Here is a 442,384-nt window from a genome sequence, read left to right as displayed (position 1 = left end):
GCGCTGACCATCACCGACGGGGACGTCACGCTCGGCGCCGACGGCAACAATTACATCAACGCGGCGCATTTCCATGGTGGGGCGACGATGTTGGCCGGCACCGGCAATGCCGGCGACACCATCTCGGTCACCGACGCCATGACTCACGCAGTCGTCGGCACGGCCACGGTCGGCCAGAACGGCACGTGGAGCCTCGGCGTGTCCGGCCTGCAGGACGGCACCACTTACAGCTATGTCGCGGCTGCGACCGACTCCCACGGCAACAGCAGCGTCGGCCCGGCGTTCACCTTCACGGTCGATGCGACCGCATCGCTCGGGATCACGGGCATCAATTTGTCGGCCGACTCGTCGGTGTCAAACCCGAAGGTCACCCTGCAGGGGACGACCGACGTGCCGGCGCAGGTGACCGTCTCGATTGGAGGGACCGACGTGATCGTCTCCAGCGCGACCGGATCGTGGCAGTTCAATAGCCAGGTCGTGCCATACGGATTGACGACGATCGTGGCTAGATTCTCGGATGCCGCAGGCAATGTCGGCGCCTCGCCGACCTATACGCTCATCAGGGGCAACTATACGCTTGTCTCCAGCACGCAGCTCGCCAACGCGGTGGTTGTCGACAGTTTCTTCACCGTGGATTCCAACGCCGCGGAGACCGGCGCGATCGTTCTCTCTGGCGCGGGCGAAATCGTCCGCGGGACCTCGACCGGGGCAACGATATACAATGGTGGGAGCCAAGGGCTCGAATACGGCACGGCGACCGGGACCCTGGTGCAGGCTGGCGCCACTCAGCTCGTGAGCTTCCAGGGGACCGCCAAGGACACGGTGCTTTATGGCACGCAAACGGTCGGCAACACGGCGATCCACACCACGATCAAGTCGGGCGGACTCCAGAACATCTACGTCAACGGCAGCACCTACGGCACCGTCATCGAGGCTCTTGGCACCCAAAGCACGGCCGGCGCCGACCACGATGCGACTGTCTTCGGTACGCAATATGTGACGGGCAGCAGCGCGAATGCCACGATCGGCTCGGGTGGCAATCAATACGATTACGGCACAGCGACCGGCGCAATGGTCCAGAGCGGCGGCTCCCAACACGTCTATCAGGGCGGCAGTGCCAGCGGCACCACCGTTGCTGCGGGCGGCTATCAGGACGTCTACCAGGGGACGGCCACCAACACCGTGCTCGCCGGCAATCAGCAGGTGCTTGCCGGTGGCCAGGCTGCCGGCACCGTCATCAATGCCGGTGGCCGGCAATATGTCGGCTCCGGTGGCGCGACCACCAATACGACCATCGCGATCGGCGGCTTCCAGTATGTCGACGCCGGCGCCACCGACAGCGGTGCGACCATCGCTGGTGGCCGGCAGTACATCGTCGGGTCAACGACGAGCGCGACCGTTGGCGCAGGCGGCGTTCAGTACGACTACGGGACGTCTATCGCGGTTCTTGTCGAGAGCGGCGGCATCCAGCATGTCTATCAGGGCGGCAGTGCGGATGGCACGACCGTTGCGGCGGGCGGCTATCAGGACGTTTCCCAGGGGACAGTCACCAACACCGTGCTCGACGGTGAGCAGCAGGTGCTCACGGACGGCCATGCCACCGGCACCACCATCAATGCCGGCGGGCGGCAATATGTCGGTTCGGGCGGCGCAACCACCGCCACGACCATCGAGACCGACGGCTTCCAGTATGTGGACTCCGGCGCCACCGACGGCAGTGCGACGATCAATGGCGGCTATCAGTTCGTCGCAGGTGCTGCGACCGCCGCAGCCGTCAGCGGTGGTGGCGAGCAGGAAGTGGGGGCGGGCGGCATCGCCTCGAACTCGCATCTCGACGGCGGCAGCGAGCATGTCTACGCCGGCGGCCTGCTCCAGAACGTCGATTTCGGCGGCTCGAACGGCGCAACGCTGGTGCTCGACGCGCCGACGGGCCTGTCTGGCGCGATCGCCAATTTCGGCGCTGACGACACCATCGACTTCCGCAACACGGTGGTCAGTAGTGTCGATGTCGACAGCGCGAACAATCTGACGGTCACGACCGACGGCGGCCAGAGCTACTCCTGGGCGCTGCTGGCGCAGTACGCAGCTTCGTCCTTCGTGCTCGCGGCCGACGGCAACGGCGGAACGATGCTGAGCTATGTGCCGCCACAGCAGACCTTGCTCGCGGCCGCTCACTAAGGCAGGCAAAACCAAGACGGACGGGCATTGGCTTCCATAGCGCCGATGCCCGTTCAAATTGACCGCGGCGCAACTCTCGCATGGATCGTCTGTCGATCTTGCGAGGGACCGGTTTCTGCGAGGCACAGGCTCCCTGCGTTATGTTGTTTATCGTTAATGTGTAACATAACCGACAAGCAGTCCCTGTAGGGTCGCAGATGTAGAGAGCACGGCGTGCAATTTCGAATTGCTGCCGCGCGATCAGTTGCGCTTGGCGTCGGCCTGTCCGGAGCCGGCGTGCAATTCGAATCCTCGCATCAAGCGCCACGCCAGGGAATCCCCATGCCACTCATCCCCGATCTTCCGACGCTCGTCAGCATCACAGGCACCGATCCGTCGTCGACCGACGCGTCCGTCGTGCACTACACCGTCACCTTTTCGAAGCCGGTGTCCGGCGTCACGGTCGATCAGTTCACCCTCGCCACGACGGGGAGCATCAATGGTGCCGGCATCACGGACATCACGCCGGTGGCTGGCAGCAACGGCGCGAGCTACACGGTCACGGTCAACACCGGCTCGGGCAGCGGTTCGCTGGGGCTGCAACTGACCGGCACCAATGTGCACGATTCCAGCGGCTATTATATCGGGCCATTCCAGTCCGAGTCGCAGATGGCCGGCCCGCGCTTCAGCATCATCAACACGGCGGCGGTCGGCGACGTCAACGGCGATGGCAAGCAGGATATGGTGTACATCCGAACCGTCAGCGCTTCCGCATATTTTCTCGATGTGTCAGGACCAATGACGGCACGGGCCAGTTCAAGCAAACCTCGCTGACCGGCGCCTCGGAGCTGGAATCGTCGATTCGACTCGGCGACGTCAACGGCGACGGCAAGCTGGACGTCCTGATGGGCAACATCTTCACCGGGACCCTGGACGTCAGGCTGGGCAATGGCGACGGCACGTTCGCGGCGGCGACGAAGTATGCGACGGGTGGCAGCACTGGCGGCAATATCAGGGCGTTTGCCGACTTCAACGGCGACGGCAGGGCCGACGTGATCATGTCGAACAACATCGGCACGTCGCTGCTGCTCGGTAACGGCGATGGTTCTTTCGGATCGCCCATTGCCACGAATGCCTCCAACGCCTTCGCAAGCGGAGATTTCAACGGCGATGGAAAGATCGATCTGCTTGTGCAGGACTCGTCAAGTTCGCCGGTTGCCGTGCGGCTTGGCAACGGGGATGGCACGTTCCAATCCCCGATCACGGCCGGCACCTCATCCAGAACGATCAGCGGCGACTTCAACGGCGACGGCAAGCTTGATCTTGCACTCGGAACCAACAACTCGATTGCGATCCTGCTCGGCAACGGCGACGGCACCTTCGCGTCGCCACAGACCTTCCTGACACCGGCGCCCATCTGGAACTTGGCGGCCGCGGACTTCAATGGCGACGGTAAAACGGACCTCGCCGTGGTCGCTAGCAGCAACAATACGCTTTCGACCTTCTACAGTCGCGGTGACGGCACGTTCGGCCCGGCGGTGACGTTGCCGCTCGCTTCGGGCGCCAACGGAATCACCGTCGGTGACCTCAATGGAGACGGAAAAGCCGACGTGGTGGTGGAGTGGACAACGAGCAACTCCTCGACCGGCGAGGATGTTTTCCTCACCGCGCCGAATTCGACCACCACGCAATATACGATCAGCCGCACGCCTCCGGCCCTGACGATCGTCGATGCGGACGTGACGCCGGGTGCGGACGGCAACAATTACATCAACGCGGCGCACTTCCATGGCGGGATGACGACCCTGTCCGGCTCCGGCAATGCCGGAGACACCGTCACGGTCACGAATGCCGGCGACAATTCCGTCGTTGGCGTCACCACGGTTGGCAGCGACGGCAGCTGGAGCCTCGGCGTGTCCGGCCTCCAGGACGGCTCGACCTACAGCTACGCCGCGACCGCCACGGATAGCCTGGGCAACCATAGCAACCCCGGGCCCGCATTCACCTTTACGGTCGATGCGACCGCCCCCGTCCTCGCGATCACGAGCATCGAAAATTCCGATGCAACGCCCTTTTCGATCACCGTCCGGGGCACGCTCGACCTGGCTGACGCGACCTCCGCGCTCACCTTGTCGTTTGGTCCAACGGATCACGCAGTCACCAGCGCCGCCGACGGCACCTGGCGGCTGGACAATCTGTCTCCGGCAACCGGACTTTCCTATGTGACGGCCCGTCTGCGCGACGCCGCCGGCAATACCGGCGTGTCGCAATCGATCCCTCTCGCCTTTGGCTACACGCTAGCGAGCGGCGCCTCACTTGAGAACGCGATCGTCGCGGCGGCCTCCTCGTCCTTCAACCCGAGCCTTGTTGTCCGCGGCACCTCGGTCGGGGCGACCGTCTTGCGCAACGGAATCGAAGAAGACTACGGCATCTCGACCGGATCGGTGGTCAAGAACGGCGGCCAGCAGCATGTTTTTGGCACCGGCACGACCGGCGCGATGATCGAAGCCGGCGGCTATCAGGACATCCGCGCCGGTGGGCGTGCGACAGATACCCTGTTGTACGGTTTCGGGCAGGTCTACGCTAACGGCACCTCGGCCCACACCACGATCAAGGCTGGCGGACAGCAGTCCGTTGCCGCCGGCGGCCGCGACGTCAACTCGACGATCGACGGCGGAACGCAATATCTGAGCGGAACGGCGACGGGCACGACGGTGGGCGCCGGCGGCAATCAATACGATTACGGCACGGCGAATGGCGTCCTCGTCGCGAGTGGCGGCTCCCAACACGTCTATCAGGGCGGTAGGGCCGCCGGAACGACGGTCGCGGCGGGTGGCTACCAGGATGTTTACCAAGGTACCGTCACCGACACCGTGCTCGACGGCGATCAGCAGGTGCTCGGCAATGGCCACGCTGCCGGCACCGTCATCAATGCCGGTGGGCGGCAATATGTCGGCTCCGGTGGCGCGACAACGGGCACGACGATCGCAGCCGGCGGCTTCCAGTACGTGGACGCCGGCGCTACCGACGGCAGCGCGACGATCAATGGCGGCTATCAGTTCGTCGCAGGCGCTGCGACCGCAACGACGGTCAGCGGCGGTGGCGAGCAGGATGTCGGGGCGGGCGGCAACGTCTCGAACGCGCATCTGGATGGCGGCAGCGAGCATGTCTACGCCGGCGGCCTGCTCCAGAACGTCGATTTCGGCGGCTCCGACGGCGCAGCGCTGGTGCTGGACACGCCGGCGGGTCTGACCGGCTCGATCGCCAATTTCGGCGCCGATGACACCATCGACTTCCGCAACACGGTGGTCAGCAGTGTCGATGTCGACGGCGCGAACAATTTGACGGTCACGACCGACGGCGGCCAGAGCTACTCCTGGGCCCTGCTGGCGCAATACTCGGCCTCGTCCTTCGTGCTCGCCTCCGACGGCAACGGCGGCACCGTGCTGAACTACACGCCGCCCCAGCAGATGTTGCTCGCGGCCGCTCATTAAGGCGGAGAAAGCAAGACGACCGGGCATCGGCTTCCACAGCCGGTGCCCGTTCAAATTGACCTCGTCGGCACTCTCGCATAGATCGTGTGCCAACCCGTGCGAGGGACCATGCGGTTTTTGACGACCTTCCAGATTGCTGACTTCGCCGACACGCTGGTCAGCCTGTTCACAGCCTTCGTGCTGGGCACGCTGATCGGCGCCGAGCGGCAGTACCGCCAGCGCACCGCGGGTCTGCGCACCAACGTGCTGGTCGCGGTCGGTGCTGCCGCCTTCGTCGATCTCGCCATGCACCTGACCGGCGCCGACGGTGCGGTCCGCGTGATCTCCTATGTTGTCTCGGGCATCGGCTTCCTCGGCGCCGGCGTCATCATGAAGCAGGGCATGGACGTGCGCGGGCTCAACACCGCGGCGACGCTGTGGGCCTCGGCCGCCGTCGGCTCCTGTGCCGGCGCGGACATGGTCGCGCAGGCGGCCGCGCTGACCGTGTTCGTCATCGCCGGCAACACCATGCTGCGCCCGCTGGTCAACGCCATCAACCGCATTCCGCTGAACGAGAAGACCTCGGAGGCGACCTACTATTTCAAGCTCGCCGTCGCGGCCGACGCCCTGCCCGACATGCGCGACCGTCTCGTCGACAAGTTGGAGGCCGCGAAATATCCGGTGGCCGATATCGACGTGGTTGAGACTGGGGATGACCTGATCGAGATTGTCGCAAAGCTGGTTGCGACCGCAGTCGATCCGAACGAGCTGAACGCGGTGGCGACCGATCTCCAGCACCTGCCGGGCGTCCGCCACGCGGAAGTCAACACCTCCGACTGAGCGTGGCGTTTTGGCGCGCGAAGGCACGGTTCCCGCCTCGTCCGCCATGGAACCGCAGTCGGGCAAGTTCGTTGGTCCCGCGGACAAAGGCGGTGATCGACATGCCCGGCCCAAATGACAAGCGCAGACTGAAACGCGACCTGATGATCGCCTGCTCGCTGTTCGCAGCAGGCGTCGTGGTGTCAGGTCTATCGCTGGCGCAGATCCGGGCCGAAAGCCGGACGCAGACGGCGCAGGCGACGCAACCGCTCCAGGGCACGCCGTCCAGCGATCAGGACAAGACGCCCGCGCAGGCCAAGCCCGGTGGCGACCGGCCGACCACGCCGGCCCCCGAGCCCGCGCGCCCCGATCCGCAGACGCAGGGTGCGGCGACCAAGCCGGCACTGCCGGCGGCGCCCGCGGAGAAGATCGCGCCGCCGATCAAGGAGAAGTAGCCCGGCGGCCGGCGTATTGTGACGCGCATTTGATCTCGCCTCGGCAGACGGCCCGTTCCATAATCTGTCGCGCCAACGACAGATGGGGCCTCCCATGAAGATCGAAGACGTCCGCCGCACCGCTTATTCGATGCCGCTCACCAACCCGGCATTCCCGCCGGGGCCATATCGCTTCTTCGACCGCGAATATTTCATCATCACCTACAGGACCGATCCCGAAGCCCTCGCCGCCATCGTGCCCGAGCCGCTCGAGGTGGCGGAGCCGGTGGTGAAATACGAATTCATCCGCATGCCCGACTCGACCGGATTCGGCGACTACACCGAAACCGGGCAGGTGATTCCGGTCCGCTTCAAGGGCGAGGAGGGCGGCTACACCCACGCGATGTATCTGGACGACGAGGCCCCGATCGCCGGCGGCCGCGAGCTGTGGGGCTTTCCGAAAAAGCTCGCAAGGCCCAAGATCGAGATCGAGAGCGACGTCCTGGTCGGCTCGCTGCATTACGGCTCGGTCCTCTGCGCTTCGGCCACGATGGGCTACAAGCACCGCAAGGTCGACCACGACATGGTGCTGAAATCGATGGCGGCGCCGAACTTCATCCTGAAGATCATCCCGCATGTCGACGGCAGCCCGCGGATCTGCGAGCTGGTGCGGTTTCATCTCGATGACGTCGTGCTGAAGGAAGCATGGACCGGCCCTGCCGCGCTCGGCCTGTTTCCTCACGCACTCTGCGACGTCGCCCGCCTGCCGGTGCGCGAGGTGGTCTCGGCGCTGCATTTCAAAGCGGACCTGACGCTCGGGCTCGGCAGCGTGGCGTTCGATTACTTGGCGAAATAGGTCGGCAAAAAGAAATGCCCGGCACAAGGCCGGGCATCGCTATCAACCGGAAGCGCTGAGAGGTCAGCGCACCAGGACATTCCGGAACTGCCAGGGATCGCTCGTGTCGATGTCTTCCGGGAACAGTCCCGGACGATCCGTCAGCGGCGTCCAGTCGGTGTAGTAACCCTTCACCGGGCCGAGATACGGCAGCTGGATCTCCAGCAGACGATCGAAATCCATCTCGTCGGCTTCGACGATGCCTTCGTTCGGGTTTTCCAGCGCCCACACCATGCCGCCGAGCACGGCGGAGGTCACCTGCAGGCCGGTGGCGTTCTGATAGGGCGCGAGTTGGCGGGTCTCTTCGATGGAGAGCTGCGAGCCGTACCAATAGGCATTGTTGTCGTGGCCGAACAGCAGCACGCCCAGTTCGTCGATGCCGTCGACGATTTCGTTCTCATCGAGGATGTGGTGCTTTTCCTGCATCTTCGCGGCACGGCCGAACATTTCGTGCAGCGACAGCACGGCATCGTCGGCCGGATGGTAGGCGTAGTGGCAGGTCGGCCGGTAGACCGCTGTGCCCGATGCGTCGCGCACCGTGAAGTAATCGGAGATCGAGATCGACTCGTTGTGGGTGACGAGAAAGCCATACTGCGCGCCGCGGGTCGGGCACCAGGTGCGCACGCGCGTGTTGGCGCCGGGCTGCATCAGATAGATGGCGGCGCCGCAGCCGGCTTCGTGGGTCCGCGCATTCTCGGGCATCCATTTTTCATGGGTGCCCCAGCCGAGTTCGGACGGCTGCACGCCTTCCGACAGGAAGCCTTCGACCGACCAGGTGTTGACGAAGACATCAGGCTCTTTCGGCGACTTGGAGCGCTGGGTGTCACGCTCGGCGATGTGGATGCCCTTGATGCCGGCCTGCCGCATCAAATCGGCCCACTCGGCCTTGGTCTTCGGCTTGGGGGCATTGAGCTTCAGGTCGGCGGCGACGTTGAGCAGCGCCTGCTTGACGAAAAAGGAGACCATGCCGGGATTGGCGCCACAGCAGGAGACGGCCGTCGTCGAGCCCGCCGGGCGCGCCTTCTTGGCGGCCAGCGTCACTTCGCGAAGCGCGTAGTTGGAACGCGCTTCCGGGCCCTTCGAGGAATCGAAATAGAAACCGAGCCAGGGCTCGTTGACGGTATCGATGTAGAGCGCGCCGAGCTCATTGCAGAGCTCCATGATGTCGGTGGAGCCGGTATCGACCGAGAGATTGACGCAAAAACCCTGGCCGCCGCCTTCGGTGAGCAGCGGGGTCAGCAACTCCCGGTAATTGTCCCGGGTCACGGCCTTCTGGATGAAGCGGACGTTCTGCTTCTCGCAATGCGCCTTGCGGCCCTCGTCCTTGGGATCGATCACGGTGACGCGCGACTTGTCGTAGTCGAGATGCCGCTCGATCATCGGCAGCGTTCCTTTGCCGATGGAGCCGAAGCCGACCATGACGATGGGACCAGTGATCTTCGCGTAGATCTGCGAGGGGTGGCTCATGGGATGGTTTCTCCGGAACGTGCTGGCAGACAAAGGGTGGGGGGGTGGATCAGGCGCTGCGGCGCTTGTCAGACGCTGCGGCGCTTGGCGGTGACTTCGATCTCGACCTTCATCTCGGGCTTGGCGAGGGCGCTGACGACCAGCAATGTCGCAGCCGGCCTGATATCGCCGAGAACCTCGCCGCAGACGGCGAAGTGGGCATCGATGTAGCTGGCGTCGGTGACGTAGTAGGTCGCACGGACGATATCGGCCATCTCGAATCCGCCCTCCTTCAGGGCGGCTTCGATGGTCTTGAAGCAGTTGCGTGACTGGCTCGTGACATCTGATGGCATCGTCATCGTCGTGTAGTCATAGCCGGTGGTTCCGGCGACGAAGGCGAACTCGCCGTCGATCACGGCGCGGCTGTAGCCGACAGTCTTCTCGAGGGGAGAGCCGGTGGAGATCAGGCGACGGGACATGGTCGTGGGCCTCGACTGAACGGGGTGTTGGCGGGTTAAAGGGCGTTTCTCAGGCCCGCGCAACCCCAAAGGAACGGGCACGCGCGAGCATCGCCGCGGAACGCGGCTTAAGTCGTCGCCATCATGGCAATCCCTTAGGCCGCGTGCGCCTGGAGGGCGCGAACTACCCTCCGTTTGGGCAGGGCCGTGCCGGTCGGCACGATCATCCCCTCAACGCCATCCAGCGCACCGGCCTGGAATTCGATCGCCAGCAGGCGATCGCGCTCGAACGGGCCGGGCAGCATCAATGCGCCGGTCTTCTCGGGCGAGAAGCCGAAGCGGGCGTAATAGGGGGCATCGCCGAGAAGGATCACGGCGGCATGCCCGCGCGCCCGGGCGGCGGCCAGCGCTTGATGCATCAGCGCGGCGCCGATCCCGAGCTCGCGGAAGGCAGGGTCCACCGCCAGCGGTCCGAGGACCAAAGCGGGCCTGCCTCCGGCGCTGACGTGCCACAGCCGCACGGTTCCCACGAGTGTCCCCTCGCGCACAGCCGACAGGGCAAGGCCTGCGGCAGGTGCACGTCCGTCGCGCAGGCGCTGGCAGGTGCGGCCGTGGCGGTTCTCGCCAAAGCTTGCATCCAGCAGCGCTTCACGGGCGGCGACGTCGGCAGCACGTTCCGCACGGATCGCGAACGGAGCGGCTTTCGAAGTGAGGGCGACTTGTGGCTTCCGAAAAGCAGTCATGGCGCGTCAGTCCCCGCTTGAACCCGCGTGCGAGAAGCACGCCGGCTCAAGACGTCGTCAGAATGGCAATGTCAGGAAGGGAGCCGGCGGACCGGCTCCCGGGTTCGTCAGGCCTCAAAACGAGAGGCGGATCAGATGTGGCAAATCAGATGTGGTACGTCTTCAGCGGCGGGATGCCGTTGAACGCCACCGCCGAGTAGGTCGACGTATAGGCCCCGGTGCCTTCGATCAGCAGCTTGTCGCCGATCTCGAGCGTGACGGGGAGCGGATACGGGCTCTTCTCGTACAGCACGTCGGCGCTGTCGCAGGTCGGGCCTGCGAGCACGCACGGCGTCATGTCCGCACCGTCATGCGGGGTGCGGATGGCGTAACGGATCGACTCGTCCATGGTCTCGGCGAGACCGCCGAACTTGCCGATGTCCAAATACACCCAGCGCACCTCGTCCTCGTCGCTCTTCTTCGAGATGAGCACGACTTCGGATTCGATGATGCCGGCATTGCCCACCATGCCGCGACCCGGCTCGATGATGGTCTCCGGAATCTGGTTGCCGAAGTGCTTGCGCAGCGCGCGGAAGATCGAGCGGCCGTAGGTGACCACCGGCGGCACGTCCTTCAGGTACTTGGTCGGGAAGCCGCCGCCCATGTTGACCATAGAGAGGTTGATGCCGCGCTCGGCGCAGTCGCGGAACACCTGCGAGGCCATCGCCAGCGCACGGTCCCACGCCTTCACCTTGCGCTGCTGCGAGCCGACATGGAAGGAGATGCCGCACGGCTCCAGGCCCAGGCGCTTGGCAACGTCGAGCACGTCGACAGCCATTTCCGGGTCGCAGCCGAACTTGCGCGACAGCGGCCATTCGGCGCCGGCGCAGTCATAGAGGATGCGGCAGAACACCTTCGCGCCGGGAGCGGCACGGGCGACCTTCTCGACCTCAGGAACGCAGTCGACCGCGAACAGCCGGATGCCGAGCGCGAAGGCGCGCGCGATGTCGCGCTCCTTCTTGATCGTGTTGCCGAAGGAGATGCGGTCGGGCGTAGCTCCTGCGGCCAGCGCCATTTCGATCTCGGCGACTGTCGCGGTGTCGAAGCAGGAGCCCATGGATGCTAGCAGGGACAACACTTCCGGCGCCGGGTTCGCCTTGACGGCATAGAACACGCGGCTGTCGGGCAGCGCCTTGGCAAAGGTCTGGTAATTGTCGCGCACGACCTCGAGGTCGACGACGAGGCAAGGCTCGGTGTCCCGGCCCTCGCTGCGGCGGTTGCGCAGGAATTCCTGAATACGTTCGGTCATAGCACTCTCCCAAACGGCCCAGCGACGGGGATCCGTTCAAAAAATGTCGTCGGATAAGAGCGCTCCGGCCAGATCGCGCGATGGAGGCGCGACGAGCCAAAGACTCAAACCAGACTGTGCTGCCGTGGATTGGTTGGGATTGTTCCCGCCCGCACACCTGGCAATGAAGGACAAGCCTTTTCAGTAGCCCGCGCCGGCGTTGGACTGCCGGTAGAGACCAAAAAAGCCCGATCCGTCGTTGCTTTAAGTCGCGTCCCCCGTTGAGAGCGGGGTGCGCCGGTTCGCCTCCGGCTGCCAGTCACGGTTGCAAAAAGTGAAGTCACCTTCGACTAGGCATCTCTTTGAGAGAGATGCTGGACGCTCCGGGTTTGCTTCCTCGTCCGACCTTTCGGTCTCGCGACTTCCGCACTTCCGAAGAGCCCCTCGGCTTCTTCACCCCTTGGCGGCTGTCCGGCCTCTTGTCCGGATACCTACCGACTGACACACGACCACAGGCACGTGCGAAATTGGGCAAGAGCGCACATAAGCGTTTTGACTCAGCTTCGCAAGAATTTTTTTAGGCTGAGGACAGAATTGCCTAACATCTGCTTGCGCAGTGTTGCACGAGCGGCGCGGAAGATGAACGCGCGTTAAGTTTTCTCAGCCGTGCGCGCGTCTTGCGCGCGCGAGGAAGCGTCAGCGGCGCTTCGTGAACGGCTCGACGCGCTGAGCCGCGCGGATGAACGCGGTCATCACGAGCACGCCGAGCGCGAACAGCACAGCCTGCAGGATGTGCGTGCCCTGCTCGCCGAGCCCGAACAGGATCGCGAGCGCCCAGCCGCCGGCGAACGCGGCGCCGAACACCTCGGCGCCGATCAGGATGGCGGCGCTGACGACAGTGATGACGCTCGGCCAGACGATCTGACGGGAAGAGGAGACAGGCGCGTTCATGAGCTCTGGGGTCCGTGGCTTCGAGGGCCGCAATCTCCCCGAAAAGGCGGCCGGGAGCAAGGGCAAGTGGCCCAAAAAAGCCCCATCGCGTGCTATAGCTGACCCCAACAATCGAACCACAAAAACCGGGACTAGCGATGTCAGACCCCCGCCAAACCACGGACCCCGAGACCAACCCGCTGCTGAAGGCCTGGGTGACGCCGTTTGCGACCCCGCCCTTCGACGAGGTCAAGCCCGAGCACTTTCTGCCCGCCTTCGAGCAGGCCTTCGCCGATCACTCCGCGGAGATCGCGGCGATCACCAACGATCCGGCGGCCGCCGACTTCGCCAACACCATCACGGCGCTGGAGCGCTCCGGCAAGCTCCTCACCAAGGTCGCGGCGGTCTTCTACGACCTCGTCTCGGCGCATTCCAACCCGGCCATCCTGGAGATCGACAAGGAGGTCTCCTTGCGGATGGCGCGGCACTGGAATCCGATCATGATGAACGCCGTGCTGTTTGGTCGCATCGCCCATCTGCACGAGAACCGCGCCGGTCTTGGTCTTTCGCCGGAGCAGCTCCGCCTGCTGGAGCGCACCTACACCCGTTTCCACCGTTCCGGCGCCGGCCTCTCCGAAGAGGCGAAGGCGCGGATGGCGGAGATCAACGAGAAGCTCGCCCAACTCGGCACCGGCTTCAGCCACCACCTGCTTGGCGACGAGCAGGAGTGGTTCATGGAGTTGGGGGAGGCCGACCGCGAGGGCCTGCCGGAGAGCTTTGTCGCCGCCGCCAAGGCTGCGGCGGAAGAGCGCGGCATGCACGGCAAGGCCATCGTCACGCTGTCGCGCTCCTCGACCGAGCCGTTCCTGAAGAGCTCGGCCCGCCGCGACCTGCGCGAGAAGGTCTACAAGGCCTTCACGGCGCGCGGCGACAACGGCAATGCCAACGACAACAACGGCACCATCGTCGAGATCCTGCAACTGCGCGAGGAGAGCGCCAAGCTTCTGGGCTATCCGACCTTCGCCGCCTACCGGCTCGAGGATTCCATGGCCAAGACGCCGGATGCGGTGCGCGGCCTGCTGGAGCGGGTCTGGAAGCCGGCGCGTGCGCGTGCGCTCTCCGACCGCGACGAGATGCAGGCGCTGATCACGGAAGAGGGCGGCAATTTCAAGCTCGCGCCCTGGGACTGGCGCTTCTATGCCGAAAAACTCCGCCTCCAGCGCGCCAATTTCGACGACGCCGCGATCAAGCCGTATCTTACGCTCGATCACATGATCGCCGCCGCCTTCGACTGCGCCACCCGCCTGTTCGGCATCACCTTCGAGGAGCGCAAGGACGTGCCGGCCTGGCACCCGGATGTAAGGGTCTGGGAGGTAAAGGGGCCGGACGGCAAGCACAAGGCGCTGTTCTACGGCGACTACTATGCCCGGCCGTCGAAGCGCTCCGGCGCCTGGATGACCTCGCTGCGCGACCAGCAGAAGCTCGACGGCGAGATCGCGCCGCTCGTCATCAATGTCTGCAACTTCGCCAAGGGCGCGAACGGCGAGCCCTCGCTGCTGTCGCCCGACGATGCCCGGACCCTGTTCCATGAGTTCGGCCACGGCCTGCACGGCATGCTCTCCAATGTGACCTATCCGTCACTCTCGGGCACCGCGGTGTTCACCGACTTCGTCGAGCTGCCGTCCCAGCTCTACGAGCACTGGCAGGAGCGGCCCGAGGTGCTGCAGCAGTTCGCCCGCCACTACCAGACCGGCGAGCCGCTGCCGGACGATCTGCTCCAGCGCTTCCTCGCCGCACGAAAGTTCAACCAGGGCTTTGCCACGGTCGAGTTCGTCTCCTCGGCGCTGGTCGATCTCGAATTCCACACCCAGCCGGCTTCCGCCGCGCAGGATGTCCGCGCCTTCGAGAAGAAGGAGCTGGAGAAGATCGGCATGCCCGAGGAGATCTCGCTGCGCCACCGCCCCACCCAGTTCGGCCACATCTTCTCCGGCGACCATTATGCCTCCGGTTACTACAGCTACATGTGGTCGGAGGTGATGGACGCCGACGCCTTCGGCGCCTTCGAGGAGGCCGGCGACATCTTCGATCCTGCAGTGGCAAAGCGCCTGCACGACGACATCTACTCCTCGGGTGGATCGGTCGATCCCGAGGCCGCCTATGAAGCCTTCCGCGGCCGCCCGCCGGAGCCCGACGCGCTGCTCCGCCGGCGCGGCCTGCTCGATGGCGCAAGGGCAGCCTGATGGGCATGCGTGCCCTGTTCGGCCTGTTGCTCGCCGCTGCGATGACGTTCGCAGCCGGCGCGGCGCGGGCGCATCCGCATGTCTGGATCACCGCGACCAGCGAGCTGCTCTACGCCGCCGACGGCTCGATCACCGGCGTCCGCCACGCCTGGACCTTTGATGACATGTTCTCGGCCTATGCCCTGCAGGGGCTCGAGAGCAAGACCAAGGGCGCCTATACGCGCGAGGAGCTGGGGCCGCTGGCGCAGACCAATGTCGAGTCGCTGAAGGAATACGCCTACTTCACCTTCGCGCGAGGCGACGGCAAGAAGGAGCGTTTTAACGAGCCGGTCGACTACTTCCTCGACTACAAGGATACCGTGCTGACCCTGCACTTCACGCTGCCGCTGAAGAACCCGGTCAAGCCCAAGCAGCTGGTGCTCGAAGTGTTCGACCGCTCCTACTTCATCGACTTCCAGATGGCCAAGGACAATCCGGTCAAGCTGGTCGGCGCGCCCGCCGGCTGCCAGATGAAGCTCGATCGTCCCAACGACGGCTCCGCCGCCGCGCAGAAGCTCAACGAGCAGACCTTCCTGAACGGTGAGAACTCGAATTTCGGCATGATGTTCGCCAACAAGATCACGGTGGATTGCCCTTGAAGCCGCAACTCTCCCCGTTCGCACGCGGGCTGCTTGCCTGCGCTGCGGCTGTCGTCGTGCTCGGTGTGGCGGACGCCGCGCTTCACGATCTCCTCGCGCAAAATCCGTTCGGTGCACCACGCCCGGCGCAGGCCGCGGAGCCCGAGGCCAGCGGCGTCATTGGCTGGCTGTTGGCAAAGCAGTCGGAATTCTATCGCCAGATGTCGGCGACCATTCGCGCCGCGAAGTCCGACGGCTCGGCGGTGTGGACGCTGCTCTTCATCTCCTTTGCCTATGGCATCTTCCACGCCGCCGGCCCCGGCCACGGCAAGGCGGTGATCGCCTCCTATCTCGTCGCCAACCGCGAGACCGCGCGGCGCGGCATCGCGCTGTCGTTTGCCTCGGCGCTGATGCAGTCGCTGGTGGCGATCCTGATCGTCGGCATCTCGGCCTGGGTGCTGAACGCCACCGCCAAGACCATGTGCAAGGCGGAAGGCGCGATCGAGATCGCGAGCTACGGCCTGATCGCGCTGTTCGGCCTGCGGCTGGTCTGGGTCAAGGGCCGCACCTTCATCCGCGCGCTGCAGGCGGTCCAGCCGGTGCCGGCGATCGCCGGCGTGCCGCATGACCATCACGATCACGGCCATCACCATGATGTCCATGATCATCACGACCACGATCACGGTCATGATCACCATCATCACGACCAAGGTCACGCCAACGCCCATCACCACCACGGGCACGACCACGTCCATGACGAGCATTGCGGCCATTCCCACGGCCCCACGCCGAGCGAGCTCGCCGGTCCCGGCGGCTGGCGGCGCGGGTTCGCTGCGATCCTGACCGTCGGCATCCGGCCCTGCTCGGGCGCGATCCTGGTGCTGGTGTTCGCGCTCGCGCAGGGCCTGTTCTGGGCCGGCATCGCCGCGACCTTGCTGATGGGACTCGGTACCGCAATTACGGTCGCGGCTATCGCCGTCGTCGCCGTCTCCGCCAAGGACATCGCCGCCCGCCTCAGCGCCGGGCGCGACGGCGGCGGTGCGCTGTTCATGCGCGGCATCGAATTCGGCGCCGCCGCTCTCGTGCTGCTGTTCGGCGCGGGCCTGCTGTTCGGCTACATCGCCGCCGAACGGACGACGTGTTTTTAAGGTTGCTCTTTCCCTCCCCCCTTGTGGGTGAGGGTGGCTCGCCGCGTAGCGGCGAGACGGGTGAGGGGTATCTCTCCGCGAGCAAACCTCTCACGATTGAATCGTGCGGAGAGATACCCCTCATCCGTCGCGCTACGCGCGCCACCTTCTCCCACAAGGGGAGAAGGAAGAAAGATCACACCGGCAAAAACCGCTTCAACGCCGGCATGAAGAAGATCCCGAGATTGATCGCAAAACCGATGCTCCAGAGGATCGAGCGCAGTGTCGGGCGGTTGCCGAGATAGGTCAGCACGTAGGCGATCCGCACGATCAGGAACAGCACGGCGAGCTCGTCAATCAGCCGCTGCGGCGAATCCCGGAATTCGGCAAGCAGCACCGCGAAGGCGAAGAACGGAAAGGTCTCGATGCCGTTCTGGTGGGCACCAAGCGCGCGCTGCGCCAGCGCATCCTCGAAGAAGGCGGGGTCGCGCGGCCGGGAATTGTCGAAGATGCGAAACCGCGTCCATTTGATCGAGACGATCGTCGCCAGATAAAGCAGCAGCGCTCCCAATACGCAGAATTCCGCGAGTGTCATCAGCCCCTCCCCGCTTGGGCGCGACCCTAGCGAAATCGACCTCATCTTGACAAGTTCGGAGCAACGCGCGACGCAACTGATCATGACGACAATTGCCCCCATCGCAGCGCAAAAGCCCGCCGTCCGGTCCAGCCTGCGGCGCGTCGGCGTGCTCCTGGTCAATCTCGGCACGCCCGATACGGCCGATGCGCCCGGCGTGCGGGTCTATCTCAAGGAGTTCCTCTCGGACGCCCGCGTCATCGAGGACCAGGGGCTGGTCTGGCAGTTCGTGCTCAACGGCATCATCCTGCGCAGCCGTCCCCGCACCAAGGCGCTGGACTATCAGAAGATCTGGAACAATGAGCGGAACGAGTCGCCGCTGAAGACCATCACGCGCTCGCAGAGCGACAAGCTTGCGGCCGCACTGTCTGACAGCGACCACGTCGTCGTGGACTGGGCGATGCGCTACGGCAATCCCTCGATCAAGTCGGGCATCGATGCGCTGATCGCGAAGGGGTGCGACCGCATCCTCGCCGTGCCGCTCTATCCGCAATATTCCGCCTCGACCTCGGCGACGGTCTGCGACGAAGTGTTTCGCGTGCTCGCCCGCTTGCGGAATCAGCCGACGCTGCGGGTGACGCCGCCTTATTACGAGGACGAGGCCTATATCGAGGCGCTCGCGATCTCGATCGAGACGCATCTAGCGACGCTGCCGTTCGCGCCGGAGCTGATCGTGGCATCCTTCCACGGCATGCCGAAATCCTATGTCGACAAGGGCGATCCCTATCAGTCCCACTGCGTCGCCACGACCGATGCGCTGCGCCGCCGACTCGGCATGGACGAGACGAAACTGCTGCTGACCTTCCAGTCCCGCTTCGGCAATGACGAGTGGCTCCAGCCCTACACCGACAAGACCATGGAGCGGCTGGCCAAGGAAGGCGTGCGCCGCATCGCGGTGGTGACGCCGGGCTTTTCCGCCGACTGCCTGGAGACGCTGGAGGAGATCGCGCAGGAGAATGCCGAGATCTTCAAGCATAATGGCGGCGAGCAGTTTTCCGCGATCCCCTGTCTCAACGACAGCGATCCCGGTATGGACGTGATCCGCACCCTGGTGCTGCGCGAGCTTCAGGGCTGGATCTGATGGCGTGTCCCATGAACCGCCCGCGAGACTTTGGCGCTTCTTGGGACGATCGCCGCGCTGCCGGCCTCGGTGCTGGCGCAGCAGCCGAACGCGACGCGGCGGCTCGGCGTGCTCTCGGTCACGGCCGCGGATGACGCGATCGGGCAGGCCCGCAGCACGATCCTGGTCGAGACGCTCGCCGCCCATGGCTGGAAGGAGCACGACAACCTCAGGATCGATTGGCGCAGCGGCGCCGGCGACCGGGCACGCATCGCGCGCCTCGCCGACGAACTCGTGGCGCTCAAGCCGGACATCCTGCTCGCGGTCGGCACGCCGTCGGTCGAGGAGCTGCGCCAGCGCACCACGACGATTCCGATCGTCTTCGCCGTCGTCACCGATCCCGTCAGCCAGGGCTTTGTCAAAAACCTCGCTCATCCCGGCGGCAACATCACCGGCTTCACCGATTACGACGGCCCGCTCGCCGGCAAATGGCTGGAGATGCTGACGCAGGTCACGCCAAAAGTGTCCCGCGTCTTCGTCGTCTACAATCCTGCCACCGCGCCGTTCGCGCCCCTGATGCTGCGCACGATCGAGGACGCCGCACGGACGCTTCACGTGTCGGTCGAGGCAGCGCCGGTTCACGACGCTGGCTCGATCGCCGCGCTGGCTTCGCGGAAGGACGGCGGCCTGCTGGTGCTGCCTGACTTCTTCACCATGGCCAATCGTGCCCAGCTCCTGGCTGCAATCGGTGAAGCCCGCGTGCCGGCGGTGTTCTGGAGCCGCACCTTCGTCGACGAGGGCGGGCTGATGTCCTACAGCACCGACAGCGCCGAGCAGCTCCGCCGCGCCGCCAACTACATCGATCGCATCCTGAAAGGCGCGCAGGCAGCCGACCTGCCGGTCCAGAACCCCACCAAGTTCGAGCTGGCGATCAACCTGAAGACGGCGAGGGCGCTGGGGCTGACCATGTCGCCCTCGCTGCTTGCGCTCGCCAACACCGTGGTTGAATAGGGGCGCCGAAGCTACCTTCGACTGGTGATTCCGGAATTCCTGGGGCAAAATGACGGTGGGGATGTTGCCGCGAGCGATGCGGCTCGAACGGGGCGGGCGCGATTACATGCGGGGATTGTTGCTTGTAGCTGTCGTGGCCTGCGGACTCGCTGGCTGCAACACGACCGGGGACGTAGCGTCGACCATGTATCCGGAAGCGGTGCGGGCCGGCGGTGCCGTCAAGAGCGATACGGCCATTGTCCTGGTCGCGAACGGCGGCAGCGAGACGATCAACTATCTTCAGTTCGTTCACAACGGTTTTCCCGCGATCAATGCGCGAGGGATCAGCGTTGCTCCGGACGGCTTTGTTGCGATTCCAGTCGCGGTCGGAACGACGGGGCTTGAGCTGCAAAACTATACGACGACGGGGCGCCCGGGCACCTATCTCCCGAATGGCGCGTCGATGGGATTCGTGCCGGTGCATACGCCCAAGATCGATCTTCCCGCCCCCGGACTGTATTACGTTGCGACCGTCTTTCCGGGGCAGCAACGCAGTTTCGAGACAAGGCCGACGGCCGTCCAACTGGCGAAGCTGCGAAAGGAGCGGCCCGAGCTCGCCGCGCTGAAGCCGGTGAATTTTACATGGTCCAACTAGGACACCGGCCGTTGCTAGGTTGCCTCCGTGCCCTTTCAAGGGCTTTCTCACAATACTTATCGGCGATCGTTCCGCCTCCGTACTTCTTGTGGAAATGTCGCTCCGCGCCGACGTGAATGGTGACCGCTGAACCGGTAAGGTCGCGTTCCCGACCAATGACAGCGCGGGAAAGGGCTTTCCCGCCTTGGAGGAAATATGAGCGGTTTCGATGTTTTCGCGATTGTTCTGGTGTTGCTCGTCATCGTCACGCTGGTCGCCGGCGTGAAGACGGTGCCGCAGGGCTATGACTGGACCATCGAGCGGTTCGGCAAATACACCCAGACGCTGAGCCCCGGGCTCAACCTGATCGTGCCCTATTTCGATCGCGTCGGACGCAAGATCAACATGATGGAGCAGGTGATCGACATTCCCGAGCAGGAGGTCATCACCAAGGACAACGCCACCGTGACGGTGGACGGCGTCGCCTTCTACCAGGTGTTCGATGCCGCCAAGGCGAGCTACGAGGTCTCCAACCTGACCCAGGCCATCACCGTCCTGACCATGACCAACATCCGCTCGGTGATGGGCGCGATGGATCTCGACCAGGTGCTGTCGCATCGCGACGAGATCAACGAGCGCCTGCTTCGCGTCGTCGACGCCGCGGTCTCGCCCTGGGGCCTCAAGGTCAACCGCATCGAGATCAAGGACATCGTGCCGCCCGCCGACCTCGTCGAAGCCATGGGCCGGCAGATGAAGGCCGAGCGCGTCAAGCGCGCCGACATTCTGGCCGCCGAAGGCCAGCGCCAGTCCGAGATCCTGCGCGCCGAGGGCGCCAAGCAGGGCCAGATCCTCCAGGCCGAGGGCCGCAAGGAAGCTGCGTTCCGCGACGCCGAGGCTCGCGAACGTTCCGCGGAGGCCGAGGCCAAGGCGACGCAGATGGTCAGCGAAGCGATTTCCAAGGGTGATGTCGCCGCGCTGAACTATTTCATCGCCGACAAGTATATCAAAGCGTTCGGGCAACTGGCCGACTCGCCGAACCAGAAGGTCATCATGCTTCCGGTCGAAGCGATGAGTATGCTGGGCTCGCTCGCCGGCATCGGCGAGATCGCCAAGGCAACGTTCGGCGAAAGCGCGGCGTCCGCGGCCGCTGCCGCCCGCCGCGGCGGCTCGGTGCCGACGACCGGCCCCACGCCGCCGGCGGTGCCGCCGCGACAGGGGTAATCAAAGCGCATGCATTTTCGAAAAGTGCATGCGGCAATTTAAAGCGCATGCCCCGGAAAAGTGGGGACCGGTTTTCCGATCAGGGCATACGCCAGCATAAAGAGGTCGTGTCATGACCGACATGTTCGTATCGCTCGGCACCTGGAATTGGCTGATCTTCGGTTTCATCGTGATGGCGCTGGAGGTGCTGGCGCCGGGCGTATTCCTGTTCTGGCTCGGGCTCGCCGCGCTGCTGGTCGGCCTGATCTCCTTTGCTGTCGCCGTGTCGTGGCAGATCCAGCTGGTGATGTTCGCAATCTTCGCAGCCGCCGCCGTGCCGGTGTGGCGCCGGCTCGCGCGGCCGAAGCTGGACGCAAGCACGAGCCCCTTCCTGAACAAGCGAAGCGAGGCATTGCTCGGCCGCGAGTTCACGCTGGAGAAGCCGATCATCGACGGCAACGGCACCGTGCGCCTCGGCGACACGGTGTGGCGCGTGGCCGGCCCCGATACGCCGGCCGGGACGCGGGTGAAGGTGGTGCAGGTTGACGGTGCAAATTTGACGGTGGCCGCGGCGTAGTTCTCTCTTCCCCTCTCCCCTTGTGGGAGAGGGTGGCTCGCCGCGTAGCGGCGAGACGGGTGAGGGGTCTCTTTCCTCCAACGCTGCGCTATGTTTGCGGAGGCAACCCCTCATCCGGCGCTTCGCGCCACCTTCTCCCACAAGGGGAGAAGGAAGATCGGAGCGTGTGGCTGCGTCCAGATTTTACCTCTTCCACCTCTCCGCAAACCGGTGCAGCGGCATGAACGTCTCGCACAGCTCGCGCCCAAGCGCTGTCAGCCCGTAACCTCCACCGTCGCCCAGCTCCACGAATCCCGCATCGCGCAGCTCCGTCAGCCGCGCTTGCAGCACCGTCGGCGAGGCCTCGTCGCAGGCGGTGCGCAACGCGCGGGAGGTGAGGGCTTGGTCGCGCAATTCCCACAGGATCCGCAGGCTCCAGCGTCGGCCGAGCAGGTCGAGCAGCGCCATGATCGGCCGGCCGGTGCGTGAGCCGCGCACGGTCCGGCTCCCTGATGCTGCCTGTTTCGCCATCCCGGCCCTCTTGCGCGGTGCTACAAATAATGTAGCGTGTTGCTACGATAATTGTAGCAACGGAGACAGCTGATGTCCCAGGCCGCGCCGCGTATCGCCCCGCTCGTCCCGCCTTATCCCCCGGAGATCCAGGCGCAGTTCGACCGCATCATGCGCGGCGCCCCGCCGCTGGCGCTGTTCCGGGTGATGGCGGGCCATACGCGCGCCTGGGACAAGTTCCGCGCCGGCGGCCTGCTCGATCCCGGTCCGCTGTCATTGCGCCAGCGCGAGATCGTGATCGACCGCACCTGCGCGCTGACCGGATGCGAGTATGAATGGGGCGTGCATGTCGCGATCTTCGCCGGGCCGGCGAAGCTCACCGAAGATGAGGTGCATGCGACCGCGCGGGGCGATGCGACGTCACCGTGCTGGTCGCCGGCGGAGCAGGCGCTGATCGCGGCGGTCGATGCGCTGCATCACCGCGCGACGTTGGATGACGCCAAATTCGCCGCGCTGTCGGCGCATTACGACGAGGCCCAGATCCTGGAGATCATGCTGCTGTGCGGCTTCTACCGCACAGTGTCGTACCTGGCGAACGGGCTGAAGCTGCCGCTGGAGGAGAAGGCTGCGCGGTTTCCGGTGTAGCCCCAACCGCCGTCATTGCGAGGAGCGTCTCACCCCCGCCGTCATTCCGGGGCGCGACGAAGTCGCGAGCCCGGAATCCATCGGGCCGCAACCTCGGAGATGAATGGATTCCGGGCTCGCGCCAAGTGGCGCGCCCCGGAATGACGGGTGGAAAGAGCGCGCCCTAAGCCACGCCCGCCCGCAGCAGATCGTGCAGGTGCACGATGCCCACCACCTTGTCCGCTTCGGTCACCACCAGCGTCGTGATCTTGCTTGTGTTCAGCACCTCGATCATCTCGGTGGCGAGCATCGAGGGCGGCACGGTCTTCGGCTGCCTGGTCATGATGTCGTCGACGGATGCCGTCAGGAGATCCGGCCGCATGTGGCGGCGCAGATCGCCGTCGGTGATGATGCCCGCGATCCCGCCGGCATCGTCGACGATGCAGACGCACCCCAGGCCCTTGGCGGACATCTCCATCACCGCGTCCGACATCTTGGTGCCGAGCGGCTTGAGCGGGATCTCCGCGCCCGTGCGCATGTAGTCGCGGACGAATTTCAGCATCGCGCCGAGCTTGCCGCCGGGGTGGAAATGCGCGAACTCCAGCGCGGTGAAGCCGCGGCCTTCGAGCAGCGCGATCGCGATCGCATCGCCGATCGCGACCTGCATCATCGTCGAGGTGGTCGGCGCCAGATTGTGCGGGCAGGCCTCGCGCGCCTTCGGCAGCTCGATCACGATGTCGGCGGCCTGACCCAGCGAGGACGCCGCGTTCGACGTCACCGCGATCATCGGGATCGCGAAGCGCGCCGAATAGTTCACCAGCGTCTTCATCTCCGGCTGCTCGCCGGACCAGGACAGCGCCATGATGACGTCGTCGGCGGTGATCATGCCGAGGTCGCCATGGGCGGCTTCGGCGGTGTGGACGAAGAAGGCCGGCGTGCCGGTCGAGGCCAGCGTCGCCGCGATCTTGCGCGCCATGTGGCCGGACTTGCCGAGGCCGGTGACGATGACGCGGCCCTTGGCGTTGCGGATCAGGTCGACCGCCTTGGCGAAGGTCGCGCCCAGCGGACCGCGCAGGGCGGCGGCGAGCGCGTTGATGCCGCCGCTCTCCGTCTCTAGCGTGCGGAGCGCGGATTCGACGCTGTCGGGAGTAGGGCCGGATGATGGGGTCATCAGCGGTTTCGAGCTCGACATGTTCAGGTCCAGGGAGGAGGGGCGCGCGCCCGTTGGCCCTGCTTAGCATGCCGAGACCGGCGAGGCGACGAGAGCGCCAGGGCCCGAAACGGGTCATTAACCATAATTGTTTTAACTCCATTAACGATGGTTCCCGCTCGCTGGCGGAGGTCGTCGTGAAAGTCTTTGATTTCGTTGGAGTTCTTACATCGTGGGGGCGCCTCCAGGCACGAGCCGGAGCAAACGCGGGCATTTCCTGCGCGCGGCTTTGCCGTGCCTTGCGCTGACCGCCCTCGGAAGCGCGCCGGCGGCCGCCCAGAGCCTCACGCCCGACCTGTTCAATCCCAACCGCGGCGGCTTTGCCGCGCCCGACACGCTGCCGACGCGCCGCACGGCGGGCGTGCCGCAGGCGCCGTTGGATGCGCTCCCGGCGCTGCCCGATCCCAATGCCGATCCGCGCAAGCGCCAGCAGGCGCCGGCGACCTCGCGCGTCGGCCAGGTGCCGACGTACGGCCTGCCGGCCGCCAACGGCGCCAGCGGCTCCGGCTACGACTCGCTCAACCGCAAGCGGCAGCAGCCAAAGCTCTATCCCGGGCAGCCGAGGCCGAAGCGCCCGGTCGGACCCGGCTCGCCGGTGCCGCCGGCAACGCCGGACCGGACGCTAGGGCCGCCGCGCATCGCGCCGCCGCCGTCGGAAACCGCAAACAAGGCGCCGGTGCCGCGGGCGATGGCGGGCACCGTGCCCGGCCAGCCGCTGCGCCGCCGCCTCAAGGCCGACGACGATGCGTTCGGAGCGGTCGGCGACTATGCCGGCAGCTTCCTGATCAAGGGGGGGCTCGAGCTCTCGGCCGGCTACGACACCAATCCGGCGCGCCTGAACAAGCCGGTCGGCTCGCCGGCCTATGTCGTCGCGCCCGATCTTCTCGTGATGTCCGACTGGGAGCGCCACGCGCTGGTCGCCGATCTGCGCGGCTCGTTCTCCGGCTACACCAACAACATGCCGGCGACGATCGACGGCTTCGCCTCGCCGTCGCCGGTCGAGATCGACCGCCCCGACTTCACCGGTCATGTCGACGGTCGTTTTGACGTCAGTCGCGACCTCAAGCTCACCTCGCAGTTCCGGCTGCGGGTCGCGACCGACAATCCCGGCAGCCCGAACGTGCAGGCGGGCCTGCAGAAATATCCGATCTACGCCGCTTACGGCACCACGCTCGGCTTCGACCAGACTTTCAATCGCTTCCAGGTGGCTGCCGGCGCCACCGTCGATCGCACCGCCTACACCGATTCCAAGCTGACCGACGGCTCGACCTTCAGCAACGACGACCGCGACTTCAACCAGTATGGCGGCATCGGTCGTTTCTCCTACGACCTCAAGCCGGGGCTGAAGCCGTTCGTCGAGATCGAAGGCGACAGTCGCGTGCACGACCAGCCCGCCGACCGCAACGGCTATTTCCGCGATTCATCGGGTGGCTACGCCAAGGTCGGCTCGAGCTTCGAGTTCTCGCGCATCCTGATCGGTGAGATCTCGGTCGGCTATACCGCGCGTAACTATGTCGACCCGCGCCTCAGCCAGCTCGCGGGCTTCCTCACCGCGGGCTCGCTGATCTGGAACGCGAGCGGCCTGACCACGGTGAAATTCGCCACCGACACGCAGATCGCGGAGTCCACGGTCCCCGGCTCCTCCGGCGTGCTGGTGCGCACCTACGGGATCGAGGTCGATCACGACTTCCGCCGCTGGCTCACCGCGGTCGGCAAGTTCACCTACGGCACCTACGACTACCAAAACCAGAATCGCAACGACAAAACCTACTCACTCGAAGGCAATCTGATCTACAAGCTCAACCGCAACATCTGGATCAAGGGCACGCTGCGCCACGACATCCTGAACTCGAACCAGCCGGGGTCGAGCTCGCAGGGGACGGTGATGTTGGTGGGGGTGAGGTTGCAGAATTGAGGGCGGCGGTGCGTCGCGTTTGAGCGTATGCGGCCTAGTTCGGCTCCGCTCTCGCCACCTACTCCGCTGTCATGCCCCGGCTTGACCGGGGCATCCAGTACGCCGCGGCCTATCGTTTCGATTACAACTGTCTTTGGAATGCTGGATCGCCCGGTCAAGCCGGGCGATGACACCGTTTGCTAATCTGGCAGCAGAACCAGCCGCGGTTACCGCGGCAGATCTGTCTTCCCCATCAGGAACGTGTCGATCGACCGCGCACACAGCCGGCCCTCGCGGATCGCCCACACCACCAGCGACTGGCCGCGGCGCATGTCGCCGGCGGTGAACACGTTCGGGCGCGAGGTCTGGTAGTCGAGCGTGTTGGCCTTGACGTTGCCGCGCGGGTCGAGATCGACCGAGAGCAGCTTGAGCAGGCCCTCGTGCACGGGATGCACGAAACCCATCGCGAGCAGGATGAGCTCGGCATCGAGCTCGAACTCGGTGCCGGCAATCGGCTTGAACTTGTCGTCGACGCGCACGCAGTGCAGCTTCTTGACTTGGCCGTTCTCGCCGGAAAACTTCTGCGTCAGCACGGCGTATTCGCGGACCGCGCCTTCGGCCTGGCTGGAGGAGGTGCGCATCTTGAGCGGCCAGTTCGGCCAGGTCAGGCCCTTGTTCTCGCGCTCGGGCGGGGCGGGCATGATCTCGAGCTGGGTGACCGAGAGCGCACCCTGGCGCAGCGAGGTGCCGATGCAGTCCGAGCCGGTGTCGCCGCCGCCGATGACGACGACATGCTTGCCGCCGGCCAGGATCTCCTGGACGCCGCCGAGCGGCTCCTCGGAGACGCGGCGGTTCTGCTGCGGCAGGAAGTCCATGGCGTAGTGGATGCCTTGGAGGTCGCGGCCGGGGATCGGCAGGTCGCGCGGGGCTTCTGCGCCGCCGGTCAGCGCGACGGCATCGTAATCGTTGAGCATCTCGCGCGGGTCGACATTGCCGTCAGCGCCGACATGGCTGTTGTAGTGGAAGGTGACGCCTTCGCCTTCCATCTGCTTGACGCGGCGGTCGATGACGCCCTTCTCCATCTTGAAGTCGGGGATGCCGTAGCGCAGCAGGCCGCCGGCCTTGGCGAACTTCTCGAACAGATGCACGTCGTGGCCGGCGCGCGCGAGCTGCTGCGCGCAGGCCATCCCGGCCGGACCCGAGCCGATCACCGCGACCTTCTTGCCGGTCTTGACGGTCGCCACTTCCGGCTTCAGCCAGCCATTGTCCCAGGCGCGGTCGACGATCGCGCATTCGATGGTCTTGATGGTGACGGGGTTGTCGTCGATGTTGAGCGTGCAGGACGCTTCGCACGGCGCCGGGCAGATGCGCCCCGTGAACTCCGGGAAATTGTTGGTCGAGTGCAGGTTGCGCGAGGCCTCTTCCCAATTGCCCTGATAGACGAGGTCGTTGAAGTCGGGGATCTGGTTGTTGACCGGGCAGCCGGGCGTGCCGGGCGCCACCGAGCCCGTGCCGTGGCAATAGGGGATGCCGCAATTCATGCAGCGCGCGGCCTGATCGCGCGTTTCCTTCTCGGTCAAGGGAACGACGAACTCGTTGAAATGCTTCACGCGCTCGGCGACCGGGGTGTACTTGCGGTCATGCCGTTCGATTTCGAGAAAACCCGTGATCTTGCCCATTAAACCCGAAGTCCCTGCCGCTTAAATTCGTCTTCTCTCTAGCCAGACCCTCATCCTGAGGAGCGGCGCACTGGCGCCGCGTCGCGAAGGATGAAAGGCCCCGCTGGTGACCTCATGGTTCGAGACGCAGCTATCGCGCTCCTCACCATGAGGGCTTATCGCTCTACGCGCCGATCGCGATTTTCGGCTCGGCGTCCGCGTTGGCGGCCATTTCGCGCAGCGCGCGCCGGTATTCGACCGGCATCACCTTGCGGAATTTGGGCAGCCAGTCCTTCCAGTTGGCAAGGATGTCGGCGGCGCGCTTGGAGCCGGTCGCTTTGGCATGGCGCGAGATCAGGACGTGCAGGCGCTCGACGTCGGAGTCGAGCAGGTTCTTGAACACGTCGACCCGGCCGTGCGCCTCGAGGTCACCCGAGTGGTTATAGGTGCCGGCGTTGATCAGCTCTTCCGACAGCACCGGCTCGAGCTCGACCATCGACATGTTGCAAAGCTTGTCGAAGTCGCCGGTCTCGTCGAGCACATAGGCGATGCCGCCGGACATGCCGGCCGCGAAGTTGCGCCCGGTCTTGCCGAGCACGACCACGATGCCGCCGGTCATGTATTCACAGCAATGATCGCCGGCGCCTTCGACGACCGCCACCGCACCCGAGTTGCGCACGGCGAAACGCTCGCCGGCGACGCCGCGGAAGTAGCACTCGCCCTGGATGGCGCCATACATCACCGTGTTGCCGACGATGATGCTCTCTTCCGGCACGATGCCGCTGTTGGCGGGGGGCTTGACGATGATCTTGCCACCCGAGAGGCCCTTGCCGACATAGTCGTTGGCTTCGCCTTCGAGCTCGAAGGTGACGCCTTGCGCCAGCCACGCGCCGAATGCCTGGCCGGCGGTGCCCTTGAGCCCGACATGGATCGTGTCGTGCGGCAGGCCGGCATGACCGTAGATCTTGGCGACCGCGCCCGACAGCATCGCACCCGCCGAGCGGTTGGTGCTGTTGATCCTGGCCTCGATCTTCACCGGCGCGCCGCGGTCGAGCGCAGGCGTCGCCTTCTCGATCAGCGTGCGGTCGAGCACCGCCTCCAGATGATGGTTCTGGCGCTCGGAATGATAGATCTTCTGGCCCTTCTCTTCCTTCTGCTTGACGAAGAGCTTCGAGAAATCGAGGCCCTTGGCCTTCCAGTGCGCGACCAGCCTGGTCTGGTCGAGCAGCTGAACCTGGCCGATCATCTCGTTGAAGGTGCGGAAGCCGAGCGATGCCATGATCTCGCGGACTTCCTCGGCGACGAAGAAGAAGTAGTTGATCACGTGCTCGGGCTGGCCGGTGAAGCGCTTGCGCAGGACGGGGTCCTGGGTCGCGACGCCGACCGGGCAGGTGTTGAGGTGGCACTTGCGCATCATGATGCAGCCGGCCGCGATCAGCGGCGCGGTGGCGAAGCCGAACTCGTCGGCGCCGAGGAGCGCGCCGATCACGACGTCACGGCCGGTGCGGAACCCGCCGTCGACCTGGACCACGATGCGGCTGCGCAGCCGCTCGCGCACCAAGGTCTGGTGGGTCTCGGCAAGGCCGATCTCCCAGGGCGAGCCGGCATGCTTGATCGAGGTCAGCGGCGAAGCGCCGGTGCCGCCCTCGAAGCCCGCGATGGTGACATGGTCGGCGCGCGCCTTGGCAACGCCGGCGGCGACCGTGCCGACGCCGATCTCGGAGACCAGTTTGACCGAGACGTCGCCCGTCGGGTTGACGTTCTTGAGGTCGTAGATGAGCTGCGCCAGATCCTCGATCGAGTAGATGTCGTGATGCGGCGGCGGCGAGATCAGGCCGACGCCCGGCGTCGAGTGACGGACCTTGGCGATGGTCGCGTCGACCTTGTGGCCGGGCAGCTGGCCGCCTTCGCCGGGCTTGGCACCCTGCGCCATCTTGATCTGCATCATGTCGGAGTTGACGAGATACTCCGTGGTGACGCCGAAGCGGCCCGAGGCGACCTGCTTGATCGCCGAACGCATGGAATCGCCGTTCGGCATCGGCTTGAAGCGGTCGGCTTCCTCGCCGCCTTCGCCGGTGTTCGACTTGCCGCCGATCCGGTTCATGGCGATCGCGAGCGTGGTGTGCGCCTCGCGCGAGATCGAGCCGAAGCTCATCGCACCGGTGGCGAAGCGCTTGACGATGTCCTTGGCCGGCTCGACCTGGTCGATCGGGATCGGCTTGCGCTTCTCCTCGTCCGCGTTCTTGATCCGGAACAGGCCGCGCAGCGTCAACAGCCGCTCCGACTGCTCGTTCAGGATCCTGGCGAAGGCGCGGTAGCGTTCCAGCGAATTGCCGCGGGCGGCGTGCTGGAGCAGCCCGACCGACTCCGCGGTCCAGGCATGGTCCTCGCCGCGGCTGCGATAGGCATATTCGCCGCCGACGTCGAGCGCGGTCTTGTAGACCTGCGCCTCGCCGAACGCGTCGGCATGACGGCGCACCGCTTCTTCCGCGATCTCGGCAAGGCCGACGCCCTCGACACGGGTGTGGGTGCCGGCGAAGAACTTGCCGACGAAGTCCGCCTTGAGGCCGACGGCGTCGAAGATCTGCGCGCCGCAATAGGATTGGTAGGTCGAGATGCCCATCTTGGACATCACCTTGAGCAGGCCCTTGCCGATCGACTTGATGTAGCGCTTGACGATCTCGTAGTCGTCGAGCGAGCCGGGCAGGCGGTCCTTCATCGCGATGATGGTTTCGAACGCCAGATAGGGATTGATCGCTTCGGCGCCGTAGCCGGCCAGGCAGGCGAAGTGATGCACTTCGCGCGGCTCGCCGGATTCGACGACGAGGCCGACCGAGGTGCGCAGTCCGACGCGGATCAGATGATGATGCACGGCGGCGCAGGCCAGCAGTGCCGGGATCGGCACCCGGTCGCTGCCGACCATGCGGTCGGACAGGATGATGATGTTGACGCCCTCGCGGACGGCGGCTTCCGCACGCGCGCAAAGCTCGTCGAGCACCTGGTCCATGCCGGCAGCACCGAGACCGGCGTGGAAGGTGGTGTCGAGCGTGCGCGACTTGAAGTGCGACTCGGCGACGTCGGAGATCGAGCGGATCTTCTCGAGATCCGCATCGGTCAGGATCGGCTGGCGCGCTTCGAGGCGCTTGGTGGTGGCGAGGCCTTGCAGGTCGAACAGGTTGGGCCGCGGTCCGATGATGGAGACGAGGCTCATCACCAGCTCCTCGCGGATCGGGTCGATCGGCGGGTTGGTGACCTGCGCGAAGTTCTGCTTGAAGTAGGTGAACAGCGGCTTGGCCTTGTCCGACAGCGCCGAGATCGGCGTGTCGTTGCCCATCGAGCCCGCGGCTTCCTCGCCGGTGGAGGCCATCGGCGTCATCAGGATGGAGATGTCTTCCTGGCTGTAGCCGAACGCCTGCTGGCGATCGAGCAGCGACAGGTTGGAGCGCACGCCGGTGGTCGGCACCTTCGGCAGCTCTTCCAGCACGATCTGGGTCCGCTCCAGCCACTCCTTGTAGGGATGGCTCCGGGCGAGCTCGGCCTTGATCTCGTCGTCCGGGATCAGGCGGCCCTGCTCGAGGTCGACCAGCAGCATCTTGCCGGGCTGCAGCCGCCACTTGGTGATGATCTGGTCCTCGGGGATCGTCAGCACGCCCATCTCGGACGCCATCACGATGCGGTCGTCTTTGGTCACGAGATAGCGCGCCGGCCGCAATCCGTTGCGGTCGAGCGTCGCGCCGATCTGGCGGCCGTCGGTGAAGGCGATTGCGGCGGGGCCGTCCCACGGCTCCATCAGCGCAGCATGATATTCGTAGAAGGCGCGGCGCTTCTCATCCATCAGGGGATTGCCCGCCCACGCCTCCGGAATCATCATCATGACGGCGTGCGGCAGCGAGTAGCCGCCCTGCACCAGGAATTCGAGCGCGTTGTCGAAGCAGGCGGTGTCCGACTGGCCTTCATAGGAGATCGGCCAGAGCCGGTTGATGTCCTTGCCGTAGAGCTCGGAGCTCACGGAAGCCTGGCGCGCCGCCATCCAGTTGGTGTTGCCGCGCAGCGTGTTGATCTCGCCGTTATGCGCGATCATGCGATAGGGATGCGCCAGCGACCACGCCGGGAAGGTGTTGGTCGAGAAGCGCTGATGCACCAGCGCCAGCGCGCTCTCGAAGTCCGCCTCGTGCAGATCGGGATAGTACTTGCCGAGCTGGTCGGCGAGGAACATGCCCTTGTAGATCACGGTGCGGCACGACATCGAGCAGGGGTAATAGCCCGCGAGGCCGCGGTCGCGGCGCTGGTAGATCGCCTGCGAGATCGACTTGCGCAGGATGTACAGCCGGCGCTCGAAATCGTCCTCGGTCTTGGCGGTGCCGTTGCGGCCGATGAACACCTGCATGCAGGCGGGCTCGGTCGGCTTCACGGTGACGCCGAGCGAGGAATTGTCGGTCGGCACGTCGCGCCAGCCGAGCAGGGTCAGGCCCTCTTCCTTGATCTGGTCGGCGATGATGCTCTTGATGACGTTGCGCCAAGCGGTGTCGCGCGGCATGAACAGCGCGCCGATGGCGTATTCGCCCGGAGCCGGCAACGTGAAGCCGAGCTCCCCGGCCTTGCGGCTGAAGAAGGCGTGCGGGATCTGCACCAGGATGCCGGCGCCGTCACCGGCGCGCGGGTCGGCGCCGACGGCGCCGCGATGCTCGAGGTTGCAGAGGATGCTGAGCGCGTCCGCGACGATCTCGTGGGACTTCTTGCCCTTGATGTTGGCGATGAAGCCGACGCCGCAGGAATCCTTCTCCAGGCTCGGATCGTACAGACCTACAGCCGGCGGGCGCGAATTGTGTTCCTGAATCGGATCAGTCGTTTTCGAGGCGACCGTCGCCGACAGTTCTTCTGCCACGATGTTTGCGCGCTCGAATTGCGACCCGGTCATTGTTCCAATCCTCTCCATGCGGCAAGCTGCCTCACCGCTATCTTCGGCGCACCTTGGGCGTTCCGCGGCACCCGCCTCTGGGTCACCGCTCGTCCGCTGCGAGCCGCATTTTCTTAAATTCAGGCCAAGGCGTTCTTCGTCCCCGAGAACGGCTTTGCCTGTTGCCTTCCTGGCGCTCGAAAGCACCGACTTTCGTTGCAATCCGTATGCCGGAACTGCAAGCAAAATTGAGACAGTCTTCCTGTCCTAACCATCACCTTGCCAAATTTTTGTCTATCACACAAGCGCGCGGAAGTCCCGATTCCCAGAGTGTCAATCAGCGCTTTCCGCATGGCACGCGGCCCCGGTTTTGAAGCAAACGCGCCCTGATCCGGCCCTGTAGACGCCGAAATCCCGAATGAAGCTTCGGATCAGCCCTTCGAAAGGCGCGCCACGCCGCAAGAAGCGAAAGAGCGCGAGGTATTCGGGGGCCTGACAGGAGCGTGTCGACCATGAAGTTTTTCACAGGATGTGTGGCCGCTGCCACGCTGGCGCTGGTGGCGACGGCCGCCGAGGCACAAGTTCCGGCCAACGGCGCTGCGCGGGCCGCCTATATCGCGGTCTCGGATTTCGACGGACCCTATGGGCCGCCGGAAGCCGCGCCGCCGCCGCCCCGTTACGGTTACGGCTATGGCTACGAGGAGCGCGGTCCGGCGCCGGCGCTGCTGCCGTCGACCGAGGTCTACGCTGTGCTGCGCGACAACGGCTTCTCGCCGCTCGGCATCCCGCGCCTGCGCGGCGGCGTCTACACCATCGCGGTGATCGACCGCCGCGGCGACGACGGCCGGCTGGCGATCGATGCCCGCGACGGGCGAATTCTGCGCTTCATGCCGGCCGCCGACGCCTTCGGCATGGCGCCCAGCGATGAGGTGCCGACGGTTGCACCTTACCGTCCACGAAGCGCGCTGCCGCCGCCGACCATGGTCCGCAGCGGCCCGCCGCGTCCGCCGGCCTCCATCCCGCATGTCGCCAGCCGCACCGTGCCGCTGCCGAAGGCCGCACCGCGCCGCGGCGAGGCGCCTGTCGCCGCCGCCAAGCCGGCCGCGGCAGCTCCGCAGCAGGCACAAGCGCCGCAGGCACAGCTCACCCAGCAGACCGCCGCCGTGCAAGCAAAGCCCGCCGAAGCCGCACCGCAAACCGCCGCGCCAACCGTCGGTCAGGCCAAGCCGGCTCCGACGATCATGCCGACGCAGGAGATGCCGGCGGCGCAGGGGCTGGACTAGCGCGCTCGCTTGACGCGACTGCGCGCCACGCGCTGGACGGAGACCTGAGCAAAACAAAAGCGCCCGAAGAGCTCGGGCGCTTTTTCATTGCGGCGATCGCGCGCTCAGCTGCGCGGATACCCCGCCGCTTCCAGGATCAGATTCGCCACGTCCTTCGGATGCGACACCAGCGAGAGGTGGCCGGCATCGAGCTCGATCGTGGTTGCGTTCATGCGCTTGGCGAGGAAGCGTTCGAAATCGGGATTGATGGTGCCGTCGTTCTTCGACACCGCGTACCAGCTTGGCTTCGTGTGCCATGCAGCTTCCGTGGTGCGGCCGGCGAAGATCGAGGCGGCCGTCGGCCATTGCACGGCGTAGAGCTCCCTGGCCTGCTCCGGCTTCACGCCATTGGCAAAATACTTCAGGAAGGCGTCTTCCGAGAGCTTTGTGTAGCCGTCGCGTTCGACGATGCCGGCGCGGGCCGGGCCTGCCGGAAACTGCTTCGACAGCGCGACGAAGTCTTCGTTCGCATCGGGCGCGCGTGCGGCGACGTAGACGAGGCCGGTGACCTTCGGGTCGTTGCCGACCTGGCTGATCACGGTGCCGCCCCAGGAATGCGCGACCAGCACGGTCGGGCCATCCTGTTCGGCCAGCGCGCGCTTGGTCGCCTCGACGGAGTCCGCAAGCGACGACAGCGGATTTTGCACGGCGGTGACGTGCAGGCCCGCGGCCTGGAGGATCGGGATCACCTCCGACCAGCTCGATCCGTCGGCCCAGGCGCCGTGCACCAGAACGACGTTCTTGGCTTTCACCGTCTGCGGCGTCTGCGCGTGAGCCAGGCTGATGGGGGCCGCCAGCAAGCTCGCGGCGACGAAAAGGCTGCGCCAAAGTGACATGATCGTGCTCCGTATTGTTTTTGCTGCGATGCCCAAAGGACGGAGCGTGTGGTCGCGGCGTTACATGTCCTCACCGTTCTGTGATGCAATGCAAAACAAAAAAACGCCCCGGGGCACCGGGGCGTTTTCGCAACTTGGCGGCTGTCGGCGTGCTTAGGCGGCGACCGAGCTCTCGATCACCTGCGCCTTCGGCGCGCCCGCGTTGATGGCGATCTGGCGCGGCTTCTTGGCTTCGGGAATCTCGCGCACGAGGTCGACGTGAAGCAGCCCGTTCTCGAGCGAGGCGTCCTTCACCTGCACGAAGTCGGCAAGCTGGAAGGCGCGCTCGAAGGCACGCGCGGCGATGCCGCGGTAGAGCACTTCGGACTTCGAGTTCTCGTTGGCGACTTTCTCGCCCTTGATCGTCAGCGTGTTTTCCTTCGCGACGAGGGAGAGCTCGTCCTTGGCGAAGCCGGACACCGCAACCGTGATGCGGTAGGTGTTCTCGCCGGTACGCTCGATGTTGTAGGGGGGATAACCGGGGCTGCCGTCCGAACCGGCCTGGTCGAGCAGGCTGAAGAGGCGGTCGAAGCCGACGGTGGAACGGTAAAACGGAGTCAGGTCGTAGGTACGCATGGTCTAGTCCTCCATTGAGCGACTGTTGGTAACCCGCCCGCCAATCGGGCCGGGCTTTAGTCTGTGTGCAGCCTAATGTTCCGGTTCCGAAACACTGGTAGCGGCCTGCACCATGGTGATATGGGTTCAGGGGAACGGCGTTCAAGAGGGCGGCAAGTTGCGCCTTTTCGGCGCTCCAGCCCCTTGATTTGCAGCATTTCTCGCCCAATGACGCTGATCTCGATTCCGTCCAATCCCGTTCCCGAAGACGTCGTCAGCGGCACCATCAAGACACCCGATGGCGCCGAGCTGCGCTTTGCGCGCTGGGCGCCGCCGGCGAACCGCAAGGGCACGGTCTGCGTCTTCACCGGACGCAGCGAGCAGATCGAGAAATATTTCGAGACCGTGCGCGACCTGCGCGACCGCGGTTTCGCGGTGGCGATGATCGACTGGCGCGGGCAGGGCCACTCCTCGCGCCGCCTGCGCGATCCGCGCAAGGGCTATGTGCGCGACTTCTCCGATTTCGAGATCGACGTCGAGACCTTCGTGCAGCAGGTGGTGCTGCCGGATTGCCCGCCGCCCTTCTTCGCGCTCGCCCATTCCATGGGCGGCACGGTGATGCTGCGGGTGGCGCACGCGGGCAAGCGCTGGTTCGACCGCATGGTGCTGTCGGCGCCGATGATCGACCTGCCCGGCCGCGCCACCTCGTTTCCAGCGCGGGCGCTGCTGAAGACGATGCGCCTGATGGGGATGGGCGGTCGCTATGTCCCGGGCGGCAGCGACCACATCACCGGGCTCAATCCCTTCATCAACAATCCGCTGACCAGCGATCCCGTGCGCTATGCGCGCAATGCCGCGATCCTGGAGGAGGATCCGACGCTCGGGCTCGCGTCACCGACGGTCGCCTGGGCCGATACCGCCTTCCACGCCATGAACACCTTCAAGGGCAAGAACTACCCTTCCCAGATCCGCCAGCCGATCCTGATGCTGGCGGCCTCCAGCGACACCGTGGTCTCGACCGCGGCGATCGAGGAGTTCGCCTACCACCTGCGCGCCGGCTCCCATCTCGTGATCGCCGGCGCCAAGCACGAGATCCTCCAGGAGCAGGACCGCTACCGCTCCCAGTTCTGGGCCGCCTTCGACGCCTTCGTGCCGGGCACGCCGCTGTTCAAGTGAGGAAGCAGCGGCGGGGCGAGGTAAGAAGACCAGCTCACAGCGTCTTCAGGTACTCGATCAGGTCGTAGCGCTCTTGCTCCTTGAGCACGCGGCCGATGGTGCCGTCCTTGCCGGGGCCCGGCGTGCCATCGAACGAATGGCCGGCATTGCTGTTGCCGAAGGTCTCGGTGCCATCAGACGCTCGCGTCGAGAAGTGCGACTGGCCGGTCTTGCAGCTCTCGCCGTCGACGACCGCGAAGCCGACCTGCTTCGGATCGTAGTCGCGACCACCACCCATGCAGAACGATTTGGGGCGCTCGGCCGCGGGGCTCAGCATCCAGTAGAGCGAGGGCACCGATCCGTTGTGCAGGTAAGGCGCGGTGGCCCAGACGCCGTTGAGCGGGCGCGCGCGATACCAGGGCGGCGGCTCCTTCGCCTCGGCCGGCTGCGGACCGGGATTCGGGCAGTTCTTGCGCTCACCCCACCAGGCCTGCTGAACCTTCGGGTCGATCTTCGCATCGTCCATCGCTTTGCGGCTGACGATGTCGACGAGCACCATCAGCCCGACCGAGTACGGCATGTCGGTCGAGGAAATAGCCGGCAGATTGCAGCTCCACCAGGCATTGAGCTTCTGCGTGGGATCGAGCTCGAGAAAGCCCGGGACCTGAACCGTCCGCGTCTGCAGCACGCTCGCCTGAGCGGGATCGGTCCCCATGCCTTTGACGCTCTTCTGGACCTCGTTCAGGAATTTGTCTTTGCCGATGGTCTCCCAGCGCGACGAGGACCAGATGCTCTGGTCCGGAAACTCGGTGTCGAACACGGGATCGTTGACCGGCCCGAGATGGCATTCGACGCAGATCTGCGCGTAGAGCTTGCGGCCGTTCTTGACGCGCTCACCATCGATCTTCCAGGCATTGTCGCCGAAGATGTCCGACGGCCATTTCGGCGATGTCAGTCCGGAGAGCTGCTTTTTCGGATAGGGCGCCGACCCCTTCAGCAGATCCTCGATCCAGTTCAGATTCTTGATATCCATCGACGAGCGGAACAGCGTGTCCTTGGGGGTATTGTCGGACAGATTGAGCAGCGCCGTCACGCCCAGCGCTTCGCCGGCGTTGCGGATCAGCGGTTGTTCGATGGACGCGTCATATTGCGCGAATTTGAGCCAGGGCACGGTCCAGATCGGCGGGAAGCTGACCGGCGCGTCCTTGGCATGCAGATTCTTTTCGAAGCCGCTGAGGCCGCTGAGCGTCATGTCCTGGGCGAAGACCTGATTGCCGATGCGGTTGAGCGCGTCGAGACGGCCGTATCCTTCCTCGGTGTCCTGCTGCTTCTCTTCCCGCTTCGTCTTCTCGTTGAATCTCGTCTTGCCGTCGATGGTTTTCGCGTAGGTCTTCTCCCAGTCGATCAGGAACGTGCTGATCGTGCGCAGCTTCTGCTTCAGCGCATCGCGATCCGCACCGCTGGCGGAGGGGCCGAGCACACGGTCGGCGAAGCGGGTAAAGCGACCCGGCACGAGGAGCGTGTAGGCGATCGACAGACCCGTCGTGACCTCGAGCTTCCTCAGGTCGGTCATCGCCGGGCCGCCGTCGAAACGGATGTCGATGCCTTTGTAGTGAATCTGGCCGGTGTGGCAGGCGGCGCAGGTCAGGCCGATCCGGTCGTCGCCGACCTGGCCGGTCGCAGGATCGGGTACGCCGGTCATGCGCGCAAAGCCGACGGGCAGGCCGTCGACGTTTTCGGCCTGGGTGCCCCAGTTAACCGGCGGATCCCAAAGTCGCGCCGGCACCGGCTTGGTCTTGTCGTAGACATTGGCGTAGCCGAACCGGCGCAGCGTGGCGTCGTCGGTGTTGATCGTCTGCGGGCTCGGGATGAAGCCGAAGCGCTGGAGATGGTCGCTGTCATGCAGCATCCCGGGCTTTGCGAAGAAATGAAGCCGCGGCTGCTCGAGCGCCATGAACCAGCTGTAGGGCACCGGGAAGGTCGCGGTGCCCTGGCTGGCGTGATGAAACCAGTGCCGGTCCTCCAGCGCCCAGTTTTGCTCGAGCCAGTACGCGGCCTGGGGTTCGACAAGCTTCGGCAATGGCGGCGCCACGAGGTCACCGAGGATGCCGGGCAGCATTGGCTGGAATTGATCCGGAAAGCGCAGCGCCACGACGCCAAAGACGAGCAGCGCGGCGACTAACCCGCCGGCAACGCGCAATATGAGCGAGGGCGGTTTGACCGGCTGGCTGACGACCCGCTGCGTGATCCTCTCAGGGAATTTGCGCTCGTTGAACAGCGTACGCACGTCGGCGATGGCGAGATAGCGGTTCTCGCCTTCACCCTTGCCCATGATCTTCAGCAGGATGGGCCATTCGAACTGCATCAAGATCCGGTAATACCAGCGCGCAGCGCTCCCGGCGCGCTTGAAGTTGTCGCGCATGTAGGTCTGTATTTCCGACGCGTTGATGCCGGGCTCGGTGCCGCCGCCGTTCGGATCGGTATAGTCCCTGCCGAAGCTGGCCAGGCGGGCGATCTGATCCTCGTTGACCTTGCCGTCGACGCCGAGGATGCGCGAACCGGCGCCGCGCTTGTCCAGGGGGCCGCCGCGCAGCGCATCGAGCTGTGCGCCCGAAAAGATGCTCTTCAGGATGTGACCGAAGCCGTTGGCGATCAGTGCGATGCCGCGGGTCTCGACACGGGCCACCGTCTTCATCAGCCCCTTGTCGCCGCTCGCATTCGCGATCGTCTGCGATAGCTTGCCGATCGGGACGGTCCCGCCGTCGACGAAACCTTCGCCAACGAGGCCGCGCAGGAAAGGGCAGGGATTGTCTGGCGAGACCTGGATCGAGGGATCGAAGGGAGGCTTCGAGGCGGGGTCGTTCATGGCCCAAAATCCTGAAAACAGCGAATCGTGAAATGAAGACGCGCCGATAGAGCGCGGAAAGTCCTAACAAACCGACAGCAACTTATACTACTTCAGCGTGTAAAGAAGTGTGGCTGAATTCACGGTCCTGTCAATAAAAGCCGGCCCGAGGTTGCGAGGGGACGGGGGCGGGACCGAGAAGGCCTGCCTGTCAGGACTCGGCCGCGCGTTTGACGTCGCTTTGCACCAGGGTCAGCTTGCTGAGCGGCACGCCCGCGTTCAGAAGCCCCTCACGGTAATGGGCGAGGTCCTCGGGCCGCTTCCAGTGGAAATTGCGCAAGTGACGATCGACATTCAGCGTCGGGTAGTTGCGCATCAGCACGCCGACGGCCTCGCCCGCCTCATCGTCCCGACCCAACTGTGCCAGCGCCGCGGCACGGATCGCCAGCGCCTGCATGTGGTTCGGGTTGATGTAGAGCTGCTCGCGGGCCCAGGACAGGGTCGCGTCGTATTGCCCCAGCAGATAATGGCTGAAGGCGTTCAGCGCGGCCCATTGGTAGCGCGGGTCGCTGTTGTCGCGCTGCGCGGCCATCGAGAACAGCTCGATCGCCTCGCGGTGCTCGCCGATGACGAAATGGCAGATGCCGAGCACGCCGCGTGCGCCGTTGTCGTAGGGGTTGAGCGCGACCGCGCGCTTGGCGGCGTCCATCGCGGCCTCGTAATGCGCCTCCATGGCATGCGCCCAGGACAAGATCGAGAAGGCGAAGGAGGAGCGCGGGTCGAGCCGGACGCTGGTCTCGGCGAGGGCCATCGCCTCGGCCCACATCTCGCGTGTGCCCTTGACCCACCCGAACTGGATGCTCTGGATCTGGATCGTGGCGAGATAGGCGTGCGCGATCGACAGTTTGGGGTCGAGGCTGATGGCTTCGCGGAACAGGTCGACGGCGGTGGCCAGGTCCTCCTTGGTCTGCCGGTAGTAGTGCGACAGCCCCTTGAGGAAGCGGTCCCAGGCGGTCACGTCGGTGGAGAGCCGCGCCGGCGCCGAGGCCTCCGCCCGGACGATCTCGGTGGCGATGGCGGCGGACAGATTGGTGGTGATCTCGTCCTGCATCGCGAACAGTTCGCCGATGTCGCGGTCGTAGCGGCCGGTCCAGAGCTGCTCGCCGGTCTCCGGCGCGACCAGCTCGGCGGTGACGCGGATCTTGGCTCCGGCGCGCCGCACCGAGCCCTGGATCAGATAGGTGGCATCGATCTCGCGCGCGATCAGGCGGGTGCTGGTGTTCTTGCCCTTGAACGCGAAGGTCGAGTTGCGGCTCAGCACGCGATAGAAGGATTGCAGCGACAGCGCGTGGATCAGATCCTCGGTGAGGCCGTCGGAGAAATATTCGTCCTGGGCGTCGCTGAGATTGGCGAAGGGCAGCACACCGACGATCGCTGTGCGGTACTGCTGCGACAGCACCGACGCCTCCCGGAGCTCGGGCGCGAGCGCTGGCGCACCCTCGGGCATCCAGGTCCAGACCCCGATCGGGTCCTTGATGTTCTTGAAGCGATGGTTGCCGGCATCGACCAGCAGCGCGGTCAGGTGCTTGCTCGCCTCCCGGTAGGCCTTGGCCGAGATGGCGAAGCCGCCGGGGCTCGCCACCGCTTCGAGGCGGACGGCAATGTTGACGTCGTCACCGAATACCTCGTCCTCGTCGGCGATGACGTCGCCCATGTGGATGCCGAGGCGAAACTGCATGGCGCGCTCGGCAGGCAGGTGATGGTTGCGCTCCGCCATCAGCGTCTGCATCGCGATCGCGGCCTCGACGGCGCCGACGATGCTCGGGAACTCCAGCAGGAAGCCGTCGCCGGTGTTTTTGACGACGCGGCCGCCATGGTTGAGGATGATGGGATGGATCGCGCTGCGATGGGCCTTAAAGGCGGCATGGGTGCCGGCCTCGTCGCTGCCCATCATGCGCGAATAGCCGGCGACATCGGCGCAGACGATGGCGGCCAGACGTCTTTCCATAGCCCGGAGCTCCAAGGGATCGATGACCGGCCCCCGCGTGGCAGTCGCCTCGAATCCCGCATTTCCAAGAACACTGCCTTTATAGAGCAGATAAGGCCGAGCGAAAGCATGATCCGCATTGCAAATTTGAGGTAAATTCTCCGCAATCCTGGCGGTGGACGGCGGCGGCCGAACCGAATAAGCCCGCCTTTCAAGGCTGACGGGGGCACCTCACATGCTGGGCATTCACGAGATCTGGCTCTTCATCCTGTCGGGCATATTGCTCAACATCACGCCTGGCCCGGACTCGGTCTACGTGATCGGCCGCAGCATGCAGATGGGCTGGCGGGGCGGCGCCGCGGCCGCGCTCGGCATCAGTTTCGGCTGCTTTTTCCACGTTGCGGGCGCGGCAATCGGCCTTTCGGCCCTGCTGATGGCCTCATCGACCGCCTTCTCGATCCTGAAGCTGGTCGGCGCGGCCTATCTCGTCGTGACGGGACTTCAGATGCTGTGGTCGCGCCCGGCGCTGGCCGCAGCCATCGACGAGCCGGAGCGGAGCCCGCTGCGGCGGGTCTTCCTCCAGGGCGTCTTCACCAACGCGCTCAATCCCAAGGTCGCGCTGTTCTTCCTGGCCTTCCTGCCGCAATTCGTCGCAGCCGATTCTCCGCACAAGCCGCTCGCCTTCCTGACGCTCGGCCTGATCCGCCTCCACGTCTTCACCTCGTCGCGCGCACCATGGTGGACGATCCAGGACGATCTGCCCCAGCACGAAAAATGGGTGCCTGGCTACGAACCCAAATCGTAGGCCTCAGGCGAACTCCTTCAGCAGCGCGCTGCCCGCGAGATAAACGCCGAGCAGGATCATCGCGATCAGGAACCAGCGGCGAAACGCTTCCGCCGGCATCCGCGCCCGCACCGACTGGCCGACGAACATGCCGGCGAAGGCCATGGCCATGCCCACGGCGCCCGGCACTGCGTTCGCCGGCGTCAGCAATCCGCCGGCGGTGAGATTGAAGGCGAGCGCCAGCGTCGCCGTTGTGAAGAACACGCCGAGCGCCTGCACCAGTTCGTCCTTCTCCATGCCGATCGCCTGCATGAACGGCATCGAGGGGATCACCTGCACGCCTGTCGAGGCCGAGATCACGCCGGTGATCACGCCGACCACGCCGCCGACCCATTTCTCGTTCTGCGGCGCGACGTGGAACTTGAATTTGCTGAGCCCGATGATCGCGTAGATCACGAGCAGGATTCCGAGCACGATCGTGCCGTAACGGGCATGCGGGCCGGTCAGCGCGCCGGCATTGAGCCAGCATCCGATCACGGTGCCGATCATCAGCGGCCAGAGCCGCCTCAGGATGTCGCGCAGATAGGGGCCGGCGAAGGTCTGCCAGATATTGGTGACGATGGCGGGCACGATCACGATGGCGATCGCGCGGCTCGGCGCCATGTTCACCGCGAGCAGGCCCATGGACACGGTCGGCAGGCCGAGCCCGACCACGCCCTTGACGAATCCGGCGATCAGGAAGACGGCGGCGATGAGGATGAGGAGCGGGTCAATCATATCTTGCACATTGACCGAAGCCGCGCGCCGGCACAATCTGGAGGTTACGGAGACAGCCTTCGTTCTTGGCGGAGGCTGAGGAGAATCCGGCCATGCGCTTCGACCTCGTTGACCTCCAGCTCTTCATCGCGGTTGCCGACCAGCGCAGCATCACCCGCGGCGCCGAGCGATCAAATCTCGCCTTGGCCTCTGCCAGCGCGCGCATAAAGGGGCTCGAGGACGCGCTCGGCGTCGCGCTGCTCAAGCGCGGGCGGCGCGGTGTCGAGCTGACTGCGGCGGGCGAGAGCCTGCTCGATCATGCACGGGTCGTGATGCACCAGGTCGACGCCATGCGCGGCGATCTCGCCGGCTTTGCCAGCGGCGTGCGCGCGAGCGTGCATTTTCTCGTCAACACCTCGGGGCTGTCGGAGCATCTGCCGAAGGCGCTGGCGGGCTTCCTGCGCGAGCATCGCGACGTCGCCATCGACATCGAGGAGCGCGAGAGCACCGATATCGCGGCAGCAATCACCGCCGGTGCCGCCGATCTCGGCTTTGCCGCCGAGCACGCGCTGCCCGACCATATCGAGCGTTTCGTCTTCAGCGAGGACCACCTGACATTGGTGACGTCCAGGCGCGGTCCGTTCGCCGGCCGCCGCCAGATCGATTTCCAGGAGGCGCGGGATTGTGATTTCGTCGGGCTGACCAGCGCCACTGCGCTCCAGATGCACATTTCGAAGCACGCCGCCCGGCTCGGCATGCGTCCGCATTACCGTGCGCGTCTGCGCGATTTCGATGCGATCTGCCAGATGGTCGCCGCTGACGTCGGCATCGCCCTGGTGCCGATATCCGCCGCCCGCCGCTGCGCCAAGCTGATGCCGCTGGCCATGGTCCGCCTGCGCGATGCTTTCGCCAACCGCAAGCTCGTGATCTGCGCCCGCAGCTTCAAGGCGCTGCCAAGGCCGGCCAAGATGCTGGTGGAGCATTTGCGGGCGGCGGCGGTGTAAGAGGCCTGTTGATGTGAGCCTGCGCTGCGGCTGTGCGCACAACTGCGCTCCCTCCCCCCTTGCGGGGGAGGGCGGGGGAGAGGGGTGGCCCAGGAAAAGGTATCGCTGTCGCGAAGAAGAGAGATCGATGGAGTCCCCGTGTGGACCCCTCTCCCTAACCCTCCCCCGCAAGGGGGGGGAACGCACCTACCTCGTGGCGGCGTCACGACTCAAGCCGTTGATCACTTCGCCGTCTCGACGCCGGCGTCCTTGATCACCTTCGCCCACTTCGCGGTCTCGTCCGCGATGAAGCTGCGAAAATGCTCCGGCTCGTCGCCGATCAGCGTCGCGCCTTGGGCGGCGAGCTTTTCCTTGACGGCCGGATCCGCCATGGCCTTCGTCGCCAGGCCATGCAGCGCGGTGACGATCTCCTTCGGCGTGCCCTTCGGCGCCACCATGCCGTACCAGTTCTCGATGCGAAGATCAGCAAAGCCCGCTTCCGCGGTGGTCGGCACGTCGGGCGCGGTCGCGGAGCGCTCGGCCGAGCCGACCGCGATCGGCTTCAACGCGCCCGCCTTGACCTGCGGCAGCAGCACCGGAAGATCCAGGAAGGTCATCTGCACCTGCTGGCCCAGGAGATCGTTCACCGCGGGAGCAGCGCCACGATAGGGCACGTGTACGATGTCGATCTTGGCCGTCAGCTTGAACAGCTCACCGGCGAGGTGCGGCAGGCTGCCGGGGCCGGAGGAGGCGAAGTTGAGCTTTCCGGGCTGCGCCTTGGCGAGCGCGATCAGCTCGCCGATGTCCTTTGCGGGCACGTTGGTGGCAACGACAAGCATTTCCGGCACGGTCGCAACCAGCGTCACCGGCGTGAGGTCGCTCGAGGTGTCGTAGGCGACCCGCTCCATGCTCGGGCTGATCGCGAGCGCGCCGGCCGAGGAGATGGCGATGGTGTAGCCGTCAGGCGCGGCCTTCGAGACCGCGTCGGTGCCGAGCACGCCGCCCTGGCCGCCGCGATTGTCGATCAGCACCGGCTGCCCTGACAGCTCCGACATGCGCTGGCCGATCACGCGGGCAATGATGTCGTTGGGCCCGCCGGCCGGGAACGGCACGATCAGCTTGATCGGTTTTGCGGGGAAATTCTGCGCGGAGGCGAGGGCGGGAAACAGGAGCAGGAATGCGAGGAGGAGCTTAGGCCAGTTGTTCATGCAGGCTCTTTTCATGCACGCTCCTTGGGGCGCTTATCCGTTGAGCAGTTTCAGTGCTTCTTCGTGAACTCTAGCGTCGCCGGCCGCGATGATGCGGCCGCCGCCCTGGGCCGGCTTGCCTTCCCAGGTGGTGACGACGCCGCCGGCGCCGGTCACGATCGGGATCAGGGCTGCGATGTCGTAAGGCTTCAGCTCGGTCTCGACCACGAGATCGACGTGACCGGCCGCCAGCATGCAATAGGAGTAGCAGTCGCCGCCATAGCGCGACAGCCGCGCGCCCTGTTCGATGCGGCTGAAAATGGCGCGGTCGCGTTCGTTCATCAGCAGCGGGCTGGTGGTATAGCTCGTTGCTTCCGACAGCGAGGCGCAGCGGCGGACCTGAAGCCGGCGCTCGCCGGACGGGCCCTTATAGGTGGCCGAGCCGTTGTCGCCGGAGAAGCGCTCGCCGATGAAGGGCTGGTGCATCATGCCGTACACCGGCGCGCCCTTGTGCAGCAGCGCGATCAGCGTGCCCCAGATCGGAAAGCCGCCGATGAAGGATTTCGTGCCGTCGATGGGGTCGAGCACCCAGACATAATCGGCGTCCTCGCGCTCATTGCCGAATTCTTCGCCGACGATGCCGTGCTGGGGGAAGCTCGCCTTGATCAGCCGGCGCATCACCGCCTCCGCGGCGCGGTCGGCCTCCGTCACGGGGTCGAAATCCTTGGTCTTGCTCTTGTCGTCGATTGACAGCGAGGTGCGGAAGAACGGCAGGATGGTTTCGCCGGAGGCGGTGGCGAGCCGTCCGATGAAGGCTGAGAAGTCGATCACCGTCACGGCGCATCCTCAAAACGAAAGTCGGGTGAAGCTCGCTCCTGCCTAGCTCAATTCGCTTCTCGCGTGCAGCGCTGAGTTGGTTTGCTCCCTGGTATTTTGGATGCCGCAACCGGCTGCCCCGTCCCAGTCATATGCTGGCCAAATATCGATCATAGAGTTGAAAACTTAGTTCCGAGTATGCCTCGTTCGTATGCAAACGGTTATCAACCCATTGAATTTCCTTATCAAAGAAACTGAATCTGGGTTTCGCTATAAGCAATTGAGCCATGTGCATATTGCATGGGAAACGGCTCAAAAGCCCTTGCACTTTGTGCGTCGCGGCCGCATATTGTTGCGGTGCGGTAGCGCTCTGCGTTACCGCTGCCCTCCTTGGGCGTTTCCTCCCTAGACTTGGGCCGCTTCTTCATCAGAAGCGGCCCTTTTTTCTTTGAGCCTCGATCTTCACTTCGAGCGCGCGAAAACGCGAAGCGAAGATTCGGCGCACGATACGCTGGCAGCTTGATCTGATGTTTGATCGGCGACGCGATCGCGCGGCGACGGCTCGCGTCTATTCAGCCGCGGCCTGGAACGGGCCGAGATCGCCGAACGGGATCGTCGTCGCCAGCACGTCGGCGAGCACGCCGAAGTCGCTTGCCACTTGCGCAAAGCGCGGACTGCGCTCGCGCCGCCGCTCGTCCATGTAGATCGCGCGGTTGAGCTCGAGCTGCACCGCGTGCAGGCCGCTTGCGGGGTTGCCGTAATGCTCGGTGATGAAGCCGCCGGCATAGGGCTTGTTGCGGCCGATCGAATAGCCGAGCCCGCCCATGGTCTCCTCGACCCTGTCCGGAAGCAGCGGTGTGCAGCTCGTGCCGTAGCGGTCGCCGATCACGATGTCGGGCCGCCGCGGCTCGTCCCTGCTGACGCCGACCGAGGGCATCGAGTGGCAATCGACCAGCACCACGGTGCCGAACATCTGGTGCACCTTGTTGATCAGCCGGCGCAGCGCGCGATGATAGGGCTTGTAGAGCGTCTCGATCCGCGCCAGCGCATCGTCGACCAGGATGCGTTCGCGATAGATCTCCTGGCCGTCGCCGACCACGCGCGGGATGGTGCCTAACCCGCCGGCGACCCGCATCGAGCGGGTATTGGCAAAGCTCGGCAGCCGTCCGGTGAACATGCGGGGATCGAGCTCATAGGGCTCGCGATTGACGTCAACATAGGAGCGGGGAAAGTTGACCCGCACGGTCGGAAAGCCGCGCTCGCTCAAATGGCCGATCAGCTCGTCCATGAAGGAATCTTCGGACCGCCGCAGCGTCGTCAGGTCGATCCTGGAGGCGCTGAGGAATTCGTCCGGATAGGTCGAGCCGGAATGGGGCGAGTTGAAGATGACAGGCGCGCGCCATTGCGCGGGCTCCACGATCTCGAAGGCGGGCGACACGTCGCCGTCAAACCGGGTCATCTTCTCAGGCTTCGTCCCTTCGCGCCGCGGGATCCGGGTCTCGGATCGAATTGATTCGGCCGGTGGAGCGGCTCTTATGTGTCGTCATTGTCTGGAATCGCAACCATTCTGCCAAGCGAAAAGATGTGATCTGCGCTGGAACATGTCTTAACCGTGTGGGCAGGGAAGCGGGGATGCGCCGGCGCGGCTCGATTGATTCGTGCCGCATTCGGGTTCACAAGGGACCGGCAGCGCAGCCAGCCCAGGGTAAAGATTTTCACCCCAAATTTACCCTCTGTCGGGCTTAGTAACCTCTGCTGATATCCTCTGGGGATTTGACGTTTCCTGCCATGCCCAAAATCCTGCTCGCCGAAGACGACAACGACATGCGCCGTTTCCTGGTCAAGGCGCTGGAAAACGCTGGTTTTCAGGTCTCGTCCCATGACAACGGCATGGCCGCCTATCAGCGGCTCCGGGAAGAGCCGTTCGAGATGCTGCTGACCGACATCGTGATGCCGGAGATGGACGGTATCGAGCTCGCCCGCCGGGCCTCGGAACTCGACCCCGACATCAAGATCATGTTCATCACCGGCTTCGCCGCGGTCGCCCTGAACTCGGATTCGGACGCCCCCAAGAACGCCAAGGTGCTGTCCAAGCCCGTGCATCTGCGCGAATTGGTCAGCGAAGTGAACAAGATGCTGGCGGCCTAAATCGGCCCCCTTCGGTCCTTGCACCGGCTCCCCTGAGCCGTTATAGGGACCCGACCCGATCTAGAGACATCTAGGGCGCGTAGCTCAGCGGGAGAGCACTACCTTGACATGGTAGGGGTCACAGGTTCGATCCCTGTCGCGCCCACCATCCTTCGCTCGCGATAGCGAGAGAAGGATGCCACGCCGAAGCCCAAAGGGCACAGGCGGGCTGCCCGCCGCGAGCTTCGGCCAGGCAAGCCCAAACAATCCGCGATTGCGAAGCGTGCGTGTAGCCCGGATGGAGCGAAGCGCAATCCGGGATTTGCCCCGGTTCTGCAGCGAGCCACGCCCCGACAATACTCGATCGCAGCTATTTCAGTTCCGTGTTCGCGACCGGCAGGACGGAGGCGACGGACCAGCCGTTCGCATCCCGCACGTAGGTCTGGCTGATCAGAAACGTATTCTGTTGGGCTGGCTTGCCGGGAAGGCCGCGCGTGAAGACGATGGGAACGAGGACCTGCATGACCTCGTTCGAGATCACGGCGACGTGGAATTTCGACATGTCGGGTTCGAGGTGCCAGGTGCCCTCGTAGTAGCCCTTGAAGCGGTCCGCGACCGCATCACGGCCTCTCGTTTCGATGCCTCTCGCAAACAACAGCACGCCGGGCGAATTCCACAGCATGGCCTTCACATCGTCCGCGTTGTGCGCATTCTGCGCGGCAATGAATTTTTCGAAGATGGTTCGCGCCTGCGCATCATCTGCCGCGGCCAGCGCCGGCCCGGCCGACCAGGCTGTCGCGGCGAGAAACAGCGTTGCGGCAATTGCCGCAAGATGACCGCGCCGTACAAACGGTCGTAGCCTGATGGAGCCGCGAGACATCTTGGAAGGGGGCATGATCATCTCTCTTTTGGATGACAATGATCATACCATTGATCGCCGCGCCGGCCTTTCAGGATCGCGCGAGCGGCGGTCACCGTTGCATCACGGATGCGTTGGTTCACGCCACGTCCGATACCGCGGACGTGGCGCATCGTCGTCACACCGCCATCCGCCTTACGTCAGCGGCAACAGATGATCCGGGATCGGCACGGGTGCGGCCGGCACCAGCGATGCGACCGAGACGTGCGGCCAGGTCAGCCCGGCGAAATCCAGCATGACCTTCTGTGAATACTGGATCTGCGTCGTCGCCACCCTGACGTGGCCGCCCTTGAATCCCTTGTTGGGCACGAACGGGATCGCGGCGACGAAGCTCGGAACCAGCGGCACGTTGCTCCTCTGGCGCGGTTGCAGGATCACCGGCGGCGTTCCGGGCGGCAGGGCCGGCACGTCGATGTCGTAAACCACCGTCTCGATCCAGAACACCGCGTCCATCTGGAAGGCGTTGGCGTTCGAGCCATTGCCGCCCGGCGTCGGAACGGGCAAGCCCTGAAGGAACGCGATGTTCGCGGCGCCGCCGGCAAAGCTCGGCGCCTGCGGATGCGGGCCGGGCGAGGGGATGGCCGGCAACGGGCCGCCGGTCAGCGGCGTGCCAGGCTTCGTCGATGTCTCGATGACGATGGTCTGGGTGATGGTCTGATGCGCGATCTGATCGCGCAGCACCGTGTTTGGGTCGGTGATCATCGCCTGGGTGAGCTTGCCGGAAGCCATCAGTGCGGTCAGATCCTGAGGTAGCCTGCGAGTCGTCTTGTTGGTCGCGGTCTGGTTCTGGAATGTGATCTTGTTGCCCGGATTGCCGCCGATGAACGGTGTGATGTCGATGGCCGCGATGGTTGGCTTACCGGCGACCGGAGGCAGCGCGGTGCCTTGCGCAGTGATCGTCGTGCCGTGCGGGATCGACGCCATGCGCGCGACGGTGAACGGCTCGTGCGGATTGGTGGTGGCGGGCACCGCCAGCCAGATGCCGGGTTCGAAGTGAATGCCCACGGGCGTTCCCGTGGTGATGTCGTTGATGGTCTGGAGATACGGCACGCCGTTGAGGAATGCATCTGCCTGCTGCAGCGAGCCGCGATTGGGGATCGAGCCAAGATTGTTCGAGAACGACATCGTCTCGTCGGTGAGATTCAGCTCCAGCACGTTGTCGTCGGGGTCGGTGGTGCTGATCGGCCCCGGCATCGGCGTCGGCGTGATCTTGCTGTCGGGCCGGAAGATCGTATTGAATCCCTGTCCTGTGAAGGTGCCCGTGAAGGCCGACAGCGGACCGAGGATGGGCGGCAAGGTGACCGGCGGACGCGCAGCTCGCGCGGCGGCCCCCGCGGCGGGCTGCGCGGCGTCCCTGAACACCTCGTCGACCTCGTGGATGGAGAAATTCGCGGTCTTGGTGAATGCACTGGTGAGTGGTTTGGGCTCGTCCATGGTGATCCCTCGCGGTGCTGCAACTGTCGATGCCGGCATTTCCCCGGGCCGGTTGTCCGGGCAGGTGAGTCCTGCGCTATTGCGCCTCGTGATCCCGATCGCGTCTCGTGATCCGCCCGATGCCGGGCATGACAACATCGTTCACGCGCGCTCATGCGCGCGTGCCGACTACGAACATTGATCGGCCCTACGTTGTTGGCCGGGCCGGATACTGAACGGATCTGCGTGAATCGATCGTGATTTTCAACTTGCGGTTCGGGCAAATATGCGGTCGGGAAATCGGCGAGCCCTGCGAACTGAGCGAAGCATTGCTTCCTTCTTCGTGCTCGAAAATGAGATCATCAAAATGGATGTCGGGCGCCTGGCCGGCTTCGGTTATGCTGGGCTATCATACAACCTTAAGATGGTCGCAAATGTGTGCCAGGTCACAGGGCCAAAGAGTCGCAGCAACGAGAGACGAGCGAGGCTGCCCATGAGCGTTTCCGTCATCGAGCAAGCAAAGATCCAGGCGCAGGTGCTGGTGCCGCTGGTCAAGGCATTGCAGGCCGAGCTCGGCGAGGCGCGCGCCAACGCGCTGGTGCGCAAGGCGCTCGGCGATCTCTATCGCGGCTTCGGCGAGGAGTTCTGGAAAACGAAGAACGAGACCGAGAACAAGACCGATCTCGGCAAGGCCGTCTCGTCGGCGTTCAAGACCTATGCCCGCGACGACGCGCTCGCCTATGACATCGTCGAGCAGACGGCTGACACCTTCGCGTTCGACGTGACGCGATGCGCCTATGCCGAGTTCTACAAGGCACTGGGCGAACCGGAGCTCGGCTTCCTCCTGGTCTGCACTGCCGATTTCGCGACCGCGGAAGGGTTTGGTCCCGACGTCAGGCTCACGCGCACGCAGACGATCATGCAGGGCGCCAGCCATTGCGATTTTCGCTACCGGCGCGACGCCGGGGGATCACAGTGAAGGGAATGCAAATGATGCGGGCAAGCTGCCTTGCCATGGCAATGCTGGCGCTGATGGCGTCATGCGCCGACGCGGCGATCATCGACTGGCAGGCCGAGCTCCAGCGCTGCCGCGTGCTGCGGCAGAACGTGGCGCCGCTGCTTCAGGCCGGCGAGGGAATATCCGCCGTCGGCCGCTCCAACAGATCCGTCCGTCGCTGCGTCTGGATCCAGCGCATCGCGGTGCGAAAGAAAATCCCCGGCGCGGAGGCGTGGTAGCAGGCGCCCGTCAGGTGGACTGGCTCTTCTGCCGGAGCAGCAGGTCCTTCAGTCCTGTCGGATAGAGGCTCGGTCCGCCCTGCGGAGCGGCGTCTTGCGTCGATCGACAGTCTTGCGGGCGTCGCCTCAGCCGGCGGACACGCCCGGCTTGAACAGGGCTCCGACCGGCAGCTTTTCCTGGAGGTCATACGAACTCGGGCGGTTCTCCTTGACCCATCTTTTTTCGGCGTGGGATTCGAATGGCGGCGGAATTTGCCCCTGAATCGACCAAAGGTCGGCCGGTAGCTCGTCGATGGTGACCTCCCAGTCGTATCCCCGGTCCTTGACGTAGGGCGCGATCAACTTGTCGACTGCTTTCACCCACCATTCCCTGATGACGGGGCCGGGCATCGTCCTCGCCATGTGGTCGATCTTGAAGCGGACGAATTTCTCGTGCGAAGCTCCGCCGACATAGACCGAACCTGCGGCGACTTCCTCGAAGATCATCACGGCGTAGAATTTCGGGATGGGAATCCTCGCATACATTGCGGTGACCTTCTCTGCGAATTCCTTCTTGTCATGAGCCGAGTAGGCCCCGACGGGGTGATAGACTTTCCACAACGGCACTCGAGTTCTCCTTGACGTTGGCTGGTCCTTAGGGAAGCCCGCGCAGCATTTGGTATGATGGGGATAATATCACTGACTGCGCCGTCGACTCTTCAGGATCTGGCGATCCGCGGTAACCGCTGAATCACGTCTGCGTTGGCTCAGCCTTGTTGGGCCGCCACAGCTGGGCGAGCCGGAGCTCGGCTTTTCTCCTTTGTCTGCACTTCCGACTTTGCGACTGCGGAAGGGGCCGGCCCCGACGTCAAGCTGACGCGGGCGCAGACCATCATGCAAGGCGCGCGAGCCATTGCGACTTCCGCTACCGGCGCGACGCGGGGGGATCACAGTGAAAGGAATGCGAACGATGCGGGCGACCTGTCTTGCAATGGCTGTGCTGGCGCTGATGGCGTCATGCGCGGATGCAGCGGTGATCGACTGGCAGGCCGAGCTCCAGCGCTGCCGGGCGCTGCGCGCGAACATCGCGCCGCTGCTTCAGGCCGGCGAGGGGATATCCGCCGTCGGCCGCTCCAACAGATCCGTCCGTCGCTGCATCTGGATCCAGCGCATGGCGGTGCGCAAGAAAATCCCCGGCGCGGAGGTTTGGTAGCACGATGTGGAGACAGCGACGTCCTCAGGGTGACGGAGTAGAAACCTTCCGCCGGAGCAGCACATCCTTCAACCCGTTCGGATAGAGGTTCGGTCCGCCCTGCACGTCGAGATCGGCAAGGTCGAACCATCGCGCGACGATCTGCTCCCCGTTATCCTCGCGGAAATCGATGCGGTCCTGGCCGCTGAACGCGCCGTCTGGAAGCGCGACCTCCGCGATGAACATCACCTCATGCCCGGTCGATCCCTCGTGCATAAAAATGTTCTCCATCACCAGCGGCTCGCCCGTGATGGTGATGTCCACGCCGAGCTCTTCGCAAAATTCCCGCACGAGCGCCGCTCGCCAGCTCTCGCCGAACTCGATCTCGCCGCCGAGCGGGCGCACGCCCTTGATCCGCCCCGCATCGTCACGCACCTCGGCCGCCAGCAGCCGCCCGTCCCGCCAGTGCAGGCCGAGCGCGACGACGCGGATGTGAGGGTGGGGCCGCCATGTGGACATGGGGGCATCGTTATCGTGCCCGCCGCCGCTACGCAATGCGCGGTGGCGAGACCTTGTCGGGCCGGATGCGCACTGCCTTCGGCATGCAAATGCTTCGCAGCCTTGATCCGTGACTCGCCGCCTGCCATTGTCCGGTCCTCCATTAGGGCGACGAGCCTGGTGAGATACAATTTGCGGCGTTCGGCAAAACGTGTCGCTTCGCCGGACGTGACGAGAAGGCAGGTTTTCGAGATGAACAGCGTGAACAAGCCCGGCGGCAACTATTTGCCGGTGATCATCCATGGTGGAATTGCGTATGTCAGTGGTCAGCTGCCGCGTCGCGGTGAGGACCTGCTGTATGCGGGCAAGGTCGGCGCAAATGTCGATATCGCGGCCGCGCAGGAGGCCGCTGCTCTCTGCGCCGATCTCTGCATTTCGGCCATCAACCACGCAACAGGCGGAGAGGACAGGATCGTCCAGGTCCTGCAGCTCGTTGGATACATTGCTTCAGCGCCTGGATTTACCCAGCAGTCGCAAGTCATGAATGGGGCCTCCGACCGGCTGATCGAGCGCTTGGGCGATCGCGGTCGTCACACGCGCACGTCTGTCGGCGTCGCCGAGTTGCCGCGGGGCGCTCCCGTCGAGCTGAGTATGATTGCCGCTGTTCGGTCGTAAGAGGCGGTCTTATCAGACGAGATACTTCTTCACCGCCGCCTCGTCCCACGCGATCCCGTTGCCGGGCTCCTCGCCCGGCAGGGCAAAGCCGTCCTTGATTTGCAATCGTGTCGCCAGCACCGCGTCGGCCCAGTCGACATATTCCAGCCAGTGCGCGGTCGGTGTCACGCAGAGCAGGTGCGCGCTGACCTCCGAGAACAGGTGCGTCGACATCTCGATGCCGGCGGCCTGCGCGAGCGCGGCGGCGCGGAGCCAGCCGGTGACGCCGCCGATGCGCTGGACATCCGGCATCACGTAGTCGCAGGCTTCCGCGGACAGCGCTGATTGCATCGAGAAGGCACTGTCAAAATTCTCTCCGATCTGGACCGGCGTGCGCAGCGCATCCGCGATGCGGGCGTTGCCCTCGTAATCGTCGTGGCGGATCGGCTCCTCGATCCAGGTCAGCCCCTCGTCGTCGAGCATCTCGCCGCGGCGGATGGCTTCGGTGACCGTCAGGGCCTGGTTGTAGTCGCACATCAGCGTGACCTGATCGCCGACGGCCTTGCGCACCGCGCGTACCACGGCGAGATCCTCCCGCGCATCGGGCCGGCCGACGCGGATCTTTGCGGCGTGAAAACCTTCGGCCAGCAGCTTGTGGGCCTCGTCCACCGCGGCGCCCGCCGGCATGATGCCGAGCCCCTTCGAATTGTAGGCCCTGACCGGCTTCGGCGCACCGCCGAGCAGGCGCGCCAGCGGCAAGCCCTTGCTACGCGCCAGCGCGTCCCATGCCGCCATGTCGATGCCGGATTGCGCCAGCCGCTGCAGGCCGGCGAGGCCGAGCAGGGTGAAGCGCTGGGTCAGCTTGCGCTCGATCTCGAACGGCAGCAGCTCGTCGCCGGCGACGAGCTCAGACATTTCCGCGACCATCGTCGTCAGCGGCTTCAAGGCCGAAGGCGTGATCGAGAACAGATAGGCATGCCCCACCGCGCCCTGGTCGGTCTCGCAGTCGATCAGCACCAGCGGCGCCTTTGCGACCGTGCCGGTCGAGGTCTTGAGCGGCAAATTCATCGGCACGATCACGGGGCGCGCATTGAAGCGCGTGATGCGGATGGTCTCGGTCATATGGAGGATCTCCGGGCGGAGTGAATGCAGGTTAATGCCGATCTTAAACATTCGCCATGAAACGAAAAGCCATTTGCTGCGACCCACCATGAAATGGGGTTGCGCGGTCTCGCATTTGCGGGCTCTGTGCCGCCGCAAGCTCTTGCCGCGAATTCCCGGGGTTTGCGACAAGATCGCACACGACGGAGCCACAGGGTGAAACAAGAGATCTCCGAAGAACAGCGCAAGAGCGGCATCCTCACGGGGGCCGTGATCGCCTTGCTCCTGCTCGCTTTGCCGGTCGCGGTGTGGCTGGACCTGACCGACCTCAGCAAGACCGCGCTGCGCCGGCAGGCCGCCGACCTCAACTCGGTGATCACGAGCGTGCGCAGCTACTATGCGTCCAACGTCGTCGGCCGCATCCTGGCTAACCCAAACGGCACCACCAGGGTCGTGCACAATTACGAATCCGTCCCCGGTGCGATCCCGATCCCGGCGACGCTGTCGCTGGAGCTCGGACGGGTGATCGGCGCGCAGCAGGAGAACATCACCTACCGCTTCGTCTCGGACTTCCCGTTCCAGAACCGCGCCGCGCACCAGCTCGACAAGTTCGAGAAGGACGCGCTCGACGCGCTTCGGAAGGACCCCGAGCAGAAGATCGTCGAGACCGAGACCTCGCTGTTCTCCGACAAGGTCCGGCTGGTCGCGCCCGTCACGATGGGCCCGGCCTGCGTCAGCTGCCACAACAGCCACCCCGAGAGCCCGAAGAAGGACTGGAAGGTCGGCGACATCAGAGGCATCCAGGAGGTGATCATCGCGCAGCCGATCGCCGCCAACATCTTCTCGTTCAAGTTCCTGCTGGCCTATTTCCTCATCGCCGCGGGCTGCGGCCTGTCGTTCCTCTCGCTCCAGCGCCGCCAGGCCGGCCGCATCAAGGGCATGAACAAGGAGCTCGAATCCGCCAACGACTTCCTGGCTTCGCTGTCGATGAAGATCTCGCGCTACATCCCGCCGCAGGTCTACAAGAGCATCTTCAGCGGCCAGAAGGACGTCACCATCCACACCGAGCGCAAGAAGCTGACGATCTTCTTCTCCGACATCCAGAATTTTACGGCGACCGCCGAGCGGCTGCAGCCGGAGCTGCTGACCCAGCTCCTCAACGAATACTTCACCGAGATGTCGGCGATCGCCCATGAATATGGCGGCACCATCGACAAATTCATCGGCGATGCCATGCTGATCTTCTTCGGCGACCCCGAGACCAGGGGCGACCGTGCGGACGCTGAGGCCTGCCTCCAGATGGCCTGGCGGATGCAGCAGCGTCTTGCCGAGCTCAATGCGAAGTGGCGCGCCTCCGGCATCGAGCAGCCGTTCCGCTCGCGGATGGGCATCAATTCCGGCTATTGCAATGTCGGCAATTTCGGCAGCAGCGACCGCATGGATTATACGATCATCGGCGCCGAAGCGAACCTCGCCGCGCGCCTGCAATCGATCGCCGAGCCCGGCGGCATCGTGCTGAGCTACGAGACCTTTGCGTTGGTCAGCGACATCGTCCGCGCGCACGCGCTGCCCGCGATCACGATGAAGGGCATCAGCCGCGAAATCATTCCCTATTCGGTCGACGCGCTCAACGACGCGGCGGCGGAGAAGAGCGGTGTCATCACCGAGCGCGCGCCCGGCCTCGAGCTGTATCTCGACCCTGCCGTGGTGAAGTCAGGCGATGCCGCGCGCGTCCGCTCGCTGCTGGAAAACGCGCTGGCCGCGCTCAAGCCGGCGTGAGGGTGCTCTTACCCTCCCCTGGAGGGGGAGGGTCGATCGCGCGCAGCGCGAGCGGGGTGGGGTGATCTCTCCACGCGGGCAGTGTTCAATGAGGATAGACCGTCACCCCACCCCGTCTCATGTCTCGCTTCGCTCAACATGAGCCGACCCACGGGCGAGCTACGCTCGTCCCGGACCCCTCCAGGGGAGGGTAAGCGCCGACCTCTTACAACGCGAAAGGTGAAGTCCCGCGTCAGCGGGTAGGTGGGCCAGCAAAAGGTCCACGTGAAGCCTACCGCGCCGCCCCTTCCGTGAACGCGGTCTCGATCACATCGCCAAAAGGCTGCCAGGAACGGCCGTCGAACTGGACAAGCCGCATCTGCTTGATCGGCAGGTAGCTGTTGGGCGAGGTGCTCATCCTGATGTTGGGCAAGGCAACGGAGGGCTGCTGATCCCTCAGCGAAGCCGCCTGACGCATGATGTTCTCGCGCGACAGGTCGTCGCCGCATTGCTTCAGCACCTGTGTCAGCGCCTCGGCTGCGCCGTAGCCGTAGACCGCGGCGCTGTTGTTGGTGCTTTCGACGTGATGGTACTTGTCCATGAAGGCGAACCAGTCCTTCATGGCGGGGTCGTTCTTCCATGCGGGGTCGCTCGGATCCTTCAGGAAGGCCGCCGAGATCACGCCGGACGAATTCTCCAGGCCCGCGGGCGCCATCGCGTTGGCGATCGAGGCGGAGGCGTCGTTGACGATGATGACCGGGCGCCATTTGAGTGACGCCGCCAGCTTGATCACCTTGGACGCCGTCGACGGCACGCCGAGGAAGACGAAAATATCCGCGCCCGCGCGCTTGAGGATCGAGACATGCCCTTCGAGATGCTCATCGGCAATGTCGAAGGCGATGTCGACGAGCACGAGGCGGTTCAGGTCGCCAAGACCTTCCTGGATGCCCCTGTAGAGCATGCGTCCGAACTGGTCGTTCTGCCAGAGCACCACGATCTTCTTCTTGGGGTAATAGGCCTGGATATAGTTGGCATAGATGCGCCCCTCCGACCGGAATGAGGGCTGCCAACCCATGGTCCAGGGAAACGCCTTGGCCTGGCTCAGCTCCTCGTCGCCGGAGGCGACGAACAGCTGCGGGATTCTCTTCTCGTTCAGGTACCAGCGCGTGGCGATATTGCCGGGCGTGCCGAACGAGCCGAACATCAGGTGCACGTCGTCCTTCTCGACCAGGTTGCGCGTCAGCTCCAGCGCGGTGGCCGGATCGGAATTGTCGTCGCGCGTGATGAAGCGGATCTTGCGGCCGTTGATGCCGCCGCGCGCGTTGATCATGTCGAAATAGGCGGCCTCCGCCTGGCCGATGGCGCCGAACTCCGAGAGCGGTCCCGAATACGGCATGACATTGCCGATGCGGATTTCATCGCCGCTCGCGGGTTGTTCTGCGTGTTGCTGGGACATCGCGCCAAGCGACGCGATAGCGATCATCGAAACGAACAGCATCCTGCCGATGACGCGCATGCTCGATACCTTGATATTGGCCCCTCCAAGAGGTCGGCTCAATCCGCACCAAGTCCGCTTGATCTACGTCAAGCGTTTGTCAAAGCTGTGGCTTGATCGCCCGCTTCAAGGCGACGCATCGCGAACGAAACGACAGCCGTGTTGACGGGCCATCAATCGACAGAGCTTGCCATGTGGCACCCCTCTCCCTAACCCTCCCCCGCAAGGGGGGAGGGAACGCACCTTTCGTTTGGCGAGTGACTCCATTCATTAGCGCGTCGGCGATGAGGGCACAGCGTGGCCACGTGCTCCGCTGCGCTCCCTCCCCCCTTGCGGGGGAGGGCGGGGGAGAGGGGTAGCTCAGCAAAAGGTGCGAGTGGATCGGCACGCCGCCCGTAACGCACTGCTACGGCAGCTCCCGCGCCTCGAGCTGATGCACCAGCAGCAGGGTCGGTTCGGCGAGGCTGTCGCCGGAGCCGTCGAGGCCGAAGGCGGCGGCGATGCCGTCGCGGCTGCGCAGCAGCGTGCTGCGCGGGCAGTGGCCGGCGCCGCAGAGGGTCTTCTTCAAGGTCTCGCCCTGCGCCACGAGGTTCGCGGGATCGTTCGCGGCCCAGGCCAGCACGATCGGCGCGTCGACGTTGAGGATGCCGGGGAAGACCGACCGCTTGTCGTATTGGGTGGGGTCAGTGCCAAGATAGGCCTTCTCGCTGTCGCTCGCGTCCTTGCCCGCGCGGTAGATCCCGGACACCAGCACGACGGCGGCGACATCGGCGCGGTCGGTCTGGAATTCGGGATGCGCCAGCAAGGTGGCGACATGGAAGGCGCCGGCGCCGTAGCCGACCGCGACGATCTCGCGGGCATCGCCATTGAACAGGTCGATATTGCCGTGGACCCAGGATAGCGCCGCCGCGACGTCGGTTGCACCCATCGGCCAGGTCGCCGCAGGCGCAAAGCGATAGTTGACGCGCACGCCGATCATGCCGTTGCGCGCGGCAAAGCACATCGCCTGGTCCTGGATCTCGCGGGACAGGTCCGGCGCGCCGCGATCGCCGGTAAAGGTGTCGCCCCCCACGAACAGCAGCACGGGCCGGGGCGTATCCGCCTTGGTCTCGCTGCTGGTGGCGACGTCGAGCACATTGGCCTCGCTGTCGCCGTAGCGCAGCCCGCGCGAGAAGGAGATCTGCTCGCACAGGCGCGCGGTGCCGCCGGCGGTCGTGTCGTTGTCGGTGAGGCCCACCCGGACGAGATTGGACGGCCCCGTGAGCCGCGCGGGCGACGGACCGTGTGCGGAGGCTGCCGTCATGCCCAGGATGAGGAAGAAAGCGAGATAATTCTTCATGTTGGTATGTTGGTGCCGGCCCTGCGTGCCCGATATGGGTTCGCGCGTTTGACCTGTCTTTTCAATTCGCCTTATTAGTTAGTTCGTCTTGAGGCGATTTCACGGCACCCGGTTTCTTGCCCATGTTCTTGCCCATGCGCGGTTCAATTCCCCGGCTGGAACGTGCAGTCGGCTCCGCTGCCATCCTTGCGACGGATGGCATTGGGGTCGATCGTGCAGCTCAGCTTGCTCAGGCTCTCGAAGCTCGATCCCGCCGCACCATCGGGCGGAATGCCAGCGAGCGCTTCTGTCGCGAAAATTTCATTGGCCGTCGAGCCGTTCACGGTCCTGCTCTTCTTGCCGAAGGTCAGCTCGCAATTGCGTAGCGTGATGTCGACATTGCCGGTGCGGCAGACGATTCTGTCCACGGTCACCACGATCGGCTTCTTGTAGGGAATCTCGGCATTGGCGGCGAACAGCATCGCCACCGCCTTCCTCTCGGCGCCGGTCAGGTCCGGCGACAGCGGCGCGATCACGCCCGCGAGCGCCAGCGCCGTCGAGCCCGAGACTTTTGCAGGCGTTGCCCCCGAGGCTCCGGCGACGTTGAAGGCGCCGGCAAAAGCGAGCGCGGAGATGATGCGGGCCCAAATCCTGGATCGGGCCCTTCTCGTGAATGTCATTCGCGTCGCTTCCTCTCCGGTCACGGCTTCGCCGCCGCAAGGCGTCCCGAACCTATGACAGAATTGCTAGTCCGGGCAGAGCCATTCGCTTCAGGCTGCTTGTCGATGGCCTTGATGATCACCGCCGCTGCCGTCTGGCCGGACTGGAGAGCGCCTTCCATGTAACCGAAATACGCAAAGCAGGTGTGCTCGCCGGCAAAGAACAGGCGGTCCTCGAAGCCCTTGGCCAGCAGCGGCCCGGCGAGGCACACCTCGCCGGGGGCGGGACAGGAGTAGCCGGCGGCGGTCCATTCGTCGCGCGGCCAGGCCATGAACTCCGGCTGATCGGCCAGATGGGCGACATAGCCCTTGTAGACGCTGCCGATCTGCTGCGCGTAGAACGCGTCGACCTGCGTCTGGTCACCGGGCTGGTAATGCTTGAGAGCTTCCGCAGCGACGTCGGCGCCGGCGAACAGGCTGAGCTCGACCGGATGATCCGGCGGGGCGATCTGGTTGTCCGTCCCTTCCCAGGTGACACCGAACTGGTTCGAGATGGCCGTCGGGGCGAGGCCCTCGCCGATCCAGAAGCGCTTCTTGAGCGGGCTGAGATATTTCACCGCCGTCCCCATCGTGACGTAGTAGTCGTGCGGCAGGTGGGGCGTGATCGTGATCTTGGCGTTGGGCGAGTCCGGCCACAGGCTCGGGGGTATCGCGAGCACGGCATAATCGGCGGCGAAGGACGCGCGTGCCGTCCCGTTGCCGCAGGGGCTGAACTCCAGGGTCACGCCTTCGCTGTCGATGCGGATGGCGCGCACCGGCGTCGACAGGTGGGTGCTGGCGCCCTTGTCCTCGATGTCCTGCGCGAGACGAATGGCGAGCTCCTGATTGCCTTCCGAGCAGCGCAAAGTCTCGGTCTGGGTGAAGAAGGCGTCGATCTGGTCCTTCATCCGTCCGCCCGCGACGACGGCCAGATTAGCAAGAAGGCTCTGCTTGGTGGTCGGCTGGCCGGCGTCGTTGGAGAACTGCTCCTCCATGGCGTGCTTGGTGAGCTTCGAGCAGTCGAGGCTGGCGATCCACTCCGCAATCGTCCTGGCGTCGAGCTTCCTTGCGCCCTTGGCGCGCCAGGGCTTGTCAGGCTTGACCCTGCCGGCCCACCGACTGAGCTTGCCGAAAGCATCGTCCATCTCGTGATAGACCCGCTTCATCTGGCCGTCGGAGAGCTTGTGGCCGTCGAGAAACACCGGCATGTCGAGCTCGAGCGCGTCGAAATTGGTGTCCGAGGTGATGACGGAGAGGCCGAGCTCGAACCGCTTGGCATATTTCAGCCAGAGCGGATGATTGTAGCCGATCAGCTCGCCGCCGGCCTCGACGATCCCGCTCGGCTTCTTCTTGCTGAGAACCCGGCCGCCGAAGCGGTCGCGGGCCTCGAACAGCGTCACCTCGCAATGGGCGACGAGCTCGGAGGCCGCCATCAGGCCGGCGAAGCCGCCGCCGATGATCGCGACTTTCGGGCGTCGCACCGCCAGCGCGCGGAGCGCGGTGGGTGAGCGGATTGTGGGCGGGGTGGGCTGAAGGGCGAGCTTGTCCTTGACCCGCCGCTGGCGCTCCGCCCCCGAAATCCTGGGCCCGTAACGCCGGTGCAGCCGCGCAAACAGCGAACGCATCGCGAGCTTCCCTTGAAAATGTCTTCTGCCGGGAGGCGCCGTGCGGCGCCCTGAAATGCTGCAACATCGGCTAAAAATGGACCGGCCGATAGAAGCGAGATTAACTTACAATCTTGCGGAGAGTCGAGTGGCGGCTTCTCTTCCGCCCGACATCTTGCCCTTGGCCCGCAACTGAGGGGAAAATCCGCGAACCGCGCGGCGATTGCGCGGTGCGGCTGTTTTGGTCCGACGTGTCAAACGGTTGCGGCGCGCGACCGCGGCCGCATGCCGGCCGCGCGTTCTACTGTGCATGGGGTTGTTTTCGCAGTTTTAGTTTTGGACCGGCCGTTACACCCGCTTCATGGTCCGGAAGGTGATCGAATAGCGGCGTGCCTCGACCGGTGGGATGCTGTGCTCCCATCGCGACCGCGCCTCGCCGTCCATCAGGTAGAGCGAGCGCGGCAGGGCTTCGAGCGCGTGGCGCTCCCATTTGTCGCCGCTGCGGCGGCGGAAGCGGAATTTGCACGGCGAGCCCAGCGACAGGCCGAGGATCTCCTTGAAATGCGGCTTGTCGCGGTGCCAGCCGATGCCGACGCCGGTGTCATATTCGGTGCAGAGCACCTGCCGGACGCTGCCGGCGGCGAGGCCCGCCCAGGCCTCGACCTGCCGCGCGACGGGCAGGACCCAGTCCGGGATCGGCTCCGCCTCGGCCAGCCGTTGCAGCGAATAGTCATAGCGATAGCCGAACGACGCCACCCGGCGGTTGCCCTCGAAGGCACCAAACTGGAAGCGCTGCAGCGGCAATGCTGCGATGCGGCCGATCAAGTCCTGCTCGACGGCGGCCTCGACGAAGTCATCGGTATAGCGAAGCCCCGCAGGGCCGGCTTGCGGGTCGGCGAATAGACCTAGCTGCGTCATTGCTCGCATTTCCGTGATGGAACCTATTGGCGGCTGAAGCGACTTACATAGGACACGGAAAAAAACGTGCGAGGCTGTCATGGCAGAGAAGCATACCGCCGATCCGGCAGAGATCATGCGGGCGACTGGTCATCCTGAGCTGGAATATGCCGCCGGCTGGACCATCGCCGGTCTGGTCACCATCGGCACCATCGTCGCCGCCTGGGTGTTCGCGATCTAGGCGATCGGAAACTGGAGCTCGAAGGCCGCGCCCTCGTCGGTCGGCTTGAGCCTGATCGAGCCGCCATGGCTCGCCATCACCGCGCGCGCGATCGCCAGCCCCATCCCGGTGCCGCCCTGGTCGCGGCGGGTGGTGAAGAACGCATCAAATATCCTGTCGCGGTTCGGCGCCGAAATCGGCTCGCCGTCATTGCTGACCGTCACAAGCAGGGTCGTCCGCTCGTCCTCCGCCTCCAGCCTGATGGTCCTCGCTCTGTGCCGCATCGCGTTGTCGGCGAGATGCGACAGCACGATCAATGCCTTCTCGCCGGACATGCCGATCGCCCGGTCGAGGCGGCCGCTGGCCTCGATTGAGCTGGCCGGAAACCGGCTCCGGAGGTCGGCGATCACGGGCGCAAGCTCGGTGCGCTCGTTCTGCGGCAGGCTCTCGGCGCGGGCGAGTTCGCGCAGCCGCTGCGCCATCGCCTCCAGCCGCTGCGTGTCCGACAGGATGTTGGCGATGAACGTCTTCTGCTCGGCAGGGGTCAGGCCTTCCGGCTTTCCTTGAAACGAATCCTGCAACAGCTCGGCCGCGCCCTTGATCGAGGTCAGCGGCGATTTCAGCTCGTGGGTGAGGTGGGCCGAGAACGTCGCGATATAGTCGGAGCGCCGCGCCAACTGTTCCGCCATGCCGAGAAAGCTGTGCGAGAGCTGGGCGAACTCGCGGGTGCCGTAGTGCCGGAGCGGCCGAAACGCCTCGCGGTCGCCGCGGCCGATCCGCGCGGCGCGGTCGATCAGCTCGCGCATCGGCAGCGTGATGGTGCGCGAGAATACGAGGCCGATCGCGATGGTGCCCAGGATCACGGCGAGCCCCGCCAGCACGAACTTGGCCCGCTCCTGGTAGAGATGGTCAAAGATGTTGCTTGGCGTCCGCGTGGTGTAGATCACCCCGGCAACGCGGTTGTTGACGATGACGGGCATCGCCGAGAACACGTGCACGCCGAGGCCGCGACTGAAGGAATAGATTGGCGGCGGCGGCTTGTCCGGCACGCGGTTGCGCAAGGTGGCGCGGTATTGCCCGTGCAGCGCGTCCGCGACCTCCTCGATATGGGCGAGCGGCTGCCCGACCTCCTGCCGCCCGGCGATCACCACGCCCTGCGGATCGAGGATGCGAAAGCCCGCCAGCGTCACCTTCTGGGTCTCGCGGATGATCGGCGTCAGTCTTGCGCCGATCTCGACATAGGCTGGCTGCGCTGCTTGCGGCGCGGCTTGCGCATCGGGTCGCCGCCGCAAGAGATCGTTGGCGGTGAGGTCGAGCGCGGGACGGATCGGGGTGACCTGGTCGCCGGGGTCGGGCAGCACGTTGGGCGGCACCTCGGCGCCGAGCGTCAGGCCGCTGTCGAGCCGCGCCGTGACCTCCTGCGCATAGATCGTCGCAAGCACGCGGCTCTGCGCGATCAGCTCGGCCTGGGTCTGGCGGATCAGCTGGTTGTCGTAGAGGCGGAAGAAGAACAGGCCGACCAGCGGCAGCACGCCGACGGTCGCCAGCACCGTGAAAATCACGAGGGTGAGCGACGGCCGCCATTTGTCGGGCGCTGCGCTCATGCCTCTTTCTCGCAGCGGCCGAGCTTGAAGCCGACGCCGTGGATGGTCTCGATCACGTTCTCGCAATTCAACGCCGCGAGCTTGGCGCGGATGTTGCGGATGTGGCTGTCGATGGTGCGGTCGGAGACCTGGATGTTGAGCTGATAGGCCGCCCGCATCAGCTGCTCGCGGTTGAACACCGAGGTCGGCCGGGTCAGGAACGCGCGCAAAATGCCGAACTCGATCGCGGTCAGCTTCAGCGGCGTGCCGGCGAAGGTCGCGACATGCTGCTCGGGATCGATCAGCAGGCCGCCTTGCGACAGCGCGGCCGGACTTGCTTTGGCCTCGCCACTGCGCGGGCTGAGGCGGCGCAGGATGACGTTGACCCGCGCCACCAATTCGCGCGGGCTGAACGGCTTCGTCACGTAATCGTCGCCGCCGATCTCGAGGCCGAGGATGCGGTCGATCTCCTCGTCGCGCGCCGACAGGAACAGGATCGGCGCGTCGGACGTCTTGCGCACCTCGCGGCAGACGTCGAGCCCGTCGAACTCGGGCATGCCGATGTCGAGCACGATCAGGTCGGGCCTGTCGGCGGCAAAGCGGGCGAGCGCCTCCTTGCCGTCGCGCGCCTCGATCACGTCCATGCCGGCCTTCTTCAGGGCGACGCGGATGACCTCGCGGATGTGGCCCTCGTCGTCGACGATGAGAATGCGATGCGCCAAGAACCTCTCCGCTTCCTCAGCCTGCCTGCTGAACCTTCGCCTGCGCGTCCAGCCTGCGCTGGAGCCGCCAGCTCCGAAAGCCCCAGCTCCGCCAGGCCAGATCCTGGCGCTGCTGTTCTACAAGGCGGTCGCGGCGCGACACAAGGCAGCTCTCGGGGGCGCCGGGCCGGAGCAAGATGGCCTTGTCGATGGCAGGCAGCGCCTGCGGCCCGAGCGTCAGGAGATAGTTGATGTCGATCTGCACGCCCTTGCCCGATGCTTCCCGGCTGTGGGCGACATTGTAGTCGGCAATGAACGCATCGAAGTTCACGAGCGAGCAGCCATAGAGCACGATCGCCAGCGCGATCAGATTGGCACCGACGAGCCACTGGTTGGACCGGTTGAGCGCGATGCGCGCCACGATCAGGACCAGCCCGAGCGCCACCAGACCCATCCAGATGAAGGCCGCGATCCGCCAATAGGTCAGCATGTAGATGTCGACATAGAGATCGAGGCGGAGGATGGAGGAGGCGACGAGCAGCACGTTCTGCCCGACCCAGAGATAGACCAGCGGCCGGATCACCTTCGATTTCTCGGCCGCCCCGCCCGGGCGCATCGCGACCAGCACGAAGGCAGCGGCGAGCAGCGCGGTCGCTATCAGCGGATAGGCGCCGCGATGGGCGTAGGCCGCATAGGTCAAATTGTCGGGCAGCGCCACATGGCCCCAGAGATAGATGCCGTCGAGGATGGACTGCGCGGCGAACAGCAGGTTGAACAGGATCAGCGAGCGCAGAATGGTGGAGGGGTTCAGAAATTCGGCCGAGACCAAGGGCGGGAGCGGGGGCGGCACGGGGCCGTCGGCAACGGCGGTGGTGACAATCGTCCTGCGCCGCCAGCGCACATGGATGAACGGCCAAACCAGCGCCAGCATCATGGCCCAGAACAGCAGGCGCGGGATGCTGATATATTCGAGGATGAGCTTCGGATTGAGCAGGGACACCCACTGCTCGATCACCGGATTGGCCGCAGCGAACAGCGCGATGAAGACGGTGCTCAGCACGGCAGGCATCAGCCAGAGCGTGAGGCCGCGGGTGAACGCCGACATGTTGAAGATCTGGAGCGCCTCAAGGAAAAACCTGAAGGGCCCGAACAGGACAAAGTTGCGCAGCGCGCGGGCTCGCTCAGCGAACCCGGTCGTTTCCGGATTGGTCGCGAGCAGCAGCGCGATCGTCAGCGATGCGACGAGGATCAGGAAGGACAGCATGTTGAGCTCCTCGACGGCCGGGACGAGGCCGGCGACAAGAATGGCCGTGCCGATCATGGTGCGCCGCAGATCCAGGGCCGCATGATTGAAGAGCACCGACACGCAGGCCATCGCGATCGCAAAGAGCGTCAGCGACAGCCCGATCCGCTGGCCGTAGAACAGCCAGTCGGCGAGCGCGGCCAGCACCAGCGCGAGGCCGACCTTGGCCGGGATCGAGGAATGTCTGATCGGCTGGATTTCCGCTGCTATCGTCGAAGCCAGGCTCGTCATGTCCAAATGACCTTTCGTGATGGGTGGCATCACGAAGTCTGAACGGCGCTTGTGCAGAAGGCGGGACCATCGTCTGCACGGTTTCAGGAGTCTTTTGCAGTTTTCGTGCAGGCGCGCGTTTGCCTCTCGCACAGCGTGATTCGCTTTGATAGGTGCGAAGCATTCGCCACTCATAGCGTGTGACGCATCATGCAATTCCTCGGTCGTATTGGTCTCATCCTGCTCTGGCTGGCCGCGCCGCTCGTCGCATTCGCGGCCGCCAACAAGAACGATCCCTATCTGGTCCCGCTGCGTGGCGCGGGAAACCTCGCGCTTGTCGTCGCAAGCCTCGCGATCGTCATCCTCCTGCTCCGCAGAGGGCGTTGGCGTACCGTCGCGGGCAAGCTGCTCGTCGTGCTCTGGTGCCTGCCGCCGGTGCTGATGTCGGCGGCGCATCTGAAGTTCGAGCTGCGCAAGCACGAGGTGCTTGCCGCGAGCGCCACCGAGACGCGTCAGCTCGGACCTCACTTCATGGTGGGCTATTCCTCCTTTCCCGAGGTTGCGCGCCTTGCCGAGCAGGGCTTGATCGGCGGCGTCTACGTGACCCGGCGCAACATCCGCGGCCGGACCGTCGAGACGTTGCGCACCGAGATTGCGGCGCTTCAGGACAAGCGGCGCGCCGCCGGCCTGCCGCCGCTGGTCGTTGCGGCAGACCAGGAGGGCGGCATCGTCGGACATCTCGCGCCGCCGCTGACGAAGCTGCCGGCGCTGGCGACGCTCAGCGGGCTCGCTCCCGACGAACAGCAGGCCAAGGCCGAAGAGTTCGGCCGCATCCACGGCCGCGAGCTCGCCGGGCTCGGCGTCAACCTCAACCTCGCGCCGGTGCTCGACCTCAAGCCGCCGGTCCGGCGCAATCGCCTTGATTTTCATACGCTGATCGGTCAGCGCGCGATTGCGACCGACCCTGCCGTCGTCAGCACGATCGCGAGCGCCTATGTGCGCGGGCTGGAAGAGTCAGGCGTCGGCGCTACGCTGAAGCATTTTCCCGGCATCGGCCGCGTCCGCACCGACACGCATCATTTCAGCGCCAAGCTCGATACGCCGGTTAGGGAATTGGAGGCAACCGACTGGCTGCCGTTCCGCGAGGTGCTGTCGCATTCGCGCAGCGCGCTCATGGTTGGGCATGTGACGCTCACGACCGTCGATCCCGATCGCGCGGCCTCGCATTCGAAACGCGTCGTCGAGGGGATCATCCGCGACAAGTGGGGTTACCAGGGCACGGTGATGACCGACGACCTCGTGATGGGTGCGATCTACCAGCACGACGTCTGCAAAGCCGTGGTTGAGGCGATTAACGCCGGCGTCGATGTGCTGCTGGTTGCCTATGACGGCGCGCAATTCTACCGGGTCTTCGCCTGCGCGCTGGATGGGGCGCGGCAGGGCAAGCTCGACGCCGCGATGCTGCGCACGAGCGCGGTACGGTTGGCGCGGGGCTTCCCGACCGAGCAGGCGCGAGCCGCCTCGGACGTCGTCCGCGTTGTCGAGCGGCATTAGCCCTTCGCGAACTGGCGGTAGTCGGGTTCGCGATGAAACCAGAACTCGTAGCCGGTGATGGCCTTCTGCATGGCGACGTCGTGGATCGGCTGGTTGAGCGGAACGACGGGGACGTCGCGCATGCAGAGCGTGATGAAATCCTTCACCGCTTTTTCGTATTCCGCCGCATTCGCCGTAAAGCGCGCCCTGTCGATCAGCGCGTCCATCGCCTTGTTCTGGTATGAGGAGATGTTGAAGATCGAATTGTTGCCGTGGAAATTCCAATAGAAATAGTACTCGGGATAATCGAGCCATCCGCTGAAGCGGTTGAGCGCGAGCGGCAGCTCCTTCTTGTTCAGTGTCGTGCGCCAGTTCGCGCCTGGGATTTTTTCAATCGACGCCTTGATACCGATCTTGGCCAGACTTTCCTGGATCAGGATGGCGGTCGGCTCGCCGACGGTCGCAGTGCCTGTGTCGAGCGACAAGGTCGTCTCCAGGCCGGACTCAAAGCCCGCTTCCTTCATCAGCGCCTTGGCCTTGTCGAGATCGGTGACATAGGGAGAGGGCTGTGGCCACACCGGTTTTGAGACATCGGCGGCGCCGCCGTACATGGGAACGGCGCGGCCGAAGAACGCGCTGCTCTGGATCTGCTCATAAGGCATCGCCCAGGCGATGGCCTGCCGCAGCTTCACATTGTCGAACGGCGGCTTCGCCGTGTTCAGCGCGACGTACCAGAGCGCATTCGGGATCGGCACGCCTGATACCTTGACCTTGCCCTCCTTGATAATCTGCTCGAAATCGCGCGGGGCAAAGCCGCTGGAAATATCCGCATCGCCCCGCTCCAGCATCGCGCGGCGCGTGCCGGCCGAGGGGACGTCGCGCGCGATCACGCGCCTGATCTTCGGCAGCGGTCCGCTCTTCCAGTCGTCGAAACGGGCCAGCACGGTCTCGCTGCCTGGCTTCCAGCTTTCGATCCTGTAGGCGCCGCCACCGGCCTCGTTGGTCCTGAGCCAGGCGAGCGCCCATGGGTCTTCCGCCGTCGCGTTCTTCTTGGCGAGTTCGGAATTGATGATGAAGGGCACGACGACGGCCACGTTGAACAGCAGCATCTTGTCCTTGCGGACATAGTCGATGCGGAAGGTGTGGTCGTCGACCACCACGAACTGCTCGGGCTTCTCCAGCGAACCCGCCGACATCTGGAAGGTCGGAAAGCCGCCGACCTTCACGGCGCGGTCGAACGACCATTTGACGTCCTTGGCGGTAACAGGCGTGCCGTCGTGGAATTTCGCGTCCTTGCGAAGCTTGAAGGTGCAGGACATGCCGTCGGCGGCGACCTCCCAGCTCTCGGCGAGTTCGGGCTCGAGCTTCTCGCGATCATAGGACACGGTCCCGTCGGGCAGCGTCCTGGAGGCGTAGGTCAGCAGGCGGTCGTAACAGTTCCAGGACAGGCCGTTCACGGTCTGGTTGGAGCCGACGCCCTGCATGTCGAGCGAGTTCGGCCCGAGCTCCTGCACCACCAGCAACGTCTCGCTACGCCCCTGCGCCCTGGCGAAGGAGGGTGTGATCGCCGTCAGTCCGGCCGCGCCAAGGCCACCGAGCACCAAATCGCGGCGGTTGATGTCGAAAGGTGATGCGCTCATCGGTGCCTCTTTTGCCGGAGATCTGCAAAGAAGCAAGGCGCATGCCATCAGCGGCGCTTCATGACGTCGCATCCGCGCTGGCCTATCTCAATTCCTCCGCCAGGAAGTCGACCAGTGTGCGCACCTTGGTCGAGGGGCGCGGACCCGCCGGGAACACGGCGTACACCTCGACCGGCGCGAGCTTGTAGCTCTTCAACACCGGCACCAATGCGCCCGCCTCGATCTCGGGGCCGGCCATCACCGGCGACGTCATCGCGATGCCGAGCCCCGCCAGCACGCTCGCGAACACGCCGGGACCGGAATCGGTGGTGATGCGGCCGCGGACATCGACGGAGGTCTCCGCGCCGTTGCGGGTGAACGACCAGGTGGTACGGCCGAACAGGCCGGGGCCGAAGATGCAGTCGTGCGAGGCGAGGTCGGCCGGCGTCTTCGGTGTGCCGCGCTCGGCAAGATAGGATGGCGCTGCGACGAGAAAGCGCGACACGGTCGCAAGCTTGCGTGCGCCGAAGCCGGAATCGTCGAGGGGGCCGAGGCGAATGGCGACGTCGGTGCCTTCCACAACGAGGTTCTGCCGTTCGTCGGCGACGGACAGCTCGACGCGCAAGAGGGGATGGGCCTTAAGGAATTTCGGCAGGCGCGGAATGATGTTTCGCGTGCCGTAGACGATCGGCATCGTGATGCGCAGCGTTCCACGCAAGGAATCGACGCCGCGCGCGGCGTCCTCGGCATCCTCGATATCAGCCAGCACTTCGCGCGCACGCGTCAGGAACAGCGCACCGGCGTCCGTGACCGTGATGCTGCGCGTGGTCCGCAGCAACAGCTTGACGCCGAGCCGCGTCTCCAAGTCGCCGATGATGCGCGACACCGAGGGCTGCGACAGGCCGAGCTCGCGCGCGGCCTTCGAAAAGCTGCCGCTCTCTGCTGCGCGGACGAACACAGTCAATTCCTGCAATCGGTCACTCATTCAAAATCCGGATAAATGTTGTCCTAATTGACCATATACCCCTTCATTTTCGAATGATCCAGATAGGACGGGCCAACAGCAAAAGATGGAGCTACCCATGGCCCTTCAAGACAAACTCGATGCCTTCAAAGCCGACTTCGAAGCCGGCCGCTTCCCGCTCAAGCCCAACCAGGAGGCGCTCGACACCATGCAACGCGCCACCGCCGAACTGATCGCGAGCGGCCAGGCGCAGCGCGCCAAGAAGGCCGGCGACGCCGCGCCGGAATTCGTCCTCAGGGATCCCGACGGCAAGCAGGTCGCCTCGCGCGACCTGCTCGCGAAGGGTCCGCTGGTCGTGTCGTTCTATCGCGGCGTCTGGTGCCCGTATTGTAACCTCGAGCTCCAGGCGCTCCAGGAAGCGCTGCCGGAGATCGCCGCGCGTGGTGCGAGCCTCGTTGCGATCTCGCCGCAGACCGCGCCGAACAGCCGCAAGTCGGAGCGCGAGAACAAGCTGTCGTTCCCGATCCTGAGCGACGTCGCGAGCGGCCTCGCCGATGCCTTCGGCATCCGCTTTGCGCTGCCAGCCGACCTGGTCTCGCTCTACCAGTCCTTCAAGAACGACCTGCCGACGTTCAACGACAATCCGGCCTGGGTGCTACCGATGCCCGCGCGCTACGTCATCGGCCGCGACGGCATCATCGCCTATGCGGAGGTGAACCCGGATTACACGCATCGCCCCGATCCATCCGAGCTGTTGCCGGTGCTCGACCGGTTGCGGGCCGGCAAGGCGGCCTGATCAAGAACCGGCCGGCTCACGGGCCGGTCACTCTCTCTTCCTCAAAAGGTCAACGGCGTGCGCGTGCCGAACGCCCGCGCGCGCCCAAACCAAAGGACTGTGTCATGTCAAAGCTCGAAGGAAAGATTGGCGTCATCACCGGCGGCTCCAGTGGTATCGGTCTTGCTGCGGCGAAGACCTTTGTGGCCGAAGGCGCTTATGTTTTCATCGTTGGACGGCGTCAGGGCGAGCTCGACAAGGCCAAGGCCGAGATCGGGCGCAATGTCTCCGCGATCCAGGCCGACGTCGCCAATCTCGACGATCTCGACCGGCTCTACGCCCGGGTGAAGGATGAAAAGGGTGCGCTCGATATCATCGTCGCCAGTGCCGCGTTCGTCGAGCGTAAGCTCACGGTGGACGTCACTCCGGCGCATTTCGACACGACATTCGGTATCAATGCGCGTGGTGCCTATTTCACGGTACAGAAGGCGCTGCCGCTGATGCGCAAGGGTGGCTCGATCGTGCTGGTGTCGTCCGGTCTGCACCTGAAAGGCCTTCCCGAGCACGGCACCTACGCCGCCACCAAGGCCGCGCTGCGCTCGTTCTCGCGGACCTGGGCGATGGAGCTGAAGGATCGCGGCATCCGCGTGAACACGTTATCACCGGGCGCCATCGATACGCCGATCATCGACGGCCAGTTCAAGACCCCAAGGGAGGCCGAAGGTGCCCGCGCGTTCTTCGCCTCGATCACGCCGCTCGGCCGGATTGGTCGCCCGGAGGAAATGGCCTCCGCCATTTTATTTCTGGCCTCGGACGACAGCAGTTACAGCACGGGCATCGATCTCGCGGCCGATGGCGGTATTACGCAGGTTTGAGGTAACCCTACGGCGTGACTGCGCCGCGTGCGACCGCGCGCGGGGCGGTCAGTTGTTTCCATGTCGAGTTGGCGACGTGTACCGGCGAGAACGCCGGCCGCTCGATGTAGTGACCGTCGCCGGCCTCGGCGCGGAGATCGCCAGCCTTCCAGACGACGCGGCCACGCGACAGCGTCGCGGCCGGTCCGCCGGTGCAGGCAAAGCCTTCGAACACGTTGTAATCGATCCGGCTCATCTGCCGCTTCGCGCTGATGGTCTTGCTCGCCTTGGGGTCCCACACCAGGACATCGGCATCCGAACCGACGGCGACGGCGCCCTTGCGCGGGTAGATGTTGAGGATGCGCGCGATGTTCGCCGAGGTCACGGCGACGAATTCTTCCTTAGTGAGCCGTCCCGTGGCGACGCCCGCGGTCCACAACAGTGCGAGCCGATCTTCGAGGCCGCCGGTGCCGTTCGGGATCTTCCTGAAATCGCCGAGCCCGAACCGCTTCTGCTCGGTGGTGAAGGCGCAATGGTCGGTTGCGACCACCTGGAGCGAGCCTGATTGCAGGCCGGCCCAAAGACTGTCCTGATGCGATCTGTCGCGGAAGGGCGGCGACATCACGCGCTGCGCGGAATGGTCCCAGTCCCTGTTCTGGTACTCGCCGGCATCCAGCAGCAGATGCTGGATCAGCGGCTCGCCATAGACGCGTTTCCCAGCAGCCCGTGCGCGGGCAATCGCCTCATGCGCTTCGCGGCAGCTCGTGTGCACGATGTAGACCGGCGTGCCCGTCATGTCGGCGATCATGATGGCGCGGTTGGTGGCTTCGCCCTCGACCTCCGGCGGCCGTGAGTAGGCGTGGCCCTCGGGGCCGGTGACGCCGCGCGCGATCAGCGCTTCCTGCATCAAGGCGACGACGTCGCCGTTTTCCGCATGCACCACCGGCATGGCGCCGAGATGGGCGCAGCGCGCGAACGAGTTGTAGAGCTCATCATCGTTCACCATCAGCGCGCCCTTGTAGGCCATGAAATGCTTGAAGGTGTTGATGCCGTAGGTTTTGACCACAATCTCCATCTCGTCATAGATCTGCTTCGACCACGACGTCACCGCCATGTGGAAGCCGTAGTCGGTCGCCGCCTTCTCGGATTTGTGCCGCCACTCCTGATAGGCCGCGAGCATCGACTGGCCGGGATCGGGCAAGCAGAAATCCACCACCATGGTGGTGCCGCCGGTCAACGCCGCCTTCGTTCCGGATTCGAAATCGTCGGCGGTCACCGTGCCCATGAACGGCATTTCGAGATGGGTGTGCGGATCGATCCCGCCCGGGATGATGTAGGCGCCGCCGGCATCGACGATCTCCGCGCCCGTCGGTGCATCGAGCGATGTTCCGATCGCGACGATGGTCTCGCCGTCGATCAGCACGTCCGCACGGCGCGAATGATCATGATTGACGACGGTGCCGCCGCGGATGAGGAGGGGCATGGGAGACTCCGGAGAGAGGACGAGACGCGGCGAAAGCTAAGCGTGCTGCCAGCGATGCGACAGGCGAAATTTTAGTCAGGCATCGCTGCGCTCTCTCGGCTTCTACGCCGCCCGCGCGATCAAGCCGTCGATCATCGCCCGCACCAGGCCCGCGATTTCCTTCCGCAGCGCCGGCAGCGGCACGGCGACCAGCCTCTGCTCGAGCCCCAGCGCCACCATGCCATGCACGGCCGAGAACAGGCTGCGTGCGGTGATGCCGAGCCCCTCTGTCCCTCTGTCTGGAAATAACGATGCCAGTGGCGCGTAGATGTGGCGGAACAGCTGCAACTGGTCGTCGACGGACCAGTCGGGGACTTCCTTGCCGGGCTCCATGCGATGCTCGAACATTGCGCGCCAGAGCTCGAGATTTTCTGCGGCGAAATCGCAATAGGCGATCGCGATGCGGACCAGCGTCTCCTGCGGCGATGGATTGCCCGCGCTCACCGCCGCGCTGAGCACCTTGTCGAGCCGGAGCAGCGTGCGCGAGCCGACGCGCAGGACCAACTCGTCCACGTCGGCGACGAGATTGTAGACCGCGCCGTTGGCGCAGCCGATCTCGCGGGCGAGATCGCGGGTTTTGAGACCCGCCAACCCTCGCTCAGCGATCATCCGCTCGGCCGCCTGAATCAGGTCGACCCGCAGTTTCTCTCGACGTTCCAAGGCTTTAGTCATCTATTAATCAAATTCTTGAGCGACGCTCAAATATTTATTGAACGATGTTCAAGGTCTCTGCTACAAACCATCTGTGAGCAACGCTCATAACAGGGAGCAGCAAATGTTCAAGACCGTATTGACACTTTTCCGCGGCAGCGTGGCGGCCGCGGGCGAGGAACTGGAAGACCGTACGGCCCTTCTGATCCTCGACCAGCAGATGCGCGATGCAGCCGCTGCCGTCGAGCGCAGCAAGCGGACGCTGGCGCTGGCGATCGCCCAGGACCAGCAGGAAGGCCGCAAGCTCGAGGCGACCGTCGCCCGCATCGCCGATCTCGAGACCCGCGCGGTTGCGGCGCTCGACGGTGGCCGCGAGGACCTCGCCAAGGATGCCGCCGGGGCCATCGCGGGCCTGGAGGCCGATCGCGATGCGGCGATGACCGCACGCGCATTGTTCGCGACCGAGATCATCCGGCTGAAGCGCCATGTCGCAAGCGCGCAGGCCCGCATCACCGAGCTCGATCGCGGCCGTCGTGTCGCCCGTGCCTCGGAAGCGGTGCGCTCGCTTCGCCGCAGCGGCATCGAGGCGGCACGCCCTTACGAATCCACGCTGCCGGAAGCGGAGAGCACCTTGAGGCGCCTGCGCGACCGGCAAATGGAAGCCCAGGCCGCTGACGACGCGCTGGTCGAGCTCGATGCGGCCAGCGGTCCGCTCGCCACCGCCGAACGGCTCGCCGAGCAGGGCTTTGGCCCCCGGCTCAAGACGACCACGGACGACGTGCTGGCGCGGTTGAAGTCCAAGCGCATGCCGACTGCCTGACCCCAAACCCATCATCATTCGAACCGACAGGAGACCATCATGAACCAGAACGGCCAGCCCCACAGCAGCGCCTGGGTGACCTTCACTTACGCGTCCTTCGCAGCCTCCGCGTTCCTCGTCGCCATCGGCATCTTCTTCCTGCCGATCGATCTCTGGATGAAGGGCTATCTCACCATGGGCATCGTGATGCTGATCCAGACCTGCATCACCCTGACCAAGACGGTGCGCGACAATCACGAGAGCAGCCGGCTGGTGAACCGCATCGAGGATGCCAAGGCCGAGCGCCTGCTGATGGAAGTGTCCAAGGCGGCCTGAGGCGAGAGCGCATATAAGCGCAAAGCTACCTGCAATATGGAGCGGAGGATGCCCCGGCATCCACCGCTCGCGCCGTGAGACCATCCACCCTCGAGCGGTCGCCCCGTTCGGCGATCGCGGATCTTCGTATCGCGCCTGCGAAATGCAACCGAGCCATGACGGATCGCGCGGGCGGGCGACCTTGCGCGCCAGCGCGGGCAGGGGCACTCTGCGCAAGCGGCGCACAAGAACACCGCCAATAAGATTGCGCGAGGAAGCTCCATGGCGGTGACGCGGATCGATTGCGACATCCACCCGGCGGTTGGTGGTACGCGCACGACGCTGCTTCCCTATCTCAGCGATCACTGGAAAGAGCAGGTCGTGAGCCGCGCCATCGACGGGCTCGATCTCACGTCCTATCCACCAAGCATGCCGCTCACCGGCCGCGCCGACTGGCGGCCGGCCAATGGCGCCAAGCCCGGCTCCGACCTCGCCATGGTGCAGAAGGGCGCGTTCGAGCAGTTGGGTGCGAGCCACGCGATCCTCAACGTGCTCTACGGCGCGCAGGCCGTGTTCGATGCCTACATGGCGGCCGACTTCTGCAAGGCGATCAATGACTGGATCGCCGCCGAATGGCTGTCGCGCGATCCCCGCCTGCGTGCCTCCATCGTGGTGCCGATGCAGGACCCGGATCTGGCGATCGAGGAGATCGAGCGCCGCGCCGGCGACAATCGTTTCGTCTCCATCCTGGTGTTGGCGCAGGGCGAGACGCTGCTGGGACGGCGGCATTACTGGCCGGTGTACCGCCTCGCCGAGAAATACAAGCTGCCGCTCGCGATCCATGCCGGCACGCAATATCGCCAGGCGCCGAGCTCGGCCGGCTGGCCGTCGCACCGCTACGAATATTACTTCGTCGAGGCGCAGGCGTTTCAGGCGCAGATCCTGAGCCTCATTTATGAAGGCGTTTTCGGCAAGTTTCCCAACCTGAAGGTCGTGCTGATGGAATCCGGCGTGAGCTGGCTGCCGGCCTTCATGTGGCGCGCCAACAAGACCTGGCGCGGCGTGCGCGTCGAAGTTCCCTGGGTCGAGCGCGAGCCGGCAGCGATCATCCGCGACAATTTCCGCGTTACCATGCAGCCGTTCGATGCGCCGACTGATGCAAGAAGCGTCGAGGAGATCATCGACCAGATCGGCTCGGAAAAGATGTTTCTGTTCGCGTCCGACTATCCGCACTGGCAGTTCGACGGCAACGATCCGATCCCGCCGAACCTGCCGAAGAGCATCATCGCGAAGATGTGCGTCGACAATCCGCTGGAAACGTTTCCGCGGTTGTCGATCAACTGACGCATGATCCGGAAAAGTGGGTACCGGTTTTCCGATAAGATCATGCGCAAACAAAAAGTTTGGAGGATCGCATGAGTGACGTCATCGACCGCCCGCTGCTCGACGACGAGAAGCCTGCCGCCTCACGGCTGCGTATCGTCGATTGCGACGTGCATCCGAGCCTGCACTCGTTCGACGACCTCAACGAATTCCTGCCAAGACGCTGGCAGCAGCATCTGAAGGAGTATGGCAGCCATCTGCGCACGCCCTATCTCTTCACCACGCCCTATCCGCGCTCGTCCCCCCTGATCGCACGGCGCGATGCCTGGCCGCCGACCGGCGGGCCGCCGGGCTCCGATCTCGCTTTCATGCAGAAGCAGCATCTCGATCCGCTCGACGTCGAGTTCGGGATTTTGCAGGTGCTCGACCTCTTCATCTTCTCGCAGCAGAACCTGGAATTCGGCGCCGCGATCCAGCGCGCCATCAATGATTGGCAACTGGCGTTCTGGTCGCATCGTGATCCGCGCCTGAAGGCGTCGATCCTGGTCGGGCAGGACGGCACGGACCTGGCGATCGCCGAGATCGAGCGCTGCGCGAAGGTCGGTGAGTATATCCAGATCAACGTCTCGCCGCGCGCCAACGAGCCGCTCGGCCGCCGCCGCTACTGGCCGATCTACGAGCGTGCCGAGGCGCTGGACCTGCCGCTCGGCATCCATGTTGGCGGCTATGGCGGCCATGCGCCGACCGGTGGTGGCTGGCCGTCCTATTATGTCGAGGAGCACCAGTCCAACGCGCACACCATCGCGGCGCAGCTCGCGAGCCTCGTCATCGAAGGCGTGCCGGAGCGGTTTCCAAAGCTGAAGATCGTCTTCATCGAGGGCGGCTTCGGCTGGATCCCGTCGGCGGTGTGGCGAATGGACCAGCATTTCGAGCGGTTCCGCAGCGAGGTGCCTCATCTCAGGCGCAAGCCGTCGGAATATGTGCGCGAAAACTTCTGGTTCACGACGCAGCCGATCGACGAGCCCGACGAGGCGCGGCATCTGCGTTCGCTGATCGAATGGGTCGGCATCGACCGTCTTCTGTTTTCGTCGGACTATCCGCACTGGGATTTCGACGATCCGCGCTTCGCCTTCAAGACGCCGCTCTCTGAAGCCGAGCGGAAGAAGATCTTCAGCACCAATGCCCGCGCGGTCTACAAGTTCTGAGCAAAGAGGTTCTGAACGGATATGGCCCGTCACATCGTCGCGCGCACCTCGGAGATCCCGCCCGGCGGCAACAAGGTCGTCGATATCGCGGGCCGCGACATCGTCGTGTTCCACGTCAACGGCGAGTTCTTCGCGCTGTTGAACCGCTGCCCGCACGAGGGCGCGCCGCTGGAGAAGGCGGCCTGCGTAGCGCGGCTGACCTCGCCCGAGCCCGGAATCTATGAGCGCTCGCGCGTCGGCGAGATGCTGCGCTGTCCCTGGCACGGCTGGGAATTCGACATGCGCAACGGCCAGTCCTGGTTCGATCCGAAACGGGTCAAGATCCGGTCCTATCCGGTCGCGGTGGAACGTGGCGAAGAGTTGCAGAAGGGCCCGTATGTCGCCGAGACGTTTCCAGTGCATGTCGAAGACAGCTATGTGATTGTCGAGGTCTGAGCCGGCATTGCCGATTGAGATTCCAACGCAGGTGCGTTATGGCTCTCGCGCTTTCCAGAGGCGGAGATGAGCTTTGTCGAAACAATCCCTGCGTGAGGAGGCCGAGCGCCTGATCCGCGAATCGATGGAAAAGAAGACCATCGTCGTCAAGCAGGGCTCGACCCGCATCGAGGCCGTCTGCGGCAAGTGCGGTGCGCCGAACCGGGTGCAGGCGGAAAAGGGCCAGAGCCGGGTCAAGTTCGCCTGCAAGAATTGCGGGCATCAGCAGGAGACGCTGTAGGGCGCTTGCGCGGTATTGCCGCGCCGCGAGGCTCTAGCTCCTCCTCATCCTGAGGAGCCCGCTGAAAGCGGGCGTCTCGAAGGATCGAGGCCGAGCTGTCGCAGCGGGGCCTTCATGGTTCGAGACGCGCGTTCCGCGCTCCTTACCATGAGGGTCTGATAGTCACTCCCCCTTCACGAACTTCGCGAACGCGTCGGCATAGTCCGGGTGCCAGCGCGACAGCGGCGGGCGGTTCTCGACGATGTCTCCCGCCGCCCACAGCATCCGCTTCTCGTCGAGCGCGCGCGGCACGTCGTTGTCCGGGCACAGGATGTAGAAGTCGCCGGCTTCCAGCCGCGCCAGCATGAAATCCACGGTCTGCTCAGCCGTCCAGGCCCCGGCCGGCTTCTCGGTGCGGCCCTTCGCGGTCAGGCCGGTGAAGACGAAGCCGGGGATCAGCAGATGCGTGGTGATGCGGCAGTCCTTCGTGTTGCGCAACTCGTGCTGGAGCGCTTCCGTAAAGGCCTTCACGCCGGCCTTGGAGACGTTGTAGGCGGGATCGCCGGGCGGCGTGGTGATGCCCTGCTTCGAGCCGGTGTTGATGATGAGGCCGCGCCTGCCGCGCGCGATCATGCCGGGCGCGAAGATGCGCGAGCCGTTGATGATGCCCCACATGTTGACGCCGATGATCCGCTGCCAGTTGTCGGGCTCGCCGAACAGCGTGCTGCCGGGCTGGATGCCGGCATTGTTCATGAGGATGTCGGTGCCGCCGAAGCGCTCGCGCACGGCGCGTTCCAGTTCCGTCACGCTCTCGGCCTTGCTGACATCGACCGCGAACGTCATCACATGTGTGGCAGGCGTGACGGATGACAGTTTTGTTGCAGCTTCCGCCAGCCGCGCCTGATCCACATCTGCGATGCAGACCTTCAAGCCGGCGCGCGCGAAGGCCAGCGCGGCAGCCAATCCGATACCGGATGCGCCGCCCGTGATCACGGCGACATTGTCTTTGACGATGGCGGAATGTGGCATGTTTGGGTCTCCGGGGAAGGGCTCGGTCGAGCTATAACATGGCACTCGCGCGACCCTGCACAAGTCGGCATGGGAGGTCTTCGTTCCACGCCGCCTTTACGCCTTTCCGGCGGCGCTGTATTCTATTCGACCTAACGATCCCGCCCAGATCGAACCAATCAATCATTTGACAGGGAGTGCAGCCATGGCTGTGTCGCAGGCTATTCCGATCACGCGCCATCCGTTCGCCAACGGGTCCTACAAGCAGATGCTGATCGACGGGAAGTGGGTTGATGCTGCCTCAGGCAAGCGCTTCGAGACCCATAACCCCGCCACCGGCGAATTGCTGGCGACGGTCGCCGAGGGCGACAAGGAGGACATCGACCGTGCGGTCGCCGCCGCTCGCCGTGCCTTCGAAGGCCCCTGGAGCAAAGTCAAACCATTCGAGCGGCAGAACCTGCTGCTCAAGCTCGCCGACCTTGTCGAGAAGAATTTCGACGAATTGTCGCAGCTCGACACGCTCGACATGGGCGCGCCTCTCAGCCGCACCCGCGCCTATCGCCTGCGCGCCGTCGGCATGCTGCGCTATTACGCTGGCCAGACCACGGCGATCCATGGCGAGACCATCGAGAACTCGCTGCCCGGCGAAATCTTCTCCTACACGCTGAAGGAGCCGATCGGCGTCGTCGGCGCCATCATTCCCTGGAACGGCCCGCTGACCGCGACCATCTGGAAGATCGGCCCGGCGATCGCGACCGGCTGCACCGTGGTGCTGAAGCCCGCCGAAGAGGCGCCGCTCACCTCGCTGCGCATCGCCGAGCTCGCGATGGAGGCCGGCGTGCCGTCGGGCGTCATCAACGTCGTGCCCGGCTATGGCGAGACCGCGGGCGCTGCGCTTGCCTCGCATCATGATGTCGACAAGGTCGCCTTCACCGGCTCGCATGTCACGGGACAATCGATCATCCGCGCCTCGGCCGGCAACCTCAAGCGTGTCTCGCTCGAGCTCGGCGGCAAGTCGCCGGACATCGTGTTCGCCGATGCCGATCTCGATGCCGCCGTCCCCGGCGCCGCGATGGCGGTGTTCGCCAATTCCGGCCAGATCTGCAGCGCCGGCACGCGCCTGTTCGTCGAGCAGTCGATCTACGAGGAATTCGTCGGCCGCGTCGCCGAGTTCGGCAAGAAGCTGCAGGTCGGCAACGGCCTCGATCCCAATGTGCAGATCGGCCCGCTCGTGTCCGAGGAGCAACTCAAGCGCGTCACCGGCTATCTCGATATCGGCCAGAAGGAAGGCGCGCGCGCTCTCGCCGGCGGCGGCCGCGTCACCGAAGGCGCGCTGTCGAAGGGCTTCTTCGTCTCGCCGACGGTGTTCGCAGGCGTCCAGGACAACATGCGCATCGCGCAGGAGGAGATTTTTGGTCCCGTCATCTCCGCGATCGCGTTCAAGGACATGGACGAGCTGGTCAAGCGCGCCAACAACACCACCTTCGGCCTCGGCTCGGGCCTCTGGACGCGCGACGTCACCAAGGCGCATGCGGTCGCGAAGAGCCTGCGCGCCGGCTCGGTGTGGGTGAATTGCTACCAGGCGATGGACCCGGCCGTACCCTTCGGCGGCTACAAGATGAGCGGCTATGGCCGCGAGTCCGGCAAGCAGCACGTCGAGGAATATCTCAACGTGAAGGCCGTCTGGATCAAGACAGCGTAGGGCCTGCTCTCTCCGGCGTTCCGCGAGAGGGAATATCTGCTTTTAATGGGGCGGCGCCTTTTCCAGGGGCCGCCCCTCGCTATATGATCCGCATCCTTCCATAGCCGTCTGAGGCCCACATGAAATTCGAGGCGTTGTTCAAACCGTTGCAGGTCGGTCCGTACAAGCTGGCGCATCGCGTCGCGTTGGCGCCGCTGACGCGCATGCGCGCCGAGCGCGAGAGTTTTTCGCCGCGGCCGCTCAACGCCGAATATTACGGTCAGCGCGCCACGCAAGGCGGCTTGATTATCGCTGAAGCGTCCCCCGTGCTCTCGCACGGCCGCGGCAACCCCGCGACGCCCGGCATCTATTCGGAGGCGCAGATCGCCGGCTGGCGCAAGGTGACGGATGCCGTGCACGCCAAGGGCGGCATCATCTTCCTCCAGCTCTGGCATGTCGGCCGCGTCTCGCATTCGTCCTTCCACGGCGGTGAGCCGCCGGTCTCGGCTTCGGCGATTGCGATCAAGGCCGAAGGCATGAAGGCGATGACCGCAGACGGCAAGATCGCCGACTACGAATCGCCGCGCGCGCTGGAGACTGATGAAGTCAAGGGCATCGTCGAGGCCTTCCGGCAGGGCGCCAAGAACGCGCTCGCCGCCGGCTTCGACGGTGTCGAGATCCACGGCGCCAACGGCTATCTGCTCGAGCAGTTCCTGCAGTCGCGCAGCAACCAGCGCACCGATCAATATGGTGGCGGAATCGAGAACCGCGCGCGGCTTCTGCTCGAAGTCACGCAAGCGGCCATCGACGTCTGGGGCGCGAACCGCGTCGGCGTGCGGCTGTCGCCCCACGGCATCGCCAATGATTCCGGTGAGCCCGATCCGATGCCGCTTTACACGCACGTCGTGAAGGCGATCGACAAGCTCGGCCTTGCCTATCTTCACTTCATCGAGCCGCGCTCCAGCGGCGCCGGCCGTGCCGACGTCCACTGGGAGAACGTGCCCTCCGCAATGGTGCTGTTCCGCCCGCTCTACAGCGGCGTGCTGATGACCGCCGGCGGCTTCACCGGCGAGACCGCGAATGCGGCGATCGCCGACGGCCACGCCGACATCATCGCCTTCGGCCGCATCTTCATCTCCAACCCCGATCTGCCGCGCCGCCTTCGGCACGACTATCCGATCACGCCGTATAACCGCGCGACGTTCTACGGCGGCGAGGAGAAGGGGTATACGGATTACCCGGTGTATGACGAGCTCGCGACGGCGTAGAGACCTTCGTAGCCCGGATGGAGCGCAGCGAAATCCGGGTTTCTCACCTCGCCGATAGACTTACCCGGATTGCGCTTCGCTCCATCCGGGCTACAGGTCTATATTCGTAGCTCCGACGAGCCCACAAACTCCGTCATTGCGAGCGTAGCGAAGCAATCCAGAGTCTTTCCGCAGAGGCAGTCTGGATTGCTTCGCTGCGCTCGCAATGACGACGGAAGGACCTACCATGGCCAAAGCCGCAGTCGCCGCAGGAACCGCCACCGGCCAATGCCTCTGCGGCAAGGTCACCTTCGAGATCGACGTCCCCGCGCGTTGGGCCTGGCATGATCATTCGGCCGCTAGCCGCCGCGCGCACGGCGCGGCCTATGCGACCTATGTCGGAAGCTGGAAGAAGCGCTTTCGCATCACCTCGGGGAAAACCGCGCTCGCCCGCTACGAGGACAAGGCGACCAGGACCGCGCGCAGCTTCTGCGCCCATTGTGGCACGCCGATCGCGTACGAGCGGCCGCGCGGACCGCACATGGTCAACATCCCCCGGGCGCTGTTCAACGAGCGCACCGGCCGCCAGCCGCTCTATCACATCGCGATCGAAGAGCTCCAGGAATGGGCCTATACCGGCGAGCCGCTGGTGCCGCTGAAGGGCTTTCCCGGTGTGGTCTGGCAGCGCTCGAAAAAGAAGAAGCGCGCTAGCGGCGAAGACCCTTTCGAGCTCGGCCGCGAGGAGGTGCTTTAGCCTTGGCGGCGACCTTGGTCTTCGCCGCAACAGCCTTCCGCGGCGCCGCTTTGCGTCCCGTGGCATTCGCCGCCACGAAGTCGAGCCCGCGCTTGACCCATTTTTTCAGATCGGCATCGCTCTGATAGCCGTCCGGCGCGACGCGTACAAAGCCGGTCATGATGCGCCCGCGCATTTCCATCGGGCTTGTGTGCGGCTCCTGCAGCATGCGTGCATGCGCTTCCGGGCCGACACGGATCAGCATGCCGCCGCGCCCGCTTACGGTGCAGCACATGGTGTTGTTCACCATGAAGCAGAGGCCGCCCATCATCTTCTTTTCCGCGACGTCTCGCTGACCCGCCAGCAATTTGCGCACCCGCGCCGCGGTGTTCTCGTCATAGGCCATCGCGTCTCCCCGTGCAGGTTTACGCCCGAGCATGTTCCCAGCTTGCCCGCGCCGACGCAAGTCTGCCATGACGGCGCTTCCTTGCGTGCCTCGGCCAAGTTCGGCCATCATGCCTCACCTTGCGGCAGCGCCCGCGGGGCCTGGAGGAAACATGAAGAACAAGATTACCGGCCGCTCCGCTTTTCTCGCGCTGCTCAAGGACGAGGGCATCACCCATCTGTTCGGCAATCCCGGCACCACCGAGCTGCCGATCATGCATGCGCTGAAGGACCATCCTGATCTCACCTATGTGATGGCAATGCAGGAGAGCCTGGTGGTGGCGATCGCGGATGGCTACAGCCGCGCCTCCGGCAAGCTCGTCGCCTGCAACGTCCATGTCGCGCCGGGGCTCGGCAACGCGATGGGCTCGCTCTACAACGCCCAGTTCACGGGCACGCCGATGATCCTGACCGCCGGCCAGCAGGAGCAGGGCCACGGCCTGATGGAGCCGGTGCTTTATGGCCCGCTGGTGCGGATGGCCGAGCCGCTGGTGAAATGGGCGGTCGAGGTGACGCGGCTGGAAGATCTGCCGCGCATCGTGCGCCGCGCCGCGAAGGTCGCGATGACGCCACCGACCGGGCCGGTGTTCATCTCGCTGCCGGGCGACATCCTCAACAGCGAGGCCGGCATCGATCTCGGCCGCTCCACCCGGATCGACGCCCGCGTAAAGCCGTCGGACGAGGCGCTGAAGGCGTTTGCCGCGCGGCTGCTCAAGGCCGAACGTCCCGTCATCGTCACCATGGACGAGGTGGTCAAGAGCGATGCGCTGAAGGAGGCCGCCGAACTCGCCGAGCTGCTTGGTGCGGCCGCCTATCAGTCCTCGACGCCCTACGGCTCGCATTTCCTCTCGGAAAGCCCGAGCTTCCTCGGCACGCTGGCCCGCGTGCAGAAGGTCGCGCGCGACATGCTTGCGCCGTATGACCTCCTGGTCGCACTCGGTGGCGATCCCTTGCGGATGTCGGTCTATAGCGAGGTCGATGCGCTGCCTGACGGACTCGGCATCGTGCAGATCGGCCTGGTCGATTGGGAGATCGCCAAGAACTACGGGGCTGAAATCGCGCTGAAGGCGGATCTGAAGGAAACGCTGCGGGCGCTGATCCCGGTGCTGAAGGAGATGGGCGGCGCTGCGCTGGCAAGCCGTGCAAAGCAGCGCCTCGCCGAACTCGCGCCCAAGAACTGGACCGCGCGGCGTGCCGCGCTGGTCGAGCAGATCGGCAAGAGCGCCGGCCGCAGCCCGATCGATCCGGATTTCCTGGTGCTGCAAATGATCGAGGCCATGCCCGATCATGCGATCCTCGTCGACGAAGGGCTCACCTCGAGCCGCCAGATCACGGCGCTGCGTCCGCATCGCGACCGCTTCGGCTATCATGGGCTTGCCTCCGGCGGCATCGGCTGGGGCCTGCCGGCCTCCGTCGGCGCCAGCATCGCCAATCCGGATCGCCCGGTGGTGTGCTTCTCCGGCGACGGCAGCGCGATGTATTCGATCCAGTCGCTGTGGACGGCGGCGCATCACAAGCTGCCGCTCAACGTCGTCATCGCCAACAATGGCGGCTACCGCATCATCAAGCAGCGCCTGCTCGCCTTCCATGGTGACGACAATTACGTCGGCATGGATTTCGTCGATCCGCCGGTGGATTTCGCAGGGATCGCGAAGGCGCTCGGCTGCGAGGCGATCAAGGTGAGTGATCCCAGTGAGCTGAAGGCGACGCTGTCGTCGGCGTTCAACCGCCCCGGAACGAAGCTGATCGAGGTAATAGTGGACGGGAAGCTGTAGCGCAGCGCGCCATCGCGTCGGTGCTCGCCACGTTCTCAGCTGTCATCGCCCGACTTGATCGGGCGATCCAGTATTCCAGAGACGGCTGTGATTCCTCGATAGGCCGCGGCGTACTGGATGCCCCGGTCCCGGCTCCGCCAAGGCTACGCCGGGGCCACAAGGGTGCTCGGCCGCCGAAGCCTTTTGGCGAAGGCGGCAAGCCGGGGCATGACAGCGTACCTCGCGGCTAACCCTTCTTCCCCACCCGATACCCCGCAGCCGGATGCGGCGCACCGAGCCTTGCGCGGCCGTCGCCGAACAGCTTCTCCCGCAATGTGCCCTTTGCGTATTCCGGCTTGTAGCGGCCGCGCTTGGTCAGCTCCGGCACCAGCATGTCGGCGATGTCCTCGAAATCGCCGGGCGAGATCGCGAACGCGACATTCAGCCCGTCGACGTCGGTCTTCTCGAACCAATCCTCGATCTTGTCGGCGACGCTCTCGGGCGTGCCGACCACGACCGGGCCGGCGCCACCGATGCCGACATGCTCGATGACGTCGCGGACGGTCCAGACGCGGTCGGGGTCGCCGCGCGTGACGTTGTCGAGTGCGCTGCGGCCGGCATCGTTCTGGACGTGACGCACCTGCTGGTCGAGCTCGTAGCCGGAGAAGTCGATGCCGGTCCATCCCGACATCAGGGCCAGCGCGCCTTCCGGACTGATATGCGACCGGTAGTCGGCATACTTGGCCGCCGCTTCGGCTTCCGTGTTGCCGAGGATGATCGTCATCATGTTGAACATCAGGATCTCCGCCGGGTTTCGGCCGAGCGCGGCGGCTTCCTGGCGGATCGCGGAGACGCGCGGCGCAATGATCTTGGCCGACGGTCCCGACATGAACACGCATTCGGCATGCTTCGCCGCGAACTGCCGCCCGCGCGGCGAGGTGCCGGCCTGGTACAGCACCGGCGTCCGCTGCGGCGACGGCTCGCTGAGGTGGATGGTGTTGTTGATGCGGTAATTCGCGCTCTCATGATTGATGCGATGAACCTTGCTCGGATCGGTGAAGATGCCGCGCGCCCGGTCGCGCAGCACGGCGTCGTCCTCCCAGCTGCCTTCCCATAGCTTGTAGACCACCTCCATATATTCGTCGGCGATGTCGTAGCGGTCGTCGTGTCCGGTCTGCTTGTCCTTGCCGGCGCCGCGCGCGGCGCTGTCGAGATAGCCGGTGACGACGTTCCAGCCGATCCGTCCCTCGGTGAGATGGTCGAGTGTCGACATCCGCCGCGCGAACGGGTAGGGCGGCTCGAAGGACAGGTTGCTGGTAACGCCGAAGCCGAGATTTTTCGTCACCGCCGCCATCGCCGAGAGCAGCAGCAGCGGCTCGTTCGACGGCGTCTGCGCTGCATTGCGCAAGGCCGCGTCAGGGCTGCTGCCATAGACGTCGTAGACGCCGAGCACGTCGGCCAGGAACAACCCGTCGAAACGGCCGCGTTCCAGCGTCCTGGCGAGATCGATCCAGTAGGGCAGGCGGTTATATTCGGCGGTGCGATCGCGCGGGTGGGTCCACAGCCCGGGTGATTGATGCGCGACGCAATTCATCGCAAAGGCGTTGAGCCTGATCTGCTTGGCCATGATGATCCCCCGGCGCCCTGTACCGAGCGCTCTTCGAATGATAAACGTGCGCCTCAACTTGGCGAAGTTCTTGCATATTCTTGGCCCTTGGCAAGGGCCAAGAATAGAAAGGCTTGCGCTTGGCAAGGCCAAAATCAGCGGCGCTCCCGCTCTTGGCAAGCCAATCTCAAGAGAGCAAGAACGAAATCGCAAGAGAACTACAAGAGAACTCCAAGAACTGTCCAAGTCCCCGCCACTTTCGAAGGGCTACCTGTCTCAGGTAAGGTCCTTCGTCCCAACGCCTCGAAAAACCAGCCATGACCAGAGCCGACGCCATCTCCCGCGCCCGTGAGGATTTCAAATCCGGCGCGTTCCTCGCTGAACTCGACCGCCGCGTCGCCTTCAAGACCGAAAGCCAGAATCCGTCGCGCGGCGCCGAACTGCGTTCCTATCTGGAACAGGAGATGATCCCCTCCTTTGCTGCGCTCGACTTTACCAGCCGCATCGTCGAATCCCCGAGCGGCAAGGCGCCGTTCCTGTTCGCCGAGCATCATGAGAGCGCGTCAGCGCCAACCGTGCTGATCTACGGCCATGGTGACGTCGTCGACGGCATGGAGGGGGAGTGGCGCGACGGCCGCGATCCCTGGCGCACGACGGTTGCGGGCACGCGGCTCTATGGCCGTGGCACCGCCGACAACAAGGGCCAGCACAGCATCAACATGGCGGCACTCCGCGCGGTGCGCGAGGCCCGCGGCGGCAAGCTCGGCTTCAACGCAAAATTCATCGTCGAAATGGGCGAGGAGATCGGCTCGCCCGATCTCGGCAAGGTCTGCGACCTCAATCGCGATGCGCTCAAGGCCGATCTGTTCATGGCGTCCGACGGACCGCGCCTGTCGGCCGACCGGCCGACCTTGTTCCTGGGCTGCCGTGGCGGCATCCGCATTCATCTCGACGTCAATCTGCGCGACGGCGGCCATCATTCCGGCAATTGGGGCGGCGTGCTCGCCAACCCCGCGACCATTCTCGTCAACGCGATCTCGACGCTGGTCGACGGCCATGGCCGGCTTCAGCTCGACGCGCTGAAGCCGCCGCGGCTCACCAACCAGATCCGCAGCTATCTCGCCGACGTGCAGGTGGTGCCGACCGAGGACGAGCCGGCGCTCGCGGAGAACTGGGGCGAGGAAGGGCTGTCGGCCGCCGAGCGGCTCTATGCCTGGAACACGCTCGAAGTGCTGGCGATGTCGTCCGGTAATATCGAGAAGCCCGCGAATGCCATCCCCGGCCACGCCAATGCCGTGCTGCAACTGCGTTTCGTGGTCGGCACCAAGGTCGACGGCCTGATCGATGCCGTCCGCGCGCATCTGGTGCAAAAGGGTTTTCCGATGGTCGAGGTACGGGCCGCCCAGAGCTTTGCGGCGTCGCGCACCGATTTCGACAGCCCCTGGATCACATGGGCGGCGGATTCGGTGAAAGAGACCACCGGCAAGGCGCCGGCCGTTTTGCCGAATTTCGGCGGCTCGCTGCCCAACGACGTGTTTTCCGAGATCCTGGGCCTGCCGACGATCTGGGTCCCGCACTCCTATCCCGGCTGCTCCCAGCATGCGCCCAATGAGCACATCCTGCTGCCATTGACCGAAGAGGCCTTGACGGTGATGGCCGGGCTGTTCTGGGATCTCGGGGAATTGCCCAAGCCACTCGGCTGAGCCATTAACCTGAGCCGCAATCCAGCCGAAAGTCACATTCTAATCCGGCCCAATCTGTGCTTGCATCCGGGCCGCATCATCCTGAAAGGGGAATAAAAAAGTGAGACATTTCCGTAGCATCGGCCTCGCGCTCGCCGCGACCTTCGCCGTCAGCCAGGCCGGGGCCCAGGAGCTGACCGGCACGCTGAAGAACATCAAGGACACCGGCGCCATCACGCTCGGCTTCCGCGATTCCTCGATCCCGTTCTCCTATCTCGACGACAACCAGAAGCCCGTCGGGTTCGCGATGGACATCTGCTACAAGATCGTCGACGCCGTGAAGAAGGAGCTCAAGCTCGACAAGCTCGAGGTCAAGCTCAATCCGGTGACTTCGGCGACCCGTATTCCGCTGATGGCCAACGGCACGATCGACCTCGAATGCGGCTCGACCACCAACAATGCCGACCGCCAAAAGCAGGTGGCCTTCACCAACACGCACTATCTGACTGCCAGCCGCTACGTCTTCAAGAAGTCGAGCGGCCTGAAGTCGATCGACGATCTCAAGGGCAAGACGGTGGTCTCCACCGCCGGCACCACCAACATCAAGCAGCTCACCGAGGCCAATGTCGCGAAGAGCCTGGGTGCCAATATCATCCCGGCCAAAGACCATGCCGAGGCCTTCCTGATGGTCGAGACCGACCGCGCGGTCGCCTTCGTGATGGACGACGTTCTGCTCGCGAGCCTCGTTGCCGGCTCGAAGACGCCGGACGACTATGTCATCTCCAAGGACGCGTTCTCCAAGCCTGAGCCCTACGGCATCATGCTGCGCAAGGACGACGCGCCGTTCAAGAAGGTGGTCGATGCAGCAACCGCTGCGCTCTACACCTCCGGCGAGGGCCTGAAAATCTACGATAAGTGGTTCACGGCCAAGATCCCGCCGAAGGGCCTCAACCTCAACACCCCGATCTCGGCCGAGCTGAAGAACGAGTTCGCGAAACCTTCGGACTCGCCGAACCCGGACGACTATAAGTAAGATGCTGTTTGCCTCTCCCCGCGTGCGGGGAGAGGCCGGAATTCGCGCGGGACGCGCGGATTCCGGGTGAGGGGGACTCTCCACGAGTCCAACTATCACCTCCCTGGTGGAGAGCCCCCCTCACCCGAACCCTCTCCCCGCAAGCGGGGAGAGGGAAGATACTCCGGCCATTCTGGAGGGAGAGTGGCCGGACATTTGCATAGGCGCCGGGACATCCATAGCTGGCGCGTTCGCGCGGGGGACACGTGAACTACCACTGGAACTGGGGAATCTTCTTCGAGCCGAACCCGATGGGGACCGGCACCTATCTCGATATGCTGCTGTCGGGACTGGTGTTGACCCTCAAGACGGCGGCGCTCGCCTGGATCATCGCGCTGATCTTCGGCTCGCTCGTCGGCGTCATGCGCACGCTGCCGTCCAAGGGCGCCTACTGGTTCGGCTTCTGCTGGGTCGAGTTCTTCCGCAACATGCCGCTGCTGGTGCAGCTGTTCCTGTGGTTCTTCGTGCTGCCGGAATTGCTGCCGAAGGCCGCCGGCCTCTGGCTGAAGCAGCTGCCGAACGCGCCGTTCTGGACGGCCGCGATCGGCATCGGCTTCTTCATGTCGGCCCGCGTCGCGATACAATTGCAGGCCGGTATCGGCTCGCTGCCGCGCGGCCAAAAAATGGCGGCGACCGCGCTCGGGCTGACCACCGTGCAAGGCTATCGCTACGTGCTGCTGCCGATGGCGTTCCGCATCATCCTGCCGCCGCTGACCTCCGAGTTCCTCAACACCATCAAGAACACCGCTGTCGCCATCACGATCGGCCTGATCGAGTTGACTGGTCAGGCGCGCTCGATGCAGGAATTCTCGTTCCAGGTGTTCGAGGCTTTCACGGCCGCGACCTTGCTCTATCTCCTTGTCAACGCCATTGTCGTGACGGCGATGCGCTTCCTCGAGCGCTGGGTCGCGATCCCCGGCTACATTACGGGGAAATAGCACCATGTTCAGCAATCTCGATTTCGAGGTCATCCGCCGCTCGCTGCCCTATCTGTTCTACGAGGGCATGACCTTCACGGTGACGCTGACGGCGCTCGCCGCCTTCGGCGGCCTGATCTTCGGCACGGCGATCGCCCTGATGCGGCTGTCCGGCTACAAGACACTCGGGCGCATCGCGGGTGTCTATGTCGACTTCATGCGCTCGCTGCCGCTGGTGCTGGTGATCTTCTGGTTCTATTTCCTGGTGCCCTATATCGGGCAGTGGGTGACCGGCGCCTCGCGTCCGATCAGCGTCGGCGCGTTCGCATCCTCGCTCATCACCTTCATCATGTTCGAGGCGGCGTACTTCTCCGAGATCATGCGCGCCGGGATCCAGTCGATCTCGCGCGGCCAGCCGGCCGCCGCCAACGCGCTCGGCCTGACTTACGCGCAGACCATGCGCTACGTCGTGCTGCCGCAGGCGTTCCGCAACATGCTGCCGGTGCTGCTGACGCAGACCATCGTGCTGTTCCAGGACACCTCGCTGGTCTATGTGCTGTCGATCCCGGACTTCCTCGGCGCGGCCAGCAAGGTCGCGCAGCGCGATGGCCGTCTGGTCGAGATGTATCTGTTTGCCGCCGTCGTCTACTTCACCATTTCCTGCATCGCGTCTTTCGGCGTTCGCCGCCTCCAGTCGCGCATCGCCATCATTCGATAGAGCGCATCGGTCATGATCGAAATCAGCCACGTCAACAAATGGTACACCCCGACCTTCCAGGTGCTGACCGACTGCACCACCAGCGTGACCAAGGGCGAGGTCGTCGTGGTCTGCGGCCCCTCGGGCTCGGGCAAGTCGACGCTGATCAAATGCGTCAATGCGCTGGAGCCGTTCCAGGAGGGCGACATCAGCGTCGACGGCACCAAGGTCAATGACCCCAAGACCAATTTGCCGAAACTGCGTTCGCGCGTCGGCATGGTGTTCCAGCACTTCGAGCTGTTCCCGCACCTGAAGATCATCGACAACCTCTGCCTCGCGCAGCAGAAGGTGCTGGGACGGTCGTCCGACACGGCTGTGGCAAAGGGTATGCAGCTCCTGGACCGCGTCGGCTTGAAGGAGCAGGCGCAGAAATTTCCGGCGCAGCTCTCCGGCGGCCAGCAGCAGCGCGTCGCGATCGCCCGCGCGCTTGCCATGGACCCGATCGTCATGCTGTTCGATGAGCCGACCTCGGCGCTCGACCCCGAGATGGTGAGCGAGGTGCTCGACGTCATGGTCGATCTCGCCCGCGAAGGCATGACCATGATGGTCGTCACCCACGAGATGGGCTTTGCCCGCAAGGTCGCCAACCGCGTCATCTTCATGGACCGCGGCGAGATCGTCGAGGACGCGGCGAAGGAGGACTTCTTCGGCAAGCCGCGCAGCGACCGCGCGCAGAAGTTCCTGTCGAAGATTTTGTCGCATTAACCTCTGCTGTCGTTCCGGGACGCGCCTCGTGGCGCGGGTCCGGAATCCATAACCACCGGCCGGGGTTATGGATTCTCTGATGCGCAATTGCGCATCAAAGCTCGTCGCTTCGCGCCGCCCCGGAATGACGGGTTGAGGGTTTCGTGGCCCCAACAAATCCCGTATACGAACTGGCAAATTCCCCACTCCCGCCAGGAGACCTGCCTTGGACTCGATCGCCTACGTCAACGGCTCATTCGTCCCGCTCTCGGACGCCAAGATCTCGGTGCTTGATCGCGGCTTCCTGTTCGCCGACGGCATCTACGAGGTCTCGGCCGTGCTCGACGGCAAGCTGGTCGACAATGCTTCGCACCTGACGCGCCTGGAGCGCTCGGTCGGCGAGATCAAGCTGAAGTTGCCGGAGACGGTCGAGCGCATCACCGAGCTCCAGAAGGAGCTGATCGCGCGCAACAAGGTCGAGAACGGCCTCGTCTATCTGCAGGTCACGCGCGGCGCCGACAAGGGCCGCGACTTCGCCTTTCCCAAGGGCGACGTCAAGTCGAGCCTGGTGATGTTCACCTCCGAGAAGGACATCATCAACGCCGCCTCGGCCAAGACCGGCATCAACGTGATCACCGTGCCTGACATCCGCTGGGAGCGGCGCGACATCAAGAGCGTGGCACTGCTCGCGCAGGTTCTGGCGAAGCAGGCCGCGGCCGAAGCCGGCGCCGGCGAGGCCTGGATGCTGGAAGACGGCTACGTCACCGAGGGCGGCTCGTCCTCGGCGTTCATCCTGACCAAGGACGACGTCATCGTGACCCGCAAGAACTCCAACGCGATCCTGCCGGGCTGCACCCGCAAGGCCGTGGTGGCGCTCGCCGAAGAGCGGCAGCTCCGCGTCGAGGAACGTTCCTTCACGGTCGCCGAGGCGCTCGCCGCCAAGGAAGCCTTCGCCACCTCGGCGTCGCTGTTCGTCCAGCCGGTGGTTGCGATCGACGGCAAGAAGGTCGCCGACGGCAAGCCCGGCCCGATGGCCACGCGTCTGCGGGAGATCTATATCGAGTTCGCCAAGGCGACGGCGGTTTAGGCCGCAAACTCCGCTATCGTAGGGTGGGCAAAGCGAAGCGTGCCCACCACTCCTTCAGCGAAGGCGTCAGAAGACGTGGGCACGGCGCAAGTGCGCCTTTGCCCACCCTACGAGATTTGCGCGCAAGGCGGCGTTGCGGCCTACGCCACCGACGCCTTCACCTTCACCGGATGGACCGCGCGGAACGCGATCGCGATTCGGTTCCAGGCATTGATGGCCCCGATCAGCATCGTCAGGTTCACCGTCTCCGCATCGGAGAATTGCGCGCGGACCTGCTCGTAGACGTCGTCCGGCGCGTGGGTCTCGGAGATCAGCGTCACTGATTCCGTCCAGGCCAGCGCGGCACGCTCGCGATCGGTATAGAGCGGGGATTCCCGCCAGGCGTTGAGCAGATAGATGCGCTGTTCGGTCTCGCCGCGCTTGCGGGCGTCCTCGGTGTGCATGTTGATGCAGAAGGCGCAGCCGTTGATCTGCGACGCCCGGATCTTGACGAGCTCGATCAGCGATTTCTCGAGTCCCGTGGACTGGATCTGCTCCTCCAGCGCCATCAGCGCCTTCATCGTGTCGGGGGCGGCCTGGTAGAAGTTCATGCGGGGTTTCATGGTCGTTCTCCTTTGCTTGAGTTAGTCTCTTGGGTTGATCTCAGTGAGCTCCGCCAGCCGAGGTCTGGCCGGGTTTCTTCAGGAAGAATACGGCGATCAGGGCCACGATCAGCGCCATGCCGAGCAGATAGAAGGTGTCGCTGAAGGCGAAGATGTAAGCCTGCTTCTGCACGGTGTGGCCGATCGCGACATAGGCGCGATGCGCGGCGTCGGCGCGGCCGAGCACGCCGTGATTGATGAAGTACTGCGTGAGCTGCTCCAGCCGCGTCCGCGTCGCCTGCTCGAACACCGAGACCGACTGCATCAGCACGTTGGAGTGATATTGCTCGCGCTTGGTCAGCAAGGTCTGAAGCAGCGCGATGCCGACGGCGCCGCCGAGATTGCGCATCATGTTGAACAGGCCCGAGGCCGAGCCAGCATTCTCCGCTTCGATGCCGGCGGTCGCCACAGCCGACAACGGCGCCATCACGAGCGCTTGGCCGATCGCACGGACGACATTGGGCCACAACAGCTGGTCGGCAGCGTAATCGTTGGTCATATAAATGTTCAGGAAGTTCGAGGCCGCGAACAGGACGAAGCCGACGCCGATGATGATCCGCGCGTCGAACTTCTGCATCAGGCGCGGCACCAGCGGGATCAGCACGAGTTGCGGCAGTCCGGTCCAGGCCAGCACCATGCCGATCTGCTCGGCATTGTAGCCCTGGATGCGCGCCAGATATTGCGGGAGGATGAACACCGAACCGTAGAGCGCGACACCGAGCAGGAAGTTCGCGAGCATGCCGAAGCCGAAATTGCGGCGCACCAGCAGGCGCAAATTGAGCAGCGGCTTCTTCGCCGTGAGCTCGATGATCAGGAAGGCGGTCAGCGCAGCGGCCGCGATGACCGACAGCTTGACGATGAAAGGCGAGCCGAACCAGTCGTCCTTGTTGCCCTCTTCCAGCACGGTCTGAAGCGCCGACAGGCCGATCGCCATGGTGATGATGCCGGCCCAGTCGCCCTCGCGGAGCAGCGCAAGCTTCATGGGCTTGGCGTCGAGTGCGTACCAGAGCATGCCGACCATGATCGCGCCGGGCACGAGGTTGACGTAGAAGATGTACTGCCAGCCGAAATTCTCGGTGAGATAGCCGCCGATGGTCGGGCCGATCGCCGGTGCGAACGTCGCCGACAGCGCGAACAGCGCGAGGCCGACGGGCTGCTTCGCCCGAGGCAACAGCGTGATGATGAGCGTGAAGGCCATCGGGATCAGCACGCCGCCGGTGAAACCCTGCACCGCGCGCAGCACGATCATTTGCGGCAGGTCCTGCGCTAGCGCGCAGGCCGCGGACAGAACCAGGAACAGGACCGCATTGGTGAGCAGATAGATGCGGATCGAGAATACCTGCGCGAGCCAGCCGGAGAGCGGGATCACCACGATCTCGGCGATCAGATAAGAGGTCGAGATCCAGCCGCCATCGTCGATACCGGCGCCGATCGCGCCCTGAATGTCGGCGAGCGAAGCGTTGACGATCTGGATGTTCAGCACCGCCATGAAGGCGCCGAGAGTCGCGCCGATCACCGCGATCCAGGTCTTTGCGGAAACGGCCGGCGTCGCGGGCGCAGCAGGGGCGGGAATGCTGGCAGCGGAGGCGGCGTCGGCGGTCGGTTGGAGCGTGCTCATGGAAGCCTCGTCTCGGTCATGGAGACAGGATGCATTAGGCGGTTGGTTTCGATAATCGAGGAAGCGTGGGAAGGATCGTCCGGCAGGACTTGATAATCCTGCCGGTCTTCCTCGCCTCAGCCGCCGTTCGGGCGGGGTGTGTTGTCGGCGAGGCGCTTGGCCGTCTCGCGCTCGGCCAGCACAGTCGCCTTGGTGTCGATGGTCGGCACCGCCGACATGCCGGGCCTGAGCAGGCCGGTCAGGCTGTGGTCGTCGAGCACGATCTTCACCGGCACGCGTTGCACGATCTTGGTGAAATTTCCGGTGGCGTTATCGGGCGGCAGCAGCGCGAATTCAAGTCCGCTGGCCGGCGAAAGGCTGTCGACGTGACCGCGCAGCGTGCGGTTGCGAAAACTGTCGACCTGCAGCTCGACCGGCTGGCCCGCACGCACATGCGTGAGCTGCGTCTCCTTGAAGTTCGCGACGACATAGACCGCATCGAGCGGCACCACCGCCATCAATTGCGTGCCGGCCTGCACATACTGGCCGACGCGTAATGAGCGTGCACCGACCGTGCCGTCCACCGGTGCGGTGATCTCGGTGTAGGACAGGTTCAGCTCTGCCTGCTGTGCGACCGCGCGCGCCCGTTCGAGCTGCGCCGTGGCCTGGGCGCGCTGGGTGGTGAGCACATCGACCTTGCGCTGTGCGGCCACCAGGCCCGACTTGGCGTGCTGCAATTGGGCGTTGCTGGCGCGCAGCGCCGCATCGGTCTGTTGCGCACGCTGGATCGTGCCGGAGCCCGACTTCATCAGGTCGTCGTATCGGGCGCGTTCCTCCTGGGCGAATTTCAGATTGGCGTCGGCCGCGGCCACGTCGGCCGTGCTCTGCTCGATGATCGGCTGCTGCAGCTCGAGCTGGGCGTCGATGTTGCGCACCGAGGCTTCGCCGGCGGCGACGTCGGCGCGGGCCTGGTCGAGCGCGGCTTTGAAGTCGCGGTCGTCGATCTTGGCGAGGAGCTGGCCGGCCCGGACCTTCTCGTTGTCGCCAACCAGCACCTTCGCGATGTAGCCGGAAACCTTGGGGGCGACGATGGTGGAATCCGCCTTCACATAGGCGTCGTCGGTGGATTCGAGATAGCGGCCGGTGCTCAGGTAGTTATAGCCGAAGTCGCCGGCCGCGGCGATTCCGAGGGCCAGTGCCAAGCCGATGGCCGCCCGCTTGATCGCCTGCCGGGACGGGCGAAAGCTGATTTTCTGATTGGTTTCAGTGACATAAGAAGCGTTCGACATGGCATCCTCGGAATTCCAAACCGCCCCGGTCCGAACGGTGCGCCGTTGATGCCGGCAAGATGCGCTGTCTTCCCGCTTGTGATAATCCCGGAAGAAATGGAAGCATTATCCACCCATAGCGGATAATCCGGAGCCAGACCGATGGACCGCTTCACCAGTCTCACCGCCTTCGTCCGGGTGGTCGAAAATGGCGGATTTTCCGCCGCCGCCCGCCGGCTCAACATGTCCACGACCATGGTGAGCAACCACGTCCAGGCGCTGGAGGACCGGCTCGGGGTTCGGCTGCTGAACCGCACCACGCGAAAAGTCAGCCTCACCGAAATCGGCAAGGCCTATTACGACCGCTCGACGCAGATCCTCGCCGATCTCGAACAAGCCGATGACATCGCCGGCGCGCTGCAATTGACGCCGCGCGGCACGCTGCGCATTCACACCGCAACCCACATGGTGCCGTTCGTCGCGCCCGTGATGGCCGAATTCCTCGCGACCTATCCGGAGGTGAAGGTCGATCTGCGCATGGGCGAGACCAATGTCGACCTGATCGAGGAGGGCTTTGATCTCGCGCTGCGCATGGTCGCGCCGCCGGACTCCAGCCTGATCGTGCGGAGCCTGGCGACCTGGCGGCACGTGCTGTGCTGCTCGCACGGCTATATCGAGGCGCATGGGCGCGTGCAGACGCTCGAAGAGCTTGCCGGGCACAATTGCGTGCGCCACATCAACTATCCCTTCGACGAGTGGCGCTTCTTCGATCGTAAGGGCACGCCGGCGTCGGTGCGCGTCTCCGGCAACCTGATCACCAACAGCGGCGAAGCGCTCCGTGAGGCGGCGCTACAGGGCGCCGGCATCAGTCTTGCGGCCGGCTTTCTGGTGGGGGATGACCTTGATGCGGGCCGGCTGGTGCGCCTCCTGCCGGAGTACCGGCCGGTCGAGATGTCGATGAACGCGGTCTATCCGCATCGGCATCATCTGTCGGCGAAGGTCAGGACCTTCATCGACATGCTCGTCCAGCACAGCGCCGAGCAGCAGAAGCTGATCAATCCGTATGCGTGAGACGTCGTCGTTCCTCATCCTGAGGAGCGCGGAGCGCGCGTCTCGAAGGATGAAGGCCCTGCTGGTGGCCTCGCCCTTCGAGACGCTTGCTTCGCAAGCTCCTCAGGGTGAGGAGATAGATATATGTTCGCCTCAAGCGGCAGAGCCGTAGGGTGGGCAAAGGCGCGAAGCGCCGTGCCCACCACCCATCAATGATAGGTGGTGGGCACGCTTCGCTTTGCCCACCCTACGAGAGCGTCAACGCGGTGCGGGCAGTCGTCCGAACACGCTGTCGAGCGCCACGCCGATCGCGAGCAAGCGGCGATCGCTTCCCGCAGGACCATCCAACTCAAGTCCGATCGGCAATTTGCTTGTCGCGCCAAGCGCGATCGGGATCTGGACACCGGGAATGCCGGCATTGCTGCCGGGATCGGTGTTCTGGATGCTCAGGCCGAAATTCTCGAGACTGCTGGCGTCCGGATTGGAGGCAATTGCAACGCGCGGCGTGGTCGGGAAGGCGACGGCGTCGAGCTTGTTGCTGGCAAACGTATTGCCGTAGAGCGCCTGAAGCGCGGGGCGGGCGGTCTTGATTGCGGCGTCATAGATCGGCCTCGCGTCGAACAGCGCGTTGTCGGGGCCGGGCAGTTTTCGCGGGATCACCATGCCATCATAGATGCTTTTCACGTCGGCGCTGGAGATCTTCTCTGCCAGCGCCTCGATGCTGAGGCCGGTCCCGGTGTGCTTGAGATAGGCGACCATGTCGTCATAGGCCTCATACAGCGCGACGGGAAAGCTGACCTGGCCGTTGAGTTCGGCGAGCTCAGGCATCTCGATCTCGACGACCGTGACGCCCTTCGCCTTCGCTTTTGCGATCGCCGTGTGGAACGCGGCTTCCGTATCGGCGTCGAGATTGGTCAGCATCGCGTTCGCGATGCCGATCCGCACCTGCTTCAGATCAGCCGGCGCAACCTCGTCGCCGCCGGCGATCACGCGATCGAGCAGCGCGACATCCGCCATCGTCGCGGCCATGGGCCCCGCGGTGTCGCGGGTGTGCGAGATCGGCGCAATACCCTCTTGCGGATAGCGCCCGACCGTCGGGCGCAACGCGGCGCATCCGTTCAGCGCGGCGGGGACACGGACCGATCCGCCGGTGTCGGTTCCGAGCCCGCCCGTGACGATTCGCGCGCCGAGCGCGGCGCCCGTGCCGGACGAGGAGCCGCCGGCGATCAGCGTGCGGTCATAAGCGTTGCGCACGCCGAACTCCGCGCCGGTCTTGAACGCGGTGTTGTAGCCGGAGATGCCGAAGGCGAGCTCATGCATGCTGGTCTTGCCGATGATGACGGCGCCTGCAGCCCGCAGCTTCGCAACCACCGGTGCGTCAGCATTCGGAATGTAGTCCTTCAGTGCCGGTGTGCCGGCGCTGCAGGGCAGTCCCGCGACCTCGATATTGTCCTTGATCACGATGGGCACGCCGCCGAGCGGCTTTGTCCTGTCGCCCGTCGCGTCGAATGCGGCGGCGGCTTTCAGGGCGCCCGCTTCGTCCAGGGTGACGAAGGCATTGAGCTCGGCATGGGCTTTGGCGCGGCTCAGTGCTTCCGTCGTGAGTGCGGTACTCGTGACTTTCCCGGCGCGCAGGTCGGCGACGGCCTGACTCAGGGTCAACTGGTCCAAATCCATGATGCGTCATCCGATTGCAGGGGCGCCAACAGGGTGCCGCCTAAAGTCCGGAGGCTGAGGCCTCACTGGTGCCGCGTCAACCGTGGGCGTGCATCTTTTGCGTTACCGACGTCGTCAAATTCGTGAGCAGCCGCTCGACCTCGGGCTTCACCTTGGCGATCGCGGTGTCCTTCACTGGTCCGTAGCCGCGGATCTCCATCGGCGCTTTTGCGACGGCAACGAGGTCGGGAAGATGTGCTGCCTCGAGCTGGCCGAGCATGCGTTCGATCAGGCCTTCATACCAGGCGATCAATTCCCGTTCAGTGCGCCGCTCATTCGTGTAGCCGAATGGATCGAACGGCGTTCCGCGTAATCCCTTCAACCGCGCCAGCATGGCGAGCGGCATCTGGATCCACTGGCCGAAAGCGCGCTTGCGCGGACGGCCGCGTGCGTCAGGTTTTGACGGCAGGAACGGCGGCGCGAGATGATATTGGATGCGAAAACCGTCCTCGAACTCGCGCTTCAGCTCGCCGAGGAAGCCGCTCTGCATGTGCAGACGCGCCACCTCGTATTCGTCCTTGTAGGCCATCAGCTTGAACAGGGCGCGCGCGACCGCCTCGGTCAGCACCTCACTGCTCAGAGCGGCTTCGGCCCGGCGGACCCTCGCGACGGTCGCCCGAAAGCGCATCGCATAGGCGGCGTCTTGATAGGCGGCGAGGAAATCGGCGCGGCGATCGATGATCTGATCGAGCGTCTCGGCTTCGAGCGCTTCGTCACTCCCCGGCAAAAACTCCGGATCGGCCGCGGCGATCCGGCCCCAGGCAAAGGCCTGCTTGTTGCGTTCGACCGCGACGCCGTTGAGCTCGATCGCGCGCAGCAGCGCTTGCAGCGCGACCGGCACAAGCCCGTGCTGCCAGGCAAAGCCGAGCATGATGATGTTGGCATAGACGGCATCGCCGAGCAGCCGCTCGGCGAGCGCGTTGACGTTGATGGTGTCGAGATTGTCGTTGCCAATGACTTGTCGGATCGCGCGCAGGCGGGCGGGCGAGGCAAGGTCGGCGTCGCGGAAGCGGACGACGTCGCCGGTCGGCATCTCCGCGGTGTTGATGGCGGCGCGTGTGCCGCGGTGATAGGTGCCGGACGCCTTAGGTGAGGAACTGACGACGAGGTCGCAGCCGATCAGCGCGTCGGCCGCGCCCTGGTCGATGCGGACCTGGTGCAACGCGTCCGGACTTGACGCAAGGCGGATGAAGCTCAGCACGGGACCAAATTTCTGTGCAAAGCCGGTGAAATCCAGCACGGAGACGCCACGCCGCTCCAGATGCGCGGCCATGCCGATCAGCGCGCCGACCGTGATCACGCCGGTGCCGCCGACGCCGGTCACGAGCAAATCGTAAGGACGATCGAGCGTGGCGGGAGCGGGCAGGGGAAGCGTAGCCGCGCGACCGACGGCGTCGGTCTCGCTCGCGGTCTTTTTCCGGCGCGTCGCGCCTTCGACGGTGACGAAGCTTGGGCAAAAGCCGTTGAGGCAGGAAAAATCCTTGTTGCAGGACGAGAGGTTGATCTGGCGCTTGCGACCGAACGGCGTCTCCTTTGGCTCGACACTGAGGCAGTTGGATTCGACCGAGCAGTCGCCGCAGCCTTCGCAGACGAGATCGTTGATATAGGCAAAGCGCCTTGGGTCGGCCATCTGTCCGCGTTTGCGCCGGCGACGCTTCTCGGTGGCGCAGGTCTGCTGATAGATCAGGACGGAGACGCCGGAAATGTCTCGCAGCTCGCGCTGCACGGCGTCCATCTCCTCGCGCGGATGGATGGTCACGCCGATCGGCAGGTCTGCCGGCAAGAACTGCGCGGGATCGTCCGACACCAGCGCGATGCGTCCCACGCCTTCGGCGCGAACGCTGTGGGCGATGGCATGCACGCTGATGGGACCGTCGACCGGCTGGCCGCCGGTCATCGCCACGGCATCGTTGAACAGGATCTTGTAGGTGATGTTGGCCCTGGCGGCGATCGCCTGCCGGATCGCCATCGAGCCGGAGTGGTAGTAGGTGCCTTCGCCGAGATTCTGGAACACGTGCTTGTGGCCGGTGAAGCGTGACGACGCCGCCCAGTTGACGCCTTCGCCGCCCATCTGGATCAGCGAGGAGGTCTCGCGGTCCATCCAGCTCGCCATGAAATGGCAGCCGATGCCGGCTAACGCCTTGGAGCCTTCCGGCACCTTCGTCGACGTGTTGTGCGGACATCCGGAGCAGAAATACGGCGTGCGCGTCGCACCGCTGACGTTGATCGTGCGCGCGGCCTCGGGCATCAAGGCGGCCGCGCGCGCGGCGAGATTGAGGCCTGGGAACATCGGGTCGAGCCGGCGTGCGAGCACGCCAGCAAGCGCACGCGGCGACAATTCGCCGATCCAGGAGATCAGCCGCGCCCCTCGCTCGTCGTGCTTGCCGACCATGCGCTCGGGCTTTGAGCCTGGATAGTCGTAAAAATATTCCTTGAACTGGCTCTCGATGATGCCGCGCTTTTCCTCGACGACGAGGATCTCGCGCTTGCCCTTCACGAAGTCCATCGCGTCATGCAGCGCCAGCGGCCAGACCATGCCGACCTTGTAGACGTCGATCCCGATGTTGCGGCAGGCCGCTTCATCCAGGCCCATCAGCCGCAGGGCCTCCATCAGGTCGAGATGCGCCTTGCCCGTCGTGACGATGCCGTAAGTGGCGTTGGGAATATCGTAGATGTGGCGATCGATCGGATTGGCTTTTGCAAAGGCGTAAACCGCGTGCTTCTTCGCCTCCAGCCGCTCCTCGATCTGGGGGCCCGGCAGGTCGGGCCAGCGATAGTGCAGTCCGCCCGGTGGCGGCGTGAAATCGGGCGTGTTGAAGACGCGTGGCGGGCGCAGCGCGACGGATGCACCTGACTCCACGATTTCCGAAATCGCCTTGAAGCCGACCCACATGCCGGAGAAGCGGCTCAGCGCGTAGCCGTATTCGCCGAACTCCAGATATTCGCTGACGCTTGCGGGGTGCAGCGTCGGCATGAACCAGCTCATGAAGGCGACATCGGACTGGTGCGGCATCGAGGAGGAGACGCAGCCATGGTCGTCGCCGGCGACAACCAGCACGCCGCCACGCGGCGAGGAGCCATAGGCGTTGCCGTGCTTGAGGGCGTCGCCGGAGCGATCGACGCCGGGGCCCTTGCCGTACCAAAGTCCGAACACGCCATCGACTTCGCGATCTGCCTGCGTCTCTACCTGCTGCGAGCCGAGCACTGCTGTTGCCGCGAGGTCCTCGTTCACCGCGGGGAGAAATTCGATGCGATCCCGCTTCAGCCGCTCCTGGATGCGCCAGAGCTCGAGATCGACGCCGCCGAGCGGCGAGCCGCGATAGCCGGAGATGAAGCCGGCGGTGTTCAGCCCGGCGGCGCGGTCGCGCCGCGCCTGGTCGAGCGCGATGCGGACGATCGCCTGCGTGCCCGTGAGGAAGACGCGCCCCTCTTCGCGGTCGTAGCGGTCTGAGAGCTCGTAGCTGTCGAGTGATGGAACGGCGTCCATGGCGGACCTCGTGCGGCATCCTGCCTGATGACGGAAGGGTATGCCGGGGAGGCTGGTAGGTCTTGCCTATTCACCCTGTCTTGATCGATAATTCGGTAAAATTTTGCGGAGGATGGCATAATTCGGTAGAAGTTACCGAATCGGGGGCTTCCATGATTGAAGAGCAGGACGCGCGGATTCTCGCCCATCTCCAGACGGACGGCCGCGCCACCAACCAGCAGCTCGCCGACGAGGTCGGCATGTCCACCTCGGCCTGCTGGCGCCGGGTGCGTGCGCTGGAGGAGGCCGGCGTCATCCAGGGCTATGCCGCGCTGATCGCGCGCGAGCAGGCGGGCTTTGCGATGTCGGCCATCCTGCATGTCTCGCTGGAGCGGCACGATGCCAAATTCGTCGACGAGTTCGTCGCGCGGGTGACCACGCGGCGCGAAGTGCTGGAGTGTTTCGCGACCACGGGCGACGCCGACTATCATTTGCGCGTCGTCGTGCAGGACATGGCGGCCTACAACAGATTCCTCGACGAGTTCATGTTCCGCATTCCCGGCATCCGCTACGTCCGCAGCAACGTGGTGCTGAAGGAGATCAAGACGAGTGTGGCGCTGCCGTTTTGATTGCGCGGGAAGTGCCGTGGTGCCGTAGGGTGGGCAAAGGCGCGCTTGCGCCGTGCCCACCATCTCGCCTCCATTACGAATGCGGTGGGCACGCTTCGCTTTGCCCACCCTACGGCACTGTTGATTTCGCGGCGTATACAACTCTATCTCCTCACCCTGAGGAGGCCGCGCAGCGGCCGTCTCGAAGGGCGAGGCCACAGTCGGGCCTTCATCCTTCGAGACGCTTGCTTCGCAAGCTCCTCAGGATGAGGACTACCGCTGCTCCCGCACAAACCTGTTCCGCAACGTCCCTACGCCCGTGATGTCGATCTCCACCACGTCGCCGTGCCCGATGTCAGGCGAGGCGCCGTCCGTGCCCATCCAGATCACGTCGCCGGGCCACAGCGTGAAGTACTTGGTCAGCTCGACCAGGAACGGCACCACGCCGAAGATCATGTCGTTGGTGTAGAAGCGGTTGGTCTCCTTGCCGTTGACCCGGACGACGGTTTCCATTTTCGCCAGATTGGCCTCGGTTTCGATCCAAGGGCCCATCGGCTTGAACGTGTCGGCGTTCTTCGAGCGCCACAGGCTGCGGTCGGCCTTCTGCCAGCTGCGTTCGCTGACGTCGTTGCCGATGGTGTAGCCGAACACGCAATCCATCGCATTCTGCTTGGTGAGATGCTTCACCTTCTTGCCGATCACGACGACGAGCTCGCCTTCATAGTGGATCTTGTCCGTCGCAAAGGACGGGATCACGACGTCCTCGTCATGCGCGATCAGCGCGTTCTGGGCGCGGTAGCCGATCTCGGGTCTATCAGGGACGGCCGGCACCTCGCCGCGCTTGTCGGCGGCTTCCTTCAGGTGCTTCAGATAGTTCAAGCCGACGCAATAGAAGGTGCGCGGGATTAGCGGCAGCTCGATCCGAACTTGTGCCAGCGGATGCGTGCGCGAGGTGCGCTGCCATTCGCCAAAGGGATCGCCGTCGACCGCGATCACCTGGTCGCCCTCGACAATTCCCCAGGAGGTCTTGTCCGAGACAGTGAATCTCAGCCAGCGCATGCTCTGTCCTCGTTGTTATTCCGCGGCATCGCGCGGCTGCACCTTCCAGGCGCCGGCCGCGGGCCGCTTCAGCCCGAGATTTTCGCGGAGTGTCTTGCCCCGATACTCCTTCTGGAACAAGCCGCGCCGTTGCAGCTCCGGCACGACGTGTTGCACGAAGTCCGCATAGGAGCCGGGCACATAGGTCGCGGCGATGACAAAGCCGTCGCAGCCACGCTCGACGAACATCTCTTCCAGTCTGTCCGCAATCTCCTTGGGACCGCCGACCATGGCGTCGTGGACCTGGCCGCGGCCGGAAAAGGTGACGAAGTCGCGCGCGCTCGGATTGCTCTTGCCGGAATTCTTCAGCACGCCGTCGCGGAGGCCCAGAATGCCCTGCATGCTCTTCAGATCGTCCGTCGTCAACGGCTCGTCGAGGTCCTTGGAGGCGAAGTCGTAATTGAGCGCTTCGGCAAGTAGCGACAGCGCGTCGATCTCGAGCGGCAGTTTGTTGATCAGCGCCATCTTGTCCTCAGCCTCGGCCCTGGTCGCGGCGCAGACCGGCGTCGTCAAATTGCAAAGGCGCATCTGATCGGGATCGCGGCCAGCCTTGGCTGCCTCGTTTCGAACGGCGGCATAACCTTCCTTGGCACCAGCGAGATTGCGCGCGGCCGTGAAGATCACCTCGCCCCAATGGCCGGCAAAGCGTTGGCCGCGGCCGGATGCGCCGGCCTGGATGATGACGGGATGGCCCTGGTCCGAGCGCGGGACCGTGAAGGGACCACGGGACTTGAAGGCCGCCCCCTTGTGATCGAGCCGCTTCACCTTGGCCGGATCGGCAAAACGGCCGCTCTTCTTGTCCATGATGAGCGCGCCGTCTTCCCAGGTGTCCCAATGCCCGAGCACGACCTCCATGAATTCGTCGGCGCGGTCGTAGCGCGAATCATGTTCGGGATGGGAATCGCGACCCATGTTGAGCGCCTCGCCGTCATTGAGCGAGGTGACGACGTTCCAGCCCGCGCGCCCGCCGGACATCAAATCGAGGGTCGCGAAGCGGCGGGCGACGTCGAACGGCTCGTAATAGGTGGTCGAGCAAGTGGCGCCGAGGCCGAGCTTGTCGGTGACCATGCCCATCGTGGTCAGCACGATCAGCGGATCCATCTTCACGCAGCGGATGCCGTATTCGACGGTGTGGGCATGATCGTTGCCGTAGCGGTCCGGCATCGCCAGCCGATCGTCGAAGAACGCCATGTGGAACTTGCCGGCTTCGAGGATCTTGGCGATCTCCTGATAATAGTCCGCCGACATCGAATCGTCGCGCGAGTCCGGATGCCGCCACGAGCTCGGCAAATTCGTGCAGTTCTGCGCCTGGAGGAAGCCGACCAGTACCATCTGCCGCGTCATGCTGTTCTCCCAAATTCCGTCAGGCCAGATCAAGGACGGTGTCGAGCCGGTACTCGCGCGCCAGCGCGCGCAGCTTTTCCCAGGTCGCATCCTCGATCTCGATGCCGTCGCGCAGGCGTTGCTGCTCGCGCAACCCCTCGATCTCGCCGGGATAGTACACGCCCTTGCTGCCTTCGGAGGGCGGCGTCGATTTCAGATAGTGCGCGAATTCGGCGACCTCGCGCTTGAATTCCTTCAGCGGACGGAACGCGGCGACGTTGAACACCGCCATGAAGCATCCGTCATTGTGACGTCCGGTCGGTTCGACGCCGAAGCCGAGACCGGTCAGCAGGCCGCACAGCACCTCGACCATGGCGGCGAGGCCGCTGCCCTTGTAGCCCTCGGTGCCGCCGAGCGGCAGCAGCGCGCCGCCCTTGCGATATTGCGTGGGGTCGGTGGTGTGCCGTCCCTCGGCATCGATGATCCACCCCGTCGGAATCTCCTCGCCGCGGGCGACCGCGAGCTGGATCTTGCCGGCCGCAACCGCCGAGGTTGCCATGTCGAGATAGAACGGCGCATCCAGATCGGACGGCACCGCGATCGAGATCGGGTTGGTGCCGAGCCTAGCCTCCTTGCCCCCGAACGGCGCCACGTGCTTTGGCGAGCGGCCGGAATCCGCCGTCGCAATCCCGATCATGCCTTCGCGCATCGCCATCAACGGATAGGCGGCGAGGCGACCGACATGGCTTTGCCGGAATACGGTGCAGGCGGCAACGTTCGCCGTCTTCGCCTTCTCGATCGTCAGCGCCATCGCCTTGGCGTTGACGTGGAAGCCGAACCCCCACTGGCCGTCGATCACCGTCGTGGTCGGCGATTCCTGGACGATGGTCCATTTGGCGCCGGGCACGATGTGGCCGGCCTTGATGCGGTCGATGTAGGTCGGAACCGCGATCACACCGTGGGAGTCGTGACCGGCGAGGTTGGCGTTGACGCAGCCTGTGGCCACCGCATCGGCCTCTTCGTCGGAAGCTCCGGCGGCACGGAGCAGCGCGGCGCTGATGAGCGTGAGGCGGTCGGTCTTGACGACGGGCATGGCGTTCCCTCGGCATTCTGCCCTTAACGGGCTGCTTGTTGGGAGCCATCGTCTCAAAGCGTGGGAGCGATATCAATCTCCCGTAAACCAATACAGGGCTGCAAAATCGTAAAGAGAGCGCGCCTTCGTCGAAGAATCCTCCCGTGCGGCGGCATTCCCGACAGTTTGGCGCCGGCCGTTCGCAGCTCATTCACTTTGATCGCGGGTTTGCAGCGCGCAATAACGACCACTTAGGCCGTCGCCGTTCATAAAGCACCCGGGAGAATTAGGCAGAAATGCCCGGGAGCTGAGACCGTGCAGACGACCCTCGCGCGCACCTTTGCAGCGTTGAGCGCCATCAACGAAGCGATCCTTTACGCGAAATCGCCGGACGAGCTGTACCAGAAGGTCTGCGACGCCGGGTTTTCGAGCGGAGACTTTTTGGCCGTTGCGGTTTTCCTGGTGGGGCCGGATGGCCGGCGGCTGTGCTTTGCGGCCGGTTGCGGCGATGACATTGCGCGGCTGCGTTCGCTCGAGATCACGACCGACTCCGGCACGCCCGAGGGAGCGGGTGTCGGCGGCGAAGCCTTTCGCAATCAGAAGCTGAGCATCAGCAACGACTACCTGAATGATCCTCGCTCGCTGGCGTGGCGCGAGGGCGCAGCCAAGGCCCACATCGGCGCGGCGGCTGCGCTGCCGCTGCTCTGCAACGGCAAGAGCGTCGGCGTGCTGTATGTGACCCGCAGGGAAGCCGGCTCACTGAACGAGCAGATGGTGTCGCTGTTCGAGCGCATGTCGGCCAACATCTCCTATGCGCTGGACAATTTCGCGCGCGAGACCGCGCGGCAGACCAGCGAGCTCGCGACGCGGCGGCTCAACCGCATGTTCGGCGCGCTCAGCGCGACCAACGAAGCCATCCTGCGTGCGAAGACCGAGCGGGAATTGTATCAGCTCGTGTGCGACGCCTCGGTGCACGGCGGCAAGTCGCTGGCGACCTTCGTTCTGCTGAAAGAGCAGGACTCGCATTGGCTGAAGCCTGTCGCCGGCACCGGCGAGAATCTGGAGATCGTGGCCCGGACCCACTACTCCGTCGACCCCGAGAATCCCTATGGTCGCGGCATTTCCGGCGAGGTGTTTCGAACCCAGAAGCCCCATGTCGAACGTGATCTCGCGCGTCGCACCAGGGGAACGCCGTGGGAGCAGGCCAATCTCAACACGGGTGTTGCCGCCTGCATCGCGGCCCCCCTGATCCGGAACGGCGAGAGCATCGGCGTCATCCTGTCCTTCCTCAGCAAGTCCTGGGCGAAGGATGAGGGGGTCGTCGCGCTCATGCTGCGCATCGCCGAGAACGTCTGCTTCGCGATCGACAATTTCGACCGTGAGGCCGAGAAGGCGCGGATCGCCGAGGAGGAAGACCGCCTGGCGCGCATGTACGCGGCACTGAGCGCGACCAATGAGGCGATCCTGCGCGCACGCTCGCGGGCCGAGCTCTTCGACCTCGTTTGCGAAGCGACGGCGAAAGGCGCCAAGTTCACCTCGGCCAACATCGCGCTCGTCGATCACGATGCCGAGCTGCTTCGCGTCGTTGCTTGCTACGGGCCGAACGCGGATATGGTCCGAAATTTCAAATTCTCCACGTCCGACCAGGTGCCTGAAGGCCGAGGGCTGACGGGAACCGCTTTCCGCACGCGCCAGCCCTGCCTCAGCAACGACGTGCTGTCCGACGACAGGATCAAGCCCTGGCAGGCCAATGCCCGCCGCAACGGCATCGGCTCCTCCGCGGCGCTGCCGCTGTACAATGGCGACAGGGTCGAAGGCGTCTTCCTCTTCAACTCGCCGGAACGCGGCACGTTCACGCCAGAATTCGTCGAGCTGCTGCAACGGCTCCAGGCCAATGTCGCCTTCGCGCTCGAGAACTTCGATCGCGCCGACGAGAAGGCGAAGGCCGAGATGCAGCGCAACCGTCTTCGGGGCATGTTGGAGGCGCTGAGCGCGACCAACGAAGCGATCATGCGCGTGAAATCCCGCGCCGAGTTGTTCGAAGCCGTGTGCGAGGCCGCCGTGCTCGGCGGAACGTTCTCATCTGCCACCATCGCCTTGGTCGATCCGACGGCGCGCTTTCTCGACATCGTCGTCACCAAGGGCGAGTGTCGCAGTCACGTCGAGAACTGGCGTTTCGCGACGTCCGCCGATGAGCCCGAAGGACGGGGGCTCGCCGGCACCGCATTTCGCACCAAGGCACCCTGCGTCGCGAACGAGCTCCTCACGGACGTTCGTGCGACGCACTGGCGTCGAATCGCGCGGGATCAAGGGACGAAATCCGGCGGCTGCTTCCCGCTGCTGAAGAACGGCACCGATGCCGTCGGCGTCCTTCTGTTCCTTTCGCCGGACGAAGGCACCTTCACGCCTGACCTCATCCAGTTGCTGGGGCGCCTCGCGGAGAACGTCTCCTTTGCGCTCGACAATTTCGCCCGGGCCGAGGAGCGGTCACGGGCCGAGGCGCAGAAGGAGCGCCTGACGCGCATGTTCGCCGCGCTGAGCGCCACCAATGAGGCGATCGTGCGGGCCAAGTCGCGCACCGAGCTGTTCGAGCTGGTGTGTCAGGCCGCGTCCACCGGCGGCAAGTTCACATCGACGACCATTGCGCTGGCCAAAGCCGACAGCGACCAGCTCGCGATCGTCGCGGCCGCAGGGCCGTCTGCCGAAACCACGAGGAACGTTCGCCTCTCCATCGACGCCGACCGGCCCGAGGGGCGCGGCATGAGCGGCACCGCGTTCCGCACCCGGCAGCCCTGTGTCAGCAACGACTATGTCAACGACAGCCGTGTGAGCGCCTTCCACGCCGTCCTGCAAGGCGACGGCGCGCGCTCCGGCGCGGCGTTCCCGCTGATCACGCACGGCCAGCCCGTCGGCGTCATGATCTACATGTCGACCGAGCAGGAGACCTTCACGGCCGAGTTCGTCGAGCTGTTGCAGCGCCTCGCCGACAACGTCTCCTTCGCGATGGAGAATTTCGATCGCGCCGACGAGAAGAACGAGGCCGACGAGCGGATCGAATACCTCGCCTCGCATGACAGCCTGACCGACCTGCCGAACCGCGAGACCTTCAACGGGCTGTTGCGGGAGGCGATCGACGAAGCTCAGCGCCACGATCATCGTTTCGCGGTGTTGTTCATCGATCTCGACCGCTTCAAGGTCATCAACGATTCGCTCGGCCATGAGGCCGGCGATCTGCTCCTGCTCGAAGTGGGGAGCCGACTGCGCGGCGCGCTGCGGGAAACCGACGTTGTCGCACGCCTTGGCGGCGACGAGTTCGTGGTGATCCTCGACCAGTGCGGTGAGATCGACGATGTCCAGCGCATCGCGACCGGGCTTCTCGTGGCGCTCGCCGAGCCCATGGAGCTGGCCGGCCACGAATGCCACACCACGGCCTCGATCGGCATCGCGATGTATCCGGCCAACGGCTCCGACGTTCAGACGCTGACCAAGAACGCCGACATGGCGATGTATCTCGCCAAGGAGGACGGCAAGAACGGCTATCGCTTCTTCTCCAAGGAGGTGAAGACGCAGTCGATCGAGCGGCTGTCGCTCGAGAGCGCGTTGCGCCGGGCGTTGGAGCGCGAGCAGTTCTCGCTGAACTACCAGCCCAAGGTGGACATGGAGACCGGCCAGATCACCGGCGTGGAAGCGCTGCTGCGCTGGACGCACCCGGATCTCGGCAGCATCTCGCCGGCCCAATTCATTCCGCTTGCGGAAGAGACCGGGCTGATCGTGCCGATCGGCCGCTGGGTGGTGAAAGAGGCCTGCGCGCAGGCCATGGCCTGGCAGCGTCGTGGCCTGTTGCCGGTGTCGATGGCGGTCAACCTGTCGCCGCGGCAGTTTGTCGACGAACATCTGTTGCAGGACGTCGACGAGGCGCTGGCGGCGTCCGGCATGTCGCCGGTACTGCTCCAGCTCGAGGTCACCGAGAGCATGATGATGCGCAATGTCGGTCGTGCGCTGAAGGTGCTCGACGCCATCCAGAGCCGCGGCATCCGCCTCGCCATCGACGATTTCGGCACCGGCTATTCGTCGATGTCGCTGATGAAGCATTTTCCGATCGACACCATCAAGATCGACCGCTCCTTCGTGCGCGACCTGCCGCAGGATTCGGAGGACCAGGCGATCGCGCAGGCGATCATCAGCATGGGCAAGGCGCTCGGCATGACCGTGGTCGCCGAAGGCGTCGAGAACGCCGAGCAGGAAGCGTTCCTGCGCGCCCATGGCTGCGACGAGATGCAGGGCTTCCTCATCTCCAAGCCGGTGCCGGCGCGGCAGATGGCCGAGCTGCTGCGGCCGATGGAGCTGCCTGTCGCGCCGCCGCTCCAGCCGGAGCCTGACCTCGCTGCGACCGAAGCCGCGGCGTTACGGCTGAAACGCGCTGTCATCTGACGGCTGCGGGTGCAGTTCGCGGACGTTGTCTTGCTTGATGTCCGCTTTGCGCGGAAAATCATCCGGCCAGGGCTGCGAGGTTTGCTCGGCGAACAGCTCAAGGAGGGCATGCGCACCTTCGGCAAAGCTTGAGCCGTCGCCGAGGCCCAGCTCACAACACCAAACCTGTCGCATCGGCTCGTGCGCGTCGACCACCGCCATCGCCGGTCCCCACCACCAGGCCGGTGCGGGCGAGCGTTCGTCCTCCGGCACGGCGTGCCATAGGACGAGCTCGTCCATCACGCGCTCGAATTGCAGGCTTGCGGCCTGATGCATTCGCTCCGTGCTCCCTGGGCCGCGCCTGAAAGCAGGCCGATGCCCGGACTCGATCGTGGCCTTCGCTGTGAAGAACAGGCTCGCGCTATTGGCGGAGCCTCACATGCCGCTTCCATTGGCGGCCATAAGAGCAACATGCGGCGGTCGGGACATGCGCCGCCGCCGGCTGTGATCATCTCTTTAGCCGCTCGGGGGCCCGACCGGCAAGCCGTAATACGGGTGTCTAGCGCGTCCTGAGCGGATGCGCTGTCTGGTGCCAGGCCCAGGCAGTCCGGATCACCGTCGGCAGGTCGGAATGGCGCGGCACGAAGTTCAGCACTTTTCGCGCGGCAGAGGCATCGGCGACCAGATAAGTGGGATCGCCGGCGCGACGCGGCTTCATGGTGTGCGGCACCTCGCGCCCGGTCTCCTGCCTGATGGCGTTCAGGATCTCGCGGACCGAAAAGCCGGAGCCGGTGCCCAGATTGAAGCTGCCGCCGGCATGTCCCGTTTCCAGGAGCTTCAGTGCTGCGACATGCGCCGCAGCGAGGTCGGTGACGTGGATGTAGTCGCGGATCGCGGTGCCGTCCGGCGTGTCGTAGTCGTCGCCGAACACGGCGAAGTCGACATGGCCCTGGAGCGCCATCATGGCGCGCGGAATGAGATGCGTTTCGTTGTCACGCAATTCGCCGATGCCGCCGGCCGGGTCGGCGCCGCTGGCGTTGAAATAGCGCAGGCAGAATGCGCCGAAGCCATAGGCTGCGCGATAATCGGCGAGCATGCGCTCGATCATCCATTTCGACGCGCCGTAGGGATTGATCGGCGCGCAGGGGAAGTCCTCCGGCAGCTCCTTGGAATCGGCGTTGCCGTAGACGGCGCCGGTCGAGGAGAACACGATGCGCTGGCAGCCTGCGTTGCGCATCGCCTGCAGCAGCGACAGCGTGCCCTGGACGTTGTTGATGTAGTATTTCTGCGGGTCGGTCATGGACTCGCCGACGAGGCTTGCCGCCGCGAAATGCATCACCGCCGTGACCTTGTGGTCGGCGAAGGCGCGCGCCAGCGCGGCGCCGTCGAGCAGGTCGCCCGTCACCAGCGGACCGGCGACGAAGCTGCGATGACCTGTCGAGAGATTGTCATAAACGACGGGCTGATAGCCGGCGGCAGACAGTGCGCGGCAGGCATGCGAGCCAATATAGCCCGCGCCCCCTGTGACGAGGACGGTCGGTCGGTCGGTCATGTCGTCTTCTACTCTTCTCTCAGCGATTGGAAGGCCGTTTGCGGCTGAAGAGAAGATAGAGCGCACGAGGGTTGGTGGTCAAATAGCGCCAGAGCAGGCGGCGCGGCTCGAGCCATGTGCGCCAGGCCCATTCGAGTCCGATCTTCTGCATCCACTGCGGCGCGCGGGACCGGCTGCCCGATAAAAAGTTGAACAAGCCGCCGGATGTCTTGATAACGCCAACATTGGTCAGCAGCGGCGTGTATTGCTCGACGAATGCCTGCTCGTTGGGCACGCCGAGCGCGACCCAGAGGTAATCCGGCGCGAGCGCGTTGATCTCCTCGACTTTCGCGCGCAGGGCGTCGCCGCGCAGATAGCCGTGGCTGTACCCGACGATCTTGAGGTTCGGATACAGCCGCTGGACATTCGCGACCGCCGCGGCGTTCTCTTCCTCGCTGGCACCGAACATGTAGAAAGTGCGGCCGACGGCTTCGGCCTTGCGCGCGACCACGTGGAACAAATCGGTGGTGGCGACGCGCTCCGGCAGCGGAAACCAGGATTGCAGCTTTGACGCCGCGACCAGCGGCTGGCCATCGGCGTTGATGAGGTCGGCGCCGCGGAACAGGCGTTCGGTCTCCGGTTCGGTCGAGCAGCGCGCCAACACCTCGCCATTGGCCGAGGTCAGGTGCAGCGGACGGCCGATGCGATGTCTGGGATCGGTGGCCTCGATCATGAAATCGGCAGTTGCTTCCAGGTCGAGCGCGGCCATGCGAAGGCCGCCGATAGTGATCCGCGGCACGTCGGCGGTTGCGGCCCGGCCGTCCAGATTGACGCGGCGCTCAAGCATATTGTCTGCCTCGCTGGCGCGCTTGAGTTGCGGGGGTGAGCTCGTCGAGCACGACGCCGACGAGCTTGCGCTCGGCGCGGCCGAGCGTGTTCAGGATTTCTTCCAGGCCGTCGTTGATGTCGAGGCTGGTCGGCAGCACTGCCACCAGCGCGTCGGCGTCGTCGAGCAGCTTGCGGCTGGCTGCACCAAGCGGCGTCACGGGGCCGTCGAGGATCACGAGATCGTAGCCGCCGGCGGCGCGCGCCTGCTCGATGGCCTTGCGCATGGCCTCAGTCGCCTTGCCGGCATCGCCGTCGGCGGCCGGCAGCACCGAGATGCCGTTGACCGTCTTGATCTCGCGCGAGGCCTTGCTGCCGATCGAGAGCCAGCCGAGCCGGCTTGGCTCGCTCTTGCCGGGGCGGCTCACCTTGTTCGAGAGCGAGTGTGCCTGATGGTCGGCATCGATCATCAGCACGCGGGCGCCGTCGCGCGCGGCCGCGAGTGCGAAATTCAGCGCGGTCACGCTGCGCCCGGTGGTCTCGCCCGCGCCGACCAGCGCGATGACCGGCATGGCCTTGCCGCCGGCACGCCCGGCCACGGCAGTGCGCATGTCGCGCCAGGCGTTGAGCAGCGTCGTCAGCGGAAAGCCGGGGCGGAGCGTCGGCCAGCCCAGCCGGGTCAGATCGACGCCGCCACCGGTGGCGAGGATGGCGCCGAGCGTGTGAATGACGTCGGCCTCCTGGAGGCGCGCGATCAGCGGCTTTCCGATCAGCGTGTTTTCGTCCATCTCAGGCTGCAGCGATGGCGCGGCTAGCTCCGGTAGAGATTGCGCAATTTCCGGAGCTCGCGGAGCCGGCTGCGGCTGGGCTGCTTCCGGTGTCCGCGAAATCTCCGGCGCTCGCGGAGCCCGCGGTGCCGGCGTGCGCTCACGACGGGCCGGTGTGGGCGCTGCCGGCGCGGTCGCACCGGCGGACAGCAGCTCGGCCGCGACGAACCAGCTTGCAGCAGCGAGCGCACCGAAGATGAAGCCGATCATGGCAAACATGCTCATCGCCGGCGGGAACGAGCGCCGCTGCGGCACGGTGGCTTCGCCGATGACGCGGGCCGCCGAGGTGTTCAGGGTCTCCTGCTCCTCGGTCTCGCGCGAGCGCTTGAGGAAGGACTGATAGACGTCGCGGCTTGCATCGGCCTCGCGTTCGAGCTCGCGCAGGCGCACGGCGGCCTGGCTGAGCTGAACGCTCTGCCGCTTCTGCGCTTCCAGGGCCCGGTTGAGCGAGGCTTCAAAGTCGCGGGCGCGTGTCAGATCGTTCTTGGCGGACTGCGCGAAGCGATCGATCTCTTCGTTGATGGTGCGCTTGAGATCCTCGACCTGCTTCTCGGTCTGGCGCAGCGCCGGATGCCGCGGGCCGAGCTCGCCGGCCTGCTCCGCATATTTCTTGCGGGCGTCGGCATATTGCGCGCGCAGGTTTGCGATGGTAGGCGATTGCAGCGCTTCCGAATTCGCGCCGGCATCGGCAGCGGTGCGCCGGCTCGCTTCGATCTGGTCGAGCCGCGCCTGTGCGTCCATCGTCGCCGCGCGGGCCGCGGAAAGCCGCTGGTTGCTGGCGGAGAGCTGCTGGTCGCTGATCAGCGCGTCCTGGGTGCCGACGAAATTGTTCTGGGCCTTGTAGGTGGCGAGCGCGGTCTCGGCACTGCGCAGCCGCTCGCGCAACTCCTTGAGGCGGCCGGAGAGATCGTTGGTGGCGCGTCGCGCGGCCGAAGCCTGCGAGTTGCGGGATTCGGCGAGGTAGGCATTTGTCAGCGTGTTGGCGAGCATCGCCGCTTTCGCCGGATCGGTCGACCAGACCTCGATGTCGACGATGAAGCTCTTCTCGGTCTTGCGGACCGTGATGTGCCTGTTCAGCGCGTCGAGCGCCGCGAGCTGCACTTCCTTCGTCTCCGCGGCGGAGGGCGCGCGGGGCTGAAGGCCGATCAGGCCGAGCAGCGACGACATCAGGCTCCTGGCGTCACCGCCGCCGCCGAATTCGGGATCCTTGTCCAGATTGGCCTGCTGGATCACCTGGAGCAGCACGCTGTTCGAGGTAATCAGGCGCGCCTGGCTCTCCACCACCATGGCCATGCCGGAGACGTCCTGCGCGCGCGGCGTGAGCTCGCGATCGACGAGCTGAAGCTCGCGCGGGTCGACATAGAGCTGGGCGGTGGCGGTGTAGCGGGGCGTCACGCTCTTGCCCGCGGTGACGGCAAGCGTCGCGCCGAGGAGCGCGGCAGCGGCAATCGCGATCTTTCGCCGCCAGAGCAGATTGACGAGCTCCAGCACGTTGAAGCCGGCTTGAGGCCTCTGCTGCGGGGCCTCCGGTCCGGCCCGATCTATCGGCTGGTTGTAGTCAAGCATAGTCCCCAGCTTTCATTCCAACGACCGCGGGCTGAGGGGTTACTCTTCGCTTTACGCCACGCACCCGGGATATAGATGCCCAATCAACGCAACAGGGAAAATTAACCATACTCATTGAGGGACTATTCACCGAAATGGCAAACAAAGCGTTTAAGCGCATGCCACTCTTCGACGCGTCGCGATGACGCTGAGGTCCCCAAGGAATTAACGGTTCGTTACCGCGCGCAGCGATGCCGCAAGGCTTCGCTCGTCCCGCGATGGACCGCGCGCGTGCCATGATCGTCAGCGCTTCCTCAGAATGACGTGGTAATCACCGCGGCGAACGTCGATCCTGCCCGGCAGCACGGCGTTCATCACGGCGGCGCCGGCATCGACCAGAGCGGCGAACAGCGGCTTGCGCCGGCGCATCTCGGGATAGCGCGGACTCTCGACCTCGCGGCGGTAGATCATCTCGAGGCCGTTGGCCGCGGCGAATGTTTCGAGCCGCGGCAGCGTCACCAGCGGATGGAAGAAGGTCGGGAACGGCGGCTCGCCGGGCAGGCCGGCATCCTTGATGCCTCGGATATTCCGGTAGAACCAGACATGAAACCAGTGCGGCGAGTATTTGGTGACGACGCCCGACAGCGAGCGCGGATTGGGTGCGCCGATCAGGATCATTCCACCGGGCTTGAGTGCGTCGCGGAAATTCAGGAGCGCGGCATCGACATGGGGCAGATGCTCGATCACGTTGTAGCAGATCACCAGATCGAAGGTTTCGCGTCCAAAGCTGTAAGTCTGCACGTCGCCTAGGATCGCCTCGTCGGCGTAAGTGTTGTTGCGGACCTGATCCTCGTCGATGTCGACGACGGTGACCTTGCTGCGGTTGAGCAGCTCCGGTGGCAGAACACTGCACGAGCCGCCGCCGGCCTCATAGGTGGCGAGCTGGCCCTGCGGCAGCTCGCGGCGGAGCACGTCGTGGACGGCGAGCAGGCTGTCGCGGGCTTCGCCGGGGACCAGATCGTGCAGCGCCTGGGTGCGTGCCGTGGCCGTTGGGATTTGGATCGCCGTGGCTGTCGCGAAATCGATCGAGGCTGGCTTGTTCATTTTTTCTGACCGCGCTTGTTCGACTCAAATTTACAGGAAAAATCTCGCATGCCCGAAGAGCAAATCCGGTGCCGGGCCGCTTCACCGGTCGCGGTGCTTACGGTCGGGTTAATGCGGGCAGGCGTTAACTACGGCATTGTCCATGTTGCGCTGTTGTGCGCGTGATGGACTGCGAATTGCACTATCACGTATGCAGGGACTTGCAGGAGAAACGCGCAAAAGCGGTTAAGTGTATGGAGGGCGGGAGATCGGCGGCGTTGCGCCGTCGCGAGCCTCGGGCCCGCCGTTCATTTTGGGGCTGATATGTCCCGCGGCGATGTGCCGTCGCAGGACAGCGCCGATTGCTGCGCGATTGACGCAGGGCTTTTTCAATACATATCGGACATCTAGGATGCCATGACGCTGATCCCGACAGACCTTTCCGCCAGCCGGATCTCGGATGCCGTGCGCGATCCCAACCGGGAGATCGCGGCGAGCTCCCGCGTCATCGACCTGTCGGTCGGCATCGTCGTCTGCATTCCATGCTTCCGCCGCCCGCACCATCTGCGGCTGACGCTGGACTCGCTCGCGAGCCAGCGCACGCCGCGCTCCTTCGCGGTGGTCATGGTCGAGAACGACGCGGTGGGGCGCGAAAGCACGCCGGTTGCCGCGGAGTATCTGGCCGACGACCGGCTCCAGGGCGTTTGCCTGGTCGAGAAACGGCAGGGCAATTGCCAGGCGATCAACGCCGCCTTCGAGACGGCCCAGGCGCTGTTTCCGGCCGCGACCCGCTTCCTGATGATCGACGACGACGAGATCGCCTCGCCCGACTGGCTCGAGCTGATGGTTCGCACCGCGGAGGCGACCGGCGCCGACGTGGTCGGCGGGCCGGTGCTGCCGGTCTTCGACGACGACAGCAAGCCCTGGCTGGCACGTCATCCCGCCTTCTGCCCCGCATATGATTACAGCGGCGCGGTGCCGCTGATCTATGGCTGTGGCAACTGCCTGATCACGCGCGCGGCGTTCGAGCGGTTCGATCGTCCCGCCTTCGACCTGCGCTTCAATTTCCTCGGCGGCGGCGATTGCGATTTCTTCGTGCGGTGCCGCGATGCCGGCATGATCTTCCACTGGACGGCAGAGGCGGTCATCACCGAGACCGTGCCGCAAAGCCGCACCAGCCTCGGCTGGATCGCCAAGCGCAGCCTGCGTATTGGCGCTATCAATTATCGCGTGCAGTACAAGGCCGCACAGAGCGCAGGCGCGCGGGCGCGGGTGTTCGCGCAGATGCTAGGACGGCTGCCGCTGTCGCTGGTGCGCTCGGCCCGTCTGCTCGCGACATCGAAGGCCGTCGTCGCCATGCATCCCGCGCTGGTCGCGCTTGGCTCAATGCTCGCGGCGCTCGGCTTCGCTCCGAAGCCCTATGAGGCCTCGAAAATCGTGTCGTGACGCGGGTTAGATGCCCAAACGGGCGAGGGCGACCCTGACCGCGGCGCGGGGCAGCGATTTGAGCGAGCGCCGGCCGACCATCCCGAGATAAGCCAAGGCGTCGCGATATCTGCCGAAGCGGACCGCCTGCATCGCCGAATAGGTGACGAGATGGACCTCGGCGGCCTGGCGCAGCCCGGCCGCCGTACCCTCGGGCAGTCTCGCCAGGATCAGCCCATCGTCGAACACCCGCGCGATCGCAGGGAAGAAGTCCTTCGGCGTCCGCACCGCCGCATTCATGGTGTTGGCGGTGTGCAGGCGATAGTCGAGCAGGAGCTTTGGTGCGAACTCGAACTCGCCGATAGCGGCGAGGCGGCACCAGCAATGCCAGTCCTCGCAATATCTGAGGGACGTGTCGAAGCCGCCGATGGCGCGGAACGCCTCCGCACGTGCGAGCGCGATGCCGCCATTGACGATGAAATTGCCGGCCGCGAGCCGCGCCAGCACGTCGCCTGACGGCTTGCGGCGTCCCTTCAGCAGGCCCCGCCGGCCAATCTGCCGTCCTTCGCTGTCGATCGTGTTGTAGTCGCCGTAGACGAGAACCGCGCGCGGAGCACCGCGGGCCGCCGCCAGCAGCGCCGCCACCGCGCCGGGGCGCAGGCGGTCGTCGGCATCGAGGAAGAGCAGCCATTCGCCGCTCGCATATCGTGCGCCGAGATTGCGCGCGGCGGATACGCCGGCGGAGTCGTTGGTCATCAGGCGCAGCCGCGGGTCACGAATGGCGCGGACAATGGCCGTGGTGGTGTCGCTCGAGCCGTCGTCGACGACGATCACTTCGGTGATCTCGCCTTGCGCCAGTGCGCTGGCGAGGGTTTCGCCGATATAGGCCGCAACGTTCTTGGCGGGAATGACGACGGACACCGATGTGGTTGAGCCGGCCGGCAGCGGGAGACGCGGCGCCGGAACGACGCGCGAGGTAGCCGGCAAATCGAGAACATCTTCGGCAGTGATCAGGGCCACGGCTCGCCTTTAAGGGTCTGTTAACCAGGGCGCATCTGCCGACTGGCATTGCGATCAATCGCGACATTGGCCCGCCGCGAATGATACTCGCATTACGGCCAAATCGTTGTCGCGAAGGCCTGCGTGTTTCTGGTTTCGTAGATTAGCGTTAAGCCGCGGGCATTAAGCCTGTCGCAAATTTGGAAGAGTGCGACAGCGGGTCCCATGCGAGAATGCGGACCTGTTTGCCGCGGATGGATCTAGTGCCCGCAAAGACGTTCGAACACGACCCCGATGCCATGGTCCTCAACCTCTTCTACGAGGACAAGGACGATCGCTGGTTTCCCGGCGACCGGCATCTGCGGCGCATGGCGCGCCGGATGCTGCTCGGTGAGCCGCGCATGAGCGGGCAGCTTCGCGTGTTCCTCAATCTCTGCGCAGGGCTCGACCGGCTCGGCATCCGCTACCGCGTCAACGATTACGGCTACATCGCGCAGCATCCCGACGAACTCGCCTGCATCATCGGTCGCACCTTCCTGCTCGACAAGTTCGCGTGGAAGAATCCGATCCTGCTCGGCGTCGCCGCCCACAATCATCCGCTGGACGATCCTGATCTGTTCAAGCGGCTGCCGGTGAAGAAGGTCGTGGTGCCCGGCCCTTGGTACGTCGACATGTACCGGCCGTACTGGCCCGACACGGAGGCCTGGCCGATCGGCATCGACACGGATCTCTGGGCGCCGTCGGCGCCGTCGCAAAAGACCGTCGACGTCCTGATCTACGACAAGGTCCATTGGGACCGCGAGCGCTATGCGCCGGAGCTGATCGAGCCCGTCCGCGCCCGGCTCCTCAAGGAGGGCCGCTCGTTCACGGAATTGCGCTACGGCAGCTACAAGGAAGAAGACTATCAGGCCGCGCTGGCGTGCTCGCGCGCGATGATCTTCCTGTGCCAGAACGAGAGTCAGGGCATCGCCTATCAGCAGGCTCTGTCCTGCGGCGTGCCGGTATTCGCCTGGGATCCCGGCGGCCCGTGGCGTGACCCGGATTATTATCCGCACCGCGTCCGGTTCGCACCGGTGTCGTCGGTGCCGTATTGGGACAACCGCTGCGGCGCCAAGTTCATCGACATCGCGGGGTTCGAGGCTGGCTGGGACCGTTTCTGGGCCGGCTGCACCGCTGATGCGTTCGATCCGCGCGGCTTCGTGCTCGACAATCTCACGCTGGAGCAGCGGGCGCTGCAATATTACGAGATCGCGCGCAGCATCGTGCGGCCGCAGGCGGCAACGCAGGCCTCGGCCCTATTGGTTGACGGATGCTTAACAAGGATGGGCTAGACTCAAAGCGTCCCCGGCTTCACCACCTGCCTTGAGCCATGGATCGAAGCATGGATCGCAGCGCCGCTGACATGACCGACGTGGAGACCCGAACGCTGGGCCGCGTCCTGCACGATGGGCTCGCGGGGCTGAATGCCGCGCGGGCGGCGCGCTGCCTCGTCGCGGTTGCGGCGCTGCTGCTGGTGCTGATCACGCTCGATCCGTTTCCTGACCTTCGCAACGAGGATGTGACCACGGTCGTCGGCGGGCGCATGGCGCTCACCTATATCTCCTGGGGTCTGCTGGCTGCGGTCGCGATGTTGTTCGTCGCCGCCACCGATGCGCCTGCGCTGAAGAGCCTGGTGACGCCGCTGCATCTTTGCCTCGTCGGCTGGCTGTTGATCAACATCGTCTTCTCCGAGAGCCGCGGCGTTTCGATCCAGCGCTTCGTGCTGGCGGTCAGCGTGACGTCGCTCGCCATGCTGTTGCCATTGCTGCCGCCGACACAGCGGGCTTTCAACCTGTGTCTAGGCGGCGCCGCGCTCGTGCTGCTGGTGCTGTGCTATCTCGGCGTCTTCCTCGCGCCGCAATATTCGATGCACACCGCGCTCGATCTCACCGAGCCGCAGCTTGCCGGCGACTGGCGCGGCAGCTTCGGCCACAAGAACATCGCTTCGCCGGTGATGACCATCCTGGTCTATGTCGGTATTTATCTCTGCGGCGTCGGCTCGTTCGTGATGGGGCCCGCGATCGCCGCGCTTGCCGGCATCTTCCTGATCTACACCGGCGGCAAGACGTCGACGGTGCTGTGCCTTGCGATCTACGCGCTCGCCTCGCTGGTCTATGCCACGCCAGGCCTGTGGCTGAAGCGGCTCATCTGCTTCGTGCCGCTGATCGTGATGAACCTGCTGACGGTCGGCAGCGTCTTGAGCCCGGCGCTCGGGGCGCTGACGCGGCTGCTTCCCCTCGATCCCACCTTCACCGGCCGGTCCGCCATCTGGGAATTCGCGCTCGCGGCCGTCGCCGAGAAGCCGATCATCGGTCACGGCTATGCGGCGTTCTGGGACGACGTGACCGCGCGGCAGACCGCCCAGGGGGCCGAATGGGCGACGTCCGCGGCGCACAGCCACAACAGCTATCTCGACCTCGCGGTCACCATCGGCCTGCCGGGGCTGATGCTCGTGATCCTCGTCTTCGTGCTCGCACCGCTCGGCAATTTCCAGTCGGCCCAGGCTCACAACCGTAGTCGCGCGCTGGCAAAACTGTTCCTCACCGTATGGCTGTTCGGCCTGTATTACGGGGCCACCGAGACGTTCCTGCTCGAACGGCAGAATCCGATCTGGTTCATGTTCGCGCTTGCAGTGGCTGGCCTGCATTTCCTCGCCAGGTTCCAGTGCGTCGAACAGACGGAACCGGAGCGCTGACAGCTTGTCGCAGCCGGAGCGATAGTGATGTTGGCTTAACGATAAGCCGTTACGTCACTTGTGGTCTGCGACAAACATAATCTATCTGGAAACATTCAGTAATCGCATGTCCCGCGGATGACGTTTCTCAGCGTCGAGCAATCAGATGGTCTTGTGTCCAGCACGTCGGGAATCGCTGTCGATTTCGTGCGTGACTGGCGGCAGGCCGCATCGCGCCTGAGCGTGGGGCATCGCACCGCATTCCAGCACGGTTACTGGCTCGGCGCATGGTACGAGGCGTTTCACGGCTTTGCACCGCTGATCGCATTGATCTCCGATGCCGCGACCGGCAAGGACATCGCGGTGGTGCCGATGATCAGCCACATCAGGCGCGGCATCCGCATCGTCGAATTCGCCGACCTCGGCGTCTCCGACAACAACGCGCCGATCCTGGCGCTCGATGCCGCGTTGGACGCTGCGGCGACGGATGCGATCGGCAGGGCGCTGGTCGACGCGGTGCGCGCCTTGCCCGACTGCTTCGATCTGCTGCGGCTGAAGAAGATGCCGGCCCATGTTGGCGACAAGCCGAACCCGCTGGTGTCGCTCGGACGGATCGGATCCTGCTCGCTCAACGGCAACCTCGTGCTGACGGGCGACGACTATGAAGCCTATCGGGCCTCGATCAAGCGCATGCAGATGCCGCGCTGCTGGCGGGTCTTCAGCCGTCATGCCGGCGCGCGGTTCGAGATCGCCACGGATGTCGCGCGTGCGCGCGAGATGCTGGACGTGATGGATGTCCAGCAGCAGGCCCGCATGCGAAAGCTCGGCTCGCGCTTCGTCCTCAACGACGACGCTCATGCCCGGTTCTATCGCGAGGTCACCCGCCAGGGTATCGCGGAGGGCTATGCCGTCATCTCGGCGCTGGTCTGCGACGAGGCCGTCGTCGCCACCACGTTCGGTGTCAGGTTTGGTGCGAGCTATTTCCTTCTGCGTATCAGCCACGCCGCCGATTCATGGCCGAACTGCTCGCCGGGGCTGCTCGTCACCGAACGGACCATGGCGGCGCTGCATGCAGAGGGCGTGCGCCGTTTCGATCTGAGCATCGGCAACCAGGACTACAAGCGCCGCTTCGGCGCCGAGAAGGTCGCGTTGACCGATGTCAGCATCGCGCTGTCCTGGCGCGGCGCTCCCTATGCATGGCGCGACCATACCGCGCAGAACCTGCGTCGCTATCCCAGGCTCGCCGCCTTCGCCAGCAGGGCGATACGCAAGATGCGGTGACGGAGGCCGTCAGTACGCGCGTCATCTCGAAAGGCCGGCACTGAAGGCGTCCAGCAGCGCGCGACCCTGCGGCCAGTCGCCGAGCCCGCTCGACGCATTGATGTGGCCAAGGGCGCCCAGCACGATCAGACCGGACTTCCAGGCACGCGCCCGCTGCTGCGTCTTATCGAGCCTGCCAAAGGGATCGTCGGTGCTGGCGATGATGAGCGAGGGGAAGCGCAGCGTGCGGTCCGGCACCGGCTTGAACGCAGCCGCCTCCGCGGGAAAATTGGCGCCATCGGGATCGGGCACCGCGACCAGAAAAGCACCCGCGATCGTGGATGGGAAGCGCGTGGCCCAGTGCGCCACCAGCAGGCAAGCGAGGCTGTGTGCGACCAGCACCGGCGGTTTCGCGCAGCGCCCGACCGCCTGCTCCAGGGATTGCTCCCAATCGGCGAGCTCCGGCCGGTCCCAGCTCGCCGGCTGAAACCGCGTGAAACGTGTATCGTTGCGCTCCCAGAGTGTCTGCCAATGAGTTTCTGCGGAGCCGCCGAGGCCGGGCAAGGTGATGATGTCGTGCATGATCGTCCCGTGATATCTGAGATGCACGTGCAGTGTGGCCGGTCTTGGCGCTGGCGTCACATGGCAAGTCATCGGCGAAAGAGATCATCTGCCGATGATCTCAAGGTGGAATGGAGAATTGTCTTGGATCGCTTCGGAAGCATTGACACCAAGGATCTGAAGATCCTGGAGGCATTGCAGGTCAATGCGCGCGTGCCGCTGTCCGAGCTCGGCCGTTCCGTCGGGCTGTCTCAGCCGGCCATCTCCGAGCGCGTGAAGCGGCCGAGGAAGCCGGGATTATCGAAGGCTACGGCGCCCGCATCAATCCGCGCGCGCTAGGGCTCGGCCTGATGGCGCTGGTCCGCCTGCGCACCTCGCATGAGCACATCAAGACCTGCCTCAAACGGTTCGGCGAGATTCCGCACATCGTCGAAGTCCATCGCGTGACCGGCGATGATTGCTTCGTGCTCAAGGTGCTGGTTCCGGCGCCGGAAGATCTGGAGACGATCGTGGATCGTATCGCCGGCTTCGGCACTGTGACGACCTCGCTCGTGCTGCGGAGCGAGCCGGCGCGACCGATCGGTAAAGACCTCATCAGGAAGAAGACCGAACGCGGTTGAGGCGTGGCCCGCGCGATCGACACGTCACCGGGCTGTCACAAAGCCTTCGATTGCGCCGAGCTTCGATGATCGCGCGCGTTGTGCTATCGTCGCCCCCGCTTTCCGGAGGCGACATGGAAGATCGTTCGGCGAAATATCGCGCATTCTATGCGCAGTTGATCTGCGCTGCGGCCAAGACGACGGATCCCCGTATCGAGCAGGCCTTTAGCACGGTCAGGCGCGAACCCTTCGCCGGACCCGGACCGTGGTCGATCTCCGTCGGTGGCCATCCCTATGTCGTGACGCCCGACGATGATCCCGCCTTCCTCTATCAGAACACGCTTCTGGCGCTGGATCCGGCGCGCGGCCTCAATATCGGGATGCCGGGCGCGCACGCCTATTGGCTCAGCGGCTGCGGTGTGCGGGAAGGCGAGACGGTGATCCAGATCGGTGCGGGCAGCGGCTACTACACGGCCCTTCTCGCCGAGCTCACGGGACCTTCGGGCCGTGTCCATGCCTATGAGATCGACGAAGGCCTGGCGGCGCTCGCGCGCGAAAATCTGAAGGACATCCCGCATGTCGAGCTGGAAGATCGCTCGGGCATCGCGTCCGATTTACCGGGAGCGGATGTGATCTATGTCTGTGCGGGTGCGGCGCAGCCGGCCACGGAATGGCTCGATGCGCTGCGGCCCGGCGGCCGGCTGGTGTTTCCGTTGGCGCCGGAGGGCATGCTCGGTGGCATGTTGATGATCACGCGCCCGGACGAGGGCACGGTCTGGCCGGCGAAATTCCTGAGTCGAGCCCAGTTCATCGGCTGCGCGGGACTGCAGGACGCGGATGCCGGCCGGCGATTGGCCGAGGCGTTCGCGAAAGGATGGGAGAGCGTACAGTCGCTGCGCAGAGGCGGCGCTCCGGACGAGACGTGCTGGTTTGCCGGTGAGGGCTGGTGGCTTTCGACGGCTGCAGCACCCGTTCCGACGGATTCAATCAAGCCCCACGCCGACCTCACGCAGGCGTGACGGACCGCTCGCGCCTTACGATTTCGCGCACCCGGCGCAATGCAACCGGCCGCGCGAGGCGCGGAACAGGCTGCGGCAATACCAGCGCCGCGCCAATGCTTGCGCAGGCCTGCGGATCATCTGCGCGATCAACAAGAGTTCGAAAGCCATTCGTATCGCTTTGGTCAAATATCCCGACCACGTAAATGGGGCGGCGTTCCCGAATGAGAACGCCGCCCGCGTCGCATCAGCCATGCAGTCGTTCGTGCATAAAGCCTAATTGCGCTCAGCCATGAAGTTCAGCCATGAAGTTTCTTGGCGGTCTCCGCGATCTGGCGGCCCTGATAGCGCGCGCCGGCGAGCTCGTTGGCGCTGGGCTGGCGGCTGCCGTCACCGCCGGTGATCGTGGTGGCGCCGTAGGGGGCGCCGCCGGTGACCTCGTCGAGCTTCATCTGGCCGGCAAAGCCATAGTTCAGACCGACCACGACCATGCCGAAATGCAAGAGGTTGGTGATGATCGAGAACAGCGTCGTCTCCTGGCCGCCATGCTGGGTCGCGCTCGCGGTGAAGGCGCCACCGACCTTGCCGTGCAGCGCGCCCTTGGCCCAGAGCCCGCCGGCCTGGTCCAAGAAGTTCGCCATCTGCGAGGCCATGCGGCCGAAGCGGGTGCCGGTGCCGACGATGATCGCATCGTAATTGGCGAGGTCCTCGATCTTGGCGACGGGCGCAGCCTGGTCGACCTTGTAGTACGAGGCCTTGGCGACCTCGGCCGGCACCAGCTCAGGCACGCGCTTGATGTCGACGGTGGCGCCGGCCTCGCGCGCGCCTTCGGCGACGGCATGGGCCATCGCTTCGATGTGGCCATAGGCGGAATAATAGAGGACGAGAACTTTGGTCATGGTGGTCTCCGTTGGGATCGATGTTGACTGTTTGTGGGGGACGTCATGTCCGGGCAGAAGCGCGAAGCGCGTCTTCGCGCTAGATGTCCCGGGCATCCACGTTCTTGTGCGCCCATGGTGGGGCGTGGATGGCCGGGACAAGCCCGGCCATGACGGATAGCGCTTAAGCCGCGTCGACGAGCACGAGCTCGGAATCTTCCAGAGCCGTGATCTTCAGCCTGTCCTCGTCGCGGATCGCGGCGCCGTCGCGGGCATTGACGCGCACGCCGTTGATTTCGACCGCGCCTGCCGCTGGCACGAGATAAAGGTGGCGCGACTTCTGAGCTGAATACTCAGCCGTTTCGCCGGCCTTGAGCGTGGTCGCCAGCACCCGCGCGTCGGCGCGGATCGGCAAGGCGTCCTTGTCGTTCTCGTCGCCGCTGGCGATGGTGACGAGCTTGCCGGAACGGTCCGCCTTCGGAAACGGCTTCGAGCCCCAGGTCGGCTGGCCCCCGCGCGCCACAGGCTCGATCCAGATCTGGAAGATGCGGGTCTTGGTCGGCTCCAGATTGTACTCGGAGTGGCGGACACCGCTGCCCGCGCTCATCACCTGCACGTCGCCCGCTTCGGTGCGGCCCTCGTTGCCGAGGCTGTCCTGATGGGTGATCGCGCCTTCGCGCACATAGGTAATGATTTCCATGTTGGCGTGAGGATGGGCGGGAAAGCCGGTGTTCGGCGCGATCTCGTCGTCGTTCCACACCCGCAGGGCGCCATGACCCATGTTGTTTGGGTCGTAGTGGCTGGCGAAGGAGAAATGGTGCTTGGCCTTGAGCCAGCCGTGATCGGCGCCGCCGAGCTTTGCGAAAGGTCTGAGTTCGATCATCTGCGTAATTCCTTTGTGTGATCCTTTGGGTTGAACGGGTGGCGCCTTGATCAGGCGCCGAACCCGCCGTCGACGTTGAGCACTGTGCCGGTGACGAAGGAGGCTTCCGGGCTTGCGAGGAACACGACGCCGGCGGCGACTTCCTCGGGGCGGCCGAAGCGCTGCAGCGCGTGCTGCTTGCGCTGCGTCTCGGCGAACTCGCCGCCGTCCTTCGGGTTCATGTCGGTGTCGATCGAGCCGGGCTGCACCACGTTCACGGTGATGCCGCGCGGGCCGAGGTCGCGTGCCGCGCCCTTGGTGTAGCCGACGACGGCCGCCTTGGTGGCGACGTAGTCGGCAAGCCCCGGGAACGAGGCGCGGTCGGCGAGCATGGAGCCGACGGTGACGATGCGGCCGCCTTCGCCCATCAATTGCGAAGCAGCGCGGATCGCCGCGATCACGCCGTGTACGTTGATGGAATCCTGCCGCTCAAGCGCGGCCGTGTCAGCCTTCGCATCATCGATAGCTCCGCCCGCGGCAACGCCGGCATTGTTGACGAGGATGTCGAGATGGCCGAATTCCTTGGCGACGTCGTTGACGAGCTGCGTCACGTCCTTGGCCGAGGCTTGGTCTGCCTTGAAAGCGCGCGCCTTGACGCCGCGGGCCTTGAGCTCGGTAACGACCGCCTCGGCCTTTTCCGGCGAGGCGACATAGCTGATGGCGACATCCGCGCCTTCATCGGCGAGAGCGCGGGCCGAGGCCGCGCCGATGCCGCGCGAGCCGCCGGTGACGAGGGCAACCTTGCCTGAGAGCTTCTTGGTCATTGGATTTCTCCATTCCTGAATGTCTGATGACCCTTGGATAAGCCTCCGTCTGTGGTATAGAAATAGAAACTGTTGAAACGCATTGTTTCCTGAAATACCCCAATTGGACCGGCGCACATGGCAAAACTCCCCGATTTCGAGGCGCTCGCGATTTTCGCAAAAGTCGTGGAATTACGGTCGTTTGCGGGGGCCGCGAGCGAGCTCGCGATGTCCAAGGCAACGGTGTCCAAGGCGGTCACGCGGCTGGAGGAACGACTCGGTGCCCGGCTGTTCAACCGCACCTCGCGGCGGCTGGCGCTGACCGATGCCGGGCACAAGCTCGCCGAACGCGCCACGCGCCTGCTCGTCGACGGCGAGGCGGCCGAGAACGAGGCGCTGGCGCAATCGGTGGCGCCGCGCGGCCTGGTCCGGCTCGCTGTGCCCATGACGTTCGGGATCAAGGCGGTGGCGCCGTTGCTGCCGGAGTTCTTCGAAACCTATCCGGAGGTCTCGGTCGATCTGCATCTGAGCGATGCGACGATCGATCTGATCGGCGAGGGTTTTGACATGGCGGTGCGGATCGCGCGGCTGCCGGACTCTTCGCTGATCGCACGGCGGCTCTTCACCATGCCGCGCTTCACGGTGGCGGCGCCGTCCTACCTCAAGAAACATGGCCGGCCGACGCATCCGATGCATCTCGCCGAACACAAATGCTTCAGCTACGCCTATCTCTCCACGCCCAATGTCTGGAACTACACCAATTCGGCAGGCGAGCAGGCCAGCGTCCGTCCGGGCGGACAGCTTCGCGTCAACAACGGTGAAGCGGTGATGCCGGCGCTGATCGCCGGTCTCGGCATCGCCGAGCTGCCCGAGTTCATCGTCGGCGAGGCGATTTCGTCCGGCGAAGTCGAGGTGATCCTGAAAGACTGGAAGCAGGCCGAAGGCGCCGTGCATCTGGTCACGCCACCCGGCGGCCCGCGCCCCGCACGCGTCGAGGCGCTCGGCGATTTTCTCGCGGCGAAGCTGCCGGGCACGTGCAAGCGGCGGCCGAAGAAAGGTGTCAACAAAGCGGGGTAGATCCCTTGGTGGGCACGGCGCGTTGCGCCTTTGCCCACCCTACGTGATCTCGCTAGTCTATCCTGCAAACGGCTATCGTAGGGTGGGCAAAGCGAAGCGTGCCCACGCCTTTGCCTGATGGGATCGCAGATGTCTCGATATCGGCGCACACAAGGCAGCACATTCTTCTTTACGGTCGTGCTCGCCGATCGTTCAAGCACTCTGCTCGCGGATCATGTTGATCGCCTAAGACGAATTTACCAAACCGTTCAGCAGCGCCGACCGTTCGAGACCGTCGCGATCTGTATCCTGCCCGACCATCTCCATGCCATTTGGTCGCTCCCGAAGAATGATTCCGACTTTTCGTCGCGTTGGAATTTGATCAAGGGCGGTTTCTCGCGAGGATTGGAAGCGCAGGAGCGCTCGGCAAGCAAGTCACTCAAGCGCGAGAAGGGAATTTGGCAGCGCCGCTACTGGGAGCACGCGATTCGAGACGACGCGGACTTGGAGCGCCACGTCGATTACATCCACTTCAATCCAGTGAAGCATGGCCTCGTCACGCGTGTGCGCGATTGGTCGCTCAGCAGCTTCCATCGCTACGTCGACCAAGGCACTCTCCCCGTGGATTGGGGAGGGGATATGCGGGATATCGCGGGGCAGTTCGGAGAATGATGGTGGGCACGGCGCGCGAAGAGCGCGCCTTTGCCCACCCTACGAGATCTCGCTCGTCGATCCTCCGCACAACTATCGTAGGGTGGGCAAAGCGAAGCGTGCCCACCATTTCAGATTACGACTTCCGATCACGACACCTTCACGCCGTTGATCGCGACAATGCGCAAGGCTGGCTTCAGCGTCTCCTCCAGCTGCGACTTCAGTTCATGAACACGCGGGTCGTTCGAGCGCGCCGCGCAGGCGGTGTATTGATGGACCGATTGCGCCAGGGCGCGCCGCGCTTCCGGCGTTCGCGTCAATTCGGGCTTTGAAAGCCGCAAGACGATCGCTGCGAGATTCACCAGCATCTCGTCCAGGGCGACGTCGATGGTCGCAAGATTCCGCATCACTCACTCCCTCAAGAGGGCAACAGCGGGTTCACGGAAGCGTTCCGGGCCGGACCGAACATGGTCAATACTTCGTAAACGCCTTGTTCTTGCCGCTCGGCCGGTTAGGCTGCCAGCGAAACAAAGATAATCGGGGGCGAGGGGACTATGATGGATCGACGCGATCTCTTGCGCGCCGCTGCGGCATTGCCGTTGTTGCGGGCTGCTTTACCTGACAAGGCCTTCGCGCAAGCCTATCCGGTGCGCAACATCACCATGATCGTGCCGTTTCCGGCCGGCGGCCAGGCCGATCTCGCGGCGCGCCCCGTCGCGATGGCGCTGGAGCGGATCCTCGGCAAGCCCGTCATCGTCGACAACCGCGCCGGTGGCGCCGGCGGATCGGTCGGCAATGCCGCGGCGGCGCGCGCAGAGCCCGACGGCTACACGCTGCTGATGACGCTGTCCTCGCTCGCGGTGCTTCCCGAGGCCGACCGTCTGTTCGACCGACCCGTTGCCTACGAAGTCTCGCAGTTCATGCCGATCGCGCGCGTCCTCGCCGATCCCACGCTGCTCGCGGTGCCGGCCTCGGCGCCGTGGAAGACGGCGCAGGATTTCGTCGAGGATGCGAAGAAGCGGCCGGGCCAGATCACTTACGGCTCGTCCGGTCCTTACGGGACGCTGCATGTCGCGATGGAGATGTTCGCGAGCAGCGCCGACATCAAATTGCTGCATGTTCCGTTCCGCGGCGCGGGCCCGGCGCTGACCGCGCTGCTCAGCGGCACCGTGCAGGCGATAGCAGCCGCGCCCGGTACCTTGAAGCCGCAGGTCGACGACGGCAAGCTGCGCGTGCTCGGCAATTGCGGCGCACAGCGCATCGCGAGCTTCCCCGACGTTCCGACCTTTCAGGAGCTCGGCTACAAGGACGTCGAGATGTACATCTGGGCCGGGCTCTTTGCACAGAGCGCTCTTCCTGCGCCGGTCGCGAGCCGCCTGCGCGAAGCGATGGCGAAGGTGATGACGAGTCCGGATGTGCTCAGGAGCTTCGAGGCCTCGGGCAGTCTGGCCGCCTATCAGGACGCGCCGGCATTCTCGCAATTCGTGGCGACGGACAGCGCGCGGCTGATCGCGGCGGTGAAGAAGATCGGCAAGGTGGAATAGGTTCCCGCCGCATTTTCACATTTTTTTGTTGGTTCAGAACCTGACCGCGTCTCATTGATTGAAGACAAATCAAGGGAATCGAGAAGGATCGGGATATGCGAACAGAGCGGATTGCGCTGGGTCTGGCGCTTGCAGTCAGCGGCATCGTCGCGCAGGGCGCGGCGTCAGCCCAGGACTATCGCGGCACAATGGAACAGCAGATGGCGTGCACGCCGGATGTCTGGCGCCTGTGCAGCGACCAGATTCCGGATACGAACCGCATTGTGGCCTGCCTGCAGCAGAACACGCCGCAACTTTCGAGCGCATGCCGGGCGGTGTTCCAGTCGAACAACCAGGCCCAGCCGCAGCAGCCGGTCCCGCGCGGCCGGTCTGTGCCGCCGCCGCGCTACAACAATGCGCCGCCGCCTGTCGCCGCGCCACCACGTCCCTATGATGATGACAACGACTAGAGCATGATCCGGAAAAGTGTGATGCGATTTTCCGAAGAGGTCATGCTCAAGTCATAACCTGAAGCGACCGTCTCACTCCCGACTCGTTTGGCGCTCCCGCTTGCTGTTCGGCTCGGGTCGCTGCCGGAGCGCTGTCCGCAAGAGGGCACCGAAGAGCAATGCTGCGACTGGCCAATGGAACCAGATCTTGTGCATGCCGGTGAAAACGTTGATCAGAATCAGAAAGCCCGAAACCGTGAGGGCCACTGCAACCGGGCGGGGCAGCTTCGCCAGCCAATCCGAGACGAAGCCCATCCAGGTGGATGGCTCGTGCCTGCTGTCAATCCATCGCGCGCCAGTTTCCGAATCTGCAACTGCCCGCCCCTGGGAAGGGAGGCTTTCGTCAACCGGGAAGCTCCGTCGCCCAGCGCTTTGGCCGCTCATGGCCACGCGATAGCTGGTCATGGGAGCAACGTTCTTCATTGGTCGCTGGCCGAGACAGTCGAAGCCAACGGACAATTTGTTGTGCACCTGATCGTAGACGGAGCTTGAGATCACAACGCCGCCGGGTTCGGCGAGCTCTTGCAGCCGCGACGCGATATTGACTCCGTCGCCGTAGATGTCGGACCCGTCCACCATCACATCGCCGAGGTTAATGCCGATGCGAAACCGCATCGGGTTCGCGTGAGGTGGGTCCGAATCCTGGTTGGAAATTTCCTGCTGAATTTCGACCGCACATTGCACGGCCTCGACGACGCTGGCGAACTCGGCGATCACAGCATCGCCCCAGGTATTCACGATCCGGCCGTCATGACGCTCCACCAGTCCCGCAAAGGCAGTGCGGTAGCGGCGCAGCGTCTCCAACGTTCCGGTCTCGTCTGCCTCCATGAGGCGAGAATAGCCCTGCACGTCAGCGCACAGGACGGTGGTCAATCGTCGTTTCACCTTGTCGTCGGTCATGGTCCATATGGTAGCCTCCCTGACCGGCAATTGCATCAGGCATCGCATCTGGCCCCATCGCGGCTCAACGACCGGTCGTCCAGTCCCGAAACCGTCATACCCGTGCAACGAATGCAGCCAGCCAGGTGCCAAAACCGACCTGGCGTGAGGTCTGCCTCCGCGCCGTGGTTCACGAGGACAGGCCGGAGCCGCCTTAAGGCCTGTGCTCGCAGACGTCGACCCATTCGGCCGCGGTGAGCTCCGCCATCCGCTCGGGTGTGATGCGCACGGCGCTGTGGGTCGAGCCTGCGGCCGGCACCACCACGTCGAACGCCTTCAGCGACACATCGCAATAAATCGGCAGCGGTGACTTCAGTCCGAACGGGCAGACGCCGCCGACCTCGTGGCCGGTGATCTCGGCAACCTCCTCCAGCCCCAGCATCTTCGGCTTGCCGCCGAACGCAGCCTTGACCTTCTTGTTGTCCATGCGCGAGGTGCCGGCGGCAACGATCAGGATCACACGCTCGCCGATGCGCAACGACAGGGTCTTGGCGATCCGGCCGGGCTCGACGCCATAGGCTTCGGCGGCCAGCGGCACCGTGGCCGAGCTGATCGGGGATTCGATGACGGAGATGTCGGGGGCTTTCTCGGCGAAGAAGGCGCGAACGGATTGAAGGCTCATTCCAAACAGCTCATTCCAGACTCATGGGCGGGCGGCGATGCTTAGGCGATCGTTGGCAGTTCCGAGAGCGCGCGGACACGATGATCCGGCGCGAACCCTAGCTCGTCCATCTGGGTCCGGATCGCCTTATACATCGTCAGCGGTGCCACGAGTTCGTTCTCGACGCAAGCCAGCGCCATCGCCTCGGGCGTCACGCGTTCGATCCAGGCGACGTTCAGCCCGAACGACTTCGCGCCGGCGACATCCCAGGGATTGGACGAGACGAACAGAACCTCATCCGGCTTGGTGCCGAACGTCTCGCCGATCAGCGTGTAGGCCTCTGGAGATGGCTTGAAGACCTTCTTTGCATCCACGCTGATGGTAGCGTCGAGCAGACGGTCGAGCCCGGAATTGCGCACGAGCGCATTCAGCATGTCCGGACTGCCATTCGAGAGGATGGCGAGCTTTCGCGGCTTCAGCGCGGCAAGCGCGGCGGCTGCATCGGGGTAGAGATCGAGATCCAGGTATTTCTCGATCACCCGCTCGAACGCTTCGCCTTCGTAGGCGAGCCCGAGCAGGCGCAGCGTATAGGCGAGCGAGTCGCGCGTGACGGCGGCAAAATCCTGGTAGCGCCGCATCAGCGAGCGCAACCAGGTGTATTCGAGCTGCTTGATCCGCCAGACCTGCGTGATGATCTCGCCATAACCCGGAAAAGCATCCTCGGTGATCTCTGCGACCGACTGGATGTCGTACAGCGTTCCGTAAGCGTCGAAGACGACGGCCTTGATGCTCATGGCTCGCTCCTTTGGGACTTTGCGGTGGCGCACGGACAATACCGAAACGGCCCGGTACTCGACAAGGTCGGAACCTTCTTCAAACAATCGTCACCCCGTCGACCTCGCGCAGCAGATTGACACTGCCGCCGGCAGGCGTTTAATTCAGGGTACGGGGATTTGCGATCTCCCCGCGAGGCGACATGCCCAAGTATCGCGTCCTGGTCACCAAGGACGCCGCATGTCTTCTTTCATCTCGATCTCATCAGAGAAATTGTCCCGTCAATTGGCGCCGCCAGCGCGCCGACCCTCGTCGATGTCCGTATCGACAAGGACCGCGCGGTCTATTTGCGCACTCGACAAGACGGCGAGCACCAAGAGCTAGCGAGCACACGGGGCAAGTCGGGGACGACGATGACGTGGAGGACTCCATGACGACGAATACCGACCGCCGAGACTTCATCAGGGGCGTGGGGGCCGCCGCGGCATCGACCGCAATACTCGCGGGGACGCAAGCCCTTGCGCAAGCCAATCAGCCAACAGGAGCCAGGCCAATGACATACCAGCCCAAGCCGATGCCGTTCGATCCGAAATCCATTGCCGGCATCTCGGAGAAGGTGCTCGTCAGCCACTACGAGAACAACTATGTCGGTGCCGTAAAGCGACTCAACGCGATCGGAACGCAACTCGCCGAGCTCGACTTCGCGAAAGCTCCGAACTTCGTCATCAACGGCCTGAAGCGCGAGGAACTCGTCGCGTCAAACTCGATGATCCTCCACGAAATCTATTTCGACGGGCTCGGCGGTGCCGGCAAGCCGAGCACACCACTTGCCGACGCGATCGCGCGCGACTTCGGCAGCATGGAGCGGTGGCGCGCGGAGTTCTCCGCCATGGGCAAGGCCGAAGGCGGCGGCTCCGGCTGGGTGATTCTTTCCTACTCACCGCGCGACAAGCGGCTGGTCAATCAGTGGGCCGCCGACCACACGACGACGCTGGCCGGCGGACGCCCCGTGCTGGTGCTCGACATGTATGAGCACGCCTATCATATGGATTATGGCGCGGCGGCCGCGAAGTATGTCGACATCTACATGGAAGCGATCAAGTGGGACAACGCTGCAACACTGTACGATCAATACAGGCGGGAAGCTTAGACGTCGTGCAAAAAATGAGCGTAGCGCTCTTGGGGGCGGCGTTGTTCCTATTGTTGGTGGGAGGAAACGCGATGGCAGAAACTGTAAATTTTGACAACGCAGCAACCGGCGCAGCGCCCGAAGGCTGGACTCTGACGATGACGGGTCGTGGCCAGCCCAAATGGACGGTCGAGGTGGAGTCGACGGCGCCAAGCAAGCCGAACGTCCTGAAACAATCCGGTCAGGCGACGTTTCCAGTGGCGCTCAGGAACGGTACCAGCATCCTGGACGGGTTTGTCGAGGTCAAGTTCAAGGCGATCGCAGGCTCCGAGGATCGTGCGGCCGGTATTGTCTGGCGCGCAAAGGATGCCGACAATTACTATGTCGTGCGGGCCAACGCGCTTGAAGACAATGTTGTGCTCTACAAGACGATCAAGGGTGTTCGCAGCGCGCTCGATATTGTCGGCCGGAAAGGCGGCTATGGCGTCAAGGTATCGGTGCCGTCAGGTCAATGGCATTCCCTACGTTGCGAATTCGCGGGAAAGCTATTCAAGGTGACGTATGACGGCAAGCCGATGTTCGAGGTGGAGGACGAATCGATCAGGGACGCCGGCATGATCGGCTTGTGGACCAAGGCCGACAGTGTCACCGTATTCGACGACCTGACATACGGTGCGCTGAACTAGGTTAACATCGGCGTCGACCCGCTCACGTCGGAGAAACCATGCTCGCTCGAACCCTGCTTGCGGCCACCGTCCTGTTGATGCTCGCGCACCCGGCAACGGCGCAGGAGCCGCTCGCGACCTACAAATCCCTGAGTCCTGAGCTGGCGCTTGATCTGGCCCGGGCATCGCTTGCCGATTGCCGATCACGCGGGTACCAGGTCGCCGTCGCGGTCGTCGATCGCTTCGGGGGGACACAGGTGATCCTTCGTGACAGGTTCGCAGGTGCTCACACCGTTTCAACGGCCTCGGGCAAGGCGTGGACCGCAGCAACATTCCGTACCAGCACCACCGAACTGAATGCCGTCAGCCAACCTGGCATGATGCAGGCCGGTATCCGCAATCTCCCCGGCACGGTCATTATAGGTGGCGGATTGATTGTCGAAGCGGGCGGTTCGCTGGTCGGAGCCGTCGGTGTGTCTGGGGCGCCCGGCGGTGATGCTGACGAAGCCTGCGCCAGGGCCGGAATCGACGCCATACGCGACAAGCTGGAGTTTTAGGGCCGCCTTGCCCGCCTCAGCGAGGCCTCGAGCGCCTGAGCGTGAGGGCTTCGGCAACCGGTCGAAGCCCTCAATGCGCCGTGGCGATGAGTACGCGGCTAGATCCCCAGCAGCCTGCGCGCGTTGGCCTTCAGCACCTTCGGCCGGATCTCGTCGCGGATCTCGATTTTTGCGAAGTCCGACAGCCAACGGTCCGGCGTGATCACCGGCCAGTCCGAGCCGAACAGCATCTTGTCCTGAAGGATCGAGTTGATGTAGCGCACCAGGATCGGCGGGAAATACTTTGGCGACCAGCCCGAGAGGTCGATGTAGACGTTCGGCTTGTGAGTCGCGACCGAGAGCGCTTCCTCCTGCCAGGGGAAGGAGGGGTGGGCGAGGATGATCTTGAGGTCGGGGAAGTCAGCCGCGACGTCGTCCATGTACATCGGGTTGGAATATTTCAGCCGCATGCCCATGCCGCCGGGCATGCCGGAGCCGACACCGGTCTGGCCGGTGTGGAACAGCGCGATCGCGCCGCCATTGTTGATCTCTTCGTAGAGCGGATAGGCCATGCGGTCGTTGGCGTAGAAGCCCTGCATGGTCGGATGGAATTTGAACCCGCGGACGCCGTATTCCTCGATCAGCTTGCGCGCCTCGCGCACGCCGAGCTTGCCCTTGTGCGGGTCGATCGAGACGAAGGGGATGAGGACGTCGAGATGGTCGGAGGCGATCTCCAGCATCTCCTCATTTTTGTAGCGGCGGAAGCCGGTCTCGCGCTCGGCATCGACAGGGAAGATCACGGCTGCGATGTTCTTGGAGCGATAGTAGGCCGCGGTCTCCGGCACGGTCGGCGGATGCTTGTGCGGCGACTTGAAATAGTCCGCCATCTGCGCCTGGAAGTCGTCATAGCCGTCGTCGGGATGGGTGCCGCAGGGCTCCTCGGCGTGGGTGTGGATGTCGATGGCGACGACATCGTCGATGTTGGGCAGCTTCAGCTTCGGCATTGGTTTCCTCCCGACGGGTTGTCGAATTGATTATATGATATAACGAATTTGGCAAGGCACGTCGTCGAAGCGAAGCCCCAAGTCGACAAATGCGTAGATCGGGCCGATCCGGCCGTTTCTACTTGCTTTCTACTTTGCATGGGGTTGTTTTCCAGAATTTGCTGGTCCGGAACCGGGCAGTTAACATTGACATCCGGTCCTCCCATGCCTTAAGAACCGCCCCGTCCCGGGCGGTCGGTCCGCCAGCGGGAAAGATCTCATTTTGCCACATTCGCGCGTGCCGAAACGGTAGTGCCGAACACGGCCTTTCGAACGTTCAGGATTCTGCCATGAAGGTCCGTAACTCGCTGAAATCGCTGCGCGGTCGCCATCGCGCCAACCGCCTGGTCCGCCGCAAGGGCCGGGTCTATGTGATCAACAAGGTGCAGCGCCGCTTCAAGGCTCGCCAGGGCTGATATTGCCCTCGCGGTCGCCTCGCGCGCGCCCCGCAAGACCACGGCTCACACGAGTTTGACGCCGCCTTTGCTTTGCAAGGGCGGCTTTGCGCGTCTAGACTTTGGCCATGGCAGTGAGATTCTTGGCAGTGAGCTTCCCTTTCGCGCGCACCCTGTGTCTGGCCCTTGTGCTGGGCGCCACTGGCCTTACGCTAGCCCTGGCGCAGAAAGAGCTGCCTGCCCCTCCCGGCAAGGAACAGAAGAAGCTGCCGGAGGCGCCGGCCAAGCTGCCCAAGGTCGACCGCAGCAAGAATCTCGATTTCCTGTTCGGCGCGCTGAAGGCCGCGCCGGACGAGGCCAGCGCCAAGCATGTGGAGGCACGGATCTGGGCGATCTGGATCCAGACCCCGAGCGACACCGCATCGCTGTTGATGGCGCGGGCCAAGACCGCGGTCGACGCGCAGAAGATCGACATTGCGATCAAGCTGCTGGATTCGGTCATCAAGCTCAGGCCCGACTACATCGAGGCCTGGAACCGGCGCGCCACGCTCTACTACATGCAGAATGACTACGGCCGCTCGCTTGCCGACATCCGCGAGGTGCTGATCCGGGAGCCGCGCCATTTCGGCGCGCTCGCAGGCCTCGGCATGATCATGCAGGAGGTCGGTGACGAGAAACGTGCGCTTGAGGCCTACCGCAAGGCGCTGGCCGTCAATCCGCACCTCGAGAAGATCCCCGAGCAGGTCAAGGCGCTGACCGAGAAGGTCGAAGGCCGCGACATCTAGCGGACAAGTTGATCATTTCCCGAGTGATTGCGGCGTGCGCGGATTAACCACGATCACATGTGCGGTGTTCTCAGGGGTATTGTTGAAGCGCGCGCAGGCCTACCTGCATGGCAGGAGCACGGCCATGAAGCGTTTGATCTTTGCAGGTGTATTGCTGCTCGCGTCGGGCTCGATGAGCCTCGCCGACGGCTTGTTCTGGGTGGTCGGCAATCGCGCCACCGGCAAATGCAACATCGTAACCAGCAATCCCGTGATCATCGGCGACATCTGGTTCGGCGACGGTCCCTACACGTCCAGGGCCGATGCCAAGCTTGCCCGTTCGACGATCCGCGCCTGCCCTGCGGTCACACCCGACGAGGAAAAGGACGAGGACGGAACGAACTAGCCTGCACTTAGTGCAGGACGCTACCGGCGCGCTCGACAAGGCCGTGATCGGCGGCCGCGGCGTAAGCCTTTGCAAGCTCCGTCTCGAGATGCTCGTTGATCAGAAGCAGTGCCCGCACTGCACCGCGCAGGTCACCGTTGCAGCTCGCCACGATCTCGTCGATCGCAGTGTCTTTGGATCTGAAGCTCATCGACATTCTCCGGTTCAAATCAGGACACATCCTGCCGGCCTTCCCGCATCCCCTTGGAGTTTGCGAGGAGGATCGGCGCCCACCCGCGCCTAGATGGCGGAACCGACCGTGGCGATTATATGGAAGCCGCGATGACGACTGCATGAAGCTGGTCCGAGGCTTGCGCGCTGTGGGGAATACCATTGATTTTATTGACTTTTTTCATACTCGAATTATGCACATATCCACAGCCCCGGCTTTTCAAGTGGAGCGCCGGGTTCCACGGAGCGAAACTGCCGCCCGCTAGTCTCGTAACTGCCAGGTGCCCTGGATCGCCCGGATTCTCTCCATGATCGTGATGTCAGTCGTGACCGCGCTGGTTCTGCTGGCGCTGGCCACGCAGGCCGGCGTCCTTGCCGTGCAACGCGCCTTTCCGCCTCAGGGCCGGATGGTCGAGGTCGACGGCGCTGTGCTTCACGTCGTCGATATCGGTCCGCGCGGTTCAGGCGTGCCGATCGTGATGCTGCACGGCGCGAGCTCCAATCTCGAAGCGATGCGGCGTCCGCTCGGCGACCTCCTGGCCAAAGACCATCGCGTCATCCTGATCGACCGTCCCGGTCACGGCTGGAGCACGCGGATGCGGCGGCAGGATTCGACGCCGCAGATCCAGGCCCGGATGATTGACGAGGCGCTTCGTAAGCTCGGGATCGATCGCGCGGTCTTCGTCGTGCATTCCTGGAGCGGTGCGCTCGGCGCGCGGATCGCGCTCGATCATCCCGGCCGCGTCGCCGGTCTCGTCATGCTGGCGCCGGTGACCCATCCCTGGCGCGGCGGCGTCGGCCGCTACAACGAGATCATCGCAACGCCGGTGATCGGCCCGCTGCTCGCCTACACCATCACGCTGCCGATGGGGTATTTCGTTGCCGAGGCCGGCGCGCGCAGCGTCTTCGTGCCGCAGACCATGCCGGATGGCTTCGTGCAGGACTCCGCGACGCCGCTATTGCTGCGCCCGCGCGAGTTCATCGCCAATGCCTACGATTTGGTGACGCTGAAGGAAGCGGTGACGGCGCAGGCTGCGCGTTACGGCGAGATCAAGGCGCCGGTCACGATCATCGCCGGCGAGCCCGACAAGACGGTGAAGACCGGCATCCACGCGCGTCCCTTCGCCGCGATGGTGCCGGGTGCAAAGCTGATCGTGCTGCCCGATCTCGGCCACATGGTGCAGAACGCTGTGCCGGATCTGGTGAAGACGGAGATCGAGACGATGATCGGGAAAATCGTCCCGGCGCAGGCGGCCGCCGATTAAAGCGTTTTCGAGCGAAGTGGATACCGGTTCGCGTGAAGAAAACGCGTCAAAACAAGAAGCCCGAGCTTCGGTTCTGACTCAATCAGAACCGAAGCTCGGGCGGCCGCCGTTCACGCGCTTACTGCTTGATTTTCCCGTCCTTGTCGAACTGCGCGACGAAGGACCAGAGATTGTTGATCTCGTTCTCATTCTTGATGCCGGCGAACGCCATCTTGGTGCCGGGGATCTTGGCCTTGGGGTCCTTGATGTATTCCTTGAACGTGGCTTCGTCCCAGGTGATGCCGGAATTCTTGTTCGCATCCGAATAATTGTAGTCCGGCGCGGTGCCTGACTTGCGGCCGTTGAGGCCGTTGAGCTCGGGGCCGACCTTGTTCTTGGCGCCTTCGCCGATGGCGTGGCAGGCCAGGCATTTGTTGAACGACGATTTGCCGGCCGCAACATCCTGCGCCATCGCGGCGGGTGCGGTGGCAGTCACGGTGAGGATCATCAGTGCGCCAAAAGTCAGTTTTGTCATCGGGTGCTCTTCGTCTCTTCCCTGGTGGGTCTAGGCTGGTCGGTCTTGCCTGGTCGGCAAACGACGGACCCGCCGGTTTTGGCAGGCCCGCCCGGCTTGGACAAGCCGCGAAACCATGACAGGTTTCATGCTGTCCTACTTGTCCCAGAGCGAACTCGCCGAAGATGGCCGCTCCGACTTTCGGATGGCCTACCCAAACAGGCGCGGACGTGGTTGATTTGCCGCGATAATTTGATCGTGGGCTACGAGTCGGAAGGATATGTTATGGCCATCATGATGCCCGCGAGCGACCAGACCGTGCTGGCGCGCCGCGCTGAGATCGTGGCTGCATTGCGCGCAATCGTGCCCGGCGAGGGCGTGATCGACAGCGCCTCCGAGATGCGGGCCTACGAATCCGACGGGCTGACGGCCTATCGGCAACCGCCGATGGTCGTGGTGCTGCCCGACACCACCGAGCAGGTCTCGCTCGTCCTGAAATATTGTGCCGGGCAGGGGATCAAGGTGGTTCCGCGCGGCTCCGGCACTTCGCTGTCCGGGGGCGCGCTGCCGCTGGAAGACGGCGTGCTGCTCGGGCTCGGCAAGTTCAAGCGGATCCGCGAGATCGATTTCGACAACCGCGTCGTCGTCACCGAGCCCGGCGTCACCAATCTCGCCATCAGCCAGGCGGTCGCGCATGCCGGCTTCTACTACGCCCCCGATCCGTCCTCGCAGATCGCCTGCTCGATCGGCGGCAATGTCGCGGAGAATTCCGGCGGCGTGCACTGCCTGAAATACGGCATGACCACCAACAACGTGCTCGGTTGCGAGATTGTCCTGATGAGCGGCGAGATCCTGCGCATCGGCGGCAAGTCGGCGGAGAACACCGGCTACGACCTGATGGGCGTCATCACCGGCTCGGAAGGTCTGCTCGGGGTCATCACCGAGATCACGGTGCGCATCCTGCAAAAGCCGGAGACGGCGCGGGCGCTGATGGTCGGCTTCGCGCAGGTTGAGGCGGCCGGCGAATGCGTGGCGCGCATCATCGGCGCCGGCATCATTCCCGGCGGCATGGAGATGATGGACAAGCCGGCGATCCACGCCGCCGAGGCCTTCGTTCATGCCGGCTATCCGCTCGACGTCGAAGCGCTGCTCATCATCGAGCTCGACGGTCCCAAGATCGAGGTCGACGAGCTGATCACGCGCGTCGAGACCATTGCGAATGCTTGCGGCTCGACCACCTGCCAGATCTCGACCTCCGAGGCCGAGCGCAATTTGTTCTGGGCCGGCCGCAAAGCGGCGTTTCCGGCCGTTGGCCGCATCTCGCCCGATTATCTCTGCATGGACGGCACGATCCCGCGCGGCGCGCTGCCGAAGGCGCTCGCCCGCATCCGCGAACTGTCGGAAAAGTACCAGCTCGGCTGCGCCAACGTGTTCCACGCCGGCGACGGCAATCTGCATCCGCTGATCCTCTACGATGCCAACAAGCCCGGCGAGATCGAGCGCGCCGAGGCCTTCGGCGCCGACATCCTGCGCGCCTGCGTCGAGTTCGGCGGCGTGCTCACCGGCGAGCACGGCGTCGGCATCGAGAAGCGCGACCTGATGCCGGAGATGTTCACCGAGATCGACCTCAACCAGCAGCAGCGCCTGAAATGCGCTTTTGACGCGCAGGGCCTGCTCAATCCCGGAAAGGTGTTTCCGACCTTGCATCGCTGCGCCGAGCTCGGCCGCATGCATGTGCACGCCGGGAAGGTGGCGTTTCCGGACATTCCGCGGTTCTGACGGTCGATACCCGGCATGGCGGCGACATGGCGGACGTTCGGATCAGTGTGACGAAAGAAGCGCCGGGCAGGCCGCTGGCGAAGTCGCGCCTGTTGTTTATCGACAACATCCGCTGGTCGATGATCATTCTCGTGCTGAGCATGCACGCAGCCGACACGTACAGTCCGTTCGGCAATTGGTACTATGTCGACCGGCGGGAGACCGGCTTCGGCACGGCCCTCTTCTTCGGCATCTATCAGAGCTTCCTCCAGGCCTTCTTCATGGCCGCGCTATTCTTCATCGCCGGCTATTTCGCTGTCGGCGCCTTCGATCGGAAAGGACTTTCGAAATTTGCACGTGATCGGCTGATCAGGCTCGGCTTGCCGACTTTGCTCTACATGTTGATGATCGGCCCACTGACGCAGTATTTTCTGTCATGGACTTGGGGCAAGGGCGGTTTCGGCCATCAATGGCTGACCCATCTGATGGACGGCGAATGGCTTTCCGAGACGGGACCGATGTGGTTTTGCGCGGTGCTGCTGTTGGTCTCGCTCCTCTATGGCCTGATCCGCCAGACCGGATGGCGGGAGCCCAAGGTTGCGCTGTGCGGCACGGGGATTGTTCTGTTCGTTGCGGCCATGGCGGCACTCACCTTCGGCGTTCGCATCGCCATCCACGCCGATACCTCCGTGCTCAACGTTCACCCCGGCGATCTCCCGCAATACGCTCTCATGTTCGCGGCCGGCGCCGTCGGCTCTCGCGGCAATTGGATGCTTGGGCTTGCCGAGCGCTCCTGTATCCGCTGGGGACTGCTCGCGCTGTCGCTCTCTGTGCCGCTGTTTGCAGCGCTCGTGCTGTTCGGGGGAGGCCTGCAGGGGGACACCGCGCTCTATGCAGGCGGCTTCAACGTCGTCAGTGCCGGGAAGTGCCTGTGGGAGGCGCTGGTCTGCGTCGGCATGGGTCTCTTGATGCTGGCCGTCTACCGCCGCTATTTCGACGAGCAAGGGCCGGTCGCCAAATGGCTCTCGGACAACGCCTTCGGCGTCTACCTGATCCATCCGCCGATCCTGGTCGGCTTTGCCCTGCTTCTGCACGCACTGCCGCTCTTCGCACTCACGAAGGCGCTCCTGCTGACCATGTTGGCCGCGATCGGCAGCTTGGCCGTCTCGGCACTGATCCTGCGCAGATCGCCGCTGCGCGCGATCATATAGTCGTATGCCGCGGTCCGGATCGAACCGCGGCGTACGAGCTGGTGCTTACATGAGTGCGTATTGAGCCCGTTCCCGCTTCGCCAGCAGCGGCAGGGCTTCGCCGGCGATCCAGGTCTTGAAATGTGCGCTCTCCTGATGCGCCTTGAAAGCCGCCTCGTCGCGGAACAGCTCGTAGAACAGGAACTGGGCCGGATTGTCCCTGGCGCGCGAGATCAGGAACAGCTTGACGCCGTCCTCGCGCTGCGCCTCCGGCAGGAAGCGGTCGAGGATCGCGGCGACCTTGTCGGCCTCACCGGGCTTGGCCTCCCATTGCGCGACGACGAGCAGGCCGCCGCCGTCGACGGCGTCGCTGAGGGATTTCTGCGTGGCATAGTGGTTCATGGTCCTTGCTCCTTGCTGCTGGGCTTGAGATGACGCCGCCGCCCATGGCGAGAGATAGATCGCCAGGACGGCTCCGAAGGCCCGGATCACCGACCTGCGGCTGAACGCTTCGTGGACGCGCGGCACCAGCCGCTGATGTGTCGATCGCATGCTTGTCTCCATCGGTTGGCCTCGATCGCGATCGGCGCAAGCTTGTAGCGAGGGCCTGCCGGCTTTGGTTCGCCGCTGGTCGAAGTGTCGATGTCGTGAACGCTTCGATCATGATCGAGGCGTCGTGGTCGCCCGTGCAGGATCCCCGACTGCACCGGCGCTGATCGCCAGCGTCACGCCGCATTTGATTTTGGCGGCGAATTTCGCTACCGCCTTTTCCCGTGGATACGCTCAGGGTCAGAGACGCCAAAGACGTCGAAGAGGTGGTGCGCGCGGCGATTGCCAACGAGCAGCCGCTCGAGATCATCGGTCATGGCAGCAAGCGCAGCATTGGCCACACGATGGCGACCAACGCCGTGCTCGACCTCTCCGCGCTGAATGCCGTCACCTCCTACGAACCCAACGAGCTGATCGTCACGCTCCAGGCCGGCGCCCCGCTGGCCGACGTGCTGTCGCTGATCGATGCCAAGAACCAGCAATTCGCCTTCGAGCCGATGAATACGGCGCCGCTGCTCGGCACGCCCGCGTTGGGCACCATCGGCGGCATGATCGCGGCCGGCCTCGCCGGTCCGCGGCGGATCAAGGCGGGCGGGGCGCGCGATCACCTGCTCGGGGCGCACGCCGTCTCCGGTTTCGGCGACAGCTTCAAGACCGGCGGCAAGGTGGTGAAGAACGTCACCGGCTACGACCTCTGCAAGCTGCTGGCGGGGTCCTGGGGCACGCTGTCGGTGATGACCGAGGTCACGCTCAAGGTGATGCCGAAGCCCGAAGCGGAGCGGACGCTGCTGCTGCGCGGGCTCGACGATGCCGCCGCCAACAAGGCGATGACCGCGGCGCTCGGCTCGCCCTTCGACGTCTCTGCTGCCGCGCATCTGCCGAAATCGGCGTTCCGGGCGAAGACCGACGGGCTTGGCGACATCGCCAGCCAGGGCGAAGCGCTGACCGTGCTGCGGCTCGAGGGCATCACGGCGTCCGCCGCGCACCGCGCCGGCTCGCTGCGCGAATTGCTGGCGCCGTTCGGAACCGCGACGCTGGTCGAGGATGTGGCCTCCGCCGCATTGTGGGCCACGATCCGCGACGTCCTGCCGTTCGCGGCCGGCGGTGCAGTTGGGGCCTGGCCGGTGTGGCGGATCGTCTGTCCGCCGGCTTCCGGCGCGGCGCTCGGGACCCAGCTGGCGCGCGAGACCGGCGGCGACATCATCTACGATTGGGGCGGCGGCCTGATCTGGGCCGCGCTGCCGCCGAAGGCCGACGCGCATGCCCCGGCCGTGCGCCAGCGCGCGGATGCGGTCGGCGGGCACGCCACGTTGATCCGGGCGGCCGAGGACGTCAGGCGCGGTGTGGACGTATTCCATCCGCAGGCGCCCGGCGTCGCCGCGCTGAGCGATCGGGTCCGCGCCAGTTTCGATCCGAAAACCATTCTCAACCGGGGGCGGCTGACGCGGGGCGCTGCGGCATGAAGACCGAATTCTCACTGGCGCAGCTCGCCGACCCCGACATCGCGGAAGCCGACAAGATCCTGCGCGCCTGCGTCCATTGCGGCTTCTGCACTGCAACCTGTCCGACCTATGTGCTGCTCGGCGACGAGCTCGATAGCCCGCGCGGCCGCATCTACCTGATCAAGGAGATGCTGGAGAAGGACCAGACCCCGACGGCCGAGGTGGTCAAGCATGTCGACCGCTGCCTGTCGTGTCTGTCCTGCATGACGACCTGTCCCTCAGGGGTGAACTACATGCATCTCGTCGACCAGGCCCGGGTCAGGATCGAGCAGCGCTACCAGCGGCCGCTGACCGAGCGGCTGTTGCGCCAGGTGCTGGCCTTTGTCCTGCCGAATCCGCAGCTCTTCCGCACCAGCATGTGGCTGGCGCGGCTCGCCCGTCCGCTTGCCGTATTCCTGCCGACGCCGCGGCCGTCGGCGACGCCCGGCCTGATCCAGCGCCTCAAGGCGATGCTGGCGCTGGCGCCGAACCGTCTGCCGTCGCCGGGCCCGCTCCCCGGCAGCGTATTCGCGGCACTCGGCAAGAAGCGCGGCCGGGTCGCGCTGCTGCAGGGCTGTGCCCAGCAGGTGCTGGCGCCGCGCATCAACCAGGCCGCCATCAGCCTCCTCACCCGCCACGGCATTGAGGTTGTCCTGGTCCGGGACGAGCAGTGCTGCGGCGCGCTGACCCATCATCTGGGCAACGACCAGGATGCGTTGGCGCGGGCCCGCGCCAACGTCGCGGCGTGGCGAAAGGAAGCGGCCGGCGAGGGGCTCGACGCCATCCTGGTGACGGCCTCCGGCTGCGGCACGGTGATCAAGGACTACGGCTATCTCCTGCGCGAGGACACGGCGTTTGCCGCCGATGCGGCGCAGGTGTCCACGCTCGCCAAGGACATCACCGAATTCGTCGCCGGCCTCGAGCTCGTGACCACTACGCGACAGGACAACATCGTCGTCGCCTATCACTCCGCGTGTTCGTTGCAGCACGGCCAGAAAATCACGGGCCTTCCGAAAGAATTGCTTTCCAAGAATGGATTCGTGGTGAAAGATGTGCCGGAGAGCCATTTGTGTTGCGGCTCGGCGGGGACCTACAACATTCTCCAGCCCGAGCTTGCGGGCCGGTTGCGCGACCGCAAGGTCGCCAACATCGCAAGCGTCAAGCCGGACATGATTGCCGCGGGCAATATCGGCTGCATGGTGCAGATTGCCAGTGGCACGTCAGTTCCGGTCGTACACACGATTGAGCTTCTCGATTGGGCTACGGGCGGGTCGCGGCCGCGGCATTGAATGCCTCGAGCTAGCCTTCGTCCGGAGGTGACGGCTGAAGACGCCCGATCGACCATTGTTCGGCGGCAACAGGAGGACCACGATGGCGAAAGCGAAGAAGAAAAAAAGCAAGAAGGCCAAAAAGGCCAAGAAGGCTGTAGCGGCGAAGAAGACCGCGAAGAGGGCAGCCAAGAAGTCCGCGAAAAAGTCTGCCAAGAAGTCTGCGAAGAAATCTGCCAGGAAGGCCGCCCCGAAGAAGGCCGCCAAGAAGGCTGCGAAGAAGTCGGCCAAGAAGGCTGCCAAGCCGGCTGCACCGAAGAAGGCCGCAAAGAAAGCGGCACCGAAGAAGGCGAAGGCAGCTCCTGCGCCGAAGCCCTCAGCGCCGGTGGCGGCTCCGGCTCCGGAGCCCGCCGCCGAGACAAGCTGGGCGATGCCTTCGTCTTCTGCGGAGCCGACGCCGGCTGAGGGGCAAGGTTAGGCCCCGAGGTAGGGTCCAAGGATAGGCCCAAAGTCAGGTCCAAGGTGAGGGCAAAGGCTGGGTCCATCCCGACGACAACGACCGACAACAGTAAGGCCGCAGCGGTGACGCTGCGGCCTTTTTGTATCGTCGCAATGGTCGCGGTCTGGTTGTCGTTTCTCACGTCAGTCCGATTCGTGGCACAGGCACCACTGCACCGGCGGCTCCCGTACTAATCCGGGCGGCTCTGTGCACTTTGGAATGCAAATAATGTGATCAAGAAGCAACACAGGCGGACAACCTTTTGTAGAAGTGTCAGAACGCCTAAAAAGTCGGCAGATGCTCGTGATTTTTGCTTCACGGTTCGCATCCTCCCAGCCAGATTGTCGCGGTAACGAAATTTTGCAGTCAGGTCGTACGGCCCGGGGGGCTTCCGGGAAACCGACTGGGTGGAACTGGTGATGGGGATTGAAATGAAAAAAGTGGCTTTGTTGGCAACGGCGCTGGCAATGGTGACGGGTTCGGCTTTCGCGGCAGACATGCCGGTCAAGGCTCTGAAGGCCCCGCCGCCGCCCGCCTTTGACCCCTGGGATGTCGCCTTCGGCGCCGGCATCATGAGCGATTACATCTTCCGCGGCGTTACTCAGTCGAACCACAATCCGTCGGTCGCCGCCTATTTCGAGCCGCGCTACAACGTCAACAAGGACCTCCAGCTCTACGTCGGTGCGTCCGCGGAGAGCATCTCGTTCCCGAACCGCGCCGCGGCTGAAGTCGACATCTACGGCGGTATCCGCCCGACCTTCGGCATGTTCGCCTTCGACTTCGGTATCTGGGGCTACCTCTATCCGGGCGGAAGCTGCTTCGGTTCGCAGGGCACCCTCGCCCAGGGCAATTGCGGCACCGGCCTCGACAATTCGCAGGGCGCGATCGGCCTGCCGATCAACGGCAACTTCGCCAAGAAGGACGCAAGCTTCTACGAAGTCTATGCCAAGCTGAATCTCAATATCAACGATCAGTGGGTCGTTGGCTTCAACGAGTACTATTCGCCGAACTTCCTGAACCTCGGCGCCTGGGGCAACTACGCCTCGATCACCGCCAAGTGGACCGCGCCGAGCACCACGTTCGGTGCCAGTGGCGTCGGCATGTATGTGTCGGGTGAATTCGGCCGTCAGTGGCTCGGCACGTCCGACATCTTCTACGGCATTGCCGGCGACCCGCTGTACTCCAACGGCATCAAGGAGCCGAGCTACAACACCTGGAACGTCGGCGTCGGCTTCACCTACAAGGTGTTCACGCTCGATCTGCGCTACTACGACACCGACCTCTCGAAGGGTAACTGCAACGCCTTCACCAGCGACTTCTCGGCCACCAACTCCAGCCCCGGTTTTGTGACGCCGATCAATGGCGGCGCGAACGCGGGCACGGCGTTCGGCTCCAACTGGTGCAGCGCGGCCGGCGTTGCCAAGCTCTCGGTCGACCTGACGGCGATGACCAACCTGAAGTAAGTTTCTTCCCGAGACGACCTAACGAGGGCGGCAGAGCAATCTGCCGCCCTTTTGCTTTGGGCGTAGGGTCGTCTGTGAGAGCGCTCGGCCTGCATTGGTTCGAGACGCGCCGTAAGGGCGGCGCTCCCCACCATGAGGGTCTAGGATCTTGCCGCGAGACAGACCTCATCCTGAGGAGCCCGCCGGAGGCGGGCGTCTCGTAAGGATGGCTGCAACGAAGGTCCTGTCGAGGCTAGCCTCAGGCTTGGTTGTGCCGCCTCAGCTCGCCACGGTCGGCTCCGCCTGGGCCGGCTCGCCGTCCTTGCCGAGAACGTGGATCTCGCCGTCCTTCACCAACGCCACCTTGCGGGTGTGGAAGGCGTCGAGCGTCGAGCGGTGGCCGATCGAGACGATGGTGGCCTGCGGCAGCTTCTCCGCCAGCAGCCGGTACAGCCGGGCTTCCGATGGTTCGTCCAGCGACGCCGTGGCCTCGTCGAGGAACAGATAATCCGGCACGTGCAGCAGGGCGCGCGCGAGCCCCAGGCGCTGCTGCTCGCCGAGCGAGAGCGTCCTGTTCCAATGACCGTCCTCGTCGAGTCGCTCGGCCAGCTTCGGCATGCCGACCGCAATGAGTGCGTCCCGGATTTTCTCCGATGCGACGGCGCCATGTTCTGCCGGGTAGATGACCGCGTCGCCTAGCGGGCCGATCGGGAAGTAGGGGCGCTGCGGTAGCATCATCAGCTTCGATTTCCCGGGTATGGCGATGGTGCCGGTGCCGAACGGCCAGACGCCGGCGATGGCCCGGAAAAGCGTCGACTTGCCGGAGCCCGACGGCCCGGTCACCAAGACCCGCTCCGCCGGTTGGATCGTGAAGGCATCGGCTGCGACCAGAGGCGCACCGTTCGGTAGCTTCACGAGCAGCTGCTTGAGCGCGATCGCCGTCGTGCTGCCAGATGGTGCAAGGCCGATGGTCGGCTCATGCGTCGGCGGGTGTGCGGCCGAGGCCACCGACATCTCGAAGCCGTCGAGACGGGCGACGATCGCGCGCCATTCCGCCAGCGCCCGGTAGGCCACCACGAAGAACGACAGCGCACCCTGGACGCTCGAGAAGGCCGATGCCGTCTGCATCATGTCGCCGAGCTGGATCTTCTTGGCGAAGAAGGCTGGCGCCACCAGCACGTAGGGAAAGATCACGGCAGCCTGCTGATAGCTCGCCGTGAACGCAGTGAGGCGCTTGGTCCGGCTCATGATGGCGTACCAATTGCCGATCACGAAGCCAAAGCGACGGAAGAGACCGCCGCGTTCGGCACCCTCGCCCTTGAGCAGCGCGATCTGCTCGGAATTCTCGCGGACGCGGACGAGGTTGAAGCGGAAGTCGGCCTCATAGCGCTGCTGCTCGAAATTGAGATTGACCAGCGGGGCGCCGATCCAGTGCGTCAACGCGGTGCCGAAGATCGCGTAGATCAGCGCGCCCCAGCACAGGTAGCCGGGGATCATGAGATCGGTGCCGAACAGGTGCAGCGGCGCGGCGTTGGACAGGCCCCAGAGGATGATCACGAAGGAGAACAGCGTCACGATCGACGAGAGCAGGCCCAGTCCGATCGTCAGGGTCTGCTCGACGAAGTTCTTGACGTCGTCGGTGATGCGCTGGTCCGGGTTGTCGGCCGCATCGCCCTTGAGCTGCATGCGGTAATGCGTCGAGCCGTCGAGCCATTCGCGGAGATAGTGTTGGGTGAGCCACTGCCGCCAGCGGATCTGGAGCCACTGGTTCAGGTACAGCTTGTAGACCGCCAGCGCGATCGCCGTGAAGGCGAGGCCGATGAAGATCCAGATCTGCGTGACGAAGGCGTCCCAGTCGCTGTTCTGGAGCGCGCTGTAGAACCGGTTCTGCCACTGGTTCACCAGCACGTCGATCGCGACCAGCGCCAGCTCGATCGCGATCACGGCGGCGAGCAGGCCGCGGCCGACCCACTTGTCCTCCGATCGGAAATAGGGGGCGGCGATTCGCCAGACGATCGCGAGCGTGGCGCTGATGTTCTTCACAGAGCTCTGTCTCCTGAGGGGATGTGCACAACGCCCATAGGCCAAATGGCTGTGGCAACGGCAGAAAGCGCTTAGACTAAAGTCGCAAGTTCAGCAATTTGCGTTGGCTTGTCGCAGCTTGCAACCCTAGCATGGGTACAACGGCGCGGGGTGGGGGCCTCCGGGACTTCGCGGGCTTGTGAGCGGACGGGAACCGCCGCACTCGCGAGGAATTCGCGTCCAGCTCGGGGGTTATCGCTTCCAGCGTCAAGCAGGCTCGGCTGTCCACGCGGGCCGCCTGCCGCAACAGGCGTGGGGGAGGAAGACCATGTGGAATCAAGTCTATGACCCGCTGCACAGTCCGGTGCTGTCGACGATCGCAGCGGCAATACCCGTCGTCACGCTGCTGATCCTGATCGCGAGCGGTCGCGTCCAGGCCCATATTGCTGCAATCATCGCCGTGATCGTGGCCAACCTGATCACGATCTTCGTGTTCACCATGCCGGCGAACATGTCGATCCGCGCCTCGATCCTCGGCATCGTGACCGGCTTCTTCCCGATCGGCTGGATCGTTCTCAACGTCATCTTCCTCTACCAGGTGACGGTGACCACCGGGCGCTTCGAGCTGCTCAAGCGCGCGGTCGGCGGCGTCACCGAGGACCGGCGGCTGCAATTGCTGCTGATCGCGTTCTCCTTCGGCGCGTTCTTCGAGGGAGCCTCGGGCTTCGGCACGCCGGTCGCCATCACGGGCGCCGTGCTGATCGGGCTCGGCTTCTCGCCGCTCGCGGCCTCCGGCCTGTCGCTGATCGCCAATACCGCGCCGGTCGCTTTTGGCGCGCTGGGCACGCCGATCCAGGGTCTTGCCTCGGTCACCGGGCTTGATCCCTACATCCTCGGCGCGATGGTCGGACGGCAGTTGCCGATCTTCTCTCTGATCGTGCCGTTCTGGGTGGTGTGGGCCTTCGCAGGTTGGAAGGGCATGAAGGATGTCTGGCCGGCGATCCTCGTCACCGGTGTGTCGTTTGCGGTCCCGCAATTCGTGATCTCAAACTTCATCAATCCCTGGATTGTCGACATCGGGGCGTCGCTGATCTCTATGGGCGCGCTGATCCTGTTCCTGAAGGTCTGGCAACCGAGGCAGCTCTGGCTGTCGCCGGCGCTGCGCGGCCGCGATGAATCGGCCGCCACGATGGCCGCGGCCAAGCCGCTCGATAAGACGCCGCTGACGCAGAGCGAGCTCTTCAGCGCGCTGCTGCCATGGATCATCGTCTGCATCGTGATGCTGGTCTGGGGCAACGGCGGCTTCAAGACCTGGGCGAACTCGATCTTCACCTGGAACTATCCCGTTCCCGAGCTGCATCAGATGATCAACAAGATGCCGCCGGTCGCGCCAGGGCCGACCAAAGAGAGCGCGGTGTTCGGCTTCACCTATCTCTCGTTCACCGGCACGGGCATGTTGATCGCCGCAATCATCTCAGGCTTCCTGATGGGCGTCGGTCCCGGCAGGCTGCTGATCCAATACGGCCGCACCATACGGCTCTGCGCGATCTCGCTGATCACGATCTCGGCGATGCTCGCAATCGGCACGCTGACGCGGCTCTCCGGCGTCGACGCAACGCTCGGCCTCGCCTTTGCCGCAACCGGCGTGCTCTATCCCTTCTTCGGCACGCTGCTGGGCTGGCTCGGCGTGGCGCTGACGGGGTCGGACACCGCTTCCAACGTGCTGTTCGGCAATCTCCAAAAGATCACGTCCGAGCAACTCGGCCTGTCGCCGATCCTGATGGCCGCGGCCAACTCGTCCGGCGGCGTGATGGGCAAGATGATCGACGCGCAATCGATCGTCGTCGCCTCCACTGCCACCAACTGGTACGGCCATGAGGGCACGATCCTGCGCTTCGTGTTCTGGCACTCGATCGTGCTGGCCTCTCTGGTCGGCCTGTTCGTGACGTTGCAGGCCTATGTCTGGCCGTTCACGGCGATGGTGCTGAAGTAGCAGACCACGCCACGCTTCAACGCAAATCCCCGCAGGGCTTCGCCGCCTTGCGGGGATTTTTGCATCTAAAGCATGATCCGGAAAAGTGCGAAGCGGTTTTCCGAAAAAATCATGCTCAAACAACAAGCTGAAGCACGATGACGATTCGTCCCAATCTCATCGCGCTTTAGCCTCCGCGAACCTTCTCAACGGCGCCGCCGTCTTATAGAAGGTGCCGCAAATCAGGTCGGTCGAGAGGTCTCATGGTTTCGCTAAAGCAGATGGCGTGTTTGGCGGTTGCAATGCTCGCGATGTCCACGCTGGCGCGTGCAGAGGACGGTTTTCCGTTCGGTACCGAGATGACGCTGGAGGCCCTGCCGCAGCCGGGATCGAAGCGGATTCCGAACATCGAGATCGGCGACAATGGCGAAGTCGTGCTGGAGCTCTGGTGCAAGGGCGGCAAGGGCCAGTTCTCGGTCGCCGGCAACACGGTGATCTTCGTCCCCGGCCAGATCCAGGACCGTTCCTGTCCGCCGGCCAGGGCGCAGGCCGACGACGAACTCGTCGCGTCGCTCAGCAGCGTCGAGACCTGGAAGCGTCAGGGCGACGTACTGACACTGATCGGTCCCAAGCCGCTGCGCTTTCGCACGACGGGGAATTAGGTCTCGTGTCCCGGACGCGCTGCAGCGTGCAACGCTGCTGCGCAGAGCCGGGACCCAGACTCGATCGGCGACTTCGCTTGCGGCCTCTGGGCCCCGGCTCAGCAGCGCATCACTGACGTGCTGCGCTGCGTCCGGGGCACGAGAGCCTACTTCCACACCGACTTGTCGGCGTCCCAGCGCTGGCCTTTCAGCTCTTTCGCGAGGGCCTCGATCGAGCCGTTGTCGTCGGGCTGATCGCCTTCCTCGTCGGCCGAAGCGTCGTCCGAGAGATTGAGCTTGGCGCCGCTGCTCTCATCGGCGGTCGTGGTCGAGGGGCTGCCGATCCAAAGCATCAGTTTGTCGGTCGTGCCGGGCTTGTCGGGCGAGATGAGGCCTGCAACCTCGATCGTGTCGGTGAGCTCGAGTGCCGGAAAATCCTGGTTCGGTCGCTTGAAGACGAGCTTGAGCTTGCCGGTGGCCGGGTTGAAGCTGTGCGAGACCTGCTTTGCCGCAAGCGTCCGGCTCATCACGCCGGCGACGGCTGAGGCGAGCTTGTCACGGCTGATCTTGTCGCCGTCGCGCCAGTCGGCTGCGGGAAAGCGGATGGTGCGGTCCATCTCGGTCATGCCCGCGGTCCAGCCCGCCGCGGTGACGCCGGGCATCGCCTTGAACTTCGCCAGCAGCGCGCCGGCGCGTTCCGGATCGACCGACATGTTGATGGTCTGCTCGCCGGCACGCAGCGCGTCGCAGCCGACGGTCAGGCTCGCCAGCGTCACCTCGACGTCCTGGCCCTTCAGGCTCTTCAGGAACTCGGTCGCCGCATCCAGCTTGACCTTGACCGCGATCGCTTCCGGAGAGACGTCGGTGAAATCCTTCGGCTGCGGCGTGATGCCGTCGTCGGAGGTCTGGTTGTCCTGAAATTCCTTCTCGCTGAGATCGGAATTGTCGGGCGAGGTGACCTCGGTCACGGCCTGGCCGATCGCGATCTGGCCGCGGAACTCGAACGTGTCGCCGGACTGTTTGCGCAGCAGCTTGACGGTGACGGGCGCCTTCTCGCCGAGGCTCTGCGTCGTGCCCGTCAGGTTCTGGCCCGCGACCTGGAGATTGACGACGAAGCGGTCCTTGCGGTCGGAATTCTTTGCGACGGGATAGCAGACGTCGAGCACGGCCGCCGTCACCGTCTTGCCCTGCCGCGTCTCCTTCAGGATCACGTCGGCATTGCCGTCCATCAGGCCGTCGATCGAGGTGAAATAGCGGGTCTCCGTCCCGCCCGGCGCCGCGGCCTTCGGCGACAGCTTCATCTGGGCCGATGCGACATCGGGCGAGACGGCAAGCAGGGCCGCCAAAAGGGCTGTCGAACAAACCAGAAGCGCACGCATCGATGAATCCTCGCGCAATCGAATCGGCGCGCCACCGTAGTGGGTTTTGGCCGCCGGTTGAATTGGAAAGCAGAAGGGGCAGGGTCGGCAAAAAAGAAGGCCGCCCGGAGGCGGCCTTCGCAACATTGTAACGGAACGGAGGCTTAGAAGCCGCCCATGCCGCCGCCGCCCGGCATGGCGGGCGGAGCTTCCTTCTTCGGCGTTTCGGCGACCATGGCCTCGGTGGTCACCAGCAGGCCGGCCACGGACGAGGCGTCCTGCAGCGCGGTGCGGACCACCTTGGCGGGATCGATGATGCCCTTCTCGACCATGTCGACATAGTCCTCGTTCTGGGCGTCGAAGCCGAAGGTCTCGGACTTGTTCTCCAGGATCTTGCCGACCACGATCGAGCCTTCCACGCCCGCGTTCTCGGAGATCTGGCGGATCGGGGCTTCCAGCGCCTTCAGCACGATGTTGATGCCGGCCTGGACGTCGGCATTGGCGTTGGTGAGACGGCCCACCGCCTTCTTGGCGCGCAGCAGCGCGACGCCGCCGCCGGGGACGATGCCTTCCTGCACCGCGGCGCGGGTGGCGTTGAGCGCGTCCTCGACGCGGTCCTTCTTCTCCTTGACCTCGATCTCGGTCGCGCCGCCGACGCGGATCACCGCGACGCCGCCGGCGAGCTTGGCGAGGCGCTCCTGGAGCTTCTCACGGTCGTAGTCCGAGGTGGTCTCCTCGATCTGGGCCTTGATCTGGCCGACGCGGGCCTCGATCTCCGGCTTCTTGCCGGCGCCCTTGACGATCGTGGTGTTCTCCTTGTCGATCACGACCTTGCCGGCGCGACCGAGCATCTTCACCGTGACGTTCTCGAGCTTCATGCCGAGGTCCTCGGAGATGAGCTGGCCGCCGGTGAGGATCGCGAGGTCCTCGAGCATGGCCTTGCGGCGGTCGCCGAAGCCCGGCGCCTTGACGGCGGCGACCTTCAGGCCGCCACGCAGGCGGTTGACGACCAGGGTGGCCAGCGCCTCGCCCTCGACGTCCTCGGCGATGATGACGAGCGGCTTGCCCGACTGCACCACGGCTTCCAGCACCGGCAGCATGGCCTGCAGGCCGGACAGCTTCTTCTCGTGCAGGAGGATGTAGGCGTCCTCGAGCTCGGCGGTCATCTTCTCGGCGTTGGTGACGAAGTAGGGCGACAGATAGCCGCGGTCGAACTTCATGCCCTCGACGATGTCGACCTCGGTGTCGAGTGACTTGTTCTCCTCGACGGTGATGACGCCCTCGTTGCCGACCTTCTGCATCGCCTGGGCGATCATCTTGCCGATGGCGGCATCGCCGTTGGCCGAGATGGTGCCGACCTGGGCGACCTCGGAGGAGGCGGCGACCGGCTTGGCGCGCTTTTCAATGTCCTTGATCACCGCTGCAACCGCGATGTCGATGCCGCGCTTGAGGTCCATCGGGTTCATGCCGGCGGCAACCGCCTTGGCGCCTTCGCGCACGATGGCCTGGGCCAGCACGGTCGCGGTGGTGGTGCCGTCGCCGGCGAGGTCGTTGGTCTTGGAGGCGACCTCACGCAGCATCTGGGCGCCCATGTTCTCGAACTTGTCCTCGAGCTCGATCTCCTTGGCGACGGTGACGCCGTCCTTGGTGATGCGGGGCGCGCCGAAGCTCTTCTCGATGACGACGTTGCGGCCCTTCGGACCGAGCGTCACCTTGACGGCGTTGGCGAGAATGTCGACGCCGCGCAGCATGCGATCGCGCGCGTCTCCGGAAAACTTGACGTCTTTGGCAGCCATTTCTTCAATCCCTCGTGTTTCGTGATGTGTTTGCCGCTTGCGGAATGACCGAATGCCCGGATCGCGCGATCCGGGCATGACATTCAGCGGCTGTTCAGGCTGACGGCCTTAGGCCATGACGCCCATGATGTCCGACTCCTTCATGATCAGGAGCTCTTCGTTGTCGATCTTGACCTCGGTGCCCGACCACTTGCCGAACAGCACGCGGTCGCCGACCTTGAGGTCGATCGGGATCAGCTTGCCGGCCTCGTCGCGGCCGCCGGGGCCGACGGCGACGACCTCGCCCTGGGACGGCTTTTCCTTGGCGGTGTCCGGAATGATGATGCCGCCCTTGGTCTTTTCCTCGGCGTCGATACGTTTGACCACGACACGGTCATGCAGCGGACGAAATTTGGATTTAGCCATGACGTTTCCCTTTGGAGGCTCGCTTCGGAAGGAATGGAAGTGGGTAGGGGCGGCGTCCGTCCACCCTCTTGCCGAGGATCGAACGGCGCGCTTAGCAATCGGGCTTTCCGAGTGCTAATAGTGCGCCCGGAAATATGGCTTGGCCGCGATCCTGTCAAGCAAGGGTGGTTAAGCGATTGGTGAGGCGGATATAGGATCGTGTCTAGAGAAACTTATTGGTCGCGCTGGCGTATAAAGGACGTCATTGCTCCGACAGCGGTTTTGCGCTTGGCTGCAGGAGGGATGCGGTCGGGGTCTCATTTGGGGGACGGTTTGCTCGGGGGAATGTCATGATCAGGTCAGCTCACGCACGCACGGTTGCCAATCTGGCGGCCGCCTCCTGCCTGGCGCTGCTGCTTGGCGCCTGCGGCGGCGGTATGAGCCTGCCGTCGTTCTCGTCGTCTTCGCCGCCGCCCGAGGCTGAGCCCGGCACCGGCCCGGAAATGCCGGCGAGCATCCGCGCCGACGAGATCGTCGGCCGCTGGGGTCTCGCCTCGTTCCAGAACCCGGCCGACCGCGCCCGCACCGAGGCCGCGGCCCGGGCGCAGTGCAAGAATCCCTACGTGATCACCGCCGGTTCCTCCGGCGGCGTGATCATGCATCTCGCCGACCAGGCGACGCCGCAGGAGCTGCGGCTGAAGGGCTCGCCCAGCGGCAAGAACTACATCGGCCCGGCGGGTCCCACCCCCGGCGAGCAGGACCGCGAGATCGTCTCCTTCGACGGCCGCGTCCTGATCACCCGCTTCATCGACAAGGACGCCGCCACCCGCTACGGCAACATGGTCTACGTCCGCTGCGCGCCAAGGGCGTAGTTTCTCCTTCGTCATGCCCCGGCTTGACCGGGGCATCCAGTACGCCGCGGCCTCTCGGCTCAATCACCGCCGCCTCTGGAATACTGGATCGCCCGGTCAAGGCCGGGCGATGACAGTGGAGGGGATGGCCCCAAAAACAAAAACGCCGGCTCTCGCCGGCGTTTTGTTTTTCCGTAATGCCGCGCCCGATCAGTCGAACAGCGCGTCGATGTCGTCCTGCGAGGCGTGGCCGACGTCGCCGGCGAGCTTGGGGCCGTTGAGGAGCTTTTCGTCGTCGCTGCGGGTGTCGGCCGGCGCGGGCACATGGGCCTTGATCGCGTCGACGCCGCCCCAGATCTCCATCATCGCATTGATGTGCTGCTCGATGAACTTCATCGTGGTCATGACCTTGCTGATGCGCTGGCCGGTCAGGTCCTGGAAGTTGCAGGCTTCGAAGATCGAGATGACGCGTTCCTGGATGTCGTCGGCGAGCCGCTTCTGCTGGTCGGCCGATTGCACCTTGGACATCGCGCTGGCCGCCTGGTCGATCGATTCGGCGGCTTCGAGGATCTGCTGGGTCGCCTGCTCGGTGCCGCCGACGACCGCGCCGAGCTCGCCATTGACCTTGGCCATCTCGCCGCCGTCGAAGCTCTTGCCGTGCAGCGTCGCGATCTCGCGCTTGGTGCGGTCGATGGCGTCGTGGATGAGGTCGAGCTCGACCTTCAGCTTCTCGCACTGCTCGATCTGCGCCCGGTAAGTATCGAGCATGGTACGAGCTTCGGAGAGCTCGTGGGCGGTGGAAGCGTCGATCGCCGCCATGGCCGCGCTGCCGGACAAGGGCACGGTGCCCTTCGCCATCTGTGCGCGGATCGCACGCAGCTCCGCCATGATCTCGTTATGCATCGGCGCAGCCTCCTCAATCATTTCGGGGCTGGGCATCTCGCCGACAATAGCCTCCTCGACACGAAAACGTTTGCGGTGAATAGCCATCAGGAACTCCCCCCACCTCACTCACGCGTCTTTGTAGACAGAAGCAATTTAACACGAGGTTCACAGCGGGAACTGTTGCGCGGCCGCACGCGACGGCGCGAAAAGAAGCGATTAACCATGGGCCTGCGGCGTTCATGGAAAATAAACGCTGATCGCCAAATTGCACCCTCGCTCGCGACGTGGTGAATCGAAACGGCTGATACGTTTACCAAACAAAACGGCTTTTGCTCTTTATTGACCACGTCGCGGTCGCCGGTCAGCCATCGGCTCTGCACGACGCATGGGATCTAGACGAAACAGTACAGAGTACGTCGATGTTCAAGAAAATGTCTGTCGCGCTGCTCGGCAGCGCTTGCACCTTCATTGCCGGCGCGAACAGCGCCAGCGCCTTCGACAATAGTGTGCCGAACGATCCGCCCGCGGTGCTCTACCAGCCGCAGGTGCAGCCGGCGCCGGTGCGTGTCGCCTCCAATGCGAATATGGGCGGCGGCTTCATCGAGTTCCTGTTCGGTGACGGTCCCGGCCGCGGCCCGGCCTACGCGCCGCAGCAGCCGGTTTATCAGCAGCAGCCCGGCTATTACGACCAGCGCCGCCTGCCACCGATGGGCGAGCCGCAGATGCAGGGTGGATATCAGCAAGGCGCAGGTCTCCAGCAGGAGGCGGTCGATCCGCGCCAGCGTCCGTTCGATCCGAGATTCGAGAAGCAATCCGTCGACTATAGCGGCAAGGAAACTGCCGGCACCATCGTGGTCGATACGCCGAACAAGTTCCTCTATCTGATCGAGGGCAACGGCCGGGCGATGCGCTACGGCATCGGCGTCGGCCGTCCCGGCTTCACCTGGTCCGGCGTGAAGTCGATCACGGCCAAGCGCGAATGGCCGGACTGGACGCCGCCGGCGGAAATGATCGCGCGCCGGCCCGACCTGCCGCGGCACATGGAAGGCGGCCCGGAAAACCCGCTGGGCGCGCGGGCGATGTATCTTGGCTCGACGCTCTACCGCATCCACGGCTCCAACGAGCCCTGGACCATCGGCACCAACGTCTCCTCAGGCTGCATCCGCATGCGTAACGAGGACGTCATCGACCTCTACGGCCGCGTCAATGTCGGCACCAAGGTCGTGGTGATGTGATCGTCTGACGCTCGACATGAAAACGGCCGCCTCCCGGGCGGCCGTTTTTGTTTGTCGCGCTGATCGGGCAGCCTCACGCGTAGTCGCTGCCGCCATCGTCTCCGCCGCCGAAATCGCTGTCGTCGTCGGCTACGTCCATATTGCCGTTGTCGTGGTCGTTGTCGTCGTAGTTCTGATCGTTGTTGTTGTTGTCCCGGTCGTTCGACGCCTGGTCGGTGAAGCGCTGGCGGGAACCGTCGTCGCGGTCGCGGTTGGAGCCGATGTCGTTGAGACCGGCATCGCGCGCGAGCGAGCCGCCGGACTGGTCACTGCCGCCCCAGGGACTTCCACCAGCGCTGCGGTCGCCGAGCGCGTTGGTGTCGCCGAAGGCCTGCTGGTGCGATCCGCCCATCATGCCGCGGATGCTGGAGAGCAGCAGCGAGCCGCCGACGACGCCGGCCGCGGCTGCCGCCGCGGTGCCGAGGAACGAGCCGCCGCCACCGCCCATCGGCGGAGCGCCATAGCCCTGACCCGGAGCTTGACCGGGACCTTGACCTGGGCCTTGGCCGTAGGCCTGTCCATAAGGAGGCGGCGCGCCGTAACCGGGCTGCGTCTGCGGCATCGCCTGACCGGTGTTCCAGACCGGCCGCGCGTCACGCGGCGGCACGTTCGGAACCGAGCCGCGCGAGGGGCCTCCGCCGAACAGCGAGTCGCGCATGGTATCGAGGAAGCCGCCGGACTGCGCCTGCTCGGGCGCATGGGCCGCTTCCAGCTCCTGGATGCGGTTATGAGCACGCTTCAGCGCTTCGTCCTGCAATAGCGTGGTCTGCACCAGTGCGTAGACCGCGCCGGGCGCCTTGCGCAGCCCGTCGGAGATCGCGGCGATCGCGTCGGGATCCCGCGGTGCATTTTCCAGTTTCGAAAGCCGGTCGAAAAGCTCGTCGACGAGCTGGCGTTCCTGCGGCGTCATGATCAGTCTCCCTCGCTCAAACCAAGCGCGAGGCAGATGTAGGGTTCCATTGTGGCCCCAACAGTGCCGGCCGGATTAAATTTCGGTATGCGACAAGCTGCCCAGCGGCTTGCTTTCCGCCGGTTTCACCCCAGCGTGACGCCGCTGTCGGCCAGCAGGCGCGCAAACCCATCGCCTGAAAGATAAGCATGCTCGCGTTCGCGGACGTCGGTCATCGGATCGAGGCCGGTGAGGACATCGTCGACGAAGCCGGGGTGGCACATCACGAGGCCGCCATCGGGGAGGCCTTCCAGAAACTGCCGCATCAGCGCGCCGAAATCGGCCTCGCGCGTAAAATCATAGGCGCCGGCAAAGCCGGGATTGAAGCCGAGGCCGGCGCTGGCGGCGCGGCGGCGGAATTGCGCGCTCAGGATATCGAGCACCATGGCTTTTGGTGAGGCCAGCCGCTGCACGAGCGGCAGGTCGCGCCCGCCCTGGCGGACCCAGGCTTTCGGCGCGGCTTCGCTGACCGCATCGACAAAGCCGTCACGCACCTGCGGATACAGCTGCACATGCTGGTGGCCGTCGACGAAGTCGGGCGCGCGCCCGAATGCTTCCGCGAACGCCGCCAGCTGCGCCTTGACCTCATTGCGAAAGAATTCGCGGTCGAGCCGGCGCGCAAGGCCGGCGCGCAGCAGCTTCGGGAACGGCACGAACATGTCGCCGTCCAGCGGTCGGAAATGCATGGTGAGCGGCCGGAACGGCGCCGACAATGTCACGTGCAAGCCGATCGCGCAGCGCGGGCTCGCTTTCGCCGCCGTCTGGAGCGCCTCGATCTCGCCGCGCTCGATCGCCGGTCCCACCATCATCACCGAGGTGGCATTGAGACGCCCGCGTTCGATCAGGTCGCGGATGGCCCGATTGACGCCCGGGCTGATGCCGTAATCGTCGGCGCAGAGCCAGATCCGCCGCAGGCCCGCGGCCGCGCTCATTCGGCGGCCGTCCTCTTCGAGGCGTCGTCGGCCTTCCCGGTCTCGAAATGCTTTTCGCTGTGCTCGGCGACGAAGTAGATCGGGCGCGCCTTCAGCTCGGACAGGATCTTGCCGATATATTCGCCGACGATGCCGATCATGATGAGCTGCACGCCGCCGATGGTCATCAGGCCGATCACGAGCGAGGGATAGCCGGGCACCTGCTTGCCCGTGGTCCAGACTTCCCAGAGGATCGAGAGGCCGAACAGGAAGGCGCCGCCGGCGAGGATCACGCCGAGCAGGCTGGCGAAGCGCAGCGGTGCCACCGAGAACGAGGTCACCCCTTCGATCGAAAGACCGAGCAGGCGCGCGGCGCTGAAGGTCGTCACGCCATGGGTGCGCGGCGCGGGCTCGTAATCGACGCGGATCTGGCGGAAGCCGATCCAGCTCGCGAGGCCCTTGAAGAAGCGGTTGCGCTCCGGCAGCTGCCTGAGCGCTGCGACCGCGCGCGGCGACAGCAGGCGGAAGTCGCCGGCGTCTTCGGGGATCTTCTGGCGCGCGCCCCAATTGATCAGCGAATAGAACCCGCGCACGGCGACGCGGCGCAGGAAGGGCTCGTTGTCGCGATGCGCCTTGGCGGTATAGACGACGTCATAGCCGTCCTCGATCCAGTGCCGCACCAGCTGCTCGACCAGGGCCGGCGGATGCTGGCCGTCGCCGTCCATGAACATCACGGCGCCGAGCCGGGCATGGTCGAGGCCGGCCATCAGCGCGGCTTCCTTGCCGAAATTGCGCGACAGCGACACCACCTGAACGTCGACCGCGTCGGCCGGCAGCGACCGGGCGATCGAGAGCGTCGCGTCCGCGCTGCCGTCGTCGACATAGACGACTTCGCAACGCAAGCGATAGCGCTGCTGCAAGGTCTTGGCGAGATCGCAAATGCGCTGGTGCAGGGCGGCGAGGCCCGCCGCCTCGTTGTAGACGGGGACGACAATCGACAACCCCTTCGCGGCGGCACTGGCCGCGGTGGTCGTCATGCCGGAAACGTCAGAGCCCAGCGTCATTGATCAAGGTTCCAGAGGCGTCCATGGTTCTCAACAGCATATGGTAGCTGCCGTTTGCTGTCGCTACGCTGAACGGACCTGAGGCTCACTGCCGCAGGAATGCCTCGAGCTTGGCGAACAGCGGGTTCTCCCGGTCGAACACATAGTCGAGCGAAACCACCGAGACGGTCTCGGCGCCATGCTCGCGCAGGAAGCTCGCCAGCGCATAGAGCTGACCCGGCGGACAGTGCAGCGTCAGCATGCCCGACGAGGTCGGCCCGCCGAACGGGGCTTCGACACCGAAGCGCTCGTGGGCTTCGCCGAGCAGGGCGGCGTCGCATTGCTGGAAGCGGGTGCGGACCTCGCGGTATTTGTTGGCCCGCGCCCTTGCTGCGATGTGATCGAGGATGACGCGCGCGGTCTCCCGCGCCTGCGGCGACCAGTCGGCATCCTTCGAGGCGACCAGATTGGCCTGGCTGCGCAGGATCACGCCGTCGTCGAGCACCCGCAAGCCATTGGCGGCGAGCGTCGCGCCGGTCGTGGTGATGTCGACGATCAGCTCGGCGCTGCCGGCCGCCGGCGCGCCTTCGGTCGCGCCCGCGCTTTCGACGATGCGGTAATCGGTGATGCCGTGGCTCTGGAAGAAGGTGCGGGTGAGGTTGATGAACTTGGTCGCGACCCGCATCCGCATGTGATGCTGCTCGCGGAAGCCGGTGGTGACGTCGTCGAGGTCGGCCATGGTGCGGACGTCGATCCACGCCTGCGGCACCGCGACGACGACGTCGGCATAGCCGAAGCCGAGCCCGTCGATCAGGGACACGCGCTTGTCGGCATCCGCGATGTTCTCGCGCACCAGGTCTTCGCCGGTGACGCCGAGATGCGCGAAGCCGCGCGACAGTTGCGATGCGATCTCGCTCGCCGAGAGATAGGCGACCTCGACATTGTCGAGGCCCGCGAGCGTGCCGCGATAGTCGCGCGCGCCGCCGGCCTTCGACAGCTTGAGCCCGGCGCGGGCGAAGAACGCCTCGGTGTTTTCCTGCAGGCGGCCCTTGGAGGGAACGGCCAGGACGAATGGCGCGCTCATGACTTAAGCTCCCACCTTGCGACCGATCCGGGTCAGCGCGTCGACCCAGACCGAGAAGCCGACCGCGGGGATCGGCTCGGCCGATCCGAGCTGGGTCATCAGCCCGTCATAGCGGCCGCCGGCGACCAGCGGCTCGGCGCCGTTGCCCCTGTGATGCAGCTCGAATTCGAAGCCGGTGTAATAGTCGAGGCCGCGTCCGAACGCGGTCGAAAAGCGCGTCTGCTTCACGTCGATGCCGCGCGCGGCCATGAAGCCGACCCGGCTTTCGAACTGGTCGACGGCGGCGCTGAGGTCGAGCTTCGCGTCCGTGGTGAGCGCGCGGAGCTCGGCGACGGCATCGTCGGGATTGCCTGCGATCGACAGGAAGCGCTTGAGCACGGCGATCGCCTCGCGCGGCAGCGCGCCGCCCTTCAGCGTCGACTGCTCGAGGAAACGGTCGGCGATCTCGGCCGTGGTGCGGCCCCCGACATTGGTGGTGCCGGCGATCGACATCAGATCGGTGACGAAGGCGAGCGCCGCCTTGCGGTCGGAGCCGGCGAGCGCGGCCAGCACACCCTCATATTCGCTGCGGGTCGCGGTGGTCGCGGCCGCCAGCTTCTCCAGATCTTTTTCCAGGCTGATCTTGCGGTTGAAATCCTTGACCAGGCGGCGGCGCCAGACCGGATAGAGGTCGAGCGCATCGAGCAGGGCGTTGAACAGCGCCACGTCGCCGGTGCGAATCTCGACATCGCGGACACCGAAGGCTGCGGTCGCTTCCAGCGCCAGCGCCAGCATCTCGGCGTCGGCCGCGGCGCGGTCCTGGCGGCCGAACGATTCGATGCCGGCCTGCAGAAATTCGCTGGCCTGGCCGCTGCGGTAGCGGAACACCGGGCCGAGATAGCTGAACCCGGCCGGCTGGCCCGCGCGGCTCGAGGTGAGGTAGTCGCGGGCGACGGGAATGGTCAGGTCCGGGCGCAGGCAAAGCTCTTCGCCGGACAGGTCCGTCGTCAGGTACAGGCTCTTGCGGATGTCCTCGCCGGAGAGGTCCAGGAACGGCTCGGCCGGTTGCAGGATCGCGGGCTCGGCCCTGACATAGCCGGCCTGCGCGAACGACAAGAGCAGCGTGTCCGCCCAGGCGGCGGAGCCGGCAGCATTTGAGGTGGCAGTCGCGGTCATAACAGGGGTCCATCGTCCCGGTGGAACCGGGCAGGGCGAAAGAAGGGAGGCGAATTGGCGCAGGCCTTAGCATGGCGCGAAAGCGGTTTCGACCTCCAAAGGATCAATCGCTTAACGGCTTTGGAGGCGGGACGCAGCGATCTGTCAGAAAGTATTTTAGGTATTTTAATACCTAGGGCGGGAGGGGCCTGGCTTTCACTCAGTTTGGCCAGGGAGATCTCTGGGCGCATCGCCAAGCGATGCATCGGTCGAGGCGAAGGCAATCCCTGCGGTTTCGGACGCGGCGTGATCTGCGAGCTCCTCGGCAAGCTCGAGAATTCTCTGCCTCCTGCTCGGGTCCCTTATGCCGAGAAATGCCTTGATGAGCCCTAGCTCCTCGCGTCGCCGCCTGTCCGATGCAACATCGTCGTCCATGGCCATGTCGTCCTGCGCGACAGCCTCATTGCCCGTCGCTGATTCCTGTCCGGGCATGCGACTCAATGCAGCAACCGCAAGCTCAACGTCACATTGAGAAATTGAGGAGGACAGGCAAGTCGTCGCATACTCATATTGGGTATGGCGGATGACCCGTTCGCTGCTGCCTTCGCTTACAATGTGAATGTTGGTTTCGATTCATGCGCAATGCATCAGATGCTATCCGGACGGTCTCGCGACACACGCTGGCCTATATGCTGTTTTCGATCAGCGAGCTGTTCCGGCACTACGACGAATTCGATCCGCTGGACCTATTGATCGTTCATGCGATTCTCAACGCAAACGTGATCAATGTGATGAACGATCCGTCGCTGGACGAGAGATTCTCCAGCATTCACGCGGTCGAGCCGGATGCGATCAAGCAAGGGGTGTCCCGCGCGGCGCTCTCTCGCTTCCTCAGCCTGCCGCTCGAGACGGTTCGCCGTCGCGTGACGGGACTTAAGAGACGAAAGATTCTCGCCGAAACCAAGGCCGGGCTCATCGTGACCGAGCAGAACGCATTCAGGTTTGGAAACAATCACGAACTGCAGAAGACTAATATGCTGCTGCTCACAAAACTGCTTCGCGATCTCAAGCGCGCCGGCATCAACGGGCCGGATGATCTGCGTGCCCCCAAGGGCGCTGCATCGACAAGGAAGGCGAAGTAAGCGGCAGGATATGGATCAAAGCCTTCTCGATACTGCTCGCGATGGAACGCAAAGAACAGCATTAGACGGCTTGCTGTCGTTTCAGGGCCTCAAGCCATCCGCGGCTCTCGAGCTCCGATCGTACGACATCGATCATTTCGGAGAGAGTGAGAGATATGCCGGCGCATCCAGCATGCCGCTGTCGGCGGGGGCGACTGCAATCAAGCGTGCCCAGCTCAGCCTGCCGGTCCTGACGCTGTCTCTGGTGAAGACCTTCCCGCGGATCATCCGCGGTTATGATCTGGCGCACGCCATCGCGGTGGCGGTGCCGATGGACCATGTGACCTCCACCCGCATCAACGGGCAATCAATTGGCAGCTCCATACTCGTTCTCAAGGGGAGATCCGATTGCCTGGTCTATGAGCCGGCGGGGCGTTTGTGGGCTGTCGCCTATTTCAGCCCGCCCGAGCGCGAGCCCTGGTCTCAGCTGGATGACGGCTATCATTTGCTGAGTCCGGCATCGGAAGTACTTGCCTCCCTGCATGGCTCGATTTCCACGACGCTTGAAACCGCGGCACATGATCCAGACTTCCTGAACGAGCCGACGTCGCGAACGGCGGTCGAACAATCCCTGTTCGCCGCAATGGATGCTGCCATTCGGTCCAACGTGAAGCGCGGGCCCATGCACTCCACGACGGACAGCTATCAGCGGATCGTCGCAGAGATGGAACGATTGATCCGCCACGATCTCGCGATCTGGCACAAGACGACCGAACTGGCAGAGCGGGTGGGAGTGTCCGTTCGGACCCTCCAGAGTGCGACGCAGGCCATCTGCGGCATGAGCCCTCATCGCTACAGCCGGGTCTTGCGCCTCTGGTCGGTACGAAAGCAGCTGCGCACCGGCCCGGCTCGTCGCAGTGTGAAGGCCTGCGCAATCGGCCATGGCTTCTGGCATCTGAGCGAGTTCGCAGCGAGCTATAGGGCGGCTTTCGGAGAGCTGCCGTCCGAGACCCTGCATCGGTCGAAGCGAGAGGTCATCTAAAGCGCGAACCTGTAGAGCCGCCGCGCGTGAATCGACCTTAGGTTCGCCTGACTAGGTTAGGTGCCGCCCCAGTCGCCCAGCACCGCCTGCACCAGCGCCAGCGCCGCCACCGCGGCCGTGTCGGCCCGCATGATTCGGGGTCCCAGCGCCAGCCGCAGGATTTTCGGCTGCCGCAACAGCAGGGCGCGCTCCTCCTCGGCAAAGCCGCCTTCGGGGCCGATCAGCACGTCGATGCCAACGCTGCCTTGGTCATGTCCGGCTTCGCGCGCGTCTTGCAGGCTCTGAATGGGGTTTTGGACCTCCGCCGCTTCATCGCAGAAGATGAGCAGCCGGTCGGCAGGGCGCTGACTGAGATACCGGTCCAGCGGCACCGGCTCGGCGACCGTGGCGATGCTGAGGATGCCGCATTGCTCGGCGGCCTCGACGACATTGGCGCGCATCCGCTCGGTGTTGACCCGGGAGGCCTGGGTGAAGCGGGTCAGGACCGGCTGAAGCGTGGCAGCGCCCATTTCGATGGCCTTCTGGACCATGTAGTCCAGCCGGGCATGCTTGAGCGGGGCAAAGACGTAGGTGAGGTCAGCGAGCCGGTCCTGGGGCCGGGCCTGCTGGAGGATGACGAGGCCGTCCGGCCGCTTGCGGCCTTCGATCGCGGCCTGCCACTCGCCGTCGCGGCCGTTGAACGCCAAAACCTCGGCCCCGGCGGTAAGCCGCAGCACATTGCCGAGATAATTGCTCTGGTCGCGGTCGAGCGGAACCCTGGCGTCCTGGGCAAGGGGGACATCGACAAACAGGCGGGGGGCACGAAAATCGTGGGAGGGCATCGTTCAAAGGTCCAATTTGCCGCCGTTATTAACCGAAAGCCGCCATTTCGGGGGTAAATATTGCCAAATCGGTGCGTCGGCGCGCCGCGCTCTTGCCCTATTCGACGGGTTGTTAAGGGCCGGCGGGAATCGTAAAATCGCGAGCACGCTGGTTGCGCTTCAATTGGGAAGACGCCAAGCCCCGTAAGCTCCTGCCGGAGAGACTGCCTTGATGATCCGTCATTTGATGGTTCCGATCACTGCCGCCATGGTCACCTTGGGCGCCGCGGGTGCCCACGCGCAGGGCTTCCCTGCGCCGCTGCCTGGCCAAGCCCCAACCAGTTCCGCGTTTCCGCCCGTGAACGGCTCGGCGCCGAGCGCTTCGGTCGGTGCAGCGCCCCAAGGATCGTTTCCCGTGAACGGCGCCGCGCCCGTCGGTGGCGCAGGTGCCTTCAGCGCCGCCCCGCCGACGCAAGGCGGTCCCGGCGAGGACTGCATGAAAACCTTCATGCCGCTGCGCGAGGAAGCCGAGAAGCGCGGCAAGCTGATCAAGGCCGCGAGCGATCGTCACGCCTCGCCGGACGAAGCCTGCAAGCTGATTCGCAATTTCAGCCAGGCTGAGACCAAGATGATCAAGTACATCGAGGTCAACGCTTCGAAGTGCGGGATTCCGGCGCAGGTCAGCGCGCAGATGAAGGACGGCCACAAGAACACCGAGGCCATGGCGACGAAGGTCTGCAACGTCGCGCAGCAGATGCAGAACCAGCCGCGCGGTCCGGCCGGTCCGTCGCTGAGCGAGGTGCTGGGCTCGGGCTCGGCGCCTGAAGCCAATGCCGGCAAGAAGGGCGGCAGCACCTTCGATACGCTCAACGGCAACGTCCTCACCCGATGAGTGATACATCCGCCCGCGTTGCCGATTCCACCGGCAACTGGGTCGATACGCTTGCGCCGCAATGGGCGCGGCCTTATTTGCGCTTGTCCCGCTTCGATCGTCCGATCGGCTCCTGGCTCCTGTTGATGCCGTGCTGGTGGTCGGCGGCGCTCGCGGCGGGCATGGCGCATGATGTCCGCGGCCTGCCCCTCACCATCGTGCTGTTCTTCATCGGCGCCTTCGTCATGCGCGGAGCAGGCTGCACCTGGAACGACATCACCGACCGGGATCTCGACGACAAGGTCGAGCGCACCCGCTCGCGGCCGCTGCCGTCGGGCCAGGTGACGACCAAGCAGGCGCTGGCCTTCATGGTCGCGCAGGCGCTGACCGGTCTCGTGGTGCTGCTGCAATTCAACCGCTTCGCAGTCCTGACCGGCATCGCCTCGCTTTTGATCGTCGCGATCTATCCCTTCATGAAGCGCATCACCTGGTGGCCGCAGATCGTGCTCGGCCTCGCCTTCTCCTGGGGCGCGCTGATGGGATTTGCCGTCACCTTCGGGCGCATCGAATTGACCGCGCTGGTGCTCTATGCCGGATCGATTTCGTGGGTGATCGGCTATGACACGATCTATGCGCACCAGGACGCCGAGGACGACGCGCTGATCGGCATCAAATCCACCGCGCGGCTGTTCGGCGCGCACACGCACCAGGCGCTGATCCTGTTCTACGGGCTTGCGGTGATGCTGATCGGCGTCGCGCTGGCCTCAGGCGATGCGCGCTGGCCGGCCTGGCTCGGGCTTGCGGCGTTCGCCGTGCATCTGGCCTCGCAGATCGTGCGGCTCGATATCAGCGACCCCTTGCTCTGCAAGCGCCTGTTCTTCTCGAACAAGTATGCGGGCTTCCTGCTGTTTGCGGGATTGCTGGTCGACGCGGTGATGCGGGCGGCGTAGCCCGTAGGGTGGGCAAAGGCGCTCTTGCGCCGTGCCCGCCATCTTCCCGGGATTGAGATAAAAAAGGTGGGCACGCTTTCGCTTTGCCCACCCTACGGCACTGTGCGTGCCGTTCAATTCCTTGCGATGATCTCGCGTTCGCCCTGATGAACCGACAGCTCGCGCGTCATGGCGGTGCGCCGGCGCATCAGGAATTTCGGACGGCGGGCGCGGATCGCGTTGGCGCGACGACGGCGCGGCGTCGGCTTGCGGGCACCTTCGTCGAGCTGCGGAAGCGCAAACAGCTCGCTCCAGATCGCCCAGGCCTCGGCGAGCTCGTCGCCATCGTTGCTGACCAGCAGCGGAACGGACAGCGAGGGATCGCGATGCACGAGGACGAGGGTCTGCGCCTCGTCATTGCCGCGCAACGCAACGCCGATGAAGTCGCTGACGCGGACGTTGATCGCCATCTGCATGCCGCGGACGGCACGGCGCAGCACGACACGCTCGCGATGAAGCTCGATCTGCCTGGTGTATCCGTCGGCGCGCGGATCGTGCGCATCGAAGCGGACCGGAAGGGAAAGAGGGTCGAGCCGCAAGCTGCGGCCCGACCCGGCGGGAGCGATCCCGCTTGTTGCTGTTTGACGCCTCACGGCTTTAGTTCTCCCCGCCGGGATTATGTTCCCGGTCGATGCGAGGACCTTAGCGCGCGCCGTTCCGAAACCACTTAAAAAGGCTGGTTAATCCAGCGTCACCGCCGCTCATGATTGACAAGACCTTGGCACGCATGATTGACGAGACGTTGCGCTAGACTTGCGAATCTGAGCTTTTTGCGGGCTGAAAACGCTTGAAGTCCGTACCAATTGGGCACATCTGGTGTTCAGGGCCGGTATCGCCCCGAAACCTCCCGCCGCAACAGGATTTCGTTTGTGAACCCTTCACCAAGCTCGACGCTTTCGCCCCAGGATTCGTCCAAAGCCAATCGCGACCTGTTCGATCAGACCGCGCTCTCCGATCTCGCGCAGCGGCTGGTCGAGGCGGCCAAGCGCGCCGGTGCGGATGCGGCCGATGCCGTCGCCGTGCGCGGCGTCTCGCAGGGCGTCGAGGTGCGTGACGGGCGCGTCGAGGAATCCGAACGCTCCGAGGGCGACGATGTCGGCCTGCGCGTGCTGGTCGGCCAGCGCCAGGCGGTGGTCTCGACCAACGACGTCAGCGGCGATGCCGTGACCAAGCTTGCCGAGCGCGCGGTTGCGATGGCGCGCGTCGCGCCCGACGACAAATATGTCGGCCTGGCCGATCCCGCGCTGCTGGCGCGCGACTTCCCCGATCTCGATCTGCTCGATCCCGACGTGCCCGCGACCTCCGAGCTCGAGCGCCGCGCGCTCGAAGCCGAGGCTGCCGCGCTCGCCGTGAAGGGGGTGACCAAGTCCGGCGGCGCCTCCGCCTCCGCCGGCATGGGCGGCATGGTGCTCGTCACCAGCACCGGCTTTCATGGTTCTTATTTGCGTTCCAGCCAGGGCATTTCAGCGACCGCGATATCGGGCGAAGGCACCGGCATGGAGCGTGATTACGACTTCACCTCGGCGCCGCACGGCGCCGATCTCCTGTCGCCGGAAATCGTCGGCCGTTCCGCCGGCGAGCGTACCGTGGCGCGTTCCAATCCGCGCAAGGTCGAGACCTGCAAGGTGCCGGTCGTGTTCGATCCGCGCGTTGCGGGCTCGCTGGTCGGCCACGTCGTCGGTGCCATCAACGGCGCCTCGATCGCACGCAAGACCAGCTTCCTGAAGGACAAGCTCGGCCAGCAGCTGTTCGCCAGGAACATCCGCATCATCGACGATCCCCTGCGCAAGCGCGGCCTGCGCTCGCAGACGTTCGATGCCGAAGGCGTCGCGGTGAAGAAGATCGCGCTGGTCGACGAGGGCGTGCTGACGACCTGGCTGCTCGACTGCGCGACCGCGCGCGAGCTCGGCCTCACCACCACCGGCCACGCCCATCGCGGCGTCTCGTCCTCGCCGTCGCCCGGGCCGTACAATCTGCATCTCGAACCGGGCACGCCGACCCCGGCCGAGCTGATCGCCGACATCAAGCAGGGCTTCTACGTCACCGACCTGATCGGCTCCGGCGTCAACGGCGTCACCGGCGATTACAGCCGCGGCGCCTCCGGCTTCTGGATCGAGAATGGCGAGCTGACCTATCCCGTCAGCGAAGTCACGATCGCGGGCCATCTGTTCGAGATCTTCAAGTCGATGCAGCCGGCGAACAATCTCGAGTTCCGCTACGGCATCAATGCGCCGACGGTGCGCATCGAGGGTTTGACGCTTGGCGGACGCTGACGCGCATGCAACTGACGAAACCATCCTGACGCGCGACGCGGCGCTGCTGCAGGACGCGGTGCGGGAGGCAGGCAGCCTCGCGCAGTCGATGTTCCGCACCGAATTGAGGACGTGGACCAAGGGCGCGTCCTCGCCGGTGTCGGAAGCCGACATTGCCGTCAACGATTTGCTCGAAGCGCGCCTGCGCTCGGCGACGCCCGATTATGGCTGGCTGTCCGAGGAGAGCGCCGACGACGAGGTGCGGCTGTCGCGGCGGCGGACCTGGGTGGTCGATCCCATCGACGGCACCCGCAATTATCTCGGCGGTCATGACGAATGGTGCGTCAGCGTCGCGCTGGTCGAGGATGCCTCGCCGGTGCTGGCTGCGGTGTTTGCGCCCGCGACCGACGAGTTCTTCTTCGCGGCCCGCGGGCAGGGCACGACGCTCAACGGCAAAGCCGTGCGGGCGGCGTCCGGATCCGCGCTCGACTTCTCCCGCGTCGCCGGCCCGAAGCCGATGGTCGAGCGGCTCAATATTGCTGGCGGCGACATCAAGCTGCATCCGCGAATCGGTTCGCTCGCGCTGCGCCTGTGCCGGGTCGCCGATGGCGTGCTGGATGCGGCTTTTGCCGGGGGCAACAGCCATGATTGGGACCTTGCGGCGGCCGATTTGATCGTGCAGGAAGCGGATGGTAGGATGAGCGACCTCTCCGGAGATCCCATCCTCTATAACCGCCGGGAAGTCACGCACGGGGTGCTGGTGGCAGCGGGTCGCGATCGTCATGCGGGCATCGTCGCGCATTTTCGAAATCGTCCCTTGCCCTGAGTGCGTCCGTCGTGCTTCTCGAACACTGCTTTGCCGGGCAGCCCGTTAGGAACAGAACCCATGCCAGATAGTGCCCCGCAACAATTGCTGCATCTCGTCATCGGCGGCGAACTGCTCGATCTCGAGCACAACACCTTCAAGAACCTCGATGACGTCGAGGTCGTCGGCCTCTATCCGAACTATGCGTCCGCTCACGTCGCCTGGCGCGCCAAGGCGCAGAGCACGGTCGACAACGCGCAGATGCGCTACTTCATCGTCCATCTCCATCGGTTGCTCGACCCGAATCAAGAACCGGCGCGTTGAAAAAACTGCTTCGCAATACGCTGCGAAGCAGCTGGTTTCAGCGTGCCGTCGGGGTTCTGGCGGCCGAATATCTGCGCCTGGTCTGGCGGACCAACAAATTCACGTTCGATCCGCCTGACGTCTATGACATCGTCGAGCCGCAGATCCCCGCGATCTTCGCCTTCTGGCACGGCCAGCATTTCCTCACGCCCTTCATCAAGACCAAGGAGTCCTACCGGGCCAAGGTCCTGATCTCGCGGCATCGCGACGGCGAGTTCAACGCGATCGCCGTCGAGCGGCTCGGCATCGGCCTCATCCGTGGTTCCGGTGACCACGGCGGCGCCTTCCACCGCAAGGGCGGGGTGGGCGCGTTCAGGGAAATGGTGCACACGCTCCAGGACGGTTGTAATGTCGCGCTGACCGCCGATGTCCCCAAGCGCTCGCGCGTGGCCGGGCTCGGCATCATCATGCTGGCACGGGAATCGGGGCGGCCGATCATGCCTTTCGCGATGGCGACCAGCCGCTTCATCCGGCTCAAGAACTGGGACCGCACCACCATCAACCTGCCGTTCGGGCGGGGCGCATTGGTCGGCATCAAGGAAATCCACGTGCCGCCGGATGCCGACGCCGCCACCATGGAAGCGCTGCGGCTGGAGCTGGAAGAGACCTTGAACGAGGCGACCCGCCGCGCATACGCGCAACTCGGCCGTCCGGGGCCCCAAGATGGCTAATTCGCTGCCGATAACGCTGCGGATGTACCGGCGCCTGGCCTCGGGCCTGGTGCCGCTTGCGCCGGCGCTGATCAAGCGGCGGCTGAAGCAGGGCAAGGAGGATCCCGCCCGCGTCGGCGAGCGGCGGGGCCTGTCCCGGGACGTGCGTCCGCACGGCCCCCTGGTCTGGATTCACGGCGCCAGCGTCGGTGAGGTGCTCGCCGCAGCCGCGCTGATCGAGCGCCTGCGCGACCTCAATCTGCGCATCCTGCTCACCTCGGGCACCGTCACCTCCGCCGCCGTCGTCGCAAAGCGCTTTCCGCCCGACGTCATCCATCAATACGTGCCGTATGATTCCCCGCGCTATGTCGCGCGCTTCCTCGATCACTGGAAGCCGTCGTTGGCGCTGTTCATCGAATCCGATTTGTGGCCGAACCTGATCCTGGCGGGCGCCGCGCGCCGCCTGCCGATGGTGCTGATCAACGGGCGGATGTCACCGCGCTCCTTCCCGCGCTGGCGGCGGATGTACGGCACCATCTCGGCGCTGCTGTCGCGGTTCGACATCTGCCTGGCGCAATCGAAGACCGATGCTGAACGTTTCTCCGCGCTCGGCGGCCGCGACGTGGTCACCACGGGCAATCTCAAGCTCGACGTGGCCGCGCCGCCGGCCGATCCCGCCAAGCTCGAGCGGCTGATGGCGATAACGCGCGGCCGCCCGATCATCGTCGCGGCCTCGACCCATCCGGGCGAGGACGAGATGCTGGTCGCGGCGCATCGCAGCCTCGTCGGTTTCTTCCCGCAGCTTCTGACCGTGATCGTGCCGCGGCATCCGGATCGCGGCACCTCGATCGCGGGCCTGATCACGGCGTCGGGCCTGAAGCCGGCGTTGCGCTCGCGCGAGGAATTGCCGACGGCCGCGACCGACGTCTATGTCGCCGACACCATGGGCGAGCTCGGCCTGTTCTACCGCCTCTCGCCGGTCGTGTTCATGGGCGGATCGCTGATCCGCCATGGCGGCCAGAATCCGATCGAGGCGATCAAGCTCGGCGCCGCGATCGTCCATGGTCCGCACGTCTTCAACTTCGCCGATGTCTACGAGGCGCTCGACGGCAGCGGCGGCGCGCGCCAGGCCGACACACAGGAGGCGCTGGTCAAGCAGCTCGGCCAGTTGCTGGCCGATGCCGCCGTGCGCGACGGGATGCAGCGCGCCGGCGCAGGCGTGGTCGAGGAGCTCGGCGGTGCGCTTAATCGCACCATGACGGCGCTCGAGCCCTATCTGTTGCAGCTTACCATCGAGATGGGGGCCGCCAATGCGTGAGCCGGCCTTCTGGTACCGGCCGCGTTCCTTCAAGTCTCATGCGTTACGGCCGTTGGGCTTGCTCTATGGCGCGATCACCGAACGGCGCATGCTGCGCCAGGGCTTTGACGCCGGCATCCCCGTGATCTGCGTCGGCAACTACCATGTCGGCGGCGCCGGCAAGACGCCGACCGTGCTCGCATTGACAAAGCTGTTGCGCGAGCTCGGCGAGACGCCGGTGGTGCTCAGCCGCGGTTATGGCGGGCGCCTCAAGGGTCCGGTCATGGTCGATCGCGAGCGTCACACCGCTTCCGACATCGGCGACGAGCCGCTGATGATGGTGCGCGACGTTCCTGTCGTGGTCGCGCACGACCGTCTCGAAGGCGTTGCGCTCGCGAAGTCGCGGGGCGCGACCGTGGTCCTGATGGACGACGGTTTCCAGAACCCGCGCCTGCTGAAGGACGCCTCCCTGATCGTGATCGACAGCGAGCGCGGCCTCGGCAACGGCAAGGTGTTTCCGGCCGGTCCCTTGCGCGCGCCGCTGAAGGCGCAGCTCGCGCGCACCGATGCGCTGGTGCTGATCGGCAATGGCCATGCCGCCAACGATGTCGCGGCGGAGCTTGCGAAGCGCAACAAGCCGGAGCTGCGCGCGCGCCTGAAGCCGGATGCGGCCTCGGTCGCGCAACTCCTCGGCAATCGAGTCTTTGCGTTCGCCGGCATCGGCGATCCCGCGCGTTTCTTCCGCAGCTTGCGTGCCTGCGGCATCGAGGTCGCGCGCACGCGCCCCTTTGCCGATCACCACATGTTTTCGCAGAACGAGATCGCGGCGCTCGCAGCGGAGGCGCAGCGCGAGCAGCTCACGCTGGTGACGACGGAAAAGGATCTTGCGCGCCTGCGCGGCCGCGAGGGCGTGCCCGACGGCATCGTGCCGTTCGCGGTGCAGCTCGAATTCGATGATCCGGCAGCGCTCCGGCAATTGATCAGCGATCATCTCTACAGGGCGCGCGAGCGGCGGTTCGGCAGGCGATGATGTCTTGATGATTTCTTGGCGTGGGCAAAGCGCTCCGCCGTAGCCCAACACCGCGCGCCATGCGATATGCGACAATTGACCGGGGCGACATGTCGCGGCGGATGAATTGTCTTCCGCACGTTCGGGAGTTGATGTAGCCTCGCATGAGAGCCGTCACCGGGACGTGCCGAACTCCCGGCAATCATCGGCGGCGTTTATGCCCACGGCGGGCAACGTACCATCATCATTTCAGATGCGAGACCGTTACGATCAGTTCGGAACGGCCGGAGAGTTATTGCCAAAAGCTCAGAGGAGAACATGCCATGCATTTTTGCCTCACTGGACAATATACACCACGCGCTCTCAACGCCATTTTGGAAAACCCCACGATCAATCGCCAGGAGGCGGCGACAAAACTCATTGAAGCGGCCGGCGGCAAGCTGATTTCGATGTACAGCGTTGCTGCCGACGGTCCGGGCGTTCTGGTGATTTTCGATGTGCCTGATCCGAGCACGGCTCCGGCCATCTCCGGTCTGACCGTCACGGTGGGCACCCTGCAGAACGTGAAACTGACCCGGCTGTTCACGCAGGACGAGATCAAGCAGGTCCGCCAGAACGCGGCGAAGCTGCGCTCTTCGTATAGTCCGCCCGGAGGCTGACATCCGGATCTCAAGCGATGCCGCCGCAATCGTATCGGGCGGCGGCAACGCTTACCTCACAGCAAAAAGCAGGTCTGCGCGCTGAGGCGAGGCGAAGGCCTTCCGGCGTCTATCGACGGACGATGCGGAGGGCGCGTGCTGTGTCCGGCGCCACAGGTCCGACTGAACGTGCTTGCCAGCGGACCCGTCAAGGGCATGCAATCCCGGCTCAGCGGTCAGTCCCCTCACCAGGCTCCAACAGCCATCATTCCGATGATGGTCAGGCACGAGACGCAGGCCACCATGACAGTATAGCATTCGGGTGTATTCATCGCTTGCTCCCAAACTGCCGCCAATTGCTTGGTCACTGCTACGCGGGAGAGTTCGCCGGTCTCGGGCCGCTTCAATGCGGCACGCCGCGACCGGTCTTGCGTTGTGCGTCCGTCCTCTCATCGTCACCCTGATCCGCAAGATGATGATGCGCTTCGGAAGCTTCAGAGCGTTGAGCTATGATCAGAAGCTGTTTCCGCATTTCAGCGAGGCGGGCGCGGCAATATTCACGATAGAGCATGTCTAGTATGGTGGGCATGATCACCCCCATCGTTGACTTTCGATTTAAAAAGTATCCACCGCGAATTTTCGAGGTGATCGTAGCCCGTCAGATGGCTCTTCCGATGTGAGCCCGTTCACAGACTGCATCAATTCCAAAGCTCAATGGTCGTTTGGTTGACTTGATGGTCTGTGCGGCAAAGCAGCAGGGCTAATTACCTAACGCGCACTTTAGCAGCGCTCTGTTTCACCAAGACTTCGTCAAACAACTTGAGGGCGCCGAACCGCAGCGAAAAATCCAACTACAGCGCGAAGTGACTTACCACGGAGTGCAAGCGCGATTCGATGCAACGCAGATCGGCACGACGGAGATCATTTCGGCGGTAAGGCCTGCAGTTCAGGTGCGCACGAACATCGTCTCCATCCTCATGCTGCGCGAAAGGCTGTGCCGCTCGTGCGATGCCGGCAGGACAGCTACACTTTGCTCACCCTGCAGCAGCCTGCCATTCAGCCGACATTCATCGCAAGACGCCTATCGGTTCCAGACGATCAGGAGAATCCGATGAAACTGCCATCCGCAGCCGTCGCTGCCAGTCTTGTGTGTCTGATCATTGCGCCCGTGTTTGCGCAGACGGCGCCGACGACGGCTCCCGCTGCTCCAACCAGCACGGTGCCAGTCCCCGCGACCAAGCGCGTCACATGTCTTGCGACGACGCAAAGCCTGAAGGGCCAGGACAAGCGCGACCAGATGCAGCTCTGCATGGCGCAGGCGCGGGTCGATTGCCTCAAGCAGGCGATCGATCAGAAGGTCGTCGGCGAGCCCAGGAAGACCTTCATCAAGACCTGCGTGGGCGGAGATGCCACTGAACAGCAATAGAAGCGCAGGCGCGGCCTCACGGCTGCGGCTTCAGCGCGCCGGGGAAATGCCGCTGCAGCACGGCGGCGGGCGTGGCGTAGGCCTCTTGCAGGTCCACGCTCCAGTACTTCAATTCGTCGAGCGGTATCCGCGTGTCGGTGATCGCGCAGCGCACGAAGGTCCCCGGCGAGATCACGCGGAAATCGCCGTCGAGATATTGCACCTGCGCTTCGCCATGGCCCGAGGGGCCGAACTTGTTCAGCACGGTCGAAAGTCTCCGTGGAAGGCCTCTCCGTGGAAAACCCTGGAGGGCACGATGTGTTGGACGGGATTTAGCATAGATAGGGTGGCTTGTCCGCCCGGTAAACCCACCGGTTTGTGATGTTTTGCCGCCGTTTCCGCATGATAGTGCTTCGCGCGAGGGATGGCCGGTTCCGGCATCTTCCACGGCAGAATCCGATGCGCCTTCGACTGACCGCCCTGTTCCTGATGCTGCTGATGTCGGCCGCGCACGCCGCGCCGGCGCCGCAGCAGGTCGACATTCCGCTGTCGTCCGGAATCCTGCATGGGCAGCTCTACAAGCCCGAAGGCGAGGGGCCGTTTCCGACCGTGATCGCGCTGCACGGCTGCGGCGGCCTCGGCAATCATTCAGAATCGGTGCTGCCGCGCTATCGCGACTGGGCGCTGCAATTGCTGAAGGCCGGCAATGCCGTGCTGCTGCCCGACAGCTACGGCTCGCGCGAGCTTGGGCCGCAATGCCGCGTCAAGGAGATGCACATCAAGGCACGTCGCGAGCGCGTCGCCGACATCGCGGCCTCGCGCGCCTGGCTGATGAAGCAGAGTTGGGTCGCGCGCGACCGCGTCAGCCTGATCGGCTGGGCCAACGGTGCCAGCGCGCTGCTCTGGGCGGTGCGTCCGCAGAGCGCCGCGCGCGAAGCCGGGCCGGATTTTCGCGCGGCGATCGCGTTCTATCCGGATTGCCGGATCTCCGCCGGCCTCGGCTGGAGCGCGCGGGTGCCGACCCTGGTGCTGATCGGCGCCAATGACGACGTCTCGTCGCCGCCGGCCTGCCGCCAGATGGTCGATGGTGCGCGCGGCCGCAGCGCGCTCACGCGCATCGTGGTCTATCCCGGCGCCTATCACGATTTCGACCGCGCCAATACGCCGCTGCATGCAGCTGCCGGTACCACCGACGCCGCCGCGCCCGAGCACGGCCATCTCGGCACGGACGCAGAGGCGCGCGCGGAGTCGCAGCGGGAAGTCGCGGAGTGGCTGGCGCGGTGAGGGCGGTCCTGTAGCCCGGATGGAGCGGGCTTGTCCCGCCGTAGCTCGATAGAGCGAAGGCGGAAGCGGGGCCGCCCGAGGAACAAATCTGGCGGACAGCCCCGCATCGACCACCGCCCTGCACGGAGTATGGCCGACCGTGAATCTACGTATCGCGTGTCGCGGCGGTTTCAGCAGGTGACGGCGCCTTAGTTCGACCACGATGTCGATTAAACGCAGTCCTCATGCGCAACCGCTTCGTCCTGTTCTCATCCGCACTGATCGTCTTCACCGTCGCGATCTTCCTGTTCGAAGCCCACGCCGGCGCGCCGATGATCGCGCCGGAACATTGCGGCTTCTGGACCACGATCGACGCGGGATTGTCCTGCCGGTAGGACGGGCTGCAATGACGTGGTTGGGGCTGCATGCGTGCACCACACAGTCGGTGTCGTCGCCCGGCTTGACCGGGCGATCCAGCACTCCGAGACGTCCGTGAGTCACCGAGAAGCCGCGGCGTACTGGATTCCCCGCCTGCGCGGGGAATGACACCGAGGGCGGAACGCCGCCCTCGCGCCTCAGAACAAATTGCCCTGATCCACCGGCTTCGCCACGCGCTTCGGCGCCGGTTTTGCGTCTTGCGCGGCCGGCTTTGCTTGCGCCAACGCACGCTTTGCCGTCGGAACTGCACGATCCGCATCCGCCGTCGCACCGACACGGCCGTCCGCAAACTCGATCTCGACGCGTGCGCCGGGACCAATCGCGTCGGCCGAATGCAAGGGATGGCCGGCCTCGTCCCGTACCAGAGCAAAGCCGCGGGCGAGCACGCCGCGATACGACAACGCCGAGAGCAGCTTGCCGCTGTTCTCGATGCGGGCATCCAATCGCTGCAACAGCGTGACAAGCGCGCGGTTGGCGCGTTCGGCCAGACGATGCGTGCGCTCGCGCTGGCGGGCAATTGCGTTGCGCTGCGCCTGTGCATTCGAAAGTTTCGAGGCGCGCAAGCGCACCTCCAGCCCGGCGAAACGGTCGCGCCGTTGCCGCAGCAGCGAGCGCGCGGACAGGCCGAGCCGCTCGCCGCACACGGTGAGGCGGTGATCGGCCTGCGAAATCTGCCCGTGCAGCACCCGCAGCGTCAGCTTTGCGCTCGCCGCGGTAAACCGGCGGAAATGCGCATGCGTGTTGGCCTTGAGGCCGCGGGGTAGCGACGCGCCCGCCGAATCCAGCCGTTGCCGCGGGATTGCGAGCAGATCGCCCGCCGCGGGCAGGGCGCGCGCGGCGGCGCGCAGCTCGCTGCGGCGGCTCTCATGGGCACGCTGCCAATAGGCGCGGGTGCGCCGCGCGAGATCGGCGACCTCGACGAACAAGTCGCTGCGCACCGGCACCGCCATCTCGGCCGCTGCCGTCGGCGTCGGCGCGCGCTTGTCGGCGACGAAGTCGATCAGCGTGATGTCGGTCTCGTGCCCGACCGCCGAGATCAGCGGGATCATGCTCTCGGCTGCCGCCCGCACCACGATCTCCTCGTTGAACGACCAGAGGTCCTCCAGCGAGCCGCCGCCGCGTGCCACGATCAGCACATCGGGCCGCGGAATCTTGCCGCCCTCGGGCAGCGCATTGAAGCCGCGGATCGCGGCTGCGACCTGCTCGGCCGAGCCTTCGCCCTGCACCTTGACCGGCCACACCAGCACGTGGCGGGGAAAGCGGTCCTCAAGCCGATGCAGGATGTCACGGATGACGGCGCCGGTCGGCGAGGTCACCACGCCGATCACCTCCGGCAGCCAGGGCAGCAACTGCTTGCGCGCCTCGTCGAACAGGCCCTCGGCGGCGAGCTTCTTCTTGCGCTCCTCCATCAGCGCCATCAGCGCGCCGATGCCAGCCGGCTCCAGCGCCTCGATCACGATCTGGTATTTTGAGGAGCCCGGATAGGTCGTGAGCTTGCCGGTGGCGATGACCTCGAGCCCTTCCTGGGGCTTGAAGCGCATCCGCCCGTGCACGCCCTTCCAGATCACCGCCTCGATCTTGGCGCTCTCGTCCTTGAGCGCGAAATAGCAGTGGCCGGAGGAGTGGGCGCCGCGGAAACCGGAAATCTCGCCGCGGACCCGGACATGGCCAAAGGCGTCCTCGACCGTCCGCTTCAGGGACTGCGAGAGCTCGGAGACGGTGAATTCGGGGGCGTTGAGCAGTGGTTCCGCAGGCGGCATCGGCAAACGATTCGGCATTTTGGGGTCAGACCCGACGTTAAGGATTTTCGCGGCGCAGCGCCAATCCGGGGATTGATATGAAGAGTACTCTGTAATATAGAGTTCTCTATCGATGATCAGTTCGAGGGAGTTTGCGATGGCGATGCGGCTGCTGCGAGGTTCTCTAAGCCTGTTGAAATGGGGCCTGTGCGCGGTTGGCGCAGTCGCGCTGCTGCTCACCGCCCTGATCGCGACGCCGCTGGAACGACCTGCGGAGATGCGCTCAGTCTCGGACTCCGCCAAGGGGATCGACTGGTCCACCCTCCCGCCGCTGGAGCGGTTCCAGGCCCGCGACGGTACCTGGCTTGGCTTCCGGCACTACGCGCCGAAGGGGACGGCCACCGACCGCGGCGCCATCTTCATCCATGGATCGTCCGGTTCCTCCGGCACCGTGAACCATGCCCTGACGGCAGCATTCGCCGCGCACGGCGTCGAGACCTGGGCACTCGATACGCGCGGCCACGGCGCCTCCGGCACGCGCGGTGATATCGGCTATGTCGGCCAGCTCGAGGACGATCTGGTCGACTTCGTCGCCCATGTCCGCAAGAGCGCGCCCGATTTGCCACTGACCTTGATCGGCCATTCCGCCGGCGCCGGCTTCTCGCTGCGCGTTGCCGCGACGCCGATCATGCAGGACCTGTTCGTCCGCACCGTCCTGATTGCGCCCTATCTCGGCTACGACGCGCCGACCAACAAACCGCACGCCGGCGGTTGGGCCAATGCTGACCTTCCGCGCTACTTCGGGCTGGCGGCGCTGCGCAAGCTCGGCATCGACTGTTGTTCGCAGCTTCCAGTGCTCGCCTTCGCCGTGCCGCCGAACTCGGAGCGGATCCTGGTGCCGACCTATTCCGATCGCCTGATGCGCAACTTTGCGACGCGCGGCTATCGCCTCGATTTTCCGGCGGTGACTCATTCGATGACGATTTTCGGCGGTGCCGAGGACGAGATGATGATCTCGGACAAATATGCCGAGACCGTGCAGGCGGTGAAGCCGTCGGTCGACGTCAAGATGATCGACGGCGTCAATCACATGGGCATGGTCACCAACCCGAAGGCGGTCAATGCAATCGCCGAGGACGTGGCAACGCGCGGAGCAGGCCAGTCATGATCGACAGCAAGGAGGCGTCTGCAGCGTTGGCCGACATCGACGACATCGTCCAGCGCGTGAAGCAATCGCAGCTCTACGAGCTCGCAAGCCTCGCAGCGGTCTGGTGGGGAGTCCTGGTGTTCGCAGGCAATCTCGTGACCTGGCTCTGGCCGGTCTACGCGGTCCACGCCTGGGTTGCCGTGGACGTTCTGGGCGTCGGCGGTCTGGTCGGAATCCGGTTGCTCAATCCATCACCCCGTCCGCATGGTGCCGCCTTCGATGTCAGGCTCGTTCTGGTCTTCGTGCTGTTCTTCGCCTTCGGCTATCTCTGCACCAACGTCGTCGGCCATTTCGGTCCACGCCAGCTCGGCGCGTTCTGGCCGCTCTACTTCATGCTGTTCTATACGCTGGCGGGTCTCTGGTTCGGCTACGCCTTCGTCGCGATCGGTCTTGGCATCGCTGCGCTGACACTGATTGGGTTCTTCTACATCGGAGAGGCGTTCCCGCTCTGGATGGCGTTCGTCAATGGCGGCGGTCTGATCCTCGGCGGCCTTTGGATGCGGCGGATCTAGCGCATGGCCGAGCTCGACGACATCATCCACCAGCCGCTGCGGCTCAAGATCATGGCGGCATTGAACGCGCTGCCTGCGACTGCAGGTCTGGAATTTTCGAGGCTGAAAAAGCTCACCGGCGCCACCGACGGCAATCTCGGCGCACACATCGAGACGCTGGCGAAGGCGGGCTACGTCTCGGTCGACAAGGCCTTCGTCGGCAAGAAACCGCAGACCACGGTCACCGCCACCGCCGCCGGCCGCGGCGCCTTCGCACGCCATGTCGCGACGCTGCAGGAGATCATTGCGGGGAAGCAGGTGTAGCGGCGATTGTCGTTCTCGGGCGTCGCTGACGCGGTGCAGATTGTTGTGCCCTCTCCCCTTGCGGGAGAGGGCATCTCCGCCGGTGGACGCAGGCTCACTCGGGTGAGGGGGCTGCCTCCACGAGCTTTTATGCGTGTGGATAGATACCCCTCATCCGGCGCTTCGCGCCACCTTCTCCCGCAAGGGGAGAAGGAAAGCGGGCTTCGCCGCGCCCCCGGAATGACGGGGAGTTCGGGGCGTTTCCCCTTGAGACCCGCGGCGATTCGTGCGACCTCCGGCACCAGCAAACCCCTTATTCTGAGCCCTCGATGCACATTCTCCTGCTCGGTTCCGGCGGCCGCGAACATGCCCTGGCGTGGAAAATCGCAGCCTCCCCCCTGGTGACCAAGTTCTGGTGCGCGCCCGGCAATGCCGGCATCGCGCGGGAGGCGGAATGCGTGGCGCTCGATGTCGCCGACCATGCCGCGGTGATCGACTTCTGCAAGACGAATGCGGTCGAGCTCGTGGTGGTCGGCCCGGAGACGCCGCTGGCCGCCGGCATCGTCGACGACCTCACCGCCGCCGGCATCAAGGCGTTCGGGCCGAGCGGGGTGGCGGCGCAGCTTGAAAGCTCCAAGGGGTTCACCAAGGCGCTGTGCACCGAATTCGGCATTCCGACCGGCGCCTACAAGCGCTTCACCAACGCCAATGATGCGCGTGCCTACGTGCAGAGCCAGGGTGCGCCGATTGTGGTCAAGGCCGACGGCCTTGCCGCCGGCAAGGGCGTCGTGGTCGCCAAGACCGTGCGCGAGGCCGAGGACGCCATCGCCATGATGTTCGAGGGCGCCTTTGGCGATGCCGGCGCCGAGGTCGTGATCGAGGAATTTCTGCCGGGCCGCGAGATCAGCTTCTTCGCGCTGTGCGACGGCGAGACCGCCATCCCTCTCGCTTCCGCGCAGGACCACAAGCGGGTGTTCGACCACGACGTCGGCCCGAACACCGGCGGCATGGGCGCCTATTCGCCGACGCCGCTGGTCACGCCCGCGATCCACGATGCGATCATGGCAAAGATCATTTTGCCGACGGTCGCCGGCATGAAGCAGCGCGGCACGCCGTTCCGCGGCATACTTTACGCCGGGATCATGCTGACCACCCATGGCCCAAAGCTGTTCGAGTTCAACGTTCGCTTCGGCGATCCCGAGTGTCAGGTGCTGATGCTGCGGATGATATCCGACATCGTGCCGGCGTTCCTCGCCTCCTGCGACGGGGAGCTTAAGCACTTCGACCTGCGCTGGCATCCGGACTCCGCGCTCACCGTGGTGATGGCGGCGAAGGGCTATCCCGGCGACTATCAGAAGGGCACGCGCATCGAAGGGCTCGATGACGCCGCCAAGGTCGAGACCGCCGAGATATTCCATGCGGGCACGGTCGAGGAGGACGGCGCGATCCTCGCCAATGGCGGCCGCGTGCTCAACGTGTGCGCGCTCGGCAAGACCGTGACCGAGGCGCAGGCGCGTGCCTATCAGGCCGTCGACCGCATCAACTGGCCGGAAGGCTTCTGCCGCCGCGACATCGGCTGGCAGGCGGTGGAAGCCGAGAAGGCCCGGGGCTGACAGGCTTTTTTCCGGAATACACGCATGGTGGCATCAAGATTGCCGCGTGCCTCCGCCCCGCCACATCGACATTCCAAAATTGCGCAATCGCCTGTTGGGGGTAGCAACCCTCACAGGTGACGACCGTGCTACTGTGCATGGGGTTGTTTTCGACATTTTTGTTTGAGGCGGCCCAGGACTGACCAGACAGGACTGACCAGATATGGATGCAGAAGATGTCCGATCTCGCCGACCTCTATCCGGGCTTTGGCTCCGAGTGGGTCAACACCTCCTTCGGCCGCATCTTCGCCCGCGTCGGCGGCAAGGGGCCGCCGCTGCTGCTGCTGCACGGCTTCTCCGAGACCAACGTGATGTGGCACCGCGTGGCGCCGCAGCTCGCCGACAAGTTCACGCTGATCATTGCCGATCTGCCGGGCTATGGCTGGTCCGACATGCCCGAGAGCGATGCGCAGCACATCCCCTACAGCAAGCGCGCGATGGCCAAGGCCATGGTCGAGGCGATGGAGCAACTCGGCCACGTCCACTTCGCGCTTGCCGGCCACGACCGCGGCGGCCGGGTGTCGTATCGGCTGGCGCTCGATCATCCCGGCCGGCTGTCGCGCCTTGCGGTGCTCGATATCCTGCCGACCTATAATTACTGGGAGCGGATGAACCGCGCCTACGCGCTGAAGATCTATCACTGGACCTTCCTCGCCCAGCCGGCGCCGCTGCCGGAGACGCTGATCTCGGGCAATGGCGAGTTCTTCCTGCGCTTCAAGATGGCGAGCCAGACCAAGTCGAAGACGCTGGACGCCATCGACGAGCGCGCACTGGAACATTACATCGCCCCGTTCCGCGATCCCGCCCGCGTGCATGCGATGTGCGAGGACTACCGCGCCGGCGCCTATTTCGATTACGACCTAGACAAGACCGATTTCGAGGCCGGCAAGAAGATCACGGTGCCGATGCTGGCCCTCTGGGGTGGCGCGGGCATCGCCCAGGCCGCCGCGACGCCGCTCGATACGTGGAAGCAATGGGCGACCAACGTCGACGGCATGCCGGTGGACTCCGGCCATTTCCTCACCGAGGAGAACCCGGACGCCACCGCAAAGGCGCTGCGCGAGTTCTTCGCAGGCTGAACTAAGCTGTCGCGACACACACAACTGTCATCGCCCGGCTTGACCGGGCGATCCAGTACTCCGAGACGGTGGTGGTTGATCGATAGGCCGCGGCGTACTGGATGCCCCGCCTTCGCGGGGCATGACGGCGGAATATGTGAATCTACCGCCGCTCCCGAAAGAAGTCCCTGAGCAGCCGCGCCGCCTCGCTCTCGCCGACCCCGGAATAGACGTCCGGCGCATGATGGCAGGTGGGCGAAGCGAAGAACCGCACGCCGGACTCGACCGCGCCGCCCTTGGGATCGGCGGCGCCGTAATAGAGCCGCCTGACCCTTGCAAAGGAGATCGCGCCCGCACACATGGTGCAGGGCTCCAGCGTCACGTAGAGGTCGCAGTCGACCAGGCGCTCGCTGCCGATCTTTTTGGCGGCCTCGCGCAGCGCAATGATCTCGGCATGGGCGGTCGGGTCGTAATCGGTCAGCGTCCGGTTCGCCGCGGTGGCGATGACCTCGTAATTGCGGACCACGACGCATCCGATCGGAACTTCGCCCGCCTTTCCGGCATTTTCGGCCGTTTTGAGCGCCAAATCCATGAAAGAGGGGGCTTTCAAGCCTCGTATCATCGTCAGAAACCTGCTAGTAGCTCCGCCTTCAGCAAGAGTGAATACCGGATTTGCCTGAGCATGCGGCTCGAAACGAGCGCGCACAATGCTTTCTGGCCACCCCCTAAGTGAGATTATTCATGCCTCGCGACAGCGACAAAGACAACGATTCCCGCGGCCGGCGTGATCGAGGCCCGGCAAGGGGAGGCCCGCCCAAGGGCCGGTCCGGCAAGCCGCGTGGCCCTGAGAAGAAATTCGCCAAGCGCGGCCCTGAGGGCAGGGGCGACGCCCGCCCGCCCCGTGGCGACCGCGACAGCCGTCCGCCTCGCGCCGACCGCGGGGATCGTCCGTTCCGCCGCCGCGAGGAGGGCGATGCCCCGCGCCGCGATTTCAGCGACCGTCCGAAATTCAAGCGCGACGACCGTGGTGGTGAGGAGCGCGGCGAGCGCAGCTTCAAGCCGCGCGGCGACCGCCCGTTCTCCGATCGCGGCTCGCGCGATGGCGAGAAGCGGCCATTCAAGCCGCGTGGTGATCGTCCGTCCTATGGCCGTGACGACCGTCCGCCGCGCAGCCGGGATCGCGACGATTCCCGTCCCGCCGGCCGGTTCGGTGACAAGAAGTTCGGCGACAAGCGGCCCTACGCGCCGCGTGGCGACCGCCCGGAACGCAAGTTCGACGGCGAGCGGAAGTTTTCGCGCGGCGCACCGGATCGCGAGCGCGACCGTGGGGATCGCAGCGACCGCCCGCGCGACTTCGGCGACCGCCCGCGCGATCGCGGCGAGCGCAGCGATTCAAAGCCGTGGCAGAAGCGCGACGCGGGTCCGCGTGGCGATCGTCCGCCGCGCAAGGACTTCAGCAAGGGTCCGCGCAAGGATTTCGGCGGCCGCGACCGCAGCGAAGACAAGCCCTGGCAGAAGCGCGACGATCGGCAGGGTGGCGGCGATGACCGTCCGCGTTTCTCGCGCTCGCGCGACGATCGCGCGTCCGGCGATCGTCCGTTCCGCGAGCGGCCCAAGTTCGATCGACCCAAGTTCGATCGCCCGCGCGACGACCGTCCGAAATTCGATCGGCCCCGTCGTGATGGCGATGGCGAACGCGGCGGTGACCGTCCCAAATTCAATCGTCCGCGCGAGCGCTCTGAGGGCCGCTCCGACTGGCACGAGCATCCGCGCAACGAAGGCCGCTTCGGCGACCGTCCGCGCCGTGAAAACGAGGATGAGAGCAGGATCTTCGAGAAGCGCCCCGCCTTCGGCGGTCGCGGCGCCTATCGTGACCGTGATCGGGATTTCGAGGGCCGTCCGCGCCGTGACGAAGCACCGAAGCCGAAGAAGGCCGGCGAGCGTATCGCAAAAGTGCTGTCGCGTGCGGGCCTCGCCTCGCGCCGCGACGCCGAGGAGATGGTCACGCAGGGGCGCGTCTCCGTCAACGGCCGCGTCATCAATTCACCGGCGCTCGACATCACCTCGAACGATGTCGTCACTGTCGACGGCAAGCCGTTGCCGGAGCGTGAGCGCACGCGGCTGTTCCTCTACCACAAGCCGCGCGGCCTGATGACCACGCATGACGACCCTGAGGGCCGTCCGACCGTGTTCGACAATCTGCCCGAAGGCCTGCCGCGGCTGATCTCGATCGGCCGCCTCGACTTCAACACCGAAGGCCTGCTGCTGCTCACCAATGATGGCGGGCTCGCGCGCACGCTCGAGCTGCCGGACACCGGCTGGCTGCGCCGCTACCGCGTTCGCGCCCATGGCGACGTCACGCAGGCCCAGCTCGATCAATTGAAGGAAGGCATCGAGGTCGAAGGCGTCAAATACGGCCCGATCGAGGCGACGCTGGAGCGTGATCAGGGTGCCAATGTCTGGCTGGTGTTCGCGATCCGCGAAGGCAAGAACCGCGAGGTGCGCAACGTCTGCGCCCATCTCGGGCTCGAAGTGAACCGGCTGATCCGCGTGTCCTACGGACCGTTCCAGCTCGGCGAGGTCCCCGAAGGCCAGGTCGAGGAGATCAAGTCGCGCGTGCTGCGTGATCAGCTCGGCGACAAGGTGATCGAGAAGTCGGGCGCGCAGTTCGACGTGCCGAAGAAATCTTCTTCACCCGACGGCGAAGCGCCACGCGAGAAGAAGCCCGCCAGCAAGCGTGACGTGATCAACGATCGCAAGGGCCGCCGTGTGCTGGTACAGCGCACCGGCAGCGAGGAAGCGCGCGAGCGCAACGAGTCCGAGGCCAACGGCTACGGCCCGCCGCGCCGCCCCAAGCGCGGCTATCACGGCAAGCGCGATTTGACGCCGCGGGAGGACTGATTGCGCGTCGTCGGCGGTCGTTTGAAGGGGCGCAATCTCGCCTCACCGTCCTCGCGCGACATCCGCCCCACGGCGGACCGCCTGCGCGAGTCCGTGTTCAACATCCTCGTGCACGCCTATGACGATCCGATCGAGGATGCGCGCGTGCTCGATCTCTTCGCCGGCACCGGCGCGCTCGGCATCGAGGCGTCCTCGCGCGGCGCAAAGTTCACACTGTTCGTCGACAACGGCGCGGAAGCGCGCGCGCTGTTGCGCAACAATGTCGAGACGCTCGGCCTTGGCGGCGTGACCAAGGTCTATCGCCGCGATGCGACCGATCTCGGCCCTGCGCATCCCGTCGAGCCGTTCTCGCTGGTGTTCCTCGATCCGCCCTATGGCAAGGGATTTGCGGAGAAGGCGCTTGCGAGCTTGCGCGATGGTGGCTGGCTCACGCCGGGCGCGCTGCTCGTGGTGGAAGAGGCTAAGGCTGCGGAGTTCGTGACGCCGGAAGGTTTCGAGGAATTGGAGCGGCGGGCGTATGACGACACGGAGTTCGTGTTTTTGAGGAAGCCGTAGTCTCGCTGCCGTAGGGTGGGCAAAGGCGCAACGCGCCGTGCCCACCAACTTTCTGCGATCGCGATAGGTGGTGGGCACGCTTCGCTTTGCCCACCCTACGAAATCATCGCCGCCCGAACAGCTTCTCCACATCGCTCAGCTTCAGCTCGACATAGGTCGGCCGGCCGTGATTGCACTGGCCGGAGTTCGGGGTGTCCTCCATCTCGCGGAGCAGGGCGTTCATTTCCTCCGGCCGCAGCCGGCGGCCGGCGCGCACCGATCCGTGGCAGGCCATGGTCGCGGCGACGTGCATCAGGCGGCGCTCCAGCGGCAGCGCCTCGTCCCATTCGGCCATATGCTCGGAGAGATCGCGGAGCAGCCCGCCCGCATTGGTCTTGCCGAGCAGCGACGGCGTCTCGCGCACCGCGACCGCGCCGGGGCCGAAGGATTCGATCGCCAGCCCAAACGACGCAAGCTCCTCGCTGCGCTCCAGCAGGCGCTCGACTGTCGCCTCGTCCATCTCGACGATCTCGGGAATCAGGAGGATCTGCCGCTGCACGCCATTGGCGGCGAGCGAGGCCTTCAGCCGCTCGTAGACGATGCGCTCATGCGCGGCATGCTGATCGACGATGATCAGGCCGTCGCGGGTCTGCGAGACGATGTAGGTCTCGTGGATCTGCGTGCGCGCCGCGCCGAGCGGACGGTCGACCAGGTCAGCCGTCGGTTGCGTCTCGAACCGCACGTCCGCACTAGGTGCGCCGACGTCGAACGCGGCCTGCGCGCGCTCGGCGAAGGCGGGTGCGGCCGCACCTTCGAAGGACGGCATCGGCGCGACCGGGGCGGATGGCGAAGCCCGCCAGTCCCAGCTCGCAGGCCGTGGCGTGAAAGCGGGCCGGAACGAGGACAATGCGCTCTCGCCACTGTTGGCGGCCGTGCGCCGGCCCTCGCGCGCGAGCGCGTCCTTCAATCCGTGCACGATCAGCGCGCGCACGAGGCCGGCATTGCGGAAGCGCACCTCGGTCTTGGCCGGATGCACGTTGGCATCGACCTCGCGCGGATCGAGCGTGACGAACAACGCCAGCACCGGATGGCGGTCGCGCGGCAGATAGTCGGCATAGGCCCCGCGCACGGCGCCGAGGATCAGCTTGTCGCGCACCGGGCGGCCGTTGACGAAGAGATATTGCCCGAGCGCGTTGGCCTTGGTGAGCGCCGGCGCCGCGGCATAGCCGGCGATGACGACGCCCTCGCGCTCGGCGTGGACCTCGATGGCGTGGCTGCGGAATTCTGCGCCGAGGATATCGCCGAGCCGCGTCAGCCGTCCGGCGGCGCCGGGCAGCGCGGCGGTCCAGGTCACCGGCGCGCGCTCCTCGCCCGCGAGCGTGAAGGCGACGTCGGGCCGCGCCATGGCGAGGCGCCTGACCACCTCGCGGATCGCCTCCGCCTCGGTGCGATCGGTCTTCAGGAATTTCAGCCGCGCGGGCGTTGCATAGAAGAGGTCGTTGACCTCGACGCGCGTGCCATGCGCCAGCGCGGCCGGCATGATCTCGGACTTGTCGCCGCCCTCGACTGACAGCGCCCAGGCATGCGGCTCGCTCGCGTGCCGCGTGGTGATGGAAAGACGCGCCACGGAGCCGATCGAGGGCAGCGCCTCGCCGCGGAACCCGAGCGTGCGGATCTGGAGCAGGTCCTCGTCGTCGAGCTTGGAGGTGGCATGGCGTTCGACCGCGAGCGCGAGGTCCTTCGCGGTCATGCCGCTGCCGTCGTCGGTGATCCCGATCCGCCGCCGCCCGCCGCCATCGGTGAAGACGTCGATCCGGCTCGCACCGGCATCGATGGCGTTCTCGACCAGTTCCTTGACCACGCTTGCCGGACGTTCGACCACCTCGCCGGCGGCGATGCGGTTGACGACTTGCTCTGGCAGCTGGCGGACGGGCATGGGGCTTTCGATCTGGATTCGCTGACGGCGCTATTCTAGGCCGTGTTGCGTCAAAAGCATGTGTTGGGCAACAGCCGTGTGGCGGGCTGGGGAAGAGGGATGCCTATCACATTGAAGGGATTGGACGTTCGAGAAAATTGCGCAACCGGGACGGAGCGGTCGCCCTGCCTGCCGTCCTGATTGTGGGGGCACGGGCAGCGGTGTAGCATCGTGAAAAAATGGCAACAGGACGGGAGGACGCCATGTGCAATTTCTTCGCGCACCAGCCCCAACGCAACTACGAATCCCAGACCCGCTCGTTGCGGATCGGCGGGCACTGCACCTCGATCCGGCTGGAAATGGCGTTCTGGGACACGCTGGAGGAGATCGCGGCCAAGGAGAGCATGAGCGTCGGCAAGTTCCTGACCACGCTCTACAATGAGGTGCTCGACCATCACGGCGAGGTCAATAATTTCGCCTCGCTGCTGCGCTGCTCCTGCCTGATCTACCGCTCCCGGAGCGTGACGCAGGTGCAGGAGTTCAAGGCAACCGTCGCGCCCATCCTCGATGCGGCCGAGTAGCCGTTGCTGTGGCGGCCCGCATCCGCATTCTCAATGCCATCATGCCGAACGTTCTTGGCCTGCATGGTTCGAGACGCCCGCCTCGGCGGGCTCCTCACCATGAGGGTCTGATATCTCGCCGCGCAACACGACCTCATCCTGAGGGCCCGCCGTAGGCGGGCGTCTCGAAGGATGGCCGCAAGCGAAATGCCTGCCACGTTCTTCCAATCAGACGGGATAACGCCCGACGTCAGATCTCCTTTTTCTGCATCGCGCCGGCGATGTAATCAGCCTGCCGGATCGCGAGCGCGACGATGGTCAGCGTCGGATTGCACGCCGCCCCGCTGGTGAACTGACTGCCATCCGAGACGAACAGATTCTTGACGTCGTGGCTCTGTCCGAACTTGTTGACCACGCCATCCCGCGGTTTCTCGCTCATCCTGTTGGTGCCGAGATTGTGCGTGCTCGGATAGGGTGGCGTTGGATAGGTCACGGTGGCGCCGACGGCGTCGTAGACGGCCGCACCCTGCTTGTAGGCATGTGCGCGCATCGCGAGGTCGTTGGGATGGTCGTCGAAATGGACGCTCGCGACCGCTTGGCCGAACTTGTCTTTGACGACGGGGTCGAGCGTGATGCGGTTGGTCTCCTGCGGCATGTCCTCGCCGACCAGCCACATGCCGGCCATCCTGGGATAGCCGTCGAGCGCCGCGGTGAACGGACGGCCCCAGGCGCCGGGATTGAGGAAGGCCGCCATGAACGGCAGGCCAATCGACAGCGTCTCCATCTCGTAGCCGCCGACGAAGCCGCGCTTCGGATTGTTGGCGGATTCATCACGGATAATGCCGGCCATGGTGGTGCCGCGATACATGTGCACCGACTTCTCGAACACGGCGTAGACGCTGCCGGTCATGTGCCGCATGTAGTTGCGGCCGACCTGGCCCGATGAATTGCCGAGGCCATCGGGGAACATGGTCGAGGCACTGTTCAACAGCAACCGCGGGCTTTCAATCGAGTTGCCGGCCACCGCGACGACGCGCGCCTTCTGGCGCTGCATCGCGCCACTCTCGTCGGCATAGACAACGCCGGTCACCTTGCCGGAGGCGTCGTGCTCGATCTTGACCGCCATGCTGCTCGGCCGTACTTCGAGATTGCCGGTCGCCTCGCCCTTGGGGATTTCGGTGTAGAGCGTCGACCATTTCGCGCCGGATTTGCAGCCCTGGAAGCAGAAGCCGATCTGCTGGCAGGCGCCGCGGCCGTCACGCGGCTGGCTGTTGATGGCCATGTTGCCGGTGTGCACGGTTTTGTAGCCAAGCTTCTTCGCACCGGCCTCCAGCACCTTGAAATTATTATTGCCGGGCAGTCCGGGAATGCCGTTGGTGCGGGTCACGCCCATCTTGTTCTCAGCCTTGGCGTACCACGGCTCGATTTCCGCGAGCGTCACCGGCCAGTCCAAAAGATTGGCGCCGGGAATGTTGCCGTAGGTGCTCTTCACCTTGAACTCGTGCTCGTCGAAGCGCAGCGATGCGCCGGCCCAGTGTGTGGTCGAGCCGCCGACCGCCTTGACGATCCAGGCGGGCAGGCCAGAGAAGTCCTTGGCGACGCGCCATGTCCCCGACGTGGTGCGGGCATCGGTCCAGGCGAGCTGGGAAAAGCTCTCCCACTCGTCGTTGACGAAGTCCTGGTTCTCGATGCGGGGACCTGCTTCGAGGATCACCACCTTGACGCCCTTCTGCGCGAGCTCGTTGCCCAGCGTGCCGCCGCCGGCACCGGAGCCGACGATCACCACAACGCTGGAGTCGTTCAGATCGAATTTTGCCATATGCGTTCTCCTGAACCGTTGGGTGAGCCTTAAGCCTTCGGCAGCCAGTCGATGTCGGCAAAGCCGCGGTTGATGTAGCCGCCGTGCTCTGCGGAGGAGCCTTCGTAGCCGAACCGCGGCCAGACCTCTTTCTGGTTGTAGAGCGACACCACGAGGTCGCCGCGCACCTTCTGGAAGAAGTCGCTCTGCTCGATCTCCGTCAGCAGCACCACGCGGTCGGCTTCCCATGGCACTTCGGCGTAAGCCACCTTGTGCCGATCCCGCGCGTTCTGATCGAGCCGCGTGATGCCGTCGCTGATCAGAGACTTGACGGCGGGGTCCTTGGCCGCCTTGCCGTCCCACGGCTTGATCGCGGTGATGTAGTAGCTGTCGCCGAGGACGTCGTGCGGATAGATGTCGCGCGCGACCTTCAGCAGCGTCTTCATCGTTGCGGGCGAGAGCGTGCTGGCATCATCCGCCCAGGCATCCTCGATGCTGACGGCGACGCTGGTCGCGACAGCGACGACCGGAACGGCGGTCGCCGCGCCCTTGAGAAAGACGCGGCGGCTGTGCTTGCTTCGACGATCGACTTCTCTCATGGCATTCCTCCGTAGATTTTGTGATTTGGATTTTTGTGATTTTGATCAGCCGAAACGACCCCCTCGCTGGATCACCTCGATCTTGTAGCCATCGGGATCGCTGACGAAGAAGAAGCGCGCCAGCGTCTTGCCGTCGTGCTTGAAGTCGTGCAGCGGTCCCGGTGCGAGCTTCTCGCGCTCGAAGCGGGCATGTTCGGTATCGAGATCCTCGACCACCACGGCAATATGTCCGTAGCCGTCGCCGAGCTGGTACGGCTCCTTGCGATCGAAATTCACCGTCAGCTCGACCTCGAAAGGTGAGGAGGGATGACGCAGATAGATCAGGGCAAAGTCCGAAAATTTCAGATGGTCGGCGACCTCCAAGCCGAAGGCGCGCTTGTAGAAGTCGAGCGAGCGGGCCTCGTCGAGCACGCGGATCATGGAATGAACGGGCTTTGCCATTCAGTTCAGCTCCTTCAGGTAGGTGATGATGGCGGCGCGCGTCTCCGGCTTCGCCTGCCGGTAGACCATGGTCACGCCGGGAATGACGGCTTGCGGATTGCTCAGCCAGGCGTCGAGCCTGGTCTCGTCCCAGGCGAAGTCCACTTTCGACAGCGCCTCCGAGTATTTAAAACCTTCGGTCTTGCCGGCGGGACGGCCGACGACCTTCACCAGCGGTGGGCCTTGCCGCGCCGGCTCTGACAGGCTTGTCGTGTGGCACACCGCGCATTGCTGTTTGAACAGCGTCGCGCCATCCGGCGGCTTGGCGGCCGGCAAGGGCATTTGCGCATCGGCAACCCGCGTCACCAGCACCATCGCGGTGCACAATCCCAGCACGATTGCGCGCATCGCCAAGAATCCGCCCATCCACATCAACGTGCGCAAACTCTAGGCGGCGTCAAAGATGCGGTGGTAGTAGCGGGCTGTTTCGATGCGCGCGGAGACACTGGTGGCCGCGTGTGTTCCGCAATGCCTTATATGCGGAGCACAATTCCGCGAAACCGCCGTCAAATCCCTAAACGATCACCACACCATGCGCATTGCATGACGACCGCGCCGCTTGAACTCTCTACGCGATGCAATGACCCGGTGCAGGTGAGCGGCGCAGGATGCAGCCGAGCCATTCGTCGCGGAAAAATCCAGGAGAAATGGATGAAGTTGGTGAAGACCTCGATGATCGCATGCGCTCTGTCGGCTCTCATTGCGACGCCGGTTCTCGCGCAAGGCGCGCCACCCGCCAAGACGGGCGGCGCCGTGCAAGGCAAATCGATGCAGGGCAGCACAATGGGCAGCGGGGATGAGGAGATGAATGCTCAGCCGGGCGCGGCGGGCGAGAAGACGGGCATGAAGTCGACCAAAGGCACCAGGGGCACGGTCGGCACCACCGGTAGCGCTGCGCATAAGGGAACCGCCGACGATTCCGCGACGGGCGGTGCAGCCCCGGCCAAGCGTTACTAGTCCCGCCGGGTGAAGCAAGCAGACTCCGGTCGCCCCGCGGCCGGAGTTTTTTTGACTGGGTCTGCTTTGCTAGTCGTCGAAGCGGCCGCCGCCGCGCCCTGCCTTGATGTCGCTGCGGCGCTTCTTGCCGTCGAGCCGGCGCTGCTTGGAGCCAAAGGTCGGCCGTGTCGCGCGGCGCGGCTTTGGCCGTATCATCGCTTCGGTCAGGATCTCGGTGAGCCGGTCGATGGCGTCCTGACGGTTACGCTCCTGGGTGCGGAAGCGCTGGGCGTGGATCACGATCACGCCGTCCTTGGTCATGCGCTGGCCGGCGATGCGGGCGAGCCGGATCACCGCATCCTCCGGCAAGGTCAGCTTGCGCGTGTCGAAGCGCAGCTGGGCCGAGGTCGAGACCTTGTTGACGTTCTGCCCGCCCGGGCCGGAGGCGCGGACGAAGCCGATCTCGATATCGTCCTCGTCGATGACGAGATCGCGGGATATCCGCAGCATGCTGGCACCATTCGTGATGTCCGGACATATCGCGGACGTCCACGTTCGGCAATGGCGCATCCTGGAAACGCAAATGGCCGGGCGAGCCCGGCCATTTCAGGAAACGTCAGGGGACGTCAGTTCGACTTCGTCGCCGGTGCCGCGGCCGCCTGTGGGGCGCGGCCGACGACGACGGTCAGGAGGCCCTGGCCCCAGAGGCGCTTGGCGGCGGCCTTGGCGTCGTCCAGTGTCACCGCCTCGACGATGGCGTTGCGCTTCTCGATATAGTCGATCGGCAGCTTGTCCTGCTGGTATTGCAGCAGCGCCTGCGCGAGCTTCGAGGAGGTATCCAGCGCCAGCATCTGCGAGCCCTTGAGGTAGGACTTGGCTTCGTCGAGCTCCTTCTGCGTCGGGCCCTCCTCGGCGATGCGGCGCACTTCCTTGTCGATGGCGTCGATGGTGTCGCCGGCCCGGTCGGCGCGGGTGCCGGTGTTGCCGATGAAGACCGCCGAATGCTCCATCCAGAGCAGCGATTCGAACACGGAATAAGCCAGCCCGCGCTTCTCGCGTACCTCGCGATAGAGCCGGGAGGACAATCCGCCGCCGCCCAGGATGTGGTTGACGACATAGGCGGCCATGAAGTTCGGATCGCTGCGCTTCACGCCGGGGCCGCCGAAGGTGATGACGGTCTGCGGCACGTCGAGCGGCACGAAGGCGCGCTGCGGCGGTTTTGCCGCCTCGACGTCGGCGACCGGCGTGAGATTGGCTTTTGCGGGCAGGCTACCAAAAGTGTGGTCGAGCAGCTTGCCGAGGGTGGCCGGATCGACGTCGCCGACCACCGCGATCTTCAGCCCGTCCTTCGCAATCACGCGGCCGACATAATCCTTCATGTCGGCGACCGTGATGGTCGGCACGCTGTCCAGCGTGCCATTGGTCTGCCGGCCATAGGGATGGTCGCCGAACGCGACCTCCAGGAATTTGCGGCTCGCCAGCGACGACGGATTGGTGGTCTCGCGGCGCAGGCCCGAGATCACCTGTGAGCGGATGCGCTCGACGTCGGCGGTGTCGAAATGCGGCGAGGTCAGCGCGCTCCTGAGCAGGTCGAAGGCCTCGTCCTTGTTGTCGCGCAGCATCCGCAGGCTGCCGCGGAACGTATCGCGGGTGGCGCTGAAGGAGAGCTCGATGGCGCGGCGGTCGAGCCGCTCATGGAAGGTCTTGGAGTCGAGATCGCCGGAGCCTTCGTCGAGAAGGTCGCCGACCAGATTGGCGACGCCGGACTTGTCCTTGGGATCCTGCGCCGAGCCGCCGGCAAAGGAATATTCCATGGCGATCAGCGGCACCGTCGCATCCTGTACGAACCAGGCTTCGATGCCGCCCGGCGAAGTCAGGTGCTGGATTTTTGCAGCCGCCTGTGACGGCGACACCGTAGCCAGCGCGAGTGCCGCGCCGGTGGCAAGCGAGAATGCAACGCGTCGAAGGAAGGGATAGGTCACGAACGCTTCTCCTCGCGCTTGGCGGCACTGGTGTCCTTGATCAGATAGCCCGTCACCGATCGCTTCTTCTCGAGCCATTTCTGCGCGACAGTGCGAACCTGCTCGGCGGTGACCGCGCGAATGCGGTCGGGCCAGCTCCTGATGTCCTCGATCGAGAGGCCCGTGGTCAGCGCGCCGCCATACCAGCGCGCCAGCACCGCCTGGTTGTCCTGGGCGTAGATCGCTTCCGCAATGAGCTGGGTCTTGACCCGCTCGAGGTCCTCGGCGCGGATCGGGTTCTGTGCGATGTCGGCGATGACGCCGTCGACCACTTGCTCGACATCGGCAAAGCTGACGCCCGGTTTCGGCGAGGCCGAGATCGCGAACTGGGTCGGGTCGAGCGAGATGCTCGAATAGCTGGCGCTGGCGGACACCGCGAGCGGCTTGTCGACCACGAGCGCGCGGTAGAGATAGGAATTGCTGCCGCTGCCCATCAGCTGCGCCAGCACGTCGAGGGCGGCGCTTTCACCTGCGGCGGCGGTCGTCGCCGACGGTACGAGACAGTAGCGGCGCAGGCTCGGCTGCTCGACGCGCGGGTCGGCCAGCGTGACCGTGCGCGGCGCCGCCGGCTCCGGCTCCTGCGGACGGATGCGCCGCTCCGGGATCGCGGGCTGGGCCGGAATGGAGCCGAAATTCCGCTCGACCAGCGGGCGGATGTCGGCGGCTTCCACGTCGCCGGCGATCACGAGGATCGCGTTGTTCGGCGCGTAGAAGCGGCGGTAGAAGGCGAGCGCATCCTCGCGGTCGAGCTTCTCGATCTCCTGGTGCCAGCCGATCACCGGCCGGCCGTAGGGATGATTGAGATAGAGCGCGGCCATGATCTGCTCGTTGAGCCGCGCGTCCGGATTGTTGGCGACCCGCATGTTGTACTCTTCGAGCACGACGTCGCGCTCGGGCAGCACGTTCTCGTCCTTAAGGATCAGGCCGGTCATGCGATCGGCCTCGAACTCCATCATGGTCGGCAGCTGCTCTTTCGGCACGCGCTGGTAGTAGTTGGTGTAGTCGACCGAGGTCGAGGCGTTCTCGTTGCCGCCGACGCGGAGCACGGTCTGGGAGAATTCGCCGACCGGATGCTTCGAGGTGCCCTTGAACATCAGATGTTCGAGGAAGTGCGCGAGCCCGGACTTGCCCGGCGTCTCGTCGGCCGAGCCGACCTTGTACCAGATCATCTCCGTGACCACGGGCGTGCGGTGGTCCGGGATCACCACGACCTGCATGCCGTTGGCGAGCGTGAAGCTGGCGGGCGGGGCCGATGTCACCGTGGTCTGGGCGAGGGCGGCGCTGGCTGAGAGGACACTCGTCGAAAGCAGCGCGGCAAGGAGGCAGGCGGCCGATCGGTAAGAGGACATCATAATCCTTATGAAAAGGCCGAACCCGGATGTCCGGCTCGGAGGCACTGCATGCTACACCGTGCGGCTGAGGCTTCGCGTCACGAAGCAGAGAACTCAACGCGCTGGCAAGTTACTGATAAGCAATATGCAGACTGCGTCCGGCGTGCGTAAGCCGCCGGTGCCAGGATGCGCCTGTCAGGATGTCGCGGTGGGGCAGGAGCGCTATTATTCCTTTTCCTTGCCCGACATGATGTCGAAATAGGTCCGGCGCGACTTGTCCGGCCCGGCGCCATAGGCGTAGTTCGGGGACGGCGTCTGGTAGCCCGGCGGCGGCTCGACCAGCGACGAGCGCGGCGGCTCGCTGGTGAATTTCTTCTCTTCGGAGCTGTTGCCGCCCTTCATCATGTTCCAGAGACCACCGGCGTAACCGAGCTCGGTGGGGCTGAGCGACGGGTTGCCGTTGGTGCCCGGCTGGATCGGGTCATTGCTTGTACGGGGGGCTGCGGCGACCTCGCCGGCCTTCATCTCGGCGGGCGTCAGCGGTTGGGCCGCCTGCCAGTTCTCCGTCGCCTTGGTCGCCTTCTTGCGCGCTGCGATGGCTTCCTTGCGGCGCTTCTCTTCGGGGTCCTTCGGCCAGTTCGGAGCATTCTTGGCCTGGGTTGCCGGAGGCGGCAGGTCGAGCTTGGGCGGCACGACGAGCGGCGAGCGCTCGCGGTATTCGATGCCGGGCTTTTCCATGCTCTTGGCGCCGATGCCGGACATCAGATTGTCGATGATCTTCTCTTCGAAGGTCATCCCGTCATCATCATCGTCGTCGTCACCGGCACGGACCGGGCCTGCCGTCATGACGAGGCCGATGCCGAGCGCGACAGCGGACAATTTCAACGCCCGCCAGAACCCTGCCTTGGGGTCTCGAACCATCGAACCGCTGGTCTCGGAGCTGCGCATCACTGTACCTGTTCCATATTGTGGCAGATTGCTGCACTTTGCCGCTCGCACGCGGCCAATCCTCGCAAAAAGCAGGGTTCCACCTGCCGGTCCGTATCGGCCGGGATCAGGGCGCTTTTGCGGCGGGTACCCCCAAGAAGGAATCATACAATAGCGCCGCCACCCCGACAACGATGGCCACGTCCGCGAGGTTAAACACATACCAATTATAGGTATTTCCGCCGAGCTCGATGTGGAACAGGGCGAAATCGACCACCGCGCCGTAGGCGAAGCGGTCGATGCCGTTGCCGATCGCGCCGCCGATGATCAGCCCGAGTGCGACCGTGGCGAGCAGGGTGTGCGAGCGGGCCATCCAGATCGCCAGGGCGACCACGGCGACGACCTTGACCGCCATCAGCGCGATCTGCGCCGACTGGCCGTCGTTCTGGAGCCAGCCGAAGCTGATGCCGATGTTCCAGGCCAGCACCAGGTCGAAGAACGGCGTCACCTTCACTACGCCGCGGCGGGCGAGGTCGAACACGTTCAGGAGCCAAAGCTTTGAGGCCTGGTCGGCCACCAGCGTGACCACGGCCGCGAGGATGCCGGCGCGAAGCGGGGTCATGGCCGGGGATCAGACCCCCACCCCCAGCGCCTTCCATTCGCGCAGCGCCTGGGCGTCGCGCGGGCTGACGTCGGGGTATTCAGGGTCTTCACCGACCAGGGGCGAGATCTTCCAGGAGCGGGCGCATTTGGTGCCGACCGCCTTCTCGACGACGACCGCGACGCCGGGCACCGCATCGAGACGGAACGCGCCCGCAGGCGCTTCGCCCTCACGCACCTCGTAGTTCGAGGTGATGCAGACCTCGGCGAGATCGGTGTCGAACAGCGTCGCCAGCATGTCGCGGTCGGCGACATAGATCACTGGTGAGGCCTCGAGCGACGAGCCGATGTTCTTGGCGGCGCGCTCAAGCTCCAGCGCGCCGGTGACGACGCGGCGGACGTTGCGGATCGTCTCCCATTTCGCGGCGAGCTTGTCGTCGCGGAGCGTCTCGATGCCTTCGGGAAACAGGGTCAGATGGACCGAAGGCTCCGCGTTCGGCCGGAACATGCGCCAGGCTTCATCGGTCGTGAAGCTCAGGATCGGCGCAAGCCACTTCAGGAGCGCATCGCACAACAGGTCGATCGTGGTGAGCGCGGCCTTGCGCGCCGGCGAGGACGGCGGGTCGCAATAGAGCGTGTCCTTGCGGATATCGAAGTAGAACGCCGAAAGCTCGGAGTTCATGAAGGCCGCGAGGCTCGCGACGACGGTCTTGTAGTCGAAGGCGGCATAGGCCTTGCGAACGGTTTCGGCATGGCCGGCCAGTTCGTGCAGCATCAGCCGCTCGAGCTCGGGCATCTCGGCATAGGCGACCTTCTCGCTCGCCTTGAAGTGATGCAGCGTACCGAGCATCCAGCGGATCGAGTTACGCAGCTTGCGATAGGTCTCGATGGTGTTCTTCAGGATCTCCGGGCCGATGCGCTGGTCGTCGGCATAGTCGGTGGCGCAGACCCACAGGCGCAGGATGTCCGCGCCCGAATCCTTGATCACCTTCTGCGGCTCGACGGTGTTGCCGAGCGACTTCGACATCTTGCGGCCGTTCTCGTCGAGCGTGAAGCCGTGGGTGAGCACGATGTCGTAGGGCGCGCGGCCCCGCGTGCCCGCGCTTTCCAGCAGCGAGGAATGAAACCAGCCGCGATGCTGGTCGCTGCCTTCCAGATACATCACGGTGTCGTTGCCGCCGTCGATCTTGCGGACGATGTTGCCGAGCTGCGGGAAGTTCTGGCGATCCTCGAGCACGAAGGCGTGCGTGGAGCCCGAATCGAACCAGACGTCGCAGATGTCGTCGACCTTCTTCCAGTCCTCGCTCGCGCGGGACCCGAGGAAGCGCTCGCGGGCGCCGTCCATGTACCAGGCGTCGGCGCCTTCCTCCATGAAGGCTTCGGCGATGCGCTGGTTGACGATCTCGTCCTGCAGGATCTCTGCCGAGCCGTCGCTCTTCTCGCGCACGAACACGGCGATCGGCACGCCCCAGGCGCGCTGGCGCGAGATCACCCAGTCCGGACGGTTGGCGATCATGCCGTTGATGCGGTTCTCGCCCGACGGCGGCACCCATTGCGTGACCGAGATCGCGTGCAGCGCGCGGGCGCGCAGCGTGTCGCCCTTCTTCGCATGGCCGTCATCGTTGATGTCCTTGTCCATCGCGATGAACCATTGCGGCGTGTTGCGGAAGATCACCGGCTTCTTCGAGCGCCACGAATGGGGATATTGGTGCTTGAGGCGGCCGCGCGCGAGCAGCTTGCCGCCTTCGATCAGCGCCTTGATCACGGCCTCGTTGGCATCGCCCTTCTCGCCCTTGTCGTTGAGCACGCGCTTGCCGGTGAAGCCGGGGGCCTGCGCGGTGTAGGCGCCGTTCTCGTCGACGGTGTAGGGGATCGCGGTCGGGATGCCGCGCGCATCGAGCTCGCGGGTGTTGGCCGTCCAGACGTCGAAGTCCTCGCGGCCGTGGCTCGGCGCGGTGTGCACGAAGCCGGTACCGGTGTCGTCGGTGACATGCTCGCCGGCGAGCAGCGGCACGATGAACTCGTAACCGCCACCGAACCCGCGCAGGGGATGGGCGCATTCCACGGCATCCAGCGTGTCGCCGGGAATGTCGCGCACCTTCTCGTAAGACGTGACGCGCGCCTGCTTGAACACTTCTGCGGCGAGCGCATCGGCCAGGATCAGGAGATCGCCAGTCTTGGCCCAGTTGTCGGCGGGCGCATCCGTCACCTTATAAAGGCCGTAGGCGATTTTCGGCGAGAACGAGATCGCGCGGTTGCCGGGCAGCGTCCAGGGCGTGGTGGTCCAGATCACGACCGAGGCACTGGCGAGTGCGCCATGCGCCGGTGACGTGACGGGAAACTTCACCCACACCATGTCGGAGGTGTAGTCCTCGTACTCGACCTCGGCTTCCGCAAGCGCGGTCTTCTCGACCACGCTCCACATCACCGGCTTGGAGCCGCGATACAGCGTGCCGTTGGCCGCGAACTTCATCAGCTCGCGGGCGATCTGCGCTTCGGCCGGATAGCTCATCGTCTGATAGGGATGATCCCAGTCGCCGATGATGCCGAGCCGCTTGAACTCCTCGCGCTGCACGTTGATCCAGTGCGTCGCATAGGCGCGGCATTCCTTGCGGAACGCCACCATCGCGGCGGAGTCGCGGAAATCGGGCTTCTGCTTGCCCTTCTTGCGGTAGTTCTCCTCCTCGATCTTCCATTCGATCGGCAGGCCGTGGCAGTCCCAGCCCGGCACGTAATTGGAGTCGAAGCCGAGCATCTGCTGGCTCTTGGTCACGACGTCCTTGAGGATCTTGTTCAGCGCGTGCCCGATATGGATGTTGCCGTTGGCGTAGGGCGGGCCGTCATGCAGCACGAATTTGGCGCGGCCCTGGGCTTCCCGGCGCAGCTTGTCGTAGAGGCCGATGTCGTTCCAATACTTCAGCAGTTCCGGCTCGCGCTGCGGCAGGCCGGCGCGCATCGGGAAATCCGTCTGCGGCAAATAAAGGGTCTTGGAATAGTCTTTGGCGTCGGACTTTTGCGGCTTTTCGGACATGGGGCTGACTGGCTCGGAAGGGCGCGGAAACGGATAGCGACTGGAATCGCGGGGTGAAACGACGAAATCCCGGTCTTGCGCCGAGCCTTCAGGCTCAGGCGGAAGCCGGGCCGCTAATCCCTATGATGCACCGCGCAAACATGGGCTCTCCATAGCAGGGGGCCAAGGGAAGCGCAAAAGGTAGAAGCGCAAAAGGTACGGCGGGCCGGATTTGGGCCTCAATCGATCACGCCAAGCCGCGGAAAACGCGTCCGGGGCGGCGGCCAGCACGGCGCGGGCGCGGGCGGAATCGTCGTCCATCTGGCGGATCAGGGCCTCCAGGCTGTCGAATTTCAGCTCCTCGCGGATGAAGCCGACGAAGGCGCAGTCGAGCGCTTGTCCGTAGAGGTCGCCCTTGAAGTCGAACAGGAAGATTTCCAGCAGCGGCGCACCATTATCAAAGGTCGGACGGCGGCCGAAGCTTGCCACCCCGTCCAGCCGCTCGGCGCCGCGGCTGACCCGCACCGCATAGATGCCGTGCTTGAGGCCACAATTGGCATCGAGGCGGATGTTGGCGGTGGGATAGCCGAGGTCGCGGCCGCGCTTCTCGCCGTGGATCACCTCGCCGGTGATGAACCAGGGCGCGCCCAGCATGGTGGTGGCCTCGTCAATGAGGCCCTCGGCGAGCGCGATCCGGATGGCGCTGGAGGAGACCGGCCGCTCGTCGATGTCGACATGGGCCTGCACGTCGACCTCGATGCCGAGCCGGGGCGCCTCGTTCACCAGGAGGCTCGGCGAGCCGACGCGACCCTTGCCGAAATGAAAGTCGTAGCCGACCGCGATGCCGCTGACGCCGAGGCGCCCGATCAGGTCATGGTGAATGAAGTCTTGCGCGCTGGTCCCGGCCCTGGCCTTGTCGAAGGTCATGACCACGGCGCCGGCGAGCCCGGTGCCGGCCAAAAGCCGCAGCTTGGCCGGCTCGTCCGTCAGGCGGAATTGCGGGGTGTTCGGGCTGAAAAACCGGCGCGGATGCGGCTCGAAGGTCAATGCCAGCGCAGGGCGGCCATGCGCCCGGCCCATTTCCAGCGCGGCTGCGATCACCGCGCGATGGCCGAGATGAACGCCGTCGAAATTGCCCATGGCGACCACGGCGCCCCTCAAAATCGCGGAATCCGGCGTTGTGTCGCGGATAACGGTAAAATGCGGGACCATCAGGGGAATTCTCGAAGCGGCAGGACCTGCGGACCGTGGCTTGACCGGCCGGACGAAGTCAAGCGGCAGGGAGAGCGGCCGCATTGAACGTGATTTCAGTCCTTCGGAGGCGCCCCCAGTTAACGCGCTGTTTAACGCCTTGGTGCTAGTCCTTGAATTGTGGAACAGCGGGGCTCCGGCCCCGGCGGGTCCGATCGTAATATTTCCTGGGTTTGCGTTGGGGGAGTCGAGATGGCGGTTGATTTGTCGATGTCGGTTCTGGTGGTTGATGACTACAGCACCATGATCCGTATCATCAGGAATCTCCTGAAGCAGCTTGGCTTCGAGAATATCGATGATGCAAGCGACGGTTCGGCGGCGCTGAACAAGATGCGTGGCAAGAAGTACGGGCTCGTGATTTCCGATTGGAACATGGAGCCGATGACGGGTTACGACCTGCTGCGCGAAGTGCGCGCGGATCCGAACCTCGCCACCACGCCTTTCATCATGATCACCGCGGAATCGAAGACCGAGAACGTGATCGCGGCCAAGAAGGCCGGCGTGAACAACTACATCGTCAAGCCGTTCAACGCGGCGACGCTGAAGACCAAGATCGAAGCGGTCTTCCCGGACATGGCGAGCGCGTAAGCGCGCTCTTCGCCGGACAATTATCTTCCATTTGGAACGTCGTGCCCGGGCTTGTCCCGGGCATCCGCGTTTGCGGGTGCCAAAAGCGTGGATGGCCGGGGCGTAGGTGCGCGCGAGCGCCGCCGTCCTTCGGCTGGCTATGCCCGGCCATGACGACGACCGGGGCTTAGCAATTCGTCTAAGCCGGCGTCGGTTCAAGCCGCAACCGTCACCACTTCAATTCGCGCATCAGCGCCTTCGGCGGGTGGCCGAACAACTCCATCACCGAATTCGGGTCGAGCTGGTCGAGGCCCTCGAACTCCTCGGCATGGATGCCGCGGGTGACGAACAGGCAGTCGATGCCGAATTCGCGCGCGCCGGTGAGGTCCGTGCGGACGGAATCGCCGATCGCCAGCACCTTTTTCCGGTCGATCATGTGACCCTGGCGTTCGCCGGCGAGCATCATCGCGCGCTCGTAGATCGGGCGATGCGGCTTGCCGTAGAAGATCACCTCGCCGCCGAGTTCGCGATAGAGTTCCGCGATCGCGCCGGCGCAATAGATCAGCCGGTCGCCGCGCTCCACCACGATATCGGGATTGGCGCAGACCAGCGTCAGCTTGCGCTCGCGCGCCTTCAGCATCATGCCGCGATAGTCTTCCGCCGTCTCGGTCTCGTCGTCATAGAGGCCGGTGCAGACGATGTAGTCGGCTTCTTCCAGCGGCGCGGTCGTCGCATCGAGGCCGCGATAGATCGAGTTGTCGCGCTCGGGTCCGAGCCAGAACATCTTGCGGCCGGGATGCTCGGCGACATAGAGCCGCGTCAGGTCGCCCGACGAGACGATCGCGTCATAGGTCTCGTCCGCGACGCCGAGCTTGCGCAATTGCCGTTGGACAGAGTCGGCCGGGCGCGGGGCATTGGTGATCAGGATCACCGTACCGCCGCGGCTGCGATAGGTGTGCAGCGCCTCGCAGGCCTCGGGGAAGGATTCCAGGCCGTTGTGAACCACGCCCCAGATGTCGCTGAGCACAACGTCAACGCCGCCCACGAGCTCGCGCAGGCTTTCGGCGAAATGCAGCGTGGTCATGATGCGTGCGGCCGATCAGATCCGGCGCGCGAGCGCCGCGTTGCCGGTGATACGCTGGGCTGGAGGCGCTGAAGACGTGGCGCCTGGGCTGGGAGAAGCGGAGCCATTGGATCCCTGAATTTCCTGCGCCGGGTTCGGCGAGGCCCCGCCGGTAGCAGATGCCCCTTCAGGCCGCAATGGCCGGGGTGGCGCGAACAGGAACCCCTGACCGAACCGCACGTCAAAGTCGAGCAAATCGACCACTGCGCGCTCGCCCTCGATCCGTTCGGCGATCAGGTCGATGCCGAAGCGGCCGAGCAGGTCGGAGAGGTCGGAAGGGTGGATGTCCGAGGTCGAGGCCTGCCTGGGGTCGAGCAGGAGGGACGCCGGCACCTTGATGAAGCGCACGCCGCGATCGGCGAGCTCGCGCGGCTCGATCCTGAGGTCAGTGACATGGTCGATCGAGAAGCGGAAACCGCGCTGGGCGAGCGCCGCGAGGTTCTCGGTCTCGGCCGGGCCGAGATTGCGGAAGGTCGACTGCTTGAACTCCAGCACCAGCGAGGGCGCCAGCGCCCGGTTGGCTTCGAGGAAGTCGAGGCACTGCGCGAAGGTGGTGGAATTGCCGAGCGTGGAGGCCGCGACGTTGCAGAACACGCCGACATCCTTGTTGCGCACCATCAGGCGCCGCAGCACCTGCACACAGCGCAGCATCACCATGTTGTCGATGCGTCCGATCAGACCCGAGGCTTCGGCGATGCTGATGAATTCCTCGGCGGCGATCAGCTGGTCGCGCTCGTCGCGCAGGCGCGTCACGGCTTCGTAGAACCGCACCTTGCGCTGCGGCAGCGTCACCATCGGCTGGAGGAAGATGTCGATGCGGTTCTCGTCGATGGCGTTGCGCAGTGTCGCCAGTAACTGGGTCGGGTTGCGGCCATTGGCCGTCTGAACCGGAACGGCGGTGTGGGTCTGGATCGCCGGTGTTGGCCGCGGCGGCGGTGCGGGCAGCGGCGGAGGGGCGGCCGGCCGCTCCTCGAAGGCCGCAATCAGGTCGAGAGGCGCCTCCGGCTCTGGCCGGGCGACCGGAGCGGGGGCGGGGGTCGGCGCGGCCCCGGCCAACAGGTCTTCATGGGCTGACACGGTGGTGGCGAGCTGCCTGACCAGCCCACCGAGCTCGTTGATCTCGCCGACCACTGACTGGATGCGGTCGGAGTTGGTCGAATTGGCCGAGGCGATGCGCCCCTCCATCGCCGCGAGCCGGCGGCCGAACTCGGCGACCTGGCGGGCGAGGTCGGCGGTGCCGCGCGAGAGGTCGGCGATCTGGCCGCCGACGTCACTGCGATCGCGCAGCCGCATCGAGACCGCGTTGTAGAGGATCAGGAAGGTCAGCGCGGTCAGCGCCACGATGGCGGATTCGGTTCCGCTGATGCCGGCGACCGAGTAGAGGACAAGCCCGAGCGAGGCCGCGACCAGAACCATGCAGATGGCGATGAAGATCGTCGAAATGCGAATCATGCCGCGCGTTACGCCTCAAAGAGCTGACTGCCTCATCCGGGAAAACACGGGTCAGTGTGCGAACCCGTCACGCCTCATGCTCCCCCAAGCAGGGCGACCTTAACATCATTGTTGATTCGAGGGGATAGCGGCCTGTTCGCGGCGCCGGAGCATGATCCGGAAAGTGTGCAACGGTTTTCCCCCGCGACAAACGCGGAACGCGTTTGTCGCGGAGATCATGCCCAGACAGTCTAGGTCAGGCCGGCCCGGCGAAAGGCTTCGAGGTAGTGCTCGCGGTCGGCGGCGAGCTTGATCGGCATGAACTCGGCGATCCAGGCGAGCGAGACGTTGGGCTGGGCACGCTGGAGTTCCTTCAGCGCCGCGCGGGCGGTCTCGGTTTGCCCGGCCATCGCCGCGGCCGCGGTCAGCACCCGGTGCCCGCCGACGAAGTCACTGCGCTGGCGCAGGGCCTCCTGCGCGAGCCGGATCGCTTCCGCATAGTCCCTGCCGAGGAAGCGGGCAAAGGCGGCGATGCCGAAATAGACGGGTGCATAGGGGTCGCGCGGGCTGAGGCGGATCGCCCGCCGCGCGGCGTCGTCGGCATCCCGCCAGCGGCCGCAATAGCTGAGCGTCAGGCCATAATAGCCCTGCGCCAGCGCAAAGTTCGGATTGAGCCGTAGCGCGGTCTCGAATTCGGCAAGCGAATCCTCGAACCGGCGTGCGAACAGATCGACATGGCCGAGCGCATTATGCGCCCAGGCATCCTGGTCGTCGGCGCGGATCGCGGCCCGCGCCGCGCGCTCGGCCACCGGCAGCGCGGCGGCCATCTCCATCCAGCCCATATGCGCCGTGAACATGTAGCTGGTGCCGAGCAGCCCGAGTGCCTTGCCGTAGTTCGGGTCGAGCGCGATGGCCTTTTCGAGCAGGGCTCGCGCCGCGACGTGGTCCTGCCGCGTTACGCGCCAGTAATGGGAGAGGGCGCGCATCAGAAGGTCCCAGGCGTCCAGGCTGTCGGGCGGCTTGCGCTCGGCGCGAAAATTCTCCGCGGCATAGAGCTGCGGCTCGATCGCGGCGACGATGCGTTCGGTGATCTCGTCCTGTACGGCGAAGACGTCGGCGAGCTCGCGGTCGTAGCGTTCGGCCCAGAGATGGCTGCCGGTGGCGACATCGTTGAGCTGCGCGGTGATGCGGACGCGATCGCCCTCCTTGCGGACGCTGCCCTCGACGACATAGCGCACGCCGAGCTCCTCGGCGACCTGCCGCAGGTGAACCGTGCGGCCCTTGTAGATGAAGGAGGAGTTGCGCGCGATCACGAAGAACCAGCGCAGCTTCGACAGCGCGGTGATGATGTCCTCGCTGATGCCGTCGGAGAAATAATCCTGCTCGGCCTCGCCGCTCATGTTGGTGAAGGGCAGGACGGCAATTGCGGGACGATCGGGCAGCGGCAATTCCGTCGGTGTTGGGTCGGGCGGCTTGCCCGGCGCCGACGATGAGGCTGCGGCGGAGCGTTCGGTCACTGCGCCGACGAACCGCACGCCCTTGCGCGCGACTGTGCGGATCAGCCGCTGATCTTCTCCATTGTCATTGACCGCGCGCCGCGCCGCGTTGATCCGACTGGTCAGCGTCGATTCCGAGACGACGCGGCCATTCCAGATCGCGTCGAGCATGTTGTCCCGCGTCACCACGCGCTCGCGGTTGCGGACCAGATAAAGCAGGAGATCGAACACCTGGGGCTCGAGCCCGACGAGCGTCTCTGCCCACCGCAATTCGCGGCGTGCGGGGTCGAGCACGAAATCCTCGAAATGAAATGTCACGCCGCCCTCGGCTCCAGCGGGAAATCAAGGTGTTCTCAGCGTAAAATAACGCCACTCTCAAGGCCAGCGAGCCGCATGCGCCCTATCGTCCCGGCGTCTTCAACCGCAGGAGAATTGCCATGTCGACGTCCGCCGCGCTCAAGCCGGCCCTCGCCCAACCAGATCTCGCCGCCGTCAAGCAGCGCCAGCACAGCGCCTGGTCGTCCGGCGACTATGCCATTGTCGGCACCACCTTGCAGATCGTCGGCGAGCAGCTCTGCGAGGCGCTCGACTTGCGTGCCGGCAGCAAGGTGCTTGATGTCGCCGCCGGCAACGGCAATGCGACGCTGGCCGCCGCGCGGCGCTGGTGCGACGTCACATCGACCGACTATGTTCCAGCGTTGCTCAAGCGGGGACGCGAACGGGCCGCGGCGGAGCATTTGATGGTCGAATTCCGTGAAGCGGATGCCGAAGCGCTGCCGTTTGCGGATGCCAGCTACGACGTCGTGCTCTCGACCTTCGGTGTCATGTTCACGCCGGATCAGGACAAGGCGGCGTCCGAGCTCGCGCGGGTCTGCAAGTCCGGCGGCAAGATCGGCCTCGCCAACTGGACGCCCCAGGGCTTCATCGGTCAGCTCTTCAAGACCATCGGCAGGCATTTGCCGCCGCCGGCGGGCGTGAAGTCGCCGGCCTTGTGGGGCACGCCGGCACGGCTTGAGGAGATGTTCGGCAGCCAAGCCTCCGAGATCGCCGCCGAGCCGCGCATGTTCGCCTTCCGCTATCGCTCTCCGGAGCACTGGCTCGAGGTTTTCAAATCCTATTACGGGCCGATGCTGAAAGCGTTCGTGGCGCTGGAGGAGACCGGCCAGGCCGCGCTGCGGCGCGATCTCATGGCGCTGCTCGGCGAATTCAACCGTGCCGACGACGGTACGGTGGTGGTGCATAGCGAGTATCTGGAGGTCGTGATCAGCAAGCGCTGAATTGCCGTCGTGATCCGGTCAGGCCGAGCCCCGGCCTGACCGCCGGCAATCAGGATGGCGCGGCGGCGCCGACCGTGTCGGCCGAGACGGCCTCGCGGGTGCCGAGCGGCTTGGGCGGTCCGGTGGTCGTATCCCGAAGGGTCTGCCGCTCGATCTCCGAGTTCAGCTCGGCCCCGAACATGATGACGATCGCCGACATCCACATCCACATCATCAAGCCGATCGCCGCGCCGAGCGAGCCGTAGGTCGCGTTGTAATTGGCGAATTCCGAGAGATACCAGGACAGGAGCGCCGAGCCGGCGATCCAGAGGATGGCGGCCGTCACCGCGCCGAGGCTCAGCCATTGCCAGCGCGGCGCGTCGCGGCTCGGTGCGAAGCGGTAGAGGACGGCAAGCGCCGCCAGCAGGATGACGAACAGCACCGGCCATCGCGCGAGAGCGACGATCAGCCTGCTTTCCGGCGCGATGCCGAGATGGTTGAGCGCGAGCGGGAAGGCGACCACGGTGCCCACCATCAGCAGCAGCGCCGCGATGCTGCCGACGGTGAAAGCCAACGACACCGTGTTCAGCCGGACGAAGCTGCGCTTTTCGCGCTCCTCATAGGCGACGTTGAGGGCATCGAAGATGGCTTTGACGCCCGCATTGGCGCTCCAGATCGCGAGCAAGAGGCCAAACAGGAAGGTGACGCCCAGGGCGGTATTGCCGTTGGACACCACGCGCGCGACCTGGTCCTCGACGATCTGGAACGCGCCCTCGGGCAGCAGCATCGCGAGCGAATGCAGGTTGGAACTGATCGTCGAGGGATCCGCGAACAGGCCGTAGGATGAGACCAGCGCGGTCACGGCGGGAAAGATCGCGAGCAGCCCGAAGAAGACGACGCCGCCCGCAGTCGCGAGCAGGCGATCGTCGTCGATGCGCTGATAGGTGCGCCAGAAGATGTCTTTCCAGCCCGCCCACGGGATCGCGAAAGGGCTTTTCGCGTGCCGGCCGTGGCCAAGCTGCATCGCCGCGCCGGCCGGGCTCGTTTCCGGCGAGTTTGCTTCATTATTGCGATGGTCTTGCGGAGGCCCCGGCCGGATGGGGCCGGACTCCTGAAAGTAGCGTTCCGCGGACAGCACGAAGACGGCCGTGGCGGCGACCAGCAACCAACTGTCGAGGTGCTCGGTGCGCCGCGCGCGCATTTCAAGCGTCCAATCTGTGGCCGTGTCGCCGCCGCCGTGCGGCCGTGAAGCCCAGCAGCCCGACGGCTGCGAGCATCAGACCTAGCTGCACGGGCCGGTTGGTCCGAGCCGACACGGCGTTGCCGCCACGGCCACGTTCGCCCGGTGCGGGCGACACCAGCGGAATCGTCGTTGCGACCTCTTTCACCGCCTGCTTGACCGTTCCGCGCGGGATCCGCGGGGTGGCGATCGCAACGCGCATACGGCTGGCAAGCGGCACGATCGGCTTGTCCCGACGCTTCATTTGGGCCTGAGCCAGGCCGGCGCAGGATACGGCCAGCACCAGGAGCACGGCCGCGACGGCACCGAAGCCCCAGAATTGTCCGTGGGTGATTGCGACCCAACGATAAAGGGCGATCAGGCCGACAAAGAGGGTGGCGATCAGGAACAGCCCGGCCATTGCGAACAGTCCTGCCGCGACCGCATAGGACGTCGCGCGGCCCGTGGCCTGATTGGTGCGGTCGCGCAAGTACGATCGCGCGGCGCGCTTGAGGTGATTGATCTTGAGCGCCATGCCGGCGCGCAGCAGTTCGCCCGATGGCGCGAGCATGCGGACATCCTCCGAGAACGAAAAAATCGTCGGGGGATGAACGTGGCGGAATTTGACTTGTTCCGCGCGGAGCGCGGGTGCCGGGACGGATCAGCCGAGATCGGCGGCCGCGATCCAGAACACCTCGCCCTCGGATTCCTCGGTGTCGAGCCAGAGCAGCGGCAGTTCCGGAAAGGCCTCGTCGACCAGTTCGCGGCCGCGGCCGATCTCGCAGATCAAGCCGCCATCCGGCGTCAGGTGATCGGGCGCATCGCGCAAGATCCGGCGCACCACGTCGAGACCGTCGGCGCCGCCGTCAAAGGCGAGCTTCGGCTCGGCGCGGCACTCCGGCGGCAGCGCCGCCATGCCTTCGGCATCGACGTAGGGCGGGTTGGTGATGATCAGGTCGTATCTGTTGTCGCCGAGCGGGGCGAACAGGTCGCCGCGATGCAGGCTGATCCGGTCATCGAGCCCGAATTCGCCGACATTTCGTGTGGCGACTTCGAGCGCGCCCTTGGAGATGTCGACGGCATCAACGGTGGCATTCGGGAAATGATGCGCGGCAAGGATGGCGAGACATCCCGAGCCCGTGCAGAGATCGAGCACACGTTCGACGGCCGTGGGGTCGTCGATCAGCGAGCCCGCCTCGCCGTCGCCGCCGAAATGCGACTCCAGCAGCTCGCCGATGAAGGAGCGCGGAACGATGACGCGCTCGTCGACATAGAAGGGCAGGCCGCGCATGTAGATCTTGTTGACGAGATAGGCGGTCGGTTTGCGCGTGGTGACGCGCTGATGGATGAGGTCGACGATGGTCTTGCCTTCCGCCGACGTGACGCAGGCATGGGCAAAGATCTCGAACTGGTCGGGATGCAGATGCAGGGCTTCGCAGACCAGGAAGGCTGCTTCCGCGACCGGATCGGTCGTGCCATGGGCAAAGGCGAGCTTCGCCTCGGTGAAGCGGCTCACGGCGTAGCGCACGAAATCGATCAGCGTGAGCAACTCGCCGCGGCCGACCTTCGCGAGCTTTGGCGCGGCGCGGCCGCGCGTGGTCTTCTTGGATGCTTGTGCCATCAGGATCGGGTCCAGCGTGCGGCGGCCTCGTCGTCACGGGCGTGGGCTTCGACCCAGCCGGTACCGGTGGCGCTCTCTTCCTTCTTCCAGAACGGGGCGCTGGTCTTGAGATAATCCATCAGGAACTCGGCCGCCTGGAACGCCGCCTGGCGGTGCTGCGACGCCGTGAGCACCAGCACGATATTCTGCCCGGGCATGAACCGCCCGACGCGATGAATGATGGTGACGCCGTTCAGCGGCCAGCGCGATGTAGCTTCGTCGGCATGGCGCTTGATCTCTTCTTCCGCCATGCCGGGATAATGTTCGAGCGTGAGGGCGGCGATCTTCGCGCTGTTCTCGTCGCCGCGGCAGATGCCGGAAAAGCTTACGACCGCGCCGATGTCGGTGCGGCTCCCGGTCAGGATCGCGATCTCGCGCGCGATGTCGAAATCGTCCTGCTGGATGCGGATGGCGACGGGGCAGGGGCCGGCGGGGGAGGTCATGGCCTAGCCGCCGGTCATCGGCGGGAAAAACGCGATCTCGCGGGCGCCCGCGATCGCGGCGTCCGATTTGACATGGGCATGATCGATCGCGGTGCGGATCACCTTCGGCTTCTCGAAGGCGTAGGCATAGGCCTCGCTCCGGCCGGACAGCCAGGCGATCAGCTCCTCGACGGTGCGCACGGTCGCCGGCGGCTCGATGGTCTCCTCGGCCTTGCCGACGCGCTCGCGCACCCAGGCGAAGTACTTCACCTTCATGCCTCATCCTCCTTGATGAGGTGATGGATGCCGGCGCGGAAATAGTCGTAGCCCGTGTATATGGTGAGGATCGCCGAGGCCCAGAGCAGCGCCAGCCCGATCATCGAGACCACGGGCACCACCTCATCGCCGGCCGGGCCAGCGAGCAGGAAGCCGATGGCGATGAGCTGAACGGTCGTCTTCCACTTCGCAAGCTTTGTCACGGGAACGCTCACCCGCAACGCCGCGAGATATTCGCGCAGGCCCGAGACCAGGATCTCGCGGCACAGGATCACGATGGCGGCCCATAGCGACCAGCCATGGATGATGCCGTCGGCGGCGAGCATCAGCAGGCAGGAGGCCACCAGCAGCTTGTCGGCGATCGGATCGAGCATCCGGCCGAACGCCGATTGCTGATTCCAGATCCGCGCGTAATAGCCGTCGAGGTAATCGGTCACTGCCGCCGCGATAAAGATGGCGACCGCGACCCACCGCAGCCACAGCGGCTGATCCAGAATCGACTGTGCATAGATGCACCCGACCACGACCGGGATCGCGGCGATCCGGCCATAGGTCAGGATGTTCGGGAGGGACATCGCGCGGCTGGTCGTCCCTCGTGTCGTGGCGATGTTCATCCGTCCTACCAATACCGCTCGTGCCTGAAGGTCAACCGTCCCGCTCCCCAAATGAGGTGCAGCATGCGACGACCATATGACCGCGGCCCCCTTAGTTCACCCCGGCTGGGGATGGAAATAGTCGAAAATCCTGCGGGCGCTCTCGGCGCTCACCCCCGGAACCTTGCCGAGATCGGCGATCGAGGCCCGCTCGATCTCCTTCAGGGTTCCGAAATGGTGCAGCAAGGCACGTTTGCGTGACGGGCCGATGCCCGGAATCTCCTGCAAACCGGCCTCGCGGATGTCCTTCTTGCGCAGCTTGCGGTGCGAGCCGATGACGAAGCGGTGGGCCTCGTCGCGCAGGCGCTGGATGAAATAAAGCACGGGATCGCGCGGCTCCAGCTTGATCGCCTCGCGCTCCGGCATGAACAGGGTTTCGCGGCCGGCATCCCGGTCCGGTCCCTTGGCGACCGACATCAGCGACACCTGGGTCAGGCCGAGATTCGTAAAGATCTCCCGGACGGCGTTGAGCTGGCCGCGACCGCCGTCGATGATCACGAGGTCGGGCCATTGCGGGAAGTCGTCGTCCTTGGCCTTGCCGGCGGCGTCCTCGGGCGGATTGATCAGGCGCTTGAAGCGGCGCTCCAGCACCTCTTTCATCATGCCATAATCGTCGCCCGGCGTGAGCCCTTCCGACTTGATGTTGAACTTGCGGTACTGGTTCTTCACGAAACCATCGGGCCCGGCGACGATCATGGCGCCGACCGCATTGGTGCCCTGGATGTGGCTGTTGTCGTAGACCTCGATGCGCTTGGGCGAATGCGGCAGGCTCAGCGTCGTGGCCATGGCGTCGAGCAGGCGGCTCTGTGTCGCGGTGTCCGCGAGCTTGCGGCCCAACGCCTCGCGCGCATTGGTCAGCGCGTGGGCGACCAGCTCCTTCTTCTCGCCGCGCTTGGGCGCCGTGACCTCGATCTTGTGGCCGGCCTTGATCGACAGCGCATTGGCGAGCAGCTCGCTTTCCTCGATCTCGTGCGAGAGCAGGATGTTCTTCGGCGGCGGCTTGTCGTCGTAGAACTGGGCGAGGAAGGACCCCAGCACTTCCTCCGGCGTATAGGTCTTCTCTGCGCGCGGGAAATAGGCGCGGTTGCCCCAGTTCTGTCCGGTGCGGAAGAAGAACACTTCGACGCAGGAGAAGCCGCCCTCCTGGTGGATGGCGAACACGTCGGCTTCTTCCACCGTGCGCGGATTGATGCCCTGCTGCGACTGGATCGCCGACAGCGCGGCGAGGCGGTCGCGGTAGAGTGCCGCGGTCTCGAATTCGAGCTCGCCGGAGGCCTTCTCCATCTCGCCGGCAAGCTCCTGCTTCACCGCTTGGCTCTTGCCGGAGAGGAAGTCTGTCGCCTCGCGCACCAGCGTCGTATAGCCGGGGAAATCGATCTCGCGGGTACAGGGGCCGGCGCAGCGACGGATCTGGTAGAGCAGGCAGGGCCGCGAGCGGCTCTCGAAGAAGGAATCGGTGCAGGAGCGGATCAGGAACGCGCGCTGCAAGGCGGTGATGGTGCGGTTGACCGCACCGGCGGAAGCGAACGGGCCGAAATAGCGGCCGGGCCGCGACTGCGCACCACGATGCTTGAGGATCTGCGGCGCCCAATGGTCGCCGGTGATCAGGATGTAGGGAAACGACTTGTCGTCGCGCAGCTGCACGTTGAAGCGCGGCCGGAGCTGCTTGATGAGATTGGCTTCCAGCAGCAGCGCTTCGGTCTCGGTGTTGGTCGAGACGATCTCCACGGTCACCGTGGCTGCGATCATGCGCAGGATGCGCGCCGGTTGCGGCGCGCTCTGGCGCGCATAGTTCGACAGGCGCTTTTTGACGTTCTTGGCCTTGCCGACATAGAGCACGTCGGCATTGGCGCTGAGCATGCGATAGACGCCCGGCGAGGTGGGCGCGAGGCGGACCGCGCGCTCGATCGCTTCATGGCCGGTCGCCAGCGGCTCTTCGCCGACCGCGCCGCTCTCCTCCAGGATGTCAGGCAGCAGCGCGTCGTCCTCGTCCTCGCCAGCGGTGGTGGCGGGATCGAGGTCCGGCGGCGCCAGGCTCTCCGGCGGGGCGTCGGCCGTCGTGCCGCGCGGAGATTTGCGCGCGCGTGCGTCGTCCGGATTGTCGGTGGAATCGTGAGCCATGATGCGAATTTAAGCGCTGGGGGTGCCGATTTGAAGTTCCAGCCTTGCGGCACACACAGGATGGCGGCGCGGTTCCGGGTAACACTTGCTTAAGCCTGTTAAGAGCGTGGTAACCCGGCTTAACAGGCCTTTAACTTAAAACTCTCGATAAATCTTACGCGAAAAAGAGGAGGTTCCGTAACCATGCGATTTTGCCTTGCGCGGCGGCGCAGGCATCGCGGGGGGCGGCCGTTGCGTTGGAGAGTACCGATGAGGGGGTTCGTTGTAGGCGCAGCCGTGTTGGTTGCAGCCGGCTGGACAGCTTCGGCAGAGGCCGCCGATCTCAATTACGGGCAGGGTGCGCCCTACACCGTCAATCAGCCGCTCAATGCCTATAGTTGGGCCGGTCCGTATCTCGGTGCCAATCTCGGCTATGAGTGGGGCTCGGTGAGTAACTCGCCCGTCAAGCCCTCCGGTTTCGTCGGCGGTGTACAGGCCGGCTACAATTTCCAGAACGGTCCATGGGTGTTCGGCGTCGAGGGCGATATCCAGGCCGCGGGCGCTGATGACACCTTCGCGCCGTGGAAGTTCTCCAACCCCTGGTTCGGCACGCTGCGCGGCCGTGCGGGCTATGCCTTCAGCAACGTGCTGTTCTACGGCACCGCCGGCCTCGCCTTCGGCGAACTGCGCGCGCAGACATTCGGCTGGACGGAGTCGCACACCACCGCAGGCTGGACCATCGGTGCCGGCGCGGAAGTCGGCTTCGCGCCGAACTGGAGCGCCAAGCTCGAATATCTCTACATCGATCTGTCGACGAGCCAGTTCGCAATTACCGGCGTGTCAAACGGCTATAGCGCCAGCGTTGTGCGCGCAGGCGTGAACTATCACTTCTGATAGTTGAAGAAGAAAATACCGGACAACAGCCTCCCGGCCGCTCGCGGCCGGGATTTTTTTCGCCAGGTGTTCGCTCGAAAACGCTCTAGGAGACGATGACCAAATTGACTGCCTTTGGTCCCTTCCCCTTCTTGTCCGGCTCGACTTCAAAAGTAATGCGCTGTCCTTCGGCGAGATCTTTCAGTCCCGCCCGCTCCACAGCAGTAATGTGCACGAAGACGTCGCGCCCGCCGTCGTCGGGCTTGATGAAACCGTAGCCGCGCTCGCCGTTAAAAAACTTGACCGTTCCCGTCATGGCCATCGGGAAACTCCCCCTCATTGCTCCTCCGTCGCGACGCAGACTCACGTCACGACATGACCGGGCCTTACGAAGCCCGGGAGCTGGCCATCCTTGGGCGGACCTTTCTTTCGGTCCGATCGGATCTTTCTTAGGCCTTCACTCCGCCGCAACCATTCGCGGAAGCGGAACGTAAAGCCAGTCACGGAAACAGCATAATACGGTTCTCTGCAGATTGACTACCGCTCCTGCATCTTTTTCCCAAGAATGCCGGGGTGTTACGGTCTCGGCACCTCTAATCGGAATCTGGCAGCTCCGCCCTGTCCGAGCGGTATCTCCAGCTCGGGCAGGATCGTCTTGAGCTCGCCATGCAGCGTGTACGGCGGATTGACGATCAACAATCCGGCGGAGGTGAGGGCGGCGCCATCAAGCTGCGGCGCGACACTGAATTCGAGACGCAGACATTTTCCTGGCGGTTTTGCTGCGGCTGCGAGCCGCGCCACTGATTGCACCAGCGTGTCGGTGGCGCGCCGGCTCTTGGCCGGATACCAGATTACATAGATACCGGTCGGCCATTTGGTGAAAGCCGCCGCGAAGGCGTCGCCGAGCTTTTCGAACTCGTCTTTCGCCTCGAACGGCGGGTCGATCAGCACGAGCCCGCGCCGTTCCTTCGGTGGCACGAAGGCCGGCAGCGCGACCCAGCCGTCGAGATCGACCACGCGCGCCTGTTCGTCGCGGCGCAGCACACCGATCAGCGCCTTGCGCGCCTTCGGCTCGAGCTCGCAGGCAACGAGGCGGTCCTGCGGCCGCAGCAGGCCGCGCGTGATCAGCGGCGAACCCGGATAGGCCTTGAGCTCGCCCTTCGGATTGTAGGCGCGAACGATGTCGAGATAGGGCTTGGCCAGCGCCACGGCGTCGTTCGACAGGCGCGCCTGCATCAGCCGCGCGATGCCGGTCAGCCATTCGCCGCTACGGCGCGCCTCGTCGCTTTCGAGATCGTAGAGGCCAGCGCCGGCATGGGTGTCGATGACACGGAATGCCCCCGGCTTGTCCTGGAGGTAAGTAATGATGCGCGCGAGCACGATGTGCTTGATGACATCGGCGAAGTTTCCGGCGTGGAAGGCGTGACGGTAGTTCATGAGACAGGACTACGCTACGTCACGGCTTGAGCAAAGCGGGATGCGCGCCTGTGCCGGCATGGGCCCCGAATCTGCAGCGCACCGCCGAACCGGCGCTGCGTCCGGGGCACAAACACTTGGACTAGCCACCTCTGATCGGCGGCATCGTCACCTGGTCGCGGCGGCAGGCGCGGCGCTCGATCTCCTCGCAGGCCCGGAATTGCAGGTCCTTGCTGAGGCAGATGCGGACCTCGGAGAGCCGGGTCCGATTGCAGGTGACCGAGATGGCCGCGTTGCTCAGGCCCGCATTGGCCTTGATGAAGGCTTCCTCCACCTCGCCCGGCGCCACGGTCTTGGCCTGCGACAGTTCGAGATATTCCGCCGGGATCTTGATCGCGGCGCGCGCCTTTCGGATCGTCTCGAAATAATTGCGGCTGTCGAGCCCGGAGCAGGTGCCGTGCTTGTCCCACTCGTTGAAGATCAGCCCCGGCGCCGGCATCAAATCGAGCATCGAAGAGACGATGTTGCGGTTCAGGCGTGGCGACGGCCGCTGGCAATATTCAGGGAAGCCATTCTCATATTGCGGCCACAGCCCGTGCACCACGAACGCGTAGGGCCGCCCGCTGCACTGCATCTGCGAGCGACCACCGCCGCCGCCGCCGCCGCCGCCGCGGTTGCGCTCGGACGCCTCCTCGCAGAACGAGGGCGACCATGACAGCGACAGCATATAGAAGTCGAATTCGCCGGGCGCGTTCTGCCGTTTGTCCTGGGCCTTCGCGCCGCCCGGCAGCGCGACCAGCCCGGCGGCCAGAACCAGGGGGAGGGTCAGTGAGATCACGAGACGGGTGAACGAACGCAATCTAAAATGAAACATGGCGACGCCCCTCAACTAGACTGTGCAATCAGCCTAACAGGCAACAAGAACATTTCAAGAACAAAATTCGGGCCGGCCCGTCAGGCGCCTGATCAGTCCGATTCAGGCCTTTCGATCGAGGCTCAGGGCCTGGCGGCGCGGCAGGACGGATTGTAGGCCCAGTTGCGGTCAAGCCCGACCACGCACCATTCCACACCATTGCCGTAGCCGGAGAAGCCGCCATCCTCGATGATCGAGAAATGCACCTTGCGCACCTTGCCGTCATTGAGCATGGCGTCGCCGGTGCAATAGCGGCGCGGAATGTTGTCGGACTGCCAGGGCCGGAACGCGATCTCGTGAACGGCGGCGAAGCCGGTGATCTTCAACGAGGAATTCCAGAACGAGCTTTCCTTCTCCCAGAACTGGGTGGCGATGGTCGGCAGCGCCCTCTCGCAATCGACGACGGCGCCGTCATAGCGCGGCCCGTTCAGCCAGAAGTTCAGCTCCAGCGGATTGGCGGCCCTGGCCTCACCGAGCGACAGCGCTCCGAACATGAGGCCAAGCAAGGTGGCAAAGCGGAGCGATTTCAGGGGGAGGGCGCGCATGGGCAATCCGGACAGCTGGGTCTTGCGAAGGATGGACGGTGCCGCGAAGGCCGGGGCAGGTCAAGTGCAGCGCGGCAACACTTGGCCAAGAGTTGACCCCAACCTCGCAGCCGGCGGGGCATCAGTTCTTTTCATGGACCTCCCGGCACCGTAAACTGGCGCCAACCAATTGGAGTGACGGGAATGCGAATCATTGCGGCCGCGGGCTTTCTTGCCCTGGGTATGATGGCCAGCCAGTCGGCACGCGCCGATCTCCTTCCGGTGCCTCCGTTCAAGGGCAACGACACCGGCGGCATCATCGCTTATTCGCTGGCGACCCAGGCGGATGCGCGGCAGGTCGCGGTCGATCACTGCGCGCGCTACGGCAAGGTCGTGAAATTCCTCGCGGTGCAGGCCTTTGAGGGCGGCTACATCTCGTTCTCCTGCCGTTGGGTGCCCTATGGCGCTGCCCAACAGCCGATCCGCACGCTGTACTGAGGCGCTTTCGGAACGTCGGGAGCTTCCACATGACGCGCAAGCTCGCTTTGCTCGGCTCGGCCCTTTGTCTTGTGGTGTCGGCAGGCAGCGCCAGCGCCGACGATCTGCCGGTGCGCAAGGCCGGTCTCTGGGAAATGAAGATGGTCAGGACCGGCACGCCCATGCCCGAGATGACCATGCAGCACTGCACCGACGAGACCGTCGACAAGGAGATGAACAACAACGTCTCCCCGATGGCCAAGCAGATCTGCGCCAAGCAGGACATCAAGAAGACCGCGACCGGCTATGTCAGCGATTCCGAGTGCAACGTCGCCGGCATCAGCACGACCTCGCATGCCGAGATCACCGGCGATTTCAACTCGGCCTATACGGTGAAGACCTCGTCGCACGCGCAAGGCGGCGCCGCCGGCGCAGCAGGCCGCGACACCACGATGCAGCTCGAAGCCAAGTGGCTGGGGGCCTGCAAGCCCGACCAGAAGCCCGGTGACATCGTGATGCCCGGCGGCTTCAAGATGAACGTGCGCGACATGGACAAGCTGAAGGCGCTGTTGCCGAAGTAGGTTTGTCTTCCCTCTCCCCTTGTGGGAGAGGGTGGCTCGCCGCGTAGCGGCGAGACGGGTGAGGGGTCTCCGCGCGTGACTCTCTTACTTCTGAATTCGCGGAAACAACCCCTCATCCGGCGCTTCGCGCCACCTTCTCCCACAAGGGGCCTGTTGCGTAATTCGTCAATTGTGATTCCCTAGGGCAAAGCCTTGGAGGGTAGCGATGGCGGTCAAGCGGACGGGACAGCCGAGCTTTGTGGAAGCGCTGATGCCGAAGGGGGCCGGCGCCAATGCGGCGCTGGATCGGCTGGCTGGCCTGGTCAAGTGGTACCGGTTCGAGAAGCTGATCGGCCATTTGCGGGATGAAGGGAGCCCCGGTCGACCAGGCTATCCGGTGCTGGTGCTGTTTCGTGCTGTGCTGTTGCAGTCGCTGTATGGTCTTTCGGAGCGCGAACTCGAGGAAGCGCTGGGCGACCGGTTGTCGTTCAAGCGCTTCGTCGGTTTGAGCCTTGAGGATGCGACGCCCGACCATACGGTCCTGAACCGCTTTCGGAACCAGCTTGTCGAACAAGGCCTGCTGGAGAAGCTGTTTGGTGAGCTGGATCGTCAGCTTGAGAATGCCGGCGTCATCCTCAAGCGCGGCACGATGCTGGATGCGACCTTGATCCAGGCGGTGTCGGCTCCTCCGAAGGAGGATCGCCCCTCAAACGATCCCGACGCCCGCTTCACCAAGCGGCAAGGCAAGAGCGGCACGACGTTCGGTTACAAGGCCCATGTCGGTGTCGACGAAGGATCCGGCTTGATCCGCACGGTACTGACCACACCGGCCAACATCAACGACACGACACCGGCGGACGCTTTGATCCGCGGCGATGAAGCTGCGGTGTGGGCCGATGCGGCTTACGACACCCATGCCCGACGGGCCCGGCTGAAGGCGGAGGGCAAGAAACCCCGCATTGCTCGTCGGCCCAACCGGCATCACCCGGAGTTGCCGCCGAGGCTCAAACGCTACAACCTCCTCATCGCGCGCCGCCGAGCCCAGGTCGAGACCACCTTCGCTACTCTCAAACGCCGCATGCGGCTGACCTGCATCCGCTACGTCGGTCTGATCAAGGCGACCGGGCAAGTTCTGCTCGCCTCAATCGCCTTCAACATGAGGCGGTGGGCCACGATCGCCGCGTGAGCTGCCCGCTGAGGGCAACAACTACAGATCTTCGCAGGCATTGCCAGGACCAAGGCCTTCTCTCCTGACGTCTTCAGCCTCAAAAGCCGATAACGCAACAGGCCCACAAGGGGAGAAGGAAGAGCAAAGCTACACCGGTATCCTGACGCTCGCCCTTAATCCCCCCATCGGGCTGTCGCCGAGGGTGATGTCGCCGCCATGCGAGCGCGCGATGTCGCGGGCGATGGCTAGCCCCAAGCCCGTGCCGCCTTCGTCCTGGTTGCGGGCGTTGTCGAGACGGAGGAACGGCTTGAACACCTCTTCGCGCAAGTGCGCGGGAATGCCGGGGCCGTCGTCCTCGACCGTGACGGTCAAATAACGGTGATCGCGCTGGCCGCTGATGGCGATGCTCTTGCCGTAGCGCGCCGCGTTGGTGACGAGGTTGGCGAGGCAGCGCTTGAACGAGGCCGGCTTCACGGTCACCACGGGCAGGCCGTGGAACGCGACGGTCGCGGTGTGGCCGTGGCGCTCGGCGTCGCTGCGCAGTTCCTCGAGCGCCTGCGCCATGTCGGTCGGCTGCGATTGCTCGCCGGAATCGCCGCGGGCAAATGCAAGGTAGTCCTCCAGCATCATCGACATCTCGTCGACGTCCTTGCGCATGCCTTCGAGCTCTGGGTTGTCGCCAATCAGCGCCAGCTCGAGCTTGAACCGGGTCAGGATGGTGCGCAGATCGTGGCTGACGCCGGCTAGCATCGCGGTGCGCTGCTCCATCGTGCGCTCGATGCGTGACTTCATCTCGAGGAAGGCGACCGCCGCGCGCCGTACCTCGCGCGCGCCGCGCGGCCTGAAGTTCGGCGCCTCGCGGCCCTTGCCGAAACTTTCGGCGGCGTCCGCCAGCCGCAGGATCGGTTTGATCTGGTTGCGTAGGAACAGCACCGCGACGATCAGGAGGATCGAGGACGTGCCGACCATCCAGAACAGGAAGATCTCCGAGTTCGAGGCATAGGCGGCGCTACGCTGCGCGAACACGCGCATCACGGCATCGTCGAGCTGGATGCGGATCTCGACGAGGTTGGAGCGGCCGACGGTGTCGATCCAGAACGAGCGTCCGATCTGGCGGCCGAGTTGCACCGACAGCGTCTGGTCGAGCAGCGAGAAGAACGGCTTTGGCCCCGGCGGCGGCATGTCACCGGCAGGCAGGAAGTCCACCACGAGGCCGAGGCGCTGCTGGGCGATGCGGCGGATCTCGTTGCGGTCCTTGTCCTGCGGATAGCCCTTGTAGACGTCGATCAGCGCGGCGATGTCCTGCACGACGGCAGCCGACAGGCGGCGCGTCACCGTGTTCCAGTGCCGCTCCATGAACACGAAGGCGACGACCGATTGCAGGATCACCATCGGTACGATCATGATGAGGAGCGCGCGCGCATAGAGGCCGGTCGGCATCCAGCCCTTGAACGCGTTGCCCATCCAGCCATTGGCGGCAGAGACGCGGCCGGCGGCGCTCTTCAACAGCGTCAGGCCGGTATCGATCGTGCTCATCGGTCGCGCTTCACTGCTTTATGGCGAGGCCACCAGGCGGTAGCCGATGCCGCGCACCGCCTGGAGGAACAGCGGATTGGCGGGGTCGGTCTCGATCTTGCGCCTGAGGCGGTTGATCTGCACGTCGACGGCGCGCTCGTTGACGCTGCCATTGCCGGTGAGCGCGCTGCGCGGCACGGTCTCGCCCGGGGTCTCCGAGAGAATCCGCAGCATCTCGCGCTCGCGGTCGGTGAGGTGAATGACTTCCTCGCCCTGGCGCAGCTCGCCGCGATCGAGATGGTAGACGTAAGGGCCGAACGCGATCTTCTCCACCGCGGCGGTTTGCGGCGGCGGTGCGGCGCGCTTGAGGATGTTGTTGATGCGCAGCGCAAGCTCGCGCGGCTCGAACGGTTTTGCCACGTAATCGTCGGCCCCGATCTGCAGGCCCTCGATGCGGGCTTCGGCCTCGTGCCGCGCCGTCAGCATCACGATCGGCACCGAGGATGAGGTCCGGATGAAGCGGGCGAGATCGAAGCCGGTCTCGCCGGGCATCATGACGTCGAGGATCAGGAGATCGAAATGCAGGCCCATGAGCTTCGAGCGTGCATCGCCGGCGCTTGCGGCGGTGGTGACGCGATAACCTTCGCTGGCGAGGAAGCGCGACAACAGATCGCGGATGCGGCGGTCGTCGTCGACCAGCAGCAGATGCGGCGCATCGTCGGCCGGTTCTACCGGCGGGCGGGCGAGCGTGGCAGCGAACGGCACGTTCACTCCTTTCCGTCCTGATTGACGTTGGCGAAGATCGTCTCCAGCACCTTGTCCGGATCGTCGCGGTCGATCATCGCGCGCAGGAAACGCTTGACGGTATCGGCATCCTGCGGCGCCAGCTCGGCGAGCGCCTTGGTGATCCGCGTGGTCTGGAGCCCGGCGAGCTTCTGCACCAGCGCCTCGCCCTTCGGCGTCGCGTAGAGCAGGCGCTGGCGGCGGTCATTGTCGCCGGTCTTCTGCACGATATAGCCCTCGTCCAGGAGCTGCTTGAGCACGCGGCCGAGCGACTGCTTGGTGATGCGCAGGACATCGAGCAGGTCGGCGACCTTGAGGCCGGGATAACGATAGACGAAATGCATGACCCGGTGGTGGGCCCGGCCGAAGCCGAAAGCCTCCAGCTCCTGGTCGGGATCGCCGACGAAATCACGATAGGCGAAGAACAGCAGTTCGATGATATCCCAGCGCAAATTGCCTCCATCGCCTGCGGCCGGCCGCGGCTCGGCTGCGTCTTGAGAGGGAGTTGCGAAATTTATGTCAGGCATATTGACGTATCTTGGGTTCAATGTTACAAAACGATCAGCCCGCACGAAATTTTAGATCGCTTCGCGTCGGGTGGCAGTTCTAGGAGCGGCCGGAGAGAGCCGGACAGGCGGCGACGGCCGAAGCAGATCTACCGTGCGATTGTCGAGCGGCATTTCGGCAAAACATACTGGACTTCCGCCTTCCGCAAAAGCATGTCCTCGGCGACATGCTGGCCACGGAAACCGGCCGTAACAAGGCTGGCGGCGGTCCAGCCACAACCTAATCAAGCCAGCCGGGCCCAAACAGGGCAGGCGGGCGCCAGAACAGCGCCGCTACCGGCAGCGGGAGGCAAGGACATGAGTATGAAATTCGACATCCAGCCCGCATCCAATCCGACATCCGAGAAGGACCGCGTCGCCAAGCTGGTGGATCCCGGCTTCGGTCGGGTTTTCACCGATCACATGGCGATCGTCCGCTACAACCAGGCCAAGGGCGGCTGGTACGAAGCACGCATCGAGGCGCGCGCCAACTTCCAGCTCGATCCGGCCGGCGCGGTCCTGCACTACGCGCAGGAAATCTTCGAAGGCCTCAAGGCCTACAAGCGTGACGACGGCGGCGTGAACCTGTTCCGCCCCGACGCCAATGCGCGGCGCTTCAAGGACTCCGCCGACCGCATGGCGATGGCGCAGCTGCCCGAGGACGTCTTCATCGAGGCGGTCGAGCAGGTCGTGCGCATCGATCGCGCCTGGATGCCGGGCGGCGAGGGCAGCCTTTATCTGCGCCCCTTCATGATCGCGAGCGAGACCTTCCTCGGCGTCAAGCCGTCGTCCGAATACATCTTCGCGGTGATCGCTTCGCCGGTTGGCTCCTATTTCAAGGGCGGACCTGCGCCGGTCTCGATCTGGGTCTCGGAGAACTACACCCGTGCCGCGATCGGCGGCACCGGCGCCGTCAAGTGCGGCGGCAATTATGCCGCGAGCCTGCGTGCGCAGGCCGAAGCGATCCAGCACGGTTGCGATCAGGTCGTCTTCCTCGACGCGGTCGAGCGCCGCTACATCGAGGAGCTCGGCGGCATGAACGTCTTCTTCGTGTTCGAGGACGGCTCGCTCTCGACGCCGCCGCTCGGCACGATCCTGCCCGGCATCACCCGCGACTCCATCATCGCGCTCGCGAAGGATGCCGGCAAGACGGTGCGCGAGGAGCCGTACTCGCTCGACCAGTGGCGCAAGGATGCGGCGAGCGGCAAGCTGAAGGAAGCGTTCGCCTGCGGCACCGCTGCCGTGATCTCGCCGATCGGCAAGGTGCGCTCGGTGAGCGGCGATTTCGAGATCAGCGGCGGCGCCGCCGGCCCCGTCGCCACAGGCCTGCGCAAGCAGCTCATCGACATCCAGTACGGCCGCACCAACGATCCGCACAACTGGATCCGCAAGGTGTTTTGATCGACGGCGATTACGTTTCCCCTCTCGCACAAGGGAGAGGGGAAACGCGCAACGTTTGTGGCTTATTGCGCACTGAACGTGCTGCTGCCGACACGCGACAAAGCCAGGAGACATCGAAGCATCCTGGACATCGCGAACATGGCAACAAAACTCTCCCAGCCCATGAAATGGGTCGTTCTCGCCGCAATCACCGGCGTCAGCGTTCTCGGCATCCTGACCATCGGGCCCATGCCGGAGGTCGTCGCACAAGACCGCTCGCCGATCGTCGACGTGCGCACCACCGATCCCGAGATGAACACCGCGATCGCGCGCGCTCGCGGCACGCTTCCCACCTTCTGGGCGTCCTATGACGCGCCAAAGCCGTCGGAGACCGGGCACGCCTTGAAGGTGCGCTTTTCGACCCGCAGGGGCGGAGAGCATATCTGGATCGGCGACGTGAAGAAGCTGCCGAACGGTACCTATTCGGGCCTCTTCGCCAACGAGCCGCGCGATCTGCCGGGCAAGCGGGCCGGCGACGCGGTCAAGTTCAGCGAAGCCGACATTTCAGACTGGATGTTCATGCGCAACGGCAAGATCGTCGGCGGCGAAACCATCAAGCCGACGCTGAAGTCGCTGCCAAAGGCGGACGCCGATGCCCTGAGGGCGCGGATGGAGCAGCCGTAGATTCTCTTCCCCTCTCCCCGCAAGCGGGGCGAGGTAAAGCGAACTTCGGTTGCCGCACCGCGCGTCGGCTGGTAAACGCCGCGCATGGCCGAGAAACCCAAAAAACCCCAGAAACTGAAGGCGCGCCTGCCGCGCGGGCTCGAGGATCGCGACCCCACCGCGATCCGGGCGACGCGCGAGATGGTCGAGAAGATCCGCGCCGTCTACGAGCTCTACGGGTTCGAGCCCGTGGAAACGCCGGCGATGGAATACACCGATGCGCTCGGCAAGTTCCTGCCCGACCAGGACCGTCCGAACGAGGGCGTGTTCTCGTTCCAGGACGATGACGAGCAGTGGATCAGCTTGCGCTACGATTTGACCGCGCCACTCGCCCGCTATGTCGGCGAGCGATACGGCACCGACGGTCTGGTCCTGCCCTACCGCAGCTACCGCGTCGGCTACGTGTTCCGCAACGAGAAGCCCGGCCCCGGCCGCTTCCGCCAGTTCATGCAGTTCGATGCCGACACGGTCGGCTCGGCGACGCCGGCGGCGGATGCCGAGATCTGCATGATGGCCGCGGACACGATGGAGGCGCTCGGTATTGCGCGCGGCTCCTATGTCGTGAAGGTCAACAACCGCAAAGTGCTCGACGGCGTTCTGGAAGCCATCGGGCTCGGCGGTGACGAGAATGCCGCGCGCAGACTGACTGTGCTGCGCGCGATCGACAAGCTCGACAAGTTTTCCGCCGACGAAGTGCGCAAGCTGCTCGGTCCCGGACGATGGGATGGCGGCGAAGAAGGCAAGGGCGACTTCACGAAAGGCGCCAATTTGAGCGAAGCTGAGGCCGACGTCGTTCTCGCCATCACCAAACCGCGCGACGATTGGAAAGAGGCCGTCGCCGCGGCGGAAACTTACCTCGCCAAGAGCGAGATTGGTCAGGCCGGCGTGAGCGAGCTGGAAGAGATTGCCAAGCTGGTGACAGCGTCGGGTTATGGCGCGGACCGCATCAAAATCGATCCCTCCGTCGTGCGCGGCCTCGAATATTACACCGGCCCCGTCTATGAGGTTGAACTGCTGCTCGAGACCAAGGACGAGAAGGGCCGGCCCGTGCGGTTCGGCTCCGTCGGCGGCGGCGGACGTTACGACGGACTCGTTTCGCGCTTCCGCGGTGAGCCAGTGCCGGCGACCGGGTTCTCGATCGGCGTGTCCAGGCTCCAGGCCGCGCTGACGCTGCTCGGCAAGCTCGACACGCGGCCCGAATTCGGCCCCGTCGTCGTCACCGTGTTCGATCGCGACCGCGTCGCGGACTATCAGAAAATGGTGGCGTCCTTGCGCGCTGCCGGCATCCGCGCCGAGCTCTATCTCGGCAATCCCAAGAACATGGGCAACCAGCTCAAATATGCCGACCGCCGCAACTCACCTTGCGTGATCATCCAGGGCTCGGATGAACAGGCGCGCGGCGAGCTGCAGATCAAGGATCTGATCGAAGGCGCCAAGGCCGCTGCCGCCATCGCCTCCAACCAGGAGTGGCGCGAGAGCCGTCCGGCGCAGTTCTCGTGCAGCGAAGCCGACCTCGTCGCCAAGGTGCGCGAAGTCCTGGGCCGCCATGACGTAAAGTGGGGATAGCCATTCCGGAAGGCCGTCACGCCCGGGCTTGTCCCAGGCATCCACGTCTTGTTTGATGGCGACCGTCAATGGCCGGTGTTCGGCCGCAAGGGAGAGAACGATGCCTGAGATTACCGTCAGCATGGCCGAAGGCCGCACCGACGAGCAGAAGGCCGGCATGATGCGCGACATCACCCAGGCCCTGGTGAAGAATCTCGGCGTCGATGCCGATGCCGTCGTCATCCAGATCAACGAAGCCCCGCTCCGTCACAAGATGAAGGGCGGCAAGACCTTTGTGGAGCGCGCGGCGGCTGCGAAGAAATAGCCAGCGCTATATCGGCAGTCTCTACTGTCGTCCCCGCCGAGTGCGCAATTGCGCACGAAAGCGGGGACCCATAACCACAGGCAGTGGTTATTTGGCGAGCTGGTAACTCGGAGTCTTCGCCAAACTACTCCCTGTGGTTATGGGTCCCGGACCAGCGCTCCGCTTCGCTGCGCTTGTCCGGGACGACAGCGGAGTTTGAGGCCCCCATGGACGCACGCGACTTCATCAAGGTCGGCATGAGCGCCGAGCGCACGCTGGTGGTGCCGGCTGAGCGCACGGTCGGGCATTTCGTGCCCGGCATGCCCATGGTCTATGCGACGCCGATGATGATCCTGGAGATGGAGATGACGTCGGGCGATGCGATCCGCGCCGCGCTTCAGCCGGGCTGGGTCACTGTCGGCACCGAGGTCGACATCCGCCATCTCGCAGCCGCTCTCGTCGGCGCGACGGTGCGGACCACCGCGAAGGTGGTCGCGGTCGAGCGCCGCGTCATCCGCTTCGAGGTCGAGGCGTTCGAGGGCACGCGCAGGCTCGGCGAGGGCCGCCATGCGCGCGGGCTTGTGAATGTCGAGATGTTCAACAAGCGGCTGGGGGCGTAGCGGCGAGCGCGAATGTCGTAGGGTGGGCAAAGGCGCGAAGCGCCGTGCCCACCATCTTTCGGGATCGCGAACGAAGTTGGTGGGCACGCTTCCGCCTTCGCTCGTCGAGCTTCGGCGGACAAGCCGCTTTGCCCACCCTACGACACCTCGCTATTTCGCCAGCTCCTTCGACCGCTTCGTCGCGGCCGCGATCGCGCTGATCATCAGATCGCGCAGGCCCGGCTCGCCCATCAGCACGCCGAGTGCTGCGGCGGTGGTGCCGCCGGGCGAGGTGACGTTCTGGCGCAGCGTGCTGGAGGGAAGCTCCGACTGATGCAGAAGTTCACCAGAGCCGGCGACGGTTTCGCGTGCAAGCTTCGTCGCCAGCGCTTCGGGCAGTCCGGCCTCGACGCCGGCGCGCGCGAGCTCTTCGGCGAGCAGGAACACATAGGCCGGGCCTGAGCCGGACACCGCGGTGACCGCATCCATCAGGCCTTCATCCTCGACCCATTCGACCGAGCCGGTGGCACGCAGCAGCGCATCGGCTACCGCGCGCTGCGTGGTGCTGACGTTCTTCGCCGCGACGGCGACCGTGATGCCGCGACCGATCGCGGCCGGCGTGTTCGGCATCGCGCGCACCACGGCACCGCCGCAGACCTCTTCGAGCGATGCGATCGTGGTTCCCGCCATGATCGAGACCACCGATGTTTTCTCCGAGACGAACTGCTTCAGCTTGGCGCCGGCCTCGCGGAACATCTGCGGCTTCACCGCGACGACCAGTGTCTCGACTGTGCCGGCGGCCTTGACATCGGGATTGAGCGCAACGCCGTTGGCGGCAAGAGCGGTGATCTCAGATGAAATGTGCGGATCGATCACCGCGACGCGGCGCGGGTCGAGCCCGCCCGCAAGCCATCCGGTCAGCATCGCGCCGCCCATCTTGCCGGCGCCGGCGAGGAGGATGGTGCCGGTGATGTTCTTGAGAGTGCTGCTGTCTGCCACTGTGGTCACCACAAACAAAGGTGTCGTCCCGGCGAAGGCCGGGACCCATAACCACAGGCGGTTCTAGTGGATGGAGGGCGGAGCAACAAGCATCGCGCGATACGGAGAACTCGCGCGGTAAGGGTCCGGATCTGCGCCCCGCTTGTCCGGCACGATGCTGAGGAGGGGCGCGCGCCCCTCACCATCTTGGAGAGAGGCCTTACGCCTCTCCGACCGTGTCGAACATCGCCGCGTCCATCGCCTGCGCGGTGGTCTTACCGGCCCACACCACGAACTGGAACGCGGGAAAGTAGCGCTCGCAGGCATGGATGGCCCCGGCGAGCATGGCCTCGCATTGCGCGGTCGAGGCGGTGAGCCCGCCCGGCAGCACCAGGGCCTGGCGGTGCATGATCATGCCGGTGTTGGTCCACAGGTCGAAATGGCCGACCCACAATTGCTCGTTGACCGCAGCGACGAGACGTTGCACTTCGCCCCGCCGCGCAACCGGAATCTTCATGTCGAAGGCGCAAGCCAGATGCAGCGCCTCGATCTCACCCATCCAGGTGAAGGAGATCTGATAGTCGGTCCATTGTCCCTTGGAGACAATCGTGAGCTCGTCTTCGCCGGAGCGTTCGAACGGCCAGTTGTTGCTGGCAGCGATGTCCTCGACCACCGCGAGCGGGTGATTTCTGGAATCGATAGTGCCTTCGAGCAGGGACATTCCGTCTCGACCTCTTGCCTTTTTGTTGTCTTTGATACGCACGCGGTCGGCCCGGCGCGCTCCCTCAACGTCGCTGTCGCGATCCCCTCGGATCAGCGCGAGCCTGTCGCGGATCAAGTGATGTGATTTGCGGAATCTGCGCAACTGGCTGCCGAGTCCGTCCACAAGCCAGGACTCGTTCGTCCACAGCTCATCTCCGCCACAATTCTTAACGAATGAGAACAAATCGGAATCGGATTCGCCGATGGCGCGCCAATCGTTAATTCCGCCGGGCGAGGGCACACCCGTCATGGCGGCATGGGACCATGCGGTTTTTCATGCGGAACGCGCTTGCTGCGGCCGCCGGGCGGCGTCATATTTCCGGTCAGGCCGTTCATCCCGGGCGGCCGATGTTCTCAGGGCGGGGTGAAAGTCCCCACCGGCGGTAAGGGTCGCAAGGCCCAAGCCCGCGAGCGCCTTCCCCCAGGAATCTTCCTGAAAAGGAATTTTGCCGAAGGGAAGGGTCAGCAGATTCGGTGCAACTCCGAAGCCGACGGTTAAAGTCCGGATGAAAGAGAACGGTCGGTGGCAGACGCATCGCAAGGTGCGGCTGCTTGTCGTTCCGTGTGCCCTGATTCTGGTCCTTTGAAGGAAAGCCATGAATCAGATGTTGCAAGACCCCCAAACCGAAACTTCCGAAGTCACCCAACCGCCGGTTCCGCAGGATCCGGCACCCGAGCATCCGCGCTTCGCGAAACCGCAGCGGGTGGCCTTCGTGCAGGCCTGCTGGCATCACGACGTGGTCGAGGAGGCCCGCATCGCCTTCGTGAAGGAGGCGGCCGCGCGTCACCTCAATCATGTCGACGTGTTCGAGGTGCCGGGCTCGTTCGAGATCCCGCTGCATGCGCAGATCCTCGCCAAGACGCGGCGCTACACCGCGATCGTCGCGGCGGGCCTCGTTGTCGATGGCGGCATCTACCGACACGAGTTCGTCGCCGACACCGTCATCAAGGCGCTGATGGACGTGCAGCTGCGCACCGAGGTGCCGGTGTTCTCAGCGGTGCTGACGCCGCAGCAATTCCACGAGACCGAGGTGCATTACGATTTCTTCCGCAGGCATTTTGCGATCAAGGGCGTCGAGGTCGCCGCAGCCTGCGCCGAGACGTTGCTCGGCCTGGAGCGCCTGCGCGGCCAGGTCGCGGCGGGCATTGTGTAGCCGTCCGCTCACACGCCGCTGATTGTCAATCCCGTCGCCGTCCCTATAAAGTCGGCGGCGGGAGGAGGCCGTGCCGTGGAGACGGACGGCCGACAAGATCATGTTCGAAGGACACGATCCCTATCTCGTCGCGCTCTCTGTGGCGGTCGCGAGTCTGGGTGGCTATACCGGCTTTGCGCTTGCTGCTCGCATCCGCAACACGCCCGGCGTCAGCAACCGCGTTCTGCTCGCGGGTGCGGCCGCGTTTCTGGCCGTCGGCATCTGGACCATGCATTTCGTCGGCATGCTGGCTGCGCCGCTGCCGCCGGACACGGTCTATCTCGTTCTTCCCACCATCATCTCGTTCCTGATCTGCGCGCTGGTGGTCGGCATCTCCTTGTTCTTTGTCTCGATCGGCGAGCCATCCCTGAAGCGAGTGGCCTCGTCGGCCGTTTTGCTCGGCGTCGGCATCGCCAGCATGCATTATGTCGGCATCCACGGCCTCGCCGGTCATTTCATTATCGTCCACGACCGGACCATGGTGCTGCTCTCGGTCGTGGTCGCAATCGTCACGGCCTATGGCGGCCTGCGCGCCTTCCTGGCGCAGCAGGAGGGCGTCCGGCTGATCGTCAGCTCGATTGTTTTTGGCGTCGCCGTCTCCGGCATGCATTACACGGCGATGCTGGGTATGCATTTCGAGCCGCTGACCGGTGCGGCGCATCACCACGCCGGCGGCGGTCTTGCCGCGTCGCAACAAATCTTGTCGATCATCGTTGCGGTGCTGTGCTTCGTCATCGCAGCCGGCTTCCTGCTGTCGCTGGTTCCCGACCAGCGGCGTCAGACTTCGACCTCTGTTGCCGCCGAACCGGTTGCTTCGCCGGTCGCGGTGGCCGCCATCGAACTGATCGCTGCGCCGGCTGCAGCTCCGCGCCCGGTGGCACCCCTCGGCGGTCTCGGCCAGCCGCCCCGCGCGCCGGTTCCCCGATTGCCGGTCGAGAGCGCCGACGGCACGCACTTCATCGAGACAGCCAATGTCCGCAGCGTCCGGGCCGATGCGCACTACACCCGTGTTCACGACGGCACCCGCGAGCGAATGTGCCCCTGGTCGATCTCGGAGGCCGAGGCGCAGCTCGATCCCTCGCTGTTCCTCCGGGTGCACCGCAGCCATATCGTTGCCATCCCCCATGTCGCATTGGTCCGCAAAGAGGGGGATGGCGCCGTGCTCGAGCTCGACGGTCCGTCGCCGCATCGGGTCCCGGTCAGCCGTGCCAAGATAGCCGAGGTGAAGGCAAGGTTGGGGCTAGCGAACCGGCGGCACGCGTAGAGTCGGGCCGCACGGGAGGCGCGTTCTTTCTTACCCCCCTGGTGGGGGAGGGTCGCTTCGCATGGAGCGGAGCGTAATGCGGAGCGGGGTGGCGTGACGGTCCCTCCGCGATGAATACTGCCCGAGTGGAGAGATCACCCCACCCCGCCGGCGCTTCGCGCGGTCGACCCTCCCCCTCCAGGGGAGGGTAAGTGGCCGCCGCCATACGTCGCTACCCCTGACGCAATTCGTGCGTTCCCCGCCGCAACTCGTGCGAAATCCGCTGTTCCGTGCCCGAATGATTGCGGCGCGCCCCTCTCGGAGTGAGCCTCCCCTCAACGTCCGCGCCGTCACGCGCAAAGGACGACGAGGAGGAGATGATGATCCCAGGCTCATTCAGCTATCACCGGCCGGCGTGTGTCGCCGATGCCGTCAAGCTATTGTCAGACCTCGGCGAGGATGCCCGGCCTCTGGCCGGCGGGCATAGCCTGGTGCCGATGATGAAGCTTCGGCTCGCCACCCCCGCCCATCTGATCGACCTGCACGGCATCGCCGCCCTCAAGGGCATCAGCCGCGACGGCAACAATCTGGTCATCGGCGCGATGACCACCCAGCACGAGCTGCTGGTCTCGGACGACGTTGCCAAGTCGATGCCGATCCTGCATGAAGCGGCACTGCTGATCGCCGACCCGCAGGTGCGCTACCGCGGCACGATCGGCGGCAATGTCGCCAATGGCGATCCCGGCAACGACATGCCGGCGCTGATGATGACCTTGGGGGCAACCTATCGCCTCGAAGGCCCGGGTGGCTCCCGCGACGTCGCGGCGGCCGACTTCTATCAGGGCGCCTATTTCACCGCGCTCGAGCCGGGCGAGATCCTGACCTCCGTCTCGGTTCCCGTGCCCGCGGCCGGCCACGGCTACGCCTACGAAAAACTCAAGCGCAAGGTCGGAGACTACGCCACCGCCGCCGCCGCCGTCGTTCTCACCATGGCGAGTGGCAAGGTCGCGACCTGCGCGATCGGGCTCACCAACGTCCACGAGACGCCGCTGCTGGCTGCCGATGCCGCCAAGGCCGTGATTGGCACCAGCCTCGATGCGGCGACGTTGAAGAAGGCCGCCGCTGCGGCCGCAGCGATCATGGCGCCAGCTGCGGATGCCCGCGGCCCGGTCGAATACCGAAAACATGTCGGCGGCATCATGGTGACGCGCGCGCTTCAGCGCGCCGCCGCTGTCGCGAAGTAAGGGAGAGGGATCGATGGCTAAAACACACGTCACCATGAAGGTGAACGGCGCCGAGGTCGAAGGCCTCGTCGAGCCGCGCACGCTGCTGGTGCATTTCATCCGCGAGAATCTGCAGATGACCGGCACCCATATCGGCTGCGAGACGACGCATTGCGGCGCCTGCACCGTCGATATCGACGGCATGTCGGTGAAGTCCTGCACCATGTTTGCGGTGCAGGCCGATGGCAGTGACATCACCACGATCGAAGGCATGGCCAATGCCGACGGCACGCTCTCGGCGCTCCAGGAAGGTTTCCGCATGATGCACGGTCTGCAATGCGGCTTCTGCACGCCCGGCATGATTGTCCGCGCGCATCGGCTGCTGAAGGAAAATCCCTCGCCGAGCGAGCCGGAAATCCGCATGGGCATCTCCGGCAACATCTGCCGCTGCACCGGCTACCAGAACATCGTCAAAGCCATTCAATACGCCGCCGCAAAGATCAACGGCGTGGAATTCCAGGAGGCCGCAGAATGAACGACCTCACTCCCACGCGGGAACAACGCACCGCCGCACTCGAAGGCATGGGCTGCAAGCGCAAGCGCGTCGAGGATATCCGCTTCACCCAGGGCAAGGGCAATTACGTCGACGACGTCAAGCTGCCCGGCATGCTGCACGGCGACTTCGTCCGCTCGCCGCATCCGCATGCGCGCGTCAAGAAGATCGACGACAGCGCGGCGCTAAAGGTGCCCGGCGTGCTCGCGGTCATCACCGCTGAGACGCTGAAGACCGTGAACCTCGCCTGGATGCCGACCTTGGCCGGCGACGTGCAGATGGTTCTGGCCGACGGCAAGGTGCTGTTTCAGAATCAGGAGGTCGCCTTCGTTGTCGCCACCGACCGCTATGCGGCGGATGACGGCATCAACGCGGTTGTCGTCGAATACGAGCCGCTGCCTCCGCTGGTCGATCCCTTCAAGGCGATGGACAAGGATGCGCCGGTGCTGCGCGAGGATCTCGTCGGCAAGATGTCCGGCGCGCATGGTCCGCGCAAGCACGACAACCACATCTTCGAGTGGACCGTCGGCGACAAGGAATTGACCGACGCGGCCTTCAACAAGGCCGAGGTCAAGATCAAGGAGATGATCTCCTACCACCGCACCCATCCATCGCCGCTGGAGACCTGCCAGTGCGTCTGCTCCTTCGACAAGTTCAAGGGCGAGCTGACGATTTACGGCACGTTCCAGGCCCCGCACGTGATCCGCACCGTGGTGGCGCTGATCGCAAAAATTCCGGAGCACAAGATCCACGTCATCGCGCCCGACATCGGCGGCGGTTTCGGCAACAAGGTCGGCGCCTATCCCGGTTATATCTGTGCGGCGGTGGCCTCCATCGTCACCGGCAAGCCGGTGAAATGGGTCGAGGACCGCATCGAGAACCTCACCGCGACCTCGTTCGCGCGCGACTATCACATGACCACCGAGATCGCCGCGACCAAGGACGGCAAGGTCACCGGCCTTCGTGTCCACGTGCTCGCCGATCACGGTGCGTTCGACGCCTGCGCCGACCCGTCGAAATGGCCTGCCGGCTTCTTCAACATCGTCACTGGCTCCTATGACTTCCCGACCGCACATCTGGCTGTCGATGGCGTCTACACCAACAAGGCGCCGGGCGGCGTCGCCTACCGTTGCTCGTTCCGCGTCACGGAGGCGGCCTACTGCATCGAGCGCGCCATGGATATTCTGGCGCAGAAGCTCAACATGGACCCCGCTGAACTCCGGCTGAAGAACTTCATCAAGCCGGAGCAGTTCCCCTATCACTCGGCGCTCGGCTGGGAATACGATTCCGGCGACTACCACACCGCCATGCGCAAGATGATGGAGACGACCGGCTACGCCGCGCTCCGGAAGGAGCAGGCGGAGAAGCGTGCCGCGTTCGCGCGGGGGGAGACCCGCGAGATCATGGGGCTCGGCATCTCCTTCTTCACCGAGATCGTCGGTGCTGGCCCGTCGAAGAACTGCGACATCCTCGGCATCGCCATGTTCGATTCCTGCGAGATCCGCATGCATCCGACCGGTGCGGGCATCGCGCGCATGGGCACCAAGAGCCAGGGCCAGGGTCACGAGACCACCTGGGCCCAGATCATCGCGACCGAGATCGGCATTCCCGCCGACAACATCATGGTGGAGGAGGGCAACACCGACACCGCGCCCTACGGGCTCGGCACCTACGGTTCGCGCTCGACGCCGGTGGCGGGCGCGGCGATCGCGATGGCTGCGCGAAAAATCAAGGCCAAGGCGCAGATGATCGCGGCCTACAAGCTCGAGGTCCACGAGGACGATCTCGAATTCGACATCGACGGTTTCCGGGTGAAGGGCCTGCCGGAGAAGTTCATGTCGATGAAGGACATCTGCTGGGCGGCGTACAACTCGGTGCCGCCAGGCATGGAGCCCGGGCTGGAGGCGGTCAGCTATTACGATCCGCCCAACATGACCTATCCGTTCGGCGCCTATCTCTGCGTGATGGACATCGATGTCGATACCGGCGTGTACAAGGTCCGGCGCTTCTACGCGCTCGACGATTGCGGCACCCGCATCAACCCGATGATCATCGAGGGTCAGGTGCATGGCGGCCTCACCGAAGCTTTCGCCATCGCGATGGGCCAGGAGATCCGCTACGACGAGGTCGGCAACGTCGTCACCGGCTCGTTCATGGACTTCTTCATGCCGACCGCGGTGGAGACGCCGCATTGGGAGACCGACTTCACTGTCACCCCGTCGCCGCATCACCCGATCGGCGCCAAGGGCGTCGGCGAAAGCCCGAATGTCGGCGGCGTGCCGGCCTTCTCCAACGCCGTCAACGACGCGTTCTCGTTCTTAGGCTCCACGCACATCCAGATGCCGCATGATTTCTGGCGCAACTGGAAGGCGGCGAAGGATCTGGGCGCGGTGGCGTAGGGTGATTGGCGAAAGCCGGGCCTTCATCCTTCGAGACGCGGCGTACGCGCCGCTCCTCAGGATGAGGTCATAGACCCTCATGGTGAGGAGCGCGTCTTCGCGCGTCTCGAACCATGAAGGCCACGGAACGTGCGGCATTTAGTTCGAGGACCAATGAAGAATCGAGACGAGATCGCGCAAGCCTTGGCCGCATCGGGCTATATCGCCGATGCGGACCTTGCGACCGCGATCTCGCTGATGCAATTGTTGCGGCGTCCGCTGCTGCTCGAAGGCGAAGCGGGCGTCGGCAAGACGGAAGTGGCGAAAGCACTTGCAAAAGTGCACGCGACCGAGCTGATCCGGCTGCAATGCTACGAGGGCCTCGATCAGTCCTCCGCGCTCTACGAGTGGAATTACCAGCGCCAATTGCTGGCGATCCAGGCCCATCGTGGCAGCGATAGCATCGAGGACCAGGTGTTCTCGGAAAAATACCTGCTCGAGCGCCCCTTGCTCGCCGCGATCCGCCGGCCGAGGGCGCCGGTGCTGCTGATCGACGAGATCGACCGGGCCGACGACGAGTTCGAGGCCTTCCTGCTGGAATTGCTGTCCGACTTCCAGGTCTCGATCCCCGAGCTCGGCACGATCGCGGCCGTCACGATCCCGCATGTCGTGCTGACCTCGAACGGCACGCGCGAACTGTCCGACGCGTTGCGCCGGCGCTGCCTCTATCACTATGTCGAATATCCCGACGTCGACCGCGAGACTCGCATCATCCTGACGCGCGTCATGGGCGCCAGCCCGTCGCTGTCGCTCCAGATCGCGCGCATGGTCGAGGGTGTGCGCAAGGAGGAACTGCGAAAAGTCCCGGGCGTGGCGGAGACGCTGGATTGGGCGGCAGCTCTCGTCGGCCTCGACGTAACCAATCTTCACGACGCACCCGAGACTGTGCATGAGACGCTCGTCTGCCTGTTGAAGACTCACGAAGACCGCGCCCGTGTCACGCCAGAGGTGACGCAGCGCCTGCTGGGAAAGGTCGCATGAGCTGCTGTGGCTCCAGCCCCGGATATGATGACCTCAACGAGGTCTCGCGCCTCGTCTCCGCGAAGCTTGCGGCGTTCCTGCGCACGCTGCGCGAGGCCGGCTTTCGCGTCGGGCTTGCCGAGGGGCAGGATGCGGCGACGCTGATGTCATCGGGCTATGCGGCCCGGCCGAACCTGCTGCGCGCGGCGTTCAAGCACCTGTTCTCGGCACGCAAATCCGACTGGGACAAGTTCGACGGGCTGTTCGATGCATTCTGGCTCGGGAAGCGTGTGCGCTCGCGTTCCCGCACGATTGGATCCGCGCCGGGCGCCAGCAATCCTTCGCTGAAAAGCTTGCAAGAAAAGGCGGCGGAGCAGGGCAGTAACCAGTCCGCCGTCGACCAGCTTCCGTCCTCCGACGACGCGCCGGAAGGCCGCTCCGGCGAGGGCCGCATGGAAGGTGCTTCACGCGCCGACAATCTTGCCGAGGTCGATTTCCGAAAGCTGAGCGATCCAGATCAGGTCGCGCAGGCCCATGAGGCCGCAGCAGCGCTCGCCAAGGCAATGCGCACGCGGCTGACCCGGCGCGATCTCGCGCGCCGGCGCGGCTACCGGCTTGATCTCCGCCGCACCATTCATCGCAACATCAGCCATGGCGGCGTTCCTATCAGCCTGGTGAAACGCCAGCGCAAGGACAAGCCGTTGCGGCTCGTCGTGCTGCTCGATGCCTCGGGATCGATGAGCATGTACACGTCAGTCTTCCTGCGCTTCATCCACGGTGTGCTCGACCAGTTCCGCGAGGCCGAGGCGTTCCTGTTCCACACGCGGCTCGCCTATGTCTCCGATGCGATGAAGGAGAAGGATGCCGGCCGCGCGCTCGACCGGCTCTCGATCATGGCGCAAGGCGCGGGTGGCGGCACCAGGATCGGCGAGTGCTTGCAAACCTTCAATCGCTGGCACGCCGCGCGCGTGATCCATTCCCGCAGCTGCGTGATGATCGTGTCCGACGGCTACGAGACCGGGGATGCCGCATTGCTTGGCCGCGAGATGGCGGCGTTGCACCGGCGCTGTCGCCGCATCGTCTGGCTCAACCCGATGATGGCGTGGGAGGGCTACACGCCCGAAGCGCGGGGCATAAGAGCTGCGTTGCCGCATGTCGATCTCTATGCGCCCGCGAATTCGCTGCAAAGCCTGCGCGCGCTCGAACCCTATTTGGCGAAGCTCTGAGGATACGCCGATGATCGCCCATGTCGAAGTACTCGATCTCATTGCGCAGATGAAGGCGGCCGAGCGCGCCTTCGTGCTCGCGACGGTGGTGCGCACGGTGTCGGTGACCGCGGCGAAGGCTGGCGCCAAGGCGATCATCGCCGCCGACGGCACCATCGTCGCGGGTTGGATCGGCGGGGGCTGCGCCAAGGGCGCGGTGCTGAAGGCGGCGCGCGAGGCGCTCGCCGATGGCGAGCCGCGGATGGTCTCGGTGCAGCCGGAGAACCTTCTGGCCGAGCTGGGCGTCAGCGCAGGCGAGAGCCGCGACGGCATTCGCTTCGCCAGCAACATGTGCCCGAGCAAGGGCACGATGGACATCTTCGTCGAGCCGGTGCTGCCGCATCCCTCGCTTGTCATTCTCGGGGCAAGCCCGGTGGCGCTGTCACTTGCGGCGCAGGCGCGCGTGCTCGGTTATCACGTCACGCTGGCTGCACCCGCCACCGATCGCACGGCGCAGCCGGATGCCGATGCAGTCATCGATGGTTATCACCTCGGCGAGCTCAACGACGCTAAGCGCTTCGTCGTGGTCTCGACGCAAGGCAAGGGTGATGAAGCCGCCTTGCGTGCCGCGGTCGCGACCAAAGCCGACTACCACGCCTTCGTCGGCAGCCGCCGCAAGATGGCTTCGTTGCGCGCCAAGCTTCTCGCGGAAGGCGCCAATGCCGCCGCGATCGATGATTTCAAGGCGCCGGCCGGCCTCGATCTCGGCGCGATCACGCCGGAGGAGATCGCAATGTCGATCCTCGCGGAGATCACAAGGGAACGACGGCGTGGCCAGCGCGCGGCCAATCAAACAGCAAGCAGAGAGTGAGACACCGATCATGCAGATGAACGACAGCCAGCGAATTCCCGCCTCACGCGAGCAGGTGTGGGCGGCGCTGAACGATCCCGCTGTGCTGAAGCAGTGCATCCCCGGCTGCCAGTCGCTCGAGGTGACCGCCCCGAACGAGATGACGGCGACGGTGGTCTTCAAGGTCGGCCCGGTGAAGGCGACGTTCAGCGGTAAGGTGACGCTGTCCGATTTCGATCCGCCCAACTCCTATCGCATCTCGGGCGAGGGCTCCGGCGGCGTCGCCGGCTTCGCCAAGGGCGGCGCGCTGGTGCGGCTGGAATCCGAGAGTGCCGACGTGACAGTGTTGCATTACGAAGTCGATGCGCAGATCGGCGGCAAGCTCGCGCAGTTGGGAGCGCGGTTGATCAATTCGACCGCGACGAAGCTGGCGGGGGAGTTCTTCAAGTCATTTGCGGACGTGGTGAGCGCGAAGGTCGAGGCGCAATAGGTCTCGTAGGGTGGGCAAAGCGTAAGCGTGCCCACCATTCTCTATCGCAAACAAAGAACGTGGGCACGGCGCTTTGCGCCTTTGCCCACCCTACGATAGTTGCGCAAGCCGCCATCACCCCAGCGACACCCCCGCCTTGGCCCGGCTGATCCCCAGCGTCAGGATGCGCTGCAGGAGATCCGGATATTTGAGTCCGGCATGTTGGGCCGCCGTGGCGAACTCCTGGCTCTTGGCGATCTCGGGGTTGGGATTGGCCTCGATGAAATACGGCGTGCCGTCGGCGGCGAGACGAAAATCGATGCGCGCATAGCCGTCGAGGCCAAGCGCCCGGTAGATGCGCTTCGCGGCGCGCTGGATGCGCGCGGTGACTTCGGGCGCAAGGTCCTTCGCCGGCCCGTCGACGATGCCGAGCTTCTCCTGATAGTCGGTGTCGTGCTTGGCTTTCTCCGTGGCGATGTGCCGTGATCTGCGCCCGCCCATGCTGCCGAATTTCAGTTCCCAAACCGGCAGGACGCGCAGCCGGTTGTTGCCGAGCACGCCGACATAAAGCTCTCGCCCCTCGATGAACTGCTCGGCGATGGCGGCGGATTCGACCCGCTCGTGGATGAAGGCGACGCGCTCCACGAGCTTCTCGTCGGTATCGACGATCGAGGCCTGCGAGATGCCGAAGGACCCGTCCATGTTCAGGCTCTTGACGATCAGCGGCAGCGCAAGGCGCGTCGGGCGCTTCACCTTGCGGCGCATCGGGAAGACGGCGAAGGCCGGCGCTGCGATCCGGCGGTGATGCACCAGCGTCTTGGACAAATCCTTGCCGCGCGCCAGGATCAGGCCGCGCGGATTGCACCCGGTATAAGGGACTTTCATCAGCTCGAGATAGCTGGCGATGTGCTGGTCGTAGGCGACGTTGTTGTGGAATTCCTCGAGCAGCGTGAAGACCACGTGCGGCTTGAATTCTTCGATCGCCTCGCGGATCGGCTTGATCTCGTCCTGCGCACCGAGGGCGCGAACCTCGTGGCCGGCCGCACGCAAGGTGCTCACCACGTCGTATTCCGTCTTCCAGTTGTTGATTTCCTGCGGCGTGTATCCGTCGGAGGAGTCCGGAGGCATGAAGTCCGGATGCATCAGCACCAGAATGCGTGAGCGTCTCATAGCGCGATCCATTTGCGCCGAGACGGGCCAAACAGCGCGTGCATCGTCTTGGCGGTCACGAGGACGGTGAAATCGAGAACGAGCTTCTGTTCGGGGCCGACGGCGCGCAGATCGAGCTCACGGCAGCGGGAGATCATATCATCGAGCACGGCATCGAGCGTGAGCTGGTTCTCGCCCGTCCACCGCGCGACCAGCTGCCTGATCTGCGCGCGGTGACGCCTGATCAGGGCCGAAGCCGGCTTTGAGCGGTGATGCCGTGGATCGGCTGAAAACAGCCTGGAGAGGTCGCGGTCGTAGGTCTTCGGCGCTGTGAAGGCGTAGAACGCCTGCTTCTTCTTGTAGTGGTCTTCGAGCGTCTGGCTGAGCCGGCCCAGCGTATCGACACGCTCCCGCGTCGTGATCAGCGGCCGCTTTCCCGCAATCTCGTGCATCAGCTCGTCGACATATTCGAGCTTCTTCAGCGCCGGCCATCCGGCATATCGCGTCCGCCAGTTCGAGCGTGGGCGCAGCCACACCGCGAAGGTCTCGGCGAAGTCTTCATCCGGATGGCTTTGCGCGTACCACAGCCGGAGGTGCTGGACGTAGCGCCTGCTGGCAGGATTGGGCCGGTAGTAGCGCGGGTAGTGTTTCGACGACGGGCCGAACAGCTGCTGCCAGCGCCGGCGGCGCTGCAGCTGATAGCCGTGCTGCACGGCATGGCCGGCCTCGTGACGGAGGATACCCATGCACTCGCGCCAGGTTCCGCCCTCGACGTCGAACATCATCTTCTTCTCGAGCTTCATCAGACGGGGATGGGCGAGATAGAAGGGGATGGCGATGCCCGGCACATCGCCCGGACTGAACCATTCGCTCGAGATCCATGTGTGCGGTCGCAGCCGGATGCCCCGCTCTTCGAGCTCCTCATGGAGCGTGCTGACGCAGTCCTCGAGCCAGGTGCCTTTGACCGTAACCCTCAGGCTGGAGAGGCGCTGCTTGAGCAACTCGTCATCCGACAGCTTCTCCCAGGCAAATTTCCGGCGTGGCATCAGGCATCCAGAGGGCAAAGATGGCTCAGTATCCGGATGATGTCATGGGCCGCAGCCGGCAACAACCCGTGGGGTTTGCGAGGGGGGCTGTGGGGCGTCAGTGCACGAGATCGTAGGGTGGGCAAAGCGCAGCGTGCCCACCGTCCGCGTGCCAAAGAAAAAGGTGAGCGTGGCGCGTCGCGCCTTAGCCCACCCTATGGCATCGCGAAACTTAACCTAGTCGAACAGGCTCGACACCGACTCTTCCGCCGCGGTGCGCGCGATGGCGTCCGAGATCAGGCTGGCGATCGGAAGCGTGCGGATGTTCGGAGCCTTGGTCACCGCCTCCGTCGGCAGAATCGAGTCGGTGATCACGAGCTCCCTCAGCTTCGAGCCCGCGATGCGGGCGGCCGCGCCGCCGGAGAGCACGCCGTGGGTGATGTAGGCGTAGACGTCCTTGGCGCCCTTGGCGATCAGCGCGTCGGCTGCGTTCACCAGCGTGCCGCCGGAGTCCACGATGTCGTCGATCAGGATGCAGGTGTAGCCGGCGACGTCGCCGATCACGTTCATGACCTCGGATTCGCCCGCCCTCTCGCGGCGCTTGTCGACGATCGCGAGCGGGGTGTTGATGCGCTTGGCAAGGCCACGTGCGCGCGCCACGCCGCCGACGTCGGGCGAGATCACCATCGTCTTGGAGAGGTCGAACTTGTCCTTGATGTCGCGCACCATCAGCGGCGCCGCGTAGAGATTGTCGGTCGGGATGTCGAAGAAGCCCTGGATCTGGCCGGCATGCAGGTCGAGCGTCATGACGCGGTCGACGCCGGCCTGCGTGATCAGGTTGGCGACGAGCTTGGCCGAGATCGGCGTGCGCGAACCCGATTTGCGGTCCTGCCGGGCGTAGCCGAAATAGGGCAGCACCGCGGTGATGCGGCGTGCCGAGGAGCGGCGCAGCGCATCGGTGATGATCAGCAGTTCCATCAGATGGTCGTTGGCGGGGAACGAGGTCGACTGGATGACGAAGGCATCCGAGCCACGGACGTTCTCCTGGATCTCGACGAAGATCTCCATGTCGGCGAAGCGCCGTACCACCGCCTTGGTTAGCGGCAGGTCGAGGCCTTGCGCGATCGCCTGCGCGAGGGCCGGGTTTGAGTTGCCGGCGACAAGCTTGATGGAGCCGTTCTTGGCCGACATGGACGCTTCCTCCCGCGCTTTGCTGGATACGACGTTCAACATCAGAGAATACCCACTGGAAGCACGGTTACGACGGGCGAGGAAATATCAGGCCGGGGCCTGCAATGGCAACCCGGCATGCTACGTTTTCCCTCCGAAATCCTGAGTCGGGCCAACGGTTTGGCCGCAACTTGGGGCCGTGGTTTCGCGGGGGTTATCGCTCGGCATAGCCCAGCGCCGAGGCCGGCATCTCGGCCGCCGGAGCCTCCGGGATCACGCTGGCCACCGCCGGTCCCCGCAAGCCGGGAACAGTGCCCGGCGCGTCCGGTGTGCCGCTGATCATGTTGGAAAGTCCGCTGAATCCGGCCTGGGCGATCTTCCGCAGTACGAGGTCGTCGGCGGCGCCCCAGGGGTCGCGGCCACCCTTGGCGGCGGTCAGTTCCTCGCCGGAGAGGCGCAATGCGCGCTGCTGGTTGGCGTCGTAGACGTCCCAGACCCAGGCGATCACGGTCTTGCCGCGCACGATTTGGGCGGAGAGGTAACTGCGCACGCGATAGGCAGCCGTCCCCTCGCGGGAGACGACGGACAGGCTGCGCAGCTTGGATTCGCTGTCGAGCACGCCGACCATGCGGTCGAACACCTGCGGGGGCGGCCCGTCGATCGATTCGAAGGCCACGGTCGCCCCTGAGCCGGCGCTCGGCGCCATCGCATAGGAGTTGGCGGCACCGCCGCCGCCGGCGCAGCCGCCAAGCGCGACCGCCGCCGCCAGCAGCATGACCGCCAGCACGCGCGAACCCGCGCGGCCCAGGATGAATGACGCGTCCCTCATTATGGAGGGCAGCGATATCGTTAAAATCGATTAAGGTCTAGGGCAGGAAGGACACATCATTGGGCCGATCCGGCCGAGGAATTGTCGATGAGGGGAGCGACTTTGGGGGTAATCGTTGCCTGCCTCATCGTGGGGCGGGCCGCGGCGGCAGAAAGTGCGGCCGAGGCAATCCGGGCTTTCGGACTGACCGGTACCTGGTCGGTTGATTGCAAACGGGATCCGTATCAGGCCTGTGAGAACAACCGCTGTGGCGCGCGATTGACGTACATCGCGTCGTCCTCCGGAGCGCCGACGACAAGGAATGTGATCGGGACGTTCACACCTGGGCAGGTAAGGACATTCATCAGCGCGATCTATTCGGCGACGCGTATTGCCGACGACAAGATCAAGATCGTGTCGGTTCAGGACCCTCCACCCAGCACGACACTGATCTGGTGGCGTCAGCCGGGCGAGGTTTGGGAGATCGTTCTGCTCAAGGTCGGCGACAAATATCGGACTTTCTCCGCGCATCGCGACGATTGGAAGAAGATCGAAGTCGATGAAGGTTTCGAGGTCCGACCGCCGCCGCCTCCACCAACTCAAATGTACGTTGATTTGCCGACTAAATGGCTTCGCGGAAAGAATGAAACGCCATTGTTCGAAAGATGCAGCGACTAACCTAATGGGTTGCGGCAAGAACTAGGCCGAATTCGTTCTTAATTCTCCAGCGCGATCGCGTGGATGTGCCGGCCGTAATCCGGCTCCTTGCGATGCACCGAGCGGCGATAGCTGAAGAAGCGCTCGTCGGCATAGGTGTCCAGGCCAAGATCGTCGATCATCAGGATGCCGGCGGCTTCGAGCCGCTTCCGGATGAATCCGGCGAGGTCGAACATCGCGTGTCCGGCGCGCACCGACGGGATGAAGAACATGGCGTTGTCCGCGTCCGCCTCGATGAAGCGCGCCACGAATTCGTTGCCGACCTCGTAGCTGTCCTGGCGGATCAAGGGGCCGATCGCGGCGATGATGCCGCTGCGCGTGGCGCCGAGCTTCTCCATCGCCGAGATCGTCTGATCCAGCACGCCGGTCAGCGCGCCTTTCCAGCCGGCATGGGCGCCGCCGATCACGCGCGCGTTGGGATCGACGAACAGCACCGGCCCGCAATCGGCGGTGGAGACGCCGAGCGCGATGCCGGGTGTTTTCGTGACCAGCGCATCGCCTTTCGGCCGCGGTCCGCTCGGCCACGGCGCTTCGGCAACGAGGACATCGGGCGAATGGATCTGGTGCAGGCTGATGAAGCGCTCCGGGGCGACGCCGACATGCTCGGCCATGCGGCGGCGATTCTCCGCGACATGCGCCGGATCGTCGTTGGAGCCGAGCCCGCCATTGAGCGCCGAATAAATCCCGCCTGAGACACCGCCCTCGCGGGTGAAGAAGGCGTGGCGCAGGCCGGGCACGGCCGACAGCAGTGACGAAGCAAGCGTCATGAGGTGCCTCCGGCCCGTTCGAGATCGCTGAGGCCGGCGATGCCGGTCAGCCGCGGCTCGGAGATGCCGAGCACCTTGAACATCGAGCCCATGCCACTGCGCCCGGTATCGGTCAGGCGCTTGAGCGCGACCGAAATGTCGGTGGCGACTTCAGGCGTCGCCTTCTGCATCAGGGCGGCTGCGCGGGTATCGATGCCGACGCGCTTGAGGAAATCGCCCTGCGTCACCGGGCCGTGCACACGGGCGCCGACATCCTCGGCCGCGCGCGCCAGGGCCTGGAAGTCGACATGGGCGGTGACGTCGGCCTGGCCCGGCGCCTTCAGGGGATCGGTGAAGGTGTGGCGCGCGATCGCCTGGAAGGTGTCGCCGGCATCGCTGCGCAGATGGCCGTAGTCGATGATCAGCGCCGCGCCGTCCTGGTCGCGCACGCGCGTGGCGAGCTTCATGATCTCGCCGTCGGGCCGCCATTCGAACACGGCGCCGACGGGAGCGGCGCGCACCAGAGGCGGCAGCAGCACGTCGAAACGCGGCGTCGGGTCGGCGGCCGCGCCGAATTGAAGCCTGCCGTTGGGATCGATCTCGATCACCCGCTCGTGCCAGCCGTTCTCGCGCTTCACCATCTGGCGGATCGGCAGCACGTCGAAATATTCGTTGGCGAGGATGATGCTCGGGCCCTCAGGCACGTCGTCGATGCTGTCGTGCCAGGCGATGTTGCGCACGCCCGCCAGCGTCGCACTCTGCCGCTCGCGCAGCACGGGATTGACCTCGACCATGTGGACGTGAAGCGCCTGGTAGAGCGGCGGCAGCACGCGCAGTGCGCGCAGCGCATCCGCCATCATGGTGCCGCGGCCGGGGCCGAGCTCGATCAGCCGCAGGAATTGCGGCGAGCCCATCTGCTTCCACACCGAGGCGGTCCACAGCCCCAGGAGCTCGCCGAACATCTGGCTGACCTCGGGCGCGGTGGTGAAGTCGCCTTCGCGCCCGAGCGGATCGCGCGAGACGTAATAGCCATAGCGCGGATGCATCAGGCACAGTTCCATGTACCGCCAGACCGGCATGGGCCCTGAGGATTTGATCAGCGCCCTGATCTCGTTGAGTAGCGGCTGTTCGGTCAAGGTCTGTCTTCTCGAAAGGAATTAACTGATGGCCCCGGCGGGCTTCGGCGCGCCGCGCCTGATAGCCAATACAATAAGTATGAGGCCTACAATAAGCATCGGGATCGACAACAGCATGCCCATGGTTAATCCGCCCCAGAGGAAGCCGAGCTGGACGTCCGGCTCGCGAAAATGCTCGCCGGCGATGCGGGTCAGGCCATAGATCAGGATGAAGGCGCCGAGGATCATGCCGGGCCGCTTCAGGGCGCCGAAACGGATCATGATCGCGAGCACGGTGAACAGCAGGATGCCCTCCATGCCGGCCTCATAGAGCTGGCTCGGATGGCGCGGCAGCTGCGTCGGATCGTTGGGGAAGATCATCGCCCAGGGCAGGCTGGGGTCGGTGGCGCGGCCCCACAATTCGCCATTGATGAAATTGGCGATGCGTCCGAGCAGCAGCCCGACCGGGGCGACTGCCGTGGTGATGTCGCCCAGCGACAGGATCGAGATGCGGTTGCGATAGGCAAACCACATCACCGCGACGACGCAGCCGAGGAAGCCGCCATGGAAGGACATGCCGCCCTCCCACAATTTGAAGATCGCGGCGGGGTGATCGATGAAGAAGGGCAGATTGTAGAACAGCACGTAGCCGGTGCGGCCGCCGAGGATGATGCCGAGCGTGACCCACAGGATGAAGTCGTCGATCTGCACCAGCGACATCGGCGCGGGGCCGCTCCACAGGCGCTCTTTCTTCAGCAGCGAGCGCGCATAGAGCCAGCCGAACACGATGCCGCTGATATAGGCCAGCGCATACCAGCGGATCGCGAACGGACCGATCTCGATCGCGATCGGCTTGAAGGCGGGAAAGTCGATGAGCAGAAAGGGCATCAGGCCTTCTAGACTTAAACGAGATTGCGGCGATAGAGCGCCAGCAGACGCTCCCAATGCCGCTCGGCGGCGTCGCGGTCGTAGACCGGGCGCTTGGGGAAGGCGAAGCCGTGATGCGTGCCGGGATAGATCTCGACCTCGGCTTTCGGACCGCTCATGCCCTGCTTGACCTTCTCGATGACCTCGGCGGGCGCGTAGATGTCGGTCTCGGCGCAGGCGAAATAGAGCTCGGCCTTGGTCCTGCCGGCGGCGAGATGCGGGCTGTTGTCTTCGTCGGTCGCCAGATGCGTTCCGTAGATCGAGGCGGCGGCCTTGACGCGGTCGGCAAAGTGCGTGGCCGCGTTGACGGCGTAACGGCCGCTCATGCAATAGCCGACGGTGCCGACGATTTTCGTATTGGCAGCCGCCTGGCCCTCGGCATAGGTGAGCAGGGCCCTGGTGTCCTCCATGATCATGGGAATATTGAGCGAGGCCATGAGCTGGAACATGCGCTTGCGCTCGGGTGCATTCGGATCGGCCGGCAGCGCGCCGAGCTCCATCACGCCGGAGCGGTAATAGAGGTTCGGCAGCATCACGTAATAGCCCGAGGTGGCGAGCCGGCGCGCCATGTCGCGCAGCTCTTCGCGGATCGCCGGCGCATCCATGTAGAACAGGATGACCGGAAACGGCCCGCCGCGTTCGGGATGGGTGATGAAGGTTGCGGTGTGGCCGTCCTTGGTGGGAATCGCGATCTGCTGATCGATCATCTCGTGCGCCTTCTGATTCTTGTTATGCAGGGACGTTGAATACGATTGCAAGGAAACCGGGGCATGACAAGGATACCGCAGATCGGCTCTTGAACCGTTTCGCCCGGATTGCCATTGTCTTTTCGCGCGTTCGCGCAAAGTTTATCTGAGGCCGCCAGGAGACCGACATGACCCAGACCAACAACCGGTTTTTCGACGAGATCGGCCGCCTGATGAACGACGCCGCCGGTGCCGCCCAGGGCGTCAAGCGCGAGTTCGACACCGTGATGCGCACCCAGGCCGAGAAATTCCTGCGCGACATGGACCTGGTCAAGCGCGAGGAATTCGAGGCGGTCAAGGACATGGCCCGCCTCGCCCGCGAGGAGAACGAGGCCCTGAAGGTGCGGATTACAGCGCTGGAGGCTAAGCTGGGCGGGTAGCGCCGGCGTACGGCGCTCTTCCTTACCCTCCCCTGGAGGGGGAGGGTCGATCGCGCGTAGCGCGAGCGGGGTGGGGTGACAGTCTATCCGCGTCGAACAGTGCCCGTGGGGAGGGATCACCCCACCCCGTCTCACATTTCGCTGCGCTCAATGTGAGCCGACCCTCCCCCTCCAGGGGAGGGTAAGAGCCCGGGCTGCCCGCCCATTCTCCTTGTCATTTCCGCATCTTCCGGCTAAAAGCCCGCCAAGTTCGCGGCCCCCGCACCCCTGGAGGCTTGCTGCGAACTGCACCATGGGCCGCGCTGCGGCCCATTAACTTTTGCAAAAACAAGGACTTAGACTATGGCGACGACCGTCAAGGAATTGAAGGCGACCGCACGTCCGAAGAGCGGCAAGGGGGCCGCCCGGGCTGAGCGTCGCGCCGGGAAAGTGCCCGGAGTGATCTATGGCAACAAGCAACCCCCGCTCCCGATCTCGGTTGACGATCGTGAACTGCGCCAGCGCATCCTCGCCGGCCGGTTCCTGACCACGCTGGTCGACATCGACCTCGAGGGCAAGAAGCACCGCGTGATCCCGCGCGACTATCACCTTGATCCGGTCAAGGATTTCCCGATCCATGTCGACTTCATGCGTCTCGGCGAAGGTGCCACCATCCGCATCAGCGTTCCCTTGCATGTGGTGAAAGCGGAAGGTTCGCCCGGCGTGAAGCGCGGCGGCGCCGTCAACATCGTCGCGCATTCGATCGAGCTCGAATGCGGCGTCGAGAGCATCCCGCAATTCATCGAGGCTGATGTCGGCTCACTCGAAATCGGTCACTCGCTCCATCTGTCGGACGTCAAGCTGCCGGCCGGCGTGAAGGCGCTGACCCGCGAGGACGCGACCCTCGTCACCATCGTGCCGCCGTCCGGCTACGCCGAAGAGCAGAAGGCCGCGGCTGCGGCTGCAGCTCCGGGCGCTGCTGCGGCTGCTCCGGCGGCTGGCGCTGCGGCTCCGGCTGCGGGTGCTGCTGCTCCGGCTGCGGCTGCCAAGGCTCCCGCCGGCGGCGACAAGAAGAAGTAATCTCTCAAAGCTGGCGCGCGGTCCTTGATCGCGCGCCGAGCGAGGGGCGCGCCGCGTCATGCGACTCTTTGTTGGGCTCGGCAATCCCGGCGCTAAATACGCACGTAACCGGCACAATGTCGGCTTCATGGCCGTCGACGAGATCGCGCGGCGTCATGGTTTCTCGCCATGGCGCCGTCGTTTTCAGGGCGAGACATCGGAAGGTGCGATCGGCACTGAGCGCGTTATCCTGCTCAAGCCGACGACCTACATGAATGACTCGGGCCGCAGCGTTCAGGAGGCGGCAAGCTTCTTCAAGATCGCGCCGGGCGACGTCACCGTGTTCCACGACGAGCTCGAACTGCCGCCGGGCAAGGTGCGCGTGAAGATCGGCGGCGGCATCGCCGGCCACAACGGCCTGCGCTCGATCTCGGCGCATATCGGCAACGACTATCGCCGGGTCCGGCTCGGCATCGGTCATCCCGGCGTCAAGGAACTGGTGCACGGCCACGTGCTGTCGGACTTCGCCAAGGCCGACAATGACTGGGTGGCGACGCTGTGCGAGGCGGTGGCCGAGCACGCGGCACTGGTTGCCAAAGGCACGGACGCGACCTTCGCCAACAGGGTGCATCTCGCCATGCAGGCGAAGGGATTCTTGACCAAGGACGAGAACGGCAAGGAATAGGGCGCCGTTTTCTCCGTCAAGCCCGGCCATGACGAATACGGATAGAGGACGACCATGGGATTTAAATGCGGGATCGTCGGGTTGCCCAATGTCGGCAAGTCGACCTTGTTCAACGCGCTGACCGAGACGGCCGCTGCGCAGGCCGCGAACTATCCGTTCTGCACCATCGAGCCGAATGTCGGCGAAGTCGCCGTGCCCGATCCGCGGCTCGACAAGCTCTCGGCCATCGCCAAATCGGCGCAGATCATCCCGACCCGGCTGACCTTCGTCGACATTGCCGGCCTCGTGCGCGGCGCTTCCAAGGGTGAAGGCCTCGGCAACCAGTTCCTCGCCAACATCCGCGAGGTCGACGCCATCGCGCATGTCGTGCGCTGCTTCGAGGATTCCGACATCACGCATGTCGAGGGCAAGATCGCCCCGCTCGCCGACATCGAGACCATCGAGACCGAGCTGATGCTCGCCGACCTCGACAGCCTCGAGAAGCGCGTCGACAACCTCACGAAGAAGGCCAAGGGCAACGACAAGGACGCCAAGGAGCAGCTCGACCTCGTCAACCGCACGCTGGTGCTGCTGCGCGAGGGCAAACCCGCCCGCCTCGTCGAGCGCAAGGCGGAGGAGGAGCGGGCCTTCGGGATGCTCGGCCTGCTTTCGTCGAAGCCCGTGCTCTACGTCTGCAATGTCGAGGAAGGCTCGGCCGCCACGGGCAATTCGTTCTCCAAGGCGGTGGAGGAGCAGGCGGCCAAGGAAGGCGCCGTTGCCGTCGTCATCTCCGCCAAGATCGAATCCGAGATCGCCACCATTTCGCGCGAGGAGCGCGCCGACTTCCTGGAGACGCTGGGTCTCGAAGAGGCCGGGCTCGATCGCCTGATCCGCGCCGGCTACACGCTGCTCGACCTCATCACCTATTTCACGGTGGGCCCGAAGGAAGCGCGCGCCTGGACCATCTATCGCGGTACCAAGGCTCCGGGCGCGGCCGGCGTGATCCACACCGACTTCGAGAAGGGTTTTATCCGCGCCGAGACGATTGCGTATGAGGACTATGTCGCGCTGAACGGCGAAGCCGGCGCCCGCGATGCCGGCAAGCTGCGTCTCGAAGGCAAGGAATACGTCGTCGCCGACGGCGACGTGATGCATTTCAGGTTTAATACGTAAGACGCGAAAGAGCGGTGCTGTAGGGTGGGCAAAGCGACTTGTCCGCCGTAGCTCGAAGAGCGAAGGCGGAAGCGTGCCCACCACGTCTCTCTCAAATCGCGAAAGGATGGTGGGCACGGCGCCTTGCGCCTTTGCCCACCCTACGGCCGCCTCACCGCGCCCCGCCGCCCTGGTCGCGGATCGCGCCGAGATGCTCGTTGATGCGGAAGACGATCAGGATCAGCTCCGCGGCGATGCGCGAGAACACGATGCCGACGACGATGCTCGCGATCGATGACAGCAGCACCAGGAAGCCGCCGAACGGGCTGATCGCCATCGTCGCGAGACCGGAGAAGATTCCGGAAAGGCCGAACAGGCAGATCAGTGCGATCACCAGCCAGTAGAAGGTCTTGATGATCGTAGGGGTTATGAATCGGTCCCATTGAAACAGGTCGCTGAATGAAAACATTGCTCTCCCCAGGGCAAATCGGGCCTCGGCCTGCCGGTTGATCCGACTCAAGACCAACGCCGACACCCCATATGTAGCACGAGCCATGCGGGCCGGCGGGTTGAGATTGCCGCAAAGTGCGGCCACAATCTGTCATTCCCTCAAAGCATTCCCGAGATGACCCTGACCTTCGAAGATTTCCCGCCCGGCCGGTTCGGAACATTCGGCCCGCGCCATGTCACCCGCGACGAGATCTTGGCTTTCGCCGCCGAGTTCGATCCGCAGCCGATGCACCTCGATGAGGAGGCCGCGGCCAACAGCATGCTGCGCGGCCTGTCCGGCTCGGGCTGGCACCTCTGCTCGCTGATGATGCGGATGATGGCCGATGGCTTCATCACACGCGCCGCTTCGCTCGGCTCGCCCGGCGTCGACGAGGTGCGTTGGCTGTCACCCTTGCGGCCCGGCGACGATCTCATGCTCGACGTCGACGTGCTGGAGGCGCGCGCCTCGAAGAGCCGGCCGGAGCTCGGCATCGTCAAGTTCAAATGCACTGTGCGCAACGCCAAGGGCGAGGCGCTGTGCGAGATGACCTCGCCGATCCTGATCAAGCGCCGCGAGGGAGCAGTCTGATGCCCTTCTTCGAGGAGATCGAGATCGGCCACCGCCGCGAGATCGGCGCCTACACGTTCACCGCGGAGTCCATCAAGATTTTCGCCGCAAAGTTCGATCCGCAGCGCTTCCACCTCGACGAGGAGGAAGGCAAGAACTCGCTGTTCGGCGGCCTCGCGGCCTCGGGCTGGCATGTCGGCTCGGCCTGCATGAGCCTGCTTGTCGCCGATGGCCAGCGTCTGGCGCGTGAGGCCGCTTCGCGCGGCGAGGAGGTCGCGGTGTTGGGGCCGTCGCCGGGTTTTCGCGACCTGCGCTGGATCAGGCCGGTGCTCGCCGGCGACACCGTCGCCTACGTCAACGAAGTCATCGACAAGCGCAGCTCCGCCTCGCGCCCCGGGTGGGGCATTCTGACGGCCCGCACCACCGGCACCAACCAGCGCGGCGAGGAGGTCTATTCCATCACCGCCAGCGCCTTCGTGCCGATGCGGAAGGGCGATTAGACCTGTTCCAAGATGAACGGTCCAAATGTGTGTGCGAGTGTTGCCCGCGCGCTATGGACGCGATTCCGGGCGGCTGCCATAAGCCTGCTCAACATGATGACCCGCGAAGCAGTTGGCGGAACCATCGAGTTGCTAACCAATTATGAACCTGTCGCTGTCTAATTGAAACGAATTGGGCAGAGAACAGGGGACGAGGACCATGGCAGACCGCGGCGCACTCAAGCTGGTGGGATTTATCTTTGCGACCGCGACGCTGGCAGTGATGCTGGTCGCCGGCATGGTGGTGAAGGGCTATGCCGATGGCGGCTACACCCTGGAAGCCTCGACGGTCGACGCGAGCCGTTAAGGGCTCGTTAACTCTTCGGGGCCGGACGTCCGGCCTCCGCCGTCAGCGGCTATAGACGAACGCCAGCACCGCGATCGCGACCGCCAGCAATCCGACGAAGCGCAGCATGATCGTGCCGAACTGGTTCGGCGCGGGCCGCAGCGGGATAGGGTCCGTATTGTCGGGCCGAATGCTTTCCATCTGAAATGTCCCCGGACCCGGCCGCAAGGCTGCGGGCGCTTGGCATTGGTCGGCGCTGGGGCGCGGAGGGTTCAAAGTGAACCGGGTCGGCTGCATTGACTGTGTGAACGCATGTCCACTGCCCCAATCTTTCGCAGCCACACCCTTCGCTGTCATGCCCCGGCTTGCCGCCTTCGCTGAAGCTTCGGCGGCCGGGCGAGCTTGTGGCCCGGCGTAGCCTTGGCGGAGCCGGGACCGGGGCATCCAGTACGCTGCGGCGTCTCGGCTCTTGCCTCATTGTCTCTGGAATACTGGATCGCCCGATCCCGTCTCCGCCAAGGGCTTCGCCGGGCCAAGAACTCACTCGGCCGCCGAAGCCTTAGCGAAGGCGGCAAGTCGGGCGATGACACCTATTGTGGGGAGCTTGTGCGCATCCAACTCCCCACGAATCAAAACCGCCGCGCCCCTTGCGGAACACGGCGGCTGGTGATGCTTGACGTGAGTGATCAGCTGTTGCGCAGGCCGTCGGCGGCGCGCTTCCACTGCGCGACGTTGTCGGCGATCATGCGGGTCGACTTCATCGCGGCCTGGCTGAGCTGGGCGTAGCCGGAGATCTCGCGCTGGACGCGCTGGCCTTCGGCATGGAGCAGGTCGCGCAGGCTCTCGAGCTCGGAGATCAGGTTCTCGATCTCGGCGAGCGAGGTGCCGGCGACGCGCTGGATCAGCGAGTTGACGTTGGTGACGGTGGCTTCCGCGCTCGGATCGAGCGGCGGCGTGTCGGTGGTTCCCGATGCCGGCCGGCGCAGATAGGCGATGTCGTTGCGGACGAAGTCGCGGATGCCGGCTTCAACTTCCGTCACTGCGGCGAGGTTGGTGTCGACCGTCTCGGTCTCGGTGGCTTCGGTCTTTTCCGGACGCATGGCGTTCATCGTTATTCCCCTGTTCGCGTTGAGCGCGGCGCGAGTGTCCCCCGCACGACGAGTTCGGTCATCCGACTAGGGCGTCGGATTTTGACCGCAACTTGGCCGAGATACGGCAAGGGCGGACGATTCGGGGGCTTTGCCGTGGCGTATGGTTACGAGAGTCTGAACTGCTGGGAAAACGAACCTATCCCGGGATGATGGGAGAGGGGGGCTGGACTGCTACCAGCTCTTCTTGAAGCCCGCCGTCAGGCTCTTGTTGATCGCGCCCTGCGAGGTCTCGCCGACCGAGCCGGAGACGGTGACGTTGTCGAACAGCTTTTGCTCCGCGCCGACCTTGCGCAGCCATTTGTCGTCGGTGGTCGACAGCGACTGGCCCGCGGTGATGCTGGTGCCGGTGTCGGTGAGGGTGACCTTGGCGCTCTGCTCGGTCTCGTAATTGCGCGTGACGTGCCCGCCGATGCCGGGCACCGCGGTGGTGCCCTGCTGGTTGACGCTGTAGCCGTTCTGGAGCGTCAGCGACGTGTCGCTCGACAGCGGCACCGACTTGGTCAGCGATGCCCCGAGCTTGCTCTGCTCGGCGCCGGGATCGACGCGGGCTTCCACCGCGGTCTTGTCCCAGATCGAGCCGGCGCCCGGCGCGGTCGCCGCCGCCCAGGCGCTGCCGGACGATTGCGGCAGGCTGCCGCCATTGGTGGCTTTCTGCGCCAGCAGCTCGGACATCGTTCGCGGCTCGCTCGTCACCGTCATGTCGGCTCCGATGCGGGCGTCCCAGAACGAGGAGACCGACTGCTTCACCGTCACCGCCGAGGAGCCGTTGGCGTTCGCGTTCGACGACCAGTTCAGTCCGTCCTTGGCGGCGGCCTGGGCGCGCTTCTTGGCGGCCATGACGTCGTTGCCGGTGCCGGCGTCGATCGCGAGTTGACTCCAGTCGAGCTTGTCGACGTCGATGCCCTTTAAGATGTCGGGGTCGTTGACGTCGGGGGCTGCGGCGGTCTCTGTGGCTTCGGTCTCGGCCTCGTCGTCAGGCGCCGCCGCCGAGAAGGGCGGGATGATCTGCGCCGAGACCGTCAGAACCGAGCCCAAAATGAATGTGGCCGCCAGCACCGGCAGCCTGGTCCAGCCAAAACCTGTCGAGAATTCCATCGTCCTGCCCGCGAGCCCAGCGCATGCTTGCCGCCACTATAATGCGGCCTTCGGTGATGACCATGCGCCATTCGGTCCACTCAACACATGGTGATCTATCGTTGCGAAATTGTGGCGGCTCGCCTCGGCCAGGGCATGATCCGGACCCGAAGGGCCGCGCCGGCGCAAAGTGTGCAGCGGGTTTTCCCTCGCGACAAACGCGGAACGCGTTTGCGCGGAGATCATGCTCAAACCACTGGAATGGCGAACCAACGGGCCGCGCGAAAGGCGCGCGCCCGATGACGAGCTTCGCCACGACGGCATCCGGCGGGGCTGGAGGCCAGGACGCGGGTCGGGCGAGCATCAATCATCGGTCCCGGCAAGCGGGGCCCGTTGGCGTCCCCCTCAGCCGACGCGGGTCATCTTCGGCAGATGAATGGCGCGGCCGAGTGCCTGTTCAACCAGATCGAAGGTGTCGACCAGCACGCGCATGCTGATCAGCTTGCCCGCCCTGAACTGGGCGAACTGCGCCACCCGCAAGCTGATCGGCTTGTCGGAATCCAGCGCGGTCAGCGAATAGCGCAGCATCGAGGCGGCGGAATCCACGCCGAGCATGATGCTCTCGCGGTCGAAGCGGCGGACATGGAAATTGTCGGCGAGCTGGCGGATGACGTCGAGCACGGCGTCCCGGCCCTGGCGCGCGCCGAGGAACGGAAACATGTCGATCGGGCCGTAGATCGCCCACTCGACGTCCTCGTCGATCAGGGCCTCGATGTCCCTGAAATCCCGGTCGTTCACCGCGCGATGCAACGCGCGCGAGAAACGCCAGAGGCTGTGCTCTGTCATTTGGGGGGCGTCCTGAAGCTGGCTTGCAGAAAAAACGGAAAGCAACCCCATGCACAGAAAAGGTGCCGGGGACGCTCAACTCGTTCGTATACAAATAAAATAGGCGATTTCGGCCAAAACGCAATTCACGTTTTCGCAATGCACAATTGATGCGGGTTTGTGAGATTTACAACAGAACCCCGTAATCTCCCGGTCTCCGTTTCACCTGTCCGTAAGAACGGGGCGAGGGAGAAGGATCATCCCCCGTCTACCCGCGCGCCCACGATCAGCGGCCCGATCTCCCGCTCCAGCACCTGCTGCACCAGATCGTAGGAATCGATGATCTCGCGGATCTGCGCCACCAGTCCGCCCCGGAAGCTGTAGAACACCGCCATGTCGAACTGCACGACGCGATCGTTGCTGCGCTTCTTGAAGTAGGTGTGCATGTAGGTCGCGACCTCGTCGCCCTCGGCGAGGATGTGCGGCGCCTTGTAGCGGATTTCGGAATAGCGCGACCAGACCGTCTGCCACAGCTCGCGCAGTTCCTGCTTGCCGTGGCGCGGCACCATGTGCGGCAGCACGTCGATCGGCGCGTGGGTGAGGAAGTCGACGTCGTCGGTGCAGCACGACAGCGCGGCCTCGATATCGCCGCGCGCAAAACTGTCCAGCAGATGCAGCACGCGTTGCCTGTTCAGCGATTCAACCGTCATGCCGCTCCCGCCCTCTTGGGGTGTCGATTGCAAACGCCAATGCGCGCTCCGCGGGTCCATTAATCCGCAAAAACAAAGGTGTCCGGATCATATGACGCGCCGATGCAAGGCCGGGTTCATGAAATGCAATTAGGGATTGCGTACGTAGTCGCCTGCACGATTTCGAGCGGGTTTTCGCGCCCCGCGATGACGCCGCGTGCATGCCGGTGGGCGCGTCCCGCCACACCGGTACGCGGGAACCCGCGCCCGTCGGTGCTCGTTGAGACACCGAAACCGATCCGGAGACATCGATTATGAAATCCCCGCTTCTCACCGTCGCCGCAGCACTTCTGATGCTGGGCGCGACCTCCGCCGCCAACGCCAAGGGCTGCATCAAGGGCGCGGTCGTCGGCGGCGTCGCCGGCCACTATGCCGGCCATCACGGCGTCCTGGGCGCCGCCGCCGGCTGCCTCTACGGCAGGCATCACGCCAAGGAGCAGGAAAAGCAGCAGCAACAGCAGGGACAGGTGAACGGGCAGGGGAAGCTGTAGGCGCGAACGGCACCACATGCGCCCTCGTCATTCCGGGGCGCCGCAAAGCGGCGAGCCCGGAATCTATAGCCACGACAAGCGCGGACGATACTCCGTCGCCCTACCTCTTCTTCCACCCACCCCGCCGTCCCGGCTGCCCACCCGTCGACTTCGGCGCCGGCCCGAACTCCGGCCCGGACTGCCTTGAATCCGTCGGCTGGATGATCCGGCTCGTGCTGCCGAACGGCTTTGCCGGCAGGCTCGGGTTTTCGCGGTAGGGCAACGACTCCGGGCCGTGCATCTCGTCGAGATGCGGCTTGTGCACCTTCGAGCCGCTGCCGCCACCGCTGGCTTTCAGTGCGGAGCTCACGGTTTTCTTCTTCATCGCGCTGACGGGCAGGTTGGCGGCGTCGCCGTACTTCTTGGTGCCGGCATAGGCGCCGGCCTTGCCCTGCACGGTGCGCTGCTTGACGGTGGGGTCGTCGACCACCGCGAGCTCGGTGGCGCGCAGGCGCTTGACTTCGTCGCGCAGGCGGGCGGCTTCCTCGAAGTTCAGATCGGCGGCGGCCTCGCGCATCCTTGTTTCGAGATCGGCGAGCACGGCTTCGAAATTGTGGCCGATCGAGATGACGTCATCGGTCATGTCGTGGCCGCCGACCTCGACCAGCACGTGGTCGCGCTCGTAGACCGAGTTGAGGATGTCGCCGATCTGCTTCTTCACGCTCTCCGGCGTGATGCCGTTGGCGGTGTTGTACTCGACTTGCTTTTCGCGGCGCCGGTTGGTTTCCGCAATGGCGCGCTCCATCGAGCCCGTCATCTGGTCGGCATAGAGGATCACCTTGCCGTCGACGTTGCGCGCGGCGCGGCCGATGGTCTGAATCAAGGACGTTTCACTGCGCAAAAAGCCTTCCTTGTCGGCGTCAAGGATCGCGACCAGCGCGCATTCGGGAATGTCGAGGCCTTCGCGCAAGAGGTTGATGCCGACCAGCGCGTCGAAGGCGCCCAAGCGAAGATCCCGGATGATCTCGATACGCTCGATGGTGTCGATATCGGAGTGCATGTAGCGAACGCGAATACCCTGCTCATGCAGATATTCGGTGAGGTCCTCCGCCATGCGCTTGGTCAGCACCGTGATCAGCGAGCGATAGCCTGCCTGGGCGGTGGCGCGGACCTCGCCGACGAGATCGTCGACCTGGGTGCGAGCGGGGCGGATATTAACGGGAGGATCAATAAGTCCGGTCGGTCGGATCACCTGCTCGACGAACACGCCGCCGCTTTCGTTCAGCTCCCAGCCGCTCGGCGTCGCCGACACCGCGACCGTCTGCGGCCGCATCATGTCCCACTCCTCGAAGCGGAGCGGGCGGTTGTCCATGCAGGAGGGCAGGCGGAAGCCGTATTCGGCGAGCGTCGCCTTGCGGCGGAAGTCGCCGCGGAACATGCCGCCGATCTGCGGCACGGTGACGTGGCTCTCGTCGGCGAATACCAGCGCATTGTCGGGGACGTATTCGAACAGCGTCGGCGGCGGCTCGCCGGGCAGGCGCCCGGTGAGATAGCGCGAATAGTTCTCGATGCCGGCGCAGCTTCCGGTCGCCTCCATCATCTCGAGGTCGAAGGTGGTGCGCTGCTCCAGCCGCTGCGCCTCCAAGAGGCGGCCCTGGTCGTGCAGCTGGTCGAGCCGCTGCTTCAGCTCCGATTTGATCGACTTGATCGCCTGCACAAGCGTCGGGCGCGGCGTCACGTAGTGCGAGTTGGCGTACATCTTGATGAATTCGAGCTCGTCCTGTTTGTGGCCGGTGAGCGGATCGAACTCCTCGATGGTCTCGATGGTGTCGCCGAACAGGTTTACGCGCCAGGCCCGGTCCTCATAGTGCGCCGGGAAGATGTCGATGACGTCGCCGCGCACGCGAAACGTGCCGCGGGTGAAATCGGCCTGGGTGCGCTTGTACTGGAGGGCGACGAGGTCGGCGATCAGCTGGCGCTGGTCGATGCGCTCGCCCTTCTTCAGCGCGAAGGTCATCGCGGTGTAGGTCTCGACCGAGCCGATACCGTAGATGCAGGACACCGACGCCACGATGATGACGTCGTCGCGTTCGAGCAGCGCGCGCGTCGCCGAGTGGCGCATGCGGTCGATCTGCTCGTTGATCGAGGAGTCCTTCTCGATGTAGGTGTCCGTGCGCGGGACGTAGGCTTCCGGCTGGTAGTAGTCGTAATAGCTGACGAAATATTCGACCGCGTTATCGGGGAAGAAGCTCCTGAACTCGCCGTAGAGCTGGGCGGCCAGCGTCTTGTTCGGCGCCAGGATGATAGCGGGCCGCTGCGTCGCCTCGATCACCTTGGCCATGGTGTAGGTCTTGCCGGAGCCGGTGACGCCGAGCAGCACCTGCGAGCGGTCGTTACGCTGGATCCCTTCGACCAGCTCGGCGATCGCGGTCGGCTGGTCGCCGCGCGGCTGGTACGGCGATTTGATCTCGAAGCGCACCCCGCCTTCGGACTTTTCCGGGCGCGGCGGGCGGTGCGGCGTCCACACCTTGGTGGAGCCGTCGTCCCTGCGGAACTCCGGCCGGCCCTCGCGGATCAGCGATTCCAGCGCGTCGGCGGTCGCCTTGACGCCGAGCGCCTCCATCTTGGTGCGCGGCGGACGCGCCAGCGCTTCGGCGTCGTCCTCCTCGGTGGGAAGCCCGAGCTGCCGCGCCAGTTCCGGATCGAGCGTCGGGATCGTGGCCGCGGTGCCGTAATTGGCCTGCGGCGCTTCTTCAAAGCCTTCGGTGGTCGCGCGCGCGCCCGGCGGCTGCGGATTCGGCCGCAGCGGCATCGGCTTGGCATTATCCTGCGGAAACTCCTTTGGCGTCGAGGCCCGTGCGCGATGGGCGGCAGCCTCGCCCCCGGCGCGGCGGTCGCGCGAATTGTCCGGCGGCGGCTGCAGCCCGGTGCCCGATCCCAGCCCGGCATCGCCGCGATTGATCGCGGGATTGAGCAACTCGGCCAGCGCCGGCCCGATCGGCTGCACGTCAGGCCGGTGCGCCTTGGAGTTCGGGGCCTTGGATTTGGGGGATTTCGGGGGAGCAGGTTTCTTCGCCATGCCCCGAATATGGGACGAGTCAGCCCTTCAGAAAAGAGCGAAGGTACGTCCGTGCGCAGGCTGCTGACAGCAGGTTGGCAGCAGCCTCTTTAAGCCGCCGGCGGCGGGGCCTCGTCGTCGTTGCTCGCCCGGTGCGGCTCGAGGATGTCGAGATGGATCCCGCCGCAATCGGTGCAGCGCATGGTCCAGTACTCGCACCCCGCGCGGCCGCCGATCACGCGAAGCACCGCGAGATCGCCATCGCATTCGGGACATTTCGACAGCACATTGCGGGCATAGATTCTCGGCCGCGGCGTGTCTTCGAATTCGATGACTGACATGACCGGTTCCCCCTTTATGCTGCGCTGTCCCTTGGTTCGCTTGGAGTCCCGCGCTTATTCGTCGTCGCTGTCGTCGGCCCGCCGGCGGAAGCGATCGATGTGGTGCTTGGCATCGGCGATCGCCGCGTTCTGATCCGGCCAGGCGAAACCGACTTCCATGGCCGGAAACAGCACGCCGTCGATGGCGAGGGGGCTGAGATCGGCGCGGCGGATGCGGGCATGCCAGAGGCCTTTGCCGGCCTCGAAGGATTCGATGTCAAAGCCGTCGTAGATGGTCGTCATTGTAGTCCCCAAATGTTCCGTAAGTGTCTTGTTGAAGAGTCAGGGGACCACGTTTGGCGGGTTCAGTATGTGAAGCCATTCACAAGCGGCCGGCTTTTTTGCCTAAGGGCCTCGTGGAACGGGCGTCAGTTCCGTGGCGCGGCGCGGCCGATCCGCCTGGCGGGGCGTGCGGCGGGCTCCGAGGCCGCCCGCATGATCCAGCGCCGGAACGCGGCGAAGTCGCGCTGCTCGGTCTGAAAACTGCGATACAGCAGGTACCAGCGCATGCCCTTGGGAACCGAGAGATCGAACGGCGCGACCAGCCGGCCGGCGGCGAGATCGTCGTCGATATAGGGCCGGATGCCCATGGCGATGCCGAGGCCGTCGGCGGCGGCCTGGAGCGCCTGGCCGTAGAACTGGAATTCCGGTCCGCGCGCGTTGATGCGGGTGAGGTTCGCCGCCTTGAGCCAGATCGGCCAATCCTCCGGCGAATGCGTGACGCGGATCAGGCCTGGCCCTTTGAGGTCGGCGGGCCGCTTCAGGCCGGTGGCGAGGCGGGGCACGCAGACCGGCGTGAGGTCGCCGGCGAACAAGGGCTCGGCGACCAGGCCGGGCCAGTCGCCGGTGCCGAGCTTGATGCCGCAGCTCCAGTCCTCGCCGAATGGGACCTCGGCACCACCGGTGGTGAAGCGCACCTCGATGTCGGGCTCCTCGCTGCGAAACTCCGACAGCCGCGGGATCAGCCAGCGCATCGCAAAGGTGTGGCCGACGCCGATGGTGAGTACGCGGACGCTGGAGGGCGCCGTCACCTGCGCGGTGAGGCTTGCCAGCGCGTCGAAGATCGGCGTCAGCCCGCCTTGATAGGCGCGGCCTGCCTGCGTCAGCACGAGCTTGTTGGCCTTGCGCTCGAACAGCGCGACGCCGAGACGTTCCTCCAGCAGATGCACCATGCGGCTGACGGCCGCCGCCGACACGCTGAGCTCGAGCCCGGCCGCCGCAAAACTGCCGGTCCGCGCCGCCGCCTCGAATGCCTTGATGCCGTTGAGAAACAGCAGCCGCCGCAAATGACCCACCCTCAGGAAAGCTGATGCAAGGCCAAGATAACTCAGTTTGCGAAGCTAGGGCAAGCGAGGCACAAGAATGAGAGTAATTCCAAGTTGTGTTTCGGGGCCGCCGCCGCGTTCTTCGTCTCTCCCCGCACGCGGGGAGAGGCCGGAGTTTGCGAGAGCAAATTCCGGGTGAGGGGACTCTCCGCGAGCCCCTCTGCCACCTTCCTTGCGGAGACTCCCCCCTCGCCCCAGCCTCTCCCCGCAAGCGGGGCGAGGGAGTGATGCACTCTGCGTCCCTGACTTGAACCGTACCCCAGGAGATTCCGCCCGTGACGCCCATCATGATCGCTGCCCTTGGATTGCTGATGGTCGCCACCGCGTTCCTGTCGGGGCTGTTCGGCATGGCGGGCGGGTTGATCCTGATCGGCGTGCTGCTGGCGCTGATGCCGCTGCCGACCGCGATGGTGCTGCATGCGATCACGCAGATGGCCTCGAACGGCTGGCGCGCTTTCCTCTGGCGCGCGCATATCCGCTGGCGGCCGGTCGCGAACTACATGGTCGGCGCAGCCGTCGCGCTCGCGGCCTGGTCGCTCACCCGCTACGTGCCGGACAAGCCGATGGCGCTGCTGCTGCTCGGCGTCACCCCGTTCATGGCGCGGCTGCTGCCGTCGAACATCAAGCCGGATCCTGACCGTCTCTGGCAGGGCACCGTCTATGGCACGATCTGCATGGGCCTGATGCTGATGACCGGCGTGTCGGGCCCGTTGCTCGACACCTTCTTTCTCGGCGGCGATTTCGGCCGGCGTGAGAAGGTGGCGACCAAGGCGATGTGCCAGCTCGTCAGTCATTTCACCAAGCTCGTCTATTTCGGCGGCATCATCGACCAGGCCGCGAGCCTCGATCCCGTGCTCGCCGGCGTCGCGATTCTCGCCTCGATGCTCGGCACCACGCTGGCGCGGCGCATCCTCGAAGCCATGACCGACCAGCAATTCGTGGCCTGGTCGAACAAGCTGATCACCACCATCGCTTGCTACTATATGGCCTATGGCGGCTGGCTGCTGGTTCGCACGCCGGTGCTGGCGGCCTTCGACAAGGGAGGTTTGCAATGAGCGAGACGGCCGATCCGCTGGTGCTGGACTTCGTCGAATGGGTCGCGCGCGAGCCGCGCGCCTATGCCGAGGTGATCGCGACCTGGAAGACCTCGTGCCCGCGTCTCACCATCTGGGAAGACGCCGCCGAGCGCGGCTACGTCACCCGTGACACGCTGCCCGGTGTGGGGCTGATCATCGCGGTGACGACGGACGGCGAGAGGTTGCTGCGCACGAACGGGCGGTGACACACACCTCCGCCTCCACATCGTCATTGCGAGCGCAAGCGAAGCAATCCAGAATGGGAGACCCTCACCCTGAGGAGCGCGCATCTTGCGCGCGTCTCGAAGGGCGAGGCCGAGATCGGGCCTTCATCCTTCGAGACGCGCGTTCCGCGCTCCTCAGGATGAGGGTCTGGCAGGGAAGGCCTTTCATGTCGCTCAAGCTCTTCGAACTCGTCGGTACCGATGCTGCGCGCCCGTTCAGCCCATATTGCTGGCGCACGCGGATGGCGCTGGCGCACAAGGGCCTGTCGGCGGAATCGCTGCCCTGGCGCTTCACCGAGAAGGGCGCGATTTCGCCGCACGGCTCGGAGAAGGTCCCGGTGCTCCTGCATCATGACAAGCCCGTGATCGATTCCTGGGCGATCGCGAACTATCTCGAAGACAATTTTCCAGACCAGCCGTCGCTGTTCGGCGGCGAGGGCGGCCGCGCCATGGCGCGCATGCTCAATGCCTGGGGCGACATCGCCATCGTCGGCGGCCTCTCTCTGCTGATCGTCGCCGACATCCCGAAAAACCTCGGCCAGGTCGACGCCGCCTATTTCCGCCAGTCGCGTGAGGCGCGGTTCGGCAAGCCCCTGGAAGAGGTCCAGGCGAGCCGCGAGACCGGCGTCGTCGCGTTCCGCAAGTCGCTCGAAGTAATGCGGCAGACGTTCAAGACGCAGGCCTATCTCGGCGGCAGCGCGCCGAACTATGCCGACTATATCGTGTTCGGCGGTTTTCAATGGGCGCGTGTGGTGAGCCCGTTCAGGCTGCTGGAAGTGGATGATCCCGTCTATGCGTGGCGCGAAAAACTGCTCGACGCGTTCGACGGCATGGCGCGGAAGTCGCCGGGGCACGCGGTGTAGCTTCGTAGCCCGGATGGAGCGCAGCGAAATCCGGGATTGGTGCCCGCGGAAGGATTCCCGGATTACGCTTGCGCTCCATCCGGGCTACGCGCTTCTGCCGCCGCCTTCCTCAGACATTCCCGGCACAAACAATCCTCGCCCTTGACTGGCATCGGCAGCCGCGCCGTTTCCTCCGCGCACCAGCAGTTTCCCGAGAGATCGCAGCCGAACTCGGTGCCGCAACGGGAGCAGGCGAGGCGGCGCGGTTCCGGCAAGGGAAAATCGGAGGGAAATTCTTTCGGATTTGTCATGATTTGCCCAAACGCTGCGCCGTCATTTTCATGCCGGGTTCATCTCCCGCTACGGTATATTAGGCGCTGCGCTCAGACTCGGAAAGCGGTTGGCAACGCGCGAAGGACACATCGATGGCCCGCGATTCGCAAGCTGCCCTCGTCGCGCTCAACCGTTTCGGTTTCGGAGCGCGCGGCGGGGCGTCCGGCGATCTCGTCAACGCGGCGTCCGATCCGCGCGGCTTCGTGAAGGCGGAACTCGCCCGCCCCAACGGCGTGCTGCTGGAAGCGCCGGGGCTGCAATCGACGCCGCAACTCGGGCAGGCCGTGTTCGCCTATCAGGACCAGGTCAAGCAGGCGCGCGAGGCCGCGAAGGCCGCTGCGCCCGCCGAAGGGTCGCAGCAGGCACCGGCCGATCAGAAGCCGGGGCTGCGCCGCAATCTTTCGCTGAACGCGGCCGCGACCGAGATCGCCGGCCAGATGGCCGAGGCCAAGCCCGCCGACAATGCGGCGAAACCGGACGCCATGCAGCCCAGCGCTGCCGCACCCCCTGCCGCCAAGCCCGCGCCGCAGCCGCTCAACGTGATCCAGAAAACCTTTCGCGCCGAGGCGCTGGCGCGCTTGCAACGCGCGACGCTGGTCGAGTGCGGCTTCACCGAGCGGCTGGTGGTGTTCTGGTCCAACCATTTCTGCATCTCCGCGAGCAAGGGCGAGCTGGCGCGGATCTGGGCCGGCGCGTTCGAGCGCGAGGCGATCCGGCCGCATGTGCTCGGGCGCTTCGCCGACATGCTGAGGGCGGTCGAGCAGCATCCGGCGATGCTGTTCTTCCTCGACAACCAGCAATCGCTCGGGCCGGACTCGCGCGCCGGGCAAAACCGCAAGCGCGGGCTGAACGAAAATCTCGCGCGCGAGATCATGGAGCTGCATACGCTCGGCGTCGGCGGCGGCTACACGCAGGACGACGTCACCTCGCTCGCGCGCATCATCACCGGCTGGACCTTTGCCGGACGGCAGGGGCAGCTGGGAACGCCCGGCTCCTTCGCGTTCAACGCCAACGCGCACCAGCCCGGGCCGCAAATGCTGCTCGGCAAGACCTACGGGCCGACCGGCCTTGCGCAAGGCGAGGCCGCGCTCGCCGACATCTCGCGCCATCCCTCGACCGCCAATTTCATCGCCACCAAATTCGTCCGCCATTTCGTTGCCGACGATCCGCCGCCGGCGCTCGTTGCGCGATTGCGCGACGTCTTCGTCAAGACCGACGGTGATCTCAAGGCAATGGCTGTTGCGCTAGTCGATTCCGACGAGGCCTGGAAGGCGCCGCTGACGAAGATGCGCTCGCCTTACGACTTCGTGGTCGCGAGCGGACGGCTGCTCGCGCGCGTGCCGGAGGATCCCGGTGGCTATCTCAATAACCTGAACCTGCTCGGCCAGCCACTGTGGTCGCCGGCCGGGCCGAACGGTTTTCCGGATACCAGCGCGGCCTGGGCCGCACCCGAAGGCATCAAGCTCCGGCTCGACATCGCGGCACAGATGGGCGCGCGGCTCGGTAACAACATCGATCCGCTCGACCTGCTGGAGTTCGCGGCTGCGGATGCGGCCTCGATCGAGACGCGCAAAACCATCGAGCGCGCGGAGTCGCGGCAGCAGGCGCTGGCACTGCTGCTGATGTCGCCGGAAATGCAGAGGAGATGATGATGATCGACTGCGTCGAGAACCGGCTCCTCACCTCGCGCCGCGGCCTCCTGCTCGGCGGCGCGTCCTTCGCGGCCTGGGCCTATTTGCCGAAATTCGCCCGCGCGGCCGGCGGGCGCGATCCGCGCTTGATCGTGGTGATCCTGCGCGGCGCGCTCGACGGGCTCTCGACCGTCGCGCCGCTTGGCGATCCCGATTATGCCGGCCTTCACGGCTCGATCGCGCTTGCCGCCGACGGCGCGCATCCCGCGATCATGCTCGATACTTTTTTCGCGCTGCATCCGGCGATGCCGGAGTTCGCGCGCATGTATCGCGACATGCATGCCGCGGTGATCCATGCGGTGGCGACGCCCTATCGCGACCGCTCGCATTTCGATGGCCAGGACGTGCTCGAAAGCGGTTATGCCGGTCCCGGCCGCGTTCAATCGGGCTGGCTCAATCGCGCGCTCGAAGCGCTGCCGCGCGGCGAGCGTGTGTCGAGTGGGCTCGCGGTCGGTCCGACCACGCCGCTGGTCTTGCGCGGCAATGCGCCGACCGTCGGCTGGGCGCCGGTGGCGCTGCCGCAAGCCGACGACGACACCGCCATGCGCCTCGTCGATCTCTACCGTCACCGCGATCCCGCGCTGGCCTCCGCGCTGTCGCAGGGCCTCCAGTTGGAGAAGGCAGCGAGCGGCGACGACATGAAGCCGAAACCCGGCAACCAGGTTGCGCAGATGCGCCAGGTCGCGCGCGGCGCCGCAAAGCTGATGGCGGCCGATGACGGCCCGCGCATCGCCGCGCTCGCCTTCGACGGCTGGGATACGCATGCCAATGAAGGCGGTCCGGTCGGGCGTCTGGCCTTCCTGCTCGGCGGCCTCGATGGCGCGCTCGCCGAGTTCGAAAGCGGCCTTGGCGAGCGCTGGCGCGACACCGCAATCGTCGTCGCCACCGAGTTCGGCCGCACCGCGCGCATCAACGGCACCGACGGCACCGATCACGGCACGGGAACGATCGCGCTGCTCGCCGGCGGCGCGGTGAAAGGCGGCCGCGTCATCTCCGACTGGCCCGGTCTCAAGCTCGCGAACTTGTATGAGGGACGCGACCTCAAGCCCACCACGGACTTGCGCTCCGTGATCAAGGGAGTGCTGCAGGGACAGTTCGGCCTGTCCGATCGCGTGCTGGCTGAAACCGTATTCCCGGACAGCGCCGCAGCGCGGCCGATGAAGGGATTGGTGGCGTAATAACAGCCACCGTCATTCCGGGCCCGTGTCTTGCGGTGCGTCCCGGAATGACGACATGATGAGCCGAGCATCAGGAGATCACCCGCATGTACATCGCCATGAACCGCTTCCGCGTCGCCAAGGGCTCTGAAGCCGCTTTCGAACAGGTCTGGCTCTCGCGCGACACGTTTCTCGACGGGGTGCCGGGCTTCGTCGAATTCCATCTGCTGCGCGGTCCCGAGCTCGAGGACCACACGCTCTATGCCTCGCACACCATCTGGGCGAACCATGCCGCGTTCGAGGCGTGGACCAAGTCGGAGGCGTTTCGCGCGGCGCATCAGCGCGCTGGCGATAACAAGCCGCTCTATCTCGGCCATCCCCAGTTCGAGGGCTTTGAGGTGATGCAGACGGTGGGACGCGGCGCGAAGTAACGCGCCGCGCTTTAAACATCAGCCCTGGGTGATCTTGTCGATCTCCGCCATCTCATCGGCGCTGAGCTTCCACGCGATCGCCTTGACGTTCTGCTCGATCTGCTCGACGCGGGTGGCGCCCGCGATGACGCTCGAGACCTGCGGGCGGCCGGCGAGCCAGGAGAAGGCGAGCTCGAGCATCGAGTGACCGCGCGCTTGCGCAAAGGCCTGCAGCTTCTCGACGATCGCCTCGTTGCGCGGGGTGACATAGCGGTCGCGCAGTCGCGGAGTTTGGCCAAAGCGGGTGTCGCCGGGTGCAGACTCACCCTTTTTGTATTTGCCGGTCAGAAGTCCGCTTGCGAGCGGGAAGAACGGCAACAGGCCGAGCTTGTATTCCGTTGCTGCCGGCAGCAGGTCCTTCTCGATGTCGCGCACGACCAGGGAATATTCGTCCTGGCAGGAGACGAAGCGGCTGACATTCATCGCGCGCGCGACATACTCCGCTTCCGCAATCCGCCACGCCGGAAAGTTGGAGTTGCCGATGTAGCGGACCTTGCCATGGCGGACGAGATCGTCGAGCGCGCGAAGACTCTCCTCGATCGGCGTCAGCGGGTCGTAATCGTGCTGCTGGTAGAGATCGATGTAATCGGTCTTCAGCCGCTTCAGGCTCGCGTCCACGGCCGCCATGATGTAGCGGCGCGAGGCGCCCTGCTTGGTTCCGTCCTCCGCCATCGGCTTGGAGTATTTCGTCGCCAGCACGATGTCCTTGCGGCGATCGCCCAGCACGGCGCCGAGCACATTTTCCGAGCCGCCCATGGCCGAATAGATGTCGGCAGTGTCGAACAGCGTGATGCCGAGATCGAGCGCGCGGTGGATCACCTTGCGCGAGGCCTCGAGGTCGATGCGCTGGCCGAAATTGTTGCAGCCGAGCCCGACCGCGGACACGCGGAGGCCGGAGGCGCCGAGATTACGAATTTCCATGGGAGGTCCTGTCAGGAGAAAGCGGGCCATTGTGGCCGCGCTGCCCGCTAGCGGCAAGGCGTCGCCTTGCGTTGCTGCCATGCTGCCGGGAACTGAAGGCAAAAAAATGCGGCCCCTGTCAGACGCGGCGACTGACGGGGACCGCTTTGGGGCGCTTGATCGGTGACGGGGGGCCTGATCAGACGCAGGTGCAACGTAGTCCCGCTATGTTACGCGCGGGTGACAGGCAGAGTTATCCACAGGGACTCCGCGGCTGCCGCGATCAGAAGATCTTGCGATAGACGATGAAGCCGGAGCGCTCGGCGACCTTGTCGTACAGGCTCTGCGCCGTGACGTTGGTCTCGTGCGTCTGCCAGTAGACCCGCGGGGACCCCGCGAGCTTTGCGCGCTCGTAGACGCCGTAGATCAGCGCTGAGGCGACGCCCTTGCCGCGCGAGGCCTCCAGCGTGAACAGGTCCTGCAGATAGCAGGACGGTTCGATCGCCGTGGTGCTGCGGTGAAACAGATAGTTCGTCATGCCGAGCAGCTTGCCGTCGCTCTCGGCGACCAGCCCATGCACCGGCTCATAGCCATCGAAGAAGCGCTGCCACGTCATCCGCGTGATTTCGGGCGCCAGCGCGGTCGGGCCGGAGCGGCCGTAGAAAGCGTTATAGCCATCCCACAACGGCAGCCATTGATCGTAGTCCTGTTTCGTGACGGAGCGAATGGTGAGCGACATGTGGGTTTCCGCGATCTCGGAGGACGCAAGACGATGAAGCGTCCTTCATACGTGATGATCGCACTGCCGATCAATCGCGCCGTCGCATCACTCCGCGACGCGCAAGTACCGCATCAGCCTGCGGCCCGCGGGATCGCGCAGCGAGCGGTAGTACTCGGCGCGCGCGGGCGGGTCGGTGTGGCGTACGAGGTCGGTCACGGGCGTGTAGCTCAGCATGCGCCCGCCATCGGGCAGGACGGCGCAGACGAAGCGCAGCACCTCGCCATTGCGCAAGGCGATGTTGATCGGCCTGGCATCGCCGATCCGCACCATTTGCATCCGCTGCGCGATGAAGGTGCCAAGCTCATCCTCGGGCAGCTCGAACGCGCCGGTGTCGCGGCCGTGATACATCAGCGCAATGAAGGGCGGCTTGCCGTCGGCCACTTCGTCCGGCAGCGCAAAATAGTCGCGAAATGCGCGGTTGATGAATTCGGCACGCGTTTCGGCGTCGAGCAGCACGATGCCGATATCGACCTGGTCGAGCGCGGCCGACAGCCGCGCGGCGGTGGCGTGGCTCTGGCGCTCGGCGGCGAATGTGCCGAGCAGCCGCTCGCGCATCAGGCCGGTGATTGCGGCGGTGCCGGCAGTCGTCACGGCGAGGAGGCCGAGCCGGACCAGATCCGCCGTCGCATAGCCCGGCAGGGCTCGATGGGCCAGAAAGAACAACGCCGCGCCGATCACGGCGACGGCAGCGCTGGTCATGGCGGAAGCGAGACCCGATAGCGAGCCGGCGAGCGCCACGATGCAGACGAACAGGGGGGCAGGCGAGGGAACGTGGATATAGCGATCGAGCAGGATCGCCAGCAGCGCAATTGCCGCTGTCAGCGCCGGACCGGAGATCGCACGCCATCCAAACCGCATGGGCCAGTCTCGCTCCTCCCGAACGAGGTAAGGCCGCAACACTGGCCGATCGTTGCGCCCATGCGATGCGATTTCATGCGGTGCGCTTAAGGAGCACTTGCCGGCAAGGGCAAAGCTTTCGCATGATTTTAGGCCAAATGCGCGTGCCTGAGGCGCTGCTGCTGCGCCGGCGCATTCAGCGTCGACGTCCCGGAGCTCTTGCGCACCCCGGTGAAAATCAACAGCGATGCCGCGACCAGGATGGCCGCAGTCAGGGTGATTGCAACGACTACCACAGGCGATTTCATCGGTGTCCTGTCGCGATGCCGGTCGGCGCGGGCCGCGTGGCACCTTGAAGGCGGGTCCGGGATGAAACGGGGATCAGACCGGCAGGCCCATCGCCATGGTCGCCTTGGTCGACAGCACCGTCAGGGTGACGATCAGGCACAGCGAGAGCGCGGCGACGGCGAGCGAGGCCACGACCGCGTTGGTCAGCCGGGAAGACGAAACGGTAACGGTTTGGCCCCGAAAGCCTGCCGTGCCGGACGCCCGAATCATGGTCTAAATCCTTCAACGTGCGAGCGAATCACCCGCGACTCGAACAATTTCCCCGTTTCAACCGGCAATATTGGGGCGGCCATAGCGTCGAAAATGGCGAGAATGCGGCATAGGCTGCCCTTATGCCCGCTATTCCCGGGGCCAGCGCGCCGTCAGGCGCCCGCCGCGATGCTGGCGGGGTCGTCGACGTCGGCCGGCCGCCAGTCCATCGCCACGAAGCCGGGTGCAGCTTCCACGCGCTTCAGCCAGTCCCGGATCGCCGGGAAGGTCGAGAGGTCGAAGTCGCAGCGCTCGGCGAGGTGGGTGTAGCCGTAGAGCGCGATGTCGGCGACCGTGAGCTGGCGGGCGGCGAAATAGGCGTTGGTCTTGAGGTGGTTTTCCATCACCTGGAGCGCGCCATAGCCGCGCTCCATCCAGTCTTCCAGGGAGTGGGTCTGGAGATCGCGGCCGCCCTTGACCAGCGACAGCCAGAAATAGGCGGCGCCGATGTTCGGCTCGAGCGCGTGCTGCTCGAAGAACATCCATTGCAGCGCCTCGGCGCGGTCAATGCGGTTCTCGGGCGCAAGCGGCGTGCCGACCGCGACGTACCAGAGGATGGCGTTGGACTCGGCGAGATAGCGGTCGTCGCCGACCTCGAGCAGCGGCACCTGGCCCGACGGGTTCTTGGTCAGAAAGTCCGGCGTGCGACTCTCGCCGCGCAGAATGTCCACTTCGACTGCTTCGTAAGGCACGTTCAACAGGGCCAGCGCAAGGCGGACCTTGTAGCTGTTGCCGGAGCGTTGCATCGAATAGAGCTTGTACATTCTGGGAGTTCGTTCCGAAAACGGGAAGGCGCGGTACTCGTTGCCCAGTACCGCGGCCAAACAATGATGCCGTTGCGAATCCGCCGCAAGACCCGCGCCATAGAAAAACTCGAAAACCCTACCGCACTGCAATGCCGCGGAAGATCATTTTCGCGCGACGCTACAAATCAGATCACGCTTGCGTCAGCGCGCGGACGCATCGCGGCCGCACGTTCGTGCAGGACGATTGAACGGTCGTGATCGCCTCGGCTGCTGACGGGTCCAAGTCTTTCAAAGCAAGTCGCTCAAAGGTTGTCTCAAGTGTCCTCTCGAGCGTCAGACTGCCGTCAGCTTCATGGCGGCGCGCAACGCGCCAAATTGCTCCGAGGACAGGCCTTGCCGGATATGAGGGATTCCGGCGGCAAAGTTACGGAAAATTGCGGGAAAACGCGCCTAGAAGCGCTCCAGATCCGTAAACTTTTTCGAGATCGGGCCGAAGTTTCTTGCGGCGCAGCGGCACACGTTTTAGGGTGGCTCATTCCCACAATCGGAGTCGTGAGGCCAAAGGGTTCACGACGCTTGTCAGGAGATGACGATGTCCTTCCTTGCCGCTGCGCTCGACCGTGTGAAGCCGTCCGCGACCATCGCGGTCACGGATAAAGCACGTGCGCTGAAAGCGGCGGGCCGCAACGTCATCGGCCTCGGTGCCGGCGAGCCCGACTTCGACACGCCCGCCAACATCAAGCTGGCTGCGATCCATGCCATCGAAGCCGGCAAGACCAAGTACACCGCCGTCGACGGCATTCCCGAGCTGAAGGAAGCCATCATCGGCAAGTTTCAGCGCGAGAACGGCGTGGCCTACAAGCCGAACCAGATCATCGTCGGCACCGGCGGCAAGCAGGTGCTCTACAACGCGCTGATGGCGACCATCAATCCGGGCGACGAGGTGATCATCCCCGCGCCGTACTGGGTCAGCTATCCCGAGATGGTGGCGCTCGCCGGCGGCGAGCCGGTGCCGGTGGTCTGCACCGCCGCGACCGGCTTCAAGCTCCAGGCCGAGGCGCTCGAGCGTGCGATTACGCCGAAGACCAAATGGGTGATCCTGTGCTCGCCGTCGAACCCGACCGGCGCGGCCTACACCAGGACCGAGCTGAAGGCGCTCACCGACGTGCTGGTCAGGCATCCGCATGTGTGGGTGATGACCGACGACATGTACGAGCACCTCGTCTATGATGACTTCCAGTTCACCACGGTCGCGCAGGTCGAGCCGAAACTCTACGACCGCACGCTCACCGTGAACGGCGTGTCGAAGGCCTATTGCATGACCGGCTGGCGCATCGGCTACGCCGGCGGTCCGGCGCAGCTGATCAAGGCGATGTCGACGATCCAGTCGCAGTCGACCTCGAACCCCGTCGTCGATCGCACAATGGGCCGCGGTCGAAGCGCTGAACGGTCCGCAGGACTTCATCCCCGCCAACAACAAGGTGTTCAAGGAGCGCCGCGACCTCGTGGTCTCCATGCTCAACCAGGCCAAGGGCATCGAGTGCCCGCGTCCCGAAGGTGCGTTCTACGTCTATCCCTCCTGCGCCGGCACCATCGGCAAGACCGCGCCGTCGGGCAAGGTGATCGACAATGACGAGACCTTCGTGACCGAGTTGCTCGAGACCGAAGGCGTCGCCGTGGTGCAGGGCTCGGCCTTCGGCCTCGGCCCGGCGTTCCGCATCTCCTACGCGACCAAGACCTCGGACCTCGAAGACGCCTGCAAGCGCATCCAGCGCTTCTGCGGTAATCTCCGCTGAGCCCGTCGCAAATACCTATCGAAAAGGCCCGCCTCCGGCGGGCCTTTTTATTGTTTGCACGCTTATCGTCACGCGTGATCTGGCACCACCACGGCTCTTGTGGCATAGACCATCGCGCAACACGGGTGGGGCGCTCTCTCTGCTCGCATCACATTCATCGCCGGAGATATTCATGCGCCGTTCGTTCATCCTCGCCGGGCTCGCCGCGGCCAGCCTCGTTGCCTCCGTCGCAAACAGCGGCGCTCAGCAGCAGCGGATGGTCCGGGTCGGCGTGCTCGAATGCCGCGGCGGCGCCAGCGTTGGCTTCATCGTGGGATCGGTGACCAATCTCGGTTGCGTCCTGCGTGCCGACGGTTTGCCGGAAGATCGCTACGTCGCGACCATTCGTAAAGTGGGCCTCGACATCGGCATCACCCAGGAGACCACACTTGCCTGGGGCGTGTTCGCGCCGGTCGATCGGCTCGGCCCCGGCGATCTCTCGGGCAATTATGCCGGCGCGCAGGGCAGCGCCTCGGTCGGCGTCGGTATCGGTGGCAACGCGCTGATCGGCGGCTCCAACAATTCGATCGCGCTCCAGCCGCTCAGCGTACAGGGCCAGGTCGGCCTCAACGTCGCCGCCGGCCTCGAGAGTCTGGAACTCCGTCCGGGTCGTTGACAATTTCGCGTGTGCAGATCGCGTCGGTCCGACGCGATCTCGGCAACGACGCACCGCAGCGATTTTTGATGCTTGCCAAATCTCGGGGACGGGCAGAGCATCGGCGTTTGCCGACCCAATCATGGGCCGAGCTCCACACCAAGGAGGCGGCGAATGGGACAAGACGTCAGAAGTCCCCGAGGTCCACGGTGCATCGCACTGGTGGGCCCATTCCAAAGCGGTAAAACCACACTTCTCGAAGCAATACTGGCGCGAACGGGCGCAATACCCCGCGTCGGCAGCGTCGACGCCGGAACATCCGTCGGCGACGCCTCCCCGGAGGCCCGTCATCACAAGATGACCGTCGGCCTGACTGCCGCCACCACGAGTTTCATGGGCGACAGCTACACCTTCCTCGATTGTCCCGGTTCCGTTGAGTTCGCCCACGACATGCGTGCAGCGCTTCCCGCTGTCGACGCCGCGGTCGTGGTCTGCGAGGCCGACGAGAAGAAGCTGCCGCAGCTTCAGATCATCCTGCGCGAGCTGGAGGAACTGAAGATCCCGCGTTTCCTGTTCCTCAACAAGATCGACCGCGCCAACAAGCGCATCCGCGAGACGCTGGCGACACTCCAGCCCGCCTCGCGCGTACCGCTGGTGCTGCGCCAGATCCCGATCTGGAAGGGCGAGCTGATCGAGGGCTTCGTCGATCTCGCGCTGGAACGTGCGTTCATCTACCGCGAGCACAAGGCCTCCGAGGTGGTCGCGCTCGAAGGCGGAGATCTCGATCGCGAGAAGGAGGCCCGCTTCTCGATGCTGGAGAAGCTCGCCGATCACGACGACGCGCTGATGGAGCAATTGCTCGAGGACATCCAGCCCCCGCGCGATGCGGTGTTCGACGATCTCGCGCGCGAATTGCGCGAGGGGCAGATCTGCCCCGTGCTGCTGGGTGCCGCCGCGCGCGAAAACGGCGTGCTGCGCCTGATGAAGGCCCTGCGCCACGAGGCGCCCGGCATCGAGGAAACTGCAAAGCGTCTCGGTGTGCCTGCCAGCAAGGAGGCGCTCGGCTACGTCTTCAAGACGCTGCATTCGCAGCACGGCGGAAAGCTGTCGCTGACGCGATTGCTCGCCGGCCATCTCGACGACGGAGCCACGCTGCAATCCGCCTCCGGCGGGAGCGGCCGCATCTCCGGCATCCTCGCCGTCAACGGCGCCTACGATACCAAGCGTGCCGCGGCCGAAGCCGGCGACACGGTTGCGCTCGCCAAGGTCGACCCGATCAAGACCGGCGACACGGTCTCGAGCGGCAAGTCCCCGCCGGCTGCGCTGTTCGCCCCGGAGCCGACGCCGCCGGTGCTCGCGATCTCGGTCGCCGCCACCGACCGCAAGGACGACGTCAAGCTCGGCCAGGCCCTTGCTCGGCTGCACGAGGAGGATCCTTCGCTCGGCGTCGTGATGAACGCCCAGACCCACGACACCGTGCTGTGGGGCCAGGGCGAGATGCATCTGCGCGTGGCGAGCGAGCGGCTGCGCGACCGCTTCGGCGTCAAGATCACCTCGCATCCACCCGCGATCGGCTACCAGGAGACCATCCGCAAGCCGATCGTCCAGCGCGGCCGCCACAAGAAGCAATCCGGCGGCCACGGGCAGTTCGGCGATGTCGTGCTCGACATCAAGCCGCTGCCGCGCGGCGAGGGCTTCAAGTTCACCGAGAAAGTGGTCGGCGGCGCGGTGCCGCGCAATTATATCGGCGCGGTGGAAGAGGGCGTTGTCGACGGACTGACGCGCGGCCCGCTCGGTTTCCCCGTCACCGATCTGCAGGTGACGCTGACCGACGGCTCCTATCACAGCGTCGACTCCTCCGACCTCGCCTTCCGCACGGCGGCGCGGGTCGGACTCAACGAAGGCCTGCCGCAATGCCAGTCGGTGCTGTTGGAGCCGATCCACGTGGTCGAGATCGTCTGCCCGACCGACGCCACCGCCAAGATCAACGCGATCCTGTCGGCGCGGCGCGGCCAGATCCTCGGCTTCGACACCCGTGACGGCTGGAGCGAATGGGACTGCGTCCGCGCCATGATGCCGGAAGCGGAGATCGGCGAACTCATCGTCGAGCTGCGTTCGGCCACGGCCGGAGCCGGCAGCTTCACCCGTCAGTTCGACCACATGGCCGAGGTGACCGGCCGCGCCGCCGACCAGATCATCGCCGCGCATCAGCACGCGGCGTGATGTAAGGGAAGCACGGCTCTCTCACTCCCTCTCCCCGTTCTTTACGGGGGGAGGCTGAGGTGAGGGGCTGTTTCCGCGCCCACGGTGTTTCGTTTGGCCGAACCCGCGCCCAACCTCCGTCATTGCGAGCGCAGCGAAGCAATCCAGACTGGCTGCGGAGGCGGTCTGGATTGCTTCGTCGCAAGAGTTCCTCGCAATGGCGGAGGCGGCAGGACGGGCACCCCTTGCGCCCGCCCTACAATGATGTATTTTACATCATTGTACATGCTCCAGATATCACTTATAAACTCTGATACGTGAGGCCACGGTGATCACGTCGTTCCAGATGCGGGCAGCCCGCGCGCTGCTTGGCATTGACCAGAAAGCCTTGGCCGAGCTCGCCGGCGTTTCGCTGCCGACCATCCAGCGGATGGAGGCCAGCACCGGCAATGTGCGCGGCGTGGTCGAGACCTTGATCAAGGTGGTCGAGGCGTTCGACCGGGCCGGCGTCGAGCTGATCGGCGAGCAGGCCCGCAGCGACAGCGGCGGGCGGGGCGTTCGCCTGAAGGAGCCGGGGCCGCCGCGCCGCGTGGGAGCATGATCGCATTGATCGTGCTCGGGATGAGCTAGCGCATCGTCGCACGCGCGCGCTGCACGATGCACCGGAGCATTGTGGGCAGCGGAGCACTCTGCGGACATGAGCATCACAGGCGAACACGCAGGCAAGCTGCATCAGCTGCGTCGACCGACCTTTGCCGAACTCTATCTCCCCAAGCTCGTCACCGTCTGGCGCGAAGGCTACGGCCTCGCGGATCTCCGCGCCGATGTGTTCGCGGGCCTGACGGTTGCCATCGTCGCGCTGCCGCTGTCGATGGCGATCGCAATCGCCTCGGGCGTGACGCCGGACCGCGGGCTCTACACCGCTGTCGTCGGTGGCTTCATCGTGTCGCTGCTCGGCGGCAGTCGCTTCCAGATCGGCGGGCCCGCCGGCGCCTTCATCGTGCTGGTCGCGGTGACCGCGGAGCGGCACGGCGTCGACGGCGTCATCCTCGCCACCCTGATGGCGGGCATGGTCCTGATCGCCGCGGGCCTGTTGCGGATCGGCACCTACATCAAGTTCATTCCCTACCCCGTCACGGTCGGCTTCACCGCGGGCATCGCCGTGATCATCTTCGCCAGCCAGCTCCGCGATCTCGGCGGGATCACGCTGGCTGGGAAAGAGCCCAGCGAATTCGTGCCGAAACTCGTTGCGCTAGCCGCAGGCCTGCACACCATCAATCCCTCCGCCGTCGCGGTCGCGATCGTCAGCATTGCCGTCATCGCCGGCCTGCGGCGCTGGCGGCCGTCCTGGCCCGGCATCCTGATCGCGGTCGTGCTCGCGGCGGTCGCGACTGCCGTGCTGTCGCTGCCGGTCGAAACCATCGGCAGCCGGTTCGGCGGCATTCCGCGCGAATTGCCGTCGCCGGCGCTGCCGGCGTTCTCGCTTGCGAAGGCGACGGCCGTGCTGCCGGATGCGATCTCTTTCGCGCTGCTCGCCGCGATCGAATCGCTGCTGTCGGCGGTGGTGGCCGACGGCATGACCGGTCGCCGTCACCGCTCCAATTGCGAGCTGGTGGCGCAAGGCGCGGCCAATATCGGCTCGGCGCTGTTCGGCGGCATCTGCGTCACCGGACTGATCGCGCGCACCGCCACCAACATCCGCGCCGGCGGACGCGGGCCGCTCGCGGGCATGCTGCATTCGGTCTTCCTGCTGCTGTTCATGCTGATCGCAGCGCCGCTCGCGAGCTACATCCCGCTGGCCGCGCTGGCCGCCGTGCTCGTCGTCGTCGCCTGGACCATGGCGGAGAAGCACGAATTCGCGACGCTCTTGCGCTCATCCTGGGGCGATGCCGTCGTGCTGCTTGCGACCTTCCTGCTCACCATCTTCCGCGACCTGACCGAAGGCATCCTGGTCGGCTTCGCGCTGGGCGCGGTGCTGTTCATCCACCGCATGGCGGAGATGACGGGCATCGAGGAGCGCTCCCCGCTGGTGGCCGCCGATCGTCCCGATGACGGCAATGGCGAGCGCGTGCCTTACGATCCCGCGCTCGCCATCGATCGCGACGTGCTGGTCTATCGCATCACCGGTGCGTTCTTCTTCGGTGCCGCCTCGGCAATCGGAAACGTGCTCGACGGCATCGCCGACCAGCGCAAGGGTCTTGTGGTCGATTTCGCCGCGGTGCCGTTCCTGGATTCGACGGCCGCCAACGTGCTCGGTCGCGTCGCCGTCAAGGCGCACCGCCACGGCATCCGGCTGTTCATCACGGGGGCGTCGCCCGCGGTTCGCCGCGCGCTGCTCACCCACGGCGTGACGCCGCCGCGTGCGCGCTATCGCGCGACGATCGCGCGTGCCGTCGCTGACATCAAGGGCGGCGCGGCGCGGCCCGTGGCCGATGACGCGGCCGCGACCTGACGGCAGCGCACTTCTCAAGCCGGCCGATTTGATCGACACTGCCGCGTCACGGCGGTGGTGCAGGGAATGCTGGATTCGCGTCGCAATATTGCGCTGGCCTGCGCGCTCAGCATGCTGGCGGGCTATGTCGACGGCATCGGCTTCTTGCATCTCGGCGGCCTGTTCGTCTCGTTCATGAGCGGCAACTCCACGCGTCTCGGCGTCAGCCTTGCCGAAGCGCAGTGGTGGCAGGCCGCCAGCGCCCTCGGCCTGATCGCGCTGTTCGTGGCCGGAGCTGCGGCCGGCAGCCTCGTCGTGCTCGGCGGCGGGGCCGAGCGGCAGCCCTGGCTGCTCCTCATTGAAACCGGGCTGCTTGCGGGTGCCGGACTTTGCCATGCCTACGGCCTGTCGAACCTCGCGATCGCGGCCATCGTGCTCGCGATGGGCCTGGAGAACGCCGTGTTCCAGATCGATGGCGGCGCGGGCCTTGGCCTCACCTATGTCACGGGCGCGCTGGTCAAGGTCGGCCAGTTCCTCGCGGTGAGCCTCACCGGCGGGCCGCGCTGGAATTGGGCGCCGAACCTGCTGTTGTGGGCGGCGCTCGTTGCGGGGGCGGCGGGCGGGGCGCTCGGCTATGCCCGGATCAACCTCGCCGCGATCTGGTTCGCCGCTGCCGCGGCGCTGGCATTGGCTGCGATCGTGGCTGCGGCGATGCGGCGGTCGCGCGCTTGACAGAGCCGGCGGGACGCGAAATGGATCGCCTCGAACACGACCCGAGGGAAAGATGACCGCGCTCAGGACTCCCGCAGCCTGTTTGATCGGATGGCCGGCCGCGCATTCGCGCTCGCCGCTGATCCATCGTTACTGGCTGCGCACGCTCGGGATCGAGGGTGGTTACGTCATCGAGGCGGTCCCGCCCGAGGATCTGCGCGACTTCGTGCTGCGGCTGTCGCTGCGCGGCTTCGTCGGCGCCAACGTCACCATCCCGCACAAGGAAGACGTGCTGGCGCTGTCCACGCCCGATGCGCGTGCCAGGGCCGTCGGCGCTGCGAACACGCTGTGGTTTGCCGACGGCGAGCTGCGCTCGACCAATACCGATGTCGAAGGCTTCATCGGCAATCTCGATGCCGGAGCGGCCGGTTGGGACAGCGCGGAAGAGGCATTGGTGCTCGGGGCCGGCGGTTCCTCGCGCGCGGTCGTGTTCGGCCTGCTCGAACGCGGCATCAAGCGCATCCATCTCGCCAATCGCACCATCGCGCGCGCCGAGACGCTGGCAAGACAGTTCGGGCCGAACGTGCATCCGATTCCCTGGGACGGCATCAACGACGTGCTGCCGCGCGCAAGACTTCTCGTCAACACGACCTCGCTCGGCATGCACGGCCAGCCTTCACTCGATGTCGACGTGGCGCGCCTGCCGGATGGGGCGGTCGTCGCCGACCTCGTCTATGTTCCCCTGGTGACGCCGCTGCTGGCGGCTGCGAAAGCGCGCGGCCTGAACACCGCCGACGGCCTCGGCATGCTCCTGCATCAGGCGGTGCGCGGCTTCGAGCTGTGGTTCGGGCAAAGGCCTGCTGTCACGGCCGAGCTGCGCGCGCTGGTCGAGGCCGATCTCACAAAGACTTGAAAGGATAACGGCGAATAGCACCCCACCTCCGGAGTTCTATCCCCGTGGGGACAATCCGGAGACCGTCATGCCTGTTCAACGTGCAACTTTCACACGTCCGCTCATCGCCGTCGCGATGGTGGCCGCTTCCACCCTCTATGCCGTCGCGCAGAGGGCGCCGGTGCCGACGCGCGTTCGCGGCACGATCGAGAGCGTCAATGGCGACACCATGCAGGTCAAGTCGCGCAGCGGCGAGGACGTCAAGCTTCGCATCGCCCCTGACGTGAACGTGTCGGGCGTTACCAAAATTTCACTCGCCGACATCAAGGTCGGCTCCTTCGTCGGCGCCACCACGGTGCCGGGTCCGGACGGCGGCCAGAACGCGGTCGAGGTCCACGTGTTTCCGGAGAGCATGCGCGGCACCGGCGAGGGCTCGCGGCCCTATGACCTCAAGCCGAACTCCACCATGACCAACGCCACGGTGTCGGAGAGCGTGGTCGGCAATGACGGCCATACGCTGCTGGTGAAGTACAAGGACGGCGAGAAGAAGGTGTTCGTCGCCGACAACACGCCGGTCGTGACCTTCGTGCCCGGCGACAAATCCGAGCTGAAGGCCGGCGCAAAAGTCGTCGCCTTCATGAAGCAGCTGCCGGACGGCTCGTTCGAAACCAACCGCGTCAGTGTCGGCCTCGACGGCCTGACACCACCGATGTGATGGAGAATCGCAACATGTCGAAATCAAGCTGGATGCCGCGCCTGTTCGTAGCCGCGTTCGTCGTCACTTCCATGTTCTCCGCCTCGGCGCAGCAGTCGCCGACGGTCCGCATCCGCGGCACCATCGAGAGCGTCGACGGCAACACGCTCGGCATCAAGACGCGCGAAGGCAGCGACGTGAAGGTGCGCATGACCGACAACGTCGCGGTCTTTGCCGTGGTCAAGACGTCGCTCGCGGAGATCAAGGAAGGCTCCTATATCGGCGTCACCGGCATGCCCCAGCCCGACGGCACGCAGAAGGCGATCGCGGTGCACATCTTCCCGGAAAACCAGCGCGGCGCGGCCGAAGGTTTTCGTCCCTGGGATGCGCGCGCGAACTCGACCATGACGAACGCGACCGTGGCGCAGACGGTGGAAGGCACCGACGGCCAGAACATCACCGTCAAGTACAAGGACGGCGAGAAGAAAGTGGTGGTGCCGCCGGATACGCCGATCGTCACCTTCGTCGCCAGCGACAAATCCGAGATCAAGCCCGGCGCCAAGCTGATCATCTTCGGCGCGGCGAAGAAGGAGGACGGCTCGCTGGAAGCCAACCGGGTGAACGTCGGTCGCGACGGGATTACGCCGCCGATGTGAGGGACTAGCGCTGAACTCGTAGGGTGGGCAAAGGCGCACTTGCGCCGTGCCCACCACGCTCCTGTGTTTCGCGAAAGTTGGTGGGCACGCTTCGCTTTGCCCACCCTACGGTGTTGCCGCTACGCCTCACACCGCAATGATGTGATCGTCGATCTCGTCGATCCTGTTGACGCCGCACAGGCCCATGGTCGTGAGCAGCTCCTTCTGGATGATGTCGATCGCCTTGGCGACGCCGGCCTGGCCGCCGGCACCGAGGCCATGGGCGTAGGCGCGGCCGATCATGCAGGACTTTGCGCCGAGCGCGAGCGCGCGCATCACGTCCTGGCCGGAGCGGACACCGCCGTCGAACATGATCTCCATCTGCGAGCCGACCGCGTCGACGATCTCCGGCAGTGCCTCGATCGAGGACGGCGCGCCGTCGAGCTGACGGCCGCCATGGTTGGAGACGACCAGCGCCTGGGCGCCGGTCTTCGCAGCGAGCTCGGCGTCCTCGACGTCGAGGATGCCCTTCAGGATCAGCTTGCCCGGCCAGATGCTGCGGATCCACTCGATGTCGTTCCAGTTCAGCGAGGTGTCGAACTGCGAGTTGATCCAGGTCGACAGCGACGTGATGTCGTCGCTGACCTTCAGATGACCGGCGAGATTGCCGAAGGTGCGGCGCTTGCCCTGCAGCACGCCCGACACCCAGGCCGGCTTGGTGGCGAAATCGATCAGCTTCGACAGCGACCATTCCGGCGGCACCGTCATGCCGTTCTTGATGTCCTGGTGGCGCTGGCCGATCACCTGGAGATCGACGGTCAGCACGAGCGCGCTGCATTTCGCCGCCATCGCGCGCTGGATCAATTCCTTGATGAAGCCGCGGTCCTTCATCACGTAGAGCTGGAACCAGAACGGCTTCTCGACATTGGCGGCGATGTCCTCGATCGAGCAGATCGACATCGTCGACTGCGTGAACGGGATGCCGGCGGCCTGCGCGGCGCGACAGGCGTGAATCTCGCCGTCGCCATGCTGCATGCCCAGGAGGCCGACGGGCGCCAATATCAACGGCATGGTCGACGACTCGCCGAGGATCATGGTCGAGGTGTCGCGCCTGGAGACGTCGACCAGGACGCGCTGGCGGAACTTGATCGCCTGCATGTCCTCGCGGTTGGCGCGCAGCGTTTCCTCGGCATAGGAGCCGCGGTCGCAATAGTCGAAGAACGCCTTCGGCACGCGGCGCTGATGCAGCGTGCGAAGATCGTCGATACAGGTGATGTGCTTCATGAACGTTTCCCCGGCCCGTCTTGCATCAGAAGTCTTGCTTCAGAAGTCTTGCATCGGAAGATCGAGGGGTCATCTAGCATGGTTGGATGCACAGCCAAATCGTTTGGGAGGAGGGCGCCATGAGCAAACCGCGCGGCCAGCCGACACCGGAAGAGATCAAGGAGAAGCAGGATCTCGACGACGCGCTGGAGGAGGGTCTGGAAGAGACCTTCCCGGGGTCCGATCCCGTCAACGTCACCCAGCCGGCGCCGAGCCGCCAGGACGGCCATGTGAAGCGCTCCGACTAGGGGCGGGTTCCGCTCCGTTCCGCCCTGTCGGCCGGAAATATAGTGCTAACAATAAGTTACCGGGGCGCCTTGGGCCCGGTCCCGTAATGATTAATCACATTTTTTGAAGCCAAGTTGGCCGCGAAGGCATTATAACGTCTCAGCAAATCAGGGATGCGGGTCCCTTTCGGGCATCCCGTAGTTGTAGAGGGGTCCCTGGTTGTTGCGTGGGGGACGATATGAGCCGCAAATATTTCGGGACGGACGGGATCCGGGGCCGCGCCAACGGACTGATCACGCCGGAGCTCGCGCTCAAGGTCGGCCAGGCCGCAGGCCTTGCGTTTCAGCGTGGTGACCATCGCCACCGGGTCGTGATCGGCAAGGACACGCGTCTGTCCGGCTACATGATCGAATATGCGATGGTCGCGGGTTTTACCTCGGTCGGCATGGACGTGCTGCTGGTCGGCCCGATGCCGACGCCGGCGGTGGCGATGCTGACCAAGTCGATGCGCGCCGATCTCGGCGTGATGATCTCGGCCTCGCACAATCTGTTCGAGGACAACGGCATCAAGCTGTTCGGCCCGCAGGGCTTCAAGCTCTCCGACGACGTCGAGAAGCAGATCGAGCAGCTGCTCGACGAATCCCTCGACAAGCGGCTCGCTCAGAGCGCGAGCCTCGGCCGCGCCCGCCGTATCGACGGCGTGCATGACCGCTACATCGAATTCGCCAAGCGCACGCTGCCGCGCGATCTCTCGCTCGACGGCCTGCGCGTCGTGGTCGATTGCGCCAACGGCGCCGCTTACAGGGTGGTGCCGGAAGCGCTGTGGGAATTGGGCGCCGACGTCGTGCCGATCGGCGTCGAGCCCGACGGTTTCAACATCAACAAGGAATGCGGCTCGACCTCGCCGGAAACGCTGTCGAAGAAGGTGCGCGAGATGCGCGCCGACATCGGCATCGCGCTCGATGGCGACGCCGATCGCGTCATCCTGGTCGACGAGCGCGGCCACACCGTCGACGGCGACCAGCTGCTCGCGGTGATCGCGCAGAGCTGGAAGGAAGACGGCCGGCTGTCGCGGCCGGGCATCGTCGCCACCGTGATGTCCAATCTCGGCCTCGAACGCTTCCTCAAGGGGCAGGGGCTCGATCTCGTGCGCACGCCGGTCGGCGACCGCTACGTGCTCGAGCAGATGCTGAAAGGCGGCTACAATCTCGGCGGCGAGCAGTCCGGCCACATCATCCTGTCCGACTATGCCACCACCGGCGACGGCTTCGTTGCGGCGCTGCAGGTGCTGGCCGTGGTGCAGAAGCTGCGCCGGCCGGTGTCGGAGGTCTGCCACCGTTTCGACCCGCTGCCGCAGATCCTGAAGAACGTCCGCTACAAGAGCGGCAAGCCGCTCGAGGATTCCGACGTCAAATCCGCGATCTCCGACGGCGAGAAGCGGCTCAACGGCCACGGCCGCCTTCTGATCCGCTCGTCCGGCACCGAGCCCGTGATCCGCGTCATGGGCGAGGGCGAGGACCGCCTGCTGGTCGAGGACGTCGTCGACACCATCGTCTCCGCGCTCGGACAGGCGGCGGCCTGAGGCGCATCGCTACGCGAAGCACGATCGTAGCCCGGATGGAGCGCAGCGAAATCCGGGGATCGCGCTCGCGGACATAGACGTCCCGGATTACGCTTCGCTCCATCCGGGCTACGAAATCCCGGACCCTCATGGTGAGGAGCCCGCCAACGGCGGGCGTCTCGAACCAAGCAGGGCGTGTCGCCTCGCGGTGAATCCGGCACGTGCATTCCAGCCATCGACGATTGGCGGTGGATCGGCCGCAGCCGGCATCGTAGTTAGGCGGTGCGGCAATCTGCCGTGCCCGCCAGGATGCTCCATTGAACAAGCCTGTCGTCGTCTCCGAGGAAACGCTGACCGAACCGGTCGTCGTCAGCGACGTGGCGCCCGCCGCACGGGCTGCCGCAGGACCGGCCTATGTCGTGCTCGCCGGCATCAGCTTCTCGCACTTCCTCAACGACACCATGCAGTCGCTGATCGCCTCGGTGTATCCGATCCTGAAGGACACCTACGCGCTCGACTTCGCGCAGATCGGCATGATCACGCTGGCCTTCCAGTTCACGGCCTCGCTGCTCCAGCCGGTGGTCGGGCACTACACCGACAAGAAGGCGCAGCCCTATTCGCTGTCGATCGGCATGGCCTCGACCTTCTTCGGCCTGCTGCTGCTCAGCGCCGCGCACCAATATCTCGTCATCCTGATTGCTGCCGCGCTGGTCGGCCTCGGCTCGGCGGTGTTTCATCCTGAATCCGCGCGCATCGCGCGGCTCGCCTCCGGCGGTCGCTACGGTTTTGCGCAATCGGTGTTCCAGCTCGGCGGCAGCTTCGGCACGTCGATGGGGCCGGTGCTGGCGGCGTTGATCGTGGTGCCGTTCGGGCAGGGCAGCATCGCATGGTTCTCCTCGATCGCGTTCCTCGCGATCCTCATCCTCTGGCGCATCGGCCGCTGGTATGAGCCGCAGATCAAGGCGAAGAAGACGGCGACGGTTCAGGCCCATCCCGACGCGCCGAGCTCGCGCCGCGTCGCGGTCGCGCTTGCCGTGCTGGTGGCGCTCTTGTTCTCGAAGCAGCTCTACGTCTCGAGCCTGTCGAGCTACTACATCTTCTATCTGATCGACCGCTTCGGCGTGTCGACGCAGGCGGCGCAGATCTATCTTTTCATCTTCCTTGCCGCGAATGCGGTCGGCGCGTTCTTCGGCGGTCCGCTGGGCGATCGCTTCGGCCGCAAGATCGTGATCTGGATCTCGATCCTCGGTGCGCTGCCGTTCACGCTGGCGCTGCCCTATGCCGGGCTCTATGCGAGCGCGGTGCTGTCGGTGATCATCGGCTTGATCATCTCCTCGACGACGTCGTCGATCATCGTGTTCGCGCAGGAACTGGTGCCGCACCGCTTCGGCATGATCTCGGGCGTGTTCTTCGGCGTTGCCTTCGGCATCGGCGGTCTGGGTGCCGCCGTGCTCGGCAAGCTCGCCGATCATACCTCGATCGAGTTCGTCTACCAGGTTTGTGCCTGGCTGCCGGCGATCGGCCTGCTTGCGGTGTTCCTGCCCAAGCTGCCGCGGCACCTGCGTTAACAAATCCTGCTTCGCTGCGTTGCGGCTTCATCAATCGTTAGCAATTGGTGCGTCGGGGCGCCGCATTTTTGCAACGCTTCTGCCGCATGCGCGCGAGTGGTGAGAAAAAATCAACCTTAAAAATTAGGGTTAAGTGGCGCTTAAACATTTGGTGCCATCGTCTTCCCGTGAGTTTCCAGAACGTGGGGCGTCAGCATTTTGCCTCACCGGCCATAAGGACGAAGCCAAATGCGTAGCGTTAAGTCTCTCCTTGCCGCAGGTGCGGCGACCCTCATCTCTTCGATGGCGTTCGCCGCCGATATGCCGATCGCCGCTCCGCCTCCCATGTACGCGCCGCCGGCTCCGCCCGCCGACTTCGGCGGCTGGTATCTCCGCGGCGACATCGGCATGACCAACCAGAGCGCCAAGCGGATCGACAGCGCGACCGCGCAGACGTTCCCGACGACCACGGTGGGACTCGGCTTCGACTCCTCGCCGCTGTTCGACCTCGGCGTCGGCTATCGCTTCAACAACTGGTTCCGCGCCGACGTGATCGGCCAGTATCGCGGCAGGGCCAATCTGCACGGTGCGGACAACGTCATCGCACCCGGCTTCGTCGGGTCCGACAGCTACTCCGGTAGCAAGTCGGAGTGGGTCGTCATGGCGAATGCCTATGTCGATCTCGGCACCTGGTGGTGTATCACCCCGTTCGTCGGTGCTGGTGTCGGCGGCTCCTACAACAAGCTCAGTGGATTCCGTGACGACGGCATTCAGATCGCTGGCGGCGTGCCGTCCAGCAGCGCAACCTACTTTGCCGACAACGGTAAGTGGAATTTCGCCTGGGCCGCCCACGCCGGTCTTGCCTACAAGGTCAGCCCCGGCTTCACCGTCGAACTCGCCTACAGCTACATGGATCTCGGCGACGCCAATCCCGGCAACTTCCGCGCCTACGACAATAGCATCTCGGGTCCGTCGACGATCAAGATCAAGGATATCACTTCGCATGACGTGAAACTCGGCGTGCGTTGGGATCTGAGCAGCCCGCCGACCTACATGCCGCCGCTCGTCACCAAAGGCTGATCGTCAGTTCCATCGCTTAACGTCTCTTAACGGCGCGGGATCATCCCGCGCCGTTTTGCTTTGCATTTTTTTTCATGGCGAGCGGCGACGAAAACGTCAGGCGCAACCATTGGTTAAGGTTAACGAGCCATGATCACGAGTGAAAGTTCGAGTTCGATGGAGCGTTGCAATGCGTAGGCTGATGTTGGCAGCGGCGATGTTGGGGACGGTGTCTGCCGCGCAAGCGGCCGACATGCCGGATCTGCCCATCCTGCGCGGCGGCTTCACCGACGGCCTGTCGAAGACGACGCGCAACTGGGACGGCGTCTATGCCGGCGGCAGCTTCGGCTACTCCTCGGCATCGACCGATTTCAGCCAGAGCGTCGTCGGCCTGACCAATTTCATCTTCCGCGACAGCGTGCTGCAAGGGCCGACGTCGTCGTGGTCGCTCCTCAACAAGACCACGACGCAAGGCGCAAATTTCGGCGGCTTCGTCGGCCGCAACTGGCAATGGTACGATGCCGTTCTCGGCCTCGAGGGCACCTACACCTATTTCAACAAGATTTCCTCGCAGTCGTCCGGCTCCAATTCGCTCGATATCGTCAACCCGCCTGGTGACGTCCAGCCCACCGGCGTGACCAACCACTATCTCACGACATTGACCGGCACCGCCGCAGCGACCGTCAAGGACATGGTCACGCTCCGCGGGCGCGTGGGTTGGGACGGTGGCGATTTCATGCCTTACGCGTTCGCCGGCGCGGCCGTCGGCCGCATGGACGTCTCCCGCACCGTGACGAGCGATGTGAAGCTGCGTCAGGATGCGACCGTGCAGGACGCATTCGGTAACGTCATCACCATCATCGGAACGCCGCACCAGGTTTTGGCGCAGTCGCAGACGCAGACCCAGCACAGGACCAACAATTTCGTGGTCGGCTGGACCGCCGGTCTCGGACTGGAATACTGCCTGTGGGAAGGATTGTTCGCACGGGTGGAATATGAATACGTGAAGTTCTCTCCCGTCATGAACACGTCGGTGACGCTGAACAATGCGCGCGTCGGGCTCGGTTACAAGTTCTGACGCTGCTTCGCCGCGCCGCGGTTGACAGGTTCCCTCCGTCCTGATGCTCTGTCGCTCCAAAACGGGGCGACGGCGATGAAGATCTACGGCGACACCAATTCCGGCAATTGTCTCAAGGTGAAGTGGGTCTGCGACAAGCTCGCATTGCCCTACGACTGGATCGAAATCGACACCCGCAAGGGTGAGACGCGCACGCCGCAATTCCTGAAAATGAACGGCGCCGGCCAGGTGCCCACTGTCGCCTTCGACGACGGCCGCACGCTGGCGCAGTCCAATGCCATCATCCGCTATCTCGCCCGCGACAGCGCGCTCGTTCCGCGCGATACCTTCACTGCGGCCAAGATGGACGAATGGCTGTTCTGGGAGCAGTACAGCCACGAGCCCTATATCGCGGTGTGCCGCTTCCAGCTGGTCTATCTCGGCAAGGATGCGTCCGAGCTCGATCCTGACAAGGTCAAGCGCGGCTATGCGGCGCTCGACCGCATGGAGCAGCATCTTGCGGCAAGCCGCTTCTTCGCCGGCGAGGAAGTTTCGCTCGCCGACGTCTCGCTGCTCGCCTATACCCGCCTCGCGCATGAAGGTGGCTTCGATCTCGGCCGCCATGCCGCCATCCGCCGCTGGATCGGCGAGGCCGAAGCCTGGCTCGGCCTTCCACCGGCGCGCTGAGAGTCGCGCTGATTCTTGGAGTTTCCCGACATGAACGAGAAGTCCGTCTCCATCCGTCCCGCGCGCCGCGAGGACGTTGCGGCGATCGTCGCCATGCTTGCCGACGATCATCTCGGGCGCGCCCGCGAGCGCGTGGAGGATCCGCTGCCTGAGTCCTATTACCAGGCGTTCGAGCGGGTCGCGCGCGATCAAAATCTCACGCTCGTGGTCGCAGAGAGCGAGGGCAGGGTGGTCGGCTGCCTGCAGCTTGCGATCTTGCCGGGCATCAGCACGCAAGGCGGCATCCGCGGTCTGCTCGAAGATGTCCGCGTTGCTTCCGATTGTCGCAGCCGCGGCATCGGCGAGCAGCTGGTGCAATGGGCGGTCGCGGAAGCGAAAGCGCGCGGCTGCAATCTGGTCGAACTGCTGACGCATCAGACGCGAACAGACGCGCAGCGCTTCTACAAGCGGCTCGGGTTCGCTGCGAGTCACGTCGGTATGACTGTCCGCTTTTGACGCAGCTCGTCGCGAGCCTTGCGCGATCAGCAAATTCGGATCGCGCATTCGTTCATATTAAGAGCCGGTAAACTACCCAGCCGTCGTTCACGTTGAGCCGGGAACGAACGGTGCTACGGCAGCGTCAGACACCGGGCTCGGTCGGTTCGGGGATTTCGATGACAAGCTATTCCATGATCAAAGTCGGCAACGATTACGTCGTGCAGGCCAATGACAAATGCATTTTGAAAGTCGGCAGCCGCCGTCGTGCCGCGCAATTGATCAGCGATGCCACGGACTTGCTGAACGCGCTTGCCGTGGTCGAATCCCCCAAGATTGCGCCGGAAGCGCCTTCACTCCAGCGTGAGACGCCGGAACTTCCTTGACGACTCTTCCCGTTTCCCGTATCAGCCGCGGCGGGACACCTCCCCCCAACGGGAGGCTTACTATCTGGAAGGGTAGATCATGACTGTAGCGAAGCCCGCTTCGCGGCCGAACGTGCCGCATTTCTCCTCCGGCCCCTGCGCCAAGCGCCCCGGCTGGAACGCCCAAAATCTCAAGGACGCAGCGCTCGGCCGTTCGCATCGCGCGAAGGTCGGCAAGACCAAGCTCAAGCTCGCGATCGATCTGACGCGCGAAGTGCTTGAAGTGCCCGCCGATTATCGCATCGGCATCGTGCCGGCGTCCGACACCGGCGCGGTCGAGATGGCGCTGTGGTCGCTGCTCGGTGCGCGGCCCGTCACCACGCTCGCCTGGGAATCCTTCGGCGAGGGCTGGGTCAGCGACATCGTCAAGGAATTGAAGCTCAAGGACGTCACCAAGCTCAACGCTGCCTACGGTGAAATCCCCGATCTCTCGAAGGTCGATCCCAACAGCGACGTCGTGTTCACCTGGAACGGCACCACGTCAGGCGTGCGCGTACCGAACGCCGACTGGATCAGCGCGACCCGCGAAGGCCTGACCATTTGCGACGCCACCTCGGCCGCGTTTGCGCAGCCGCTCGACTGGGCCAAGCTCGACGTCGTCACCTTCTCCTGGCAGAAGGCGCTCGGCGGCGAAGCCGCGCACGGCATGCTGATCCTGTCGCCCCGCGCGGTGGAGCGGCTCGAGACCTACAAGCCGGCCTGGCCGCTGCCGAAGATCTTCCGCATGACCAAGGGCGGCAAGATCAACGAAGGCATCTTCGTCGGCGAGACCATCAACACGCCGTCGATGCTGTGCGTCGAGGATTATCTCGATGCGCTGAACTGGGCCAAGTCGATCGGCGGCCTGAAGGCGCTGATCGCGCGCGCCGACGCCAACACCAAGGTGCTGGCCGACTGGAAGGCGAAGACGCCCTGGATCGACTTCCTGGCCAAGGACGCCGCGATCCGCTCCAACACCTCGGTGTGCCTGAAGTTCACCGATCCCGCGATCACCTCGCTCTCCGAGGACGCGCAGGCCGACTTCTCCAAGAAGCTGGTCGCGCTGGTCGAGAAGGAAGGCGCGGGCTACGACTTCGCCTACTACCGCGATGCGCCGGCCGGCCTGCGCATCTGGTGCGGCGCCACCGTCGAGGCGAAGGACGTCGAGCTCTTGACCCAGTGGATCGACTGGGCCTTCGCCGAGACCAAGGCACAGCTCGCCAAGGCAGCTTAGTTTTTTCACCTCTCCCCGTTCTTACGGGGAGAGGTCGGATCGCGCCTGGCGATGCGAAGCATCGTCCAGCAGCAATCCGGGTGAGGGGCTCTCTCCGCTTGCACCTTCGCCTGTGGCTGCCGCTCACCCCAACCCTCGCCCCGTAAGAACGGGGAGAGGGGGAAGACAAAGCTTCTTCACTCAATTCCGGCCGTCGCAGGCCGATCCTCCCGTTAGGGAAGGCGAAGGATCATCCCCATGACCAAACCCAAAGTTCTCATTTCCGACGCGCTCTCTCCCGCTGCCGTGCAGATCTTCAAGGATCGCGGTGTCGAGGTCGACTTCCAGCCCAACCTCGGCAAGGACAAGGACAAGCTTGCCGAGATCATCGGCAATTACGACGGTCTCGCCATCCGCTCCGCGACCAAGGCGACCGCAAAAATCCTCGAGAAGGCGACCAACCTCAAGGTGATCGGTCGCGCCGGCATCGGCGTCGACAATGTCGAGATTCCCGCCGCCACGGCCAAGGGCATCATCGTGATGAACACGCCGTTCGGCAATTCGATCACGACCGCCGAGCACGCCATCACGCTGATGCTTGCGCTCGCCCGCGAGATCCCGCAGGCCGACGCTTCGACCCAGGCCGGCAAGTGGGAGAAGAACCGCTTCATGGGCGTCGAGATCACCGGCAAGGTGCTCGGTGTCGTCGGTTGCGGCAACATCGGCTCGATCGTGGCCGACCGCGCGCTCGGCCTGCGCATGAAGGTCGTCGCCTTCGATCCGTTCCTGTCGCCGGAGCGCGCCAAGGACATCGGTGTCGAGAAGGTCGAGCTCGACGACCTCTTGAAGCGCGCCGATTTCATCACGCTGCACACCCCGCTCACAGAGAAGACGAAGAACATCATCGACGCATCCGCGATCGCCAAGATGAAGAAGGGCGTGCGCCTGATCAACTGCGCCCGCGGCGGCCTCGTCGACGAGCAGGCGGTGGTCGATGCGCTGAACTCCAAGCACATTGCGGGTGCCGCTTTCGACGTCTTCGTCGAGGAGCCGGCGAACGCGAACGTGCTGTTCGGCCATCCCAACGTGATCTGCACGCCGCATCTCGGCGCCTCCACCACGGAAGCGCAGGAGAACGTCGCGCTCCAGGTCGCCGAGCAGATGTCGGATTACCTGCTCACCGGCGCGATCTCGAATGCCGTCAACTTCCCGTCGATCACGGCTGAAGAAGCGCCGAAGCTGAAGCCGTTCATTTCGCTCGCCGAGAAGCTCGGCTCGTTCGCCGGCCAGCTGACCGAATCCGGCATCCTCAAGGTGCAGATCACCTATGAGGGCCACGTCGCCGAGATGAAGATCAAGGCGATCACCTCGGCCGTGCTGTCGGGCCTGCTGCGGCCGATGCTGGGCGAGGTCAACGTGGTGTCCGCCCCCGTCGTCGCCAAGGAGCGCGGCATGGTGGTGGACGAGATCGTGCGCGCCGCCCAGAGCGACTATGAGAGCCTGATTACCGTCACGGTGGCGACGGAGCGCCAGGAGCGCTCGGTCTCCGGCACCGTGTATCATGACGGAAAGCCGCGCCTCGTCGACGTCAAGGGCATCCGCGTCGACGCCGAGTTCGGCAAGTCGATGATCTACGTGACCAACGAGGACAAGCCGGGCTTCATCGGCAAGTTCGCGAGCCTGCTGGGCGACGCCAAGATCAACATCGCGACCTTCCATCTCGGCCGCGTCGCGCCGGGCTCCGATGCCATCGCGCTGATCGAGGTCGATGGCGTCGTGCCGCCCGATCTGCTCGCCAAGGTGCAGGCCCTGCCGCAGGTCAAGCAGGTCAAGGCACTGACGTTCTGAGGCGCTCGCGCGCCACGGAATGACGGCCGTCATATATTCCGACCTGCGGAACAACCACGCCGCCCTCCCGAGAGGGCGGCGTTTTTGTTAATGCTGCGGCCCGCTTTATTTCTCCCAAGCCAGTCGAACTTTGTGTACCAATGGCGTCCAGGACGCTCCGTTCAAAATCGTTCGAAAAGGGAGAAGACAATGCGTGAAGCCGTCATCGTTTCCTATGCACGCACGGGCCTCGCCAAGTCCGGCCGCGGCGGGTTCAACATCACGCCGCCGATGTCGCTGGCCGCGCATGCCATTCATCACGCGGTCGACCGCGCCGGCGTCGAGAAGGACTATGTCGAGGATTGCTATCTCGGCAATTGCGCCCATGGCGCGCCGAACATCGGCCGGCAGGCCGCGCTGCTCGCCGGCCTGCCGACGACCACGGCCGGCGTCTCCGTGAACCGCTTCTGCTCGTCGGGCCTGCAGACCATCGCGATGGCCGCCAACTCGATCCGCTCCGACGGCGCCGACTGCATCGTTGCCGGCGGCGTCGAGAGCATCTCGATCCCGGGCGGCGGCTCGCCGAAGGAATCGATCGATCCGGAGCTGCTCAAGGTCGCACCCGATATCTTCATGGCGATGATCGACACCGCCGACATCGTCGCCGAGCGCTACAAGCTCAGCCGCGAATACCAGGACGAGTTCTCGCTGGAATCGCAGCGCCGCATGGCCGCGGCCCAGCAGGCGAACAAGTTCAAGGACGAGATCGTCCCGATGAAGACCAAAATGAAGGTCGTCGACAAGGCGACCAAGGCGGAATCGATCGTCGACTACGTCGTCGATCGCGATGAGTGCAATCGTCCTGAAACCACGCTGGAAGGATTGGCAAAACTCGAGCCGGTGAAGGGCCCCGGCAAGTTCGTCACCGCCGGCAATGCCAGCCAGCTCTCGGACGGCGCCGCCGCCGTGGTGCTGATGGAAGCCAAGGATGCCGAGAAGCGCGGCCTCAAGCCGCTCGGCCGGTTCGTCGCCTGGGCAACGGCCGGCTGCGAGCCGGACGAGATGGGCATCGGCCCGGTGTTCGCGATCCCGAAGCTGCTGAAGCGCACCGGCCTGAAGATCGACGACATCGATCTGTGGGAGCTCAACGAGGCCTTCGCCAGCCAGTGCCTCTACTCGCGCGACAAGCTCGGCATCGATCCCGCCAAGTACAACGTCAACGGCGGCTCGATCGCGATCGGTCATCCCTTTGGCATGACCGGCGCGCGTCTCACCGGCCACATCCTCCAGGAAGGTGCGCGCCGCAAGGCCAAGTGGGGCGTCGTGACCATGTGCATCGGCGGCGGCCAGGGTGGCGCCGGCCTGTTCGAGATCTACAGCTGAGCCAGGCCACGTGAATGAGAAAGGCACGGCGCCGCAAGCGCCGTGCCTTTTTCGTTGCAGCAATCGCCTCAAGCTCGAGGTCAGCAGGTTCCTGGACACGGTGCGCGGCATGATCGCGCGCCGCTCGCGACAGCAAGACGCATCTTGGACTAGGCAGCCGACATATTCTTCACGGTCGTCTCGGCTTGCTCGGCGAGCCAGTTCACGAACAATTCGACGCTGCGATCGCCGATCAGATCGGCTGGCCACTGGGCAACCTGAATTTTTGTGCACTCGACTGTGGGGTAATTGGCGAGTGCGGACACGAGGCGTCCAGACGAAACCGCATCTGCGATCAGAAGCGAGCGCCCCAGTGTCACGCCGGCCCCCTCGGCCGCAGCCGACATGCACATTCCCATGTCGTCCAGCGTCAGGCTGCCGGCGGCAGCGCCCGATTTCGGCAATCCCAGGCGTCTGAACCAGGAGGGCCAGCCCCAGTCGCCGGTCGCGTTGTCGCCTTTGTGGATGAGCGGCAGGGCCAGCAGGCCGTCGGGGTCGGTCAAGGGACGCCGCCGGGGCAACAGGTGCGGCGCGCAGACGGGAAAGATCCGCTCCCAAAACAGCGGCAATTGCGTCGACGTCCGCCGTGCGTCTTCGCTCGCGTTCCAGACAATTCGCACGTCGAGCGGCCGCCTTGAGCTGTCCCCTGTCTCCAGTGGTTTGAGATCAACGTTGATCGACGGATGTCGCGCCGTAAAGTCCGGCAGACGGCGGACGAGCCACCATGTTGCCAACGCCGAGCTCGCGCCCACGCGCAACGTCGTTCGGTTCGAGCGCCGCCGCACCTGAGCATCCAGCGCACCAAGCGCGTCGAGTGCTGCCGCAAGCTCCTGCCTGAGCTGCGCGCCGGCGGGTGTTATCCCGATCCCCGGGTTCTGCCGTTGCAACAATGCGACCCCGAAATGGTCCTCCAGCTTTCGGATCTGATGGCTGACCGCACTCTGTGTGACGCCCAGCTCCGCCGCGGCGCGTGTGAATGAACCATGGCGGGTGACGGCGTCGAACGCGACGAGGGGTGCGAAGGGTGGCAAGCGGCGTGGCATCTCGGTCTCCTCAAGCCATGATACAGATTCATGAGCTTTTGAGGAACCATCATTCGACCAGAGCCTGTTGCCCGGCCATCCATGCTCGATGGAGGCCGCAACGATCATGCTCGACAAACCCCAGCAGAATGATGATGAAACGCGGAGCGCCAGTTGGCGTGCCGACGACGGCCATCGCGGCAATCGCATGTCCCTGGAAACGGCGACGCTGCTTGCAGCGTGCTTGAGCGGCTTTCTGTTTCAAGTCGACCTGACCGCTCTGGCAGCTGCCTTGCCCGACATTGGCCGCGACCTCGGCGCCGCTTCCGCGCGAGCGGCCTGGGCCATCGACGTCTATAGCCTTGCCTTGATCTTCTGTCTGCCGATTGCAGGTAGCCTTGCCGACAGATACGGACGCGTTCAAATGTTCACTTGGGGTGCAGGGCTGTTTGGCCTGGCTTCTCTGCTGTGTGCGTGCGCGACCACGTTCGACGTTCTGCTGACATTCCGCACATTGCAAGGTATCGCCGGTGCTTGCATCACCAGCACCTCGTCCGCCCTCCTTGCCGGTGCCTACGAGGGGCCTCGCCGTGCGCGGGCGTTTGGACTTTGGGGCACGATCGTCGGTGCCTCGATGGTCGCTGGCCCGCCGCTCGGATCGTTGCTGGCCGATACGATCGGGTGGCGTTGGATTTTTTGGGTCAACTTGCCGCTTTGCGCACTCTTGGTTGTTCTGGTGCTGTGCAGAATTGGCAATGGGCTCGACCAGCAGCGTTCGAGCGCCAAGGTGGATTGGCTCGGTGCCGGCCTTCTTGCGATCACGTCGGCGACGCTCGCGTTTATGTTGCTGGAAGCGCCCGCGCTCGGCGGCATCGCGTCGGCGACGTTCCTGGCGGGCCTCGCCGCTTCGGGGATTGCGCTGCTTTTGTTCGTTTGGGTGGAACGCCGGCACCCCAACCCGGCGTTCGATCTCAAGCTGTTCGGATCCCGGCAATTCATCGCGATGTGCCTCGTCCCGATCGCGGGATCGACCGGATTCTGGTCGCTGCTCGTCTACGTGCCGCAATTGGCGCGCGGACCATTGGGACTCAGTCCGCTCGGGGCGGGCTGGCTCCTGGTCGCGCTCACGTTGCCGATGATGGTGTTGCCGCGCTATGGCGCGGCCTTGACGACCCGCATCCCGTCACGGTCGTTCTTCTGTGGTGGTCTCGCTCTTATCGGCGTGGCTGACCTGGCGCTTGGCGCGATCTCCGGCGCACATGCGGGGCCGGGCACGCTGGCCATGACCGTCATCGCGTTGCTGGTCAGCGGATCAGGCTGTGCCGTGATCAACGCTCAGATCACCGCCGCCGCCGTGTCGGCGGTTCCCGGCGATCGTGCGGCGACCGCATCGGCCATTTGCGTCACGATGCGGCAAATCGGTTTCAGCTTCGGGATCGCGCTTCTGGGCGCGGCCCTGCAACTCAGCCCGAATGGCGACTATCTCGCCGCGTTCATCGTTGCAGGCGCATCGACCCTTGCCCTGACCGCCATCGTCTATTGGCTCATGGACGGGAAACAGGCTGCATAGCGGCGCGCGCCGTGCCCTTTTTGCTTGGGCTTTGCCAGAGAGCGAGATGAGTTTTGGTTGAACAGTAAGGGACGCGCCGCTCTCTCGCTCCCTCACCCCGCTCCTACGGGGAGAGGGTGGGGTGAGGGGCTGTCTCCACAGGCTTGATTTGAGTTGAGGGTATGAAGGGTTCGGCGGCATCAGAGATGTCGGGTGGACCGCCCATCGTGGCTGCACGTTGCCCTGCCCCTCACCCGGATCGCGCCGGACGATGCTGCGCGTCGCCGGGGGCGATCCGACCTCTCCCCGCAGAAGGGCGGGGAGAGGTTGAAGGCAACTTAAGCCCCCACCGCCACCGGTGCGAACACCACCTCGATCAGCGTGCCGGAATTGCCTGCGCTCTTGATGTTGAACCGGGCGCGGTTGGCTTCGACCAGGGCCTTGGTCAATGACAGGCTGAGCGCCGAACTGTCCGCGGCATCGCCGGGCGGTGGCGTGCGGAACGGCTCCATCGCGGCGGCGACCTCGCGCTCGCTCAGGCCGTGGCCGGTGTCGCGGATGCGCAGGGCAATCTCGCCGCGGTCGGTGAGCGCGGTCGAGACGATGACCTGTCCGCCGGCGCTGGCGAGCCGGATCGAGTTCGAGATCAGGTTCATGGTGATCTGCCGCATCGCGCGCGCGTCCGCGCTCACCTGCGGCAGCGCATGCCCGAGCGAAGTGCGGATGATGATGCGCTCGCGGTTGGCCTGCGGCTGCATCACCGTGACGCAGGCTTCGACGAGATCGTTGAGATTGAGGTTGGCGAAATTGAGATCGAGCTTGCCGGTCTCGATCCGCGACAGCTCCAGCAGATCGTCGATGATGGTGATGACGCGCTCGCCGGAGGCGCGGATGTCCTTCATGTATTCGCCGTAGCGCTCGTTGCCGAGCGTCCCGAAGCGCTCGGAGATCATCACCTCGGCGAAGCCGATGATGGCGTTGAGCGGCGTGCGGATCTCGTGGCTGATCCGCGCCAGCATGTCGGCCTTGGCATTCGCCGCGCCGTCGGCGAGACGGCGGGCGTTCTTGAGCTCGCTCTCGCCCTTCTTGTTCTGCGAGAGGTCGCGGAACACGGCGAAGAAGTTCGGGCCGTCGGGCCTGGTGCGGCCCATGATCATGGCGAGCGGAATGACGCCGCCCTTCTTCTCGCGCCCCAGCACCTCGCGGCCGTGGTCGAGCAGGCTCGCGATGTCCTGGCTCTTGAGGCTCTCGAGATAGTCGACCACGACGTGCTGGCTCTCCGGCGCGAACAGCGTCACCAGGTTCCGCTGCATCAGCGCTTCGCCGTCATAGCCGAACAGCGCTTCCGCGCTGCGGTTGCAGGCGTGGATGTTGCCTTCGGCATCGAACATGACGATGCCCTCGGCGGTGGTGTCGAGGATCGCGGCGAGATCCTGGGCGTCGGCATCGCCGGCCTCGGGCTCGAGTTCGGGCGCGTAGGGGAAGGATTCCGCGACGACGGGTTCGACGACGACAGGCGGCGCGATGACTGGCGCAACAACGACGGGCGCCGCTTGCGGCAGCGCGCAGATCAGCGCGTGCGCGCTCGCGCCGTCCCAGTCGATCGTGTGCAGATGCGCTTCGGTGGTCGGAAGCGGCTCTTCGCCGTTCGCCACCGTCGCGCTGATCGTCACCGGCGTGCCGGCTTGCGACGTGCTGCTCGCCGACGACACGCCGGGCTCGACATAGAGCGCGTCCAGCCCGCCGGCATCCTCGAGCGCGCCCAAATTGGAATAGCCCATGCGCGCGAGGAAGGCGGGGTTGGCGTAGAGCAGCCGGTCGAGCCGGTAGATCAAAATGCCCGTCGGCAGCAGATCGAGCAGCGCGCGGTCGCGCACGCTGTGGCCCTGCGCGGGCGGCGCCGGTTCGGTCAGCCATTCGGCCGGCGCCTGCGGCGCCTCGGGCTCCGGCATCGGAGGTTCGGGCGTGGTTTCCGCCGTCGGCGGCTCGGACGCGACGGCGGCAATGGTCTCGCGTTCGCGTTCGAGGCGCTCGGACAATTGCCGGGCGAGCTCGTTGAACGCGCTGTTCTCGACCGGGGTCAGCGTCGGCGATCGCGCATCGCCGGGCGGGCGGAACGGCACGACATTGGGAGGCGTTTCCACTGGTGTTTCCGGATCGGTTGGGTGTGAATTCGCGTCGGCTACGGGTTCGGGCAGTTCGGGTTCAGGTGTCGGCTCAGGCTCAGGCTCGGGTGCGGGCGGCTCGCTCGGCGGAGGCGGTGCCTCCGCCATGGGCTCCGGCTCCGGATCCAGTTCGACGACGTCGGCGGAGAGGCCGTGCTGTGCGGGCGGCGCGGCCAACAGCTCAAAGCGCCTGAGCGCATCGAGCCGGTTCAGTCCGTCGAGATCGCGGCAGACGCCAAAGCCCCTGAAGCCCGCGAAATTGCGCTCGCGGTCGTAGACCGGCAGGCCCGCGAGCTCGACTGGCAGATGCTCGCCGCCGTCGGCCGGCCAGTTCACGGTGATCCCGGCCCAGGTGTCGTGGCTTGCAAGCGCCTGCGCCACGCGGCCATCAGGGTCGAGTGCAAACTCGTCGGCAATCTCGCGCCAGGGGCGGCCGAAGCCGGCGGCGGTGTGTGCGCCGATCAGGTGGATGAACTCGTCTGAGCCGAGCACAAAGCGCCCCTCCGCATCCACCTGCCACAGGAAGCGCAGCGGATGCTGACGCGGTGCGGACGGCTCCGCTGGCGGCGGTTCGACCATGTGTGAGGTGATCGGCGCGGCCTGCGGCGACACAATGGCTTCTCGCGGGTTTTCAACCGGAGTTTTGGGCGCGGCGTCGATCGCTTCGCTGACAGTTTCCTGGACAGGCGCTTCGGCCGCCTCCTGGATCGTGACGACCTCCGGCATCGCGTCGCTCGAGGCGTGCGCGTCCGCGATCGCCTCCGATGGCGGGACGGTCTCGCTCGGAGCCGGCGTTTCGACCGGCTCGGCGAAGGCGTCGAACAGCGCGATTCCGGAGGCGGCCTCGTTCGGGCGCGCAGGCCGCGCATGGTCCGGCACCGCAGCCGGAGGGACCGGCGGAGCGTCGGGCGCGGGCTGAGCATCTTGTTCGCGCGCGCTATTCTCTTCGACATCGGGCGCCGCCGGCCGGGCGGCAGGCTCGATCAGCGCGACCAGGCCGACATCGGCGCCGATGCCGACCCGTTGCAGCACCATCTGGCCGATGCCGATCGGCGTCTCGGCGCGGCCTTTCATCAGCGCATCGCTGCGGGCCTGGTCGAGGCCGGCATCGCCGAGATCGCGGAAGCCGAGCAGGGAGCGGGCGGCTTCGCTGGCGCCGACGAACAGGCCGTCGGGCGCGAACGCCGCCATCGGCACCCTGGCGCCCTCGACGAGACGATGCAGGCGTTCGACCAGCGGCATGGAGCGCAGCGTCGGATCCATCGCGGTGACGAGCACGCCGGAGCTTCCATCGGCGAAGTCGAGGCGGGCGCAGGCGCAGGTCATCAGCATGCCCAAGCGGGCGCCGAACCCGTGCAGCCGTTCGAGCCTGATCGCGCCGTTCGGCGCCAGCCGGCGCGCGAGCCGGGCGACCTGGCGGCGATGGCTGTCCGCCGGGCCGAAGGTCCTGTCCGCGAGCGCTGTGCCATGGGCCGCGCCGAACAGCCTTGCGCCGACCGGATTGGCCCAGAGCACGCGCGTGCCGTCGATCGACCAGAGCCAGGCGGGCAACGGAGAGGTCGCGTGCACGGCCAGCCGGGGATCGCCCACGCCTCGCAACTGGAAATCCGAACTCGTCATCCGACCGGCTTCAAGTCTCGCTCGTCAACATCAGGGTGCAAGGCTGCCGGAATGACAGCCTTAAGAAAGGGTTAGTATCGCGCGCAGGCGCAGGCAGGTCCACGGCTCCGGTCTACACGGCCAAGCCTAAAGCCGCGATAACCTTAATGTAGCCGCCCCCGCAAGCCGCAGCCCAACGGCATCCGCAGGATTCGCGGGCGGGGCAGCCCAGCGAAATGCGCCAGATCGTCAGCGGCATCACAGGTGCCCATCCTCCCCTGGAGGGGGAGGATCGGTTCACACGCAGCGAAGCGGCATGCGAACCGAGGTGGGGTGACAGTCTCTCAATGGAGGCGGTGCCCGAGTGGAGAGATCACCCCACCCAGCTCGCGCTTTGCGCGATCGACCCCCGAGCGAGCTCCGCTCGTCTCGACCCCTCCAGGGGAGGGTAAGAGAGCGGCCAGCAGGCACCAGACTACCTCAACCCAGGGTTCCCTCAGGCGGAACCATCACCCTGACCGCGATTAAATTTCGCGGCGCAGCCCGGATCACGTTTGCGTTGCACAATGTTGACATCTTAGGCAGCGATAGTGATCGGCGCTGGGCGAGCCATCTTCTTGTATCGCGTTCCAGTGTTCGTTCCCGCTGAATTTGAGGCCTAGGTCGGGGCCGGCGGGCGCGCCAGAAGGCTCACTCCATTTTTTCTTTATCGTGAGGGACATCATGACAGGTGCGACTGATCCGTTTTCTGCCTCGATCATTCCGTTCGAGGTTCCCGAGCAGATGCGTGCGTTCGCCGAAAAGGGCGTGTCGCAGGCCCGCGAGAGCTACGCCAAGTTCAAGGACGCGGCCGAGACCCACAACGGCACCGTCGAGGCCGTGTTCACCTCCGCCAACAAGGGCGCGAGCGAGTACACCGCCAAGCTGGTGGAGTTCATGAAGGCCAATACCAGCGCCCAGCTGGACTTCGCCCAGCAGCTGTTCGGCCTCAAGTCGCCGGCGGAAGCGCTGGAGCTGTGGACCGGCCACACCCGCACCCAGCTCGAGACCTTCCAGTCCCAGGCCAAGGAGCTGGCCGAGCTGACCCAGCGCGTCGCCGCCGAGACCGTCGAGCCGATCAAGGCCTCTGCCTCGAAGTTCTACAAGCCCGCCGCCTGATTAGGCCGGCTGGTTTAAATTAAGAAACCCGGGCCTAGAGCCCGGGTTTTGCTTTGGAAATAACCTCGTCGGAAGCGCGATTCTCGGGTTTTGCGGCCTTGCCAAAAACGCCCGTTGCACCTAGTTTCCGCCCCGTCCAGCCCCCCTTAGGTCGACGGCCCGTCCAGGCGCCCAAGGCGGCTCGCAAGGATGCAGTTGTAGCTCAGTTGGTTAGAGCGCCTGTCTGTGGAACAGGAGGTCGGTGGTTCGAGCCCACCCAACTGTACCAACGCAGTTGAATTGCCCTGTAATCCCGGCATCTTACTGATAGACCTGATGTATTTGCGCCGCCTACAATACAAAAGGCGTCACAAATGGCATTGCGAATGGCTGCATTAAGTCGTGCTTCGGATGGGCGATGGTTTGCCCGCAAAGGCATCCCCGAGGATGTTCGTGTCGAGTACCAACGCCTCTACGGCGTCAAACGTGAGGCTCACCTCAAGCTTCCTGCGGACACTCCTTGGCACGAGGCAAAGACACGCAAGGCTGAGTGGGAAGCGGAGGTGGAGACGCGCATCGCCACGCTGCGGGCCCGGCGCGATGGCAAGGGCCAGCCTCTTACCAAACTCAACGCTATCGCCCTTGCCGGACGCTGGTACAACTGGTTCCTAAATCAGCACGAAGCAGACCCGGGGAAGCCTGGGTACTGGCGGGACCTTGGCGAGCAGTTCGTATGGAATGTGATCCGTCCTGAGGCGCCCGAAAGTTTCGAAGAGGACTCTAAGACCGATCCCAATTGGGATTGGGCCAAAGAGCCAGAAGTGCGCGAGGCGGTAAGGCCGCGTGTCGCGGAGGAGGCGCGGGTAGCAACGTTCCTCGCCAGTGAGGGGAAAGCCCTAAACCCCACAGCCTACGCGCTGTTTGTGGACGCGGTGAGTGACAATCTAATGCCAGCCTTCGCGTTGTTGGAGAAGCGCGCGAACGGCGACTACTCCCGCGACGACAACCCTGACACTTTCCCAATTTTCAAAGAAGACCCTGCGAAATCCTCCTCTGTTGGTTGTTGGGAGCTTTTTGAAGCGTTTGTCCATTCAGTCAAGATCAAGCCCAATACAGTTAGCCGTTGGCGCGCAGTGTTTCTTGAAATGCAGCGTGAGTTTGCAGAGGTCGGAGCTGACGGGATCACCGAGGACGCCGCGCGCACTTGGATGCACGGGCTGATCACCGGAAAACGCACTGCTAAGACCGTCCGCGAAATTTGGCTCTCAGCATCGCGCCGCGTATTTAGCTGGGCGCGCGAACACAAACGCATTCGTGCCAATCCGTTCAAAGAGGTTAGAGTCGACGTACCCCGCGAGCTACAGACAAGAGAAGAAGGGCGGAGCTTCTCTGCTGCTGAGGTCGCCACGATCCTTAAAGCCAGCCTCGCTTATCAAAAGCCGACAACCGTAACCGAGCGGGTTCGCCGCTGGGTACCTTGGCTCTGCGCCTACTCCGGTGCGAGGGCGGGGGAGATAACTCAGCTGCGCGGCAAGGACATCCAAGAGCGAGACAGCGTACACGTCATGGTTCTAACGCCTGAAGCCGGAACGATGAAAACCGGTGAGACGCGGGTCGTGCCGCTGCACACCCATCTTATCGCTCAGGGCTTCATCGATTTCGTGAGTCAGATGGGCAAGGGCGCTCTCTTCTATAACGACAAAACGCCCCAACGAGTAAGTGCCGACCCGTTAAAGCCGTCGCGGAGTCGTGCTGAGACTGCGCGTGCAAAGCTCGGAGAATGGGTGCGAGAGCTGGGTGTCGATGATCCGGGCATCAGTCCAAATCATGCTTGGCGTCACACGTTCAAGCGCATCGCCGATGAGGTCGGGATGCCGGAGAAGATGAACGACGCCATCACGGGACATACGCAAGCCACCGAAGGCCGGAAATACGGAGCCCCAAACGTAGCGGCCATAGCTGCTGCGCTAGCGAAGTTTCCGCGGTATAAGCTCGATTGAACCCTGCAGAACCCATCATTCGCGAGTCCGGGTTTTCCTGAAGTGAACGCGTCGCCAATGTGCTGCCTCGGGCAAGGGCCTTGCGGTCATTGTGACTGATGAGTACGAACGGTCGCGAATCATGGTCAGGGGGAAATAATGCCTTTCCGTAGCGCAATTGCTGTGAGTTTGCTGGGTTTGTTCGGGTGGACCGGCGCTGCCTGCGCGGCCAACTCGTGCGCCAACGTGGACGCGTTCAGTTCATACGACGAAAGCGGATTACGCGAGAGCGACTTTGGCATTTACGCGGTAGGAACCTTTAGGATCGCCGAAGAACAAGATGAAGCTAAGCAGCCGAATTTCAACCTGACCAAGGTAAATTGCGAGAACATGTTCGATGAAATGGGCAAGCGAACGGGACTCGAATGCAAAATGACGCAGGCGACTTTGTGGGCGAATTCGGCAAAGCCAGACGGCGACAAACCGAACTGTTCCCTCGACGTCGATAATTCAGAGTTTTCGATGAAGGAGCTTCAAAAAGGCGTGCTCATCGGGATGCAGTCTGATTCAAGCGCCTGTTTCAACACGATGCTGACGATCGATCGGAATACGCAAAGGGTATACCTGTCGTTCACCAAGACCAAGGGGGCGGACAAGTACGATCAGATCATGAAGGGCACCTGCGGATCGCTCCCGCGCACGGAAGTGCTAATGAACTGTACGGCTTGGCCAAAGATGCGCAAGCAAGGCCAACCGTTGCCTTCGCGCTATTGCGACTTCAGTAGCTCAAAGGACAAGTAGGTCCCGTCCGCCGTTCACCTTTGAGCGTGCAGAGAGGAAACAAAAAGGCCGCACCTGAGGCTCCAACTGGAAAACCTGCGGTGCGGCCAATGCAAATTAGTCAGCTTTCAAAAGAAAGCTCTTTGCTCCCCTGCCTTTGCCTTCCGACCCGTACGTCACTCCTATCTCTCTCAGCTTCAGAGTTGTCGGGTGGTTCTCGTCACGTAGCGTCTTTTGGAGGTCCTTCCGCTGATGGGGCTTCAGACCGAACTCACGGCCGAGCAGGCTCATTGACGTGCGCCCGGGGCTTCGGTTCGCCATAAAAGTCACGAGGCGTTCGTGAGGGAGACCCCTGCGCTCGACACGTACCTTGGGACCATCAAGGTCCAGCGCCCAATCCTGCACCGAGATGTTGGGCAGCTCTTGGCGAACGTACTGAAGAATCTCTGAGCCCCGTTCTCCGTTCGGCAGCACAATGAACACATCGGTAGGAGCGCACCGCCCTTGCTCGTCGATAACCTTTCGAAGCCTCACGCGGCCCATAGCTTGAATTATCGACGTGGCGAGATGCCTGCGCTGCAGCAGCTCACGGACGTTTGCATGCTCTTTCCAAGATGGATTGTCGTGCCAATCGTCATCCTGGACGCCTTTAAAGGCGAAGAACACATTCGTTCCCCAGATGCGGTCCATGAACGGCAGACCGAAGATGACCGCCGTGTCGAAGTCCTTATAGGCGTTGCTGCCGTCGATTGCGCCCCAATGGGCTGAGGCCACTTCGCCCACTCCTAAGCCTTCCTTACTCGGCACTCGATGCTCTACCTTTTTGTGCACGCAGAACAGAACCTTGCGGTCTGCTGACAATCGTTCAGCAAGAGCGGCCTCAAGCCGCGGGAACCGTGTCGCCGCCATCTCTTCCATACTGGTTTTGCCGGTGCTTACGGCACGGGCGACATGAAGAGTGACGTTGTTGTAATCGCGGACACCGGGCGGCGTCGGGATGATGTCGGCGCGGTCTTCCATGAGCTGATACATCAGGTCGACGCCGGCTGTCGCGTCGAGTACGACCGGTCCCGGCAGCTCCAAGGGCACCGCGAGTGCGGCCGAATGGAGGGAATGCTGGTTACCGCTAAGCGCCATCAGAGCGTACTGGTCAAGGAGCGCTTCGGCGGCACCGAGAACCTTGTCGTATCGCGTAGCAAGGCGCTGTCGTTCTTTTTCGTCATCCTTGCCGATAAGCCTATCGTACGGGAGCTTGCGCATCGCGGCCCTCAAGGCCATGAGGTCCGCCGATACGGGAGCCTCTCCTTCGATCCACGCCAACGAGGTGCCGACCTCGAAGCCGTCGTTGATGCCAGCGTGAACCAGCATCGTCTCACGCAATGTTTCCAAGGCTTGCACATCGGCGGCATGAGCCAAACGCAGTTCGTGCGGCATCAGGCCGAGTAGCAAAGTGAGCTCATCGAGCTTCAGCCGACTGTGCTCTACGACGTTCGCTAATGCCTCATCGACGATGGTCAGGAGCCGTTGACCACCCCGCCAGCGAGTGAGTTTCTTCCAGCGCTCAGCTTTGACACCAGACAAGGTCTTGTTTGCTCTGGTGTAAGCCTCGTGGGTAATGACCACGACGTCACTGTCATGGAGCTGCTCAGGGGTCGCCCTATGATCCGTGTGGTCCGCAAGGGCAACCTGACGGCCAACGTAAGCGTTGATGTCGGACACCACCTCGTCAACCTGAGCCTTGAGGCGCGTCACAATCATAATGCCTACGGGCCTAATACCGTCAGCCAGTGAGGCGTTCAGCTCGGCTTGGATGCCAGAATACACCACAGCGCCCATGGTCTTACCTGAGCCGGTCGGTGGTTGGAGAACACGCCAACGGGTAAGTTGCCCCTGAGCTGTTGCTATAATGGATTGTTGATAGGTGTTGGCCATGGTGCGCCAGAGTCTTCGCAGCGGCTCGCTGGCCGGCATGTCGAACTTCTCAGTCCAGTGATGGGTGAACCTGTCGACGAAGGTTTGCGGCGGCACGAGAGCGTATTGCTCGTGCAGGCCGATGGGGTCTTTCATTTGGTTGGTGTTTCAGTGAACTAATGGGGGTGAACCCTCTAATGAATTATCTCTTAGAGATTGGACCCCCATTGAGGGATAGGATGGCACTTAGGGCCGCTAAGGCGACAGTGCCGACTACTGTGTGCATCAAGTAACGCATGCACATAAAGGTAGCTTATTGTTTATTACCATTATGGAGAGAGGCGAAGCCGCGCCCGTCAGGGGCTTGGGGCGCACGAGGAACGACTTTGTGGCGCCGTGGTGCTCTGCCCGAGCAGGCGTGTTGCATGCGCCAGCGAGACCGATAGGCTCACCCTCGTGCTTCCAGCGGTGCTGCTCCTATTTGCTCCTTCGGTATTCGCGGGTGCGCGCCTCGCTTTCTCTCATAACTCCGGTATGCCGGCCGCTAAGCCTTTGGCGACCGTAGGAAATCGTGCTCAGAGGGCGTAATCTCCCGCCATTCCGTACAAGTCGGCCAGCTGAAATTGCTTGGAGCGGTTGAGCAGGTTTAGTCGGGGCGGTTCAGCACGCCCATCGGAGGTATCCTCCGCAGCCGGGGGGTTTCCAAGGCTTCCAGCATGCCTGCAGCTAAGGCGGACCCTCGCTCGGTGAGGAATACGTAGCGGTACCGAAGGTCCCGTTGGGTGCGTTCATCCTTGACCACGAGGAGACCGAGGCCGTCTACGCCCCGGATGTTCCTGGCAGTCAGGACCCGGAGATGACGGGAGACGGTTTGAGGATGTACGCCGCACCTGCGTGCCAGCGTGGACACTGGTAGTCCTTCCTCAGCCCAAACCGCGAGGAATGTGCTCGCCTGCGCAACCGATAAACGTTGATAGAGTTCGATCAACACATGTATCGCTGTGGCGAAGCGAACGACGAGGGTTCGTTCATTCGATCCGAGGTGACGAAATCGGTTCTGAAGCTCTTCCGGCATGCCATCGTCCTCATCCAAAGGTGAATGGAGGCATCAGTGAAGCACGGTGCCGTGCCGGAAAATACGCACGCGATGGCAGCAAATTCACAAGTGTCAAACGAATGCGCTGTGGCGAACAATTCTTGATGTGGTGCCATCGAGAGCAAGCCAACACACTTCGTCTCGGCGGGACATTCGACAAGCACAGCGGGCCCATGACGAGCGCCAAGATCAAGCTGTTCTCGCTCTGGAGAAGTGTTGTGCTGCTGTAAGCTCGGCGGCGGCTTGCCCCTTGAACCCAAACAGTTTGAAATACGGGGGGGCGGGTCGGCCTTTTTAGGATCCATGTGCGTTGGGAGAGGCTCATCTGGAGCCTCAACGGGGCCGTCACCGGTAGGTTATCCGCCGTGCCCGACGAGCCAGATTGCGATTGCTCCAAATACTGAAGCAGCCACAGGTGCTTCAAATGAAACTGCGACGGCAGCAAGGAAAGTGAAGAAGCTCGCAACTGTCATTGGCCCTCTCCTTGCGCCGCATCACTGCCAACGCGGCCCGGAGCTCGCGCCAGCATTAGCTTGACCGCTGTAGGGGCGTATGGCGTGCCCGCCTTTGTGGTGTGTCCCGCTTCAGCGAGACTGGCCGCGATTTCCCTGAGAGACCGTTTGCCGCCCTTGGGTCTCGCTCGGGCCAGCTTGCGGGCAAGCTCAATCGTGTCAGGGCGCTGCTCCGCGATGGACTTGCGGCCTTCCACTTTTACTCCCGAGCGCCGCTTGCGGTCCCGAGCGCCCTTGAGCTTCGCCACCAGCATGGCCTTCTCAAATTCGGAGATGGCTCCCAGCACTTGCCTGATGAGCCGTGCGGTGGGCGTGTCGTCGAGGAAGGATGTTGGACTGTCGGAGGCGATTAGGTCGAAGCCACGCGCCTTGAGCATCGCGAAGCCAACCTCTTGGACCATCAGGTCGCGCGCAAAGCGATTGGCGGTTTCAACAATGATGGTCTTGGTGCCGTTCGCCTCCAGTGCTTCGAGCATCTCTGCAAAGCCAGGGCGGGTGTCTATGGGGTCGGAGCCCTTTACCGCTTCGTCATGGTAGGTGCCCGCCAGTTCGATCCCGGCCCGCTTTGCGAACCCCTCGATGGCCCTGAGCTGTCTACGGCCGCTGTCCTTATCCTCGCCGATGTTGGCGGCCGAGGAAGTCCTTAGATAGGCAAATGCCTTAATCGATTTTGACGTTTTTCCCACGACTTGCCCTGTAATTACGTATCTTATTCCTGAGAAATAGATACACGCTAACGCGTTCGCAAGCAACCCATCAAGCGGTCGAACAAAAAAGGCTGGGGCTAGGAAGGTCTTTCACGAAGGTGGTGGTAGATTGCAGCTGTCGGTTGTGCGATGGGGCCTTATCTCACCTGCGGCCCTGACGAGGACAAGATGCAAGAACTGCGCACGTACCTTGGAACTCAATTTCTTTCAGATAACCAAGAGATTGATCAAGTTAATCGGCTTCTCAGCGAAGTAGCCACCACCCTTTTAGCGAGTCATAGCGGCCCTCTCGGGTGGTGCTATCAAATAAATCAAGACGGGGGTCCGGAGGCGCCAAAGGGGCTGTCATTCAGCACAACGGGAATGGTCACGCGCGCTCTCACAGCGCTGCTCCCACGGAGCTTTGCATCGAGCCCCGTCAACCCTCTCCCGTTTGAGGTGCGCAACCTCGACAACAAGTTGGTCGACCAAGCACGGAAAGCGGTATCAGATGCCCGCAACGTACTTTGTGATGCCATCTTGAAGGAAAATCCGCCGAAGATGGTCTCTTCGACCTTCGGAATAAATGATCCGATGACACTTGCCTTTGTAAGCGGCGTTTTCAATCCGAATCAAGCAGCATCGCGAGAAGATGAAATTAAGGTCGTAGCCTTCCTAGCAGAGCAGGCGCAGCGGCTCATAAAATTGGACCCCGCCAAAAAAGACCTAATCAAACCAAACAAAGAAACGCACGCGGTTCGGAACGCGCTCATTCCACTCCGTGTTGTGCAAGCGTGCCGAAACCTTCAAGTTCAGCCTGCCGTCGAGTTAAATCAGTACCAGCGATACTTTGAGACGACGCTCCACGAACATCTGTCTTACAGCTCGATTCCCGATTCTCGTTTTGACCCCGCAGAATTGACTTTCTGCGTCGAGGGGCTCCTTTTATCCCGCCTTGGCGCGATGGATCGTCCTATCTTCAAACGCGTCTTGGAGGTTCTTGCGACGGCTCAGAGGGAAAACGCATTTTGGCGTCCGAATAAGCCGTTTCTCGCGACCTCAAAAGGCCTTTCGTTGTTTCCGGTAAGCATCGAGGTCGCAAACTCGCTTCTGCGCTCAAGTGAGTTGTATGACGGAGCCGAATTGTTCGACACGTTCTCTGCCGAGTGTGTGGTTCTGCTCCGGCGCTACTGGCAGTGGCTAAATGCGCGGACGCTTAGGTTTGATGTCGGCGGAACCCAATACACTGGATGGAATTCCGAACACGTCAACGAGTTCAATTCCATTCATGTCTGGGAGACCAGTCAGGTTCTTGAATTTCTGATCGGCTATCGGCGATTTTTGCAGACCCACGTCGCCCGCACTTCGTTGGTCCTGTCGCACTTCAACGTGAAGCCAGTCACTTTGCCGAAAAAGAAGGGAGATGAGTGGGCGAAGTATGAGGCGGACTATGAGCCTGTAAGTTGTCTCGGAAGCGGGTATAAAGTGTACGAGAGTATTGGCAGAGAGTTCGTGCTCGGTTGGGGAGGTGGCGCCCCGACAAATTATTCCTGTCTGCTTTATGGGCCTCCGGGAACAGGCAAAACGACTGTAGCCGAAAATCTCGCGAAGGCGCTAAGCACGCGAATCATAAATATATCGGTGAGCGACTTTTTGGCGGGAGGGAGCGCCGAAGTGGAGGCGCGCGCCAAAGCCATTTTCGAGGTTCTCAACTCTCAGATGCGCTGCGTGGTTCTGATGGATGAAATCGACCAGCTAATCCTTGATCGAGACAGCACGCGCTATTCCGCTCAGCAGGACATTTTCCAGTTTATGACGCCTGGAATGCTTACCAAGTTGAATGATTTGCGCGCGCGGAAAGGGGTGATCTTCATTATCGCAACGAACTACGCTGATAGAATTGATTCAGCTATTAAGCGCTCGGGCCGGATCGATCGCAAGTATCTGGTTTTGCCGCCGGACAAGACGGCTCGAAAACGAATTGTCAACCAAATACTCACGAGCCCTCCTGTGGATTGCGCAATAAAGGTGGACAGTCTCAACGAAGACCATTGGACTGCTCTACAGGATGCCTCATTGTTTTTGGGCTTCTCAGACATCAAAGGGGCAATCTTCGGGTTGGAAGGCCAACAAGCAAATCTTGAAGACGTCGTTCGATCCTTGAGAGACCGCCAGCGGACGATACAACTTGGCAAGTACAAGTTGCGATTTGACCGTGCTCTCGAACAAGGCGGTAGTCTTTCGCAGGAAGCGATTGAAGAGTTTGTTTGCCTGCTTGCCCTTGCCTCCGAGTGTACGGACCGAGCAGGCATGAACGACCCTGCGATCAGTAGTGCAGCCAAGTACTTTAAAGGGCTTCTTTCCGGCGGCACTTTCGCGACAGCCGTTGCCAGTTCAGTGCCGGCATTGGAGCAGTCGATGACTAATGCTGTTGCGCAAATCCTAGAAGAATCAGTATAAGATGTCATTGAATCGGAACAAGGCGCACGCTGTGGCAGTTGCATCGGGAGCGGCCGATAGCCACACAGGGATAGTGGAGCAGCAGCAAGAGGCTTTGTTGCAGGCTTGGTCCTGTGCCCTTCAGCCAAAATCGGCGGTATACGTGAGCGGTCCGATGACGACCGGTCGGCGTTTCGTCGACTGGTATCTGGGCTTCGGAAAGTCGATCGAGCGCAATTCACGAAGCTACGTGTTGGAGCACAAGAAGCGAGTGCTCTCACCGAACTGCCGGGACATTAAGCTGGTCGCAGAACGGCTGAGAGACACTCAGCGCAGACCGGTCGTGGAGCCAACCGGAATTGAGTTTCCTGACTGGACGCAATCCGATTACGCGAATTTGTGGACTAAGTTTATCCGCATGTATGCCGCCGTAATGGTGATGCTCCCTGGCTGGGAATTCAGTGTCGGATGCAGCCGCGAAATCTTAGCTGCGCTTGAGGCTAACCTTGAGGCAGTGACGCCGGAGGGGGAACCAATCTCGCTGGCGCTTGCGATCCATAGATTGGACGCCGCGGCTGCCATTGTGCGAAATACTGACCTCGCCTCTCACATAAGCGACGTTCGGGAAGAGGTTCTGAAGCTACAGCGGCGTTCTTCTGCCGTTGAGGCGCGAACCTTGAACAATAGTCCTTTGAGAAAAGATGAAGTGCTCGACCAGTTGGCCGGAGTAGCTAATGTCGCGCAGTTCGTGAGCTTTGATGGAAGCAGCCAGCCAGAGCAGCGGCTCTCTCGGGTCGCTGGTTTCTCTCCGAACCACAAGTTCGACAACTATCGTGACGCTCTAGCTGAACTTTTAAGAACAAGCTCGGAGCAATCAGTAAATATTCGAAGCTTTATTCCATTCGAGCCGGTCTCATGTCCGTTTCATTATGGGATAAAGTCATTGGACCAGGCTGCTGCGCTCACCGAGTCGCTGATCTCGAAAGGCTTGAGCGTCATTGTCAACGAGACAATTGACGTCCGCGACGGCGGAGTGTCCGGTGTCGTTGCTGGGGATGTAATCGAATTTGCTCCCGACGATACTCCCAGGGCGGTCGAAAAGCCGGGGATTGCTGCGTTTCCAAGGGCGCTCGGCGGCGAATTGTTGCAGCTAGTTTATCAAGTCAAGCCCGAGCTCGATTATCCGAAAGAGCAACGCGTCGAATTCAGTATTCATCCCAGGCCGCGGGGCTGGAAGCAGAGCCATACCATAGTGTGGGAGCTATCGCCCAATGTGGGAGACATTCCCGAGGCTTCGCTATCCTGGCCAAATCGCTTCAGCGAGCTGCTTGGCGACAAGGCATTTGGCTTGCTTGTCGGTCACCTCATTGGTCTCCCGGTTCCTTTAACAACAGTCATTGGGAGGAGAGTAGCCCCGTTTAGCTTTGGTCGAAACACGGGTAATTCCGAGGTATGGACTCGAACCTGCCCAAGGCAGCAACGTCCCGGAAAGTTTAAGACCGTGATGGGTTGGACAGACCCGTTCGCGTTGATGGCTCTTGAGGACAAAAACAACAGCACTGGCGATTTCGAAATTTCGTCGCTCATTTGCCAACAGGCAGTTTCGGCGAGCTATTCGGGCGCTGCAATTGTATCTGCAGACAACAAATTGAAAATCGAAGGCGTCGTCGGCACCGGCGATAAGTTCATGCAGGGGGAAGTTGGATCGCAGCATCTGCCGCTCGCCGTCCGACGAGCTGTAGAGAGATTGTACGAAGCTGCACGTTTGGTTCTTGGCCCTGTTCGGTTCGAGTGGGTTTACGACGAGGAAGGCCAACTCGCTTGGCTCGTACAACTTCACAAAGGAGCAACGTCGTCCACGGATCGCTTCTTAGTCCCAGGAAGTCCAGCCCATTGGATCCCCTTCAAGACAGATGAAGGCTTAGAGGCTCTCCGAAATCTAGTGGAGAACATGTCGGGGGAAACGGGCTTGATGCTAGACGGAAACGTAGGTGTGACCAGCCACTTCGCTGACATTCTTCGCAAAGCGGGGATAGCCGCGCGGTTCAGAAAATGAGCCTAAGTCGATCGGCGAGGATACTTTTAGCCGGAATGCTCAGCGGCAGCGTGAAAAATAGTTCTCACAATACTTGAGGGTTTGGGCCCAGGTGGGTTTGCCGCCAAACCAGGTGTGGTTCGATGGCGGTCGCTTCCTCGTCGATCACGAGCTCATTCAAGTACGATTTTGAACACTGAAACCGACCGGTTAATTCCGCAACCTTTTCGGGAGCGCAAGGAGCCCTTGCACGCCTGAAGTTCTGCGCACTCACACTCCATTCTTGTTAGGCGCTTTACCCAAATACAAAAGACGCTTACAAAAGCGATAGTCGCGAGCAAAAATTCTTTAGGTTTATCAAGGCTGATCGTGCGCCTGGGCAGTACCCACCCAACTGTACCAGTCTTACTAACCCTCTAAATCGAACCACTCTGTTCGCTTCCTTTGGGTAGCGAATTTAGGATGCGGCGCACACCTGAGTTTGTACGCACTCGTTCTCGCCGATCATCGCCAAAGTATCATTTGGATTCAATTAGGACGCGAGTAGAGTGCCATCATCATGGCTCGCGTGCATAATCCCACCCTATTTTCAACCTACTTCAAAGTTCAGTCGCAAGCATTGGCGGCCGCCGGACTGATAGATCCATTCGTGGATGTAGACGTACCATTGTTCATCGATCCGGTCCTCCTAGCGAAGTCCGGAAACCAAATTATCGCAACAGCCGCAGCCGAGCGATTTCGCAAGCACTTCGAGATATTGGTCCGCATGCTTGCAATCTCCAATGGCGAAGGTGATGCAGCATGGAAAGGTGCTCGACGACAGCTTGACTTGAGCGAGCCGCCAGAAAACGGACTTGGCTACGGCGGAACCGGCCGATCAGGAAATTCGAGGCCAGAGCTAATTCGCGAAACGATCCTCCGCACAAGCAAGGAGGTGATCACGCTGGGCGCAAGCGACCCGGAAATGATCTCTCTGATGGGCTTCTTCGAGGAGGATGTCGGGCCTGATACAATCAGCGATATGACAACAACGGTGATCATGGATGACTTGGCGCAGATCACAGAGGCTTTCTGTCAAGCGCATGGGGTGCCAGTCTTCTCGTTTGACGTTTGTCCAACTCACAAGTTGCCAAAATATGTGAACGCCAGAGGCAAGCAGGTGCCCATCGTTCTCGTGCCGACCGACATCGTGCGCGATTTGCCAATCGCGAATGATTGGTCGGATATAGAGCGGGCAGCCATGGAAAACGCGCGTATCCGAGAACGCGTCAACCGACTCTTGGGAGGCATTGCGGAGCCGACAGTGGCGGAGCGGAAGGCTGCGCTGCGTACCGCCGCGTTAGGGTCAGCGTCCGACTTTGATTTCTTCTTAGCAGCCGTAAAGGGTAATGTAAGTAACTACGACCCCAACTTGGATGCGCTCGGCTACTATCGCCTCAAAGAAATTCTCACAAACGGACTTCCGGACCTTAAGCAGGCGGCTGCCTACAATCTCAAACTCGGAGCGCACGAGATATTTCGTGTGGTCATCGACACCATTGAGCTGTTTAGGCGTCATGTTGAGGCAGGTAATCTGTGGGAAGAGCTGTGGGTGAACGGGAAGCCAAAGAAAGAACGGGCCTCTCAACTAATCTACTACGCGATCGCGGATTGCTTTTGTAAAGCGAACGACGTTGACATCTCACCTGAAGCAAACATGGGTGGTGGCCCCATCGACTTCAAGTTTTCAAGCGGCTATCAGGCGCGCGTCTTAGTTGAAATGAAGCGATCCGGTGGCACCGTTGTGCACGGATACGAAAAGCAGTTGGAATTTTACAAAACAGCCTCACAAACTGATTTCGCAGTATTTGTCATTATCGACTACGGAGATGGAGGCAATAAGTTCAATGAGATTAGAAAAGTTCGAGAAGGGCGACTTGCGCGCGGCGAACGCGCGTCAGAGATTGTAGTGATTGATGCGATACCAAAACTCTCAGCCAGCAAACGAAAGTAATAAAGCTCTTGATAGCTCGATGATAAGAGAAGGCCCTTGGCCTCATGGGGATGGAAGGCCGAAGCAGATAGCGGCCGGGTATTGCAAGCCGGAGATTGTGAATGCCGCTCGTGACTGCAGACGCTGAAGCAACTCTTAGGTCACGGTTGGGCAAGCCCGCTAAACCGCCCACCGACTATGTGATCGGCTTCTCGACGCCAACCGGGAAGGTCCTGGCCCTTCATCGCGAGGCCAGCGAAACACGTATTTGGTTCGAGCCGCCGGCTCCACCGAAGCTCGATGGTGTGCGCCTGATGGATAATCCCTCAAACGGAAACTCCAACATCAACGGGCCGCTTTTACGGCTTCGGTCGCCCTCCACGCTGCGTGTCGAAGTCGATAGCCCCGGCGCTTTGGACAGGTTTCTTGATTGGTATGCCGGTTCCGGAAACGCTGCTCGGCCGACTATGGCCGCTGACATTGACCCGTCTGCCTTCAGCGAAGCGTTCGCACGCTTCCAGAGACTCGTCACGACAAAGTCCGGTCATCCGTTCAAAGGGTTTGACGAAGGACTTGCTGCGGTCTGGGAAGGCTATAAGCCGCGTCTGCGTGATCATGCCCTTGGATTGCTTCGAGCAGGGGAATGGACGGAAGAGAGTATCGGCTCAGGCGCGATCTTGGAGCGTACGATCGAGGCTATTGAGATACAGGACAGTGGCCGCAAACTTACGAATAATCTTGTGTTCTGGCAAAACCGCTACGGTCATGCCAACCGCGACCATCGGGAGTTGTTGGAAGCGCGGGCGAAACCGAAGCTTCGCCGTGACATCGAAGGTCTACTTTTTGGACTCTATCGAGGCAACGCTGATGAAGGCGCAACATTTGATCGACTGAGCGATCTGACGGCCCGCAAATATCCGTTGTTGGCCTATCTGTTCTTTCTTAAGGACATGGATCGATTTATGCCGATTCAGCCAACCGGTTTCGACCGCGCATTTCGAGCACTCAATATATACTTTTCGACCATACTCCAATGTGGCTGGGAGAACTATTCGACGTACAACCGTACGCTCGCTTCGTTGCGGCCGCTTATTGAAGAGGGCGCCGGCCTAAGACATATCCGCCTTATTGACGCACACACCTTCTGCTGGGTTTTTTCGACGCTGCTAAAGCGTGAATCGGAAGGCTCGATCGCTAAAGCGCCAGGCGCCAGAGACGATGGGCGCATCCTTGGCGGACGCGAGAAGTCCATCATCGAAATGCGCCTGTCGGTCGAGAATACGGTAAGGAACGCCAACGGACAAAGCGTCCAACGGATTTTGAAGAACAAAGAATTGCGGATGACTGCGGCTGAATTAGAGAAGCTTATCGCATCTTTGCTTGATCTACAGGGTAACTGTTGCGCCTTAACCGGAATCCCGTTTGAATTTGTCAATCCCAATGCGAACAAGAACCTCCTGCCATCGCTGGATCGGATCGACAGCGACGGTCATTACGAGGCAGGCAACCTTCAAGTAGTTTGCCAATTCATCAATTTTTGGAAGAGCGATTCGAACGATGAGGAGTTCCGCCGGCTCTTGGGGTTGGTGAGGGGGCAAGAGGAGGGGAGCTGACCGAAGTAATGTTTTCGTTCAACGCCCGCCTATGCACTTGTGCAGCGCGTTGAGCACGCAGCGGACACGCGCACGCTAACCAAAGCTACCTCCCCCCCCGCCACGTTCACCCCCACCACCACGCGGCAGCGTCACCGCAGCCAGCAGCGTGCCCAGCGCCACCGCGCCCGACACCGGGTTCACCAGCCGCTGATACTGAACCGCAAAGATGTACGCGTTCGCGCCGGTCGGCATCGCCGCGAACAGCACGCCGGCCGCGACCGGCGGCAGGTTGAGCAGCTTTGCCAGCACGAACGCGACCACCGGGCGTCGCCAGAAGCTTGAGCGCGCCCATCACTGCGATGCTGCTCGCCTTTGAACTCGAAGTGGAAGAAATGCGCAGTGATCGGCTACGTCAACATTTCTGGCTTGGTTTGATCATCCTCCGCGATGTAGCCTGATTGCGCGTTGCGATCTGCGTCGATGGCCGTTCTCATCCAAATGACCTCGGCCGCATCACGTCTAGCCTTCGAGGAAATTCGAGCGCAACAATCGTTGGGGATCTCATGTCGAACTCCGATCTCGCGTTGTCGATTGCGCTCGGTGTCGGTCTTGCGGCCGCGACGGGCTTCCGGGTGTTCCTGCCGATGCTGGTTGCCAGCGTGGCCGCTTACTCGGGTTCGCTTCCTTTGGGCGACGGTTTCGCGTGGCTTGGAACACCTGCTGCAATGCTCATGCTTGGCGTGGCCGCGCTCCTGGAGGTTGGTGCGTATTTCATTCCCGGCGTGGATAATGTGCTCGATGTCATCGCCGCGCCTGTCGCCGTGATCGCCGGAGCCATCCTGTCGGCGGCGACCATGGCAGATCTTCCACCGATGATGAAATGGACGGCCGCCATCGTCGCGGGTGGCGGCGCGGCCGGCATAGTGCATGGCGTCACCGCGGCCGTGCGGGCCAAATCGACGGTCCTGACGGCTGGCCTCGGCAACTCAACCGTTGCGACCGCCGAACTGGGCGGTGCACTCCTCGTATCGCTTCTTGCCCTGGCTGCGCCGGTTGCCGCCTTCGTGCTCGTCGTTCTGATGCTCTGGCTGGCGATACGTTTGATCCTGCGCTTGCGGAGGTCAGCTCCTCGCACGGATCAACCGGGATGACCGCGTGACTGCTCGTGCGGCTACCTCACCCCCGCCACGATCACCACCACCACCGGCAGCGTCACCGCCGCCAGCAGCGTCCCCAGCGCCACCGCCCCCGACACCGGGTTCACCAGCCGTTGATACTGCGCCGCGAAGATGTAGGCGTTCGCGCCGGTCGGCATCGCCGCGAACAGCACGATCACGCCGGCCGCGACCGGAGGCAAACCGAGCAGCTTTGCCAGCACGAACGCCACCGCCGGCATCGCCAGCAGCTTGAGCGCGCTCATCGCGGCGACGCTCAGCATCTCGCCTTTCACCTCGAACCGAAACAGATTGATGCCGAGCGCGATCAGCGCCGCCGGCGAACCCGCCTGCGCGAGCAGTTCGATCGTTCGGTCGACGACGGGGTTGAGGCCGAGCCCCGTAAAACGCCAGACCACGCCAAAACCGATCGCCAGCATCAGCGGATTACGCGCGAGATCCGCGAGCACGGGGCGGATGACCGACAGGACCGAGCCCGTCCGCTTGCGGCTGACAAGCTCCATCTGGAGGATGCCGCAAAGCCAGAGCAGCGGCGTGTTCACCGACAGGATCAGCGACATCGGGCCTGCGGCTTCGTTGCCGAGCGCTGAGAGCACCAGCGGAATGCCGAGCATCACGATGTTGCCGTAGACCGAGCCGATCGCGAACACGACGCCGTCCTCGCGGTCTTCGCGCCGTTCGCGCAAGCATGCCGAGAGCGCCAGCGCCGCGATCCAGGTGATGGCGAGCGCGCCGTAATAGGCGCCCCACATCCGCCAGGGGCTGACATCGGGGAATTCCGACACGACGATGGTGCGGAACAGCAGCGCCGGAATGGCGATGCTGAAGGCGAATTCGGAGATGCCCTTGTGCGCGGTCTCGGAGACGAAGCGAAACAGCACCGACGCATAGCCGGCCGCGATCAGGGCGAACACCGGCGCGACGATCAACACTGTGGCCATGCGCCCCTCATCTCACGGGGACATCACACGACCACCCCACGTTCTCGATCATGCCATCATGCCGCTGTTTTGCCCGACGAGTCAAATCGACTTCGTAAAATCCGTAAATGGCCGCCGTGGCCTGGCTACTGTGCATGGGGTTGTTTTCGCGTTTTTTTGCTGGACCGAAGCTGAAGCCGCGCGCGGACCCGATCTCGCCAGCCCTGCCAAAGGCTTAGCCTGATAGCGCGACATCGTGCCCGGGATGGGACCGCGCCGGGCCGACCGGCCTGTTGCCCGGAGCGCACAGGTGGCCGTTTTCGCTTCAGGCCTCGTTGCCAACGAACGCCCGTTCACCCACTATTCGCTCTAACTCGACATGTGGGGGGATCGATGCCGGCGCTCCGTTTCAAAGAATCCTTGGCTGCTGCGATCTCGGGCATTGCGCTCGCCGTCCTGGTCCATCCCGGCGCCGGCTTCGCTTACACGCAGGAGGAGCAGCAGGCCTGCTCGCCGGACGCGATGCGGCTGTGCGGCGAGTTCGTTCCGAACGTCGATGCCATCACCGCCTGCATGATCCAGAAGAAATCGCAGCTCTCGCCGCAGTGCAAAGTGTTCTTCCGTCAGGGACCTGAGCCCGGCGAGGCTCGCGCCGGCAAGCCGACGGCCAAGAAGAGCACCAAGCCTTCGCAGAAGGCGGCCAAGAAGAAGAAATCCAGCGAAAGCTGAGCGCGGGGCCAGCGTTCTTTCTTTGAAGCTCGTCGCGTCAGGGCAACAGCGCGAAGCGTCTTCGCGTCGGTGTCCCCTGCATGTGTGTTGCCGGCATCAGCTGCGCGCCAGCCTCCGGACTCCTTTTGTTCGCCTCGCCGTGCGGACGCCTGCGACAATTACCAGCGCGTTCGACGGAAAAGAGTCGCGAGAGGGTTTGCGCGGCGAGGTTGCATTCCGTTTTTCCCGCGTTGCTGCCGAAAAAGCGTGGGATTGCCGGCGTGAAGGGCGTTTCGTTGCGATTGGTATCCTGGTCGCGCGAAGCAGTGTGACTCAAAAGCCAACACGTCTTGTTATTTCGTGGCTCTGAGGCAACTGCCGGTAAATTTTTCTTTCCCGAATCAGCGCGGTGATTCATTTTCGTGATCTGGGGTCAATCTGGAGGCCAGAGGTATGAACGTAATTGTTTTTGCATCGCGTAAAGGCGGCTCGGGCAAGAGTACCCTGGCCGCACATCTCGCCGCGCAGATCAAGGCGAGCAAGCAGGTGATGCTCGTGGACGCGGATCCGCAGGGCTCGCTGACGCTGTGGCACAAGCTGCGCGGCACCAACGAGCCGCCGATCAAGGCTGCCGTGAACTCGGTCAGCGGCATCGTCTCCGCTGCCAAGCGCGACGGTTATGAATGGGTGTTGATCGACACGCCGCCGAATCTCTCGGCCGTCGTCGACGACGCGATCAAGAACGCGACCATGGTGGTCATTCCGGCACGTCCCGGCGTGTTCGACGTCAACGCAGTGCAGGAAACCATCCAGATGTGCCGCGCGGCGCGCAAGCCCTACGCGGTCGTGCTCAACGGTGCGCCGGCGCGCCGCGACGAGTCCGAAAGCCCGATCGTTACCATCGCCCGCGAGGCGCTGGCGAAATTCCGCGCGCCGGTGTGGGGCGGCCAGATCACCAACCGTTCGGATTTGCTGATGGCGCTCAGCCACGGCGAAGGCGCGCGCGAGTATCAGGCCGAGAGCCGTGCGGCCCAGGAAATCGCAAGGCTGTGGGCGGCAATCGAGCGTTCAGTGAAGGCTATTCGCGGCACGGCGTCGGCATCCGGCGCAATGCACAAGCAGGCGGCATAATTTTCATAAATCATTCCCCGGACGGAAAGCGCGCGGAAGTCCGCGCGTTTTGCGTTTTGGCCCGGTGGAGATGCGTTACGCCACCATCAGCATGTAGAACACGATGACCGGCGACAGCGTCAGGATCACCGACCAAATGCCGGCGGCCCAGAGAATGTCCTCGGTGGTAAAGCTCTGCTGTCCGGCGTCGTAATGCGACGCCACTTCATTCTGGATATTCACAAAACGCCCCCGCGATTTCTTCGCTTATGGGCGCCAGTGATAGCCGCGATGTTTTAAGAATCCGGATCGCAATTTCGGGCGCATTCGAACACAGGTGCTACCACGGATTAACCATGCCAGCGCGGTGCGCGCGTTCGCGCGGGTTAACTACGGGCACGTTCTAACCCTCCCCTGGAGGGGGAGGGTCGCTACGCATTGCGCGAAGTGAAATGCGTAGCGGGGCGGGGTGACGGTGCCTCCGCAGCCAACAGTGCCCGAGTGGAGAGATCACCCCACCCCGCTCGCGCTGCGCGCGACCGACCCTCCCCCTCCAGGGGAGGGTGAAGGACTCGCGCCGCCGCTAAACCCACTCGCTGTATTTCCTTCTGATCTCGTCGATGTAGTCCGCGCGCGATTTCACCTCATCCGCGGTCAATCCGATATCGCGCCGCAGCCAGTCGGATAACTCGCTCGCATATGAAACGCGTTCCCATGCCGCCTTCAGCGCATCGCGCCATTGACGAATGTCCATAGGTCGATCTCTTTTCCGGATTGAGATGGTGTCGAGCGGACACGACGCTGCCTTCCCTCTCCCGCACGGGGAGAAGGGGGTGGCGGCGTGCGTGTGAAGAGAGGAAGCGGAGGCGCTACGCGGCGACTTTCATCCGTCGCTCGATCTCGCGGTCGATCTGGGCTGCGAGCTCGCTGCTCACTTCCACCATTGGCAGGCGCACTTCGGGGCTGTCGATCAGGCCGCACCGCCACAGCCAGTACTTCGCCGGCGCCGGGCTCGGCTCGGTGAACAACAGGCGCGTCAGCTCGGCGACCTCGTGCCAGCGCGCCTGCGCCGCGTCGTGGTTGCCTCGCTTCACCTCGGCATACACGGCCGCAAACGTCGCGGTCTCGACATGGGCGGATAGCACGATGCCTCCGTCGGCGCCGTCGGTGAGCGCCTCAAGGTAGTTCGCATCCTCGCCGGTGAGCACGCGAAAGCCCTTCGGCCTGTCGCGCAGGAGCGCGATGGATTGATCGCGGTTCGCGCCGCAATCCTTCAGCCCGACGATGTTCCGATGTTCGGCAAGCCGCAGCAGCGTCTGGTTGGTGATGTTCACCGAGGTGCGATAGGGGATGTTGTAGAGCGCGATCGGCCACGCCGCGTGATCGGCAAGGGCTTCGAAATGAGCCAGGAGCCCGCGCTGCGACGGCCGCACATAATAGGGGCTCGCGATCAGATAACCGTCGATCGGCCAGTCCGCGGTCTCGTCGAGGCGTTCCTTCAGCCGCGAAGTGTCCGCGCCCGACAGTCCGAGGCAGATCGGAATGCTGCGGCGCTCCGTCGCCATCTCGTCGCGCACGATGGCGACGAGACGCTCGAGCTCGACCTCGCGCAGCGTCATGCCCTCGCCGGAGGTCGCCCCCAGGATGAAGCCGTCGACGGCCTGTCCGCTGTAATGTCGCGTCAGCCGCCGCAACGACCTCTCGTCGATAGCGCCGTCGCGAAACGGCGTCACCAGCGGCAGCCAGAGTCCGTGCAAATGATCTTGTAGACCGGTCATGTTCCATCTCCTTCTCGGGAAAAAACCTGAGACGGAGGGCACATGAAAAAACCCCGTCCAGGCGGCGGGGTTTCGGGATTTGCTAGCGATGACGAAGCTGTGTTAGCGCGCGCAAAAATCCGAGGTCCCCGGATGGGGGCCTTTTTTCGAGGCGACTGCCTTGAACGAGATTGCGCACGACTTCGTGATCATTCGCAAATGATGCGGGGTGTACGTGGAACTGTCAATACACGCGGAACGTGAAACCAGAATGGGACAGAAAAAAAGCCGGGCTCAAGCGAGCCCGGCTTAAGGTATTGGCCACGTGAGGCCGACACAATCACCTTCCAAGAGGGATTACTGAACTCCCGCGCCACTGGAGGAGGGGGACAAATGCGCAACGCGAAGGCTCAGCGTGGAAACATTATGGGCTCGACGAGCGCCATGCAGCAACCGTTCAGGTCGCATGTCAGACATGCGGAAATCAGGAAGGCCAGCGCTGCGCCTTGCTCACCACGAAGTCGCGGAACACCTGCACGCGCGCGACCGTCTTCAACTCCTCGGGATAGACGAAATAAGTGTCGAGCTGGATCGAATCCGATTCTCCGAACAGCTGCACCAGGCGGCTCTGTTCCTCGATCAGATAATCCGGCAGCGCCGCGATGCCGAGGCCTTGCTGACAGGCGCGGACGAGGCCGAGGATGTTGTTCACTCTGAAATAGGCCTCGCGCGGACCAGAGCCGTTGCGGCCGGCTTCGACCAGCCAGTTGCGGTTCTGAAGATGCGGCGCGAAGTTGCCGTCGGAGAGCGTGATGATGCGGTGGGAGTCGAGCTCCTCGAGCGTGCGCGGCGTGCCGAAGCGCTTGATGTAATCCGGCGAGCAATAGGCGTGGAAGCCCATCGCGAACAGCTTGCGCTGGATGAGATCCGGCTGCGTCGGCTTGCGGGTGCGGATCGCGACGTCCGCTTCGCGCATCGACAGGTCGAGCTCCTCGTCGGTGACGATCAGCGAGATCCGGATCTCCGGATAGAGCGCAGTGAATTCGCCGAGCCGCGGGATCAGCCAGTTGATGCCGACGCCGGGCGTGGTGGTGATCTTGAGGTCGCCGCTCGGCCGCTCGCGGCTGTCGGTCAGCTTGGCGCGCGCCGCCTGCAGCTGCATGAACACGTCATGCGCGGTGCGGAAGAGCAGGTCGCCCTGCTCGGTGAGGATCAGGCCGCGGGCGTGGCGGTGGAACAGCGAGACCGAGAGCTCCTGCTCCAGTGCCGAGACCTGGCGTGAGACCGCCGATTGCGACAGGCCGAGCTGCTCGCCCGCATGCGTGAAGCTGCCCGCTTCCGCCGCCGCGTGAAACACCTTCAGCTTGTCCCAATCCATATCCGTAAATCCGTCGCGTGTTCGAGGCATGATCTTTATTCCGCTGCAGCGCGCTCGCTGGCGCGCAGGGCCAGGAAACGTTCGGCTTCGAGAGCTGCCATGCAGCCGAGGCCGGCAGCCGTCACGGCTTGGCGATAGGTCTCATCGGCGACGTCGCCGGCGGCGAACAGGCCGGGCACCGAGGTGGCGGTCGAGTTCGGGGCAACCTCGACATAGCCCGACCGTTTCAGCTTGACCTGGTCCTTCACGAGCTCGGTCGCCGGCGCGTGTCCAATGGCGATGAAGACACCGTCGGTCTTCACGTTCGTGAGCGCGCCGGTCTTGACGTTCTTGAGGCGGACATGGGTGACCTTGTTCGGGTTCTCGGTGCCGCAGATCTCGTCGACAGCCGAGTCCCAGACCACCTTGATCTTCGGGTGCTTGAACAGACGCTCCTGCAGGATGCGTTCGGCGCGGAAGTGATCGCGACGATGCACGATGGTGACCTGCGAGGCATGGTTGGTGAGGTACAGGGCTTCCTCGACCGCGGTATTGCCGCCGCCGACCACCACGACTTCCTTGTTGCGGTAGAAGAAGCCGTCGCAGGTGGCGCAGGCCGACACGCCGCCGCCCTGGAATTTCGTTTCCGACGGGAGCCCGAGCCAGCGCGCTTGCGCGCCGGTGGCAAGGATGACGCTGTCGGCGAGATAGACGTCGCCGCTGTCGCAGGTGAGGCGGAACGGCCGCTGCATAGTCTCCAGCTTGGTGACCAGGTCGGAGACGATCTTGGTGCCGACATGGACCGCCTGCTTCTCCATCTGCTCCATCAGCCAGGGGCCCTGGATCACGTCGGCGAAGCCCGGATAGTTCTCGACGTCGGTGGTGATGGTGAGCTGGCCGCCCGCCTGGATCCCCTGGATCAGGATCGGCTCAAGCATTGCGCGCGCGGCGTAGATCGCCGCCGTGTAGCCGGCGGGGCCGGAGCCAATAATGACGACCTTTGCATGAACAGTGGCAGACATTTTGACGGACGCCTTTCACGGGGGATCTGCAGCGCGGGTGCGGAACGTGCCGGGAGGCGTCGCGGAAGCGCTGAAATATCAGAGCTAATCTAAGCCTTCTGGTGAGCTATGCAAGAATTGCATTCCCTGTCGGCGGATTTTTCCAACAGGGAACAAAAGTCGATTGCGCTGCACGCGCAATAAAATTGCGCAATTGCTGCGGACTGGCTATGAGGATTGCGTCAAATCCACCAATACAGCCGCAAAGGCCAGGAGTTCCAATCACGTGTCGCGGAACCTAGACGAGATCGACCTGAAAATTCTCACCGAGGTCCAGGCCGACGGTCGAATCACGAATGTCGAGCTGGCCAAGCGCGTCGGCATCTCGCCGCCACCCTGCCTCCGCCGCGTCCGCGCGCTGGAGGAGGAGGGCTATATCCACGGCTATCGCGGCCTGCTCGACGCCCGCAAGCTCGGCTTCGACGTCACTGTGTTCGCCGCCGTGCACCTGTCCAGCCAGGCCGAGGCGGATTTGCGCGCCTTCGAGGAGTTCGTCCGTGCCGAGCCCCTGGTGCGGGAATGCTGGATGCTGTCGGGCGAGGTCGATTTCATCCTGAAATGCGTCGCGCCGGACATGGCCACCTTCCAGGATTTCGTGACGCACCTCACCGCCGCACCCCATGTGCGTAACGTGCGCACGTCGCTGGTGCTGCATAATTCGAAATACGAGGCGGCCGTGCCGCTTGATGTGAAGGGGAGAAGGTAAGCCTTCTCCCTCTCCCGGTTCTTGCGGGGAGAGGCACACGGCCCTCGCAATACCCCGAAACAAAAAGGCCGCGCAGGGCGCGGCCTTTTCAAAACATCATCACGCTTAGCGGCAAATCCTTACCGCCACTCTACCTTGGTGATCTCATACGCCTTGGCGCCGCCGGGGGCGTTGACCTCGACGGTTGAACCCTTCTTCTTGCCGATCAGCGCGCGCGCGAGCGGCGAGGTGATGGAGATGCGGCCCTTCTTGGCGTCGGCCTCGACCTCGCCGACGATCTGCCACACCGTCTTCTTCTCGGTGTCCTCGTCGACCAGCGTCACAGTGGCGCCGAACTTGATGGTGTCGCCGGACAGCTTGGAAATATCGATGATGTCGGCGCGCGCGAGCTTGTCCTCGAGCTCGGCGATGCGGCCCTCATTGTGGGACTGCTCTTCCTTCGCGGCATGATATTCCGCGTTCTCCGACAGGTCGCCGTGCGAGCGCGCTTCCGCAATATGCTCGATGATGCGCGGACGGTCCTCGGACTGGCGCCTCTTCAATTCTTCTCCGAGCGCGGCAAAGCCGCCCGCTGTCATCGGAACCTTTTCCATCTCTTCTCTCGTCCTTCGGCCGCGCGCCCCGGCAAGACACAGGGCGCGGCAACCTTGATTCGTCAGTACTTCCGGGGCTGAGTATACGGCCACCGGAACGGTTATGTGGGTCTGGCGCCGGAACAGAACAACCACAACGGCCGGACAGTTCCTCCGGCCATTGTGGCTTCATTGCCAGTCACTTAGCGGAAGCGTCGCCGTTGCTAGCGATCAGGTTTCCGAAAAGTAGCTCTGCAGGGTACGAACCTCAAGGTCCCCGCCCAGATAGGCGCGGATGCCCTGCGCGGCCGCCACGGCCCCGGAAAGAGTGGTGTAATACGGCACTTTATGCAAGAGGGCCGCGCGCCGCAGCGAGCGGCTGTCGGCGAGCGCCTGCGGGCCCTCGGTAGTGTTGAGGACGAGCTGGACGTCGCCATTGGTGATGGCATCGACGATGTGCGGCCGTCCCTCAAGCACCTTGTTGACCCTCTCGGTCGGGATGCCCTGATCGGTCAGGAAGCGCGCCGTGCCCGATGTCGCCAGCACCTTGAAGCCGAGCGAATGCAATTCGCGAACGGCCTCGGCGATGCGCGTCTTGTCGCTCTCGCGAACCGAGACGAACACCGTGCCCTTGCGCGGCACCCGCGTGCCGCCGCCGAGCTGACTCTTGGCAAAGGCTATCGCGAAGGAGCTGTCGATGCCCATCACCTCGCCGGTCGAGCGCATCTCGGGGCCGAGCACCGTGTCGACGCCGGGGAAGCGGGCGAACGGAAACACCGATTCCTTCACACCGACATGCTTGAAGTCCGCCTTCTTCAGCTTGAAGTCGGCGAGCTTCTCGCCGGCCATGATGCGCGCTGCGATCTTGGCGACCGGCGTGCCGACCACCTTGGCGACGAAGGGCACCGTGCGCGAGGCGCGCGGATTGACTTCGAGCACGTAGATCTCGCCGTCCTTGATCGCGTACTGCACATTCATCAGGCCGACGACGTCGAGGCCGAGCGCCAGCTCACGCGTCTGCCGCTCCAGCTCCTCGATCATCCTGGCGTCGAGCGAGTGCGGCGGCAGCGAGCAGGCGCTGTCACCGGAATGGATGCCGGCTTCCTCGATGTGCTCCATGATGCCGACGATGAAAGTGTCCTTGCCGTCGCAGAGGCAGTCGACGTCGATCTCCGTTGCATCGGACAGATAGCGGTCGAACAGCAGCGGGTTCTTGCCGAGCACGGTGTTGATCTGCCCGGTCTTGTCGTTCGGGTAGCGCGCCTTGACGTCGGCCGGCACCAGCTCTGGCAGTGTGCCGAGCAAATAGTCGCTGAGCTGGTTCTCCTCGCGGATGATCTGCATCGCGCGGCCGCCGAGTACGTAGGACGGGCGCACCACCAGCGGCAGGCCGAGATCGGTTGCGACCAGGCGCGCCTGCTCGACCGAATAGGCGATGCCGTTCTTCGGCTGCTTCAGCCGGAGCTTGTCGAGCACGCGCTTGAAGCGGTCGCGGTCTTCGGCAAGGTCGATGGCGTCGGGCGAGGTGCCGAGGATCGGCACTTCGGCGGCTTCCAGCGCGCGCGCCAGCTTCAGCGGGGTCTGGCCGCCGAACTGCACGATCACGCCGTGCAGCGTGCCGTTGGTGCGCTCCTTCGCGATGATCTCCAGCACGTCCTCGGCGGTGAGCGGCTCGAAATAGAGCCGGTCGGCGGTGTCGTAGTCGGTCGACACCGTCTCGGGGTTGCAGTTGACCATGATGGATTCGTAGCCGGCGTCATGCAGTGCGAAGCAGGCGTGACAGCAGCAATAGTCGAACTCGATGCCCTGGCCGATACGATTGGGCCCGCCGCCGAGGATGATGACCTTCTTCTTGTCCGACGGCGAGCTCTCGTCCGCAGGCGCGCCCGCAAACAGCGCCTCATAGGTCGAATACATGTAGGCGGTGGGCGAGGCGAACTCGGCCGCGCAAGTGTCGATGCGCTTGTACACCGGGCGGACGTCGAGCGCGTGGCGCTTCGCTGTCACCTCGGCCTCCGTCGACGCCACCAGCACGGCGAGCCGCGCATCGGAGAAGCCCATGGCTTTGAGCGTGCGCATGCCGAAGGCGTTGCCCGGCAGGCCGTTCTTCCGGACCTTCTCCTCCATGTCGACGATGCCGCGCATCTCGCTGAGGAACCACGGATCGATCTTGCAGGAGTTGAAGATGTCCTCGTTCGACCAGCCGAGCCGCATGGCCTGGGCGACCTGGAGCAGCCGGTTCGGCGTCGGCGTGCCGAGCGCGGCGCGGATCGCGTTCTTGTCGTCGTGCTGGCCTAGCCCCTCGATCTCGATCTCGTCGAGCCCGGTCAGGCCGGTCTCGAGTCCGCGCAGCGCCTTCTGCAGGCTCTCCTGGAAGGTACGGCCGATCGCCATCACTTCGCCGACCGACTTCATCGACGTGGTCAGCGTGGTCGACGCGCCCGGGAATTTCTCGAAGGCGAAGCGCGGAATCTTGGTGACGACGTAGTCGATGGTCGGCTCGAACGAGGCCGGCGTCGCGCCGCCGGTGATGTCGTTGGCGATCTCGTCCAGCGTGTAGCCGACCGCGAGCTTGGCGGCGACCTTGGCGATCGGGAAGCCGGTGGCCTTGGAGGCCAGTGCGGACGACCGCGACACGCGCGGATTCATCTCGATCACGACCATGCGGCCGTCTTCGGGATTGACGCCGAACTGCACGTTGGAGCCGCCGGTCTCGACGCCGATCTCGCGCAGCACCGCCAGCGAGGCGTCGCGCATGATCTGGTATTCCTTGTCGGTCAGCGTCAGCGCCGGCGCGACCGTGATGGAGTCGCCCGTGTGCACACCCATCGGATCGAGGTTCTCGATCGAGCAGACGATGATGCAATTGTCTTTCTTGTCGCGCACGACCTCCATCTCGTACTCTTTCCAGCCGAGCACGGATTCTTCGATCAGCACTTCGTTGGTCGGAGACGCATCGAGGCCGCGCTCGATGATGTCGAGGAATTCTTCCTTGTTGTAGGCGATGCCGCCGCCGGTGCCGCCCATCGTGAAGGAGGGACGGATGATCGCGGGCAGGCCGATCTCGGACAGCGCCATCAGCGCCTGGCCGAGCGCATATTCCTGGTAGCGCTTGCGGCGGTCGCTTTCGCCGAGCACCCATTGCCGTTCGTGTTCCTCGAGGGCGGCACCCGACAGCTTCTCGCGTTCGGCCCGGTGCTTGTCGCGGAAGGACTTCTTCAACTCGGACGCGTTGGCGAGCCGCGACTTTGGCGTCTCAAGTCCAATCTTGGTCATGGCCTCGCGGAACAGCTGACGGTCTTCCGCCTTGTCGATCGCATCCGCGGTCGCGCCGATCATCTCGACATCGAACTTTTCCAGCGTGCCCTGCCGGCGCAGCGACAGCGCGCAGTTCAGCGCGGTCTGTCCGCCCATGGTCGGCAGCAGCGCGAAGCCGCCGGGAATGACGTGACGTTCCTTCTCGATGATTTTTGCGACGATCTCGGGCGTGATCGGCTCGATATAGGTCGCATCGGCCAATTCCGGATCGGTCATGATGGTGGCCGGATTGGAATTGACGAGGACGATGCGATAGCCCTCTTCCTTCAGCGTCTTCACCGCTTGCGTGCCCGAATAGTCGAACTCGCAGGCCTGGCCGATCACGATGGGACCAGCGCCGATGATCAGGATGGTGGTGATGTCTGTACGTTTGGGCATCAACTCTCGCCGAAGTGGATTTTGGGCACAAAAAAAGGGCGCGCTTGCCGCGCGTCCCCTTGAGCCGAGAGGCGCGGGGTCTCCCCTCGCGCGCGGGTGGGTCTTAGACCAGTTTTCGGGGCGGCGAAACCCCGAAAAACGCCCATCAACCGGCAATTTTGACGGGTTTTGGCCGTGCCTGCCAGCCACGGGCGAGATGCACCAGCAGCGAGGCCGCAACGCTCGATCCGCCGATCCAGCCAAGATCAGTAGGCGAAAGGGTGGCCAGCACCGCGCCACCCAGGGCCCCGCCGATGGCAAAGCCGAGATACATGGCGGAGGCGTTGAGCGAGAGTGCGATCATCGAGGCCTGCGGCTCGATCCGGATGATGCTAGCGACCTGGGCCGGATAGAACGCCCAGCCCGAGATGCCCCAGAGGAAGATCGCGCCCAGCACCGCATAATGCGCCTGTCCAGGCATCAACTTCAGGACCAGCGAATGCAGGATCAGGGCGCTCGCCATGCCGGCGAGCCCGAGGCCTGCGGTGGCGAGAGTCCCGAGCCGGTCGGCCAGGACACCGCCCAGCATGTTCCCGATGGCGGCGGCGCCGCCGAACACCAGCAGCGCGAGGCTGATCTGCGCGGCGTCGAAGCCGAGGCCGCGCAGCGGGACCGCGAAATAGGTGAACACGGTGAAGCCGCCGAGCGCCCATAAGATGGTGATCAGCAGCGCGATCACGACATTGCTGTGACGCGCCACTGCCAGCCGTTCGCTGAGCGAGGCGGTGTTGCGCGGCAGGCCGCGGGGCAGGCCAAGCAGCAGGCCGGCAAGCGCAACCGCGCCGATCAGGGCCACCATGGCAAAGGTCGCGCGCCATCCGAGCAGGCTGCCGACGAGATTGCCGAGCGGGACGCCGATCACGGTTGCAATCGTGAGGCCCGAGGTGACCAGCGCCACCGCGCGGCCGCGCCGTTCGGGCGCGGCGACCGCCACCGATACGGCGAGCGCCGTCGGCATGCACAGTCCGGAGCCCAGCGCCATCAGCATGCGGGAGGCCAGCAGCAGGGCGTAGCTGGAAGCCACCATCGCGACGAGATTTCCGGCAATGAAGGTCGATAGCGCCAGGGCCAGCACGGTGCGGCGGTCGATATTGTTCAGCGTCACCGCCAGGATCGGCGAACCCACCGCATAGGTGAGGGCGTAGGCGGTGACCAATTGGCCGGCGGCCGGGACGGAAATCGAAAGATCGCTGGCGATCGATGGCAAAAGCCCTGCAATGACAAAGCCTTCCGTACCAATCGCGAAGGCCGCGAGAGCCAGCCAGAACACGCTCATTGGACGATATCCCTATGTTCAACGTTTATTGAACTATTGAATGCAAAGGCTAAGAAGTCAATTGGTTCAAGAACTATTGAACATCACGGTCAGTTTGCTATGATTCCAGACCATGAGCCGCACGCCCCTTCATCCCACCCGCGAGCAGATCGAGCTGCCGATGGTTCTGGATTGCCTGAGCGATCCGATCCGGTTGGCCATCGTCTATCAGCTCGCCCAGCAGGAACGTGTCAGCAGCGAACTCTGCTGTGGCGACTTCAGCGGCCTTTCCGGCAAATCCAACCTCGCCTACCATTTCGCCAAGCTGCGCGAATGCGGCCTGATGCTGACGCGCGTGGCGGGCACCAACCGCTTCATGCGGCTCCGCCGCGAGGATCTGGACGCACGCTTTCCGGGGCTGCTCGATGCTGTCCTCAGCTCCGCAGCCAAGGATGCCGACCGGCTACAGCTGCTGTCGGAGTGCGAAACGGTTGAAGTGGATTGAAGTTTGCGAGTTTTCGAGAATTCGCTTTGGGCGGTCCGTCGAAGCGTGCCCGTCTTCGCCCTTCGGGCTTCGCCGAGGCAGCCTTCGCACGATACGGCTTGCCTAGCCGAAGCTGGCGGAGCCAGCGAAGGCTGGAGACCCGGCCTGGATTTGAACCAGGATGAAGAGCGTTGCACCGCCCTCGCGTAGACGCTTCCGCCACCGGGCCGCGACGATCTTTACCTATCGGCGTGTGACAAGCCACCTCGGGCAGTCATTATGCTTAACGGACCAGAGGCGGCCGCGCGATGAAGGTCATGCGCCAGCGATTATGGCCGATATTGGTGTGGGCGCGCTGGACAGCGAAGCCGGCCGCGGTCAGCTTGGCGACGATCTCGTCCTCGCTATAGCGCTGGAGCCCGATGCGCGTGCGCAGATGACGGTAATCTGACAGCGCGGTGCTGATCAGCCCGATCAGCGCGTCCTTCAGGAAGCCGTGACGCAGGCCGAAGCTGAGCAGCGCCATCACATCCCTGAACATGCCGACATTGGGCTGCAAGATATCTCCGAGCACGAGCTTGCCGGATGGGGTCAGCAATCGCCGGATGTTCACAAGCGCGGCATCGAGCTCGTCCGGCGTCATGTATTGCGCGACCGAGTTCATCACCGCGAGGTCGATCGACTGGTCCTGCATTTTGCGGACGTCGTCGAGGGAGCGGACGCGGATCCTGGTGTTCGGGGCAAATCGCGCGATCAGCCGGCCACGCACGCCGGGGGCGGGCTCGGCGAGAATCAGCTTGCCGCAGGCCGCGGCCACCTGGCTCGCCGACAGCGCCTCGCCGCAGGCATAGTCGAGCACGGTCGCCTCGGGCGATGAGATGTAGCCGATGATGTCCCGCGCGATGATCTGGAAGTGCAAGTCGCGATGCAGCTTGCTGACATAGATCGTATGCGTGGAGTCGTAATAATCGATCCAATCGTCCATGGTATTTCGTAGGTCCCGGCCAAACGGTTCCTGTCAAGGAACCGGCACTGCCCGCCTTGCGTTAGGGGTGCGACGGCGCGCCGTCAATGTCCGCGTCCTAACAGGAAGGTTTCCCGTGAGCAAAGCCCCCACCAAGGTCTCGCCCGATCTCGATACCCCCACCGATCTGTCGCCCGATGGGGTCAAGAAGGTCTCTGAGGCGCTCAACGTGCTTTTGGCTGATGCGTTCGCGCTCTATCTGAAGACCAAGAATTTCCACTGGCACATCAGCGGCCGGCATTTCCGCGACTATCATCTGCTGCTCGACGAGCAGTCCGACCAGATCTTCGCCACCACCGACCAGCTCGCCGAACGCGTCCGCAAGATCGGCGGCACCACGCTGAAGTCGATCGGCCAGGTCGCCAAACTCCAGACCATCAAGGACAACAACGAGGACTACGTCCCGCCACGCGAGATGCTGCGCGAGCTGATGCAGGACAACAAGCACGTCGCGAGCGCGATGCGCAAGGCACACGAGGTCTGCGACGACGCCGGCGATGTCGCCAGCGCCAGCATCCTCGAAAACTTCATCGACGAGACCGAGCGCCGGACGTGGTTCCTGTTCGAGGCCACCCGCCAGGAGGGTGGCAACGAGGCGTAGGGGGTACGCGACTGCGTAGGGTGGGCAAAGGCGCGCTTCTTGCGCGCCGTGCCCACCATCTATCCTTGCGGCTTGAACTGATTGGTGGGCACGCTCCGCTTTGCCCCCCCTACGGCGTCGCGCTTATGGCCGGCTCCACAGCCTCATCAACGCCCCGTTCTTGCCCGTCACCGGATCGGCCGGCGGCAGCGCGACCTCGGGAATCGTCTTCAGTGCCCTGGCGTGGTTCTCCGGAGTTGCCCGCGTCACCACCATCTTCGATCCCGGCGGATAGGCGCCGATGATGCAGAAATCGTCGCTCGCCCTGATGCACTGATGCCCCGTGCCGGCAGGCAGGATCGCGACGTCGCCTGCCTTGATCTCCAGCTCCTGGCCATGATCGCCGCCGAAGCGGACGCGGGCACTTCCGCGCACGACGCCGAGCACCTCATGCACCGTCGCGTGATAGTGCAGATAGTCGTAGACACCGTTGCGCCACGTGCCGCCCCAGCTATTCGCTTCGAACAGGTTTTCGATGGTCGCCTCGGGACGCCTGGAATCGAGCTTCACCGCACCCCGATAGACCAGGAAGGGAAGGATGTTGTTCGGCACGAGCCCGTCATCTTCGAACACGATGGCGCGTGGCTCGGCATTGTCGCGGACAACGGACATGGCAGGGCTCCTGCGTGAGCGTAGCAGGAATCAACGAGGGGCGTGAGACGACGTTCCTTGCGTCCGGGCGAACCGCAGCGTCGAGCCCGGAATGACAAGAGCCCGGGTCAAGGCCCGGGCTCGATGTCGTCAAGGCAATTGCAGGAGAGCCGGCGTTACGCGCTCTTCTTCTGCCGCATCAGATCCGCGAAGCGCTGGAACAGATAGTGCGAGTCGCGCGGGCCTGGAGAGGCCTCGGGGTGGTACTGCACCGAGAACACCGGCTTGCCGTCGAGCTGGATGCCGCAATTGGAGCCGTCGAACAGCGAGATGTGGGTCTGCGTCGCGCCCTTCGGCAGCGTCGCCTCGTCCACCGCAAAACCGTGGTTCATCGAGGTGATCTCGACCTTGCCGGTGGTCTCGTCCTTCACGGGATGATTGGCGCCGTGATGGCCCTGATGCATCTTCTTGGTCTTGGCGCCGACGGCGAGGCCGAGCATCTGGTGGCCGAGGCAGATGCCGAAGGTCGGCGTGCCCGACTTGATCACGTCCCGGATCACCGGCACCGCGTATTTGCCCGTCGCGGCCGGATCGCCGGGGCCGTTGGACAGGAACACGCCGTCCGGCTTCATCGCCAGAATGTCTTCCGATGAGGTCGTCGCCGGCACCACCGTCACCTTGCAGCCGACGCCGGCGAGCAGGCGCAGGATGTTGCGCTTGATGCCGTAGTCGATGGCGACGACGTTGAACTCCGGCTTGTCCTGGCGGCCAAAACCCTTGTCCCACAGCCAGGGCGTCTCGTCCCAGGTGAAGCGCTGGCCCGAGGTGACCATCGGCACGAGGTCCATGCCCTCGAGGCCCGGCCATTCGCGCGCTTCTTCCTTCATGCCATGCAGGTCGAACTCGCCGTTCCTGGCATGCGCGATCACGGCGTTGGGCATGCCCTTGCTGCGGATCAGCGCGGTCAATGCGCGGGTGTCGATGCCGGACAGGCCGATGATGCCGCGGGCCTTGAGCCAGGCGTCGAGATGCTTGGTGGCGCGGTAGTTCGAGGGATCGGTGATCGCGGTGCGCAGGATCACGCCGCGCGCGCCGGGCGTCGCGGCCATGTTCACCGTCTCGATGTCTTCCTCGTTGGTACCGACATTGCCGATATGCGGGAAGGTGAAGGTGATGAGCTGGCCGGCATAGGAGGGATCGGTGAGGATCTCCTCATAGCCGGTCATCGCGGTGTTGAAGCAGACTTCACCGACGGCATGGCCTTCGGCGCCGAGACCGAAGCCTTCGAGCACCGTGCCATCGGCGAGCACGAGGAGCGCGGTCGGTTTATGGTCCGGCCAGGCGGTATCGTTGTCATGTTGTGTCATGAGCCCGGTTCATAGTCCGGGCCGGCGCCGCCGTCAAAGCGGACGAGCGCCGATTCACATGCGTTTTTGCATATTTGACAGGTCTCCTCAGGCACTTAAGCTTGGCAGAATAATTTCCGCCAATTTCCCGGGCTTGCGAGGCAATAATGGACCAGACCACCCCGCTTCTGCTGGTTCCGGGGTTGGCCTCTTCGGCCCGGATCTACGCCCCGGTGGTCCCCGCGCTCTGGCGGTTCGGCCCGGTGATGATTGCCAACCATATCCGCGACGACAGCATAGCGGCGATCGCCCGGCGCGTGCTGAGCGAGGCCCCGCCGCGCTTTGCGCTCGCCGGCCACTCCATGGGCGGCTATATCGCGCTCGAGATCATGCGCCAGGCGCCCGAGCGGGTTTTGAAGCTCGCGCTGATCAACACCCAGGCCCGGCCCGATACACCGGAAGCGACCGCGCGCCGCCGCGGCCTGATGGAACGGGCCAGGCGCGGCGAGCTGAGCGCGGCGCGCGAGGAGATGTTTCCGGAGCTGGTGCATCCCTCGCGCCGCGACGATGTCGGCATTCGAAAGCTCGTGCATGAGCAGGGCGAGGACGTCGGGGTCGAAGGCTATCTGCGGCAGCAGACCGCGATCATTGCGCGGGTGGATTCACGGCCGACGCTGGCGACGATCAAATGCCCGACGCTGGTGCTGACAGGCGATCAGGACAACACGATTCCGAACGCGTTCTCCAAGGAGATGGCGGAGGGCATAGCGGGCGCGAGACTGGTGATCCTCGAGCGTTGCGGGCACCTGCCGCAGCCGGAGCAGCCCGGGGCGACGACGCGGGCGCTGGTCGAATGGCTGGCCGCCCCGGTTGTCTCAGGGCCGCGAACGGCCTAGATCAGGCGTCGGATATTCGAAGGGATCACGATCATGCTGCGCGACGACATCAACAACGCGGTCAAGGAGGCCATGAAGGCCAAGGACGAGCGCAAGCTGTCCACCCTGCGCATGGTCAACTCGACCATCAAGAACGCCGACATCGAGGCGCGCGGCAACGGCAAGCCGCCGCTGTCGGACGCCGACCTGCTCGGTGTGTTTCAGAAGATGATCAAGCAGCGCCAGGAGTCGGTCGAGCTCTACGACAAGGGCGGCCGTGCCGAACTCGCCGCCCAGGAGCGCGAGGAGATCGCGGTGATCTCGGCCTATCTGCCGAAGCAGATGTCGGACGACGAGGTCAAGAAGGCGATCGCGGATGCGATCGCCGAGACGGGCGCAGCCGGCATGAAGGACATGGGCAAGGTGATCGCGGTGTTGCGCGCGAAGTACGCCGGTCAGATGGATTTCGGCAAGGCCAGCGGCCTGGTGAAGGCGGCGCTGACAGGCTAGCTTCTTCCCTCTCCCGCAAGGGGAGAAGGTGCACCTTTGATGCCGCGTGAGTTCGGTCTACTCTCTCCCGATAGACAAATCGGGGGCAACCGATGATCGGCGCCATCAAACCGTTTCGCATCGCCATCAGCGACGACATTCTCACCGACCTCAAATCGCGCCTCGCCCGCACGCGCTGGCCGGAGGCGGAGCTGGTCGACGACTGGAGCCAGGGCGCGCCGCTGAAATGGATCCAGGAGATCTGCGCCTACTGGGCCAACAGCTATGACTGGCGCGCCCGCGAGGCAAAGCTCAACCGCTTCGACCAGTTCACCACCGAGATCGACGGGCTCGATATCCACTTCCTGCATGCGCGCTCGAAGGAGCCGTCCGCACTGCCGCTGATCATCACCCACGGCTGGCCGGGGTCGATCGTCGAATTCCAGAAAGTGATCGCGCCGCTGGTCGATCCTGCCGCGCATGGCGGTAATCCTGCGGATGCGTTTCACGTGATCTGCCCGTCGCTGCCGGGCTTTGGCTTCTCCGCCAAGCCAAGGACCACCGGCTGGGGCGTCGACCACATCGCCGCGACCTGGGCGAAGCTGATGGATCGGCTCGGTTACGCGCGTTACGGCGCGCAGGGCGGCGACTGGGGCTCGGCAGTGACGACATCGCTGGGCGCGCAGGACGCCGAGCACTGCGCCGGCATCCACATCACGCTCGCTTTCAACGCGGCGCCGAAGGTCGAGGGCGAGCCGACGGCGGAAGAGAAGCGCGCGCTCGCCGGCCTGAAGCATTATGTCGATCTCGATTCCGGCTATTCCAAGCAGCAATCGACGCGGCCGCAGACGCTCGGCTATGGCCTGACGGATTCGCCGAGCGGGCAGGCGGCCTGGATTTTGGAAAAATTCTGGGCCTGGACCGATTGCGACGGCCATCCCGAAAATATTTTTGACAAGGACGAGCTGCTCGACAACGTCATGCTCTATTGGGCAACGGAGACGGCGACCTCCTCCGCACGGCTCTATTGGGAGAGTTTTGGCAAGCGCCGCACCACGCCCAGGGTCAACGTGCCGACCGGCGTCGCCGTATTCCCGAAGGAGATCATCACGCCGGTCAGGCGCTGGATGGAGCCGAACTTTCCTAACATCACGCACTGGAGCGAGATGGAGAAGGGCGGGCATTTCGCCGCATTCGAGCAGCCGGAGCTGTATGTTGGCGACGTCAGGAAATTCTTCCAGACGGTGCGCCGTTAGGGGATGCCTCCGCATCGTCATGCCCGGGCTTGTCCCGGGCACCCACGCGCATAAACTCAGGTCCAACAAGAACGTGGATGGCCGGGACAAGCCCGGCCGTGACGACGCTGCCGGGAAACGACCATGCTGACCGAAGCCGCAACCTACGACGAGCTCTATCGTAACTTCCGCTGGGACGTCCCGGCGCGCTTCAACATGACGGAGGCGTGCTGCGACCGCCATGCCGACGGCACGGGCCGCCTCGCGCTGGTCTATGTCGACGAGAACGGCGCAACCACGCGTACCTCCTTCGACGAGGTCGCGGAGATGTCGCGCCGCTTCGCCAATGTGCTGAAGGCCGATGGGCTCGTGCGCGGCGACCGCGTCGCGGTGTTCCTGTCGCAGTCGCTGGAGCTGCCGATCGCGCATATGGCCGCGTTCCGCTCCGGGCTGATCTCGATCCCGCTGTTCGCGCTGTTCGGCGAGGACGCGCTGGAATTCCGCCTGTCGAATTCGCAAGCAAGAGCCATCATCACTGATGAGGCGGGCTGGGAGAAGCTCACGAAGGTCCGCGATCGGCTGCCCTATCTGCAGGACATCTATATCACGAGCGGCGCCGTCCACGCCGGCGCAAAACCGTTCTGGCCGGCGATCGAAACCGCGTCCGAGGACTTTGCGACCGTCGACACCTCCGCCGATGATCCCGCCCTGATCATCTACACGTCAGGCACGACAGGCAATCCGAAGGGCGCGCTGCATGCGCATCGCGTCGTGCTCGGCCACTTGCCGAATGTCGAGATGTGCCACAATTTCCTGCCGCGCCCCGGCGATCTGATGTGGACGCCGGCGGACTGGGCGTGGATCGGCGGCCTCGTCAACGGCCTGTTCGCGTTCTGGTATCACGGCATCCCCCTGGTCGGTCACCGCGCGCGAAAGTTCGAGCCGCAGGCGGCGATGCAGATGATGGCCGACCTCGGTGTCCGCAACGTCTTCCTGCCGCCGACCGCGCTGAAGCTGATGCGGCAGGCCGGCGTGAAGCATCCGGGCGTCAAGCTGCGCAGCATTTTCACCGGCGGTGAATCGCTCGGCGGCGAGCTGCTGGGCTGGGTACGCGAGACGTTCGGCATCGATGCGCATGAAGTGTTCGGACAGACCGAGTGCAATCTCGTGATCGGCAGCAACTCCAACCTGTTTCCGATCCGCCCGGGGTCGATGGGCAAGGCGACGCCGGGCTTCGACGTCCGCATTGTCAACGACAAGGGCGAGGAGCTGCCGACGGGGCAGCGCGGCATCATCGGCGTGCGCCAGCCATGTCCGTGCACGATGCTCGAATACTGGCGCAATCCAGACGCGACGGCGAAGAAATATGCCGGCGAATTCCTGCTGACCGGCGATCTCGGTACCCGGGATGAGGACGGTTATTTCTGGTATGTCAGCCGCGAGGACGACGTCATCACCACCGCCGGCTATCGCGTCGGCCCGTCCGAGATCGAGCACACGCTGATGAAGCATCCGTCGGTGGCGATGGCGGCGGTGGTCGGCATCCCCGATCCGATCCGCACCGAATCGATCAAGGCCTGGATCGTGCTGCGTCCCGGCTTCGCGGCAAGCGACACGCTCGCGCGCGAGATCCAGGAGTTCGTGAAGGTGCAACTCGCCGCGCACGAATATCCACGCTTCGTCGAGTTCGCGGAGACGCTGCCGATGACGGCTACGGGCAAGGTGCTGCGGCGCGAGCTGCGGGCGCGGGGTTAGGCTCTTTCAGACAATGGCAAAGACGTCTCAAGCTGCGGGGCTTCACCGCGCCTCACTTCCGAAGCTGCACGATCTCGATGCGGCGCTGGAGCTGATGTATTACGGCTGGCGCGGGATGACGCTGGAGGCCGACGAATATCTTGCGAAGCAGGGCCTGTCGCGTCCACACCACCGCATCCTCTACGTGGTGGCGCGCCGTCCCGATATCGCGATCGGCTCGCTGATCGAGATCCTCGGCATCTCCAAGCAGGCCCTGAACCGGCCGCTCAACCTGCTGCTGGAGCGCAAGCTCCTGACGTCGAAGCGGGCACCCGAGCAGCATCGCTCCAAGCTGTTGCGCCTGACGGAGGCCGGGCGACGCATCGAGCAAAAGGCATCGGATCACGAGCGCAAGGTCCTGCGCGAAGCGTTTGATCGCGCCGGGGCGTCGGGTGCGGCGGCATGGATGGCCGTCATGGGGGCGATCGCCGACAACAACTGACGGTTCCTCAAGTCAATATAGTTGACATGAGGCGCGAGCTTTGCCACTTTCCCGGCAACGAGCCAGGGGAGGGCTCCGCCATGAGCGGATGGAAAATGGATCGCGCAGCCGCCGAGCGCTTTGTCGCGGCATGGTGCGCGAGCTGGCGCCGGGTCGATATCGACGCGGTCGTCGCGCATTTCGCCAACGATGCGCAGATGCGCAGCCCTCTGGCACTATCATTGACCGGTTCTCCGGTCGTCAGCGGCGCCGAGAACATCCGCGCTTATTGGCGCGAGGCTTATGGCCACATCGAAAGCGCCGACCTGAAGATCCTGAGCTGGAGCTGGGACGAGGCGATCGCGCGCCTGACGGTGTGGTGGCAGCTCGGCGACACGCGCGCCAGCGAGTTCATGGATTTCGACGATGCGGGCCGTGTGGTGCGCAGCGAAGCCTTCTACGGAAAATGATCATGCATCTTTCGGATTTCGTCCTGCTCCTCAACACGCTCTGGTTCGGCGGCGCGTTCATCCAGTTCAGCGTCGCCCAGGGCAACACGCTGAAGATACTCCTGCCGCGCGAAGAGCGCAGCAATCCGATCGCGCCGACGCTGGCGGCCAGCGTGGCGTTCCTGGGCGGGATGAATCTGCCGATCGGGCTTTTGTCGTTCTATCTTCTGGCCGCTCGTCCGGCCTTCTTCCAGCCGATCGAGGCGCAGCTCGCGCTGTTCCTGTTCTTTGCCGCCTGCCACTTCAGCCAGTTCGCCTATAACCTTCCGGTCCTGATGCGCGGAGGGCGCGTCGGGGTGGCCTACTGGCCCGTGCTGAAAGGTCCGATGCTCAGGATCTTCGTCATCGACGCGGCTCTGTTCGTAGCCAATCTCGGCGTAGCGCTCCGGCTGGCGTTCTCTTCCTGATTTCAGCGCGGCGACGCCGACAGGGCGGACCGCAGCATCGCGGCAAGATCCTTCCGCCGGAACGGTTTTGTCAGGATGCGGGCGTCGCCGACCCCGTCGGGCGTCTTGACGGGATTTTGGGTGTAGCCCGAGGTGAAGAGCACCTTGAGCCCGGGCCGCAAGCCGGTCGCTTGCCTGGCAAGCTCTGGTCCGAACATGCCGCCCGGCATCACGACGTCGGTGAGCAGCAGGTCGATGTCGCCGGGGCGGCGCAACAGTTCGAGAGCCGCGGGACCGTTCGACGCCGCGATGACGCGATAGCCGAGGGTCTTCAGCTCGCTCTCGACATAGGCCCGAACCATGTCGTCGTCCTCGACGACAAGAATGGTCTCGCTTCCGTCGGGGGCGACGATCCGTTCCGCCGGTGACGGATGCTCGTTTGGTGGCGCCGCAAGGCGGGGAAAGAACAGCCTGACGACGCTGCCTTGTCCCGGTTCGGACTGCATCTGCACAACGCCGCCGGATTGCCGCACAAAGCCGTAGACCATGCTCAGGCCGAGGCCGGTGCCCTTGCCGACCTCCTTGGTGGTGAAGAACGGCTCGAACGCCCGGCTCGCCACCTCGGCGGTCATGCCGCTGCCGGTGTCGGTCACGGCCACCATGACGTAGTCGCCCGGCCGCGGCTCGCCATTGACGTCAAGGTCGGATTCACCGAGCGAGGTGTTGCGCGCCTCGATCGTCAGCTTGCCGCCGAGCGGCATGACGTCGCGCGCGTTGAGCACGAGATTGAGCAGCGCCGTTGTCAGCTCGCCGGGATCGACGCTGGTCAGCCACACATCCGATTCGAGCGCGAAGGTGCATTCGATGTACTCGCCCAGGGGCCGGCGCAACAGCTGCTCCATCTCGTGAATCTTCACGGCGATGTCGATGTCTCGCGGCCTCAGGGGCTGCTTGCGCGCGAAGGCGAGCAGGCTCCGCGTCAGGTCGGAGCCGCGCTCGGCGGCGGTCGCGATGTCGTTGGCGATCCGGTGCAATTCCTTGTTGCCCGCCAGTCTGTCGGCAAGATGCTCCGAATTGCCGAGAATGACGGTCAAGAGGTTGTTGAAATCGTGCGCCACGCCGCCGGTGAGCTGGCCCATGGCTTCCATCTTCTGGGATTGGCTGAGCTTGTGGCTGAGGTCGGCGATGGCGGCGCGTTGCTGTTCGAGCGACTCGGCGGTGTCGTTGAGCAGGGTCATCAATCCGCCCAGTTCGCCGCCCGGGTGGGGAGGCGGAATTCGCGCGCTGAGATCTCCGAGCCCAAGTTTCTTCGCCATGGTGGCGAGACGTCCGACCTGGCGCCCGACGCTCACGGTGGCAAGGATCCAGACGGCCGCCAGCAGCAGCAGCGAGGCCACCGCGAGTATCGCCACATCCTCGTAGAGCCGGCGATTCGCCGCGGCGACCAGTCCGTCCTTGGACCGTCCGACCATGATGTAGAGGCCGGCATCGCGGGTCGAAGGCGAGCGCGCGGCGACAGCCCAGACCTGCGTCCGGCCGTCGCGATCGGTCACCTCCTGATACGCCTTCCGGTCCGGCGTTGCAGCGAAGCGGAGCAGATCGGATCCCGCGATCGACGTGCCGACCGGCTCGGTCCATCCTCCGCGGGAGGGGGCGACCAGAACCGTTCCCTTGCTGTCGAGGAGCAGGATCTCCTTCTGGCCGAGCAGCCGCTTGTCGTGAAACTCCGCGAATTTGCGCAGGTTGAAGGAGGCGAGCAGGATCAGCTTCAGGGCGCCCGTCTCCGATCGCACTGGATAGGCGATCTGGAGCACCGATAGTCCGGTCAGCCGGCCGAATACCGGCTCGAGCGCGATGCCGCGCGACGCCAGGGCCTGCTTGAAATAGGCGCGATCCCGGAGGTCGAGGGTGCGGTTGGTCCGCAGCGAATCGCAGAACAGGCTGCCGTCGGGATCGATGGTCAATATCCCGGTGAACTGTGGGTATTCCTCGCGCACTTCCGACAGGAACGCCGAGCACGCCGCCTTGTCGCGCGTGTCGAGGTCGCGTGCACGGGCGAGACCATAGTGAAGCTGGGCGGTGCCCTGGATCTTCTCGTCCAGGTCGCTCGCAATGTCGTCGGCTGTCGCGGTCAGATTGGCCAGGGCTGCGTTGATTTCGCTGCTGCGATTTTGCACGAAACGTAAGCCGACGAGGATGGCCGGCACCAGCATGGCCGCAATGACGAGTATCAGTAGCCGGGTACGCAAGCTCATCGGTCGGGCGGTCCAATTTGGTCGTCGCGCGTGCTGGTTCGAAGATGCAATCTGCGGCACCACCCTCCGCTCAGTCCATAGGCATCCGCCGAAAAAGCCCCGCGGGGAAAGATTTCGGCCGCGTACATCACGGATGAGTCCCCGGAAAGTTCGCCCGCGAGGCCCTGTCGGGCTGGTGTCGGGCCTCCCGGGATACCGTCATCCCGCAATCAACGCGCGCGTGCGCGCCGGTCGCGAGGGCGCTAATATCGGGATCGCGCGCGACGGAGATCGTGCCGGTGATGAGGAGAGGGAGCCGCATGTCGATCTCGGGCAAAGTCGATCCGGTGGTGCGTCCCGTGGCGGCGACCGACATCGCCGAGGCGCTGGTCGAGGGTTTGCGCGATTTCCAGGCGCTGCCGCTCTACGGGCTCTGCTTCGGCGCGCTCTACGCAGGCGGCGGCATCGCCATCATGCTCTGCCTCACCGCCTTCGGCATGGTCTATCTCGTCTATCCCCTTGCGGCCGGCTTCGCGCTGATCGGGCCGTTCGTCGCGATCGGCCTCTACGAGGTCAGCCGTCGCCGCGAATGCGGCGAGCCGGTCTCCTTCGGCGCGATCTGGTCGGCGATACGCGCGCGCAGCGAGATCGGCTGGATGGCCTTCGTCACGCTGTTCGTGTTCGTGATCTGGATGTACCAGGTGCGGCTGCTCATCGCGCTGCTGCTCGGCCTGCACGCCTCGTTCTCGAGCTTGCAGGAATTCATGACGGTGGTGCTGACGACGAATGAGGGCCTGCTGTTCCTCGTCATCGGCAATGCGGTCGGTGCCGCGCTGTCGCTGATTTTGTTCTCGCTGACGGTGGTGTCGTTTCCGCTGCTGCTCGACCGCGAGGTCGATTTCGTCACCGCCATGGTGACGAGCGTACGCGCGGTGGTGACTAGCCCGCTGCCGATGATCTCGTGGGCCGCGGTGATCGTGATGCTGCTGATCGTCTCGGCGCTGCCGTACTTTCTCGGACTGGTCGTGACGCTGCCCGTGCTCGGACATGCGACATGGCACCTTTACCGGCGGTTGGTGGTGCCGGTGGCGTAAAGGGGAAGCCCGGACGCAACGGAAGCGAGCTATTCGCCCGTTGCCAGGCGGCGAGCGCCTGACGAAGTCAGCTCGAGTTCGCCGAGCCGCCTGATCGCATAACCCAGATTGGCCAGACGTTCGCCGTGCGCCTGCGGAATGTCGCCTTGACCCTTGCCGACTATGGCCAAGGACGCAAATTCATCGGCGGTGAGCGCAGGGGTGCTGTCTGTCATCAGGCAACCTCGTCGGTCCATACCTTGAAATTGAGCAGGGTATTCGGACCGAAGGTCTGGACGATCGGGACGTCTGCGGCATCGCGCCCCTGCGCAATCAGCACGCGGCCGATCCGCGGCGTATTGTTGCGCGGATCGAACATGTGCCAGCTTCCACCGACGAAAGCCTCGAACCAGGCGGCGAAATCTCCAGCAGGCCATGGTTGTGGGGTGCCGATGTCGCTGAGGTAGCCGGTGCAGTAACGCGCCGGAATGTTCATGCTGCGGCAGAACGCGATGGCGAGATGGGCATAGTCACGGCACACGCCCTTGCCTTCGTCGTAGGCTTCCCGGGCTGTCTTGGTCGCACGCGCGTGCTCATGGCCGAACGTGATGTGGCGATGAACAAAATCGCAGATGGCCTGGACCCGCGCCCAGCCCGGCGGCGTCTGTTCGAACAACTTCCATGCGATATCCGACAGGCGATCGGTCTCGCAGTAGCGACTGCCGAGCAGATAGACGAGCGTGTCGGCCGGCAGCGCTTCGACGGCGTGCTGAAACGCGTTCGGAAACACCGGGTCGGGCAGGCCGCTGTCGCGAACGATGCCATCGCCGGCAAGACGGAAGGCGCCGGCCGGCGCAACGATGCGGCTGCACCAATTGCCGAAGAGGTCGCGATAGGGACTGATCGCCACCGAAGGTCGGGTGGTCAGCAGGTCGGGCACGACGATATCAGAGGCGCGCGTGAAGTGCGTGCCCAACACCATGATCATAGGCGTCGGCTGCGGGAACTCGTACAGCATCTCGAACCCGACGCGGAGCTTCATGCAAACTTCTTTCTCTTGGCCAAGCTCCCAACATGGCTACGAAGCGATCGAACACAAGGCATTCACGGCCTTATTCGATCGAGAGCGGCATTTGGCGCTTCAAAAGCGCGGCGCGGGCGAGAAAACGATAGCTAATTGCGGCGATTGCGCGCACGGTGCGCCAATGTCGGAAAGAGCGGTCGTCTGTGCGCACACGCTGCGTCACGACGATTCGCGCGCGACTTGAAGCGACTCATTCTTCGCATCGGCGGAGCCTTCTCATCGCGACGTCGTAACGGCGATCGTCGCGCTTATTGCCACTTCCCGCGGGCGAGCCGGACGCAGCAGGCGTGCCGCGGACGCCTGAAAAATTCCACAGCGGTTCGATACGAGATCGAACGCCAACCGAAAGCACATGATGCAAACTCTCTCCCCACGGCACGTCAAGACAGACGAAGCGCTCCGGCTCGGCGTGGAGTCAGGCTGGTACGCGATCAAGGTCAGCGGGACCTTCGTCTCGGGCCCGCACGACTCGGAAGGGGATTGCCGTCGCAAGATCGACGAGATTCAACCGCCGGTGAAGAAGAAGCGATAACAGCGCCGATTTCGGCCGCTACGGCGTCTTGATCCCCATCGCCTTCAACGCCGCCAGCATCTGCGCTGGCGGTGTCATTTTGATCTGCGGCGCCTTGCCGGTTTCCAGCAAACTCTTCAGTCCCGACAGGATCGCGGGCCAGCCGGTGCGGCCGCCGGAGAGGATGCCTTCGCTGAGCGCGCGGTCGTGGCGTTCGCTCATGGTGAGGCGGACGGCCTCGCCGGCTTGCTCGATCTCGTAGGTGACGAGCGTGGTGCCGAGCTTTGCGACGAGGTCGGGCCAGTTGACGTTCCATGTCACCGTCAGCTTGTTCGGCGGATCGTATTCGAAGACTTCACCCGAGATGTGCTCCGAACCGTCAGGCGCGCGCACGGTGAAACTCCCGCCGAGCCTCCGTTCCATCTCCACGGCAAAACCGGAAAAGTACTTCCTGCTGAACTCGGCCGAGGTCAGCGCTTCCCACACCTTCTCCGGCGTGGAGACGATGTAGATGGTGTAGACCGTCAGTGGTTTGAACTGATCGAGGTTCATTTTGCGTCGAATCCCTTGTTGAGCGCGGCGCGGGGAATGCCGAGCAGCTTGCCGGTCTCGAGCAGGCTCTTGAGCTGGGACAGGATCGCCGGCCAGCCGTTGGAGACGGCGCCGAGATATTTGCCGCCCTCGACGAAGCCGTCATGCAACACGGTCAAACGCACGAGCGAGCCGAACGGTTCGATCGTGAAGACGACGCGCGATATCGGCTCGCCGCGCAGCTCTTCGAACTTCTGGTGCTTGAAGCTGTAGGACAGGCGGCGCGGCGGATCGGCCTCCAGAATCTCGCCGGAATCGGTGACCTCGCCGTCGAGCGTGAGCGCGAAGGGGGAGCCGACCTTCCAGTCTGACCTGACCTCGGCGCCGAACCAGTATTGCCTGGTGAATTCGCTCGACGTCAGCGCCTCCCACAGCTTTCCGGCGTGGTCTCGATATAGCTCACATAGACGAATTGGGGCTTACTCATCGCGCTTCTCCAACTGACGTTTCAACTCGCCGAGCGCGGCGAGCTTGCCGCGCTCGAATTTCCTGATCCAGCGTTCGCCGATCTGATGGATCGGCACCGGATTGAGGTAATGCAGCTTCTCGCGGCCATGTCTGATGGTCGTGACCAGATTGGCCTCTTCGAGAATGACAAGGTGCTTGGTCACGGCCTGGCGCGTCATCGCGAGGCCTTCGCAGAGTTCGTTCAGCGTCTGGCCGTTCCTGGCGTGAAGCCTGTCCAGCAGCGACCGTCGTGACGCATCGGCGAGCGCTTTGAAGACCTCATCCATGGTGGCGATAATAGGCAACCAAATGGTTGCATGTCAAGATGGTGTCTTTGGCGCCCGGAAATGGCTGTGCTAGCCTTGAAGCTCAGCCAACGCAGATTGGTTCCGGGAGAGCTTTGATGTTCCGTTGCTTCTCACTCGCAGCAGGTCTTGTCCTTTTCGCCTGCAGCACCACGGCCCAGGCACAACAGAAGCAGACCATCGGCGCGCCGCAGGAAGCGTCCAACATGAAGCTGGTCGGCACCAACGACCTGCAGGCGCGCAGCGCGTACCAGCCGACCATCCATCATCAGGCCGATCGCTGGATCGCCTATATCGGCCATCACGGTGGCACCGACGACGTGCCCGCGCCCGTCAACCCGATGACGGGGCAGGCCGAACCGAACGGAACGTCCATCGTCGACGTCACCGATCCCGCGCGTCCAAAATATCTGCGGCATCTGCCGGGACAGGAAGGCAAGTACGAATCCGGCGGCGCGCAGATGGTACGGGTTTGCGACGGCAAGTCGCTGCCGAAGGGCGATCCCAATGCGGTCTATATGCTCCGCACCTTCGGCAGCGAGGCGCATGAGATCTGGAACGTCGCCGACCCCGTAAATCCCGTGCTCGTTACCCGCATCGGCGGGCTGAAGGACACCCACAAGAGCTGGTGGGAGTGCGACACCGGCATCGCCTTTCTTGTCTCCGGCGCGCCGGACTGGCGCACGCGGCGCATGACGCAGGTCTACGACCTCAGCGATCCCGCGCATCCGCAGAAAATCCGCGACTTTGGCCTGCCCGGCCAGGAGCCCGGCTCGACCGGCGCCGTGCCGACCGAATTGCACGGGCCGATCTCGACCGGACCCGACGGCAATCGCGTGTTCTTCGGCTACGGCACCAACAAGGGCGGCATCCTGCAGATCGTCGATCGCGACAAGTTGCTGAACGGGCCGAAGGAGCCGACGCCGGAGAATCTTCGCTATCCCGAGATTTCGCGCATGCCGATGTCCGCCTTCAACGGCGCGCATACGACGTTCCCGATGCTCGATATGCCGGTCGCGGAATTCGCCGAGGACAAGGACGGCAAGACCCGCGACATCGTCATGATCGTCGACGAGGCGATTCTGAACGAATGCGGCGAGGCGCGGCAGATGGTGTGGTTCGCCGACGTCACCACCGAGACGCGGCCGATGATGATCTCGAGCTACACCGTGCCGGAGGCGGGTGGACAGTTCTGCCAGCGCGGCGGCCGCTTCGGCTCGCACTCCTCGAACGAGAGCATGGCGCCGGTCTATTACAAGAAGATGGCCTTCATCGCCTTCTTCAATGCGGGCGTGCGGGCGCTCGACATCCGCGATCCCTATCATCCGAAGGAGGTCGGCTATTTCATCCCGGCGATCACGCAGGCCACAGACAAGCGCTGCATTCCCGTCGAGGGCGGCGAGCGCTGCAAGGTCGCGATCCAGACCAACAATGTCGAGACCGACGATCGCGGCTACATCTACATCGTCGACCGCGCCAATACCGGTCTGCATATCCTCGAACTGACCGGACCGGCGCGCGCGGCCGCCGGCCTGCCGAGGAACTGACGATGCGGCGCGGGGCGGCGATTGCGGCTGTGGCCATCGCGCTCGGTGTGTCCGGCGTCGGGGCTTATCGGCTGGCGCCGGCGGCGGAATCGGCAGGCTGGCGCGAAATCGCATGGCCGTTCCCGCGCGACGGCTGGCCCGCCGGCCGCGCGTTCCGCTGCGACGGCGCCTGCGCGGGCACCGAGCTCTACGTGCGCGCCAAGCGTGGCTTCTGCAATTGCGACCGCGGCGTCGCCGACGATGATGAGGTCGATCGCGTTGCCGACATCGATCTGATCAGCCCGCGCTTTGCCGCCGTCGCGCCGGGCGAGGAGGTGGGTCTTGGCGAGATGCGCGGCCGTGCCAGGCGCTATGATCTCGATATGCTCGACGACGTCCGCCATGCCGCGATCGGCATCGCCGTCTCGCGCCGCTGCGATCTCTTCGTCGCTGCGGCCCAGGGGCGTGGCGAAGCAGGCGCCGTGCAACGCGCAGCGCTGGCGTTCCTGGAGACGCGGGAGATGAAGGTATGGGCGACCGCGGCGCTGGACGGACAGTGAGTGTCATGCATTAATGCGCCAAACCGCTCTCAGCGAGTCCTCCCCATGATGTCCATGCAAGCCTATTTCGCCTTCGTCGCCGCCTGCATTGCGCTGGCCTTGCTGCCGGGGCCGATCGTCACCCTCGTCGTCGCCAACGGCCTGCGTCACGGCACGCGCGCGGCGTTGACCAATGTCGCGGGCGCGCAGGCCGGGCTCGCCATCGTCATCGGCATCGTCGCAGTCGGCCTGACCTCGCTGATGGCGACCATGGGTTACTGGTTCGACTGGGTGCGCTTTGCCGGCGCCGCCTATCTGATCTGGCTCGGCATCAAGCTGATCTGGGCGCCGGTCGAAGGCCTCAATGTCGACGAGCCGCCGGCGCCGCCGCGCGGCGGGTTCTTCCTGCAAGGCTTCCTTGTGCTGCTGTCGAACCCGAAAGTGCTGATCTTCTTCGGCGCCTTCATTCCGCAGTTCATGGACATGAACCGCGATCACTTCCCGCAAGTCGCGGTGCTGGGCGCCACTTTCATGGTCACCGCGGCGATGACGGATGCGCTCTACGCTCTTGCCGCGGGGCGTGCGCGAAAATTCTTCTCGGCCCGCCGGACGCGGCTGATGTCGCGCATCTCCGGCGGCTTCATGATCGGCGGCGGTATCTGGCTGGCGCTGACACGGGCAAAATAACCTCGCTCGTACCGGTTCGCGCTTGAACCCTTCGCGGCGGCGATGCGTCCAATCGGGCATTGCCGCTGACGAAGGAATTTGGCCGTGCCCGATCTGCCCTGGTTCGTCTATGCGATGCTGTTCGCACCGCTCGGGCTGTTACTGGTCGCCTCCGTTGTGAAGACCTGGCAGGTGCGCGAGGCGCGAAGCTGGCCGCAGGCATCGGGCAAGGTCGTCCGCTCGGTCGCCGAGGTACGCGAGGTCAGGGTGTCCGACAGCGACCGCGAGGAAGGCTATCGGCTCGAGAGCCGCAATTTTGCGAACGTGACTTACGAATATCCGGTCGGCAGCCGCAAGCTGAGCTGTAACCGCATCTCGATCGGCGAGGACCTCGGCAATTTCGAGGTCGCCGAGAAGCTTGCAAAATATCCCGCCGGCAGCATCGTCACCGTCTATTACAATCCGCGCCATCCCGATCAGGCCGTGCTCGAGCGCGACCTGCCCAAGGGGCTGTGGGGCTGCCTCGGCATCGGCACGGCGATCGCGTTTGGCATCGTGTTCGGCTCGGCGTTCGGGCTCAACCAGACTTATGCCTACCTTGCGCACCGCATCGGGCGGCCCGATCTCGCCGGCCTTGTCGTCGGCTTCGGCGCGTTCGGCCTCGTCATCGCGCTGATGGGGTATGGGGTGCGGCGGCAGGCGTTGAAGGCGGCGCGCTGGCCGGTGGTGCCGGGCACGATCAAGCTGTCGGGGATCGAGCAATATCACGAGGCCAGCGAGCCGGGCGAGCGCCGCGGCACCGAGATGTTCGGCAAGCGCGTGACCTACACCTATCGCTATCAGAATATCAGCTACACCAATGAATGCGCGCGCGTCGCGGCCGGGACGCAGTCCGGGTCCGACGAGATGTTGAAGAAGCTGATGTCGCGCTACAAGCACGGCGCGACCGTCGAGGTGCGCGTCAATCCCGACAACCCGGCCGAGGCAACGCTCGATACAAGCGGCCCCGTCCGCATCGCCTGGCTGCTGTGGGGTATCGCTGCGATTTTCGCTGCGCTCGCGGTGTTCGTCGCGACGCGGGGCAGCTAGTCGACCAGCCTCTCCCTGCGCAACTCCAGCTCGATCTCCGCAAAAATCCTCGCCAGCCGCTCCGCCCATTGCTGCTGGCCGGACTGATCCGCGATCAGATCCTGGCGGATCTCGATGCCGGTGTTGACGAGGCCGCGGGCTTCGCCGTGGACGGGGATGGTGTAGTCGCTGAGGTCGCTCACCGCATAGGGCTCGTTGTCGCCGACGACGAGATCGCCTTCAGCGCGCAAATGTTTCAGCAGCAGCTGCGGCAGCACGGTGTCGCGGTTATACAGCGCGGCGATGTGCCAGGGCCGGGCGACGCCGGCATAAACCGGCGTGAAGCTGTGCAGCGACACCAGCACCGTCGGCCGCGTGTCGTGCAGGCGGCGGTCGATCGCGGCATCGATGCGGCGGTGATAGGGCTCGAAGATCTCGCGCCGCCGCGCCGCGCGCTCGCCCTCTGAGATGCCCTCGTTGCGCGGGATCGCGGTCGCCTCGGATATCACGGGAATCGAGCTTGCTACGCCGGGCGAGCGGTTGCAGTCGATCACGAGCCGGGAATAGCGCTGCGCGATCAGATGCGCATCGAGCATTCTTGCCAGCCGCTCGGCGACGCCGGCAATGCCGATGTCCCAGGCGATGTGTCGCGTCAGCTCGCTTGCCGCGACGCCGAGGTCGCCGAGCGCGCGCGGCAAGATCCGTCCGTAATGATCCGAGGTGAGCAGGAAAGGCGATGCCCCATCCGCATTGACCTCATGCACCGGCGGAATGTCCCCCGCGCCGAGCAGTTGATCGGTCGCGTCGGCCGTGTTCAAGTCCATCCTGATTGCCTATGGAAAAAGCAGTTACCGTCCAAATTGGGCAGCAATCGCTTGCAGGTCGGTCCACCCAAAATCATCATGATCGCCAGACGATGCCGTTGCCGGCGATTCATCACAAGACCAAATCTCGATTGCCCCCGGGGACTTCGCTGGGACGAGGAAATGTGCGGCTGTCGTTTCGCTCGATTGACGGCTATAGACACCCCATGACCTCCGATCGTCTTTTCGTCTACGGCACCCTGATGCGCGGCTTCGACCATCCGATGGCGCGGCTGCTTGCAGGACATGCGGACTTTTTGGGTGACGCGACGTGTCGCGGCCGGCTCGTTCTCGTGAAGCATTATCCCGGATTGCTGCTGTCGAACGCGGCCTCCGATGTCGTCCATGGTGAGCTTTTTCAATTGCGCGTGCCCGACGAGCTCCTGCGCGAGCTCGACATGTACGAGGCCTGCGGCGAGGGCTTTCCGGAGCCGACCGAATATCTGCGCAAGCTGATCGACGTGACGCTGCCTGATGGCACCACGGAGAAGGCCTGGACTTACGTCTACAATTGGCCCGTCATCGATCTGCCGCGCATCGAGTCCGGGCGCTTTCTCGAGCACTAGGCGCGGATGCGGACTTCACCTCTCCCGCGCAAGCGGAGCGAGGGATCGCACCTTCATCGTGGCCGGCGTTCGATCACTAAGCCGACAGCACTTCCTTCACCAGGCGCACGTCGATCTCGTGCTCGACGTAGCTCCACTCCTCGGTCTGCCTCAGCATCGCCACCAGCTCCTCGAACAGCGAGGCATCGGGGGGCGCGAACTCGAACCATGTCAGGAAGTCGAAGGGACCGCCGAGATCGCGGCTGTGATAGAGCTGCCGCGCGATGGCGGGCAGGAAACGAAGAGTGCTGGCGATGTGGTGCGACTTGTCCTCGAAGATCTTGCGGCGCTCTTCCTGCGTCAGCTCCCACCACGCCTCCGATTTGCGGATCGGAATCAGCGCCGCGGAAGTGGCCCCTAACCGGCCGAGCTCGGCCTGCACCGCGGTGAGCTGCTGCTTCTCGGCGCGCTCAGTATAGCGCGGCGTGCTCGCAACGCCGACCAGCCGCCACGCATTGCGAGAGGGCACCAGGGGCAATGAAATCGCCTCGCTGTCGGTCACCGACAGCGCCGGCACGAAGGGCAGGGGCTCGCCCACCACGGGTGAAATCGAGGTCACACGCCAGCCCCCGCTGTGGCCGCCGCGAAACATCCTGAACATGGCCTATGGAAGCGCGGAACCGGTCCGGGTTCAAGTCTTTCCGCGGTCATTCCGGGCTCGATGCTTCGCATCGCCCCGGAATGACGCCTGTGCATAGGTCGAATAACCCGGATAAGCCGGACAAACCTGACTTTTGGGCAGGCCGCGCCTATATCCGTAACCCTTCGCCCGACTCACGTTGATTCGCGCCAGACCCAGAGCCCATGCGCTTCACGCCCCAGTTCCTCGACGAGCTTCGTGCCCGGCTTTCGGTCTCCGAAGTCGTGGGCAAGCGCGTGAAGCTGAAGAAGGCCGGGCGGGAATGGAAGGGGCTGTCGCCGTTCCAGCAGGAGAAGACGCCGTCCTTCTACGTCAACGACCAGAAGGGATTTTACCACGACTTCTCCTCCGGCAAGCACGGCGACATCATCACCTTCGTGATGGAGACCGACGGCCTGCCGTTCGCCGAGGCTGTGGAGCGGCTCGCCGGCATGGCGGGCCTGCCGCTGCCGGCGGTGACGCCGGATGCGGCGCGGCACGAGCAGCGGCGCCGCACGCTGCATGACGTCATGGAGCTCGCTGCAAAATTCTTCGCCGAGACGCTGGCCTCGCGCGCCGGCGCCAAGGCGCGCGGCTATCTCGCCGATCGCGCGATCTCGCCGGCGACGCAAGTGCAGTTCCGCCTCGGCTATGCGCCGCCGCCACCCGAGCGTTTCGCGCTGAAGGAGCATCTCGGCAAGCTCGGCGTCTCCATCGAGGACATGATCGAGACCGGGCTGCTCGTTGCCGGCAACGACATTCCCGTGCCCTACGATCGCTTCCGCGATCGCGTGATGTTTCCGATCACGGATCTGCGTGGCCGTGTCATCGCCTTCGGCGGGCGCGCGCTGGAGAAGGACGTTCCGGCAAAATACCTGAACTCGCCGGAGACGCCGCTCTTCCACAAGGGCGACAATCTCTACAATCACCAGACCGCGCGCAAAGCCACCCACGATGGTAGCGCGCTGATCGTGGTCGAAGGCTATGTCGACGTCATCGCCATGGTGACAGCAGGCTTTGCAGGTGCCGTGGCGCCGCTCGGCACCGCGCTGACCGAAAACCAGCTCACGCTGCTCTGGAAGATGGCGGACGAGCCGATCCTCTGCTTCGACGGCGATCGTGCCGGACAGAAGGCGGCTTATCGCGCGGCCGACTTGGCCTTGCCATTTCTTGCGCCGGGCAAGAGCCTGCGCTTTGCGCTGCTGCCGGAAGGGCAAGACCCCGACGATCTCGCCCGCTCGGGCGGTCGCGGCGCGATCGAGGATGTCATTGCTGCGGCGAAGCCGCTCGCCGAGATGATTTGGTCGCGCGAACTCGAAGGCGGCAACTTTGCCACGCCCGAGCGTCGCGCCGCGCTGGAAGCGCGCGTCAAGGAGCTGTCCAACGGCATCCGCGACGAGGTGGTGCGGCGCTATTATCGCGACGATTTTGCCGAACGGCTTCGACGCACCTTCGCGCCTGAGGGCGGGCGCGGCGGTTTTGCCGGCCGGGGCAATTTCCAAGGCAATTCCGGCCGCTCCTTCCAGCCGCGCAACGGGGGACAGGCGAATCGATTCGGGGGTCAGGGATTCGGCAGCCAGGGGCGGCGTGGGGCCTCCGGTCCCGCCTTTATTCCCTCCGGCCCCTACCAGGCGGCGAGCCCCCAGCTGGCGGCCAGCCCGATCATGAAGGGCCAGCGCAGCGCCATATCCCGGCGCGAAGCCCTGATCCTGCAAATCCTGATCAACCACCCCTGGCTGCTGCACGACCACCTTGAGGAGGTCGCCGCCCTGGAGCTGGCCCATCCCGAGGCCCATAAGCTCCGGGCCGGCATCATCGCCGCCTTCGCCAACGACCACCACCACTCGCCGGACCCCGGCGAGCTGGCCGAGAAGATGCGAGCCGACATCGAAAAGGGCGGATTTTTACAGCTTCTTCAAAGGGTTGAGAACGGCATCACGACCGCGGCGGTGTGGGGTGCCCGCGAGGGCGCCGCCCGGGACGACGTTCTCTCCACCTGGCACCAGCTCGTTGCCTTGCATCGGCAATACCATTCACTACTTAGAGAACTGAAGGACGCCGAGCTGGCCTTGGGGGAGGACCCCAGCGAGGCCAATTTGGCGTGGCTGCGTGACGTCAAGGCTCGGATAGGAGAAGTCGACGGTACCGAGGCCCTGATCGAGGGTTTTGGCGAGCTGTCGGGCCGGTTCCAGAAGAGCGTGTGATGAAAGAATCATGCGGACGGCCGGGACCGGAACCGCTAAAAGACTCGCCAAATCCAAGGTTTGGCGGCAAAAACAGGGTTAATCGAGGCTTAACGGTCTTGTAGCACTTTGGCCACCAGGCGGCCGCAGGCAGAACAGACGCGTCAGGAATGAATCCGCGCAATCGCTGTTGGCACTACACCTGCATCCGCTGCGACAAAGAGGCTCACGAAGCGTTAGGCAAATCCGGCGAGAGAGAAGGTCGGGGTGGCGAGAGATATCCGCGCCGCCCTTTCCGTGTCGCGATCTGACGAAGCGAGAGCGTCGAACAACAGGTTCAAGTGAATTCAGGCGGGCGGGCCGTTCGGCCTTCTGCATGAAGCGCGTTTAGGAGCAATGGATGGCCACCAAGGCAAAGACGCTGCAGGCGAAGGACAAAGAAAAGGACGACAAGGCAGCGGACGCGCCGGAGAAGGACTCCCAGGACGCGCCGTCGCCGTTGCTCGATCTGTCCGACGCGGCCGTGAAGAAGATGATCAAGCAGGCCAAGAAGCGCGGCTTCGTGACCTTCGATCAGCTCAACGAAGTTTTGCCGTCCGACCAGACCTCCCCCGAGCAGATCGAGGACATCATGTCCATGCTCTCGGACATGGGCATCAACGTCACCGAAGCCGACGATAGCGACGGCGAGGAGGACAAGGACGAGGGCGGCGAGGACGAGACCGATAACGAGCTCGTCGAGGTCACCCAGAAGGCCGTCACCGAGGTCAAGAAGAGCGAGCCGGGCGAGCGCACCGACGACCCCGTGCGCATGTATCTGCGCGAGATGGGTACGGTCGAGCTCCTGTCCCGCGAAGGCGAAATCGCGATTGCGAAGCGCATCGAGGCCGGCCGCGAGGCGATGATCGCAGGCCTCTGCGAAAGCCCGCTGACCTTCCAGGCCATCATCATCTGGCGCGACGAGCTCAACGAAGGCAAGATCTTCCTTCGCGACATCATCGATCTCGAAGCGACCTATGCCGGGCCCGACGCCAAGGGCGGCATGAACACCGCGATGATCGGCGGTCCGACCGGCGAGAACGGCGAAGCGTCCGCCGAAGGCGGCGAGGCCGCTGTCGTGAACGGAGCTGCGCCGGCGCATGTCGCTCCGCCCGCCGCGCCGCCGTCGCCGACCCCGTTCCGCGCCGCGCCTGCGCCCGGCAATGCCGGCGAAGGCGAGAAGGATCCGGGCGAAGCCGCCGCCGAAGCCGACATGGACGAGGACGACGAGTTCGAGAACCAGATGTCGCTCGCGGCCATCGAGGCCGAGCTCAAGCCGAAGGTCGTCGAGATCTTCGACAAGATCGCCGACAGCTACAAGAAGCTGCGCAAGCTTCAGGAGCAGGACATCCAGAACCAGCTCGAGAGCACTTCGCACGGGCCCTCGCTGTCGCCGCACCAGGAACGCAAATATCGCAAGCTGAAGGACGAGATTATCGTCGAGGTGAAGTCGCTGCGCCTGAACCAGGCGCGTATCGACTCACTGGTCGAGCAGCTCTACGACATCAACAAGCGCCTCGTGTCGCACGAGGGCCGCCTGATGCGCCTTGCCGATAGCCATGGCGTCGCGCGTGAGGACTTCCTGCGCAACTACACCGGCTCCGAGCTCGATCCGCGCTGGCTCAACCGCGTCTCGAAGCTCTCGGCCAAGGGCTGGAAGAACTTCGTCCATATCGAGAAGGACCGCATCAAGGACCTCCGTCACGAGGTGCACCAGCTCGCCGCGCTCACCGGCCTCGAGATCGTCGAGTTCCGCAAGATCGTGCACTCCGTGCAGAAGGGCGAGCGCGAGGCACGCCAGGCCAAGAAGGAGATGGTGGAAGCCAACCTCCGTCTCGTGATCTCGATCGCCAAGAAGTACACCAACCGCGGCCTGCAGTTCCTCGACCTGATCCAGGAAGGCAACATCGGCCTGATGAAGGCGGTTGATAAGTTCGAATACCGCCGCGGCTACAAGTTCTCGACCTACGCCACGTGGTGGATCCGGCAGGCGATCACCCGCTCGATCGCCGACCAGGCGCGCACTATCCGCATCCCCGTGCACATGATCGAGACGATCAACAAGATCGTGCGCACCTCGCGCCAGATGCTCAACGAGATCGGCCGCGAGCCGACCCCGGAAGAGCTCGCCGAGAAGCTCGGCATGCCCCTGGAGAAGGTCCGCAAGGTCCTCAAGATCGCCAAGGAGCCACTGTCGCTCGAGACCCCGGTCGGTGACGAAGAGGATTCACACCTCGGCGATTTCATCGAGGACAAGAACGCGATCCTGCCGATCGACGCCGCGATCCAGTCGAACCTGCGCGAGACCACGACGCGCGTGCTCGCCTCGCTCACCCCGCGCGAAGAGCGCGTGCTGCGCATGCGCTTCGGCATCGGCATGAACACCGACCACACGCTGGAAGAAGTCGGCCAGCAGTTCTCGGTCACCCGCGAACGTATCCGCCAGATCGAAGCGAAGGCGCTGCGCAAGCTGAAGCATCCGTCGCGGAGCCGGAAGTTGCGGTCGTTCCTGGACAACTAATTCGGATCGTCGTGCCCGGGCCAGTCCCGGGCATTCATCCAAACGAAAACGGCGGGCCGAAAGCCCGCCGTTTTCTATTTGTGCCGACGCTTCGCGAGTCGGACGGAGCCTACTTCTTCTTCGCGCCGACCCGGTCGAGGGTCTTGATTGCCAGCGGCGGGCGGCCGGACTTTTCCGCGATCTCGCGGTCCTGCTCCATGATGAAACCGCGCGCGGGCTCGTCGCCGTCCAGGCCTCCGAGCAGCTCCGCAGGCACGCGCCGGTTGGAGCGTTGGGAGCCGTCTTCGTAGAAGACGTTGAAAAAGGCGAACTCGCCCTTGGGATTGGTTCCAGGTTTTTTGGCCATGGCGGGCTTGTCGTCGATCAGGGCGCTATAGTCAAATGACTTTGGCGGGTTTTCCGGTGGTCACACGGACCTGTCGCGGCGGTCTCGGCTGCGCAATCGATCGATGAAGTCCGTTTGCTGGATGTTCGGATGCGTCCGGCGCTTCGTAAAATCCGATGCAACCCTTCGCTCAACAAACGGCGGGCCGCAAAGCCCGCCGTTTATTTTTGGTCTTCAGCGTCGCCCGGGGCTGGCGGGGCGACAACCTAGAATAGAATACTATAACTTGCGCCATAGCGTGGCAAGGCAAATCGTTGACGCCGTGATGTCGCATCGAGCGCGTCAGATATGCGCTGATCGCGACATCTGGTTTCGATGCGCATCAAAGCAATTGTTTGGATGGCCAAATCACTTTGTTCATATTTCCCGCTCTCGCAACGCAACGAGAGGTGCGTGCTTTGTAAAAATGCGCGTTCGCCTGCACGTCTTCCGTCCGCGTGCACAGGTTGTGTTCCATTGTGCGAACGAGTTCCATATCCGTGGTTGCACATCTCACTGCGTACACGTGACGAGTTCCGCTACGACGAGCCACTTCTCCACCGACAACGCCATTCAACAGATACTCGGAGCGCAGGTGGGAAGATGAGTGAGGCCGTTACGGCGCCACCAGCTCCACGCGCCGGTTGAGCGCGCGGCCGGCGTCCGTAGCGTTGGAACCGACTGGTGCCAGCAATCCGACGCCGGCGGTGCGCAGCCGCGTCTGCGCGATCCGAAAGCTTTTCACGAGTTCGGCTGCGACCGCTTCGGCGCGGCGCTTCGAGAGATCGAGATTGTACTCGTAAGCGCCCTGGCCGTCGGTGTGGCCGACGATGAAGACGTTGAGCTGCGGCTGACTCGTCAGCAGCTTTGCGATCTGCTCCAGCGTCGGGCGGCTCTCCGGCTTCAGCACCGCCTTGTCGGTATCGAAATAGATGCCGTAGAGCGCGATGTGACCGGTCTCGCCAAGACCCTTCGCCATCGCGGCGGCATCGACCATCTTGTTCGCGATGGCGCCGAGCTCGGCGACTGTAACCTGCGCATAAATGTCCTGGTTGTTCTGGCTGACGATGACGCTGGCATAGGTCTCGCGCCCGCCTTCGGTCTTGCGGCCGGCAAAATAGCGGTAGTTGAAGCCGTCGACCCACATCTGCGGCACCGGCAGCGTGTCGATCGCCTCGGTGAAGGGAATCGCACCGCAGGCGTCGGTGTCGCAGGCGAGCAAGGTCTCGAAGCCGGCTTTCGCAAGCTGCGTCTCGAAATTGCGCGACACTTCCAGGATCGAGGGGCCGGGATTGGTGCGATAGGCGATGCGGAAGATGCGGCCTTCGAGCCGCCGCGCATCTGCCGGCTGGCCGTCCCTAAAGGCGGCCGCCTGCATCCGTGCGGCGTCAAAATCCTTCGTCACGTAGCCGGTGATGACGCTGCCGGTGAAGCGGCCGATGCCGGGATAGTCGCGGCTGCCTGCGACATCGCGGGTCTGCGCGGCGGCGGCCGTGGCGGTGAAGGAGAGCAGGGCGAGGACAGCGAGCATCCGGTGCGGAATGGGCATGGTGATCTCGATCGGTTGGGGACGGGGCGAGCGCAATTCATTTGTCGCGGCCAAGATACGATCGGTTCTGACGATCGGTTCTGGCGAGGATCTGCCGCTTTGACGCGAATCCGGTTCCCGGGCATGATCGCGCGCTTCCGCGTTCATTCTTCAAAGGATTTTCCCGCATGTCGAGACTCGCCCTGGCCACCGCCTTCATCCTCTGTCTGGCCGGCGGATCGGCGCAGGCCGCGCGTTGCGGCGGCGACTTCAACAGCTTCGTCGCCAGCATGAGCTCGGAGGCGCAAGGAGCCGGCGTCTCGGCGAGCGTGACCAGCGCGGCCTTCAGCGGTATCGCCCAGGATGGCGCGGTGCTCGCCTTCGACCGGCGCCAGCGCTACACCTTCAACAAGAGCTTTGAACAGTATGTCTCGACCCGCGTCGGCCCTGGCCGCATCAATGGCGGCAAGGCACTGTTGCAGCGCCACGCGGCGCTGCTCTCGCGCATCGAGCAGCAGTTCGGCGTGCCCCGCTATATCCTGGTCGCGATCTGGGGGCTGGAAAGCGATTTCGGCAAGGGCGACATCGGCAAGCTGCCGGTGATCCGCACGCTCGCCACGCTCGCGCATGATTGCCGCCGCACCGAGCTGTTCCAGGGCGAGCTGCTCGCCGCGCTCAAGATCGTGCAGCGCGGCGACCTGCCGCTGCGCGACCTCATCGGCGCCTATGCCGGCGAGATCGGCCAGACCCAGTTTCTGCCGTCGTCCTACATCAAATACGGCGTCGATTTCGACGGCGACGGCCACGTCGATCTGCGCCACAGCGTGCCCGACGTGCTCGCCTCGACCGCGAACCTGCTTCACACCAGCGGCTTCAAGATGGGCCAGCCTTACGGCGAAGGCACCGCCAATTTCGAGGCGATGCGGGAGTGGAACAGAGCGGTGATCTACCGCAAGACGATCGGCTATTTTGCGGATCGGCTGGCGGGGCAGTGACCACATACTCGGTGTCATCGCCCGCCTTGTGCGCACTTGCGTACTGGGGCGGGCGATCCAGTATTCCAGAGGAGGCGCGGCTAGAACCGAGAAGCCGCGGCGTACTGGATGCCCCGGTCAAGCCGGGGCATGACAGCGGTGGTGTGGCGACAGCGGAGCACGCAGCGGCGATGCCGTCGCGTCACGCCTACTTCGCCGTCCCCTTTGCCATCTTCTCCAGCTTCCGCTGCAACGGCGCCCAATAGGTCCCGGGGCGAAAGCGCTGCAAAATGTCCATGAAGCGGGCGTCGTTGCCGATCAGGATGCGGGGCTGGTTGTTCTCGATGCCCTTGATGATGCGCAGCGCGGCGTCTTTCGGCGTGGTCTTTGCCGCGTTCTCGAACCGCTCGATCGATTGCGCGCGGCGCGCATTGTCGGTGACGCCGACCCCGGTGCGCGAATTGCGCGCGATGGCGGTGGCGACGCCGCCGGGATGCACCACCGACAGTTTTACGGGGCTGCCCGCGACCGCAAGCTCGTGCCGCACGCTCTCGGAAAAGCCGCGCACCGCGAACTTGGCGGCGGCATAGGCCGACTGTCCGGGCGGCGCGATGATGCCGAAGATCGAGGAGACGTTGACGATGTGCGCCTCTGCCAGCGTCTTCAGGTGCGGCAGGAAAGCGCGCGTACCGTGCACCACGCCCCAGAAATTGATGTCGAACAGCCACTCCATCTGCGCCTGGTCGATCTCCTCGAACGTCCCCATCAGCGCCACGCCGGCATTGTTGATGACGATGCCGAGCGCGGGATGGGCCGCGATCGCATCACGCGCGAACTCCGCGATGTCGCCGGGCTCGCTGACGTCGACGCGATGCACGCTGACCTTGCGTGCGGCACCGATCTCGGCGGCGAGCGTCTTCAATCCGGCCTCGTCGCGGTCGGCGAGCGCGAGATCGCAGCCGCGACTTCCGAGCTCGATCGCCAGCGCGCGGCCAATGCCGCTCGCCGCTCCCGTGATGGCGGCGGCGCCGCGAATGGCAGTCATGATGTCCCCCCGTCAAGCCGGTCGTGTGGAACTATGATCTACATTTTTCATGATGGAACTGAACCACCGGCGAACTGGCTCCTTAACATAGGTTACGCAAGCAAGCACTGGAGCAGCCCCATGGGACAGGCAGAACCATTTCGCGCCACGGCGTTGATCGTCGAAGACGACGTCATGCAACGGGAGATGCTCAGTCTTCTGCTGGAGGAGAGCGGCTACCAGGTCATCCAGTGCGACAGCGCCGAGGCTGCCCAGCGGGTGCTCGACAGAAGCGCCGGCGCGCTCTGTCTGATGCTGACGGACGTCCAGCTTGCGGGGCGCATGACCGGGGTCGAGCTCGCGCACGTCGCCAAGGACCGCAATCCAAAGCTCGATATCGTCGTCACCTCCGGCCGTCCCTTGGCGCAGCCGTTACCCGACGGCGCAAAATTCTGGGCCAAGCCGTGGGCTCCGCTCGACGTGCTCCGCGAGGCCGAGCTCGCGCAGCTGTCCTGACGATTGATCCGGGGGCTCGCTTTCTTGCCGTGAGGCGCGGTGATAGGGTCTGCCCATGACCTTGTCCTTCCTGCTTACCTCGCTCATCGTCGTCGCCTCGCCCGGCACCGGCGTGCTCTACACCCTGGCTGCGGCGCTGACCCGCGGCTCGCGCGCGAGCATCGCTGCCGCCTTCGGCTGCACGCTCGGAATCGTGCCGCACATGATAGCTGCGATGCTTGGGCTTGCCGCGGTGCTGCATACCAGCGCGCTCGCCTTTGCCGCGCTGAAATGGGGCGGCGTCGCCTATCTGCTCTACATGTCCTGGCAGGCGCTGCGTGAGACTGGAGCGCTCGCGGTCGATGGCGAGATCAAGGAGCGGTCGAGCCGCCGCGTCATCGTCACCGGCTTCCTGATCAACATCCTCAACCCGAAACTATCGATCTTCTTCCTGGCCTTTCTGCCGCAGTTCATTGCGGTGGATGAAGCCCATGTGCTGGCGCGGATGCTGGAATTGAGCGGCGCCTTCATGGCTATGACCTTTGCGGTGTTCGTCCTCTACGGTCTCTGTGCGGCGTCGGTACGCGATCGCGTCATCTCCCGCCCGCGTGTCATGGCCTGGCTGCGCCGCAGCTTTGCCGCCGGCTTTGCGGCGCTTGGTGCCAAGCTGGCGTTTGCGGAGCGCTAGGCTTCTCCTTCATCTCTCCCCGCTTGCGGGGAGACGCCGCAGCAGAGTGCGGCCAATAAAAAAGCGGGCCTTGCGCCCGCCATCCTCAAACTCTCTCGACCTTACCCGACGCCCGGGCGGAGCGAGGCTCCACCCGGGCAAAGAACATGCTGGCTACTTCTTCTTGGCGGCCTTCTTGGCCTTTTTCTTCGTCGCCTTCTTCGCCTTCTTCGCTTTCTTAGCCATAGTATCCTCTCAAGGGTTCATGGTTAAACGCGACACGAGGGATGCTCGGCGGAGGGCCAGCCTCGCAACATCCTCGACCACAAACTCAGCAGATTCGCGGGCGGCTGCCCCGTGCTGTCACATCTGTGTCATTACGTTATCCACAGCTCAGATGCGTTTTCGGGTGATTTTTGCCCACGAATCCGCATCGCGATGCGCATCGGCGTGGCCGCGCAGGGAGACCGCGACATGCCTAATGATCCGATAATCGCGGCGCACTGTTCATGAATCCAAAACCAAGGGCGAGCTTTCGCAGATCGCAGTGAGGTTCCGTTAAGTGCAATCCGCGCATTCTTCTCCGCAAGAACGCGGGGAAGGGTCATGGACGAACGGCTGCCAGAGATGGGGGGTGCGACGCTGCGCGTGCCGCACGCGCCATGCTGAACGTACCGACACTCTGGACGGTCTTCGTCGTCAACTTCCTGGCGCTTGGCCTGATCTGGGCCTACGTGACGCGCTCCTATCCGAAATTTGCGGCCGCGCGGTTCTGGATGGCATCGTCGTTCGTCGGCGCCGCCGGCGCGATGACGGCCCTAGTCCGCCTGTTCGTCGCCTCTCCCCTGCCGCTTCTTGTCGGCGCTGCCGGTATCATCGCGGCGAGCTGCCTCGCCGCCATGGGCATTCAGCGCTTCTATGACCGGCCGGTCTCATGGCGCGTCATGGCCGCAACGGGGGTGCTAAGCCTCGCCGGCGTCGTGTTCTTCATGGTCGGCTTCGAGCACATGCAGCTGCGCATGCTCAGCTACACGCTCGGCCAGGCCTTGCCGCTGGTGCTGGCGCTGCGTCTGCTCCTTGCGCCGCCGGAGGGCCGCGTCAGCCCGGGCGCGCGGCTGTCCGGCATCGTCATCCTCACCATCATCGGGATCTTTGCGGTTCGCACGCTGGGTAATCTGCTCGGCCACGATTTCTCGGCGCGCGCCGGCGGTCAGGCTCATGGCGTCATGGTGCTGGGCCTCCTGTTCCTGTCGATGACGCTCAATTTCGGCTTCCTGCTGATGGCGATGGATCGCCTGCGCAACGAGGTCGCCGACCTCGCGCTGCTCGACGATCTCACCGGCGTCGCCAACCGGCGCCATTTGTTGCAGCGCCTGTCCGAGGAATGCGCCCGGTCTGAGCGCAGCGGCGAGCCGTTCTCGCTGCTGGTGATCGATCTCGACGGCTTCAAGGCCATCAATGACTCCCATGGTCACGCCGCGGGCGATGCCTGCTTGCGGCACTTCACCCTGATGGCGCAAACGCGGCTGCGGCCGGGCGACATGCTGGCCCGCACCGGCGGCGACGAGTTCTGCGTCGTGCTGCCGTCCTCGTCCCTGCGCGAGGCTGCCGCGATCGCCCGCCGCGTGCTTGAGGTCTGCCGCCAGGACGCCGCGGCCTGTACAACCAGGGACATCCCGATCGCGATCTCGATCGGCGTTGCCGAATGGGACCGCGGCATCGGCCAGTTTCCGGACCGCCTCATCGCCCATGCCGACCACGCCCTCTATGACGCCAAGAAAAACGGCAAGAACGACTTTGCCGTCTACGATCCGGCTCCGCCGCTCTCGCCTGAGCGGCCCGGGCTCGGCGAGGCCACGCGCAAATTCGCATGAAGCCTGCTAGGATTTGGGCCCGCCTTGGACCCGTATGATGATCCTCCGCCTGCCCGCGGCTTTTTTCGCCGCCCTTCTTCTGTTGACCCCAGCCGCTGCGACGGATGCCGAGCTCGCAAAGATCGCGCGCGTCTCCGGCACGCCTGACATTCCCGGCCTGAAAATGGTCTGGCTCGCGCCATGGGGCGATGTCCGCGACGCCCATCCCTGGCGCAACATCATCGTGCACCAGACCGAGGGGCCGGCAGGCTCGGCGCGCGGTGGCGCGGCGGAGCAATCGAAGAACCCGACGCGCCGCGGCGTCACCGTGTGGGTCGAGACCGACGGCACGGTTTATTGGGCGGTTGCGGAGAATCTCGTGCCGACCCATGGCGACGGCGCCAACCGCAACGACAACAAGTATATCGACAACAGATCGACCTATCGCCAGGTGGTGCGCGACAACTCGATCGGCGTCGAGTTCGCCGGCAACTATCCGGATGTCACCGCGGGCCCGACCGAGGCGCAGGTCGCGGCCTGGAAGATCCTCGTGAAGGTGCTGCGCGCGCGCTACGGCATCCCGCTCGACCACGTCTATGCGCACAACTGGATCGACTACAAGGACGCCCGCTATTGCGAAGGCTGCTGGCTCGCGACGCTGGCGCGGATTTGGGGGGAGTGACGAGCAGGCGCGTCCGGCAACCAAAGGCCGAAACCTCCGGTGCCGGACGGCCATCGAGAGCGATCGCTATCGGCTCTCATCGCCATCCCAAGTCCACCGGTCTTCCCAGGCTCAGGGGAATGCCTTGGGAAGATCGGCGGAAGGCTTCGTGACGATCTGGTGCGCGTCGCGCCAGATCACTTCGCGCTGGCGCGAGGTTGTAATCGTGCGCACCGGCAGGCCACCCTCCTCGAGCAGCCAAGCGCAGTAGCGCGCGCGGCTGACAGCCTCGCGGGCTTGAGGATCGAACCAGCAAATGCCCCAGATCGAATCGCGCCGCTTGAAGTGACGCGCGATGCGTCCAGGAAGCGGCAGATGCTGCGCGAACCAATTGAACTGGTCCGAGAGCTCATGCCGGATCCAGTCCGGACAGTTGTTTCGCTGGACATACCAGGACGCACGAAAGAAGCCGCTCTCCACGCGACTGTGCGGGTGGATGAGCGGTGTAACGAACCGCAAATACATGACGACACGGCGCGACGCCTTGTTGCGTCGCGCCCCTCGCAGCCAGATGCAATGAATGGAGAACAGCCGCGAAGCGGCGTTCAGCTTATGACCGATTGCCGATCAAAGAGGTCGGCGGTCAGAACGTATCGATCTACTTTTCATGCCGCCTCCCTTGGTTGCGCTGAACAACAAAGGCGCGATATCGCGCCGGGCGGCAGCACATACATCAGCAAGCGTCCTGCGGCAAGCGTGATCGACAAGGACGATTGAGCGGGAAGCATCCATGACGCGCTCCGGAATGACGAGCTAAACCGGCTGCGCCATCCATCCGAACAGCCGCCGCATCAATCCCGGCCGCCGTGGCAATTCCGGCGGGCCGTCCGACGCCAGCACGCGTTTGAAGAAGTAGTCCAGGAACACCATGTCGTTCGGCTCGGTGACGGTGAATTGTTCGTCGCCGAAGAACACGCTGTAATTATAGAAGAACGGGCCCATGAGCGGGATCGTCGCGGTCGAGGCATAGTCCTTGGAGATGACGAACTCCGCGGGATCGAGCCCGTGCTCGCGCATCGCTTGCTCGACCAGCGGCAGCTTGCGCATGAACTGGGCGGAGAAGCCGCCGACGGTGGATTGCAGGATGATCGACACGGTTGGTGTCCGTTCAGTTGAGGCCGCCGGCCCGATCATTCTGGGTCGGTTGACCGGACGCGCGGGTTCAAGGCAAGCCCGGTTCTATGTCGGCCAGGGGAAGGAGACTGTGATGGCGATCTCACTTGGTAAGACTTTCCGCCACAACCACCGCTGTCATCGCCCGGTTCAAGCCGGGGCACGACAGCGAGTGTGGAGGTACGGCGCGCGTCGCATCGCGCAGAGAAGGCACGGCGGATCACTCAAACAGAGCATCGCCACAAACAAAAAAGCCGGCGTTGCCGCCGGCTTTCTGCCTCTTGTCGATCCGCCAATATCTACCGCGAAAGCCCGCTTAGTGCGCGGCTTCCAGTGCGGCCTGTTCCGCCCGTGCGATCGTGCCCTTGACCGCGGCCTGCACCTTTTCAAAGGCGCGGACTTCGATCTGGCGGACGCGCTCGCGCGACACGCCGAACTCGGCGGCAAGGTCTTCCAGCGTCATCGGCTCATCGGCGAGGCGGCGAGCCTCGAAAATGCGGCGTTCGCGCGGGTTGAGCACGCCCATGGCGCCGTTCAGCGCGTCACGGCGTTCGTCATACTCCTCGTGCTCCGCCAGCATGGCTTCCTGGTTGGGCGTGTTGTCGACCAGCCAGTCCTGCCATTCGCCGGCTTCGCCGTCATCGCGGATCGGAGCGTTGAGCGACGCGTCGCCACCGAGGCGGCGGTTCATGTCGATCACGTCCTGGTCGGTGACGCCGAGGCGCTTGGCAATGATCTTCACCTGGTCGGGGCGGAGATCGCCCTCGTCCAGCGCGTTGATCTTGCTCTTCGCCTTGCGCAGGTTGAAGAACAGCTTCTTCTGGTTCGCGGTGGTGCCCATCTTCACGAGCGACCAGGAACGCAGGATGTACTCTTGAATCGACGCCTTGATCCACCACATCGCGTAGGTGGCGAGACGGAACCCCTTTTCGGGTTCGAAACGCTTCACCGCCTGCATGAGGCCGACATTGCCTTCCGAGACGACCTCGGAGATCGGCAGGCCGTAGCCGCGATAGCCCATGGCGATCTTGGCCACGAGGCGGAGATGGCTGGTGACGAGTTGGTGCGCCGCGTCGCGATCATCATGCTCACGCCAACGCTTGGCGAGCATGTATTCCTGCTGGGGTTCCAGCATCGGGAACTTGCGGATCTCGGCGAGGTAGCGAGAAAGGCCGGATTCTCCATTGAGGACCGGCAAAGCAGCGGTACGGGCCATGATGAAGCCCTCCAAGGTTCAGGCCCCCGATAGCGGCGGGCCAGGCAGACGACCGCTGTGTTAAAGCCGGCCGTAGCTGCGATGTTCCGTTGGTCATTTCCAACGCAAGCGCAATATACCCCAAGGGGGGTCAAAAAGGGAAGGATTGCTGACGTCACGTCCCCGTGTGGCAGCTATAACTTTTTGTAATGTAACGCTTTTCCAAGGCGGCCTGCGTCATAGCGCCGCTTTCAGAGCGCCCTGAAGGAGAAGCAAATCCTTCGGCAGAGGCGCTTCCCAGTGGAGTAATTCTCCGGTTCTCGGGTGCTCCAATACCAGCAAATAGGCATGCAGGGCCTGCCGTCCAAGCGTGGCCAGAGTCGCCTGCGACTCCGGGCCGAGGTGGTTCGCCTTGGTCTTGAAGTGCGGGCCATAGACGGCGTCGCCCATCAGGGGATGGCCGATATGGGCGAGGTGGACGCGGATCTGGTGGGTGCGTCCGGTCTCGAGTTCGCAGGCGAGCAGGGAGGCGATCGGCTTGCCGTCACGCCCCGCAAAACTCTCCAGAAGCTCCCAATGCGTCACCGCCTCGCGGCCGCCCTGGCGCACCGCCATCTTCTCGCGCGCATACGGGTGGCGGTCGATCGGCGCATCGACGGTGCCGCGGTGGCGTCCTGGCAGCCCCCAGGCGAAGGCCATGTAGCCGCGGCGCATCGCGCCCGTCCGGCCGTGGTCGGCGAATTGCGCGGTGAGCGAGGCATGGGCGAGGTCGTTCTTGGCGACCACCATCAGCCCGGTCGTGTCCTTGTCGAGCCGGTGCACGATGCCGGGCCGGCGTACCCCGCCGATGCCGGAGAGCGAGCCGCCGCAATGGGCGATCAGCGCGTTGACCAGCGTGCCGGTCTCGTGGCCGGCCGCGGGGTGCACGACGAGGCCCTTCGGCTTGTTGAGGACGACGATGTCGTCGTCCTCGAACACGATGTCGAGGGCGATATCCTCGCCCTTGGGCTCGGGCGGGGCCGCCTCCGGCACGTCGATTGTGATCGTATCGCCGGATGTGACGTGATAAGCGGGGTCGCGGATCGCGGCGTCCTTGAGGCTCACCGCGCCCGCCAAAATCAGGGCTTTCAGCCTCGATCGCGACAGGTCGGTGAGGTGCGCCGCCAGCACGCGGTCAAGCCGAGCCGAGCCCTCGTCGCCGGCGACGACAACTTCCAACCTTTGCGCAGAGCCTGAGCTATCCATGACGACGTCTGATACCGCTGTTCCCGAACCGAGCCCCGAGCAGGCCGCGCTGTTCGCGCGGGTGCGGCGGATGATGCTGATCGCGGGGTTGACCACGGCGCTGGCAATCTGCGCCGTCCTGATTGCGGTGGGCTACCGCCTTTTCAAGTCGGAGGGAAGGGCGTCCGAAATGGCCGGTGACGTCACCGCCGCCCTGCCCAAGGGCGCCAGGATCGTCTCGACCGGGGTCGCCGGCGACCGCCTCGTGGTCACGCTGGACGTGGGCGGCGTCATCGAGATCCGCACCTTCGACGCCCACACCCTGAAGCCGGCCGGAAAGCTGAAATTTGCCAATGAGCCGTAGGGCCGGCCGCGGCTGTTGATCGTTCTCCGGTCCAGTTTGTCTTGCCGCGCAACTTCTGATTTAGCTCTTGGGCTTGGGAAGTTGGGCTGGGACTGGGAATGGGACGTATCAAGTCGCGCGTCGTCGCAATTGCACTCGTTGTCGGAACGTACGGATGCGCTGGATTTGCGGCGCTCGCAGAGCCGGCCAGGCAGCCCACAGCGCCAGCCAGGCAGGCTGGACTTGCCGCACCGGCCAAACAACCCGCGGCGCAGGCCAAGCCAACGGGCTCGCGGAACGCAAGGCTCTATTTCCTGCGCGAGAAGGGCATTTTCGGCGCGATGGGCGGAATGGCAGCCTCGTCGGAAATCCTGATCGACGGCAAGTCCGTCGGAAAGGTCGACATGGGGACGTTCTTCTTCGTCGACCGGCCGCCGGGCGTCCACAAGATCGCCTCCCACATGAAGATGTCGATGACGGACTATGAGGTCGAGGTCCCCGTCGAGGCCGGCAAGACCTACTATTTCGGCGTCGGGGTGCAGCGGACGGGCGCCATCGGCCAGGACCTCCTCAACCAGGCCTTCGCCGGCAGCAGCGGCCAGCAGATCCGGTCCTCTTCGCCGTTCAAATCAGCCTTTGCGGGCGCGGGCCTGTTCCGCCTGGAGCCGGCCGCCGGCGCTGCGGCGATCGAGAAACTGAAGCAGCCGTGAGTGTTCCCGGCAGTTTCGCGGGGCGCGGCGGCCTGCCCCGCAATTAAGCTTGAGCCGCATTGACCGTGCATATCCGGGATTTTCGTACCCCATCGAGGCTTGCCGTCGGCAAATTTCGCGGCTATGTCCTGTCCCTCACGCTCCCTTCGTCTAGCGGTTAGGACGCGGCCCTCTCAAGGCTGAAACAGGGGTTCGATTCCCCTAGGGAGCGCCATTGCCTTGAAGCTACCTTCCCTTGATCTCGATTTGATTGTTCCCCCCGCTGGGTGAGCGCTTGTGGCATTGGCGATCAACGTTCGAGCCGATAACAATTCAGCAAGTGAGATCGAGCGTAAGCGATGTTCTCAGGCCACGCGCCAGCGTTCTTGGGTAGCGAGATAGGCCCAGGGTAGCAGTTCGTCGATCTGGCTGTTCGGGTGGTCGTTGACGATGCGGGTGATGACGTCGGCGAGATAGGCGTGGGGTTCGACGCCGATGAGCTTGCAGGTTTCGATCAGTGAGGCGATGACGGCCCAGTGTTCGCCGCCGCCGTCCGAGCCAGCGAACAGGGCGTTCTTGCGGTTGAGCGCGATTGGGCGGATAGCGCGCTCGACGACGTTGGAATCGATCTCGACGCGGCCGTCGGCAATGAAGCGCGTCAGCCCGTCCCAACGCGACAGCGCATATCGGACGGCCTCCGCGAGTTTGGTCTTCTGGCTAATCAGACCAAGCTTGGCGCGCAGCCAGGGTTCGAACTCGTCGGCGATCGGCCGGCTCTTCTCTTGGCGGACGGCGCGACGCTCGTCGGCGGTGCGGCCGCGGATCTCGGCTTCGATGACGTAGAGCCCGGCGATACGTTCGAGTGCCTCGCTGGCGATCGGTGCGGGACCGGCCGCGGCGAGTTCGTAGAAGCGCCGGCGCACATGGGACCAGCAGAACGCCAGTTCTACGTCACCGCGCTCGGCCATGACCCGATAGCCGGCATAGCCGTCGACCTGGAGGATGCCGGCAAAACCCGCGAGGTGGACGATCGGCCGTTCGGCCTTGCGATCGGGAGCGTAGACATAGGCGACGGCGGGCGGGTCCGTGCCGCCCCAGGGCCGGTCGTCGCGGGCATAGGCCCAGAGCTGGCCGGTCTTGGTGCGGCCGCGTCCGGGATCGAGCACCGGGGCGGTGGTCTCGTCGGCAAACAGTTTTGGCGACTGCTTCAGCCTCGCGAGCAGTCGCTCATGCACCGGCCGCAACAGGAAGGCTGCCCGCCCGACCCAATCGGCCAGGGTCGAGCGATCCAGCTCGAGGCCCTGGCGGGCGTAAATTTGAGCCTGCCGATACAGCGGCAGATGGTCGGCATATTTGGCGACGAGTACCTGCGCCACGGTGGCTTCGGTCGGTAGCCCGCCCTCGATCAGCCGCGCTGGCGCCGGTGCCTGTACCATGGTCTCGCAGGCCCGGCAGGCATACTTCGGCCGCCTTACGACTAGGACCCGGAACTGGGCCGGGACGATATCCAGTCGTTCGCTCACATCCTCGCCGATCCGGTGCAGCGCCTGCTGACAGCACGGGCAGGCGTGATCGTCGAGGTCGACCAGCATCTCGACCCGCGGCAGATGCGCCGGCAACGCTCCTCTGTTCCTGCGGCGCCGTGCGGCTCGGCTCGATCGCTCGGCAGCATTGGCTGCATCGGTCGCCGCATCACTGCTCGCCTCGACCTGCTCGACCTCCTCCAGGCCGAGCAGCAACTGGTCCTCCGGCAGCGTCTCGGCCCGGCGGCCGAAGCGATGACGCTGCAACTCCTTGATGATCTGCTCGAGCCGCGCGGCGCGCGCCCGTTCGGCCAGCAGCATCGCCTTGAGCGTGCCGGGATCGTCCGGAAGCGTGTCGGCCGTCGTCGCCATGATGCGATTACACCATGCGTCGCGGCATCCCGCGAGCGCGACATGCATACTGATTCACTGTGCCGCAGTTCAACTCGCTTGGATCGGCGACGGTGTCTCGCGCGCGGCGTGGACGCGCTTCCAGTCTAGTCCTTCGAGCAAGGCTGACAGCTGCGCCGCGGTCAGGCGAATGACGCCGTCCTGCACGTTGGGCCAGCAGAACGAACCGGTCTCAAGCCGCTTGGCGAACAGGCACACACCCGTGCCGTCCCAATAGATCAGCTTTACCCGGTCGGCGCGCTTGGCGCGGAACACATACACGGCGCCGGAGAACGGATCGGCCTGGATGCTCTCACGCACCAGGGCCGCGAGCCCTTCGGCACCCTTGCGGAAGTCGACCGGCCTGGTCGCCACCATCACCCGCACCGCGCCCGTCGGACCGATCACGTGCAGGTCTTCAGCGCATGGATCACGGCCGCAATCGTCGCGGCATCCGCGCCGCGGCCGACCCGGACCGCGACGCCGTTGATCTCGAGCTCGATGATGCTGCTGTTCTCGGCGCCCTCGAGCGCCTTCCGGAGGCGTCGGCGCTGCCGCGGTGAGCGCTCCGGCGGCGTGGACGATGGGGTAACGACAGCGGGCACGAACGTCTGCGGCTCGGGAGCCACAGGGATCGCAACCGGCTGTCGCATTTGCCGGCGCCACGTAAACAGCTGTTGCGGCGACAATCCGTGCCGCCGCGCGACCTCCGATACCACGGCTCCCGGGGCCAGCGTCTCCTCGACGAACCGCGCCTTGTCGTCGGCCGAGAACTGCCGGCGTCGGCCGCTCTCCGTGATGACCTCGACCAGACGAACCGAGGTCCTGGGCTCAAGCATATGTTCAAGCTTAGACACAAGCCGATCTCCAATCAGAGATCGATCATTCCTCGCTCGACGCCTTCAATGGAAGGTGGGACCGAAACAGCGCTTACGATCGAGCGGCTGTGGGATCAGGTCGTAGCGTTCGAAGTCGAGCCTTCGATGCGCACCCTTGGCTACCGGCCACATTTTACATTTGCGATCTACGACTCGCCTGCGATCGACGAAAAGATAGCATGGGCGGCCATGCTGGCGGCCGTCGCTGGCGAAGCGCAATTTCGCATCGAGTTCAAACGGATTCGTTGGTTCGCAGGCTCGCCTCTCGTTCTCTGGGCGGAGCCGAACTCCAATGAGGCGCTAACCCGCATCCACAGCTCCGTCAGCGCCGCAATCGACCCGGCGCATTGCCGCCCTCATTACCGGCCCGGGGCATGGACGCCGCATTGTACGCTCGGCTTGCGCATCGCCGATGAGCGGCGTGATGACGCGATTGCTTTTGCGCGATCGTTTGATCGAAGCATGGAAGTGCTGTTCGACGTGGCAGATTGCGTTGCCTTTCCGCCGGTTCAGGTAATCGCTGAGCAGCGATTGCCCCCGTAGTCGATGGCACGGCCACGGTGGGCAAGGTCGGTAGCTTCGACGCCAAGTCGCTAGCAAACATGTTGCAGGCGAAGGCGATCTCGGCGGAGTTAAAGGTGATCTTCTCGCCCAGGGCATACCATCGAACTCGGTGTTCTCTCTTCATAAGGATCTCGGCCATGCCGGTGTGCTCGTGGGTGTCGATAATCACGCCGACGGCCGTTTCCAGATCGAAGCGCGTCTGAATGTTCATCCAGAACGCAGCGCCAGTCTTGAAGAATTTTCCGAGCTGCAGCGCAGTATCGGCCGTGACGGGCTTTTCCTCGCGCGCAATGTGCCCGATCCGGGTGCGCGGCACGTTCAGGGCGGCCGCGATCGCGTAGGGTGTCAGTTTGAGCGGAACGAGAAATTCCTCGCGCAGGATTTTGCCGGTCGCTTTCTCCGCCTCTGCGATCACTGCGCCTGCAATCGCTTCAGGTCGGCAATGGCGGCACGATACTCTCGAAACGAGGTCGGGCATCCGTCTCGCGCGGCCGCAAACTCGTTCCGGGCCGCGACTGTGTCGTTGGCCTTGAGCTGAACAATCCCACCGTAATAGTGCGCCTCGCAGGTTTGATCTGAATTCCTGGCCGAAGCCAGGGCTGCGGCGGGAGTGATCCGGCCGACGAGCAATTCGCCAACGGTTCTCGGCCAATCCCTGAGCTGGCCCTTGTCGAGTGCAGCAGACAGCGCGATGCCCGCATCGGCAGATCGTCCCTGCATCCGCGCCACCGATCCCCAAATCACGCCGTAGCCATCGGGATCGGAAAACCGCGCCTCCCGGTCATAGTCCGAAGCGGCATCCCTGAAATCGCCTCTCCGATAGTACGCATCTCCCCGGGCCGCGTAGTAGTCAGTCGCGACGCGATCGGCCTCCGGACGACTCACCTCCTGGTCTTTGGCAAAGGTGGTGTTCTTGTCGGGTCCAAGCCTGATGGCATCGGTGAAATCCCGGATCGCCTCGTCCAGCCTGTCCTCGGACATATAAATCTGCCCGCGAATGAACCGGCTTGCGGCACCTGAGGGATCAAGATTGATGGCCTCGGTGAGAGAAGCGATTGCGCGTGTGGTGTCGCCCTTTTTGGCCAAGGTCAGTCCCAGCTCGTGATGAGCGTAGTTGTTCTTCGGGTTGAGCCTGACCGCCTCGGTGAAGTCGGCTTGAGCCGCATCCATGTTGCCGAGTGCAAAATTTCCGAAGCCATGCTTGAGCAATGCCATGGATCTTGCACCGGGAGGTAGTCTGGCGTCCTGGGAGAGGCTGCTGCACGCTGCCATCATGCGCGGGACATCGGTGCTGTCCTGACAATCGTTCAGGTCTTGTGGGGTGGCCGCAAACGCGCTTGCCGCCGAGACGACGATGAAGATGATCAAAGCTGCCCTGCAGCCGATGCGCAGGCCCTGATTTGACATTGCAGACATTTCGCCCCCTTGCACGACACACTTGGCCGATGATCCCGACGCAGGCAACGCGACCTGCCGCGACGGCAACCTTATAGCGATCTTTTCCATCGTTCTACCGGAGGCTTGTTGGTCCGTTGCCCTTCGGGCAAGACATGCCGCGAGGTCGCGAGCGCATGCAGCATCGGCATCAGTGGCGGTAGTCGTTCTCCCCAAAATCTGCACTATGCGCTCCGCGCCTCCGGAGCTGCTGCCGGGCCTTCGGAGGTTCTGGCAATAGCATGCGGAGTTTTGACATGAGCGGCTTGGTGATCTCTGGCGGCCGGGTGGTGGATCCCGCGAGCGGGATGGATGCCATTGGCGATGTGGCGGTGATGGACGGCAAGATCGCCGCGGTCGGCACGGGCCTCGGCGGCGCCGAGCAGGTGATCGACGCGACAGGGCTCGTGGTCGCGCCGGGCTTCATCGACCTCCACGCGCATGGCCAGTCGATCCCGGCCGACCGCATGCAGGCGTTCGACGGCGTGACGACGACGCTCGATCTCGAGGCCGGCGTGCTGCCGGTCGCCTCCTGGTATGAGCGCCAGGCGCGTAAGGGACGCGTGCTGAACTACGGCGCCGCCACCAACTGGGCCTTTGCGCGCATCGGTGCGATGACCGGCTCGAATGCGGAGAGCTCGCTGGAGGCGTTCGGCAACGCCATGCGCGATCGCCGCTGGATGGACAACGTGGCGAGCGATGCGGAGGTCGCCGGCATCCTCGAGCGTCTTTCGCGCGGCCTCAACGAAGGCGGCATCGGCATCGGCATCCTGAACGCCTATGCGCCGGGTGCCGGCGTGCAGGAGCTGACCGCGGTCTGCCAGCTCGCGGCGAGGCAGGACGTGCCGACCTTCACCCACGTCGCCTACATGTCGCGCGTCGACCCCGAAAGTGCGGCGGAAGCCTATATCCGCCTGATCGGCTATGCCGGCGCCACCGGCGCGCACATGCACATCTGCCATTTCAACTCGTCGAGCAAGACCGACATCGAGCGCTGCCGCGTGCTGGTCGAGAAGGCGCAGGCGCAGGGCTTGCCCATCACGGTCGAGGCCTATCCCTACGGCACCGGCTCGACCGTGCTGGCAGCGGCCTTCTTCAGTGATCCCCAGTTCGTCGAGCGCAACGGCACCGGTTATGACTCAGTGCAGCGCGTGACCGACGGTCACCGCTTCCGCGATCGCGAGGAGCTGCTGAAGGCGCAGGCCGAAGAGCCGTCCTCGCTGGTGCTCTGGCACATCCTCGATACCGACAATAATGCGCATCATCGCGATCTGCTCGATATGTCGGTGCTGTATCCCGGCGGCGCGATCGCGTCCGATGCGATGCCGTGGACGACGTCGGACGGCAAGACCTACACCGGCGATGCCTGGCCGTTGCCGGATGATGCCACCTCGCATCCGCGCTCGGCCGGCTGCTTCACGAAATTCATCCGCGAATGGGTGCGCGAGCGCAAGACCGTGTCGCTGCTGGAAGGCGTGCGCAAATGCGCGCTGATCCCCGCAGAGATCCTGTCGCAGAGCACGCCGGCGATGCGCGCCAAGGGCCGGCTCGCGATGGACGCCGATGCCGATATCGTCGTGTTCGACTACGAGAAGCTCTCGGACCGCGCGACCTTCACGGCGATGAACCGTCCGTCGGAAGGCGTGCGGCATCTGATCGTCAGCGGCCAGCCGCTGATCAGCGATGGTGTGCTGGACGTGGCAGCGCGGCCCGGCCGCCCCGTGCGCCGTCCCGTCGTCGAGGGCTGATCCCATGCCGGTCCCCATTCTCCTGGTGACGGGTTTTCTGGGGGCGGGCAAGACCACGGTCGTCAACCATCTGCTGGCGAACGCGGAGGGACGGCGTATCGCGGCAATCGTCAACGATTTCGGCGCGATCAACATTGACGCGGAGTTGATCGCGGGTGCGAGCGACGGCGTGGTCAGCCTCGCCAATGGCTGCATCTGCTGCTCGCTCGAAGGCGATCTCCTGCGCACGCTCTCGACGCTGCTTCGGCGCGATCCGAAGCCCGAATATATCGTCATCGAGACCAGCGGCGTCGCCGATCCCGCCGACATCGTCCGCAACCTGATGGACCCCGTGATCCTGCGCGAGGCGCCGCTGGAAACCGTGCTCTGCGTGATGGATGCGGCGACGCTGCCGGCGGCTCTGGATGATGCGCTGATGCGGTCGCAGCTGCGCGTCGCCGATATCGTGGCGCTGAGCAAGCTCGACCTGGCGGACGAGGGCGCAGGCGCCCGCATGCGCGAAGCCATCCGCGCGCAACGCGTCCCCGCCGTGGTGGTCGATGCCAGGCACGGCGAGATTCCGTCCGTGCTGCTGTTTCCCGCGGCTGTCAATCGTGCGCCCGCGCCGCGCGACCCTGGACCACGACGGCCGTCCGAGGAGCGCTTCGAGACGCTGAGCTGGACCTCGGACCAGCCGCTGTCGCTGCCGCGCCTGCAGCAGGCGATCGGCCGCCTGGCGCCAAAGCTTGCGCGCGCAAAAGGCCTGTTCGAGACCGTCGAGCAACCCGGGCGCCAGATGGTGTTTCAGTTCGCCGCCGGCCGCGCGACGCTCGCGCCCGGCGATGCGCCGGCACCGGGCGTGCCGCGCGCGCGGATCGTATTCATCGCCGAACTCGGCGTGCTCTCGAAGGCCGAGCTCGACGGGATCATGGAGGCGTGTATTGCGGGTGGGTGAAGCAAGCGATCACGCCAGAAGCACGCCCCTCACTTCACGCAAATTGCGCGATGCCGTTTCCGACGGACCAGTTCTCCGCGGGGGCGTCGAGCACGTTGACGAACACGTCCTCGGAGCGGATGCCCGGGTTTTCGCCGAGAAGCTCCGCGATCCGCCGGTACAGCGCCTTCTTCTGCTCCGCCGTGCGCGATGCGAACACAGTGATCTGGATCAGCACGGCGTCGTCGCTGCGTTTGACGCCATAGGCATTGCCGCAGCGGAAGTTCGAGGCGTCATGCTCGCTGATGGTCATGAACTCGTCGCCCTCGGGCACGTTCAGCGCCTCGCGCATGGCGAGGTACAAACCATCGAGGATCGCCTGCCGATAGGCTTCCGGTTTGCCGGCGCGCATCGAGATGTGAAGGAGAGGCATGGGCGGGTCCCTTTTGGCATGCGGGCCCGATCGGCCAGGGCGCACGCAAGCGCCGGCCGTTGGGCCCATTGACGGAACGGGCTATCAATCCCAATTAGTTTTTGACACGATGTCGAGAAAACACGTTATTGACGTCGTGTCAAATATTTTTGCCGGGCAGAGGAGCAGGATTTGAGGCCGCGCGAGTTCGACCACGACGACGTCCTGCGTATCGCGTTCGACCAGTTCTGGCGCAAGGGCGTGCGCGGCACGTCGCTGTCGGACATCGCGCGCGATGCCGGTGTTCAGCGCGGCAGCCTCTACAATGCCTTCGGCAGCAAGGAGGCGCTGTTCCTCCAGGCCTATGAGCGTTATGCGGGCGATTATCTCCTCGCCCTGCAAAAGGCGCTCGGCGCGGGCTCATTGCGAAAACGCCTCACCGCGTTTTTCGACCTGACCATCACCAACTTCCGCTCGGGCTCGCCACCGCGGGGATGTCCGACCACGCGCGGATTGATGGAGCTCGGCGCGGCCGAAGGGGAGGGCTTGGATGAAGACGCGCGTCAGGCCTTTGCGGGCCTCATCTCGCGCATCACCATGCTGGTTCAAGAGACGTTGGCGGCAGGCGCAGAGCGCGGCGAGTTCAATGGCAATCCCGCGGCCGCAGCGCTGCACATCATCACGGTGACGCGCGGCCTTGGCGTGCTCGAACGTGCCTTCGGCGACGAGCCGCAGCTGCGCAAGATCGCGGCTCACACCATCGATCTCGTGCTCGGCAAGAAGGGCGGTTAGGTCAGGCCGCAAAACGACGACCCCAGCGGTGGTGATCCCTGGGGCCGTCTGGAGGTTTTATGGAGGGCATCGAGCACTGCGTCTCCATGAGGACGTTGATAGCGCAAGGTCGCTTGAGATGCGACTAGAACCCATCAAAGCGTCAGCACAAGGCAAGCGCGTTGACGGCCCGCGTTGTCGCGATCTCGTTCTCGTTCCCGACGAACTGGCAAACGATGGATTCGAGTTCGCCCGGCTGGTTGCGGCGCGCGACCGCCAGCAGTCGCATCAATTCCGCCTCGTCCTGCGAGAGGCGCCGGCACGAGGGCGGCATGAAGCACAGTTCGCACGGCCGGCCGCTGCGCAGGATCCTGACGAGCGCAGCAGCACGCGCCACCAGCAGCGGACTGTCGGCGATGCCCGACGCCTCGTCGGCGAAGCGATAGGCCGCTTCCCAGCAATCGGAGGCGCCGGTCGTATAGGCCGCTCCGATGAATCGGAACAGCGACAGCGCAACGCGGGAAAATTCATCGTAGCTCTCGACGCAGGGACGCGCCGCAAGCGCGGCCTGGAGCGGACAGAGCCGCGGCTGGCCGGCTGTTTCGACTGGCGCAGAACCACACGTATCGTGGAGCATGAACGATCCCGTCAGTGCAGCGTGGGACTTCCGACCAGCCAGCTCTTCATCGCCATCGTCCGGTCATGGTCGAAAGACTGAACGTGTCGGTCGGGCAGAATGAGGCCGGCCATGCGGAAGATCGTTGCAAGCCCCTGCACGGGCGCGAGAGCCCAATCGGCACCGACCGGCGGCAGCCAGCTCTCGAACTGCTCGCGCGCGACGTCGATGCGTTCCTGCTGTGCCGCGGCGATCGCCCGCAAGATTCCATGCTCGCTGTCGGACATCTTCGGACAGGTCGGGCAATGAACTTCGATGGCCGTATGCGCCGTGCAAGCGAAGATCTCGATGATGGATTCCAGCGACGGCACGGCGTCGCCGACGCGAAAGTGGTCGTACACTTGCTGGATATCGGCCGCGGTCGGAACGGCGCTTCCGCTGCGTGCCTTGGCCCGAAATCCCCAGATGAAGAGCCGCTCCGCCGCGCACAGCGCGGGAAGGTCGAGGGACTTGCCATATGTCGATTGATGCATTGAGCCTCTGGCCTTTGCAGCTCACGCCACAGCTGGCGCTGATGATCTGCGCCGATCGTTCCGCCAGAGCCGACCGCAAGTCAACGCTTGGAGCGGCGATATCGAGGTCTTCTAGATCTAAAGAGCCGGGATCCCGGATGCAGCCAAGCCTCGCCGGCCTGCCAAGCCGCACGCAGTACGCCGGCGGCCACCGACGCAATTTTGCGGCGATTTGGGGAACCCGAATGCTTAAAGCTTCGCTAAGGGGTGCGGGATAAACTGGCATATCAGACCTTCCAATTCTTGCGAGCACCGATGTTTTTCTCCCGCATCAGTTTCAAGCTGGTCCTGATTGTCGGCATCAGCCTCCTCGGCATGATCGCTCTTGCGCCGATCGCGCTCTCGACCCTGCGCGCGCAGATGATCGCCGACCGCCAGGCCAAGACGCAGCACATGGTCGATGTCGGCTACGGCATCCTGGCGCACTATCAGACGCTCGAGAGCGAGGGGAAGCTGCCGCGCGAGCAGGCGCAGGCCGCCGCGATCGCAACGATCAAGAGCCTGCGTTATGACAAGGTCGAGTATTTCTGGATCAACGACATGGCCCCCAAGATGGTCATGCACCCGATCAAGCCCGAGCTCGACGGCAAGGATCTCTCTGGCATGAAGGACCCTGCCGGCAACGCGCTGTTCATGGGTTTCGTTGACGTCGTCAACAAGCAGGGCGCCGGCTTCTACAGCTATCTCTGGCCGAAGCCGGGCTTCGAGCAGCCGGTCGGAAAAATCTCCTATGTGAAGGGCTTTGCGCCCTGGGGATGGATCATCGGTACCGGCATTTATCTCGACGACGTCGATGCCGTTTTTCGCCAGAATGCGACGACATTCGCCTACATTTGTCTGGCCGTCCTGGTCCTGGTGCTGGCCTGCTCCTTCGTGATCGGCCGCAGCGTGACCCGGCCGCTCGCGAACATCACCGCGCTGACCGAGCGGCTCGCCGCCGGCGACAGCGCGTTCGAGGTGCCCTACACCGGCCGCAGCGACGAGGTCGGCGGGCTCGCCAAGGCGCTTGCCGTGTTCAAGGACAATGCGTCGGCGGTGAGCCGCATGCATGCCGAGCAGCAGGAGACCAAGCAGAGGGCCGACGACGAGAAACGCAAGACGATGGCCGATCTCGCCGGCAAGTTCGAGGCGAGCGTTCAGGCCGTCGTCCGCGACGTCTTCACCGAGGCGCGCGCGATGCAGCAGGCCGCGCAAGGCATGTCGGAGACCGCGAACAAGGCGACAGACCGCGCAAGCTTCGTCGCGACCGCCTGCCAGCAGGCGTCGAGCAATGTGCAGACAGTGGCGTCCGCCGCCGGCCAGCTGTCGTCCTCGACCACCGAGATCAGCCAGCGTGTCGCGCAGGCTGCAAACGTGGCCGACAAGGCGGCCGCGGACGGTCAGCGCACCAACGACACCGTGCAGGGGCTGGCCGTCGCCGCGCACAAGATCGGCGAGGTCATCGACCTCATCAACCAGATCGCCTCGCAGACCAACCTGCTCGCGCTCAACGCCACCATCGAAGCGGCGCGCGCCGGCGAGGCCGGCAGGGGATTTGCCGTGGTCGCGAGCGAGGTGAAATCGCTGGCGAGCCAGACCGCGAAGGCGACCGACGAGATCGGCGCGCAGATCACCGCGATCCAGGCCGAGACCAACCAGGTTGTCGGCAACATCGAGAGCATCCGCAAGACCATCATGGAGGTCAACGAGATCTCCTCGTCGATCGCCGCCGCTGTCGAGGAGCAGGGCGCCGCGACGCAGGCGATCGCCCACAGCGTGCAGGAGGCGGCGTCCGGCACCGACCAGGTCTCGCAGAACATCTCCGGTGTCACCGACGCCACGGCGGAAACGGGCCAGGCCGCGGGCCTCGTGCTGCAATCGAGCGGCCGGCTGTCGCAGAAGCTGCAATCACTGGAGAACGAGGTCAGCACCTTCGTTGCGGGCGTGCGGGCGGCCTGACATCGCGTTCATACTATCTGCCGTGACGCGGACTATCCGCCTCGTCACGGCGCGCGCGGGCAATTGATATTCCGGCCCGCGGGACCGGTCACCGCGACCGGCTTTCCCGCCCTTGACGGCTGCGGTTAAAGTGAAGAAGCAGGATCATCGAACCTGCCGACCCGCGCCTCGGCCCGCGGGCATGGAGACGCCGCATGTCGTTCAAGAAACTCCTGATCGCCAACCGTGGCGAGATCGCCATCCGCATCGCGCGCGCGGCGGCCGATGCCGGCATCGCGACGGTCGCGATCCATCCGGCCGATGACGCGCTGTCGCTGCACGCGCGTGTTGCCGACGAGGCGGTCGAAATCCCCGGCCGCGGCGCACGGACCTATCTCGATATCGAAGCGGTGGTGAAGGCGGCGAAGAGCGCCGGCTGCGACGCGGTGCATCCCGGTTATGGCTTCCTCAGCGAGAACGCCGCGTTCGCCAAGGCTTGCGCGGATGCGGGCATCGCCTTCGTCGGGCCGAAGCCGGCCGCGCTTGAACTGTTCGGCGACAAGGTCGCGGCGCGGCAACTGGCGAAGCGTTGCGGCGTGCCGATCATCGCCGGCACCAGCGGGCCTTCGTCGCTGGAGGAGATCACGGCATTCTTCGAATCCCTCGGCAAGGGCGCGGCGATCGTGATCAAGGCGATGGCCGGTGGCGGCGGCCGCGGCATGCGTGTCGTGGAGAATGCCGCCGATCTCGCGGCAGCTTATGCGCGCTGCCAATCCGAGGCCAAGGCGGCGTTCGGCTTCGACGGCGTCTATGCCGAGCGCCTGATCCGCCAGGCCCGCCACATCGAGGTGCAGATCATCGGCGATCGCCATGGCGCGATCTCCCATCTCTGGGAGCGCGAATGCACCATCCAGCGCAGGCACCAGAAGCTGATCGAGGTGGCGCCGAGCCCGTCGCTCAGCGACGCCTTGCGCGGCCGCATCATCGAGGCTGCGAGGCAGCTCGCGACCGCGGCGGCTTACGACAATCTCGGCACCTTCGAGTTCCTGGTCGACGGCACGGCCGAGGACAGCTTTGCGTTCATCGAGGCCAATCCGCGGCTTCAGGTCGAGCACACCGTGACGGAGGAAGTGCTCGGTCTCGACCTCGTCCGGGCCCAGCTTGCGGTCGCCGCCGGCGCAACATTGGCCTCCCTTGGTTTGGCACAGGGCTCCATCCCAAAGCCGCGCGGCTACGCCATGCAGCTCCGCGTCAACATGGAGACGCTGGACGAGCTGGGGGCGACGCATCCGACCGGCGGCGTGCTCGCCGTGTTCGAGCCGCCGTCGGGGCCCGGCGTCCGCGTCGATAGTTTTGGTTATGCCAGCTATAAAACCAGCGCGGCGTTCGACTCCCTGCTGGCCAAGGTCATCGTGCACACGCCGGGCGAAGCCTGGCACGACGTCGTGGCAAAAGCCTCGCGCGCCTTGCGCGAGTTCAGGATCGACGGTGTCGTCACTAACATCGCCTTCCTCCAGGCCGTGCTCGCACATCCCGATTTCAGGACCAACCGCATTGCGACCGATTTCATCGATCGCAACATCGCAAAGTTGGTCGAGGCGGCCGATGGCGCGGCAAAGCCGCTCTATTTTGCCGCGACCGAGCGAAGCGGCCATGGCGCCGAGACGCACGTCGTGCAGATCGTGCCCGAAGGCGCGGTGATGGTCGCAGCGCCCTTGCAGGGAACCATCGTCACCATTCAGGTGAAGGAAGGCGAGATCGTGCGCCCGGGCCAGCAGCTCGCCGTGATCGAATCCATGAAGATGGAGCATCTGGTCATGGCCGAGCAGGGCGGCCGCGTCATGAAGCTCGTGGCCGCCGATGGCGTTACCCTGATGCATGGCGAACCGATCATGTATCTGGAGCCGCTCGACGTCGCGGCCGATGCGTCGGCAGCGGAAGCCGATGTCGATCTCGACCACATCCGCCCTGATCTTGCCGAGATGATCGCGCGCCAGGCCAATACGCTCGATGCCAACCGACCGGCCTCGGTCGAGCGCCGCCGCAACACCAACCAGCGCACCGCGCGCGAGAACGTCGCGCAGCTCGTCGACGACGGCTCGTTCATGGAATATGGCAGCCTTGCGATTGCAGCGCAGCGGCGCCGCCGTAAGCTCGACGATCTCATCAAGAGCACACCGGCCGACGGCCTCGTGATGGGTGTTGCGACGGTGAATGCCGACAAGTTCGGCGCCGAGGGCGGCCGCTGCATCGTCGTGGCCTATGACTACACCGTGCTCGCGGGCACACAGGGCCACATGAACCACAAGAAGATCGACCGCATGCTGACGCTTGCGGAAGACTGGCGCGTGCCGCTGGTGTTCTATGCCGAAGGCGGCGGCGGCCGGCCCGGCGACACCGACCGGCTCGGTATGACCGGCCTCGACGGCCCGTCCTTCGTCCAGTTCGCAAGGCTCTCCGGCCTCGTGCCGGTTATCGGCGTGGTCTCCGGCTATTGCTTCGCCGGCAACGCCGCGATGCTCGGCTGCTGCGACGTCATCATTGCCACCAGGAACGCCTCGATCGGCATGGGCGGTCCGGCGATGATCGAAGGCGGCGGTCTCGGCGTCTATCACCCGGCCGAGGTCGGCCCGGTCTCCTTCCAGTCACCGAACGGCGTGATCGACATCCTCGTCGAGGACGAGGAGGAGGCGACGCGGGTGGCGCAAAAATACCTGTCCTATTTCCAGGGCGCGGTGACGGAGTGGCAAGCGGCCGACCAGCGCCTGCTTCGTCGTGCGATCCCGGAGAACCGCCTGCGCGTCTATGACATCCGCAGCGTGATCGATCTCGTCGCCGACAAGGATTCCGTGTTGGAGCTGCGCCGCGACTACGGCGTCGGCATGATCACCGCGCTGATCCGCATCGAGGGCAAGCCGTTCGGTCTGATCGCCAACAATCCACGCCATCTCGGCGGCGCGATCGATGCCGACGCCGGCGACAAGGCCGCGCGCTTCCTCCAGCTCTGCGATGCCTTCGATCTGCCGATCGTCTCGCTCTGCGATACGCCCGGCTTCATGGTCGGCCCGGAGGCCGAGAAGACCGCGATCGTGCGCCACGTCTCGCGCATGTTCGTGACAGGTGCGAGCCTTACCGTACCGCTGTTCGGCATCGTGCTGCGCAAGGGCTATGGTCTCGGCGCGCAGTCGATGATCGGCGGCGGCTTCCACGCCTCCCTCTTCACCGCGGCCTGGCCGACCGGCGAATTCGGCGGCATGGGCCTGGAGGGGTATGTCCGCCTCGGCTTCCGCAAGGAGATGGAGGCGATCGCCGACCCCGAGGAGCGCGAGACCTATTATCGGAACAAGGTCGCCGAGCTCTATGCCAACGGCAAGGCGGTCTCGATCGCCTCGGTGTTCGAGATCGACAACGTCATCGACCCCGCCGAGACGCGGCGCTGGATCATGGCGGGCGTGCGCTCGGTGCCGAGGCCGCCCGCGAGGACGAAGAAGAAGCGACCCTGCATCGATACGTGGTGAGCGCAGTGCAGCAATAGCTGCGTCCCGGTTCCCGATTGACATCCCCGCCTGTGCTGCCAGACTTTGCACAATAATGCAGGGTGGAGACGTCCGCGATGGCCAGCCTTTCGGCCTCGAACCATGTCGCCCGTGTCTTGTCCGTCGCCAACCACGTGGCCGACGTCGATGCCTCGTCGCGGATCGCCAATTCCTGGCGGCGCTGCGTAATCAGCCACAAGCTCGATCCCGCGCGCCAGGGCCCGCCGCAGACGCTGACCGAGGCCGAGATCCGGCACGTCGCCGAACCGATGGAGGAGACGATCCGGCTCGCGATGCCCGAGCTCGACGATCTCGCCCGGGTGCTGCGCGAGGCCGGCTACTGCGTCAATCTGGCTGATACGAACGCGACCATGCTGTTCAGCCGCCTGCCGGGGGAAGCCGACGCAAAGATGTTCTTGGACTGGAAGATCTACACCGGCTCGAATTTCGCCGAGACCTTCGAGGGCACCAACGGGCTCGGCACCGCGCTTGCCGAAGAGAAGCCCATCCTGGTGCATCGCGACGAGCATTTCCGCGCGCAGTGGCACATGTTCTCCTGCGCCGTGGCGCCGTTGTTCGATCAGGCCGGCCGGCTCGCCGGTGCCGTGAACATCACCTCGTGCCGCGAGGATCTCGAACGCGCCGCGCATCAGCTCGCGCTCGCGGTGACGATGGAGGCGACGCGGCGGATGGAGGGCGCGATCTTCCGCGGCTATTTCCGCAACGCCTGGATCGCCACCGTGCCGGGCGACGGCGGCAGCGGCCTGCTCGCCTATGACGACGATCGCCGCATCGTCGGCGCCTGCCGTTCGGCGCGCGCGCTGCTGGGCCTCACAGACGGCTTGATCGCATCGGGCATCGATCTGTCGCGCTATATCAAGTTCGATCATCATGCTGCGCGTGGTGCGGACGAGGTCGTCGAGCTGCGCCGCGCCGACGGCAGCGCGCTCGGGCAGGGACATGTCGCGCCGCCGCTGCGGGCGAGGCCGTCCACTCTGCGTCGTGACGTTCCGGTCGATCGTTTCGATTCGCTGCATCGGCTCGCAGGTCGCGATCCTGGCCTGATCAAGAGCGTCAAACGGCTGCGGAGCATCGGCGACCACAATCTGCCGGTGCTGCTGCATGGCGAGACCGGCGTCGGCAAGGACGTGTTCGCGCGCGCGATTCATGCGGCGAGCAACCGCGCCCGCAACCGTTATGTCGCGCTGAACTGTGCGGCGATGCCGGAGAGCCTGATCGACGCCGAGCTGTTCGGCTATGAGGCCGGCGCCTTCACCGGCGCGCGCCGCGACGGCTCTAAGGGTCTGATCGTGCAGGCCGACGGCGGCACGCTGTTCCTCGACGAGATCGGCGACATGCCGATCGCGCTGCAGACGCGCCTGTTGCGCGTGCTCGAAAACCGCGAGGTCTGGCCGCTCGGCGCGCTCAAGCCGGTGCCGGTCGACATCCGCCTGATCAGCGCGACCCATCGCGATCTCAGCCGCATGGCGGAGGAGGGCGCCTTCCGCGCCGATCTCTACTTCCGCCTGCGCGGCATGGAGGTGCGACTGCCGGCGTTGCGCGAGCGCGCCGACAGAGACGATATCATCCGCCAGATCGCGCGCGAGGAGGCGCCGGATTGCCGCCTGTCGGAGGAGGCCTGGGCGTTGCTCTCGGCCTATCCCTATCCCGGCAACATGCGCCAGCTCCGCCACGTGCTGCGGCTTGCCGGCTGCACGGCCGAGGACGGCGTCATCATGGACGCCGATCTCGATCTGCCTCCGTTCGGTGGGAGGACGGAGCCGGATCTGGTGGCGGCAGAACGGGCGACGATTGTCGAGGCGCTACGCAAGCATGGTGGCCGCGTCACAGAGGCGGCGCGGGCGCTGAAGCTCAGTCGTGCCACGCTGTATCGCAAGATCAAGCAGCTGAAGATCGAGACGGCGCAGTAGCGTTCAGTCGCATGCGGCGTTCTTTCTTCCCCCCTCCCCTTGTGGGAGAGGGTGGATCGCCGCGTAGCGGCGAGACGGGTGAGGGGTCTGCCTCCGCGGATTCACCTCGCCATTTGCGTGCGCGGAAAGATACCCCTCATCCGGCGCGTCGCGCCACCTTCTCCCGCAAGGGGAGAAGGAAGGGGCACCGAGACTAGGGCGCGCTCTTACGAAAAATCGCTCCAGCTCAGATGCCGGGAATCGAGGTCGCCGACTGAAACGGTGCCGCGGATCTCGTGAGGAACGTGGAAGCTGCTACGCAGATACACCAGCGGCGCGGCCTCGTCGGAATGCGAGACGCCGCGCACCTCGCCGACGAAGATCGAATGCGTCTTGGTCTCGAACTCCTGCGCCAGCACGCAGTCGAATGCGGCGACCGCATCCGTCAGCACCGGCGCGCCGGTTGTGCCGCGCGTCCACTGCCCGAAGGCAAATCGGTCGTCGCCGTTGACGCCCTTCTGGCCGCTGAAGGTGAGCGCGAGCAGGGCATGGTCCTCGTGCAAGAAGTTGATCGCGAAGGCGCCTTCCTCGCGGATTCGCGCATGTGCGCTGGCGTTGCGGTTGACGCAGACGATCAGGGACGGCGGATTGTCCGATAGCGAGCAGGCTGATGTCACCGTCAGCCCGGTGCGCTTGCCGTGCTCGGCGCCAACCGTGACCAGCGCAACCGCGCCGGCGCATTGGCGCATTGCAAGTTTGAAATCCTTTGCGTCGACGCTCACGCCGAAATCTCCGAAACGGGGGCGGGTGCGACACGATTGCGCCGCACCCGCCGCGCGTCAAGCGGCCTTCTTCGCGGAGCCGAGATGCTTCAGGCGCGGCATCACCTCTTTGCTGAGCAGCGAGAGCGAATGGCGCCAGGCCTCCGGCTTGTGCTTGTAGTCGAAGCCGAACACCAGCAGCACGCCGAAGCCGCCGACCTCGTCGTAGATCTTCTCGATCTTTTCGGCGACGGTTGCGGGCGAGCCGACGATCCAGTTCCGCTTGGCGCAATATTCGACGGTGACGTCGCTATCGGGCACGTCGGGCGCGTGCTTCAAATAGTCCTTGAAGCCGAAATGGCCGAGCAGGGGCAGGAAGTACTCTCCCATCATCCGGCCCATCATGTCGCCGGTCGAGAGCTTCCAGGCCTCCTCGTCGGTGTCGGCGACGAACACCTCACGTACGAGGCGCCAATCCGCGCGGTTCGGCTTGCGGCCGGTCTTGGCGGCGCCGATCTCGACCGAATCCCAATGGCTGCCGACATAGGCCGGATTGAGGTTGAGGCTCATCGGGATGAAGCCGCGCTCGCCGGCGAGCTTCAGCGTGTCCGAGTTCTTCGAGAGCCCGGCAACGCCGATCGGCGGATGCGGGGCCTGGAGCGGCTTGATGTGGGGCTTGAGGAAGTCGAACATCGTGTCCGGCTTGGTCACCGTCCAGAACTTGCCCTTGTAGGTGAAGGGCGCGGGATCGGACCAAAGCTTCAGGATGATCTCCAGCGCCTCGCGGGTCATGTCGCGGTTCTGCCCGCTCATGCCGTCGACGTTGAACATCGCCCAGTCGCTCGGCAGGCCGCTAGCGGCGACACCGAAATTGAGCCGGCCCTCGGAGAGATGATCGAGCATCGCGACGCGGTTGGCGAGCTCCGCCGGGTGGTGATAGGGCAGCAGGAAGCCGCCCGGCCCGATGCGAATATTCTTGGTCTGCATCAGCGCCTGCGCGATCAGGAGGTCCGGCGTGGGATTGGGTTCCCAGGGTGCGGTGTGGTGCTCGCCGACCCAGGCCTCCTGATAGCCGAGCTCGTCGAGCCAGCGCATGACTTGCAGGTCCCAGTCGTTTCCTTCCTTCAGGCCGCACTCCGGCGGATGCGAAGGCATCGTGAAATAGCCGATCTCCATGGGTTTCCTCATCTGATGTTGACGCGTCTTGTTGCGCGTTCCCGGACTTGAACAGGACAGCTTTAGCAAGCGGTGTGCCACCGCATCGCAAGCCGTGTGCCAGCGCGGCGAGCGCCTCAGATCCGCGAAAAATCGCTGGTTTGAGGCGGCAATAGCCGATATCCCGGGGCGGATTTGCGGGCGTCCGTCTCATTGTCGCGAGACGGCGTCTTGCCGGTGAGACCAAGGATACCCGTTGAGATGACCGAACCCGCCTATGTCGCGGTGGACTGGGGCACCAGTAGCTTCCGCCTCTGGCTGATCGACCGTGCCGGCCAGCTGCTGGCTGAACGTCGCAGCGATGAGGGCATGCTGGCCGCGGCCAAGGCCGGCTTTGCCGGTGTGCTGCAGTCGCATCTCAAGGCTGTCGAGGCCCCGGCCCAGCTGCCGGTGCTTGTCTGCGGTATGGCCGGCGCCAAGACCGGCTGGGTCGAGGCCGGCTATGTTGACACGCCTGCGCCGCTCTCTGCCGTGCTGAAGCAGGCCGCGCTTGTGCCCGGCGAGACGCGCGATATTCGCATCCTGCCCGGGATCGCGCAGCGCGATACCAGGGCGCCGGACGTGATGCGCGGCGAGGAGACGCAGCTGCTCGGCGCACTCGGCCTCGAGGCCGCAGGCGAAGCGCTGGTCTGCATGCCCGGCACGCATTCGAAATGGGTGCGCGTGAAGGACGGCACGGTCGCGCATTTCTCCACCTTCATGACCGGCGAGCTCTTCAGCGTGGTCTCGCGCGAGACGATCTTGTCGCTCGCGGTCGCCGGTGCCGATGATGCCGAGGATGTTGCGAGCTTCAAGGCGGCCGTGAAAGCCGCGTATGAAGCGCCGGCCTTTGCGGCCAACCTTCTGTTCACTGCGCGGTCGCGGCAGCTCCTGTTCGGCGGCACGCCGGCCGCCGCGCGCGAGACGCTGTCGGGCACGTTGATCGGCGTCGAGCTGGCGGCAGGGCTCTCCGGCACGGTGCCGAAAGCGGGCATCACGCTGATTGCCTCCGGGCGGCTCGCGATGCTGTACCGGCTCGCCTTCGATGCGCTGTCGGTCACCGTGCAGCCGATCGATGCCGATGAAGCCGTTCGCCGCGGCCTGTCGATGGCTGCTGCCGCGATCTGGACGAAATGAGAGGAATCTTGAGATGAGCGTTCCCTTTCCGCCGATGAAGCGGCCGCTGGTCGCGATCCTGCGTGGCGTGAAGCCCGAGGAGACCGAGGCGATCGTCGGCGTGCTGATCGAGGCCGGCATGACCGCGATCGAGATTCCCCTGAATTCGCCGGAGCCGTTCCGCTCGATCGCGACTGCCGCGAAGCTCGCGCCGGCCAGCGTCCTGATCGGCGCCGGCACGGTGCTGACCGCCGCAGATGTCGATCGTCTCAATGACGTCGGCGGCAAGTTGATGGTTTCGCCGAATGTGGATACGCAGGTGCTCACGCGTGCACACCAGTACGCCATGGTGACGTTGCCGGGCGTGTTCTCGCCGACCGAGGCGCTGCTCGCGGCGCGCTCCGGAGCATCGGGCCTGAAATTCTTTCCGGCCAGCGTGCTCGGTGCGTCCGGTATTGCCGCGATCCGCGCCGTGCTGCCGGCGGGCGTGATGATCGCCGCCGTCGGCGGCGTCTCCGACCAGAATTTTGCCGAGTACATGAAGGGCGGCGTGACCGCGTTCGGGCTCGGCTCCAGCCTCTACAAGCCCGGCATGACGGCCGCCGATGTCGCCGCTCGCGCAAAGGTGACAATCGCGGCCTATGATCGGGCGATTGTGAAAGACTGACCCAGAAATAAACAAGCCGTGATCCCGTCATAGCCGCGCTTTATCCTATCTTGCTGCACCAGCGAGATCAGGAGACCGACATGGCGATCAACAACGTAGCCGATCTGTTCGTGGCAACGCTCGAGCAGGCCGGCGTCAAGCGCATCTACGGCATCGTCGGCGACAGTCTGAACGGTCTCACCGAGGCGCTGCGCCGCCGCGGCACCATCGAATGGATTCATGTCCGCCACGAGGAGGTGGCGGCCTTCGCGGCTGCCGGCGAAGCCGAGATGACCGGAAGCCTTGCGGTGTGCGCAGGCTCCTGCGGCCCGGGCAATCTGCATCTGATCAACGGGCTGTTCGACGCGCATCGCAGCCGTGTTCCCGTGCTCGCGATCGCCGCGCAGATCCCCTCGGCGGAGATCGGCGGCGGCTATTTCCAGGAAACCCATCCGCAAAACCTGTTTCGGGAATGCAGCCATTATTGCGAGCTGGTCTCGGACCCGAGCCAGCTTCCTTTCGTGCTGGAGAACGCGATCCGCGCGGCCGTGGGCCTGCGCGGCGTTGCCGTGATCGCCATGCCCGGCGATGTCGCGTTCCGCAGCCCGCCCAAGCGCGCGCTATCGATGACGCGCGGGCTCGCGCTGTCGGCGCCGAAGGTCGTGCCGCAGGCCGACGAGCTGAAGGCGCTCGCGGACCTCCTGAACAGCGCCGAGCGCATCACCCTGTTCTGCGGCCGCGGCTGTGCGGGTGCGCACGCGCCGCTGATGCAGCTGGCAGAAGCGCTGAAGAGCCCGATCGTGCATGCGCTCGGCGGCAAGGAGCATGTCGAGTACGATAACCCCTACGACGTCGGCATGACCGGCTTCATCGGTTTCTCCTCAGGCTATGCCGCCATGCACGCCTGCGACGCGCTGGTGATGCTCGGCACCGATTTCCCTTACAAGCAGTTCTTCCCCACCGATGCGCAGGTCGCGCAGATCGACATCCGCCCGGAAAATCTGGGACGGCGCTGCAAGATCGATCTCGGCCTCGTCGGCGACGTCAAGCTGACCATCGAGGCGTTGCTGCCGCTGCTCAAGACCAAGACGCAGCGGAGGCATCTCGACGACGCCATCGCGCATTACAAGAAAGCGCGCGAAGGGCTCGACTCGCTTGCGAAGGGGACACCGGGCAGCAAGCCGATCCATCCGCAATATCTGGCAAAAGTCATCAGCGACCATGCCTCTGATGACGCCGTCTTCACCGCCGATGTCGGTACGCCCACGGTGTGGGCCGCGCGCTATCTCGACATGAACGGCCGCCGCCGGCTGATCGGCTCGTTCGTGCATGGCTCGATGGCCAACGCGATGCCGCAGGCGATCGGCGCGCAGGCCTCGCAGCCCGGCCGCCAGATCATCTCGCTCTCCGGCGACGGCGGCTTCACCATGCTGATGGGTGACCTGATCACGCTGACCCAGATGAAGCTGCCGGTGAAAATCGTCGTCTTCAACAACGGCGTGCTCGGCTTCGTTGCGCTGGAGATGAAGGCGGCCGGGTTCGTCGACACCAATGTCGATCTTGAGAATCCCGATTTCGCGGCGATGGCGCGCGCGATGGGCATTTTCGCCAAACGCGTCGAGGACCCCGGTGAGCTTCCGGGCGCCGTGAAGGAGATGCTCGCCCATGACGGACCCGCGCTGCTCGACGTCGTCACGGCGAAGCAGGAGCTGTCGATGCCGCCGACCATCACGCCCGAGCAGATCAAGGGTTTCAGCCTCTGGGTGCTGCGCGCGGTGATGAACGGGCGTGGCGATGAGGTGCTCGATCTCGCGAAGACCAACCTGTTGCCGCGCTAGCCGCGCTTCACCGAAGGCGCGGGCAGCCGCTCGTGGCGGTGCTGGAAGCGCTGCCAGTGCAGCACGATGCCGATCAGCAGGGCCGGCACGAAGCCGAGTGCGATCAGGAAATACGGCAGCTGCGTCGGCGAGATGAATGCAATGGCGATATCGGAGATCAGCCAGAGCGCTGCGAACATCACCGCGAAATCGGTGCGCGGGCAGCGCAAATAGTAGAACACGGCGGTGATGACGATGGCGGGCCCGATCGCGATGCCGATCATCACCGCGGTCAGCTCCTTCGGCGTCAGCGCGTCGAGCACCATCGACGCCAGCAGCCAGAGCGCGGCGAACATGGCGATGATGTCGAGCGGATGCCGCAATCCAATACCTCTCGCAGGAACCGCGCTATCGTTGTGGCCGGAACTCCGGTCGTCAAGGGAAAATACGCCTATTCCTCGTCACTTCCGGGCGTTGGCCGCAGCATGAAATGGCCGAAAGCGGTAGCGATCGGCTTGTTCGCATCGTCCTGCCAGGCCCGCGCCTCGAAGGCGACGATACGCCGGCCCTGTTTCACGATCGAGACATTGGCGACGGTATCGAGGGCACGTCCGGAACGCAGATAGTTGACGGTGAGTCCGATCGGCTTGGGCAGCGCCGCGATGCCGAGCTCGCGCCTCACGCCGAGGATCGCGGAGGTCTCGAGGAAGGCACCGGTCATGCCGCCATGGATCGCGGGCAGGATCGGATTGCCGATGATCTGCGGCGAGAACGGCATCGTCAGCGTGCCGTCGTCATTGACGCGAATGCCGAGGCAGCGCGCGAACGGGCTGTTGGCGAACGGGCCGTCCGGATCGTCGGGCGCCTCCAGCGTCGGGATGCTGCGCGAATCCATCCTACGGTCCGCGAGCATGTTGGTGCGGTTGGCGCCGATCATGAAGCAGGCGGTCGCGGTTGCGACCGGATCGTCCTCGGAGTCCTGATAGGCGGTGGAGCGCACGAAGGCGATCGAGCGCGTGGTGCGGTAGCAGACCGAATGCGCCTTGATGTCGAGGCCCGGCGTTGCCGGCTTCTGATAATCGATGCGCAGATCCAGGGTTGCGATCGCGCGCGTGCCGTCGAGCGCAAGTTGCACCGCCATGCCGCAGCTCTCGTCCAGCATCGCGGTGACGACGCCGCCATGCAGCACGCCGGTCTCGGTGTCGCCGACGAAGACCGGACGATAGGGCAGGCTGGACCAGGCCTCGGCGGGGGCGAAGCGGTCGAGCTGGAGCCCGCTGATATGGCCGTAGTCGGAGCGGCGGCCCTTGATCGCCTCGGCGAGTTCTTCGAACGGCAGCGTGGTGGGTGAAGTGGACATGACGACGTTCTAGACCAGTGTCGCTCGCCGCGCAAAACCCCGAAAGGGGCTCATCAAGCAGGTCCGCAGGCAGGTCTGTCTGGGCCGGTTTGGCCTCGACATGGTGTGCCGAAGCAACGATGGTGGGCGCTTCGTCCGTCGACTAGCCCCAAGGAGTGCCCATGGCCGACCCCGAAACACCCGCCACCAATCAGGGGCCCGTGACCATTTCGAGCTCCAGCTCGGAACGGGCACCGATCATCTATTTCGACGGCGCATCCTGCTTCGGACACCACAACGGCGCGATCCAGATCGAGCTCGCCGCGAACCTGCTGATGCCGGTCGGGGCCGCCGTCAGGGTCGACGTGGTCCAGACCGCGCACTTGCGTTGCAGCGTGGCCGCAGCGCTGGCGCTGCGCGAGGCGCTCGACAAGGCGCTGGCAATGTACAGGCAGGGGCAGCAACAGCCGGCGGAGGTGATCCCGACGGTGAAGAATTGAGATCGCGGGCGATCGCTTGTGAATGCGATCGCAATCTCTCAGCCCACATGCACCTTCGGCTTCTTGCCGCCGTTCCACTTGCCGTCGAGAGCGCGCTCGATCTGGGCGGCGAGTTGCAGGAGCAGGCCGTCATTGGCCTGCTTGGCGATGGCCTGGATGCCGAGCGGCAGGCCGTGGTCTTGCTCTGCCATCGGCATCGAGATCGCCGGCATGCCGCAGAGATTGGCCAGCGGCGTAAAGGCGAAGAAGCGCCAGAGATTGCCGAACCAGTCGAGGACGTCAGGGTTGTCGGAGATGGTGAGATATTCCCTGGTGCCGACCTTCGGCGTCGGCAACGCGGTGATCGGCGTCAGGATCACGTCCCACTGCTCGAAGAACGCGCCGAAGCCACGTGACGTGGTGTTGAACACGCCTTGCATCTTCGCCCGCTCGGCGAAGCTCGTGTGCCGACCGGCTTCCCAGATCCTGATGTTCATGGGCTCGATCAGATCTTCCGGCGGCTTTTCCAGCCCGCGTGCGGCGAGCATGTTGGAGATCACCACGGCAAAATTGCTGATGTAGCAGGTGGTCTGCGCCGCGAACGCGGCGCGGAAGTCGAGTTCGGGCAGCGCGTATTCGACGTGATGGCCGAGGCCTTCGAGGAAGCGGCCGGTTTTCTCCAGCTCGGCGGCGATCTCCGGCGTTGCGGTGTAGTCGCCCCAGGTGTGCGACAGCGCGATGCGAAGCTTTGACGGGTCGCGCTTGATCATCTCGGAATAGGGCTGCGCCGTCGTCCAGAATGGCATGAACTCGCCGGGCGCAGGTCCACGGGCATGATCGACGAAGGCAGCGGTGTCGCGCACCGAGCGCGATTGACAGCCCTGGATCGAGACGAGGCCGGTGAGATCGGACATGTGCGGCGCGAGCGAGAACACGCCGCGCGATACTTTCAAACCGATATTGCCGTTGACGCCGGCGGGAATGCGGATCGAGCCGCCGCCGTCGGTCGCATGCGCGATCGGGACGACGCCGGCCGCGACCATCGCCGCGCTGCCCGCGGACGAGCCGCAGGTGGTGTAGTCGGTATTCCAGGGATTGCGCGTCACGTAGACGGCGGGATTGTCGGCCGAGCTGCACACGCCGAATTCCGGCGTCGTCGTGCGTCCGATCAGGTTGAGGCCTGCCTGACGGAATTTACCGGTGAGAAACGTATCGGCCGCGGCGCGATTGCCGCGCATCAGCAGCGAGCCCATCTCCTGCAGCCGGCCCTTCATGGTCGGTCCGAGGTCCTTCATCAGGAAGGGCAGGCCGGCGAACGGGCCGGCAAGATTGGCGCCGTCCTTGGCCGGATCGGCGATCACGTCCTCGAACAGCTCGACCACGCCCGACAGTGCCGGATTGACCTTGGCGACGCCCGCAGCCGCCTGGCGCGCCAGCTCCTTCGCCGTCAGCTCGCCCTTGCGGACGCGCGCCGCCAGTCCGACGCCATCGTGCTGCGCCCATTCGTTCCAGCTCATCGGCAAAGTCATGAAGTCCAAATCCCCGTGGGTAGCGGCGTCACCTTTTTCGCAAGGGCCCGCGTGAATCAACTGAGCCGGCGCGAAGGGCAGGGTTGCGCCGGGCGGAGAGGTCGCAGCGTCATTAAGACAGCCGTGCGATCACCGCAACCGGGCCGCCGCCCGCCGGCCCCTGATGCTCGGCACCGCCGGAGACATAGACCGCGCCGGTGCCGGCGAGGCCGGCGATCAGGCCGCCGACGGCTGCGCGGGCATGGCGCGTCGAGCTGATGTCGGTATCCTCCAGCATGGTGTGGCGGAAGCCGCGCACTCTGCCATCAGGCGAGGCCTCGGCCTTGGCGAAGATATTGACGAGCTCGCGGCCCTCGGTGGCTAGCGGCGCGACGCCAAGGCCAACGCTTTTCAGCGCCGAAACCACCGCCGGGACATCGATCGCATCGTTCATCACGGCGTGGCCGATCTCGAACTCGCTCGCTGAAGACGCCGAGTTGCCGAGCACGATGATGACGTTGTGCATCAGCTCGATCCCTGACGAGGTGGACGCAACCGACGAGAACAGATCGTAGCGCCGCAGCACGTCGTCGTCGCTGATATCGGAAGCGATCTCGCCGAGCGCGACCGCGACCCCAAGCGCGGAGGCGCCGCGCGAATAGGCCATCGAGCTGTAGGCGCTGGTCGTGGCCGTCGTGTTGCCGCGCGCGTTTGCCGCTTCGACGCGGTCGCTGGTAAGCAGCGGGCATTTGATCTGCACGAAATGGACGTCGGCGGGATCGGTGATGCTGGCATCCGCCATCGCGGCAGTCACCGCCTTGGCCGTTTCCACGATCTGTGCGGAGCGGCCGATCTCTTCGGGGAGGAAGTCCCGCGTGTGCGCCATGCCGATGCTCAAGCGCTTGCCGGACATGCCTGCCGGGCGCTCAGCCTCGCGCCGCGTGAACACCGTGATATGCGGGCTGAGGACGCCTTCGGTGCCACCCGACATCACGAAGGCGATGCGCTGCTCGACCGCCTCTGGCGAAAGGCCGAGTTCTGGCGCCAGCGCGGTGCACAACGCAGCAACGGCATATTCCCGCGTAAAATCGTTGACGCCGCCATTGCCTTCGGTCTTGCCGAGGATGGCCAAAATCGTTGTCGGGTCGATCGCGCCGGAGCCGATCATGGCCATGAGGCCGGAGACGTCGCCGGGGCCGGTGGTGGCGACCCTGAAGACGCCGACCGATGCTGTCCGCATTGCAGTCCTCGTGTGGAGTTCGGTGGTCCGGCGGATGAACCAGCCGTGGAACGGACGCGCATGTCAAGGCACAAGCAGGGCGCAGGCACCCACGAATGTGGCGAGATCGCATCCGGTTCAACAAAAAAATCCTCTGTCGACGGTTGCGCGCCGCACCTTGATGAATCAACCTCGGTTGGTCCATAAGCGGCGTCCCGCTGCCGGTGGTTCGCCCCCGCGTCGCGTGCTTGATAGAGGGATTCTCGCGTGGCAAATATCAACCAGAAAATTGCGCAGGAGCTTGGGGTACGGGCGGAGCAGGTCGAGGCGACGGTGACGTTGCTCGACGGCGGCGCCACGGTTCCCTTCATCGCCCGCTACCGCAAGGAAGCGACCGGTGCGCTCGACGACGCGCAATTGCGCACCCTGGAGGAGCGCCTGGGCTATTTGCGCGAGCTCGAAGACCGCCGCAAGGCGATCCTCGAATCGGTCCGCGAGCAGGGCAAGCTCGATGCCGCGCTCGAAGCCTCCATTCTCGCCGCCGACAGCAAGGCGCGCCTCGAAGACATCTACCTGCCGTTCAAGCCGAAGCGCCGCACCAAGGCCGAGATCGCCAAGGAAGCCGGGCTCGAGCCGCTCGCCAATCAGCTGATGGCGGAGCCGGGCAACGATCCGAAGGTCGTGGCCGAAACCTTCATCAACGCCGAGAAGGGCGTGGCCGATGCCGCTGCCGCGCTCGATGGCGCCCGCGCCATCCTGGTCGAGCGCTTCGACGAGGACGCCGACCTGATCGGTGCTTTGCGCGAGGAGGTGTGGACCAACGCGCGCATGGCCTCCAAGGTGCGCGACGGCAAGAAGACCGAGGGCGAGAAGTTCGCCGATTATTTCGAGTTCTCCGAGCCGCTGACGAAGCTCCCGTCGCACCGCATCCTCGCGATGTTCCGCGGCGAGAAGGAAGAGGTCCTCGATCTCCAGATCCAGGCCGAAGCCGAAGCGTCGCCGCCGGGCGTGCCGAGCGCTTATGAATTGAAGATCATGAAGCGGTTCGGCATCGCCGACCTCAAGCGCGCCGGCGACCGCTGGCTGATCGACACCGTGCGCTGGGCCTGGCGCACCAAGATCCAGGTGCATCTCAACATCGACCTGCGCATGCGGCTGTGGAACGCCGCCGAGACCGAGGCCGTGCGCGTGTTCGCCTCCAATTTGCGCGACCTGCTGCTCGCGGCACCCGCCGGCACCCGCGTCACCATGGGGCTCGATCCCGGCTACCGCACCGGCGTCAAGGTCGCCGTCACCGACGCGACCGGCAAGGTGGTCGATACCGCCGTGATCTATCCGCACGAGCCGCAGCGGCAGTGGAACGAGGCGCTTGCGATCATCGGCAAGCTTGCGCTGAAGCATCGCGTCGAGCTGATCGCGATCGGCAACGGCACCGCCTCGCGCGAGACCGACAAGCTCGCAGGCGATCTCGTCAAGGGCCTGGCCGAGCTGAAGATGACCAAGATCGTGGTGTCGGAAGCCGGCGCGTCGGTCTATTCGGCCTCGGCCTTCGCCTCGGAGGAGTTGCCGGGTCTCGACGTCACCCTGCGCGGCGCGGTCTCGATCGCGCGGCGGCTCCAGGATCCGCTCGCCGAGCTCGTCAAGATCGAGCCCAAGGCAATCGGCGTCGGCCAGTATCAGCACGACCTCGGCCAGGCCAAGCTCGCCAAATCGCTCGATGCCGTGGTCGAAGACTGCGTGAACGCGGTCGGCGTCGACGTCAACACCGCCTCGGCGCCGCTGCTGGCCCGCGTGTCGGGCGTCGGCTCCGGCCTTGCCTCGAGCATCGTGGCACACCGCGACGCCAACGGCCCGTTCAAGTCGCGCAAGGCGCTCAAGGACGTGCCGCGGCTCGGGCCGAAGGCGTTCGAGCAGTGTGCCGGCTTCCTGCGCATCCTCGGCGGCGAAGATCCGCTCGACGCCTCCGGCGTGCATCCGGAAGCCTATCCCGTTGTGCGCCGGATTCTCAGCGCCACCAAGAGCGACATCAAGGCGCTGATCGGCAGCAGCGAGATCGTCCGCACATTGAAGCCGAAGGATTTCGTCGACGAGACCTTTGGTCTGCCGACCGTCACCGACATCCTGCGCGAGCTCGAGAAGCCCGGCCGCGACCCGCGTCCGGCGTTCAAGGCCGCGGTGTTCAAGGAGGGCGTCGAGGAGATCAAGCATCTCCAGAAAGGCATGATCCTCGAGGGGACCGTGACCAACGTTGCCGCCTTCGGCGCCTTCGTCGATATCGGCGTGCATCAGGACGGCCTGGTTCACATCTCGGCGATGTCCAGGAACTACATCAAGGATCCGCGCGAGGTGGTGAAGCCCGGCGACATCGTCAAGGTGAAAGTGCTGGACTTCGAAGTCGCCCGCAAGCGCATCTCGCTGACATTGCGCCTCGACGACGAGGTCGGCGCCAAGAAGGATGCGCCCGGCATGCAGCGGGACAACAGCTCGCGAAACCCCGCGCGCATGACGTCGTCGGCCCCGCGCAACCAGGAATCCTCCGGCGGCGGTGCCCTCGCGGAGGCCATGCGCCGGGCGGCCGAGAAGAACGGCGGCAAGCGGGCGTGATACTTTAACCTCTCCCCGCTCTTGCGGGGAGAGGTCGGATCGCGCTAGCGATCCGGGTGAGGCAAGGCATGCGGCTGACCAGATCAAAGGTCTCTCCGGCTCGTAACTTGACGGTGCACGGGACAAGCGTTGCGATCACTTTTTAGATCGCCTCGGCGGGACGCAGCCTCTCACCCCACCCTCTCCCCGTCAGAACGGGGTGAGGGAGCGAAAGAGCGTTCGTCCCTAACACCTGCGTCAGAATCTGGCGCGTTTGTAAGTTGAAGGTGCCTGTCCCTTCCTCTCATCTGATCCTCCTCGCGCGGCAGAAAGATCGCCGCGCAGCACGGAGGATGCTTCGATGGACAACAGGCTTCTCAAAGGCGTCACTGCGGTGACGCTCGCCGCAATGATGGCGCTCGCTTCACCTGTGCTTGCCCGTGGCGGCGGCGGCGGCGGCGGTGGCGGTGGCGGAGGCCACGGCGGTGGCGGCTTCGGCGGTGGCGGACATGGCGGCTTTGGCGGTGGTGGACACTTCGGTGGCGGCGGAATGCATGCGGGTGGCTTCGGCGGCGGTATGCACGTCGGCGGTATGGGTGGCGGCGGCATGCGATTTGGCGGCATCGGCGGTGCTCGTTTCGGTGGCGCCCGCTTCGTCGGCTCGCCAATGAATGCCCGCGCCGCCATCGGGCCGCGCTTTGCCGGTGCACCATTAGCGACCCGCGCCGCTTTCGGCCCGCGGTTTGCTGGCCCGGGCTGGCACGGCAGGCCGTTCATTGGCCGCCATGCCTTCTTCCACCGTCACCGCTTCAACCGGTTCGCTTTCGTCGGCGCGCCGTTCTTCTATGCCAACTATGCCAACTATTACGACGATGGTTGCTGGCGCAGGAGCTTGACGCCCTATGGATGGCAATGGGTCAATGTGTGCGGAGACTATTGGTAGTCGCATCGCGGTACCGCACCATTGTCGCGATCGCCACCGGGCGGTTCCGCTCAGCCCCGGAACGGGATAGTCTGGTGGCGATCGTCGCGCGGAGTTTTGCATGACCGGAGGTCACCGCCGCATTCTGGTCGTCGAGGACGATCCGGAAACCGCAGGCCAGCTCGTCGAGGAGCTCACCACCTCGGGCTACGACGTCGATCTTGCCGCGACGGGTCGTGAAGCCCTGAGCCACGGCGTCGCCCGCGACTATGCCGTGATCACCATCGACCGCATGCTGCCCGACATCGATGGCATCGCCGTGATGCGCCAGTTGCGCGACGACGGCATCGCCGCACCCTTCCTGATCATCTCCGCGCTCGGCGAGGTCGACGACCGCGTGCGCGGTTTGCGCGCCGGCGGCGATGACTATCTCGTCAAGCCGTTCTCCTTCGTCGAGCTGCTGGCGCGCCTCGAGGCGCTCGGCCGCCGCAGCGAGACCGTCGCCAAGGAAACCATCCTGCGGGTCGGCGATCTCGCCATCGACCTGATCGCGCGCAACGCCAGCCGGCGCGGCCGGAAAATTCCGCTGCTGCCGCGCGAGTTCCAGCTGCTCGAATATCTCGTCCGCAACGAAGGCCGCGTCGTCTCCCGGGCGATGCTGCTCCAGCATGTCTGGGATCTGCACTTCGATCCCTCCACCAACATCATCGACGTCTATGTCGGGCGGGTCCGCCGCAAGGTCGACGATGCCCAGGCCTATCCGCTGATCCATACGATCCGCGGCATCGGATATTGCATCCGTGCTCCTGGCTAAGACGCTCCGCTCCTCCACCTTCCGTCTGGCACTGATCGCGATCGCGGCGTTCGGCCTGATCGTCGCGGCGATCATGGCCTATGTCTATTTCGGCACGATCGCCTATGTGCAGGGCCGGGTCGGCGACGCCGGCGATCACAGCGGCTTCACCGCGATGATCGAGCTCGCGATGGTCGCCGTCGCCGTGCTGCTGGCCGTGCTGGCCGGGGTCGCGGCCGTGCTGGTGACGCGGCGCACGGTCGGACGGATCGAGGAGATCAATGCGACCAGTCGCGCCATCATGCTGTCGGGGCTCGACCGGCGCATTCCCTTGCGCGGCAGTCACGACGAGTGGGAACCGCGTCGCCGAAAATCTCAACCAGATGCTCGACCGCATCGAGACGCTGATGGGCGAGGTCAAGCAGGTCAGCGACAACGTCGCCCACGATCTGCGCACGCCGCTGACACGCATGCGCGGCCGGCTGGAAAAGGCCTATCACACCCCGCGCAATGGCGAGGCCGATGCGACGCTGATTGGCGATACCATCGCCGATCTCGACGCCGTGCTCGGCATGTTCGCTTCCATCACCCGGATCTCGGAGATCGAGACCCGCGCCCGCCGGAGCGCGTTTCGCACGCTGAGCCTCACCGAGATTGCCGGCGAGGTCGTCGAGCTCTACGACGCCGCGGCCGAGCAGGTCGCGACCCGCCTCAGCCTTGAGGGCGACCGCGAGGTTGCGATTACGGGGGACCGCGACCTGCTGTTCGACGCCATCGCCAATCTCGTCGACAACGCGATCAAGCACGGCCGCGCGGGCGGGCAGGTCACCGTGACCTGTCGCAGTGCCGGCGGCGGAGCGGTGATCGCGATCGCCGACGATGGTCCGGGCATTCCCACCGAAGAGCGCGATCACGTGTTCAAGCGCTTCTACCGGCTCGAACAGAGTCGTTACACGCCGGGCAACGGTCTGGGCTTGAGCCTGGTCGCGGCCGTTGCCGGTCTCCATGGCGCCGAGATTGCACTGCACGACAATGCGCCGGGCCTCACGGTCCGGCTCAGCTTCCCGGCGACACCAGCGCGATAGGAGCTGACGGCGTCATAGCTCGATCACGCCGCGGCGTGCCGCATGCGCGACCGCGTCGGTGCGGCCGGTGGCATCCAGCTTATCGAGCAGCGAACCGACGTGGAATTTGACCGTGTGCACGGAAATGCCGAGCTGGCGCGCGATCAGCTTGTTGGACGCGCCTTCCGCCATCAGCGCCAGGACATCGAGCTCGCGCTGCGTCAGCGCGATGTCGTCCGGCATGCTGCGCGGATCGCGGGCCATGACCGTCGCCGTGGCGGCCTCGCCGGGCGCGGCGAGCCGAAGCCCGGCGATGTTGCCGAGCAAGACCGCCAGGCGATCGGCGAGGGCGGGATCGTCGATCTCCAGGGCGAGCACGATCTCGGGCGCGTTGTCCTCGCTCACGCCTCCGGCCTCTCGCCGATCGTGACCTTGAAGCTGACTGGCTCGCCGCCGCGGCGCACCGCGACATCGACCACCGTGCCGACGCTCGCAGGTCCCAGCGTCCGCGACAGCGCACGCACGCCGGAGAGCTTCTGGCCGTTGACCGCCACGATGACGTCGCCCTGGCGGATGCCGGCCGCAGCCGAAGGACCGGCCTTGTCGACATTCATCACCATCGCACCGATGCCATCGTCGAGCCGCACCGGCTGGAGCCCGAGGCCGAGATATCCGCGGGCGATGCGACCGCGCGCCTCGAGCTGTGCCGCGACCCGCTCGATTGTCGCCGTCGGGATCACCAGGACCCGCCGCGGCCCGAGCACGGCCATGCCGAAGGCGTCGCCTGTTGCGTCGAGTGCGAGCCCGCCTTGCTGCGCGAAGCGCAGGCGCACGTCGAGCTCGATACGCGCATCGATGTCGCCGCCGCGCAAGGAGCGCCAGCTCTTGCCGGACAGTGATACCATGCCGAGCGCCGCGCTCGGCGCATCGCGATCGGTGGCGACGACGACCGACAGCGTGCCGAGGGGCGGAACGGTCGCGGCCAGCTTGACCGGCGCAAGACTGGCATCGGTGCGCAACAGCGCGATGTCGGTCGTATGGTCGCGGCCGACGATTGTGGCGGCAGCATTGCTGCCGTCGGGGAGGCTGATCTGGATATCGCCCTCGTCGGCCAGCGCTTCGTCGGCAGTGACGATCAAGCCGGGTTTCCAGACGAAGCCGGTGGCGCGGGAGCGATGCGAATGCACGGCGACGACGGACGGCGCGGTGCGCGCCACGACATCCGCGAGCGCGGACGAAAGGGACGACAGAGGAGTGGGGTCGGTCATGGAAGGCTCCTGTAGATTATCCTCAATCTGGGATGTCGCGGGCGATTGCGAAACTGGCCGGGTGGCCAGGACAGACGGGGCGGACCGGCCTCCGCAGGGCCGCGGCCGACGAACATGTGATTGGGACGCCTTCACGGGAACGTGTAGCAATCCAGGAATTGCACTGTACGACCTCCAGCGTTTCCAGCGAGCCCCGACCGATGACCGTCGACCTCACCCGCCGCACCCTGCTTCAACTCGCCGGTGCGACCTCGCTCGCGATGGCGGCCGCCGCCGCCGCTCGGGCCGAGGGCATGCCGCAAGGCGGCGGGCCGACCTATGCCAGCCGCACGCCGATGCGGGTGGGCATGGTGACGCTCCGGGTCAAGAACCTCGACAAGGTCGCGGACTACTATCGCGACGTGATCGGGCTCACCGTGATGGAGCGCTCCGCGACCGCCGCGACGCTCGGCACGGCCGGCATCACGCTGCTCGTGCTGGAAGCCCGTCCCGAGGCCGCGATCGAGCCGCGCAACGCCGCGGGCCTCTACCACACCGCCTTCCTGATGCCGTCGCGCAAAGATCTCGCGCGCTGGCTGGTGCACGCCGCCTCGCATCGCGTGAAGCTGTCGGGCTTTGCCGATCATCTCGTCAGTGAATCCGTCTATCTCGACGACCCCGAAGGCAACGGCATCGAGGTCTATGCCGACCGCGATCCCTCGCAATGGCAGTGGAGCGAGGGCAGCGTGAAGATGGCGAGCGACGAGCTCAACATCCCTGACCTCTTGTCGCTGACCAACACGCGCGTGGCAGACTACGCCAAGGCGCCGGACGGTCTGCGCGTCGGCCACATGCATCTGCGTGTCGGCGATCTCGCCGAGGCCGAACGGTTCTATCACGGCACGGTCGGCCTCGATCCGACCCGCCGCCGTGGCGGCGCCGCGTTCCTGTCGTCGGGCCGCTATCACCATCACCTCGGCATGAACGTCTGGCAGAGCCAGGGGGCCGGCCAACGTGACGATCAGACGACGGGGCTTGCCTGGTTCTCGCTGGTGATGGCGAAGCAGGACATTCTCGCCGCGCAGGAGGAACGCCTGCGCAAAGGCGGTGCGCAGGTCACAGCGCTCGCCAACGGTCTGGAGGCCGTCGATCCCTGGGGCACGCGGGTGCGCCTGATCAGGGTTTGATCGCTAGCGCGGGCATTGCTATGACCGGTCAGGCGCTAGCCAATTTTCCGGGGTTCAGCCTGACATGCCCGATTTTCACGGCGTCTTTCCCTATCTCGTTTCGCCCGTCGATGCCGATGGCACGGTGCGCACCGAAGTCCTCGGCAAGCTCTGCGACGATTTGATCGGCGCAGGCGTGCACGGGCTGACGCCGCTGGGTTCGACTGGCGAGTTCGCCTATCTCAATGCCGCGCAACGCACCGCGATCGTGCAGACCACCATCGAGGCCGCGAAGGGCCGCGTGCCGGTTGTGGCCGGCGTCGCCTCCACCGCGACGGCGGACGCAGTGGCGCAGGCGAGGGCCTATCAGAGGCTCGGCGCCAACGGCATCCTGGCGATCCTGGAAGCGTACTTTCCGCTCGCCGACGCCCAGGTCGAATCCTACTTCCGCAGCATCGCGGATGCCGTCGACATCCCCGTCGTCATCTACACCAATCCGCAATTCCAGCGCTCCGACCTCACCCTCGACATCATCGCGCGCCTCGCTGAACATCCGCGCATCGGCTACATCAAGGACGCCTCGACCAATACCGGCCGGCTGCTCTCGATCATGAACCGCTGCGGCGATGCCTTGCGCGTGTTCTCGGCTTCCGCCCATATCCCGGCGGCGGTGATGCTGATCGGCGGGCTCGGCTGGATGGCGGGACCGGCCTGCATCATCCCGCGCCAGAGCGTCGCGCTCTACGACCTCTGCAAGGCCGGCCGCTGGGACGAGGCCATGGCGCTCCAACGCAGACTGTGGCGGATCAACGAGGCTTTCGCCCGCTTCAACCTCGCCGCCTGCATCAAGGCGGGCTTGGCGATCCAGGGCTACGACGTCGGCGATCCCGTCCCGCCGCAGGCCGCGCTGACCGTGGAGGCGCGCAAGGTCGTGGAAGCGGCGTTGAGGGAGCTTTCTCCGTAGCAGTGCCTTTCGGTGGGCAAAGCGTAGCGTGCCCACCATCCCGATCATCCGTTGAGAGATGGTGGGCACGGCGCAAGCGCGCCTTTGCCCACCCTACGGAATCGCGGATTTGCGAGACGGCATGCCGAAATCGTGGATATCCCGCCCAAAACCGCGGCTGGTATGCCTCCGATCGATCCGCTAAAAGGCTGCCCGCAGTTTCGAAAAGACCCTGAGGACCCCACGGAATGAACATTCTTCCCGGCAATTTGCGTTTCGGAGCGGGCCAGCCCGTCAAGCGTTTGGAAGACCAGCGGCTGCTCACCGGGAAGGGGCAGTTCATCGACGACAAGCCGGAGGAAGGCGCGCTGTGGTTGCATGTGCTGCGCTCGCCGCATGCCCACGCGAAGATCGTCTCGATCGACACCGGCGCTGCGGCATCGATGCCGGGCGTCACCGCGATCTACACCGGCGCTGACCTCGTCAAGGACGATATCGGCACCATTCCGACCCTGAGCATCTTCAAGCGCCCCGACGGCAAGCCGATGACGGTGCCGCCGCGCCGCCTGCTCGCCCATGAGATCGTCCGCTACGCCGGCGAAGCGATTGCGGCGGTGGTGGCCGCCTCTCGTGCGGAAGCGCAAAGCGCGGCCGAAGCGATCGTGATCGAATACGACGTGCAGCCCGCGGTGGTCGATCCTGTCGAGGCGGTCAAGCCCGGCGCGCCCGTGGTATGGCCCGAGGCGCCCGACAACATCGTCGGCGCGATGAGCTATGGCGATGCCGCCAAGGCGGACGAAGCGTTTGCCAAGGCTGCGCATACGGTCGAGCTCGACATCGTCAGCCAGCGTCTGGTGCCCTCCGCGATGGAGCCGCGCTCGACCATTGCCGAGATTGACAAGAAGACCGGCCGCCTCCTCCTGCATGTGCAGTCGCAGACGCCGGCCTCGACCCGCGACGTGCTGGCGGAAGCCGTGCTCAAGCGCCCCAAGGACAGCGTCCGCGTGCTGGTCGGCGACATCGGCGGCGGCTTTGGCCAGAAGACCAACCTCTATCCCGAGGATGGCATCGTCGCCTATGCCGCAACCAAGCTGAACAGGAAGATCCGCTGGCGCGGCGACCGCACCGACGAATTCGTCGGCGGCACCCATGGCCGCGATCTCACCTCGACGGCCTCCTTCGCGCTCGACGAGAAGGGCAAGGTGCTGGCCTATCGCGTCAAGTCGATCGGCTGCACCGGCGCGTACTCCTCGGGCGCGGCGAACATCATCCCTCTGGTGCTCGGGCCGTTCGTGCAGACCGGCGTCTACGATTTGCCGCTGGTGCATTTCGAGGTGCAGTCGGTGATGACCCACACCGCGCCGGTCGGCGCCTATCGCGGCGCGGGCCGGCCTGAAGCGGTGTTCATCGTCGAGCGTCTGTTCGACGCCGCCGCGCGAAAGATCGGCATGGATCCGCGTGCGATCCGTAAGGCGAACTACATCAAGCCGACGCAGCTGCCCTACACCAACGCTGCGGGCCAGGTTTACGATTCCGGCGCCTTCGCGCACATGCTCGATCGCGCCGTGAAGCTTGCGGATTGGGACGGCTTTGCCGCGCGCAAGAAGGCGGCGAAGAAGAAGGGCCTGCTCTACGGCCGCGGGCTCACGTCCTACATCGAATGGACCGGCGGCCGCGCCCACACCGAGAAGGTCAGCCTGCATGCGACGTCGCAGGGCCGCGTCGTGCTGCATTCCGGCACCATGGCGATGGGGCAGGGGCTGCAGACCACCTATACCCAGATGATCTCCGACACGCTCGGCATTGCCATGGACAAGATCGACGTCGTCCAGGGTGACACTGATCTTGCGATGGGCTTCGGCAGCGTCGGCTCGCGCTCGCTGTTCGTCGGCGGCACGGCCGTGGCAGTTTCCTCCAACGACCTGATTCAGAAGGCGCGCGAGAAGGCGGCCAACGTGCTCGAGACCTCGGTCGAGGATATCGAATATCAGGGCGGCATGCTCACCGTGGTCGGCACCGACCGCCGCATCAGCCTGTTCGATCTCGCCGAGAAGGAGGGCGGCGCCAAGCTCAGCGTCGATTCCGAAGGTGAGGTCGATGGCCCAAGCTGGCCGAACGGCACGCATATCTGCGAGGTCGAGATCGACCCGGAGACCGGCGTGTCCAAGGTCGTGCGCTACACCACCGTCGACGACGTCGGTGTCGCCGTGAACCCGATGCTGGTCACCGGCCAGATCCATGGCGGCGTCGCGCAGGGCATTGGACAAGCGCTGTACGAGGGCGTGTCCTACGATGAGGACGGCCAGCTCCTCACCGCGAGCTACCAGGACTATTGCATCCCCCGTGCTGACGACGTTCCGCCGATCGAGGTCACGCTCGACGACTCCGCGCCCTGCCGCACCAATCCGCTCGGCGCCAAGGGCTGCGGCGAATCCGGCGCCATCGGCGGCCCGCCCTGCGTCACCAACGGCGTGATGGACGCACTCGCCGAGCTCGGCATCACCCAGCTCAACACGCCGCTGACGCCGCAGAAGATCTGGAAGGCGATCCGGGACGCGAAGGTGGCGGGTTAGCGGAAGGCGTTGTTGCGCTAGCTGCCGCCTCATACCCAACTGTCGTCCCGGGGCGCGCAACGCGCGAACCCGGGACCCATAACCACAGGACGTTGTTTGACGAAGACTCGTGGTGACCAGCTCGCGCCATAACCTCACCCCGTGGTTATGGGTCCCGGATCTGCGCTTCGCTTCGCTGCGCTTGTCCGGGACGACAGCGGAGAATGCCGCGCCAGCTCTGGCTAAATCCCCACGCCCTCAAATCCCCAGCATCATCTTCGCGATGATGTCGCGCTGGATCTCCGAGGTGCCGCCGAAGATCGTGTAGGCGCGGCCGTTGAGATATTCCGGCACCACCGTCAGCATCTCCTCAGGCGTCGCCGGCGCGTGGTTGAGCTTGTAGAGCGGGCGCATCGGCTCGACCGCGAGGGCGTCGTGGCCGATCACGTCGGCCCCCAGCCGCGTCACGGCCTGCCGGATCTCGCTGTTGCGCAGCTTCAGGATCGACGACACCGCGCCGGGATTTTGCCCGGTCTGAAGTGCGGAGAGCACGCGCAGCTCGGTCATCTCCAGCGCGTCGATGTCGATTTCGACCTCGGAGATGCGCACGGCGATATCCGGGCTGTCGATCGCGCGGCCGGTCAGGTCCGACTCGGCCAGCTCCGCGATCGCCTTCAGTCCCTCGCGCAGCTTCGCTGACGCAATGCCGGAGCCCCGCTCGAACTCGAGCAGATACTTGCCGTAGGTCCAGCCCTTGCCTTCCTCGCCGACGCGATTGGCCACGGGCACACGCACGTCGTCGAAGAACACCTGGTTGACCTCGTGGTCGCCGCCGATGGTCAGGATCGGGCGCGTGGTGATGCCCGGCGTTGTCATGTCGATGAGAATAAAACTGATGCCGTCCTGCTGCCGCGGTCCGTCGCTGGTGCGCACCAGCGCGAACATGCGGTTGGCGTGGTGGGCATGCGTGGTCCAGATTTTCGTGCCGTTGATGATGTAGTCGTCGCCGTCGCGCACCGCGCGCGTCTTCAGCGACGAGAGATCGGAGCCGGAGCCCGGCTCGGAATAGCCCTGGCACCAATAATCCTCGCCGGAGAGAATGCGCGGTAGATAAAAGTTCTTCTGCTCGGGCGAACCGAAGCCGATGATAACAGGCCCGACCATCTTCACGCCCATCACGTTGACATTGGGCACGCCGGCCCGAGCGCTTTCGGTCTCGAAAATCCAGCGCTGCGCCGGCGTCCAGTCCGGACCGCCATATTCGACCGGCCAGCCCGGTGCGCCCCAGCCCTGCCGGTGCAGCGCGCGCTGCCAGGCCATGCCGATATCAGGATCGGAGAACACCGACGGCGTCAGCGCGGTTGCGCGCTTCATCTCCTCGGTGAGATTCTTGGCGATGAAGCCGCGCACCTCGTCCTGGAAAGCGCGCTCCTCGGTGTTGAACGAGAGGTCCATGATGCGCTCCTTGTGTCAGGCCGTGCGGCCAAGCTGGGCGTGGCGGCTGTAATGGTGCGCGCTGCCGCCGAACAGCGTGTCGAAGGCGACCAGCCGCTTGAAATAGGCGCCGACCTCGAGCTCCTCGGTGACGCCCATGCCGCCATGAAGCTGGATCGACTGCTCGCCGACGAAGCGCGCGCATTTGCCGATCTTCGCTTTCGCACCGGAGGCGGCCCGCGCGCGCTCGATCGGCGGGCTGTCCACCTTCAGCGCGGCGCGCAGCGCCATCGAGCGCGCCTCGTCGACCTGCATTGCCATGTCGGCGAGGCGGTGGCGGATCACCTGGTTGGCTGAGAGCGGCCGGCCGAACTGCTTTCGGATCTTGGTGTATTCCAGCGTGGTGTCGAGCAGCGTCTGCATGAGGCCGACGGCTTCGGCACCTAACGCAGCCATGGCGCGATCGATGGCCCATTCGATCGCGGGCAGGGCGTCATGTCCGTCGCCGAGCAGGGCATCCTCCGGCAGCTCGACGCCGGACAGCTCGATATTGCAGGCCCGTCCGCCGCCGAGACGCTCGTAGTCGCTGATGGCGAGGCTCGGTGTCTTTGCCGGCACCAGGAACAGGCCGATCCGCCCCGACGGTCCCTGATGGTCGTGGACATGCGCGGATACGATGATCTCGTCGGCGGCGTGGCCCTCGAGCACCGCGATCTTGCTGCCGGCAAGACGCCAGCCTTGCGCCGTCTTGTGGGCGACGGTCGCGACCTTTGCGAGATCGAACCGCGCCGTGCGCTCGGAATGGGCAAAGGCGAGCTTCAGCGATCCATCCGCGACCTTCGGCAGCCTCGCCTGCTTCTGCGCGGTGCTGCCGCATTTGTCGATGAGCGAGGCTCCAAGCACCACCGTTGCAACATACGGTTCCGACACCAACCCGCGGCCGAAGGCTTCCATCAGAATGCCGATCTCGACCGCGCCGCCACCGAGCCCGTCAAACTCTTCCGCGATCGGCAGTGCCAGCCAACCAAGCTCGGCGAACTGCTTCCACACCGCAGGGCTGAAGCCGGACGGATCGTTCGCCATTTTGCGGCGATGATCGGCGTCGTAGCTCTCGGCCACGAAGCGTTCCGCGCTTTCGCGCAGCAGCCGTTGCTCGTCACTCAGATTGAGGTCCATGTCGTTACTCCGCGGCCGCCGGCGGCTTGCGCACGGAGGGATGCAGTCCGGATGGATCGACCACCATGCCGAACTCCTGAAGGTTATGGGCGTGACAGAGCTGATGCAGCGCAAAGGCCTGGTCGATCGCGGCGGGCTGGCCCATCACATCGACCGAGCGGTTCACGGCTTCCTTGGTCAGCTTCAGCGCGAAGGACGGCTTTGATGCGATCCGGCGCGCCAGCTCCAGCACCGACGCTGAAAGCTCCGCGCGCGGCACGACCCGGTTGACCATGCCGAGCTGATGCGCCTCCTGCGCACTCCATGCGTCGGCCGTGAACAAAAACTCCTTGGCCTTGCGCGGTCCGAGCTCCCAGGGATGCACGAACCATTCGACCCCACAGACGCCCATGGTCACCACGGGATCGCAGAACTGCGCATCGTCGCTGGCGACGATGAGGTCACAGGCCCAGGCCAGCATCAGCCCGCCGGCAATGCACTTGCCGTGCACCTCGGCAATGGTCGGCTTGGCGAGGTTGCGCCAACGCCGCGTGATCTGGAGATAGATTTCCTGTTCGCGCGCGAAGCGGCCATGCGCGTTCGCCTCCGCGAAGCCGCCCCAATTTCCGATCGGCGGAAAATCGACACCTGCGGCGTTCTTGCCGCCGGGGCGCAGATCGTGGCCCGATGAGAAATGCGGCCCGTTGCCGGCGAGGATGATCACCTTGACCGCGTCGTCCTGCACCGCCTCGTCGAAGGCGGCGTTGAGGTCGTAGGTCATCTGCAGGTTCTGCGCGTTGCGCGCCTCGGGCCGGTTCATCACGATCCGGGCAATCGCCGGCTCGGGCCTCTCCACGAGGATGGTCTCGAACGAGCTCATCGCGTTCCCCTTGGCGTTTCCGTTCTTGTTTTGCTCAAGTTGACTATGTCGGCCAGGGATAGGCAAGGGGCTTGCGTCAGTCGGTTGCTTTTCGCGCCGCCGGCACAAGATGTCTGGCACCCCGCGCGTTCAATCTGATAGTTTACGCCAGATTTCACCGGGAGGAATTTGATGCGCAAGATCCTGACCGTGCTGGCGGCTCTGGCCTCGCTGAGCCTGACCAACTGCGGCTACAACGCCATCCAGAGCGAGGACGAGCAGATCAAGGGCAACTGGTCCGAGGTCGTGAACCAGTATCAGCGCCGAGCCGATCTCGTGCCCAATCTCGTCAACTCGGTGAAGGGTTTTGCGCAGCAGGAGAAGGACGTGCTGCTCGGCGTCACCAATGCGCGCGCCAAGGTCGGCAGCATCCAGGCGACGCCTGAGGTGCTGAACGACCCCGCCGCCTTCCAGAAGTTCCAGGCCGCCCAGGGCGAGCTCTCCAGCGCGCTGTCACGTCTCTTGGTCGTCACCGAGAACTATCCGCAGCTCAAGTCCGATGCGCTGTTCAAGGATTTGATGTCGCAGCTCGAAGGCACCGAGAACCGCATCACGGTCGCGCGCAACCGCTACATCAAGGCGGTGCAGGACTATAACGTCACCATTCGCTCCTTCCCGAGCAACCTCACCGCGATGATGTTCGGCTACAAGGAGAAGCCGAATTTCGCGGTCGAGAACGAAAAGGAGATCTCGACCGCGCCGAAGGTCGATTTCAACCCGGCGCCCGCGCCGTCGAAGTAGCTGCGCGCCGTTTTGCGAATGCGCCCAGCCCCACCCACCGCCGTCATTCCCCGCGAAGGCGGGGAATCCAGTACGCCGCAGCTTCTCCGTAATCCGCCGGCGTCTCTGGAATACTGGATCGCCCGGTCAAGCCGGGCGATGACAGCGAGGTTGTGGCAAGCGATAGCCGTATTCGTACTCCTCCTCGCCTTCAATTTCCCCGCCTTGGCCGATGTCGCCGTGCCGCAACTCACAGGTCGCGTGGTCGACCAGACCGGCACGCTCTCCAGCGCCGACGTCGCCGCGCTGTCGCAAAAGCTGCGAGACTTCGAGACTCGAAAAGGCAGCCAGGTCGCCGTCCTGATCGTGCCGACCACGCAGCCGGAGACGATCGAGCAGTTTTCCATCCGCGTTGCCGACGCCTGGAAGGTCGGCCGCAAGAAGGTGGACGACGGCGCGATCCTCGTCGTCGCCAAGAACGACCGGCATTTGCGCATCGAGGTCGGCTACGGCCTCGAGGGCGCGCTCACCGACGTCACCTCGCGGCGGATCATCGACGAGATCATCACGCCGAAATTCAGGACGGGCGATTTCGGCGGCGGCATCTCGGATGGTGTCGATCGCATGATCCGCGTGATCGACGGGGAGCCGCTGCCAGTACCTTCGCCGACTGTGAATTTCGGTAATCTGGATGATATCGCGCCGCTGTTCATCGTGACGCTGTTCGCCTCGATCGGGGTCGGCGGCTTCTTCCGGGCCATGCTGGGGCGGCTGCTTGGCTCCTTGGCGACCGGCTGCATCATCGCGGCGCTGACCTGGCTCATTCTCGGGTCCTTTGCAATCGCGCTCGCGCTCGGAGCGCTGGGCTTCGTCATCGGCTTCATCGCCGATCTGTTTGCGGCGATGGCGCCAGCCACGAGATCGTCGCGCGGCGGCTCGTGGTCGAGCGGCTCTTCGGGAGGCGGCTGGAGCAGCGGATCGTCGTCCAGCGACGGCGGCAGCTTCAGCGGCGGTGGCGGCAGTTTTGGCGGCGGCGGCGCCTCGGGGAGCTGGTAGCGGTCATGAGCATGAAGCGCATTGCCAGACATCTCGTGCAGCATCATTGGCGGGCGAAGCAAATCTTCCCGCCAAAGGTGCTCGCCCGCATCGAGCAGGCGATCAAGCAGGGTGAGAGCACACATTCCGGCCAGGTCCGCTTCGTCGTCGAAGGCGCGCTCGACGGGCGACCGCTGTTCCGCAACCAGCCGGCCCGTGAGCGTGCGCTCGACGTGTTCTCTCACTTGCGCATCTGGGATACCGCGCACAACAACGGCGTCCTGATCTATCTCCTGCTCGCCGATCGCGACGTCGAGATCGTTGCCGACCGCGGCATTCACGCGAAGGTCGGTGCCGAGGGCTGGGAGAACATCTGCCGCGCGATGGAGGCCGAGTTCGCCTCCGGCCAGTTCGAGCGCGGCGTGATCGGCGGCATCGCGGCGGTGTCGCGCGAGCTGTCGCGACATTTCCCGCCGCAGGGCCCGCATGCGAACGAGCTGCCGGATGCGCCGGTCGTGATGTGACGGATAGTGATTGGGAGCCGGCGGGTGCGGCGCGCTCCGTCATTGCGAGGAGCTCTCGCGACGAAGCAATCCAGACGGCGGCTTTGGAAAGATTCTGGATTGCTTCGCTGTGCTCGCAATGACGGTGTGGAGGCACCCATTCCGCGGCCGTTCATCTTCCCCGGCTTACAATTTGTTTCACGCCCGCCACACCGGTTCCACGTTCCCGGCCCAATTCGGCCCCGGATGACTTCCTAAAATTTCGGTAAGCGGGTCCCGAAGTAAGGATTTCGCAAGCAATGAAAGTTACCAAAAGGTCAATCCAGAGTGGAGTATTCGAACTGTGAGCGAACCAATGGCTGAGCAGGCTGCCCAGGATACGAGCGTCGAAGCCGCGGTGACCGCGCCGCAGGCCGTCGAGGCTGCCGGCATCGAGGCTCCCTCGATTGCGCCCGACCATGAAGCGCCGCCCAAAGCTGATCCGGTGAAGGCTGAAGCCCCCAAGGTCGAGCCGCCCAAGGTCGAGGTGCCGAAGTTCGAAACCAGGGCCGAGACCAAGCCCGAGCCAAAGCCCGGCAAGCTCATCGTCATGGCACCGTCGGAGCGCTCCTGGGAGCGCGAAGAGTTTGCCCCGCATGTGAAGGCGGACGAGCCGCGCGAGACCGGCGGCAAGCGCCGCCTGTCGGCGATGGCCGCGGTGGTGGCGATTGCGGCCAGCGTCGGCGCCATCAGCGGCGCGCTCGCGACTGCGGGCATGATGCACTTCGCGGCCCCGGCCCCCGCGCCGGTGCAGGTCGCCGACACCAGCGCGCTGGAATCCTCGGTTGCCCGGATCGATGCCGATGTCGTCGCACTGAAGGCGAATGTCGAGCACACCTCCAAGACTGGCCTCAGCCAGTTCAACCGGTCCAATGACCGCCTCGACAAGCTCGAGAAGGCCCAGGCCGAGCCGATGGCCAAAATCGCAAAGCTGTCCGAGACCGTCGACAAGCTCCGCGCCACGCCGCCCGCGGCCCCCGCGCAGGCCGCGGCTGCCGCCGCGAAGGAGACCACCGGCTCGATCGCGCCGACCCAGGTTGCGACCGCAGCCGCTGCACCGGTTCCGGCCCCTGCCGCGCCCAAGACCGAGGTCGGCCGGTTGCCGACGATCGACGGCTGGGTTCTGCGGGACGTTGCCAATGGCGGCGCGCTGATCGAGGGCCGCGGCGGCCTCTACGAGGTCTATGCCGGTGACCCCATCCCCGGAATTGGCCGCGTCGATGCGATCCGCCGTCAGGACGGCCGCTGGGTCGTCGTCACCAGCAAGGGCCTGATCGTCGCACGCTGAGCGTTCGATCTCCGCTCTTCAAAGAGGCGCTTCACCACCATGTGAGGCGCCTTTTGACTTGAATAGGCCGGCTTACGCGGTGTTACTGAAGGCATGAGCCGCGCGTTGCGAATTCTCGTTGCTGCCGCCGTCTTGCTTGGCGGGACTGCTTCGCTTTTCGCAGCGGAGAACGCGCCGTTGACGCGCGGCACGGCGATCATCGATCCCGATCTGCTCCGCAAGCTCGACCAGAACGATTCGCTCACGATCTCGCGCCTGCTATGGCCGGAGCGGAACGCAAACGTTCCGCTGACGACCGATTTGCTGTTCTCGTCGCTGTCGCAGCTCAAGGGAATTCCACCCGCGATCGACGCGGAGTTCGACCGCTACATCATCAGGCAGAAGGCGGCGTACCCGACCGAGACCATCGGCGTCGGTGAAGGCTTTGACGTGCAGCTGTTCGATCGGGCCAATCTCAAATCGCGCGACACCCGCTTCGTGCTGGCCGGCATCGTCAATCGCATGGACCGCGCCTATGTCTCGGAGGAGGCGTGCGGCGAGATCAGGCTGATCTATCGGCTGGTGCGTTTCGAGAGTAAGCCGGAAGGTGGCAAGACCGCAACGCGTCTGCCGATGACGTTCAATCTGGTGATGAAGGCACGCGATGCGCGCCAGACCGATGCGAGCGGCAAGCCTGTTACCTGCGCCGAGGTCGCGCGGCGCTGGCTCGACAATGGCGACTGGCAGGGGCTGATCGGCAGCGGCATCTCCCCTTCCGACGCCATGCTCGACCGCATCGAGACCAATATCCAGATCTCCATCGCGCCGAAATCGGCACTGCACGATTTCCGCTCCGACTATCTGCTCAAGGTGTTCAAGTATAACGCCGCGACGAAGACGTTCGAGGAATCGACGCTGGAGAACCAGATCGATCGCGACCGCATCCTCGCCGACGACGATCTTCGACGTGACTTCAAGGCCTGGCTGCTTGCGCCGGAAAATCTCCGCGAGTTCGATCGCGGCACGGTGCTGATCCCCGAGAAATTCCTGGCCAAGGCCGCGGTGGTGCCGACGCCGGCGGGCCTCGATGCTTCGCCGTTGCAGCCGGAGTTCGGCATGGTGCAAGGGGAGGACAGGGACAGCAACAAGGGCGAGCCCGTCTTCAACGACAACGACGTGGTCGGCGCGCTGAAGCAGGCGGCGGCGCGTGGCATCGACATGCAGAACATCCGCTCGGTCGCGGGCTTCCAGCGCCGCCTCAACGACGTCACCTGCGGCGGCTGCCACCAGACCCGCGGCATCGGCGGCTTCCATTTCCCCGGCGTCGACTGGCTGGCGGACAAGCCGTCGAACTCCACCATCGTGCCGGCCTCGCCGCACTTCTTCGGCGACCAGGTCCGCCGCCGCGACATCCTCACCGCATTCGCCGCGGGAAAACGCCCTGATTTCTCACGCGGATTTGCCAGCCGGCCGCAGACCCGCGGCAGCGGCGAGCTGGCCGGCACCGAATATCAGGATGGCTGGGGTGCCCATTGTTCCCTGCAAAATGCGGGATCGGGAGCGTCGGATAAGAGTTTTACGTCATGGAGCTGTGCTAAAGGTCTCACCTGTCAGGCTGCCGCGGCATCGAGCCGCATCGGCATGTGCTTCATCAAGACGCGTTAGCGCGTGATCCGAAACAGCGTGTAGCGGTTTTTCGAAAGGATCACGCGCCAGATAAAGCCCGCAACCGATTTGGATGACCCATGACTGAGACCAGCGACGCCGATAAGGAGCGCAATCGCGAGATCGCGCGCAATGAGGAAGCCAAGCAGGTCACCGGCAGCATCCGCGTCAGCACCTGGGCGGTCGCGGTGGTCGTCATCGTCGGCGGGATTCTGTTCACGCTGGGCTGGCTGGCACTGCGGGGTTAGTGCCAGCGCCCTCACTTCGCGTAATTCGTCATCCGCTTGCCGGGCAAGAGCTCATAGGCCGGCTTCCAGCCGGGCAGCGCGGCCATGCGGCCGAGCCAGGCGTGAATGGCAGGGTGGCTCGCCGCGAAATCAAAGCCGTGCTCGTCGCTCGGATAGTGCAGGTAGGCCATCATCGAGATATCGGCGATCGTCGGCTTCGCCCCGATCGCAAAGGCATTATGCTGGAGATGTCCGTCGAGAATGCCGAGGAAGTCCTCGAGCCGCCGGCGAAAATGCTTCAGCACCTGCGGATCGTTTTTCTCAGTGAACGCCCGCATGAAGCGATAGGTCGCCATGTAGCCGGTGAGCTTGTGGTTGTCCCAGAACAGCCAGCGCAGCAGCTCGAACTTTTCCTCCTCGGTCTCCGCGCCGAAACGGCCGTACTGCTCGGCAAGCTTGAGCAGGAGCGGTGCGGTCTGCGTCATCTTCACGCCGTCGACCTCGAGCACGGGATTCTCGCCCATCGCGTTCACGGCCTTGCGCCATTCCGCCGTGCGCGTGACGCCGCCGCCAAAATCGGTCCACACCGGCTCGAACGTCTCGCCGCAAAGCGTCAGCATCAACGCCAGCTTGTAGCTGTTGCCGGATTCCGGGAAGTAGTGCAGGCGGTAGCTGGGCATGGGACCTCGCGGCGCGGGAGCTTTGCCGATCGTTATACCGGGATGCTTCCACGCCGTCATTGCGAGCGCAGCGAAGCAATCCAGCAATGCATCCGCGATGGGATTCTGGATTGCTTCGCTGCGCTCGCAATGACGGGGGTTGCGCCAGCGACGCTTCTAGCCGACCGCCCCCGAACCCCGCAGCTGCTTGATCGCCTTCTCGTCGTATCCCGCCCCGCGCAAAATCTCGTCACTGTGCTCGCCGACGGCGGGCGGCTTGCGCGGCTGGACCTTCTTGGCGCCGTCGATCCAGATCGGGCTGGAGATGGTGAGCATGGTGTCGTTCTCGAACGGCACCAGCACCTCGTTGTCGAGCATCTGCTTGTCGTTGGGGATGTCGTCGAGAATGCCGACGATGCCGAACACGAGGCCGTTGCCGTCGAGGATCTTGCGCCATTCGGCAAGATCCCTGGTGGCGAAGGTCTCGTCAAAAATCTTGATCAGTTCGACCGAACGGGCGTGACGGTCGGCCTTGGTGGCGAAACGCGGATCGTCAATCAGGTCCTCGCGTCCCAGGCATCTGGCCAGTATCGGAAACTGCTTCTCCTCGCTCAGCAGCGACAGGATCAACCAGCGGCCGTCCTTGCACTGGTAGTGGTTGGCCACGGCGTTCAGCGCACGTTCGCGCGGCCGCCTCTCGGCGAACTTGGAGCCGCACAGTTTTGCCTGCGCCAGCGTGCCCGCGGCCCACACCCCGTTCGCCATCAGATTGGAGGCGACATGCGAGCCCTTGCCGGTCTTCTCGCGCTGATACAGCGCGGTGACGATGGCGCCATAGAACGCCATGGCGCAGGGATGGTCGCCCATGCCGGCGACCGAGCGGGCCGGCGTCGTGTGGGTGTCGGCGCGGACGAGGTCCATCAGGCCTGAACGCGCCCAATAGGCGTTGCTGTCGAAGCCGGGCTTGTTGGCCTCTTCGCCCTTTTCGCCATAGCCGGTGAAGGAGGCGTAGATCAGCCGGTCGTTGAGATGGGCGAGATGATCATAGGTGATGCCGAGCTTGGCGCGCACCGGCGGCGGCATGTTGGTGATGAAGACGTCGGCCTCTTCGACCAGCTTGTAGAGCACGGCCTGCGCCTCCGGCTTGGAGAGGTCGAGCGCGATGCTTTTCTTGTTGCGGGCCTCCAGCAGCCAGGCGAAATTGTGCTCGCTGGTCGGATAGCCCGGAATGTTGGGCAGATTGCGGTAGGGGTCGCCGGCGCCGGGCGGCTCGATCTTGATGACGTCGGCGCCGAAATCCGACAGCACGGTCGCGGCGGCGGGCGCTGCGATGAAGCTCGCGCAGTCCAGAACCTTGAGCCCTGCAAAAATGGCCTTTTCCATCGCGGCGTAGCTCCCTCGCTCTTGTTGTTTCCCGCGCGCTGGAATTGGCGCAGGTCAAGTCATGGCAGCATTAGACCGATGTTTCGGCGGGATGCAACGGCGCCAGGCGCAGGGCTTCACTCCTCCCCCGCAAGCAGCGCGGCATTGCCGCCGGCTGCCGCGGTGTTGATCGTCACGGTCTGCTCGGTCGCAAAGCGTGCGAGATAATGCGGGCCGCCCGCTTTCGGGCCGGTTCCGGACAGCCCGTTGCCGCCGAATGGCTGCACGCCGACCACGGCGCCGATCATGTTGCGGTTGACATAGATGTTGCCGACCTGGACGCGATCGATGATCGCCTCGATGGTGTCGTCGATCCGGGAGTGAATGCCGAGCGTGAGTCCATAGCCGCTGCGCTCGATCGCCTGCAGGACGCGGTCGAGGTTTTCCGCGCGATAGCGCACGACGTGCAGGATCGGGCCGAACACCTCCTCGGTGAGCTGGCCGGCGTCCTTGAGCTCGAAAATGTGCGGGGCGACGAAGCAGCCGTCGGGCGCAGTGCCTGCAAAGTGTAGCCGCGCCTCGCACTTCATCCGCGCGATATGCGCATCGAGGCGCTGCTTGGCCTCAGCGTCGATCACCGGACCGACATGGGTCGCGACATCGCCGGGGTCGCCGATCTTCAATTCGCGCGCCGCGCCCGCGATCATCTCGATCATGCGGTCGGCGACATCCTCCTGCACGAACAGCAGCCGCAGCGCCGAGCAGCGCTGGCCGGCGGAGCGGAAGGCCGAGGTCACGACGTCGTCGGCGACCTGCTCGGGCAGCGCGGTCGCATCCGCGATCATGGCGTTGATACCGCCGGTCTCCGCGATCAGCGGCACGATCGGCCCCTCCTTGGCGGCGAGCGTCCGGTTGATCAGGCGCGCGACCTCGGTCGAGCCGGTGAAGACGACGCCGGCGATGTCGGCATGCGCCGTCAGCACGGCGCCGATGCGGCCGTCACCGGTGACGAGATGCAGCGCGCTCCTGGGAATGCCGGCCTCGTGCAGCAGCGCTACGGCCTCACGCGCGATGCGCGGCGTCTGCTCGGCGGGTTTTGCGATCACGCTGTTTCCGGCCATCAGCGCCGCCGTGACCTGGCCCATGAAGATCGCCAGCGGGAAATTCCACGGCGAGATCGCGACGAAGGCGCCGCGGCCGCGCATCGCGAGCGCATTGCTCTCGCCGGTCGGGCCCGGCATGGCGGCCTCAACGCCGAACAGCTTTCGACCCTGTGCGGCATAGTAGCGGCAGAAGTCGGCGGCCTCGCGCAGCTCCGATAGCGCATCGTCCAGCGTCTTGCCGCCCTCGGCTTGCAGCAGCGCGATGAAATGGGCGCTCCGGCTCTCCAACAGATGCGCGGCCTGCTCCAGTGCGGCCGCGCGCGTGGCCGCCGGCGTTCGGCTCCAGGCGGCAAAGCCGGCGCGCGCAGCAGTCACCGACGCATTGGCTCGGTCCGGCGTTGTGTCGGCTATGGGCTTGAGGTCGGCTGCCTCGGCCTTCGCGTCCGCCAGCAGCCGGTCGAGCGCCGCGCGCGCGCCGAATTCGACGCCGCGCGAATTGCGCCGGTCCGGCGCGAACAGATCGCCCGGCAACGGAATTCTGGGATGGGCCGCCGCTTGCGGCCGGACGATGGCATCGGCCGGACGCTGCAACAGCGCCACAACCGGCACACGATAGTCGGCCGCCTGCGCCACGAACGACGAGTTGGCGCCGTTCTCCAGCAGCCGCCGCACCAGATAGGCGAGCAGGTCGCGATGGCTGCCGACCGGGGCATAGGTGCGGTAGGCGATGTCAGGATGATCCTTGGCGAGCTGTTCGTAGAGCGCTTCGCCCATGCCGTGCAGGCGCTGGAATTCGAAGCCGCCGCCATCTTGCGCAAGCTCCAGCACGGTCGCGACCGTCAGCGCGTTGTGGGTGGCGAATTGCGGAAAGATGCGCGGCCGCAGACTCAAAAGCTTCGAAGCGCAGGCGACGTAGTTCAGATCCGTCATCGCCTTGCGCGTGAACACGGGATAGCCGTCCAGCCCGCGCTCCTGCGCGCGCTTGATCTCGGTGTCCCAATAGGCGCCCTTGACCAGCCGCACCATCAGCTTGCGGTCATGCGCGCGGGCGAGCGCGTCGACATAGTCGATCACGGCGCTCGCGCGCTTCTGATAGGCCTGGATCGCCAGGCCAAAGCCGTCCCAGCCGCTGAGCGAGGGATCGGCGAGCGTTGCCGCGATCACGTCGAGCGACAGCTCCAGCCGGTCCGCTTCCTCGGCGTCGACGGTGAAGTTCAAATCATGCGCCTTGGCGCGCTGCGCCAGGTCCAGCAGTTGCGGCACCAGCTCGCCCATCACGCGGTTGCGGCTGATGGCCTCGAAGCGCGGATGCAGCGCCGACAGCTTGACCGAGATGCCGGGCCGGTCGGGCAGGGGATAGCTGCCCGCAGCCTTGCCGATGGTCAGAATCGCGCTCGCATAGGCGTCGAAATAGCGCCTGGCGTCCTCCGCCGTGCGCGCGCCCTCGCCGAGCATGTCGAAGGAGTAGCGCGTCTTTTGGCCGGAGCGCGGCTTGCCCCGCTCCAGCGCCTGCTCGATGGTCTCCCCCAGCACGAAATGGTTGCCCATCAGCCGCATCGCCTGGCGCGTGGCGGTGCGCACCGCCGGCGCGCCCAGCCGCTTCACCAGCCGGCCGATGGTGCCGTCGGGCGTCTCGCCGGGCTGGATCACTCGCGCCGAGAGGCCGAGCGCCCAGGCCGAGGCATTGACCAGGAAGGCCGTGGACTTGGTCTCGTGGTGGATGAAGTCGCCTTCGCCGAGCTTGTCCTCGATGAACTGGTCGGCGGTGCGCGCGTCGGGCACGCGGAGCAGCGCCTCGGCCAGCACCATCAGGGCGAGCCCCTCCTTGGTCGAAAGCGCGAACTCCCGCAGCATGTCCTCGACCCCGCCAAGCCGGTCGTCGCGCTTGCGGATCGCCTCGATCAGCCGCGTCGCGGTGCGGTCGATCCGCGCCTCCTGCGGCGGGCCGAGATGCGAAGCGGGCAAGAGTCGCGCGGCAATCTCGGCATCATCGGGCGCATAGGGGGCGGTGAAGGGCGGCGGGATGTTCGGCATGGCGTGTCCTGTGGCTCGAATCCAGGATAAGGCCCGCTAGACCGTAGTTCGATAGACAAATTAGCCATTTTGCCTTAGAAAATGAAGATCATTGGTACATTGGCCACATAAATATGGAACTCGATCGAATCGACCGGAAGATCCTCTCAATTCTGCAGCAGGACGGGCGCATCGCCAATGTCGAGCTTGCGGAGCGCATCGGGCTTTCGCCGACCTCGGTCGGCGAGCGGCTGAAGCGGTTGCAGCGGGAGGGCTTTGTCGAGGGCTACGGCGCGCGGCTCAATCCGCACCGGCTCGGCCTGGGTCTTCTGGTGTTCGTCGAGGTGCTGCTCGACAAGACCACGCCGGACAATTTCGAGCGGTTCGCGCGCGCGGTGAAACTCGCACCCGAGGTGCTGGAGTGTCACATGGTTGCAGGAGGCTTCGACTATCTTGTGAAGGCGCGGCTTGCGGACATGACCGCCTATCGACGCTTCCTCGGCGAGACGTTGCTGTCGATGCCGGGCGTGCGCGAGACGCGAACCTATGCGGTGATGGAAGAGATCAAGCGCGACGCACCATTGCCGGTGGACTAACGAAGGGCCGTCGCGATTGTCATTGCTGTGGCGTTGAACGAGCGGTCTTCGCGGGAAAATAGCTCTCCGTGTGCAATCGCAACGCCCGTCGTCGAATGCACTGGCCGTCTTCTAAAATTTTTTTGGCCCGGCTCCCGGACAGATCCGGGAGGCAGCAAAGGCTGCCGGGCTTATACTTTGAGGTTCTCTGCGGAGGTCTTGCCCCGGTTTGCGATCTCTTCGTATTCCACCGTCTGTCCTTCGTTCAGGGACGACAGACCGGCTTTCTGCACTGCCGAGATATGCACGAACACATCCTTGCCGCCCGACGCAGGCTGGATAAATCCATAACCCTTCGTCGGGTTGAACCACTTGACCGTACCTTTAGCCATCACGTCTTCTCCGCGGGTCTTCCTCCGAGATCTCGAACCGCCAGTCCCCGCCAACCGGCCGGTTCGGTCCTAACAGGATACGCGGAATGTGGCCGGCTTGGTAGCTCAAACCATATCGGCATTTCGCCGAATTCCGCTCAACTTCGCAGCGATTTTGCCGATTCTGCCCGTTTCGCGGTCAATTGATCGGCACGCCGCGCGCCATCCGTCAATAAGTCGCGGCCAGATAATCGACGATCTTGCCGACATCGGCATCGTCGATCGGGGCGCCATAGACCTTGATCATCTTGGTCACCTCGGCCTGCCAAAAACCTTTCTTGTCCTTCATCGGCGGCTGCGTGTTGACGTAATCGGCCGAGTGGCAGGCGCTGCAATTGCCCTGCACGACCTCGAGATTGGGGCCTGGCTTGAAGGCCGCGACCTCGTCGGGCGTCTTGTAGTTGAGCGGCGCTGCAAGCGCCGAACCCACCATTGCGGCGACGGTGAGTGAGATGGCGAGGAGAACGGTGCGCTGCATGATCATTCTCTCTCAGGCCACGGTGACGCGGACGGTTTCGACGACGTTGCGTAGATAACCCGCAGGGTTCCAGCGTGGCGCATCCGGCTGGGTCTCGCCGCCATTGCCGGTGGCGCGCACCCTGAGCTCGTGGGCGCCCGCCGCGAGCTTCACCGGCAGCTTCCATTCACGGAATGAGTATTTGCCGAGATCCTTGCCGAGCTTGGCGCTGACCCAGGTCTTGCCGCCGTCGGTGGAAACCTGGACGTCCTTGATGCCCTTGCCGCCGTCGAAGGCGATGCCGCGCAGCGTCGTGCCGCCTGCCTTCAGCTTGGCACCGTCGGGAACGCTGGTGATGAAGGATCGGATGGTGAAGCGGTTGATCGGGATCGTCGCCTTCGGCGCGGTGCCCGGCTCGACCGCATTGTTCGGCGTGTCCGGAATGCGATAGGCCGACTTCATCCAGAAGCCGTCATAGACATTGTCGATGACGGTGATCTCGTTGAGGTGCTTGACCCAGTAGGTGCCGTAATAGCCGGGGACGATCAGGCGCAGCGGAAAGCCGTTGAGGAACGGCAGGTCCTCGCCGTTCATGCCATAGGCCAGCATCACCTCGCCGTCGGTGGCGTGCTCGAGATCGAGCGCCTTGACGAAATCGGGCGTCTTGTCGCTGACGGGGCCGTCCATGCCGTTGAAGGTGACCTGCTTGGCGCCGCTCTGCACGCCTGCCATCTCCAGCACGGCCTTCAGCGGCACGCCGCGCCAGCGCGCATTGCCCATCGCGCCGTTGGCGAGCTGGCCACCGGCGACACGCGGCTCGGAGAAGCCGCGGCTGTTGCCGGAGCACTGGTTGACGGCGACGATCTCGGTCGCCTTCATTTTCCTGATGTCCTTGAGCGACAGCTTGAGCGGCTTGTCGACCTTGCCCTTGACCTCGAGCGTGAACTTGTCGGGATCGAGATTGTAAGGCAGGTCCGAGAGGTGATAGCGCACGAAGAACGCGTTATTCGGCGTGATCGGACCGTCGTTGAAGATCGCGAACGGCGTCTCGAGCTGCGGCGGCCGGCTGGTCAGGCCGATCATCGGCCGCTTCTGCGGATATTTCACCAGCGGCCGCTCGCCATTGGCGAAGGGAAGCGTGACGGTGTCGAGTGCCAGCGCCTTGGTGGAATTCAGTGTGGCCGCCATAGCGGCAAGGCCCGCTCCTTTGAGCAGGTCGCGTCGATCGAACATTCTCGTCTCCTCCCGGAGCTTTTCGTTGGACCGCAGTCATCACCGCGATCCCGCGCTCATCTGTCGCAACGATCGAGATGAAGTCAATTCGTGCTTTCGCAGCAGGCCCATGTCGCTGCGTTGCAGCAAGCCGGTGTTACGTTCGTAACGAGATTGCCGAGCTGTAGCCGCAGTGACAGTGCACTCCCTCTCCCCGCAAGCGGGGAGAGGTGAAGAATCAAGCTGCGACGCGCTCGCTTCGGTCAACCAGCGCCGACAGCTGCCTCGTGTCCGCAACCACGCGCACGGCCAGGGGCTCGTCGCGGCCGCGGATCGCGACCTCCTGCTGCGGCAGCGCATCGTCGGCAAGGCCCGCGGTACGGCGGACCTCCTCCGAGACGATTGCTTCGCAGGCCAGTGTCTTGGTCATGTCCTGGAGCCGGGCCGCGACGTTGACGGCATCGCCGAGCGCGGTGAAGACGATGTGATCGCGATAGCCGATGTCGCCGATGATGACCTCGCCGCCGTGAATGCCGATGCCGAAGCGGATCGGCTGGCGGAGATCGTGGCTCAGGAGCTCGTTGAGCTCGTCGATATGCGTGGCGATGCCGGCGGCAGCCTTCAGCGCTTGCCGGCAGGCGGTCTCCGGATCGGCTGACAGCCCGAACAGCGCCAGCATGCCGTCGCCGACGAACTGGTTCGGCTGGCCGCCATTCTCGATCACGGCCCGCGAGACGGCGCCGAGGAAACGATTGACGATGAAAACGGTGTCGAATGGCAGCCGCTTCTCGGCAAGCTGCGTCGAACCGCGCATGTCCACGAACAGGCTGACGAGGTAGCGCTCCTGGCCGATTCTGGCCGATGTCGAGGCCTGCCCGTCCGCCGAATGCGTGTGGGGCGTGAACAGCTGGAAGAAGGAGAGGTCGGAGTCCGGCCGCAGCTGGCAGGCAAGCCGGATCGAGGGATCGGCAGTGCCGACGCGCGCGAGCACGAAGGCCTCGCGCTGCGACGGCTCGGGCAGGGCGGCATGGTCACCGATGATGCGGATGCGGCAGGTCGAGCAGCGGGCGCGGCCGCCGCAGACGCTGGCATGCGGCACATTGTGGCGCAGGCTCGCCTCCAGCACGGAGAGGCCCTTCGGCACGCGCACCGTCTTGCCGTTGCCGTAGGACAGCGCGATCATGCCGCGGCGCCGCTCGCGCAAGGCGCGCACGCCGCGTGCCGCCAGCGCCAGTCCGAGCAGGCCGACATAGCCGATGGTGAGGCCGCCGGTGATGCGGTCGAGCGTCGCGGCTTCCGCGGTCGAGCCGAGCTGGCGGCGGGTGAGATTGTGCGTGCGCCATTCGCCGTCGTCGACCTCGATCTGCACACTGCGTCCGCCCTGGTAGACGCCGAGCAGCGACAGCGTCGGGATCAGCACGGCGGCGGCGAGCAGATAAGGCGCGGCGCGCGCGAAGAACGGCTTCAGGCGCAGCCAGAAATAGATGCCGATGCAGCCATGGACCCAGGCGATGATCAGCAGGACCGTCATGGTCCAGATGCGGTTCGACGTGACGAAGAACAGATAGAGTTCCTGCGGATAGAGCTTCTGGTGTCCGTACAACGTGTAGCCGAGCCGGACGCCGATCACATGGGCCATGACGAGGGCGGGGATGCTCAGGCCCAGCACGAGCTGGAGCGGCTCGATCGTTCGCCAGCGGAACTGGCGGCGCTGATAGAGCGCGTAGATTCCGAGCCCCATATGCGTGAGCGCGGCCGTATAGAACACGATCGCGATGGGGAGGAACCGCCAGAACGCCGTGTGATAGTAGACCCCGATCTCCATGGCATCGACCGAGATGTTGCCGAGCGCATGGTTGAGGAAATGGCTCACCACGTAGGAGAACAGGATGACGCCGCAGACCAGCCGAACCTGCCGCATGCTGGTCGCGCGGGACAGTTCGGACAATCGTGAGGATGCAGTGGCCATGATTCGGTTTGTATCAGTTCATGAAGGAGAACAGCCAGCGTAGCGTTTAATTCCAGGGGCGGACAGCTGGCCTGATCACATGCGCGGCAAGGTTACCGAACCGTAGGGTGGGCAAAGGCGCGCGCCACACCCACCGCTGTCGTCCCGGACAAGCGGCGCGGCGATCCGGGATCCATAGCCACAGGATCGGATTTGACGAAGACTCGTGGTTACCAGTTCGCGCCACGACTCCTCCCTGTGGCTATGGGTCCCGGGCTCGCGACTATGTCGCGCCCCGGGACGACAGCGATATGCGCGGCGCCCCCGCATTGACTCCCCCTCCCAGGTTGGCGAAAAGCGCGGCCGTGACGACAGCCCCTGATATCACTACGCCCGCAGCCGGCGCCGTGCGCCGGCCCCTCGTCGTGGCCGTGCTCGTCATCGCCGCGATGACGCTGCTGCGCATCGTCTACGCCTCCGCCATCGAGCTGCGCACCGACGAGGCCTATTACTGGACCTGGTCGAAGGAGGGAGCGCTCAGCTTCCTCGATCATCCTCCCATGATCGCCTGGTTCATCCGTTTTGGTACCGCGATCTTCGGCGACACCGTGCTCGGCGTCCGTTTCGGCGGCATCGTCGCGATGCTGGTCACGCAGCTGCTGCTCGCCGACATCGTCCGCCGCCTCACTCATGATGCGCGCGCCATCATGTTCGCGGTGCTGATGCCGGAGGCTGCGCTCTATTACGGCCTGCTGATGGCCAAGGTCGCGCCGGACGTTGCCATGATCCCGTTCGCGGTGGCGATGATGTGGTCCCTGGTGCGGCTCGCGCAGGGCGGCGATGGACGCTGGTGGCTGGCGGCGGGCCTGTTCGCCGGACTGTCGATGTTGTCGAAATTCACCGCGATCATGTTCGCGCCGGCGGTCGCCGCGTTTCTGCTGGTGCCGGATTGGCGCTGGCGCTGGCTGCGCAGTCCTTACCCCTATCTCGCGGTGCTGATCGCGATTGCCGTGTTCTCCCCGGTGCTGATCTGGAACGCGCAGCACGACTGGGCCTCGTTCCGTTTCCAGGGTGTGCGGGCCACCGCCAATTACGGCATCTCGCTGCGCACGATCGGCGACTACATCGGCCTGCAATTCGGCCTGGTCGGCTTCGTCATGCTGCCGGTCGTGCTGTCAGGCCTCGTGATGACGGCGTGGCGCGGCTATCGCACGCGCGAGCCGGTCGCGATCCTGCTGTCGACCGCGGTGCTGGTGCCGTTCCTCTATTTCTTGTTCAAGTCGACGACGCTCAGGGTCGGCGACACCTGGCCGATGTTCATGTGGCCGGTCGGCTTTGCCGCCGCCGCGGTCAACCTCGTCATGCTGTCGCGCGAGCACTGGTCGGCGCGGATGATCCGGTCGAGCATTTTCTGGCTCAACACGGCGGTCGTCACGGGGATCGCCTTCGTCGTCATCGTGTTCCTGTACTACGTCGCCGCGCCCTGGAATCTCCTCGGCAAGATCGATCCGATCGGCGCCGAGGCCGGCTACGAGCAGGTAGCTGCGCGTGCGCAGGCCGCGCTCGACGAGACCGGCGCGACCTGGATCGCGACGACGGACTATCGCACCTACGCGATGATGCGCTGGTTGTTCAGGGGCCGCGTGCCCGTCGTCGAGATCAACGAACGCGGCCGCTTCCAGGATTTTCGCGATCCCGGCATCGATCGGATCAGCGGGCATGCAGGCATCTATGTCGGGCGAGAGCCGGACAATCGCGCACCGGTGTGGGGATCGATCCCGGCGAAGCGCGAGCAGCTCGGCCAGGTCGAACGTCGGTGGCGCGGCGTTCTGACGGATACCTACGTGATTGAGAAGCTCACCGGCTGGACGCCGGAACTCTCGCCGCCAACGGATTCGCCGCTGTTTCAATGGCGGGTGCTGGCGGGGGAATTCGAGAAACGTACGCTCGCCTAGCGAGGCAACCTTCTTCCCTTCTCCCCTTGTGGGGTCCCAAAGGCAAACGAGGCCACGCGTTGAAGCGGCCTAGCGTGACATGAGAACAACATAGAGCAGAAATCTGAGCTGATCGCTTAGCTGCAACCAGCATTTTTCCCGACATTCACAGGCCGCCATCCCAGATTACCACCCGCTCAAGCATTTAAGCCGCTAAGCTGGAGCTATCGTGACGAAACATATTTTCTCTTATTGATATTATCTGCGGGGATAGGACATGTTTGATGTCTATCGCAATGGCAAGCGGGACTTCCTCGTCGTCAGCAACGGCTCTCCGATGCCCGCGCTCTACTCTTCCAACAAATGGCGCAAGAGCAGAGCGAGAGTTCTCAAGGTCAGCGACGAGATCAGGGCAGCCGTCCAGGAGCGAGGTTATTATCTTGGCAGCGTGCGGGTGACCAAGAAGGACCTGATCCACACCGGGTGCACCGTTGCCGATACGACACCGGGCAATCTCTAAACATCCGGCCGACTAGGTCGGCAACCGCGCCAGCCCGGCCTCAATCACGACGATGTCTTCCTCGATCTGCCGGATGGTACTCCTGCAGTCGATCCCGGTACATGCATCGAGATCTGCGATAAGTTTGCGACGCTGTGTCCGAAGCTCATCAAGAGCTGCTTGGTCCTTGAGGGAAACGTAGCCCTCCACGATCAGCTCAATTGCACCTGCCGCCATCAAACTCCCCACGCCTTGTTAGCCCCGTCAAGGCACTCCCGACCAGGCGAGGATCGATCGTGCCAATTGGTTGCGCGGCTCAATCCCGCGCACTGAGTTCTTCCAGAACAACGCGCCTCCGCAGCTCGTGCGCAGCAGCGGTCAAATGAGACCCTGCGATCAGCCCGAGCCGCTTCAATCTTGGGAGAGCGACGGGGTCACACAGCTCGATCGGGAGCCCGGCGCCCAATATCGCAATGGCGCGTTGCTCCTCCGCGTCGAGATCAGTCCAGGGGATGCCCTTCATCACCGGCCTCAAATCGTCCAGTGCACCTCAAAATCCAAACGCGCGCCTGATTTGCCGCAGCATATCCGTGGCCGCGTCGGTGTACCGACCATTGGTCAGGTATCGATCCAGCTGCAGTGTGCTGATCAGCGCCACAAGCGCTGCCATTAAGCCCTTAAACATTGGGCCTCTCCTGAAAGAGACCGCCAACCGAGCGTGTCGAAATATTGAGACGTTCTCAGAATGCGCGCCGCATATGGCGGCCTAATATGCAAATGGTGACATTGACTGGTAACCAGTTTCTTAACGGGCTGATGCGCCGTGGTATGGGGCGGCCAGAGGCTGACTTGAAAGCGGCGACTTGAATTGCCGCCTCCTTGTGCTCAGTTGCCATTAACTGCGGCACATAATCCTCCAATACTCGAAAGGGCTAACTCGATAGTTCGCTTGCGAGGTGCGGCTTGACTGAGCAAGGTCATTTTACCGGACAATTGCCCTTTAACCCCGTCCGGGTCTGCCTCAGATCAGCCGGCGAGGGATGATATTCCGCTCGTTGGCTCGATTGGGTGGCATCAGCTGCTCGGAGCCTTTCGTGTGGTCCTTTGCTGTTGCGGCACTGTTCCTGGCGCTGTTGGTGTTTGGTGCGGTCGGGTTTATCATTGTCAGCTTCGACTTTCCCGATGAACCGCGAGCTTAAGCTTCGCTCATTCAGGCGCCGCGCCATGTGTCGGTCCGGCGAATGGCGCGAACGATGGCGCGGATAGCGCCGCTACTCCTCGTCCTTCTTCCGCAGCAGATCCGTCGCGAGGTCCGACAGTTTTGGCGGCGGCAGCGCCGCGAACGGCAGCGGGCGCGTCACGTCGATCGCGGCCAGACCCAGCCGCGCGGTCAGCAATCCGTTCAGCACACCTTCGCCGAGCCGCTGCGACAGCTTTGCCGCGATGCCATGGCCGAGCATCTGCTGCACCAGGCTGTCGCTCGCGGCCATGCCGCCGGTGATAGCGAGATGGGCGATCACGTGGCGGAGCAGGCGGATCATGCCGAGCGCGCCGGGGCGGCCGCCATAGAGAAAAGCGAGCTGACGGATCAGGCGCAACGCGGCTACGAACACGAACAATACGTCGATCGCCGCGCGTGGTGAAACTGCGGTCACGATCGAGACTTTTTGTGCGGCCGACGACACCAGTCGCCGCGCTTCCGCATCCAGCGGCGACATCAATTCGCGCTCGGCAAGCCGGATCATGTCGGCGCCGTCGATGATCTCGCCCGTGTGGCTCTCCAGCGTCGCGCGCGCGCGTGCAAGCTGCGGATTTTGGTGCGCGATCTTGAGCAGGTCCTGCACGATCACGCGGCTCTCCTTGCGGTCGTCACTGGCAAGGACTGCCGCGGCGCGCGCATGCAGCTTCTCGATGGTTGCAAGGCGCGCCAGACCAAAGGCCTCGCGCCCGATCACCACCGCGAGCGCCAGTGCGGTGACGAAGGCGAATGCGAGGCCGACGAAGCCGAGCGTTTCGCTGCGCGCAAACAGATCCTCGATCAGACGGACCACGCCGAGCCCGGTGCCGAGCAGCGTCAGCCCGCCGAGCCCGGACCAGAACAGCGTGCCCCAGGGAAAGCCGCGACGCGCCGGGAGCGCGGCCTCGATCGGCACCGGCAATGCCTGCGGATCGTGCTCGGGCGTGATCTGGATCGTGGTGCGGCCAAGCCGCGCCGCTTCGTCGGCTTCGGTGACAACGACGCCGGGATCGTCGAGCCGGAACGTCGCCGGCCGCCGCGGCTTGGATCGGTCGTTCATGACAGCTTGTCTCCGATCAGGAACTGCAGGGCACGGTCGAGGCGGATGTGTGGCAGCGCCGGCTCGTCATTGCCTTCGCGTTCGAGCTTTGGCGGACGGAAGCGCAGGAAGCGAAAATCGCTCTTCTCGGCGGCCTGGGTCGCGAGGCCCCGGAATGCGTCGGTGCCGTTGAACAGCGCCTCGGGGTCCGGCGGCAGGTCACCCGGAAAGGTCGCAACCTCCGTGTTGCCGTCAAAGAACTCGCCGCCGGCGCTTTCGCCGGCCGCTGGCGTTCCCAGGATCGACGGCAATTTGTCGCGGCCATGCGCGACCTGGGCCTCGCGCGTGGCGCGAACGGCGGCGAGCGCCACCACGTCGATCTCCGCGCCGGTATCTTCCGCACGCACCACTGCCCGGGTGACCGCGCGGCGCAGCACCGCCTCGAGCGGGTCGTGACTGGAATGATGCAGATGGTCCGCCTTGGTCGCCGCGAACAGGATGCGGTCGATACGCGGCCGGAACAGGCTGGAGAGGAACGTGCTGCGGCCGATGCGGAAGCAGTCGAGAATTCCGGCAAGCGCGGCTTCGAGATCGTGCAGCGCTTCGGGGCCGGAGTTGAACGCGGCGAGCGCATCGGCCAGCACGATCTGGCGATCGAGCCGGGCAAAATGATCATGGAAGAACGGCCGCACCACGACGTCCTTGTAGGCCTCGAAGCGGCGGACCATCATCGCCCACAGCGAGCCGTCCGGTGCCTGGCCGCCCACGCGTACGTCGAGCGGCGCAAAAGTCAGCGCCGGCGTGTCGGCGAGATTGCCGGGCATCAGGAAGCGGCCGGGCGGCAGCAGGCTCATCGCAAAGCGCTCGTCGCGGCAGGCGCGCAAATAGCCGGTGAAGAGCTTTGCCGCGGTGAGCGTCGCCTGCTCGTCCTCGCGCGCCTCGGGCTTGAGCGTCGCGAGATGCGCGTGCCAATCCCCCGCAAGATGCGCGCGGGGCGCCTCGCGCGACAGCGCGAGGCTTTCGACCGACCATTGCTCATAGCTCTTCTGGAGCAGCGGCAGGTCGAGCAACCACTCGCCGGGATAATCGACGATGTCGAGCGTCAATGTGCGATCGGCGCCGTTCTGGCGCTGATAGTCGATGACGAGCCTGAGTTCGCTGATGTCGACGGTCGAGTTCGGCCAGCGCCGCTCCTCGAGCAGCGCGCGCAAATGGTTCTCATAGGCGAAGCGCGGCACGGCGTCGTCCGGCTGCGGCGCCAGATGCGCCCGCGCGATCCGGCCGGAGGCATAGGCCTCGAACACCGGAAAGCGGCCGCCGCGGGTGAGGCCGTGGATCAGCGCGGTGATGAATACGGTCTTACCGGCCCGTGACAGGCCGGTGACCCCGAGACGCACCGTCGGGTTGAAGAAGTGCTCGCCATAGTCGATCAGCGCCCTGGCCGACAGCCGCGCTTCTTCGACCATATCCTGGAAACTGAATGCCATATGAACGTGATTGATCTCGGGGCGGGCGGAACAGTGAAGCCGTTCACAAAAGTGGCAATTGCGTAGGGAAAATCAAGCTTCATACTTCCACCGCCTTTGTCGGCAAATCAGCCGTTTGAACGATGCGCCGATCGCGAAAGACCCTACAAGAGGGCATTGTCTGAGCCTTGCGGATTGCCATGACCGTCTTCCAGCTGAAACAGCTCGCATCCACCTCCGTCCACGCCGCGGCCGACGCGATCGGCTGGAACTACGACCGTGCCGAATTGATCGCGGACGGCGTGATCCACGCGATCGGCGTGTTCTGCGGCATCGTCGCCGCCACGGTCCTGGTGGTGCTGACGGCGGTTTATGCCGACGCCACCAACATCGTCGGGGTCTCGATCTATGTCGCCGGCCTGCTCTCGATGCTGGTGCTGTCGGCGACCTATAATCTCTGGCCGGTCTCGCCGGCCAAATGGCTGCTGCGGCGGTTCGACCATTGCGCGATCTATCTGCTGATCGCGGCGACCTATACGCCGTTCATCCTCGAGGTGAGGGACACTGTGTTCGCGCTGGTGCTGCTCGGCGGCGTCTGGTGCGTCGCGATCCTCGGTATCGTGCTGAAACTTCTCTACCCCGGCCGGTTCGACCGCGTCGCAGTCGGAATCTATCTCGCGATGGGCTGGAGCGGCGTGATGGTCTACGACGCCGTGGTCAAGGCGCTGCCTGCGCTGGTGCTGGGCTTCATCCTTGCGGGCGGCCTGCTCTACAGCTTTGGCGTGATCTTCCATGCCTGGCGGCGGCTGCGCTTCCAGAATGCGATCTGGCACGGCTTTGTCTTGGCCGGCGCGGCGTGCCATTATACCGCGGTGCTCGACCTCGTGTTGAGCTGAGCAAGATCCGCGAAGCGGAATTAGCGAAGCGGTATAAGATAGCGAAGCGCTATCCGAAAAGAGAAGCGCTACAAGACAAAGAGGAGACGTCGCATGCAGGTGACCGGCAAGGTCGTGGTCGTCACGGGCGGCGCAAACGGCATCGGCAAGGCGCTGTGCGAGGCCTTCCACAAGGCGGGTGCCGCCAAGGTCGTCGTCGCGGACATGGACGCCGCCAATGCAAGAGCCGTCGCCGCCACGGTGGATGGTGCGGCCTTCAGATGCGACGTCGCGCAGGAAAAAGAGATCGCCCACGTCATCGAGGAGACCGAGCGGCAGTTCGGCCCGATCGAATTGTTCTGCTCCAATGCCGGCATCGGCGGCGGCTTCGATCCGATGTCGGTGAATGCCGGCGGCGCCTCGGACGAGCCCTGGCAGCGGAGCTGGGCGATCCATGTCATGGCCCATGTCTATGCGGCGCGGTATCTCATTCCCCGCATGAAGGCGCGCGGCGGCGGCTATTTCCTCAACACGATCTCGGCGGCAGGCCTGCTGTCGCAGGTCGGAAGCCCCGCCTATTCCACCACCAAGCACGCCGCGGTCGGCTTTGCCGAAAATCTTGCGATCTCGCACAAGGCGGACAATATCAAGGTCTCGATCCTCTGTCCGCAGGGCGTCGACACCAACATGCTGCGCTCGATCCCGAAGGGCCCGCAATCCGGCGACGGCGATCTCACGCCGGAGCAGGTCGCGAAAGACGTGCTCGCCGGCCTCGCGCAGGAGACCTTCCTGATCCTGCCGCACCCCCAGGTGCTCGGCTACATGCGCAAGAAGACCGAGAATTACGACCGCTGGATCGGCGGCATGGCCAAGATCCAGGCGAAGATGCGGGAGGAGTTCGGGAAGTAGCCGGCGCAGTTTCCGCGATTGACCCTGTCATGCCCCGCCTAGTGCGCAATTGCGTACGGGGGGCGGGACACCTAGCTACGCCGCCGACTCCCCCTCGTCCTCCATCCGGCTCTGCCGCAGCGCCCGCGCATAGAGCATCATGCCCTCGCGCACCGTGCGCTGCTCGGTCTCTGTCAGCGCGGCCAGCGCGCCGCGCACCTGCTGGCGTCCGAACGCGTGCAGCGCCTCCAGCGTGCGCCGGCCCTTCGCCGTCAGCGACAACAGCTTGCTGCGCGCATCGGCTTCATCAGGCGTCTCCCGCAGCTCGCCGCAATCGACCAGCTTGCGCACCAGGCGGCTGACGCTGGATTTCTCCAGCCGCAGGAAATCGCCGAGCTCGCCTGAGTTCATCGGGCCGCGGATGCCGATCTCCAAAATGGTGTGCACCGCCGAGGGCGGATAGTCCGAGGCCGCCACCGTCGCATCCATGAAGCCGAGCTCCCGCACCATCAATCGCGAGGCGGCGCGGATGTCGTCGATCAGCGCAAGCTCGGCCATCTTGACTCCCAGCATATAGTTGTATCATACAACTATATGCGCGCAACGTCGCGCGCAAGCGTTTTGGAGTGAGCCATGAGCGGAACTGTGCCGGCCGGGATGCGGATGAGAGGCAAGGTCTGCCTCGTCACGGGCGGCGGCAGCGGCATCGGCCGCGCCACGGCGCTGCGGATGGCCTCGGAAGGCGCCGAGGCGATCGTCGTTGCGGGGCGGCGCGAAGCCGAAATCAAGGACACCGCCGCAGCGTGCCGGGAGCTCGGCGCTGACTCGATCGCGATCCAAACCGACATCACGCAAGAGGATGACGTCGAACGTCTGGTTCGCACGGCGGTCGAGCGTTGCGGCCGGCTCGATGTCGCCTTCAACAATGCCGGATTCCAGGAGCGCCGTGCGCCGCTGGAAGAGCAGGGCACGGAGATCTACGACACGGTGTTCGACACCAATGTCCGTGCGCTGTTCCTGTGCCTGCGCCATCAATTGCCGGCGATGCTGGCGCAGGGCCGCGGCAGCATCGTCGTCAACGCCTCCGTCAGCGGCGTGCGCAATCCCAATCCCGGCTTCTCGCTCTACTCGGCCTCGAAGGCCGCCGCGATCTCGCTGACACGCTCGGCCGCGATGGAGAATGCCCCGCGCGGCATCCGCATCAACGCGATTGCGCCGGGCCGGGTCGTCACCGACATGATGCTGCGCGCCGGCGTCGGCGATGTCGCGACCGTCAGTGCGGGCCTGCCGCTGCGGCGGATGGGGAGCCCGGAGGAAGTCGCGGAGGCCGTGGTGTGGCTGTCGTCCGACGCGTCATCCTATGTCGTCGGGCACGTGCTGGCGGCGGACGGGGGATTCTTGGCGTCGTGATGTCGTAGTCGTAGTTCGTAGCCCGGATGGAGCGCAGCGTAATCCGGGGCCGACTCGCTTGCGGCACGATTCCCGGATTTCGCTTCGCTCCATCCGGGCTACGCGCCCCCCTAATGCTTCTGCCCGTACAGCACCGGCACCGTCGAATCCACGACGACCTCGACGAGGCTCGTCCCCTCGAACGCCATTCCGCGCTCGAGCGCCTCGCCCAGTTCCGCGGCCTTGCTCACCCGCACCGCATGGCAGCCCATGCCCTCGGCGAGCCTGACGAAATCGATCCCCGGCAGTTCCAGCCCCGGCACGTTCCTCACCTGCATCACCTGGCTGAACGAGCGCATCGCGCCGTAGCCGGAATTGTTGATGACGACAATGGTCAGCGGCAGTTTTCGTTGCGCGGCGGTCCACAGCGCCTGGATCGAATACATCGCCGAGCCGTCGCCGATCAGGCACACCGTCCGCTGCTTCGGCTTGCCGAGCGCCATGCCGACCGCGGCGGGCAGCGAGTAACCGAGGCCGCCGCTCGCCATCGTGTAGAAACTGTCCTGGCCGCGCATCGGCATGAACTTCTGCATCGCCGGCCGGTGCGAGGGCACTTCCTCGACCAGTGACGCGTCGTCCGGCATCGCCTGCGACAGCGTATGCAGCAGGAATTCAACCGGCAGCGGATCGGCGGCCTGCGGTGCCGACGGCAGCGTGCGGCCCTTTGGCGTGGCGCGTTTGCTCTCCGGCAGCAGGTCGAGCAGCAGGCTGAGCGCCGGCTTCATCGTCGCGACGATGCTGGTGCCGACCGGCGTCACCGCGGCCGCGTCCGGATCGTCGGTGATCTGGAAGATCGTCGCGCCGCTGTCGAAGATCGCGGCATGGCCCTCGACATGAAAGGTGAACACGGGCGCGCCGATAACCACGACCACATCGTGCTCACGCAGCGCGTCGGACAGCTGCGCCGGCGAGGCGTGCAGGAAGCCCGCGAACTGCGGATGACGCTCGGGGAACGAGCAGCGCGCGGAGAACGGGCTGACCCAGACGCTGGCCCTGGCCTTCTCGGCCACGCGCACCATCAAATCGACCGCGCCGGCGCGGTCGACGCCGGGGCCGACCACGAGGGCGGGATTCTTGGCTGAGCCGAGCGCGGCGACCAGCGCCTTCATCGCGTCAGGCTCGGGCCCGATCTCGCGGCTGACCTTGCGCGCATCGACCGGTGCGGTCGCATGGGCCCAATCGTCGATCGGGATCGACACGAAGGTCGGCCC

Annotated in this window: 419 protein-coding genes, 4 tRNA genes, 6 pseudogenes and 1 riboswitch (2 of these 430 running past the window's edge); of the genes and pseudogenes, 224 read left to right on the top strand and 205 right to left on the bottom strand. The window is 64.6% G+C overall.

Annotated elements, in window-relative coordinates; all coding sequences use genetic code 11:
* The 6 genes from ACVJ5M_RS42430 to ACVJ5M_RS42405 all read left to right on the top strand — a co-directional run.
* Positions 1 to 2,178 carry the 3' portion of an FG-GAP-like repeat-containing protein gene (locus tag ACVJ5M_RS42430; protein WP_063985722.1) on the top strand. The gene continues 1,365 nt to the left of window position 1, outside the view, so 2,178 of the gene's 3,543 nt are visible here — the last part of the coding sequence; its start codon lies beyond the left edge, outside the window; the stop codon is at positions 2,176 to 2,178.
* Positions 2,179 to 2,499: 321 nt separating this feature from the next.
* A complete protein-coding gene (locus ACVJ5M_RS42425) occupies positions 2,500 to 2,991 on the top strand; it encodes a hypothetical protein (RefSeq protein ID WP_456679623.1) in 492 nt (163 codons plus the stop codon).
* A complete protein-coding gene (locus ACVJ5M_RS42420) occupies positions 2,931 to 5,651 on the top strand; it encodes an FG-GAP-like repeat-containing protein (protein WP_456679640.1) in 2,721 nt (906 codons plus the stop codon). The genes ACVJ5M_RS42425 and ACVJ5M_RS42420 overlap by 61 nt, the downstream gene beginning before the upstream one ends.
* 108 nt (positions 5,652 to 5,759) lie before the next feature.
* Entirely contained in the window at positions 5,760 to 6,470 is a 711-nt protein-coding gene (locus ACVJ5M_RS42415; protein WP_283017745.1) for an MgtC/SapB family protein, read from the top strand.
* A gap of 101 nt (positions 6,471 to 6,571) precedes the next feature.
* Complete coding sequence (locus ACVJ5M_RS42410; protein ID WP_063986723.1) at positions 6,572 to 6,904, top strand: hypothetical protein; 333 nt, start codon at positions 6,572 to 6,574, stop codon at positions 6,902 to 6,904.
* Between the two features lie 94 nt (positions 6,905 to 6,998).
* Positions 6,999 to 7,739, top strand: a complete 741-nt coding sequence (locus ACVJ5M_RS42405) for an acetoacetate decarboxylase (RefSeq protein WP_063985719.1) — start codon at positions 6,999 to 7,001, stop codon at positions 7,737 to 7,739.
* 63 nt (positions 7,740 to 7,802) lie between these two features.
* Here the strand turns inward: ACVJ5M_RS42405 and ACVJ5M_RS42400 are convergent, their stop codons facing one another.
* The 5 genes from ACVJ5M_RS42400 to ACVJ5M_RS42380 all read right to left on the bottom strand — a co-directional run bounded on the left by ACVJ5M_RS42400 (position 7,803) and on the right by ACVJ5M_RS42380 (position 12,643).
* Positions 7,803 to 9,245: a homospermidine synthase gene (locus ACVJ5M_RS42400; RefSeq protein WP_063985718.1), complete on the bottom strand. Its 1,443-nt coding sequence runs from the start codon at positions 9,243 to 9,245 to the stop codon at positions 7,803 to 7,805.
* A 68-nt stretch (positions 9,246 to 9,313) separates the two neighbouring features.
* Complete coding sequence (locus tag ACVJ5M_RS42395) at positions 9,314 to 9,703, bottom strand: RidA family protein (RefSeq protein WP_063985717.1); 390 nt, start codon at positions 9,701 to 9,703, stop codon at positions 9,314 to 9,316.
* Between the two features lie 134 nt (positions 9,704 to 9,837).
* Positions 9,838 to 10,425, bottom strand: a complete 588-nt coding sequence (locus ACVJ5M_RS42390; protein ID WP_283017744.1) for a GNAT family N-acetyltransferase — start codon at positions 10,423 to 10,425, stop codon at positions 9,838 to 9,840.
* Positions 10,426 to 10,570: 145 nt separating this feature from the next.
* Positions 10,571 to 11,713, bottom strand: a complete 1,143-nt coding sequence (locus ACVJ5M_RS42385) for a type III PLP-dependent enzyme (RefSeq protein WP_063985715.1) — start codon at positions 11,711 to 11,713, stop codon at positions 10,571 to 10,573.
* Between the two features lie 675 nt (positions 11,714 to 12,388).
* Entirely contained in the window at positions 12,389 to 12,643 is a 255-nt protein-coding gene (locus ACVJ5M_RS42380; protein ID WP_063985714.1) for a hypothetical protein, read from the bottom strand.
* A 137-nt stretch (positions 12,644 to 12,780) separates the two neighbouring features.
* Between ACVJ5M_RS42380 and ACVJ5M_RS42375 the strand changes: the two genes are divergently transcribed.
* From ACVJ5M_RS42375 to ACVJ5M_RS42365, 3 genes are read left to right on the top strand one after another with little or no spacing between them, the layout of a single operon-like run.
* The gene (locus ACVJ5M_RS42375; protein ID WP_063985713.1) at positions 12,781 to 14,862 is read left to right on the top strand and encodes a M3 family metallopeptidase; all 2,082 of its coding nucleotides are present in this window, start codon (positions 12,781 to 12,783) and stop codon (positions 14,860 to 14,862) included.
* Positions 14,862 to 15,500, top strand: a complete 639-nt coding sequence (locus ACVJ5M_RS42370) for a DUF1007 family protein (RefSeq protein WP_063985712.1) — start codon at positions 14,862 to 14,864, stop codon at positions 15,498 to 15,500. The genes ACVJ5M_RS42375 and ACVJ5M_RS42370 overlap by 1 nt, the downstream gene beginning before the upstream one ends.
* A complete protein-coding gene (locus tag ACVJ5M_RS42365; RefSeq protein ID WP_187387826.1) occupies positions 15,497 to 16,627 on the top strand; it encodes a nickel/cobalt transporter in 1,131 nt (376 codons plus the stop codon). Before ACVJ5M_RS42370 ends, ACVJ5M_RS42365 begins: the two co-directional genes overlap by 4 nt.
* Positions 16,628 to 16,802: 175 nt before the next feature.
* Here ACVJ5M_RS42365 and ACVJ5M_RS42360 read toward each other — a convergent pair whose 3' ends face one another.
* Positions 16,803 to 17,201, bottom strand: a complete 399-nt coding sequence (locus ACVJ5M_RS42360) for an MAPEG family protein (RefSeq protein WP_063985710.1) — start codon at positions 17,199 to 17,201, stop codon at positions 16,803 to 16,805.
* 82 nt (positions 17,202 to 17,283) lie between these two features.
* On the opposite strand from ACVJ5M_RS42360, the gene hemH reads away from it, so the two are divergent.
* From hemH to ACVJ5M_RS42335, 5 genes are all read left to right on the top strand, one after another.
* The gene (hemH, locus tag ACVJ5M_RS42355; RefSeq protein ID WP_063985709.1) at positions 17,284 to 18,321 is read left to right on the top strand and encodes a ferrochelatase; all 1,038 of its coding nucleotides are present in this window, start codon (positions 17,284 to 17,286) and stop codon (positions 18,319 to 18,321) included.
* 30 nt (positions 18,322 to 18,351) lie between these two features.
* The gene (locus ACVJ5M_RS42350) at positions 18,352 to 19,311 is read left to right on the top strand and encodes an ABC transporter substrate-binding protein (RefSeq protein WP_354098023.1); all 960 of its coding nucleotides are present in this window, start codon (positions 18,352 to 18,354) and stop codon (positions 19,309 to 19,311) included.
* 76 nt (positions 19,312 to 19,387) lie between these two features.
* Positions 19,388 to 19,945 (top strand): hypothetical protein, encoded by a 558-nt coding sequence (locus ACVJ5M_RS42345; RefSeq protein ID WP_225004714.1) that lies wholly within the window; start codon positions 19,388 to 19,390, stop codon positions 19,943 to 19,945.
* Positions 19,946 to 20,140: 195 nt separating this feature from the next.
* Positions 20,141 to 21,145 (top strand): SPFH domain-containing protein, encoded by a 1,005-nt coding sequence (locus ACVJ5M_RS42340; protein ID WP_071909416.1) that lies wholly within the window; start codon positions 20,141 to 20,143, stop codon positions 21,143 to 21,145.
* Positions 21,146 to 21,257: 112 nt separating this feature from the next.
* Positions 21,258 to 21,701 (top strand): NfeD family protein, encoded by a 444-nt coding sequence (locus ACVJ5M_RS42335; RefSeq protein ID WP_063985705.1) that lies wholly within the window; start codon positions 21,258 to 21,260, stop codon positions 21,699 to 21,701.
* A 183-nt stretch (positions 21,702 to 21,884) separates the two neighbouring features.
* Here the strand turns inward: ACVJ5M_RS42335 and ACVJ5M_RS42330 are convergent, their stop codons facing one another.
* A complete protein-coding gene (locus ACVJ5M_RS42330) occupies positions 21,885 to 22,211 on the bottom strand; it encodes a winged helix-turn-helix transcriptional regulator (protein ID WP_063985704.1) in 327 nt (108 codons plus the stop codon).
* Between the two features lie 72 nt (positions 22,212 to 22,283).
* Between ACVJ5M_RS42330 and ACVJ5M_RS42325 the strand changes: the two genes are divergently transcribed.
* Entirely contained in the window at positions 22,284 to 22,835 is a 552-nt protein-coding gene (locus ACVJ5M_RS42325) for a carboxymuconolactone decarboxylase family protein (RefSeq protein WP_063985703.1), read from the top strand.
* Positions 22,836 to 22,998: 163 nt separating this feature from the next.
* On the opposite strand, the gene ACVJ5M_RS42320 is transcribed toward ACVJ5M_RS42325, so the two are convergent.
* Complete coding sequence (locus ACVJ5M_RS42320; RefSeq protein ID WP_063985702.1) at positions 22,999 to 24,006, bottom strand: KpsF/GutQ family sugar-phosphate isomerase; 1,008 nt, start codon at positions 24,004 to 24,006, stop codon at positions 22,999 to 23,001.
* 190 nt (positions 24,007 to 24,196) lie between these two features.
* Here ACVJ5M_RS42320 and ACVJ5M_RS42315 point away from each other — a divergent pair, with 190 nt between their 5' ends.
* On the top strand, positions 24,197 to 25,939 hold the full coding sequence (locus ACVJ5M_RS42315; RefSeq protein WP_231143655.1) for an outer membrane beta-barrel protein: 1,743 nt from the start codon (positions 24,197 to 24,199) through the stop codon (positions 25,937 to 25,939).
* A 206-nt stretch (positions 25,940 to 26,145) separates the two neighbouring features.
* Here ACVJ5M_RS42315 and ACVJ5M_RS42310 read toward each other — a convergent pair whose 3' ends face one another.
* Positions 26,146 to 27,597, bottom strand: coding sequence for a glutamate synthase subunit beta (locus tag ACVJ5M_RS42310; protein ID WP_063985701.1), 1,452 nt, complete (start codon positions 27,595 to 27,597; stop codon positions 26,146 to 26,148).
* A 163-nt stretch (positions 27,598 to 27,760) separates the two neighbouring features.
* Positions 27,761 to 32,494: a glutamate synthase large subunit gene (gene gltB, locus ACVJ5M_RS42305; protein ID WP_063985700.1), complete on the bottom strand. Its 4,734-nt coding sequence runs from the start codon at positions 32,492 to 32,494 to the stop codon at positions 27,761 to 27,763.
* Between the two features lie 491 nt (positions 32,495 to 32,985).
* Between gltB and ACVJ5M_RS42300 the strand changes: the two genes are divergently transcribed.
* Positions 32,986 to 33,756 (top strand): hypothetical protein, encoded by a 771-nt coding sequence (locus ACVJ5M_RS42300; RefSeq protein ID WP_354099986.1) that lies wholly within the window; start codon positions 32,986 to 32,988, stop codon positions 33,754 to 33,756.
* A gap of 104 nt (positions 33,757 to 33,860) precedes the next feature.
* Here the strand turns inward: ACVJ5M_RS42300 and ACVJ5M_RS42295 are convergent, their stop codons facing one another.
* The gene (locus ACVJ5M_RS42295; RefSeq protein WP_063985699.1) at positions 33,861 to 34,631 is read right to left on the bottom strand and encodes an alpha/beta fold hydrolase; all 771 of its coding nucleotides are present in this window, start codon (positions 34,629 to 34,631) and stop codon (positions 33,861 to 33,863) included.
* Positions 34,632 to 34,784: 153 nt separating this feature from the next.
* Complete coding sequence (locus ACVJ5M_RS42290) at positions 34,785 to 35,246, bottom strand: Hsp20 family protein (protein WP_063985698.1); 462 nt, start codon at positions 35,244 to 35,246, stop codon at positions 34,785 to 34,787.
* 207 nt (positions 35,247 to 35,453) lie between these two features.
* Between ACVJ5M_RS42290 and ACVJ5M_RS42285 the strand changes: the two genes are divergently transcribed.
* A complete protein-coding gene (locus tag ACVJ5M_RS42285) occupies positions 35,454 to 36,401 on the top strand; it encodes an alpha/beta fold hydrolase (RefSeq protein ID WP_028148092.1) in 948 nt (315 codons plus the stop codon).
* Between the two features lie 34 nt (positions 36,402 to 36,435).
* Here ACVJ5M_RS42285 and ACVJ5M_RS42280 read toward each other — a convergent pair whose 3' ends face one another.
* Together ACVJ5M_RS42280 and ACVJ5M_RS42275 are read right to left on the bottom strand one after the other, a co-directional pair.
* A complete protein-coding gene (locus ACVJ5M_RS42280; protein ID WP_231143653.1) occupies positions 36,436 to 39,246 on the bottom strand; it encodes a di-heme-cytochrome C peroxidase in 2,811 nt (936 codons plus the stop codon).
* A gap of 190 nt (positions 39,247 to 39,436) precedes the next feature.
* A complete protein-coding gene (locus tag ACVJ5M_RS42275) occupies positions 39,437 to 41,233 on the bottom strand; it encodes an adenylate/guanylate cyclase domain-containing protein (protein ID WP_063985696.1) in 1,797 nt (598 codons plus the stop codon).
* 214 nt (positions 41,234 to 41,447) lie between these two features.
* On the opposite strand from ACVJ5M_RS42275, the gene ACVJ5M_RS42270 reads away from it, so the two are divergent.
* Positions 41,448 to 42,017, top strand: coding sequence for a LysE family translocator (locus ACVJ5M_RS42270; RefSeq protein WP_283017743.1), 570 nt, complete (start codon positions 41,448 to 41,450; stop codon positions 42,015 to 42,017).
* Positions 42,018 to 42,020: 3 nt separating this feature from the next.
* On the opposite strand, the gene ACVJ5M_RS42265 is transcribed toward ACVJ5M_RS42270, so the two are convergent.
* Positions 42,021 to 42,773 (bottom strand): sulfite exporter TauE/SafE family protein, encoded by a 753-nt coding sequence (locus tag ACVJ5M_RS42265; RefSeq protein WP_028148087.1) that lies wholly within the window; start codon positions 42,771 to 42,773, stop codon positions 42,021 to 42,023.
* A gap of 92 nt (positions 42,774 to 42,865) precedes the next feature.
* On the opposite strand from ACVJ5M_RS42265, the gene ACVJ5M_RS42260 reads away from it, so the two are divergent.
* Positions 42,866 to 43,756: a LysR substrate-binding domain-containing protein gene (locus ACVJ5M_RS42260; protein ID WP_063986722.1), complete on the top strand. Its 891-nt coding sequence runs from the start codon at positions 42,866 to 42,868 to the stop codon at positions 43,754 to 43,756.
* A gap of 221 nt (positions 43,757 to 43,977) precedes the next feature.
* On the opposite strand, the gene ACVJ5M_RS42255 is transcribed toward ACVJ5M_RS42260, so the two are convergent.
* The 3 genes from ACVJ5M_RS42255 to ACVJ5M_RS42245 all read right to left on the bottom strand — a co-directional run bounded on the left by ACVJ5M_RS42255 (position 43,978) and on the right by ACVJ5M_RS42245 (position 47,197).
* Positions 43,978 to 44,943, bottom strand: coding sequence for a Bug family tripartite tricarboxylate transporter substrate binding protein (locus tag ACVJ5M_RS42255; RefSeq protein ID WP_063985694.1), 966 nt, complete (start codon positions 44,941 to 44,943; stop codon positions 43,978 to 43,980).
* Positions 44,944 to 44,976: 33 nt separating this feature from the next.
* Positions 44,977 to 45,759, bottom strand: a complete 783-nt coding sequence (gene hisN, locus ACVJ5M_RS42250) for a histidinol-phosphatase (RefSeq protein WP_014491808.1) — start codon at positions 45,757 to 45,759, stop codon at positions 44,977 to 44,979.
* A gap of 547 nt (positions 45,760 to 46,306) precedes the next feature.
* Positions 46,307 to 47,197, bottom strand: coding sequence for an N-formylglutamate amidohydrolase (locus ACVJ5M_RS42245; protein WP_014491809.1), 891 nt, complete (start codon positions 47,195 to 47,197; stop codon positions 46,307 to 46,309).
* A gap of 329 nt (positions 47,198 to 47,526) precedes the next feature.
* Here ACVJ5M_RS42245 and cpdR point away from each other — a divergent pair, with 329 nt between their 5' ends.
* Both cpdR and ACVJ5M_RS42235 read left to right on the top strand, forming a co-directional pair.
* Positions 47,527 to 47,886, top strand: coding sequence for a cell cycle two-component system response regulator CpdR (gene cpdR, locus ACVJ5M_RS42240; RefSeq protein WP_007597092.1), 360 nt, complete (start codon positions 47,527 to 47,529; stop codon positions 47,884 to 47,886).
* A 73-nt stretch (positions 47,887 to 47,959) separates the two neighbouring features.
* Positions 47,960 to 48,034 (top strand) — tRNA-Val (locus ACVJ5M_RS42235).
* A gap of 201 nt (positions 48,035 to 48,235) precedes the next feature.
* Here ACVJ5M_RS42235 and ACVJ5M_RS42230 read toward each other — a convergent pair.
* On the bottom strand, positions 48,236 to 48,760 hold the full coding sequence (locus ACVJ5M_RS42230; RefSeq protein ID WP_084795403.1) for a Cif family virulence factor: 525 nt from the start codon (positions 48,758 to 48,760) through the stop codon (positions 48,236 to 48,238).
* A gap of 159 nt (positions 48,761 to 48,919) precedes the next feature.
* Complete coding sequence (locus ACVJ5M_RS42225) at positions 48,920 to 50,218, bottom strand: heme-binding protein (RefSeq protein WP_063985693.1); 1,299 nt, start codon at positions 50,216 to 50,218, stop codon at positions 48,920 to 48,922.
* Between the two features lie 472 nt (positions 50,219 to 50,690).
* Between ACVJ5M_RS42225 and ACVJ5M_RS42220 the strand changes: the two genes are divergently transcribed.
* Together ACVJ5M_RS42220 and ACVJ5M_RS42215 are read left to right on the top strand one after the other, a co-directional pair.
* Positions 50,691 to 51,176, top strand: a complete 486-nt coding sequence (locus ACVJ5M_RS42220; protein WP_063986719.1) for an L-2-amino-thiazoline-4-carboxylic acid hydrolase — start codon at positions 50,691 to 50,693, stop codon at positions 51,174 to 51,176.
* Between the two features lie 11 nt (positions 51,177 to 51,187).
* Positions 51,188 to 51,433, top strand: coding sequence for a hypothetical protein (locus ACVJ5M_RS42215; RefSeq protein WP_063986720.1), 246 nt, complete (start codon positions 51,188 to 51,190; stop codon positions 51,431 to 51,433).
* Between the two features lie 126 nt (positions 51,434 to 51,559).
* Here the strand turns inward: ACVJ5M_RS42215 and ACVJ5M_RS42210 are convergent, their stop codons facing one another.
* The gene (locus ACVJ5M_RS42210; RefSeq protein WP_071909434.1) at positions 51,560 to 52,039 is read right to left on the bottom strand and encodes a tautomerase family protein; all 480 of its coding nucleotides are present in this window, start codon (positions 52,037 to 52,039) and stop codon (positions 51,560 to 51,562) included.
* Between the two features lie 343 nt (positions 52,040 to 52,382).
* On the opposite strand from ACVJ5M_RS42210, the gene ACVJ5M_RS42205 reads away from it, so the two are divergent.
* Positions 52,383 to 52,625 (top strand): hypothetical protein, encoded by a 243-nt coding sequence (locus ACVJ5M_RS42205; protein WP_063985692.1) that lies wholly within the window; start codon positions 52,383 to 52,385, stop codon positions 52,623 to 52,625.
* Between the two features lie 24 nt (positions 52,626 to 52,649).
* On the opposite strand, the gene ACVJ5M_RS42200 is transcribed toward ACVJ5M_RS42205, so the two are convergent.
* Positions 52,650 to 53,123 carry an NUDIX hydrolase gene (locus ACVJ5M_RS42200; RefSeq protein WP_063985691.1) on the bottom strand — a complete coding sequence of 158 codons (474 nt, stop codon included), beginning with the start codon at positions 53,121 to 53,123 and terminating at the stop codon, positions 52,650 to 52,652.
* Positions 53,124 to 53,354: 231 nt separating this feature from the next.
* Here ACVJ5M_RS42200 and ACVJ5M_RS42195 point away from each other — a divergent pair, with 231 nt between their 5' ends.
* A complete protein-coding gene (locus tag ACVJ5M_RS42195) occupies positions 53,355 to 53,777 on the top strand; it encodes a RidA family protein (protein ID WP_063985690.1) in 423 nt (140 codons plus the stop codon).
* 12 nt (positions 53,778 to 53,789) lie between these two features.
* Here the strand turns inward: ACVJ5M_RS42195 and ACVJ5M_RS42190 are convergent, their stop codons facing one another.
* A complete protein-coding gene (locus tag ACVJ5M_RS42190) occupies positions 53,790 to 54,878 on the bottom strand; it encodes an enolase C-terminal domain-like protein (protein WP_231143652.1) in 1,089 nt (362 codons plus the stop codon).
* A 195-nt stretch (positions 54,879 to 55,073) separates the two neighbouring features.
* Between ACVJ5M_RS42190 and ACVJ5M_RS42185 the strand changes: the two genes are divergently transcribed.
* On the top strand, positions 55,074 to 56,636 hold the full coding sequence (locus tag ACVJ5M_RS42185) for an adenylate/guanylate cyclase domain-containing protein (protein ID WP_063985689.1): 1,563 nt from the start codon (positions 55,074 to 55,076) through the stop codon (positions 56,634 to 56,636).
* A gap of 271 nt (positions 56,637 to 56,907) precedes the next feature.
* Here the strand turns inward: ACVJ5M_RS42185 and ACVJ5M_RS42180 are convergent, their stop codons facing one another.
* From ACVJ5M_RS42180 to ACVJ5M_RS42160, 5 genes are all read right to left on the bottom strand, one after another.
* Positions 56,908 to 58,131, bottom strand: a complete 1,224-nt coding sequence (locus tag ACVJ5M_RS42180) for an ABC transporter substrate-binding protein (protein ID WP_166083309.1) — start codon at positions 58,129 to 58,131, stop codon at positions 56,908 to 56,910.
* A 385-nt stretch (positions 58,132 to 58,516) separates the two neighbouring features.
* A complete protein-coding gene (locus ACVJ5M_RS42175) occupies positions 58,517 to 59,449 on the bottom strand; it encodes an alpha/beta hydrolase (protein WP_063985688.1) in 933 nt (310 codons plus the stop codon).
* Positions 59,450 to 59,592: 143 nt separating this feature from the next.
* Complete coding sequence (locus tag ACVJ5M_RS42170) at positions 59,593 to 60,108, bottom strand: hypothetical protein (protein ID WP_063986717.1); 516 nt, start codon at positions 60,106 to 60,108, stop codon at positions 59,593 to 59,595.
* A gap of 20 nt (positions 60,109 to 60,128) precedes the next feature.
* A complete protein-coding gene (locus tag ACVJ5M_RS42165; protein WP_354099987.1) occupies positions 60,129 to 61,751 on the bottom strand; it encodes a flavin monoamine oxidase family protein in 1,623 nt (540 codons plus the stop codon).
* A gap of 327 nt (positions 61,752 to 62,078) precedes the next feature.
* On the bottom strand, positions 62,079 to 62,648 hold the full coding sequence (locus ACVJ5M_RS42160; protein ID WP_063985686.1) for an alpha-ketoglutarate-dependent dioxygenase AlkB: 570 nt from the start codon (positions 62,646 to 62,648) through the stop codon (positions 62,079 to 62,081).
* A gap of 79 nt (positions 62,649 to 62,727) precedes the next feature.
* Between ACVJ5M_RS42160 and ACVJ5M_RS42155 the strand changes: the two genes are divergently transcribed.
* Entirely contained in the window at positions 62,728 to 62,868 is a 141-nt protein-coding gene (locus tag ACVJ5M_RS42155; protein ID WP_007597071.1) for a hypothetical protein, read from the top strand.
* On the opposite strand, the gene ACVJ5M_RS42150 is transcribed toward ACVJ5M_RS42155, so the two are convergent.
* Genes ACVJ5M_RS42150 through ACVJ5M_RS42140 form a run of 3 tightly spaced genes read right to left on the bottom strand, consistent with a single transcriptional unit; the run spans position 62,865 to position 66,665 of the window.
* Positions 62,865 to 64,451, bottom strand: a complete 1,587-nt coding sequence (locus tag ACVJ5M_RS42150) for an ATP-binding protein (protein WP_354098021.1) — start codon at positions 64,449 to 64,451, stop codon at positions 62,865 to 62,867. The two genes, ACVJ5M_RS42155 and ACVJ5M_RS42150, sit on opposite strands and share 4 nt — an antisense overlap.
* Positions 64,448 to 65,152 carry a response regulator gene (locus ACVJ5M_RS42145; RefSeq protein WP_063985684.1) on the bottom strand — a complete coding sequence of 235 codons (705 nt, stop codon included), beginning with the start codon at positions 65,150 to 65,152 and terminating at the stop codon, positions 64,448 to 64,450. The genes ACVJ5M_RS42150 and ACVJ5M_RS42145 overlap by 4 nt, the downstream gene beginning before the upstream one ends.
* Positions 65,153 to 65,168: 16 nt before the next feature.
* On the bottom strand, positions 65,169 to 66,665 hold the full coding sequence (locus tag ACVJ5M_RS42140; RefSeq protein ID WP_063985683.1) for a DUF4153 domain-containing protein: 1,497 nt from the start codon (positions 66,663 to 66,665) through the stop codon (positions 65,169 to 65,171).
* A 189-nt stretch (positions 66,666 to 66,854) separates the two neighbouring features.
* Here ACVJ5M_RS42140 and ACVJ5M_RS42135 point away from each other — a divergent pair, with 189 nt between their 5' ends.
* A complete protein-coding gene (locus ACVJ5M_RS42135) occupies positions 66,855 to 68,198 on the top strand; it encodes a glycoside hydrolase family 3 N-terminal domain-containing protein (RefSeq protein WP_063985682.1) in 1,344 nt (447 codons plus the stop codon).
* On the opposite strand, the gene ACVJ5M_RS42130 is transcribed toward ACVJ5M_RS42135, so the two are convergent.
* Positions 68,195 to 69,817: an ABC transporter substrate-binding protein gene (locus tag ACVJ5M_RS42130; protein WP_063985681.1), complete on the bottom strand. Its 1,623-nt coding sequence runs from the start codon at positions 69,815 to 69,817 to the stop codon at positions 68,195 to 68,197. The genes ACVJ5M_RS42135 and ACVJ5M_RS42130 overlap by 4 nt on opposite strands.
* A gap of 82 nt (positions 69,818 to 69,899) precedes the next feature.
* Positions 69,900 to 70,781 (bottom strand): LysR family transcriptional regulator, encoded by an 882-nt coding sequence (locus ACVJ5M_RS42125; protein WP_063985680.1) that lies wholly within the window; start codon positions 70,779 to 70,781, stop codon positions 69,900 to 69,902.
* Between the two features lie 97 nt (positions 70,782 to 70,878).
* Between ACVJ5M_RS42125 and ACVJ5M_RS42120 the strand changes: the two genes are divergently transcribed.
* On the top strand, positions 70,879 to 71,556 hold the full coding sequence (locus ACVJ5M_RS42120; protein WP_063986716.1) for a peroxiredoxin-like family protein: 678 nt from the start codon (positions 70,879 to 70,881) through the stop codon (positions 71,554 to 71,556).
* Positions 71,557 to 71,660: 104 nt separating this feature from the next.
* The gene (locus tag ACVJ5M_RS42115) at positions 71,661 to 72,410 is read left to right on the top strand and encodes an SDR family NAD(P)-dependent oxidoreductase (RefSeq protein ID WP_063985679.1); all 750 of its coding nucleotides are present in this window, start codon (positions 71,661 to 71,663) and stop codon (positions 72,408 to 72,410) included.
* A 7-nt stretch (positions 72,411 to 72,417) separates the two neighbouring features.
* Here ACVJ5M_RS42115 and hydA read toward each other — a convergent pair whose 3' ends face one another.
* Positions 72,418 to 73,872: a dihydropyrimidinase gene (gene hydA, locus ACVJ5M_RS42110; protein ID WP_456679622.1), complete on the bottom strand. Its 1,455-nt coding sequence runs from the start codon at positions 73,870 to 73,872 to the stop codon at positions 72,418 to 72,420.
* A gap of 102 nt (positions 73,873 to 73,974) precedes the next feature.
* The gene (locus ACVJ5M_RS42105) at positions 73,975 to 74,583 is read right to left on the bottom strand and encodes a TetR/AcrR family transcriptional regulator (RefSeq protein ID WP_084795310.1); all 609 of its coding nucleotides are present in this window, start codon (positions 74,581 to 74,583) and stop codon (positions 73,975 to 73,977) included.
* Between the two features lie 103 nt (positions 74,584 to 74,686).
* On the opposite strand from ACVJ5M_RS42105, the gene ACVJ5M_RS42100 reads away from it, so the two are divergent.
* The 6 genes from ACVJ5M_RS42100 to ACVJ5M_RS42075 all read left to right on the top strand — a co-directional run bounded on the left by ACVJ5M_RS42100 (position 74,687) and on the right by ACVJ5M_RS42075 (position 78,919).
* The gene (locus ACVJ5M_RS42100; protein ID WP_063985677.1) at positions 74,687 to 75,382 is read left to right on the top strand and encodes a PspA/IM30 family protein; all 696 of its coding nucleotides are present in this window, start codon (positions 74,687 to 74,689) and stop codon (positions 75,380 to 75,382) included.
* 39 nt (positions 75,383 to 75,421) lie between these two features.
* Positions 75,422 to 75,697 carry a YiaA/YiaB family inner membrane protein gene (locus tag ACVJ5M_RS42095; protein ID WP_014491840.1) on the top strand — a complete coding sequence of 92 codons (276 nt, stop codon included), beginning with the start codon at positions 75,422 to 75,424 and terminating at the stop codon, positions 75,695 to 75,697.
* A 261-nt stretch (positions 75,698 to 75,958) separates the two neighbouring features.
* The gene (locus ACVJ5M_RS42090) at positions 75,959 to 77,020 is read left to right on the top strand and encodes an amidohydrolase family protein (protein WP_283017739.1); all 1,062 of its coding nucleotides are present in this window, start codon (positions 75,959 to 75,961) and stop codon (positions 77,018 to 77,020) included.
* Positions 77,021 to 77,091: 71 nt separating this feature from the next.
* Complete coding sequence (locus ACVJ5M_RS42085; protein WP_063986714.1) at positions 77,092 to 78,204, top strand: amidohydrolase family protein; 1,113 nt, start codon at positions 77,092 to 77,094, stop codon at positions 78,202 to 78,204.
* A gap of 21 nt (positions 78,205 to 78,225) precedes the next feature.
* Positions 78,226 to 78,639 (top strand): Rieske (2Fe-2S) protein, encoded by a 414-nt coding sequence (locus ACVJ5M_RS42080; RefSeq protein ID WP_014491843.1) that lies wholly within the window; start codon positions 78,226 to 78,228, stop codon positions 78,637 to 78,639.
* Positions 78,640 to 78,712: 73 nt separating this feature from the next.
* Positions 78,713 to 78,919, top strand: a complete 207-nt coding sequence (locus tag ACVJ5M_RS42075; RefSeq protein ID WP_014491844.1) for a hypothetical protein — start codon at positions 78,713 to 78,715, stop codon at positions 78,917 to 78,919.
* Positions 78,920 to 79,081: 162 nt separating this feature from the next.
* On the opposite strand, the gene ACVJ5M_RS42070 is transcribed toward ACVJ5M_RS42075, so the two are convergent.
* On the bottom strand, positions 79,082 to 79,927 hold the full coding sequence (locus ACVJ5M_RS42070; RefSeq protein ID WP_231143649.1) for an SDR family NAD(P)-dependent oxidoreductase: 846 nt from the start codon (positions 79,925 to 79,927) through the stop codon (positions 79,082 to 79,084).
* A gap of 184 nt (positions 79,928 to 80,111) precedes the next feature.
* On the opposite strand from ACVJ5M_RS42070, the gene ACVJ5M_RS42065 reads away from it, so the two are divergent.
* The 3 genes from ACVJ5M_RS42065 (at position 80,112) to ACVJ5M_RS42055 (ending at position 83,588) form a co-directional block, all read left to right on the top strand.
* Complete coding sequence (locus tag ACVJ5M_RS42065) at positions 80,112 to 81,608, top strand: aldehyde dehydrogenase family protein (protein WP_063985674.1); 1,497 nt, start codon at positions 80,112 to 80,114, stop codon at positions 81,606 to 81,608.
* 119 nt (positions 81,609 to 81,727) lie between these two features.
* The gene (locus ACVJ5M_RS42060) at positions 81,728 to 82,855 is read left to right on the top strand and encodes an alkene reductase (RefSeq protein ID WP_063985673.1); all 1,128 of its coding nucleotides are present in this window, start codon (positions 81,728 to 81,730) and stop codon (positions 82,853 to 82,855) included.
* 226 nt (positions 82,856 to 83,081) lie between these two features.
* Positions 83,082 to 83,588: a GFA family protein gene (locus ACVJ5M_RS42055; RefSeq protein WP_231143646.1), complete on the top strand. Its 507-nt coding sequence runs from the start codon at positions 83,082 to 83,084 to the stop codon at positions 83,586 to 83,588.
* On the opposite strand, the gene ACVJ5M_RS42050 is transcribed toward ACVJ5M_RS42055, so the two are convergent.
* Entirely contained in the window at positions 83,542 to 84,081 is a 540-nt protein-coding gene (locus tag ACVJ5M_RS42050) for a TfoX/Sxy family protein (protein WP_231143645.1), read from the bottom strand. The two genes, ACVJ5M_RS42055 and ACVJ5M_RS42050, sit on opposite strands and share 47 nt — an antisense overlap.
* 43 nt (positions 84,082 to 84,124) lie before the next feature.
* Here ACVJ5M_RS42050 and ACVJ5M_RS42045 point away from each other — a divergent pair, with 43 nt between their 5' ends.
* Positions 84,125 to 85,786: a thiamine pyrophosphate-binding protein gene (locus ACVJ5M_RS42045; protein WP_354098019.1), complete on the top strand. Its 1,662-nt coding sequence runs from the start codon at positions 84,125 to 84,127 to the stop codon at positions 85,784 to 85,786.
* Positions 85,787 to 86,012: 226 nt separating this feature from the next.
* On the opposite strand, the gene ACVJ5M_RS42040 is transcribed toward ACVJ5M_RS42045, so the two are convergent.
* Positions 86,013 to 87,392: an LLM class flavin-dependent oxidoreductase gene (locus ACVJ5M_RS42040; protein ID WP_063985670.1), complete on the bottom strand. Its 1,380-nt coding sequence runs from the start codon at positions 87,390 to 87,392 to the stop codon at positions 86,013 to 86,015.
* A 296-nt stretch (positions 87,393 to 87,688) separates the two neighbouring features.
* Between ACVJ5M_RS42040 and ACVJ5M_RS42035 the strand changes: the two genes are divergently transcribed.
* The 6 genes from ACVJ5M_RS42035 to ACVJ5M_RS42010 all read left to right on the top strand — a co-directional run bounded on the left by ACVJ5M_RS42035 (position 87,689) and on the right by ACVJ5M_RS42010 (position 93,570).
* Positions 87,689 to 89,074: a M20 family metallopeptidase gene (locus tag ACVJ5M_RS42035; protein ID WP_063985669.1), complete on the top strand. Its 1,386-nt coding sequence runs from the start codon at positions 87,689 to 87,691 to the stop codon at positions 89,072 to 89,074.
* A gap of 100 nt (positions 89,075 to 89,174) precedes the next feature.
* On the top strand, positions 89,175 to 90,086 hold the full coding sequence (locus ACVJ5M_RS42030) for an amino acid ABC transporter substrate-binding protein (RefSeq protein ID WP_063985668.1): 912 nt from the start codon (positions 89,175 to 89,177) through the stop codon (positions 90,084 to 90,086).
* A gap of 245 nt (positions 90,087 to 90,331) precedes the next feature.
* Positions 90,332 to 91,063, top strand: coding sequence for an amino acid ABC transporter permease (locus ACVJ5M_RS42025; RefSeq protein ID WP_063985667.1), 732 nt, complete (start codon positions 90,332 to 90,334; stop codon positions 91,061 to 91,063).
* 4 nt (positions 91,064 to 91,067) lie between these two features.
* Positions 91,068 to 91,760, top strand: coding sequence for an amino acid ABC transporter permease (locus ACVJ5M_RS42020; RefSeq protein ID WP_063985666.1), 693 nt, complete (start codon positions 91,068 to 91,070; stop codon positions 91,758 to 91,760).
* Between the two features lie 12 nt (positions 91,761 to 91,772).
* Positions 91,773 to 92,504: an amino acid ABC transporter ATP-binding protein gene (locus ACVJ5M_RS42015; RefSeq protein WP_014491857.1), complete on the top strand. Its 732-nt coding sequence runs from the start codon at positions 91,773 to 91,775 to the stop codon at positions 92,502 to 92,504.
* A gap of 205 nt (positions 92,505 to 92,709) precedes the next feature.
* A complete protein-coding gene (locus ACVJ5M_RS42010; RefSeq protein ID WP_063985665.1) occupies positions 92,710 to 93,570 on the top strand; it encodes a D-amino-acid transaminase in 861 nt (286 codons plus the stop codon).
* A gap of 140 nt (positions 93,571 to 93,710) precedes the next feature.
* Here ACVJ5M_RS42010 and ACVJ5M_RS42005 read toward each other — a convergent pair whose 3' ends face one another.
* The 3 genes from ACVJ5M_RS42005 to ACVJ5M_RS41995 all read right to left on the bottom strand — a co-directional run bounded on the left by ACVJ5M_RS42005 (position 93,711) and on the right by ACVJ5M_RS41995 (position 97,097).
* Entirely contained in the window at positions 93,711 to 94,172 is a 462-nt protein-coding gene (locus tag ACVJ5M_RS42005; RefSeq protein ID WP_007615070.1) for a carboxymuconolactone decarboxylase family protein, read from the bottom strand.
* A 40-nt stretch (positions 94,173 to 94,212) separates the two neighbouring features.
* Entirely contained in the window at positions 94,213 to 95,829 is a 1,617-nt protein-coding gene (locus ACVJ5M_RS42000; protein ID WP_354099989.1) for an MDR family MFS transporter, read from the bottom strand.
* A gap of 116 nt (positions 95,830 to 95,945) precedes the next feature.
* On the bottom strand, positions 95,946 to 97,097 hold the full coding sequence (locus ACVJ5M_RS41995; RefSeq protein WP_063985663.1) for an HlyD family secretion protein: 1,152 nt from the start codon (positions 97,095 to 97,097) through the stop codon (positions 95,946 to 95,948).
* A gap of 141 nt (positions 97,098 to 97,238) precedes the next feature.
* On the opposite strand from ACVJ5M_RS41995, the gene ACVJ5M_RS41990 reads away from it, so the two are divergent.
* Complete coding sequence (locus ACVJ5M_RS41990; protein WP_063985662.1) at positions 97,239 to 98,147, top strand: LysR family transcriptional regulator; 909 nt, start codon at positions 97,239 to 97,241, stop codon at positions 98,145 to 98,147.
* Between the two features lie 237 nt (positions 98,148 to 98,384).
* On the opposite strand, the gene iaaH is transcribed toward ACVJ5M_RS41990, so the two are convergent.
* Positions 98,385 to 99,803, bottom strand: coding sequence for an indoleacetamide hydrolase (gene iaaH, locus ACVJ5M_RS41985; protein WP_063985661.1), 1,419 nt, complete (start codon positions 99,801 to 99,803; stop codon positions 98,385 to 98,387).
* Between the two features lie 76 nt (positions 99,804 to 99,879).
* A complete protein-coding gene (locus ACVJ5M_RS41980) occupies positions 99,880 to 103,329 on the bottom strand; it encodes an indolepyruvate ferredoxin oxidoreductase family protein (RefSeq protein ID WP_283017737.1) in 3,450 nt (1,149 codons plus the stop codon).
* Between the two features lie 152 nt (positions 103,330 to 103,481).
* Here ACVJ5M_RS41980 and ACVJ5M_RS41975 point away from each other — a divergent pair, with 152 nt between their 5' ends.
* On the top strand, positions 103,482 to 103,937 hold the full coding sequence (locus ACVJ5M_RS41975; RefSeq protein ID WP_014491864.1) for an Lrp/AsnC family transcriptional regulator: 456 nt from the start codon (positions 103,482 to 103,484) through the stop codon (positions 103,935 to 103,937).
* 252 nt (positions 103,938 to 104,189) lie between these two features.
* On the opposite strand, the gene ACVJ5M_RS41970 is transcribed toward ACVJ5M_RS41975, so the two are convergent.
* The 3 genes from ACVJ5M_RS41970 to ACVJ5M_RS41960 are packed head-to-tail and all read right to left on the bottom strand — an operon-like array spanning position 104,190 to position 107,430.
* Entirely contained in the window at positions 104,190 to 104,975 is a 786-nt protein-coding gene (locus ACVJ5M_RS41970; protein WP_231143644.1) for a fumarylacetoacetate hydrolase family protein, read from the bottom strand.
* A gap of 15 nt (positions 104,976 to 104,990) precedes the next feature.
* Complete coding sequence (locus ACVJ5M_RS41965; RefSeq protein ID WP_028147946.1) at positions 104,991 to 106,358, bottom strand: LLM class flavin-dependent oxidoreductase; 1,368 nt, start codon at positions 106,356 to 106,358, stop codon at positions 104,991 to 104,993.
* A gap of 19 nt (positions 106,359 to 106,377) precedes the next feature.
* Entirely contained in the window at positions 106,378 to 107,430 is a 1,053-nt protein-coding gene (locus tag ACVJ5M_RS41960; protein ID WP_063985658.1) for an Ldh family oxidoreductase, read from the bottom strand.
* Positions 107,431 to 107,724: 294 nt separating this feature from the next.
* On the opposite strand from ACVJ5M_RS41960, the gene ACVJ5M_RS41955 reads away from it, so the two are divergent.
* On the top strand, positions 107,725 to 111,840 hold the full coding sequence (locus ACVJ5M_RS41955; RefSeq protein WP_354099990.1) for a bifunctional diguanylate cyclase/phosphodiesterase: 4,116 nt from the start codon (positions 107,725 to 107,727) through the stop codon (positions 111,838 to 111,840).
* Here ACVJ5M_RS41955 and ACVJ5M_RS41950 read toward each other — a convergent pair.
* The 5 genes from ACVJ5M_RS41950 to ACVJ5M_RS41930 all read right to left on the bottom strand — a co-directional run bounded on the left by ACVJ5M_RS41950 (position 111,814) and on the right by ACVJ5M_RS41930 (position 117,651).
* Complete coding sequence (locus tag ACVJ5M_RS41950) at positions 111,814 to 112,155, bottom strand: hypothetical protein (protein ID WP_063985656.1); 342 nt, start codon at positions 112,153 to 112,155, stop codon at positions 111,814 to 111,816. The two genes, ACVJ5M_RS41955 and ACVJ5M_RS41950, sit on opposite strands and share 27 nt — an antisense overlap.
* 223 nt (positions 112,156 to 112,378) lie before the next feature.
* A complete protein-coding gene (gene galE, locus ACVJ5M_RS41945) occupies positions 112,379 to 113,371 on the bottom strand; it encodes a UDP-glucose 4-epimerase GalE (protein ID WP_028147948.1) in 993 nt (330 codons plus the stop codon).
* A 19-nt stretch (positions 113,372 to 113,390) separates the two neighbouring features.
* Positions 113,391 to 114,197 carry a WecB/TagA/CpsF family glycosyltransferase gene (locus ACVJ5M_RS41940; protein ID WP_063985655.1) on the bottom strand — a complete coding sequence of 269 codons (807 nt, stop codon included), beginning with the start codon at positions 114,195 to 114,197 and terminating at the stop codon, positions 113,391 to 113,393.
* Positions 114,190 to 116,568, bottom strand: a complete 2,379-nt coding sequence (locus ACVJ5M_RS41935; RefSeq protein WP_354098018.1) for an exopolysaccharide transport family protein — start codon at positions 116,566 to 116,568, stop codon at positions 114,190 to 114,192. Before ACVJ5M_RS41935 ends, ACVJ5M_RS41940 begins: the two co-directional genes overlap by 8 nt.
* 282 nt (positions 116,569 to 116,850) lie before the next feature.
* Positions 116,851 to 117,651, bottom strand: a complete 801-nt coding sequence (locus ACVJ5M_RS41930; RefSeq protein WP_063985653.1) for a class I SAM-dependent methyltransferase — start codon at positions 117,649 to 117,651, stop codon at positions 116,851 to 116,853.
* A gap of 396 nt (positions 117,652 to 118,047) precedes the next feature.
* Between ACVJ5M_RS41930 and ACVJ5M_RS41925 the strand changes: the two genes are divergently transcribed.
* A complete protein-coding gene (locus ACVJ5M_RS41925; protein WP_063985652.1) occupies positions 118,048 to 119,076 on the top strand; it encodes a glycosyltransferase family 2 protein in 1,029 nt (342 codons plus the stop codon).
* A 6-nt stretch (positions 119,077 to 119,082) separates the two neighbouring features.
* Here ACVJ5M_RS41925 and ACVJ5M_RS41920 read toward each other — a convergent pair whose 3' ends face one another.
* The gene (locus tag ACVJ5M_RS41920) at positions 119,083 to 120,069 is read right to left on the bottom strand and encodes a glycosyltransferase (RefSeq protein ID WP_038942514.1); all 987 of its coding nucleotides are present in this window, start codon (positions 120,067 to 120,069) and stop codon (positions 119,083 to 119,085) included.
* Positions 120,070 to 120,317: 248 nt separating this feature from the next.
* On the opposite strand from ACVJ5M_RS41920, the gene ACVJ5M_RS41915 reads away from it, so the two are divergent.
* The 3 genes from ACVJ5M_RS41915 to ACVJ5M_RS41905 all read left to right on the top strand — a co-directional run bounded on the left by ACVJ5M_RS41915 (position 120,318) and on the right by ACVJ5M_RS41905 (position 124,048).
* Positions 120,318 to 121,385 carry a glycosyltransferase gene (locus ACVJ5M_RS41915; protein WP_063986713.1) on the top strand — a complete coding sequence of 356 codons (1,068 nt, stop codon included), beginning with the start codon at positions 120,318 to 120,320 and terminating at the stop codon, positions 121,383 to 121,385.
* Between the two features lie 50 nt (positions 121,386 to 121,435).
* Positions 121,436 to 122,788, top strand: a complete 1,353-nt coding sequence (locus tag ACVJ5M_RS41910) for an O-antigen ligase family protein (RefSeq protein ID WP_283017735.1) — start codon at positions 121,436 to 121,438, stop codon at positions 122,786 to 122,788.
* A gap of 117 nt (positions 122,789 to 122,905) precedes the next feature.
* Positions 122,906 to 124,048, top strand: a complete 1,143-nt coding sequence (locus ACVJ5M_RS41905) for a GNAT family N-acetyltransferase (protein WP_231143642.1) — start codon at positions 122,906 to 122,908, stop codon at positions 124,046 to 124,048.
* A gap of 21 nt (positions 124,049 to 124,069) precedes the next feature.
* On the opposite strand, the gene ACVJ5M_RS41900 is transcribed toward ACVJ5M_RS41905, so the two are convergent.
* Entirely contained in the window at positions 124,070 to 124,609 is a 540-nt protein-coding gene (locus ACVJ5M_RS41900; protein ID WP_063985649.1) for an RBBP9/YdeN family alpha/beta hydrolase, read from the bottom strand.
* A 123-nt stretch (positions 124,610 to 124,732) separates the two neighbouring features.
* On the opposite strand from ACVJ5M_RS41900, the pseudogene ACVJ5M_RS41895 reads away from it, so the two are divergent.
* Positions 124,733 to 125,208, top strand: a pseudogene (locus ACVJ5M_RS41895) (Lrp/AsnC family transcriptional regulator).
* A 113-nt stretch (positions 125,209 to 125,321) separates the two neighbouring features.
* Positions 125,322 to 126,206, top strand: coding sequence for a protein-L-isoaspartate O-methyltransferase family protein (locus ACVJ5M_RS41890; RefSeq protein ID WP_063986712.1), 885 nt, complete (start codon positions 125,322 to 125,324; stop codon positions 126,204 to 126,206).
* A gap of 15 nt (positions 126,207 to 126,221) precedes the next feature.
* On the opposite strand, the gene ACVJ5M_RS41885 is transcribed toward ACVJ5M_RS41890, so the two are convergent.
* The 4 genes from ACVJ5M_RS41885 to ACVJ5M_RS41870 all read right to left on the bottom strand — a co-directional run bounded on the left by ACVJ5M_RS41885 (position 126,222) and on the right by ACVJ5M_RS41870 (position 128,749).
* Positions 126,222 to 126,440 (bottom strand): hypothetical protein, encoded by a 219-nt coding sequence (locus ACVJ5M_RS41885; protein ID WP_187388105.1) that lies wholly within the window; start codon positions 126,438 to 126,440, stop codon positions 126,222 to 126,224.
* A 44-nt stretch (positions 126,441 to 126,484) separates the two neighbouring features.
* Positions 126,485 to 127,084, bottom strand: coding sequence for an NAD(P)H:quinone oxidoreductase (wrbA, locus tag ACVJ5M_RS41880; RefSeq protein WP_063985647.1), 600 nt, complete (start codon positions 127,082 to 127,084; stop codon positions 126,485 to 126,487).
* Between the two features lie 163 nt (positions 127,085 to 127,247).
* Positions 127,248 to 127,946 (bottom strand): pirin family protein, encoded by a 699-nt coding sequence (locus ACVJ5M_RS41875; RefSeq protein WP_028147960.1) that lies wholly within the window; start codon positions 127,944 to 127,946, stop codon positions 127,248 to 127,250.
* A 50-nt stretch (positions 127,947 to 127,996) separates the two neighbouring features.
* A complete protein-coding gene (locus ACVJ5M_RS41870) occupies positions 127,997 to 128,749 on the bottom strand; it encodes an SDR family NAD(P)-dependent oxidoreductase (RefSeq protein WP_063985646.1) in 753 nt (250 codons plus the stop codon).
* Between the two features lie 117 nt (positions 128,750 to 128,866).
* Between ACVJ5M_RS41870 and ACVJ5M_RS41865 the strand changes: the two genes are divergently transcribed.
* Both ACVJ5M_RS41865 and ACVJ5M_RS41860 read left to right on the top strand, forming a co-directional pair.
* The gene (locus tag ACVJ5M_RS41865) at positions 128,867 to 129,805 is read left to right on the top strand and encodes a LysR family transcriptional regulator (RefSeq protein ID WP_028147962.1); all 939 of its coding nucleotides are present in this window, start codon (positions 128,867 to 128,869) and stop codon (positions 129,803 to 129,805) included.
* Positions 129,806 to 129,934: 129 nt separating this feature from the next.
* Positions 129,935 to 130,456: an REP-associated tyrosine transposase gene (locus tag ACVJ5M_RS41860; protein ID WP_063985645.1), complete on the top strand. Its 522-nt coding sequence runs from the start codon at positions 129,935 to 129,937 to the stop codon at positions 130,454 to 130,456.
* 128 nt (positions 130,457 to 130,584) lie between these two features.
* On the opposite strand, the gene ACVJ5M_RS41855 is transcribed toward ACVJ5M_RS41860, so the two are convergent.
* Positions 130,585 to 130,842, bottom strand: coding sequence for a hypothetical protein (locus tag ACVJ5M_RS41855; protein WP_063985644.1), 258 nt, complete (start codon positions 130,840 to 130,842; stop codon positions 130,585 to 130,587).
* A 150-nt stretch (positions 130,843 to 130,992) separates the two neighbouring features.
* On the opposite strand from ACVJ5M_RS41855, the gene ACVJ5M_RS41850 reads away from it, so the two are divergent.
* Both ACVJ5M_RS41850 and ACVJ5M_RS41845 read left to right on the top strand, forming a co-directional pair.
* A complete protein-coding gene (locus tag ACVJ5M_RS41850; protein ID WP_063986711.1) occupies positions 130,993 to 131,979 on the top strand; it encodes a tripartite tricarboxylate transporter substrate binding protein in 987 nt (328 codons plus the stop codon).
* A gap of 95 nt (positions 131,980 to 132,074) precedes the next feature.
* Positions 132,075 to 132,428, top strand: a complete 354-nt coding sequence (locus tag ACVJ5M_RS41845; protein ID WP_063985643.1) for a cysteine rich repeat-containing protein — start codon at positions 132,075 to 132,077, stop codon at positions 132,426 to 132,428.
* Between the two features lie 72 nt (positions 132,429 to 132,500).
* Here ACVJ5M_RS41845 and ACVJ5M_RS41840 read toward each other — a convergent pair whose 3' ends face one another.
* The 3 genes from ACVJ5M_RS41840 to ACVJ5M_RS41830 form a co-directional block, all read right to left on the bottom strand.
* Positions 132,501 to 133,367, bottom strand: a complete 867-nt coding sequence (locus ACVJ5M_RS41840) for an adenylate/guanylate cyclase domain-containing protein (protein ID WP_063986710.1) — start codon at positions 133,365 to 133,367, stop codon at positions 132,501 to 132,503.
* Positions 133,368 to 133,560: 193 nt separating this feature from the next.
* Positions 133,561 to 134,028: a YbaK/EbsC family protein gene (locus tag ACVJ5M_RS41835; protein WP_014491890.1), complete on the bottom strand. Its 468-nt coding sequence runs from the start codon at positions 134,026 to 134,028 to the stop codon at positions 133,561 to 133,563.
* 41 nt (positions 134,029 to 134,069) lie between these two features.
* Positions 134,070 to 134,801 carry a haloacid dehalogenase type II gene (locus ACVJ5M_RS41830; protein WP_231143641.1) on the bottom strand — a complete coding sequence of 244 codons (732 nt, stop codon included), beginning with the start codon at positions 134,799 to 134,801 and terminating at the stop codon, positions 134,070 to 134,072.
* Positions 134,802 to 135,334: 533 nt separating this feature from the next.
* Between ACVJ5M_RS41830 and ACVJ5M_RS41825 the strand changes: the two genes are divergently transcribed.
* Genes ACVJ5M_RS41825 through ACVJ5M_RS41815 form a run of 3 tightly spaced genes read left to right on the top strand, consistent with a single transcriptional unit; the run spans position 135,335 to position 137,132 of the window.
* Entirely contained in the window at positions 135,335 to 135,931 is a 597-nt protein-coding gene (locus tag ACVJ5M_RS41825; protein WP_028147969.1) for a superoxide dismutase, read from the top strand.
* A 14-nt stretch (positions 135,932 to 135,945) separates the two neighbouring features.
* A complete protein-coding gene (locus tag ACVJ5M_RS41820) occupies positions 135,946 to 136,596 on the top strand; it encodes a hypothetical protein (protein ID WP_063985641.1) in 651 nt (216 codons plus the stop codon).
* A 38-nt stretch (positions 136,597 to 136,634) separates the two neighbouring features.
* Complete coding sequence (locus ACVJ5M_RS41815) at positions 136,635 to 137,132, top strand: GlcG/HbpS family heme-binding protein (protein ID WP_063985640.1); 498 nt, start codon at positions 136,635 to 136,637, stop codon at positions 137,130 to 137,132.
* 98 nt (positions 137,133 to 137,230) lie between these two features.
* Here ACVJ5M_RS41815 and ACVJ5M_RS41810 read toward each other — a convergent pair whose 3' ends face one another.
* Positions 137,231 to 138,115, bottom strand: coding sequence for an amidohydrolase family protein (locus tag ACVJ5M_RS41810; RefSeq protein WP_028147972.1), 885 nt, complete (start codon positions 138,113 to 138,115; stop codon positions 137,231 to 137,233).
* Positions 138,116 to 138,444: 329 nt separating this feature from the next.
* On the opposite strand from ACVJ5M_RS41810, the gene ykgO reads away from it, so the two are divergent.
* The 3 genes from ykgO to ACVJ5M_RS41795 all read left to right on the top strand — a co-directional run bounded on the left by ykgO (position 138,445) and on the right by ACVJ5M_RS41795 (position 139,719).
* Positions 138,445 to 138,570, top strand: a complete 126-nt coding sequence (ykgO, locus tag ACVJ5M_RS41805; protein ID WP_006611362.1) for a type B 50S ribosomal protein L36 — start codon at positions 138,445 to 138,447, stop codon at positions 138,568 to 138,570.
* Positions 138,571 to 138,677: 107 nt separating this feature from the next.
* Complete coding sequence (locus ACVJ5M_RS41800; protein ID WP_354099991.1) at positions 138,678 to 139,334, top strand: tetratricopeptide repeat protein; 657 nt, start codon at positions 138,678 to 138,680, stop codon at positions 139,332 to 139,334.
* Positions 139,335 to 139,458: 124 nt separating this feature from the next.
* On the top strand, positions 139,459 to 139,719 hold the full coding sequence (locus tag ACVJ5M_RS41795; protein ID WP_063986708.1) for a hypothetical protein: 261 nt from the start codon (positions 139,459 to 139,461) through the stop codon (positions 139,717 to 139,719).
* 7 nt (positions 139,720 to 139,726) lie between these two features.
* Here ACVJ5M_RS41795 and ACVJ5M_RS41790 read toward each other — a convergent pair whose 3' ends face one another.
* The gene (locus ACVJ5M_RS41790) at positions 139,727 to 139,909 is read right to left on the bottom strand and encodes a hypothetical protein (protein ID WP_063986707.1); all 183 of its coding nucleotides are present in this window, start codon (positions 139,907 to 139,909) and stop codon (positions 139,727 to 139,729) included.
* A gap of 328 nt (positions 139,910 to 140,237) precedes the next feature.
* Here ACVJ5M_RS41790 and ACVJ5M_RS41785 point away from each other — a divergent pair, with 328 nt between their 5' ends.
* On the top strand, positions 140,238 to 141,194 hold the full coding sequence (locus ACVJ5M_RS41785; protein WP_063985639.1) for an alpha/beta fold hydrolase: 957 nt from the start codon (positions 140,238 to 140,240) through the stop codon (positions 141,192 to 141,194).
* A gap of 118 nt (positions 141,195 to 141,312) precedes the next feature.
* Here the strand turns inward: ACVJ5M_RS41785 and cycA are convergent, their stop codons facing one another.
* A complete protein-coding gene (gene cycA / locus ACVJ5M_RS41780; protein ID WP_063985638.1) occupies positions 141,313 to 141,708 on the bottom strand; it encodes a cytochrome c-550 CycA in 396 nt (131 codons plus the stop codon).
* A 264-nt stretch (positions 141,709 to 141,972) separates the two neighbouring features.
* Here cycA and ACVJ5M_RS41775 point away from each other — a divergent pair, with 264 nt between their 5' ends.
* Together ACVJ5M_RS41775 and ACVJ5M_RS41770 are read left to right on the top strand one after the other, a co-directional pair.
* Complete coding sequence (locus tag ACVJ5M_RS41775) at positions 141,973 to 143,466, top strand: FAD-linked oxidase C-terminal domain-containing protein (RefSeq protein WP_063985637.1); 1,494 nt, start codon at positions 141,973 to 141,975, stop codon at positions 143,464 to 143,466.
* 26 nt (positions 143,467 to 143,492) lie between these two features.
* Positions 143,493 to 144,656, top strand: coding sequence for an acyltransferase family protein (locus ACVJ5M_RS41770; protein ID WP_063985636.1), 1,164 nt, complete (start codon positions 143,493 to 143,495; stop codon positions 144,654 to 144,656).
* A 45-nt stretch (positions 144,657 to 144,701) separates the two neighbouring features.
* Here the strand turns inward: ACVJ5M_RS41770 and ACVJ5M_RS41765 are convergent, their stop codons facing one another.
* Positions 144,702 to 145,187: a putative quinol monooxygenase gene (locus ACVJ5M_RS41765; RefSeq protein ID WP_155794877.1), complete on the bottom strand. Its 486-nt coding sequence runs from the start codon at positions 145,185 to 145,187 to the stop codon at positions 144,702 to 144,704.
* A 221-nt stretch (positions 145,188 to 145,408) separates the two neighbouring features.
* Here ACVJ5M_RS41765 and ACVJ5M_RS41760 point away from each other — a divergent pair, with 221 nt between their 5' ends.
* The 4 genes from ACVJ5M_RS41760 (at position 145,409) to ACVJ5M_RS41745 (ending at position 149,895) form a co-directional block, all read left to right on the top strand.
* Positions 145,409 to 146,647, top strand: coding sequence for an FAD-binding protein (locus tag ACVJ5M_RS41760; protein ID WP_063985635.1), 1,239 nt, complete (start codon positions 145,409 to 145,411; stop codon positions 146,645 to 146,647).
* A complete protein-coding gene (glcF, locus tag ACVJ5M_RS41755) occupies positions 146,644 to 147,954 on the top strand; it encodes a glycolate oxidase subunit GlcF (protein ID WP_456679621.1) in 1,311 nt (436 codons plus the stop codon). The genes ACVJ5M_RS41760 and glcF overlap by 4 nt, the downstream gene beginning before the upstream one ends.
* A gap of 82 nt (positions 147,955 to 148,036) precedes the next feature.
* Complete coding sequence (locus tag ACVJ5M_RS41750) at positions 148,037 to 148,411, top strand: histone (RefSeq protein WP_071909499.1); 375 nt, start codon at positions 148,037 to 148,039, stop codon at positions 148,409 to 148,411.
* Between the two features lie 452 nt (positions 148,412 to 148,863).
* Complete coding sequence (locus ACVJ5M_RS41745; RefSeq protein ID WP_063985632.1) at positions 148,864 to 149,895, top strand: TorF family putative porin; 1,032 nt, start codon at positions 148,864 to 148,866, stop codon at positions 149,893 to 149,895.
* 258 nt (positions 149,896 to 150,153) lie between these two features.
* Here the strand turns inward: ACVJ5M_RS41745 and ACVJ5M_RS41740 are convergent, their stop codons facing one another.
* On the bottom strand, positions 150,154 to 151,917 hold the full coding sequence (locus ACVJ5M_RS41740; RefSeq protein WP_063985631.1) for an ABC transporter ATP-binding protein/permease: 1,764 nt from the start codon (positions 151,915 to 151,917) through the stop codon (positions 150,154 to 150,156).
* A gap of 307 nt (positions 151,918 to 152,224) precedes the next feature.
* Between ACVJ5M_RS41740 and ACVJ5M_RS41735 the strand changes: the two genes are divergently transcribed.
* Both ACVJ5M_RS41735 and ACVJ5M_RS41730 read left to right on the top strand, forming a co-directional pair.
* A complete protein-coding gene (locus tag ACVJ5M_RS41735) occupies positions 152,225 to 153,889 on the top strand; it encodes an L-lactate permease (RefSeq protein ID WP_063985630.1) in 1,665 nt (554 codons plus the stop codon).
* A gap of 242 nt (positions 153,890 to 154,131) precedes the next feature.
* Positions 154,132 to 154,530 (top strand): META domain-containing protein, encoded by a 399-nt coding sequence (locus tag ACVJ5M_RS41730; RefSeq protein ID WP_063985629.1) that lies wholly within the window; start codon positions 154,132 to 154,134, stop codon positions 154,528 to 154,530.
* 146 nt (positions 154,531 to 154,676) lie between these two features.
* Here the strand turns inward: ACVJ5M_RS41730 and ACVJ5M_RS41725 are convergent, their stop codons facing one another.
* The 3 genes from ACVJ5M_RS41725 to ACVJ5M_RS41715 form a co-directional block, all read right to left on the bottom strand.
* A complete protein-coding gene (locus ACVJ5M_RS41725) occupies positions 154,677 to 155,888 on the bottom strand; it encodes a hypothetical protein (protein ID WP_063985628.1) in 1,212 nt (403 codons plus the stop codon).
* Between the two features lie 143 nt (positions 155,889 to 156,031).
* Entirely contained in the window at positions 156,032 to 157,663 is a 1,632-nt protein-coding gene (gene groL, locus ACVJ5M_RS41720) for a chaperonin GroEL (RefSeq protein ID WP_063985627.1), read from the bottom strand.
* 108 nt (positions 157,664 to 157,771) lie between these two features.
* Entirely contained in the window at positions 157,772 to 158,068 is a 297-nt protein-coding gene (locus ACVJ5M_RS41715) for a co-chaperone GroES (protein ID WP_014491914.1), read from the bottom strand.
* A 329-nt stretch (positions 158,069 to 158,397) separates the two neighbouring features.
* On the opposite strand from ACVJ5M_RS41715, the gene ACVJ5M_RS41710 reads away from it, so the two are divergent.
* Positions 158,398 to 158,919, top strand: a complete 522-nt coding sequence (locus ACVJ5M_RS41710) for a hypothetical protein (RefSeq protein WP_063985626.1) — start codon at positions 158,398 to 158,400, stop codon at positions 158,917 to 158,919.
* Between the two features lie 189 nt (positions 158,920 to 159,108).
* Here ACVJ5M_RS41710 and ACVJ5M_RS41705 read toward each other — a convergent pair whose 3' ends face one another.
* Positions 159,109 to 159,888 carry a protein phosphatase CheZ gene (locus tag ACVJ5M_RS41705; RefSeq protein ID WP_063985625.1) on the bottom strand — a complete coding sequence of 260 codons (780 nt, stop codon included), beginning with the start codon at positions 159,886 to 159,888 and terminating at the stop codon, positions 159,109 to 159,111.
* Between the two features lie 314 nt (positions 159,889 to 160,202).
* On the opposite strand from ACVJ5M_RS41705, the gene ACVJ5M_RS41700 reads away from it, so the two are divergent.
* Positions 160,203 to 161,018, top strand: a complete 816-nt coding sequence (locus ACVJ5M_RS41700) for a L,D-transpeptidase (protein ID WP_063985624.1) — start codon at positions 160,203 to 160,205, stop codon at positions 161,016 to 161,018.
* A gap of 73 nt (positions 161,019 to 161,091) precedes the next feature.
* Here ACVJ5M_RS41700 and ACVJ5M_RS41695 read toward each other — a convergent pair whose 3' ends face one another.
* The 6 genes from ACVJ5M_RS41695 to ACVJ5M_RS41670 all read right to left on the bottom strand — a co-directional run bounded on the left by ACVJ5M_RS41695 (position 161,092) and on the right by ACVJ5M_RS41670 (position 166,619).
* Positions 161,092 to 161,967 (bottom strand): DUF2076 domain-containing protein, encoded by an 876-nt coding sequence (locus ACVJ5M_RS41695; protein WP_354098017.1) that lies wholly within the window; start codon positions 161,965 to 161,967, stop codon positions 161,092 to 161,094.
* A 125-nt stretch (positions 161,968 to 162,092) separates the two neighbouring features.
* Positions 162,093 to 162,938 (bottom strand): ChbG/HpnK family deacetylase, encoded by an 846-nt coding sequence (locus tag ACVJ5M_RS41690; RefSeq protein ID WP_063985622.1) that lies wholly within the window; start codon positions 162,936 to 162,938, stop codon positions 162,093 to 162,095.
* Entirely contained in the window at positions 162,935 to 163,981 is a 1,047-nt protein-coding gene (locus ACVJ5M_RS41685) for a glycosyltransferase family 2 protein (protein ID WP_063985621.1), read from the bottom strand. Before ACVJ5M_RS41685 ends, ACVJ5M_RS41690 begins: the two co-directional genes overlap by 4 nt.
* 85 nt (positions 163,982 to 164,066) lie before the next feature.
* Positions 164,067 to 165,044 carry an ATP phosphoribosyltransferase gene (gene hisG, locus ACVJ5M_RS41680; RefSeq protein ID WP_063985620.1) on the bottom strand — a complete coding sequence of 326 codons (978 nt, stop codon included), beginning with the start codon at positions 165,042 to 165,044 and terminating at the stop codon, positions 164,067 to 164,069.
* A 3-nt stretch (positions 165,045 to 165,047) separates the two neighbouring features.
* Positions 165,048 to 166,199: an ATP phosphoribosyltransferase regulatory subunit gene (locus ACVJ5M_RS41675; protein WP_028157923.1), complete on the bottom strand. Its 1,152-nt coding sequence runs from the start codon at positions 166,197 to 166,199 to the stop codon at positions 165,048 to 165,050.
* Positions 166,200 to 166,394: 195 nt separating this feature from the next.
* Positions 166,395 to 166,619 carry a hypothetical protein gene (locus ACVJ5M_RS41670; RefSeq protein WP_063986705.1) on the bottom strand — a complete coding sequence of 75 codons (225 nt, stop codon included), beginning with the start codon at positions 166,617 to 166,619 and terminating at the stop codon, positions 166,395 to 166,397.
* Positions 166,620 to 166,867: 248 nt separating this feature from the next.
* Here ACVJ5M_RS41670 and ACVJ5M_RS41665 point away from each other — a divergent pair, with 248 nt between their 5' ends.
* Complete coding sequence (locus ACVJ5M_RS41665; RefSeq protein WP_223153845.1) at positions 166,868 to 167,320, top strand: hypothetical protein; 453 nt, start codon at positions 166,868 to 166,870, stop codon at positions 167,318 to 167,320.
* 172 nt (positions 167,321 to 167,492) lie between these two features.
* Positions 167,493 to 168,341, top strand: coding sequence for a helix-turn-helix domain-containing protein (locus ACVJ5M_RS41660; protein WP_223153846.1), 849 nt, complete (start codon positions 167,493 to 167,495; stop codon positions 168,339 to 168,341).
* A 56-nt stretch (positions 168,342 to 168,397) separates the two neighbouring features.
* Here the strand turns inward: ACVJ5M_RS41660 and ACVJ5M_RS41655 are convergent, their stop codons facing one another.
* Positions 168,398 to 169,162 (bottom strand): 16S rRNA (uracil(1498)-N(3))-methyltransferase, encoded by a 765-nt coding sequence (locus tag ACVJ5M_RS41655; protein WP_063985618.1) that lies wholly within the window; start codon positions 169,160 to 169,162, stop codon positions 168,398 to 168,400.
* A gap of 211 nt (positions 169,163 to 169,373) precedes the next feature.
* Between ACVJ5M_RS41655 and ACVJ5M_RS41650 the strand changes: the two genes are divergently transcribed.
* Both ACVJ5M_RS41650 and ubiA read left to right on the top strand, forming a co-directional pair.
* Positions 169,374 to 170,033, top strand: a complete 660-nt coding sequence (locus tag ACVJ5M_RS41650; protein WP_063985617.1) for a hypothetical protein — start codon at positions 169,374 to 169,376, stop codon at positions 170,031 to 170,033.
* Complete coding sequence (gene ubiA, locus ACVJ5M_RS41645; RefSeq protein ID WP_063985616.1) at positions 170,030 to 170,962, top strand: 4-hydroxybenzoate octaprenyltransferase; 933 nt, start codon at positions 170,030 to 170,032, stop codon at positions 170,960 to 170,962. The genes ACVJ5M_RS41650 and ubiA overlap by 4 nt, the downstream gene beginning before the upstream one ends.
* Before the next feature lie 113 nt (positions 170,963 to 171,075).
* Here the strand turns inward: ubiA and ACVJ5M_RS41640 are convergent, their stop codons facing one another.
* Positions 171,076 to 171,594: a DUF6101 family protein gene (locus ACVJ5M_RS41640; protein ID WP_063985615.1), complete on the bottom strand. Its 519-nt coding sequence runs from the start codon at positions 171,592 to 171,594 to the stop codon at positions 171,076 to 171,078.
* A 276-nt stretch (positions 171,595 to 171,870) separates the two neighbouring features.
* Here ACVJ5M_RS41640 and ACVJ5M_RS41635 point away from each other — a divergent pair, with 276 nt between their 5' ends.
* From ACVJ5M_RS41635 to ACVJ5M_RS41605, 7 genes are all read left to right on the top strand, one after another.
* Positions 171,871 to 173,274 (top strand): TldD/PmbA family protein, encoded by a 1,404-nt coding sequence (locus tag ACVJ5M_RS41635; protein WP_063985614.1) that lies wholly within the window; start codon positions 171,871 to 171,873, stop codon positions 173,272 to 173,274.
* Positions 173,261 to 174,079: a 3'(2'),5'-bisphosphate nucleotidase CysQ gene (locus ACVJ5M_RS41630; protein WP_063985613.1), complete on the top strand. Its 819-nt coding sequence runs from the start codon at positions 173,261 to 173,263 to the stop codon at positions 174,077 to 174,079. Before ACVJ5M_RS41635 ends, ACVJ5M_RS41630 begins: the two co-directional genes overlap by 14 nt.
* A 60-nt stretch (positions 174,080 to 174,139) precedes the next feature.
* Positions 174,140 to 174,382 (top strand): DUF4170 domain-containing protein, encoded by a 243-nt coding sequence (locus tag ACVJ5M_RS41625; RefSeq protein WP_063985612.1) that lies wholly within the window; start codon positions 174,140 to 174,142, stop codon positions 174,380 to 174,382.
* Positions 174,379 to 175,092, top strand: a complete 714-nt coding sequence (locus tag ACVJ5M_RS41620) for a lysophospholipid acyltransferase family protein (protein WP_063985611.1) — start codon at positions 174,379 to 174,381, stop codon at positions 175,090 to 175,092. The genes ACVJ5M_RS41625 and ACVJ5M_RS41620 overlap by 4 nt, the downstream gene beginning before the upstream one ends.
* Positions 175,085 to 176,389 carry a 3-deoxy-D-manno-octulosonic acid transferase gene (locus tag ACVJ5M_RS41615; protein ID WP_063985610.1) on the top strand — a complete coding sequence of 435 codons (1,305 nt, stop codon included), beginning with the start codon at positions 175,085 to 175,087 and terminating at the stop codon, positions 176,387 to 176,389. Before ACVJ5M_RS41620 ends, ACVJ5M_RS41615 begins: the two co-directional genes overlap by 8 nt.
* Entirely contained in the window at positions 176,382 to 177,398 is a 1,017-nt protein-coding gene (lpxK, locus tag ACVJ5M_RS41610) for a tetraacyldisaccharide 4'-kinase (protein ID WP_354099993.1), read from the top strand. Before ACVJ5M_RS41615 ends, lpxK begins: the two co-directional genes overlap by 8 nt.
* 302 nt (positions 177,399 to 177,700) lie before the next feature.
* Positions 177,701 to 178,036: a GYD domain-containing protein gene (locus tag ACVJ5M_RS41605; RefSeq protein WP_063985608.1), complete on the top strand. Its 336-nt coding sequence runs from the start codon at positions 177,701 to 177,703 to the stop codon at positions 178,034 to 178,036.
* Positions 178,037 to 178,418: 382 nt separating this feature from the next.
* Here ACVJ5M_RS41605 and ACVJ5M_RS41600 read toward each other — a convergent pair whose 3' ends face one another.
* Positions 178,419 to 178,616, bottom strand: coding sequence for a hypothetical protein (locus ACVJ5M_RS41600; protein ID WP_223153847.1), 198 nt, complete (start codon positions 178,614 to 178,616; stop codon positions 178,419 to 178,421).
* A 510-nt stretch (positions 178,617 to 179,126) separates the two neighbouring features.
* Between ACVJ5M_RS41600 and ACVJ5M_RS41595 the strand changes: the two genes are divergently transcribed.
* On the top strand, positions 179,127 to 179,441 hold the full coding sequence (locus tag ACVJ5M_RS41595; RefSeq protein WP_063986703.1) for a hypothetical protein: 315 nt from the start codon (positions 179,127 to 179,129) through the stop codon (positions 179,439 to 179,441).
* Positions 179,442 to 179,457: 16 nt separating this feature from the next.
* Here ACVJ5M_RS41595 and ACVJ5M_RS41590 read toward each other — a convergent pair whose 3' ends face one another.
* Positions 179,458 to 179,685 (bottom strand): DUF2093 domain-containing protein, encoded by a 228-nt coding sequence (locus ACVJ5M_RS41590; protein ID WP_014491939.1) that lies wholly within the window; start codon positions 179,683 to 179,685, stop codon positions 179,458 to 179,460.
* Between the two features lie 194 nt (positions 179,686 to 179,879).
* Between ACVJ5M_RS41590 and ACVJ5M_RS41585 the strand changes: the two genes are divergently transcribed.
* The gene (locus ACVJ5M_RS41585; protein WP_063985607.1) at positions 179,880 to 180,704 is read left to right on the top strand and encodes a dienelactone hydrolase family protein; all 825 of its coding nucleotides are present in this window, start codon (positions 179,880 to 179,882) and stop codon (positions 180,702 to 180,704) included.
* A 224-nt stretch (positions 180,705 to 180,928) separates the two neighbouring features.
* Positions 180,929 to 181,078, top strand: coding sequence for a hypothetical protein (locus ACVJ5M_RS41580; RefSeq protein WP_008130160.1), 150 nt, complete (start codon positions 180,929 to 180,931; stop codon positions 181,076 to 181,078).
* 180 nt (positions 181,079 to 181,258) lie between these two features.
* Here ACVJ5M_RS41580 and xseA read toward each other — a convergent pair whose 3' ends face one another.
* The gene (xseA, locus tag ACVJ5M_RS41575; RefSeq protein ID WP_084795308.1) at positions 181,259 to 182,899 is read right to left on the bottom strand and encodes an exodeoxyribonuclease VII large subunit; all 1,641 of its coding nucleotides are present in this window, start codon (positions 182,897 to 182,899) and stop codon (positions 181,259 to 181,261) included.
* Between the two features lie 118 nt (positions 182,900 to 183,017).
* On the opposite strand from xseA, the gene ACVJ5M_RS41570 reads away from it, so the two are divergent.
* From ACVJ5M_RS41570 to ACVJ5M_RS41550, 5 genes are all read left to right on the top strand, one after another.
* On the top strand, positions 183,018 to 184,028 hold the full coding sequence (locus tag ACVJ5M_RS41570; protein ID WP_063985605.1) for an alpha/beta hydrolase: 1,011 nt from the start codon (positions 183,018 to 183,020) through the stop codon (positions 184,026 to 184,028).
* On the top strand, positions 184,025 to 184,579 hold the full coding sequence (locus ACVJ5M_RS41565) for a hypothetical protein (protein ID WP_063985604.1): 555 nt from the start codon (positions 184,025 to 184,027) through the stop codon (positions 184,577 to 184,579). Before ACVJ5M_RS41570 ends, ACVJ5M_RS41565 begins: the two co-directional genes overlap by 4 nt.
* 3 nt (positions 184,580 to 184,582) lie before the next feature.
* Entirely contained in the window at positions 184,583 to 184,882 is a 300-nt protein-coding gene (locus ACVJ5M_RS41560) for a winged helix-turn-helix domain-containing protein (protein ID WP_063985603.1), read from the top strand.
* A 308-nt stretch (positions 184,883 to 185,190) separates the two neighbouring features.
* A complete protein-coding gene (gene purD, locus ACVJ5M_RS41555) occupies positions 185,191 to 186,474 on the top strand; it encodes a phosphoribosylamine--glycine ligase (protein ID WP_063985602.1) in 1,284 nt (427 codons plus the stop codon).
* Positions 186,475 to 186,689: 215 nt separating this feature from the next.
* The gene (locus ACVJ5M_RS41550) at positions 186,690 to 187,592 is read left to right on the top strand and encodes an alpha/beta fold hydrolase (protein ID WP_063986702.1); all 903 of its coding nucleotides are present in this window, start codon (positions 186,690 to 186,692) and stop codon (positions 187,590 to 187,592) included.
* Positions 187,593 to 187,734: 142 nt separating this feature from the next.
* On the opposite strand, the gene ACVJ5M_RS41545 is transcribed toward ACVJ5M_RS41550, so the two are convergent.
* Positions 187,735 to 188,193, bottom strand: a complete 459-nt coding sequence (locus ACVJ5M_RS41545; protein ID WP_038945284.1) for a nucleoside deaminase — start codon at positions 188,191 to 188,193, stop codon at positions 187,735 to 187,737.
* A gap of 119 nt (positions 188,194 to 188,312) precedes the next feature.
* Between ACVJ5M_RS41545 and ACVJ5M_RS41540 the strand changes: the two genes are divergently transcribed.
* Entirely contained in the window at positions 188,313 to 190,472 is a 2,160-nt protein-coding gene (locus ACVJ5M_RS41540; RefSeq protein ID WP_231143639.1) for a pseudouridine synthase, read from the top strand.
* Positions 190,473 to 191,027: a 16S rRNA (guanine(966)-N(2))-methyltransferase RsmD gene (gene rsmD / locus ACVJ5M_RS41535; RefSeq protein WP_063985600.1), complete on the top strand. Its 555-nt coding sequence runs from the start codon at positions 190,473 to 190,475 to the stop codon at positions 191,025 to 191,027.
* 103 nt (positions 191,028 to 191,130) lie between these two features.
* Here rsmD and mutL read toward each other — a convergent pair whose 3' ends face one another.
* Positions 191,131 to 192,942, bottom strand: coding sequence for a DNA mismatch repair endonuclease MutL (mutL, locus tag ACVJ5M_RS41530; protein WP_063985599.1), 1,812 nt, complete (start codon positions 192,940 to 192,942; stop codon positions 191,131 to 191,133).
* A gap of 242 nt (positions 192,943 to 193,184) precedes the next feature.
* On the opposite strand from mutL, the gene ACVJ5M_RS41525 reads away from it, so the two are divergent.
* Positions 193,185 to 193,502 (top strand): ribbon-helix-helix domain-containing protein, encoded by a 318-nt coding sequence (locus ACVJ5M_RS41525; RefSeq protein WP_063985598.1) that lies wholly within the window; start codon positions 193,185 to 193,187, stop codon positions 193,500 to 193,502.
* Positions 193,503 to 193,731: 229 nt separating this feature from the next.
* On the opposite strand, the gene ACVJ5M_RS41520 is transcribed toward ACVJ5M_RS41525, so the two are convergent.
* The 4 genes from ACVJ5M_RS41520 to ACVJ5M_RS41505 are packed head-to-tail and all read right to left on the bottom strand — an operon-like array spanning position 193,732 to position 196,706.
* Positions 193,732 to 195,300: a GMC family oxidoreductase gene (locus ACVJ5M_RS41520; RefSeq protein WP_063985597.1), complete on the bottom strand. Its 1,569-nt coding sequence runs from the start codon at positions 195,298 to 195,300 to the stop codon at positions 193,732 to 193,734.
* A 29-nt stretch (positions 195,301 to 195,329) separates the two neighbouring features.
* The gene (locus tag ACVJ5M_RS41515; protein WP_063985596.1) at positions 195,330 to 195,878 is read right to left on the bottom strand and encodes a hypothetical protein; all 549 of its coding nucleotides are present in this window, start codon (positions 195,876 to 195,878) and stop codon (positions 195,330 to 195,332) included.
* Positions 195,879 to 195,923: 45 nt separating this feature from the next.
* Positions 195,924 to 196,319 carry a VOC family protein gene (locus ACVJ5M_RS41510; protein ID WP_063985595.1) on the bottom strand — a complete coding sequence of 132 codons (396 nt, stop codon included), beginning with the start codon at positions 196,317 to 196,319 and terminating at the stop codon, positions 195,924 to 195,926.
* Complete coding sequence (locus ACVJ5M_RS41505; RefSeq protein ID WP_084795402.1) at positions 196,320 to 196,706, bottom strand: c-type cytochrome; 387 nt, start codon at positions 196,704 to 196,706, stop codon at positions 196,320 to 196,322.
* A gap of 195 nt (positions 196,707 to 196,901) precedes the next feature.
* On the opposite strand from ACVJ5M_RS41505, the gene ACVJ5M_RS41500 reads away from it, so the two are divergent.
* A complete protein-coding gene (locus ACVJ5M_RS41500; RefSeq protein ID WP_245328492.1) occupies positions 196,902 to 197,315 on the top strand; it encodes a hypothetical protein in 414 nt (137 codons plus the stop codon).
* Between the two features lie 69 nt (positions 197,316 to 197,384).
* Here ACVJ5M_RS41500 and arfB read toward each other — a convergent pair whose 3' ends face one another.
* The 7 genes and pseudogenes from arfB to ACVJ5M_RS41465 all read right to left on the bottom strand — a co-directional run bounded on the left by arfB (position 197,385) and on the right by ACVJ5M_RS41465 (position 206,395).
* Positions 197,385 to 197,804, bottom strand: coding sequence for an alternative ribosome rescue aminoacyl-tRNA hydrolase ArfB (gene arfB / locus ACVJ5M_RS41495; RefSeq protein ID WP_063985592.1), 420 nt, complete (start codon positions 197,802 to 197,804; stop codon positions 197,385 to 197,387).
* 116 nt (positions 197,805 to 197,920) lie between these two features.
* Entirely contained in the window at positions 197,921 to 199,276 is a 1,356-nt protein-coding gene (locus ACVJ5M_RS41490) for a M16 family metallopeptidase (RefSeq protein WP_354099994.1), read from the bottom strand.
* The gene (locus tag ACVJ5M_RS41485) at positions 199,273 to 200,667 is read right to left on the bottom strand and encodes a M16 family metallopeptidase (protein ID WP_456679620.1); all 1,395 of its coding nucleotides are present in this window, start codon (positions 200,665 to 200,667) and stop codon (positions 199,273 to 199,275) included. The genes ACVJ5M_RS41490 and ACVJ5M_RS41485 overlap by 4 nt, the downstream gene beginning before the upstream one ends.
* 204 nt (positions 200,668 to 200,871) lie before the next feature.
* Positions 200,872 to 201,594, bottom strand: coding sequence for a hypothetical protein (locus tag ACVJ5M_RS41480; protein WP_063985590.1), 723 nt, complete (start codon positions 201,592 to 201,594; stop codon positions 200,872 to 200,874).
* A 106-nt stretch (positions 201,595 to 201,700) separates the two neighbouring features.
* Positions 201,701 to 202,195 carry a signal peptidase II gene (gene lspA / locus ACVJ5M_RS41475; RefSeq protein ID WP_063985589.1) on the bottom strand — a complete coding sequence of 165 codons (495 nt, stop codon included), beginning with the start codon at positions 202,193 to 202,195 and terminating at the stop codon, positions 201,701 to 201,703.
* 9 nt (positions 202,196 to 202,204) lie between these two features.
* Positions 202,205 to 205,204 carry an isoleucine--tRNA ligase gene (gene ileS / locus ACVJ5M_RS41470; protein ID WP_063985588.1) on the bottom strand — a complete coding sequence of 1,000 codons (3,000 nt, stop codon included), beginning with the start codon at positions 205,202 to 205,204 and terminating at the stop codon, positions 202,205 to 202,207.
* A gap of 218 nt (positions 205,205 to 205,422) precedes the next feature.
* Positions 205,423 to 206,395: pseudogene (locus tag ACVJ5M_RS41465) on the bottom strand (bifunctional riboflavin kinase/FAD synthetase).
* Between the two features lie 231 nt (positions 206,396 to 206,626).
* Here ACVJ5M_RS41465 and ACVJ5M_RS41460 point away from each other — a divergent pair.
* On the top strand, positions 206,627 to 207,022 hold the full coding sequence (locus ACVJ5M_RS41460) for a response regulator (RefSeq protein ID WP_007596883.1): 396 nt from the start codon (positions 206,627 to 206,629) through the stop codon (positions 207,020 to 207,022).
* A gap of 208 nt (positions 207,023 to 207,230) precedes the next feature.
* Here ACVJ5M_RS41460 and ACVJ5M_RS41455 read toward each other — a convergent pair whose 3' ends face one another.
* From ACVJ5M_RS41455 to ACVJ5M_RS41445, 3 genes are all read right to left on the bottom strand, one after another.
* The gene (locus ACVJ5M_RS41455; RefSeq protein ID WP_063985586.1) at positions 207,231 to 208,085 is read right to left on the bottom strand and encodes a TIGR01459 family HAD-type hydrolase; all 855 of its coding nucleotides are present in this window, start codon (positions 208,083 to 208,085) and stop codon (positions 207,231 to 207,233) included.
* A gap of 15 nt (positions 208,086 to 208,100) precedes the next feature.
* A complete protein-coding gene (locus tag ACVJ5M_RS41450) occupies positions 208,101 to 209,576 on the bottom strand; it encodes an EAL domain-containing protein (protein WP_063985585.1) in 1,476 nt (491 codons plus the stop codon).
* A 230-nt stretch (positions 209,577 to 209,806) separates the two neighbouring features.
* On the bottom strand, positions 209,807 to 211,369 hold the full coding sequence (locus ACVJ5M_RS41445; RefSeq protein WP_063985584.1) for a winged helix-turn-helix domain-containing protein: 1,563 nt from the start codon (positions 211,367 to 211,369) through the stop codon (positions 209,807 to 209,809).
* 119 nt (positions 211,370 to 211,488) lie between these two features.
* Here ACVJ5M_RS41445 and ACVJ5M_RS41440 point away from each other — a divergent pair, with 119 nt between their 5' ends.
* Entirely contained in the window at positions 211,489 to 212,328 is an 840-nt protein-coding gene (locus tag ACVJ5M_RS41440; RefSeq protein ID WP_063985583.1) for a class I SAM-dependent methyltransferase, read from the top strand.
* 49 nt (positions 212,329 to 212,377) lie between these two features.
* Here the strand turns inward: ACVJ5M_RS41440 and ACVJ5M_RS41435 are convergent, their stop codons facing one another.
* From ACVJ5M_RS41435 to uvrC, 7 genes are all read right to left on the bottom strand, one after another.
* The gene (locus tag ACVJ5M_RS41435) at positions 212,378 to 213,508 is read right to left on the bottom strand and encodes a YihY/virulence factor BrkB family protein (protein WP_231143638.1); all 1,131 of its coding nucleotides are present in this window, start codon (positions 213,506 to 213,508) and stop codon (positions 212,378 to 212,380) included.
* Between the two features lies 1 nt (position 213,509).
* The gene (locus ACVJ5M_RS41430; protein ID WP_063985582.1) at positions 213,510 to 214,097 is read right to left on the bottom strand and encodes a phage holin family protein; all 588 of its coding nucleotides are present in this window, start codon (positions 214,095 to 214,097) and stop codon (positions 213,510 to 213,512) included.
* Between the two features lie 90 nt (positions 214,098 to 214,187).
* The gene (prmB, locus tag ACVJ5M_RS41425; RefSeq protein WP_063985581.1) at positions 214,188 to 215,147 is read right to left on the bottom strand and encodes a 50S ribosomal protein L3 N(5)-glutamine methyltransferase; all 960 of its coding nucleotides are present in this window, start codon (positions 215,145 to 215,147) and stop codon (positions 214,188 to 214,190) included.
* Positions 215,147 to 215,629: a molybdenum cofactor biosynthesis protein MoaE gene (locus ACVJ5M_RS41420; protein WP_354099996.1), complete on the bottom strand. Its 483-nt coding sequence runs from the start codon at positions 215,627 to 215,629 to the stop codon at positions 215,147 to 215,149. Before ACVJ5M_RS41420 ends, prmB begins: the two co-directional genes overlap by 1 nt.
* A gap of 3 nt (positions 215,630 to 215,632) precedes the next feature.
* Complete coding sequence (gene moaD, locus ACVJ5M_RS41415; protein ID WP_015688556.1) at positions 215,633 to 215,884, bottom strand: molybdopterin converting factor subunit 1; 252 nt, start codon at positions 215,882 to 215,884, stop codon at positions 215,633 to 215,635.
* A complete protein-coding gene (pgsA, locus tag ACVJ5M_RS41410; RefSeq protein WP_014491974.1) occupies positions 215,881 to 216,498 on the bottom strand; it encodes a CDP-diacylglycerol--glycerol-3-phosphate 3-phosphatidyltransferase in 618 nt (205 codons plus the stop codon). Before pgsA ends, moaD begins: the two co-directional genes overlap by 4 nt.
* Before the next feature lie 96 nt (positions 216,499 to 216,594).
* A complete protein-coding gene (gene uvrC / locus ACVJ5M_RS41405) occupies positions 216,595 to 218,658 on the bottom strand; it encodes an excinuclease ABC subunit UvrC (protein ID WP_085403343.1) in 2,064 nt (687 codons plus the stop codon).
* 249 nt (positions 218,659 to 218,907) lie between these two features.
* Between uvrC and ACVJ5M_RS41400 the strand changes: the two genes are divergently transcribed.
* Positions 218,908 to 219,531, top strand: a complete 624-nt coding sequence (locus ACVJ5M_RS41400; RefSeq protein WP_014491976.1) for an outer membrane protein — start codon at positions 218,908 to 218,910, stop codon at positions 219,529 to 219,531.
* 85 nt (positions 219,532 to 219,616) lie between these two features.
* Here the strand turns inward: ACVJ5M_RS41400 and ACVJ5M_RS41395 are convergent, their stop codons facing one another.
* The 4 genes from ACVJ5M_RS41395 to ACVJ5M_RS41380 all read right to left on the bottom strand — a co-directional run bounded on the left by ACVJ5M_RS41395 (position 219,617) and on the right by ACVJ5M_RS41380 (position 222,384).
* A complete protein-coding gene (locus tag ACVJ5M_RS41395; RefSeq protein ID WP_063986700.1) occupies positions 219,617 to 219,832 on the bottom strand; it encodes a cold-shock protein in 216 nt (71 codons plus the stop codon).
* Positions 219,833 to 220,086: 254 nt separating this feature from the next.
* Positions 220,087 to 220,947 (bottom strand): 23S rRNA (adenine(2030)-N(6))-methyltransferase RlmJ, encoded by an 861-nt coding sequence (locus ACVJ5M_RS41390; protein ID WP_063985579.1) that lies wholly within the window; start codon positions 220,945 to 220,947, stop codon positions 220,087 to 220,089.
* A 121-nt stretch (positions 220,948 to 221,068) separates the two neighbouring features.
* A complete protein-coding gene (locus ACVJ5M_RS41385) occupies positions 221,069 to 221,800 on the bottom strand; it encodes a ribonuclease T2 (protein ID WP_354099997.1) in 732 nt (243 codons plus the stop codon).
* 122 nt (positions 221,801 to 221,922) lie between these two features.
* Entirely contained in the window at positions 221,923 to 222,384 is a 462-nt protein-coding gene (locus ACVJ5M_RS41380) for a hypothetical protein (RefSeq protein ID WP_063985577.1), read from the bottom strand.
* A 183-nt stretch (positions 222,385 to 222,567) separates the two neighbouring features.
* On the opposite strand from ACVJ5M_RS41380, the gene ACVJ5M_RS41375 reads away from it, so the two are divergent.
* The 3 genes from ACVJ5M_RS41375 (at position 222,568) to ACVJ5M_RS41365 (ending at position 224,586) form a co-directional block, all read left to right on the top strand.
* Entirely contained in the window at positions 222,568 to 222,861 is a 294-nt protein-coding gene (locus tag ACVJ5M_RS41375; RefSeq protein WP_063985576.1) for a hypothetical protein, read from the top strand.
* Positions 222,862 to 222,890: 29 nt separating this feature from the next.
* Positions 222,891 to 223,421, top strand: a complete 531-nt coding sequence (locus ACVJ5M_RS41370; protein ID WP_063985575.1) for a DUF3617 domain-containing protein — start codon at positions 222,891 to 222,893, stop codon at positions 223,419 to 223,421.
* Positions 223,422 to 223,626: 205 nt separating this feature from the next.
* Complete coding sequence (locus ACVJ5M_RS41365) at positions 223,627 to 224,586, top strand: IS5 family transposase (RefSeq protein WP_166348444.1); 960 nt, start codon at positions 223,627 to 223,629, stop codon at positions 224,584 to 224,586.
* Positions 224,587 to 224,715: 129 nt separating this feature from the next.
* Here the strand turns inward: ACVJ5M_RS41365 and ACVJ5M_RS41360 are convergent, their stop codons facing one another.
* From ACVJ5M_RS41360 to ACVJ5M_RS41350, 3 genes are read right to left on the bottom strand one after another with little or no spacing between them, the layout of a single operon-like run.
* Positions 224,716 to 226,104 carry an ATP-binding protein gene (locus ACVJ5M_RS41360; RefSeq protein ID WP_063985574.1) on the bottom strand — a complete coding sequence of 463 codons (1,389 nt, stop codon included), beginning with the start codon at positions 226,102 to 226,104 and terminating at the stop codon, positions 224,716 to 224,718.
* Positions 226,105 to 226,122: 18 nt separating this feature from the next.
* Complete coding sequence (locus tag ACVJ5M_RS41355) at positions 226,123 to 226,854, bottom strand: response regulator (protein WP_028169830.1); 732 nt, start codon at positions 226,852 to 226,854, stop codon at positions 226,123 to 226,125.
* Positions 226,851 to 227,393 (bottom strand): MarR family winged helix-turn-helix transcriptional regulator, encoded by a 543-nt coding sequence (locus ACVJ5M_RS41350; protein WP_063985573.1) that lies wholly within the window; start codon positions 227,391 to 227,393, stop codon positions 226,851 to 226,853. Before ACVJ5M_RS41350 ends, ACVJ5M_RS41355 begins: the two co-directional genes overlap by 4 nt.
* Before the next feature lie 336 nt (positions 227,394 to 227,729).
* Here ACVJ5M_RS41350 and ACVJ5M_RS41345 point away from each other — a divergent pair, with 336 nt between their 5' ends.
* The 5 genes from ACVJ5M_RS41345 (at position 227,730) to ACVJ5M_RS41325 (ending at position 231,983) form a co-directional block, all read left to right on the top strand.
* The gene (locus tag ACVJ5M_RS41345; RefSeq protein WP_063985572.1) at positions 227,730 to 228,812 is read left to right on the top strand and encodes a branched-chain amino acid aminotransferase; all 1,083 of its coding nucleotides are present in this window, start codon (positions 227,730 to 227,732) and stop codon (positions 228,810 to 228,812) included.
* Between the two features lie 138 nt (positions 228,813 to 228,950).
* Positions 228,951 to 229,475, top strand: a complete 525-nt coding sequence (locus ACVJ5M_RS41340; RefSeq protein WP_063986699.1) for a YegJ family protein — start codon at positions 228,951 to 228,953, stop codon at positions 229,473 to 229,475.
* Positions 229,476 to 229,559: 84 nt separating this feature from the next.
* Positions 229,560 to 231,080 carry a histidine--tRNA ligase gene (gene hisS, locus ACVJ5M_RS41335; RefSeq protein ID WP_354100172.1) on the top strand — a complete coding sequence of 507 codons (1,521 nt, stop codon included), beginning with the start codon at positions 229,560 to 229,562 and terminating at the stop codon, positions 231,078 to 231,080.
* Between the two features lie 55 nt (positions 231,081 to 231,135).
* Entirely contained in the window at positions 231,136 to 231,384 is a 249-nt protein-coding gene (locus ACVJ5M_RS41330) for a tautomerase family protein (RefSeq protein ID WP_071909549.1), read from the top strand.
* A gap of 206 nt (positions 231,385 to 231,590) precedes the next feature.
* Positions 231,591 to 231,983: a thioesterase family protein gene (locus ACVJ5M_RS41325; RefSeq protein ID WP_063985570.1), complete on the top strand. Its 393-nt coding sequence runs from the start codon at positions 231,591 to 231,593 to the stop codon at positions 231,981 to 231,983.
* Between the two features lie 150 nt (positions 231,984 to 232,133).
* On the opposite strand, the gene proC is transcribed toward ACVJ5M_RS41325, so the two are convergent.
* Together proC and ACVJ5M_RS41315 are read right to left on the bottom strand one after the other, a co-directional pair.
* Entirely contained in the window at positions 232,134 to 232,970 is an 837-nt protein-coding gene (proC, locus tag ACVJ5M_RS41320) for a pyrroline-5-carboxylate reductase (protein WP_231143637.1), read from the bottom strand.
* A 190-nt stretch (positions 232,971 to 233,160) separates the two neighbouring features.
* Positions 233,161 to 233,661, bottom strand: a complete 501-nt coding sequence (locus ACVJ5M_RS41315) for a type III secretion system chaperone family protein (RefSeq protein WP_028151553.1) — start codon at positions 233,659 to 233,661, stop codon at positions 233,161 to 233,163.
* Positions 233,662 to 234,048: 387 nt separating this feature from the next.
* A riboswitch (FMN riboswitch) is annotated at positions 234,049 to 234,224 on the top strand.
* A 74-nt stretch (positions 234,225 to 234,298) separates the two neighbouring features.
* Here ACVJ5M_RS41315 and ACVJ5M_RS41310 point away from each other — a divergent pair.
* The 9 genes from ACVJ5M_RS41310 to ACVJ5M_RS41270 all read left to right on the top strand — a co-directional run bounded on the left by ACVJ5M_RS41310 (position 234,299) and on the right by ACVJ5M_RS41270 (position 243,857).
* Positions 234,299 to 234,856 (top strand): 6,7-dimethyl-8-ribityllumazine synthase, encoded by a 558-nt coding sequence (locus ACVJ5M_RS41310; protein WP_063985568.1) that lies wholly within the window; start codon positions 234,299 to 234,301, stop codon positions 234,854 to 234,856.
* Positions 234,857 to 234,956: 100 nt separating this feature from the next.
* Positions 234,957 to 236,159 (top strand): MHYT domain-containing protein, encoded by a 1,203-nt coding sequence (locus ACVJ5M_RS41305; RefSeq protein WP_063986698.1) that lies wholly within the window; start codon positions 234,957 to 234,959, stop codon positions 236,157 to 236,159.
* A 359-nt stretch (positions 236,160 to 236,518) separates the two neighbouring features.
* Positions 236,519 to 237,382, top strand: coding sequence for an FAD binding domain-containing protein (locus tag ACVJ5M_RS41300; protein WP_283017728.1), 864 nt, complete (start codon positions 236,519 to 236,521; stop codon positions 237,380 to 237,382).
* Between the two features lie 13 nt (positions 237,383 to 237,395).
* Positions 237,396 to 237,896, top strand: coding sequence for a (2Fe-2S)-binding protein (locus tag ACVJ5M_RS41295; RefSeq protein ID WP_063985567.1), 501 nt, complete (start codon positions 237,396 to 237,398; stop codon positions 237,894 to 237,896).
* Positions 237,893 to 240,313, top strand: coding sequence for an aerobic carbon-monoxide dehydrogenase large subunit (locus tag ACVJ5M_RS41290; RefSeq protein ID WP_063985566.1), 2,421 nt, complete (start codon positions 237,893 to 237,895; stop codon positions 240,311 to 240,313). Before ACVJ5M_RS41295 ends, ACVJ5M_RS41290 begins: the two co-directional genes overlap by 4 nt.
* A 153-nt stretch (positions 240,314 to 240,466) precedes the next feature.
* Positions 240,467 to 241,333 (top strand): AAA family ATPase, encoded by an 867-nt coding sequence (locus ACVJ5M_RS41285; protein WP_063985565.1) that lies wholly within the window; start codon positions 240,467 to 240,469, stop codon positions 241,331 to 241,333.
* The gene (locus ACVJ5M_RS41280; RefSeq protein WP_063985564.1) at positions 241,330 to 242,538 is read left to right on the top strand and encodes a vWA domain-containing protein; all 1,209 of its coding nucleotides are present in this window, start codon (positions 241,330 to 241,332) and stop codon (positions 242,536 to 242,538) included. The genes ACVJ5M_RS41285 and ACVJ5M_RS41280 overlap by 4 nt, the downstream gene beginning before the upstream one ends.
* A gap of 10 nt (positions 242,539 to 242,548) precedes the next feature.
* On the top strand, positions 242,549 to 243,388 hold the full coding sequence (locus ACVJ5M_RS41275; RefSeq protein ID WP_063985563.1) for an XdhC family protein: 840 nt from the start codon (positions 242,549 to 242,551) through the stop codon (positions 243,386 to 243,388).
* A gap of 10 nt (positions 243,389 to 243,398) precedes the next feature.
* Positions 243,399 to 243,857, top strand: a complete 459-nt coding sequence (locus ACVJ5M_RS41270) for an SRPBCC family protein (protein WP_063985562.1) — start codon at positions 243,399 to 243,401, stop codon at positions 243,855 to 243,857.
* A 114-nt stretch (positions 243,858 to 243,971) separates the two neighbouring features.
* Here ACVJ5M_RS41270 and ACVJ5M_RS41265 read toward each other — a convergent pair whose 3' ends face one another.
* From ACVJ5M_RS41265 to ACVJ5M_RS41250, 4 genes are all read right to left on the bottom strand, one after another.
* Entirely contained in the window at positions 243,972 to 245,006 is a 1,035-nt protein-coding gene (locus ACVJ5M_RS41265) for a D-alanine--D-alanine ligase family protein (RefSeq protein WP_063985561.1), read from the bottom strand.
* Positions 245,003 to 246,031 (bottom strand): putative zinc-binding metallopeptidase, encoded by a 1,029-nt coding sequence (locus tag ACVJ5M_RS41260; protein ID WP_063985560.1) that lies wholly within the window; start codon positions 246,029 to 246,031, stop codon positions 245,003 to 245,005. Before ACVJ5M_RS41260 ends, ACVJ5M_RS41265 begins: the two co-directional genes overlap by 4 nt.
* Positions 246,032 to 246,247: 216 nt before the next feature.
* Positions 246,248 to 247,201, bottom strand: coding sequence for a ribose-phosphate pyrophosphokinase (locus ACVJ5M_RS41255; protein ID WP_063986696.1), 954 nt, complete (start codon positions 247,199 to 247,201; stop codon positions 246,248 to 246,250).
* A gap of 193 nt (positions 247,202 to 247,394) precedes the next feature.
* On the bottom strand, positions 247,395 to 248,009 hold the full coding sequence (locus ACVJ5M_RS41250; RefSeq protein ID WP_283017726.1) for a hypothetical protein: 615 nt from the start codon (positions 248,007 to 248,009) through the stop codon (positions 247,395 to 247,397).
* Between the two features lie 87 nt (positions 248,010 to 248,096).
* Between ACVJ5M_RS41250 and ACVJ5M_RS41245 the strand changes: the two genes are divergently transcribed.
* Positions 248,097 to 248,666 (top strand): hypothetical protein, encoded by a 570-nt coding sequence (locus ACVJ5M_RS41245; RefSeq protein WP_187387821.1) that lies wholly within the window; start codon positions 248,097 to 248,099, stop codon positions 248,664 to 248,666.
* Between the two features lie 38 nt (positions 248,667 to 248,704).
* On the opposite strand, the gene pgeF is transcribed toward ACVJ5M_RS41245, so the two are convergent.
* The 4 genes from pgeF to ACVJ5M_RS41225 are packed head-to-tail and all read right to left on the bottom strand — an operon-like array spanning position 248,705 to position 252,200.
* On the bottom strand, positions 248,705 to 249,472 hold the full coding sequence (gene pgeF / locus ACVJ5M_RS41240) for a peptidoglycan editing factor PgeF (protein WP_063985557.1): 768 nt from the start codon (positions 249,470 to 249,472) through the stop codon (positions 248,705 to 248,707).
* The gene (locus tag ACVJ5M_RS41235; protein WP_063985556.1) at positions 249,469 to 250,587 is read right to left on the bottom strand and encodes a class I SAM-dependent methyltransferase; all 1,119 of its coding nucleotides are present in this window, start codon (positions 250,585 to 250,587) and stop codon (positions 249,469 to 249,471) included. Before ACVJ5M_RS41235 ends, pgeF begins: the two co-directional genes overlap by 4 nt.
* 21 nt (positions 250,588 to 250,608) lie before the next feature.
* The gene (lgt, locus tag ACVJ5M_RS41230; protein ID WP_063985555.1) at positions 250,609 to 251,454 is read right to left on the bottom strand and encodes a prolipoprotein diacylglyceryl transferase; all 846 of its coding nucleotides are present in this window, start codon (positions 251,452 to 251,454) and stop codon (positions 250,609 to 250,611) included.
* 14 nt (positions 251,455 to 251,468) lie between these two features.
* On the bottom strand, positions 251,469 to 252,200 hold the full coding sequence (locus ACVJ5M_RS41225; protein WP_063986695.1) for a dienelactone hydrolase family protein: 732 nt from the start codon (positions 252,198 to 252,200) through the stop codon (positions 251,469 to 251,471).
* 167 nt (positions 252,201 to 252,367) lie between these two features.
* On the opposite strand from ACVJ5M_RS41225, the gene ACVJ5M_RS41220 reads away from it, so the two are divergent.
* The 4 genes from ACVJ5M_RS41220 to ychF all read left to right on the top strand — a co-directional run bounded on the left by ACVJ5M_RS41220 (position 252,368) and on the right by ychF (position 255,494).
* Positions 252,368 to 252,619, top strand: a complete 252-nt coding sequence (locus ACVJ5M_RS41220) for an accessory factor UbiK family protein (protein ID WP_063985554.1) — start codon at positions 252,368 to 252,370, stop codon at positions 252,617 to 252,619.
* Between the two features lie 342 nt (positions 252,620 to 252,961).
* Entirely contained in the window at positions 252,962 to 253,678 is a 717-nt protein-coding gene (locus ACVJ5M_RS41215; protein WP_063985553.1) for a 50S ribosomal protein L25/general stress protein Ctc, read from the top strand.
* A 58-nt stretch (positions 253,679 to 253,736) separates the two neighbouring features.
* Positions 253,737 to 254,342 carry an aminoacyl-tRNA hydrolase gene (gene pth, locus ACVJ5M_RS41210; RefSeq protein WP_063985552.1) on the top strand — a complete coding sequence of 202 codons (606 nt, stop codon included), beginning with the start codon at positions 253,737 to 253,739 and terminating at the stop codon, positions 254,340 to 254,342.
* 54 nt (positions 254,343 to 254,396) lie between these two features.
* Positions 254,397 to 255,494 carry a redox-regulated ATPase YchF gene (ychF, locus tag ACVJ5M_RS41205; RefSeq protein WP_028151572.1) on the top strand — a complete coding sequence of 366 codons (1,098 nt, stop codon included), beginning with the start codon at positions 254,397 to 254,399 and terminating at the stop codon, positions 255,492 to 255,494.
* 151 nt (positions 255,495 to 255,645) lie between these two features.
* Here the strand turns inward: ychF and ACVJ5M_RS41200 are convergent, their stop codons facing one another.
* Positions 255,646 to 255,942, bottom strand: a complete 297-nt coding sequence (locus ACVJ5M_RS41200; protein WP_063985551.1) for a DUF4282 domain-containing protein — start codon at positions 255,940 to 255,942, stop codon at positions 255,646 to 255,648.
* A gap of 156 nt (positions 255,943 to 256,098) precedes the next feature.
* Between ACVJ5M_RS41200 and ACVJ5M_RS41195 the strand changes: the two genes are divergently transcribed.
* From ACVJ5M_RS41195 to ACVJ5M_RS41185, 3 genes are all read left to right on the top strand, one after another.
* A complete protein-coding gene (locus ACVJ5M_RS41195) occupies positions 256,099 to 256,551 on the top strand; it encodes a MaoC family dehydratase (protein ID WP_063985550.1) in 453 nt (150 codons plus the stop codon).
* The gene (locus ACVJ5M_RS41190; protein WP_354100173.1) at positions 256,551 to 257,030 is read left to right on the top strand and encodes a MaoC family dehydratase; all 480 of its coding nucleotides are present in this window, start codon (positions 256,551 to 256,553) and stop codon (positions 257,028 to 257,030) included. The genes ACVJ5M_RS41195 and ACVJ5M_RS41190 overlap by 1 nt, the downstream gene beginning before the upstream one ends.
* 199 nt (positions 257,031 to 257,229) lie before the next feature.
* The gene (locus tag ACVJ5M_RS41185) at positions 257,230 to 257,376 is read left to right on the top strand and encodes a hypothetical protein (RefSeq protein ID WP_166103493.1); all 147 of its coding nucleotides are present in this window, start codon (positions 257,230 to 257,232) and stop codon (positions 257,374 to 257,376) included.
* Positions 257,377 to 257,418: 42 nt separating this feature from the next.
* Here the strand turns inward: ACVJ5M_RS41185 and ACVJ5M_RS41180 are convergent, their stop codons facing one another.
* From ACVJ5M_RS41180 to ACVJ5M_RS41160, 5 genes are all read right to left on the bottom strand, one after another.
* Positions 257,419 to 257,556, bottom strand: a complete 138-nt coding sequence (locus ACVJ5M_RS41180) for a hypothetical protein (RefSeq protein WP_014492018.1) — start codon at positions 257,554 to 257,556, stop codon at positions 257,419 to 257,421.
* 485 nt (positions 257,557 to 258,041) lie between these two features.
* Positions 258,042 to 258,464: a hypothetical protein gene (locus tag ACVJ5M_RS41175; RefSeq protein ID WP_063985548.1), complete on the bottom strand. Its 423-nt coding sequence runs from the start codon at positions 258,462 to 258,464 to the stop codon at positions 258,042 to 258,044.
* A gap of 213 nt (positions 258,465 to 258,677) precedes the next feature.
* Complete coding sequence (locus ACVJ5M_RS41170; protein WP_231143635.1) at positions 258,678 to 259,601, bottom strand: hypothetical protein; 924 nt, start codon at positions 259,599 to 259,601, stop codon at positions 258,678 to 258,680.
* Between the two features lie 384 nt (positions 259,602 to 259,985).
* Positions 259,986 to 260,426 carry a nuclear transport factor 2 family protein gene (locus ACVJ5M_RS41165; RefSeq protein WP_063985546.1) on the bottom strand — a complete coding sequence of 147 codons (441 nt, stop codon included), beginning with the start codon at positions 260,424 to 260,426 and terminating at the stop codon, positions 259,986 to 259,988.
* A 236-nt stretch (positions 260,427 to 260,662) separates the two neighbouring features.
* Complete coding sequence (locus ACVJ5M_RS41160; RefSeq protein ID WP_063985545.1) at positions 260,663 to 261,115, bottom strand: nuclear transport factor 2 family protein; 453 nt, start codon at positions 261,113 to 261,115, stop codon at positions 260,663 to 260,665.
* Between the two features lie 293 nt (positions 261,116 to 261,408).
* Here ACVJ5M_RS41160 and ACVJ5M_RS41155 point away from each other — a divergent pair, with 293 nt between their 5' ends.
* A complete protein-coding gene (locus tag ACVJ5M_RS41155) occupies positions 261,409 to 261,645 on the top strand; it encodes a hypothetical protein (RefSeq protein WP_028151579.1) in 237 nt (78 codons plus the stop codon).
* Between the two features lie 100 nt (positions 261,646 to 261,745).
* Here the strand turns inward: ACVJ5M_RS41155 and uvrB are convergent, their stop codons facing one another.
* From uvrB to ACVJ5M_RS41135, 4 genes are all read right to left on the bottom strand, one after another.
* Positions 261,746 to 264,703, bottom strand: coding sequence for an excinuclease ABC subunit UvrB (gene uvrB / locus ACVJ5M_RS41150; protein WP_084795307.1), 2,958 nt, complete (start codon positions 264,701 to 264,703; stop codon positions 261,746 to 261,748).
* A gap of 89 nt (positions 264,704 to 264,792) precedes the next feature.
* Positions 264,793 to 265,023, bottom strand: a complete 231-nt coding sequence (locus ACVJ5M_RS41145; protein WP_063985544.1) for a hypothetical protein — start codon at positions 265,021 to 265,023, stop codon at positions 264,793 to 264,795.
* Between the two features lie 54 nt (positions 265,024 to 265,077).
* Positions 265,078 to 265,305, bottom strand: a complete 228-nt coding sequence (locus tag ACVJ5M_RS41140) for a hypothetical protein (RefSeq protein WP_063985543.1) — start codon at positions 265,303 to 265,305, stop codon at positions 265,078 to 265,080.
* Between the two features lie 125 nt (positions 265,306 to 265,430).
* Positions 265,431 to 266,348: a LysR substrate-binding domain-containing protein gene (locus ACVJ5M_RS41135; RefSeq protein WP_063985542.1), complete on the bottom strand. Its 918-nt coding sequence runs from the start codon at positions 266,346 to 266,348 to the stop codon at positions 265,431 to 265,433.
* Between the two features lie 314 nt (positions 266,349 to 266,662).
* Here ACVJ5M_RS41135 and ACVJ5M_RS41130 point away from each other — a divergent pair, with 314 nt between their 5' ends.
* The 3 genes from ACVJ5M_RS41130 to ACVJ5M_RS41120 all read left to right on the top strand — a co-directional run bounded on the left by ACVJ5M_RS41130 (position 266,663) and on the right by ACVJ5M_RS41120 (position 268,550).
* Entirely contained in the window at positions 266,663 to 267,442 is a 780-nt protein-coding gene (locus tag ACVJ5M_RS41130) for a sulfite exporter TauE/SafE family protein (RefSeq protein WP_063985541.1), read from the top strand.
* Positions 267,439 to 267,669: a hypothetical protein gene (locus tag ACVJ5M_RS41125; protein ID WP_063985540.1), complete on the top strand. Its 231-nt coding sequence runs from the start codon at positions 267,439 to 267,441 to the stop codon at positions 267,667 to 267,669. The genes ACVJ5M_RS41130 and ACVJ5M_RS41125 overlap by 4 nt, the downstream gene beginning before the upstream one ends.
* A 185-nt stretch (positions 267,670 to 267,854) precedes the next feature.
* Complete coding sequence (locus ACVJ5M_RS41120) at positions 267,855 to 268,550, top strand: glutathione S-transferase family protein (protein ID WP_063985539.1); 696 nt, start codon at positions 267,855 to 267,857, stop codon at positions 268,548 to 268,550.
* A 62-nt stretch (positions 268,551 to 268,612) separates the two neighbouring features.
* On the opposite strand, the gene ACVJ5M_RS41115 is transcribed toward ACVJ5M_RS41120, so the two are convergent.
* Positions 268,613 to 268,840 (bottom strand): cysteine-rich CWC family protein, encoded by a 228-nt coding sequence (locus ACVJ5M_RS41115; RefSeq protein ID WP_084795306.1) that lies wholly within the window; start codon positions 268,838 to 268,840, stop codon positions 268,613 to 268,615.
* Positions 268,841 to 268,954: 114 nt separating this feature from the next.
* Here ACVJ5M_RS41115 and ACVJ5M_RS41110 point away from each other — a divergent pair, with 114 nt between their 5' ends.
* From ACVJ5M_RS41110 to ACVJ5M_RS41100, 3 genes are all read left to right on the top strand, one after another.
* Entirely contained in the window at positions 268,955 to 270,511 is a 1,557-nt protein-coding gene (locus ACVJ5M_RS41110; protein WP_063985538.1) for a DUF1800 domain-containing protein, read from the top strand.
* Positions 270,512 to 270,513: 2 nt separating this feature from the next.
* On the top strand, positions 270,514 to 271,731 hold the full coding sequence (locus tag ACVJ5M_RS41105) for a DUF1501 domain-containing protein (protein ID WP_063986693.1): 1,218 nt from the start codon (positions 270,514 to 270,516) through the stop codon (positions 271,729 to 271,731).
* A gap of 86 nt (positions 271,732 to 271,817) precedes the next feature.
* Positions 271,818 to 272,141: an antibiotic biosynthesis monooxygenase family protein gene (locus tag ACVJ5M_RS41100; RefSeq protein WP_028151824.1), complete on the top strand. Its 324-nt coding sequence runs from the start codon at positions 271,818 to 271,820 to the stop codon at positions 272,139 to 272,141.
* A gap of 18 nt (positions 272,142 to 272,159) precedes the next feature.
* Here the strand turns inward: ACVJ5M_RS41100 and ACVJ5M_RS41095 are convergent, their stop codons facing one another.
* From ACVJ5M_RS41095 to ACVJ5M_RS41070, 6 genes are all read right to left on the bottom strand, one after another.
* Entirely contained in the window at positions 272,160 to 273,101 is a 942-nt protein-coding gene (locus tag ACVJ5M_RS41095) for an aldo/keto reductase (RefSeq protein WP_063985537.1), read from the bottom strand.
* A 262-nt stretch (positions 273,102 to 273,363) separates the two neighbouring features.
* Complete coding sequence (locus tag ACVJ5M_RS41090) at positions 273,364 to 273,819, bottom strand: GNAT family N-acetyltransferase (protein WP_014492036.1); 456 nt, start codon at positions 273,817 to 273,819, stop codon at positions 273,364 to 273,366.
* A gap of 87 nt (positions 273,820 to 273,906) precedes the next feature.
* The gene (locus ACVJ5M_RS41085; RefSeq protein ID WP_063985536.1) at positions 273,907 to 274,719 is read right to left on the bottom strand and encodes a PAS-domain containing protein; all 813 of its coding nucleotides are present in this window, start codon (positions 274,717 to 274,719) and stop codon (positions 273,907 to 273,909) included.
* Between the two features lie 128 nt (positions 274,720 to 274,847).
* Positions 274,848 to 274,994 carry a hypothetical protein gene (locus ACVJ5M_RS41080; protein ID WP_162137015.1) on the bottom strand — a complete coding sequence of 49 codons (147 nt, stop codon included), beginning with the start codon at positions 274,992 to 274,994 and terminating at the stop codon, positions 274,848 to 274,850.
* Positions 274,995 to 275,079: 85 nt separating this feature from the next.
* Positions 275,080 to 275,256 (bottom strand): hypothetical protein, encoded by a 177-nt coding sequence (locus tag ACVJ5M_RS41075; protein WP_187387820.1) that lies wholly within the window; start codon positions 275,254 to 275,256, stop codon positions 275,080 to 275,082.
* 152 nt (positions 275,257 to 275,408) lie between these two features.
* Positions 275,409 to 276,059: a glutathione S-transferase family protein gene (locus ACVJ5M_RS41070; RefSeq protein WP_063985535.1), complete on the bottom strand. Its 651-nt coding sequence runs from the start codon at positions 276,057 to 276,059 to the stop codon at positions 275,409 to 275,411.
* 574 nt (positions 276,060 to 276,633) lie between these two features.
* Here ACVJ5M_RS41070 and ACVJ5M_RS41065 point away from each other — a divergent pair.
* From ACVJ5M_RS41065 to ACVJ5M_RS41025, 9 genes and pseudogenes are all read left to right on the top strand, one after another.
* Positions 276,634 to 277,837, top strand: a pseudogene (locus tag ACVJ5M_RS41065) (pyridoxal phosphate-dependent aminotransferase).
* Positions 277,838 to 278,009: 172 nt separating this feature from the next.
* Complete coding sequence (locus tag ACVJ5M_RS41060; protein WP_063985534.1) at positions 278,010 to 278,492, top strand: DUF992 domain-containing protein; 483 nt, start codon at positions 278,010 to 278,012, stop codon at positions 278,490 to 278,492.
* Between the two features lie 153 nt (positions 278,493 to 278,645).
* On the top strand, positions 278,646 to 280,694 hold the full coding sequence (locus tag ACVJ5M_RS41055; RefSeq protein ID WP_354100174.1) for an elongation factor G: 2,049 nt from the start codon (positions 278,646 to 278,648) through the stop codon (positions 280,692 to 280,694).
* A gap of 307 nt (positions 280,695 to 281,001) precedes the next feature.
* Positions 281,002 to 281,274, top strand: coding sequence for a helix-turn-helix domain-containing protein (locus ACVJ5M_RS41050; RefSeq protein WP_014492044.1), 273 nt, complete (start codon positions 281,002 to 281,004; stop codon positions 281,272 to 281,274).
* Positions 281,275 to 281,370: 96 nt separating this feature from the next.
* Positions 281,371 to 283,125: a SulP family inorganic anion transporter gene (locus ACVJ5M_RS41045; RefSeq protein WP_063985532.1), complete on the top strand. Its 1,755-nt coding sequence runs from the start codon at positions 281,371 to 281,373 to the stop codon at positions 283,123 to 283,125.
* A gap of 66 nt (positions 283,126 to 283,191) precedes the next feature.
* Entirely contained in the window at positions 283,192 to 283,836 is a 645-nt protein-coding gene (locus ACVJ5M_RS41040) for a YoaK family protein (RefSeq protein ID WP_063985531.1), read from the top strand.
* 52 nt (positions 283,837 to 283,888) lie between these two features.
* Positions 283,889 to 284,728: a shikimate dehydrogenase gene (locus ACVJ5M_RS41035; RefSeq protein ID WP_063985530.1), complete on the top strand. Its 840-nt coding sequence runs from the start codon at positions 283,889 to 283,891 to the stop codon at positions 284,726 to 284,728.
* A 67-nt stretch (positions 284,729 to 284,795) separates the two neighbouring features.
* Positions 284,796 to 285,422 (top strand): hypothetical protein, encoded by a 627-nt coding sequence (locus ACVJ5M_RS41030; RefSeq protein WP_028151813.1) that lies wholly within the window; start codon positions 284,796 to 284,798, stop codon positions 285,420 to 285,422.
* A 14-nt stretch (positions 285,423 to 285,436) separates the two neighbouring features.
* A complete protein-coding gene (locus tag ACVJ5M_RS41025) occupies positions 285,437 to 286,057 on the top strand; it encodes a single stranded DNA-binding domain-containing protein (RefSeq protein WP_063986692.1) in 621 nt (206 codons plus the stop codon).
* Between the two features lie 126 nt (positions 286,058 to 286,183).
* Here the strand turns inward: ACVJ5M_RS41025 and ACVJ5M_RS41020 are convergent, their stop codons facing one another.
* The gene (locus ACVJ5M_RS41020) at positions 286,184 to 287,320 is read right to left on the bottom strand and encodes an alpha-hydroxy acid oxidase (RefSeq protein WP_014492050.1); all 1,137 of its coding nucleotides are present in this window, start codon (positions 287,318 to 287,320) and stop codon (positions 286,184 to 286,186) included.
* Between the two features lie 119 nt (positions 287,321 to 287,439).
* Between ACVJ5M_RS41020 and ACVJ5M_RS41015 the strand changes: the two genes are divergently transcribed.
* The 11 genes from ACVJ5M_RS41015 to ACVJ5M_RS40965 all read left to right on the top strand — a co-directional run bounded on the left by ACVJ5M_RS41015 (position 287,440) and on the right by ACVJ5M_RS40965 (position 298,799).
* Positions 287,440 to 287,607, top strand: coding sequence for a hypothetical protein (locus ACVJ5M_RS41015; RefSeq protein WP_166103414.1), 168 nt, complete (start codon positions 287,440 to 287,442; stop codon positions 287,605 to 287,607).
* A 218-nt stretch (positions 287,608 to 287,825) separates the two neighbouring features.
* On the top strand, positions 287,826 to 289,169 hold the full coding sequence (gene glmM / locus ACVJ5M_RS41010; RefSeq protein WP_063985528.1) for a phosphoglucosamine mutase: 1,344 nt from the start codon (positions 287,826 to 287,828) through the stop codon (positions 289,167 to 289,169).
* Positions 289,170 to 289,465: 296 nt separating this feature from the next.
* A complete protein-coding gene (locus ACVJ5M_RS41005; protein ID WP_063985527.1) occupies positions 289,466 to 290,716 on the top strand; it encodes an MFS transporter in 1,251 nt (416 codons plus the stop codon).
* Between the two features lie 228 nt (positions 290,717 to 290,944).
* The gene (locus ACVJ5M_RS41000) at positions 290,945 to 291,775 is read left to right on the top strand and encodes an outer membrane protein (protein WP_063985526.1); all 831 of its coding nucleotides are present in this window, start codon (positions 290,945 to 290,947) and stop codon (positions 291,773 to 291,775) included.
* Between the two features lie 169 nt (positions 291,776 to 291,944).
* Positions 291,945 to 292,832, top strand: coding sequence for an outer membrane protein (locus ACVJ5M_RS40995; protein ID WP_063985525.1), 888 nt, complete (start codon positions 291,945 to 291,947; stop codon positions 292,830 to 292,832).
* A 75-nt stretch (positions 292,833 to 292,907) separates the two neighbouring features.
* The gene (locus ACVJ5M_RS40990; protein WP_063985524.1) at positions 292,908 to 293,498 is read left to right on the top strand and encodes a glutathione S-transferase family protein; all 591 of its coding nucleotides are present in this window, start codon (positions 292,908 to 292,910) and stop codon (positions 293,496 to 293,498) included.
* A gap of 30 nt (positions 293,499 to 293,528) precedes the next feature.
* Positions 293,529 to 293,993: a GNAT family N-acetyltransferase gene (locus ACVJ5M_RS40985; protein ID WP_063985523.1), complete on the top strand. Its 465-nt coding sequence runs from the start codon at positions 293,529 to 293,531 to the stop codon at positions 293,991 to 293,993.
* A 158-nt stretch (positions 293,994 to 294,151) separates the two neighbouring features.
* Positions 294,152 to 294,358, top strand: coding sequence for a hypothetical protein (locus tag ACVJ5M_RS40980; protein ID WP_028151806.1), 207 nt, complete (start codon positions 294,152 to 294,154; stop codon positions 294,356 to 294,358).
* A 79-nt stretch (positions 294,359 to 294,437) separates the two neighbouring features.
* Complete coding sequence (locus tag ACVJ5M_RS40975) at positions 294,438 to 295,610, top strand: phosphoserine transaminase (protein ID WP_028151805.1); 1,173 nt, start codon at positions 294,438 to 294,440, stop codon at positions 295,608 to 295,610.
* Positions 295,611 to 295,847: 237 nt separating this feature from the next.
* Positions 295,848 to 297,437, top strand: coding sequence for a phosphoglycerate dehydrogenase (gene serA, locus ACVJ5M_RS40970; RefSeq protein ID WP_063985521.1), 1,590 nt, complete (start codon positions 295,848 to 295,850; stop codon positions 297,435 to 297,437).
* A gap of 189 nt (positions 297,438 to 297,626) precedes the next feature.
* Positions 297,627 to 298,799 carry a thiolase family protein gene (locus ACVJ5M_RS40965; RefSeq protein WP_063985520.1) on the top strand — a complete coding sequence of 391 codons (1,173 nt, stop codon included), beginning with the start codon at positions 297,627 to 297,629 and terminating at the stop codon, positions 298,797 to 298,799.
* A 149-nt stretch (positions 298,800 to 298,948) separates the two neighbouring features.
* On the opposite strand, the gene ACVJ5M_RS40960 is transcribed toward ACVJ5M_RS40965, so the two are convergent.
* Positions 298,949 to 299,881 carry a LysR substrate-binding domain-containing protein gene (locus tag ACVJ5M_RS40960; protein WP_063985519.1) on the bottom strand — a complete coding sequence of 311 codons (933 nt, stop codon included), beginning with the start codon at positions 299,879 to 299,881 and terminating at the stop codon, positions 298,949 to 298,951.
* Positions 299,882 to 299,987: 106 nt separating this feature from the next.
* On the opposite strand from ACVJ5M_RS40960, the gene ACVJ5M_RS40955 reads away from it, so the two are divergent.
* A complete protein-coding gene (locus tag ACVJ5M_RS40955; protein ID WP_231143633.1) occupies positions 299,988 to 301,430 on the top strand; it encodes an MFS transporter in 1,443 nt (480 codons plus the stop codon).
* Positions 301,431 to 301,747: 317 nt separating this feature from the next.
* Here the strand turns inward: ACVJ5M_RS40955 and ACVJ5M_RS40950 are convergent, their stop codons facing one another.
* Complete coding sequence (locus ACVJ5M_RS40950) at positions 301,748 to 305,194, bottom strand: PAS domain-containing protein (protein WP_231143632.1); 3,447 nt, start codon at positions 305,192 to 305,194, stop codon at positions 301,748 to 301,750.
* Between the two features lie 702 nt (positions 305,195 to 305,896).
* Here ACVJ5M_RS40950 and ACVJ5M_RS40945 point away from each other — a divergent pair.
* The 4 genes from ACVJ5M_RS40945 to ACVJ5M_RS40930 all read left to right on the top strand — a co-directional run bounded on the left by ACVJ5M_RS40945 (position 305,897) and on the right by ACVJ5M_RS40930 (position 309,090).
* Positions 305,897 to 306,331 carry a phasin gene (locus tag ACVJ5M_RS40945; RefSeq protein WP_063985516.1) on the top strand — a complete coding sequence of 145 codons (435 nt, stop codon included), beginning with the start codon at positions 305,897 to 305,899 and terminating at the stop codon, positions 306,329 to 306,331.
* A gap of 191 nt (positions 306,332 to 306,522) precedes the next feature.
* Positions 306,523 to 306,599, top strand: a tRNA-His gene (locus tag ACVJ5M_RS40940).
* Positions 306,600 to 306,684: 85 nt separating this feature from the next.
* Positions 306,685 to 308,310 (top strand): tyrosine-type recombinase/integrase, encoded by a 1,626-nt coding sequence (locus tag ACVJ5M_RS40935; protein ID WP_456679619.1) that lies wholly within the window; start codon positions 306,685 to 306,687, stop codon positions 308,308 to 308,310.
* A gap of 138 nt (positions 308,311 to 308,448) precedes the next feature.
* Positions 308,449 to 309,090: a hypothetical protein gene (locus ACVJ5M_RS40930; protein WP_456679618.1), complete on the top strand. Its 642-nt coding sequence runs from the start codon at positions 308,449 to 308,451 to the stop codon at positions 309,088 to 309,090.
* Between the two features lie 96 nt (positions 309,091 to 309,186).
* Here the strand turns inward: ACVJ5M_RS40930 and ACVJ5M_RS40925 are convergent, their stop codons facing one another.
* The 3 genes from ACVJ5M_RS40925 to ACVJ5M_RS40915 form a co-directional block, all read right to left on the bottom strand.
* A complete protein-coding gene (locus tag ACVJ5M_RS40925) occupies positions 309,187 to 311,136 on the bottom strand; it encodes a hypothetical protein (RefSeq protein ID WP_456679617.1) in 1,950 nt (649 codons plus the stop codon).
* Positions 311,137 to 311,626: 490 nt separating this feature from the next.
* Positions 311,627 to 312,055 (bottom strand): MarR family winged helix-turn-helix transcriptional regulator, encoded by a 429-nt coding sequence (locus ACVJ5M_RS40920; RefSeq protein ID WP_456679616.1) that lies wholly within the window; start codon positions 312,053 to 312,055, stop codon positions 311,627 to 311,629.
* A gap of 490 nt (positions 312,056 to 312,545) precedes the next feature.
* On the bottom strand, positions 312,546 to 313,274 hold the full coding sequence (locus tag ACVJ5M_RS40915; protein ID WP_456679615.1) for a recombinase family protein: 729 nt from the start codon (positions 313,272 to 313,274) through the stop codon (positions 312,546 to 312,548).
* 189 nt (positions 313,275 to 313,463) lie between these two features.
* On the opposite strand from ACVJ5M_RS40915, the gene ACVJ5M_RS40910 reads away from it, so the two are divergent.
* The 4 genes from ACVJ5M_RS40910 (at position 313,464) to ACVJ5M_RS40895 (ending at position 321,333) form a co-directional block, all read left to right on the top strand.
* Positions 313,464 to 315,734, top strand: a complete 2,271-nt coding sequence (locus ACVJ5M_RS40910) for an ATP-binding protein (RefSeq protein WP_456679614.1) — start codon at positions 313,464 to 313,466, stop codon at positions 315,732 to 315,734.
* 154 nt (positions 315,735 to 315,888) lie between these two features.
* The gene (locus ACVJ5M_RS40905; RefSeq protein ID WP_456679613.1) at positions 315,889 to 317,769 is read left to right on the top strand and encodes a hypothetical protein; all 1,881 of its coding nucleotides are present in this window, start codon (positions 315,889 to 315,891) and stop codon (positions 317,767 to 317,769) included.
* A gap of 538 nt (positions 317,770 to 318,307) precedes the next feature.
* A complete protein-coding gene (locus tag ACVJ5M_RS40900; protein ID WP_283017709.1) occupies positions 318,308 to 319,741 on the top strand; it encodes a chromosomal replication initiator DnaA in 1,434 nt (477 codons plus the stop codon).
* A gap of 101 nt (positions 319,742 to 319,842) precedes the next feature.
* A complete protein-coding gene (locus ACVJ5M_RS40895) occupies positions 319,843 to 321,333 on the top strand; it encodes a hypothetical protein (protein WP_084795305.1) in 1,491 nt (496 codons plus the stop codon).
* Positions 321,334 to 321,408: 75 nt separating this feature from the next.
* Here the strand turns inward: ACVJ5M_RS40895 and ACVJ5M_RS40890 are convergent, their stop codons facing one another.
* Positions 321,409 to 321,636, bottom strand: coding sequence for a hypothetical protein (locus tag ACVJ5M_RS40890; RefSeq protein WP_063985512.1), 228 nt, complete (start codon positions 321,634 to 321,636; stop codon positions 321,409 to 321,411).
* Positions 321,637 to 321,878: 242 nt separating this feature from the next.
* Between ACVJ5M_RS40890 and ACVJ5M_RS40885 the strand changes: the two genes are divergently transcribed.
* Complete coding sequence (locus ACVJ5M_RS40885) at positions 321,879 to 322,466, top strand: DUF4126 domain-containing protein (protein WP_063985511.1); 588 nt, start codon at positions 321,879 to 321,881, stop codon at positions 322,464 to 322,466.
* A gap of 20 nt (positions 322,467 to 322,486) precedes the next feature.
* Here the strand turns inward: ACVJ5M_RS40885 and ACVJ5M_RS40880 are convergent, their stop codons facing one another.
* Positions 322,487 to 323,431 (bottom strand): AEC family transporter, encoded by a 945-nt coding sequence (locus tag ACVJ5M_RS40880; RefSeq protein ID WP_063985510.1) that lies wholly within the window; start codon positions 323,429 to 323,431, stop codon positions 322,487 to 322,489.
* Positions 323,432 to 323,803: 372 nt separating this feature from the next.
* Between ACVJ5M_RS40880 and ACVJ5M_RS40875 the strand changes: the two genes are divergently transcribed.
* Positions 323,804 to 324,139: a hypothetical protein gene (locus tag ACVJ5M_RS40875; RefSeq protein ID WP_063985509.1), complete on the top strand. Its 336-nt coding sequence runs from the start codon at positions 323,804 to 323,806 to the stop codon at positions 324,137 to 324,139.
* 432 nt (positions 324,140 to 324,571) lie between these two features.
* A complete protein-coding gene (locus ACVJ5M_RS40870; RefSeq protein WP_028150667.1) occupies positions 324,572 to 325,249 on the top strand; it encodes a ParA family protein in 678 nt (225 codons plus the stop codon).
* Positions 325,250 to 325,324: 75 nt separating this feature from the next.
* Here the strand turns inward: ACVJ5M_RS40870 and ACVJ5M_RS40865 are convergent, their stop codons facing one another.
* From ACVJ5M_RS40865 to trxB, 5 genes are all read right to left on the bottom strand, one after another.
* Positions 325,325 to 325,471: a hypothetical protein gene (locus tag ACVJ5M_RS40865; RefSeq protein ID WP_014492080.1), complete on the bottom strand. Its 147-nt coding sequence runs from the start codon at positions 325,469 to 325,471 to the stop codon at positions 325,325 to 325,327.
* A gap of 340 nt (positions 325,472 to 325,811) precedes the next feature.
* Positions 325,812 to 325,982 carry a hypothetical protein gene (locus ACVJ5M_RS40860; protein ID WP_161495798.1) on the bottom strand — a complete coding sequence of 57 codons (171 nt, stop codon included), beginning with the start codon at positions 325,980 to 325,982 and terminating at the stop codon, positions 325,812 to 325,814.
* A gap of 115 nt (positions 325,983 to 326,097) precedes the next feature.
* The gene (locus ACVJ5M_RS40855; protein WP_063985508.1) at positions 326,098 to 327,006 is read right to left on the bottom strand and encodes a 4-hydroxy-tetrahydrodipicolinate synthase family protein; all 909 of its coding nucleotides are present in this window, start codon (positions 327,004 to 327,006) and stop codon (positions 326,098 to 326,100) included.
* A gap of 463 nt (positions 327,007 to 327,469) precedes the next feature.
* Positions 327,470 to 328,393 carry a LysR family transcriptional regulator gene (locus ACVJ5M_RS40850; RefSeq protein WP_027534296.1) on the bottom strand — a complete coding sequence of 308 codons (924 nt, stop codon included), beginning with the start codon at positions 328,391 to 328,393 and terminating at the stop codon, positions 327,470 to 327,472.
* Positions 328,394 to 328,398: 5 nt separating this feature from the next.
* Positions 328,399 to 329,364, bottom strand: coding sequence for a thioredoxin-disulfide reductase (trxB, locus tag ACVJ5M_RS40845; RefSeq protein ID WP_063985507.1), 966 nt, complete (start codon positions 329,362 to 329,364; stop codon positions 328,399 to 328,401).
* 265 nt (positions 329,365 to 329,629) lie between these two features.
* Between trxB and ACVJ5M_RS40840 the strand changes: the two genes are divergently transcribed.
* Positions 329,630 to 330,109, top strand: coding sequence for an Lrp/AsnC family transcriptional regulator (locus ACVJ5M_RS40840; RefSeq protein ID WP_028150670.1), 480 nt, complete (start codon positions 329,630 to 329,632; stop codon positions 330,107 to 330,109).
* Between the two features lie 119 nt (positions 330,110 to 330,228).
* Here ACVJ5M_RS40840 and greA read toward each other — a convergent pair whose 3' ends face one another.
* The 3 genes from greA to ACVJ5M_RS40825 form a co-directional block, all read right to left on the bottom strand.
* The gene (greA, locus tag ACVJ5M_RS40835; protein ID WP_063985506.1) at positions 330,229 to 330,702 is read right to left on the bottom strand and encodes a transcription elongation factor GreA; all 474 of its coding nucleotides are present in this window, start codon (positions 330,700 to 330,702) and stop codon (positions 330,229 to 330,231) included.
* Positions 330,703 to 330,912: 210 nt separating this feature from the next.
* Positions 330,913 to 334,377: a carbamoyl-phosphate synthase large subunit gene (gene carB / locus ACVJ5M_RS40830; RefSeq protein WP_283017707.1), complete on the bottom strand. Its 3,465-nt coding sequence runs from the start codon at positions 334,375 to 334,377 to the stop codon at positions 330,913 to 330,915.
* Positions 334,378 to 334,522: 145 nt separating this feature from the next.
* Complete coding sequence (locus ACVJ5M_RS40825) at positions 334,523 to 335,692, bottom strand: MFS transporter (RefSeq protein ID WP_063985504.1); 1,170 nt, start codon at positions 335,690 to 335,692, stop codon at positions 334,523 to 334,525.
* A gap of 112 nt (positions 335,693 to 335,804) precedes the next feature.
* On the opposite strand from ACVJ5M_RS40825, the gene ACVJ5M_RS40820 reads away from it, so the two are divergent.
* The gene (locus ACVJ5M_RS40820; protein WP_028150674.1) at positions 335,805 to 336,176 is read left to right on the top strand and encodes an ArsR/SmtB family transcription factor; all 372 of its coding nucleotides are present in this window, start codon (positions 335,805 to 335,807) and stop codon (positions 336,174 to 336,176) included.
* Between the two features lie 132 nt (positions 336,177 to 336,308).
* On the opposite strand, the gene ACVJ5M_RS40815 is transcribed toward ACVJ5M_RS40820, so the two are convergent.
* Positions 336,309 to 336,384, bottom strand: a tRNA-OTHER gene (locus ACVJ5M_RS40815).
* Positions 336,385 to 336,438: 54 nt separating this feature from the next.
* Positions 336,439 to 337,140: a class I SAM-dependent methyltransferase gene (locus ACVJ5M_RS40810; RefSeq protein ID WP_231143628.1), complete on the bottom strand. Its 702-nt coding sequence runs from the start codon at positions 337,138 to 337,140 to the stop codon at positions 336,439 to 336,441.
* A 115-nt stretch (positions 337,141 to 337,255) separates the two neighbouring features.
* On the opposite strand from ACVJ5M_RS40810, the gene ACVJ5M_RS40805 reads away from it, so the two are divergent.
* On the top strand, positions 337,256 to 337,780 hold the full coding sequence (locus ACVJ5M_RS40805; protein WP_063985503.1) for a Dps family protein: 525 nt from the start codon (positions 337,256 to 337,258) through the stop codon (positions 337,778 to 337,780).
* Positions 337,781 to 337,903: 123 nt separating this feature from the next.
* Here ACVJ5M_RS40805 and ACVJ5M_RS40800 read toward each other — a convergent pair whose 3' ends face one another.
* Positions 337,904 to 338,431, bottom strand: coding sequence for a cupin domain-containing protein (locus tag ACVJ5M_RS40800; RefSeq protein WP_354100175.1), 528 nt, complete (start codon positions 338,429 to 338,431; stop codon positions 337,904 to 337,906).
* 155 nt (positions 338,432 to 338,586) lie between these two features.
* Positions 338,587 to 339,777, bottom strand: a complete 1,191-nt coding sequence (gene carA / locus ACVJ5M_RS40795) for a glutamine-hydrolyzing carbamoyl-phosphate synthase small subunit (RefSeq protein WP_063985501.1) — start codon at positions 339,775 to 339,777, stop codon at positions 338,587 to 338,589.
* A 146-nt stretch (positions 339,778 to 339,923) separates the two neighbouring features.
* On the opposite strand from carA, the gene ACVJ5M_RS40790 reads away from it, so the two are divergent.
* The 7 genes from ACVJ5M_RS40790 (at position 339,924) to ACVJ5M_RS40760 (ending at position 345,486) form a co-directional block, all read left to right on the top strand.
* The gene (locus ACVJ5M_RS40790; protein WP_063985500.1) at positions 339,924 to 340,652 is read left to right on the top strand and encodes an alpha/beta fold hydrolase; all 729 of its coding nucleotides are present in this window, start codon (positions 339,924 to 339,926) and stop codon (positions 340,650 to 340,652) included.
* Positions 340,653 to 340,685: 33 nt separating this feature from the next.
* Positions 340,686 to 341,141: a GatB/YqeY domain-containing protein gene (locus ACVJ5M_RS40785; protein ID WP_028150679.1), complete on the top strand. Its 456-nt coding sequence runs from the start codon at positions 340,686 to 340,688 to the stop codon at positions 341,139 to 341,141.
* 95 nt (positions 341,142 to 341,236) lie between these two features.
* Positions 341,237 to 342,376 carry an epoxide hydrolase family protein gene (locus ACVJ5M_RS40780; RefSeq protein ID WP_063986690.1) on the top strand — a complete coding sequence of 380 codons (1,140 nt, stop codon included), beginning with the start codon at positions 341,237 to 341,239 and terminating at the stop codon, positions 342,374 to 342,376.
* Between the two features lie 123 nt (positions 342,377 to 342,499).
* Entirely contained in the window at positions 342,500 to 344,110 is a 1,611-nt protein-coding gene (locus ACVJ5M_RS40775) for an acyl-CoA synthetase (RefSeq protein WP_063985499.1), read from the top strand.
* Between the two features lie 13 nt (positions 344,111 to 344,123).
* A complete protein-coding gene (locus ACVJ5M_RS40770; RefSeq protein WP_028159428.1) occupies positions 344,124 to 344,591 on the top strand; it encodes a MarR family winged helix-turn-helix transcriptional regulator in 468 nt (155 codons plus the stop codon).
* Complete coding sequence (locus tag ACVJ5M_RS40765) at positions 344,552 to 345,040, top strand: YybH family protein (protein WP_231143627.1); 489 nt, start codon at positions 344,552 to 344,554, stop codon at positions 345,038 to 345,040. Before ACVJ5M_RS40770 ends, ACVJ5M_RS40765 begins: the two co-directional genes overlap by 40 nt.
* A gap of 2 nt (positions 345,041 to 345,042) precedes the next feature.
* Entirely contained in the window at positions 345,043 to 345,486 is a 444-nt protein-coding gene (locus ACVJ5M_RS40760; RefSeq protein ID WP_028159430.1) for a hypothetical protein, read from the top strand.
* Between the two features lie 2 nt (positions 345,487 to 345,488).
* Here ACVJ5M_RS40760 and ACVJ5M_RS40755 read toward each other — a convergent pair whose 3' ends face one another.
* Positions 345,489 to 347,720 (bottom strand): ATP-binding protein, encoded by a 2,232-nt coding sequence (locus tag ACVJ5M_RS40755; RefSeq protein ID WP_063985497.1) that lies wholly within the window; start codon positions 347,718 to 347,720, stop codon positions 345,489 to 345,491.
* A gap of 299 nt (positions 347,721 to 348,019) precedes the next feature.
* Here ACVJ5M_RS40755 and ACVJ5M_RS40750 point away from each other — a divergent pair, with 299 nt between their 5' ends.
* Positions 348,020 to 348,793, top strand: a complete 774-nt coding sequence (locus ACVJ5M_RS40750; protein ID WP_063985496.1) for a DUF2189 domain-containing protein — start codon at positions 348,020 to 348,022, stop codon at positions 348,791 to 348,793.
* A 29-nt stretch (positions 348,794 to 348,822) separates the two neighbouring features.
* Here the strand turns inward: ACVJ5M_RS40750 and ACVJ5M_RS40745 are convergent, their stop codons facing one another.
* Together ACVJ5M_RS40745 and ACVJ5M_RS40740 are read right to left on the bottom strand one after the other, a co-directional pair.
* The gene (locus tag ACVJ5M_RS40745; protein WP_063985495.1) at positions 348,823 to 349,008 is read right to left on the bottom strand and encodes a hypothetical protein; all 186 of its coding nucleotides are present in this window, start codon (positions 349,006 to 349,008) and stop codon (positions 348,823 to 348,825) included.
* Positions 349,008 to 349,814, bottom strand: a complete 807-nt coding sequence (locus ACVJ5M_RS40740) for a transglutaminase-like domain-containing protein (protein ID WP_063985494.1) — start codon at positions 349,812 to 349,814, stop codon at positions 349,008 to 349,010. Before ACVJ5M_RS40740 ends, ACVJ5M_RS40745 begins: the two co-directional genes overlap by 1 nt.
* A 394-nt stretch (positions 349,815 to 350,208) precedes the next feature.
* Between ACVJ5M_RS40740 and ACVJ5M_RS40735 the strand changes: the two genes are divergently transcribed.
* Positions 350,209 to 350,388: a hypothetical protein gene (locus tag ACVJ5M_RS40735; RefSeq protein WP_063985493.1), complete on the top strand. Its 180-nt coding sequence runs from the start codon at positions 350,209 to 350,211 to the stop codon at positions 350,386 to 350,388.
* 18 nt (positions 350,389 to 350,406) lie between these two features.
* Here the strand turns inward: ACVJ5M_RS40735 and ACVJ5M_RS40730 are convergent, their stop codons facing one another.
* The 3 genes and pseudogenes from ACVJ5M_RS40730 to ACVJ5M_RS40720 form a co-directional block, all read right to left on the bottom strand.
* Positions 350,407 to 350,919: an SRPBCC family protein gene (locus ACVJ5M_RS40730; protein WP_063985492.1), complete on the bottom strand. Its 513-nt coding sequence runs from the start codon at positions 350,917 to 350,919 to the stop codon at positions 350,407 to 350,409.
* A pseudogene (locus tag ACVJ5M_RS40725) lies at positions 350,916 to 351,385 on the bottom strand (SRPBCC family protein). The gene ACVJ5M_RS40730 and the pseudogene ACVJ5M_RS40725 overlap by 4 nt, the downstream one beginning before the upstream one ends.
* Positions 351,378 to 351,692, bottom strand: a complete 315-nt coding sequence (locus tag ACVJ5M_RS40720; protein WP_063687468.1) for an ArsR/SmtB family transcription factor — start codon at positions 351,690 to 351,692, stop codon at positions 351,378 to 351,380. The pseudogene ACVJ5M_RS40725 and the gene ACVJ5M_RS40720 overlap by 8 nt, the downstream one beginning before the upstream one ends.
* Before the next feature lie 116 nt (positions 351,693 to 351,808).
* On the opposite strand from ACVJ5M_RS40720, the gene ACVJ5M_RS40715 reads away from it, so the two are divergent.
* The 4 genes from ACVJ5M_RS40715 (at position 351,809) to ACVJ5M_RS40700 (ending at position 355,530) form a co-directional block, all read left to right on the top strand.
* Complete coding sequence (locus ACVJ5M_RS40715; RefSeq protein WP_063985491.1) at positions 351,809 to 353,257, top strand: LVIVD repeat-containing protein; 1,449 nt, start codon at positions 351,809 to 351,811, stop codon at positions 353,255 to 353,257.
* A 2-nt stretch (positions 353,258 to 353,259) separates the two neighbouring features.
* Positions 353,260 to 353,796, top strand: coding sequence for a hypothetical protein (locus ACVJ5M_RS40710; RefSeq protein ID WP_063985490.1), 537 nt, complete (start codon positions 353,260 to 353,262; stop codon positions 353,794 to 353,796).
* 45 nt (positions 353,797 to 353,841) lie between these two features.
* A complete protein-coding gene (locus ACVJ5M_RS40705) occupies positions 353,842 to 354,462 on the top strand; it encodes a LysE family translocator (protein WP_080586526.1) in 621 nt (206 codons plus the stop codon).
* An 84-nt stretch (positions 354,463 to 354,546) separates the two neighbouring features.
* The gene (locus tag ACVJ5M_RS40700; protein ID WP_084795399.1) at positions 354,547 to 355,530 is read left to right on the top strand and encodes a DUF3592 domain-containing protein; all 984 of its coding nucleotides are present in this window, start codon (positions 354,547 to 354,549) and stop codon (positions 355,528 to 355,530) included.
* Here ACVJ5M_RS40700 and ACVJ5M_RS40695 read toward each other — a convergent pair.
* A complete protein-coding gene (locus tag ACVJ5M_RS40695) occupies positions 355,527 to 356,333 on the bottom strand; it encodes an N-formylglutamate amidohydrolase (protein WP_231143624.1) in 807 nt (268 codons plus the stop codon). The genes ACVJ5M_RS40700 and ACVJ5M_RS40695 overlap by 4 nt on opposite strands.
* Before the next feature lie 206 nt (positions 356,334 to 356,539).
* Between ACVJ5M_RS40695 and ACVJ5M_RS40690 the strand changes: the two genes are divergently transcribed.
* Positions 356,540 to 356,938, top strand: coding sequence for a gamma-glutamylcyclotransferase family protein (locus ACVJ5M_RS40690; protein WP_063985489.1), 399 nt, complete (start codon positions 356,540 to 356,542; stop codon positions 356,936 to 356,938).
* Between the two features lie 76 nt (positions 356,939 to 357,014).
* On the opposite strand, the gene ACVJ5M_RS40685 is transcribed toward ACVJ5M_RS40690, so the two are convergent.
* Positions 357,015 to 357,578 carry a chlorite dismutase family protein gene (locus ACVJ5M_RS40685; protein WP_063985488.1) on the bottom strand — a complete coding sequence of 188 codons (564 nt, stop codon included), beginning with the start codon at positions 357,576 to 357,578 and terminating at the stop codon, positions 357,015 to 357,017.
* Positions 357,579 to 357,781: 203 nt separating this feature from the next.
* Here ACVJ5M_RS40685 and dnaG point away from each other — a divergent pair, with 203 nt between their 5' ends.
* On the top strand, positions 357,782 to 359,800 hold the full coding sequence (gene dnaG, locus ACVJ5M_RS40680; RefSeq protein ID WP_063985487.1) for a DNA primase: 2,019 nt from the start codon (positions 357,782 to 357,784) through the stop codon (positions 359,798 to 359,800).
* Between the two features lie 379 nt (positions 359,801 to 360,179).
* On the top strand, positions 360,180 to 362,339 hold the full coding sequence (gene rpoD / locus ACVJ5M_RS40675; RefSeq protein WP_063985486.1) for an RNA polymerase sigma factor RpoD: 2,160 nt from the start codon (positions 360,180 to 360,182) through the stop codon (positions 362,337 to 362,339).
* Positions 362,340 to 362,448: 109 nt separating this feature from the next.
* Here rpoD and ACVJ5M_RS40670 read toward each other — a convergent pair whose 3' ends face one another.
* Both ACVJ5M_RS40670 and ACVJ5M_RS40665 read right to left on the bottom strand, forming a co-directional pair.
* Positions 362,449 to 362,685 (bottom strand): hypothetical protein, encoded by a 237-nt coding sequence (locus tag ACVJ5M_RS40670; protein WP_028150700.1) that lies wholly within the window; start codon positions 362,683 to 362,685, stop codon positions 362,449 to 362,451.
* A 634-nt stretch (positions 362,686 to 363,319) separates the two neighbouring features.
* Positions 363,320 to 364,252, bottom strand: coding sequence for an OmpA family protein (locus tag ACVJ5M_RS40665; RefSeq protein WP_187387816.1), 933 nt, complete (start codon positions 364,250 to 364,252; stop codon positions 363,320 to 363,322).
* Between the two features lie 167 nt (positions 364,253 to 364,419).
* On the opposite strand from ACVJ5M_RS40665, the gene ACVJ5M_RS40660 reads away from it, so the two are divergent.
* Positions 364,420 to 365,226 (top strand): lytic murein transglycosylase, encoded by an 807-nt coding sequence (locus tag ACVJ5M_RS40660; protein ID WP_063985485.1) that lies wholly within the window; start codon positions 364,420 to 364,422, stop codon positions 365,224 to 365,226.
* 187 nt (positions 365,227 to 365,413) lie between these two features.
* Here the strand turns inward: ACVJ5M_RS40660 and ACVJ5M_RS40655 are convergent, their stop codons facing one another.
* Complete coding sequence (locus ACVJ5M_RS40655; RefSeq protein ID WP_063985484.1) at positions 365,414 to 366,250, bottom strand: SDR family NAD(P)-dependent oxidoreductase; 837 nt, start codon at positions 366,248 to 366,250, stop codon at positions 365,414 to 365,416.
* A gap of 120 nt (positions 366,251 to 366,370) precedes the next feature.
* Here ACVJ5M_RS40655 and ACVJ5M_RS40650 point away from each other — a divergent pair, with 120 nt between their 5' ends.
* From ACVJ5M_RS40650 to ACVJ5M_RS40635, 4 genes are all read left to right on the top strand, one after another.
* The gene (locus ACVJ5M_RS40650; protein ID WP_028150703.1) at positions 366,371 to 366,745 is read left to right on the top strand and encodes a response regulator; all 375 of its coding nucleotides are present in this window, start codon (positions 366,371 to 366,373) and stop codon (positions 366,743 to 366,745) included.
* A 55-nt stretch (positions 366,746 to 366,800) separates the two neighbouring features.
* Entirely contained in the window at positions 366,801 to 367,412 is a 612-nt protein-coding gene (locus tag ACVJ5M_RS40645; protein WP_063985483.1) for a LysE family translocator, read from the top strand.
* A gap of 641 nt (positions 367,413 to 368,053) precedes the next feature.
* Entirely contained in the window at positions 368,054 to 369,265 is a 1,212-nt protein-coding gene (locus tag ACVJ5M_RS40640) for a GGDEF domain-containing protein (protein ID WP_063985482.1), read from the top strand.
* A gap of 34 nt (positions 369,266 to 369,299) precedes the next feature.
* A complete protein-coding gene (locus ACVJ5M_RS40635; protein WP_063985481.1) occupies positions 369,300 to 369,926 on the top strand; it encodes a peptidoglycan recognition protein family protein in 627 nt (208 codons plus the stop codon).
* 111 nt (positions 369,927 to 370,037) lie between these two features.
* Here ACVJ5M_RS40635 and ACVJ5M_RS40630 read toward each other — a convergent pair whose 3' ends face one another.
* The 4 genes from ACVJ5M_RS40630 to ACVJ5M_RS40615 all read right to left on the bottom strand — a co-directional run bounded on the left by ACVJ5M_RS40630 (position 370,038) and on the right by ACVJ5M_RS40615 (position 373,518).
* Positions 370,038 to 370,385, bottom strand: coding sequence for a hypothetical protein (locus ACVJ5M_RS40630; protein ID WP_223153852.1), 348 nt, complete (start codon positions 370,383 to 370,385; stop codon positions 370,038 to 370,040).
* A gap of 333 nt (positions 370,386 to 370,718) precedes the next feature.
* Positions 370,719 to 371,060 (bottom strand): hypothetical protein, encoded by a 342-nt coding sequence (locus ACVJ5M_RS40625; RefSeq protein WP_063985480.1) that lies wholly within the window; start codon positions 371,058 to 371,060, stop codon positions 370,719 to 370,721.
* Positions 371,061 to 371,394: 334 nt separating this feature from the next.
* Positions 371,395 to 372,294 carry an RNA polymerase sigma factor RpoH gene (gene rpoH / locus ACVJ5M_RS40620; protein ID WP_014492123.1) on the bottom strand — a complete coding sequence of 300 codons (900 nt, stop codon included), beginning with the start codon at positions 372,292 to 372,294 and terminating at the stop codon, positions 371,395 to 371,397.
* 216 nt (positions 372,295 to 372,510) lie between these two features.
* Positions 372,511 to 373,518, bottom strand: coding sequence for an RluA family pseudouridine synthase (locus ACVJ5M_RS40615; RefSeq protein WP_063985479.1), 1,008 nt, complete (start codon positions 373,516 to 373,518; stop codon positions 372,511 to 372,513).
* Here ACVJ5M_RS40615 and ACVJ5M_RS40610 point away from each other — a divergent pair.
* The 3 genes from ACVJ5M_RS40610 to ACVJ5M_RS40600 all read left to right on the top strand — a co-directional run bounded on the left by ACVJ5M_RS40610 (position 373,517) and on the right by ACVJ5M_RS40600 (position 374,764).
* A complete protein-coding gene (locus tag ACVJ5M_RS40610) occupies positions 373,517 to 373,861 on the top strand; it encodes a hypothetical protein (protein WP_063985478.1) in 345 nt (114 codons plus the stop codon). The two genes, ACVJ5M_RS40615 and ACVJ5M_RS40610, sit on opposite strands and share 2 nt — an antisense overlap.
* 98 nt (positions 373,862 to 373,959) lie before the next feature.
* The gene (locus tag ACVJ5M_RS40605) at positions 373,960 to 374,550 is read left to right on the top strand and encodes a DUF2846 domain-containing protein (RefSeq protein ID WP_063985477.1); all 591 of its coding nucleotides are present in this window, start codon (positions 373,960 to 373,962) and stop codon (positions 374,548 to 374,550) included.
* Positions 374,551 to 374,689: 139 nt separating this feature from the next.
* Positions 374,690 to 374,764, top strand: a tRNA-Glu gene (locus tag ACVJ5M_RS40600).
* A 130-nt stretch (positions 374,765 to 374,894) separates the two neighbouring features.
* On the opposite strand, the gene tnpC is transcribed toward ACVJ5M_RS40600, so the two are convergent.
* The 3 genes from tnpC to tnpA form a co-directional block, all read right to left on the bottom strand.
* Positions 374,895 to 376,424, bottom strand: a complete 1,530-nt coding sequence (gene tnpC, locus ACVJ5M_RS40595; RefSeq protein ID WP_283017157.1) for an IS66 family transposase — start codon at positions 376,422 to 376,424, stop codon at positions 374,895 to 374,897.
* A gap of 69 nt (positions 376,425 to 376,493) precedes the next feature.
* A complete protein-coding gene (tnpB, locus tag ACVJ5M_RS40590) occupies positions 376,494 to 376,850 on the bottom strand; it encodes an IS66 family insertion sequence element accessory protein TnpB (RefSeq protein ID WP_007606730.1) in 357 nt (118 codons plus the stop codon).
* On the bottom strand, positions 376,847 to 377,299 hold the full coding sequence (tnpA, locus tag ACVJ5M_RS40585) for an IS66-like element accessory protein TnpA (RefSeq protein ID WP_144030647.1): 453 nt from the start codon (positions 377,297 to 377,299) through the stop codon (positions 376,847 to 376,849). Before tnpA ends, tnpB begins: the two co-directional genes overlap by 4 nt.
* On the opposite strand from tnpA, the pseudogene ACVJ5M_RS40580 reads away from it, so the two are divergent.
* Positions 377,282 to 377,704 (top strand): annotated as a pseudogene (locus tag ACVJ5M_RS40580) (2'-5' RNA ligase family protein); the annotation flags it as partial. The gene tnpA and the pseudogene ACVJ5M_RS40580 sit on opposite strands and share 18 nt — an antisense overlap.
* Here the strand turns inward: ACVJ5M_RS40580 and ACVJ5M_RS40575 are convergent.
* Both ACVJ5M_RS40575 and ACVJ5M_RS40570 read right to left on the bottom strand, forming a co-directional pair.
* Positions 377,643 to 378,362, bottom strand: coding sequence for a HigA family addiction module antitoxin (locus ACVJ5M_RS40575; protein WP_341850541.1), 720 nt, complete (start codon positions 378,360 to 378,362; stop codon positions 377,643 to 377,645). The pseudogene ACVJ5M_RS40580 and the gene ACVJ5M_RS40575 sit on opposite strands and share 62 nt — an antisense overlap.
* Entirely contained in the window at positions 378,296 to 379,390 is a 1,095-nt protein-coding gene (locus ACVJ5M_RS40570) for a tetratricopeptide repeat protein (RefSeq protein ID WP_084795304.1), read from the bottom strand. Before ACVJ5M_RS40570 ends, ACVJ5M_RS40575 begins: the two co-directional genes overlap by 67 nt.
* A 185-nt stretch (positions 379,391 to 379,575) precedes the next feature.
* Between ACVJ5M_RS40570 and ACVJ5M_RS40565 the strand changes: the two genes are divergently transcribed.
* A complete protein-coding gene (locus tag ACVJ5M_RS40565) occupies positions 379,576 to 381,066 on the top strand; it encodes an amidohydrolase family protein (protein ID WP_063985473.1) in 1,491 nt (496 codons plus the stop codon).
* A 4-nt stretch (positions 381,067 to 381,070) separates the two neighbouring features.
* The gene (locus ACVJ5M_RS40560) at positions 381,071 to 382,000 is read left to right on the top strand and encodes a CobW family GTP-binding protein (RefSeq protein WP_063985472.1); all 930 of its coding nucleotides are present in this window, start codon (positions 381,071 to 381,073) and stop codon (positions 381,998 to 382,000) included.
* 34 nt (positions 382,001 to 382,034) lie between these two features.
* Here the strand turns inward: ACVJ5M_RS40560 and ACVJ5M_RS40555 are convergent, their stop codons facing one another.
* Positions 382,035 to 382,412 carry a tautomerase family protein gene (locus tag ACVJ5M_RS40555; RefSeq protein WP_063985471.1) on the bottom strand — a complete coding sequence of 126 codons (378 nt, stop codon included), beginning with the start codon at positions 382,410 to 382,412 and terminating at the stop codon, positions 382,035 to 382,037.
* Between the two features lie 171 nt (positions 382,413 to 382,583).
* Here ACVJ5M_RS40555 and ACVJ5M_RS40550 point away from each other — a divergent pair, with 171 nt between their 5' ends.
* Positions 382,584 to 383,183: a TetR/AcrR family transcriptional regulator gene (locus ACVJ5M_RS40550; protein WP_063985470.1), complete on the top strand. Its 600-nt coding sequence runs from the start codon at positions 382,584 to 382,586 to the stop codon at positions 383,181 to 383,183.
* Between the two features lie 142 nt (positions 383,184 to 383,325).
* Here the strand turns inward: ACVJ5M_RS40550 and ACVJ5M_RS40545 are convergent, their stop codons facing one another.
* Positions 383,326 to 383,799 (bottom strand): hypothetical protein, encoded by a 474-nt coding sequence (locus ACVJ5M_RS40545; protein ID WP_063985469.1) that lies wholly within the window; start codon positions 383,797 to 383,799, stop codon positions 383,326 to 383,328.
* Between the two features lie 11 nt (positions 383,800 to 383,810).
* A complete protein-coding gene (locus tag ACVJ5M_RS40540; protein WP_063985468.1) occupies positions 383,811 to 384,311 on the bottom strand; it encodes a hypothetical protein in 501 nt (166 codons plus the stop codon).
* Positions 384,312 to 384,605: 294 nt separating this feature from the next.
* Here ACVJ5M_RS40540 and ACVJ5M_RS40535 point away from each other — a divergent pair, with 294 nt between their 5' ends.
* From ACVJ5M_RS40535 to ACVJ5M_RS40525, 3 genes are all read left to right on the top strand, one after another.
* The gene (locus ACVJ5M_RS40535; protein ID WP_354099896.1) at positions 384,606 to 386,288 is read left to right on the top strand and encodes a methyl-accepting chemotaxis protein; all 1,683 of its coding nucleotides are present in this window, start codon (positions 384,606 to 384,608) and stop codon (positions 386,286 to 386,288) included.
* Between the two features lie 194 nt (positions 386,289 to 386,482).
* Entirely contained in the window at positions 386,483 to 389,785 is a 3,303-nt protein-coding gene (locus ACVJ5M_RS40530) for a carboxyl transferase domain-containing protein (RefSeq protein ID WP_456679612.1), read from the top strand.
* A 95-nt stretch (positions 389,786 to 389,880) separates the two neighbouring features.
* Positions 389,881 to 391,734, top strand: a complete 1,854-nt coding sequence (locus ACVJ5M_RS40525) for a sigma-54-dependent Fis family transcriptional regulator (RefSeq protein ID WP_063985465.1) — start codon at positions 389,881 to 389,883, stop codon at positions 391,732 to 391,734.
* 206 nt (positions 391,735 to 391,940) lie between these two features.
* Here ACVJ5M_RS40525 and ACVJ5M_RS40520 read toward each other — a convergent pair whose 3' ends face one another.
* Both ACVJ5M_RS40520 and ACVJ5M_RS40515 read right to left on the bottom strand, forming a co-directional pair.
* Positions 391,941 to 392,495, bottom strand: coding sequence for a flavin reductase family protein (locus ACVJ5M_RS40520; protein WP_187387815.1), 555 nt, complete (start codon positions 392,493 to 392,495; stop codon positions 391,941 to 391,943).
* Between the two features lie 57 nt (positions 392,496 to 392,552).
* The gene (locus tag ACVJ5M_RS40515; protein ID WP_063985464.1) at positions 392,553 to 393,650 is read right to left on the bottom strand and encodes an LLM class flavin-dependent oxidoreductase; all 1,098 of its coding nucleotides are present in this window, start codon (positions 393,648 to 393,650) and stop codon (positions 392,553 to 392,555) included.
* 240 nt (positions 393,651 to 393,890) lie between these two features.
* Here ACVJ5M_RS40515 and ACVJ5M_RS40510 point away from each other — a divergent pair, with 240 nt between their 5' ends.
* The 3 genes from ACVJ5M_RS40510 (at position 393,891) to poxB (ending at position 397,268) form a co-directional block, all read left to right on the top strand.
* Complete coding sequence (locus ACVJ5M_RS40510; protein ID WP_063985463.1) at positions 393,891 to 394,805, top strand: 2-dehydro-3-deoxygalactonokinase; 915 nt, start codon at positions 393,891 to 393,893, stop codon at positions 394,803 to 394,805.
* A 13-nt stretch (positions 394,806 to 394,818) separates the two neighbouring features.
* Complete coding sequence (locus ACVJ5M_RS40505; protein ID WP_063985462.1) at positions 394,819 to 395,451, top strand: 2-dehydro-3-deoxy-6-phosphogalactonate aldolase; 633 nt, start codon at positions 394,819 to 394,821, stop codon at positions 395,449 to 395,451.
* Between the two features lie 80 nt (positions 395,452 to 395,531).
* Positions 395,532 to 397,268: a ubiquinone-dependent pyruvate dehydrogenase gene (gene poxB / locus ACVJ5M_RS40500; protein WP_063986686.1), complete on the top strand. Its 1,737-nt coding sequence runs from the start codon at positions 395,532 to 395,534 to the stop codon at positions 397,266 to 397,268.
* On the opposite strand, the gene ACVJ5M_RS40495 is transcribed toward poxB, so the two are convergent.
* Positions 397,265 to 397,630: a hypothetical protein gene (locus ACVJ5M_RS40495; protein ID WP_038942774.1), complete on the bottom strand. Its 366-nt coding sequence runs from the start codon at positions 397,628 to 397,630 to the stop codon at positions 397,265 to 397,267. The genes poxB and ACVJ5M_RS40495 overlap by 4 nt on opposite strands.
* 68 nt (positions 397,631 to 397,698) lie before the next feature.
* Entirely contained in the window at positions 397,699 to 398,607 is a 909-nt protein-coding gene (locus tag ACVJ5M_RS40490; protein ID WP_063985461.1) for a PaaI family thioesterase, read from the bottom strand.
* 161 nt (positions 398,608 to 398,768) lie between these two features.
* Between ACVJ5M_RS40490 and ACVJ5M_RS40485 the strand changes: the two genes are divergently transcribed.
* Positions 398,769 to 399,086, top strand: a complete 318-nt coding sequence (locus ACVJ5M_RS40485) for a hypothetical protein (RefSeq protein WP_028151536.1) — start codon at positions 398,769 to 398,771, stop codon at positions 399,084 to 399,086.
* A 38-nt stretch (positions 399,087 to 399,124) separates the two neighbouring features.
* On the opposite strand, the gene ACVJ5M_RS40480 is transcribed toward ACVJ5M_RS40485, so the two are convergent.
* Both ACVJ5M_RS40480 and atzD read right to left on the bottom strand, forming a co-directional pair.
* Positions 399,125 to 400,594 (bottom strand): amidase, encoded by a 1,470-nt coding sequence (locus ACVJ5M_RS40480; RefSeq protein ID WP_014492253.1) that lies wholly within the window; start codon positions 400,592 to 400,594, stop codon positions 399,125 to 399,127.
* Positions 400,595 to 400,706: 112 nt separating this feature from the next.
* Positions 400,707 to 401,813 (bottom strand): cyanuric acid amidohydrolase, encoded by a 1,107-nt coding sequence (gene atzD, locus ACVJ5M_RS40475; RefSeq protein WP_166081270.1) that lies wholly within the window; start codon positions 401,811 to 401,813, stop codon positions 400,707 to 400,709.
* A gap of 246 nt (positions 401,814 to 402,059) precedes the next feature.
* Here atzD and ACVJ5M_RS40470 point away from each other — a divergent pair, with 246 nt between their 5' ends.
* The 4 genes and pseudogenes from ACVJ5M_RS40470 to ACVJ5M_RS40455 all read left to right on the top strand — a co-directional run bounded on the left by ACVJ5M_RS40470 (position 402,060) and on the right by ACVJ5M_RS40455 (position 407,175).
* Positions 402,060 to 404,396, top strand: coding sequence for a Tex family protein (locus tag ACVJ5M_RS40470; RefSeq protein WP_231143621.1), 2,337 nt, complete (start codon positions 402,060 to 402,062; stop codon positions 404,394 to 404,396).
* Positions 404,397 to 404,736: 340 nt separating this feature from the next.
* Positions 404,737 to 405,318, top strand: a complete 582-nt coding sequence (locus ACVJ5M_RS40465) for a hypothetical protein (protein WP_354099894.1) — start codon at positions 404,737 to 404,739, stop codon at positions 405,316 to 405,318.
* Positions 405,319 to 405,418: 100 nt separating this feature from the next.
* Complete coding sequence (locus tag ACVJ5M_RS40460) at positions 405,419 to 406,111, top strand: response regulator transcription factor (protein ID WP_063985457.1); 693 nt, start codon at positions 405,419 to 405,421, stop codon at positions 406,109 to 406,111.
* A pseudogene (locus tag ACVJ5M_RS40455) lies at positions 406,098 to 407,175 on the top strand (sensor histidine kinase). The gene ACVJ5M_RS40460 and the pseudogene ACVJ5M_RS40455 overlap by 14 nt, the downstream one beginning before the upstream one ends.
* Positions 407,176 to 407,187: 12 nt before the next feature.
* Here the strand turns inward: ACVJ5M_RS40455 and ACVJ5M_RS40450 are convergent.
* A complete protein-coding gene (locus ACVJ5M_RS40450; RefSeq protein WP_063985455.1) occupies positions 407,188 to 407,559 on the bottom strand; it encodes a response regulator transcription factor in 372 nt (123 codons plus the stop codon).
* On the bottom strand, positions 407,556 to 408,422 hold the full coding sequence (locus ACVJ5M_RS40445) for a S1C family serine protease (protein ID WP_063985454.1): 867 nt from the start codon (positions 408,420 to 408,422) through the stop codon (positions 407,556 to 407,558). Before ACVJ5M_RS40445 ends, ACVJ5M_RS40450 begins: the two co-directional genes overlap by 4 nt.
* A 200-nt stretch (positions 408,423 to 408,622) precedes the next feature.
* Here ACVJ5M_RS40445 and ACVJ5M_RS40440 point away from each other — a divergent pair, with 200 nt between their 5' ends.
* The 3 genes from ACVJ5M_RS40440 (at position 408,623) to ACVJ5M_RS40430 (ending at position 413,083) form a co-directional block, all read left to right on the top strand.
* Entirely contained in the window at positions 408,623 to 409,588 is a 966-nt protein-coding gene (locus tag ACVJ5M_RS40440) for a VOC family protein (RefSeq protein ID WP_063985453.1), read from the top strand.
* 64 nt (positions 409,589 to 409,652) lie between these two features.
* Complete coding sequence (locus ACVJ5M_RS40435; RefSeq protein ID WP_063985452.1) at positions 409,653 to 410,531, top strand: dihydrodipicolinate synthase family protein; 879 nt, start codon at positions 409,653 to 409,655, stop codon at positions 410,529 to 410,531.
* A 227-nt stretch (positions 410,532 to 410,758) separates the two neighbouring features.
* Positions 410,759 to 413,083, top strand: coding sequence for a xanthine dehydrogenase family protein molybdopterin-binding subunit (locus ACVJ5M_RS40430; RefSeq protein ID WP_063985451.1), 2,325 nt, complete (start codon positions 410,759 to 410,761; stop codon positions 413,081 to 413,083).
* A 237-nt stretch (positions 413,084 to 413,320) separates the two neighbouring features.
* Here the strand turns inward: ACVJ5M_RS40430 and ACVJ5M_RS40425 are convergent, their stop codons facing one another.
* Genes ACVJ5M_RS40425 through ACVJ5M_RS40415 form a run of 3 tightly spaced genes read right to left on the bottom strand, consistent with a single transcriptional unit; the run spans position 413,321 to position 416,531 of the window.
* Complete coding sequence (locus ACVJ5M_RS40425) at positions 413,321 to 414,517, bottom strand: acyl-CoA dehydrogenase family protein (protein WP_063985450.1); 1,197 nt, start codon at positions 414,515 to 414,517, stop codon at positions 413,321 to 413,323.
* A 15-nt stretch (positions 414,518 to 414,532) separates the two neighbouring features.
* On the bottom strand, positions 414,533 to 415,672 hold the full coding sequence (locus ACVJ5M_RS40420; RefSeq protein ID WP_063985449.1) for an acyl-CoA dehydrogenase family protein: 1,140 nt from the start codon (positions 415,670 to 415,672) through the stop codon (positions 414,533 to 414,535).
* A 4-nt stretch (positions 415,673 to 415,676) separates the two neighbouring features.
* Entirely contained in the window at positions 415,677 to 416,531 is an 855-nt protein-coding gene (locus ACVJ5M_RS40415; RefSeq protein ID WP_063985448.1) for an enoyl-CoA hydratase, read from the bottom strand.
* A 171-nt stretch (positions 416,532 to 416,702) separates the two neighbouring features.
* On the opposite strand from ACVJ5M_RS40415, the gene ACVJ5M_RS40410 reads away from it, so the two are divergent.
* The 6 genes from ACVJ5M_RS40410 (at position 416,703) to ACVJ5M_RS40385 (ending at position 422,047) form a co-directional block, all read left to right on the top strand.
* Positions 416,703 to 417,311 carry a LemA family protein gene (locus tag ACVJ5M_RS40410; protein WP_063985447.1) on the top strand — a complete coding sequence of 203 codons (609 nt, stop codon included), beginning with the start codon at positions 416,703 to 416,705 and terminating at the stop codon, positions 417,309 to 417,311.
* Between the two features lie 138 nt (positions 417,312 to 417,449).
* A complete protein-coding gene (locus ACVJ5M_RS40405) occupies positions 417,450 to 418,346 on the top strand; it encodes a TPM domain-containing protein (RefSeq protein WP_354099892.1) in 897 nt (298 codons plus the stop codon).
* A 5-nt stretch (positions 418,347 to 418,351) separates the two neighbouring features.
* Positions 418,352 to 418,849 (top strand): TPM domain-containing protein, encoded by a 498-nt coding sequence (locus tag ACVJ5M_RS40400; protein ID WP_063985445.1) that lies wholly within the window; start codon positions 418,352 to 418,354, stop codon positions 418,847 to 418,849.
* Positions 418,850 to 419,183: 334 nt separating this feature from the next.
* Positions 419,184 to 420,155, top strand: a complete 972-nt coding sequence (locus ACVJ5M_RS40395; RefSeq protein WP_063985444.1) for a hypothetical protein — start codon at positions 419,184 to 419,186, stop codon at positions 420,153 to 420,155.
* 93 nt (positions 420,156 to 420,248) lie between these two features.
* Positions 420,249 to 421,799 (top strand): hypothetical protein, encoded by a 1,551-nt coding sequence (locus ACVJ5M_RS40390; protein ID WP_231143620.1) that lies wholly within the window; start codon positions 420,249 to 420,251, stop codon positions 421,797 to 421,799.
* Between the two features lie 80 nt (positions 421,800 to 421,879).
* Positions 421,880 to 422,047, top strand: a complete 168-nt coding sequence (locus tag ACVJ5M_RS40385) for a hypothetical protein (protein ID WP_014492272.1) — start codon at positions 421,880 to 421,882, stop codon at positions 422,045 to 422,047.
* Between the two features lie 11 nt (positions 422,048 to 422,058).
* Here ACVJ5M_RS40385 and ACVJ5M_RS40380 read toward each other — a convergent pair whose 3' ends face one another.
* From ACVJ5M_RS40380 to putA, 3 genes are all read right to left on the bottom strand, one after another.
* Complete coding sequence (locus tag ACVJ5M_RS40380; protein ID WP_354099891.1) at positions 422,059 to 422,706, bottom strand: glutathione S-transferase family protein; 648 nt, start codon at positions 422,704 to 422,706, stop codon at positions 422,059 to 422,061.
* Positions 422,707 to 422,862: 156 nt separating this feature from the next.
* Positions 422,863 to 424,068, bottom strand: coding sequence for a CaiB/BaiF CoA transferase family protein (locus tag ACVJ5M_RS40375; RefSeq protein ID WP_456679611.1), 1,206 nt, complete (start codon positions 424,066 to 424,068; stop codon positions 422,863 to 422,865).
* A 116-nt stretch (positions 424,069 to 424,184) separates the two neighbouring features.
* Complete coding sequence (gene putA / locus ACVJ5M_RS40370) at positions 424,185 to 427,184, bottom strand: bifunctional proline dehydrogenase/L-glutamate gamma-semialdehyde dehydrogenase PutA (protein WP_231143619.1); 3,000 nt, start codon at positions 427,182 to 427,184, stop codon at positions 424,185 to 424,187.
* Positions 427,185 to 427,297: 113 nt separating this feature from the next.
* On the opposite strand from putA, the gene ACVJ5M_RS40365 reads away from it, so the two are divergent.
* Entirely contained in the window at positions 427,298 to 427,759 is a 462-nt protein-coding gene (locus tag ACVJ5M_RS40365) for an Lrp/AsnC ligand binding domain-containing protein (RefSeq protein ID WP_038954741.1), read from the top strand.
* A gap of 170 nt (positions 427,760 to 427,929) precedes the next feature.
* Here ACVJ5M_RS40365 and ACVJ5M_RS40360 read toward each other — a convergent pair whose 3' ends face one another.
* From ACVJ5M_RS40360 to ACVJ5M_RS40345, 4 genes are all read right to left on the bottom strand, one after another.
* Complete coding sequence (locus ACVJ5M_RS40360) at positions 427,930 to 428,130, bottom strand: cold-shock protein (RefSeq protein ID WP_008134691.1); 201 nt, start codon at positions 428,128 to 428,130, stop codon at positions 427,930 to 427,932.
* Between the two features lie 208 nt (positions 428,131 to 428,338).
* A complete protein-coding gene (sorB, locus tag ACVJ5M_RS40355) occupies positions 428,339 to 428,647 on the bottom strand; it encodes a SorB family sulfite dehydrogenase c-type cytochrome subunit (RefSeq protein ID WP_063985439.1) in 309 nt (102 codons plus the stop codon).
* A gap of 12 nt (positions 428,648 to 428,659) precedes the next feature.
* Positions 428,660 to 429,859 (bottom strand): SorA family sulfite dehydrogenase catalytic subunit, encoded by a 1,200-nt coding sequence (gene sorA, locus ACVJ5M_RS40350; protein ID WP_283017702.1) that lies wholly within the window; start codon positions 429,857 to 429,859, stop codon positions 428,660 to 428,662.
* A gap of 217 nt (positions 429,860 to 430,076) precedes the next feature.
* Positions 430,077 to 431,807 (bottom strand): adenylate/guanylate cyclase domain-containing protein, encoded by a 1,731-nt coding sequence (locus ACVJ5M_RS40345; RefSeq protein WP_155794894.1) that lies wholly within the window; start codon positions 431,805 to 431,807, stop codon positions 430,077 to 430,079.
* A gap of 428 nt (positions 431,808 to 432,235) precedes the next feature.
* Between ACVJ5M_RS40345 and ACVJ5M_RS40340 the strand changes: the two genes are divergently transcribed.
* Complete coding sequence (locus ACVJ5M_RS40340) at positions 432,236 to 433,741, top strand: glycosyltransferase family 39 protein (RefSeq protein WP_063986685.1); 1,506 nt, start codon at positions 432,236 to 432,238, stop codon at positions 433,739 to 433,741.
* 256 nt (positions 433,742 to 433,997) lie between these two features.
* A complete protein-coding gene (locus ACVJ5M_RS40335; protein ID WP_063985436.1) occupies positions 433,998 to 434,240 on the top strand; it encodes a hypothetical protein in 243 nt (80 codons plus the stop codon).
* A gap of 12 nt (positions 434,241 to 434,252) precedes the next feature.
* Here ACVJ5M_RS40335 and ACVJ5M_RS40330 read toward each other — a convergent pair whose 3' ends face one another.
* The 4 genes from ACVJ5M_RS40330 to ACVJ5M_RS40315 all read right to left on the bottom strand — a co-directional run bounded on the left by ACVJ5M_RS40330 (position 434,253) and on the right by ACVJ5M_RS40315 (position 437,982).
* The gene (locus ACVJ5M_RS40330; RefSeq protein WP_063985435.1) at positions 434,253 to 434,456 is read right to left on the bottom strand and encodes a hypothetical protein; all 204 of its coding nucleotides are present in this window, start codon (positions 434,454 to 434,456) and stop codon (positions 434,253 to 434,255) included.
* A gap of 313 nt (positions 434,457 to 434,769) precedes the next feature.
* On the bottom strand, positions 434,770 to 434,904 hold the full coding sequence (locus tag ACVJ5M_RS40325) for a hypothetical protein (RefSeq protein WP_256376432.1): 135 nt from the start codon (positions 434,902 to 434,904) through the stop codon (positions 434,770 to 434,772).
* Positions 434,905 to 435,490: 586 nt separating this feature from the next.
* On the bottom strand, positions 435,491 to 436,516 hold the full coding sequence (locus ACVJ5M_RS40320) for a YcjF family protein (RefSeq protein ID WP_063985433.1): 1,026 nt from the start codon (positions 436,514 to 436,516) through the stop codon (positions 435,491 to 435,493).
* Positions 436,513 to 437,982, bottom strand: coding sequence for a YcjX family GTP-binding protein (locus ACVJ5M_RS40315; protein ID WP_354098069.1), 1,470 nt, complete (start codon positions 437,980 to 437,982; stop codon positions 436,513 to 436,515). The genes ACVJ5M_RS40320 and ACVJ5M_RS40315 overlap by 4 nt, the downstream gene beginning before the upstream one ends.
* A gap of 179 nt (positions 437,983 to 438,161) precedes the next feature.
* Between ACVJ5M_RS40315 and trhA the strand changes: the two genes are divergently transcribed.
* Positions 438,162 to 438,857 carry a PAQR family membrane homeostasis protein TrhA gene (gene trhA, locus ACVJ5M_RS40310; protein WP_354098070.1) on the top strand — a complete coding sequence of 232 codons (696 nt, stop codon included), beginning with the start codon at positions 438,162 to 438,164 and terminating at the stop codon, positions 438,855 to 438,857.
* A 93-nt stretch (positions 438,858 to 438,950) separates the two neighbouring features.
* Entirely contained in the window at positions 438,951 to 439,745 is a 795-nt protein-coding gene (locus ACVJ5M_RS40305; protein WP_063985431.1) for an SDR family oxidoreductase, read from the top strand.
* Between the two features lie 75 nt (positions 439,746 to 439,820).
* Here ACVJ5M_RS40305 and ACVJ5M_RS40300 read toward each other — a convergent pair whose 3' ends face one another.
* Complete coding sequence (locus ACVJ5M_RS40300) at positions 439,821 to 440,282, bottom strand: MarR family winged helix-turn-helix transcriptional regulator (RefSeq protein WP_084795397.1); 462 nt, start codon at positions 440,280 to 440,282, stop codon at positions 439,821 to 439,823.
* A 75-nt stretch (positions 440,283 to 440,357) separates the two neighbouring features.
* Here ACVJ5M_RS40300 and ACVJ5M_RS40295 point away from each other — a divergent pair, with 75 nt between their 5' ends.
* Positions 440,358 to 441,134, top strand: a complete 777-nt coding sequence (locus ACVJ5M_RS40295) for an SDR family NAD(P)-dependent oxidoreductase (RefSeq protein WP_283017701.1) — start codon at positions 440,358 to 440,360, stop codon at positions 441,132 to 441,134.
* A gap of 110 nt (positions 441,135 to 441,244) precedes the next feature.
* Here ACVJ5M_RS40295 and mdlC read toward each other — a convergent pair whose 3' ends face one another.
* On the bottom strand, positions 441,245 to 442,384 hold the 3' portion of the coding sequence (gene mdlC / locus ACVJ5M_RS40290; RefSeq protein ID WP_063985428.1) for a benzoylformate decarboxylase. Its footprint extends 483 nt past the window's final position; only the last 1,140 of its 1,623 coding nucleotides appear in the window; its start codon lies beyond the right edge, outside the window; it ends in the stop codon at positions 441,245 to 441,247.

The organism is Bradyrhizobium sp. S3.7.6 (assembly GCF_054061875.1).
The sequence above is the reverse complement of the archived record's forward strand: the minus strand, read 5'-3'. Positions and strand labels throughout refer to the sequence as shown.

What these genes read in the sequence shown, in the direction of transcription:
- ACVJ5M_RS42425 (WP_456679623.1), top strand. Translation starts at nt 2,500, where the DNA reads ATGCCACTCATCCCCGATCTTCCGACGCTCGTCAGCATCACAGGCACC.
- ACVJ5M_RS42415 (WP_283017745.1), top strand. Translation starts at nt 5,760, where the DNA reads ATGCGGTTTTTGACGACCTTCCAGATTGCTGACTTCGCCGACACGCTG.
- ACVJ5M_RS42410 (WP_063986723.1), top strand. Translation starts at nt 6,572, where the DNA reads ATGCCCGGCCCAAATGACAAGCGCAGACTGAAACGCGACCTGATGATC.
- ACVJ5M_RS42405 (WP_063985719.1), top strand. Translation starts at nt 6,999, where the DNA reads ATGAAGATCGAAGACGTCCGCCGCACCGCTTATTCGATGCCGCTCACC.
- ACVJ5M_RS42400 (WP_063985718.1), bottom strand. Translation starts at nt 9,245, where the DNA reads ATGAGCCACCCCTCGCAGATCTACGCGAAGATCACTGGTCCCATCGTC.
- ACVJ5M_RS42395 (WP_063985717.1), bottom strand. Translation starts at nt 9,703, where the DNA reads ATGTCCCGTCGCCTGATCTCCACCGGCTCTCCCCTCGAGAAGACTGTC.
- ACVJ5M_RS42390 (WP_283017744.1), bottom strand. Translation starts at nt 10,425, where the DNA reads ATGACTGCTTTTCGGAAGCCACAAGTCGCCCTCACTTCGAAAGCCGCT.
- ACVJ5M_RS42385 (WP_063985715.1), bottom strand. Translation starts at nt 11,713, where the DNA reads ATGACCGAACGTATTCAGGAATTCCTGCGCAACCGCCGCAGCGAGGGC.
- ACVJ5M_RS42380 (WP_063985714.1), bottom strand. Translation starts at nt 12,643, where the DNA reads ATGAACGCGCCTGTCTCCTCTTCCCGTCAGATCGTCTGGCCGAGCGTC.
- ACVJ5M_RS42375 (WP_063985713.1), top strand. Translation starts at nt 12,781, where the DNA reads ATGTCAGACCCCCGCCAAACCACGGACCCCGAGACCAACCCGCTGCTG.
- ACVJ5M_RS42370 (WP_063985712.1), top strand. Translation starts at nt 14,862, where the DNA reads ATGGGCATGCGTGCCCTGTTCGGCCTGTTGCTCGCCGCTGCGATGACG.
- ACVJ5M_RS42360 (WP_063985710.1), bottom strand. Translation starts at nt 17,201, where the DNA reads ATGACACTCGCGGAATTCTGCGTATTGGGAGCGCTGCTGCTTTATCTG.
- hemH (WP_063985709.1), top strand. Translation starts at nt 17,284, where the DNA reads ATGACGACAATTGCCCCCATCGCAGCGCAAAAGCCCGCCGTCCGGTCC.
- ACVJ5M_RS42345 (WP_225004714.1), top strand. Translation starts at nt 19,388, where the DNA reads ATGCGGCTCGAACGGGGCGGGCGCGATTACATGCGGGGATTGTTGCTT.
- ACVJ5M_RS42340 (WP_071909416.1), top strand. Translation starts at nt 20,141, where the DNA reads ATGAGCGGTTTCGATGTTTTCGCGATTGTTCTGGTGTTGCTCGTCATC.
- ACVJ5M_RS42335 (WP_063985705.1), top strand. Translation starts at nt 21,258, where the DNA reads ATGACCGACATGTTCGTATCGCTCGGCACCTGGAATTGGCTGATCTTC.
- ACVJ5M_RS42330 (WP_063985704.1), bottom strand. Translation starts at nt 22,211, where the DNA reads ATGGCGAAACAGGCAGCATCAGGGAGCCGGACCGTGCGCGGCTCACGC.
- ACVJ5M_RS42325 (WP_063985703.1), top strand. Translation starts at nt 22,284, where the DNA reads ATGTCCCAGGCCGCGCCGCGTATCGCCCCGCTCGTCCCGCCTTATCCC.
- ACVJ5M_RS42320 (WP_063985702.1), bottom strand. Translation starts at nt 24,006, where the DNA reads ATGTCGAGCTCGAAACCGCTGATGACCCCATCATCCGGCCCTACTCCC.
- ACVJ5M_RS42310 (WP_063985701.1), bottom strand. Translation starts at nt 27,597, where the DNA reads ATGGGCAAGATCACGGGTTTTCTCGAAATCGAACGGCATGACCGCAAG.
- gltB (WP_063985700.1), bottom strand. Translation starts at nt 32,494, where the DNA reads ATGACCGGGTCGCAATTCGAGCGCGCAAACATCGTGGCAGAAGAACTG.
- ACVJ5M_RS42300 (WP_354099986.1), top strand. Translation starts at nt 32,986, where the DNA reads ATGAAGTTTTTCACAGGATGTGTGGCCGCTGCCACGCTGGCGCTGGTG.
- ACVJ5M_RS42295 (WP_063985699.1), bottom strand. Translation starts at nt 34,631, where the DNA reads ATGTCACTTTGGCGCAGCCTTTTCGTCGCCGCGAGCTTGCTGGCGGCC.
- ACVJ5M_RS42290 (WP_063985698.1), bottom strand. Translation starts at nt 35,246, where the DNA reads ATGCGTACCTACGACCTGACTCCGTTTTACCGTTCCACCGTCGGCTTC.
- ACVJ5M_RS42285 (WP_028148092.1), top strand. Translation starts at nt 35,454, where the DNA reads ATGACGCTGATCTCGATTCCGTCCAATCCCGTTCCCGAAGACGTCGTC.
- ACVJ5M_RS42280 (WP_231143653.1), bottom strand. Translation starts at nt 39,246, where the DNA reads ATGAACGACCCCGCCTCGAAGCCTCCCTTCGATCCCTCGATCCAGGTC.
- ACVJ5M_RS42275 (WP_063985696.1), bottom strand. Translation starts at nt 41,233, where the DNA reads ATGGAAAGACGTCTGGCCGCCATCGTCTGCGCCGATGTCGCCGGCTAT.
- ACVJ5M_RS42270 (WP_283017743.1), top strand. Translation starts at nt 41,448, where the DNA reads ATGCTGGGCATTCACGAGATCTGGCTCTTCATCCTGTCGGGCATATTG.
- ACVJ5M_RS42265 (WP_028148087.1), bottom strand. Translation starts at nt 42,773, where the DNA reads ATGATTGACCCGCTCCTCATCCTCATCGCCGCCGTCTTCCTGATCGCC.
- ACVJ5M_RS42260 (WP_063986722.1), top strand. Translation starts at nt 42,866, where the DNA reads ATGCGCTTCGACCTCGTTGACCTCCAGCTCTTCATCGCGGTTGCCGAC.
- ACVJ5M_RS42255 (WP_063985694.1), bottom strand. Translation starts at nt 44,943, where the DNA reads ATGAACAACTGGCCTAAGCTCCTCCTCGCATTCCTGCTCCTGTTTCCC.
- ACVJ5M_RS42245 (WP_014491809.1), bottom strand. Translation starts at nt 47,197, where the DNA reads ATGACCCGGTTTGACGGCGACGTGTCGCCCGCCTTCGAGATCGTGGAG.
- cpdR (WP_007597092.1), top strand. Translation starts at nt 47,527, where the DNA reads ATGCCCAAAATCCTGCTCGCCGAAGACGACAACGACATGCGCCGTTTC.
- ACVJ5M_RS42230 (WP_084795403.1), bottom strand. Translation starts at nt 48,760, where the DNA reads ATGCCCCCTTCCAAGATGTCTCGCGGCTCCATCAGGCTACGACCGTTT.
- ACVJ5M_RS42225 (WP_063985693.1), bottom strand. Translation starts at nt 50,218, where the DNA reads ATGGACGAGCCCAAACCACTCACCAGTGCATTCACCAAGACCGCGAAT.
- ACVJ5M_RS42220 (WP_063986719.1), top strand. Translation starts at nt 50,691, where the DNA reads ATGAGCGTTTCCGTCATCGAGCAAGCAAAGATCCAGGCGCAGGTGCTG.
- ACVJ5M_RS42215 (WP_063986720.1), top strand. Translation starts at nt 51,188, where the DNA reads ATGATGCGGGCAAGCTGCCTTGCCATGGCAATGCTGGCGCTGATGGCG.
- ACVJ5M_RS42205 (WP_063985692.1), top strand. Translation starts at nt 52,383, where the DNA reads ATGCGGGCGACCTGTCTTGCAATGGCTGTGCTGGCGCTGATGGCGTCA.
- ACVJ5M_RS42200 (WP_063985691.1), bottom strand. Translation starts at nt 53,123, where the DNA reads ATGTCCACATGGCGGCCCCACCCTCACATCCGCGTCGTCGCGCTCGGC.
- ACVJ5M_RS42195 (WP_063985690.1), top strand. Translation starts at nt 53,355, where the DNA reads ATGAACAGCGTGAACAAGCCCGGCGGCAACTATTTGCCGGTGATCATC.
- ACVJ5M_RS42190 (WP_231143652.1), bottom strand. Translation starts at nt 54,878, where the DNA reads ATGACCGAGACCATCCGCATCACGCGCTTCAATGCGCGCCCCGTGATC.
- ACVJ5M_RS42180 (WP_166083309.1), bottom strand. Translation starts at nt 58,131, where the DNA reads ATGCGCGTCATCGGCAGGATGCTGTTCGTTTCGATGATCGCTATCGCG.
- ACVJ5M_RS42175 (WP_063985688.1), bottom strand. Translation starts at nt 59,449, where the DNA reads ATGAAGAATTATCTCGCTTTCTTCCTCATCCTGGGCATGACGGCAGCC.
- ACVJ5M_RS42170 (WP_063986717.1), bottom strand. Translation starts at nt 60,108, where the DNA reads ATGACATTCACGAGAAGGGCCCGATCCAGGATTTGGGCCCGCATCATC.
- ACVJ5M_RS42165 (WP_354099987.1), bottom strand. Translation starts at nt 61,751, where the DNA reads ATGCGTTCGCTGTTTGCGCGGCTGCACCGGCGTTACGGGCCCAGGATT.
- ACVJ5M_RS42160 (WP_063985686.1), bottom strand. Translation starts at nt 62,648, where the DNA reads ATGACGCAGCTAGGTCTATTCGCCGACCCGCAAGCCGGCCCTGCGGGG.
- ACVJ5M_RS42155 (WP_007597071.1), top strand. Translation starts at nt 62,728, where the DNA reads ATGGCAGAGAAGCATACCGCCGATCCGGCAGAGATCATGCGGGCGACT.
- ACVJ5M_RS42150 (WP_354098021.1), bottom strand. Translation starts at nt 64,451, where the DNA reads ATGAGCGCAGCGCCCGACAAATGGCGGCCGTCGCTCACCCTCGTGATT.
- ACVJ5M_RS42140 (WP_063985683.1), bottom strand. Translation starts at nt 66,665, where the DNA reads ATGACGAGCCTGGCTTCGACGATAGCAGCGGAAATCCAGCCGATCAGA.
- ACVJ5M_RS42135 (WP_063985682.1), top strand. Translation starts at nt 66,855, where the DNA reads ATGCAATTCCTCGGTCGTATTGGTCTCATCCTGCTCTGGCTGGCCGCG.
- ACVJ5M_RS42130 (WP_063985681.1), bottom strand. Translation starts at nt 69,817, where the DNA reads ATGAGCGCATCACCTTTCGACATCAACCGCCGCGATTTGGTGCTCGGT.
- ACVJ5M_RS42125 (WP_063985680.1), bottom strand. Translation starts at nt 70,781, where the DNA reads ATGAGTGACCGATTGCAGGAATTGACTGTGTTCGTCCGCGCAGCAGAG.
- ACVJ5M_RS42120 (WP_063986716.1), top strand. Translation starts at nt 70,879, where the DNA reads ATGGCCCTTCAAGACAAACTCGATGCCTTCAAAGCCGACTTCGAAGCC.
- ACVJ5M_RS42115 (WP_063985679.1), top strand. Translation starts at nt 71,661, where the DNA reads ATGTCAAAGCTCGAAGGAAAGATTGGCGTCATCACCGGCGGCTCCAGT.
- hydA (WP_456679622.1), bottom strand. Translation starts at nt 73,872, where the DNA reads ATGCCCCTCCTCATCCGCGGCGGCACCGTCGTCAATCATGATCATTCG.
- ACVJ5M_RS42105 (WP_084795310.1), bottom strand. Translation starts at nt 74,583, where the DNA reads ATGACTAAAGCCTTGGAACGTCGAGAGAAACTGCGGGTCGACCTGATT.
- ACVJ5M_RS42100 (WP_063985677.1), top strand. Translation starts at nt 74,687, where the DNA reads ATGTTCAAGACCGTATTGACACTTTTCCGCGGCAGCGTGGCGGCCGCG.
- ACVJ5M_RS42095 (WP_014491840.1), top strand. Translation starts at nt 75,422, where the DNA reads ATGAACCAGAACGGCCAGCCCCACAGCAGCGCCTGGGTGACCTTCACT.
- ACVJ5M_RS42090 (WP_283017739.1), top strand. Translation starts at nt 75,959, where the DNA reads ATGGCGGTGACGCGGATCGATTGCGACATCCACCCGGCGGTTGGTGGT.
- ACVJ5M_RS42085 (WP_063986714.1), top strand. Translation starts at nt 77,092, where the DNA reads ATGAGTGACGTCATCGACCGCCCGCTGCTCGACGACGAGAAGCCTGCC.
- ACVJ5M_RS42080 (WP_014491843.1), top strand. Translation starts at nt 78,226, where the DNA reads ATGGCCCGTCACATCGTCGCGCGCACCTCGGAGATCCCGCCCGGCGGC.
- ACVJ5M_RS42070 (WP_231143649.1), bottom strand. Translation starts at nt 79,927, where the DNA reads ATGCCACATTCCGCCATCGTCAAAGACAATGTCGCCGTGATCACGGGC.
- ACVJ5M_RS42065 (WP_063985674.1), top strand. Translation starts at nt 80,112, where the DNA reads ATGGCTGTGTCGCAGGCTATTCCGATCACGCGCCATCCGTTCGCCAAC.
- ACVJ5M_RS42060 (WP_063985673.1), top strand. Translation starts at nt 81,728, where the DNA reads ATGAAATTCGAGGCGTTGTTCAAACCGTTGCAGGTCGGTCCGTACAAG.
- ACVJ5M_RS42055 (WP_231143646.1), top strand. Translation starts at nt 83,082, where the DNA reads ATGGCCAAAGCCGCAGTCGCCGCAGGAACCGCCACCGGCCAATGCCTC.
- ACVJ5M_RS42050 (WP_231143645.1), bottom strand. Translation starts at nt 84,081, where the DNA reads ATGGCCGAACTTGGCCGAGGCACGCAAGGAAGCGCCGTCATGGCAGAC.
- ACVJ5M_RS42045 (WP_354098019.1), top strand. Translation starts at nt 84,125, where the DNA reads ATGAAGAACAAGATTACCGGCCGCTCCGCTTTTCTCGCGCTGCTCAAG.
- ACVJ5M_RS42040 (WP_063985670.1), bottom strand. Translation starts at nt 87,392, where the DNA reads ATGGCCAAGCAGATCAGGCTCAACGCCTTTGCGATGAATTGCGTCGCG.
- ACVJ5M_RS42035 (WP_063985669.1), top strand. Translation starts at nt 87,689, where the DNA reads ATGACCAGAGCCGACGCCATCTCCCGCGCCCGTGAGGATTTCAAATCC.
- ACVJ5M_RS42020 (WP_063985666.1), top strand. Translation starts at nt 91,068, where the DNA reads ATGTTCAGCAATCTCGATTTCGAGGTCATCCGCCGCTCGCTGCCCTAT.
- ACVJ5M_RS42015 (WP_014491857.1), top strand. Translation starts at nt 91,773, where the DNA reads ATGATCGAAATCAGCCACGTCAACAAATGGTACACCCCGACCTTCCAG.
- ACVJ5M_RS42005 (WP_007615070.1), bottom strand. Translation starts at nt 94,172, where the DNA reads ATGAAACCCCGCATGAACTTCTACCAGGCCGCCCCCGACACGATGAAG.
- ACVJ5M_RS42000 (WP_354099989.1), bottom strand. Translation starts at nt 95,829, where the DNA reads ATGAGCACGCTCCAACCGACCGCCGACGCCGCCTCCGCTGCCAGCATT.
- ACVJ5M_RS41995 (WP_063985663.1), bottom strand. Translation starts at nt 97,097, where the DNA reads ATGTCGAACGCTTCTTATGTCACTGAAACCAATCAGAAAATCAGCTTT.
- ACVJ5M_RS41990 (WP_063985662.1), top strand. Translation starts at nt 97,239, where the DNA reads ATGGACCGCTTCACCAGTCTCACCGCCTTCGTCCGGGTGGTCGAAAAT.
- iaaH (WP_063985661.1), bottom strand. Translation starts at nt 99,803, where the DNA reads ATGGATTTGGACCAGTTGACCCTGAGTCAGGCCGTCGCCGACCTGCGC.
- ACVJ5M_RS41980 (WP_283017737.1), bottom strand. Translation starts at nt 103,329, where the DNA reads ATGGACGCCGTTCCATCACTCGACAGCTACGAGCTCTCAGACCGCTAC.
- ACVJ5M_RS41975 (WP_014491864.1), top strand. Translation starts at nt 103,482, where the DNA reads ATGATTGAAGAGCAGGACGCGCGGATTCTCGCCCATCTCCAGACGGAC.
- ACVJ5M_RS41970 (WP_231143644.1), bottom strand. Translation starts at nt 104,975, where the DNA reads ATGCGCTGGCTGAGATTCACTGTCTCGGACAAGACCTCCTGGGGAATT.
- ACVJ5M_RS41965 (WP_028147946.1), bottom strand. Translation starts at nt 106,358, where the DNA reads ATGACGCGGCAGATGGTACTGGTCGGCTTCCTCCAGGCGCAGAACTGC.
- ACVJ5M_RS41960 (WP_063985658.1), bottom strand. Translation starts at nt 107,430, where the DNA reads ATGCCCGTCGTCAAGACCGACCGCCTCACGCTCATCAGCGCCGCGCTG.
- ACVJ5M_RS41950 (WP_063985656.1), bottom strand. Translation starts at nt 112,155, where the DNA reads ATGCATCAGGCCGCAAGCCTGCAATTCGAGCGCGTGATGGACGAGCTC.
- galE (WP_028147948.1), bottom strand. Translation starts at nt 113,371, where the DNA reads ATGACCGACCGACCGACCGTCCTCGTCACAGGGGGCGCGGGCTATATT.
- ACVJ5M_RS41940 (WP_063985655.1), bottom strand. Translation starts at nt 114,197, where the DNA reads ATGCTTGAGCGCCGCGTCAATCTGGACGGCCGGGCCGCAACCGCCGAC.
- ACVJ5M_RS41935 (WP_354098018.1), bottom strand. Translation starts at nt 116,568, where the DNA reads ATGCTTGACTACAACCAGCCGATAGATCGGGCCGGACCGGAGGCCCCG.
- ACVJ5M_RS41930 (WP_063985653.1), bottom strand. Translation starts at nt 117,651, where the DNA reads ATGAACAAGCCAGCCTCGATCGATTTCGCGACAGCCACGGCGATCCAA.
- ACVJ5M_RS41925 (WP_063985652.1), top strand. Translation starts at nt 118,048, where the DNA reads ATGACGCTGATCCCGACAGACCTTTCCGCCAGCCGGATCTCGGATGCC.
- ACVJ5M_RS41910 (WP_283017735.1), top strand. Translation starts at nt 121,436, where the DNA reads ATGGATCGCAGCGCCGCTGACATGACCGACGTGGAGACCCGAACGCTG.
- ACVJ5M_RS41905 (WP_231143642.1), top strand. Translation starts at nt 122,906, where the DNA reads ATGACGTTTCTCAGCGTCGAGCAATCAGATGGTCTTGTGTCCAGCACG.
- ACVJ5M_RS41900 (WP_063985649.1), bottom strand. Translation starts at nt 124,609, where the DNA reads ATGCACGACATCATCACCTTGCCCGGCCTCGGCGGCTCCGCAGAAACT.
- ACVJ5M_RS41890 (WP_063986712.1), top strand. Translation starts at nt 125,322, where the DNA reads ATGGAAGATCGTTCGGCGAAATATCGCGCATTCTATGCGCAGTTGATC.
- ACVJ5M_RS41885 (WP_187388105.1), bottom strand. Translation starts at nt 126,440, where the DNA reads ATGGCTGATGCGACGCGGGCGGCGTTCTCATTCGGGAACGCCGCCCCA.
- wrbA (WP_063985647.1), bottom strand. Translation starts at nt 127,084, where the DNA reads ATGACCAAAGTTCTCGTCCTCTATTATTCCGCCTATGGCCACATCGAA.
- ACVJ5M_RS41875 (WP_028147960.1), bottom strand. Translation starts at nt 127,946, where the DNA reads ATGATCGAACTCAGACCTTTCGCAAAGCTCGGCGGCGCCGATCACGGC.
- ACVJ5M_RS41870 (WP_063985646.1), bottom strand. Translation starts at nt 128,749, where the DNA reads ATGACCAAGAAGCTCTCAGGCAAGGTTGCCCTCGTCACCGGCGGCTCG.
- ACVJ5M_RS41865 (WP_028147962.1), top strand. Translation starts at nt 128,867, where the DNA reads ATGGCAAAACTCCCCGATTTCGAGGCGCTCGCGATTTTCGCAAAAGTC.
- ACVJ5M_RS41860 (WP_063985645.1), top strand. Translation starts at nt 129,935, where the DNA reads ATGTCTCGATATCGGCGCACACAAGGCAGCACATTCTTCTTTACGGTC.
- ACVJ5M_RS41855 (WP_063985644.1), bottom strand. Translation starts at nt 130,842, where the DNA reads ATGCGGAATCTTGCGACCATCGACGTCGCCCTGGACGAGATGCTGGTG.
- ACVJ5M_RS41850 (WP_063986711.1), top strand. Translation starts at nt 130,993, where the DNA reads ATGGATCGACGCGATCTCTTGCGCGCCGCTGCGGCATTGCCGTTGTTG.
- ACVJ5M_RS41845 (WP_063985643.1), top strand. Translation starts at nt 132,075, where the DNA reads ATGCGAACAGAGCGGATTGCGCTGGGTCTGGCGCTTGCAGTCAGCGGC.
- ACVJ5M_RS41840 (WP_063986710.1), bottom strand. Translation starts at nt 133,367, where the DNA reads ATGACCGACGACAAGGTGAAACGACGATTGACCACCGTCCTGTGCGCT.
- ACVJ5M_RS41835 (WP_014491890.1), bottom strand. Translation starts at nt 134,028, where the DNA reads ATGAGCCTTCAATCCGTTCGCGCCTTCTTCGCCGAGAAAGCCCCCGAC.
- ACVJ5M_RS41830 (WP_231143641.1), bottom strand. Translation starts at nt 134,801, where the DNA reads ATGAGCATCAAGGCCGTCGTCTTCGACGCTTACGGAACGCTGTACGAC.
- ACVJ5M_RS41825 (WP_028147969.1), top strand. Translation starts at nt 135,335, where the DNA reads ATGACATACCAGCCCAAGCCGATGCCGTTCGATCCGAAATCCATTGCC.
- ACVJ5M_RS41820 (WP_063985641.1), top strand. Translation starts at nt 135,946, where the DNA reads ATGAGCGTAGCGCTCTTGGGGGCGGCGTTGTTCCTATTGTTGGTGGGA.
- ACVJ5M_RS41815 (WP_063985640.1), top strand. Translation starts at nt 136,635, where the DNA reads ATGCTCGCTCGAACCCTGCTTGCGGCCACCGTCCTGTTGATGCTCGCG.
- ACVJ5M_RS41810 (WP_028147972.1), bottom strand. Translation starts at nt 138,115, where the DNA reads ATGCCGAAGCTGAAGCTGCCCAACATCGACGATGTCGTCGCCATCGAC.
- ykgO (WP_006611362.1), top strand. Translation starts at nt 138,445, where the DNA reads ATGAAGGTCCGTAACTCGCTGAAATCGCTGCGCGGTCGCCATCGCGCC.
- ACVJ5M_RS41800 (WP_354099991.1), top strand. Translation starts at nt 138,678, where the DNA reads ATGGCAGTGAGATTCTTGGCAGTGAGCTTCCCTTTCGCGCGCACCCTG.
- ACVJ5M_RS41795 (WP_063986708.1), top strand. Translation starts at nt 139,459, where the DNA reads ATGAAGCGTTTGATCTTTGCAGGTGTATTGCTGCTCGCGTCGGGCTCG.
- ACVJ5M_RS41790 (WP_063986707.1), bottom strand. Translation starts at nt 139,909, where the DNA reads ATGAGCTTCAGATCCAAAGACACTGCGATCGACGAGATCGTGGCGAGC.
- ACVJ5M_RS41785 (WP_063985639.1), top strand. Translation starts at nt 140,238, where the DNA reads ATGATCGTGATGTCAGTCGTGACCGCGCTGGTTCTGCTGGCGCTGGCC.
- cycA (WP_063985638.1), bottom strand. Translation starts at nt 141,708, where the DNA reads ATGACAAAACTGACTTTTGGCGCACTGATGATCCTCACCGTGACTGCC.
- ACVJ5M_RS41775 (WP_063985637.1), top strand. Translation starts at nt 141,973, where the DNA reads ATGGCCATCATGATGCCCGCGAGCGACCAGACCGTGCTGGCGCGCCGC.
- ACVJ5M_RS41770 (WP_063985636.1), top strand. Translation starts at nt 143,493, where the DNA reads ATGGCGGACGTTCGGATCAGTGTGACGAAAGAAGCGCCGGGCAGGCCG.
- ACVJ5M_RS41765 (WP_155794877.1), bottom strand. Translation starts at nt 145,187, where the DNA reads ATGCGATCGACACATCAGCGGCTGGTGCCGCGCGTCCACGAAGCGTTC.
- glcF (WP_456679621.1), top strand. Translation starts at nt 146,644, where the DNA reads ATGAAGACCGAATTCTCACTGGCGCAGCTCGCCGACCCCGACATCGCG.
- ACVJ5M_RS41750 (WP_071909499.1), top strand. Translation starts at nt 148,037, where the DNA reads ATGGCGAAAGCGAAGAAGAAAAAAAGCAAGAAGGCCAAAAAGGCCAAG.
- ACVJ5M_RS41745 (WP_063985632.1), top strand. Translation starts at nt 148,864, where the DNA reads ATGAAAAAAGTGGCTTTGTTGGCAACGGCGCTGGCAATGGTGACGGGT.
- ACVJ5M_RS41735 (WP_063985630.1), top strand. Translation starts at nt 152,225, where the DNA reads ATGTGGAATCAAGTCTATGACCCGCTGCACAGTCCGGTGCTGTCGACG.
- ACVJ5M_RS41730 (WP_063985629.1), top strand. Translation starts at nt 154,132, where the DNA reads ATGGTTTCGCTAAAGCAGATGGCGTGTTTGGCGGTTGCAATGCTCGCG.
- ACVJ5M_RS41725 (WP_063985628.1), bottom strand. Translation starts at nt 155,888, where the DNA reads ATGCGTGCGCTTCTGGTTTGTTCGACAGCCCTTTTGGCGGCCCTGCTT.
- groL (WP_063985627.1), bottom strand. Translation starts at nt 157,663, where the DNA reads ATGGCTGCCAAAGACGTCAAGTTTTCCGGAGACGCGCGCGATCGCATG.
- ACVJ5M_RS41715 (WP_014491914.1), bottom strand. Translation starts at nt 158,068, where the DNA reads ATGGCTAAATCCAAATTTCGTCCGCTGCATGACCGTGTCGTGGTCAAA.
- ACVJ5M_RS41710 (WP_063985626.1), top strand. Translation starts at nt 158,398, where the DNA reads ATGATCAGGTCAGCTCACGCACGCACGGTTGCCAATCTGGCGGCCGCC.
- ACVJ5M_RS41705 (WP_063985625.1), bottom strand. Translation starts at nt 159,888, where the DNA reads ATGGCTATTCACCGCAAACGTTTTCGTGTCGAGGAGGCTATTGTCGGC.
- ACVJ5M_RS41700 (WP_063985624.1), top strand. Translation starts at nt 160,203, where the DNA reads ATGTTCAAGAAAATGTCTGTCGCGCTGCTCGGCAGCGCTTGCACCTTC.
- ACVJ5M_RS41695 (WP_354098017.1), bottom strand. Translation starts at nt 161,967, where the DNA reads ATGACGCCGCAGGAACGCCAGCTCGTCGACGAGCTTTTCGACCGGCTT.
- ACVJ5M_RS41690 (WP_063985622.1), bottom strand. Translation starts at nt 162,938, where the DNA reads ATGAGCGCGGCCGCGGGCCTGCGGCGGATCTGGCTCTGCGCCGACGAT.
- ACVJ5M_RS41685 (WP_063985621.1), bottom strand. Translation starts at nt 163,981, where the DNA reads ATGACGCTGGGCTCTGACGTTTCCGGCATGACGACCACCGCGGCCAGT.
- hisG (WP_063985620.1), bottom strand. Translation starts at nt 165,044, where the DNA reads ATGAGCGCGCCATTCGTCCTGGCCGTTCCCTCCAAGGGCCGCCTGCAG.
- ACVJ5M_RS41675 (WP_028157923.1), bottom strand. Translation starts at nt 166,199, where the DNA reads ATGACCGCGACTGCCACCTCAAATGCTGCCGGCTCCGCCGCCTGGGCG.
- ACVJ5M_RS41670 (WP_063986705.1), bottom strand. Translation starts at nt 166,619, where the DNA reads ATGGCCATGGACGACGATGTTGCATCGGACAGGCGGCGACGCGAGGAG.
- ACVJ5M_RS41665 (WP_223153845.1), top strand. Translation starts at nt 166,868, where the DNA reads ATGCTGTTTTCGATCAGCGAGCTGTTCCGGCACTACGACGAATTCGAT.
- ACVJ5M_RS41660 (WP_223153846.1), top strand. Translation starts at nt 167,493, where the DNA reads ATGCCGCTGTCGGCGGGGGCGACTGCAATCAAGCGTGCCCAGCTCAGC.
- ACVJ5M_RS41655 (WP_063985618.1), bottom strand. Translation starts at nt 169,162, where the DNA reads ATGCCCTCCCACGATTTTCGTGCCCCCCGCCTGTTTGTCGATGTCCCC.
- ACVJ5M_RS41650 (WP_063985617.1), top strand. Translation starts at nt 169,374, where the DNA reads ATGATCCGTCATTTGATGGTTCCGATCACTGCCGCCATGGTCACCTTG.
- ubiA (WP_063985616.1), top strand. Translation starts at nt 170,030, where the DNA reads ATGAGTGATACATCCGCCCGCGTTGCCGATTCCACCGGCAACTGGGTC.
- ACVJ5M_RS41625 (WP_063985612.1), top strand. Translation starts at nt 174,140, where the DNA reads ATGCCAGATAGTGCCCCGCAACAATTGCTGCATCTCGTCATCGGCGGC.
- ACVJ5M_RS41615 (WP_063985610.1), top strand. Translation starts at nt 175,085, where the DNA reads ATGGCTAATTCGCTGCCGATAACGCTGCGGATGTACCGGCGCCTGGCC.
- lpxK (WP_354099993.1), top strand. Translation starts at nt 176,382, where the DNA reads ATGCGTGAGCCGGCCTTCTGGTACCGGCCGCGTTCCTTCAAGTCTCAT.
- ACVJ5M_RS41605 (WP_063985608.1), top strand. Translation starts at nt 177,701, where the DNA reads ATGCATTTTTGCCTCACTGGACAATATACACCACGCGCTCTCAACGCC.
- ACVJ5M_RS41600 (WP_223153847.1), bottom strand. Translation starts at nt 178,616, where the DNA reads ATGGGGGTGATCATGCCCACCATACTAGACATGCTCTATCGTGAATAT.
- ACVJ5M_RS41595 (WP_063986703.1), top strand. Translation starts at nt 179,127, where the DNA reads ATGAAACTGCCATCCGCAGCCGTCGCTGCCAGTCTTGTGTGTCTGATC.
- ACVJ5M_RS41585 (WP_063985607.1), top strand. Translation starts at nt 179,880, where the DNA reads ATGCGCCTTCGACTGACCGCCCTGTTCCTGATGCTGCTGATGTCGGCC.
- ACVJ5M_RS41580 (WP_008130160.1), top strand. Translation starts at nt 180,929, where the DNA reads ATGCGCAACCGCTTCGTCCTGTTCTCATCCGCACTGATCGTCTTCACC.
- xseA (WP_084795308.1), bottom strand. Translation starts at nt 182,899, where the DNA reads ATGCCGAATCGTTTGCCGATGCCGCCTGCGGAACCACTGCTCAACGCC.
- ACVJ5M_RS41570 (WP_063985605.1), top strand. Translation starts at nt 183,018, where the DNA reads ATGGCGATGCGGCTGCTGCGAGGTTCTCTAAGCCTGTTGAAATGGGGC.
- ACVJ5M_RS41565 (WP_063985604.1), top strand. Translation starts at nt 184,025, where the DNA reads ATGATCGACAGCAAGGAGGCGTCTGCAGCGTTGGCCGACATCGACGAC.
- ACVJ5M_RS41560 (WP_063985603.1), top strand. Translation starts at nt 184,583, where the DNA reads ATGGCCGAGCTCGACGACATCATCCACCAGCCGCTGCGGCTCAAGATC.
- purD (WP_063985602.1), top strand. Translation starts at nt 185,191, where the DNA reads ATGCACATTCTCCTGCTCGGTTCCGGCGGCCGCGAACATGCCCTGGCG.
- ACVJ5M_RS41550 (WP_063986702.1), top strand. Translation starts at nt 186,690, where the DNA reads ATGTCCGATCTCGCCGACCTCTATCCGGGCTTTGGCTCCGAGTGGGTC.
- ACVJ5M_RS41545 (WP_038945284.1), bottom strand. Translation starts at nt 188,193, where the DNA reads ATGATACGAGGCTTGAAAGCCCCCTCTTTCATGGATTTGGCGCTCAAA.
- ACVJ5M_RS41540 (WP_231143639.1), top strand. Translation starts at nt 188,313, where the DNA reads ATGCCTCGCGACAGCGACAAAGACAACGATTCCCGCGGCCGGCGTGAT.
- mutL (WP_063985599.1), bottom strand. Translation starts at nt 192,942, where the DNA reads ATGCCCGTCCGCCAGCTGCCAGAGCAAGTCGTCAACCGCATCGCCGCC.
- ACVJ5M_RS41525 (WP_063985598.1), top strand. Translation starts at nt 193,185, where the DNA reads ATGTGCAATTTCTTCGCGCACCAGCCCCAACGCAACTACGAATCCCAG.
- ACVJ5M_RS41520 (WP_063985597.1), bottom strand. Translation starts at nt 195,300, where the DNA reads ATGGCAAAATTCGATCTGAACGACTCCAGCGTTGTGGTGATCGTCGGC.
- ACVJ5M_RS41515 (WP_063985596.1), bottom strand. Translation starts at nt 195,878, where the DNA reads ATGAGAGAAGTCGATCGTCGAAGCAAGCACAGCCGCCGCGTCTTTCTC.
- ACVJ5M_RS41510 (WP_063985595.1), bottom strand. Translation starts at nt 196,319, where the DNA reads ATGGCAAAGCCCGTTCATTCCATGATCCGCGTGCTCGACGAGGCCCGC.
- ACVJ5M_RS41505 (WP_084795402.1), bottom strand. Translation starts at nt 196,706, where the DNA reads ATGCGCGCAATCGTGCTGGGATTGTGCACCGCGATGGTGCTGGTGACG.
- ACVJ5M_RS41500 (WP_245328492.1), top strand. Translation starts at nt 196,902, where the DNA reads ATGACGACCGCGCCGCTTGAACTCTCTACGCGATGCAATGACCCGGTG.
- arfB (WP_063985592.1), bottom strand. Translation starts at nt 197,804, where the DNA reads ATGCTGCGGATATCCCGCGATCTCGTCATCGACGAGGACGATATCGAG.
- ACVJ5M_RS41485 (WP_456679620.1), bottom strand. Translation starts at nt 200,667, where the DNA reads ATGATGTCCTCTTACCGATCGGCCGCCTGCCTCCTTGCCGCGCTGCTT.
- ACVJ5M_RS41480 (WP_063985590.1), bottom strand. Translation starts at nt 201,594, where the DNA reads ATGCGCAGCTCCGAGACCAGCGGTTCGATGGTTCGAGACCCCAAGGCA.
- lspA (WP_063985589.1), bottom strand. Translation starts at nt 202,195, where the DNA reads ATGACCCCGCTTCGCGCCGGCATCCTCGCGGCCGTGGTCACGCTGGTG.
- ileS (WP_063985588.1), bottom strand. Translation starts at nt 205,204, where the DNA reads ATGTCCGAAAAGCCGCAAAAGTCCGACGCCAAAGACTATTCCAAGACC.
- ACVJ5M_RS41460 (WP_007596883.1), top strand. Translation starts at nt 206,627, where the DNA reads ATGGCGGTTGATTTGTCGATGTCGGTTCTGGTGGTTGATGACTACAGC.
- ACVJ5M_RS41455 (WP_063985586.1), bottom strand. Translation starts at nt 208,085, where the DNA reads ATGACCACGCTGCATTTCGCCGAAAGCCTGCGCGAGCTCGTGGGCGGC.
- ACVJ5M_RS41450 (WP_063985585.1), bottom strand. Translation starts at nt 209,576, where the DNA reads ATGATTCGCATTTCGACGATCTTCATCGCCATCTGCATGGTTCTGGTC.
- ACVJ5M_RS41440 (WP_063985583.1), top strand. Translation starts at nt 211,489, where the DNA reads ATGTCGACGTCCGCCGCGCTCAAGCCGGCCCTCGCCCAACCAGATCTC.
- ACVJ5M_RS41435 (WP_231143638.1), bottom strand. Translation starts at nt 213,508, where the DNA reads ATGCGCGCGCGGCGCACCGAGCACCTCGACAGTTGGTTGCTGGTCGCC.
- ACVJ5M_RS41430 (WP_063985582.1), bottom strand. Translation starts at nt 214,097, where the DNA reads ATGCTCGCGCCATCGGGCGAACTGCTGCGCGCCGGCATGGCGCTCAAG.
- prmB (WP_063985581.1), bottom strand. Translation starts at nt 215,147, where the DNA reads ATGGCACAAGCATCCAAGAAGACCACGCGCGGCCGCGCCGCGCCAAAG.
- ACVJ5M_RS41420 (WP_354099996.1), bottom strand. Translation starts at nt 215,629, where the DNA reads ATGACCTCCCCCGCCGGCCCCTGCCCCGTCGCCATCCGCATCCAGCAG.
- moaD (WP_015688556.1), bottom strand. Translation starts at nt 215,884, where the DNA reads ATGAAGGTGAAGTACTTCGCCTGGGTGCGCGAGCGCGTCGGCAAGGCC.
- pgsA (WP_014491974.1), bottom strand. Translation starts at nt 216,498, where the DNA reads ATGAACATCGCCACGACACGAGGGACGACCAGCCGCGCGATGTCCCTC.
- uvrC (WP_085403343.1), bottom strand. Translation starts at nt 218,658, where the DNA reads ATGGCTCACGATTCCACCGACAATCCGGACGACGCACGCGCGCGCAAA.
- ACVJ5M_RS41400 (WP_014491976.1), top strand. Translation starts at nt 218,908, where the DNA reads ATGAGGGGGTTCGTTGTAGGCGCAGCCGTGTTGGTTGCAGCCGGCTGG.
- ACVJ5M_RS41395 (WP_063986700.1), bottom strand. Translation starts at nt 219,832, where the DNA reads ATGGCCATGACGGGAACGGTCAAGTTTTTTAACGGCGAGCGCGGCTAC.
- ACVJ5M_RS41390 (WP_063985579.1), bottom strand. Translation starts at nt 220,947, where the DNA reads ATGAACTACCGTCACGCCTTCCACGCCGGAAACTTCGCCGATGTCATC.
- ACVJ5M_RS41385 (WP_354099997.1), bottom strand. Translation starts at nt 221,800, where the DNA reads ATGTTTCATTTTAGATTGCGTTCGTTCACCCGTCTCGTGATCTCACTG.
- ACVJ5M_RS41380 (WP_063985577.1), bottom strand. Translation starts at nt 222,384, where the DNA reads ATGCGCGCCCTCCCCCTGAAATCGCTCCGCTTTGCCACCTTGCTTGGC.
- ACVJ5M_RS41375 (WP_063985576.1), top strand. Translation starts at nt 222,568, where the DNA reads ATGCGAATCATTGCGGCCGCGGGCTTTCTTGCCCTGGGTATGATGGCC.
- ACVJ5M_RS41370 (WP_063985575.1), top strand. Translation starts at nt 222,891, where the DNA reads ATGACGCGCAAGCTCGCTTTGCTCGGCTCGGCCCTTTGTCTTGTGGTG.
- ACVJ5M_RS41365 (WP_166348444.1), top strand. Translation starts at nt 223,627, where the DNA reads ATGGCGGTCAAGCGGACGGGACAGCCGAGCTTTGTGGAAGCGCTGATG.
- ACVJ5M_RS41360 (WP_063985574.1), bottom strand. Translation starts at nt 226,104, where the DNA reads ATGAGCACGATCGATACCGGCCTGACGCTGTTGAAGAGCGCCGCCGGC.
- ACVJ5M_RS41350 (WP_063985573.1), bottom strand. Translation starts at nt 227,393, where the DNA reads ATGCCTGACATAAATTTCGCAACTCCCTCTCAAGACGCAGCCGAGCCG.
- ACVJ5M_RS41345 (WP_063985572.1), top strand. Translation starts at nt 227,730, where the DNA reads ATGAGTATGAAATTCGACATCCAGCCCGCATCCAATCCGACATCCGAG.
- ACVJ5M_RS41340 (WP_063986699.1), top strand. Translation starts at nt 228,951, where the DNA reads ATGGCAACAAAACTCTCCCAGCCCATGAAATGGGTCGTTCTCGCCGCA.
- hisS (WP_354100172.1), top strand. Translation starts at nt 229,560, where the DNA reads ATGGCCGAGAAACCCAAAAAACCCCAGAAACTGAAGGCGCGCCTGCCG.
- ACVJ5M_RS41330 (WP_071909549.1), top strand. Translation starts at nt 231,136, where the DNA reads ATGGCGACCGTCAATGGCCGGTGTTCGGCCGCAAGGGAGAGAACGATG.
- ACVJ5M_RS41325 (WP_063985570.1), top strand. Translation starts at nt 231,591, where the DNA reads ATGGACGCACGCGACTTCATCAAGGTCGGCATGAGCGCCGAGCGCACG.
- ACVJ5M_RS41315 (WP_028151553.1), bottom strand. Translation starts at nt 233,661, where the DNA reads ATGTCCCTGCTCGAAGGCACTATCGATTCCAGAAATCACCCGCTCGCG.
- ACVJ5M_RS41310 (WP_063985568.1), top strand. Translation starts at nt 234,299, where the DNA reads ATGAATCAGATGTTGCAAGACCCCCAAACCGAAACTTCCGAAGTCACC.
- ACVJ5M_RS41305 (WP_063986698.1), top strand. Translation starts at nt 234,957, where the DNA reads ATGTTCGAAGGACACGATCCCTATCTCGTCGCGCTCTCTGTGGCGGTC.
- ACVJ5M_RS41300 (WP_283017728.1), top strand. Translation starts at nt 236,519, where the DNA reads ATGATCCCAGGCTCATTCAGCTATCACCGGCCGGCGTGTGTCGCCGAT.
- ACVJ5M_RS41295 (WP_063985567.1), top strand. Translation starts at nt 237,396, where the DNA reads ATGGCTAAAACACACGTCACCATGAAGGTGAACGGCGCCGAGGTCGAA.
- ACVJ5M_RS41290 (WP_063985566.1), top strand. Translation starts at nt 237,893, where the DNA reads ATGAACGACCTCACTCCCACGCGGGAACAACGCACCGCCGCACTCGAA.
- ACVJ5M_RS41285 (WP_063985565.1), top strand. Translation starts at nt 240,467, where the DNA reads ATGAAGAATCGAGACGAGATCGCGCAAGCCTTGGCCGCATCGGGCTAT.
- ACVJ5M_RS41280 (WP_063985564.1), top strand. Translation starts at nt 241,330, where the DNA reads ATGAGCTGCTGTGGCTCCAGCCCCGGATATGATGACCTCAACGAGGTC.
- ACVJ5M_RS41275 (WP_063985563.1), top strand. Translation starts at nt 242,549, where the DNA reads ATGATCGCCCATGTCGAAGTACTCGATCTCATTGCGCAGATGAAGGCG.
- ACVJ5M_RS41270 (WP_063985562.1), top strand. Translation starts at nt 243,399, where the DNA reads ATGCAGATGAACGACAGCCAGCGAATTCCCGCCTCACGCGAGCAGGTG.
- ACVJ5M_RS41265 (WP_063985561.1), bottom strand. Translation starts at nt 245,006, where the DNA reads ATGAGACGCTCACGCATTCTGGTGCTGATGCATCCGGACTTCATGCCT.
- ACVJ5M_RS41260 (WP_063985560.1), bottom strand. Translation starts at nt 246,031, where the DNA reads ATGCCACGCCGGAAATTTGCCTGGGAGAAGCTGTCGGATGACGAGTTG.
- ACVJ5M_RS41255 (WP_063986696.1), bottom strand. Translation starts at nt 247,201, where the DNA reads ATGTCGGCCAAGAACGGCTCCATCAAGCTTGTCGCCGGCAACTCAAAC.
- ACVJ5M_RS41250 (WP_283017726.1), bottom strand. Translation starts at nt 248,009, where the DNA reads ATGAGGGACGCGTCATTCATCCTGGGCCGCGCGGGTTCGCGCGTGCTG.
- ACVJ5M_RS41245 (WP_187387821.1), top strand. Translation starts at nt 248,097, where the DNA reads ATGAGGGGAGCGACTTTGGGGGTAATCGTTGCCTGCCTCATCGTGGGG.
- pgeF (WP_063985557.1), bottom strand. Translation starts at nt 249,472, where the DNA reads ATGACGCTTGCTTCGTCACTGCTGTCGGCCGTGCCCGGCCTGCGCCAC.
- lgt (WP_063985555.1), bottom strand. Translation starts at nt 251,454, where the DNA reads ATGCCCTTTCTGCTCATCGACTTTCCCGCCTTCAAGCCGATCGCGATC.
- ACVJ5M_RS41225 (WP_063986695.1), bottom strand. Translation starts at nt 252,200, where the DNA reads ATGATCGATCAGCAGATCGCGATTCCCACCAAGGACGGCCACACCGCA.
- ACVJ5M_RS41220 (WP_063985554.1), top strand. Translation starts at nt 252,368, where the DNA reads ATGACCCAGACCAACAACCGGTTTTTCGACGAGATCGGCCGCCTGATG.
- ACVJ5M_RS41215 (WP_063985553.1), top strand. Translation starts at nt 252,962, where the DNA reads ATGGCGACGACCGTCAAGGAATTGAAGGCGACCGCACGTCCGAAGAGC.
- pth (WP_063985552.1), top strand. Translation starts at nt 253,737, where the DNA reads ATGCGACTCTTTGTTGGGCTCGGCAATCCCGGCGCTAAATACGCACGT.
- ychF (WP_028151572.1), top strand. Translation starts at nt 254,397, where the DNA reads ATGGGATTTAAATGCGGGATCGTCGGGTTGCCCAATGTCGGCAAGTCG.
- ACVJ5M_RS41200 (WP_063985551.1), bottom strand. Translation starts at nt 255,942, where the DNA reads ATGTTTTCATTCAGCGACCTGTTTCAATGGGACCGATTCATAACCCCT.
- ACVJ5M_RS41195 (WP_063985550.1), top strand. Translation starts at nt 256,099, where the DNA reads ATGACCCTGACCTTCGAAGATTTCCCGCCCGGCCGGTTCGGAACATTC.
- ACVJ5M_RS41190 (WP_354100173.1), top strand. Translation starts at nt 256,551, where the DNA reads ATGCCCTTCTTCGAGGAGATCGAGATCGGCCACCGCCGCGAGATCGGC.
- ACVJ5M_RS41185 (WP_166103493.1), top strand. Translation starts at nt 257,230, where the DNA reads ATGGCAGACCGCGGCGCACTCAAGCTGGTGGGATTTATCTTTGCGACC.
- ACVJ5M_RS41180 (WP_014492018.1), bottom strand. Translation starts at nt 257,556, where the DNA reads ATGGAAAGCATTCGGCCCGACAATACGGACCCTATCCCGCTGCGGCCC.
- ACVJ5M_RS41175 (WP_063985548.1), bottom strand. Translation starts at nt 258,464, where the DNA reads ATGAACGCCATGCGTCCGGAAAAGACCGAAGCCACCGAGACCGAGACG.
- ACVJ5M_RS41170 (WP_231143635.1), bottom strand. Translation starts at nt 259,601, where the DNA reads ATGGAATTCTCGACAGGTTTTGGCTGGACCAGGCTGCCGGTGCTGGCG.
- ACVJ5M_RS41165 (WP_063985546.1), bottom strand. Translation starts at nt 260,426, where the DNA reads ATGACAGAGCACAGCCTCTGGCGTTTCTCGCGCGCGTTGCATCGCGCG.
- ACVJ5M_RS41160 (WP_063985545.1), bottom strand. Translation starts at nt 261,115, where the DNA reads ATGACGGTTGAATCGCTGAACAGGCAACGCGTGCTGCATCTGCTGGAC.
- ACVJ5M_RS41155 (WP_028151579.1), top strand. Translation starts at nt 261,409, where the DNA reads ATGAAATCCCCGCTTCTCACCGTCGCCGCAGCACTTCTGATGCTGGGC.
- uvrB (WP_084795307.1), bottom strand. Translation starts at nt 264,703, where the DNA reads ATGGCGAAGAAACCTGCTCCCCCGAAATCCCCCAAATCCAAGGCCCCG.
- ACVJ5M_RS41145 (WP_063985544.1), bottom strand. Translation starts at nt 265,023, where the DNA reads ATGTCAGTCATCGAATTCGAAGACACGCCGCGGCCGAGAATCTATGCC.
- ACVJ5M_RS41140 (WP_063985543.1), bottom strand. Translation starts at nt 265,305, where the DNA reads ATGACGACCATCTACGACGGCTTTGACATCGAATCCTTCGAGGCCGGC.
- ACVJ5M_RS41125 (WP_063985540.1), top strand. Translation starts at nt 267,439, where the DNA reads ATGAGCGAGACGGCCGATCCGCTGGTGCTGGACTTCGTCGAATGGGTC.
- ACVJ5M_RS41120 (WP_063985539.1), top strand. Translation starts at nt 267,855, where the DNA reads ATGTCGCTCAAGCTCTTCGAACTCGTCGGTACCGATGCTGCGCGCCCG.
- ACVJ5M_RS41115 (WP_084795306.1), bottom strand. Translation starts at nt 268,840, where the DNA reads ATGACAAATCCGAAAGAATTTCCCTCCGATTTTCCCTTGCCGGAACCG.
- ACVJ5M_RS41110 (WP_063985538.1), top strand. Translation starts at nt 268,955, where the DNA reads ATGGCCCGCGATTCGCAAGCTGCCCTCGTCGCGCTCAACCGTTTCGGT.
- ACVJ5M_RS41105 (WP_063986693.1), top strand. Translation starts at nt 270,514, where the DNA reads ATGATCGACTGCGTCGAGAACCGGCTCCTCACCTCGCGCCGCGGCCTC.
- ACVJ5M_RS41100 (WP_028151824.1), top strand. Translation starts at nt 271,818, where the DNA reads ATGTACATCGCCATGAACCGCTTCCGCGTCGCCAAGGGCTCTGAAGCC.
- ACVJ5M_RS41095 (WP_063985537.1), bottom strand. Translation starts at nt 273,101, where the DNA reads ATGGAAATTCGTAATCTCGGCGCCTCCGGCCTCCGCGTGTCCGCGGTC.
- ACVJ5M_RS41090 (WP_014492036.1), bottom strand. Translation starts at nt 273,819, where the DNA reads ATGTCGCTCACCATTCGCTCCGTCACGAAACAGGACTACGATCAATGG.
- ACVJ5M_RS41085 (WP_063985536.1), bottom strand. Translation starts at nt 274,719, where the DNA reads ATGCGGTTTGGATGGCGTGCGATCTCCGGTCCGGCGCTGACAGCGGCA.
- ACVJ5M_RS41075 (WP_187387820.1), bottom strand. Translation starts at nt 275,256, where the DNA reads ATGATTCGGGCGTCCGGCACGGCAGGCTTTCGGGGCCAAACCGTTACC.
- ACVJ5M_RS41070 (WP_063985535.1), bottom strand. Translation starts at nt 276,059, where the DNA reads ATGTACAAGCTCTATTCGATGCAACGCTCCGGCAACAGCTACAAGGTC.
- ACVJ5M_RS41060 (WP_063985534.1), top strand. Translation starts at nt 278,010, where the DNA reads ATGCGCCGTTCGTTCATCCTCGCCGGGCTCGCCGCGGCCAGCCTCGTT.
- ACVJ5M_RS41055 (WP_354100174.1), top strand. Translation starts at nt 278,646, where the DNA reads ATGGGACAAGACGTCAGAAGTCCCCGAGGTCCACGGTGCATCGCACTG.
- ACVJ5M_RS41045 (WP_063985532.1), top strand. Translation starts at nt 281,371, where the DNA reads ATGAGCATCACAGGCGAACACGCAGGCAAGCTGCATCAGCTGCGTCGA.
- ACVJ5M_RS41040 (WP_063985531.1), top strand. Translation starts at nt 283,192, where the DNA reads ATGCTGGATTCGCGTCGCAATATTGCGCTGGCCTGCGCGCTCAGCATG.
- ACVJ5M_RS41035 (WP_063985530.1), top strand. Translation starts at nt 283,889, where the DNA reads ATGACCGCGCTCAGGACTCCCGCAGCCTGTTTGATCGGATGGCCGGCC.
- ACVJ5M_RS41030 (WP_028151813.1), top strand. Translation starts at nt 284,796, where the DNA reads ATGCCTGTTCAACGTGCAACTTTCACACGTCCGCTCATCGCCGTCGCG.
- ACVJ5M_RS41025 (WP_063986692.1), top strand. Translation starts at nt 285,437, where the DNA reads ATGTCGAAATCAAGCTGGATGCCGCGCCTGTTCGTAGCCGCGTTCGTC.
- ACVJ5M_RS41020 (WP_014492050.1), bottom strand. Translation starts at nt 287,320, where the DNA reads ATGAAGCACATCACCTGTATCGACGATCTTCGCACGCTGCATCAGCGC.
- ACVJ5M_RS41015 (WP_166103414.1), top strand. Translation starts at nt 287,440, where the DNA reads ATGAGCAAACCGCGCGGCCAGCCGACACCGGAAGAGATCAAGGAGAAG.
- glmM (WP_063985528.1), top strand. Translation starts at nt 287,826, where the DNA reads ATGAGCCGCAAATATTTCGGGACGGACGGGATCCGGGGCCGCGCCAAC.
- ACVJ5M_RS41000 (WP_063985526.1), top strand. Translation starts at nt 290,945, where the DNA reads ATGCGTAGCGTTAAGTCTCTCCTTGCCGCAGGTGCGGCGACCCTCATC.
- ACVJ5M_RS40995 (WP_063985525.1), top strand. Translation starts at nt 291,945, where the DNA reads ATGCGTAGGCTGATGTTGGCAGCGGCGATGTTGGGGACGGTGTCTGCC.
- ACVJ5M_RS40990 (WP_063985524.1), top strand. Translation starts at nt 292,908, where the DNA reads ATGAAGATCTACGGCGACACCAATTCCGGCAATTGTCTCAAGGTGAAG.
- ACVJ5M_RS40985 (WP_063985523.1), top strand. Translation starts at nt 293,529, where the DNA reads ATGAACGAGAAGTCCGTCTCCATCCGTCCCGCGCGCCGCGAGGACGTT.
- ACVJ5M_RS40980 (WP_028151806.1), top strand. Translation starts at nt 294,152, where the DNA reads ATGACAAGCTATTCCATGATCAAAGTCGGCAACGATTACGTCGTGCAG.
- ACVJ5M_RS40975 (WP_028151805.1), top strand. Translation starts at nt 294,438, where the DNA reads ATGACTGTAGCGAAGCCCGCTTCGCGGCCGAACGTGCCGCATTTCTCC.
- serA (WP_063985521.1), top strand. Translation starts at nt 295,848, where the DNA reads ATGACCAAACCCAAAGTTCTCATTTCCGACGCGCTCTCTCCCGCTGCC.
- ACVJ5M_RS40965 (WP_063985520.1), top strand. Translation starts at nt 297,627, where the DNA reads ATGCGTGAAGCCGTCATCGTTTCCTATGCACGCACGGGCCTCGCCAAG.
- ACVJ5M_RS40960 (WP_063985519.1), bottom strand. Translation starts at nt 299,881, where the DNA reads ATGCCACGCCGCTTGCCACCCTTCGCACCCCTCGTCGCGTTCGACGCC.
- ACVJ5M_RS40955 (WP_231143633.1), top strand. Translation starts at nt 299,988, where the DNA reads ATGCTCGACAAACCCCAGCAGAATGATGATGAAACGCGGAGCGCCAGT.
- ACVJ5M_RS40950 (WP_231143632.1), bottom strand. Translation starts at nt 305,194, where the DNA reads ATGACGAGTTCGGATTTCCAGTTGCGAGGCGTGGGCGATCCCCGGCTG.
- ACVJ5M_RS40945 (WP_063985516.1), top strand. Translation starts at nt 305,897, where the DNA reads ATGACAGGTGCGACTGATCCGTTTTCTGCCTCGATCATTCCGTTCGAG.
- ACVJ5M_RS40935 (WP_456679619.1), top strand. Translation starts at nt 306,685, where the DNA reads ATGGCATTGCGAATGGCTGCATTAAGTCGTGCTTCGGATGGGCGATGG.
- ACVJ5M_RS40930 (WP_456679618.1), top strand. Translation starts at nt 308,449, where the DNA reads ATGCCTTTCCGTAGCGCAATTGCTGTGAGTTTGCTGGGTTTGTTCGGG.
- ACVJ5M_RS40925 (WP_456679617.1), bottom strand. Translation starts at nt 311,136, where the DNA reads ATGAAAGACCCCATCGGCCTGCACGAGCAATACGCTCTCGTGCCGCCG.
- ACVJ5M_RS40920 (WP_456679616.1), bottom strand. Translation starts at nt 312,055, where the DNA reads ATGCCGGAAGAGCTTCAGAACCGATTTCGTCACCTCGGATCGAATGAA.
- ACVJ5M_RS40910 (WP_456679614.1), top strand. Translation starts at nt 313,464, where the DNA reads ATGCAAGAACTGCGCACGTACCTTGGAACTCAATTTCTTTCAGATAAC.
- ACVJ5M_RS40905 (WP_456679613.1), top strand. Translation starts at nt 315,889, where the DNA reads ATGACGACCGGTCGGCGTTTCGTCGACTGGTATCTGGGCTTCGGAAAG.
- ACVJ5M_RS40900 (WP_283017709.1), top strand. Translation starts at nt 318,308, where the DNA reads ATGGCTCGCGTGCATAATCCCACCCTATTTTCAACCTACTTCAAAGTT.
- ACVJ5M_RS40895 (WP_084795305.1), top strand. Translation starts at nt 319,843, where the DNA reads ATGCCGCTCGTGACTGCAGACGCTGAAGCAACTCTTAGGTCACGGTTG.
- ACVJ5M_RS40885 (WP_063985511.1), top strand. Translation starts at nt 321,879, where the DNA reads ATGTCGAACTCCGATCTCGCGTTGTCGATTGCGCTCGGTGTCGGTCTT.
- ACVJ5M_RS40880 (WP_063985510.1), bottom strand. Translation starts at nt 323,431, where the DNA reads ATGGCCACAGTGTTGATCGTCGCGCCGGTGTTCGCCCTGATCGCGGCC.
- ACVJ5M_RS40875 (WP_063985509.1), top strand. Translation starts at nt 323,804, where the DNA reads ATGCCGGCGCTCCGTTTCAAAGAATCCTTGGCTGCTGCGATCTCGGGC.
- ACVJ5M_RS40870 (WP_028150667.1), top strand. Translation starts at nt 324,572, where the DNA reads ATGAACGTAATTGTTTTTGCATCGCGTAAAGGCGGCTCGGGCAAGAGT.
- ACVJ5M_RS40860 (WP_161495798.1), bottom strand. Translation starts at nt 325,982, where the DNA reads ATGGACATTCGTCAATGGCGCGATGCGCTGAAGGCGGCATGGGAACGC.
- ACVJ5M_RS40855 (WP_063985508.1), bottom strand. Translation starts at nt 327,006, where the DNA reads ATGACCGGTCTACAAGATCATTTGCACGGACTCTGGCTGCCGCTGGTG.
- ACVJ5M_RS40850 (WP_027534296.1), bottom strand. Translation starts at nt 328,393, where the DNA reads ATGCCTCGAACACGCGACGGATTTACGGATATGGATTGGGACAAGCTG.
- trxB (WP_063985507.1), bottom strand. Translation starts at nt 329,364, where the DNA reads ATGTCTGCCACTGTTCATGCAAAGGTCGTCATTATTGGCTCCGGCCCC.
- greA (WP_063985506.1), bottom strand. Translation starts at nt 330,702, where the DNA reads ATGGAAAAGGTTCCGATGACAGCGGGCGGCTTTGCCGCGCTCGGAGAA.
- carB (WP_283017707.1), bottom strand. Translation starts at nt 334,377, where the DNA reads ATGCCCAAACGTACAGACATCACCACCATCCTGATCATCGGCGCTGGT.
- ACVJ5M_RS40825 (WP_063985504.1), bottom strand. Translation starts at nt 335,692, where the DNA reads ATGAGCGTGTTCTGGCTGGCTCTCGCGGCCTTCGCGATTGGTACGGAA.
- ACVJ5M_RS40820 (WP_028150674.1), top strand. Translation starts at nt 335,805, where the DNA reads ATGAGCCGCACGCCCCTTCATCCCACCCGCGAGCAGATCGAGCTGCCG.
- ACVJ5M_RS40810 (WP_231143628.1), bottom strand. Translation starts at nt 337,140, where the DNA reads ATGGACGATTGGATCGATTATTACGACTCCACGCATACGATCTATGTC.
- ACVJ5M_RS40800 (WP_354100175.1), bottom strand. Translation starts at nt 338,431, where the DNA reads ATGTCCGTTGTCCGCGACAATGCCGAGCCACGCGCCATCGTGTTCGAA.
- carA (WP_063985501.1), bottom strand. Translation starts at nt 339,777, where the DNA reads ATGACACAACATGACAACGATACCGCCTGGCCGGACCATAAACCGACC.
- ACVJ5M_RS40790 (WP_063985500.1), top strand. Translation starts at nt 339,924, where the DNA reads ATGGACCAGACCACCCCGCTTCTGCTGGTTCCGGGGTTGGCCTCTTCG.
- ACVJ5M_RS40785 (WP_028150679.1), top strand. Translation starts at nt 340,686, where the DNA reads ATGCTGCGCGACGACATCAACAACGCGGTCAAGGAGGCCATGAAGGCC.
- ACVJ5M_RS40775 (WP_063985499.1), top strand. Translation starts at nt 342,500, where the DNA reads ATGCTGACCGAAGCCGCAACCTACGACGAGCTCTATCGTAACTTCCGC.
- ACVJ5M_RS40770 (WP_028159428.1), top strand. Translation starts at nt 344,124, where the DNA reads ATGGCAAAGACGTCTCAAGCTGCGGGGCTTCACCGCGCCTCACTTCCG.
- ACVJ5M_RS40765 (WP_231143627.1), top strand. Translation starts at nt 344,552, where the DNA reads ATGGATGGCCGTCATGGGGGCGATCGCCGACAACAACTGACGGTTCCT.
- ACVJ5M_RS40760 (WP_028159430.1), top strand. Translation starts at nt 345,043, where the DNA reads ATGCATCTTTCGGATTTCGTCCTGCTCCTCAACACGCTCTGGTTCGGC.
- ACVJ5M_RS40755 (WP_063985497.1), bottom strand. Translation starts at nt 347,720, where the DNA reads ATGAGCTTGCGTACCCGGCTACTGATACTCGTCATTGCGGCCATGCTG.
- ACVJ5M_RS40750 (WP_063985496.1), top strand. Translation starts at nt 348,020, where the DNA reads ATGTCGATCTCGGGCAAAGTCGATCCGGTGGTGCGTCCCGTGGCGGCG.
- ACVJ5M_RS40745 (WP_063985495.1), bottom strand. Translation starts at nt 349,008, where the DNA reads ATGACAGACAGCACCCCTGCGCTCACCGCCGATGAATTTGCGTCCTTG.
- ACVJ5M_RS40740 (WP_063985494.1), bottom strand. Translation starts at nt 349,814, where the DNA reads ATGAAGCTCCGCGTCGGGTTCGAGATGCTGTACGAGTTCCCGCAGCCG.
- ACVJ5M_RS40735 (WP_063985493.1), top strand. Translation starts at nt 350,209, where the DNA reads ATGATGCAAACTCTCTCCCCACGGCACGTCAAGACAGACGAAGCGCTC.
- ACVJ5M_RS40730 (WP_063985492.1), bottom strand. Translation starts at nt 350,919, where the DNA reads ATGAACCTCGATCAGTTCAAACCACTGACGGTCTACACCATCTACATC.
- ACVJ5M_RS40720 (WP_063687468.1), bottom strand. Translation starts at nt 351,692, where the DNA reads ATGGATGAGGTCTTCAAAGCGCTCGCCGATGCGTCACGACGGTCGCTG.
- ACVJ5M_RS40715 (WP_063985491.1), top strand. Translation starts at nt 351,809, where the DNA reads ATGTTCCGTTGCTTCTCACTCGCAGCAGGTCTTGTCCTTTTCGCCTGC.
- ACVJ5M_RS40710 (WP_063985490.1), top strand. Translation starts at nt 353,260, where the DNA reads ATGCGGCGCGGGGCGGCGATTGCGGCTGTGGCCATCGCGCTCGGTGTG.
- ACVJ5M_RS40705 (WP_080586526.1), top strand. Translation starts at nt 353,842, where the DNA reads ATGATGTCCATGCAAGCCTATTTCGCCTTCGTCGCCGCCTGCATTGCG.
- ACVJ5M_RS40695 (WP_231143624.1), bottom strand. Translation starts at nt 356,333, where the DNA reads ATGGACTTGAACACGGCCGACGCGACCGATCAACTGCTCGGCGCGGGG.
- ACVJ5M_RS40690 (WP_063985489.1), top strand. Translation starts at nt 356,540, where the DNA reads ATGACCTCCGATCGTCTTTTCGTCTACGGCACCCTGATGCGCGGCTTC.
- ACVJ5M_RS40685 (WP_063985488.1), bottom strand. Translation starts at nt 357,578, where the DNA reads ATGTTCAGGATGTTTCGCGGCGGCCACAGCGGGGGCTGGCGTGTGACC.
- dnaG (WP_063985487.1), top strand. Translation starts at nt 357,782, where the DNA reads ATGCGCTTCACGCCCCAGTTCCTCGACGAGCTTCGTGCCCGGCTTTCG.
- rpoD (WP_063985486.1), top strand. Translation starts at nt 360,180, where the DNA reads ATGGCCACCAAGGCAAAGACGCTGCAGGCGAAGGACAAAGAAAAGGAC.
- ACVJ5M_RS40670 (WP_028150700.1), bottom strand. Translation starts at nt 362,685, where the DNA reads ATGGCCAAAAAACCTGGAACCAATCCCAAGGGCGAGTTCGCCTTTTTC.
- ACVJ5M_RS40665 (WP_187387816.1), bottom strand. Translation starts at nt 364,252, where the DNA reads ATGCCCATTCCGCACCGGATGCTCGCTGTCCTCGCCCTGCTCTCCTTC.
- ACVJ5M_RS40660 (WP_063985485.1), top strand. Translation starts at nt 364,420, where the DNA reads ATGTCGAGACTCGCCCTGGCCACCGCCTTCATCCTCTGTCTGGCCGGC.
- ACVJ5M_RS40655 (WP_063985484.1), bottom strand. Translation starts at nt 366,250, where the DNA reads ATGACTGCCATTCGCGGCGCCGCCGCCATCACGGGAGCGGCGAGCGGC.
- ACVJ5M_RS40650 (WP_028150703.1), top strand. Translation starts at nt 366,371, where the DNA reads ATGGGACAGGCAGAACCATTTCGCGCCACGGCGTTGATCGTCGAAGAC.
- ACVJ5M_RS40645 (WP_063985483.1), top strand. Translation starts at nt 366,801, where the DNA reads ATGACCTTGTCCTTCCTGCTTACCTCGCTCATCGTCGTCGCCTCGCCC.
- ACVJ5M_RS40640 (WP_063985482.1), top strand. Translation starts at nt 368,054, where the DNA reads ATGCTGAACGTACCGACACTCTGGACGGTCTTCGTCGTCAACTTCCTG.
- ACVJ5M_RS40635 (WP_063985481.1), top strand. Translation starts at nt 369,300, where the DNA reads ATGATGATCCTCCGCCTGCCCGCGGCTTTTTTCGCCGCCCTTCTTCTG.
- rpoH (WP_014492123.1), bottom strand. Translation starts at nt 372,294, where the DNA reads ATGGCCCGTACCGCTGCTTTGCCGGTCCTCAATGGAGAATCCGGCCTT.
- ACVJ5M_RS40610 (WP_063985478.1), top strand. Translation starts at nt 373,517, where the DNA reads ATGACGACGTCTGATACCGCTGTTCCCGAACCGAGCCCCGAGCAGGCC.
- ACVJ5M_RS40615 (WP_063985479.1), bottom strand. Translation starts at nt 373,518, where the DNA reads ATGGATAGCTCAGGCTCTGCGCAAAGGTTGGAAGTTGTCGTCGCCGGC.
- ACVJ5M_RS40605 (WP_063985477.1), top strand. Translation starts at nt 373,960, where the DNA reads ATGGGACGTATCAAGTCGCGCGTCGTCGCAATTGCACTCGTTGTCGGA.
- tnpC (WP_283017157.1), bottom strand. Translation starts at nt 376,424, where the DNA reads ATGGCGACGACGGCCGACACGCTTCCGGACGATCCCGGCACGCTCAAG.
- ACVJ5M_RS40575 (WP_341850541.1), bottom strand. Translation starts at nt 378,362, where the DNA reads ATGCCCGACCTCGTTTCGAGAGTATCGTGCCGCCATTGCCGACCTGAA.
- ACVJ5M_RS40570 (WP_084795304.1), bottom strand. Translation starts at nt 379,390, where the DNA reads ATGGAAAAGATCGCTATAAGGTTGCCGTCGCGGCAGGTCGCGTTGCCT.
- ACVJ5M_RS40565 (WP_063985473.1), top strand. Translation starts at nt 379,576, where the DNA reads ATGAGCGGCTTGGTGATCTCTGGCGGCCGGGTGGTGGATCCCGCGAGC.
- ACVJ5M_RS40560 (WP_063985472.1), top strand. Translation starts at nt 381,071, where the DNA reads ATGCCGGTCCCCATTCTCCTGGTGACGGGTTTTCTGGGGGCGGGCAAG.
- ACVJ5M_RS40555 (WP_063985471.1), bottom strand. Translation starts at nt 382,412, where the DNA reads ATGCCTCTCCTTCACATCTCGATGCGCGCCGGCAAACCGGAAGCCTAT.
- ACVJ5M_RS40545 (WP_063985469.1), bottom strand. Translation starts at nt 383,799, where the DNA reads ATGCTCCACGATACGTGTGGTTCTGCGCCAGTCGAAACAGCCGGCCAG.
- ACVJ5M_RS40540 (WP_063985468.1), bottom strand. Translation starts at nt 384,311, where the DNA reads ATGCATCAATCGACATATGGCAAGTCCCTCGACCTTCCCGCGCTGTGC.
- ACVJ5M_RS40535 (WP_354099896.1), top strand. Translation starts at nt 384,606, where the DNA reads ATGTTTTTCTCCCGCATCAGTTTCAAGCTGGTCCTGATTGTCGGCATC.
- ACVJ5M_RS40530 (WP_456679612.1), top strand. Translation starts at nt 386,483, where the DNA reads ATGTCGTTCAAGAAACTCCTGATCGCCAACCGTGGCGAGATCGCCATC.
- ACVJ5M_RS40525 (WP_063985465.1), top strand. Translation starts at nt 389,881, where the DNA reads ATGGCCAGCCTTTCGGCCTCGAACCATGTCGCCCGTGTCTTGTCCGTC.
- ACVJ5M_RS40515 (WP_063985464.1), bottom strand. Translation starts at nt 393,650, where the DNA reads ATGGAGATCGGCTATTTCACGATGCCTTCGCATCCGCCGGAGTGCGGC.
- ACVJ5M_RS40510 (WP_063985463.1), top strand. Translation starts at nt 393,891, where the DNA reads ATGACCGAACCCGCCTATGTCGCGGTGGACTGGGGCACCAGTAGCTTC.
- ACVJ5M_RS40505 (WP_063985462.1), top strand. Translation starts at nt 394,819, where the DNA reads ATGAGCGTTCCCTTTCCGCCGATGAAGCGGCCGCTGGTCGCGATCCTG.
- poxB (WP_063986686.1), top strand. Translation starts at nt 395,532, where the DNA reads ATGGCGATCAACAACGTAGCCGATCTGTTCGTGGCAACGCTCGAGCAG.
- ACVJ5M_RS40490 (WP_063985461.1), bottom strand. Translation starts at nt 398,607, where the DNA reads ATGTCCACTTCACCCACCACGCTGCCGTTCGAAGAACTCGCCGAGGCG.
- ACVJ5M_RS40485 (WP_028151536.1), top strand. Translation starts at nt 398,769, where the DNA reads ATGGCCGACCCCGAAACACCCGCCACCAATCAGGGGCCCGTGACCATT.
- ACVJ5M_RS40480 (WP_014492253.1), bottom strand. Translation starts at nt 400,594, where the DNA reads ATGACTTTGCCGATGAGCTGGAACGAATGGGCGCAGCACGATGGCGTC.
- atzD (WP_166081270.1), bottom strand. Translation starts at nt 401,813, where the DNA reads ATGCGGACAGCATCGGTCGGCGTCTTCAGGGTCGCCACCACCGGCCCC.
- ACVJ5M_RS40465 (WP_354099894.1), top strand. Translation starts at nt 404,737, where the DNA reads ATGGACAACAGGCTTCTCAAAGGCGTCACTGCGGTGACGCTCGCCGCA.
- ACVJ5M_RS40460 (WP_063985457.1), top strand. Translation starts at nt 405,419, where the DNA reads ATGACCGGAGGTCACCGCCGCATTCTGGTCGTCGAGGACGATCCGGAA.
- ACVJ5M_RS40445 (WP_063985454.1), bottom strand. Translation starts at nt 408,422, where the DNA reads ATGACCGACCCCACTCCTCTGTCGTCCCTTTCGTCCGCGCTCGCGGAT.
- ACVJ5M_RS40440 (WP_063985453.1), top strand. Translation starts at nt 408,623, where the DNA reads ATGACCGTCGACCTCACCCGCCGCACCCTGCTTCAACTCGCCGGTGCG.
- ACVJ5M_RS40435 (WP_063985452.1), top strand. Translation starts at nt 409,653, where the DNA reads ATGCCCGATTTTCACGGCGTCTTTCCCTATCTCGTTTCGCCCGTCGAT.
- ACVJ5M_RS40430 (WP_063985451.1), top strand. Translation starts at nt 410,759, where the DNA reads ATGAACATTCTTCCCGGCAATTTGCGTTTCGGAGCGGGCCAGCCCGTC.
- ACVJ5M_RS40425 (WP_063985450.1), bottom strand. Translation starts at nt 414,517, where the DNA reads ATGGACCTCTCGTTCAACACCGAGGAGCGCGCTTTCCAGGACGAGGTG.
- ACVJ5M_RS40420 (WP_063985449.1), bottom strand. Translation starts at nt 415,672, where the DNA reads ATGGACCTCAATCTGAGTGACGAGCAACGGCTGCTGCGCGAAAGCGCG.
- ACVJ5M_RS40415 (WP_063985448.1), bottom strand. Translation starts at nt 416,531, where the DNA reads ATGAGCTCGTTCGAGACCATCCTCGTGGAGAGGCCCGAGCCGGCGATT.
- ACVJ5M_RS40410 (WP_063985447.1), top strand. Translation starts at nt 416,703, where the DNA reads ATGCGCAAGATCCTGACCGTGCTGGCGGCTCTGGCCTCGCTGAGCCTG.
- ACVJ5M_RS40405 (WP_354099892.1), top strand. Translation starts at nt 417,450, where the DNA reads ATGACAGCGAGGTTGTGGCAAGCGATAGCCGTATTCGTACTCCTCCTC.
- ACVJ5M_RS40400 (WP_063985445.1), top strand. Translation starts at nt 418,352, where the DNA reads ATGAGCATGAAGCGCATTGCCAGACATCTCGTGCAGCATCATTGGCGG.
- ACVJ5M_RS40395 (WP_063985444.1), top strand. Translation starts at nt 419,184, where the DNA reads ATGGCTGAGCAGGCTGCCCAGGATACGAGCGTCGAAGCCGCGGTGACC.
- ACVJ5M_RS40390 (WP_231143620.1), top strand. Translation starts at nt 420,249, where the DNA reads ATGAGCCGCGCGTTGCGAATTCTCGTTGCTGCCGCCGTCTTGCTTGGC.
- ACVJ5M_RS40385 (WP_014492272.1), top strand. Translation starts at nt 421,880, where the DNA reads ATGACTGAGACCAGCGACGCCGATAAGGAGCGCAATCGCGAGATCGCG.
- ACVJ5M_RS40380 (WP_354099891.1), bottom strand. Translation starts at nt 422,706, where the DNA reads ATGCCCAGCTACCGCCTGCACTACTTCCCGGAATCCGGCAACAGCTAC.
- ACVJ5M_RS40375 (WP_456679611.1), bottom strand. Translation starts at nt 424,068, where the DNA reads ATGGAAAAGGCCATTTTTGCAGGGCTCAAGGTTCTGGACTGCGCGAGC.
- putA (WP_231143619.1), bottom strand. Translation starts at nt 427,184, where the DNA reads ATGCCGAACATCCCGCCGCCCTTCACCGCCCCCTATGCGCCCGATGAT.
- ACVJ5M_RS40365 (WP_038954741.1), top strand. Translation starts at nt 427,298, where the DNA reads ATGGAACTCGATCGAATCGACCGGAAGATCCTCTCAATTCTGCAGCAG.
- ACVJ5M_RS40360 (WP_008134691.1), bottom strand. Translation starts at nt 428,130, where the DNA reads ATGGCTAAAGGTACGGTCAAGTGGTTCAACCCGACGAAGGGTTATGGA.
- sorB (WP_063985439.1), bottom strand. Translation starts at nt 428,647, where the DNA reads ATGCAGCGCACCGTTCTCCTCGCCATCTCACTCACCGTCGCCGCAATG.
- sorA (WP_283017702.1), bottom strand. Translation starts at nt 429,859, where the DNA reads ATGTTCGATCGACGCGACCTGCTCAAAGGAGCGGGCCTTGCCGCTATG.
- ACVJ5M_RS40345 (WP_155794894.1), bottom strand. Translation starts at nt 431,807, where the DNA reads ATGGCCACTGCATCCTCACGATTGTCCGAACTGTCCCGCGCGACCAGC.
- ACVJ5M_RS40340 (WP_063986685.1), top strand. Translation starts at nt 432,236, where the DNA reads ATGACGCTGCTGCGCATCGTCTACGCCTCCGCCATCGAGCTGCGCACC.
- ACVJ5M_RS40335 (WP_063985436.1), top strand. Translation starts at nt 433,998, where the DNA reads ATGTTTGATGTCTATCGCAATGGCAAGCGGGACTTCCTCGTCGTCAGC.
- ACVJ5M_RS40330 (WP_063985435.1), bottom strand. Translation starts at nt 434,456, where the DNA reads ATGGCGGCAGGTGCAATTGAGCTGATCGTGGAGGGCTACGTTTCCCTC.
- ACVJ5M_RS40325 (WP_256376432.1), bottom strand. Translation starts at nt 434,904, where the DNA reads ATGTTTAAGGGCTTAATGGCAGCGCTTGTGGCGCTGATCAGCACACTG.
- ACVJ5M_RS40320 (WP_063985433.1), bottom strand. Translation starts at nt 436,516, where the DNA reads ATGAACGACCGATCCAAGCCGCGGCGGCCGGCGACGTTCCGGCTCGAC.
- ACVJ5M_RS40315 (WP_354098069.1), bottom strand. Translation starts at nt 437,982, where the DNA reads ATGGCATTCAGTTTCCAGGATATGGTCGAAGAAGCGCGGCTGTCGGCC.
- trhA (WP_354098070.1), top strand. Translation starts at nt 438,162, where the DNA reads ATGACCGTCTTCCAGCTGAAACAGCTCGCATCCACCTCCGTCCACGCC.
- ACVJ5M_RS40305 (WP_063985431.1), top strand. Translation starts at nt 438,951, where the DNA reads ATGCAGGTGACCGGCAAGGTCGTGGTCGTCACGGGCGGCGCAAACGGC.
- ACVJ5M_RS40300 (WP_084795397.1), bottom strand. Translation starts at nt 440,282, where the DNA reads ATGGCCGAGCTTGCGCTGATCGACGACATCCGCGCCGCCTCGCGATTG.
- ACVJ5M_RS40295 (WP_283017701.1), top strand. Translation starts at nt 440,358, where the DNA reads ATGAGCGGAACTGTGCCGGCCGGGATGCGGATGAGAGGCAAGGTCTGC.